The 461373-nt window shown below is 46.8% G+C and carries 443 protein-coding genes, 1 tRNA gene, 3 pseudogenes and 2 riboswitches (2 of these 449 only partly in view); of the genes and pseudogenes, 213 read left to right on the top strand and 234 right to left on the bottom strand.

Annotated elements, in window-relative coordinates; all coding sequences use genetic code 11:
- Positions 1 to 60, top strand: partial view of an anthranilate synthase component I gene (locus ACMUEV_RS04970; protein WP_190653434.1) — the end only. It extends 1299 nt beyond the left edge of the window; only the last 60 of its 1359 coding nucleotides appear in the window; its start codon lies off the left edge, out of view; its stop codon occupies positions 58 to 60.
- Between the two features lie 29 nt (positions 61 to 89).
- On the opposite strand, the gene malQ is transcribed toward ACMUEV_RS04970, so the two are convergent.
- Positions 90 to 1565, bottom strand: a complete 1476-nt coding sequence (gene malQ / locus ACMUEV_RS04975) for a 4-alpha-glucanotransferase (RefSeq protein WP_190653433.1) — start codon at positions 1563 to 1565, stop codon at positions 90 to 92.
- Between the two features lie 153 nt (positions 1566 to 1718).
- Between malQ and treS the strand changes: the two genes are divergently transcribed.
- The 3 genes from treS to ACMUEV_RS04990 are packed head-to-tail and all read left to right on the top strand — an operon-like array spanning position 1719 to position 5728.
- Positions 1719 to 4937 (top strand): maltose alpha-D-glucosyltransferase, encoded by a 3219-nt coding sequence (gene treS / locus ACMUEV_RS04980; RefSeq protein WP_190653432.1) that lies wholly within the window; start codon positions 1719 to 1721, stop codon positions 4935 to 4937.
- Positions 4938 to 4988: 51 nt separating this feature from the next.
- On the top strand, positions 4989 to 5408 hold the full coding sequence (locus ACMUEV_RS04985; RefSeq protein ID WP_017290369.1) for a XisH family protein: 420 nt from the start codon (positions 4989 to 4991) through the stop codon (positions 5406 to 5408).
- Entirely contained in the window at positions 5396 to 5728 is a 333-nt protein-coding gene (locus ACMUEV_RS04990; protein WP_017290368.1) for a XisI protein, read from the top strand. Before ACMUEV_RS04985 ends, ACMUEV_RS04990 begins: the two co-directional genes overlap by 13 nt.
- Positions 5729 to 5784: 56 nt before the next feature.
- On the opposite strand, the gene ACMUEV_RS04995 is transcribed toward ACMUEV_RS04990, so the two are convergent.
- Both ACMUEV_RS04995 and der read right to left on the bottom strand, forming a co-directional pair.
- A complete protein-coding gene (locus tag ACMUEV_RS04995) occupies positions 5785 to 6771 on the bottom strand; it encodes an energy-coupling factor transporter transmembrane component T family protein (protein WP_190653431.1) in 987 nt (328 codons plus the stop codon).
- 16 nt (positions 6772 to 6787) lie between these two features.
- Positions 6788 to 8152: a ribosome biogenesis GTPase Der gene (gene der / locus ACMUEV_RS05000; protein WP_017290366.1), complete on the bottom strand. Its 1365-nt coding sequence runs from the start codon at positions 8150 to 8152 to the stop codon at positions 6788 to 6790.
- Between the two features lie 255 nt (positions 8153 to 8407).
- Between der and ACMUEV_RS05005 the strand changes: the two genes are divergently transcribed.
- Positions 8408 to 9628, top strand: coding sequence for a saccharopine dehydrogenase family protein (locus ACMUEV_RS05005; protein WP_190653430.1), 1221 nt, complete (start codon positions 8408 to 8410; stop codon positions 9626 to 9628).
- 148 nt (positions 9629 to 9776) lie between these two features.
- On the opposite strand, the gene ACMUEV_RS05010 is transcribed toward ACMUEV_RS05005, so the two are convergent.
- A complete protein-coding gene (locus ACMUEV_RS05010; protein ID WP_017290364.1) occupies positions 9777 to 10211 on the bottom strand; it encodes a DUF6006 family protein in 435 nt (144 codons plus the stop codon).
- Between the two features lie 102 nt (positions 10212 to 10313).
- Positions 10314 to 10682, bottom strand: coding sequence for a fibronectin type III domain-containing protein (locus ACMUEV_RS05015; protein ID WP_051077824.1), 369 nt, complete (start codon positions 10680 to 10682; stop codon positions 10314 to 10316).
- 331 nt (positions 10683 to 11013) lie between these two features.
- Between ACMUEV_RS05015 and ACMUEV_RS05020 the strand changes: the two genes are divergently transcribed.
- Together ACMUEV_RS05020 and ACMUEV_RS05025 are read left to right on the top strand one after the other, a co-directional pair.
- Entirely contained in the window at positions 11014 to 12243 is a 1230-nt protein-coding gene (locus ACMUEV_RS05020; protein ID WP_415354735.1) for a DUF4336 domain-containing protein, read from the top strand.
- Positions 12244 to 12296: 53 nt separating this feature from the next.
- Positions 12297 to 13595: an MFS transporter gene (locus tag ACMUEV_RS05025; protein WP_190653429.1), complete on the top strand. Its 1299-nt coding sequence runs from the start codon at positions 12297 to 12299 to the stop codon at positions 13593 to 13595.
- A gap of 17 nt (positions 13596 to 13612) precedes the next feature.
- On the opposite strand, the gene ACMUEV_RS05030 is transcribed toward ACMUEV_RS05025, so the two are convergent.
- Both ACMUEV_RS05030 and ACMUEV_RS05035 read right to left on the bottom strand, forming a co-directional pair.
- The gene (locus ACMUEV_RS05030; protein WP_190653428.1) at positions 13613 to 14398 is read right to left on the bottom strand and encodes an isoprenyl transferase; all 786 of its coding nucleotides are present in this window, start codon (positions 14396 to 14398) and stop codon (positions 13613 to 13615) included.
- Between the two features lie 12 nt (positions 14399 to 14410).
- Positions 14411 to 15343 carry a ferritin-like domain-containing protein gene (locus ACMUEV_RS05035; protein ID WP_190653427.1) on the bottom strand — a complete coding sequence of 311 codons (933 nt, stop codon included), beginning with the start codon at positions 15341 to 15343 and terminating at the stop codon, positions 14411 to 14413.
- 160 nt (positions 15344 to 15503) lie between these two features.
- On the opposite strand from ACMUEV_RS05035, the gene ACMUEV_RS05040 reads away from it, so the two are divergent.
- A complete protein-coding gene (locus ACMUEV_RS05040; protein ID WP_242044823.1) occupies positions 15504 to 17906 on the top strand; it encodes a tetratricopeptide repeat protein in 2403 nt (800 codons plus the stop codon).
- 334 nt (positions 17907 to 18240) lie between these two features.
- Here the strand turns inward: ACMUEV_RS05040 and ACMUEV_RS05045 are convergent, their stop codons facing one another.
- A complete protein-coding gene (locus ACMUEV_RS05045; RefSeq protein ID WP_190653426.1) occupies positions 18241 to 18456 on the bottom strand; it encodes a hypothetical protein in 216 nt (71 codons plus the stop codon).
- A 157-nt stretch (positions 18457 to 18613) separates the two neighbouring features.
- Here ACMUEV_RS05045 and glmS point away from each other — a divergent pair, with 157 nt between their 5' ends.
- A complete protein-coding gene (glmS, locus tag ACMUEV_RS05050) occupies positions 18614 to 20500 on the top strand; it encodes a glutamine--fructose-6-phosphate transaminase (isomerizing) (protein WP_190653425.1) in 1887 nt (628 codons plus the stop codon).
- Between the two features lie 178 nt (positions 20501 to 20678).
- On the opposite strand, the gene ACMUEV_RS05055 is transcribed toward glmS, so the two are convergent.
- The 3 genes from ACMUEV_RS05055 to ACMUEV_RS05065 all read right to left on the bottom strand — a co-directional run bounded on the left by ACMUEV_RS05055 (position 20679) and on the right by ACMUEV_RS05065 (position 22264).
- Positions 20679 to 21290 carry a 7-carboxy-7-deazaguanine synthase QueE gene (locus ACMUEV_RS05055; RefSeq protein ID WP_190653424.1) on the bottom strand — a complete coding sequence of 204 codons (612 nt, stop codon included), beginning with the start codon at positions 21288 to 21290 and terminating at the stop codon, positions 20679 to 20681.
- On the bottom strand, positions 21283 to 21672 hold the full coding sequence (locus ACMUEV_RS05060; RefSeq protein WP_190653423.1) for a 6-pyruvoyl trahydropterin synthase family protein: 390 nt from the start codon (positions 21670 to 21672) through the stop codon (positions 21283 to 21285). Before ACMUEV_RS05060 ends, ACMUEV_RS05055 begins: the two co-directional genes overlap by 8 nt.
- A 211-nt stretch (positions 21673 to 21883) precedes the next feature.
- Complete coding sequence (locus ACMUEV_RS05065; protein ID WP_017290352.1) at positions 21884 to 22264, bottom strand: DUF4278 domain-containing protein; 381 nt, start codon at positions 22262 to 22264, stop codon at positions 21884 to 21886.
- A gap of 35 nt (positions 22265 to 22299) precedes the next feature.
- A riboswitch (Glutamine riboswitch) is annotated at positions 22300 to 22357 on the bottom strand.
- Between the two features lie 124 nt (positions 22358 to 22481).
- Here ACMUEV_RS05065 and ACMUEV_RS05070 point away from each other — a divergent pair.
- Both ACMUEV_RS05070 and ACMUEV_RS05075 read left to right on the top strand, forming a co-directional pair.
- Positions 22482 to 23909, top strand: coding sequence for a glycoside hydrolase family 13 protein (locus ACMUEV_RS05070; protein ID WP_190653422.1), 1428 nt, complete (start codon positions 22482 to 22484; stop codon positions 23907 to 23909).
- 86 nt (positions 23910 to 23995) lie between these two features.
- Complete coding sequence (locus ACMUEV_RS05075) at positions 23996 to 24397, top strand: ChaB family protein (protein WP_017290350.1); 402 nt, start codon at positions 23996 to 23998, stop codon at positions 24395 to 24397.
- Positions 24398 to 24713: 316 nt separating this feature from the next.
- Here the strand turns inward: ACMUEV_RS05075 and ACMUEV_RS05080 are convergent, their stop codons facing one another.
- Positions 24714 to 25181: a GNAT family N-acetyltransferase gene (locus ACMUEV_RS05080; protein WP_017290349.1), complete on the bottom strand. Its 468-nt coding sequence runs from the start codon at positions 25179 to 25181 to the stop codon at positions 24714 to 24716.
- Positions 25182 to 25352: 171 nt separating this feature from the next.
- On the opposite strand from ACMUEV_RS05080, the gene ACMUEV_RS05085 reads away from it, so the two are divergent.
- From ACMUEV_RS05085 to secA, 3 genes are all read left to right on the top strand, one after another.
- The gene (locus tag ACMUEV_RS05085; protein WP_017290348.1) at positions 25353 to 25895 is read left to right on the top strand and encodes a hypothetical protein; all 543 of its coding nucleotides are present in this window, start codon (positions 25353 to 25355) and stop codon (positions 25893 to 25895) included.
- A 57-nt stretch (positions 25896 to 25952) separates the two neighbouring features.
- Positions 25953 to 26177, top strand: coding sequence for a ribbon-helix-helix domain-containing protein (locus ACMUEV_RS05090; RefSeq protein WP_190653421.1), 225 nt, complete (start codon positions 25953 to 25955; stop codon positions 26175 to 26177).
- Positions 26178 to 26478: 301 nt separating this feature from the next.
- A complete protein-coding gene (gene secA / locus ACMUEV_RS05095) occupies positions 26479 to 29580 on the top strand; it encodes a preprotein translocase subunit SecA (protein ID WP_017290347.1) in 3102 nt (1033 codons plus the stop codon).
- Between the two features lie 554 nt (positions 29581 to 30134).
- On the opposite strand, the gene trmFO is transcribed toward secA, so the two are convergent.
- Positions 30135 to 31505 carry an FADH(2)-oxidizing methylenetetrahydrofolate--tRNA-(uracil(54)-C(5))-methyltransferase TrmFO gene (trmFO, locus tag ACMUEV_RS05100; RefSeq protein ID WP_190653419.1) on the bottom strand — a complete coding sequence of 457 codons (1371 nt, stop codon included), beginning with the start codon at positions 31503 to 31505 and terminating at the stop codon, positions 30135 to 30137.
- 362 nt (positions 31506 to 31867) lie between these two features.
- Between trmFO and ACMUEV_RS05105 the strand changes: the two genes are divergently transcribed.
- The gene (locus tag ACMUEV_RS05105; RefSeq protein WP_242044820.1) at positions 31868 to 33529 is read left to right on the top strand and encodes a hypothetical protein; all 1662 of its coding nucleotides are present in this window, start codon (positions 31868 to 31870) and stop codon (positions 33527 to 33529) included.
- A 92-nt stretch (positions 33530 to 33621) separates the two neighbouring features.
- Here ACMUEV_RS05105 and ACMUEV_RS05110 read toward each other — a convergent pair whose 3' ends face one another.
- Both ACMUEV_RS05110 and ACMUEV_RS05115 read right to left on the bottom strand, forming a co-directional pair.
- Positions 33622 to 34746 (bottom strand): Gfo/Idh/MocA family protein, encoded by a 1125-nt coding sequence (locus ACMUEV_RS05110; protein WP_190653418.1) that lies wholly within the window; start codon positions 34744 to 34746, stop codon positions 33622 to 33624.
- 217 nt (positions 34747 to 34963) lie between these two features.
- On the bottom strand, positions 34964 to 37036 hold the full coding sequence (locus ACMUEV_RS05115) for a hypothetical protein (protein WP_190653417.1): 2073 nt from the start codon (positions 37034 to 37036) through the stop codon (positions 34964 to 34966).
- A gap of 204 nt (positions 37037 to 37240) precedes the next feature.
- On the opposite strand from ACMUEV_RS05115, the gene ACMUEV_RS05120 reads away from it, so the two are divergent.
- From ACMUEV_RS05120 to ACMUEV_RS05130, 3 genes are all read left to right on the top strand, one after another.
- Positions 37241 to 37456, top strand: coding sequence for an NAD(P)H-quinone oxidoreductase subunit O (locus ACMUEV_RS05120; RefSeq protein ID WP_017290342.1), 216 nt, complete (start codon positions 37241 to 37243; stop codon positions 37454 to 37456).
- An 88-nt stretch (positions 37457 to 37544) separates the two neighbouring features.
- A complete protein-coding gene (gene mdh / locus ACMUEV_RS05125; protein WP_190653416.1) occupies positions 37545 to 38513 on the top strand; it encodes a malate dehydrogenase in 969 nt (322 codons plus the stop codon).
- Positions 38514 to 38619: 106 nt separating this feature from the next.
- Positions 38620 to 39282 (top strand): hypothetical protein, encoded by a 663-nt coding sequence (locus tag ACMUEV_RS05130; RefSeq protein ID WP_190653415.1) that lies wholly within the window; start codon positions 38620 to 38622, stop codon positions 39280 to 39282.
- Positions 39283 to 39430: 148 nt separating this feature from the next.
- Here the strand turns inward: ACMUEV_RS05130 and ACMUEV_RS05135 are convergent.
- Positions 39431 to 39514 (bottom strand) — tRNA-Leu (locus ACMUEV_RS05135).
- Positions 39515 to 39710: 196 nt separating this feature from the next.
- Between ACMUEV_RS05135 and murA the strand changes: the two genes are divergently transcribed.
- Positions 39711 to 41093 (top strand): UDP-N-acetylglucosamine 1-carboxyvinyltransferase, encoded by a 1383-nt coding sequence (murA, locus tag ACMUEV_RS05140; protein ID WP_190653414.1) that lies wholly within the window; start codon positions 39711 to 39713, stop codon positions 41091 to 41093.
- Between the two features lie 50 nt (positions 41094 to 41143).
- Positions 41144 to 42001 carry a M48 family metallopeptidase gene (locus ACMUEV_RS05145; protein WP_190653413.1) on the top strand — a complete coding sequence of 286 codons (858 nt, stop codon included), beginning with the start codon at positions 41144 to 41146 and terminating at the stop codon, positions 41999 to 42001.
- A gap of 47 nt (positions 42002 to 42048) precedes the next feature.
- Here ACMUEV_RS05145 and ACMUEV_RS05150 read toward each other — a convergent pair whose 3' ends face one another.
- A complete protein-coding gene (locus tag ACMUEV_RS05150; RefSeq protein WP_190653412.1) occupies positions 42049 to 42795 on the bottom strand; it encodes an HAD family hydrolase in 747 nt (248 codons plus the stop codon).
- A 104-nt stretch (positions 42796 to 42899) separates the two neighbouring features.
- Here ACMUEV_RS05150 and ACMUEV_RS05155 point away from each other — a divergent pair, with 104 nt between their 5' ends.
- The 4 genes from ACMUEV_RS05155 (at position 42900) to katG (ending at position 50006) form a co-directional block, all read left to right on the top strand.
- Positions 42900 to 45245 carry a tetratricopeptide repeat protein gene (locus ACMUEV_RS05155; RefSeq protein ID WP_190653411.1) on the top strand — a complete coding sequence of 782 codons (2346 nt, stop codon included), beginning with the start codon at positions 42900 to 42902 and terminating at the stop codon, positions 45243 to 45245.
- A gap of 58 nt (positions 45246 to 45303) precedes the next feature.
- On the top strand, positions 45304 to 46251 hold the full coding sequence (locus ACMUEV_RS05160; RefSeq protein WP_190653410.1) for a class I SAM-dependent methyltransferase: 948 nt from the start codon (positions 45304 to 45306) through the stop codon (positions 46249 to 46251).
- Positions 46248 to 47072, top strand: coding sequence for an SDR family oxidoreductase (locus ACMUEV_RS05165; protein ID WP_190653409.1), 825 nt, complete (start codon positions 46248 to 46250; stop codon positions 47070 to 47072). The genes ACMUEV_RS05160 and ACMUEV_RS05165 overlap by 4 nt, the downstream gene beginning before the upstream one ends.
- 705 nt (positions 47073 to 47777) lie before the next feature.
- On the top strand, positions 47778 to 50006 hold the full coding sequence (gene katG, locus ACMUEV_RS05170) for a catalase/peroxidase HPI (RefSeq protein ID WP_190653408.1): 2229 nt from the start codon (positions 47778 to 47780) through the stop codon (positions 50004 to 50006).
- Positions 50007 to 50112: 106 nt separating this feature from the next.
- Here the strand turns inward: katG and ACMUEV_RS05175 are convergent, their stop codons facing one another.
- Positions 50113 to 50670, bottom strand: a complete 558-nt coding sequence (locus ACMUEV_RS05175) for a pentapeptide repeat-containing protein (RefSeq protein WP_017290332.1) — start codon at positions 50668 to 50670, stop codon at positions 50113 to 50115.
- A gap of 372 nt (positions 50671 to 51042) precedes the next feature.
- On the opposite strand from ACMUEV_RS05175, the gene ACMUEV_RS05180 reads away from it, so the two are divergent.
- Positions 51043 to 51834: an IS5 family transposase gene (locus tag ACMUEV_RS05180; RefSeq protein ID WP_415354614.1), complete on the top strand. Its 792-nt coding sequence runs from the start codon at positions 51043 to 51045 to the stop codon at positions 51832 to 51834.
- A gap of 150 nt (positions 51835 to 51984) precedes the next feature.
- Here the strand turns inward: ACMUEV_RS05180 and ACMUEV_RS05185 are convergent, their stop codons facing one another.
- The 3 genes and pseudogenes from ACMUEV_RS05185 to hetL all read right to left on the bottom strand — a co-directional run bounded on the left by ACMUEV_RS05185 (position 51985) and on the right by hetL (position 55098).
- Entirely contained in the window at positions 51985 to 52809 is an 825-nt protein-coding gene (locus ACMUEV_RS05185) for an acyl-CoA desaturase (RefSeq protein WP_190650746.1), read from the bottom strand.
- 440 nt (positions 52810 to 53249) lie between these two features.
- Positions 53250 to 54272: pseudogene (gene hemF / locus ACMUEV_RS05190) on the bottom strand (oxygen-dependent coproporphyrinogen oxidase); the annotation flags it as partial.
- A 112-nt stretch (positions 54273 to 54384) separates the two neighbouring features.
- On the bottom strand, positions 54385 to 55098 hold the full coding sequence (hetL, locus tag ACMUEV_RS05195) for a heterocyst differentiation pentapeptide repeat protein HetL (protein ID WP_190650744.1): 714 nt from the start codon (positions 55096 to 55098) through the stop codon (positions 54385 to 54387).
- 219 nt (positions 55099 to 55317) lie between these two features.
- On the opposite strand from hetL, the gene psbA (ACMUEV_RS05200) reads away from it, so the two are divergent.
- Entirely contained in the window at positions 55318 to 56400 is a 1083-nt protein-coding gene (psbA, locus tag ACMUEV_RS05200) for a photosystem II q(b) protein (RefSeq protein ID WP_017290327.1), read from the top strand.
- A 72-nt stretch (positions 56401 to 56472) separates the two neighbouring features.
- Positions 56473 to 57021 (top strand): DUF3122 domain-containing protein, encoded by a 549-nt coding sequence (locus tag ACMUEV_RS05205; RefSeq protein ID WP_242044368.1) that lies wholly within the window; start codon positions 56473 to 56475, stop codon positions 57019 to 57021.
- Here the strand turns inward: ACMUEV_RS05205 and ACMUEV_RS05210 are convergent.
- The gene (locus tag ACMUEV_RS05210; RefSeq protein ID WP_017290325.1) at positions 57011 to 57373 is read right to left on the bottom strand and encodes an ArsR/SmtB family transcription factor; all 363 of its coding nucleotides are present in this window, start codon (positions 57371 to 57373) and stop codon (positions 57011 to 57013) included. The two genes, ACMUEV_RS05205 and ACMUEV_RS05210, sit on opposite strands and share 11 nt — an antisense overlap.
- 582 nt (positions 57374 to 57955) lie before the next feature.
- On the opposite strand from ACMUEV_RS05210, the gene ACMUEV_RS05215 reads away from it, so the two are divergent.
- Both ACMUEV_RS05215 and namA read left to right on the top strand, forming a co-directional pair.
- Positions 57956 to 58993, top strand: coding sequence for an NADP(H)-dependent aldo-keto reductase (locus ACMUEV_RS05215; RefSeq protein WP_190650742.1), 1038 nt, complete (start codon positions 57956 to 57958; stop codon positions 58991 to 58993).
- Positions 58994 to 59305: 312 nt separating this feature from the next.
- Positions 59306 to 60373, top strand: coding sequence for an NADPH dehydrogenase NamA (gene namA / locus ACMUEV_RS05220; RefSeq protein ID WP_190650740.1), 1068 nt, complete (start codon positions 59306 to 59308; stop codon positions 60371 to 60373).
- An 85-nt stretch (positions 60374 to 60458) separates the two neighbouring features.
- On the opposite strand, the gene ACMUEV_RS05225 is transcribed toward namA, so the two are convergent.
- On the bottom strand, positions 60459 to 61325 hold the full coding sequence (locus ACMUEV_RS05225) for a hypothetical protein (protein WP_017290320.1): 867 nt from the start codon (positions 61323 to 61325) through the stop codon (positions 60459 to 60461).
- Between the two features lie 49 nt (positions 61326 to 61374).
- On the opposite strand from ACMUEV_RS05225, the gene rlmD reads away from it, so the two are divergent.
- Together rlmD and lpxD are read left to right on the top strand one after the other, a co-directional pair.
- Positions 61375 to 62775 (top strand): 23S rRNA (uracil(1939)-C(5))-methyltransferase RlmD, encoded by a 1401-nt coding sequence (gene rlmD / locus ACMUEV_RS05230; protein ID WP_190650738.1) that lies wholly within the window; start codon positions 61375 to 61377, stop codon positions 62773 to 62775.
- The gene (gene lpxD, locus ACMUEV_RS05235; protein ID WP_190650736.1) at positions 62776 to 63819 is read left to right on the top strand and encodes a UDP-3-O-(3-hydroxymyristoyl)glucosamine N-acyltransferase; all 1044 of its coding nucleotides are present in this window, start codon (positions 62776 to 62778) and stop codon (positions 63817 to 63819) included.
- A gap of 126 nt (positions 63820 to 63945) precedes the next feature.
- On the opposite strand, the gene ACMUEV_RS05240 is transcribed toward lpxD, so the two are convergent.
- A complete protein-coding gene (locus ACMUEV_RS05240) occupies positions 63946 to 64212 on the bottom strand; it encodes a hypothetical protein (RefSeq protein WP_190650733.1) in 267 nt (88 codons plus the stop codon).
- A gap of 138 nt (positions 64213 to 64350) precedes the next feature.
- Positions 64351 to 65271, bottom strand: coding sequence for a hypothetical protein (locus tag ACMUEV_RS05245; RefSeq protein ID WP_190650731.1), 921 nt, complete (start codon positions 65269 to 65271; stop codon positions 64351 to 64353).
- A 140-nt stretch (positions 65272 to 65411) separates the two neighbouring features.
- Positions 65412 to 65551: riboswitch (adenosylcobalamin (AdoCbl) riboswitch) on the top strand.
- On the opposite strand from ACMUEV_RS05245, the gene ACMUEV_RS05250 reads away from it, so the two are divergent.
- The 4 genes from ACMUEV_RS05250 to ACMUEV_RS05265 all read left to right on the top strand — a co-directional run bounded on the left by ACMUEV_RS05250 (position 65540) and on the right by ACMUEV_RS05265 (position 68163).
- Entirely contained in the window at positions 65540 to 66286 is a 747-nt protein-coding gene (locus ACMUEV_RS05250) for an energy-coupling factor ABC transporter permease (protein WP_026148905.1), read from the top strand. It overlaps the preceding riboswitch by 12 nt.
- Entirely contained in the window at positions 66283 to 66567 is a 285-nt protein-coding gene (locus ACMUEV_RS05255; protein WP_190650730.1) for an energy-coupling factor ABC transporter substrate-binding protein, read from the top strand. Before ACMUEV_RS05250 ends, ACMUEV_RS05255 begins: the two co-directional genes overlap by 4 nt.
- Before the next feature lie 4 nt (positions 66568 to 66571).
- Positions 66572 to 67345 (top strand): cobalt ECF transporter T component CbiQ, encoded by a 774-nt coding sequence (gene cbiQ / locus ACMUEV_RS05260; RefSeq protein WP_190650728.1) that lies wholly within the window; start codon positions 66572 to 66574, stop codon positions 67343 to 67345.
- Positions 67336 to 68163 carry an energy-coupling factor ABC transporter ATP-binding protein gene (locus tag ACMUEV_RS05265; RefSeq protein WP_017290312.1) on the top strand — a complete coding sequence of 276 codons (828 nt, stop codon included), beginning with the start codon at positions 67336 to 67338 and terminating at the stop codon, positions 68161 to 68163. The genes cbiQ and ACMUEV_RS05265 overlap by 10 nt, the downstream gene beginning before the upstream one ends.
- Before the next feature lie 43 nt (positions 68164 to 68206).
- Here the strand turns inward: ACMUEV_RS05265 and ACMUEV_RS05270 are convergent, their stop codons facing one another.
- Positions 68207 to 68515, bottom strand: coding sequence for a hypothetical protein (locus ACMUEV_RS05270; protein WP_017290311.1), 309 nt, complete (start codon positions 68513 to 68515; stop codon positions 68207 to 68209).
- A gap of 257 nt (positions 68516 to 68772) precedes the next feature.
- Here ACMUEV_RS05270 and ACMUEV_RS05275 point away from each other — a divergent pair, with 257 nt between their 5' ends.
- The 3 genes from ACMUEV_RS05275 (at position 68773) to ACMUEV_RS05285 (ending at position 71219) form a co-directional block, all read left to right on the top strand.
- On the top strand, positions 68773 to 69219 hold the full coding sequence (locus ACMUEV_RS05275; protein ID WP_190650726.1) for a hypothetical protein: 447 nt from the start codon (positions 68773 to 68775) through the stop codon (positions 69217 to 69219).
- 65 nt (positions 69220 to 69284) lie between these two features.
- Positions 69285 to 70220 carry an S-layer homology domain-containing protein gene (locus ACMUEV_RS05280; RefSeq protein ID WP_415354736.1) on the top strand — a complete coding sequence of 312 codons (936 nt, stop codon included), beginning with the start codon at positions 69285 to 69287 and terminating at the stop codon, positions 70218 to 70220.
- A gap of 144 nt (positions 70221 to 70364) precedes the next feature.
- Positions 70365 to 71219, top strand: coding sequence for a hypothetical protein (locus ACMUEV_RS05285; protein ID WP_190650724.1), 855 nt, complete (start codon positions 70365 to 70367; stop codon positions 71217 to 71219).
- A 77-nt stretch (positions 71220 to 71296) separates the two neighbouring features.
- Here ACMUEV_RS05285 and ACMUEV_RS05290 read toward each other — a convergent pair whose 3' ends face one another.
- Together ACMUEV_RS05290 and ACMUEV_RS05295 are read right to left on the bottom strand one after the other, a co-directional pair.
- Positions 71297 to 72466, bottom strand: coding sequence for a HetZ-related protein (locus tag ACMUEV_RS05290; protein ID WP_190650764.1), 1170 nt, complete (start codon positions 72464 to 72466; stop codon positions 71297 to 71299).
- Positions 72467 to 72781: 315 nt separating this feature from the next.
- Positions 72782 to 73444 (bottom strand): L-threonylcarbamoyladenylate synthase, encoded by a 663-nt coding sequence (locus ACMUEV_RS05295; protein ID WP_190650721.1) that lies wholly within the window; start codon positions 73442 to 73444, stop codon positions 72782 to 72784.
- Between the two features lie 53 nt (positions 73445 to 73497).
- On the opposite strand from ACMUEV_RS05295, the gene larC reads away from it, so the two are divergent.
- The 7 genes from larC (at position 73498) to ACMUEV_RS05330 (ending at position 83684) form a co-directional block, all read left to right on the top strand.
- The gene (gene larC / locus ACMUEV_RS05300; protein WP_190650719.1) at positions 73498 to 74913 is read left to right on the top strand and encodes a nickel pincer cofactor biosynthesis protein LarC; all 1416 of its coding nucleotides are present in this window, start codon (positions 73498 to 73500) and stop codon (positions 74911 to 74913) included.
- A gap of 57 nt (positions 74914 to 74970) precedes the next feature.
- Positions 74971 to 76965 carry a pentapeptide repeat-containing protein gene (locus ACMUEV_RS05305; RefSeq protein ID WP_190650717.1) on the top strand — a complete coding sequence of 665 codons (1995 nt, stop codon included), beginning with the start codon at positions 74971 to 74973 and terminating at the stop codon, positions 76963 to 76965.
- Between the two features lie 29 nt (positions 76966 to 76994).
- The gene (locus tag ACMUEV_RS05310; protein ID WP_190650715.1) at positions 76995 to 78509 is read left to right on the top strand and encodes a response regulator; all 1515 of its coding nucleotides are present in this window, start codon (positions 76995 to 76997) and stop codon (positions 78507 to 78509) included.
- Positions 78510 to 80015: an ATP-binding protein gene (locus ACMUEV_RS05315; protein WP_190650713.1), complete on the top strand. Its 1506-nt coding sequence runs from the start codon at positions 78510 to 78512 to the stop codon at positions 80013 to 80015.
- A gap of 4 nt (positions 80016 to 80019) precedes the next feature.
- On the top strand, positions 80020 to 80409 hold the full coding sequence (locus ACMUEV_RS05320) for a response regulator (RefSeq protein WP_415354737.1): 390 nt from the start codon (positions 80020 to 80022) through the stop codon (positions 80407 to 80409).
- Between the two features lie 145 nt (positions 80410 to 80554).
- The gene (locus ACMUEV_RS05325) at positions 80555 to 81424 is read left to right on the top strand and encodes a FecR domain-containing protein (RefSeq protein ID WP_190650711.1); all 870 of its coding nucleotides are present in this window, start codon (positions 80555 to 80557) and stop codon (positions 81422 to 81424) included.
- Entirely contained in the window at positions 81405 to 83684 is a 2280-nt protein-coding gene (locus ACMUEV_RS05330; protein ID WP_190650709.1) for a CHASE2 domain-containing protein, read from the top strand. The genes ACMUEV_RS05325 and ACMUEV_RS05330 overlap by 20 nt, the downstream gene beginning before the upstream one ends.
- A gap of 17 nt (positions 83685 to 83701) precedes the next feature.
- On the opposite strand, the gene ACMUEV_RS05335 is transcribed toward ACMUEV_RS05330, so the two are convergent.
- The 4 genes from ACMUEV_RS05335 to ACMUEV_RS05350 all read right to left on the bottom strand — a co-directional run bounded on the left by ACMUEV_RS05335 (position 83702) and on the right by ACMUEV_RS05350 (position 86882).
- A complete protein-coding gene (locus ACMUEV_RS05335) occupies positions 83702 to 84166 on the bottom strand; it encodes a GNAT family N-acetyltransferase (protein ID WP_017290297.1) in 465 nt (154 codons plus the stop codon).
- Between the two features lie 402 nt (positions 84167 to 84568).
- Positions 84569 to 85660 carry a tRNA (guanine-N1)-methyltransferase gene (locus ACMUEV_RS05340; protein WP_190650708.1) on the bottom strand — a complete coding sequence of 364 codons (1092 nt, stop codon included), beginning with the start codon at positions 85658 to 85660 and terminating at the stop codon, positions 84569 to 84571.
- Between the two features lies 1 nt (position 85661).
- Entirely contained in the window at positions 85662 to 86180 is a 519-nt protein-coding gene (locus tag ACMUEV_RS05345) for a ComEA family DNA-binding protein (RefSeq protein WP_190650706.1), read from the bottom strand.
- Between the two features lie 297 nt (positions 86181 to 86477).
- Positions 86478 to 86882, bottom strand: coding sequence for an SHOCT domain-containing protein (locus ACMUEV_RS05350; protein ID WP_190650704.1), 405 nt, complete (start codon positions 86880 to 86882; stop codon positions 86478 to 86480).
- 155 nt (positions 86883 to 87037) lie between these two features.
- Here ACMUEV_RS05350 and ACMUEV_RS05355 point away from each other — a divergent pair, with 155 nt between their 5' ends.
- From ACMUEV_RS05355 to ACMUEV_RS05365, 3 genes are read left to right on the top strand one after another with little or no spacing between them, the layout of a single operon-like run.
- Complete coding sequence (locus ACMUEV_RS05355) at positions 87038 to 87826, top strand: Rpn family recombination-promoting nuclease/putative transposase (protein ID WP_190650702.1); 789 nt, start codon at positions 87038 to 87040, stop codon at positions 87824 to 87826.
- A gap of 9 nt (positions 87827 to 87835) precedes the next feature.
- Positions 87836 to 88006: a hypothetical protein gene (locus ACMUEV_RS05360; RefSeq protein WP_190650700.1), complete on the top strand. Its 171-nt coding sequence runs from the start codon at positions 87836 to 87838 to the stop codon at positions 88004 to 88006.
- Between the two features lie 9 nt (positions 88007 to 88015).
- The gene (locus ACMUEV_RS05365) at positions 88016 to 88258 is read left to right on the top strand and encodes an Rpn family recombination-promoting nuclease/putative transposase (RefSeq protein WP_190650698.1); all 243 of its coding nucleotides are present in this window, start codon (positions 88016 to 88018) and stop codon (positions 88256 to 88258) included.
- 108 nt (positions 88259 to 88366) lie between these two features.
- Here ACMUEV_RS05365 and ACMUEV_RS05370 read toward each other — a convergent pair whose 3' ends face one another.
- The 5 genes from ACMUEV_RS05370 to nei all read right to left on the bottom strand — a co-directional run bounded on the left by ACMUEV_RS05370 (position 88367) and on the right by nei (position 95577).
- A complete protein-coding gene (locus ACMUEV_RS05370; RefSeq protein ID WP_242044366.1) occupies positions 88367 to 91624 on the bottom strand; it encodes a formylglycine-generating enzyme family protein in 3258 nt (1085 codons plus the stop codon).
- Between the two features lie 3 nt (positions 91625 to 91627).
- Entirely contained in the window at positions 91628 to 92623 is a 996-nt protein-coding gene (locus ACMUEV_RS05375) for an AAA family ATPase (protein ID WP_190650696.1), read from the bottom strand.
- A 2-nt stretch (positions 92624 to 92625) separates the two neighbouring features.
- On the bottom strand, positions 92626 to 93960 hold the full coding sequence (locus ACMUEV_RS05380; RefSeq protein WP_190650694.1) for a hypothetical protein: 1335 nt from the start codon (positions 93958 to 93960) through the stop codon (positions 92626 to 92628).
- Between the two features lies 1 nt (position 93961).
- Entirely contained in the window at positions 93962 to 94645 is a 684-nt protein-coding gene (locus ACMUEV_RS05385; protein ID WP_190650692.1) for a TIR domain-containing protein, read from the bottom strand.
- Positions 94646 to 94758: 113 nt separating this feature from the next.
- Positions 94759 to 95577 carry an endonuclease VIII gene (gene nei, locus ACMUEV_RS05390; protein ID WP_190650691.1) on the bottom strand — a complete coding sequence of 273 codons (819 nt, stop codon included), beginning with the start codon at positions 95575 to 95577 and terminating at the stop codon, positions 94759 to 94761.
- Between the two features lie 25 nt (positions 95578 to 95602).
- Here nei and ACMUEV_RS05395 point away from each other — a divergent pair, with 25 nt between their 5' ends.
- Positions 95603 to 96430, top strand: a complete 828-nt coding sequence (locus tag ACMUEV_RS05395; RefSeq protein ID WP_190650688.1) for a PHP domain-containing protein — start codon at positions 95603 to 95605, stop codon at positions 96428 to 96430.
- A gap of 124 nt (positions 96431 to 96554) precedes the next feature.
- Here the strand turns inward: ACMUEV_RS05395 and ACMUEV_RS05400 are convergent, their stop codons facing one another.
- The 8 genes from ACMUEV_RS05400 to ACMUEV_RS05435 all read right to left on the bottom strand — a co-directional run bounded on the left by ACMUEV_RS05400 (position 96555) and on the right by ACMUEV_RS05435 (position 105973).
- Entirely contained in the window at positions 96555 to 97427 is an 873-nt protein-coding gene (locus ACMUEV_RS05400) for a 50S ribosomal protein L11 methyltransferase (RefSeq protein ID WP_190650686.1), read from the bottom strand.
- A gap of 95 nt (positions 97428 to 97522) precedes the next feature.
- A complete protein-coding gene (locus ACMUEV_RS05405) occupies positions 97523 to 98689 on the bottom strand; it encodes a PQQ-dependent sugar dehydrogenase (RefSeq protein WP_415354738.1) in 1167 nt (388 codons plus the stop codon).
- A 28-nt stretch (positions 98690 to 98717) separates the two neighbouring features.
- Entirely contained in the window at positions 98718 to 99131 is a 414-nt protein-coding gene (locus tag ACMUEV_RS05410; protein ID WP_190650684.1) for a DUF3037 domain-containing protein, read from the bottom strand.
- Positions 99109 to 99900, bottom strand: coding sequence for a HipA family kinase (locus tag ACMUEV_RS05415; protein WP_190650682.1), 792 nt, complete (start codon positions 99898 to 99900; stop codon positions 99109 to 99111). Before ACMUEV_RS05415 ends, ACMUEV_RS05410 begins: the two co-directional genes overlap by 23 nt.
- 371 nt (positions 99901 to 100271) lie before the next feature.
- A complete protein-coding gene (locus ACMUEV_RS05420; RefSeq protein ID WP_190650680.1) occupies positions 100272 to 101039 on the bottom strand; it encodes a DUF928 domain-containing protein in 768 nt (255 codons plus the stop codon).
- A 23-nt stretch (positions 101040 to 101062) separates the two neighbouring features.
- Positions 101063 to 103402, bottom strand: coding sequence for a CHASE2 domain-containing protein (locus ACMUEV_RS05425; RefSeq protein WP_190650677.1), 2340 nt, complete (start codon positions 103400 to 103402; stop codon positions 101063 to 101065).
- A gap of 9 nt (positions 103403 to 103411) precedes the next feature.
- Positions 103412 to 104545: a DUF1822 family protein gene (locus ACMUEV_RS05430; RefSeq protein WP_190650676.1), complete on the bottom strand. Its 1134-nt coding sequence runs from the start codon at positions 104543 to 104545 to the stop codon at positions 103412 to 103414.
- 63 nt (positions 104546 to 104608) lie between these two features.
- On the bottom strand, positions 104609 to 105973 hold the full coding sequence (locus ACMUEV_RS05435; RefSeq protein ID WP_190650674.1) for a CHAT domain-containing protein: 1365 nt from the start codon (positions 105971 to 105973) through the stop codon (positions 104609 to 104611).
- 503 nt (positions 105974 to 106476) lie between these two features.
- On the opposite strand from ACMUEV_RS05435, the gene fldA reads away from it, so the two are divergent.
- The 4 genes from fldA to ACMUEV_RS05455 all read left to right on the top strand — a co-directional run bounded on the left by fldA (position 106477) and on the right by ACMUEV_RS05455 (position 108891).
- Positions 106477 to 106989 (top strand): flavodoxin FldA, encoded by a 513-nt coding sequence (gene fldA, locus ACMUEV_RS05440; RefSeq protein WP_190650671.1) that lies wholly within the window; start codon positions 106477 to 106479, stop codon positions 106987 to 106989.
- Positions 106990 to 107217: 228 nt separating this feature from the next.
- Positions 107218 to 107949 carry an alpha/beta fold hydrolase gene (locus tag ACMUEV_RS05445; protein WP_026148898.1) on the top strand — a complete coding sequence of 244 codons (732 nt, stop codon included), beginning with the start codon at positions 107218 to 107220 and terminating at the stop codon, positions 107947 to 107949.
- 12 nt (positions 107950 to 107961) lie between these two features.
- Positions 107962 to 108345 carry a VOC family protein gene (locus ACMUEV_RS05450; protein WP_017290274.1) on the top strand — a complete coding sequence of 128 codons (384 nt, stop codon included), beginning with the start codon at positions 107962 to 107964 and terminating at the stop codon, positions 108343 to 108345.
- A gap of 150 nt (positions 108346 to 108495) precedes the next feature.
- The gene (locus tag ACMUEV_RS05455; protein WP_017290273.1) at positions 108496 to 108891 is read left to right on the top strand and encodes a COG3650 family protein; all 396 of its coding nucleotides are present in this window, start codon (positions 108496 to 108498) and stop codon (positions 108889 to 108891) included.
- A 44-nt stretch (positions 108892 to 108935) separates the two neighbouring features.
- Here ACMUEV_RS05455 and ACMUEV_RS05460 read toward each other — a convergent pair whose 3' ends face one another.
- Together ACMUEV_RS05460 and ACMUEV_RS05465 are read right to left on the bottom strand one after the other, a co-directional pair.
- Entirely contained in the window at positions 108936 to 109949 is a 1014-nt protein-coding gene (locus tag ACMUEV_RS05460) for an isochorismatase (RefSeq protein WP_190650669.1), read from the bottom strand.
- A gap of 38 nt (positions 109950 to 109987) precedes the next feature.
- Entirely contained in the window at positions 109988 to 111262 is a 1275-nt protein-coding gene (locus ACMUEV_RS05465) for a hypothetical protein (RefSeq protein ID WP_190650667.1), read from the bottom strand.
- Positions 111263 to 111574: 312 nt separating this feature from the next.
- Here ACMUEV_RS05465 and ACMUEV_RS05470 point away from each other — a divergent pair, with 312 nt between their 5' ends.
- A complete protein-coding gene (locus ACMUEV_RS05470; RefSeq protein ID WP_190650665.1) occupies positions 111575 to 112018 on the top strand; it encodes a globin family protein in 444 nt (147 codons plus the stop codon).
- Between the two features lie 124 nt (positions 112019 to 112142).
- On the opposite strand, the gene ACMUEV_RS05475 is transcribed toward ACMUEV_RS05470, so the two are convergent.
- On the bottom strand, positions 112143 to 113303 hold the full coding sequence (locus tag ACMUEV_RS05475) for a sigma-70 family RNA polymerase sigma factor (RefSeq protein WP_190650663.1): 1161 nt from the start codon (positions 113301 to 113303) through the stop codon (positions 112143 to 112145).
- Between the two features lie 98 nt (positions 113304 to 113401).
- On the opposite strand from ACMUEV_RS05475, the gene ACMUEV_RS05480 reads away from it, so the two are divergent.
- The 3 genes from ACMUEV_RS05480 to ACMUEV_RS05490 are packed head-to-tail and all read left to right on the top strand — an operon-like array spanning position 113402 to position 114722.
- Positions 113402 to 114055: a class I SAM-dependent methyltransferase gene (locus ACMUEV_RS05480; protein ID WP_415354739.1), complete on the top strand. Its 654-nt coding sequence runs from the start codon at positions 113402 to 113404 to the stop codon at positions 114053 to 114055.
- Between the two features lie 26 nt (positions 114056 to 114081).
- Positions 114082 to 114327, top strand: a complete 246-nt coding sequence (locus ACMUEV_RS05485) for a hypothetical protein (RefSeq protein ID WP_190650662.1) — start codon at positions 114082 to 114084, stop codon at positions 114325 to 114327.
- Positions 114324 to 114722 carry a type II toxin-antitoxin system VapC family toxin gene (locus tag ACMUEV_RS05490; RefSeq protein ID WP_190650754.1) on the top strand — a complete coding sequence of 133 codons (399 nt, stop codon included), beginning with the start codon at positions 114324 to 114326 and terminating at the stop codon, positions 114720 to 114722. The genes ACMUEV_RS05485 and ACMUEV_RS05490 overlap by 4 nt, the downstream gene beginning before the upstream one ends.
- 56 nt (positions 114723 to 114778) lie before the next feature.
- Here the strand turns inward: ACMUEV_RS05490 and ACMUEV_RS05495 are convergent, their stop codons facing one another.
- The 3 genes from ACMUEV_RS05495 to ACMUEV_RS05505 are packed head-to-tail and all read right to left on the bottom strand — an operon-like array spanning position 114779 to position 117013.
- Positions 114779 to 115627 (bottom strand): 3'(2'),5'-bisphosphate nucleotidase CysQ, encoded by an 849-nt coding sequence (locus ACMUEV_RS05495; RefSeq protein ID WP_190650660.1) that lies wholly within the window; start codon positions 115625 to 115627, stop codon positions 114779 to 114781.
- Between the two features lie 53 nt (positions 115628 to 115680).
- Entirely contained in the window at positions 115681 to 116145 is a 465-nt protein-coding gene (locus ACMUEV_RS05500) for a hypothetical protein (RefSeq protein WP_190650658.1), read from the bottom strand.
- Positions 116146 to 116158: 13 nt separating this feature from the next.
- Entirely contained in the window at positions 116159 to 117013 is an 855-nt protein-coding gene (locus tag ACMUEV_RS05505; protein WP_190650655.1) for a PfkB family carbohydrate kinase, read from the bottom strand.
- Between the two features lie 9 nt (positions 117014 to 117022).
- Between ACMUEV_RS05505 and rsmI the strand changes: the two genes are divergently transcribed.
- Positions 117023 to 117859, top strand: a complete 837-nt coding sequence (rsmI, locus tag ACMUEV_RS05510) for a 16S rRNA (cytidine(1402)-2'-O)-methyltransferase (RefSeq protein ID WP_190650653.1) — start codon at positions 117023 to 117025, stop codon at positions 117857 to 117859.
- Positions 117856 to 118395, top strand: coding sequence for a hypothetical protein (locus ACMUEV_RS05515; protein ID WP_017290261.1), 540 nt, complete (start codon positions 117856 to 117858; stop codon positions 118393 to 118395). Before rsmI ends, ACMUEV_RS05515 begins: the two co-directional genes overlap by 4 nt.
- A gap of 1 nt (position 118396) precedes the next feature.
- Here the strand turns inward: ACMUEV_RS05515 and ACMUEV_RS05520 are convergent, their stop codons facing one another.
- Positions 118397 to 119272 (bottom strand): DMT family transporter, encoded by an 876-nt coding sequence (locus ACMUEV_RS05520; protein WP_017290260.1) that lies wholly within the window; start codon positions 119270 to 119272, stop codon positions 118397 to 118399.
- A 103-nt stretch (positions 119273 to 119375) separates the two neighbouring features.
- Between ACMUEV_RS05520 and ACMUEV_RS05525 the strand changes: the two genes are divergently transcribed.
- The 6 genes from ACMUEV_RS05525 to ACMUEV_RS05550 all read left to right on the top strand — a co-directional run bounded on the left by ACMUEV_RS05525 (position 119376) and on the right by ACMUEV_RS05550 (position 122803).
- Positions 119376 to 119843, top strand: a complete 468-nt coding sequence (locus ACMUEV_RS05525; protein ID WP_190650651.1) for a thiol-disulfide oxidoreductase DCC family protein — start codon at positions 119376 to 119378, stop codon at positions 119841 to 119843.
- Positions 119844 to 119847: 4 nt separating this feature from the next.
- Entirely contained in the window at positions 119848 to 119988 is a 141-nt protein-coding gene (locus ACMUEV_RS05530) for a type II toxin-antitoxin system HicB family antitoxin (protein ID WP_017290258.1), read from the top strand.
- 3 nt (positions 119989 to 119991) lie between these two features.
- The gene (locus ACMUEV_RS05535; protein ID WP_190650649.1) at positions 119992 to 120210 is read left to right on the top strand and encodes a type II toxin-antitoxin system HicB family antitoxin; all 219 of its coding nucleotides are present in this window, start codon (positions 119992 to 119994) and stop codon (positions 120208 to 120210) included.
- A gap of 98 nt (positions 120211 to 120308) precedes the next feature.
- Positions 120309 to 121673 (top strand): glycoside hydrolase 100 family protein, encoded by a 1365-nt coding sequence (locus tag ACMUEV_RS05540; RefSeq protein ID WP_190650647.1) that lies wholly within the window; start codon positions 120309 to 120311, stop codon positions 121671 to 121673.
- 256 nt (positions 121674 to 121929) lie between these two features.
- Positions 121930 to 122598, top strand: coding sequence for a hypothetical protein (locus ACMUEV_RS05545; protein WP_190650645.1), 669 nt, complete (start codon positions 121930 to 121932; stop codon positions 122596 to 122598).
- A 73-nt stretch (positions 122599 to 122671) separates the two neighbouring features.
- Positions 122672 to 122803 carry a hypothetical protein gene (locus tag ACMUEV_RS05550; protein WP_017290254.1) on the top strand — a complete coding sequence of 44 codons (132 nt, stop codon included), beginning with the start codon at positions 122672 to 122674 and terminating at the stop codon, positions 122801 to 122803.
- Between the two features lie 221 nt (positions 122804 to 123024).
- On the opposite strand, the gene ACMUEV_RS05555 is transcribed toward ACMUEV_RS05550, so the two are convergent.
- Positions 123025 to 123309: a DUF427 domain-containing protein gene (locus ACMUEV_RS05555; protein WP_026148895.1), complete on the bottom strand. Its 285-nt coding sequence runs from the start codon at positions 123307 to 123309 to the stop codon at positions 123025 to 123027.
- A 38-nt stretch (positions 123310 to 123347) separates the two neighbouring features.
- On the bottom strand, positions 123348 to 123509 hold the full coding sequence (locus ACMUEV_RS05560) for a hypothetical protein (RefSeq protein WP_154660839.1): 162 nt from the start codon (positions 123507 to 123509) through the stop codon (positions 123348 to 123350).
- A gap of 261 nt (positions 123510 to 123770) precedes the next feature.
- On the opposite strand from ACMUEV_RS05560, the gene ACMUEV_RS05565 reads away from it, so the two are divergent.
- The 16 genes from ACMUEV_RS05565 to ACMUEV_RS05640 all read left to right on the top strand — a co-directional run bounded on the left by ACMUEV_RS05565 (position 123771) and on the right by ACMUEV_RS05640 (position 137507).
- On the top strand, positions 123771 to 125654 hold the full coding sequence (locus ACMUEV_RS05565) for an AMP-dependent synthetase/ligase (protein ID WP_190650643.1): 1884 nt from the start codon (positions 123771 to 123773) through the stop codon (positions 125652 to 125654).
- Positions 125655 to 125730: 76 nt separating this feature from the next.
- Entirely contained in the window at positions 125731 to 126180 is a 450-nt protein-coding gene (locus tag ACMUEV_RS05570) for a YlqD family protein (protein WP_190650640.1), read from the top strand.
- A gap of 111 nt (positions 126181 to 126291) precedes the next feature.
- Entirely contained in the window at positions 126292 to 126963 is a 672-nt protein-coding gene (locus ACMUEV_RS05575; RefSeq protein WP_347277602.1) for a Uma2 family endonuclease, read from the top strand.
- A gap of 35 nt (positions 126964 to 126998) precedes the next feature.
- Positions 126999 to 127370, top strand: a complete 372-nt coding sequence (locus ACMUEV_RS05580; protein ID WP_017290249.1) for a hypothetical protein — start codon at positions 126999 to 127001, stop codon at positions 127368 to 127370.
- A gap of 79 nt (positions 127371 to 127449) precedes the next feature.
- Positions 127450 to 129414, top strand: a complete 1965-nt coding sequence (locus tag ACMUEV_RS05585) for a tetratricopeptide repeat protein (protein ID WP_190650638.1) — start codon at positions 127450 to 127452, stop codon at positions 129412 to 129414.
- Between the two features lie 319 nt (positions 129415 to 129733).
- On the top strand, positions 129734 to 130084 hold the full coding sequence (locus ACMUEV_RS05590) for a Spx/MgsR family RNA polymerase-binding regulatory protein (RefSeq protein ID WP_017290247.1): 351 nt from the start codon (positions 129734 to 129736) through the stop codon (positions 130082 to 130084).
- A 14-nt stretch (positions 130085 to 130098) separates the two neighbouring features.
- Complete coding sequence (locus ACMUEV_RS05595) at positions 130099 to 130470, top strand: DUF2237 family protein (protein WP_017290246.1); 372 nt, start codon at positions 130099 to 130101, stop codon at positions 130468 to 130470.
- Between the two features lie 86 nt (positions 130471 to 130556).
- Positions 130557 to 131741, top strand: coding sequence for a glycoside hydrolase family 76 protein (locus tag ACMUEV_RS05600; RefSeq protein WP_242044364.1), 1185 nt, complete (start codon positions 130557 to 130559; stop codon positions 131739 to 131741).
- Positions 131742 to 131824: 83 nt separating this feature from the next.
- A complete protein-coding gene (gene aspS, locus ACMUEV_RS05605) occupies positions 131825 to 133621 on the top strand; it encodes an aspartate--tRNA ligase (RefSeq protein ID WP_190650636.1) in 1797 nt (598 codons plus the stop codon).
- Positions 133622 to 133765: 144 nt separating this feature from the next.
- Positions 133766 to 134236, top strand: coding sequence for a Tab2 family RNA-binding protein (locus ACMUEV_RS05610; protein ID WP_190650634.1), 471 nt, complete (start codon positions 133766 to 133768; stop codon positions 134234 to 134236).
- Positions 134237 to 134396: 160 nt separating this feature from the next.
- Positions 134397 to 134639 carry a hypothetical protein gene (locus tag ACMUEV_RS05615; RefSeq protein WP_190650748.1) on the top strand — a complete coding sequence of 81 codons (243 nt, stop codon included), beginning with the start codon at positions 134397 to 134399 and terminating at the stop codon, positions 134637 to 134639.
- Entirely contained in the window at positions 134632 to 134997 is a 366-nt protein-coding gene (locus tag ACMUEV_RS05620; protein ID WP_190650632.1) for a type II toxin-antitoxin system RelE family toxin, read from the top strand. The genes ACMUEV_RS05615 and ACMUEV_RS05620 overlap by 8 nt, the downstream gene beginning before the upstream one ends.
- Positions 134998 to 135108: 111 nt before the next feature.
- Complete coding sequence (locus ACMUEV_RS05625; protein WP_190650631.1) at positions 135109 to 135336, top strand: type II toxin-antitoxin system Phd/YefM family antitoxin; 228 nt, start codon at positions 135109 to 135111, stop codon at positions 135334 to 135336.
- On the top strand, positions 135333 to 135719 hold the full coding sequence (locus tag ACMUEV_RS05630; protein WP_190650629.1) for a type II toxin-antitoxin system VapC family toxin: 387 nt from the start codon (positions 135333 to 135335) through the stop codon (positions 135717 to 135719). Before ACMUEV_RS05625 ends, ACMUEV_RS05630 begins: the two co-directional genes overlap by 4 nt.
- 397 nt (positions 135720 to 136116) lie before the next feature.
- Entirely contained in the window at positions 136117 to 136908 is a 792-nt protein-coding gene (locus ACMUEV_RS05635; protein ID WP_415354614.1) for an IS5 family transposase, read from the top strand.
- Positions 136909 to 137075: 167 nt separating this feature from the next.
- Positions 137076 to 137507, top strand: coding sequence for a hypothetical protein (locus ACMUEV_RS05640; protein WP_415354740.1), 432 nt, complete (start codon positions 137076 to 137078; stop codon positions 137505 to 137507).
- Positions 137508 to 137531: 24 nt separating this feature from the next.
- On the opposite strand, the gene ACMUEV_RS05645 is transcribed toward ACMUEV_RS05640, so the two are convergent.
- Positions 137532 to 138277, bottom strand: a protein-coding gene (locus tag ACMUEV_RS05645; RefSeq protein WP_415354656.1) for an IS1 family transposase whose coding sequence is annotated in 2 segments (ribosomal slippage) — positions 137532 to 138022 and positions 138022 to 138277 — 747 coding nt in all. Because the reading frame shifts where the segments join, the coding sequence is not laid out codon by codon here.
- Positions 138278 to 138377: 100 nt separating this feature from the next.
- Between ACMUEV_RS05645 and ACMUEV_RS05650 the strand changes: the two genes are divergently transcribed.
- Complete coding sequence (locus ACMUEV_RS05650) at positions 138378 to 138938, top strand: toll/interleukin-1 receptor domain-containing protein (RefSeq protein ID WP_190653041.1); 561 nt, start codon at positions 138378 to 138380, stop codon at positions 138936 to 138938.
- A gap of 48 nt (positions 138939 to 138986) precedes the next feature.
- Here the strand turns inward: ACMUEV_RS05650 and ACMUEV_RS05655 are convergent, their stop codons facing one another.
- The 5 genes from ACMUEV_RS05655 to ACMUEV_RS05675 form a co-directional block, all read right to left on the bottom strand.
- A complete protein-coding gene (locus ACMUEV_RS05655; RefSeq protein ID WP_190653042.1) occupies positions 138987 to 139640 on the bottom strand; it encodes a hypothetical protein in 654 nt (217 codons plus the stop codon).
- Between the two features lie 8 nt (positions 139641 to 139648).
- Complete coding sequence (locus tag ACMUEV_RS05660) at positions 139649 to 141673, bottom strand: ribulose bisphosphate carboxylase small subunit (protein WP_190653043.1); 2025 nt, start codon at positions 141671 to 141673, stop codon at positions 139649 to 139651.
- A 59-nt stretch (positions 141674 to 141732) separates the two neighbouring features.
- Positions 141733 to 142032, bottom strand: a complete 300-nt coding sequence (locus ACMUEV_RS05665) for a EutN/CcmL family microcompartment protein (RefSeq protein WP_017290238.1) — start codon at positions 142030 to 142032, stop codon at positions 141733 to 141735.
- 6 nt (positions 142033 to 142038) lie between these two features.
- Positions 142039 to 142380 carry a carbon dioxide-concentrating mechanism protein CcmK gene (locus tag ACMUEV_RS05670; RefSeq protein WP_017290237.1) on the bottom strand — a complete coding sequence of 114 codons (342 nt, stop codon included), beginning with the start codon at positions 142378 to 142380 and terminating at the stop codon, positions 142039 to 142041.
- Positions 142381 to 142443: 63 nt separating this feature from the next.
- Positions 142444 to 142752 carry a carbon dioxide-concentrating mechanism protein CcmK gene (locus tag ACMUEV_RS05675; RefSeq protein ID WP_017290236.1) on the bottom strand — a complete coding sequence of 103 codons (309 nt, stop codon included), beginning with the start codon at positions 142750 to 142752 and terminating at the stop codon, positions 142444 to 142446.
- Between the two features lie 471 nt (positions 142753 to 143223).
- Between ACMUEV_RS05675 and ACMUEV_RS05680 the strand changes: the two genes are divergently transcribed.
- From ACMUEV_RS05680 to ACMUEV_RS05710, 7 genes are all read left to right on the top strand, one after another.
- Positions 143224 to 145059: an NAD(P)H-quinone oxidoreductase subunit F gene (locus ACMUEV_RS05680; protein WP_017290234.1), complete on the top strand. Its 1836-nt coding sequence runs from the start codon at positions 143224 to 143226 to the stop codon at positions 145057 to 145059.
- A 23-nt stretch (positions 145060 to 145082) separates the two neighbouring features.
- The gene (locus ACMUEV_RS05685) at positions 145083 to 146597 is read left to right on the top strand and encodes an NADH-quinone oxidoreductase subunit M (protein ID WP_017290233.1); all 1515 of its coding nucleotides are present in this window, start codon (positions 145083 to 145085) and stop codon (positions 146595 to 146597) included.
- Positions 146598 to 146606: 9 nt separating this feature from the next.
- Positions 146607 to 147743, top strand: a complete 1137-nt coding sequence (locus ACMUEV_RS05690) for a CO2 hydration protein (RefSeq protein WP_017290232.1) — start codon at positions 146607 to 146609, stop codon at positions 147741 to 147743.
- The gene (locus ACMUEV_RS05695) at positions 147736 to 148185 is read left to right on the top strand and encodes a hypothetical protein (protein ID WP_017290231.1); all 450 of its coding nucleotides are present in this window, start codon (positions 147736 to 147738) and stop codon (positions 148183 to 148185) included. The genes ACMUEV_RS05690 and ACMUEV_RS05695 overlap by 8 nt, the downstream gene beginning before the upstream one ends.
- A gap of 353 nt (positions 148186 to 148538) precedes the next feature.
- Positions 148539 to 150437 (top strand): NAD(P)H-quinone oxidoreductase subunit F, encoded by a 1899-nt coding sequence (locus ACMUEV_RS05700; RefSeq protein WP_017290230.1) that lies wholly within the window; start codon positions 148539 to 148541, stop codon positions 150435 to 150437.
- A 50-nt stretch (positions 150438 to 150487) separates the two neighbouring features.
- Positions 150488 to 152005, top strand: a complete 1518-nt coding sequence (locus ACMUEV_RS05705; RefSeq protein WP_036046528.1) for an NADH-quinone oxidoreductase subunit M — start codon at positions 150488 to 150490, stop codon at positions 152003 to 152005.
- Between the two features lie 61 nt (positions 152006 to 152066).
- Positions 152067 to 153368, top strand: coding sequence for a CO2 hydration protein (locus ACMUEV_RS05710; protein ID WP_017290228.1), 1302 nt, complete (start codon positions 152067 to 152069; stop codon positions 153366 to 153368).
- 116 nt (positions 153369 to 153484) lie between these two features.
- Here the strand turns inward: ACMUEV_RS05710 and ACMUEV_RS05715 are convergent, their stop codons facing one another.
- Complete coding sequence (locus tag ACMUEV_RS05715) at positions 153485 to 153886, bottom strand: fasciclin domain-containing protein (protein WP_017290227.1); 402 nt, start codon at positions 153884 to 153886, stop codon at positions 153485 to 153487.
- A gap of 389 nt (positions 153887 to 154275) precedes the next feature.
- Here ACMUEV_RS05715 and ACMUEV_RS05720 point away from each other — a divergent pair, with 389 nt between their 5' ends.
- On the top strand, positions 154276 to 155229 hold the full coding sequence (locus ACMUEV_RS05720; protein WP_017290226.1) for a LysR family transcriptional regulator: 954 nt from the start codon (positions 154276 to 154278) through the stop codon (positions 155227 to 155229).
- Between the two features lie 64 nt (positions 155230 to 155293).
- Here ACMUEV_RS05720 and ACMUEV_RS05725 read toward each other — a convergent pair whose 3' ends face one another.
- On the bottom strand, positions 155294 to 156484 hold the full coding sequence (locus ACMUEV_RS05725; protein WP_026148891.1) for a Coenzyme F420 hydrogenase/dehydrogenase, beta subunit C-terminal domain: 1191 nt from the start codon (positions 156482 to 156484) through the stop codon (positions 155294 to 155296).
- A 196-nt stretch (positions 156485 to 156680) separates the two neighbouring features.
- Between ACMUEV_RS05725 and ACMUEV_RS05730 the strand changes: the two genes are divergently transcribed.
- Positions 156681 to 156974, top strand: a complete 294-nt coding sequence (locus tag ACMUEV_RS05730; RefSeq protein WP_190653044.1) for a nucleotidyltransferase family protein — start codon at positions 156681 to 156683, stop codon at positions 156972 to 156974.
- Positions 156975 to 157053: 79 nt separating this feature from the next.
- On the opposite strand, the gene ACMUEV_RS05735 is transcribed toward ACMUEV_RS05730, so the two are convergent.
- On the bottom strand, positions 157054 to 157545 hold the full coding sequence (locus tag ACMUEV_RS05735) for a type II CAAX prenyl endopeptidase Rce1 family protein (protein WP_190653045.1): 492 nt from the start codon (positions 157543 to 157545) through the stop codon (positions 157054 to 157056).
- A gap of 164 nt (positions 157546 to 157709) precedes the next feature.
- Between ACMUEV_RS05735 and ACMUEV_RS05740 the strand changes: the two genes are divergently transcribed.
- On the top strand, positions 157710 to 158312 hold the full coding sequence (locus ACMUEV_RS05740; protein WP_190653046.1) for a Uma2 family endonuclease: 603 nt from the start codon (positions 157710 to 157712) through the stop codon (positions 158310 to 158312).
- Between the two features lie 3 nt (positions 158313 to 158315).
- Here the strand turns inward: ACMUEV_RS05740 and ACMUEV_RS05745 are convergent, their stop codons facing one another.
- Positions 158316 to 158519 (bottom strand): hypothetical protein, encoded by a 204-nt coding sequence (locus ACMUEV_RS05745; RefSeq protein ID WP_190653047.1) that lies wholly within the window; start codon positions 158517 to 158519, stop codon positions 158316 to 158318.
- Between the two features lie 19 nt (positions 158520 to 158538).
- Between ACMUEV_RS05745 and ACMUEV_RS05750 the strand changes: the two genes are divergently transcribed.
- On the top strand, positions 158539 to 158667 hold the full coding sequence (locus ACMUEV_RS05750; RefSeq protein ID WP_277880456.1) for a hypothetical protein: 129 nt from the start codon (positions 158539 to 158541) through the stop codon (positions 158665 to 158667).
- On the opposite strand, the gene ACMUEV_RS05755 is transcribed toward ACMUEV_RS05750, so the two are convergent.
- Complete coding sequence (locus ACMUEV_RS05755) at positions 158664 to 158894, bottom strand: hypothetical protein (protein WP_190653048.1); 231 nt, start codon at positions 158892 to 158894, stop codon at positions 158664 to 158666. The two genes, ACMUEV_RS05750 and ACMUEV_RS05755, sit on opposite strands and share 4 nt — an antisense overlap.
- A 117-nt stretch (positions 158895 to 159011) precedes the next feature.
- Here ACMUEV_RS05755 and ACMUEV_RS05760 point away from each other — a divergent pair, with 117 nt between their 5' ends.
- The 9 genes from ACMUEV_RS05760 (at position 159012) to lpxB (ending at position 169438) form a co-directional block, all read left to right on the top strand.
- Positions 159012 to 159374: a GIY-YIG nuclease family protein gene (locus tag ACMUEV_RS05760; RefSeq protein WP_017290217.1), complete on the top strand. Its 363-nt coding sequence runs from the start codon at positions 159012 to 159014 to the stop codon at positions 159372 to 159374.
- 2 nt (positions 159375 to 159376) lie between these two features.
- Positions 159377 to 159610 (top strand): hypothetical protein, encoded by a 234-nt coding sequence (locus ACMUEV_RS05765; RefSeq protein WP_190653049.1) that lies wholly within the window; start codon positions 159377 to 159379, stop codon positions 159608 to 159610.
- Positions 159611 to 159827: 217 nt separating this feature from the next.
- Positions 159828 to 162332 (top strand): TIR domain-containing protein, encoded by a 2505-nt coding sequence (locus tag ACMUEV_RS05770; RefSeq protein ID WP_190653050.1) that lies wholly within the window; start codon positions 159828 to 159830, stop codon positions 162330 to 162332.
- 390 nt (positions 162333 to 162722) lie between these two features.
- Positions 162723 to 163451, top strand: coding sequence for a phosphoribosylaminoimidazolesuccinocarboxamide synthase (purC, locus tag ACMUEV_RS05775; RefSeq protein WP_190653051.1), 729 nt, complete (start codon positions 162723 to 162725; stop codon positions 163449 to 163451).
- Between the two features lie 180 nt (positions 163452 to 163631).
- Complete coding sequence (locus ACMUEV_RS05780; protein ID WP_017290211.1) at positions 163632 to 165959, top strand: BamA/TamA family outer membrane protein; 2328 nt, start codon at positions 163632 to 163634, stop codon at positions 165957 to 165959.
- Positions 165960 to 165961: 2 nt separating this feature from the next.
- Complete coding sequence (gene lpxC, locus ACMUEV_RS05785; RefSeq protein WP_190653052.1) at positions 165962 to 166834, top strand: UDP-3-O-acyl-N-acetylglucosamine deacetylase; 873 nt, start codon at positions 165962 to 165964, stop codon at positions 166832 to 166834.
- A 21-nt stretch (positions 166835 to 166855) separates the two neighbouring features.
- Positions 166856 to 167359 carry a 3-hydroxyacyl-ACP dehydratase FabZ gene (gene fabZ, locus ACMUEV_RS05790; RefSeq protein WP_017290209.1) on the top strand — a complete coding sequence of 168 codons (504 nt, stop codon included), beginning with the start codon at positions 166856 to 166858 and terminating at the stop codon, positions 167357 to 167359.
- Positions 167360 to 167428: 69 nt separating this feature from the next.
- Complete coding sequence (gene lpxA / locus ACMUEV_RS05795; protein WP_017290208.1) at positions 167429 to 168235, top strand: acyl-ACP--UDP-N-acetylglucosamine O-acyltransferase; 807 nt, start codon at positions 167429 to 167431, stop codon at positions 168233 to 168235.
- Between the two features lie 42 nt (positions 168236 to 168277).
- The gene (gene lpxB, locus ACMUEV_RS05800; RefSeq protein ID WP_190653053.1) at positions 168278 to 169438 is read left to right on the top strand and encodes a lipid-A-disaccharide synthase; all 1161 of its coding nucleotides are present in this window, start codon (positions 168278 to 168280) and stop codon (positions 169436 to 169438) included.
- A gap of 109 nt (positions 169439 to 169547) precedes the next feature.
- Here the strand turns inward: lpxB and ACMUEV_RS05805 are convergent, their stop codons facing one another.
- Complete coding sequence (locus ACMUEV_RS05805; protein WP_415354741.1) at positions 169548 to 170519, bottom strand: heme o synthase; 972 nt, start codon at positions 170517 to 170519, stop codon at positions 169548 to 169550.
- A gap of 38 nt (positions 170520 to 170557) precedes the next feature.
- Positions 170558 to 171478 (bottom strand): COX15/CtaA family protein, encoded by a 921-nt coding sequence (locus tag ACMUEV_RS05810; protein WP_017290205.1) that lies wholly within the window; start codon positions 171476 to 171478, stop codon positions 170558 to 170560.
- A gap of 304 nt (positions 171479 to 171782) precedes the next feature.
- On the opposite strand from ACMUEV_RS05810, the gene ACMUEV_RS05815 reads away from it, so the two are divergent.
- Genes ACMUEV_RS05815 through ACMUEV_RS05825 form a run of 3 tightly spaced genes read left to right on the top strand, consistent with a single transcriptional unit; the run spans position 171783 to position 175298 of the window.
- The gene (locus ACMUEV_RS05815; protein WP_017290204.1) at positions 171783 to 172856 is read left to right on the top strand and encodes a cytochrome c oxidase subunit II; all 1074 of its coding nucleotides are present in this window, start codon (positions 171783 to 171785) and stop codon (positions 172854 to 172856) included.
- A gap of 9 nt (positions 172857 to 172865) precedes the next feature.
- Complete coding sequence (gene ctaD / locus ACMUEV_RS05820) at positions 172866 to 174626, top strand: cytochrome c oxidase subunit I (protein ID WP_190653055.1); 1761 nt, start codon at positions 172866 to 172868, stop codon at positions 174624 to 174626.
- A gap of 57 nt (positions 174627 to 174683) precedes the next feature.
- On the top strand, positions 174684 to 175298 hold the full coding sequence (locus ACMUEV_RS05825; protein ID WP_017290202.1) for a heme-copper oxidase subunit III: 615 nt from the start codon (positions 174684 to 174686) through the stop codon (positions 175296 to 175298).
- Between the two features lie 55 nt (positions 175299 to 175353).
- Here ACMUEV_RS05825 and ACMUEV_RS05830 read toward each other — a convergent pair whose 3' ends face one another.
- Complete coding sequence (locus ACMUEV_RS05830; protein ID WP_190653056.1) at positions 175354 to 175671, bottom strand: hypothetical protein; 318 nt, start codon at positions 175669 to 175671, stop codon at positions 175354 to 175356.
- Positions 175672 to 175877: 206 nt separating this feature from the next.
- Here ACMUEV_RS05830 and ACMUEV_RS05835 point away from each other — a divergent pair, with 206 nt between their 5' ends.
- The 3 genes from ACMUEV_RS05835 (at position 175878) to ACMUEV_RS05845 (ending at position 181332) form a co-directional block, all read left to right on the top strand.
- A complete protein-coding gene (locus ACMUEV_RS05835; protein ID WP_190653057.1) occupies positions 175878 to 177173 on the top strand; it encodes an efflux RND transporter periplasmic adaptor subunit in 1296 nt (431 codons plus the stop codon).
- Between the two features lie 5 nt (positions 177174 to 177178).
- Positions 177179 to 180466, top strand: coding sequence for an efflux RND transporter permease subunit (locus ACMUEV_RS05840; protein ID WP_415354742.1), 3288 nt, complete (start codon positions 177179 to 177181; stop codon positions 180464 to 180466).
- Between the two features lie 131 nt (positions 180467 to 180597).
- The gene (locus ACMUEV_RS05845; RefSeq protein ID WP_190653058.1) at positions 180598 to 181332 is read left to right on the top strand and encodes a response regulator transcription factor; all 735 of its coding nucleotides are present in this window, start codon (positions 180598 to 180600) and stop codon (positions 181330 to 181332) included.
- 70 nt (positions 181333 to 181402) lie between these two features.
- Here ACMUEV_RS05845 and ACMUEV_RS05850 read toward each other — a convergent pair whose 3' ends face one another.
- Positions 181403 to 181789: an alr0857 family protein gene (locus tag ACMUEV_RS05850; protein WP_017290197.1), complete on the bottom strand. Its 387-nt coding sequence runs from the start codon at positions 181787 to 181789 to the stop codon at positions 181403 to 181405.
- An 87-nt stretch (positions 181790 to 181876) separates the two neighbouring features.
- Positions 181877 to 182062 (bottom strand): hypothetical protein, encoded by a 186-nt coding sequence (locus ACMUEV_RS05855; protein ID WP_017290196.1) that lies wholly within the window; start codon positions 182060 to 182062, stop codon positions 181877 to 181879.
- 391 nt (positions 182063 to 182453) lie between these two features.
- On the opposite strand from ACMUEV_RS05855, the gene ACMUEV_RS05860 reads away from it, so the two are divergent.
- Together ACMUEV_RS05860 and ACMUEV_RS05865 are read left to right on the top strand one after the other, a co-directional pair.
- The gene (locus ACMUEV_RS05860) at positions 182454 to 183455 is read left to right on the top strand and encodes a 30S ribosomal protein S1 (RefSeq protein WP_190653059.1); all 1002 of its coding nucleotides are present in this window, start codon (positions 182454 to 182456) and stop codon (positions 183453 to 183455) included.
- Positions 183456 to 183524: 69 nt separating this feature from the next.
- Positions 183525 to 184247: an HAD family hydrolase gene (locus ACMUEV_RS05865; protein ID WP_190653060.1), complete on the top strand. Its 723-nt coding sequence runs from the start codon at positions 183525 to 183527 to the stop codon at positions 184245 to 184247.
- Here the strand turns inward: ACMUEV_RS05865 and ACMUEV_RS05870 are convergent.
- Entirely contained in the window at positions 184233 to 184643 is a 411-nt protein-coding gene (locus ACMUEV_RS05870; protein ID WP_017290076.1) for a response regulator, read from the bottom strand. The genes ACMUEV_RS05865 and ACMUEV_RS05870 overlap by 15 nt on opposite strands.
- Positions 184644 to 185033: 390 nt before the next feature.
- On the opposite strand from ACMUEV_RS05870, the gene ACMUEV_RS05875 reads away from it, so the two are divergent.
- The 3 genes from ACMUEV_RS05875 (at position 185034) to ACMUEV_RS05885 (ending at position 187597) form a co-directional block, all read left to right on the top strand.
- Positions 185034 to 186674: a peptidoglycan DD-metalloendopeptidase family protein gene (locus tag ACMUEV_RS05875; RefSeq protein WP_190653061.1), complete on the top strand. Its 1641-nt coding sequence runs from the start codon at positions 185034 to 185036 to the stop codon at positions 186672 to 186674.
- Positions 186675 to 186822: 148 nt separating this feature from the next.
- On the top strand, positions 186823 to 187026 hold the full coding sequence (locus tag ACMUEV_RS05880) for a chlorophyll a/b-binding protein (RefSeq protein ID WP_017290074.1): 204 nt from the start codon (positions 186823 to 186825) through the stop codon (positions 187024 to 187026).
- Positions 187027 to 187279: 253 nt separating this feature from the next.
- A complete protein-coding gene (locus ACMUEV_RS05885; protein WP_190653062.1) occupies positions 187280 to 187597 on the top strand; it encodes a hypothetical protein in 318 nt (105 codons plus the stop codon).
- Between the two features lie 43 nt (positions 187598 to 187640).
- On the opposite strand, the gene ACMUEV_RS05890 is transcribed toward ACMUEV_RS05885, so the two are convergent.
- Positions 187641 to 188702, bottom strand: coding sequence for a hypothetical protein (locus tag ACMUEV_RS05890; protein WP_190653063.1), 1062 nt, complete (start codon positions 188700 to 188702; stop codon positions 187641 to 187643).
- Positions 188703 to 188812: 110 nt separating this feature from the next.
- Positions 188813 to 192160 (bottom strand): response regulator, encoded by a 3348-nt coding sequence (locus ACMUEV_RS05895; protein ID WP_017290071.1) that lies wholly within the window; start codon positions 192158 to 192160, stop codon positions 188813 to 188815.
- Positions 192161 to 192506: 346 nt separating this feature from the next.
- Between ACMUEV_RS05895 and nrdR the strand changes: the two genes are divergently transcribed.
- Together nrdR and ACMUEV_RS05905 are read left to right on the top strand one after the other, a co-directional pair.
- On the top strand, positions 192507 to 193010 hold the full coding sequence (gene nrdR / locus ACMUEV_RS05900; protein ID WP_017290070.1) for a transcriptional regulator NrdR: 504 nt from the start codon (positions 192507 to 192509) through the stop codon (positions 193008 to 193010).
- Positions 193011 to 193084: 74 nt separating this feature from the next.
- Positions 193085 to 194140, top strand: a complete 1056-nt coding sequence (locus ACMUEV_RS05905) for a hypothetical protein (RefSeq protein WP_190653064.1) — start codon at positions 193085 to 193087, stop codon at positions 194138 to 194140.
- A 6-nt stretch (positions 194141 to 194146) separates the two neighbouring features.
- Here the strand turns inward: ACMUEV_RS05905 and ACMUEV_RS05910 are convergent, their stop codons facing one another.
- On the bottom strand, positions 194147 to 194518 hold the full coding sequence (locus ACMUEV_RS05910) for a hypothetical protein (RefSeq protein ID WP_190653065.1): 372 nt from the start codon (positions 194516 to 194518) through the stop codon (positions 194147 to 194149).
- A gap of 171 nt (positions 194519 to 194689) precedes the next feature.
- On the opposite strand from ACMUEV_RS05910, the gene ACMUEV_RS05915 reads away from it, so the two are divergent.
- Complete coding sequence (locus ACMUEV_RS05915) at positions 194690 to 195226, top strand: orange carotenoid protein N-terminal domain-containing protein (protein WP_017290067.1); 537 nt, start codon at positions 194690 to 194692, stop codon at positions 195224 to 195226.
- Positions 195227 to 195274: 48 nt separating this feature from the next.
- Here ACMUEV_RS05915 and ACMUEV_RS05920 read toward each other — a convergent pair whose 3' ends face one another.
- Positions 195275 to 195835 carry a class I SAM-dependent methyltransferase gene (locus ACMUEV_RS05920; RefSeq protein WP_190653066.1) on the bottom strand — a complete coding sequence of 187 codons (561 nt, stop codon included), beginning with the start codon at positions 195833 to 195835 and terminating at the stop codon, positions 195275 to 195277.
- A gap of 216 nt (positions 195836 to 196051) precedes the next feature.
- On the opposite strand from ACMUEV_RS05920, the gene ACMUEV_RS05925 reads away from it, so the two are divergent.
- On the top strand, positions 196052 to 197008 hold the full coding sequence (locus tag ACMUEV_RS05925; protein WP_190653067.1) for an FkbM family methyltransferase: 957 nt from the start codon (positions 196052 to 196054) through the stop codon (positions 197006 to 197008).
- Positions 197009 to 197213: 205 nt separating this feature from the next.
- On the opposite strand, the gene ACMUEV_RS05930 is transcribed toward ACMUEV_RS05925, so the two are convergent.
- The 3 genes from ACMUEV_RS05930 to ACMUEV_RS05940 all read right to left on the bottom strand — a co-directional run bounded on the left by ACMUEV_RS05930 (position 197214) and on the right by ACMUEV_RS05940 (position 201527).
- Positions 197214 to 199439, bottom strand: coding sequence for a tetratricopeptide repeat protein (locus ACMUEV_RS05930; protein ID WP_242044736.1), 2226 nt, complete (start codon positions 199437 to 199439; stop codon positions 197214 to 197216).
- A 122-nt stretch (positions 199440 to 199561) separates the two neighbouring features.
- Positions 199562 to 200077 (bottom strand): type IV pilin-like G/H family protein, encoded by a 516-nt coding sequence (locus tag ACMUEV_RS05935; protein WP_190653068.1) that lies wholly within the window; start codon positions 200075 to 200077, stop codon positions 199562 to 199564.
- A 109-nt stretch (positions 200078 to 200186) separates the two neighbouring features.
- Positions 200187 to 201527 carry a class I SAM-dependent methyltransferase gene (locus ACMUEV_RS05940; protein ID WP_190653069.1) on the bottom strand — a complete coding sequence of 447 codons (1341 nt, stop codon included), beginning with the start codon at positions 201525 to 201527 and terminating at the stop codon, positions 200187 to 200189.
- Between the two features lie 176 nt (positions 201528 to 201703).
- On the opposite strand from ACMUEV_RS05940, the gene ACMUEV_RS05945 reads away from it, so the two are divergent.
- From ACMUEV_RS05945 to ACMUEV_RS05955, 3 genes are all read left to right on the top strand, one after another.
- The gene (locus ACMUEV_RS05945) at positions 201704 to 202264 is read left to right on the top strand and encodes a Uma2 family endonuclease (RefSeq protein ID WP_190653070.1); all 561 of its coding nucleotides are present in this window, start codon (positions 201704 to 201706) and stop codon (positions 202262 to 202264) included.
- Positions 202265 to 202295: 31 nt separating this feature from the next.
- The gene (locus ACMUEV_RS05950) at positions 202296 to 202628 is read left to right on the top strand and encodes a DUF565 domain-containing protein (RefSeq protein ID WP_017290060.1); all 333 of its coding nucleotides are present in this window, start codon (positions 202296 to 202298) and stop codon (positions 202626 to 202628) included.
- Between the two features lie 85 nt (positions 202629 to 202713).
- On the top strand, positions 202714 to 202929 hold the full coding sequence (locus tag ACMUEV_RS05955; RefSeq protein WP_017290059.1) for a hypothetical protein: 216 nt from the start codon (positions 202714 to 202716) through the stop codon (positions 202927 to 202929).
- Between the two features lie 58 nt (positions 202930 to 202987).
- Here the strand turns inward: ACMUEV_RS05955 and ACMUEV_RS05960 are convergent, their stop codons facing one another.
- Both ACMUEV_RS05960 and dnaK read right to left on the bottom strand, forming a co-directional pair.
- Positions 202988 to 203965: a DnaJ C-terminal domain-containing protein gene (locus ACMUEV_RS05960; RefSeq protein ID WP_190653071.1), complete on the bottom strand. Its 978-nt coding sequence runs from the start codon at positions 203963 to 203965 to the stop codon at positions 202988 to 202990.
- 90 nt (positions 203966 to 204055) lie between these two features.
- On the bottom strand, positions 204056 to 206554 hold the full coding sequence (dnaK, locus tag ACMUEV_RS05965; protein ID WP_190653072.1) for a molecular chaperone DnaK: 2499 nt from the start codon (positions 206552 to 206554) through the stop codon (positions 204056 to 204058).
- Between the two features lie 166 nt (positions 206555 to 206720).
- Here dnaK and ACMUEV_RS05970 point away from each other — a divergent pair, with 166 nt between their 5' ends.
- Positions 206721 to 207230, top strand: coding sequence for a L,D-transpeptidase (locus ACMUEV_RS05970; RefSeq protein WP_190653073.1), 510 nt, complete (start codon positions 206721 to 206723; stop codon positions 207228 to 207230).
- A 67-nt stretch (positions 207231 to 207297) separates the two neighbouring features.
- On the opposite strand, the gene ACMUEV_RS05975 is transcribed toward ACMUEV_RS05970, so the two are convergent.
- From ACMUEV_RS05975 to ACMUEV_RS05985, 3 genes are all read right to left on the bottom strand, one after another.
- Positions 207298 to 207930 (bottom strand): (2Fe-2S) ferredoxin domain-containing protein, encoded by a 633-nt coding sequence (locus tag ACMUEV_RS05975; RefSeq protein ID WP_190653074.1) that lies wholly within the window; start codon positions 207928 to 207930, stop codon positions 207298 to 207300.
- A 129-nt stretch (positions 207931 to 208059) separates the two neighbouring features.
- Positions 208060 to 209223 carry a hypothetical protein gene (locus ACMUEV_RS05980; RefSeq protein ID WP_190653075.1) on the bottom strand — a complete coding sequence of 388 codons (1164 nt, stop codon included), beginning with the start codon at positions 209221 to 209223 and terminating at the stop codon, positions 208060 to 208062.
- A gap of 93 nt (positions 209224 to 209316) precedes the next feature.
- Positions 209317 to 210711, bottom strand: coding sequence for a sensor histidine kinase (locus ACMUEV_RS05985; protein WP_017290053.1), 1395 nt, complete (start codon positions 210709 to 210711; stop codon positions 209317 to 209319).
- A gap of 190 nt (positions 210712 to 210901) precedes the next feature.
- Here ACMUEV_RS05985 and ACMUEV_RS05990 point away from each other — a divergent pair, with 190 nt between their 5' ends.
- Positions 210902 to 211684 carry a DUF1350 family protein gene (locus tag ACMUEV_RS05990; protein WP_190653076.1) on the top strand — a complete coding sequence of 261 codons (783 nt, stop codon included), beginning with the start codon at positions 210902 to 210904 and terminating at the stop codon, positions 211682 to 211684.
- 23 nt (positions 211685 to 211707) lie between these two features.
- On the opposite strand, the gene ACMUEV_RS05995 is transcribed toward ACMUEV_RS05990, so the two are convergent.
- Both ACMUEV_RS05995 and ACMUEV_RS06000 read right to left on the bottom strand, forming a co-directional pair.
- Complete coding sequence (locus ACMUEV_RS05995) at positions 211708 to 212841, bottom strand: fatty acid desaturase (protein ID WP_190653077.1); 1134 nt, start codon at positions 212839 to 212841, stop codon at positions 211708 to 211710.
- Positions 212829 to 212960: a hypothetical protein gene (locus tag ACMUEV_RS06000; protein ID WP_277880459.1), complete on the bottom strand. Its 132-nt coding sequence runs from the start codon at positions 212958 to 212960 to the stop codon at positions 212829 to 212831. Before ACMUEV_RS06000 ends, ACMUEV_RS05995 begins: the two co-directional genes overlap by 13 nt.
- Before the next feature lie 408 nt (positions 212961 to 213368).
- Here ACMUEV_RS06000 and ACMUEV_RS06005 point away from each other — a divergent pair, with 408 nt between their 5' ends.
- From ACMUEV_RS06005 to ACMUEV_RS06020, 4 genes are all read left to right on the top strand, one after another.
- Positions 213369 to 215114 carry a hypothetical protein gene (locus ACMUEV_RS06005; protein ID WP_190653078.1) on the top strand — a complete coding sequence of 582 codons (1746 nt, stop codon included), beginning with the start codon at positions 213369 to 213371 and terminating at the stop codon, positions 215112 to 215114.
- A 139-nt stretch (positions 215115 to 215253) separates the two neighbouring features.
- On the top strand, positions 215254 to 216060 hold the full coding sequence (locus ACMUEV_RS06010) for a potassium channel family protein (RefSeq protein WP_017290048.1): 807 nt from the start codon (positions 215254 to 215256) through the stop codon (positions 216058 to 216060).
- 343 nt (positions 216061 to 216403) lie between these two features.
- Positions 216404 to 216631 carry a hypothetical protein gene (locus ACMUEV_RS06015; RefSeq protein ID WP_190653079.1) on the top strand — a complete coding sequence of 76 codons (228 nt, stop codon included), beginning with the start codon at positions 216404 to 216406 and terminating at the stop codon, positions 216629 to 216631.
- A 201-nt stretch (positions 216632 to 216832) separates the two neighbouring features.
- Positions 216833 to 217282, top strand: coding sequence for a pyridoxamine 5'-phosphate oxidase family protein (locus ACMUEV_RS06020; protein ID WP_190653080.1), 450 nt, complete (start codon positions 216833 to 216835; stop codon positions 217280 to 217282).
- Positions 217283 to 217455: 173 nt separating this feature from the next.
- On the opposite strand, the gene ACMUEV_RS06025 is transcribed toward ACMUEV_RS06020, so the two are convergent.
- Positions 217456 to 217962, bottom strand: coding sequence for a universal stress protein (locus tag ACMUEV_RS06025; RefSeq protein ID WP_190653081.1), 507 nt, complete (start codon positions 217960 to 217962; stop codon positions 217456 to 217458).
- A gap of 211 nt (positions 217963 to 218173) precedes the next feature.
- Between ACMUEV_RS06025 and ACMUEV_RS06030 the strand changes: the two genes are divergently transcribed.
- The 6 genes from ACMUEV_RS06030 to ACMUEV_RS06055 all read left to right on the top strand — a co-directional run bounded on the left by ACMUEV_RS06030 (position 218174) and on the right by ACMUEV_RS06055 (position 226765).
- Positions 218174 to 219163, top strand: a complete 990-nt coding sequence (locus ACMUEV_RS06030) for a zinc-dependent alcohol dehydrogenase family protein (protein WP_017290043.1) — start codon at positions 218174 to 218176, stop codon at positions 219161 to 219163.
- Positions 219164 to 219578: 415 nt separating this feature from the next.
- Positions 219579 to 220097 (top strand): universal stress protein, encoded by a 519-nt coding sequence (locus ACMUEV_RS06035; protein ID WP_190653082.1) that lies wholly within the window; start codon positions 219579 to 219581, stop codon positions 220095 to 220097.
- A gap of 20 nt (positions 220098 to 220117) precedes the next feature.
- Complete coding sequence (locus ACMUEV_RS06040; protein ID WP_316428361.1) at positions 220118 to 220669, top strand: hypothetical protein; 552 nt, start codon at positions 220118 to 220120, stop codon at positions 220667 to 220669.
- A gap of 165 nt (positions 220670 to 220834) precedes the next feature.
- On the top strand, positions 220835 to 221392 hold the full coding sequence (locus ACMUEV_RS06045) for a hypothetical protein (protein WP_190653084.1): 558 nt from the start codon (positions 220835 to 220837) through the stop codon (positions 221390 to 221392).
- Positions 221393 to 221394: 2 nt separating this feature from the next.
- Positions 221395 to 223353, top strand: coding sequence for an SIR2 family protein (locus ACMUEV_RS06050; protein ID WP_190653085.1), 1959 nt, complete (start codon positions 221395 to 221397; stop codon positions 223351 to 223353).
- Positions 223337 to 226765 (top strand): hypothetical protein, encoded by a 3429-nt coding sequence (locus ACMUEV_RS06055; RefSeq protein ID WP_190653086.1) that lies wholly within the window; start codon positions 223337 to 223339, stop codon positions 226763 to 226765. Before ACMUEV_RS06050 ends, ACMUEV_RS06055 begins: the two co-directional genes overlap by 17 nt.
- A 302-nt stretch (positions 226766 to 227067) precedes the next feature.
- On the opposite strand, the gene ACMUEV_RS06060 is transcribed toward ACMUEV_RS06055, so the two are convergent.
- The gene (locus tag ACMUEV_RS06060; RefSeq protein WP_017290040.1) at positions 227068 to 227964 is read right to left on the bottom strand and encodes a sigma-70 family RNA polymerase sigma factor; all 897 of its coding nucleotides are present in this window, start codon (positions 227962 to 227964) and stop codon (positions 227068 to 227070) included.
- Positions 227965 to 228150: 186 nt separating this feature from the next.
- A complete protein-coding gene (locus tag ACMUEV_RS06065; RefSeq protein ID WP_242044738.1) occupies positions 228151 to 228795 on the bottom strand; it encodes a chitin deacetylase family protein in 645 nt (214 codons plus the stop codon).
- 109 nt (positions 228796 to 228904) lie between these two features.
- Between ACMUEV_RS06065 and ACMUEV_RS06070 the strand changes: the two genes are divergently transcribed.
- The 3 genes from ACMUEV_RS06070 to ACMUEV_RS06080 all read left to right on the top strand — a co-directional run bounded on the left by ACMUEV_RS06070 (position 228905) and on the right by ACMUEV_RS06080 (position 232435).
- Positions 228905 to 230047, top strand: a complete 1143-nt coding sequence (locus ACMUEV_RS06070) for a diaminopimelate decarboxylase family protein (RefSeq protein ID WP_190653088.1) — start codon at positions 228905 to 228907, stop codon at positions 230045 to 230047.
- A 377-nt stretch (positions 230048 to 230424) separates the two neighbouring features.
- A complete protein-coding gene (locus tag ACMUEV_RS06075) occupies positions 230425 to 231204 on the top strand; it encodes an MFS transporter permease (RefSeq protein ID WP_190653089.1) in 780 nt (259 codons plus the stop codon).
- 118 nt (positions 231205 to 231322) lie between these two features.
- Positions 231323 to 232435: a hypothetical protein gene (locus ACMUEV_RS06080; protein ID WP_199329690.1), complete on the top strand. Its 1113-nt coding sequence runs from the start codon at positions 231323 to 231325 to the stop codon at positions 232433 to 232435.
- On the opposite strand, the gene ACMUEV_RS06085 is transcribed toward ACMUEV_RS06080, so the two are convergent.
- The 9 genes from ACMUEV_RS06085 to ndhC all read right to left on the bottom strand — a co-directional run bounded on the left by ACMUEV_RS06085 (position 232432) and on the right by ndhC (position 239360).
- On the bottom strand, positions 232432 to 233328 hold the full coding sequence (locus tag ACMUEV_RS06085; protein ID WP_190653090.1) for a carbohydrate ABC transporter permease: 897 nt from the start codon (positions 233326 to 233328) through the stop codon (positions 232432 to 232434). The two genes, ACMUEV_RS06080 and ACMUEV_RS06085, sit on opposite strands and share 4 nt — an antisense overlap.
- A gap of 39 nt (positions 233329 to 233367) precedes the next feature.
- On the bottom strand, positions 233368 to 233979 hold the full coding sequence (locus ACMUEV_RS06090) for a hypothetical protein (RefSeq protein ID WP_190653091.1): 612 nt from the start codon (positions 233977 to 233979) through the stop codon (positions 233368 to 233370).
- 300 nt (positions 233980 to 234279) lie between these two features.
- Positions 234280 to 235293, bottom strand: coding sequence for an L-histidine N(alpha)-methyltransferase (gene egtD / locus ACMUEV_RS06095; RefSeq protein WP_190653092.1), 1014 nt, complete (start codon positions 235291 to 235293; stop codon positions 234280 to 234282).
- Positions 235294 to 235298: 5 nt separating this feature from the next.
- The gene (locus ACMUEV_RS06100; RefSeq protein ID WP_242044744.1) at positions 235299 to 236483 is read right to left on the bottom strand and encodes an SUMF1/EgtB/PvdO family nonheme iron enzyme; all 1185 of its coding nucleotides are present in this window, start codon (positions 236481 to 236483) and stop codon (positions 235299 to 235301) included.
- Positions 236452 to 237222, bottom strand: a complete 771-nt coding sequence (gene egtC, locus ACMUEV_RS06105) for an ergothioneine biosynthesis protein EgtC (RefSeq protein WP_190653093.1) — start codon at positions 237220 to 237222, stop codon at positions 236452 to 236454. The genes ACMUEV_RS06100 and egtC overlap by 32 nt, the downstream gene beginning before the upstream one ends.
- A gap of 47 nt (positions 237223 to 237269) precedes the next feature.
- Positions 237270 to 237650, bottom strand: coding sequence for a DUF423 domain-containing protein (locus ACMUEV_RS06110; RefSeq protein WP_190653094.1), 381 nt, complete (start codon positions 237648 to 237650; stop codon positions 237270 to 237272).
- A 129-nt stretch (positions 237651 to 237779) separates the two neighbouring features.
- Positions 237780 to 238286, bottom strand: coding sequence for an NAD(P)H-quinone oxidoreductase subunit J (locus tag ACMUEV_RS06115; protein ID WP_190653095.1), 507 nt, complete (start codon positions 238284 to 238286; stop codon positions 237780 to 237782).
- Positions 238279 to 239007 (bottom strand): photosynthetic/respiratory NAD(P)H-quinone oxidoreductase subunit K, encoded by a 729-nt coding sequence (gene ndhK / locus ACMUEV_RS06120; RefSeq protein WP_190653096.1) that lies wholly within the window; start codon positions 239005 to 239007, stop codon positions 238279 to 238281. Before ndhK ends, ACMUEV_RS06115 begins: the two co-directional genes overlap by 8 nt.
- Positions 238998 to 239360, bottom strand: a complete 363-nt coding sequence (gene ndhC, locus ACMUEV_RS06125; protein WP_026148871.1) for a photosynthetic/respiratory NAD(P)H-quinone oxidoreductase subunit C — start codon at positions 239358 to 239360, stop codon at positions 238998 to 239000. Before ndhC ends, ndhK begins: the two co-directional genes overlap by 10 nt.
- 285 nt (positions 239361 to 239645) lie before the next feature.
- Between ndhC and ACMUEV_RS06130 the strand changes: the two genes are divergently transcribed.
- The 6 genes from ACMUEV_RS06130 to ACMUEV_RS06155 all read left to right on the top strand — a co-directional run bounded on the left by ACMUEV_RS06130 (position 239646) and on the right by ACMUEV_RS06155 (position 241953).
- Positions 239646 to 240020, top strand: a complete 375-nt coding sequence (locus ACMUEV_RS06130; RefSeq protein ID WP_017290026.1) for a rubredoxin — start codon at positions 239646 to 239648, stop codon at positions 240018 to 240020.
- The gene (locus ACMUEV_RS06135) at positions 240007 to 241050 is read left to right on the top strand and encodes a photosynthesis system II assembly factor Ycf48 (protein ID WP_017290025.1); all 1044 of its coding nucleotides are present in this window, start codon (positions 240007 to 240009) and stop codon (positions 241048 to 241050) included. The genes ACMUEV_RS06130 and ACMUEV_RS06135 overlap by 14 nt, the downstream gene beginning before the upstream one ends.
- A gap of 177 nt (positions 241051 to 241227) precedes the next feature.
- Positions 241228 to 241488 (top strand): cytochrome b559 subunit alpha, encoded by a 261-nt coding sequence (gene psbE / locus ACMUEV_RS06140; protein ID WP_017290024.1) that lies wholly within the window; start codon positions 241228 to 241230, stop codon positions 241486 to 241488.
- 27 nt (positions 241489 to 241515) lie between these two features.
- The gene (gene psbF, locus ACMUEV_RS06145; RefSeq protein ID WP_017290023.1) at positions 241516 to 241650 is read left to right on the top strand and encodes a cytochrome b559 subunit beta; all 135 of its coding nucleotides are present in this window, start codon (positions 241516 to 241518) and stop codon (positions 241648 to 241650) included.
- A 20-nt stretch (positions 241651 to 241670) separates the two neighbouring features.
- Positions 241671 to 241790: a photosystem II reaction center protein L gene (locus ACMUEV_RS06150; protein WP_071596238.1), complete on the top strand. Its 120-nt coding sequence runs from the start codon at positions 241671 to 241673 to the stop codon at positions 241788 to 241790.
- Between the two features lie 43 nt (positions 241791 to 241833).
- The gene (locus ACMUEV_RS06155) at positions 241834 to 241953 is read left to right on the top strand and encodes a photosystem II reaction center protein J (protein ID WP_071596184.1); all 120 of its coding nucleotides are present in this window, start codon (positions 241834 to 241836) and stop codon (positions 241951 to 241953) included.
- Positions 241954 to 242028: 75 nt separating this feature from the next.
- Here the strand turns inward: ACMUEV_RS06155 and ACMUEV_RS06160 are convergent, their stop codons facing one another.
- The 12 genes from ACMUEV_RS06160 to ACMUEV_RS06215 all read right to left on the bottom strand — a co-directional run bounded on the left by ACMUEV_RS06160 (position 242029) and on the right by ACMUEV_RS06215 (position 255415).
- Positions 242029 to 242157 carry a photosystem I reaction center subunit VIII gene (locus tag ACMUEV_RS06160; protein ID WP_017290022.1) on the bottom strand — a complete coding sequence of 43 codons (129 nt, stop codon included), beginning with the start codon at positions 242155 to 242157 and terminating at the stop codon, positions 242029 to 242031.
- Between the two features lie 170 nt (positions 242158 to 242327).
- Complete coding sequence (locus ACMUEV_RS06165) at positions 242328 to 244277, bottom strand: hypothetical protein (protein ID WP_190653097.1); 1950 nt, start codon at positions 244275 to 244277, stop codon at positions 242328 to 242330.
- A gap of 234 nt (positions 244278 to 244511) precedes the next feature.
- The gene (locus ACMUEV_RS06170) at positions 244512 to 244982 is read right to left on the bottom strand and encodes a photosystem I reaction center protein subunit XI (protein ID WP_017290020.1); all 471 of its coding nucleotides are present in this window, start codon (positions 244980 to 244982) and stop codon (positions 244512 to 244514) included.
- Positions 244983 to 245083: 101 nt separating this feature from the next.
- Positions 245084 to 246850 carry a DUF885 domain-containing protein gene (locus ACMUEV_RS06175; protein WP_190653098.1) on the bottom strand — a complete coding sequence of 589 codons (1767 nt, stop codon included), beginning with the start codon at positions 246848 to 246850 and terminating at the stop codon, positions 245084 to 245086.
- A 32-nt stretch (positions 246851 to 246882) separates the two neighbouring features.
- Complete coding sequence (locus ACMUEV_RS06180; protein ID WP_017290018.1) at positions 246883 to 247497, bottom strand: hypothetical protein; 615 nt, start codon at positions 247495 to 247497, stop codon at positions 246883 to 246885.
- Between the two features lie 5 nt (positions 247498 to 247502).
- Positions 247503 to 249914: an HAD-IC family P-type ATPase gene (locus ACMUEV_RS06185; RefSeq protein WP_190653099.1), complete on the bottom strand. Its 2412-nt coding sequence runs from the start codon at positions 249912 to 249914 to the stop codon at positions 247503 to 247505.
- Positions 249915 to 250109: 195 nt separating this feature from the next.
- The gene (locus ACMUEV_RS06190; protein WP_190653100.1) at positions 250110 to 251018 is read right to left on the bottom strand and encodes an AAA family ATPase; all 909 of its coding nucleotides are present in this window, start codon (positions 251016 to 251018) and stop codon (positions 250110 to 250112) included.
- Positions 251019 to 251083: 65 nt separating this feature from the next.
- Entirely contained in the window at positions 251084 to 251485 is a 402-nt protein-coding gene (locus tag ACMUEV_RS06195) for a DUF2809 domain-containing protein (protein WP_190653101.1), read from the bottom strand.
- Positions 251486 to 251490: 5 nt separating this feature from the next.
- Positions 251491 to 252861, bottom strand: coding sequence for a cytochrome c biogenesis protein (locus ACMUEV_RS06200; RefSeq protein WP_017290014.1), 1371 nt, complete (start codon positions 252859 to 252861; stop codon positions 251491 to 251493).
- A gap of 3 nt (positions 252862 to 252864) precedes the next feature.
- Positions 252865 to 253596: a cytochrome c biogenesis protein CcdA gene (locus ACMUEV_RS06205; protein ID WP_017290013.1), complete on the bottom strand. Its 732-nt coding sequence runs from the start codon at positions 253594 to 253596 to the stop codon at positions 252865 to 252867.
- Between the two features lie 38 nt (positions 253597 to 253634).
- Positions 253635 to 254840 carry an FtsW/RodA/SpoVE family cell cycle protein gene (locus tag ACMUEV_RS06210; protein ID WP_190653102.1) on the bottom strand — a complete coding sequence of 402 codons (1206 nt, stop codon included), beginning with the start codon at positions 254838 to 254840 and terminating at the stop codon, positions 253635 to 253637.
- The gene (locus ACMUEV_RS06215; RefSeq protein WP_242044745.1) at positions 254837 to 255415 is read right to left on the bottom strand and encodes a hypothetical protein; all 579 of its coding nucleotides are present in this window, start codon (positions 255413 to 255415) and stop codon (positions 254837 to 254839) included. Before ACMUEV_RS06215 ends, ACMUEV_RS06210 begins: the two co-directional genes overlap by 4 nt.
- A gap of 154 nt (positions 255416 to 255569) precedes the next feature.
- Between ACMUEV_RS06215 and ACMUEV_RS06220 the strand changes: the two genes are divergently transcribed.
- Together ACMUEV_RS06220 and ACMUEV_RS06225 are read left to right on the top strand one after the other, a co-directional pair.
- The gene (locus ACMUEV_RS06220) at positions 255570 to 255821 is read left to right on the top strand and encodes a DUF6364 family protein (protein ID WP_190653103.1); all 252 of its coding nucleotides are present in this window, start codon (positions 255570 to 255572) and stop codon (positions 255819 to 255821) included.
- Complete coding sequence (locus ACMUEV_RS06225; RefSeq protein ID WP_190653104.1) at positions 255818 to 256231, top strand: PIN domain-containing protein; 414 nt, start codon at positions 255818 to 255820, stop codon at positions 256229 to 256231. Before ACMUEV_RS06220 ends, ACMUEV_RS06225 begins: the two co-directional genes overlap by 4 nt.
- A gap of 23 nt (positions 256232 to 256254) precedes the next feature.
- On the opposite strand, the gene ACMUEV_RS06230 is transcribed toward ACMUEV_RS06225, so the two are convergent.
- Complete coding sequence (locus ACMUEV_RS06230) at positions 256255 to 257526, bottom strand: metallophosphoesterase family protein (protein ID WP_415354743.1); 1272 nt, start codon at positions 257524 to 257526, stop codon at positions 256255 to 256257.
- Between the two features lie 255 nt (positions 257527 to 257781).
- On the opposite strand from ACMUEV_RS06230, the gene ACMUEV_RS06235 reads away from it, so the two are divergent.
- Both ACMUEV_RS06235 and ACMUEV_RS06240 read left to right on the top strand, forming a co-directional pair.
- The gene (locus tag ACMUEV_RS06235) at positions 257782 to 258495 is read left to right on the top strand and encodes a J domain-containing protein (protein WP_190653106.1); all 714 of its coding nucleotides are present in this window, start codon (positions 257782 to 257784) and stop codon (positions 258493 to 258495) included.
- Between the two features lie 254 nt (positions 258496 to 258749).
- Entirely contained in the window at positions 258750 to 259010 is a 261-nt protein-coding gene (locus ACMUEV_RS06240) for a hypothetical protein (protein WP_190653107.1), read from the top strand.
- A gap of 69 nt (positions 259011 to 259079) precedes the next feature.
- Here the strand turns inward: ACMUEV_RS06240 and ACMUEV_RS06245 are convergent, their stop codons facing one another.
- From ACMUEV_RS06245 to ACMUEV_RS06255, 3 genes are all read right to left on the bottom strand, one after another.
- A complete protein-coding gene (locus tag ACMUEV_RS06245) occupies positions 259080 to 259274 on the bottom strand; it encodes a hypothetical protein (RefSeq protein WP_190653108.1) in 195 nt (64 codons plus the stop codon).
- A gap of 92 nt (positions 259275 to 259366) precedes the next feature.
- A complete protein-coding gene (locus ACMUEV_RS06250) occupies positions 259367 to 260191 on the bottom strand; it encodes a creatininase family protein (RefSeq protein WP_190653109.1) in 825 nt (274 codons plus the stop codon).
- Positions 260188 to 260703 (bottom strand): hypothetical protein, encoded by a 516-nt coding sequence (locus ACMUEV_RS06255; RefSeq protein WP_017290003.1) that lies wholly within the window; start codon positions 260701 to 260703, stop codon positions 260188 to 260190. The genes ACMUEV_RS06250 and ACMUEV_RS06255 overlap by 4 nt, the downstream gene beginning before the upstream one ends.
- Positions 260704 to 260856: 153 nt before the next feature.
- Here ACMUEV_RS06255 and ACMUEV_RS06260 point away from each other — a divergent pair, with 153 nt between their 5' ends.
- The gene (locus ACMUEV_RS06260; RefSeq protein ID WP_017290002.1) at positions 260857 to 261636 is read left to right on the top strand and encodes a photosystem II S4 domain protein; all 780 of its coding nucleotides are present in this window, start codon (positions 260857 to 260859) and stop codon (positions 261634 to 261636) included.
- Here ACMUEV_RS06260 and ACMUEV_RS06265 read toward each other — a convergent pair.
- Together ACMUEV_RS06265 and ACMUEV_RS06270 are read right to left on the bottom strand one after the other, a co-directional pair.
- Positions 261633 to 264218, bottom strand: coding sequence for a chloride channel protein (locus tag ACMUEV_RS06265; RefSeq protein WP_190653110.1), 2586 nt, complete (start codon positions 264216 to 264218; stop codon positions 261633 to 261635). The genes ACMUEV_RS06260 and ACMUEV_RS06265 overlap by 4 nt on opposite strands.
- Before the next feature lie 15 nt (positions 264219 to 264233).
- Positions 264234 to 264623, bottom strand: coding sequence for a Fur family transcriptional regulator (locus ACMUEV_RS06270; RefSeq protein WP_017290000.1), 390 nt, complete (start codon positions 264621 to 264623; stop codon positions 264234 to 264236).
- 102 nt (positions 264624 to 264725) lie between these two features.
- Between ACMUEV_RS06270 and purS the strand changes: the two genes are divergently transcribed.
- From purS to ACMUEV_RS06290, 4 genes are all read left to right on the top strand, one after another.
- Positions 264726 to 264992 (top strand): phosphoribosylformylglycinamidine synthase subunit PurS, encoded by a 267-nt coding sequence (gene purS, locus ACMUEV_RS06275; RefSeq protein ID WP_026148867.1) that lies wholly within the window; start codon positions 264726 to 264728, stop codon positions 264990 to 264992.
- 9 nt (positions 264993 to 265001) lie between these two features.
- Entirely contained in the window at positions 265002 to 265700 is a 699-nt protein-coding gene (purQ, locus tag ACMUEV_RS06280; protein WP_017289998.1) for a phosphoribosylformylglycinamidine synthase subunit PurQ, read from the top strand.
- A 479-nt stretch (positions 265701 to 266179) separates the two neighbouring features.
- Positions 266180 to 267262 carry a photosystem II q(b) protein gene (psbA, locus tag ACMUEV_RS06285; RefSeq protein ID WP_017289997.1) on the top strand — a complete coding sequence of 361 codons (1083 nt, stop codon included), beginning with the start codon at positions 266180 to 266182 and terminating at the stop codon, positions 267260 to 267262.
- A 224-nt stretch (positions 267263 to 267486) separates the two neighbouring features.
- Entirely contained in the window at positions 267487 to 268902 is a 1416-nt protein-coding gene (locus ACMUEV_RS06290) for an MFS transporter (protein ID WP_348251560.1), read from the top strand.
- Positions 268903 to 269044: 142 nt separating this feature from the next.
- On the opposite strand, the gene ACMUEV_RS06295 is transcribed toward ACMUEV_RS06290, so the two are convergent.
- From ACMUEV_RS06295 to patD, 6 genes are all read right to left on the bottom strand, one after another.
- Positions 269045 to 269767 carry a biotin--[acetyl-CoA-carboxylase] ligase gene (locus tag ACMUEV_RS06295; protein ID WP_190652157.1) on the bottom strand — a complete coding sequence of 241 codons (723 nt, stop codon included), beginning with the start codon at positions 269765 to 269767 and terminating at the stop codon, positions 269045 to 269047.
- A 57-nt stretch (positions 269768 to 269824) separates the two neighbouring features.
- On the bottom strand, positions 269825 to 271165 hold the full coding sequence (locus ACMUEV_RS06300) for a response regulator (RefSeq protein ID WP_190652156.1): 1341 nt from the start codon (positions 271163 to 271165) through the stop codon (positions 269825 to 269827).
- On the bottom strand, positions 271162 to 273822 hold the full coding sequence (locus ACMUEV_RS06305; RefSeq protein WP_190652155.1) for a hybrid sensor histidine kinase/response regulator: 2661 nt from the start codon (positions 273820 to 273822) through the stop codon (positions 271162 to 271164). Before ACMUEV_RS06305 ends, ACMUEV_RS06300 begins: the two co-directional genes overlap by 4 nt.
- A 69-nt stretch (positions 273823 to 273891) precedes the next feature.
- Positions 273892 to 278118: an amino acid adenylation domain-containing protein gene (locus ACMUEV_RS06310; protein ID WP_190652154.1), complete on the bottom strand. Its 4227-nt coding sequence runs from the start codon at positions 278116 to 278118 to the stop codon at positions 273892 to 273894.
- Positions 278119 to 279019: 901 nt separating this feature from the next.
- The gene (locus ACMUEV_RS06315) at positions 279020 to 279616 is read right to left on the bottom strand and encodes a zf-TFIIB domain-containing protein (RefSeq protein WP_017289991.1); all 597 of its coding nucleotides are present in this window, start codon (positions 279614 to 279616) and stop codon (positions 279020 to 279022) included.
- A gap of 9 nt (positions 279617 to 279625) precedes the next feature.
- Complete coding sequence (patD, locus tag ACMUEV_RS06320; protein WP_190652153.1) at positions 279626 to 279976, bottom strand: heterocyst frequency control protein PatD; 351 nt, start codon at positions 279974 to 279976, stop codon at positions 279626 to 279628.
- Positions 279977 to 280482: 506 nt separating this feature from the next.
- On the opposite strand from patD, the gene ACMUEV_RS06325 reads away from it, so the two are divergent.
- The gene (locus tag ACMUEV_RS06325) at positions 280483 to 282729 is read left to right on the top strand and encodes a RelA/SpoT family protein (protein WP_190652152.1); all 2247 of its coding nucleotides are present in this window, start codon (positions 280483 to 280485) and stop codon (positions 282727 to 282729) included.
- Positions 282730 to 282781: 52 nt separating this feature from the next.
- Here the strand turns inward: ACMUEV_RS06325 and ACMUEV_RS06330 are convergent, their stop codons facing one another.
- The 6 genes from ACMUEV_RS06330 to ACMUEV_RS06355 form a co-directional block, all read right to left on the bottom strand.
- A complete protein-coding gene (locus ACMUEV_RS06330; RefSeq protein ID WP_017289988.1) occupies positions 282782 to 283624 on the bottom strand; it encodes a shikimate dehydrogenase in 843 nt (280 codons plus the stop codon).
- Positions 283605 to 284000 carry a cell division topological specificity factor MinE gene (gene minE / locus ACMUEV_RS06335; RefSeq protein ID WP_017289987.1) on the bottom strand — a complete coding sequence of 132 codons (396 nt, stop codon included), beginning with the start codon at positions 283998 to 284000 and terminating at the stop codon, positions 283605 to 283607. Before minE ends, ACMUEV_RS06330 begins: the two co-directional genes overlap by 20 nt.
- Positions 284001 to 284053: 53 nt before the next feature.
- A complete protein-coding gene (gene minD, locus ACMUEV_RS06340) occupies positions 284054 to 284854 on the bottom strand; it encodes a septum site-determining protein MinD (protein WP_017289986.1) in 801 nt (266 codons plus the stop codon).
- A 204-nt stretch (positions 284855 to 285058) separates the two neighbouring features.
- A complete protein-coding gene (locus ACMUEV_RS06345) occupies positions 285059 to 285916 on the bottom strand; it encodes a DNA-formamidopyrimidine glycosylase (protein WP_190652151.1) in 858 nt (285 codons plus the stop codon).
- A gap of 103 nt (positions 285917 to 286019) precedes the next feature.
- Entirely contained in the window at positions 286020 to 286346 is a 327-nt protein-coding gene (locus tag ACMUEV_RS06350) for a photosystem I reaction center subunit IV (RefSeq protein ID WP_225885677.1), read from the bottom strand.
- 81 nt (positions 286347 to 286427) lie between these two features.
- Positions 286428 to 287138, bottom strand: a complete 711-nt coding sequence (locus ACMUEV_RS06355; protein WP_190652150.1) for a hypothetical protein — start codon at positions 287136 to 287138, stop codon at positions 286428 to 286430.
- A gap of 215 nt (positions 287139 to 287353) precedes the next feature.
- On the opposite strand from ACMUEV_RS06355, the gene ACMUEV_RS06360 reads away from it, so the two are divergent.
- Positions 287354 to 288031, top strand: coding sequence for a GvpL/GvpF family gas vesicle protein (locus ACMUEV_RS06360; RefSeq protein ID WP_190652149.1), 678 nt, complete (start codon positions 287354 to 287356; stop codon positions 288029 to 288031).
- 5 nt (positions 288032 to 288036) lie between these two features.
- Here the strand turns inward: ACMUEV_RS06360 and ACMUEV_RS06365 are convergent, their stop codons facing one another.
- Together ACMUEV_RS06365 and ACMUEV_RS06370 are read right to left on the bottom strand one after the other, a co-directional pair.
- Complete coding sequence (locus ACMUEV_RS06365; RefSeq protein ID WP_242044564.1) at positions 288037 to 288357, bottom strand: hypothetical protein; 321 nt, start codon at positions 288355 to 288357, stop codon at positions 288037 to 288039.
- 44 nt (positions 288358 to 288401) lie between these two features.
- The gene (locus tag ACMUEV_RS06370) at positions 288402 to 288719 is read right to left on the bottom strand and encodes a TIGR03792 family protein (RefSeq protein WP_017289981.1); all 318 of its coding nucleotides are present in this window, start codon (positions 288717 to 288719) and stop codon (positions 288402 to 288404) included.
- A 75-nt stretch (positions 288720 to 288794) separates the two neighbouring features.
- Between ACMUEV_RS06370 and ACMUEV_RS06375 the strand changes: the two genes are divergently transcribed.
- Together ACMUEV_RS06375 and ACMUEV_RS06380 are read left to right on the top strand one after the other, a co-directional pair.
- Complete coding sequence (locus tag ACMUEV_RS06375; RefSeq protein WP_190652147.1) at positions 288795 to 289664, top strand: TIGR02587 family membrane protein; 870 nt, start codon at positions 288795 to 288797, stop codon at positions 289662 to 289664.
- A 9-nt stretch (positions 289665 to 289673) separates the two neighbouring features.
- Positions 289674 to 290063 carry a TIGR02588 family protein gene (locus ACMUEV_RS06380; protein ID WP_190652146.1) on the top strand — a complete coding sequence of 130 codons (390 nt, stop codon included), beginning with the start codon at positions 289674 to 289676 and terminating at the stop codon, positions 290061 to 290063.
- Between the two features lie 109 nt (positions 290064 to 290172).
- Here the strand turns inward: ACMUEV_RS06380 and ACMUEV_RS06385 are convergent, their stop codons facing one another.
- From ACMUEV_RS06385 to ACMUEV_RS06420, 8 genes are all read right to left on the bottom strand, one after another.
- The gene (locus ACMUEV_RS06385; RefSeq protein WP_348251559.1) at positions 290173 to 291330 is read right to left on the bottom strand and encodes a fatty acid desaturase; all 1158 of its coding nucleotides are present in this window, start codon (positions 291328 to 291330) and stop codon (positions 290173 to 290175) included.
- 154 nt (positions 291331 to 291484) lie between these two features.
- Positions 291485 to 292420, bottom strand: a complete 936-nt coding sequence (gene cysK, locus ACMUEV_RS06390) for a cysteine synthase A (protein WP_017289977.1) — start codon at positions 292418 to 292420, stop codon at positions 291485 to 291487.
- 131 nt (positions 292421 to 292551) lie between these two features.
- Positions 292552 to 293241 (bottom strand): HupE/UreJ family protein, encoded by a 690-nt coding sequence (locus ACMUEV_RS06395; RefSeq protein WP_190652145.1) that lies wholly within the window; start codon positions 293239 to 293241, stop codon positions 292552 to 292554.
- Positions 293242 to 293269: 28 nt separating this feature from the next.
- The gene (locus tag ACMUEV_RS06400) at positions 293270 to 293635 is read right to left on the bottom strand and encodes a nitrile hydratase accessory protein (RefSeq protein ID WP_017289975.1); all 366 of its coding nucleotides are present in this window, start codon (positions 293633 to 293635) and stop codon (positions 293270 to 293272) included.
- A 19-nt stretch (positions 293636 to 293654) separates the two neighbouring features.
- The gene (nthA, locus tag ACMUEV_RS06405) at positions 293655 to 294263 is read right to left on the bottom strand and encodes a nitrile hydratase subunit alpha (RefSeq protein WP_017289974.1); all 609 of its coding nucleotides are present in this window, start codon (positions 294261 to 294263) and stop codon (positions 293655 to 293657) included.
- A gap of 40 nt (positions 294264 to 294303) precedes the next feature.
- Positions 294304 to 295023 carry a nitrile hydratase subunit beta gene (gene nthB / locus ACMUEV_RS06410; protein WP_017289973.1) on the bottom strand — a complete coding sequence of 240 codons (720 nt, stop codon included), beginning with the start codon at positions 295021 to 295023 and terminating at the stop codon, positions 294304 to 294306.
- 47 nt (positions 295024 to 295070) lie between these two features.
- Positions 295071 to 295586, bottom strand: a complete 516-nt coding sequence (locus tag ACMUEV_RS06415; protein WP_017289972.1) for a DUF1097 domain-containing protein — start codon at positions 295584 to 295586, stop codon at positions 295071 to 295073.
- Between the two features lie 51 nt (positions 295587 to 295637).
- Positions 295638 to 296597, bottom strand: a complete 960-nt coding sequence (locus ACMUEV_RS06420) for a CobW family GTP-binding protein (RefSeq protein WP_017289971.1) — start codon at positions 296595 to 296597, stop codon at positions 295638 to 295640.
- 434 nt (positions 296598 to 297031) lie between these two features.
- Between ACMUEV_RS06420 and ACMUEV_RS06425 the strand changes: the two genes are divergently transcribed.
- Positions 297032 to 297961: a LysR family transcriptional regulator gene (locus ACMUEV_RS06425; protein ID WP_017289970.1), complete on the top strand. Its 930-nt coding sequence runs from the start codon at positions 297032 to 297034 to the stop codon at positions 297959 to 297961.
- A gap of 140 nt (positions 297962 to 298101) precedes the next feature.
- Positions 298102 to 298737, top strand: coding sequence for a class I SAM-dependent methyltransferase (locus tag ACMUEV_RS06430; protein WP_199329589.1), 636 nt, complete (start codon positions 298102 to 298104; stop codon positions 298735 to 298737).
- Here the strand turns inward: ACMUEV_RS06430 and ACMUEV_RS06435 are convergent.
- The 9 genes from ACMUEV_RS06435 to ACMUEV_RS06475 all read right to left on the bottom strand — a co-directional run bounded on the left by ACMUEV_RS06435 (position 298734) and on the right by ACMUEV_RS06475 (position 306611).
- Positions 298734 to 299411 carry a DsbA family protein gene (locus ACMUEV_RS06435; RefSeq protein WP_190652144.1) on the bottom strand — a complete coding sequence of 226 codons (678 nt, stop codon included), beginning with the start codon at positions 299409 to 299411 and terminating at the stop codon, positions 298734 to 298736. The two genes, ACMUEV_RS06430 and ACMUEV_RS06435, sit on opposite strands and share 4 nt — an antisense overlap.
- Before the next feature lie 29 nt (positions 299412 to 299440).
- Positions 299441 to 300031: a TetR/AcrR family transcriptional regulator gene (locus tag ACMUEV_RS06440; RefSeq protein ID WP_017289967.1), complete on the bottom strand. Its 591-nt coding sequence runs from the start codon at positions 300029 to 300031 to the stop codon at positions 299441 to 299443.
- 115 nt (positions 300032 to 300146) lie between these two features.
- Complete coding sequence (gene cynS, locus ACMUEV_RS06445) at positions 300147 to 300596, bottom strand: cyanase (RefSeq protein ID WP_017289966.1); 450 nt, start codon at positions 300594 to 300596, stop codon at positions 300147 to 300149.
- 67 nt (positions 300597 to 300663) lie between these two features.
- Positions 300664 to 301548 (bottom strand): ABC transporter ATP-binding protein, encoded by an 885-nt coding sequence (locus tag ACMUEV_RS06450; RefSeq protein WP_017289965.1) that lies wholly within the window; start codon positions 301546 to 301548, stop codon positions 300664 to 300666.
- A 68-nt stretch (positions 301549 to 301616) separates the two neighbouring features.
- Positions 301617 to 302471, bottom strand: a complete 855-nt coding sequence (ntrB, locus tag ACMUEV_RS06455) for a nitrate ABC transporter permease (protein WP_190652143.1) — start codon at positions 302469 to 302471, stop codon at positions 301617 to 301619.
- 8 nt (positions 302472 to 302479) lie between these two features.
- Positions 302480 to 304078 carry an ABC transporter substrate-binding protein gene (locus tag ACMUEV_RS06460; RefSeq protein WP_348251558.1) on the bottom strand — a complete coding sequence of 533 codons (1599 nt, stop codon included), beginning with the start codon at positions 304076 to 304078 and terminating at the stop codon, positions 302480 to 302482.
- A 340-nt stretch (positions 304079 to 304418) separates the two neighbouring features.
- Positions 304419 to 305573 carry an acyl-CoA dehydrogenase family protein gene (locus ACMUEV_RS06465; protein WP_225885679.1) on the bottom strand — a complete coding sequence of 385 codons (1155 nt, stop codon included), beginning with the start codon at positions 305571 to 305573 and terminating at the stop codon, positions 304419 to 304421.
- 134 nt (positions 305574 to 305707) lie between these two features.
- Entirely contained in the window at positions 305708 to 306250 is a 543-nt protein-coding gene (locus tag ACMUEV_RS06470) for an OsmC family protein (protein ID WP_086371059.1), read from the bottom strand.
- A 100-nt stretch (positions 306251 to 306350) separates the two neighbouring features.
- Positions 306351 to 306611, bottom strand: coding sequence for a hypothetical protein (locus ACMUEV_RS06475; protein ID WP_190652141.1), 261 nt, complete (start codon positions 306609 to 306611; stop codon positions 306351 to 306353).
- 266 nt (positions 306612 to 306877) lie between these two features.
- Here ACMUEV_RS06475 and ppk1 point away from each other — a divergent pair, with 266 nt between their 5' ends.
- Positions 306878 to 309028 carry a polyphosphate kinase 1 gene (gene ppk1, locus ACMUEV_RS06480; protein ID WP_190652140.1) on the top strand — a complete coding sequence of 717 codons (2151 nt, stop codon included), beginning with the start codon at positions 306878 to 306880 and terminating at the stop codon, positions 309026 to 309028.
- 142 nt (positions 309029 to 309170) lie between these two features.
- Positions 309171 to 311204, top strand: a complete 2034-nt coding sequence (locus ACMUEV_RS06485; protein ID WP_190652139.1) for a potassium channel protein — start codon at positions 309171 to 309173, stop codon at positions 311202 to 311204.
- 18 nt (positions 311205 to 311222) lie between these two features.
- On the opposite strand, the gene ACMUEV_RS06490 is transcribed toward ACMUEV_RS06485, so the two are convergent.
- A complete protein-coding gene (locus tag ACMUEV_RS06490) occupies positions 311223 to 313937 on the bottom strand; it encodes a cation-translocating P-type ATPase (RefSeq protein WP_190652138.1) in 2715 nt (904 codons plus the stop codon).
- A 254-nt stretch (positions 313938 to 314191) separates the two neighbouring features.
- Between ACMUEV_RS06490 and ACMUEV_RS06495 the strand changes: the two genes are divergently transcribed.
- Both ACMUEV_RS06495 and ACMUEV_RS06500 read left to right on the top strand, forming a co-directional pair.
- On the top strand, positions 314192 to 315952 hold the full coding sequence (locus ACMUEV_RS06495) for an ABC transporter ATP-binding protein (RefSeq protein ID WP_190652137.1): 1761 nt from the start codon (positions 314192 to 314194) through the stop codon (positions 315950 to 315952).
- Positions 315949 to 317736, top strand: a complete 1788-nt coding sequence (locus ACMUEV_RS06500) for an ABC transporter ATP-binding protein (protein ID WP_190652136.1) — start codon at positions 315949 to 315951, stop codon at positions 317734 to 317736. Before ACMUEV_RS06495 ends, ACMUEV_RS06500 begins: the two co-directional genes overlap by 4 nt.
- Here ACMUEV_RS06500 and ACMUEV_RS06505 read toward each other — a convergent pair.
- From ACMUEV_RS06505 to ACMUEV_RS06525, 5 genes are all read right to left on the bottom strand, one after another.
- Complete coding sequence (locus tag ACMUEV_RS06505; protein ID WP_190652135.1) at positions 317733 to 320897, bottom strand: response regulator; 3165 nt, start codon at positions 320895 to 320897, stop codon at positions 317733 to 317735. The genes ACMUEV_RS06500 and ACMUEV_RS06505 overlap by 4 nt on opposite strands.
- Before the next feature lie 195 nt (positions 320898 to 321092).
- A complete protein-coding gene (locus tag ACMUEV_RS06510) occupies positions 321093 to 321887 on the bottom strand; it encodes a TenA family transcriptional regulator (RefSeq protein WP_017289952.1) in 795 nt (264 codons plus the stop codon).
- Positions 321888 to 321970: 83 nt separating this feature from the next.
- Positions 321971 to 322900: a TauD/TfdA family dioxygenase gene (locus tag ACMUEV_RS06515; RefSeq protein ID WP_190652134.1), complete on the bottom strand. Its 930-nt coding sequence runs from the start codon at positions 322898 to 322900 to the stop codon at positions 321971 to 321973.
- A gap of 5 nt (positions 322901 to 322905) precedes the next feature.
- Positions 322906 to 323676, bottom strand: coding sequence for a class I SAM-dependent methyltransferase (locus ACMUEV_RS06520; RefSeq protein WP_190652133.1), 771 nt, complete (start codon positions 323674 to 323676; stop codon positions 322906 to 322908).
- A gap of 521 nt (positions 323677 to 324197) precedes the next feature.
- Positions 324198 to 324779: a Uma2 family endonuclease gene (locus ACMUEV_RS06525; protein WP_190652132.1), complete on the bottom strand. Its 582-nt coding sequence runs from the start codon at positions 324777 to 324779 to the stop codon at positions 324198 to 324200.
- Between the two features lie 132 nt (positions 324780 to 324911).
- Between ACMUEV_RS06525 and ACMUEV_RS06530 the strand changes: the two genes are divergently transcribed.
- Positions 324912 to 325112 carry a hypothetical protein gene (locus ACMUEV_RS06530; RefSeq protein WP_190652131.1) on the top strand — a complete coding sequence of 67 codons (201 nt, stop codon included), beginning with the start codon at positions 324912 to 324914 and terminating at the stop codon, positions 325110 to 325112.
- A gap of 109 nt (positions 325113 to 325221) precedes the next feature.
- On the opposite strand, the gene ACMUEV_RS06535 is transcribed toward ACMUEV_RS06530, so the two are convergent.
- The 5 genes from ACMUEV_RS06535 to ACMUEV_RS06555 are packed head-to-tail and all read right to left on the bottom strand — an operon-like array spanning position 325222 to position 331825.
- Entirely contained in the window at positions 325222 to 326256 is a 1035-nt protein-coding gene (locus ACMUEV_RS06535; protein WP_190652130.1) for a phosphotransferase, read from the bottom strand.
- A 24-nt stretch (positions 326257 to 326280) separates the two neighbouring features.
- The gene (locus ACMUEV_RS06540) at positions 326281 to 328131 is read right to left on the bottom strand and encodes an ABC transporter ATP-binding protein (RefSeq protein WP_190652129.1); all 1851 of its coding nucleotides are present in this window, start codon (positions 328129 to 328131) and stop codon (positions 326281 to 326283) included.
- A complete protein-coding gene (locus ACMUEV_RS06545) occupies positions 328131 to 329327 on the bottom strand; it encodes a glycosyltransferase family 4 protein (RefSeq protein WP_190652128.1) in 1197 nt (398 codons plus the stop codon). Before ACMUEV_RS06545 ends, ACMUEV_RS06540 begins: the two co-directional genes overlap by 1 nt.
- A gap of 11 nt (positions 329328 to 329338) precedes the next feature.
- Positions 329339 to 330577, bottom strand: coding sequence for a glycosyltransferase family 4 protein (locus ACMUEV_RS06550; RefSeq protein WP_190652127.1), 1239 nt, complete (start codon positions 330575 to 330577; stop codon positions 329339 to 329341).
- Positions 330578 to 330583: 6 nt separating this feature from the next.
- A complete protein-coding gene (locus ACMUEV_RS06555; protein ID WP_190652126.1) occupies positions 330584 to 331825 on the bottom strand; it encodes a glycosyltransferase family protein in 1242 nt (413 codons plus the stop codon).
- A 210-nt stretch (positions 331826 to 332035) separates the two neighbouring features.
- Between ACMUEV_RS06555 and ACMUEV_RS06560 the strand changes: the two genes are divergently transcribed.
- The 3 genes from ACMUEV_RS06560 to ACMUEV_RS06570 all read left to right on the top strand — a co-directional run bounded on the left by ACMUEV_RS06560 (position 332036) and on the right by ACMUEV_RS06570 (position 335118).
- On the top strand, positions 332036 to 333658 hold the full coding sequence (locus tag ACMUEV_RS06560; protein WP_190652125.1) for an ATP-binding protein: 1623 nt from the start codon (positions 332036 to 332038) through the stop codon (positions 333656 to 333658).
- A gap of 5 nt (positions 333659 to 333663) precedes the next feature.
- The gene (locus ACMUEV_RS06565) at positions 333664 to 334329 is read left to right on the top strand and encodes a response regulator transcription factor (protein WP_415354744.1); all 666 of its coding nucleotides are present in this window, start codon (positions 333664 to 333666) and stop codon (positions 334327 to 334329) included.
- Positions 334330 to 334479: 150 nt separating this feature from the next.
- Positions 334480 to 335118 carry a phosphoribosylanthranilate isomerase gene (locus ACMUEV_RS06570; protein ID WP_190652123.1) on the top strand — a complete coding sequence of 213 codons (639 nt, stop codon included), beginning with the start codon at positions 334480 to 334482 and terminating at the stop codon, positions 335116 to 335118.
- On the opposite strand, the gene folE (ACMUEV_RS06575) is transcribed toward ACMUEV_RS06570, so the two are convergent.
- The 9 genes from folE (ACMUEV_RS06575) to ACMUEV_RS06615 all read right to left on the bottom strand — a co-directional run bounded on the left by folE (ACMUEV_RS06575) (position 335097) and on the right by ACMUEV_RS06615 (position 345341).
- Positions 335097 to 335774: a GTP cyclohydrolase I FolE gene (folE, locus tag ACMUEV_RS06575; protein ID WP_190652122.1), complete on the bottom strand. Its 678-nt coding sequence runs from the start codon at positions 335772 to 335774 to the stop codon at positions 335097 to 335099. The genes ACMUEV_RS06570 and folE (ACMUEV_RS06575) overlap by 22 nt on opposite strands.
- Before the next feature lie 41 nt (positions 335775 to 335815).
- Positions 335816 to 336541, bottom strand: a complete 726-nt coding sequence (locus ACMUEV_RS06580) for an SDR family oxidoreductase (RefSeq protein ID WP_017289938.1) — start codon at positions 336539 to 336541, stop codon at positions 335816 to 335818.
- 301 nt (positions 336542 to 336842) lie between these two features.
- Positions 336843 to 337838, bottom strand: coding sequence for an acetyl-CoA carboxylase carboxyltransferase subunit alpha (locus ACMUEV_RS06585; protein ID WP_190652121.1), 996 nt, complete (start codon positions 337836 to 337838; stop codon positions 336843 to 336845).
- Positions 337839 to 337942: 104 nt separating this feature from the next.
- Entirely contained in the window at positions 337943 to 338512 is a 570-nt protein-coding gene (locus ACMUEV_RS06590) for a class I SAM-dependent methyltransferase (RefSeq protein ID WP_017289936.1), read from the bottom strand.
- A 4-nt stretch (positions 338513 to 338516) separates the two neighbouring features.
- The gene (locus ACMUEV_RS06595) at positions 338517 to 340601 is read right to left on the bottom strand and encodes a hypothetical protein (RefSeq protein ID WP_190652120.1); all 2085 of its coding nucleotides are present in this window, start codon (positions 340599 to 340601) and stop codon (positions 338517 to 338519) included.
- 5 nt (positions 340602 to 340606) lie between these two features.
- A complete protein-coding gene (locus ACMUEV_RS06600) occupies positions 340607 to 342457 on the bottom strand; it encodes a glycosyltransferase family 39 protein (protein WP_190652119.1) in 1851 nt (616 codons plus the stop codon).
- A 6-nt stretch (positions 342458 to 342463) separates the two neighbouring features.
- Entirely contained in the window at positions 342464 to 343267 is an 804-nt protein-coding gene (locus ACMUEV_RS06605) for a glycosyltransferase family 2 protein (RefSeq protein WP_190652118.1), read from the bottom strand.
- 114 nt (positions 343268 to 343381) lie between these two features.
- Positions 343382 to 344413 (bottom strand): long-chain acyl-[acyl-carrier-protein] reductase, encoded by a 1032-nt coding sequence (locus ACMUEV_RS06610; RefSeq protein WP_017289932.1) that lies wholly within the window; start codon positions 344411 to 344413, stop codon positions 343382 to 343384.
- Positions 344414 to 344645: 232 nt separating this feature from the next.
- Positions 344646 to 345341, bottom strand: coding sequence for an aldehyde oxygenase (deformylating) (locus ACMUEV_RS06615; protein ID WP_017289931.1), 696 nt, complete (start codon positions 345339 to 345341; stop codon positions 344646 to 344648).
- A gap of 199 nt (positions 345342 to 345540) precedes the next feature.
- Between ACMUEV_RS06615 and ACMUEV_RS06620 the strand changes: the two genes are divergently transcribed.
- Genes ACMUEV_RS06620 through ACMUEV_RS06630 form a run of 3 tightly spaced genes read left to right on the top strand, consistent with a single transcriptional unit; the run spans position 345541 to position 346715 of the window.
- Positions 345541 to 346329, top strand: coding sequence for a carbohydrate ABC transporter permease (locus ACMUEV_RS06620; protein WP_190652117.1), 789 nt, complete (start codon positions 345541 to 345543; stop codon positions 346327 to 346329).
- Positions 346330 to 346385: 56 nt separating this feature from the next.
- Positions 346386 to 346535, top strand: a complete 150-nt coding sequence (locus tag ACMUEV_RS06625; RefSeq protein WP_190652116.1) for a hypothetical protein — start codon at positions 346386 to 346388, stop codon at positions 346533 to 346535.
- A 9-nt stretch (positions 346536 to 346544) separates the two neighbouring features.
- Positions 346545 to 346715, top strand: a complete 171-nt coding sequence (locus ACMUEV_RS06630) for a hypothetical protein (RefSeq protein ID WP_017289928.1) — start codon at positions 346545 to 346547, stop codon at positions 346713 to 346715.
- Positions 346716 to 346777: 62 nt separating this feature from the next.
- Here ACMUEV_RS06630 and ACMUEV_RS06635 read toward each other — a convergent pair whose 3' ends face one another.
- Positions 346778 to 347731 (bottom strand): metal ABC transporter solute-binding protein, Zn/Mn family, encoded by a 954-nt coding sequence (locus tag ACMUEV_RS06635; RefSeq protein ID WP_190652115.1) that lies wholly within the window; start codon positions 347729 to 347731, stop codon positions 346778 to 346780.
- A 104-nt stretch (positions 347732 to 347835) separates the two neighbouring features.
- Here ACMUEV_RS06635 and ACMUEV_RS06640 point away from each other — a divergent pair, with 104 nt between their 5' ends.
- Together ACMUEV_RS06640 and ACMUEV_RS06645 are read left to right on the top strand one after the other, a co-directional pair.
- The gene (locus tag ACMUEV_RS06640) at positions 347836 to 348582 is read left to right on the top strand and encodes a metal ABC transporter ATP-binding protein (protein ID WP_190652114.1); all 747 of its coding nucleotides are present in this window, start codon (positions 347836 to 347838) and stop codon (positions 348580 to 348582) included.
- 47 nt (positions 348583 to 348629) lie between these two features.
- Positions 348630 to 349445, top strand: a complete 816-nt coding sequence (locus tag ACMUEV_RS06645) for a metal ABC transporter permease (protein ID WP_242044557.1) — start codon at positions 348630 to 348632, stop codon at positions 349443 to 349445.
- Between the two features lie 35 nt (positions 349446 to 349480).
- Here the strand turns inward: ACMUEV_RS06645 and ACMUEV_RS06650 are convergent, their stop codons facing one another.
- The 4 genes from ACMUEV_RS06650 to hemB form a co-directional block, all read right to left on the bottom strand.
- Positions 349481 to 350557 (bottom strand): WD40 repeat domain-containing protein, encoded by a 1077-nt coding sequence (locus ACMUEV_RS06650; RefSeq protein ID WP_415354745.1) that lies wholly within the window; start codon positions 350555 to 350557, stop codon positions 349481 to 349483.
- Positions 350545 to 351513, bottom strand: coding sequence for a CobW family GTP-binding protein (locus ACMUEV_RS06655; RefSeq protein ID WP_415354746.1), 969 nt, complete (start codon positions 351511 to 351513; stop codon positions 350545 to 350547). Before ACMUEV_RS06655 ends, ACMUEV_RS06650 begins: the two co-directional genes overlap by 13 nt.
- A gap of 194 nt (positions 351514 to 351707) precedes the next feature.
- A complete protein-coding gene (locus ACMUEV_RS06660; RefSeq protein ID WP_190652111.1) occupies positions 351708 to 352040 on the bottom strand; it encodes a hypothetical protein in 333 nt (110 codons plus the stop codon).
- Between the two features lie 3 nt (positions 352041 to 352043).
- Entirely contained in the window at positions 352044 to 353036 is a 993-nt protein-coding gene (hemB, locus tag ACMUEV_RS06665; protein WP_190652110.1) for a porphobilinogen synthase, read from the bottom strand.
- An 84-nt stretch (positions 353037 to 353120) separates the two neighbouring features.
- Here hemB and ACMUEV_RS06670 point away from each other — a divergent pair, with 84 nt between their 5' ends.
- The 11 genes from ACMUEV_RS06670 (at position 353121) to hisI (ending at position 362834) form a co-directional block, all read left to right on the top strand.
- Complete coding sequence (locus ACMUEV_RS06670) at positions 353121 to 354326, top strand: FAD/NAD(P)-binding protein (RefSeq protein WP_190652109.1); 1206 nt, start codon at positions 353121 to 353123, stop codon at positions 354324 to 354326.
- A 48-nt stretch (positions 354327 to 354374) separates the two neighbouring features.
- On the top strand, positions 354375 to 354770 hold the full coding sequence (locus ACMUEV_RS06675) for a Fur family transcriptional regulator (protein WP_190652108.1): 396 nt from the start codon (positions 354375 to 354377) through the stop codon (positions 354768 to 354770).
- 52 nt (positions 354771 to 354822) lie between these two features.
- The gene (locus ACMUEV_RS06680; protein ID WP_190652107.1) at positions 354823 to 355563 is read left to right on the top strand and encodes a GTP-binding protein; all 741 of its coding nucleotides are present in this window, start codon (positions 354823 to 354825) and stop codon (positions 355561 to 355563) included.
- Positions 355564 to 355574: 11 nt separating this feature from the next.
- Complete coding sequence (locus tag ACMUEV_RS06685; RefSeq protein WP_190652106.1) at positions 355575 to 356384, top strand: metallophosphoesterase family protein; 810 nt, start codon at positions 355575 to 355577, stop codon at positions 356382 to 356384.
- Positions 356385 to 356388: 4 nt separating this feature from the next.
- Entirely contained in the window at positions 356389 to 357120 is a 732-nt protein-coding gene (locus ACMUEV_RS06690) for a metallophosphoesterase family protein (RefSeq protein WP_242044555.1), read from the top strand.
- Positions 357121 to 357267: 147 nt separating this feature from the next.
- Positions 357268 to 359127: a threonine--tRNA ligase gene (gene thrS / locus ACMUEV_RS06695; protein WP_415354747.1), complete on the top strand. Its 1860-nt coding sequence runs from the start codon at positions 357268 to 357270 to the stop codon at positions 359125 to 359127.
- A 90-nt stretch (positions 359128 to 359217) separates the two neighbouring features.
- A complete protein-coding gene (locus ACMUEV_RS06700; RefSeq protein ID WP_190652104.1) occupies positions 359218 to 359592 on the top strand; it encodes a DUF1636 family protein in 375 nt (124 codons plus the stop codon).
- A gap of 53 nt (positions 359593 to 359645) precedes the next feature.
- Complete coding sequence (locus ACMUEV_RS06705; protein WP_348251556.1) at positions 359646 to 360692, top strand: GTP-binding protein; 1047 nt, start codon at positions 359646 to 359648, stop codon at positions 360690 to 360692.
- A 90-nt stretch (positions 360693 to 360782) separates the two neighbouring features.
- On the top strand, positions 360783 to 361439 hold the full coding sequence (gene folE, locus ACMUEV_RS06710) for a GTP cyclohydrolase I FolE (protein ID WP_017289912.1): 657 nt from the start codon (positions 360783 to 360785) through the stop codon (positions 361437 to 361439).
- Positions 361440 to 361512: 73 nt separating this feature from the next.
- Positions 361513 to 362484 (top strand): CobW family GTP-binding protein, encoded by a 972-nt coding sequence (locus ACMUEV_RS06715; protein ID WP_190649491.1) that lies wholly within the window; start codon positions 361513 to 361515, stop codon positions 362482 to 362484.
- Positions 362481 to 362834, top strand: coding sequence for a phosphoribosyl-AMP cyclohydrolase (gene hisI, locus ACMUEV_RS06720; protein ID WP_415354748.1), 354 nt, complete (start codon positions 362481 to 362483; stop codon positions 362832 to 362834). Before ACMUEV_RS06715 ends, hisI begins: the two co-directional genes overlap by 4 nt.
- Here the strand turns inward: hisI and ACMUEV_RS06725 are convergent.
- A complete protein-coding gene (locus ACMUEV_RS06725; RefSeq protein ID WP_017289909.1) occupies positions 362831 to 363778 on the bottom strand; it encodes a ribulose bisphosphate carboxylase small subunit in 948 nt (315 codons plus the stop codon). The genes hisI and ACMUEV_RS06725 overlap by 4 nt on opposite strands.
- A 74-nt stretch (positions 363779 to 363852) precedes the next feature.
- On the opposite strand from ACMUEV_RS06725, the gene cysS reads away from it, so the two are divergent.
- Positions 363853 to 365304, top strand: a complete 1452-nt coding sequence (gene cysS / locus ACMUEV_RS06730) for a cysteine--tRNA ligase (protein ID WP_415354749.1) — start codon at positions 363853 to 363855, stop codon at positions 365302 to 365304.
- Between the two features lie 177 nt (positions 365305 to 365481).
- Here cysS and ACMUEV_RS06735 read toward each other — a convergent pair whose 3' ends face one another.
- The 5 genes from ACMUEV_RS06735 to ACMUEV_RS06755 all read right to left on the bottom strand — a co-directional run bounded on the left by ACMUEV_RS06735 (position 365482) and on the right by ACMUEV_RS06755 (position 368579).
- Complete coding sequence (locus tag ACMUEV_RS06735; protein WP_190648647.1) at positions 365482 to 366099, bottom strand: class I SAM-dependent methyltransferase; 618 nt, start codon at positions 366097 to 366099, stop codon at positions 365482 to 365484.
- A gap of 133 nt (positions 366100 to 366232) precedes the next feature.
- Positions 366233 to 366913 (bottom strand): Coq4 family protein, encoded by a 681-nt coding sequence (locus ACMUEV_RS06740; RefSeq protein WP_190648650.1) that lies wholly within the window; start codon positions 366911 to 366913, stop codon positions 366233 to 366235.
- A 58-nt stretch (positions 366914 to 366971) separates the two neighbouring features.
- Complete coding sequence (locus ACMUEV_RS06745; protein ID WP_017289905.1) at positions 366972 to 367313, bottom strand: urease subunit beta; 342 nt, start codon at positions 367311 to 367313, stop codon at positions 366972 to 366974.
- Positions 367314 to 367322: 9 nt separating this feature from the next.
- Complete coding sequence (gene ureA, locus ACMUEV_RS06750) at positions 367323 to 367625, bottom strand: urease subunit gamma (protein ID WP_017289904.1); 303 nt, start codon at positions 367623 to 367625, stop codon at positions 367323 to 367325.
- 87 nt (positions 367626 to 367712) lie between these two features.
- Complete coding sequence (locus ACMUEV_RS06755; RefSeq protein ID WP_190648653.1) at positions 367713 to 368579, bottom strand: urease accessory protein UreD; 867 nt, start codon at positions 368577 to 368579, stop codon at positions 367713 to 367715.
- Between the two features lie 201 nt (positions 368580 to 368780).
- On the opposite strand from ACMUEV_RS06755, the gene ACMUEV_RS06760 reads away from it, so the two are divergent.
- Positions 368781 to 369242 (top strand): DUF2141 domain-containing protein, encoded by a 462-nt coding sequence (locus ACMUEV_RS06760; protein WP_017289902.1) that lies wholly within the window; start codon positions 368781 to 368783, stop codon positions 369240 to 369242.
- Here ACMUEV_RS06760 and ACMUEV_RS06765 read toward each other — a convergent pair.
- The 8 genes from ACMUEV_RS06765 to ACMUEV_RS06800 form a co-directional block, all read right to left on the bottom strand.
- A complete protein-coding gene (locus ACMUEV_RS06765) occupies positions 369239 to 370159 on the bottom strand; it encodes a glycosyltransferase family 2 protein (RefSeq protein ID WP_190648657.1) in 921 nt (306 codons plus the stop codon). The two genes, ACMUEV_RS06760 and ACMUEV_RS06765, sit on opposite strands and share 4 nt — an antisense overlap.
- Before the next feature lie 164 nt (positions 370160 to 370323).
- A complete protein-coding gene (gene arsS / locus ACMUEV_RS06770; RefSeq protein WP_190648659.1) occupies positions 370324 to 371340 on the bottom strand; it encodes an arsenosugar biosynthesis radical SAM (seleno)protein ArsS in 1017 nt (338 codons plus the stop codon).
- 236 nt (positions 371341 to 371576) lie between these two features.
- Complete coding sequence (locus ACMUEV_RS06775) at positions 371577 to 371996, bottom strand: arsenosugar biosynthesis-associated peroxidase-like protein (RefSeq protein WP_017289899.1); 420 nt, start codon at positions 371994 to 371996, stop codon at positions 371577 to 371579.
- Positions 371997 to 372053: 57 nt separating this feature from the next.
- Positions 372054 to 373580: a YifB family Mg chelatase-like AAA ATPase gene (locus ACMUEV_RS06780; protein WP_190648662.1), complete on the bottom strand. Its 1527-nt coding sequence runs from the start codon at positions 373578 to 373580 to the stop codon at positions 372054 to 372056.
- A gap of 68 nt (positions 373581 to 373648) precedes the next feature.
- Complete coding sequence (locus tag ACMUEV_RS06785; protein WP_190648665.1) at positions 373649 to 374335, bottom strand: DUF928 domain-containing protein; 687 nt, start codon at positions 374333 to 374335, stop codon at positions 373649 to 373651.
- A gap of 92 nt (positions 374336 to 374427) precedes the next feature.
- On the bottom strand, positions 374428 to 376644 hold the full coding sequence (locus ACMUEV_RS06790) for a CHAT domain-containing protein (protein ID WP_190648668.1): 2217 nt from the start codon (positions 376642 to 376644) through the stop codon (positions 374428 to 374430).
- Positions 376641 to 379304: a filamentous hemagglutinin N-terminal domain-containing protein gene (locus ACMUEV_RS06795; protein ID WP_190648671.1), complete on the bottom strand. Its 2664-nt coding sequence runs from the start codon at positions 379302 to 379304 to the stop codon at positions 376641 to 376643. Before ACMUEV_RS06795 ends, ACMUEV_RS06790 begins: the two co-directional genes overlap by 4 nt.
- Positions 379301 to 381958 (bottom strand): filamentous hemagglutinin N-terminal domain-containing protein, encoded by a 2658-nt coding sequence (locus ACMUEV_RS06800; protein WP_190648674.1) that lies wholly within the window; start codon positions 381956 to 381958, stop codon positions 379301 to 379303. Before ACMUEV_RS06800 ends, ACMUEV_RS06795 begins: the two co-directional genes overlap by 4 nt.
- 1823 nt (positions 381959 to 383781) lie before the next feature.
- On the opposite strand from ACMUEV_RS06800, the gene ACMUEV_RS06805 reads away from it, so the two are divergent.
- Entirely contained in the window at positions 383782 to 383964 is a 183-nt protein-coding gene (locus ACMUEV_RS06805; protein WP_415354784.1) for a hypothetical protein, read from the top strand.
- Between the two features lie 18 nt (positions 383965 to 383982).
- Here the strand turns inward: ACMUEV_RS06805 and ACMUEV_RS06810 are convergent.
- From ACMUEV_RS06810 to ACMUEV_RS06825, 4 genes and pseudogenes are all read right to left on the bottom strand, one after another.
- Positions 383983 to 384273: pseudogene (locus ACMUEV_RS06810) on the bottom strand (hypothetical protein); the annotation flags it as partial.
- Between the two features lie 43 nt (positions 384274 to 384316).
- Positions 384317 to 384751, bottom strand: coding sequence for an IS200/IS605 family transposase (tnpA, locus tag ACMUEV_RS06815; protein ID WP_017291904.1), 435 nt, complete (start codon positions 384749 to 384751; stop codon positions 384317 to 384319).
- A 120-nt stretch (positions 384752 to 384871) separates the two neighbouring features.
- Positions 384872 to 385279, bottom strand: a pseudogene (locus ACMUEV_RS06820) (filamentous hemagglutinin N-terminal domain-containing protein); the annotation flags it as partial.
- A gap of 105 nt (positions 385280 to 385384) precedes the next feature.
- The gene (locus ACMUEV_RS06825) at positions 385385 to 385933 is read right to left on the bottom strand and encodes a pentapeptide repeat-containing protein (protein WP_242044688.1); all 549 of its coding nucleotides are present in this window, start codon (positions 385931 to 385933) and stop codon (positions 385385 to 385387) included.
- 108 nt (positions 385934 to 386041) lie between these two features.
- Here ACMUEV_RS06825 and ACMUEV_RS06830 point away from each other — a divergent pair, with 108 nt between their 5' ends.
- A complete protein-coding gene (locus ACMUEV_RS06830) occupies positions 386042 to 386311 on the top strand; it encodes a GlsB/YeaQ/YmgE family stress response membrane protein (protein WP_190652827.1) in 270 nt (89 codons plus the stop codon).
- 98 nt (positions 386312 to 386409) lie between these two features.
- Here ACMUEV_RS06830 and ACMUEV_RS06835 read toward each other — a convergent pair whose 3' ends face one another.
- The 4 genes from ACMUEV_RS06835 to ACMUEV_RS06850 all read right to left on the bottom strand — a co-directional run bounded on the left by ACMUEV_RS06835 (position 386410) and on the right by ACMUEV_RS06850 (position 389885).
- Positions 386410 to 386658 carry an RNA recognition motif domain-containing protein gene (locus ACMUEV_RS06835; RefSeq protein ID WP_017289889.1) on the bottom strand — a complete coding sequence of 83 codons (249 nt, stop codon included), beginning with the start codon at positions 386656 to 386658 and terminating at the stop codon, positions 386410 to 386412.
- A 284-nt stretch (positions 386659 to 386942) separates the two neighbouring features.
- Positions 386943 to 388496, bottom strand: a complete 1554-nt coding sequence (gene kaiC, locus ACMUEV_RS06840; protein WP_190652826.1) for a circadian clock protein KaiC — start codon at positions 388494 to 388496, stop codon at positions 386943 to 386945.
- Between the two features lie 118 nt (positions 388497 to 388614).
- Positions 388615 to 388932, bottom strand: a complete 318-nt coding sequence (gene kaiB, locus ACMUEV_RS06845) for a circadian clock protein KaiB (protein WP_017289886.1) — start codon at positions 388930 to 388932, stop codon at positions 388615 to 388617.
- 65 nt (positions 388933 to 388997) lie between these two features.
- Entirely contained in the window at positions 388998 to 389885 is an 888-nt protein-coding gene (locus ACMUEV_RS06850) for a circadian clock protein KaiA (protein ID WP_199329664.1), read from the bottom strand.
- A gap of 382 nt (positions 389886 to 390267) precedes the next feature.
- On the opposite strand from ACMUEV_RS06850, the gene ACMUEV_RS06855 reads away from it, so the two are divergent.
- Together ACMUEV_RS06855 and ACMUEV_RS06860 are read left to right on the top strand one after the other, a co-directional pair.
- Complete coding sequence (locus tag ACMUEV_RS06855) at positions 390268 to 393270, top strand: ATP-binding protein (RefSeq protein WP_199329663.1); 3003 nt, start codon at positions 390268 to 390270, stop codon at positions 393268 to 393270.
- On the top strand, positions 393267 to 393704 hold the full coding sequence (locus tag ACMUEV_RS06860; RefSeq protein ID WP_190652825.1) for a DUF29 domain-containing protein: 438 nt from the start codon (positions 393267 to 393269) through the stop codon (positions 393702 to 393704). The genes ACMUEV_RS06855 and ACMUEV_RS06860 overlap by 4 nt, the downstream gene beginning before the upstream one ends.
- Here the strand turns inward: ACMUEV_RS06860 and ACMUEV_RS06865 are convergent.
- Entirely contained in the window at positions 393687 to 394421 is a 735-nt protein-coding gene (locus tag ACMUEV_RS06865) for a creatininase family protein (protein WP_190652824.1), read from the bottom strand. The genes ACMUEV_RS06860 and ACMUEV_RS06865 overlap by 18 nt on opposite strands.
- A gap of 104 nt (positions 394422 to 394525) precedes the next feature.
- Here ACMUEV_RS06865 and btpA point away from each other — a divergent pair, with 104 nt between their 5' ends.
- Entirely contained in the window at positions 394526 to 395374 is an 849-nt protein-coding gene (gene btpA / locus ACMUEV_RS06870; RefSeq protein WP_026148847.1) for a photosystem I biogenesis protein BtpA, read from the top strand.
- Between the two features lie 92 nt (positions 395375 to 395466).
- Here btpA and ACMUEV_RS06875 read toward each other — a convergent pair whose 3' ends face one another.
- Positions 395467 to 396306 (bottom strand): CPBP family intramembrane glutamic endopeptidase, encoded by an 840-nt coding sequence (locus ACMUEV_RS06875; protein WP_190652823.1) that lies wholly within the window; start codon positions 396304 to 396306, stop codon positions 395467 to 395469.
- A 35-nt stretch (positions 396307 to 396341) separates the two neighbouring features.
- Positions 396342 to 396755, bottom strand: coding sequence for an AbrB family transcriptional regulator (locus tag ACMUEV_RS06880; protein WP_190652822.1), 414 nt, complete (start codon positions 396753 to 396755; stop codon positions 396342 to 396344).
- Between the two features lie 401 nt (positions 396756 to 397156).
- On the opposite strand from ACMUEV_RS06880, the gene ACMUEV_RS06885 reads away from it, so the two are divergent.
- A complete protein-coding gene (locus tag ACMUEV_RS06885) occupies positions 397157 to 398146 on the top strand; it encodes a succinate dehydrogenase/fumarate reductase iron-sulfur subunit (protein ID WP_190652821.1) in 990 nt (329 codons plus the stop codon).
- 17 nt (positions 398147 to 398163) lie between these two features.
- Complete coding sequence (locus ACMUEV_RS06890) at positions 398164 to 398346, top strand: chlorophyll a/b-binding protein (RefSeq protein ID WP_017289877.1); 183 nt, start codon at positions 398164 to 398166, stop codon at positions 398344 to 398346.
- An 84-nt stretch (positions 398347 to 398430) separates the two neighbouring features.
- Here the strand turns inward: ACMUEV_RS06890 and ACMUEV_RS06895 are convergent, their stop codons facing one another.
- A complete protein-coding gene (locus tag ACMUEV_RS06895; RefSeq protein WP_190652820.1) occupies positions 398431 to 399108 on the bottom strand; it encodes a Ycf66 family protein in 678 nt (225 codons plus the stop codon).
- Between the two features lie 162 nt (positions 399109 to 399270).
- Entirely contained in the window at positions 399271 to 399390 is a 120-nt protein-coding gene (gene psbX, locus ACMUEV_RS06900) for a photosystem II reaction center X protein (RefSeq protein ID WP_017289875.1), read from the bottom strand.
- Between the two features lie 199 nt (positions 399391 to 399589).
- Here psbX and ACMUEV_RS06905 point away from each other — a divergent pair, with 199 nt between their 5' ends.
- Both ACMUEV_RS06905 and ACMUEV_RS06910 read left to right on the top strand, forming a co-directional pair.
- Positions 399590 to 399874 carry a YggT family protein gene (locus tag ACMUEV_RS06905; RefSeq protein ID WP_017289874.1) on the top strand — a complete coding sequence of 95 codons (285 nt, stop codon included), beginning with the start codon at positions 399590 to 399592 and terminating at the stop codon, positions 399872 to 399874.
- Between the two features lie 27 nt (positions 399875 to 399901).
- Positions 399902 to 400489: a Uma2 family endonuclease gene (locus tag ACMUEV_RS06910; protein WP_190652819.1), complete on the top strand. Its 588-nt coding sequence runs from the start codon at positions 399902 to 399904 to the stop codon at positions 400487 to 400489.
- An 88-nt stretch (positions 400490 to 400577) separates the two neighbouring features.
- Here the strand turns inward: ACMUEV_RS06910 and ACMUEV_RS06915 are convergent, their stop codons facing one another.
- The 3 genes from ACMUEV_RS06915 to ACMUEV_RS06925 form a co-directional block, all read right to left on the bottom strand.
- Positions 400578 to 401177: a transglutaminase-like domain-containing protein gene (locus ACMUEV_RS06915; RefSeq protein ID WP_190652818.1), complete on the bottom strand. Its 600-nt coding sequence runs from the start codon at positions 401175 to 401177 to the stop codon at positions 400578 to 400580.
- Between the two features lie 29 nt (positions 401178 to 401206).
- Entirely contained in the window at positions 401207 to 402559 is a 1353-nt protein-coding gene (gene accC / locus ACMUEV_RS06920; RefSeq protein ID WP_190652817.1) for an acetyl-CoA carboxylase biotin carboxylase subunit, read from the bottom strand.
- A 68-nt stretch (positions 402560 to 402627) separates the two neighbouring features.
- On the bottom strand, positions 402628 to 403305 hold the full coding sequence (locus ACMUEV_RS06925) for a TIGR02117 family protein (protein WP_190652816.1): 678 nt from the start codon (positions 403303 to 403305) through the stop codon (positions 402628 to 402630).
- Between the two features lie 21 nt (positions 403306 to 403326).
- On the opposite strand from ACMUEV_RS06925, the gene ACMUEV_RS06930 reads away from it, so the two are divergent.
- Positions 403327 to 403977: a Uma2 family endonuclease gene (locus ACMUEV_RS06930; protein ID WP_190652815.1), complete on the top strand. Its 651-nt coding sequence runs from the start codon at positions 403327 to 403329 to the stop codon at positions 403975 to 403977.
- A gap of 238 nt (positions 403978 to 404215) precedes the next feature.
- Here ACMUEV_RS06930 and ACMUEV_RS06935 read toward each other — a convergent pair whose 3' ends face one another.
- From ACMUEV_RS06935 to ACMUEV_RS06955, 5 genes are all read right to left on the bottom strand, one after another.
- Entirely contained in the window at positions 404216 to 406495 is a 2280-nt protein-coding gene (locus ACMUEV_RS06935; RefSeq protein ID WP_190652814.1) for an ATP-dependent helicase, read from the bottom strand.
- Positions 406496 to 406676: 181 nt separating this feature from the next.
- The gene (locus tag ACMUEV_RS06940) at positions 406677 to 407072 is read right to left on the bottom strand and encodes a type II toxin-antitoxin system VapC family toxin (protein WP_190652813.1); all 396 of its coding nucleotides are present in this window, start codon (positions 407070 to 407072) and stop codon (positions 406677 to 406679) included.
- On the bottom strand, positions 407069 to 407305 hold the full coding sequence (locus ACMUEV_RS06945) for a hypothetical protein (RefSeq protein WP_190652812.1): 237 nt from the start codon (positions 407303 to 407305) through the stop codon (positions 407069 to 407071). The genes ACMUEV_RS06940 and ACMUEV_RS06945 overlap by 4 nt, the downstream gene beginning before the upstream one ends.
- 41 nt (positions 407306 to 407346) lie before the next feature.
- Positions 407347 to 408783: a hypothetical protein gene (locus ACMUEV_RS06950; protein ID WP_415354750.1), complete on the bottom strand. Its 1437-nt coding sequence runs from the start codon at positions 408781 to 408783 to the stop codon at positions 407347 to 407349.
- The gene (locus tag ACMUEV_RS06955) at positions 408776 to 411385 is read right to left on the bottom strand and encodes a toll/interleukin-1 receptor domain-containing protein (RefSeq protein ID WP_190652810.1); all 2610 of its coding nucleotides are present in this window, start codon (positions 411383 to 411385) and stop codon (positions 408776 to 408778) included. The genes ACMUEV_RS06950 and ACMUEV_RS06955 overlap by 8 nt, the downstream gene beginning before the upstream one ends.
- A 101-nt stretch (positions 411386 to 411486) precedes the next feature.
- Between ACMUEV_RS06955 and ACMUEV_RS06960 the strand changes: the two genes are divergently transcribed.
- A complete protein-coding gene (locus ACMUEV_RS06960; RefSeq protein ID WP_190652809.1) occupies positions 411487 to 411870 on the top strand; it encodes a DUF1824 family protein in 384 nt (127 codons plus the stop codon).
- Positions 411871 to 411940: 70 nt separating this feature from the next.
- A complete protein-coding gene (locus ACMUEV_RS06965; RefSeq protein WP_190652808.1) occupies positions 411941 to 413266 on the top strand; it encodes a hypothetical protein in 1326 nt (441 codons plus the stop codon).
- Between the two features lie 73 nt (positions 413267 to 413339).
- On the opposite strand, the gene ACMUEV_RS06970 is transcribed toward ACMUEV_RS06965, so the two are convergent.
- The 3 genes from ACMUEV_RS06970 to ACMUEV_RS06980 form a co-directional block, all read right to left on the bottom strand.
- Positions 413340 to 413894 (bottom strand): HPP family protein, encoded by a 555-nt coding sequence (locus tag ACMUEV_RS06970; RefSeq protein ID WP_190652807.1) that lies wholly within the window; start codon positions 413892 to 413894, stop codon positions 413340 to 413342.
- Positions 413895 to 414014: 120 nt separating this feature from the next.
- Positions 414015 to 415052 (bottom strand): aldo/keto reductase, encoded by a 1038-nt coding sequence (locus ACMUEV_RS06975; protein ID WP_199329662.1) that lies wholly within the window; start codon positions 415050 to 415052, stop codon positions 414015 to 414017.
- 63 nt (positions 415053 to 415115) lie between these two features.
- Positions 415116 to 415622: a bifunctional nuclease family protein gene (locus ACMUEV_RS06980; RefSeq protein WP_017289860.1), complete on the bottom strand. Its 507-nt coding sequence runs from the start codon at positions 415620 to 415622 to the stop codon at positions 415116 to 415118.
- 383 nt (positions 415623 to 416005) lie between these two features.
- Here ACMUEV_RS06980 and ribE point away from each other — a divergent pair, with 383 nt between their 5' ends.
- Positions 416006 to 416668 carry a riboflavin synthase gene (gene ribE / locus ACMUEV_RS06985; protein ID WP_017289859.1) on the top strand — a complete coding sequence of 221 codons (663 nt, stop codon included), beginning with the start codon at positions 416006 to 416008 and terminating at the stop codon, positions 416666 to 416668.
- Between the two features lie 335 nt (positions 416669 to 417003).
- Here ribE and ACMUEV_RS06990 read toward each other — a convergent pair whose 3' ends face one another.
- From ACMUEV_RS06990 to ACMUEV_RS07015, 6 genes are all read right to left on the bottom strand, one after another.
- Positions 417004 to 418620 carry a sensor histidine kinase gene (locus ACMUEV_RS06990; RefSeq protein WP_190652805.1) on the bottom strand — a complete coding sequence of 539 codons (1617 nt, stop codon included), beginning with the start codon at positions 418618 to 418620 and terminating at the stop codon, positions 417004 to 417006.
- 35 nt (positions 418621 to 418655) lie between these two features.
- Positions 418656 to 419216: a chemotaxis protein CheB gene (locus ACMUEV_RS06995; RefSeq protein ID WP_190652804.1), complete on the bottom strand. Its 561-nt coding sequence runs from the start codon at positions 419214 to 419216 to the stop codon at positions 418656 to 418658.
- Positions 419216 to 420046, bottom strand: a complete 831-nt coding sequence (locus ACMUEV_RS07000; RefSeq protein WP_017289856.1) for a CheR family methyltransferase — start codon at positions 420044 to 420046, stop codon at positions 419216 to 419218. The genes ACMUEV_RS06995 and ACMUEV_RS07000 overlap by 1 nt, the downstream gene beginning before the upstream one ends.
- A gap of 241 nt (positions 420047 to 420287) precedes the next feature.
- Positions 420288 to 420767, bottom strand: coding sequence for a hypothetical protein (locus tag ACMUEV_RS07005; protein WP_017289855.1), 480 nt, complete (start codon positions 420765 to 420767; stop codon positions 420288 to 420290).
- Positions 420767 to 423787 carry a PAS domain S-box protein gene (locus tag ACMUEV_RS07010; protein WP_190652803.1) on the bottom strand — a complete coding sequence of 1007 codons (3021 nt, stop codon included), beginning with the start codon at positions 423785 to 423787 and terminating at the stop codon, positions 420767 to 420769. Before ACMUEV_RS07010 ends, ACMUEV_RS07005 begins: the two co-directional genes overlap by 1 nt.
- 94 nt (positions 423788 to 423881) lie before the next feature.
- The gene (locus ACMUEV_RS07015) at positions 423882 to 424979 is read right to left on the bottom strand and encodes a response regulator (protein ID WP_190652802.1); all 1098 of its coding nucleotides are present in this window, start codon (positions 424977 to 424979) and stop codon (positions 423882 to 423884) included.
- A gap of 583 nt (positions 424980 to 425562) precedes the next feature.
- On the opposite strand from ACMUEV_RS07015, the gene ACMUEV_RS07020 reads away from it, so the two are divergent.
- Positions 425563 to 425886, top strand: a complete 324-nt coding sequence (locus ACMUEV_RS07020; protein WP_190652801.1) for a hypothetical protein — start codon at positions 425563 to 425565, stop codon at positions 425884 to 425886.
- 32 nt (positions 425887 to 425918) lie between these two features.
- On the top strand, positions 425919 to 427136 hold the full coding sequence (locus ACMUEV_RS07025; RefSeq protein WP_190652800.1) for an NAD(P)/FAD-dependent oxidoreductase: 1218 nt from the start codon (positions 425919 to 425921) through the stop codon (positions 427134 to 427136).
- Positions 427137 to 427199: 63 nt separating this feature from the next.
- On the opposite strand, the gene larB is transcribed toward ACMUEV_RS07025, so the two are convergent.
- The 5 genes from larB to ACMUEV_RS07050 all read right to left on the bottom strand — a co-directional run bounded on the left by larB (position 427200) and on the right by ACMUEV_RS07050 (position 435723).
- Positions 427200 to 427967 carry a nickel pincer cofactor biosynthesis protein LarB gene (gene larB, locus ACMUEV_RS07030; protein WP_190652799.1) on the bottom strand — a complete coding sequence of 256 codons (768 nt, stop codon included), beginning with the start codon at positions 427965 to 427967 and terminating at the stop codon, positions 427200 to 427202.
- Between the two features lie 10 nt (positions 427968 to 427977).
- On the bottom strand, positions 427978 to 429759 hold the full coding sequence (locus ACMUEV_RS07035) for an ABC transporter substrate-binding protein (RefSeq protein WP_190652798.1): 1782 nt from the start codon (positions 429757 to 429759) through the stop codon (positions 427978 to 427980).
- Positions 429760 to 429761: 2 nt separating this feature from the next.
- Positions 429762 to 431546, bottom strand: a complete 1785-nt coding sequence (locus ACMUEV_RS07040; protein ID WP_190652797.1) for an ABC transporter substrate-binding protein — start codon at positions 431544 to 431546, stop codon at positions 429762 to 429764.
- Positions 431547 to 431614: 68 nt separating this feature from the next.
- Positions 431615 to 433291 carry an ABC1 kinase family protein gene (locus ACMUEV_RS07045; protein WP_190652796.1) on the bottom strand — a complete coding sequence of 559 codons (1677 nt, stop codon included), beginning with the start codon at positions 433289 to 433291 and terminating at the stop codon, positions 431615 to 431617.
- Between the two features lie 380 nt (positions 433292 to 433671).
- The gene (locus tag ACMUEV_RS07050; RefSeq protein WP_190652795.1) at positions 433672 to 435723 is read right to left on the bottom strand and encodes a GAF domain-containing protein; all 2052 of its coding nucleotides are present in this window, start codon (positions 435721 to 435723) and stop codon (positions 433672 to 433674) included.
- Between the two features lie 373 nt (positions 435724 to 436096).
- On the opposite strand from ACMUEV_RS07050, the gene ACMUEV_RS07055 reads away from it, so the two are divergent.
- Positions 436097 to 437785, top strand: a complete 1689-nt coding sequence (locus ACMUEV_RS07055; RefSeq protein ID WP_190652794.1) for an ATP-binding protein — start codon at positions 436097 to 436099, stop codon at positions 437783 to 437785.
- Positions 437786 to 437901: 116 nt separating this feature from the next.
- Here the strand turns inward: ACMUEV_RS07055 and ACMUEV_RS07060 are convergent, their stop codons facing one another.
- Entirely contained in the window at positions 437902 to 438189 is a 288-nt protein-coding gene (locus ACMUEV_RS07060; RefSeq protein ID WP_017289844.1) for a hypothetical protein, read from the bottom strand.
- Positions 438190 to 438484: 295 nt separating this feature from the next.
- Here ACMUEV_RS07060 and ACMUEV_RS07065 point away from each other — a divergent pair, with 295 nt between their 5' ends.
- Positions 438485 to 439321, top strand: a complete 837-nt coding sequence (locus tag ACMUEV_RS07065; RefSeq protein ID WP_017289842.1) for a metal-dependent hydrolase — start codon at positions 438485 to 438487, stop codon at positions 439319 to 439321.
- Positions 439322 to 439419: 98 nt separating this feature from the next.
- Here ACMUEV_RS07065 and ACMUEV_RS07070 read toward each other — a convergent pair whose 3' ends face one another.
- Together ACMUEV_RS07070 and ACMUEV_RS07075 are read right to left on the bottom strand one after the other, a co-directional pair.
- Complete coding sequence (locus ACMUEV_RS07070) at positions 439420 to 440052, bottom strand: hypothetical protein (RefSeq protein ID WP_017289841.1); 633 nt, start codon at positions 440050 to 440052, stop codon at positions 439420 to 439422.
- 329 nt (positions 440053 to 440381) lie between these two features.
- The gene (locus tag ACMUEV_RS07075; protein ID WP_017289840.1) at positions 440382 to 440591 is read right to left on the bottom strand and encodes a hypothetical protein; all 210 of its coding nucleotides are present in this window, start codon (positions 440589 to 440591) and stop codon (positions 440382 to 440384) included.
- A gap of 117 nt (positions 440592 to 440708) precedes the next feature.
- Here ACMUEV_RS07075 and ACMUEV_RS07080 point away from each other — a divergent pair, with 117 nt between their 5' ends.
- The 4 genes from ACMUEV_RS07080 (at position 440709) to ACMUEV_RS07095 (ending at position 443699) form a co-directional block, all read left to right on the top strand.
- Positions 440709 to 441098: a DUF3119 family protein gene (locus tag ACMUEV_RS07080; RefSeq protein WP_190652793.1), complete on the top strand. Its 390-nt coding sequence runs from the start codon at positions 440709 to 440711 to the stop codon at positions 441096 to 441098.
- Between the two features lie 19 nt (positions 441099 to 441117).
- A complete protein-coding gene (locus tag ACMUEV_RS07085) occupies positions 441118 to 442173 on the top strand; it encodes a DUF3086 domain-containing protein (protein ID WP_190652792.1) in 1056 nt (351 codons plus the stop codon).
- 134 nt (positions 442174 to 442307) lie between these two features.
- Positions 442308 to 443003 carry a glycerol-3-phosphate 1-O-acyltransferase PlsY gene (plsY, locus tag ACMUEV_RS07090; RefSeq protein WP_190652834.1) on the top strand — a complete coding sequence of 232 codons (696 nt, stop codon included), beginning with the start codon at positions 442308 to 442310 and terminating at the stop codon, positions 443001 to 443003.
- A 207-nt stretch (positions 443004 to 443210) separates the two neighbouring features.
- Positions 443211 to 443699: a DUF4383 domain-containing protein gene (locus ACMUEV_RS07095; RefSeq protein WP_017289836.1), complete on the top strand. Its 489-nt coding sequence runs from the start codon at positions 443211 to 443213 to the stop codon at positions 443697 to 443699.
- Between the two features lie 69 nt (positions 443700 to 443768).
- Here ACMUEV_RS07095 and ACMUEV_RS07100 read toward each other — a convergent pair whose 3' ends face one another.
- Together ACMUEV_RS07100 and ACMUEV_RS07105 are read right to left on the bottom strand one after the other, a co-directional pair.
- On the bottom strand, positions 443769 to 444200 hold the full coding sequence (locus tag ACMUEV_RS07100) for a lysozyme inhibitor LprI family protein (protein ID WP_190652791.1): 432 nt from the start codon (positions 444198 to 444200) through the stop codon (positions 443769 to 443771).
- Complete coding sequence (locus ACMUEV_RS07105) at positions 444185 to 444847, bottom strand: bifunctional 4-hydroxy-2-oxoglutarate aldolase/2-dehydro-3-deoxy-phosphogluconate aldolase (protein ID WP_190652790.1); 663 nt, start codon at positions 444845 to 444847, stop codon at positions 444185 to 444187. The genes ACMUEV_RS07100 and ACMUEV_RS07105 overlap by 16 nt, the downstream gene beginning before the upstream one ends.
- A gap of 159 nt (positions 444848 to 445006) precedes the next feature.
- Here ACMUEV_RS07105 and ACMUEV_RS07110 point away from each other — a divergent pair, with 159 nt between their 5' ends.
- Positions 445007 to 445993, top strand: a complete 987-nt coding sequence (locus ACMUEV_RS07110; RefSeq protein WP_017289833.1) for a DUF2382 domain-containing protein — start codon at positions 445007 to 445009, stop codon at positions 445991 to 445993.
- 89 nt (positions 445994 to 446082) lie between these two features.
- Here ACMUEV_RS07110 and ACMUEV_RS07115 read toward each other — a convergent pair whose 3' ends face one another.
- The 4 genes from ACMUEV_RS07115 to ACMUEV_RS07130 form a co-directional block, all read right to left on the bottom strand.
- A complete protein-coding gene (locus tag ACMUEV_RS07115; protein ID WP_190652789.1) occupies positions 446083 to 446556 on the bottom strand; it encodes a hypothetical protein in 474 nt (157 codons plus the stop codon).
- Positions 446557 to 446615: 59 nt separating this feature from the next.
- Positions 446616 to 449210: a bifunctional aconitate hydratase 2/2-methylisocitrate dehydratase gene (gene acnB, locus ACMUEV_RS07120; protein WP_190652788.1), complete on the bottom strand. Its 2595-nt coding sequence runs from the start codon at positions 449208 to 449210 to the stop codon at positions 446616 to 446618.
- A gap of 143 nt (positions 449211 to 449353) precedes the next feature.
- Positions 449354 to 451006: an FAD-binding domain-containing protein gene (locus ACMUEV_RS07125; RefSeq protein WP_190652787.1), complete on the bottom strand. Its 1653-nt coding sequence runs from the start codon at positions 451004 to 451006 to the stop codon at positions 449354 to 449356.
- Complete coding sequence (locus ACMUEV_RS07130; protein WP_242044685.1) at positions 451003 to 451344, bottom strand: hypothetical protein; 342 nt, start codon at positions 451342 to 451344, stop codon at positions 451003 to 451005. Before ACMUEV_RS07130 ends, ACMUEV_RS07125 begins: the two co-directional genes overlap by 4 nt.
- Positions 451345 to 451568: 224 nt before the next feature.
- Between ACMUEV_RS07130 and ACMUEV_RS07135 the strand changes: the two genes are divergently transcribed.
- The 5 genes from ACMUEV_RS07135 (at position 451569) to ACMUEV_RS07155 (ending at position 453953) form a co-directional block, all read left to right on the top strand.
- Positions 451569 to 452462 carry a cation diffusion facilitator family transporter gene (locus ACMUEV_RS07135; protein WP_190652785.1) on the top strand — a complete coding sequence of 298 codons (894 nt, stop codon included), beginning with the start codon at positions 451569 to 451571 and terminating at the stop codon, positions 452460 to 452462.
- A gap of 64 nt (positions 452463 to 452526) precedes the next feature.
- Positions 452527 to 452742, top strand: coding sequence for a hypothetical protein (locus tag ACMUEV_RS07140; RefSeq protein WP_190652784.1), 216 nt, complete (start codon positions 452527 to 452529; stop codon positions 452740 to 452742).
- Entirely contained in the window at positions 452729 to 453001 is a 273-nt protein-coding gene (locus tag ACMUEV_RS07145; protein WP_190652783.1) for a type II toxin-antitoxin system RelE family toxin, read from the top strand. Before ACMUEV_RS07140 ends, ACMUEV_RS07145 begins: the two co-directional genes overlap by 14 nt.
- 266 nt (positions 453002 to 453267) lie before the next feature.
- Positions 453268 to 453498, top strand: a complete 231-nt coding sequence (locus tag ACMUEV_RS07150) for a hypothetical protein (RefSeq protein ID WP_017289826.1) — start codon at positions 453268 to 453270, stop codon at positions 453496 to 453498.
- Between the two features lie 2 nt (positions 453499 to 453500).
- Positions 453501 to 453953 carry a type II toxin-antitoxin system VapC family toxin gene (locus tag ACMUEV_RS07155; RefSeq protein ID WP_190652782.1) on the top strand — a complete coding sequence of 151 codons (453 nt, stop codon included), beginning with the start codon at positions 453501 to 453503 and terminating at the stop codon, positions 453951 to 453953.
- 77 nt (positions 453954 to 454030) lie between these two features.
- On the opposite strand, the gene ACMUEV_RS07160 is transcribed toward ACMUEV_RS07155, so the two are convergent.
- The 3 genes from ACMUEV_RS07160 to ACMUEV_RS07170 form a co-directional block, all read right to left on the bottom strand.
- Complete coding sequence (locus ACMUEV_RS07160) at positions 454031 to 454285, bottom strand: hypothetical protein (RefSeq protein ID WP_017289824.1); 255 nt, start codon at positions 454283 to 454285, stop codon at positions 454031 to 454033.
- A gap of 75 nt (positions 454286 to 454360) precedes the next feature.
- Positions 454361 to 455533 carry a M20 family metallopeptidase gene (locus ACMUEV_RS07165; RefSeq protein WP_190652781.1) on the bottom strand — a complete coding sequence of 391 codons (1173 nt, stop codon included), beginning with the start codon at positions 455531 to 455533 and terminating at the stop codon, positions 454361 to 454363.
- Positions 455534 to 455570: 37 nt separating this feature from the next.
- Entirely contained in the window at positions 455571 to 456578 is a 1008-nt protein-coding gene (locus ACMUEV_RS07170; protein WP_190652780.1) for an FkbM family methyltransferase, read from the bottom strand.
- A 178-nt stretch (positions 456579 to 456756) separates the two neighbouring features.
- Between ACMUEV_RS07170 and dxs the strand changes: the two genes are divergently transcribed.
- Entirely contained in the window at positions 456757 to 458649 is a 1893-nt protein-coding gene (gene dxs / locus ACMUEV_RS07175; RefSeq protein WP_190652779.1) for a 1-deoxy-D-xylulose-5-phosphate synthase, read from the top strand.
- A 68-nt stretch (positions 458650 to 458717) separates the two neighbouring features.
- On the opposite strand, the gene ACMUEV_RS07180 is transcribed toward dxs, so the two are convergent.
- Both ACMUEV_RS07180 and ACMUEV_RS07185 read right to left on the bottom strand, forming a co-directional pair.
- On the bottom strand, positions 458718 to 458933 hold the full coding sequence (locus tag ACMUEV_RS07180; RefSeq protein WP_017289820.1) for a hypothetical protein: 216 nt from the start codon (positions 458931 to 458933) through the stop codon (positions 458718 to 458720).
- On the bottom strand, positions 458914 to 459222 hold the full coding sequence (locus ACMUEV_RS07185) for a PIN domain-containing protein (RefSeq protein WP_415354751.1): 309 nt from the start codon (positions 459220 to 459222) through the stop codon (positions 458914 to 458916). Before ACMUEV_RS07185 ends, ACMUEV_RS07180 begins: the two co-directional genes overlap by 20 nt.
- Positions 459223 to 459542: 320 nt before the next feature.
- Between ACMUEV_RS07185 and rpmG the strand changes: the two genes are divergently transcribed.
- The 3 genes from rpmG to ACMUEV_RS07200 all read left to right on the top strand — a co-directional run.
- The gene (rpmG, locus tag ACMUEV_RS07190; RefSeq protein WP_071596236.1) at positions 459543 to 459737 is read left to right on the top strand and encodes a 50S ribosomal protein L33; all 195 of its coding nucleotides are present in this window, start codon (positions 459543 to 459545) and stop codon (positions 459735 to 459737) included.
- An 86-nt stretch (positions 459738 to 459823) separates the two neighbouring features.
- Complete coding sequence (gene rpsR / locus ACMUEV_RS07195) at positions 459824 to 460039, top strand: 30S ribosomal protein S18 (RefSeq protein ID WP_017289818.1); 216 nt, start codon at positions 459824 to 459826, stop codon at positions 460037 to 460039.
- Positions 460040 to 460146: 107 nt separating this feature from the next.
- Positions 460147 to 461373 carry the 5' portion of a ribonuclease catalytic domain-containing protein gene (locus ACMUEV_RS07200; protein ID WP_017289817.1) on the top strand. Its footprint extends 795 nt past the window's final position, so only the first 1227 of its 2022 coding nucleotides appear in the window; its start codon is at positions 460147 to 460149; its stop codon lies off the right edge, out of view.

Genomic DNA, 461373 nt, shown 5'->3' on the forward strand with positions numbered 1-461373 from the left:
AAAGAATGGTTTGAGTCGTTGCAGAAAGCACGAGCACAGTTAGCCGCTTTGGGGCATTAAAGTGCTGATTTGCTTGGGCAGATTTCACGTTAAATTCGACCATACAGACTCGTCATCGATCGTAGCTTCTCCGCCAGTTCATCTGTTAGCAATTCAGAACTGCGATATCGCCAGCGCCAATTTCCAGCGTTTTGACTCGGATCGTTCATCCTGGCACTTCCATCTAACCCAAGCACATCTTGCAAAGCGACGATCGCCCAATTTGCGACCGAAGCTAATGCCATCCGATTCAATGTCCAGTGAATTTCTTCGATTGGGTAACCCACATAAGCCGCTAACCTATCTTTCTCCGACTGAGATATGGTATTCCACCATCCGCTCGCCGTATCGTTATCGTGCGTTCCAGGATAGACCACGCTATTGTGAACATAATGATGCGGTAAGTGTGTGTTACTCGCATCATCGCTGAATGCGAACATGAGAATTTTCATGCCGGGAAAATTGAAGTGATCGCGCAATTCCTCCACTTCAGGCGTAATGATCCCTAAGTCTTCAGCTAGGATCGGCAATTGTCCTAATCGCTGCCCTAAGGTTTCAAAAAAGTCCGCTCCGGGTGCTTCGATCCATTCGCCATTGATCGCAGTCTCTTCGCCTGCCGGAACTTGCCAGTAAGCTTGAAATCCCCGAAAGTGATCGACTCGCACAATATCGACATACTGTAACGTGGTTTGAAAGCGCTGAATCCACCATTCATACTGACTACTCTGGAGTTGATCCCAGTCGTAAACAGGATTGCCCCAAAGCTGCCCGGTCGCACTGAAATAATCGGGTGGCACACCTGCGATGAAAGTAGGTTCAAACGTTTCAGGATCGAGCTTAAAAATCTCTGGATGTGCCCACACATCGACGCTATTGAAGCAAACGTAAATCGAGATATCTCCAATGAGCTGAATGTTTTTCGAGTTGGTATACTCGCGCAGCTTCATCCATTGCTGAAAGAACTTGAATTGCAAAAATTGCTGAAATTGGATAGCTGGTTTTAAGGCATCTTGAGCATTTCGCATCGCTTGCAGGTCGCGTTGTGCGATCGAGCGATCCCATTGATTCCAATTCTTGCCATCATTCGCTTCTAACAATGCCATGAACAATGCAAAATCATCGAGCCACGCTGCTTGCTGCTGACAGAACTGATCAAATTCAGGAGTCGGAGCAAAGCGGTTGAATGCCAATTGCAGTAACTTTGTTTTGTACGGGATCACGCGATCGAACTCGACTTTTTCAACGCTGCCTTCGAGCGGAACTAACTCATCTGACTTCAGCAATCCTTCTTCTGCAAGCTGTTCTAAGCTAATGAGCAACGGATTTCCAGCAAACACACTGAAGTTCATCGTGTAGGGTGAATGCTCATATCCAGTCGGCGCTAAAGGCAAAATTTGCCAAAGCGACTGACCACTTTTTGCCAGAAAATCCACAAATTCGTAGGCGGATTGTCCTAAATCTCCGATGCCAAACTTGCTGGGTAAACTGGTAGGCTGAAGTACGATACCACTCGATCGCTGAAACATAAAATCATCACTGGTTCATTGATCGAAACGCTATTCGACTTTGGCGGGCTGGTCATGCTCCCACAGACAGAAATTAAAAACCTCTCTCAGGATGAAGACAGTGACCGACAAAACCGACTAGCTTTGTACGGTAAAGTTTAGGCAACTTTGACGATGATGCAGTTCTCCACACTCAATTACGATCCGCAATGGTACAAAGACGCAATCATCTACGAAGTTCCCGTCCGCGCTTTTTCCGATAGTAACAATGATGGCATTGGAGATTTTGTCGGCTTAACTGGAAAGCTAGATTATCTCCAGAGTTTAGGAGTAACTGCGCTTTGGATACTGCCCTTCTTTCCTTCGCCTCTGCGAGATGATGGGTATGACATTTCGGACTATACGAGCGTCAATCCCATTTATGGCACGATCGAGGATTTTCAAGCGTTTCTAGAAGCGGCTCATGCGCGTGGAATTCGGGTGATCATCGAACTAATTATCAACCATACGTCTGATCAACATCCCTGGTTTCAAAGGGCGCGACGTGCGCCTGTCGGTTCACCCGAACGAGATTTTTATGTATGGAGCGATACCCCAGATAAGTACCAGGAAGCTCGAATTATTTTTCAAGATTTCGAGACTTCTAACTGGACATGGGATTCCGTTGCAAATGCCTACTTCTGGCATCGCTTCTACTCTCACCAGCCTGATTTGAACTATGACAATCCGGCTGTTCAGCAAGCCGTTTTTGAGGTACTCGATTTCTGGCTGGCGATGGGCGTAGATGGCTTGCGCATGGATGCTGTACCTTACTTATACGAACGAGAAGGAACCAACTGCGAAAATCTCCCTGAAACCCATGCTTTCTTGAAAAAGCTACGCAAGCATGTGGAATCGAACTATCCTGAGTGCATGTTGCTTGCAGAAGCCAATCAGTGGGCTGAAGATGCTGCTGCCTACTATGGCGATGGCGATGAATGTCATATGAATTTTCATTTTCCATTGATGCCGCGCTTGTTTATGTCTGTGCGAATGGAAGATAGCTTTCCGATCAATGACATTCTGCAACAGACTCCGCCCATTCCTGAAAACTGTCAGTGGGGCATTTTCTTGCGGAATCATGATGAACTGACGCTGGAAATGGTGACTGATGAAGACCGAGATTATATGTATCGGGTCTATGCTCAAGACAAAGAGATGCGGGTGAATCTGGGAATTCGGCGGAGATTAGCACCATTACTCGGTAACGATCGACGACAGATCGAACTGCTCAACAGTCTCTTACTGACTTTTCCGGGTACACCTGTGCTGTACTATGGCGATGAGATTGGTATGGGGGACAATGTGTATGTGGGCGATCGCAATGGGGTGAGAACTCCAATGCAGTGGAGTGACGATCGCAATGCCGGATTCAGTCGCGCGAATCCTCATAAACTATACTTACCAATCATTGTGGATTCTGAGTACAACTATACGACGGTGAATGTTGAAGCTCAGCGATCGAATCCGAACTCTCTGCTTAGTGCAATGCGCCGCCTCATTGCAACTCGTAAACGTTTTCAGGCATTCGGACGGGGAGACTTCCAACTGTTACACCCAGAAAATCGCAAAGTTCTAGCTTTCACTCGCACGTATAAAGATGAATGTATTCTGGTTGTGGCAAATCTGTCGCGATTTGTGCAAACGGTTGAGCTAGATCTCTCTGCTTTCTCAGGTTCGATTCCAGTTGAAGTGTTTGGACGGACTGAGTTTCCAGCGGTGAAAGAGGCTCCTTACTTCTTGAGCTTAGGAGCTTACGCTTTCTACTGGTTCAGTCTAAAGCCTGTTGATTCTTCAACTCAAACAGAACTTCCCACAATTAGAAGCACCTGGGAGACATTGCTGGCTCGTTCTAGTAGCAGAGCAAAGCTAGAAAATATTCTGGTTGATCACTTTAAACAATATCGTTGGTTCAAGGCGAGAACGCAATCGGTTCAATCGGCTCAAATTATTGAAATGATTCCGATCTCCCCTGAGGTTCAACTCATTTGGCTGCAAGTAAGCTACATTCAAGAGCAACCCGAAACGTATGTGATGTTTATTGCGCATGGCGATCGCGAACTCGATGCTTCTGTGATTGCTCAGCTTGAGGAGGGTGTTTTATTTGAGGCGGTGACTGATCCAACTTTTCTGACTATCTTACTCAGTCTCTTGCGACATGGTGTGCAAGCAACGGGAGAGTTTGGACAACTGAAGTCAACGACTGTCAATCTTCCCAATTCTTTTGAAGCTTGTTTACTTAAAGGCGAGCATAACAATACTTCGATTCTCTACGGCGAATCTGTCAAAACTGGGGCAGAAGCTGAACTTCTTCTAAAAATATTCCGTCACGTTGAAGAGGGGATGAATCCGGATCTCGAAATCCGTCGATTTCTCGATTCAAAGTTCAACCATATTCCCCGAATTCTAGGCTCGATCGAGTATCAAATTCCTGGACGTGCTCCGATGACGATCGCGGTTCTTCAAGAGTTCATTGCAGGAGCGCAAAGCACTTGGGACTATACTCTCGACAGTCTTCGCACCTACTTCGAGTCGCTGAACAATCATGAAGTTCCTGAAGTTGCGACGCTAGAGGATATTCCTGATTTTATTCAAACTGCGATCGGAACTTATCTCGCGAATATTCAACTCCTAGGACAACGAACTGCTGAATTGCATCTTGCACTAGCTACTGAGTCTGAACATCCTGACTTCAAGCCAGAACCCTTTACGTCGTTGTATCAGCGATCGATTTACCAATACGCTCGCAATCTCACAGGGCGAGTCTTTTTAGCACTCAGAAACCAACTTCATCACATTGCTGATCCGTTACTAGCGCGCGATGTTTTAGAACTATACGAGCCTTGTCTAGAACAGTTTCGCGGCATTTTAGATCAGAAGATTACAGCTTTGCGGACTCGATATCATGGCGACTATCATCTGGGTCAAGCGCTCTATACGGGCAAAGACTTTGTTCTGATCGATTTCGAGGGGAATTCGTTGCGGAGCTTAAGCGATCGACGAATTAAACGTTCTCCGCTCAGAGATGCTGCGGGGATGATGCAATCGTTTCATGTTGCGGCTGAAATTGCTTTAGCCAATGAGATCAGCACGGCTGAGCATTCACCGAATCAACTCAAAAAGATGAAACAAGGGGCGCAGCATTGGAAGTATTGGGCGGGCGGAACTTTCCTCAAGTCATATTTTGAGACGGCACAGTCGGGGAAATTTTTACCTCAAAGCAGTGATGAATTAAAGCGATTGCTCAATCACTATTTACTAGAAAAAGCGATCGCATCTTTAGGTAAAGAATTAAATGAGCGATCGGACAAAATCGAAATCGCTCTCCTCCGAATCCTTGAACTGTTGAATTAATCTCAGTTCAAGTGATTTTGATACAATTAGACCAGTATCAAAAGAAAAAGGGTGTCTGCCAGAGATCGATATCACAATGCTGTAAAGGTCGCTCTCCTTAAAGAGCAGTGGACAATTACAGATGATCCACTCAGATTAAAATTTGAAGACAAGGATGAAGTTAGGATTGACTTAGGTGCGGAACAGCTTCTTGCAGCACAGAAAGGAACTCAGAAAATCGCAGTTGAGATCAAGAGCTTTTTGAGTGAGTCAGCACTTTTTGATTATCATGCGGCATTAGGGCAGTTTCTCAATTATCGATTAGTACTGGAAACGTTGGAGCCTGAGCGAGTACTTTACTTGGCAGTTCCCCTAAAAGCATATGAAGAGTTTTTTCAACGTCCTTTAGCGATCGCTTCGGTACAAAAGTATGCAGTTAAATTATTGATATATGACGTGCTGACAGAGGTGATTGTGCAATGGAGAAATTAGAACAGTATCGGCAAGCAATTCGGTCATTACTCAAAGAGTATGCCACTAATGAAAATCAAGATGATTTAGAGACTCAAGTCATTTTTGATCAAGAGCATGATCATTATCAGTTGGTAAGTTTAGGCTGGCAGGGACAGCGACGATTTTATAGCTGTCTAATGCACTTGGATATCAAGGGTGGAAAGATCTGGATTCAACGTAATCAAACCGATCGATTAATTGCTCAAGAACTCGTAGAGATGGGCGTGCCAAGAGAGGATATCGTCCTGGGGTTACAGCCTGCTTATGCTAGACCTGACACAGGTTATGGAGTCGCTTAAATCTTTTGGAGTTCGCTTCAGTCAAGAATGATTTTATACTTCATCATCCTGAAACTTCACCCGATCGCTAATCTCGCCACCCAAAATCCACCTAGCAACACCAACGCCACCCAATCAAATCGCTTCAAAACTAAATGATGCCACTGCACCCGATGCTGATTTGGGCTAGTAAATCCTCTCACCTTCATTGCATTTGCCATCTGTTCCGCCCGCAGCAGCAAATTCTGCAACAACCGCTCCGCCACCGACAAACACACCTGCGCCGTCCGCTTAAAGCCTAATTTCTTCCAGTTAATCGCCCGGGTTCGCACCGATCGCACTAAATTCTGAAATTCCTCTAGCACCAACGGAATGAACCGCAAAGATAATGTCAATGTCAATGCAACCTCGGTCACGGGCAGATTAAACCGTCGCAACGGACGCATCAAATCCTCCAAACCTGCGGTCACTTCCTCTGGAGCAGTCGTCAGCAAAAATAAATTCGTACTATAAATCAGCGTAAACAGCAGAGTACTGACTCGAATCGCCAAATCCAGTGATCGCCGAGTCACCCGAATTGGACCGCGTTGAAATACGACATACCGATAATCTGTCGGCTGCTTTAATTCCGGTCGTCTCTGGCTTTTCGCAAACTCTTCTTGCGCCTTCGGAGTCGGCTGAAATGGGTTAAACCAGGGCTTTTGCGGTGCGGGTTCCGGTATCGTCGCAGGCTGTTGCACAAACGCCAATTCATTCTCCGGCAATCTCGGTCGCGGTTCCACACTCAACCCATCCGGAGCGATTGCCACTAGCGAGAACACATACAGCGCCAAAGCCAGCAACCATCCCATCTGCTGTCGCCATACGCGCATCGGAATCCGCGCCACCACCGTCAGCAGAATCAGCACCACCACGATCGCCAATCGCCATTCCGCTGTCGCCAAAATTGGAGCCGCCAAAAAACTCATCAACCAGGCAATTTTTACCCGGGGATCGAGTCGGTGCATCCAGGTAATAGGCTGCTCCAAATACAACCCGATTGGCAACGATCGCAGTAAATCCATGCTTTAGACCACCGTCTTAAACTTTGGTTGCACGATTCGGGCTATTTCCCCGTTCCACTTCCCGCAGTTTCTTACCTCGCCATAATAGCCGCAACGGAGTGCCTTGGAACCCTAACGATTCGCGGAATTTACGATCGATATAACGCCGATAGTTGTCGTTAAATAAATGCGGATCGTTGACAAATAGCGCGATCGTTGGAGGCGCAGAGCTGACCTGCGTACCGTAGTAGATCTTCCCTTGTCGCCCTTGGCGAGTCGTGGGCGGTGTATGCCAGGAGAGCGCATCTTCTAGCACTTCATTAATCACAGAAGTCGAAATGCGTCGCTTATGCTGCTCGGCAGCGCGATCGACGAGTTCAAAAATCTTTTCGACCCGCTGCCCGGTTTTCGCACTGATAAAAATGCTTTCCGCCCATTCGACGAAATGCAAGCGATCGCGAATTTGCTGATCGTATTCATAAATCGTGTGCGAGTCTTTCTCGATCGCATCCCACTTATTCACAATTACGACGCAGGCACGCCCTTCATCATCAATCCGCCCTGCCAATTTCTGATCCTGCTCGGTCACGCCATCCAAAGCATCAATGACGAGCAACACGACATCAGATCGATCAATTGCCTTAAATGCCCGATTGATCCCGAAAAATTCCGGCCCATATTCAACATTCTTCTTTTTACGAATCCCGGCTGTATCAATCAATCGATACATCTTGTCATCGCGTTCCACCAGCATGTCGATCGCATCTCGTGTCGTGCCAGAAATCGGACTGACAATCGAGCGATTCTCACCGACAAACGCATTCAAAAGACTGGATTTACCAACATTCGGACGACCCGCGATCGCAACTTTAATTTCAGGACTTTCCTCGATCTCATCAGTCGGTGGAAAATGTTCAACCACCCGATCGAGCAAATCCCCTGTGCCGCTGCCATGAATGCTGGAAACTGCGAAAGGCTCACCCAGTCCTAACTCCCAAAACTCTGCTGCCTGCACTAATCCTTGATCCACGGACTCGCACTTATTCACAGCGATCAGGACTGGAACAGGTTGCTGTCTCAACCATCGAGCAATTTCTTCATCTGCCTGGGTCAATCCCGCCTGCCCATCGACGACGAAAATCGCTGCTTTTGATTCTGCAAGTGCCGCCATGGCTTGCTCTCGAATCAAGGGCAAAAATTCTGTGTCGTCATCAAACACTAATCCACCTGTATCGACCACCTGAAATTCTCGATCGCGCCAAAATGCCCTTTTGTAAGTGCGATCTCGGGTGACTCCAGGCTGGTCAAAGACGATCGCATCCTGTACCTGAGCTAAGCGGTTTACCAGGGTAGACTTACCCACATTCGGACGACCAATAATGGCAACGATCGGCAATGACATAATGTTTGAAATGGAATTGATTCAAGGCAGCATATCATTGTAGCGCGATCGTTTCGAGATTTGGTTTGATACGATTTGAAATTGTCTGTTAAGGAAAGCCGAATTCTTGGGATGGACATCGACGCACGCATTAAGATCAGTTTCAGATTGGCAATCTGTCGCGATCGAACTGAGACTTTGTACCTATGACACAGTCTTAGTTCGATTGCTTATGATTCAGTGAGTAATTTTATAAATTTATAGAGTTTTGCACCTATGTCTGAACGGTCTTATGATGTCATTCTCTACGGTGCTAGCGGTTTCGTCGGCAAACAGACTGTGCAGTATTTTGCGAAACACGCCGCATCTCAGACCGTACGATGGGCGATCGCAGGACGAAATCGGCAAAAGTTAGAAGCAGTTCGGGATCAAGTCGGGGTGAATGTCGATGTACTGGTTGCTGATAGTCGGGATCAGCAGGCGATTGATGCGATCGTGGCTCAAACCAGAGTGATTCTCACCACAGCAGGCCCATTTGCACTTTATGGCGATGCAATAGTCGATGCCTGTGTGCGCTACAAAACACATTATGTAGACATCACAGGAGAAACGCCTTGGGTGAGAACGTTAATCGATCGCTATCATTCTCAAGCTGCCCTCGACGGAACTCGCATTATTCCCTGCTGTGGCTTTGATTCGGTTCCATCGGATTTAGGCGCTTACTTGATTGTTCGCTATCTGCAACAAGAATTCCAGCTCTCTTGTCAGCAAGTGAAGGCTTATTTTCAAGCGGCGGGCGGTTTTAATGGGGGCACTTTGGCATCGGCATTCAATCTCTACGATTCAAAAGGATTGGCGCAGATGAACCGCCCTTTTTTGCTGAATCCATCCGCAAATCAGTCTCCCACCCAAATTGAGCGCAGCCATGACCCGCAAGTGCCCTTCTTTGATGCTGACCTGAAAACTTGGGTAGCACCTTTCTTCATGGGTGTCGTCAACACTCGCATTGTGCGCCGCAGTGCTGGACTGTATGAAGACTGGCAGGAGTCATATGGTGCAGAGTTTAGCTATCAAGAGTATCTGAAGTTTAATGAGCCACTGTCTGCTTTTGGACTGACGGCAGCACTGGGATTGATGGTCGGAGTGCTCCAACAACCACAATTGAGATCGCTGATAAAACCCATCTTGCCGCAACCTGGTAGTGGTCCATCTGAGCAAACCATGAATGATGGCTGGTTCTCGTGTGAATTAATTGGAACCGCGAGCGACGGGCGAAAGGTACAAGCCACGATTCGAGATCAGGGCGATCCGGGCAATCGTGCAACGGTCAAATTCGTCTGCGAGTCTGCCTTGTGTCTAGCACTTCAGGCAGATGAACTCCCAGGAGGTTCAGCAAGAGGAGGAATTCTCACACCCGCAACTGGACTGGGCGAAGTTTTAGCAGAACGCTTACGAGGTGCGGGGATGACAGTGGACGTATACTTGTCATCCAATTGACTAGGCTCGCAAGGCAGGCGTTTGGGGAGCGGAAATGCCAGCACAAGAACAGCGGTGGAATCAATTCTGCGAGATTTCCTGCTAAAGTCTATTCAACTCGATTCGCCTGCGTCTCAAACCTTCGCCCAACAAGTAAATTGATGAGCTTCTACCGTTTCTGACATGATAAGGGATAGCGATTCCCGCGCCACGTTGTCCAACCTGTTGCCGATCGCGTTTGCGGATCGTAGCGAAGGAACCAATTATCCTGCTCTTTCCCTTGATATCGAATGCCAAAATCATTGCCGCGACTGTAGCGCTTTGCTAAAGGAACCCAAGCACTCCCACTGTCGCTAAACCACCCGACCACTTTTACTCCCGAAGTCGTGGAGCAGACTCCGCCTTGGCAATGTGTGTTTGGAGCATCTACTACTTTCCATTGCATTTGGGCAGGTCGTCCATCAATTCGACAGTTCCATTTACCGAAGTACCATTCAGAAACAACTTGGCTGGCATGAGCCGTTCCAACAGTCAGCAAAACAGTAAACGGTAAGAGAGCAACACCAAGCGTGCGTTTTTGGAAAAGCTGATGTAGAGATTTCATAGTTTTGGGATGTTTGGGAATGTGTGTCAGTGGTTTCTACTCAACCAGTACGATTCAAATTTGGGAATTATGCAGCGATAATTTGCGATCGCACTGCAGCGGTCATCTCGTCTCAACGGATTCCTGAACCCAAGGTGAGCAGGTCGAGCGAGCTAAAAAGCGTGAATTACAGCCTTGGACACTGATCGTATAGATTCGGTTGGGTCGAACATTCTTAAACGTGAAGCGTCCAGAGCGGTTAACGACTTGCTTCTCACCGCCTCCCTTCACGCGGTAGCGAACATTGTAAAAGTCCCACCCCGAAATTCCGTCAAATCGGAAAATTACCTGATTCCCTGACTGATAACTTTCTGTGAAACAGGGTTGATCAACCGGGCAAAGCCGAGGGTTACTAGCCATGACAGTTTGGCTCGACGATAAACCTAAACCCATCAGCAGTGTCAACAGAGCACCAGCTTTCAACATTTTCATTTTCGTTCTCCTAAGTGAGTTGAGTGAGGCAGCTTTTCAGAATGCGTATCTAATGCTCTCTACGATTTATTTTTTGTCTTATGCAAGTGCGAGTTGAAATCGTCTGAAGCTCGATCGTCATCGCAAATTGTGTGGACGCAGGCTCCCATTGCGCTATCAGACTTGCCTCCTGCCCGTCTTTGCGAAGATGGCGAGGGATCTCCGCCACAAGACACTATCTGCACGCTTTTCAAAAGAATCGCAAAGTTGTCTAAACTTTAGAGCTAAAGAAATTCAATTGCTGCGATCAGGGCAGTAAAAATAGAAAAGGAAGTGTTGCAGGAGCGATCGCATGATGCCCGGTCGGGGAGCCAAATCAAAAAAACTACTCCACCATTCACCACCGGATCAGCGCGACTGGTCTTGGTTCTTCTGGTTCACCTTACCCCTTTATCCCTACAGCAAGCGCCGAACCATTTGTCGGGAAATTGTGGAGAACACAATCTGGAGCTTTGAACAACTTCATGGCATTCTCTATACGGTGACTCCGATTCGGATGACGGTCGTGCGTCTCGAAGCTGGAGGGTTACTCGTTTATGCGCCTGTTGCTCCCACGCCCGAATGTTTGCGTTTGGTCAAAGCCTTGGTCGCAGAGCACGGTGATGTGAAGTATATTCTGCTGCCGACCGCTTCAGGGCTAGAGCATAAAGTGTTTGTCGGCCCGTTTGCGCGGTGTTTCCCAACGGCTCAAGTGTTCGTTGCGCCGCATCAGTGGAGCTTTCCGGTAAATCTTCCCCTGAGTTGGCTAGGCTTTCCCAAGGATCGCACCCAGATTCTGCCGCAAGATAGCAAGCTTGCTCCGTTTGCTGACGAATTTGATTATGCAGTCCTCGATATTGATCTCGGTCGGGGATCGTTTGTAGAAGTAGCAGTACTGCACAAAGCATCACGATCGCTGTTGCTGACCGATACCCTTCTTTCAATCTCCGAAGACCCACCTACGATCGCGCAACTCGATCCCTATCCCTTACTCTTTCATGCCAGAGAAGATGCGGCGGAACCCATCGAAGATACTGAAGCGAATCGGCGCAAAGGATGGCAGCGCATTGCTTTATTTGCCGTGTATTTCCGTCCCGCAACACTCGAACCGATTGGACTCAAGCAGGCAGTTCGCGGGGCACTGAAAGCACCGAATCGCACAAGAAAAGCCTATTTTGGGTTATTTCCCTGGCGATGGCAAGCCGATTGGCAGCGATCGTTTCAGGCACTCCGCGCCAACGGACGACCCTTTGTGGCTCCCATCTTACAGACGCTAATTTTGCCGCAAGCCCCGCAGCAGGTGATTGAGTGGGCAAATCAAATTGCTACTTGGGAGTTTTGCCGGATTATTCCTTGCCATTTTGACGCACCCATTGCAGCAACACCCTCTCAGTTCCGACAAGCCTTCACCTTTTTAGAGCCATCTGAAATCAATCTCGTGACGTTGCCTGAAACCGATGTTGCCTTCATTAAAAGCATTGAAACGAAGCTACTAGAGCTAGGAATTGCCACCCTGCCGCCAGAAAACGATATATCCTATTGAGGAACCTAGCTCCTGCTGGGCAACACAACTTCTCGTTTCTCGCGAGCTTTTTCATGTCTCCTACTCTAACGCTGCGGCAAACTCTCCTCTATAGTTGCACTTCGATCGGCATCAATCTGATCAATACTTCTGTATCCACTTGGCTGCTTTATTACTACGCGCCACCTGATACCGCAGGGGTGCAATATCTCTCGGTTGCAGTCGTCGGTACATTGCTGGCGATCGGTCGAGTTTGGAATGCCATCATTGACCCTTGGATTGGACATTGGAGCGATGTTACTCGCAGTCGATGGGGGCGACGTAAACCCTTTTTGATGGTGGGTAGCGTCATCACACTATTCTCGCTGCTGTTGCTTTGGATGCCTCCGACTGCACAGCCTAGTCTGCTGAATGCAATCTACTTCCTCACAATGACGATCGTCTTTTATACAGGGATTAGTCTAGTTGGTGTTCCGTACGATGGCAGCTTGGCTGAACTCGCAACAACGGCAGCGGAGCGGGTTCGTCTCAGTATGTGGAAGAACATTTTTGGCATCGTTGGTGTGTTGGCAGGTGCAGTGATCGCAAGTGTGGTTTATGGTCGCTGGGGTGCAGTGGCAATGGGGGCGGTCATTGGAGTGATCGGGCTAGTGACGGCGGGACTCACGGTGCAGGTACTCCCAGAGCATCCAAAACACAATGCCACCGTGACGATGAGCTTTGGGCAAAGTCTTCGCGCAATGTTGCAAAATCGACCCTTTCTGATTCTCTGTAGCTCGACGATTCTAGTACAGACTGCGTATGCAATGTTGCTGTCGAATCTACCTTACTTTGTCACTCTGATTCTGCGCGAGCCAGAGGCAGCAGTAGGACGATATCAAGCGATCGTGGTAATTGCGATGCTGATTGCTGCGCCGATTTGGAATCGGTTGAGCCGAATCTACCGCGATCGCGCTTTGCTGCGAGTCTCTTTACTAGGATTTGCGATAACCAGCGCATTACTCACCGGAGTAGGATGGTTTATCAATGTTTCCAGTACGCTCCAAGCTGCGATCGTCTTTGGTATTCTTGGACCTTTTTTGGGCGGATATTTTGTCTTAATTTACGCCATGATGGGAGATGTTGTAGAGCAGGATGCTAAGGTGACAGGACAGCGACGAGAAGCTTTTCATTACAGTATTTTCTCTTTCTCGATCGGGATGGGACTCTCGTTCTCAACTCTGATCATACCGCTCATTTTTTCTCAATATGGTTATTCTCTGGAGAATCCAACAGGGGTTCGGATTGTATTTCTGGTTGCTGCGGTGCTTGTGATATTGAGTGTTATGACCTTACGGGGCTACAGGTTGACAGAGGCTGATACGAAAAGGTGAGCATCAACGATCTAACTTCAGTTTGAGACCGCATTCACTAGGGTTTGCGGCACAGTCAAGGCAATCTTTCCAAATCGACGATCGCGGTTTTGATACTGTACTAAAGCATCATGCAGCATTGATCGATCGAAGTCGGGAAACAGCACATCAGTAAAATACAGTTCCGTGTAAGCCATTTGCCAGAGCAGATAGTTACTAAGCCGCATTTCGCCGCTCGTACGAATCAGTAAATCTGGATCAGCCATTCCTGCTGTGTAAAGCTGTTCCTCTAGTCGGGAAGCATCAATATCTGAAGCATCTAACGTTCCCTGCTGCACCTGTTGAGCAAGCTGACGACAGGCAGTCACCAGTTCGTGACGACTTCCATAGTTGATTGCAACATTGAGATGAACCGCAGAATTACAAGCCGTTTCCTGTACAGTCCGTTGCATCTCCTGACGGAGCGAGGCAGAAAGACTGGAGACATCCCCAATAAAGGTAATTTTGACTCCTTCGCGCTGCATTTCTGCCAGTTCATGACAGAGGAGTTGTTCAAACAAATTCATGAGGAACTGAACTTCTGAGCGGGGACGGTTCCAGTTTTCGGTAGAAAACGCATACGCAGTCAGAGTGGGAATTCCCCAATCTTTGCAGCAGCGTAGTAGTTCTTTTAGAGCATTCGCTCCCTTACGGTGTCCAGCGAAGCGAGGCAACCCCCGTCGCGTTGCCCAACGCCCATTCCCATCCATAATGATTGCAATATGGGAAGGCAGTCGTGTCGGATCTAAATTCTTAGGTAAGCTTGAAAAGTCTTGACTACTCATCGTTCAATCTCCCTAGTAACACGGGCTTGCACCCAGTACATCTTGCAAGAATGTGGGCGTGAGCGTTCGATTCCAACGACCCAAGAGACGGAGCGCTTGGATGCAGGTCAATGCAAACGTCCATCGATTTTTCGCAGACCAAGTTTGCCAGGCTAGTACCTGAGTCATGCGATCGAGCGTACCGACTAAACTACTGCGATCGCGTTGATACGTCATTCGTCCTTTTGTGGTTTGAAGTAAACTCCATCCCACTCGCGGTAACGATGAGTTAGGATATGCCCAAACCCCAAAGCCCCAAAACTTTGCCATGTGGTTGATTTCGTCGAGTAACAGTTCATGTAGTACAGCGTGTAAAGCTCCGGTCGTCTGTGCCATCAACCAAAGGTAAAGACACGCTGCCCCATACTCTGTTGCCACTCGATGCAATCCGTGACGGTAAAGCGCGATCGCGGGATCACTCACCGATTGATAAGCTCGAACCGTGTGAGGCTGAACAATAACTTTTTCAGACGTGAGTTGTGTATAAACTTTCAGCAATGCAGGCGTGTGCTGCCGCTCTTCTTTTTCCCAAAGACCTGGTTCGAGCAATTTCCCGTCTGCTGACACAACTCCGCCCACAAAGCGAGCCATCCGAGCATCGATCGGTTCTAAATACTGGCGACTGGTTTGGGTGTAATCTCGAATCGGCGCTTCTGTGTTAATTGCACCCCTTAGAATTGACAGGAATACCTCAGGATCGATGCCAACAATTTGATTAACAGAGATCGCCTGCCAATCGATCGAGTTCCAAGGGCGAGGTTGGGGATGATGAAACTGATGGGGTAAGTCCTGAAGCCGATCGTTTAAGTGAGCGATCGAAAAATAATGATTGAGCAGTTCCCGTAAATGCGGCTGAAGATCGGAATTTGATGGAGTGTGATGCAGCAGTGGAGAATCAATTGTCATAAAGTAATTTTGTAGTAGATTCAGTTTCGGTCGCCTACAGCCTAAGCAATCCCGCTGTTTCGTGTCAGTCGGTGAGAGTCGGGAATTGAATCTGTGCAGAAGTCGGAAAAGTCGGAAAGTTGGAGGGAGAGACAGGGACTAGCCTGACCGATTAGAATGGATGGAACTCTTGATCAATGATTCCGCAATGGAAGCTGAAACTGCACTGGCGTGGGTGGATCAGCTACTCGCTCGAAAAACCGGGAAACGTCTTAGCGTCTTACAAAGAGACATTCTGAGCAAGGTGCTGCGCGGGCAAAAATATTTGGAGATTGCAGCGCACTCGGGTTACACAGAGGGACACATTAAAGATGTGAGTGCCCATCTCTGGAAATTGCTGTCTGGGCTATTGGGTGAGCGAATTACTAAAAGTACCTGTCGAGCAGTACTAACGCAGTATTCGCAGCCATTATTTGAGGTTTCGGCAACATTTCTACCTGCACCGTCTCCGCTCGACGATCGCAGATCGAGCAATCTTCTAGGGCGTGAAGGTGCGATCGCAGATCTCGATCGTCTGATTCAGCAAGGTTGCAAAGTCATTGTCATTCAAGGTGAAGGCGGTTTAGGCAAAACAACGCTGGCACAGCACTATCTCCAAGCGCAGGGGTTTGAACAAGTGCTGGAATTGTTAATCGCTAAAGAAAGTCAGAACATTACTTCGGCTGAACGAATTGTCGAAGAGTGGTTAAAACAAGACTTTCAACAAGAAGCCGGATCGGAATACGGAATTTCGCTCGGACGCTTAAAGCGCCAACTGCACCAACGGCGCATCGGAATCTTGATTGACAATTTAGAACCTGCGCTCGATTCAGAAGGGCGATTGATTCCACCACATCGAGCTTATGTTGAACTGCTACGAGTTCTAACCGATGCCGGAGTTCAGGCAGTTACTCTGATTACGAGTCGCGATCGCTTGTGTGAGCCTGATTTGGCAGTCGAACACTATCGTCTCCCCCGACTCGATCTCACTGCATGGCAAACTTTTTTCAGCCGCTCCATGTCGATCGATGCTGTGACGCTTGAGCAGATGCACCGAGCTTATGGCGGGAATGCCAAAGCAATGGGGATTCTATGTGGTGCAATTCGTGAAGACTTCGATCGAGACATGGCAGCCTACTGGCAGGAAAATAGGCAAGACTTGCTCGCAACACGAGATCTCAAAAATCTTGTGATTAGTCAGATCAACCGTCTGCAAGCGCTCGATCCGGTTGCCTATCAGTTACTCTGTCGCTTGGGATGTTACCGATATCAAGAAATACCAGCGATTTCCTCCGAAGGAATGCTCTGTTTGCTCTGGGATGTGCCCACGGATCAACAACGACAAGTGCTGACCTCGCTGCGAAATCGATCGCTAGTCGAGTGCGAACAGGGCAAATACTGGCTGCATCCTGCCATTCAAGCCGAAGCCATCGCTCGACTGCGAAAGAGTTCAGATTGGGAAATCGCCCACCGCAAAGCCGCAGAATTTTGGACGACTCAGGTTTTGACGATCGAGACTGTTCAAGACGCGCTGCAAGCCCTGCAAGCCCACTACCACTACATTGAGATCCAGGACTTTGAAGCGGCAGCGGGTGTGATTCTCAAAAGCCGCACCAATCAATGGCGGCAGTTTTTACCCCTCGGCAGCACGCTTTACCGGATGGGATTGTTACAACCTGTTCTCAGCGCGATCGTGCAAGTGATTCCAAATCTTGAAAATCCTGCCAAACTCAGCGAACTTCACAATATTTTGGGAGATTTGTACTGGATTACGGGTCGCGTTCAAGACGCAATCGCTTGTCAGGAAAAAACCATTGCTCTAATTGGTGCTGCTGAGCAAAAACGTTCTGCTGCCGCGCCCAGTCAGCACACCGCTTACTACTTCCAAATGCTAAAAGTTGATGCTCAGCTCAGCATCGGACTCTATCAGATGGATCTTTGGGAATTAGAAATGGCGGCTCAATCCTTCCAGCAAGTGATTGATCTGGCGCAGAACACCGCTCATCATCCCTGGGCAGAAAAAGCAGCCGTCTGTTTAGCCCTGACCTATTCCTATTTGGAACGATTTGAGGCGGCTTATCACTTAGCAGAAGCAGCTTATCAATCGATCGTCACTGAGAAATTAGTCGAACAAAGCGGACGATTCGCTTATTTCATTCAAATGTTAGGGCAAACCTATACGAATCTAGGAGAATTTGAGCGAGCCAAGGCAATGTACGATTGCGCCCTAGAATTTGCAGAGGAAAGTCATTACACCCAAGTCAAAGCAAAGACGCTGAGTGGACTTGCAGAACTTTGTCGCTGCCAAAATGCTTTAGACGCTTCACTGATGTACCACACGCAGGCAATTGCCCTACTTGAAACGATTGGAGCAATGTGTGATTTAGCAAACGCCTATTTCCAACTCGGATTAACTTATCAAGCAAGTGGTCGATCGCAACTATGCCAGAACTCTTTAGAACAGGCATTACGGCTGTTTGAACAAATGCAAGCAACGAGGCAAGTTGAAAAGGTTCGAGCGCAAACTCGATTTGACGATCGCTAAACCGCTTCTGCAAGCGTAGGATGATGGACATTCAATAAGGCTCTAGAATCTATTTCTGGAGCCTTAAATTGTCAAAGGCAGCATCCAGATTCAAACTGGGGGTAGAGGTTTTGCAGACCTTTAGATCGATCGAGATATCAAGGGTTTCATCGCTTAATATAAGCTTCTAAGTACAGATACCGTCTTGAAAGTCAAGCAGCTTAAATTTTACAGTTCAACAAGCGTCAATGCCTTGCTTGCAGCAAAATGAGCAGTCAAAAGTAGATGAGAACAAAAACGACTCAACACTAGGGTGATCAATAATCGGAACATAAGCGTTCCGATTACGTGTATTTTATTGCAATGCTGAAACAATCGCTGACTGATTTCCATAGTCCAAGCTGAACGGTTTGCCCGACTTCAGCACTCCGTAGATCGCGATCGCTCCAGCATCCTCTTGCCCCAACAGATGAAATATTCTTTGCTCGCGATGAAATTTGCTACGCAGATCAAATCTTTGGTGTGAAATAGGCAGAAGCTTGATGCAGACATCCAACGCTTCTTGGGACACATTCGATTTTTCTGCGGAATATACTGAACTGTTGCGATCATCCGTCTTTATAAAATCACCCCTGAAATGCGAAAAGTCTGTTATTTGGCTGGTATCTTAACAAAACTCAGGATAAATTATCGGGTAACGTCACGATTCATTTAGGAGCGAACGTCATATGTGCGGAATTGTCGGCTACATCGGGACACAAGAAGCCAGTGGAATTCTGCTGGAAGGGCTTCGCAAATTAGAATATCGCGGCTACGATTCTGCCGGAATCGCAACGATTTTAGAAGGCGAAATTCACTGTATACGGGCAAAAGGGAAACTGCATAATCTGGAAGAAAAATTAGCAGGCGAAACCAATCCCGCTCGTACCGGAATCGCGCATACACGCTGGGCAACTCACGGGAAACCCGAAGAATATAACGCCCATCCACACATGGATATGCAACAGCGGATTGCGGTGATTCAAAATGGCATTATCGAAAATTATCGCGAATTGCGCGAAGAACTAAAAGCGCGCGGCTGTGAGTTTCGATCGGAAACAGATACCGAAGTCGTGCCGCACCTCATCGCAGAAGAATTGAGTAAAGCGGAAAAATCTGCCGAATTTCCCTTGCTCGAAGCCGTTCGATCAGTTGTGAATAAGCTGCAAGGAGCCTTTGCGATCGCAGTGATTTGCGCCGATTATCCCGATGAAATTATCGTCGCCCGTCAACAGGCTCCCGTCGTTCTCGGCTTTGGGCAAGGTGAATTCTACTGTGCGTCTGATACGCCTGCATTAATTCCCTACACCCGTGCCGTGTTGAATCTGGAGAACGGGGAATTAGCAAGAATGACACCGATCGGGGTGGAAATTTACAGCTTTGAAGGACAACGCTTGAAGAAGAAACCCCGCACCCTGGATGTCAATCCAGTCATGGTGGAGAAGCAAGGCTTCAAACACTACATGCTGAAAGAAATTTACGAACAGCCTGGTGTAGTTCGCGCCTGTTTAGAGGCTTACTTTGACACAGAATGGAGTGCGGCGAAAGCTTCTTCTCCAACGAAGATTGGACTTTCGGATGCTGTGTTGGATGATTTACAACAAGTTCAGATCATTGCTTGTGGAACCAGTTGGCACGCAGGCTTAGTCGGAAAATACTTGCTCGAACAATTAGCAGGCATTCCCACCTCAGTACACTATGCGTCTGAGTACCGCTATTCGGCATCGCCGTTAACTAAAAATACGTTGACGATCGGGGTGACTCAATCCGGCGAAACGGCTGATACCTTAGCAGCGTTAGCAATGGAACAAGAACGTCGATCGACGTTAAGTTCAGGCTTTGAGGCGAGACTCTTGGGGATTACAAATCGTCCTGAAAGCTCACTGGGTCATCTCGTTCCCAATATCATTGAGACTCATGCAGGGATTGAGATTGGCGTAGCTGCTACAAAGACTTTTGTAGCACAAGTCATGGCATTTTATAGTTTGGCGATCGATCTCACGTACCGCCGCCAAGCAAGATCATCTGAAGCTTTAGAACAGTTGCTTGACGGATTGCGGCAGCTCCCTGCTCAGATTGAATTGATTCTAGAAAGCCAAGAGCGCTATATCGAAGAACTAGCGCATGATTTCGCAGAAACACAGGATTTCATTTTCCTCGGACGAGGCATCAATTTCCCGATCGCGTTAGAAGGGGCGCTGAAATTGAAAGAGATCAGCTACATTCACGCAGAAGGCTATCCAGCGGGTGAGATGAAACATGGACCGATCGCATTATTAGATGCTAAGGTTCCGGTTGTCACGATCGCAATGCCAGGAACTGTGTTTGAGAAAGTGTTGTCGAATGCTCAGGAAGCACGGGCGCGGGATGCTCGCTTGATTGGTGTTACCCCAATGGATGAGCAGGAAGCAGCAGATACATTTGACACACTGATTCCAGTGCCTCATGTCGATGAGATCCTATCGCCGATCTTAACGGTGATTCCGTTGCAGTTATTGGCGTATCACATTGCAGCACGACGCGGTTTAGATGTGGATCAGCCCCGAAATTTAGCGAAAAGTGTCACTGTAGAGTAAAGCATACTCCTAGTAGCTTGTATTGTTTGACTGAAAAAAGTCAAATCGTCGTTCAACAGCTACTAGGAGACTATATGACTAATCCTGGATATATTTTGTACTATCCAGGATTTTTTATAGCATGTTGGATAGTACGTGACAAGTCAATCAATTTTATCTTTCGGATCTTCGCGCCTTGCTAATTGACTCCGAGTAACTTATGAGTCTGCAATCCCATTCGCCATTTTGGCTGCTGCTTTACGTATTCAAAAATTAAACTTGTGCTTTCTTGGCTGCTCCATTCGGGTTGTAAGTAACGCACTGCTCGATCGCTGACTTGCTGAGACTGCTGTTCTGCCCATTCAAAATCTGCTGCCTGAGCAATCACAACTTTCAACTCATCCACATGAGCATAAACACTGTCATGCGGCGGCTTAAATTGCTTCGGTGAAAGCGTCACCCAATCAAATGTCCCGCTGAATGGATGTGCGCCAGAGGTTTCGAGATGGAGCCTTAATCCCTCGTCTTTTAATGCTTTGGTTAATTCAGTTAAGTCGTGCATTAAAGGTTCGCCTCCGGTAATCACGACGATCGCGCTTTTCACCTCGATCGCCAGGTTCACGAGTTCTTGAATGGATTGACGGGGATGTCGTTTTGCGACCCAAGATTCTTTCGTGTCACAGAACCAGCAACCAACATCACAACCGCCTAATCGAATAAACAACGCACTGGTTCCTGTCCAAGCGCCCTCTCCTTGGACAGAGTGAAACGTCTCCACAATCGGTAAAGTCTGTGCTTCTGTCCTAATCATCTTCGTACTCTGCCCAAGAATTTGGGGTTTCTGATACTGCAACTTTGAGCTTAATTTCAGCCGGAAGGTCTTTCTTGGTTTTGTCGTAAATGTATTTGGCGATCATTTCAGCCGTCGTTTCGTATCCTTCTGGCAAAACTTCATTTAATACACAATGATCCAAGCCACCTTTGAGCACATCTTTTTTCGCCCATTTTAAGGTTCTAAAGTCAGCCACCATGACCGGATGGGGACAGAATTCAGAGGCATGAAGTTGAGATGCGATCGCGCTAATTCTCACCGTGTAAGTATGTCCATGCATACGCCCACAGGGTCCGTCATAATCCCGAATCCAATGTGCGGCATTGAACGTAAATTCTGTAGTGACTGTCCATTTCGGCATACGCCCCTCGCAAAAAACGCTAGAAGTTCTAGCGTAAATCACATAGGACTTTTTTTGGGGTAGATTTATTCACAATTGTGAGATTGTGTCAGTATCGTATGCAGCTTTTTCATAAAAAAGGAGTCTCATTGTTGAGACTCCGGGCTGCGTGAAAAGTGAACACCTGAAGTGAATCGTCTAGCACTCGTTCAGCGAAGTTAAAACGAGCGACCTAGACAAGCTGATTGCGTTCTGCTTCAAGCAGAGAGAGGAGATTGTAATCGCCATTTTGACGTGCAACTTCGATGCGGTGCTGCAAATTGCGTTGCAAGTTCGCGTGGTGGGTTGCAGCCAAGTTGGCGATCGTATTCAACCTAGAGGTCACTGGTCGATCCCCCGATGCGCCAACCCAGTATCGCACGCCGCGATAAATTAACTCATGCGGACGGCGCGCTTCGGCAGGTTGGGCAGGTTGAGTCGGATCCATTTGGTAGCGATTGCCGCGATAGGTCAATGTAATCGGCTCGCGAGAACTAAAAACGCGATCGACCGGATTGGTTCGCGGTTGGGTTGGGTCGTATTCGTATTCAACACCACGGTAAATCAGTCTCATAACCGCCTCGAAAAGTAAGAATGAAGTGAGTTTGAGGCGCGTTCCTTCAGGAGAACTCCTTACTTCCGTCTCTGGTTACCAGAGATGAACGTTTATGTTTGTATTATACACTACGGTTTTCAGGTTTCCGCAAGAGGATTGTAATATTCTGTCAATAGTTAGAGCGCGATCTGCGTGGGGATCATTACGCTACTAAGTGATGTGATCCATAGAAGTTATGCAGATTCAAACGCCGGATTGGGTGAAGCACGCAATTTTTTATCAGATTTTTCCCGATCGCTTTTCCCGGGCGACTCAGCCGTATAAGAAACTTCTCAAGCAGATGCCCTGGGAAGACTGGGATGCGACCCCAACACTGCAAGGTTACAAAGGGGGAGACTTATGGGGCGTAATGGAACGGTTGGATTACATTCAAGACTTGGGCGTGAATGCGATTTACTTCACGCCGATCTTTCAGTCTGCTAGTAATCATCGCTATCATACGCACGATTACTATCGGGTTGACCCAATGCTCGGTGGCAATGAGGCGTTTCGCGATTTACTAGATGCAGCGCACGATCGCGATATTAAAGTCGTGCTAGATGGTGTGTTTAATCACTCCAGTCGCGGCTTCTTCTTTTTTCATGACGTTCTAGAAAATGGGAGCAATTCTCCCTGGCTCGATTGGTTCAAGATTCACGAATTTCCGCTGCATCCTTACACGGGCGAGTTTCCGGCAAACTATGAAGGATGGGCAGGAAATCGGGCGCTGCCTGTGTTTAATCATGACAATCCAGCCGTGCGCGAATACATCATGGAGATTGCTGAATATTGGATCGAATTCGGGATTGATGGTTGGCGTTTAGATGTCCCCTTCGAGGTTAAGGCTCCCGGATTTTGGCAGGAGTTTCGCGATCGCGTCAAAGCGATTAATCCAGAAGCTTACATTGTTGGTGAAGTGTGGGGTGATTCGCGCGAATGGCTCGATGGAACTCAGTTTGATGGCGTGATGAATTACTTGTTTGCAGGTCCAACGATCGCATTTGCAGCAGGTGATCGCGTTGTTTTAGAGCAAGTTCAGGATCGCGATTATCACCCGTATCCGCCTCTATTCGCAGGTGAGTACGCTCAGAAAATGCAGAGCTTACTCGAACTTTATCCCTGGGAAATTCAGCTTACACAACTCAATTTACTCGCGAGCCATGACACTGCACGATTACTCACGATTGCAGGAGGTGATCATGCGAGTGTTGAACTTTGTACACTCTTACTGATGACCTTTCCGGGCGCACCTAGTATTTACTATGGGGATGAAGTTGGCTTACCGGGTGGCATTGATCCAGATTCTCGTCGGGGGTTTCCAACTGAGGAAAATTGGAACTTAGATATTGATAAAGTCCATCGTCAATTGATTGCAATTCGTCATGCCTATCCAGCCTTGAGAACCGGAACTTATCAAGTGCTTCATGCCGAGGGAACGGTTTATGTGTTTGAGCGATCGCTGGAGGATCAAACCGTGATCATTGCAGTGAATGTTGGCACAGTTCCCGTGAAAGTTGCGCTCCCTAAAATTGAGAAAGTTCTATATGGAGAACTCACCCTTGGGGAACAGGTAGAATTGCGCGATCGCGCAGGCTACATTCTGCTAGCATCCTCATCCCGATAGATCACCGAAGCTTTCTTTTGAAAGATGCCTCAGCGGTGGGACAGGACTAGGATAGTTCCAGATTTAATATTCTAGGAGTTATTCATATGCCAACAGGAAGCGAACGGACTCAAGCCAATCCGCAAATCGATGCAGAAGATAAACAGCTTGAGCAGGTGAATACGGTCAGTAGCGGTGAAGATCAAGCCTCACTTGCTGAACCGAAATCAACTGCGGATAAGATGGCAGCAGGGCGAGATGATGTTGATGAGCAAAACGAAAGCTTGCCCTCTGAAGTAACCGATAAGTTACTGGACGGTGCTGATCAAGTCTTTATGGCAGCGTTCAAGAACTCTCAAAGTGATGGTTTGAGCCGTGAGGCTGCGATGCAGGTAGCTTGGAACAGTGTCAAGCAAGGTTTTGAGAAAGGTGAAGATGGAAGCTGGCATCGCAAAGGTCATCCCGATGACAATGTTTACAGCGCAGGTGTTGAAGGTAGCGCAAGCTAGTCTACGGATTGTAAATTGATGCTAGAAAATTGCCCAACGATCAAGTCTAACCGTTGGGCAATTTTTTTGGCATAGTTTTAGAGGGTATTTGAAACGTATCAACAGTTTCCTCGCTTCGTTCTATCTCGCCCCGGACTGGAAGTCGGGGCTAACAATGCGAAGTCCTTTGAAAAGGACTGAAGACCTAATTCTGATTGGCTGGTAGTCCTTGAATGGACTTCGTTCAACTAGCCCTGGAATTCGATTCCGGGGCGGGTGAATGCGTCTCGACGATTACTTTTAAAACAGACTCTTAAAGCTGCTCACGGACTGATCATCACCCAATATCGCATTCGACCTCAACCGAAATGGCAGAACTCGGTAACGACAAGGGCTGATTGAAATACACCATTGTTGTTGTCTGATTCACCTCAAATCCGATGCGCTTATAAAATTCCTGCTGATTCGTCGTCATCAGATAAAGCCGTTCTACGTTCGACACCTGCGGATGGCTTAGCACCGTCTGGACTAATTTTCGTCCCAATCCTGCGCCTTGATAGTCCGGATGTACGACCACATCCCAAATCGTAGCGCGATAAATTCCGTCCGAAGTCGCCCTGGCAAATCCAATCAACCGATCGCCATCCCAAGCCGAAATCACCGGGTCGCTATGCTTAATGGCGATCGCTAAATCTTCGACTTTGCGATCGCGCGCCCAAAATGCACTAAGTTGAAATAATTCTTGAAGTTGTTGGAGATCGATCTGAGTTTTGCGATCGCAAAACTGAACCTGACTGCAATCCATCCTGATGTCCTAAATTCTGAGTTGAAACTTTGTTGTATCGGAATTGGCGAAAAGTAACAGTCACAAATTTGTCACTTTAAAAACTATTCTGTGAAAGGTGAGTACTCAGAAACAATTTAATCTTGTTTTAAGTCACCCTTTCATCGGACTCAATGCAGTAAAGGTCTTCGCATGTCAAATTCACCTAAGCGCCGTCGGATTCGCAGACGATCTCCTGTGATTTTAATCGGAATTCTGTTGATTTGGAGTCTGATTTTAGGATGGGGTTTTTCTCAAGCAATGGAATCCCCCCCTGTCTCCAATGCGCCAGCCGAGATTGGCACAGTCGATGCTGTGACTGGCAATCTTAAACTCGCACAAGATGCTTATTTACAAAATTGCGCCACCTGTCATATCGGCATTCCACCTGCGATTTTCCCAACTCAAACCTGGCGCGACTTGCTGCAAGATTCCCAGCATTACGGCGCGACGCTGACTCCGCTTGTCGATCCAACGCGATCGCTCGTCTGGCGATATCTGAGAACCTTCTCGCGTCAAGCCTTTGAAGATGAACGCATTCCCTACCGCGTCAATGAATCCAAAGCCTTTAAAGTCCTCCACCCCAAAGTCGAACTCCCAAAACCGCTCAATCTTTCAACCTGCATCACTTGCCATCCTGGAACGAATCAATATAATTTCCGCAAGCTCAGCGCTGACTGGGAGAACGCTCCGTAAGGATTGAACCATACTCTCATTGTAGTAAAATAGTCAGCGTTCTCCGGAAAGTTCTGAATGAAAGTCTCCGTCTCTTTACCTGACGATTTGATTGCTGATATCGATCAGCATGTAGAAGATCGAAGCCAACTCATTGAATCCCTTCTGCAATACTGGCGCAGGGAACAGGAACAGCAAGCCTTAGTCGAAGCCTCTCTTGCACTGGATGAACTAAAGGGGAACTGGGAGGAGGAATGGCAACAAGCAGCCATTACCGATTGGGAAGCATCGGGTGGTTTGTAACGTTTGAATCTTCGGTTGGAACAGAAATTCAAAAATCCCTGTTCTGGCAAGTCAAGCCAGAACAGATGCAGCAAGTTCAACGTATTCTCGCTGCTTATCTAGAATTGCAGTCGATCGAGTGAATTGAATTACAATACCTAGTTGTTCGGCTTTCCCCCGATCCCCTTGCCCGTTCAGGTTTCGTTCTGGGTGATAGGATTGGAATACCTTTGATTAGAATCGATACGGAAACGTTAAAATGCGTCTCTTGTCTCGATACGAACCCATACCCACATTCAGCGATCTCTGATTTTCCCCCGTCATGTTTAAATCTATTCTGGGCGATCCCAATGCGCGTAAGCTCAAAAAATATAAGCCACTCGTTAATGACATCAAGCTTTTGGAAGAGGAGATTGAGCCACTTTCAGATGAAGAACTGAGAGGCAAGACTGCTGAATTTAGAGCGCGACTCGCCAAGGCAAGAAATCTCGACGAGGAGAAGCAGATTCTCGACGATATTCTGCCAGAAGCCTTTGCAGTCGTGCGGGAAGCTGGAAAGCGCGTTTTGGGGATGCGGCACTTCGATGTGCAGTTAATCGGCGGCATGGTGCTGCATGATGGACAAATCGCGGAAATGAAAACGGGTGAAGGAAAAACTCTGGTTTCGACACTGCCCGCTTATCTGAATGCGCTCTCTGGTAAAGGCGTTCACGTCGTCACGGTGAACGATTACCTGGCAAAACGAGACGCAGAATGGATGGGACAGGTGCACCGCTTTTTGGGCTTGAGTGTGGGGCTGATTCAGCAAAACATGGCTCCGGCTGAGCGTCAAAAAAACTATGCCTGCGATGTCACTTACGCCACGAACAGCGAATTAGGCTTCGATTATCTGCGCGATAACATGGCAACTTCGATGGAAGAAGTTGTACAGCGCCCCTTTAACTTCTGCGTAATTGATGAAGTGGATTCGGTGCTGATTGATGAAGCCCGGACTCCGCTGATCATCTCTGGTCAGGTTGAACGTCCGACTGAGAAATATCTGCAGGCGGCAGATGTGGCGCGATCGCTCAAACGCGATGATCATTACGAAGTTGATGAGAAACAGCGCAACATTCTCCTGACGGATGAAGGCTTTATCGAAGCAGAAAAACTGCTCGGTGTATCGGATCTCTTTGATCCGAATGATCCTTGGGCGCACTACGTTTTTAATGCGATTAAAGCAAAAGAACTGTTTATCAATGATGTGAACTACATCGTCCGTAGCGGCGAGATCGTGATCGTCGATGAATTTACAGGTCGCGTCATGCCGGGTCGCCGTTGGAGTGATGGCTTGCACCAAGCGATCGAAGCAAAAGAAGGCGTGGACATCCAAAACGAAACGCAAACACTCGCGACGATCACCTATCAAAACTTCTTCCTGCTGTATCCGAAACTTGCAGGCATGACCGGAACGGCGAAGACCGAAGAAGCTGAACTTGAGAAGATTTACAAGCTAGAAGTCACCCAAATTCCAACCAACCGGGAACGTCGTCGGGTGGATTTATCAGATGTGGTGTACAAAACCGAAGCCGGGGATTTAACCGTCTTTACGCGCGAAGCGGCAGAGAAATCTGAGCAAGGTCGCCCCGTCTTGATTTGGGTAATGAACTTGGAAGCGTTGAGCAATCTGTCTCAACTGCTCGATAAACAGGGTCTTGCTCATAATCTTTGCCCAGGATTACCCCAAAGCCAAGAGCAAGCCAAAGAAATTCTGCGGCAGGCGAAACATCCGGGCATGATCACCGTGACGAATAGCTACGAAGTTTATCGGATGATTCGGCAAGGTGTGCCAGAAGGTGAAAACGGGCTGTTCGTTCTGGGCATTACCGGAAAGTGGAGCGCGATCGCACTCGAGTGTGATGAGATGCACCGCACCGGTCGTCCGGTTCTGGTTGGAACGACCAGCGTTGAGAAATCTGAATTGCTCTCTCAACTGCTGCAAGAGTTGAATGTGCCCCATAACTTGCTGAACGCGAAACCTGAGAACGTCGAGCGAGAATCAGAGATCATTGCTCAAGCAGGTCGCAAGGGCAAAGTGACGATCGCGACCAACATGGCAGGACGCGGAACCGACATCATTCTGGGTGGAAACTCAGACTATATGGCACGTCTGAAGATTCGTGAGTACTTCATGCCGCGCATTGTTGAGCCTGAAGATGACGAAGATTTTTCGGGCATGGGTTTTGCCCAAGATCAGCGCGGTGGCGGTCAAGGATTTGGGCTGGCAACCAAGATTAAAACTTGGAAAGCCAAATCGGATATCTATCCGGTCGAACTTTCGGCAGAGACAGAGCAAGCTCTCAAAGATGCGGTACATGTTGCAGTTCAGCAATATGGTGAGCGCAGTTTGCCGGAACTTGAAGCAGAAGACAAGATCGCAACGGCGGCGGAAAAAGCTCCGACGACTGATCTAGTGATTCAGAAACTGCGGGAAGTCTACAAGCTGATCCGATCTGAGTACGATGCCTTTACCGATCGCGAACACGAAGAAGTGGTTCAACTCGGAGGATTGCACGTCATTGGGACAGAACGTCATGAATCGCGCCGGATTGACAACCAGTTGCGAGGACGGGCAGGACGGCAAGGTGACCCGGGTTCGACCAAGTTCTTCCTAAGTTTGCAAGATAACTTGCTGCGGATTTTTGGCGGCGATCGCGTTGCAGGCATGATGAATGCTTTCCGCGTGGAAGAAGATATGCCGATCGAGTCGAAGATGCTTACGCGATCGCTTGAAGGCGCGCAGAAGAAAGTCGAGACTTACTACTACGACATTCGGAAGCAAGTCTTTGAGTATGACGAAGTGATGAACAATCAGCGTCGTGCTATCTACGCTGAACGCCGTCGGGTACTTGAAGGACAAGACCTGAAAGAGAAAGTGATTGAATATGCTGAACGTACAATGGATGACATTGTGGAAGCCTATATCAATCCAGAGCTACCGCCGGAAGAATGGGAGCTAGACAAGCTTGTCAGCAAGGTGCAAGAGTTTGTTTACTTGCTTCAGGACATGCAGCCAGAAGATTTGGCAGACATGACCTTGAGCGAAATGAAGGCATTCTTACATGAGCAGGCACGAATTGCTTATGACTTGAAAGAGGCGGAAGTAGATTCGGTGCAGCCTGGATTGATGCGTCAGGCAGAGCGGTTCTTTATTCTGAATCGAATTGATACCCTCTGGCGTGAACACCTCCAAGCAATGGATGGCTTGCGTGAGTCGGTCGGATTGCGAGGATACGGTCAGAAAGACCCGTTGATCGAGTACAAGAGCGAAGGATATGAGCTGTTCCTGGAAATGATGATCAACATTCGTCGAGATGTAGTTTACTCATTGTTCCAATTCCAGCCTCAGCAACCTCAGCCTCAAGTTGAAGTTGAAGTCGTTTAGTTGAATTGAACACTGAAGTCCCAGGTACATGTTCGATCGTACCTGGGATTTTTTGTGCCGTATCGCGATCGTGGTTGAGGTGTAATACCCAATCAATTTTTGATCGCGACACTTGATGTCCTGGCGATTGGAAATCGCGACTCAGCAGACAAAACCCGCCTGTACGCGTTAAAGAAATGGCTGTTAGTCCGCCTGTGCGGACTTCGTTTGTGTAGCCGCGAATTCCATGCGCAAGGCATTTGTCGCAAACACTCTTCAATTTGGTATAACTGCACAAAAAAGTCCACCTGTAAATTTCGGGTTGATTTATTGATCGCGCTCTCACGCACAGGGTTTAAAACCCCGTGCTAGCTGTACGAAGTCCCTAAAGGGACTGCATCGCTGTATTCTGGTAGTCTCTTTAGAGACTTTGCGCGGTTAGACCGTGATTTTCAACCACGGGCGGGCAAGCACAATCAACGATCAACCGAAAATTTAGAGGTGGGAAAAAGTGGGGAGATACCAAGAAAACAACTCTCCCTCCCCACCGCGACAGACTGAATTTACAAGCGCAATCAGCTTGCGATCGCGCTGACGTTGTTCACAACTCCGCTCCACTGATCGAGATCAGCAAAAGCGCGATCGCGATATTGTCCATACCGCTCTTGCTTGTTGCGAATCTTCTTGGGTAGCTCCGGTAAGATGCCAAAGTTGGGTGGCATTGGCTGGAAATGCTTGGGAGAAGCAGAACTAATAAAATCAAACAAAGCTCCCATCATGGTCGTTACAGGTAAGGCTAAAGGAGCTAGCCCTAAAGCAATTCGAGCGGCATTAGTTCCAGCGAGCCAACCGCCTGCACAAGCGGCAGTATAGCCTTCGGTTCCACTGATTTGTCCGGCTGCGAGTAACGTCGATCGCGATTTAAACTGCAACGTTGGCAACAACAATTCTGGCGAATTGATAAACGTATTGCGGTGCATCACACCCATCCGAACGAATTCTGCATTCTCTAAGCCAGGAATCAGCTTAAAGACTCGCTTTTGTTCGCCCCATTTCAGATTGGTCTGAAACCCGACCATGTTCCAGAGTTGCCCCGCTTTATCTTCTTGTCGCAGTTGCACCACTGCATACGGGCGTTTTTCTCGATTTGCGGGATCTCGAAAGTCACCTAATCGCGCATCGAACAATCCCACAGGTTTCAACGGGCCGTAGCGCATCGTATCTTCACCTCGACGCGCCATTTCCTCGATCGGTAAACATGCCTCAAAAAACTTCGCCGTTTCGCGCTCAAAATCTTTCAATTCTGCCTGTTCTGCCTGACAAAGCTCCTGCCAAAAGTGCAGATATTGCTCTTTACTCATCGGACAGTTTAGATAAGCAGCTTCGCCGCGATCGTAGCGCGATGCCAAAAATGCCGTTTCAAAATCGATCGATTCACCCACCACGATCGGACTAGCTGCATCGAAGAAACTCATATACGCCATGCCTGTAAATTGGCGCAAATCTTCAGCTAGTGCATCGGTTGTTAAAGGTCCGGTCGTCAGTACCACGATTCCGTCTTTGGGAATCTCCGTAATTTCCTCACGCCGCAATTCGATCAGCGGATGAGCCGAGAGCGTTTCAGTCAAATCCTGGCTAAAAATTCCGCGATCGACCGCTAACGCTCCACCTGCCGGAACTTGATGAGCATCGGCTTTCTGAATGACGATCGACCCCAATCTCCGTAATTCTTCGTGTAAGAGTCCCGAAGCGCGATCTGTTGCCTGCGCTCCAAACGAATTGCTGCACACTAATTCTGCCAAATGCTCAGAATGATGAGCCGGACTTTGGCGCATCGGGCGCATTTCGTGCAGCACAACAGGAACGCCTGCTTGAGCAATTTGCCAAGCAGCTTCTGTGCCTGCTAAGCCACCGCCGATAACGTGGATTGGAGAGTGTTCAGTCATATGAAAAAAGCGCGCGTCAACAGTCCTTTTCTAGGATAAGCCTTTCGGCTAAAACTCAGGAGTTTTAAATATTCGATAAGCAGCGTTGCGATCCGTAAACAATATAAAACTTCATTGAAGCTTTATATTCAAGTCTGTAAAGACTGTCGCATCTCCGTGAAAATACGAATACCCGTACTGATTTAAGCCGATTGAAAAGAAAAAACGAATTTTCGAGGGTTTGAGCCATTTTCACTCTATATTTCATTCTTCAGAGTGATGAATAATGCCGGAACCATCTGAAAACGTGGTCAGATACGTCCGTATTTTTCAAATCCACCTGTGAAGAACTAATAAATTATCCGTAATAACACTGGCTTCTTATGGGGAAGTCCCCTAAAGTATGTACAGAAACCGAAACAGATTATCTCTACTCAGAGCCGTTTAGGTCAGGTTGCTCTACCTTTATTCAAGATTTTCAAGGGATTCAACGTGCTGAAGTCTCCACAACACTAAAACCTAATATCAGCCAAGTTGAAATAGCAGCGGGAGTATTTTTACGGAAATGTTGCTGTCTTTATCATTGTGAAGCGATCGCGCTTAAAATTCAGAAGGTGAATGCTGGTTGGAATTTTATGCGATCGTCTCCTTCTCGTTTCCCACCTCGTCGAAATCTCTGGTTTGAGAGAGCGATGGCAGGGTTGGCACTTGTAAATTTGGGACTTGTTGCCTTTGACTTTGCGTATATTCCTTGGCGGGATTTCTGGTTTCGCAACTTTCCAGCCGTCACCCGCCTCTACGATCCGATAAAGGGAATCGAGCCGCATCGCGATACGGAAGCCTATCTAAGTACGGTAGACACTTTAGAGCAAGAACTTCAACAGTTTGGATTAGAAAGTGTGCAGGTACAGACTCGATTGCAAGATTTGCGCGATCGCAGTTCAGAACTTGTGAGCACGAATCCTTTTGCCGTTGCGAATAAAAGCGGCACGCTTGAACGAATCAAGAATCGTATGCGAGAGCATGTGTTTGGTCAGCGTCGAGGAGAATCGGCAAAGCAAGCGTTTGCAACATTCTGGAGCCAGGAAAATTTAGCACAGCGAGGCGTAGCCACAGAACAGAAGTTTTTCAATCAAGAGATTCGTCCTTTAATCGCTGTGAACTACTATCGACCCATTGGAGAGAATGGCGAATTTGTTGATTGGTTTTGGCTCGTTGATGCACCATTTGTTGGAATTTTTGCTTTAGAATTCATTGCTCGAACGTTCTATCTCAGCCGTCGCTATCAAAGTTTGTCTTGGTTAGATGCAATGCTATGGCGATGGTATGACATCTTTTTGCTGTTGCCTTTTCTCAGATGGTTACGGGTGATCCCGACTGTGGTTCGGTTGGATCAGTCCGGGATGGTTAACCTTGCGCGGGTGCGGACTCAAGCAAGTCAAGGCTTTGTCGCGAACATTTCTGAAGATATGGCAGAAGTCGTTGTCATACAGGTTATCGATCGCTTTCAAGATGCGATCGCGCGCGGTGAGATTTCACGCTGGCTGATTCAATCTGTGAATCGTCCTTACATTGATCTCAATCAGCGCGATGAGGTTCAAGAGCTTGCAACGCATTTAGTCAAAACGACCGTCTACAATGTTTTGCCAAAGATCAAGCCTGAGCTAGAAGCAGTGCTGAGACATAATGTTGATATGATTCTCAGCCAGTCGCCTGCTTATCAAGGCTTGAAAGCAATGCCATTAGTAGGGGATCTACCGCGTCAGATCAATGAGAGACTCGTGGCAGAGGTCACAAGCGGGGTTTATGATGCGATCGTGCTGGCGCTAGAAGATAAAAAAGGTGGTGAATTGATCAGTCAACTCGTGAAAAGTTTTGGTCAAAATCTAGCAACAGAATTACAAGATCAGCGATCGCTGCAAGAGCTTCAGTCTTTAGCAACAGATTTACTCGAAGAGATCAAAGTCAATTATGTGCGGCGATTGAGTGAGGAAGATGTAGAAAGCATTCTAGAGGAAACTCGGCAAATTAGACAGATTCGCTGAGAGGTGGAGAAAAGCAGTGCTAGTAAATCTGACGGAGAGACGGGAAGAACCCAAACTCAGATTGCTCCCTGTCCCCACTCCGAACTGTGCAATTAAGATTGACCCGATGGATCAGCGGCATTGACGAGTTCAGGTTGCTTCTCAAGCGGCGGGCGCTGAATCGATTGATGTAGCCCAGGGCGGGACTCTCGCTGCATGGTGGGAAGCTGAACAAAGCGACCGGATTGAATTGAATTATAGAGCGCTTGAATGATCCGAATATCAATCAAACCCTCTTGACCTGAAGGTTCTGGGTCTTTGTTCTGTAAAATGCAATCTGAGAAGTAAACGAACACGGCTGCAAGCTGATCACGACCTTCAAACGTTTGAGTTTGTGTTTTGTCGTCGATCGTCAAAATATGCTTGATCTCACCTTGCCCTGAATAACCTGGGTCAACTCGCAAATTGCCTTTTGTCCCGACCACTTGATAACTCGAAGTTTTTGCTGCACCAAAGCTGACCGTAAACGAAGCGAGTTGATCGTCTGGGAAACGCAAAATTGCACTCGACATCTCTGCGACATCTCGAAAACGAGGTTCGTCTTTACTAGCTGCTGTTGCAAAAACCTCGATCGGATCTGCCTGAAAGAGATAGCGAGCCGCATTGATACAGTAGATGCCAATATCATCTAGCGTGCCGCCACCAACTGCTTTCTGAACGCGAATATTTCCCGCATTTACTTGCTGAGTAAACACAGAGTTAAAGATGCGTGGTTCGCCAATTTGCCCAGACTTGAGAATTTCGACTGCCTGCATATTCGCTTCTTCGAGATGCAAACGGTAAGCAATCATCAGCTTGACTTGATTGCGATCGCACGCATCAATCATTTGTTGACACTCGTCTTCTGTCACTGCCATCGGCTTCTCACAAAGGACGTGGATGCCTGCATTTGCAGCACGCACCGTATACTCACAGTGCAGATGATTGGGCAATGCGATATAGACGGCATCCACTTCACCACTGTTTAGGCAGTCTTCGTACTGATCATAAGCATAGGTATGCTGAACTCCATACTGTTTAGCAATTTCTTCTCGCTTTGTTGGGTCGTCTGAAACCAAAGCTACGAGTTCAGAATTTTCAGCATGAGCAAAAGCGGGAAGTGCGGAAGCTTGAGCAAACCAACCCAAGCCGACAACAGCATAGCGAATCTTCCTTTGAGTAACTTGATTGGGAGTCATAATGTTAGGAGAAACGGGATTAGGATGAATTTCAGAGGATTTTTGAAACGTATCGTTCCTTGCATTCACCCGCCCCCGGAATAAAACAGAGCGAGGACACGGTGGATGCGTTTCAACCACTCTTGCAGGCTTACTGTAACGAGCGAAAATAGACCGTTCCTCTTGCTAATGAAAGATTAGGACTAAACCAATTGACTTGAGGTGCATCGAATTCTCATCAGTTAAGAAGGACTTGGGGATCATCATCTAACGAAAGCATGAACTCAATCGCAGCAGTCTGCTCCTCTGGGGTGAATCCCGCAGCTTGATCAATCCAATACTCATGTCCACTACCATCTATGTTCGATCGCACTAAATCAGCATTTGCCCGATTTGCCTCAATCATCGGTTTGCGTAAATTGCGATCGACTAACATCCGCAAGCTTGCCGCTGGATCAGGCAAAACATGCTGCATCAATGTTCCTGCCATCCCAATTTGATCAGCTTGAGTAATTTGATAAGCTCCGGTCACGTCAGGCTGCAATGCTTCTGAACTCGCTGCGACTCCACCATCATGCAGATAAGGAGCAGTGACTGCTAAGCCAATCAAGCTAGGAACTTTATACCCTCCAGATGAATCATTCAGCGCAAATGCTCTTTGTTGATCAGACTTTGGCGTAATATCCGTTGGAACAGGCAAAACAGATGGATTCTCAGGCAGGGGAACGGATTCCCCATTGGGATACGTTTTAGGTGCAACGAAGCTTTTGGCAAAGACTTTCAAAGCAGGAGCACGCGAAGGCTGAGTTTTGACTTCTTGCTGAGAAATGACCCGGTGATTCGTGAACGTTCGCCCACTGTGACATTCTGCACAGCCTGCTCGATCGAAGACTTTTGCGCCTTGCTGCAACTGCTGTAAATTTTGAGCTTCAGAGTAGGGAGGTGGAGCTAAGGTATTTTGCCAAGCAGACATCGCATTCAGTTGTTGACCTACAGGCAACCCTGGAGAACTTGCCATTAAGCCATCTAACATAAATGGTGAGCCTTTCGGATAACCAGGCATCCGAATCACTTCATTGATTGCAGGTTCGCCGGGAGTTGGATCAAATTGATCGAAAAATTCAGCCGGATTCACACCATCGGGTAGACGAAATTTCGGATTTGAAGCATTTTGCAGCAGAATGCCGAGATAGGTCTCTTTATCAATCCCAAGTGATGCCTGACTTCCATCTGCTCCAGTCGTCGTATCAGAATTGGTTGCATGGACATTGCTATTGAGCGTTGTAAGTCCGTGAAACCAGCCGATCGCTGAATGTCCGCTCCAACCGTAGGGATAAGCCTCAAACGTGTAAGACGAAGGATTTTGAGAAGGGTTACTCGTCATGGTTCCCGTTGAGTCGAAATTACCGGGTGCCCAACTTAGAAAATCTGCATCTACCGCATCTTCTACTGCTTTCGCATCGGGTAGCTGAGCTTCGTTGCCTTGAGCATTGATGTAACGTCGATCGCCGAATTGCAATTGAGTCGGATTGATCCCTGTATGTCGGAACATCGCGGCTGAATTCGATGCAGATGCCAGAATTAGCCCCGTGTCCAAATCATTGTTAGGCGCACCTTCTAGAATTTTGCCTGTTTGACGATCGACTGCTGCATGACAAAACGCACAGGTAATTCCAACTCGGACTTTACCTTGAGATAATTCAGTCCGCATTCCGAGCGGTAAAAGCGATCGAGCCGGAATATCTAACCCCGTATTCAACAAGGTCCCTGCTTTGAATTCTCGCCCACCGAGAGTGACATCTCGATCAACTGCAACTTGTAAATTCGTGGTGGGTTGTCCTGCGAGTTTGACGATCGCTTTTGTAATACTTGCTAAATTAATTGGTCCATCTAACGCTCCTACTACATCGGTCAGAAAGCGCTCATTGCCAAAGGTTTCGCGATAAAAGGTATCTCGTCCGAGTGTGAGCAAGTCTTGATTAATCTCGACTGCACCTTGTTCTGGGGAGAGTTGTTCTTTTCCGGCTTCGGTTTGCAGCAGTTGTTCTGCATCCGATGGATTAACTACGTGACCCAAGACATCGTAGGAACCGAGACTGCTAGGCGGTGCTTGAGTCACTGGAGTGTAAGTACTGCTGAGATTTGGAGTTCGCATCGGTAAGACAAGCTCAGCCTGATACCCCAGAAAGCCAAAAAAGATCAAACTTAGCAATAGCGCGATCGCACGAATGGGCAGACGTTTCGGTTGCGACTCAAGAGAAGAAGAGTCTGGAAAAGATTCGGCTGTCTCTAGCTTGTTCGATGAACTCATGCATGACCTCGATCGTGCGAATGACCTCCCGTAAAACTAAAAATTTTCTCGGCAAGAATTCGTCTACCCAAAGCGGGAGACAGCTCTATACAAAAAACGACTTGATGAATACGAAGGTTCTCTATGGAAATCCTTACAAACTTGCATCATAATCAATTCAGCTTTTGCAACATAATGATCAGTTAGAAAACACTGAGGTAAGGTATGCCAATTAAGAAAGGCGAGATGGTGCGCGTTGTGCGTGAGAAATTAGAAAACAGCGTCGAAGCAAAAGCCAGCGATCCGCGCTTCCCTAGCTATATCTTTGAAACCCAGGGTGAAGTCGTCGATTTGAAGGGCGATTATGCTTTCGTCAAATTTGGCAAAGTTCCCACTCCTAATATTTGGCTGCGTCAAGACCAGCTTGAATCCTTCAAATAGGCGCGATTCTTAAAGGATTCCAATTGTGCCGCTAGTTTCTTGATCGACAGCGCTAAGATGAAATCAAGAAGCACTGGCGGCAATTTTCATGTCTTCTTCTTTTCCAACCTGCTCCCAATTCCGCGTTTCGATCGTTGGCTCAGGCAATGTTGGGAGTGCATTAGCTCAGCGAGTTGCAGAGAAAAATTTAGCAGATGTTGTCCTACTTGATGTAGTTCGGGGTCGTCCGCAGGGATTAGCGCTCGATTTGATGGAAGCGCGCGGGGTAGAACGGCACGATCGCCACATTTTTGGAACCAACGACTATCTCGATACGGCGAATTCTGATGTCATTGTGATTACAGCCGGACTGCCTCGCAAGCCGGGGATGAGCCGAGATGATTTGCTTTTAACCAATGCCAAAATCGTGCGCGATGTAGTGAAACAAGCGATCGCACATTCTCCTCATGCGGTGATTATCGTCGTTACGAATCCACTCGATGTCATGACGCATCTCGCTTGGGCAGTGAGCGATCTGCCGCCTCAACAAGTCATGGGCATGGCAGGTGTTCTCGATTCCGCTCGGTTTCAAACCTTTATCGCAATGGAACTGAATGTCTCAGTGTCAGACATTAATGCCACCGTCCTAGGCGGGCATGGCGATCTCATGGTTCCATTGCCTCGATATTCGACTGTCAATGGAATTCCAATTACAGAACTTTTACCCGAAACCACGATCGACAAACTCATCAAACGCACCCGCAACGGCGGTGCAGAGATTGTTGAATTAATGCAGACCGGAAGCGCATTCTACGCACCTGCATCTTCAGCTTGTGCGATGGTTGAAGCAATTTTGTACAACAAATCTCGCCTGTTACCGATCGCCGCGTACCTTCAAGGAGAATATGGACTGAACGAGGTCTTCATTGGAGTTCCTTGCCGATTAGGATGCGGTGGCATCGAGAAAATCATCGAACTCAATCTCACAGATTCTGAGTTAACAGCACTTCATACTTCAGCAAAATCGATTCGAGAAAATATTGATCGTGCAAATCAACTTTTAGCAGCTACAGTGTAACCATGCTGAAAAACCCCGCTGTAGGGGGAGTCTGAACATTTAGAAACAGTGCAAACTATCGAAAGGAAATTCATCAACTTTTTGTCACCGCAAGGAACCGAAGAACATGAATCGTCGCTGGCTGATGGGCATAGTGGGTCTGATTTGTCTTGGAACCGTTGGATACACAGTCTCGATCGTGGCTGCAACGCCTGAAGAAATGCTACGTCGCCCATTTAGTTGTCCTGGCTCATCCAAAGCTGAAGCAAAGGATTTTCAGGTCTTGACGGTGCGAAAATGGGAAAAAGGCATTGTAGCTTTGTCGCGTGGAAATTGTCCGAGTGAAGCCAAATCGTTGCAAAAAGAAGCTTCAGTTCAGCCTGCCCTCAGTTATCGAGTTGTCAAACGCAATGGCATGGAATGGAGCCTAAAATCGACAGGCAGTTCCTTCAATCAGAATCCTGACAAACCCACCGCTGGAAAACAGCAAAAACTGATTCGATACCACGTCGGACGGACTCATCCCAACGTTAAAGAGCGCCATACGGTGTTCTATGGTGAAATTTTTTCTCCCGATGTTGCAGCCGTCGAGGTTGTCTTTGATAACGGTAAGGTTCTCCGAGATACAGGCACGAATGGAATGCTACTGCTGGTCGGATCTGGAGCGACGGGTATCTGCGATGTACGGGCTTTAGGGACCGATAATCAGATCTTGCAACGAGACGAGCCGATTCCCATCCAACCGACGCTGGGAAGTAATACCTGTCAACCAATTTCGGGGCAGTTATAGACTGCTCGATCGATTAAATTTCATCCATAGACTCCAGTGAATTGATAAGTATATATTGATCAATTTCCCGTAATTTGCCGGAGATTAAATTCTTGGGATGGTATCAAAAATGGGCTGCCTCCGAAGAGAGCAGCCCACTTATCTTAGATGCGGAACCCGGGACTTGAACCCGGAAGTCCTTGCGAACACTAGAACCTGAATCTAGCGCGTCTACCAATTCCGCCAGTCCCGCATTTATCGGTCGCGATCTCCAAGTATCGTGGATTGCATTGAAATTGTCAATCTTTTTGGAAATTGATTTTTTCTGAGTTTACGCAAAACGGGCGACGTGGAATGCCGGGCAGTGCAGAGTGATGCTGGACAATTTCCTGCTTTCCGGTAGAATCTAAACCAACTTTGAAGTCCCAAATCTTAGCGTAAATTTCAACATGCCGACCCAGGAGGACAGACCCATTACTCTCGCGCCCAATTTGTCTCAAGATTCTTCACCTGAAGAAAGTCACTCTGTACTACACATTTGGGGACAACAACCCCTGAGTGGACACGTCAAGATCAGCGGGGCTAAAAATTCCGCCCTTGTCCTCATGGCTGGGTCGATTCTTTGCTCAGGAACTTGTCGGTTACGAAATGTCCCTTCGCTGCTCGATATCACTCGCATTGGCGAGATCTTGTCAGCCTTGGGCGTTAAAGTACTCCACGATCAAGAAGCTGGCATTCTTGATTTGGATGCCTCTGATATTAACCAATCCAAAGCGCCTTACGAGATCGTTAGCAAACTCCGGGCAAGCTTCTTTGTCATTGGTCCCTTGCTGGCGCGTTTAGGCGTTGCTCAAGTGCCGTTGCCGGGTGGATGCTCGATCGGCGATCGTCCCGTTGATTTGCACGTAAAAGGCTTACAAGCCCTAGGTGCAGAAGTCATCATCGAACATGGGGTTGTCAATGCGTACGTGCGTGGAAATCGCAAACGCTTGACAGGCGCACGGATTTATCTCGATTTCCCAAGCGTGGGTGCAACCGAGAATATCATGATGGCAGCGACCTTAGCAGAAGGCGAAACAATTATTGAAAATGCCGCTCAAGAGCCGGAAGTCGTCGATTTGGCGAATTTCTGTAATGCGATGGGTGCAAAGATTCAAGGTGCAGGAACTAACCGGATTGTGATCAACGGCGTTCCCAAATTGCACGAAATTGATTATTCGGTTGTCCCGGATCGGATTGAAGCGGGAACGTTTTTGATGGCGGGTGCAATTACGCGATCGGAAATTAGCTTATCTCCTGTTGTGCCGGATCATTTGAGTGCAGCGATCGCGAAACTCAGCGAAATCGGAATTCATGTGGCAATTGATGCTCCCGATTGTGTTCGAGTGTTGCCTGCCAAAACTTTCCGGGGTACGGATATTGAAACCTTGCCTTTCCCTGGATTTCCTACAGATCTGCAAGCTCCGTTTATGTCATTGCTGACCTTAGCCGAGGGAGACAGCATGATTACAGAGACGCTGTTTGAGAATCGGCTTCAGCATGTGGCAGAACTGAATCGCATGGGCGCAGATATTCGCTTAAAAGGCAATATTGCGATCGTGCGCGGTGTGCCTCAACTGTCTGGTGCGCCTGTCCAAGGTACAGATCTGAGAGCTTCTGCCGCCTTAGTAATTGCGGGCTTGGCAGCGAATGGCATGACGACTGTGAAAGGGTTGAATCACCTCGATCGTGGGTATGACAACATTGAGGCGAAACTGCGAGGACTGGGTGCAAAAATCCAGCGTGCGCTCGATACTTCTGTTGTCAGCGCTCCCATGAAAGTCACCCTCTAAGTTCAGGCGTTTTCGTTATACTGGCTTTGAGAGATTCTGTACGCCTGAACATGTCATTCTCAAAGTCAGCCCTGATTGGGCTAAAAGCTGATCAGTTCCGTCACCCTCTAGATTTAGAGGCGACCCAAGCGTTGAAACAGTTGCCCGGATTGGATCTGGCAATTCGCGCTCTGTTGGGGAATGTGGCGGAACAATTTTTTTATCTTGAAAATATTGCCTCCAGCATTTTGGTGAGCGAGCAGCAACTCCCTGAGTTGCACCAGCTTTTGGTTGAAGCTTGTAAAGTTTTAGATCTCGACGTGCCGCAGCTTTATGTGCGTCAACATCCTGTACCGAATGCTTATACCTTCGCGATGAGAGGGAAGCAACCGTTTATTGTGATGCACACATCGCTGATTGATCTGCTCACACTTGAAGAGATTCAAGCCGTGATCGCGCATGAATTAGGGCATCTGAAGTGCGATCACAGCGTTTATTTGACGTTGGCAAATCTGCTGATTTTGGCGGCAGGTCAGTTGCCGATGGGAGGCGTTTTGACCCAAGGATTGCAAGCGCAGATTATGAATTGGGTGCGCTGTGCGGAGTTTACTTGCGATCGTGCAGCCTTGCTTGCGACTCAAGATCCGAGAATTACGATGTCGGTGATGATGAAGCTGACGGGAGGATCGCCCAAGTTGGCGAATCAGTTGAATCTCGATGCCTTTATCGCTCAAGCGCGGGCTTACGACGAGGTGAGCAAGACGGAGATTGGAGAGATGTTGAAGCAGTTGCAGACGGCGCAACTATCGCATCCGGTTCCAGTTTTGCGAGCACGGGAAATCGATCGCTGGGCGAGTTCGCAAGAGTATCAGAAGTTAATCAGTGAGCGGTCAGAAAAACCCGCGATCGGCGGCTGGCGAAACTGGTAAAAGCAATCAGCGATTTAGCACTCCCACTGCTTCAATCCGTTGAAGTGCTAAATCGCTTGGAGAGTCTTTAGAGATAAGTAGGAGAACTTGTCCACGCTTCCAGAAATGAGAGAACAAGGCTGATCCGGTTCTCCCAATTGATCAACGACGAGCGCAGCCCCAGAAAAATCGTGGCGGCAGGTGTAATCATTCATCGTGATCACCGTTTTGAGATTAGCTTGCAGAGCCGCTTGTAAGCCTGGATAGGAATCTTCGATCGCAATACAGTCTTCAGACTCTAAATTCAATTGCTCCAACGCATACAGATAAATATCAGGTGCGGGCTTTTTCTGAGGCACAATGTCCCCTGCTGCAATCACTTCAAACCAATTCGGGCTATCGGGCGCAAGCGTCGTTTCGAGCAGGGCAATCACATTCTCAAATTGGCTCGTTGTCGCGATCGCTAATCTCACGCCTGCGTCTTTTGCCTCTTGAATCAAGCGCTGGACACCGGGACGTAATGGAATCAGCCCTTCTTTGACCAGCGTTTGATAATGCCCAGTCTTCGCAGCATGAAGCTGTGCCGCAAACGCTTTGAGATCCGCTTCAGGAGATGGCACATCATACGTTTTCACATAATGCTGAATGCGCTCTTTGCCTCCTGCAACTTCGAGGAGATCGTGATACAGGTCAATCGACCAATTCCAATCCAAGCCAAAATCCGCGAAGGCACGATTGAACGCAATGCGATGTCCATCCCGTTCGGTGTCAGCCAGCGTTCCGTCCACGTCAAAAATTAGAGCCTTAAGTGCCATAAGAATTTTGTAATCAATTTCCTGATTCGTCGAAGATGCGCCTGTAGAGAACAATATCAAGATGTGCTTTTAATTACTCAGTGATTTGTTCAGGGGCGAAAACAATGAAGAACGGAAAATGGTTGAACCTAGCTGAATCCTTAACGTTAGTTGGCTCAGGAGTTGGAGCGATCGCATCGATCGCATCTCAACAATTAGCGTTCACTGCTGCTCCCGTGTCTTTTCTGTTACTTTTGAACGTTGCAAATCGCCGTCGTCTTGATAAAGAAACCCTAAACGCGGCAAATCGTAACATTGCTCATCTTGACCAGCGCTTCTCCGATGATATCAAAGCTTTAGATCAGCAAATGCGAACACTGCCCACCTTTGTTGATCTTGCCAGCGTTCGCAAAACAATTCAGCAGCGGCACGATAACGCGATCGCTCAATTACAGCACAATGTCTCCAGCCGATTGAGCGCAATCGAAAGTCGGGATCATGAACAGCTTGAAAAAGAATTAGAGTACCTGAAGACGAAGTACTCTCAGCTAGCAGAATCGATGGCAACCGTTTCGCAGTATTTGAATCGGTTAGTGACCACAAATCGCGTCGAAAGTGCCGAAAGTGAGATTGCCGAATTACGCACCGAAGTGGAGCAATTAGCGTCGAAACTCAGCGAGGTTTCGACCAGTCAGAAGCAAGTAATTCCGCGGCTGATGCAAGATGAAATTCATCAAATTCATCGGCGGTTGAATAGCTTGCCCTCGCCTTTTGATGCGACTGCCTTAAAGCAAGAAGTAGATGGACTCGTCAAAATTGTCGGAGATTTGGTATCTCGGCGAGATATGGCAAAGCTGATGGCAGAAATTGAAAAAATCCGCCATCAACATCAAGCTTTAGAGCAAACAGTCGTTCCGATGCGATCGGTAAATACCATTATGCGAAAGCAGATGGAAACTTTATCGTCTTGGATGACCACCGGACATCCGGCTTCGCCTGGGAGCAATATCAATCTTGAGCAGTTGCAGAATACCGTCGCTCAACTCGAAGCGCGGTTAGAAGAAAGTGCAAATCTCAAAGATATGCATACCGAAATGGAAACCATGCTCAATGGGCATTTGAGCCATTTGCAAGAGCAATTTGAAAGCGTTCAGCAGCATACCCGCAGTCTCGATCGCCAACAGAAACAGCTTGCTGAATGGATGGGTCGTTTGCCTGAAATGTTGGATGCAAAAGCATTGCAAAATCAGATGAAGTATCTCACTTCTCGTTTAGAAGTCACTGAAGCTCAGCTTTCAGACCTGGTGAATACGCCAAAATCTGAGTATGAATTGATGTTTAACCTATCTCAGGCACAATCTGATCCGTTTTCAAATACTCGCGCTGTGCTACAAGAAGCATTAAGTTCGGCTCAGTCTCGTGTGATTGTGGTATTCCCTTACCCCGACCAGGCAACGCTAGATGCAGAACTGATGCAAAGCTTTCAAGACTTTCTCAATCGGGGAGGACAGCTTGATATTGGTTGGGGACATTTGGGAGATCGGCAAGCGATGCAACAAGCAAAACTGATCTCCGATCGCGAAGCTCCTTCAACCTCCAAGAGCTATATTAAGCAAATTCTGCAACAGCTTACCCAACTCAAGCGCGAGTATTCTGAGCAATTTCATTTTAAGATTTTAGGCACGAATGAAAATTTCCTGGTTTGTGATTCCAGCTATGGCGTGGTTGGAATTCAACCAATTCCGACCGCTAGCGTTGCCTTTCCTGAAGTTGCATTTGGCATTCGGACTGAAAATCAAACGGTGATTCAGGGATTAGTCGATCGCTTTAACAAGCCGATGCTCGATGCGAAAGATGTAACGTCGCATTTGAATCGAGCGATCACCCGGTATGAGATGGGCGATTTTCAAGGTGCGATCGAAGACTATTCTAAAGTCGTTGAACTCGATTCAAACCATTACATTGCTTATAACAATCGGGCGCTGATTAAGTTTGAATTGGGGAATTACGCAGAAGCGATCGCAGATTTGAATCGGGCTGTGATTAGTCATTCGGGCAACTGTATTGCTTACTGTAATCGGGGTGTCATTTGGGCACAGATGGGTGAGAAAAATAACGCGATCGATGATTTTAGCTATGCCATTCAAGTCGATCCAGCTTGTCTGAATGCCTATTTTCAAAGAGGCTTGGCACGGATGAAATTTGAGAATACGCTCGGTGCGATCGATGATTTTACTGCCATGATTTGTATTGATGCAATGAATGCTGTGGCTTACTTTCATCGAGGGCTAGCTCGCAGTAAAGTGAGTGATAAAACTGGAGCGATTCGGGATTTGAAAGAGGCCGCTTGGTTGTTTTCGGTACAAGGCGATCAGGCGAAACATCAACATGCGATCGCGGCAATTCATAAACTCCGTAAACGTTTTGTGACCGTAGACACACCAGATTTGCACTTAGTTTGTGAGGCTTAATATTGCGGCATCGCCCTTTGCGGTTTAATTGAGAGTGGACATTGCGACCTCGAAGACCATGACTCTCCAAAGTAAGCCTGCTTGGGCTGGCGATGATTTTCTCTCTCGTTGTGTAAATTTGCTGATTCAGACTCAGCCTGTTTACGCTGTGATGAAACAGCAGGCGCGCCAAGTCTTGATTAAAACGGCTGAACGAAACGGTGTGCCCTGGCGGAAACGAGTTGAAGAATTTGCGGCGGCTGAAATTGAACAATCTGCTGCTCAACTTACAAATCAGAAGGTCAGCTATCCTGATTATTATCAAGTTCCATTTCATGCTTACGAGCACGGGAATCTATGCTGGCAAGCTGCGTTTGAGGCAGAACCTGCGACTCATGCGATGGCACTCCGAGTCTGGAAGGATGAACCGCTGACGTGGGAGGAAGCTCAAGCTCGACTGCGGGGGAGCTTCCATCAGGTACTTGCTCAAAATATTCAACAGCCTGTGCAAGACATTCTCGACATCGGTTGCTCGATTGGACTGTCTACTATAGCTCTACATCGGTTCTATCAGAATCGGCAGCAGCAGCAAGTTCGCACGGTTGGGCTAGATTTATCCCCTTATATGCTGGCAGTCGCTCAGTATCGGGATGGCGATCGCGAGATCAGTCAATGGATTCATGCCAATGCTGAAGCAACCGAGTTGCCCGATTGCTCATTGGATTTGATCACGATCCAGTTTGTGCTGCATGAGTTGCCGCGATATGCGACGATCGCGATTTTTCAAGAAGCATTGCGATTGCTGCGTCCGGGTGGGCATTTGGCAATCGTCGATAACAATCCCAAGTCTCCAGTCATTCAGAATCTACCGCCTGTACTCTTTACGCTGATGAAAAGTACTGAGCCTTGGTCAGATGATTACTACACGTTTAATGTTGAGGCGGCTCTAGAATCTGTTGGGTTTGAGCAAGTGAAAACTGTGGCGAGTGATCCTCGCCATCGCACAATCTTGGGGCATAAACCGTGAATTTCCAGAACAAAACGATCATTCTGACCGGAGCATCGGCGGGAATTGGGAAAGAGCTAGCGCGCTCCCTCGCTCAAAAGGGCGCAAATTTGGTGCTTGCTGCTCGGAATTCAGCCGCTTTAGAAGAAACGGTTGCGTTGTGTATGGCACAGGGAGGGCAAGCAATAGCAGTGCCGACCGATGTGACTCAACCGGAAGCCTGTCAAAAACTGATTGAATCTGCGATCGCAAGATTTGGACAGATTGATGGTCTGATTAACAATGCTGGCATCTCGATGATTTGTCGGTTTGAGGAAGTCACGGATCTGACAACTTTTGATCAGATTATGCGAGTGAACTATCTAGGAGCTGTGTATTGTACGCATTCTGCTTTACCTCATCTCAAACACAGTCAAGGACTTTTAGTTGCGATCTCTTCTCTTTGCGGTAAAACGGGAGTTCCGACACGCACAGGATATGTGGCGAGTAAACATGCAATGCAAGGTTTTTTCGATACACTCCGAATTGAACTGCAAGGGAGTGGTGTCGATGTATTAGTAGTATCTCCGGGATTTGTTGCAACTGACATTCGAGAACGTGCTTTCGATGGGAAGGGGCAACTACTAGGGCAGAGTCCTCGCGATGAAGAACAAGGCACAATGTCTGTAGAGGAATGTGTGCGGCAAATTGTGGGTGCAATGGAAAAACGGAAACGAGAGCATTTGATGACCTTGAAAGGCAAAGCAATTCCGTGGGTAAAACTCATCGCGCCGGGGCTAGTCGATCGCATCGCTGCCTATGCTGCGCGTGTTAAGGCGGAGAAAAATAGCCCTCTTGCGTAAATCCCTGCGCCTTGACCCAAAGCAATATGCCATGAAGCACAGAACTAGATGATTCAACCCTCTCCAAGATCGCCCTACAAAGTGATCCAGTCCTAGTTCTTCCTTTAGGTGCTGATAAGCTTGCTCGATCGTCCAGCTTTGATGTGCCCAAGCCAAGAGTTGCAGCAAAAAAGTTGGGCGTTGCTGAATCACAGTATGTTTTCTTCGTTTGAATCGGTTGCAGCCCTCACCCCAACCCTCTCCCAAATTGGGAGAGGGAGCCAGAATTCTAGTTCCCCTTCTCCCAAATTGGGAGAAGGGGTTAGGGGATGAGGGCAGAATTCATGCCATCATTCAGCAACGCCAAAAGCTGAGATGGAAGCATTAGAAACTTAATACCGAATCGTCCCATCTTCAAACTTCTTTGCATCTTTGAAGGTCATGTTCTGCTCGCGCTTTAGTTCTATTCCTATTGTAGAAAGTCTTAACGCTACTTAACGGAGTAGTATCTGCGCGCAACTAAAGCACAGGCAGGTTAGCTCTTTAGCTATTCATGTAAACAATGGCTTCAAATTACTATCTCTCGTCTCGAATCATGACGTTAATTATATTCTTCTCCAATTATATTTCTCATCTATTATCCCAGTAATTACATCTGTGCTATTTGTCTACAACACTGGCAATTCATCAAAAAAATCTATTCACACACCTCAGGAGGAAAACACTATGAGCAGCGAAAGTGGATGTCCATTTATGGGTGGAGGTCAGAAACTTCAACCTCGTCATGTACCGACAAACCGAGAGTGGTGGCCAAATTATTTGAATCTGAACATCCTCCATCAGCATACCCCCCAGGCAAATCCTATGGGTGAGGAATTCAACTACGCGGAGGAGTTCAAGAGCCTTGATTTAGCTGCCCTTAGAGCAGATATCTACGAGCTGATGACGACCTCTCAGGACTGGTGGCCAGCCGATTACGGTCATTATGGACCGCTCTTCATCCGAATGGCTTGGCACAGCGCAGGTACGTATCGGATTGGCGATGGTCGGGGTGGCGCAGGCTCGGGTAGTCAGCGCTTTGAGCCGCTCAATAGTTGGCCAGACAATGCCAACCTCGATAAGGCGCGCATGTTGCTTTGGCCGATTAAGCAGAAATATGGCAAGAAAATCTCGTGGGCTGATCTCATGGTCTTTGCGGGCAACTGCGCTCTAGAGTCGATGGGCTTCAAGACGTTGGGCTTTGCTGGCGGACGCGTGGATGTCTGGCAGCCCGAGGAAGACATCTACTGGGGGTCTGAGAAAGCTTGGCTCGGCAATGAGCGTTACCAAGACGATCGAGTTCTGCTGAATCCCCTTGCCGCTGTTCAGATGGGTCTGATCTATGTGAACCCGGAAGGACCAGACGGCGAGCCTGATCCAGTGGGTTCAGGTCGCGATATTCGCGAGACCTTTGGTCGGATGGCGATGAATGATGCAGAGACAGTCGCGCTGGTGGCGGGCGGACATACCTTTGGCAAATGTCACGGTGCGGGCGATCCATCGCATGTTGGTGCTGAACCTGGAGGTGCGACTATAATCGATCAGGGACTGGGCTGGAAGAGCACCTTCAACACGGGTATCGGTGTCGATGCAATCACCAGTGGGATCGAAGGTGCATGGACTACTCATCCGACTCAGTGGGATAACAACTACTTCGAGAACCTATTTAACTATGAGTGGGAATTGACAAAGAGTCCTGCTGGCGCGCATCAATGGATGCCTAAGAATGGTGCTGGTGCAAATACAGTGCCGGATGCACATGATCCATCAAAACGGCATGCTCCCATGATGACCACAGCCGACATGGCAATGAGGATGGATCCTACCTATGAGCCGATTTCACGGCGTTACTATGAGAACCCGAATGAGTTTGCAGATGCGTTCGCCAAAGCATGGTTCAAGTTGACACACCGCGACATGGGACCACGATCGCGTTATCTCGGTTCAGAAGTTCCTGAGGAAGAATTCTTGTGGCAAGATCCTATCCCCACAGTTGACCATGAATTGATCAATGAGTCGGACATTGCCACTCTCAAAGGCAAGATTCTGGCTTCGGGACTATCTGTTTCCCAACTGGTTTCAACGGCTTGGGCATCAGCATCAACGTTTCGCTGCTCTGATATGCGGGGTGGAGCGAACGGAGGGCGCATTCGTCTCGCGCCGCAGAAGGATTGGAAAGTCAATGAACCCGCCCAATTGGCAACAGTAATCCAAACGTTAGAAGCGATCCAACAGGAGTTCAACACCTCGCAGTCTAGCGGGAAGCAGGTTTCGCTTGCTGACTTGATCGTTCTGGGCGGATGTGCAGGCATTGAACAAGCTGCAAAAAATGCGGGTCATGACGTAACGGTTCCCTTCCAGCCGGGACGCACGGATGCGGTGCAAGAGAAAACAGACGTCGAGTCCTTCGCTGTGCTCGAGCCAACGGCAGACGGGTTTCGCAACTACTCTAGCGGCAACCACAGCGAATCGCTCGAAGAGTTGCTGGTCGATCGAGCACAATTGTTGTCTCTATCAGCCCCTCAGATGACGGCTCTCTTGGGCGGCTTGCGCGTCTTGGGGGCGAACTTTGGAGGAGCCAAACAGGGTGTCTTCACCCATCGACCCGAGACGTTGACTAATGACTTCTTCGTCAACCTGCTCGACTTAGGCACGACATGGAAGGCGACTTCTGAAGATGAGTATGAGTTCGAGGGGAGCGATCGCAAAACGGGTGAACCCAAATGGACTGCGACCCGCGTTGACCTTATCTTTGGGTCAAATTCTCAGCTTCGCGCGCTTGCAGAAGTCTATGGCGCGGAGGACTCGCAACCGAAATTTGTGCAGGACTTCGTGGCAGCGTGGAACAAGGTGATGAACCTCGATCGCTATGATCTTCGTGCGGTTTCGGCGAAAAGCGCTGCGAGGGGCTTCTAAGCATCACTCATCCTCCGAGGTAAGCCACTCTTTCTCCCAAGGGCTTACCTCAAGAATTCTCATTTCGAGAACTGATCGAGAGAGCACATTGAAATCACAATTGCATTCAGGTTGCGAGGCTAGGATCATCGCCTTCTAGCATCGTGCCCTTGAGCGTCGTGTCTTTGAGGTCTGCGCCGCTCAGGTTAGCATTCTCTAGAGAAGCATCTGTTAGATTTGCTTGCTCTAGTTCAGCATTGGCGAGGTCTGCTTCACTCAAATCCGCAGCCTCTAAGTTTGCACCACTCAGTATGGCTTGATTGAGATCTGCCTGGGTTAAAGTCGCTTGAATGAGATTTGCTACTTCGAGATCGGCATTGCTCAAATCCGCGCGATCGAGCAATGCGCCTTCTAAAATTGTGCCTCCTAGCATGGCATTACTGAGATTTGCCCCTGTCAAATCGGCTCCCGCTAGGTCTGCCCCACTCAGGTCGGTGCTGCTGAAGTCAGCATTGATCAAGGTCGCGTTTCTTAGGCTCGCGCCTTCTAAGTTAGCACCTGCGAACACGGCATTACTGAGATTCACCCCTGATAAATCTGCTTCTGCGAGATCTACGTTACTAAAGTCGCGATCGCCACTTTCATACCGCTGCTGTAGTTGCTGAACGTCTATCGGTTGTACCATCGCAAACCTCCTAGTCCCCTTATGTCGCTTTCTTCGGCTTTTGTAAAGTTTGAGTGTATGGGTTCTCACGACGAAAAGCGTCTACCTGTTGTCATACGCCCCGCAATCAAAACACTTCTTAATACTTCCGATTCACATCCATCCGATGTTGTAGCGTTTTTAGTTAAGGCAATTCTTTCGGGTTACTTAATCTTTTTGACTGATTCTGACTTGAAATCGACAATCAATCAAGGCATCAAAGGGCGCGATGGGCTGAACCTATAGCCTAACCCTATCCGTGTAAGAGGATGTTTTAAAAGACAATTGAGGCTGTAAAAAAGCTCTCCGGTCATAAGCTGTAAATACGTAAAAGCACAGCACCGAGAGAGCTACATGAGTAAATCGTATCCCAGTAACCTCACTCCTGCCCAATATGAATTGTTGAGCGACCTGCTACCTGATGCAAAACCAGGGGGACGACCGCGAGAAGTAGACTTATGGGACATTCTCAATGCAATTTTTTATGTTTTAGTCGAAGGAGTGCGGTGGCGAGCGTTACCTGGAGATTTTCCAGCTTGGCAAACGGTCTACACTTACTTTCGTAATTGGCGTAAGGATGGAACCTGGTTGAGCATTCACGACCGTCTCTATCGCTGCATCCGCATCGAAGTCGGGCGCTCTCCGAGCCCATCTGAAGCAATTGTCGATAGCCAAAGCGTGAAAAGTGCGGCAGGAGTGCATGCAGCAATCGGATTTGATGCAGGTAAGGTGATCAAAGGGCGCAAGCGATTCATCACGGTCGATACGCTGGGATTGATCTTACGGGTCTTTGTCACTGCTGCCAGCACCCCAGAACGCGCCGGCGGCAAAACTGTTCTCCAGCGGGTGCGACAACGCGGGAAAGCCGTGTCTCGTCTACACACGATTTGGGTGGATGGCGGCTTCGATGGCTTTCCCTTTATGCACTGGGTGGTCACCATCTGTCGTTGGATTGTCCAAGTGGTCTTACGCCCGGAACAAACCAAAGGCTTTGTCCTGCTCAAAAAGCGATGGGTGGTGGAACGAACTCTGGGCTGGCTGATGCACTGTCGTCGCTTAGTTCGGGATTATGAGTTACTTCCAGAAACTTCAGAGACTTGGATTTACTTAGCAATGATTCGGATCATGGTTAGGAGATTGGCATAAAATTTGACCGACTCCGACTTTTAAAACACCCTCTAAGAACTCACCCCCGAAAGTCAGACTCGGCAGACCTATTTAATTTTCGTCAATTTTTTCATTCGCAGAGGAACAGAAGAGGGACATAAGGAGCCTGTGAGGAAGAATTTCCCGCAGCTAAGGGGGCAGGATAACTTTTTGAGCTAACCCAACCTGTCTAAGCAGCCAAATTGCCCACCACGTTACATCGATTTCCCACCAGCGCCATCCTGCTTTCGCTACATGAGGATAAGCATGATGATTGTTATGCCACCCTTCACCATAGGTCAGAATTGCTGCCCACCATAAATTTCGAGAGCCATCGGGAATATCAAACGATCGATATCCCCAAACATGCGTCACAGAATTAATAAACCAAGTACTATGCCAGAGCAGCACCGCTCTGACAAACATGCCATAAATCACGAACGACCAACCGCCAATCATATAGAGCAAGAGTCCGAGCGGAAGCTGTAGGAGAACAAAGTAACGATTCAACCAGCAATAGAATGGATCGCGCGCGAGATCTGGCGCAAAGCGTTTATATTGCTCATAGTCAAAAAACTCAGCATGAGGATAGAAGATCCACAGCATATGGCTCCACCAGAAGCCTCGCCGAGCAGAGTAAGGATCTTTCTCTTCATCTTCTGTATGAGCATGATGTAAGCGATGCCCAGCTACCCAAAAAATTGGTCCGCCTTGTAAAGCTAAAGCACCAATCAGTGCGATCGCATATTCCAACCCTTTCGGAACTTGAAAACTTCGATGGCTCAATAGGCGATGATACCCCAGACAAATCCCAATGCTGCCAAAGAACCAATGAAGCACTAGCATTGTCCCCAAAGCCGACCATGAAAAGAACCAAGGCGCTAGCAGTGCAAGGGCATGAATCAGTGCAAAAAATGCGACGGTTCCCCAATTCAAAGGCGGATTAGACCTTGACAATAAAGATTCAGATGACATAACGTTCTTCCTCAACCACACTATCAGTCAATTAGAGCCATTCCTATGACGTTACTGAAGCTTGTCGCAGTGCTGAGATCGCTGGATAGCGAACAGCTCGTTCAGAACTCATTAATTCACTGCATCACTAGCCAGTAAAGAATGGCAGCAGAATCATGGAATGCTCATCACTCCATGATCTTTTGCATTAAGCTTAGCGCTTAGACATCTTCTGGATAGAGATTGCTATAGCGATTGAGTTCATCGACAGTAATCAGATTTTTCAGTCCTTCTTGACGCGATCGCAGAAGTTCCTGGCTCAGATGTGCAATTTCGCCGTCTGGTAAGTCTGCTTGTGCTAGCTCATCAAAAAACTGATGATAAACATCCCGAAGCTGATGAGCAAACTTAAATCGAAGTTGCTGGGCTTGGAGTCGCTTTTGTGCCAGCGTCGATTCTGGTGCTTGATTTGCCCAATCTTGCGGCTTGAGAAAGACTTCGGTCAGTTCAGCTTCTGGACTACCCGGTTCCGACTCGTAGGCATATTCCCATCGCGCCAGGGGTGGCAATGACATGAGAATCGATTCAGTCCGTCCATTCGTTTGCAAGCCGAATACAGTGCCACGATCGTAGACCAAATTAAATTCGGCATAGCGTCCTCGGCGGTAAAGTTGGAAATTGCGTTCGCGATCGCCATAGTTCATTGATTGGCGTTTTTGTGCAATCGGTAAGTAAGCAGGAAGAAACGCATTCCCACAGCTTTGAACGAAGGCAAAAAGTTCTTCCCAAGTCCGAGGAACAGAACCAACTTGCTGACTATATTGTGCAGCGAGTGACTCTGATTGTGATCCAACATAAAGCGATCCATTACCATCCTGGTAATCGAAGAAGATGCCGCCAATACCTCGCTGCTCTTGACGATGACGCAAGTAAAAATACTCGTCACACCACAATTTGAAGGCAGAATAGTAAGCCGGATGATGGGCATCGCAGGCATTTTTTAGGGTTTGATGGAAGTGAATAGCATCTTCTGCGAAAGGATAGTACGGTGTTAAATCTGCACCGCCGCCAAACCACCAAATCGAACCTGCTTCAAAGTAGCGATAGTTGAGGTGAACAGTCGGAACATAAGGGTTGCGAGGATGCAGTACCATTGAGATTCCAGTGGCGAAGAAAGGCTGTCCAGCAGCCTCTGGACGCTGTGCCAGAATAGAGGGGGGCAAACTTTCACCCCAAACCTCAGAAAAGTTCACGCCACCTTGTTCAAACACTCGCCCATCGCGAATCACGCGAGTCCTTCCCTCGCCGCCTTCGGTGCGTTCCCAATGGTCTTCTTGAAATTTTGCTTCTCCATCTAGTTGCTCTAGTGCAGCACAAATTTCATCTTGTAGGTTCTGGACAAATTGTTTTGCTCTCTGCCGTGAGTCTACAGGGGGCAGAGAGTTTGTCGAAGAAGTGGATTGCAAAAGAGTATTTCTAGCCATAGCAGGGGTAGTGAGTTGCTTTAATCACTTTATGGTTATCAAACTGATTAACTACAAAACTGTTTCAAAACTTAATACAAAGCGTTAAATCATCAAACGAGCTAGAAAGGCTCTAATCATGCACGCTTCCATCGGGCATAATTGCGCCTTGCAAATCTGCATCGGTCAAATCGGTTCCCGTCAGATCTGCACCTTGCAAATTCGCATTGCATAGGTTTGCGCCGCTCAAGTTCGCATAACTTAAATCAGCCCCGCGCAAACTTGATGCACTCAAGTCCGTAATCAAATCTCCCCAGAGCAATCTGCGACTCAAATTTGCTCGACATAGCTTCGCACCATCTAGATCCGCATGATGAAGTACTACAGCCCCTAAATCGGCATAGCTCAAATCTGCACCACTCAACACTGCAAATCCGAGATCCGTTCGCTGGTCAGAACTAGGGCGAAGATCCGCTTCAATTAACAATGCGTGTGAGAGCTTGGCATGAGTGAGATTTGCACCGCATAAACTCGCTTTCACTAAATTGGCTTCATCTAATCGAGCGTGGACTAACTTGGCTCCCGTGAGATCAGCCTCACGTAAACTGACTCGATATAAATCTGCTTCACTTAAATCAGTTCCCCAAAGAATTGCTTCACTTAAGTTTGCTTCGCGCAGACAAGCTTGATGAAAGTTAATTTTGCCGAGTCGCGTCTGACGTAGATCTGCATGACTAAAATCGGCTCGGCTCAAGTTCGCATTGGTTAGCTCAGCATCTTGTAAAGCAATGCGCTGAAAGTTGCGTTCTCCAGTGTCATATCGTTTGAGTAGCTCATCTACTTTCATCGCGTTCACTCTTCCTCGATCGTAGTTTCATTCTTCATCTTATGCTGTGAGTGCTGGAATACAGCCCACCCCAGATACGATGTTTTCTTCGAGCATGACTATACTCTCGAAAAATTCAACGAATGGGCTTGACATTTTATAACTGTCTAGCTATTAAGTTAGATAGCTGATTATTCAGACTACTTTGTATTTTACTCATCCATACGGATTTATCAACTCATGACAACGCTATTGCAAAGACGTGATCGTGTCCCCCTCTGGGATCGCTTCTGTGATTGGATTACGAGTACCGAGAATCGGCTTTATATTGGTTGGTTTGGGGTGTTGTTGATTCCGACTGCACTGACCGCCGCGATCGTATTTATTCTTGCGATGATTGCGGCTCCTCCGGTAGATATTGATGGCATTCGAGAACCCGTTTCTGGGTCATTGCTCTACGGAAATAACATTATTACAGCGACCGTTGTGCCAACTTCTGCGGCAATTGGCTTACATTTTTATCCCATTTGGGAAGCCGCTTCATTGGATGAATGGCTCTACAATGGTGGTCCTTATGAATTGATTGTCTTTCACTTCCTGATTGCGATTTTTGCCTACATGGGGCGGCAATGGGAATTGAGCTATCGCCTAGGAATGCGTCCTTGGATTCCAGTTGCATTCTCTGCTCCAGTCGCAGCAGCAACCTCTGTACTCCTGATTTACCCGATCGGACAAGGAAGCTTTTCTGATGGTTTGATGCTCGGCATTTCAGGAACGTTCAACTTTATGATTGTGTTCACGGCTGAACATAACATTCTCATGCACCCGTTTCACATGCTAGGGGTGATCGGGGTCTTTGGAGGTGCATTATTTAGCGCAATGCATGGTTCGTTAGTGACATCTTCTTTGATTCGCGAAACAGCAGAAACGGAATCTCAGAACTATGGCTATAAGTTTGGGCAAGAAGAAGAAACCTACAATATCATCGCAGCACACGGGTACTTTGGGCGATTGATCTTCCAGTATGCGAGCTTCAACAATTCGCGCTGGCTACACTTCGTGCTTGCTGCTTTTCCAGTGATGGGAATTTGGTTTGCTGCTCTGGGAATTAGCACCATGGCGTTTAATCTCAATGGGTTTAACTTCAATAGTTCGATTCTCGATAGTCAAGGGCGAACGATCGAGACTTGGGCAGATTTGCTCAATCGGGCAAATGTTGGGATTGAAGTGATGCACGAGCGCAATGCTCACAATTTTCCACTTGATTTAGCATCAGGTGCAGCTCAACCGCTAGCACTGATAGCCCCGACCATCCAGAGTTAGTCTGATCTTCCTTCATCAACGAGCGTCCTCTAACCAGGACGCTTTCTTGCCAGAGTTTTTAGGAGAGCCTGAATGAAATCCCCCATCCGAGAATTCTTTTTCTGGTCATTGCTGAGTACCTGGGTAATGGTGATCTCACTAGGATTAGGAGTATTGATGAGTTCACCTGCAAGGGCAGAGATTCGGCAGTTAGAAGAAGCACCGGGACAAAGTGTGATCCAATCTCGACAATTGCTGCAAGACCAGCATGGAAATCGCTGGCAAGCGATCGCATTTCAACGCAGTTATCCCAATGGTCAAACCAGTTTTGATCTCAGGCTTGTGGGGTTTCCGGGAATTGCCAACATTGATCACTCTCAGCCTTTGATGCTCACAAATTCTTTGGGCGCAAATTTGACTGCTCACGCAAATGATCAAGCAATTTTTACCGATAAAACTCATCCCGAACCGAATGTTGGTCAATACGATTTACAGGCTGTATTCCCTCAGATGCAGGCAGAAATCCCACTCAAACTTTCAATCCCAACGCTTCAAGACGAGTCGGTTCGTCTCTCAGTTTCACCTTTGATTATTCAGGAATGGAAGGCTGTTGCAAGCAGTGAATTGCAGATTAAAAAATAGAGGTTTTATTCCGTAAACTCTTTAAGCTTGCTGCTTGCTGTTGGACTCGTTCACTGATGCGATCGCACGCTAGCTCGCAAAACTCAAAAATCATTGGATCAGCGATTTCGTAGTAGGCACTTGTACCTTTCGCCTCCCGCGATAAGATTCCGGCTTGATAGAGCACTTTGAGATGCTTTGATAAATTCGCCTGCCCTAAACCTGTTGCTTCGGAGATTTCCATCACATTCATCGCGCCCGATCGCAGACAAGTCAGAATCTGAAGCCGACTCATCTCTGACAAGACTTTGAAATAGTCGGCAACAGCAGCAAGAATCGCTGGATCTGCTTTTGATGGTTTAGTTTTTGGCATAGGGAAATTCAGCAATCGATAGGGTAATTTTATAACTAATTAGGATTATAGCCAATTACCGAACTAACTCAGATCAGAGCATCGATCATAGATATACATAGATATATAGCGGTAGTCACATAGCTTGCGGCACTGAGTTTTCGTAACCGAACGCTGCTGCTTAGCGAGCTTTAATATTCTGCCGCAACCTTACGGGCGACCGCTATAAATGCTTTAAAGGACTTGTGCTATGTCACGTGCATAGTAAGAGAGAGCATTATCGGCTTAACTCTGAAGATATAAGACCTATGGAGACCTTCGCTCTTTAGCGTTGCTAAATGCTGCGCGGACTTCGTTTGTGTAGCCGCGAATTCCATTCGCACGGCATTTGTCGCAAACATTCTTCAATTCGGTATCAGGTCTATTTTTGAGTAGATGCTATCTTTGTGTGATTTCTTCGCTATAATACTACGGTGAATCGACCAACTCACCGTAGTATTTCATAAAATCGCCAAATGTTAGTTTTTGCTGAGCAAATTCCGTTAATTTGGTCAAACCGATCAAGCTTTATTTGATTATTCCTTCAAGTCACAACTAGAATTTATGCAATACAATTCCCTTGGTGAAAGTAACCTCAAAGTTTCTGAAATTTGCCTAGGTACGATGACCTTTGGGCAGCAAAATACAATCGAAGAAGCCCATCAACAACTTGATTACGCTCTCGATCGTGGCATTAATTTTATTGATGCCGCAGAAATGTATCCTGTTCCGCCACGTGCTGAAACCCACGGCGTGACTGAAACTTACATTGGTGAGTGGCTAAAACACCAGCAAAGAGACAAAGTGATTGTCGCCACGAAAGTGATTGGTGCAGGACGACGGTTCAAATGGGTACGTGAGGGGGTGAACAAAGTCGATCGCGATAGTGTAAAACAAGCGATCGACGATAGCCTCAAGCGGCTCCAAACTGATTATGTCGATCTGTACCAAATTCATTGGCCCGATCGCTATGTGCCACAATTTGGACAAACCATTTTTGATCCCAAGCAAGAGCGGGAAACAGTTCCCATTGCTGAACAGTTGGAAGTATTTGCAGATCTGATCAAGGCTGGAAAAATTCGCTACTTGGGACTGAGCAATGAAACCCCTTGGGGCATTACAACGTTTAGCTCTCTTGCTCAACAATTAGGATTACCGAAAGTGGTGTCGATTCAAAATGCTTACAACTTATTGAATCGGGTCTTTGATTCTGCATTGGCAGAAGCTTCGTACCGCGAGAATGTGAGTTTACTAGCTTATAGTCCTTTAGCATTTGGATTTTTGTCTGGAAAGTATTTACAAGGCGATCCTGGAACGACTCGAATTACCCTATTTGAGCAGTTTGGACAGCGTTATCTTAAACCTAGAGTCAAGGAAGCGGTTGCGGCTTATGCTGAGGTTGCAAAACGTCACAATCTTAGTCCGACAGCATTAGCGTTAGCATTTGTTCGGAGTCGTTGGTTTGTGAGCAGTACTATTATCGGTGCAACAACCCTAGACCAACTTCGAGAAAATATCGATAGCATCAAGGTTGATCTAACTCCAGACATTCTCAAAGACATTGAGGAAGTTTACACGCAATATCCCAATCCGGCTCCTTAAGTCGGTTTGCACTCAATGTCTGACCATCGAGCGTTCTGCTGCGAGGTGCAGCGGTGGGAGATGTCGATCGCAGGACTAAAAATTACGAGTCGGTCAAGCAATTCGACATCTCCAGAAGAAATCTTGAGAAGCGTAGTCAGTTCGATTCGGCAATACCTGAAGAAAAGACAGAACTCATAGCCAATCAATTTGTAAAGGGACAGAACTCCGCCCCCTAAATTCCCCATTTTCGGGAACTTTGAGAATCTTAGATCACTACGATCGTGGAAATTTTCTAAGATTTGATCAGCGTTGATCGTTAGGAATATCTCAATGTCGCATTTGTTTGAACCCCTTACCCTTCGAGATGTTACTCTCCGCAATCGCATTGTCGTCTCCCCCATGTGCCAATACTCCAGCATTGATGGATATGCCAATCATTGGCACTGGGTTCATTTAACAAGTCGTGCTGTTGGTGGAGCAGGATTAGTGTTTACTGAAGCAGCCGCGATCGAACCCCAGGGACGCATTAGCCCCGAAGATTTAGGAATTTGGTCAGATGATCAGATTGAAGCTTTAGCAAAAATTGTCACGAGTATTCATAACTGTGGTGCGGTTGCAGGCATTCAACTCGCCCATGCAGGCAGAAAAGCAAGTACTGCAAAACCGAGTGAAGGGGGACATGCGATCGACGAGTCTCAGGGAGGATGGCGACCGATTGTATCGAGTAGTGCCGTTGCATTTAGTCCCAAGCATCCAACACCAGAAGCCTTGACTGTCGAAGAAATTCAGCAAACGACTGAGGCATTTGCTCAAGCCGCGCGTCGATCAGTAGAAGCTGGATTTCGAGTCATTGAAATTCACGCAGCACATGGGTATTTACTGCATCAATTTCTCTCGCCTTTGGTGAATCAACGACAAGATGAGTATGGTGGCAGCTTTGAAAATCGCACTCGATTTCTCCAAGAGGTCGTTCGAGCAGTGCGGGAGATTGTACCAGAACGCGATTCGCTCTGGGTTCGCATCTCAGCAACCGATTGGGCAGAGCAAGGATGGGACATTGAACAAAGCATTTCTCTGAGCGATAAGATCAAATCTCTTGGCGTTGATGTGATTGACTGTTCTTCGGGTGGAACGATCCCTGGCGTGAAAATCCCTCTATCTCCGGGCTACCAAGTGCCCTTTGCTGAACGAATTCGTCGAGAAGCCAAAATTCAAACGGGTGCAGTGGGATTGATCACCTCTGCTGAACTAGCAGATTATATTATCCGTGCAGGTCAAGCAGATGTTGTCTTGATAGGGCGGGAATTCTTGCGGAATCCCTATTGGGCACTTCAAGCAGCAAAAGAACTAGGTCAGGAAAAATTCTATCCCGTGCAATATGAACGAGCCTGGATTTAATGACAGAGTGTCGCGGTCGGATGGAACCTGTATGAACGCACCTCTAGCACCTCTACAGTTGGGGCTAGTGGGGTTAGAGAGTAACTTACTTCGGATTGTCGATCGTCACTTCATAGTTCACCACTCCGAGCCAAGGAGCTTGAGGTTGCTGATAAGGTTTGAACTTCAAAGGTGCTAGATCAGCGTTGCGGATGAGGTGAGCCATAAAGTGCAGCGAACCTTGTAGCAAATCTGCGCTGAGTAAATCGCGTTCTAAATTTGTCGATCGTAGTTTTTGTGTAAACGATTTCATCAATTTCTTGAGAAAACTTGCATTCTGAGACAATTCTAAATACGCAAACGTAGCACTGCGAATTTCAGCTTCAATCTTGGCAGGATTCGTAATTCTCTGACCATCTAGGATGCCATTAAATCTGCGCTGAATGAATGTTCTTACATGCTCCGAATAAGGCTGAGCATGATATTTCTGCATCGCTTCAGATAAAAGCATCTTGGAATTTCCATTGAGCATTGCGCCAACCACCCAAGCAGCAACATCTGCCGCATAATCTGACTCTGAAGCAAACCGATCGAGCGCATCCCCTAAGCCTTTGAACTTTTCTGGAGTGGCGCGATACGTCTCGATCGAAGACCCAATATCACCCGCCCAAGAGGTATGATCTCCTGTCCAGCGCGTCAAATCTGACCATTGCAGCCCTGGCTGATTGATTTGATCCGACAAAGACGCAATGAAATGTCCAAAATCTATAGTTGCACCTGCTAAGATCACATCTTGATTGAGTTTACCTTCAATAAATGCTTGCTCAAACCCTGTCACAACCGTCCAGACTTTCGTCGTATAGCTCGGCTTCGTATAGCCGCGTAAACGATTTGTAATCTCGTAAGTCGAGGCATCAGGGTGAGATTGTTCAAAATCGCTGATAAATTGAAGAACGGTTGTGAAATCAGTCATAGGACAGAAAGAGAAGCGACACTTAAGAGAATATTAGCGAGACATTACTGTGCCCACACAATTAGACACATCATTCAGCGATAACACTACGGAATGGCGGCAAGGTGAATTGCTGGAGGTCACGATTACCGATTTGAGCGATCGCGGTGATGGAGTAGGTCGCGCAGGCTCACGGGTCGTCTTTGTGCCCGATACGGTCACCGGCGATCGCGCTTTAGTCCGATTGATGCACGTCAAGCCGAATCTTGCTCATGCGAAGTTATACAAACTCCTCGAAGCTTCGCCCCATCGGATTCGACCCGGATGTATTGTTGCTGACAAGTGTGGCGGCTGTCAGTGGCAGCATGTCGATTATGACTATCAACGAGAGGCGAAACGGAATCAGGTCGTTCAGGCATTAGAGCGAATTGGCGGATTTCGTGACATTGCAGTTGATCCCGTTCTGAATGTGAGCGAACCTCTGCACTATCGCAACAAATCGACTTATCCGCTCGGAAGTTCCAACACGCGACAAGTTCAAGCGGGATACTATCAAAAAGGCACGCATCAGATTGTAAATCTGAATCAGTGCCCGATTCAGGATGAGCGATTGAATCCTTTACTGGCTGAAGTCAAACAGGACATTCAGCAGCAGGGATGGCGAATCTATGATGAGAAATATCATCGCGGTCAATTGCGGCATTTAGCCTTAAGAATTGGGCAGCGCACAGGTGAAATCTTGCTGACGTTGATTACAGCTGATCCAGACTTGCCGAACTTAGAAGCTCAGGCTCAGGAATGGCTGCAACGCTATGAGAATTTAGTCGGTGTTTCGCTGAATGTGCAGCGCGATCGCACGAATGCCATTTTTGGTTCAGAGACACATTGCATCGCAGGTCAGCCTTTTCTCTCAGAACGATTCGCAAATCTGACGTTCCACATTCGACCCGATACTTTCTTTCAAGTCCATACTGAGCAGACTGAAGCTTTGTTAAACATTGTTTTGGAACAGTTAAACTTACAAGGTGACGAAACATTTGTTGATGCTTATTGTGGAATTGGAACAATGACTTTACCGATCGCACAACGTGTCAAAACTGCGATCGGATTAGAAATTCAACCGGAAGCGATTGAACAAGCTCAACAGAACGCAAGTTTGAATGGAATCGAGAACGTCAGATTTGAAGTGGGAGCGGTTGAAAAAGTTTTACAATCGCTTGAGATTCATCCGGATTTAGTCATGCTCGATCCACCTCGTAAAGGATGTAATGCAACTGTCTTGGAGACGCTTCGACAACAGAAACCTAAGCAAATTGTTTACGTCAGTTGTAATGCTGCGACATTAGCACGAGATCTGAAATTGTTATGTGCAGATGATGCCTATCAACTGATACGAGTTCAGCCTGCGGACTTTTTCCCGCAGACGGCTCATGTCGAATGTGCTGCTTTTTTAAACCGAGTGGAGGAGTAAATGCTGTTTAAGGATCTGGTAGAAAAGTTAGGGCAATCCGTGAAGAGTAGTAGCGAAACACCTGATCTAGAAATTTCAGGAGTTTCCGCAGTACTTGATAGTAAGCCGAATACGCTGACCTATTCTGAAAGCCTGAAATTTGCAAAGCAGCTTCGCGAAACCCAAGCTGCTGCGGTGATTTTGCCTGCAAATGAGGAATTACTAGTGATCGCGAAAGAACGCGGTTTAGCTTGGATCATTGTAGGCAATCCGCGCTATGCGTTTGCTCAAGCGATCGCGCTTTTCTACCAACCTTACAAACCTGCCGCAACAATTCATCCGTCTGCAATCATTGATCCGTCTGCTCAGATTGGTCAAAACGTTGCGATTGGCGCGCATGTTGTGATTGAAGCCAACGTGACAATTGGCAATGATGTTGTTATTCATCCGGGTGTTGTCATTTACCCAGACGTGATAATTGGCGATCGTACAGTTCTCCATGCCAATTGTGTGATTCACGAACGCGCTCAAATCGGTGCAGACTGTGTGATTCATGCAGGGGCAGTGATTGGCTCAGAAGGCTTTGGCTTTGTGCCGACTCGTGAAGGCTGGCTGAAAATGGAGCAATCAGGCTGTACCGTGCTCGAAGATGGCGTTGAAGTAGGGTGCAATTCTTCGATCGATCGCCCTTCTGTCGGTGAGACTCGAATTGGGCGTAATACAAAGATTGATAACTGTGTGCAGGTTGGGCATGGAGTCAAAACTGGAGAGGCTTGTGCATTTGCCGCTCAAGTTGGGATTGCCGGGGGATCTGTACTGGGCAATCGCGTGATTTTGGCAGGACAGGTCGGTGTGGGCAATGAGAGCCGGATGGGCGATGGTTCGGTTGCCTCTGCAAAAACTGGAGTTCATGCCAGCGTGGCGGCAGGACAAACAGTATCGGGTTATCCTGCGGTCGATCATCGAATTTTTCTACGATCGTCTGCTGTCTATAGCCACTTGTCTGAGATGTACAAAGCGATCAAGCAAATTCAGAAGCGCTTAGGAATGGATGCGGATTCATAAGCAACGGTTGAGGAGAATGCGATCCAATTTGTATCCAGACAACTGTACCCAAGCAAAATAGTAGGGGTTCGTGCATCATCACTGATTGCTCTATACTCCTACTATTGTATTCATGTGAGCAATAGATTAACCGTCGTCTTTATCTTTGCTCTCTTTGCGATCTTCTTGATCATTCTCTCGATCGTTGTTGTTGCGAGCGTTGGATTTCTCGCCATCTTTCTCATCATCGCTATCATTATCCTTAGCTTTGTCTTCTTGGCGCTTTTCATCGCCATCTTCAGATTGATTTGAGGCTTCTTGCTCCTTGGATGACTCTTCTTTTGCCTCAGTCTCAGATTGTCCACTGCCACAACTTGTAAGTGCAGCACCTCCGATTAAGAGGGAAACGCTCACGAGGAAGACTCCTATCGTTTTTTTCAAATTCACCATAATCATTTACGCTGTTTTTAATCTCTCTTTAAGAATTTAGCGAATAGAGCTACAAACAACATTCCTCGTTTTCTATTGATAGAATTTGCTAAATTCAATGCCTTACGAAATGGAGGTCTTGAAATCGTAGACGATCGCATCATTCGTCATCTGAATCATGCCTTCTACGGTTGCAAAGATTGAGCCAGCGTTTTGAACTAATTTTGGAACGTCAAGCGTGGTCTGAATGATGCCGAAATCGCCCGTCATCTCGATCGGAGGCGTTCCATCTTGCACAGTCACAGTTCCTGAAACTTGCAGGGTGCTAGGTTTGACTAATGCTGATAGATCAAAATTTGTTGCAAATGCTCCAAAAGGAGTTGGAATATTCAGAATCGCTTGTCCATCGTTGAAGGTGACATTGCCGCTGAGTGCATTGATTGGAATTGCGATTTCGTCATCTTGGGTTTGAGGCTGGAAATCCAGGATGACTAAGCCATCGTCTAGATTGACAATGCCTGGAGTGCCGTTGAAATTGAATGGATATTGATCAGAGGATTTGAAGTCGATCGATGAAAAATAACTTCCAAAAGGCGTTGTTAAATTAGATATAAGTGCCCCATTACCAAACTCGATCGAGCCTTGGACTGCTCCTGCTGAAGTTGAAAGATCGACATCGATTGTGCCATTTGCGAATGGAACTGTGCCTGAGATCTCTTTGACCAACCTGCTGATGGAGACAACGATATCTTGAGCAGATTGAACCGAATCTGTTTGATCACTGCGGGAAGCGGTTAAACCGCTAGTGACAATTTCTCGGTTTAGGGAATTCGAGAAATCAGGGGGCAATTGAGCGATCGCACTAGTCACTTGCGTGTTGCCCGAAGGGGGTTGTAAGTCTGTTGTCAGTCGTGCTTGATCGAACGTGAGCGTTCTACTTGCTTGCTGGAACGTTGGAAGATCAGGGAATAAAGATGAGGATGCAAAAAAGACAGGTAACCGATTGGGCTTCAGCGGCGATTTTAAGGTAGATGGCTCTAACATAAGGCGACTGGCAACTCCTGTGCTTGTACATTATCAGCCCAGTTACAGGACGGTCTACCTCTGGAGTCATAGATTAAAAGATTTCTACATCTCGACAAAACTCTACCAAAAAACTCGACTAATAGTGATACAGTGAGTCACACCTTAAATAAAGTTGGATTGGGGAAAGTGTAGTGCAAAGCTGCCGCTGTCCCGCAACTGTAAAGCGAGATTTCGCTAAGCCAGAATGCCCACCAGCTTTACGGTTGTTAGTTCTGCGAGGTACAGAATGAGGACTCGGAAATGGATGAGCCTTGCTGCAATGGCAGGGCTGAGTTTGTATTTAGTATTGGGATCAGCAACTCCAGCCCAGGCAATGCACATTGCAGAGGGTTTTTTGCCCGTTCAGTGGGCAGCGTTTTGGTGGGCGATCTCGCTGCCGTTCTTTGCGTTTGGACTGCGATCGCTGACGCGGATTACACGCCAAAATCCTGAATTGAAACTGCTCTTAGCATTAGCTGGCGCATTCACATTTGTCTTATCTGCGTTAAAGCTTCCTTCCGTGACAGGAAGCTGCTCGCATCCCACGGGAACTGGACTCGGCGCAATTTTATTTGGACCTGCGGTAATGACCGTTTTAGGGGGATTGGTGCTGCTGTTTCAAGCCGTTTTGTTAGCGCATGGAGGCTTGACAACGCTCGGAGCCAATTTGTTTTCAATGGCGATCGTGGGACCTTTCGTCGCATACGGTATTTATCATTTAGTGCTGAGAACTGGGAATCAAAAAGCTGCAATTTTCCTAGCTTCAGCATTCGCGAATCTTTTAACCTATGTCACAACTTCGATCCAGTTGGCATTGGCGTTTCCGGCGGCAACGGGTGGAGTATGGGCTGCATTTCTAAAGTTTGCTGGAATTTTTGCGCTGACTCAAATTCCCTTAGCCATTAGCGAGGGCTTACTCACGGTCTTAGTCTGGAATTGGCTACAGACCTACAATCGGACTGAATTGGAAACCTTAAACTTAATGAAGACATGAGACAATCATCGACGCGACAGAATTGGTTCCTTGCGATCGCAGTCATTCTCCTCACTGTGGCTCCTTTGGTGTTTGTGCGAGCAGAGTTTAATGGAGCAGATGGACAGGCACAACAACTGATCGAAGAGAGCCATCCGACTTATGAACCCTGGTTTAAGCCCATGTTTGAGCCTGCGAGTACAGAAGTTGCAAGTTTACTCTTTGCATCGCAAGCAGCATTGGGTGCAGGTGTACTTGGATATGTTATCGGGCTGTATAAAGGGCGATCGCAAGGTAAATAAAACCATGCACCTTTGGCTGGATACGCTTTCCCATCGCAATCGATTACGACAACTACCACCGCAACATAAATTACTATTTGCAACGATCGTACTGTTGATTGCTCTGATTGCAACTCCAATCATTCAGATCGCGATCGCAATCTGGCTAGGAATTTGGATTGTCATCTATGCTCAAATTCCTTGTCGTATCTATTTACGGTTGCTCAGTCTTGCGATCGGGTTTTGGCTGATCAGTATTCCAGCCTTGATCCTGGGGATTGCGGATCGCTCGGCAAGCGATGCAGTTTTGGGTTTCTCACTTGGATCGACTTACTTTTATTTGAGCCAGCAAGGGATTTTACAAGCTGTCGTCATCTTGACTCGGACACTTTCGACAGTCTCGTGCTTATATTTCGTCTTATTCACAACCCCATTTACAGAAATATTACAAGTTCTCAAACAAATCAGATGTCCAGAGGTACTCACAGAACTGCTGATGCTGATGTACCGATTCATTTTTATTTTGCTCTCAACTGCTCGTGAACTTTGGATTGCTCAACATTCACGCAATGGTTATCGCAGTGTCCGACGCTGGTTTTATAGCTTGAGTCTGCTGATCAGTCAGCTTTTTCGTAAAACAATGGAGAACTATCAACAATTCGTTTTATCCACTGCAGCAAGAGGGTTTAATGGGGAATTTCGAGTCTATTCGCCACGAACCTATCGCCCTTCTCGACGCTATGCGATCGAAGCTAGTTTAGGATGTCTCATATTGCTTCTTATCAGCCTATGTCGTTAGCCTTTGATCAAGTCGAATATACGTATCCCGGAACCAAAAACCCTGTGATTCAGGGCTTGACGGTAGAGATTCCGATCGCAAAACGAACGGCTTTGATTGGGCAAAATGGCTGTGGTAAAACCACATTGTTTCTCCTGGCAAATGGTTTATACAAGCCACAACGCGGCACGATTGCTTGGAAAGGTCAGACGTTGAGTTACGATCGCCGATCGCTGATCGAACTTCGGCAAAAAGTAGGCTTAGTCTTTCAAAACCCCGAACAGCAGTTGATCGCATCAACCGTTGCAGAAGATATTTCATATGGATTGTGTAACTTAGGCTGGACAGAATCAGAGATCGAACCTGCGATCGCGAAATCTCTAGCCGAATTTGGTTTAACTGAACTCGCTCATCATCCGATTCATCACTTGAGCCTAGGGCAGAAAAAGCGAGTTTCCCTAGCAGATGTCATGGTTCTCAAGCCTGAGCTATTGCTACTAGATGAGCCAACAGCTTATCTAGATCCACTCCACACTCGAATGCTCGCGCAGACTTTAGAAACCATTCATGCCAATGGCACAACCATTCTGATGGCAACGCATGATCTAGAGTGGGTTTATCGCTGGGCAGATTGGGTGATTGTGCTCGATCGAGGAACCCTCGCCCTAGAAGGAACTCCGCAAACTGTTTTCGCTCAGAAATCGATTTTAGACCACCTAAAACTCGGAGTTCCGCTCACTATAGACCTAATCTCACTGCTCAACCACTTAGAGGAACAGCACGGCAACCATCCGATCATCCATCAAATCCGAGAAAGGCTACACCCAAATCAGCCCTAATTCTCAACTAAATTTTCAAAATCTCCCCAATTCCCGAAAACACCTACGCCTGCGCCTGCTGTGCTTCCCACAAATCCGGCACAGTCTTCCCCTGCCGACGCAATTCTGAATCCAGAAATAACCAATACAAAATCTCTTCGGCTCGATCGCGTTCTTCACGAATTTGATCTAGATGCCGCGCCATATCTTCGTACTGAGTTTCATCTGTACAGGCAAACGCTTGATTAAACTCTGCCCAATGCCGATCTTGAATCAATCGGAATCGATACGCATATTCATCTATCACTGGATCTTCGACCATCCAGCAGTGATCGATTACATAAAGCACATCCGATCGAGAGACAGGTTGCATACCTACTTAGTATCCTTAAATACACGATATTCCGTCACGTATTATGTCAGGCATCGGGCAATTGGACAGAAATTTTAATCGATCGTCAGAGAGATCATAGGGCAAAAATGTCAGACAAACGCCAGAAAATAAAAAAATCTGAATCTAAATGAACAGTTTTTAATATGGAGTTTTGCAAAATAAATCCAATCTCCTAAACTAAATCCGCTAAGTTAAAAGAATTAGAAGCCTCTCATCGTTTTGCCCTTCTCTTCTATATGAAAATTCGACTAGACCGGAAGCTGCCTTCTTGCCCCAAACTGCTTCTCTGTACTGTTACCAATGCCGCATTTGAAGTCGGCAATATTCGCATTTTCCTCTATACCGATCGCGGACTGTTGCTCGGTGATATCTCACCGGATTGTTTAAGACTCTCTTCTTCCGAAATTCGTCAGAAATTAAGAGAACAAGCCTGTGCAATCTTACATCCTGAAGAAGCAGGCTGCGATCACGATGCTAGCCCGACTCGAGAGCGAGCGTTAGAACTCTTGCAAGCTGCTCAAGAAAAGGTAAAATTTCCCAGTGCATTCGATTGGTGGATCAAAAAATTTGAGATCTTTTCTGAAGAATCTCAAGAGATCGAAGCAGCGCGCACGGGACTTTCAGACTATTACGTTTTGGAGCGATCGCGCTTACAAAAAATCTTGGACGACGATCGCGAATAGAGATCATCCCCACATCGATCGCAGTTTGCGCTAGTGTTGAAACGTGGTCATGGATTTAATCGATCGTGCTGTCGTTGCAAAAGATTACGCTTGGACTTGTAAGCTTATGTTTGTTCGCGAGTTGTTCTAACACACCCGCTGCGAATTCAGTTCGGGATGCGTTGTCCGCAGATCCGCGCCTGACAAACAGTTCGCCTAGCCCACAAGCTTCTCCGAGTCCTTCGCCTTCTGACTCTCCAACTCCTTCCCCTGAAACAACGACAGAGCCGAGTCCGACTCCCTCTGCCACTCCGGCTCCGACTGTTGATTCTTCTAGTTCCTTCTCAGATCTCGATAAAGCACCGCAAGCCCTCCGCCAAGCGGTCAAAGAGACGGCTGAATTAGGGATTCTCACGCATAGCAATTCAGCAAAAGCCAATGAATCAACTGTATTTGAACCAAACAAAAATGTAACTCGACGGGTCTATGCGCGATGGCTCGTTGCTGCGAATAACCGCATTTACAGCACTCGTCCTGCTCGTCAAATTCGGTTAGCAGTTGAATCCTCAACGCCTGCTTTTAAAGACGTTCCCACAAAAGATCCTGACTTTGCTTCAATTCAAGGCTTAGCTGAAGCAGGATTGATTCCAAGCTCTTTGTCTGGCGATTCAACCGCAAGTCTGTTTCGTCCCGATGCACCACTGACGCGCGAGGATTTGATTTTGTGGAAGATTCCGGTCGATACTCGTCAAGTTTTGCCAAATGCCACGATCGAATCTGTCAAGCAATCCTGGGGCTTCCAAGATGCGAACAAAATTGATGCAAAAGCATTGAGAGCTGTCTATGCTGACTTTCAGAATGGCGATCAAGCGAATATCCGCCGAGCATTTGCTTACACGACTCTGTTTCAACCGAAACGCCCTGTAACCCGTGCGGAGGCTGCTGCAGTTCTCTCGTATTTCGGCTTTCAAGGCGATGGCATCTCGGCTCAAGAAGCGTTGAAAGGCACGCCTAAGCCTTAATTTAGGTGCATAGATAGCAAGCCCCAAAAGCTGGATATGCACATTGATAAGCTGGAATTGCATGTGTTGAGATTTATCAATTTCAACACATCGATCTTAGAATCTCTTACTATCACAGAGGTTTTTGATCATCCATCATCATTCATGTCAAATTTTTTCAAGGTTAGTGTTTTCCTTTCAGGAATCATTGCGATCGCTCTATCTACCCCGGCTCAAGCTGCTGTCACGACTCAGTGCCAAATTCAGTCTCGCGAAGGTCAGCCTAGCCCGTTAGCCATGCGGGCATTGTTCACACTAGAGTCTACTTCAGACGGAAATGTAGCAGTCACTTACACGAATTTGCCCTCTCCAGTAGGTGTAGGTCAGCCCGTGACGATCGAACAAACGCGTAAAATGATTTTCTACAACTCTACGATTCCCGCTGTTCGGCAGCAAATGTTGAGTAATCCGACCTTCTTTACTGAACTGCGCGGATTTTCTGACCCCGAAGGGTTTAAGCCGTTTAACGATTTGCTCGTTTGCCGATCAGTTGGAGCAGATAAGCCTCAATCAAGTCCACCTCAATCAAGTCCACCTCAATCAAGCACGCCTCAGCCAGGTGCAGCGATCGCTGATCTCGTCGATGGCTCATATCGATACTGGAACGATGCGCCTTCGATGAATGTTACTGACAAGCAGCTCAGACCCGGAAGTTTTACTTTTCTGTTTACTAAAGCAGGCAATCGAATTGTTGGAATCTTTGCCCGCCCTGATGATCTAGCAATATGTATGACCGGAACTGTGAAAGGAAATACCATCTCAGGAGTGGTAAATCTGCCTGTGCGATTTTCAGATGCAGAGGGACGATCGCGGCAAAATAAACCGTTTGATCCGCCAGGATATCTGAAACTAGGCACTTGGTCAAATGCGGGAAATGCGTTTAGTTCTTCTACCCTAAACTTGTCTGAGTTCAATCGCATCAATATCGGACCTCGCAAAGCACCCAGTAGCTGTCGCTAAAGCAAAAAAATGGGATGGTTGACATTCCATCCCATCGCACTACCAAACTTGAACTAGACCAAACTTGAACGAGCAGCTTACTTGGCTTGATTGCGTTGTTGTCTCGCGACATCAAGCAATGCTCCCCATCGCTTCTGAAGCTGCTTGGTTGTGCATTTGAGGATCTGCACAATCTCTTGGTCACTCACACCCGATCGCTTTAACTGCAACAACTGTTGTTGCTCGTCTGAAAGCGTATCGAGAAACATTTCCCACTGATTCGGAGACAAGCCCAAATTTTGATCTAAATCTGCACCTAACCATTCATGCACCAGCTTCCAATTGCCAGACGTGACGAACTTTTCGACGTGGTACTTAAAGCGCTGTTGGAGATAGTCACGCTTGCGAGGCGTAAGCCCTAGAATCTCATCAATTTCTGGAACAGAGAGGTCTTGTAGCTTCAAGGTGAGATAGTCTACACAGTCCTTTTGATCTTGCGATTCTAGATAGTGCATCAGTTCCATCACAACTCGATCGCGCAAGACCGACTCGGAACCATCGCCTTTGTCCGAAACCATCTGCTCTCGAATCATCTGCATCACTGCAGATCGGCCGTACGTGTCTGCTTCATCGTTTTTTGCAGTTTCCATTGCAGTTTCAATATCGACTGCAATCTCTTGCGGTTGTCGGCTCGCAAACCGCTGAGCGCGTAAGATAATGAGCTGCTGATTATGTTGAGAAGGCAGCGTGATCCGGCGCTTTGCATACTGCTCAGTAAACGCCATATATTCTGCTAGCTCTAGCTTCGTTCGAGGCTGATAAGTCTCTGCGAGTTCATTCTCACGCCGAAAAGCTCTTAAAGACTCAGTGTAGAACCCTTGTAAGAAATCTTCAATTAGGGTGTAACGAGCTTGAAAGGTCAGTTGCAAATGAGCGGGTGCAATCGGACGATACACCATGGTACTCAGGTTGCTATGAAGCTCAACTCTGCCGCGCTGAGAGCCAAGCTGATAGTAATGCACGCATTTCTGAGAACGGTAACGGGCAAGCGTCAGCCGCCATGAACTGATCTGTCCAGATGACTGAATGCGATCGCTCTTACTGCAAATGCGATCGACTTCAGTCGCAATGCGGTGAGCGACTTGTGCGATCGTATTCGATTGAATGTTTAACTCAGCTTCAATCTCGGTTTTAAGCAAACTCGCAAGCTGTGCAGTGCGATCGAGTTGGGCTTGAACTGCGTTGGCAGCGATATCTGTTTCTGGCATAGGTACTGTCAGCAGAGAAGAATCGCGCGGGGTAGATTGGGTAGACTTTGCTTTCATGAGAATCCTGACTTGGTAGTGCACATCAGTCGCTACACGCAGATCCAGCAGCGCTTCGGGAAGAGTTCCCAAATCGTGTGTCAGTTTCTGGTCTGGTTACATACGATGTGAGGCTGGTATAAAGTGTTTGTCCCGTTTGAGAGTCGCAAAGTTCCAAGTGTTCGTAGTTCAAGGGCATTCGATCGCATAAGAGGATGAATCGAGTGTACCCCCCAAGTCGTGACAGTCACCAAAGTGGCGAGAGTTGGGCGATGGCTGTTATTCCAACACCCAGTCTGCAGCAGTTTCCCATCCTAATCCCTTGCGAACAATTTCAGGCTCGTCATTTGTTAAATCCAAAATGGTTGAAACCAGTTGAGTCGGTTCTTGTCCCGTATCGACAATTACATCCACCAGTCGATCCATGCTGTCAAAAAGTTCCGGTAAAGAAAGATTTTCAGGGTCACGGACTTTGAGCGGAACCGTTTCATCTTCAACCGGAATATGGGCAGACGTGGAAATGATCGGATTGTCGATCGCTTTTAACAATGCCTGACAGACCGGATGATCGGGAACTCGAATCCCGGTAGTTCTGCGCTTCGGACTCATCACCAATTTTGGAACGAGTTTGGTGGCAGGCAGAAGAAACGTGTAACTACCAGGAATCAGACTGCGCATGATGCGATAGGCACGATCGCTCACGACCGCATAATGAGCAATATTCGATAGCGATGAGCAAAGGAAGGTCAGCGGTTTGTCGTTAGCAAGTTGTTTGAGTTGCCGAACGCGCTGAATGGCAGATTTTGAATTGAGATCGCACCCGATCGCGTAAACGGTATCGGTTGGGTAGAGCATGACTGCGCCGTTGCGGAGTTCAGCCACGATTTGGTCGATCGTGCGGGATTGGGGATTGTCGGGATGGAGTCGGTAAAGCGTTGCCATAAGCGAGTGCGGGTGTAATGTGGAAAATGTCAATTCACCCTTTTCAAAGTGTAATGAGCAAGATTGCGTATCTAGATTGTCCGACTGGAATTGCTGGAGATATGTGCCTCGGCGCACTAGTTGATTTGGGTGTTCCTCTAGCCTATCTGACAGAGAGACTCGATCGCTTAGGAATTTCAGAAGAATATCAACTGAAAGCCGAAACCGTTCAACGCAATGGGCAACGCGCTACGAAAGTTCATGTGATGCTGAAATCTGAGCAGCACCATTCCCATCATCACGAGCACGAGCATTCTCATCATCAAAATCAGCACCATCATTCTGATCATCACCACGATCACCATTCCCATCATCACGAGCACGAGCATTCTCATCATCATGAGCATCATCACGCACATGATCACAATGAATTACGGAATCTGCCAGATATCGAAAAAATGATCAAGGGTGCAAACTTACCACCGAGAGCCGAAGCTTGGAGTTTGGCAGTGTTTCGGCAGTTGGCAGTCTCGGAAGGGGCAGTGCATGGAATTCCGCCCGAAGCAGTGCATTTTCACGAAGTCGGGGCGATCGATGCGATTGTCGATATTGTGGGTACTTGTTTGGGGTTGGATTGGCTGGATGTCGATCGCATCGTTTGCTCAGCCTTGCCCACAGGAGGTGGGACAGTGTGGGCGGCTCATGGTCGCTTGCCCGTTCCGGTTCCCGCTGTGCTGAAATTGTTTGAGATGGGGAATGTACCGATTTATAGCAATGGCATTGAGAAAGAATTAGTCACGCCAACCGGAGCCGCGATCGCAGTGACGTTGGCAGATGAGTTTGGCGCGGCTCCTCGCATGAGAGTCAAACAAATTGGCTTAGGAGCCGGATCGATCGACTTACAAATTCCCAATATGATACGGATTTGGATTGGGGAAGTAGAACATCGGGAAGCATTCCAGAGCATCGCTGTTTCTCCTGCGAAAGATTCCAAAAGTGGCAGGCTCGACTCGACTCCTGAGCAAGAGACGAATACAGAAACGATTACCGTGCTTGAGACTCAAGTCGATGATCTCAACCCCCAAGCGATCGGGTATCTGTTTGAGCAATTGCTAGAAGCGGGGGCACTCGACGTTTTTACTCAAGCGATCGGCATGAAAAAATCGCGTCCTGGGCTTTTATTAACGGTGATTTGCGCGCCTGAACAGGTCGAACGGTGTGAAACGATCGTGTTTCAGGAAACGACGACGCTCGGAATTCGGCGAACCGTTCAACAGAGAACCGCGCTCGATCGACGATTTGATCCGGTGCAGACTGAATTGGGGACAGTGCAGGTCAAAGTGGCATCGCGGCATGGCGCGATCGTCAATGTGCAGCCCGAATACGAAGACTGCGCCAAACTTGCGAAAGCGACACGGTTGCCTTGGCGAGAGGTGCATCGAATTGCGCTGCAAGCCTGGTACATGGCACAGACTGAAAATCTTTCGTAGAATAAAGCCAATTTGCTTCCGTAATTCCACAGAGAAATTCAGCGGAGGAATGGGCGAGTGTGCGAAAACTATGAAAGACGAAGCCTTCGAGGTCAGGATTTCAGTGGGTTAGATTTAACGCGATCGAACTTTCAAAACTGCGATCTGACAGGCGCAAACTTTACCGGAACAACGCTGATCGGCGCGGATTTCAGCGGCGCAATTCTGCGAGTGACCAATTTTCAAGGAGCAAACCTTTCTCATGCTCGGATGATTCGAGTTGATTGCTGCTTTGCAGATTTCTCTCAGGCAACGTTGCGCCATGCCAACCTCTGCGAATCCAATTTTAGTCACGCACAATTCCAAGAAGCGAACCTAGGCGGCTCAGCCTTGTGCGAAACCACTTTTTATCAAGCGATTTTGAGTGATGCTTGGATTCGAGGAGCAAATTTTTTTCAAGCTGATTTGAGACACGCTGTCTTTATCGGAGCCGATCTCAAAGGGGCAAAATTAGAAGGCGCAGATTTAACGCGATCGAACTTTGCCGAAGCGACACTCGAACGCGTCAATCTTAGTTTTGCTTGTCTCGAATCTGCTACACTGCGCAGTGCAAATCTGCAAAATGCTTATTTGAGAGAAGCCAACCTCAAAGGCACAGATTTGCGTGATGCACGAATGTATGAAGCTAACTTCAGACGCGCATTGCTCGATGAAGCAAACCTAGCATGTGCTTTTCTAGCAGGGGCAGACTTCAAAAATGCTCGTCTGTCTCGTGCGAATCTAACCAGCGCAGAATTGCAAGGCGCTTATCTCAAGTTAGCGAATCTGCAAGAGGCAATTCTCGATCGCGCTAATCTGCGCCGTGCCAAGCTCTATGGCGCAAACCTGTATCGGGCAAGCTTAATCGGCACGATTTTAGAGAATGCGAATCTGTGCTTTGTGCAATTGAGCCGAGCAAAATTGCACGAAGCCATACTCGAAGGGGCGGAATTAGAAGGAGCAGACGGATTTAAAGTAGAAATGGCTGGCGCTTGTCTGAGCCGCGCAAATTTAAACACCGCAAAGCTCTGGGGCGCAGATTTGACCGATACGGTCATGCGAGGTGCTGACTTTAGCAATGCGAATCTCAGTCGCGCAGATTTAAGTCGATCGATGATGCGAGGCGCAAATTTCACAGGTGCAACGCTGAATGGTGCAAAGTTAGTAGCTGCGATTGCCACACGATCGAGCTTGAACGATAGTACATTTCATGAAGCAGACTTGACTGAGATTAAGCTGAACCGGGCTTATCTGAGCGGAGCTTCATTTGAAAATGCTATTCTGACCAATGCTCAACTCAGTGGTGCAGCTATGCTTAGAACACACTTCAAGGATGCGAGCTTGCGCGGGGCAAGATTAAACCGAACTTATCTGAGCTATTCTGATTTCACCGCAGCGATGCTCAACAATGCCAACTTACTTGCATCAACTTTAGTCGGTGTGACTTGGCAAAGTGCGATCGTGCAGCAAGCTCGATTTGGTGGAAACCAAGGACTATCCAATTCGCAAAGACGTTTCCTAGAACAGCATGGAGCAAGTTTTAGGACGGAGCCAGTTGACCGCGCATTGCTTCCGACTATCGAGGTTTTAGACGGCTTGCAGAGTGATTTAAGCGATCGCTTATCTGATCTCGATGATGCGTGTGAGAAGCTCCGCAAGACGGTGACAAAACTAAAAATCAGTTGTGAAATGTTGACCCGACAGGGACGATTCGATCGCCTGAATGGGATTCAAAAACAGATTGAAAGAATCGAGCAGGTCTGCGATCGCGCTGCCGCAGACAGCGAGACTTATCAATCTAAAATTTTTGCCTTAACTGAACTAGAGATTGATCAATCTTTTGATCAAAGCGACATCATCATTGAATTACTAGATGGAATTCAAGCGAACAATCTTCAGCTACATCAGCTTACACGAGAAGCATTTGAGCAGATTCGCCGCAACAATCTAGGAGATGAAGATTCAATCATTGATTTGGAAGAACGCAGCAATGAGATTGATTTGAATGTAGACTCGATCCAGGACAACGATTAGACCCTTGCACCGATAATCTCTATAAATCAATGAGAATTTTATTAGTAGAAGATGATACCCAAGTATCTACTGTGTTGGCAGCAACATTAGTTCGTCAGAGTCACGTTGTCGATATTGCTACAGATGGACAGGAAGGATGGGAAATGCTGCAATTTTTTCCCTATGACCTCGTACTCCTGGACATCATGCTCCCCAAACTAGATGGCATCAGCTTTTGCCGAAAATTAAGAACGCATCAACCCGATATCTTGATTATGCTGCTGACAGCTCGCAGCAATCAAGCCGATCGCGTTTTAGGACTCGATGCGGGCGCAGATGATTATATGATTAAGCCTTTTGATCCAGAAGAATTGGTGGCGCGGGTACGGGCACTTCAGCGTCGAGGCATCAGTTCGTCTCCCGTTTTAGAATGGGGCAGATTGCGATTAGAACCTGCCCATCGCAAATTCACCTTTGCAGGTCAACCCATCAATTTAAGACCCAAAGAATATGCCTTGCTAGAGCTATTTCTCCGCAATCCTCAGCGCATTTTCAGTCGGCGTGAAATCCTCGATCGACTATGGGCACTTGATGATGATCTGCCCGATGAATCAACGATCAAAGCCCATATCAAAGGCATTCGCCGAGCGTTGCGCCCAGTCGGTGCAGAGCATTTGATTCAAACGCTATACGGGCAAGGCTACGGGCTAAGTGCGAATGAAGCCATCAACGATGCACCTCAAATTCCGCCCAATCCGCAAGCGGAACGAACACAAATGCTCGTCGCTGAAATTTGGCAACAGGTCAAAGGCTTGAGTTTTGAGCGTTTGAGCGTTTTACAACAAGCTGCAACGGCTCTAAGGACAGGCGAATGCTCCGAAACGCTACGCTCGAACGCCACGCAGAGTGCCCATCAGTTGACAGGTGCTTTAGGCATGTTTGGGTTCTCAGAAGGTTCACAGATTGCTCAACAACTCGAAATTCTGTTTGAGTCTGATCGGTTGCATGAGCCTCAAGTAATTCAGCGAATTGCAGACTTGGTTCATGACTTACAGCAGTATTTAAGAATAAAAGATCAAGCCTCCTCTTCTGAGGCAAGTTCCCAGAATGCAGCTAGTCCTCTCTCTGCCTCTGATTCGACTCCGGTTCCCATTCAAGCGAAAGTTTTAGCGATCGATGATGATGAAATGCTGCTGAACCTGCTGCAAGAAGTGCTGCGTCCCTTAGGAGTCGAGATCATTCCGCTGCCATCTCCATCGAAGCTGTGGCAAACCTTAGATGAGATACAGCCGAATCTCGTGTTACTCGATGTGCAAATGCCCGAAATGAACGGATTAGAGTTGTGCAAGGCGATTCGTGCTAGTGAGCAATGGTGCTGGCTCCCCATTATTTTTCTCACCGTCTGCGAAGATTTTCAGACTCAGAGTACAAGTTTTGAAATCGGTGCAGATGACTATTTGATGAAACCTGTGGTTCCGTCTATCCTGGCGACCCGAATCTTCAATCGCCTTGCTCGCCTGCAAACGATCCAACAACATGCAGTCTCGGAACTCGCCCAACTGTAAATGGAAAATTCGCTCAGATTGCTACTGGTTGAGGACTCGCAGGAGGATGCGCTTTTACTGCTGTACCCCCTACGCAAAGCAGGGTATCAGTTAGAGGTTGAGCGCGTTCTCTCCTTAGAAGCTGTACGCTCAGCGCTGAGTTCCAAAACTTGGGACATGATCATCTCTGACTATGTGCTCCCTGGTTTCACGGCTCACCAAGTTCTAGAACTCGTTCAATCTTTCGACTTAGATCTGCCGTTCATCGTGGTGTCGGGAAGCATGGGAGAAGAAACAGCAGTTGCAGTCATGCGGGCGGGCGCACATGACTATCTCCTCAAAGAATCGCTGAGTCGGTTAGTTCCCGCGATCGAGCGAGAACTGCGCGAAGCGGAAGTTCGACGACAGAAACGACAGGCAGAAGCAGCCCTCCGTCAGGCTTACGAAGGATTAGAAAGCCTAGTCCAGCAACGCACTGCTGAACTGCAAATTGCAAATGAATCGTTGCAACAGTTAGCTGCGATCGTCGAATCTTCCAATGATGCAATTATGAGCACCACGTTAGATGGAATCATTCTGAGTTGGAATAAGGGTGCAGAAAAAACCTATGGCTATTGTCGAGAAGAAGCACAAGGACACTCGATTACAACATTAGTCTGTCGGCACAATCCCGTATACATTGACGAACAGAAAGACCAGCAGACCCAAAAGACTGTTCACTACCGCAAAGATGGAACCGCGATCGATGTCTTCCTAACGATCTCACCTGTCAAATCCTCGGCAGGAATTGTCACTGGGCAATCGTGGATTGTTCGAGATATTAGTGAACTGCAAGCTGTCGAAAAAATGAAAGATGAGTTTGTGTCTGTCGTCAGCCATGAACTGCGCACTCCCTTAACGTCAATTCGCGCCTCGCTCGGTTTGATGCTGATGGGCAGACTGGGCGAATTACCTGAAGCGTATCAGCCTTTTCTGCAAGTTGCCGTGAATAACACCGATCGCTTAGTTCGATTGATCAATGACATTCTCGATCTTGAGCGCCTGAATGCGGCTGAAGTCAACATTTCCCCTCAGCTTTGTAACCTGAACGATCTGATGATGCAATCGCTGCAATTAATGCAGGGGAGTGCGAATGCTGCCAATGTTCAACTGAAAGCAAACACACTGTCCATTACGGTGTGTGTTGACCACGATCGCATGATTCAAACCTTAACGAATCTTTTGAGCAATGCGATTAAGTTTTCTGCGCCGCAGAGCGTGGTGGAACTGAGTGCAGCATTGCATCCTGGAGAAGTTTGGATTGCCGTGAAAGATCAAGGGCGGGGAATTCCGAGTGATAAGATCGAGCGAATTTTTGGGCGATTTCAGCAAGTGGATGCTTCGGATTCAAGACAGCAAGGTGGCACAGGGTTAGGACTTGCGATTTGTAAAAGCATTGTTAATCAGCATGGTGGAAGAATTTGGGTTGAGAGTATATTAGGGGCGGGTAGCACATTCTTCTTTACGCTCCCGATCGATCCGATTTAATTCTATGACTATGGCTGCACATCGCGTTTTGCTGATTGACGATGAAATGGATATTCGCATGGTTGTCAAAGCCACATTAGAACTGGTCGGCGGTATGCAAGTGAGCGTCGCAACTTCTGGCGCAGAAGGAATCAAGACCGCAGAATTTGAACAGCCCGATGCGATTTTGCTCGATATGATGCTGCCGGATATGGATGGGTTGACGACGTTAAAAAAGCTGCAAGAAAATCCCAAAACTTCTCAGATTCCGGTTATTTTTTTAACAGCTAAAACTCAGGTTTTAGATCTGCAATCTTCCATCAATTCTGGTGCGATCGCAGTAATTAAAAAACCTTTTGATCCCGCCATGCTCTCTGAGCAAGTTGCTGATGCGTTAGGCTGGTCACTTCGCTAAACTTATCATTCACCAGTTTTTCACCTTGATTATCCTATGCTTTCTAATGAATAAAATTAGCGTTTTATTTATAAATAGTGATAGGAGTATAAAAATCGGACTTTTGGCACAATTTGCGATGAAATCACTCGTCTGACACTACCCTATGAAGAATTTTCAGGATTTAACTTTTGCTGAGAAATCCGCAAAAATCAGTGTCTTATTGCTCTGTGGAATTGGGGTACTGATTGGGATAAAAGTTGTCCAAGCAAGAGATGTCACGGTCAGAGTGAATCGATGGTTGAGTCTACAACAATTAAAAGGGCAAGTGACCTATTGGCGGAATGCAGGCTCGCGTCCTGCTCGATCGGGCGATCGCTTACAGACCGTTGGAGATGGAGCGAGTACTGGGAGAAACTCCAGCGCAGTTCTTCAGATTGATTTAGGCATTGGGCAAGTCAAGCTGTCAGAAAATACTAGAGTCAATGTGCGTCAGCTAGTGTCTACCTCTAATGGTGGGCGAGTCACCCGCTTAAACGTGGCGACGGGACGAGTGCAAGTGCAAGTTCGTCCTTTTACTAACCCTGATTCGCAGCTTGAGATTGAAACCCCAGCAGGAGTTGCAGGAGTGCGGGGAACTCAATTTGGGGTAAATGTTCAGCAGAGCGGCAAAATGAGTATTGCGACCAATGCAGGGAGTGTGGCATCGAGCGCTCAAGGTAAAAGTGTTCTTGTGAATGCTGGATTTCAAAATTTTACGATTCCAGGCGAGCCTCCGTCTGCTCCGGTTCCGCTCCGCAACGATACGACTTTGAAGTATGAGTTTGTCAAATCGTTTGAGAATGGGGTGAGACGATTGCGATTAGAAGGGCAAGTCGATGCAGTCAATACTGTTCTCGTCAACGAGATTGAGCAGAATACCGATCGCAATGGTAAATTTAGGGTCGAACTGGATACGACATCGTTTCCGCAGGTGCGGGTGACGGTGCTGACTCCGCTTGGACTTCGACGTGACTATGCGCTGGCTTTCCAATAACTTACGACGATTTCGACCAGGCTTGATCTCGATCGTGCTGACTTTAGCGTTGTCATGGCTTGGAGTCTTACAACCGCTGGAACATCTCGCTTATCAAGTGCTCTTTCTGGTTCGTGGGGAGCAGCCTTGGGATTCGAGAATCGTGATTGTCAAGATCGACGATCGCAGTTTGGCAGAATTGGGACGGTTTCCTTGGAAGCGCGATCGGTTTGCCCAACTCTTAAACGTACTAGCCAAAGCAGAAGATAACGTCGTTGCGTTTGATATCATCTGGTCAGAGCCGAGCGCTGAAGATTTACAACTTGCGGATGCGATCGCGCAGCATCAAGCCGTAGTGCTGGCAACAGCTCAGGATAATCTTGGCGTACCGTTGCTTCCTGTCGATTCATTGCGGTCTCAGGCTAGCGCAATGGGGCATATTCGCAAGCAGATTGATGCCGATGGGATTTCTCGCAGCATTCCGGCTTCGCCTCCGGATCGCCCATCTTTTGCAATTGCAACTTTGGAACGGTATTTCATGATGGGCAAGGATGTAACCCTGCCTCCGCCAAATCAACCGCTCTGGTTGAACTGGTCAAGCGCGAGTCAGCATATTCCGAGCTATTCTTTTGTGGATGTGCTGCGCGATCGAGTGCCGATCCAAGCGTTTGAGAACAAGATTATTTTAGTGGGAATGACGGCAACAGGTTATGACGAATTGATTACCCCGTTTAATCGTGCGCCTCCAACGAGTGGAGTCTATCTCCATGCAACGGCGATCAATAATGTACTCCAGCATAAACTGCTACAACCTGTGCCCAAGAGTTGGAGCTTTGGGGTGCTTGTGTTCTTCGGATTGGGTTTGAGTCGATGGCTCGATCGCTGGCAAACGATGACACAAGTTTGGATCGGGTTGGGTTTAGTAATTTTTTGGTTCGGTTACTGTGTCCTTGCTTTGAAGTTCGGTTCAGTTTGGTTCAGTGTTGCGGCTCCGATTTTATTTGTTCTAGCAGTTGTCAGTATTACGATTCTCCAAGAGCGACTCAGCTTAAATGCGATGCTACAGCGCCAAGTTCAAGAACTCTGGAATCGTTACTATAGCGATATTGTGCTTCGCCAAGTTGATGAATCTTTGCTCGTCTCTCCTCAACTTTCTCAGCAACCTGTTTCAATGAGGCGTGTGCAGCAACTTGCAACACTTGCAGAACAATTTGGGCGATCGCATGCCGCTCAAGCTGCGATCGCTCGAAATTTATCGATCGGGTTACTTGCCGCAGATTTAGATGGCTTTATCTGGTTCTGCAATCCGGCGGCGGCAACTTGGCTGAATGTCAAAGTTGGAATGCTACTTCAATCACAATTAGTTCCCAACTGGATCACTCCGCACCAATGGCAGGAAAAATTGCAGCAGTTAACTCCGTTTGAAGTAGAGCGATCGCAGCGCTGGTTTGAGCTGAAATTCGAGCCATTGTTTTATCAGCCTCAAGATCAATCTCCAAGCGGACTGTTGCTGATTCTAGAAGAGATTACAGACCGCAAGCAAACGGCGATCGCGCTTCAGGACTATGCAGATACTCAAACTCAATTGAATCAACGCTTAACTGAAATCAATCAAGAATTAGAAGCATTTAGTTTTGCAGTCTCTCATGACCTACGTGCGCCCTTGAGACGGATTAAAAGTTTTAGTGACATGCTACTTGAGGATCATGTTACGCAACTTGAGGGTGAGGCCAAAAGCTATTTGAACTATATTCAAGCGTCTGTGCAGCGGATGGGAGATTTGATCGAAGATTTACTTAAGCTCTCTCGCATCATTCGATTGGATATGCAGGTCGAGCAAGTCGATTTGAGCCAGATCGCCAGTGCGATCGTACAAGACCTAAAACAGACTCAGCCTAATCGCCAAGTAGAGGTTACGATTCAGGCAGATTTAACAGCCTATGGAGATGCAAGACTACTCAGAGTTGCTCTAGAGAATTTACTAGGCAATGCCTGGAAATACACGAGCCGCCGAGCGATCGCAGAAATTGAATTTGGAGTCATGCCGAAAGCTCCGGTTTTTTTCGTCAGAGACAATGGGGCTGGATTTGACATGGCTCAATCAGGGCGCTTGTTTAATGCGTTTCAAAGATTGCATGCGTATGAGGACTTTCCGGGTAATGGCATTGGATTAATGACGGTTCGACGGATTATCCAACGCCATCAAGGACAAATTTGGGTAGACTCAGAGGCCGATCGAGGGACAACTTTCTATTTCACGACTTTGCCGCCCAATTCCTAGTCCTCATACATGTTTAATCACGCGATCGTTTTCACCATCAATTGATACCCGCGATCGTCATAGCCTACTTTTTGATAAACCTGTTTCGCGCGATCGTTGTCACGATGTACGAGAAGCGAGATCACATCAATTCCCATCTGCTGGCACGACTCCTCGACAAATCTCAGCGTCTTCGTGCCAATTCCTTGCCCTCGACAGTCGGCACGGAGATACAACTCATCTAGAACTGCACTGATCCCACGAAATTCGATACTGTAGCTAAACGTAACAGCTGCATAACCAATCACGTTTTTACGATCGTAAATGAGCCAAATTTTTCCGAGGGTTGGATTGAGCAAAAATTGCTGAAGTGAAACGCGATCGAGTACGGGATCAAACGGCAATTTTTCTAACTTGTGAAACTCTTCAACCAGTTGCAATAAAACATCAATATCTTTCGACGTAGCGACACGATAAGCTACGTTTACATCAATAGACAACATACAAATTTTGTCCTTCTCAAATGCTACGAATCTTGAAACGTGAAATATTCGATCGCACAACCGAGTGTTGGACGCAAAATGATTTGCATCAAACCCTAATAAATTAGAAAAAAGGTAAAAATCTTCCACCTTCGACCTATACCTTAAAACAGGTCGAAGAATAGGGATTAAAATGGCTTAAATTCCAATTTCAATTAACTAATTGTGCTTCCTGACAATGCCCGCTATATGTCTGGAATTCCTTTTAGATAATACATAAAATCACCGTGTTTATTGCCTTTGGGCGCGGAAGCAATCTCAAACTAACTGATTGCTTCTCTAGCTTTAGAGCGCGAGGACTTGTCAAAAGATCTCAACTTTTGCAATTCCATACTCCCAGGGTAATGCGTTCCTAAATTTAAGTCAACTAGAAAATGTTCGAGCTATCCGAACACAAGTTTTTAAATCAGCATCGGTTTTAATTGCTTCACGATCGACATGCGTTAAACTCGCTCGATATCCCAGTTCTTTCAGCGTTTGAATCAAATAATTTGACTTTGGAATATCTAATTTTCCGCGTCTTCCAATCTCCCCTAGGGTATAAAAATAGGGCGGCATTTCTGCTTCAGCTTGCATCAGTTCTAATAAGCGAACTTGCGAGATCCAACCCCATTCTTTTGCAAGTTTAATCATTTGTGTAATCTGCAAAACATCATGTAGTTTTCCAAGCCACATGGCTCCACTGACGACTAGCCATCGCTGGTCATGAGGACAGTGCGATCGCCCTAAACTTCGCCATCCAACGGTTTGATAGGTTCCGCATTCATGACAAAATCCTAAAAATCCATAGTTCTTTTCATTCAATTGAATCGACGATACTAAGCGCACCATGACGCGATAGGTTTGCCCTGTAAAGTAGGAAAATACAGGCTCAATCCCCATTCCTCGCGAGGCTGCTTGCTGTTGAACATTGCCGAGAATTAGCCTCAATCCTTGTTCATGAATGGCAGGATGACTTCGAGCTACTGCGCCATAATCTGAAAGGCAATTGTCTGCGGCACGACCTGTCACCGTTCGCCCATCGGTGCTGGTTAAGTAAATCATTCCCCCGATCGCGCAAGCACTGAGGCAAGCATGAACATAGGGAACTGGAGAGCCAAAGCCATCCACATCGACTAAATCATAGTAATCCTGCTGGTTATAGCAATCAAAAAAGACTCGAATTGCATCACGATCGCTAATTCGATACTGCGTCGATTTCAATTGTGCTAAGTTCTGGTGCAGAATGTCTTGAATGTCAGAATTACTATCATTTGCCCATACAAAGTCCGCTTGGCTTTCGAGGGCATATCTGAGCGATCGCACTCCGCAGCCTGCCATCGCATCCAAAACTCGTAAATGTCCGCGATCGCGTCGATAGATTGCCGCTGCTAAAATTGCCAAATCTCTGACCATTTCAGCTTTTGGATTATAAAAAGCGGAACCGACTTCAAATGTTGCCTTGCCTTCGAGCATTTTAGAACCGTAAATAATGCATCAGATTGGCAATCATCTCACTCGGAAGGGACAATCGTTGCTGAAGATCGACGAGATTTTTGTATTCGCCTCGAATTTGTCGATTTCTGACGATCGCTCTGGCTAATACGGATCGAATTTCTGGAATTTGAGTTAAGTCATTCACCGTTGCTGTGTTCAAATTCACGCGCTGAATCTGATGTAAACTTTCTGGATCGTAATAACAGAATTTCATGATCGGTTCTAACGGCTTCAAGCGCTGAACCGATAAGCCTAAAGCGGCTGCAACATCTTCAATGCAAAGAAATTGCACGCCGAATTCGCTCATTTGGGTTAAAGTTTTGGCTTGATGAATCGACAATCCCGGAAATCTGAGCCAATCATCAACGGCTGCCTGATTCACATCAATTTGTATCCCTAAATCTGCCGCAATTTTAATCTCAGCCAGTGACTGGAAGCGATAGTAAGGATCGTTTTGAATTTTAGACTTGAGCAGAGAAGAAGAGAGCCAGCTTAGCATTTTTGTCTCACATCAGAAGGGATTCGCTGCGGTAGGGTTTTGGGGAAACCCTAAGAGGATGTTTGAAAAGTATCGTTCATTGCATTCACCCGCCCCCGGACTGAAAGTCCAGGGCTAGTTGAACGAAGTCCACTGAAGGGACTAACAGCCAATCAAGATCAGGTCTTCAGTCCTTTTCAAAGGACTTCGCACGGTTAGCCCGGAATTCTATTCCAGGGCGAGATAGAACGGAGCGAGGAAATAATTGATACTTTTCACACACCCTAAACGCCGTTCCCCTTGCTTAGGAGAACCAGATTATTTGATTCGATCGAGCAGTTTCCGCCGTTTCTGTTCAAATTCATACTCTGAAATTAAACCATCTTGTCGAAGCTGATCAAGCTCTCGCAAACTATCGGAAACCGCAACGACTGCATTTGGCTTTGTTCCCCCGATCGTCCCCGTCTCTGGGAGCGGCTGATCATTAAAGTTCGCATCAAACTCATCTGGATTTTGAATCAGATAAAACGCTGCATCAAACAGCCCTGCAATCCAAGCTGCTTTACTCCCGGTCAATGCCAGTGCGACATAGATCAAGCACCACCAGCGCTGCCCCAAATACAGCTTGTGCAATCCAACCAGATGGAAGCCACCCACAATGGGAACGGCTCCTGCTAATGCCAGGATTGCGGCAACTCTTCGGCTTTTGAGACTGCTCAACATAGTCAAATGGGTCAAACTGCGCGAGAATTGCTCCACTATAACCAATCTGCGATCGCTTGTTGAACAAATCTTGATTCAATGGATCATCAGCTTTTACATCGATTAAACTATGGAAGCAGGATTAATTGTGGCTGCATTGCATTTGAGATAGACCTTTGAAAACGGATTCAATTTTTTATCGAATTTTTCAGCTTGCTCCGAGTGCTTTCTTTGAGTTGATTGGCGATGGTGATCCTCGAACTAGCACTTATGGGTTTAGTTCTCAAGAAGTGAAGCAAGCGAGCTTTACTATTGATGGTATTTTCATGCCGCCGCTCCGAATGCGTCAAGCACCCATCTATTTTGTGGAAGCTCAGGCTTATAGAGAAGAAGAAAACTTCTACTATCGCTTCTTTGGGGAGATTCATCTGTATCTGAAAGACTACAAACCATTTCATAATTGGCGAGCAGTCGTGATCTTTACTGAAAAGCGCTTTGACCCTGGAATTCCAGAACACTATTCAGAGTACGAAGATAATCCAAGAGTGCAACGAATCTATTTGAACAAGTTGCCGCCAGAAGTGGGAGAACGATCGATAGGTTTAGGATTGCTGCAACTGATCGCAACGAAACCGAAACAGGCTCCAGCAAGAGGACGGGCGTTAATCGATCGAACTCGGCAAGAGCTTACGGATGTGACAGCACAACGAAATCTCATAGAATTAATTGAGACAATTTTCGTTTACAAGTTTCCACAGTTAAATTTCCAGGAGATAGGCGAAATGTTAGGACTTGGTGATCTAAAACAGACTCGCGCATATCAGGAAGCGGAGCAAGCGGGTGAAGAAAAGGTTTTAAAGGTAACTGTCCCCTTACTTCTAGAGAAGGGTATGACAGTAGAAGAGATTGCTCAGCACTGCAACTTGTCCGTTGAAACTGTCCAACAGTTTGTCTCTAAGAATTAGGAGCGCGAAATGTGGGGACGAGATGACCTTAGAAAAACTCGCGTTTATCAAGAAGGACAGGAAGAAATCCTTGAGAAGACAGTACCGCTTCTCTTAGAAAAAGGGATGACGATCGAGGAAATAGCCCAACATTTCAAATTGTCGATCGAAACAATTCAGAAGTTTACTCCTCAAAATTAGGAGCGCGAAATGTGGGGACAAGCCGATTTGAAGAAAACTCGCGCATATCAGGAAGCGAAGCAAGAAGGATACAGAGCAGGACGGGAAGAAGTACGAGCGGAAGAATATAGAGCAGGACGAGAAGAAGTACGGCAAGAAATTTTACAAATTACGGTGCCGTTGCTTTTAGATAAGGGAATGACGATCGAAGAAATTGCCCAACATTTCAAATTGTCGATCGAAACAATTCAAAAATTTGCTTCGCAGAAGTAGAAGTGCGAAACATGGAAACGAGCCAAAAATTTTGATCGCGCAAAGCGCGAAGAGTTAAGAGAGAAAGAGTATAGAAGTGAAGAGGGTAAAAGGGTAAAAGAATAGAGTTTAAGAAGTTCTGGGGCGGGAAAGAGCAAGACGGAACCCCCTCCTGTTGAGGAAGATGACGCTCAAGAACCCGGAGCGAAACGCAGCACGGCAGTCCCTCGCAAAGTCGTTCCAAGAGCCGCCGCGTGGAATTCGACTAACGTTCTTATTGCTTTCCCAAACCCGACCATCAGTAGGTGCATCCGCATAGCTGTCATGCCACGGGTCAGCACACCATTCCCAAACATTTCCGTGCATGTCATACAGTCCGAACGCATTCGGTGGAAAACTCCCTACTTCAATCGTTTGTTTTCGATAAATCCCTTTCGGCGCATTTGCGTAAATGTAATTGCCGTTATAATTCGCGATTTCAGGGGTAATCGTCTCTCCAAAGTGAAACGGTGTCGTTGTTCCAGCCCGACAAGCGTATTCCCATTCAGCCTCACTTGGTAGTCGGTAAAGCTGTCCTGTTTTTTGATTTAATCGATCGCAAAACTCGATCGCATCTTCCCAAGAAACGTGCTCAACAGGTCGGTTATCCCCTTTGAAGTGAGACGGCTCCAGTTTGAGATCTCGATTAACTTTAGGCAACTGAGCGATCGCTCTCCATTGCGCCTGAGTCACCGTAAACTTACCCATGAAGAAAGGCTCGATAGTAACTTGATGTCGAGGTTTCTCGGCTTCTCTTGCTCCGAGTTCTCCTTCTGCCGTACCCATCCAAAAGGTTCCACCCGGAATTGCAACCATGTCGAGAAATACACCTTCTGCAAGTTCTTCTCTGTAGTAGCTCGCTTGCCCTGGACGACGATCGATTTCTTCTCCTCGATCGTTGACTGTAATCACCTCAAAACTAAACGTCGGCAGTGAAGCTTCAGAAACCAAAGCTGTCCGAATTTGAGCTAAGAAAGTTTCTCGATTTCCGACTGTCACGCGATGCTGCTGATGCAATTCTGCAATTTGCGCTAAGGTCATCTCTAATCCAATGCAAAAGATTCGAGAGTCAGAAATCTCAAGCCTTTGCGCACTTTGAGAAATTCTTTGAATCGTACGATCGATATCTCGATCTGTGAAACATTCAATTAAAAGCGGCTCATCTTCTACTAAAAAGAACAGATCTAGCTCAAAGCGATCGCGGTTAGGCAAAGTAACAGTTACATGACTCAGAGAGCTAAACCTCAATTCTCGCTCTCGAAGCAGATTCGCAACTTTCTGATAGATATATCGCTCAAACCATTCGCCCATAAAAAACTCAGCGAGATCAGGCTGATCTGCCATCGTTCCTCGAATCGTCTTCGTCGCTCGATCGTAGTGAAATTCAGCCAGCAACTCTGCATTCAGAAGGTTGTGCCCAAACCCAACACAGCGAGAAATCATCTCCTCCGAGATCTCGCCCAAAGCATAGTGAAAATCTCTTTGCTTCCGCAAAAAAGCTCGTCTCATCTGCACAAGAACAGGAGCTAGCACATCGTAATGATCGCCCAGATCCAACGCAAATCGATCGAACACTTCCATTTCATTCGATCGAAACTGAACTTCGATTTGTCGCTCTCGAAACCAAGCGATCGCTTCATTTTCTTCTTCAACCTCGATCGTCGCCTCAACCTCTTGCAAGGATGGAATCGCACTTTCTTGGCTGGAATTCGGATCAACTTCTAGCGATCGCGTTAACTCCTCTGCCCATGCCGCATACTCCCCACCCCACCGCTCCAACACCTGCCGAGTCACCCGCGCAAACGGCAAAATCTCACCCTCCGCAGCCTCCCCCCAAGGCAAATCCGGAATCAAAAACGCCTCAAAATAACTCAGCGCATCCCCAAACCGCCGCGAAATATCAGCATTCACCCGCTCCTGCACCTCCGGCGGCAACTGCTTAAACACTGCCTCCGACACTTCCTCTCCCACTGCCTGAGCCTCAGAAATCGGAATCGTCCCTAGCAGAACCTCCCGCACCCCCTCCACAAAATCATAGTGAGACAACACCGGACACAGTAACCCACTCAAAAAAATCTCCGCCAAATACAGCGCATTCGTTGGCTCTGTACTCTCTGACAACAAATTCTTCTGAATCAGCCGAATCACAGACCAATTCACAGGCAAAACCGCCATCATATCTGCCAGTTCTTGAGCCTTTGCAGACGCGGTAGACCGAAATCGCTGAACTAACTGTTTTGCTGTCAAAGGAGCCGCTTGAGCCAGAGACGGCATCGGAAAAGCTTGTAAATTCAACACAACTCCAATCGTTTGCTGCTCATCCATTGCAGAGAGCGCTTTTGCCCACTGCCGAAAAGATTCAGGCTGCATCGTCACCACAGGCAAATTCAAGCCCTCTGGCAATCGCTGTCGCTGTCGTGCTGAAAGTCCTTCAATGCTCCAATCTCGACTGAGCGCGCCCGGTAATCTCGACTTCAAACCGACCGGATAGCCTGCCGACAATGCACTTCGCTCCCAATACGACTCCGGTAAAAGCTGCACGATCGTCACTGGATTTTCCTGCGACCATAATTCCAGCAGTTCAGGGATCTTTCCTGAACGCCAAGCCCTCGAAGTACAATCACTCAGCAATAAAATCAACCTTCGTCCAGCCGAATCCAGTAGCTCTCTTGGACTTCGCGCCCGACTGCGTAGCCCGGCTGAGGTTTGTAAAAATAGCTGCGGCTCTCCATCTTCATTCGGCTTCAGTTGCCACGTTCGTACTGTCCGAAATGCCCCATGCCGCTCCATTAACTGCTGAAATTCAGCGATCGTATCCCGCCAAACCTCCAAAAGATTTGTCACCTCAATCACGATCGCTAACTCTAACCATCGCTCCGGATCGGGCTGCACAACTGGACTCCAAGTTTGCGTCTCGGCAATTTGAATCGCAGTTGCTTCTTCATCGATCGACCGACGTTGTTTCGATGCCACTTTCCGCATCAACGGACGAATCGATCGAGCAATTGCTTGGCGATTTCGTAATGCAACTGACTCTGGAATCTTCACAGGTAAAGCAGATTCTTGCGATCGCGGTTCTGATTCCTCGACTTCCTCTGCCTCCAAAGGTTTTGGCAGTTCTGTCACCACAGCAGCCGATTCAGAATTCGATCGAATTGGATCTGAAACGGGTTCGACTTCTTGATTCTGTTCTATTGGAGTCTGTAATGCTGGAGTTTCCGATTCATCTGGTTCAATCTCTCCTTGCTGCAATGCCAACCACAAAATCTCAGCCAATTCGATAGGACTCAATTCAAGTCCTGCACGATCGCTTAAGAGCGCTTTGAGATGTGCGATCGGATAGTCCAAACCTTATACCTCCTCTGGACTACTCAAATCTTTTAACAATCGCTGCTCCAACTCGCTGAGCTTAAATTCCTTTGTCGCTTTAGTTCGCTCCTGAGTTCTCAGATGAATCGCATTGAGCAGTTGATCGGTGGCTAAAATTGCGCCTGTATCAATCTGCTCACAGAACCATTCGATCAACGCTTTCGACTGCTGTGCAGCTTGTTCTCCTAAGTGCTTTTCTACGATCGCTTCAAGCTCTTTCGGACTCGGATTTGGCATTCTCAACCGCAAACACCGACGCAAAAAAGGCGGCGGAAAATCTCGCTCCCCATTGCTCGTCATAATCACCAAAGGAAACGCTCGACACCGCACCACCCCATCTCGAATCGTTACTTTGCGCTGCTTGCCATTTTCTCGATCGAGCGTTCGCACTGGAGTCTCCGACATTTCTAATCGCTGCAACTCCGGGATCGGAAACTCCCCATCTTCAAACAAATTCAGCAAATCATTCGGCAAATCAATATCGCTTTTATCAATTTCATCGATTAACAATACTCTCGGTCGATCAGCCGCCAGAAAAGCCGTTCCCAAAGCACCCAACGTAATGTAATTTCCAGTGTCTTGTCGATTGTCTTGCCCGCTGGCTTGAGCATCTTGAAGCCGAGCGATCGCATCATAACTATACAGCCCATCTTTGAGCGTTGTCCGAGTCGTAATCGCCCATTTCAGAACCGTTCCTAATCTCAACTCTCGCGCCACCGCATAGGCTAAAGAAGATTTCCCAGTCCCCGGATTTCCAGTAATCAAAAGCGGTCGCCGCAATGCTAACGCCGCATTCACCATCTCGATCGCAACATCAGGCGGTTGAAACGTTTCGCCTTTTTTCTGTTGCTGTTCGATCGCACCTTCTGCATCATCTCTAAACTGTCGCCAACTAGGAGGCGCAGGAAGCTGGATCGAGTCTTGAGGTTGACCATCTCCCCGGTAGATATTCCAATTGGGTCGATTAGAGCTTGGCATAGTTAGGCACTTTGGTAATCAATAGTCGGAAAGGGGCGAAATGGATTATCCAGCAATAAGCAGAGCGAAGCAGCTTCTAGCCTATCAGTCTCGCAGTCATGAGATAAAGCTTTTTGTCGATGTCGTGCCAGAGAATCAGGCAACTCAGCGATCGAACATTTCGTAACCGATTGCATCACTTTTTTAGCTTTCTCAGCATCGCCCTTTGACTGACGCATCCAAAGCGCAACGGGCAAGCCCTGACCCAATAGCGCATCCCAAAGTCTTTCTTGTTTCTGCAATTCATGATGTTCGACAAACTTGCAGCCGACGACTTGTGTTTTTATCCAATTGATTGTCGTTCTACCTTTGATTGGGTCTAAAGCTTCAAGCGTTTGAGCACAGCGAGACTCTCGACAATCTAGCAAGCGCATCCAATACTTCTTCCAGTCTCCTGATGCAGGTAAGTAATACTGTCGATCAGAAGACCGAACAATCACTGCCTTACACCTCAACCCATTACATTGTTTCTGAATTCTGCCAATTTGAATTTGCCAATGCTCTAGCGGTAAGCTCATTAGCTCGATCGGTAAAAACCATTGAATCACCAAATCACTCAAAGGAATTTGATATTGGCTTCCACAGGTTGCAAGGAGCTGATCTAAAATCTGTGGCAAATCTTCTTGAGCATATCCGGGAGCGCGTTTTGGGTCGGGCGCGAATGGAATTGAGATCGGAGTTTTAATCGCTTCAATTGTAGAATCCCAGGGATCGGGATCTTGCGAGATCGCAGCTTCAACCAGATATCCAAGCGATGGATTGCCTCGCGTCTTTACCTTGATCATGAGACAAATTTCGGCTGTGCGTACTTCTGCTTCTGGTAGAGTCATCCCCTGTTGAATCGCCCAAGCTTTTAGAGCATCCCTTTGTTCAATTGGCTCTTGAATCAGAAGACCGATAAACCGCACAAGCAGGTCTTTAGGAAGATCGGTCAATTGCTGAACAAGCGCTTCTAAAGTATCAGGAATCGATCGAGCGCGACCTTCGGCTAGGCAATCTCGATAAATTTTGATGACAACCTCAAACCGAATCGGGCTAAGAAGGTCAATCAATGTTTGCGTTTCATCTACTTTCGACTGAAATTTCTGGAGTTCTGCTTCTAGTCGATCGCAAACTTCTGCGACTCGCTCCATCTCTTTTTCACATTGCTTGAGATCTCTTTCAAGTCGCTGACGATCTACACTGCTGATTGTAGAACTGATATCGTCCGAAATCGCCTGATAATCAGCAGTCAAATCCTCCAAGCGTTGTTTCTGCTTTGCCAATCGTTCTAACTTAACTTGGTACAGATTGCTCACCTTACTTTCCCAAACTATCAAGTTCTGCTGCTACTTTCTCCATCTTTTCTGCGATTTCAGTTAATTGACGCTCCAATCTTTTCTGATCCGCAGCATTATTGGTATAGCTAATCTGATTTGCAACTGCCTCATAGTCTTCTGCTAAGCTTTCAAGCCGTTGCTGCAAGCCCTTTTCTACAACCTGCTGGACTCGGCTCAATGCACTTGGATATGCAACCGTTTTTGGAGCTTCTTGCTTTGGTGATTCTTCTCCAGGAAATTTTGGTTTTTGAGCAGGTTTCCCCGTTGGCTTCAGCCCATCTAATAAAGCTTGCCGACCTTCTTCCTGCCCAAGTCCCACCAAATCAATGTAAACAATCGATCGCAGCATTCCTTCTGGTTTACATTCCTTCACCCGTACCGGAATCAATTTGCGATCGAGAGATTGCGGATCTTGTGCAAATGCTGCCGCCCATTCTGGCTGAGTAAAAGACGACTTAAGATAAGACTCTGACAAAACCGCGATCGTCTTTTTCGAGTCTGCGGCTGCCCTCTGCATGTCTAAAATAAAATTACCACCCGGACGAAAATCCCATGCCTGAATCAAGACCGAATATCCCGCTTCATCGAGCGTCCAGGCAATCCATTCCGCCCATTGTTTATCCGCCCGGTTGTAGCTGATAAAGAAATCTTTTGTTTCGCTCATCAATTCCAGAAAATTTCAGGGGCAACCCTAGAGTAGCGATTCGTTGTATCAAATGCCAAGATCTAATCAGAGAAATACAGAGAGTCTTAAGCCTTGAAGGCTGTGATGTATGATTACTTCGCTTGGCAATGTGGACAGTAATAGAGTCGCCGTCCGCCCAGAATTTCTTTGACGATCGAGGTTCCGCAGACAAAGCAAGGTTGATTGTCTCGATTAAAAACATAGTGCCGATAGTAGCCGCGCTTGTAGCCTTGTGCCTTGAGTCGCATTGCTATTTCTAAATCATTCGTAATGCCTTTCGTCTGATAAGATTGCTGAGTCACGGATAAAACTGCTTGCGAAAGGGCTTCAATTTGCTGGTCTGAGCAGTCCACTGGGCGTAAGGTCGGAAACACCTTTGCAACGAATAAAATTTCACTGCGAAGATAGTTACCCAATCCGCCTAAAAAATGCTGATCTAACAATAAAATCGGCAACTGTCGTCGATAAAACCGCTTGTCTCGAAACCGTTGTGCAATCTGTTCTACGGTAACTGCTTCATCAAGCACATCTAATTCAATTCGGCTCAGAAATGGATGGGTAGCCAGATCTGAGTGCTGGAGGACTTCGATATCAGAAGCACTGTAAAGCAATGCCGATTTTTTGGCATGAATTGCTAATCTGAGCTGTCGATTGGTTTGGGGATAAGAATGCAGTTTGCGGACAAACCAACGTCCATAAAGCTGATTATGACTGTAGATGTAAAGCTGATTGCTAAAACTCATCACCATGCCTTTGCCACGAGTCCGCACTGCCGTCACACAATGTCCAATAAATTCTGCTTCGTAAGGCTTCAGATGCTCGAACGCAAAGAACATTTCCGTCACCCGTTGATTGACGAGTGCGGCAGCAAGTTGATCGGCGGCTTGGCGAATTTCAGGGCCTTCAGGCATAGGTAAAATGCGTTAAGTTAGAAGCATGTTAGAACTACATTGCCACACAACTTTCTCCGATGGAATGCTCACACCGACCGAGCTAGTCGAAGCGGCTTTGGTGTCAGGTGTGCGGGCGCTTGCAATTACTGATCATGATACCGTTGCAGGTTGGGATGAAGCGATCGCGGCAGCTCCTCCTGAGTTAGAGATTGTGCCTGGCTTAGAGTTGAGTACGGTTTATCGCGATCGCTCAATGCACATTTTGGGATTTTATCCAGATCGCGATCGCTTAGTTCCCCCGCTGAACGAACGTCTTGCAGGCCGAAAACGTCGCGCTCAAGCAATGATCGATAAATTGGCAGCGCTAGGCTATCCGATCGAACTGCCCGAAATGGGTGAAGGCATGGCTCCAGGTCGCCCGCATATTGCGGCTGCAATGGTAAAAGCGGGTTATGTAGAATCAACGCGCGATGCCTTTGATGAATTTCTCGGCGATGCTCAGCCTGCGTTTGTGCAGTATGAAAAATTTAGTGCGGTCGATGGCATCAAGCTTTTACGCGACTGTGGGGCGGTTCCGGTTTGGGCGCATCCGTTTCTGTATCGAGGCAGACCTGTGAAGGATATTTTGCCGGAATTAGTCGAAGCAGGTTTGATGGGCGTGGAAGTCTTTCATCCGAGTCATACGTTGTGGCAGGCAGAACGGTTAAAAGAGATGTGCGCCAAATATGGCTTGTTAATGACGGGCGGCAGTGATTTTCACGGAATGCCTGCGGACGTGAAAGCGGATGAGTTTCGATCGCTTAATAGCCTGCATGTTTCTTTAGATCTCTTAGAGCCTGTGAAGCAAGCGGCAGAACTATTGAGGCGTTGATTAGGGAAAATTTTCGGCAATTTTCCGGATCGAGAGGGGTTTTTGGGTATAGGGGAATGGTAGATGCACCCTGATGATTCACCCCTGGCGATTTGGTCGGGGGTTTTTTGTATCCAATATCAATTCAGATTTGATAAGCCAGTGCGATCCAATCCCCTTCTTGAAGTCGATCGCGTAACTCAAACCCTAACGCCCCCAATGTTTCGGTTAATTCCTCTTCGTATTCGATCGTAAATCCTGCCAAAATCAATCGCCCTGGCGATCGCACTGCCTTTCTCAAATCCTCACTCAGCCGAATCAAAATTCGCGCAAACACATTTGCCACAATCAGATCGAAATTCTCATTGGGTTCGATCGCGCAAACTTCTCCGGTTTCGCCTCCCATCCAATGTCCAAGCTCACTTCCCTTACCCAAACTTGCCAGTTGAACCGTGACCAGATCTTGAACTGTATTTTGTTCTACTGCTGTTTGAGTTGCCTCAACTGCGATCGCATCATTGTCGATCGCTAAAACTTTCGCACCTAACTTTGCGATTGCTACACTCAAAATTCCAGACCCACAGCCTAAATCCAAGACTTCTAATCCAGGTGTGATATGCCGTTCAATCAATCGCAGACTGAGAATCGTTGCGGGATGAAATCCACTGCCAAATGCCAGACTTTCTTGAATGTTGAGCGCGATATCATCCGTTTGATTGGCAGAACCGATAACGAAACGATTCCCGATTCGATAAGATTCAGCAGTCGATTCTATTTTTTGTTCGACGATCGCGGTTTCTAATTCTGTTGTCATTCCGGTTCGATACAACGAAGAAAGAGCCTGTTCGATCTGATTTAATTTCGTACGATCGCTTAAATAAAACCGAACATGAAACGCCCAAGGAGATTCACCTTTCTCGATTTGAAGCTCTCCCGTGTAATTTACAGTTGCGAGAAGCGATCGAATCCAATCGATCGCTTCTTCAGTCGCATCTAAGCTCAGTTCGATCAAACTCATAAATACACAGTCCAGCTTCAGCAAGCACGATTTCTCATTCTAAAGGTACATTGGCACATCACGACCACTGTACAAGCTTGCTGCGCTTTACTAACTTAGCCACCTGTCGGCTCTAATCGAATCAACTGACCATTCGATGCATCCGTGAGAATGTACAACAATCCATCTGGACTTTGCCGAACATCTCGCACCCGCTGCCCAATCTTGATCGATTGCTGACTTCGGACATTTCCAGCTTGATCTAACTCAATTCGACGCACATCTTGAGATACTAGACCGCCTGCGAATAGATTTCCTTGCCAGCCAGGAAAGCGATCGCCCGTATAAAATGTAAGCCCAGAAGGAGCCTTGGCTGGAGTCCAAACCGTTTTTGGATCAACCATGCCAGGTCGCGATCGTTCCTGTGAAATCTCACCACCAAAGTACTCTTGGCTATGTGTAACCACAGGCCAGCCATAGTTCTGACCCGCGGCAATAAGATTCAATTCATCACCGCCCCGCGACCCGTGTTCAGTTGACCAAACTCTTTTCGCGCCAGGATCAAAGGCAAGCCCTTGAATGTTGCGATGTCCATAGCTCCAAATCGCTGAATCTGCATTCGAATTTGCTGCAAAGGGGTTATCCGACGGAATGGAACCATCATCATTCAAGCGCACAATTTTGCCAAGACGACTCTGTAAGTTCTGAGCTTGCTCGCGAATTAACTCACTCCCTAGCTGAACGGGAGGATTTCCACCATCTCCGATCGCAACGAGCATCGTGTTATCCGGCAACCAAAGAATTCGCGATCCAAAATGCTGTCCACCCGATTTGGCTTGAACGACTTCAAAAATGACTCGCACATCGCGCAATGCTTTGCCGTCAAAGGTCGCTCTCGCAAGACGGGTACGATTTGAGTCGCGTGTACCGTGCGCATAGGTGAGGTAGATCCATCGATTCTCGCTAAATCGAGGATGAACAGAGACATCCAGCAATCCGCCTTGCCCTGTTGCCAAGACTTCGGGCACACCTGCGATCGCAGTCGGATCTAGCTTGCCATCGCGAACAATTCGTAGCCGACCGGGTCTTTCAGTAATGAGCATGGTGCCATCGGGAAGCCAAGCCATACTCCAAGGGTTTTCTAATCCTTCTAAGACCTTTGTTTGCCGAAATCCCTGAGTTGTTCCATTGGTTGGGGTTGTTTGAGCAACAGGTGCAGGCGCAGCAGTATTTGCAGATGGGGAAGAACATGCCGCAATGCCGATGGCAAATACTTGCATCATTGCTATGCCAACCCTGCCGATCTGTGTCCTAAGAGTGAACTGTTTCAACATGAACATTTTTCCTAACCATACGGTTCATCAAATGTTCTAACACTGCCTGAAGATCTTGACAAAGCCCGGTATGAACTTTAGAAGTTTGAATAATCGTACTTCTGGGCGCAACTAGCCAATGGAATCGCTCTCGATGGGGAAGTTGTCCGATCGCGCCTGCTTGCTCCCCACCCTGACAAATCTTGGGAATCACCGCGAGATGATCGCGAATCATTTCGATATCTAGAGTTGGGTCAAGCGCGAGTAAGCGCGATTCATCCAACTCAATCCGAGCGTCGAGAAAGCGTTTCACACCACAAGAAACAATCACCCCAACATTGATAAATTCTTCGCGCTCAACTTTGGGGACGACGCGAATAATAGCGTAATCATAAGTAAAGTGACTGGGCACGAATCGCTTCCTCCAAAAACACCTGCGATGACTCTAAGCGCTTGAGTAGATACTCAATATAGGCTTCCCGATGCTGATCAGGTTCTGTAAACGGAGAACCTTCGACCAGCCAATTTTCTGGAATGAGATTGATAATGTGACGGATGATATCAGGTGTCAGGCGCGCCGTCATCTTGGTATGAGCTGCTTCGAGATGAGTGGCAAAGCGCAGAAGCACATGATCTTTAATCGCAGGAAAGCGATCGAGACTGCGATCGAGATAGTGCGTCCAAGTATGCTGAAAGTACAGAGCCGCGCCATGATCAATTAGCCAAAGTTTGCGATGCCAAACTAGCATATTGGCGTTTCTAGCAGTGCGATCGATATTGGTCACATAGGCATCGAACCAAACAATGTCAGAGGCAAGCTCAGCTTCGGCTTTGCCTGCAACGGGGTCGAACGTAATCGATCCAGGTAGATAATCGAGTGCAAGATTCAGACCCGCACTCGCTCGAATCAAATCTTGAATTTCTGGATCAGGCTCAGTGCGGGCTAAGTCTGGATCAAGTTCAATGAATACAATTTCTGGAACAGGTAAGCCGAGCGATCGCGCAAGTTCGCCAGCGATCAGTTCCGCAATCAGAGATTTTACACCCTGTCCCGCACCCCGAAATTTGAGGACATACATGCCATCATCATCAGCTTCTACGATCGCGGGCAGTGATCCACCTTCGCGTAAAGGGGTGACGTATCTTGTAGCTTGAATCGATCGTAGTTCCATCGTCAGCATTACTCATGAGGTAGACAGGCACAAACAGCAGTTACATTTCTGCTAAGAGGGTGTTTGAAACATATCATTCATCACATTCGCCCGCTAGGAGGGTGTTTAAAAGTATCGTTCATCGGATTCACCCGCCCTGGAATGGAATTCCGGGCTAGTTGAACAAAGTCTACTAAAGGGACTAACAGCCAATCAGAATGGGGTCTTCAGTCCTTTTCAAAGGACTTCGCACCGTTAGCCCTGGAATTCTATTCCGGGGCGAGATAGACCGGAGCAAGGAAACTGTTGATACTTGTCAAACCCTTTAAAGCATCCTCTTACAGAAGCTTAGCGAAGTCGAAACCCACCTCCTACAACTAATTTTACTTGGGTTCTTCTCCTCACAACTTACAGCACGATGTCACCGTTTCCGAAGCTTTACCTTCCAGCTTTTGTTGTCGGAGCAATTCATTCCAAGCTTCCAAGATTGCTTTATTCGGTCTTTGAGCCGTTTGAATTTGTTTGCCCAAGACGGTTAAAGCATCATACCAAATGCCATATCTTGCATAGACTTTTGCTTGGTCTAATGGAGTTTTAGCCGTTGCTAATTCTTGTTGCAAAGCTGGAGGCGTGGCAACTTTTTGAACTCGTCCTTTTTTCACTAAAGGTCGATCGATAATATCGTCGCTCGGATTGTTCGGGTCGCGAGTTCCACTCTCACAGTAGATTGCAAAATCCCATTGATAAGTCGAAACTGCTAACGGAGCAACAGTTTCGGGAATCGAAAAGCTTACAACGCCTGGATCTGTTTTGGGTAGGCGCATTGTAGTTCTGTAAATCACTTTATTCGTAGCATTCCGTAGTTTCCATTCAACAAGCGTGCCTGCTTTGACTCCGGTTGGAATATTAAACCAAATGGTGGGTCGATCGCTGACCGTTAAGCCCCACTGATCATTCGGAGATGGCGATGGCACTAAAGCTTTTAATCCCGCAAATTCTTTATCACATCCGCGAGCACCTGCACCTGTGCCACGATCGGACGGAGTACTGGTACTCGGAGAAGGCGGTGGAGTAAATCGAATGCGTTGCTGAGCAGAAGTAAATTGAGAGATCGAGACAACGCTGAGCAATGAGACGCTTAAGGCAATTTGAGACGGTTTGAACTTCATAATTGATCCTTCTTAAATTCGGTTTAGAGTGAGTTCGGTTGAGATGAAGCAAGAAATCGGTAGGCAACTGTGCCGCCATTGAGCAAAAATCCTAGCAATGCTGGTACAAGCGGAATCCATCCGGCTTGAGTTAGCACAAACCAACATCCAGCAATCAGGAGGAAAATGCAGCCTGCACCTGCGATCGCGATCCATTTCAACTGACGAAACCGCCAGATGAGTAAGCCTCCGAACACTGTCCAAGCTCCGATCCACATCACCTCGATCGCAGTTGACCAAACCCAGAGCAAAGGTCGTTTATCTAAAACAGCACTGATCATCTGGCTGACCATATGTGCCTGAACGATCACCCCTGGAAGTTGTTGCGAAAAGCCTCTGCCATAAGGCGTTGCAAAATAGTCTTTTGCGCTCGGAGCCGTTACGCCAATCAGCACAATGCGATCTTGAATAGCATTGAGATTCATTTCACCGTTGAGCAATTGGCGAACGGTTACTTGCTGCGCGACCTCGATCGGGGATTTTGTCGATCGATAGTTCAGTAAAATCTGACTGCCGCGTGCATCAAAGCGCTGATAGCCACTCGTCGGCTCAGTTAAAGCCGGAAACACAGTACTGCCAAACTTCAAATGCTGATCAGAAGTAAACTCTGGCGCGATCGGAGACGGTTGAGTACTGAGATAGCGAAAGGCAAGCTGAACGCTAAGCGAATAAGCCGTCGCACAAGTGCCAATCTCATCGGCACTTGCAAAGAGGAGATGCCGCCGCAAGACACCATCGCGATCTTGCACAACGTCACTAAACCCAACGGCATCAGCACTGATTTCAGCAGGCGGTGCAATGCCTGTCGGATCATTGGAGTCAGGATCGCGACGTTTGCAGATGGCGACGAGTTGAGCATTTTGTGCCATCTGTGCCATGCGCTTTTTTAAGCTCGGACGTTGCGTGGGAAAGTCGCGATAGAGATCAAGCCCTACTACACGCGCTTGATGACGTTCTAACGTTTCTAAAACGCGATCGAGCGTTTCATCAGAGATCGATCCGCCATTCTGAGGCTGTCGCTGAATGTCTTCTTCTTCAATTTTGACAATCAAGACTCGCGGGTCAGGTGGTTCAACTGGGCGATGTTGCATCAACACATCAAACGCTTGAAGTTCGATCGACTGCATTGCTCCAAACCAGCGAATTCCTGAGACTAATCCAGTAATCGCAAGGGTACTGAGTGCGATCGTTTGTAGCTGCGATCGCGACATTGGGGGTAAGAACTGCCGTTTTTGACCACACCAATCCTGCCAAGTTGGAGGAACTTCAGAGGGATTCTGACAAATCACAGGTAGCCAAGTCGCACAGGGAAAATCAGATTCTAATCCCTGTAATTTCTCTCTCGCTTCTCGCACCGATTGATAGAGAGACTGTCCACTCGAAAATGAACTGAGAAAAGATTTGAGGAATTCTTGAGCAATGTGATCCGGTACAGGTTCGCGCATGACAATCACTTGCGGAAGTTGTAAATCAGCTAAGTCCTGAGCTAGCCCCAACCCATCACAAGAGTTAAAAATCGCAAGCTTCAGACCTTGAGCGATCGCATGACGCAAACTGTACTTTAATTGCTCGATCGTTAATGTTTCGGTTCGATTAATTTGAATGTAGCCTTTCACATCTGTCGAACTATGTCCCGCAAAAAATAAAACATCCCAAGCAGATTGCCAGAGCGTCTCTTGTAAAGCTTGAGGGGTTGGTTCAACTAAACAATGAACTTCTGCATTCGGAAGCTTTTGCAGCAAAGCGCGATCGCGTTCGACATCAATGCCTTGAGAATTGCCGAGAATGCTGAGAATTCGCACTTTCTTGCGGCGACTTGGATTCGGAAGCTGTAGCGATCGCGCAAATTCCGGCAAGCTCAATGCGACCTCTGCATAGGGATAGTCCGATAGAAAATCCCACAAGCACCAAGGTAATTGAAGAATTTGTCGATCGTGCGCCACAACCATCAGCCGAATTGAATCTTTCGGAGAAAGGCGGGTGCGAAGTTGTCGATCGATCGCCCGAAAGGAACTAGCACTAAGCCAGAGATTAAATTGACTTTGAACTTCGTGCGTCAGTTGATGAAATTCAGCCGCAGAGATATGAGTCGGTTCATCGTCATCGAGTTCAAATTCTGAGCGACGTAACCCAAGGTGAGCATAGAGGGCTGTATAAATTGACCGCCAGCGAGTTAAGCGATCGACTAAAGTTGGAGTCGCAGGCAGACTGCCCGTAAACTGCATCGGGGTTGATCGTCCAGACTCCCACAGTTGAGCAATAACTGTGGGAAATCCATCTTTCCAGTTGCCTTGCCCTAGATTGAGAACAATCAGATGATCCATTGTTCGCACCTATGCAATAAAGTCTTCAGTGACTTGAATTCGATCGAATGAAATCTGTAAGCTGAATTCAGTTCCCGCCGAGCATCGGAAACGACGGAGTTGAATCAGATTATCTTGGTCGCGGGCTTCCACCGATTGCACAACCTCGCCTGCACTCGAAAGCATCGTTAGCATTACTCCACTCGGTAGGATTTCATCGCGTTCTGCACCTCGCAGTTGCACCCGCACCGATAAGCGATCGTCCTCTTCTTGCTCGATCACCACTGACAACCAGAAGGTATGTTCTCTGAGTTCTAAAATTTTGACACATTGAACCGTGGGACGAGTTGCATCAGCCGTTTGACGAAAGCGATAAGCTAGAGCAGGTTCATCACCCAGTAAGCTGTCTAGGGTTTGCCAGCCTTCTGCGATCGTGTTTTGCAACCATTGGCGCAGCGATACACTTCTCACGCCTTGTCGCAATTGCCCTAATCTTTGTTGCCATTCAGATTGTTCGAGTAATGCTCCCCAGAGTTGGAAGGGAATTTCTAAGCGAGGTTGGAGAATTTCGGGATTTGCTAATCGTTGCACAAGATTCTCGGCTTGAATCGCAGGAACAGGGGCAAGTGCCGCAATCTCAGCACGAGTAACTGCTTGCGGATACAGTTCTCGCGTCAATGCAAAGACAGCAAAATCTTGAGACATTTGTTCTGCATCTAAGCTGTACATGCGATCGCTTGCATCATATTCACCCAAAGCTTTCAACTGAGCATGAGTCGTATATCCCCAAATTAAAATCGTCGCCTCATCGGGATCGACCTGAGCCGCAAAGTAGTAATCCCCCACCCAACTTGGAATATCCACCCATTCTTGCGGCACTCGAAATTCGCGCGTATCCATTGTTTTATCTGGAATCACAATGATTCGGTGCGCGTCGAGCCGAAACGATGTTCCATTGACTAATTGCCAGAGATTCTGCAACGCAGTTCGATCTAGAGTTTCACGAGCGTCTTGAAGCCAATCTGAAACGGTTTGAGAACAGACCTGATTGAGGTATGTGTTCCAGCGAGCCGGAGCAGTGCGAGATCGATTTTGCCAGGCAGCAGCATTGATCGATGGCGGAATTTCTAGAACAGGTTGAGCTAGAGCGTTTAAGTAAGTCATAGGAAGATCGTTTGGGTGTGCGACATAGCGGTATTCACGTTGCAAGATCTGAACTTATGCAACCTACCAAGGATTTCCAATCAGCGTAAAGGCTGCCCAATGATACGGATGCGCTAAATTCTGATCCGCCAAGGCTCTGATTTCTTCCGGCAATCGACGATCGCGAATTTGTGCCCGAAGGCGATCGGAGTTTTGAATCATCTCAATCTGGGCTTCTCGTAAGGCATCTGCTTTGACAGGAGCCGATTTCAAGGCTCGATAAAACTCTTTCATCAACATTAATGTACTGGCATCACTGACTGACCACAAAGACGCGATCGCCGCTTTACTGCCTGCCTTCACTGCCAATCCTGCAAATCCCATTTCTGCTCTCGTATCTCCCAGTGCAGTCCGACAAGCGCTGAGGACTAACAACTGTACAGGCGGATTTTGCAAGCCCAATTCTTGAAGCTGACTCAACTTCAACTGTTGATCCCAGAATTGAATATAAGACCGATTCACATCGCCAGACGAGAACTCAGCATGAGTTGCTAAATGCACAATGCCATAGGGAGTTTTTTGTCGATGTGCTCTGAGGTTTTTTAGCGTAAATTCTTGATTCAACAGAGATGTGCCTTGCCAGGGAGTTTGGGTGATCGATGCAATTTCGATCGGTACACCGGGCAGGGGCGGTTTATTGCTAAACGTAGAGGCTCCCATCGCGAGAATTTCAGTGTTGGGAGAGGTACGCGATTGTCGATCGAGTAAATTAAACGCCGGAATAATCGCTAAGTTATACTTCTCAATCAAAAATTTCTGTCCATCATGTAATGCTGCAAGGGGTAAGCTCCTTAGCCCACTGCCCAAGCAGAAGATAATCTGATTGATCCCCTCGGCTCGAAGTTGCGCTTCTAAGGGTGCGACGATCCAGCGATAAAGTTGCTGTCCGGGGACTAAGTAATCGTCCGGGTCAGAATCGTCTCGCACAACTCCCATGCGAAAAGATTGCAGCGTTTGAGTGAGAACAGATCGATTTGCGGCGGGAATGCGGCGATGAATCGGTTTACCGTTGGCAGTGACCAGCATCAAATCTAAATGGTTCACGCTTGGAATTGCATAGAATAGAGCCGATTTCCGTCTCGTGCGTTGATTGATCTGGTTCAGCGATCGTGCAATTTCCGCAGCAGGCACAATTTGGGTTTTGAATTTTCCTTGAAAATAGTCTTCGTATTGGCTTTTCCAGCGGATTTCGATTTGTCGAATGGCTTCAGGCACATCTGAACGATCGAGCGCTTCAGTCACGCGATCGGGTTCTGGTTTGAGGACAGAACTCGGACTTTGAGCAAGAACATCCTCCTGTGCCGAGATCGTGACATTGGAGTGGGAACATCCGACTGTAATCAGCAAGGCAACCAGAACAATGGGTAGGAACCATTGAGGATATTTCATAGCGTTCTCACCAAGGGATTTGAATAAAGCAAATGAATCACAAGCTGAGAATTAGGGCGTTTCAGTCTTTTTAACATCAAAGCTCAGGGGATGGAAAAAGATTAAGAAATAGATCAGACTGCATCGAGCGATCGTGTTCATTTACACGAATGAAGATGAGCGGTTATGCAACGCCCTAAAAAAGTCGCCTCGCATTCAAAATCAGGCTGGAATATTGGGTGGCTCCGAAAAGCTTTGTCTCAACGACCTTGCCATTGCGCCACAATTCAATCTAGACTTTTTCTCAACAACTTAAGTTCTAAACAAGCAAATTTAAACCAGACTTTGCGCTCTCAAAGCCTTAGAAAGTCTGGTTTTTCTTATTTGCTTGATTTTTTTAATATTTTTTAACAGTCCTTAGATGCAAATTTATTTCAATAAAAATGGTAAGCTTGTTTTTGAAGCTTATTGAGACTTTTAATCAATAAGGCTGGCTAAGTAACTCACAGAATGAAGGATCAACGATGGCAAAGGTCGGCTTATTTTACGGCACGCAAACTGGCAACACAGAGACAATTGCAGAATCAATTCAAGCTCAACTGGGAGGAGACTCGATCGTTGAGTTGAACGATATTGCCAATGCAAGTTCTGAAGATTTTGAACCGTATGAATACCTCATCATCGGCTGTCCCACCTGGAACATTGGAGAGCTTCAAGCCGATTGGGAAGGCTTTTACGATGAGCTAGACAATATCAATTTCAATGGCAAAAAGGTTGCCTACTTTGGCTGTGGCGATCAGATTGGCTATGCGGATAACTTCCAAGATGCGATGGGGATCTTGGAAGAAAAAATTTCTGGACTCGGAGGACAAACGGTGGGGATGACTTCCACCGCAGGCTACGAGCATCAAGAATCGAAGGCAGTTCGCGGAGATAAATTTTGCGGACTTGCCATTGATGAAGATAACCAATCCGATCTGACAGACGAACGGATCAAAGCTTGGGCGACTCAACTCAAATCTGCATTTGGCATCTAAGTTGTATTGCCTGATTTTGCAACAGTCTAGGAGTGACAAAGATGGACAAATTATTAATCCTGATTCTGAGTTTGTGGTTAGAGCAGTTCACTTGACCTAAGGCTTAGCAAGCCGCTCACGCTGATGCTCATCTGCCTCGAATTCTACTCCGGAGCGGATGAGCATGAGCGCGAGTTGATTGGTCGAAGCTCAGGTCAATTTAGAATTCAATTTGTTAAGGAGATGGCGATGGATCAGGTGGTAGATGCGGTTTGGGTTAGTGCAAGTGCTGGAGTGAAAGCTTTAGATCGTCCTTTGATACAGTATCTTTCTCGACAAGCAACGATCGCATTATGGCAGTACGAACAAGATCTAGACGAAGCAAGTTCTTTAGCGAGTGCCGTTGAACTTCTCCATCAGTATTTAGAGACTCAGCACCATTCTGTTCATCTACTTGGACATGGAACCAGTGGCATTGTCGCACTGTTATATGCTCGTCTCTATCCTGAAAAAGTGAAGTCACTGACGCTTTTCAGCGTAGCTGCTCAACCTGCAATTACTTGGCATACACATTATTACGTTCAACGGAAGCTTTTACCCTGTAGCCGTCAGCAGGTTTTGGGACAAATGGTACGAAACTTATTCGGCACACATCTGCCCTTCCAGACTCAAGCGTTTGTGGCATTACTCGATCGAGATTTAGAAACATCGCCGAGTCTCCATTCGCTATACGGATTGGTGCAATTGCCAAAAGGCGGAGTCGAAATCCCATTATTAGTCTGTGCTGCCAATGATGATTCGGTCATCGATCGGCGATCTCATGCTCAATGGAGCCGGATGCTGAAATTAGGCGATCGCTTATGGCGATGCCCAGAGGGCAGGCATTTCTTTCACTTTTTTCATCCAGAGCCAGTTGGAAATGAAGTGGTGCAGTTTTGGCAATCTCTTTCTCGAATGCCTGAGCTAGAGTTGACAGCTTGAGGAGCAATCAAAATGACGACACAATTTAGACAGATTATTCTCATGGTTGAGAATGTTAGTGCTTCTGTAGAGTTTTACCGGGAAGGATTGGGGCTAAAAGTCAATGTAGTCACAGAAACTTGGGCAGAGCTAGAAGCAGACGGAACAGAGATTGCGCTACATGCTACAACTCGTTCATATCAAACTGAAAGTTCACCGATTTTGAGTTTTCATGTGGCAGATGTGTATACCACGGTCGAAGATCTCGAAGCGATGGGCGGAAGATTAGAAGGGATTGTTCGCCAACTATCTTTCGGTAAAGTTGCTTTGGTGAGAACTCCTGACGGACATTTGCTCAATCTATTACAGCCTGTCGATGATCATCAACTTCGTGAGCTTTTGAGCTATGAGTCCTGATCCGCGATCGCGATTGAACTCTTAATTCATGATCAAGCCATGGATCAGAGCAGGCAGATCCGGAATCAGGTTGATGGTAATTGTGTAAATGATTGAGCACACAAGCGATTTTGGGCTGCTCGATTCTTTACTCATTGTATTTTCAATATCATGAAATCTTGGTTATGGTGTGTTGCCTTCGTTGGCATGGCTTCTGTTGTTTCTCTAAGCGCGATCGCAAAAACTCCGGCTCCAACTTCTGCAAATTCAGCACGCGAGTTTATCGTTCGCGGAAATGAACCATTCTGGAATATTACGATCGGCAAAAAAGGCATTGTTTATACGACTCCTGATACAAAGCCGCGCACCTTCCCGTATGTCGCTCCAATCGGGGCACAGGGTCGCCCGATCGACAATGTTCGAGTCTACCGTTTACAAGGCAATAACATCTTAGTTCTTAAGAAAGTCGATTCCTGTAGCGATACGATGTCAGATAAGAACTATCCCTACGCTGCAACTTTGATGATGGGAAATACAGTCCGCGAGGGTTGTGCAGAACCGAAATAAGGAAATGGGGAGAAATAGCGCTTGTCCCTACTCCCCACTCCCCACTAAACCCACTCCGCGATCGTATCTGTCGATTCCACAATCTTCATTCCAGCCGCTGCGAATCGTTCATACGCCTGATCTGCTTGCTCAGTGTAATCGACAACGCCCGGTACAACGACTGCGGAAGTGCAATCTTCGAGCAGATACACTTTCTGAGCTAGGTTAGGATCATAGACTTGAATTTCCGTGAGCAAATCATCGATCGTCCAAGCGACACAATGACTTTTTGCCTGACCTGCAATAATCACCGCATCGAACTTCAACAATTTCTCAATCAATCGGCTGTTTTTCTGTGCAAGCAATTCACCACCCGTGGTTGTCAACACTTCAGGACGCAGAACAGAATAGTTTTCAGTTAAAGGGTGATTGCCTTTGATTTCAAAACTGGTCTGACTACTGCGAGCAATGCAATGAAAGAACATTGCTTCTTCAACGGCTGACACTAACGCATGTCCAATTCCACCTAGCATTGAGTGATAGGGCCATACCGTTAGAGGATATTTCCCTGCGTCGGTGAGTTGCTTCGTATAATGTAAAGCGTGCTGATTCAGCCTGTCATAGCTTGCTTGCAAACTTGCTGCAACCGAGGGATTGACCCGCCAGACTCCATTTTGCACATCCTCGAATTGAATTAAGGTTGCCGCTGGAATCGGATGCTCTCCTGCTTCATTCACCCAGAAAATCGGATGAAAGATTTGCATTGCCGTGTGAGTATCCATCGTGGGAGCAATCTCGGTGATTGTTCCTAAATTGCGATAGATAAACTCACACAGCCGCACATTGTCTTCGATCGCACCCTGACCCGATCGACCCCCCACAAACAACTCAAAATCGGGAAGACAGAAGGTATTTTGTACATCGATCGCTAATAGACAAATGCGTTTGCGATCGTCAGCAGCGGGTTTGATCTGATGCTGTTTTGCCCAGGCTTCTGCATCTGTGGCGCGTTGCTGATAAGGAACACGCCACACCGAATTCACAGAAGTACGATCGAAGAATGAAGGAATGGGATACATAGGCTGACTCGATTTTTATCGATCGTAGATGAATTCTCTTAAATTGATTCACTCGGATTTTGTTCTGCACCACAGTTGCGACAGTAGGGAAGATGCTGATAAGTCGGTTGGTGACAATTGTGGCACTCGTGATGTTGGTGATAGCCACAGTGAGGACAGTAATCTTCTCCGCCTTTGAGAACTCTGGTGCAGTTAAGACAGCGAGATTGTTGAACTAAAATCGAAGGCTGAGGTTTCGATTTTTTCACAATGGTCTGGAACAGTTTGATCAGTGCGAAACCTGCGATCGGGATAATCAAAATGTAGGCATAACTGACCAGAAAGACTAATCCTCCAAAAATTGTACTGATCAGATCAAACAGAACTTTGAACAGGACACCGACTTGGAGAAATTCAAAGACTTTCAGAATCAACGGAATGAAGAAAATGATCAGCAAGTGCCAGCTAATCAGTGCAACTAATCCGTAGCGTTTGCGCTCGGCAAATCGATTGACGATCGCGGCTCCAATCAAGAGCGGGACGAGAAAGAGCGCTTGTAAGGTCAGTTGAATGCTGGGATACCAGAATGAAGCATGTTTATAGCTTCTTTCAACTTCACTAAAGGTGTTGCCGTCATTCAGAAGTTTGAGAAATGCAGTGCTTTCTGGTTTTGCTAACAAATCAGCTTTAAGTTTCTCGATTTCTTGTCTCAGTTGAGCAATTTGCTGATTATTATTATCGAGTTGTTGTTTTGCTTTTTCTGCGCCAACATTGTTGATTGATTGCTCTCGATTCTGACCTGCAATCTTTTCGAGTAGAGTTGAATCATATTGAGCGCGAATATTTCGATTGCTATTTTCAAGTTTCGCGATCGCGTCTTGTTTTTGAGCAATCGATTTCACGAGCTTTTCGTTGTCTGGCGTATTGACTTTATCGGCAGCGGTGGCAAACCCTTGACAGGTCGGCGATACATCGCCCAATTGTCCTCTTGAATTCTGTCGATAACTGTCTTGTAAGGTCTGATTTGCTGAGTTTGGCGGGAAGCTCGAAATTGGAGGGTAGAAATCTTTATCTGCGGCAGCACGGACGATATTGAAATCTTTATTTTTGTCTTTGGACTCTCGATAGTTTTGCCATTCGGTGTAGCAAGGATTGGCTTGAGTGGGGCTGAGAACCCAATTGCTAATATCATTGAGTCCTGTAAAGACATTTACAAGGATGAAGATGTCGATCAAGATCAGCACGATCAGGCTTGCCGGGTTTAAGGGCTGTTTATTGACCGTTCTGGTTCTAGTAAAAAATTGCCGAATGATTCGCCGAAGTCTTGAAAGCATAGGTTTTTTCTCACCGCCTGAATCGGGGAAGCTTCAGGGCGCGTCTGTATCGATCGTATCCCCGTGATTATTCTTCTATTAAGCCGTGATCTTAGTGGTTTGAAGCATCTAATTTGTGACAGGTCTTCAACCTGCCTAAGCAACTCAAATTTGAAGAGAAATTTGAAGAGATTGTCTTGCTGTATTTTGCCCGTCAAACTCTCCTCAGCATTTTTTCTCGCGATCGCTCATCTATTGCCTGAATGAGCTACCTCATAGATTAATTCATCTGAGTCTAATACTTTGTGAAAAGTGAACAAGAGGAAGCGCTGTATGCCTTTAAATGTTGAATTGTTAGAGTCCAGTTTTTCGCAGATTAAAGCACAGGAGCTTGAGTTTACGAATCACTTCTACACAAATTTATTTGCCGACTATCCAGAGGTCAAGCCGCTTTTTGCAAACACCCATATGGAAGACCAAGCCAAGAAGCTCTTTCAATCGCTTGTCCTAGTTGTAGAAAGTCTCCGTCATCCTGATCGCTTGGCTCACCCACTTCAGGGTTTAGGCACTCGCCATATCCAATACGGGGTGCTGCCCGAACATTATCCGATGGTGGGCAGAACGTTGTTGAAAGCACTCGCCCTTTGTCTAGGAGAGGCTTGGACTCCTAACGCTGAACAGGCATGGAGCGAAGCATATTCAGTTGTGACAGAACTGATGTTAAGTGGTGCAGCCTATTCCCCTGAAATTCTGTCTCCTGCCCTTCAGAAACGTTAGGAGCTTGGGGATGTGAGATACTGATGGATCTAGTTCGCTCAAATTAAGTGATGAGTTGCGATCGCAGAGACTATTCTCTGTGAAGTTAGAAGCCTAGACCATACTGAAGGTTAGTACAGATCGTTCACGAATAATGCTTCTGTAACCATTCTTCCAAAACTAGACCCATGCTCTTAATCACTTCTGGGTCAGTTGCAGGATTGATCGCTTGACTCCACCGAACTAATTTCAACAGTAATGCTTCCCGCGCTTTCGATAACTTTCGGGACACTGTGTACTGTTGCACCTCAAGCTGTTTCGCAATCTGCTGCTGAGTGAATTGTTGCTGGTAATAAAGCTGTAACAGTTGTTGGACAGACACATCGAATTCGGCGATCGCAGTTTCCAAGACTTGATTGAGCTGCGATCGCTGATCCTGCCTTTCCCGCTGTTCTTCTTGCTCAATCAACTCAGTTAATAGCGAATCTCTTGAATCTATAACCTCATCTTGTAATTCGCCATCGTCTTGTCCAGGTCTTGGCATATTTAAAGAGGAGACCGTCGGAAAAGACTGCGATCGCACCCGATTTGCACAATCGGTTAGCCAACGCTCCAAAGTGGCTGGACTCACCGCTTCGCCTGTTTCTTTTTTATATTGAGTGACGATCGCATTCCAAACTTCTGCACTGGGAGCCGCACTCTGTCTCATGCCTAGCGTTTTTGCAGGTAGATAACATAACTCAAAGCATTTCCAAGCCACGAGATATTGCTCGATCGTTGAAGCATCTAATCCTTGCAGCGCTTCAATTAAGCGTTTGCGGCTCAGCTTCAAGAGCAATCCCCAGTGATTGCACAGATCAATCTCTCGACGCTGGCGTAACCAATCTCGAACTACGTTGCCAAATGCTGAACTGGCATAAGTCTTCAGGCTGGCTCGTTCGTCGGGATCGCAGGCTTTGAGAATTTTAGGCACGGCAGCGATCGCAACTTGAAACAAATCGGCAAGCTGAAATTGCTGCGATGAAGTTTTAGGTTGAATCTTTTGCACACTCCAGTAGCACGCTTCTTGCAAATAAGCCGAAATATGCCCTGCTGAAATTTGCTGACGTGGAGAGGCTTCCTCTTTTCTCCAGCAGCGATGCCAATACATTACCCAAAAGCGATCGACTGTTTCTTCGGGCATTTGAGCCAAATGCTTCTGAATGCTGCGATGCAATCTCGAATCGGTGCTCCAACTTGTGATTTGATCGGATTCAAATCGCAAAAAGGTTGAGAATAGTTCGGGAATGCTTTGACGGACACGCATATCGCCAACATCCTAGATCATTGCCGTTCTCATCATGACCTGTTGCCCAATTCGAGTCAAATCTTGTTTGTTAACATAAGTTTATAGTTCTACCTCTTATGAATATGCTGCTTCATCCGAATCAACGCGAGAAATTAGATCCCACCGATGACAAATTGTTTTACGACCAGCCTCGATTTGTCACGCATGTCGATACGGGGTTTATTCAACAATTGACGGATCTGTATCGCGATCGCTTAAAGCCGAATTCGCGGATTTTCGACATGATGAGTAGCTGGGTGTCGCATTTGCCGGATGATGTGCAGTTTGAGCATATCGAAGGACATGGATTGAATGCCGCAGAACTCGCTCGCAATCCTCGGTTAAATCATTACTTTGTGCAGAATTTGAATTTAGATCCGAAGTTTCCTTTACCGGATCAATCCTTCGATGCGGTTTTGAATACGGTGTCTGTGCAGTATGTTCAATATCCCGAAGCCGTTTTTACTGAGATTCATCGAGTGCTCAAACCGGGTGGAATTGTCATCATTAGCTTCTCGAATCGGATGTTTTATCAAAAAGCGATTGCCGCTTGGCGAGACGGATCAGAACGCGATCGCGTTGAACTCGTCAAAAACTATTTCAAAGCTGTACCTGGATTTTCAGAACCGGAAGTGGTGATCAAACAATCCCAGATTCCGCCTGTGTTCCAAATGCTAGGGATGGGAGGTGGTGATCCGTTTTATGCAGTGATTGCGAGTCGGGTCGAATAAAATGGAGAAAAGTGAGGCTCGTTTCTATGACCACTGAAGAATTAGTCATTGAAAAAATCCGCAGACTCAACCCAGAACAGCAGCAACAAGTCTGGGAGTTTATCAACACGCTTCCCAAACCCAAAGAAGAGCCTGAAATCAGCCCACTGGGTAAGAGACTGCGTGAGCTTCGCGCTGAAATTGTTGCATCGGGTGAACCACTGCTTAGTCGAGAAGACCTTGAGCGAGAACTCGCAGAACGACGTGGAGGCATCAGCACTTGGGATGAATAAGACGAACCTTCCTAGATGCAGGAGTTCTGATTATTGCAGCACGAGGTAACACAGTGGATTCTGCTCTCGCGTTGAATATCTTGAGTGATACGAATCGGGAGTTTGTCTCTAGTCCTTTCATACAGCTAGAAGTTCTCCCGAAAGCGACCTATCACAAAAAACGGCAAGAGCTTGAATTCTATGAAGCCTATTTTGCAACAGTTGCGCATTGGACAGTTAATCTCGAAAAACTGCTTCAGGATGCGAGACAAATCGCTTCTACTTACGGTCTAGCCAGTATCGATGCTTTGCACATTGCAGCAGCACTTTCTTGCAATGTAGATGAGTTCATCACAACGGAGAAACCCACGAAACCCATGTATCGCGTGCCGAATCTGAATTTTGTTTCAATTTAAAGCATTGCGCTTCTGCTCAAATTTACAGAAGCGCAATGCTTTTAAGTACCGATCCATTAACCGCGATCGATTTCTTCCAAAAGCGCGATCGCGGTTTGGCACAACTCCCCATGCACCTGTCCGTTACTTGCTAAAATTCCGCCCCACTGGCTGACATCTTCGCGGTTGTACTGAATTGGAGATTGATCGAAGTAAGTGAACTGTCCGCCCGCTTCGGTCAAAATCAACTCTGGAGCCGCAAAATCCCAATCTTTTGCAGCCGATTTACCAGAAAGAGACAGATATACATCAGCGTTTTGCTCGACGATCGCTGCAATCTTACATCCGACACTGCCAATCTGTTTTTGCTGCGTGACTGGAAAGCGATCCATCAATTGATTAAATCTGGCATCTCGATGGCTGCGACTGGCAACAACAGTCAGATCATTGAATTCAGCTTTGTTGGATACTTGTAAGCGTTGTCGATCGCCATTCTGATTTTCTACCCAAGTTCCGCCTCTCAAGGTGGCTGAATAAAGTTTTCCAAAGCCTGGACACGCGACAACTGCAACCACCGGACGACCTCGATAAGTCAGTGCAATATGCATTGCATACTCACCCGTGCGATTGATAAAGTCCTTCGTTCCATCTAACGGATCAATAATCCAAACCCAATCTCGCCCAATTCGACTTTCGAGGGGTTCAGATTGATACGTCTCTTCGCTTAAATACGCGAACACCTGGGGATCAAAGACTGCTTGCAGCTTTTCTAAAATATATCGATTTGCCGCTAAATCCGCCGAAGTAACAGGACTGTCCCCTGACTTCTCAACTTCAAAGCTCTGAGCCTGGTTTGCGAGAATCTCTGCTGCGCCCCAGCCGACTGAGCGAACAATTGCACAAATGCCTTCAAAGTTTGGTTCCATTGGGTTGAATGCTAGAGGGGTGAAGAGGTGGGGAGTGGGGAGGTGGGGAGTGGCTATTTCCCCATCTCTCCCTGAAATGCAGCACTCCAATAGCGCCGACAACTCCAGAGCAATGCTGCTCCAACTGCTAGGTAGATTAATCCTCGGATCTCATAGCTCACACCTGCGATTCGTAAACCTAAGCCAAATAGCATCATTGTTGCAATTAAGGCGATCGTCTTGCCGCCAAAGAGTTGAAATACACTCTTGATTGGGTTCGGTTCCTGTAAGGTTTCGGCGCGTTCAATCACTCGGTTGGCTGTGCGATCGAGGACGAACTTTCCTTTGATTAGCCCGACTGACAAGGCAAGGGAGCCAAATCCTAAATGCTGAGCATCTAGAAAACCGAGATATGGCAAATGAAACCAGAACAATAGTCCCATTGCTAGCAATCCGGCTCCCACAAATGTCCAAATCGCACCAGCGATCGAGAGATGCTGTCTGTAGGATAAACCGACACGAGGTTGAGTACTTTCCATGTCCACAGAGTTGTCAACGAGCCTCAATATTATAAGAGTGCGCTGATCGCATCCATTGTCTTGTGCCAAAGAATTCACACGAATAAGATGCTACCCTCGCAGCTTCCGCCAAAGCGGTAACAAAGTCATGCTGCAAAATGAAATGGCAAAAGGCTCCGTGAAAAATGTCTCCGGCTCCTAATGTGTCCTTTACATTGACTTGGGGCACTTTGATTTGCGGATGATTGAACACCTCGATCGCATGTTCACCCTGAGTGATCGCAATGTTCTCAATTCCATAACTATATAAATAGTCAAAAACAGATTGTTCAGTCGGAGCCTGAAAGTTGGCAGAACAGATCGCATAGTCCACATATGGGAAAATTTGCTCAAATCCAGGTTTCCAACTTCCGGCATCGATCACCACCGGAATAGTTCCAGCCATTTTGGCAATCTCTGCCCCAACTGCCATCTGATGACCGTCAATTAATATAATGTCTACTTCATCTAAAATGCTGGACGGAATGCAATCTGGAGAAAGCTGCGTGCGAACTGCATTCAAAGAAATCACCGCTCGATCGCCTGTAGATTGACTGACCACGATCGAAGAAATGGATGGCGGCTCTTGTCGATCAGGATCTAAATCCATCACATTGATCGATTTCAAGTCTGCTTTAATCAGATGACAAATTGGATGACACCCGATCGCACTAAATAATGTAGAAGAATTGCCAAGATGCTGAAACGCGATCGCTGCATTTGTCGCTGGACCTCCGGCTGCAATCGTCGTCTCTTGTGCCACAATTTTCTGATTTGGTTGAGGTGGCGCATCTGCAAGATAAATTAGATCTAGCGTCACCAAACCCACAAACAACCCACGATTTGCCATAATTCTCACATGACTGCAACTCTATATATTGTGGGCACACCACTGGGCAACTTAGAAGACATGACCTTCCGAGCGATTAAAACGCTGCAATCAGTCGATTTAATCGCCGCAGAAGACACGCGCCACACTGGAAAACTCTTGCAACATTTCCAAGTCAAAACGCCACAAATTAGCTATCACGATCACAATCGCCATTCTCGAACAGCAGAACTCGTCGATCGACTCCAGCAAGGAACCTCGATCGCGCTCGTCACCGATGCTGGAATGCCCGGAATTTCCGATCCAGGTTACGAACTGGTCAAGGCCTGTGCCGAATCCGGCATTCCTATTGTTCCAATTCCGGGCGCAACGGCTGCGATGACGGCTTTGAGTGCATCGGGTCTCAAGAGCGATCGATTTGCGTTTGAGGGCTTTTTACCCACGAAAGAACAAGAGCGCAGAACTCATCTTGAAACCTTAATCACCGATGAGCGATCGCTGATTTTTTACGAAGCTCCTCACCGCATTCAGAAAACCCTGCAAGACATTGCCACTGTTTTAGGCGAGGATCGACAGATTGTTCTCGCGCGCGAACTGACAAAACTGCATGAAGAATTTTGGCGAGGAACCGTCAAAGCTGCGATCGCACATTACACCACGACTGAACCCAAGGGAGAATTTACACTGATTGTTTCTGGTGCAGAACCGAACAATGTGCCCCTGACGGAGGATGTTCTAAAAGCTGAATTACTTGCACTCATGCAGCAGGGAATTTCCCGCTCCCAAGCGAGCCGACAGTTAGCCCAACAAACAGACCTCCCCCGGCGACACCTCTATCAACTTGCTTTGCAGATTGAACTGACATGAAGGAATCTGACCTGGATGCTCTACTCGATACAGCCTTCCAGCAATGTGAGTCGCTGGGACATCCTTTAAGTGAGGAGCAAAAATGGATACTCCGCACTACCTTAAAGCAAGCCACGCGCATCAATCCGCTCGACCAATTAACCCCGCAACAGCGGCAAGCTTTCCTACAATTCGCCCAAGAGAATGCGGAGTGGAAAACAGTCATTTTGAACGATTGGCTCGAAAGTCGAGATTCAGGCACCGTTCAATTCATTCGAGATGAGTACGGGATTGAATGGTTAAACTCAATTACCGCCGATGATCTGGCTGCTTATCGAGATTCAGAAGCAGTGTTGAAAATCGGCGATCGCATTGAAGTTTCGAGCGCACTCTGGGAATGGGTACAAGAGAATGACAATGAATGGGTCTCGTGTACTGTAATCGGATTGAATGAGTCAGACAATGCTCAAGAGACAAGCTGTGTGGTTCGATTTGACAATGGGCAAGAATTTGAAATTCAAGGTCTGTATGACTGGAATCGATCGAACTGGCGCTAATCTATTTACGATTGCTGAGCGAAATCAAAACTAATCCCCCTAACACACAGCTCATGCCAATCCATTCTGTCAATTGGGGCTGTTCTCCAAGCTGCAAGGCTGCAAACAACACACCCAGAACAGGGGTTAACAACATGCCTAAGCCTGACATTCCTGCTGATAACTGGGTCAAGACATACAGCCACAACACCATCGGAATGGCTGTACCGGGCAGAATGTTATACAACAATGCACCGATAAAAGCAGGTGTCCATTGAATCGGTTGTTGTGGAAGCAAGAGCGCGATCGCGATCAATGGCAAAGCCCCAAACAAGGTTTGCCAAGCGGTCAACGCTAACAAGTTGACCTGCGCTTTAGCATTAATTTTTTTCGCAACAATCGAGCCAGCTGCCCAACTCAACCCTGCCAACACAGCTAAAATGCCACTGAACACCGAGCCTTGCATCTGAAATGGGTCAAGAATGATCAACAATCCTGAGAAAGCAATGGCGATCGCGATCCATTGTGTTCGGTTCACCCGCTCTCCTAGAAAATATCCAGCCAGCAAGACTGTCCAAAATGGCATGGTATAGACCAGAACCGAGGTCTTTCCGGCTCCGCCGCTCACCAATGCCCAAGATGCCAATCCATACACTCCAGCCGTTTGAAATACGCCCAACCAGAACGTCAATGAGAGTTCTTTGATCTGAAAAGGCTGACGTAGGATCACCATGCCGCCAAACAATGCCAGCCCACCGCAGAGAGTTCGTAATGCTGCGAAAGTGAAAGGCGACGAATATTGAACCGCAATCTTCATCTGCGTCCAGTTATAGCCCCAGAGAATTGCGATCGCGAGGAGTGCCAAAATTGCCAGCTTCGGAAATCGAGCTTGAGTCATGGTGATTGATCAGAATTTCGGATCAACATTAGTCCTAAAAATTAGCTCTGACAATCTATCGAGCGCGTTACAAAGCTTAAAATAGAAGAAAAAGGCTTGAACAATGTCGAATTCAGTCAGCAACTCCTCACAATCAACTTGGCAAATCAAGCTACTCTACGACAGTGAATGTCCGCTATGTATGCGAGAAGTGAATTTCTTGAGAAAGCGAGATGGCGATCGTGGCTTAGTCGAATTCGTAGATATTGCCGATGAGAACTATTCACCTGAAGCCAATGGTGGCATTGACTACGAAACGGCAATGGGTCGGATTCACGCAATTTTGCCAGACGGAACTGCAATCAAGAATGTTGAAGTCTTTCGCCGAGTGTATGAAGTGTTAGGCATGGGATGGGTTTATGCGATTACGCGCATTCCAGTGTTCGGATGGATTGCAGATCAACTTTACGCGATTTGGGCAGATTGGCGATTGAAGCTGACGGGTAGAGCGGATTTAGCAGCGATCGTCGCCGAACGGCAAAAGCGTTTGGATTGCTCGGTTTCAGGGCGCTGCCGAATTGAAGAGAATTAGAACAATGCTGAATAAGCTTATACATGGCGATACCTATCGAGATGCTCTAAACAATGGAATCGAAGCACTAGAATCTCTGGTTGCTGCTTATCAGGCGACTGGAGAACTTCTGCCTGAACCGAATACAGTTTGTGTTGTCGCTTGACTCATGCGTTATTCGATCTCAATTTACCTTGATGATGAAGGCGGTGATGTTGCTGAGATTCTAGAATTTAGAGGTTGCCTGGCTCAGGGAGAAACTCTAATCGAAACATGGGAAGAACTTCAAATCGTGGCTAATCTCTGGATTGAAACTGCAGAAAAACACGGACGAAAACTTCCCGATGCTGACCTCGCGATCGCGAAAGTGAAGCTGCTGAGCCAGTAAAGCAATTTTGCGGATGTGAATCGATCGTAAATGCTCAACTCGAATCGAGAAAAATTGCTCTAGGATAGACCTTTGTTCTGAGCACGAGGACTTGAACATTGAGCATCGAAGCACAAGCCTGGGAATTGTTAGAAAAATCAATTTTGACCTATCAAGGTCGAGAAATTGGCACGATCGCCGCAAAAGATCCAGAGGTCGTAGCCTTGAACTACGACCAATGTTTTGTTCGGGATTTCATCTCATCCGCGCTCTTGTTCTTGATGCGAGGCAGAACTGAAATCGTCCGCTACTTTCTCGAAGAAACCCTCAAACTCCAGCCCAAAACCACACAGTTCGATTCCTCAAAGCCCAGTCGGGGATTGATGCCTGCTAGTTTCAAAATCATTGCCTACGAAGGCGGTGAATACCTCAAAGCAGACTTTGGAGATCATGCGATCGGCAGAGTTGCCCCAGCCGATTCTGGACTCTGGTGGATTATCTTGCTGAGAGCTTATACGATCGCGACTCAAGACTTCAGCTTGGCACATCAACCCGACTTTCAAGAAGGCATTCGCTTCATCCTCGAACTGTGCCTCGTGACTCGCTTCGATATGTACCCGATGGTACTGGTTCCCGATGGTGCAAGCATGATCGATCGCCGCATGGGCATGTATGGTCATCCACTCGATATTCAGTCCTTGTTCTATGGAGCCTTGCGAGCGAGCCTAGAACTGCTCGTCGAGAACGATGACAATCAAAAAATGATTCAAGGGATTCACAGCCGCCTCATCCCCCTCAGACGACAACTGAGAGAGAATTATTGGCTCGATCCAGACCGCTTGAACGTGATTTACCGCTATCGAGTCGAAGAATACGGCGAAGAGGCTCTGAATCAGTTCAATATCTACTCAGATTCAATTCCGTTCTATCGATTGGCAAAATGGCTCCCCGAAGCTGGTGGATACATGGCAGGCAACTTAGGACCGTCTCAGATGGATGTTCGCTTCTTCACTCTGGGGAACTTAATGTCGATCGTGTCTGCGCTTGCCACAGAACGCCAGTCCCACAAGATTCTCAACCTGATCGAACTACGCTGGACGGACTTAGTCGGACAGATGCCCATGAAGCTCTGCTACCCTGCTCTCGAAGATGCTGAATGGCGAATTGTCACGGGAGCCGATCCGAAAAATCGCCCTTGGTCGTACCACAATGGCGGAAGCTGGCCAGTTCTACTTTGGATGCTGACTGCCGCCGCGAAAAAGATGAACCGTGGAGAACTTGCCCACCATGCGATCGCAGTTGCCGAACGTCGTCTGGTTGAAGACCAATTTCCGGAATACTACGATGGGCCAGATGGGCGATTGATTGGCAAAGAAGCGCGGCGATATCAAACTTGGACGATCGCAGGTTATCTACTCGCCAAAGAACTACTCGCGCATCCTGAACACCTACAGTTGATCAGCTTTGATTGGGAACCCAAATAATCACAGTTCCGATCCGCCGAAACACTTGCCGCTGGACTTACAGGCAAATTTCTTCAAGCCAGCGGCAATGTTATCTAGAAGGTGAAAAAGTGGGTGAAATACTTAGAGATCGGGCATTGTACCTGCTGATAGTTCAGTAACATCGCAGACTTTTACCTTGAAATTGCTAATTTAAACATACAAAATTGCAAAATTAGTGTTCTGATTGATCCAAGTAGGACTACAATCAAAAACATTTACTAGTGAGGTTTCAACAATGCCCTACGCTATTCTCGACAAATCAGTTCGGAGCAATCTCGAACAAGAACGCGATCGCTTGAAAAAAGATAGAGCTTCTATCATCGAAGCTGCTGTTGCATCAGCAACCTCTGAGATTGATAAAACGCTGGAATATCTAAACGGTTTGCTCGGCGGTACGATTGAACCCAATGGCACGGCTGTTGTTGCTGCTGCTCCTGCTGCTGCTCCTGCTGCTAAGAAAGGTCGTGGCAAAGCGAAAGCTGCTCCTGCTCCTGCTCCTGCCCCCGCTCCTGCTAAGAAAGCTCCTGCTGCGAAAGCTGCGAAGGCACCTGCTGCGAAAGCTGTGAAGGCACCTGCTGCGAAAGCTACGAAAGCACCTGCTGCAAAGGCTCCCAAAGAAGAGAAGCCGAAACGGAATGTTAAACCCTCGGTTCCTTTTGATGCAACCATGAAGCGCGACTTCAAAGGCTTAACTCCTGCTGAAGCTGTGCTGAAAGTGATGACGGATTCCCCCAAAGACACCTTCACCACTGACGAAATGATCCAAATTCTCTACGGATCACTCGAAAGCGAAAAAATGCCTGAAGCACGCAAGCGGGTTGCTTTGATGATGGCGCACGGCATGAGAAAAGGCGCGTATGAGAAGGTTGGAGACAATCCTAGCCGTTTCAAAATCGTTGCTTAGTGGTGTGGGGATTAAATCCAGTACAGGTTTAATCCTTCTCAATCCTTTCCCGGTTGCACTCAGGGAATTTCTCATGACGACAATCCTGCAGGGTGGCTCGGAGCATCCTCCAGTCGTTTACTTTCCTGTGTTGTCTCAGATTTTGCTGGAGCCAGTAAACGCTGAGATTCAATCTGCTCGAACTGCTGTCAGGAATGATGTTTGACCGCTATCTTTCTCTGACTTCAGACATCGTGACGCTATTTGCTTGACGATCGCGGAGCAACGGGGCAGACAAATCTGGCAAAAACAGGTGGTTGACTCGAATGCGAAAAACAATGAAGCGAAGCTGAATGAATCTCAGCTTCGCCAATTTGCTATCAAAGCATGTCCGGATTTGATGAAGAGTTCAAGCAACATCCAGCCGGGCTACGTTTCAGAAGCCGATCAGGCTTCAACTTTTACGCCTTTCCAGAAGGCAATGTAGCCTGCAATGTTTTTCGCCGCATCTTTAGGGGTTGGGTAATACCAAGCCGCATCTTTATTGGTTTGTCCGTCCACAACAATGCTGTAATAGCTGGCAACGCCTTTCCAAGGGCAGGTGGTGTGCGTACTGCTGTCTTGAAAATACTCTGATTTGAGAGCGTCGGGCGGAAAATAGTGATTTCCTTCGACGATTTCTGTCTGTTCGCTTTCTGCTAAAACGGCTCCATTCCAAACTGCTTTCGGCATCAGTTTTCTCTCAATGCAACCTTCAAAGCCTAACATTTCTACTCACCTTGCGGAATGTAACAGGCGTGATCGCTTAATCGGTAGACTTCAAAGGATTCACACTCTGAACGATTCACGTCCGGTACAGAAGAACTCAAATGAAATGCGACTGCGCCGATCGTTAGGCAAAGTGTGACAATTCCAGAAATTGTAGCAACCATTGAACTGAAGAAATTCAGATGTACGGTTTTACATTAAACAGGAATCACCGAGAGATTACGTAGAAACCCAACCGTGCCTTATCAAGTCTTTAAAGTTTCTTGATGCTTATCCTAGAAAATCTTGAAGCGACTTCGGACAATTTCTCAATCATTCCGTCGAATCTCAGACAAAATGAATTCTGTCTGCTCTCAGTGATTTAACGTAATGACTGAGGCATATCGTTAGAGTCAATCCCGCTTTTTTGAACAGGAGTCCCCTCTATGAGCCTCGCCTATCCCTCTCATCCGCTCTATTCCAACGTACAGTCACTGCCAGAGGTCTGGTCGATCGCGGCAAAACAGTTTGCCAATGTTCTTGCCGTCCATGATCCGCACAGTAGCCCAGAAGTCAAATTAACGTATGCACAACTCTACGATCAGATGCAGGCGTTTGCAGCAGGGATTCAAGCTTTAGGGGTTCGCGTTGAGGACGGAGACAGTGTACCGCCCCGGGTTGCCTTGTTCTCAGATAACTGTCCGAGATGGTTAGTGGCAGACCAGGGAATTATGCGATCGGGTGCTGTGGACGTGGTTCGAGGAGCGCAGGCTGATCCGGTCGAGTTACGCTACATTTTGGAGCATAGTGGCTCGGTCGGAGTCGTGCTACAAGATGCGGAACTCCTGAAGAAATTGCGCGGTATTCTCTCAGAAGTTCCGTTACAGTTTGTGATTTTGCTCTCGGATGAAGCGGTAGCTTCAGAAACTTACAAAGTGATGACCTTTTCGGAAGTGTTAGAACTCGGTCGATCGCATTCTCTTCAGCCTGTTCAACAAGACCGCAGTACGCTGGCTACTTTGATGTATACCTCTGGCACTTCGGGAATGCCGAAAGGGGTCATGCTCAGTCATGGAAATTTAATCTATGAGATCAATGGGGCTTATGCGGTGGCACAACCGGAAGCAGGAGAGCGAGTCTTAAGCATTCTGCCGATTTGGCACTCGTATGAGCGCTCCTTTGAGTACTTCATTTTCTCGAATGGGTGTACTCAGATTTATACCAATATTCGCTTTGTGAAAAAGGATTTAAAAGAATTCCAGCCGCACTACATGGTCGGTGTACCGCGCTTGTGGGAGTCGATTTATGAAGGGATTCAGAAACAATTTCGCGATCAGCCTGCTCGGAAGCAAAAATTGGTGAAATTCTTTTTAGAACAGAGTCAGAAGTACATCTTGGCTCAACGTACTGCTAAGAATTTGAACTTGGATAATTTAAATCCGTCTGCGACTGAGAAGTTAACGGCAAGTGTGAAAGCAGCGTTGCGATTTCCATTGCATCTGTTGGGCGATCGCTTAGTCTATCAAAAGGTTAGAGCAGGCACAGGTGGTCAGATCAAGTTTGTCGTCAGTGGCGGTGGCTCGATCGCAGATCACCTAGAGGACTTTTTTGAGATTGTCGGCATTAACATTTTAGGAGGGTACGGACTGACCGAAACTTCTCCGATTACTCATGCTCGTCGCCCTTGGCGGAATGTTCGGGGGGCAGATGGTGAACCTTTACCGACGACTGAAACGCGAATTGTTGATCCAGAGACGCGCCAAGATTTAGCGATCGGGCAGAAAGGGTTAATTTTGTTGCGCGGACATCAGATTATGCAAGGGTATTACAAAAATCCCGAAGCAACTGCAAAAGCGATCGACAAAGACGGTTGGTTTGACACGGGCGATTTGGGCATGGTCACGCCTCACGATGATTTGATCATTACAGGACGGGCAAAAGATACGATTGTGTTAACCAATGGCGAAAATATTGAGCCACAACCGATCGAAGATGCTTGCCTGCGGAGTGTTTATATTGATCAGATTATGTTGGTGGGACAGGATCAAAAAGTTCTCGGTGCGTTAGTAGTTCCCAACATGGAAGCTTTGGAACAGTGGGGTAGTACTGACTTAAATAGCTCCTCGGTGCAGGATTTATTCCGGGGAGAATTGGCGCGATTGGTTAAAGATCGCCCTGCCTATCGTCCGGATGATCGCATTGGCTGTTTTAGATTATTGAGTGAGCCATTCTCGATCGAGAATGGATTGCTAACGCAGACGCTGAAAATTCGCCGCAATGTTGTGATGGAGCGCTACCAAGGTATGATTGACGAGATGTTTTTGCCGTAGTGTGAAATCATCAGGGCTAAACTGTTCACAGCCGAGGTTTAGCCCACTTTTACGTTCCCCCTTTCTAACTCACAGTATGGAAATCTCTAAGTCTCATTTGCTCCTTCAGCGCAATGTTAATGTGAAAGCGATCGTCACTCCTCGCTGGAAGGAAGAGGCACAGCAAACGCTGCAAGCACAGTTAAATCAGACGGATACGCAGTTACAGCAGCTTGAAATGCAGATGCAGCAGGTTTTGACGGAAGTTCAACGTCAGACGCTTCAGCCTGGAAGTCCAGAGGCTTTGCAGCAGAGCGAAAATATTCGGATGCAGTTCAATCAGCGCAAGAGTGAGCTACTAGAACAAAAGAATCAAAGCTTGCAGCAGCTTCAGCAGATTCAAATGCTGGAATTGAATGAGGAAGTGCAACAGGGTCAGATTGGCAGCGTGTTTCAGATTCAGCCCGGTGACAATTTGATCGAGATGATGAATGTTGAGATTCTCTTGCGCGATGGCGTTGTGGAAGAGATTCGTGGAGTGATTTAAGAGAAGTGGGGAGTGGGGAGTGGAGAGTCATGACGACTCCGTTCTGGTGATCTGAAAATTGCTTTTCCTATTTCCCCACCAACCTGATCGAAATCGCACTCAGTCAACTCGGTGATTCAGAGATTCAATTCGTGGCAAAAGTGCGATGGCATCACCGAAATTGAAGTTTTACAATGGTGGAAAGTCGCCACTGATCAAACTATGACAGCAATCTTTCACCAGAGAACTCAGGCTGATCGGCGTATTACTTATTCCGATCGCACTTGGACACATTTCAAGCTGATGCAGCAGAGCTTGGAAGGTGTCTCTGGCGTGCATTTATCCTACTTCAATGGCGAGATCGAACTGTTTATGCCTGGACGTGATCATGAGTTTTTCTCGCGCATTATTTGTTATTTGATTATGACATTCTGCTTTGATCACGGAATTCATTGTTTTCCGACTGGCTCAATGACACAGGAGAAAGAAGGCGAATGTGCGATCGAGGCAGACGAATCTTATTGCATTGGCGATCGCAAATCCACGCCTGATCTGTCGATTGAAGTCGTTTTTACCAGTGGCAGTGAAACGAAGCTTGCGAAGTATCAAGTGCTAGAAGTCCCTGAAGTTTGGTTCTGGGAAGATGGGGTCTTTGCACTTTATGGATTTATCGATGGGAATTATCAGCGTCTCGTTCAGAGTCGAATTCTACCCGGTTTGGATATTGATCTGCTGACTCGATGCGTGTTGATGGCAGAGACAAATGAGCTTGAAGCGATCGCAACTTTTCGGCAAGGTTTGTAGTCAAGTATCTTTGAACACTTTGCTGATACTGAACTATGAAATCTTGGATCACGATTGCTCTGCTTGCCGGATTGCTTGGAGGCGCTGTGAGTCTGCCTGCGGTCGCTCAGACCTCAACCTTTGAAACAAGAGTCAAAGAAATCGAAGCGCTGAGTCGGGCAAAAAATTTAGCGCGGCAAGCGGCTGAAACCGAAAATGGAGGCTTATCGCAATATCGTGCTGAACTCTCAATGCACGGATTCGCGGCAAAATCGCCGTTTGTGGATCAAGGGGATCACTGGATTTTTACTTTCAAAGGGAATGTTCCAGGTGTGATCGAACCTTCGATCGAGAGTGAAGTTCGAGTCGATAAGGCAGATTTTCAGACCACTGTGCTGTATAACGGCGCAATTCGATCACAACGTTAAGATATTTCCGGTCGATTCTCCAATTGCCTTGGTAAATTGGAGAATAGTACAACCTCTCAACGCGATCGGGCAATTTTCTATGCGTCATCAGAATCAATCAGTGTTTGCCTTTTTATTGGGTAGCTTGCTTGTCTGTTCTGTTCCGGTTGGCGCAGAAAGTGTACAAGCTCAAACCGCTCAGCAAGAAGAATTAAACCAGTTACGCCAAGAGCAACAACTGCGATCGCAAGTTCAATCTGAAATTGATCGGGCATTTAGTCGCTCTAGCTTACTGCTGAATGTTGCGCTGATTACCTTAACGCTGTTCCCGATCGCGATTTTGGCATCGCTGTGGCGGTTCCGGCAGGTGATTATTCGAGAAATTGTCGATCGCGGCATGTACCAGCTTCAGAACTTGTCAGAAGTTGAACATCAATTGCACGAGGTTCAGCAAGAAGCAGAACGTAAAATTCAACAGTCGCGCCAAATTATTCAGCAGCTTGAAACTGAAGTTCAAGAATTGCAAAGAAGAATTTCAGAAGATGCAGAAAGTTTAACCGGATTAACGACTCAGCTTTCTCAGTCTCAATCCGAATTACTGGCAGGGTTAGAAACTCAGGTCAATCTCTCGAAGCGAGAATTAGAGAAACTGTCTTCAGAGTTTGCGGCGCATCTATCCATGCTGCAAACTGATGTAGATGAGCAAAATGCGACTGCTAAAAATACTTTCAGTGACCTGCATCAGCAATTAATGTCACAACTCGATGAAATTGGTACGTTTGCAACTCAGCAGCAGCAGTTGACTCAAGAGCATTTAACGCGATCGCAAGCCCAAATTGCTACACACCTCGAGCAACAACACGCGCAACTCCTCGAACGGTTAGAACAATTCGAGCAAGAGTACATCGCTCGACTGAATGAATCCGAATCACAAACTGCCGAGCAGCGCACTCAGATTTTAGAGAACCTGGGACAACTTAAAACTGAATTTGCAGCCCAACTCTCTGTTCTACATGCAGATACCCAACAGCAACGCGATCAAGTGCGGGAACGGATCGAGCACTTAGAAACTGAATTTGCAGCATCGCTCTCAGCCAAGCAATCTGATGTAGAGCAACATCAGCAATCAGCGAAAGATGCGATAACAGCAAAACAATCCGATCTCATGTCACAATTCTCGGAGCTTGAATCGAGTGCAATCCAAGGTCGAACAAATTTCCTCGACAAACTAAGATTGCTCGAATCCGATGCAACCCAACAGAAACAAGCGATTTTCAACAAGTTGCAGAGCTTAGAAATCGAATTTGTTTCACAGTTGTCTGGCTTGCGTGAACAAGCTCAAAATCGCCGTCCCGCAGAACCGATCACAGCGCCTGAATCGAACGATTTGGAGCAAGCAGAAGCTCAATTTAAAGCCGGACAATTTGAAGCCGCGATCGCACATTACGATCAAGCGCTCAAACACCAATCAAACCATCCTGAAGTTTGGCTGAAACGCGGGTTAGCACTGGCACGTCTGAAACAATATAAAGAAGCAATTTTCTCTTACGATCGAGCAACACAACTTGACCCCGATTACTCAGAAGCATGGTGCGATCGCGGAGTCGCCTTAGGAAAACTGCAACGGCATGAAGAAGCATTTCGCTCGTTTGATCAAGCCGTGAAAGTTCGCGCAAACAATGAAATTGCCTGGTTAAATCGGGGCTTAGCGTTGCAGATGTTAGGACGCTACTCGGAGGCTCTAGCATCCTTTGATGCGGCATTGAAGCTGAACACAGAAGCTTACAAAGTTTGGAATTATCGCGGTTATTTGCTGATTCAGCTAGAGCGCGATCGCGAAGCTTTAGACTGTTTTGATAACGCGATCGACATTCAACCGAAGTATTCTCCGGCGTACTACAACAAAGCAATTTGTTACGCACTGCAAGGACATACCCAAGCCGCGATCGAGAATTTAGAAGAAGCAATTCGATTAAATCCACGCTATCGAGATGATGCGAAAAACGATCCAGAATTCGAGCAGATCATGAGCGATCATCGATTTCGGGAACTGGTTGAACATTAGACTCCCTGGATGAATCATTGCGCCTTGGCGAATTCGATTCGGAGGGCATTCGTGCAGGAGGAGGTCTATTAATTTAGAGGAAGCGAAGTAGCAACATCGCGAAAATCAACTCCTGAGATAGAGCCAGAATTTTCTTGATCGTGACAAGCTAGTTGTAAACTCTACAGTTACTCCTAAGTGTTATGAACCAAGCAAAATTATGGATCGGGGTGATCGGCGTATTAGTTCTGTACTGGGTTTTAGCCAATATGTTTGTCTAGGCTGTACAGGATTCCGAAAACATGGGATAAACAGCATTGCAGTTTAGAACACAATCCTGATGAGTCTTCAAGTTTACGGAATTCCGACCTGTGGAACCTGCAAAAAAGCGATTTCCTGGCTCGATGCTCAGAACATTGCCTACGAATTCATCAACACTAAAGAACATCCTCCCACCAAAACCACCATCCAAAAATGGGTCGCCGAACTGGGAGCAAAACCGATGCGAAATACGTCAGGGCAATCTTACCGCGCCTTAGGTGACGAAAAGCAAACTTGGACAGATGCCGAATGGATTGAAGCCTTTGCCCAAGATGCAATGTTGCTGAAGCGCCCTTTATTTGTCAAAGACCAAACTGCGATCGCAGTTGGCTTCAAAGTAGATCAAATTCAGCAAGCCCTGAGCGAATAAGGAGACTTTAGATTATGGTGAGCCGCGCTAGAAATGTCCTCGGTGACGAACTGCAAAACTGTTGTCGATCGCCGGTAACTGGCTACTACCGCGATGGATTTTGCAGTACGGGAGCCGGAGATGTCGGCATTCACGTTGTCTGTGCCCAAGTCACGGCTGAATTTCTCGAATTTAGCAAAGCCCAAGGCAATGATTTAGTCACGCCCATGCCGCTTTACGACTTCCCTGGGCTTAAACCCGGCGATCGCTGGTGTCTTTGTGCCTCTCGCTGGAAAGAAGCCCTAGATGCAGGGGTTGCACCTCCGGTCGTTCTTGCCGCAACTCACGCGGCTGCATTAGAGTTTGTCTCTCTGAATGATTTAAAGCAACATGCTGTTACCGACTAGAAATAAATCAATAGGTTGTGTTTAACGAATAAAACCAGGCAGTACCTTGGATCGCTTGAGATAGAAATCTAAGGAGACGCGATCGCATGGTATTGCCCGGAGCTTGTCACGCTACCGCAGCAGCAGGAATGGCTGCACTACAAGTCTTTTATAGTTCTACAACCGGACTTTGGAACTCGACGGGTTGGTGGAATGCAGCGAATGCACTGGAGACAACGATTGATTACTCTCGCCTCACGAAGCAGAAAAAATATCATCCCATCATCGTGAATACTTACGAAAAGCATAAGTCACAAGGCTTTCTGGAGGCAAATGTCTATGACGATCAGGGGTGGTGGGCACTGACTTGGATCAAAGCCTACGATTTGACTGGAGAGAAACGCTATCTCGACACAGCAAAATCCATCTTCAAAGACATGACCAAAGGCTGGGACTCTAAATGCGGGGGTGGAATGTGGTGGCGCAAAGATCGCCAGTATAAAAATGCGATTACCAATGGACTATTTTTTACGATCGCGATTCGGCTGCATCAGCGCACCGTGAATGACTATGGCAAAGGCAGTTACATCGACTGGGCAAAACACGGCTGGAATTGGTTCAAAAAGTCCGGCATGATCAACAAGCAGAACTTGGTCAATGATGGATTAAATGATCACTGTCGCAACAATGGCGATGTTACTTGGACTTACAACCAAGGCGTTGTGATGGGGGGATTAGTTGATTTCTATAAAAGTACAAAAGATCAGGCTTACTTGAAGCAGGCACATGCGATCGCTACTGCAACGATCAAGCACCTCTCTCGCAAGGGCATCTTGATCGAATACTGTGAACCTGAGTGTGGAGATGATGGTCCACAGTTCAAGGGCATCTTCATGCGTAATCTAGCTTACCTGCAAGAAACGTCTCCTAAAGCGCAGTACAAAGCTTTCATTCTCAAAAATGCAGATACTGTTTGGGCGAAACGCAACCAGCGGGATCAGTTTGGCTTAAGTTGGTCTAAAAAATTTGATAGTGCAGATGCGGCTCGTCAAAGTTCTGCGATCGACGCTCTCAATGCTGCCATTCCGCTCAAAGATCCCGCTTGTGTTGTGGAGAGAGTTCCACCGACTCGGCAATCTCGTTTAGAAGACAAGAACCAAAGCTTCTATCCATTATTTTCGATGCAAGTGAATGCAACCGATCAGATCAGCTTCGAGGTTCCCAACCTGTTCTCGCTGATCGATCAATTAGATCTCCCGTTTGATCTATTCAGCGTTCAAGAAAATTCTTAAAGATTAAATATCACTCGCGATCGTTCCCCGATTACGGCATAATTAGGAGGTTTTCTAATTTTTAAACCCCTTATTTCTGAGATATGCGTACCCAGTACTGTGGTCAACTTCGAGCGAATCATATTGGTGAAACGGTCACTCTCTTCGGATGGGTGGATCGGCGACGTGACCACGGGTACGTGATCTTTATCGATTTGCGCGATCGCGAAGGCATTGTTCAGGTCGTTAGCGATCCAGAACGCACGCCGAATTCCTACAAAATTGCGGGCGATCTGCGAAATGAGTATGTGATCAAGATTGTTGGACGGGTGACCAAGCGCCCTGATGAATCACTGAATCCGAAGATTCCCACGGGCGAAGTCGAGATCTATGCAGATGAGATTGAAATTCTCAGCACAGTTCGCAAACAATTGCCCTTCCAAGTTTCTGCTGCTGAGACAGAATCCGTTCGCGAAGAATTGCGCTTGAAATATCGCTATCTCGATTTGCGCCGCGATCGCATGAGCCGCAATCTACAACTTCGCCACCAATTGATCAAAACGATGCGACGGTTCCTCGAAGATCAAGAAGGCTTTGTGGAAGTTGAAACGCCGATTCTGACTCGTTCTACACCTGAGGGAGCGCGAGACTATCTCGTCCCTTCGCGCGTTAATCCGGGCGAATGGTATGCGTTACCGCAATCGCCTCAGCTATTTAAGCAATTGCTAATGGTCTCAGGACTCGATCGCTATTATCAAATTGCGCGTTGTTTCCGTGATGAAGATTTGCGAGCTGAGCGTCAGCCAGAATTTACCCAGCTAGACATGGAAATGAGTTTCATGAGCCAAGAGGAAATCTTGGATCTGAACGAAAGTCTAGTCTGTACCATTCTCAAAACCATGAAAGGCATCGAAGTTCCTCGTCCTTTCCCGCGTCTCACCTATGCCGAAGCAATGGATCGCTATGGCAGTGATAAGCCTGATACTCGTTTTGGCTTAGAGCTAGTCGATGTTTCCGATGTCGTGAAAGATTCCGGTTTCAAAGTCTTTGCGGATGCCGTGAAAAAAGGTGGATTAGTAAAAATCCTCCCGATTCCAAATGGCAACGATGCAATTTCCAATGTTCGGATTAAGCCTGGCGGAGATGTGTTCAAAGAAGCGTCCGAAGCGGGTGCGCGTGGACTCGCTTACATTCGAGTGCGTGAAGATGGCGAGATTGATACGATCGGCGCAATCAAAGACAATCTCACCGAAGAACAAAAGCAAGAAATCCTCAAGCGCACGAATGCGAAACCCGGACATCTTCTACTGTTTGCTGCTGCCGATGCGAATACGGTGAATAAAACCCTCGATCGCTTACGTCAGTACCTTGGCAATGAACTCGGCATGATCGATCCGGATAAGCTCAGCTTACTTTGGATTGTCGATTTTCCAATGTTCGAGTGGAATGCTGACGAGAAGCGATATGAAGCATTGCACCATCCGTTTACAGCGCCCCATCCCGATGATGTAAATGATTTGACCACTGCGCGCGCTCAAGCGTATGACCTTGCTTTCAATGGTTTTGAAGTCGGTGGTGGCAGTGTGCGGATTCACCAACCTGATCTGCAAGCGAAAGTGTTTGAAACGATCGGAATTTCCGAAGAAGAAGCACAAAACAAATTCGGCTTCTTACTCGAAGCATTTGAATACGGCGCACCTCCGCATGGTGGGATTGCCTATGGAATCGATCGCTGGGTCATGTTGCTCTCTGGCGAAGACTCAATTCGCGATGTGATTGCTTTCCCGAAAACACAGCAGGCTCGTTGTTTGTTAACCAGTGCACCTTCTAGTGTTGATGAGAAGCAGTTAAAAGAACTACAAGTTGCTTCTACTTACAAGCCGAAGCCAGCCGTTTCATAGTAAGTCTCGACTTTATTCAACTTAGGGATAAAGTCGAGACTCATTCTGTGGATTATGCCGATCTGAGATCGAGCAAAGTTGATAGATCGCCTAGCAACCCTAAGAAACAGGTAGAATAGGCTCTGTTCTGCACTTTGCTAGTTTATGCGTAATCCTCCTCAGCCTTTACCCGACAATTTTTGGGGAGAACAGTGGCGATTTGCTTCTCTACGATCAAGTGATTTAGTTGAAACAATTTCCAACCGGACAATCCCGATCGTAGATATGCCTGAAGCTTTGCATCCTTTGAATTTAGGAGTTGCATCAACGGCGCAAATCCCAGGTGTCGTGATTGACGGGGGACGACGATCGATGCAATTAGCCCGTTGGATTCAAGCCAATGATCCGAGATCAATGAATGCGATCGCAGGGACACCGGATGGACTAATTTTGTATGCGGGAGAACTCGATCGTTGGATTCTTGCAACCTTTGATGATCCAGAAATGCGCACTGCTGCTCAATTGTTTGAACAACGGAAGAAAGAAAGTAAGCAATTGCATTTTTTGTTAGTTGAACCTGATGATTCAGGTATGACCTATACGGGGTTTTGGTTGCTTAGAAGTCAAGGTGTTTAGCTGATTGGTGAAATCTAAACTCAACGCACTGAGCGATCGCTTTCAAGCAGAAGAATCATCGATTGTCTGTCGATGATTTTGACAGAGGGCGAATTGAAAGTTTGTAAGTTACAGATACAAATGTGGCAAGATTGGGGGGTAGAGACACTTCATGAAGACTATGACTGTAGAACTTCAACAAGCCATTCATCTTGCTCAGTCTCTCTCCTTTGCGGAACAGCTTGAGCTTCTCAAAATGCTCTCGGTAATGATTCAGCAATCTCATGCCCTAGAGACTCAAACTTCGACCTCAGAAGTTGATACAGAGTTCTCAGCAGCAAGCTTTCAGCAATCTTGGGAGCAAGCGATAACGGGGCAAACTTTACCACTGTCTCAGTTGTGGGAGGGAATCGACGTTGAGTGATCTGCCTGTGGAGATTCGTCTGACTTCTGAGTTTCAGCGCAAATTGAAGAACCTTGCGAAGAAATATCGCCAAATCCCAAACGATCTTCAACCTGTGCTTGCTCAGTTACAAACTGGAGAATTTCTAGGAGATCAGATTTCTGGCGTTGGTTTTCGCGTCATGAAAGTGCGAGTTAGAAACAGCGATACGCAGAAGGGAAAGAGTGGCGGTTATCGTTTGATTTACTGGATTTCATCAAATTCTTTGGTTGTGTTAGTAGATATTTACTCAAAGTCAGAGCAAGAGGATATTGAGGTAGAAGAGATTCAGCAAATCATCAAAGGATTTAGCTCAACTTCTGAAACAACGAATGATTAGGATGCGATCGCAAAATTTAGAAGAGCAATCGCGAAAATCGAACTAGGAGTAACGCTCGATCTTCTCCATAAAAAGCTATATTCAGAGAATCAGCCTTTTGGGACACGATCAATGTATCAAATTAACCTGCAAGAAGCTGAAACTCAACTGGTAGAGCTCATTGAGCAGGCAGCAAAGGGAGAGGAAGTCATCATTACCCGAAGTGATGGAACAGCTTTCAAGATTGTGCCGATCGTCGATCGAGTTGCAGTTCCCAAATTTGGCAGCGCGCGGGGACGTATCAAAATATCAGATGATTTTGACGATCCATTGGAGGGTTTTGAGGAATACACTCCATGAGATTGTTGCTCGATACCCATGCGTTTCTCTGGTTCATCGCAGGAAGTTCTGATCTCAGCAACAAAGCAAGAACCTTAATCGAAGATCCGAATAATCAAAGGTTTTTGAGTGTTGCGAGTCTTTGGGAGATGTCGATTAAAGTTAGCATTGGCAAGCTTGATATCGGTATGACCTTTACAGAACTGATGCAGCATGAAGTTTATGGCAATGCGATCGAAGTGCTGCAAATTCAATCTGAGCATTTGGACACTTTGGCAAAGCTCCCGTTTCATCACAAAGATCCATTTGATCGGCTGATGATTGCTCAAAGTCTGGCAGAATCAATACCTCTGGTGTCAAAAGATGGCGAATTTGGAAATTACTCAGTAACGCTGCTTTGGTAGGAGAGTTACGGTCGAACTTTTACGCCAAGGGGTGTCGAACGATATCATTTCTCCTTCTGAATTGTAGACCGAGGAAGTCCAACAACTCCAACCAATTAGAGAATCCTAAGCACAATTAGAAGTAGGTTATGAATTTATGCAGAAGTGGGGATTCTGGCGGTCAATAGGGTTGTGCAATTGCCAGAAGCGGAGAAAGTGTGAGTGGCTGCGGTCTATTGGAATAAAATTCAGCGAGTCGAACATCTAGTCGTTCAAATTCAAAGTTGATTATGCTTGAGCAATTCATTGAGGATCTGTATCTGTGATTAGAGGATGTTTTAAAAGACAATTGAGGCTGTAAAAAAGCTCTCCGGTCATAAGCTGTAAATACGTAAAAGCACAGCACCGAGAGAGCTACATGAGTAAATCGTATCCCAGTAACCTCACTCCTGCCCAATATGAATTGTTGAGCGACCTGCTACCTGATGCAAAACCAGGGGGACGACCGCGAGAAGTAGACTTATGGGACATTCTCAATGCAATTTTTTATGTTTTAGTCGAAGGAGTGCGGTGGCGAGCGTTACCTGGAGATTTTCCAGCTTGGCAAACGGTCTACACTTACTTTCGTAATTGGCGTAAGGATGGAACCTGGTTGAGCATTCACGACCGTCTCTATCGCTGCATCCGCATCGAAGTCGGGCGCTCTCCGAGCCCATCTGAAGCAATTGTCGATAGCCAAAGCGTGAAAAGTGCGGCAGGAGTGCATGCAGCAATCGGATTTGATGCAGGTAAGGTGATCAAAGGGCGCAAGCGATTCATCACGGTCGATACGCTGGGATTGATCTTACGGGTCTTTGTCACTGCTGCCAGCACCCCAGAACGCGCCGGCGGCAAAACTGTTCTCCAGCGGGTGCGACAACGCGGGAAAGCCGTGTCTCGTCTACACACGATTTGGGTGGATGGCGGCTTCGATGGCTTTCCCTTTATGCACTGGGTGGTCACCATCTGTCGTTGGATTGTCCAAGTGGTCTTACGCCCGGAACAAACCAAAGGCTTTGTCCTGCTCAAAAAGCGATGGGTGGTGGAACGAACTCTGGGCTGGCTGATGCACTGTCGTCGCTTAGTTCGGGATTATGAGTTACTTCCAGAAACTTCAGAGACTTGGATTTACTTAGCAATGATTCGGATCATGGTTAGGAGATTGGCATAAAATTTGACCGACTCCGACTTTTAAAACACCCTCTTAATTTCCCATGCTAAATCAAAATCAAAGCTTAAGCTTCTATTGGCAAAACACATTTGTCTATTAAGATTTGAGTACGTATATATTGAAAGCCAGTCAACAACCTTCTCCTCATAGACCATCGGAGACATAGTATGGCAAGCAATAATCTAACAGAACGGCAGAAAACACTATTGAATTGGCTGGTTCAAGAAGTTCGATCTGGGAAACTGGAGGAAGATGAAATTTGGATTTTTCAAACATTTGAAGGGACAGGTATTGCTGGATATGCAGGTAATGTTCCTGAAATTAAAACAACAACTCTTCAAGCACTGGATCGCATGAATTATCTTACTTGTGATTTCAGCCAAAAGAATTTATATAAATGCAGTTTGACTAAGTTAGCTTATGAAGCGTTTGATGATACCTGTAGCACTGTCAGTAAGTCTAGTGACGAGACTGTATCTCTAGCGCACTCGTCGCGAATTATAACTCTTGAAAAAGCTATACAGTTTTTTCAAGTATCTCCCCTCATCCAGCGTTATGATACCTGGGCTGTGACTACTTATGGAGTAGAATGTGGGTAGTGTTCTAGATGTGTGGGCATAACGTTATACTGCTCGCCCGAACTCATGACGGTTGATGAATAATCCAATCACAGTATCATGCATCTTCTCAGTCTTGGAAAAACAGATCGTCTTTCTGGCAAGTCGCTTGATCCGAGTTCTCAAAGTTAGATGCTTCCGCTCAATGCGCTGTGTGTTGGCTTTGCCAACCGTATGGTGCTGCTCATCTAGCAATCGCAAGTAAGCTCCCCAACTATCGGTGTAAAACCGCTGAATCGAAAAAGGAGCTAACAGTTGCTGAAGTTGCTTAAGAGCTGAGTCTTCATGGGTGGCTAGCACATAGGCAAGTACTTTTCCAGTTTGATGGTCAATCGCGTGCCACAACCATCGTTGATGCTGCTTTGACTCGACAAAACTCCACATCTCGTCCAGCTCCGCCGCCTCGACTCTGACGACCATGACTGCCGTGTTATCCGGTTGGTGCTGTTCGAGCAGACTTGTGTTTACTTGTTCAAGTTGGCTTGACTTTTTTTCAGCGTTTCAATCACAGTCGTTGGGCTAATCTTCAACACTCTGGCGGTATCACGAATACCACTGCCGTTGATTGCCATGTCACTGATTTGCGCTTTGACTTCAGGCAGTCGTCCTCGATAGCTAAAGTTCAAGATAAATGATCGTCTGGAACACTCTAAGTTACGGCAACAATACCGTTGTTTTCCAGCAGCACTGCGACCATGCTTAACGACATCCACACTCTGGCAATCGGGACATTGAACAGGTTCTAGGACCATCTCTAGACTCAGCCCTCTAACACATCGTTTTCATTCTGCCATATATCCACACATCTAGAACACTGCCGTAGAATGTCTTACTGATTATTATCCAATTGAGATGAGTAGAGTTAACGAAATCGATTGGATTGACCATATGCGGGGAAAAAATTGGGTCAACATAGCTGATTTTGTAAAAGCCTTATCCTATGCACGTGAATTAAATAAGATGCAGCAGAAACTTTCTCTTTCTGGTAAACCTCTAAAGGTGTTTTTATGTCACGGTAGCGAAGATAAACCTGCTGTACGGCAACTCTACAATCAACTTCTAAGCCTTGGAATTGAGCCTTGGCTCGATGAAGAAAATCTACTACCTGGACAAGACTGGAGATATGAAATTGCACAAGCAGTAAAAATAAGTGACGTAGTCATAGTTTGTCTATCGCGCACATCAGTCAATAAGGCTGGTTTTGTTCAAAAGAAAATTAAGTACGCTCTTGATGTCGCTGATGAAAAACCTGAAGGTTCAATCTTCCTTATCCCCGCAAGGCTAGAGGAATGTTTACTTCCTGATCGACTTAGTGGAATACAATGGGTTGACCTCTTTCAAAAACAAGGCTTTGAACGCTTAATTAAATCTTTAGAGATCTGCGCAATTCAGTATCAGCAGCCGGAACTTTAGAATTAAGCCGATGCATGGTGTTTTACGCGAGGCGATCGCTCATTCCCATTACCTCTGTTGATTCGGAAACATCTTCCCTAACAGCCGATTCACATACGCCTGCCCATACACCTGCCCATTTTGGGAAGTAGGCGACTCAATCTCATCCGACTCTTGCGGCTCTGGTGTCGGCTTTGATCCATTCATCTCAGCATCCGGCTTCGATCCGTTCGTCTCAGCCGTTTCTACTTCTGGTGCTGAACCGTTATTATCTTGTGGAGCCTCTTCCGCACTGGTCTCCTCAGGTGGCGGTGGACAAAATCCAGGCTCAAATACTTCTTCTTCTGTTGACGCTACTTCTTCGACATTCGCTTGCTGCACCATCAAAGATCCCGGAGGCACGATCGACAAACTCTCAATCGATCGATTCATCACCGTCGTCCCCGATCCGACACAAGCGCGATCGCCAACGATCACCGATCCAATCAATAACACCCCAGCCCCGATGATCACACCCTCGCCGACTTCGATCGCTCCATCATGAGCATGAATCACCGAGCCAAGCCCAACACAAACGCTGGCACGAATCACAATTTGACAACCCGGATCAGCTTGCAGCAAAACCCCAGGTGCGATCGCTGCCCCTGCATGGATCGTGACATCACCACTCACATAATAGTGGGTCGTACTCACGGGCAATAGTTGTAGGGGCGGCGATTGCATTGGAGTTACTACTTACCTGGCTGTTGAATCACTAACTCAGCCACACGTCGCTTTGCTTTCGGATCAATTCCGATTAAACGAACATACAGACCAGAATAGTTCGCGATCGCAGCTTCAACCTCTAAGATTGCCTCAGCATCGCGGCTCGTCTGAATCGAAGTCGCAGTCTGCCAAGAACTGGTCTTGTAGCGTCGCTGATCCGCGAACTCTACCCCAATCTTGTAGCCTTGACGCACAAACTGACGAATCTGATCCACAGTATCCGAACTTAGACGACCGTTACCATTGCTAGAAGGCGTATAAAGCGGAGGCTCAGATTTGTAGCTTGCAGGTGCATTGTACATCGGAGGCTCAGAAGCAGCAGAACCGCTGTAACCATTGCCGTTAGAAGCATGAGCTTTTCCCGGACGGTGAATCACGACTTCAGCAATGCGCTTTTTCTGTCTCGGATCAACACCAACTAAGCGAACATAGTCATGGCTGTGTTCGTGTAAGAAAGCATTGAGAGAAGCCAAGGCTTGCGAAGCAGAACCCGCCTGAATCGGAGGTGCACTGTTCCAAGAGCCATATTTAAAGCGTCGCTCATCCGCAAATTCCAAACCGATCACTGCACCTTGAGCTAGCAGTTGATTGATTTGATCAGCAACGTCGCCCGAAGTCGAACCGCCGCTACCACCTGAAGGCGCAGAAGCCGGAGCCGCAACATGCGAAGTCGGTTGAGCGACAGGCTTACCATCCGGACGTTGAATGATGGTTTCCAACATCCGACGCTTATTCTGAGTATCAATCCCGATTAAGCGAACATATTCACCGCTATGCTCTGCCAAACAGCGCTGCAGTTCACTGACCACCGCAGATTCTTGCGTAGACTGAATCGGCGCACAGCTTTTCCAAGAGCTAGTCTGGAACTGCCGCTTATCAGCATGTTCGGTTCCGATGCGTCCGCCCCTCGACAAGATTTGGCGGATTTGAGCCAAAACTGCCGAATCTAAACCGCCTGCACTATAGCCATTGCCGTTAGAAGCAGGCTGACTGCTGTAAGACGAATTGCTATAAGACGGAGCTGCCGCATAGCTCGAACCGCCACCCAACGATACAGGCTTGTCGCCCGGACGCTGAATAATTGCCTCTAAAACTCGTCGCTTATTCTTCGTATCAATTCCGATCAAGCGAACATACTCGCCACTGTGTTCTGCAAGGCAGGCTTGTAATGCTGCCAAAACACCGGACTCGTTTGTTGCTTGAATCGGCGCACAACTTTTCCAAGAACTGGTCTGGAACTGCCGCTTATCTGCATGTTCTGACCCGATCCGATATCCTTGCGCCAGCAATTGCCGAACGTGGTTAATAACTTCGCCGCTCATAGTTGACCCATTTTCTGTAGCGCTACTGCTAGCTTTAACATCTGCTGTGGACTGATTCGCGGCATCCCGACTCGGAACAGCCGCATTTCTGGCACTGGGAACATTCAATGCCGAATTCACACCGACCATATAAGTCGCAAAGGCGCGATCGCGCTCACTCACTTCTGGTAATCGATCGGCTTGCTGCTGGGTTGTAATCACTGCACCGGACGGTACAAGCTTCCCAGCCGGAATTTCGACATCTTGAACCAGTGCGTGCATCATCACAATGCAACCCTCTCCGATTCGGGCGTTAAACACCGTCGATCGAAATCCAATAAAACAACCGTCACCCACATAGGCAGGTCCGTGAATCAGTGCCATGTGGGTGATCGAAGTATTGTTTCCAATCCAGACCGAATAGGAATTTCCGTCGTCCCCAACGACTCTCCCCTGCTCTAATCCATGAATCACAACTCCGTCTTGCACTTTGGAATTTTGTCCAATGAAAAACGGATTCCCTTCATCTGCCCGAATTGATGTCCCCGGCGCAATCAACACATTCGCCCCGATCCGCACATCGCCGATCAGATTTGAGAATGAGTGAACTTGCGCTGACTCATCAATTTTCGGTTCAGCTAGGGTTTGCGACCACGGGGTAGGCGGAGCCGCATAGCTACGGACTGCCATATCTTTTCTCCTAACAAAACCGCACATTCAGCAAGCTAAATCTGTGCAGGGAGAAGCTTCTAGTATTGAGTTCCTTTGTTGTACAGCGGGCGATTATCCACGCTCACTGTATCAATAATGGCGATCACAGCCGCATCGACGGGACGGTTCTCGCTACCGGGAACCTGTCTCGCCGCACTGCCACGACTCACTAAAACCCATTCATCGACCCCTGCGCCAACGTTGTCCGCAGCCACTTCGTAGACTGAAAGTGGCTGCCCTTCCTCATCTAGGAATTCCACCAGAAGAAACTTTACCCCTCTCAGGCTCGGCTCCTTCTGAGTGCTAACAACGGTTCCCCGAACTTTCGCAATTTGCATCAGGGATTATGGACGGTTCAACGGACGGATGCCGCTCACGCTTTCACGGAACGGTTCAACTGCCTCGGTGTAACGGATCGGCAGCACGTATTCGAGGTTTTCGTGCGGGCGCGCGATGATGTGAGTTGACAGAACTTGTCCGCCGTTAACGCGCTTCACATTTTCAATTCCAGCCGCGACTGAAGCTTGCACTTCGGAAACGTCGCCTCGCACGATCACAGTTACGCGACCGCTACCGATCTTTTCGTATCCAACCAAGGTGACACGAGCTGCTTTGACCATTGCGTCTGCGGCTTCCACAACTGCGGGAAACCCTAACGTTTCGATCATGCCAACTGCAATAGCCATTGTAATTCTCCCTTCCAATCAAAAAACGATGTCAATTCAAACCAGACAAACTTGCGTCAAACGCTAACTTCGGAATTGTTCAACCGCTTCGGTATATCGAATCGGCAACACATATTCTAAGTTCTCATGTGGACGCGCGATGATGTGACTTGAAGCAGTTTCGCCTCCGTTGACGCGCTTGATTGATTCCAATCCCGCTGCCAAAGAAGCTTGTACTTCAGAAACATCGCCCCGAACGATAACAGTCACGCGACCGCTACCAATCTTTTCATAGCCAACCAGGGTGACACGAGCGGCTTTCACCATCGCGTCTGCGGCTTCCACCACAGCCGGGAAGCCCCGCGTCTCAATCATTCCCACAGCGATCGGCATTTTCGATTCTCCAAAAGTTAGGTGGAACTAATTCATCATCTTAAACTGAAAGAAGCGACGGGGATCGCCCATCATCCTTAGCCTTTTTGAATCTTCCACAGTGCCATACTTAAAAGAATAGAGTCGAGCCTGACCCTTGGCAATATAAAGTCCAATGATAGTTGCAAATTTCTGACATAAGTTGGGCTGATGTAGAAACGGCATCTCAGTTCGTCAACTTTTAACCATAGAACGATTTCTAGGCAATGTATAAAATATTAATAAATTATAAAATAAATCTATATAAGTCCAAGTGAATCACAATGATTGGTTCTGTCTATCGATCGCATTTTACTTTTCCACAGTCGAGACGCTAAGCTGAATCTCAAGCATTTTTAAAGCGTTCTATTTGAAGACAACCTTTTGAGGCTCCCCAGGTTTGAGCGGTCGGGGGGCATTTTTATCAAACTTAACGATTGTGAGCGGAGAAAGATGCAGCAGTTCCTAATTGAAACAAGCTGGTGGGTTCCGTGTTATGGGTTACTGGGTGCAATCCTAACCCTACCTTGGTCGGTGGGATTGATTCAGTCTTCCGGTCAGCGTCCAGCGGCGTATCTCAATATATTGACGACGGTGCTGGCGTTTGTGCATGGATTGGCACTATTTAGTGCGGTCTGGGGACAGGAACCCCAGTATTTTGATATTCATTGGTTGAAGGCGGCAGATTTGGATCTGACGTTTTCGCTGGAACTTTCTCCAATCAGCGTTGGGGCGATGGGGGTCATTACAGGGTTGAGTTTGCTGGCTCAATTCTTTGCGATCGGCTACATGGAGAAAGACTGGGCATTGGGTCGGTTTTTCGGGCTGATGGGCTTTTTTGAAGCCGCAATGAGCGGGCTAGTGATCAGTAATTCACTATTTCTGACCTACGCGCTGTTGGAAATGCTGACGCTCTCAACTTATTTATTAGTTGGGTTCTGGTATGCACAGCCTTTGGTCGTGACGGCGGCACGAGATGCGTTTCTAACAAAACGAGTTGGGGATGTATTGCTTCTGATGGGTGTCGTTGCCCTTTCAGCATTCTCTGGTAGCTTGAATTTTCCAGATTTATATGAGTGGGCGGAACATGCAGAGTTGTCCCCTACTGTTTCGGCTTTGCTCGGATTGGCTTTGATTTCAGGCCCGATTGGGAAATGTGCTCAGTTTCCGCTGCACCTCTGGCTTGATGAAGCAATGGAAGGACCGAATCCAGCTTCGATTTTGAGAAATTCGGTCGTTGTGGGGTGTGGAGCTTATGTCTTGATTAAGCTGCAACCGATTATTAGTTTGTCTCCGGTCGCTTCGACTGCTTTAGTGGCGCTTGGGACAGTAACGGCGATCGGGACTTCATTAGTTTCTCTTGCTCAGATTGACATCAAACGAGCGTTATCCCATTCGACGAGTGCTTATTTAGGATTAGTCTTTATTGCGGTTGGAATTGGTTGGACAGATTTCGCGTTGATTTTGCTGTTTGCTCATGCGATCGCGAAAGCGCTTTTATTTATGAGTACTGGCTCGATTATTCTGACGACCAGTGGTCAAGACATTACAGAAATGGGCGGATTGTGGTCGAGAATGCCTGCAACGACGACCGCATTTTTGACCGGAGCCGCAGGATTAGTTGGCTTGCTGCCACTGGGCGGATTTTGGGCATTGCAGCGAGGCTTAGATGATTTTTGGTATGGCGAGCCTTGGTTGATTGTTGTGATCTTAGCGGTGAATGCTTTGACAGCGCTGAGTTTGACGAGAGTGTATCGCTTAGTGTTTATGGGCAATCCACAGCCAAAAACGCGACGTGCGCCAGAAGTCCCTTGGACAATGGCAGTGCCGATGATTTCGCTGAGTGTGGTGACCTTACTCGTTCCGGTCATCTTGAATTCGTTGCAGCTTTTGCCCAGTTGGGAGTTTATGAATTGGTCAGCCGCGGGGTTGTTGCTGATGTCAGGGATTACAGGCTGTGCGTTGGGAGCCTCACTGAAGCTCAACTATGCTTGGACTCGCCCGATTCAGGCTCCACTGCGGTTTGTGCAAGATTTCTTAGCGTATGACTTTTATATTGATCGGCTGTATCGGTTCAGTGTTGTGCTGTTAGTCAGTTCGATTTCGCAATTTAGTGCATGGTTCGATCGCTATATTGTCGATGGTGTGGTGAATTTAGTTGGGCTTGCTTCTATTTTGAGTGGTGAGACGCTGAAATATAGTGCTTCTGGGCGCTCTCAAGCTTATATGTTGACGATCGCGTTGGTCGTAGGATTGCTGGGAGCTTTGCTCACTTGGTCGATGTGGTAACTTTCTAAACTTCGGAATCGCTTATGTTAAGTGCATTGATTTGGATTCCCATACTGGGTGCGATCGTGGTTGGACTGTTGCCAGGATCGATCTCAGATTTGGTGGTGAGAAGAAGCGCGATCGCGGTGATCAGTCTCACGCTTATTGTTTCGCTCGTGGTGGCGACCCAGTTTGATGTGATTAATATCGGCCTGCAATTTAGTGAGAATATTCCCTGGTTAGAACCTTTGGGGTTGACTTACCGCCTAGGGCTAGATGGATTGTCGCTGCCGTTGATTGTGCTGAATAGCTTTTTGACGCTGATTGCGCTGTTTTCAACGGATTTGAAGGTTCAGCGATCGCGCTTATACTATGCGCTCGTGCTTGTGATTAATGCGGCAGTTGCAGGAGCATTTCTCTCTCATAATCTGCTGCTGTTTTTCTTGTTCTACGAGATGGAACTGATTCCGCTCTATCTGCTGATTGCGATTTGGGGCGGAGCGAGACGGGGATATGCTTCGACCAAGTTTTTGATCTACACCGCAGTTTCAGGAATTTTGATTCTGATGGCGTTTTTAGGTCTGACTTGGTTAAGTGGAGCTAGTTCGTTTGAATATAATCCAACCCTCTCTCAGACGTTGCCGTTAGCCACTCAGATCATTTTGCTCGGTGCAATTCTGATCGGATTTGGCATCAAGATTCCTCTGTTTCCGCTGCATACTTGGTTGCCGGATGCTCACGTCGAAGCTTCGACTCCGATTTCAGTTTTACTGGCTGGGGTGTTGTTGAAGCTCGGAACTTATGGATTGCTGCGATTTGGGTTGCAGCTATTTCCGCAAGCTTGGGCAACTTTGGCTCCGGGTCTAGCGATTTGGGCAGTGGTAAGCGTGCTATTTGGAGCATTCACTGCGATCGCTCAAACCGATATGAAAAAGATGGTGGCTTACAGTTCTGTCGGGCATATGGGATTCATCTTGCTGGCAGCAGCAGCAGCAACACCGTTGAGTATGTTGGGCGCAGTTTTCCAGATGATCAGTCATGGATTGATTTCGGCGCTGCTCTTTGCATTAGTAGGTGTGGTGTATACCAAGACCGGGACTCGCGATATTACCGTTCTCAAAGGATTACTTGCTCCTGAAAAAGGCTTGCCGATTATCGGAAGTTTGATGATTGTGGGCGTGATGGCGAGTGCTGGAATTCCTGGAATGGTCGGATTTATCTCTGAGTTTTTAATTTTTAGAGGGAGCTTTAATGCATTTCCACTGCAAACGTTGCTCAGCATGATTGGGACAGGCTTAACTGCGGTTTATTTCTTGCTGTTGGTGAATCGGACGTTCTTTGGACGCTTGCCCGATCAGTTTGCAAATTTGCCTCCGGTACAGTGGTCTGAGCGTGCGCCTTCGTTTGTGTTAGCCGCATTGATTGTCGTGTTTGGATTGCAGCCGAGTTGGATGATTCGGTGGACAGAAAGTACGACGACCGCCATGTTGCAAGAATATTCGACGATCGCGAAAACCCATTCCTCGATCGAACCCGTTTCAAGTTTACCGATGGAGTAGAGAGAAGTTATGGTTGCTGCCCCGATCAAATCCACGCATCCCTTGGCTGACATCATTGAGCGCCTCGAATCTGGTGGCGCATTGTTGCCAGAGTCGCCTCAGAATTTAGTTGAAGTTGTGGGTGTCCTGAAAAGCTATGGCGTTGTCTTAGGCGCTTACTCGAAAAATCTCAACTTTATTGCTGAGAAGCAATTTTTAGTCTTATTTCCGTTCTTCAAGTACTTTGATGGCGAGATTACAACTCAAAAGCTTTTCAAGCATTGGTGGCACGATCGCATTAATTACGAGTTCTCTGAGTACTGTATGAAAGCCATGATGTGGCACGGGGGAGGTGGATTAGATGCTTACCTCGATAGCGCTGAATTCATTGAGCTAGCAAAAAAAGCGATCGCAGCCAAAACCAAAAAGAATCTCTTTATTCAAGGTGTATCAAAAGTCTTTCCAGACTTTTTGCTAGAGCAAGTTCGCTTATCTTGCTACTACAGCGGGATTGGACAATTCTGGACGGTCATGAGTGAGATGTTCTTGGAATTGAGCGATCGCTATGATCGTGGCGAAATCAAAACGATTCAGGATGTCGTCAATCATGTCAAAGCAGGCTTAGTCAACAATGCGAGCTTGCCGATTACGCTGAGTGTTGAAATTGAGGGTCAGACTTACGACCTCATGCCAAAATCTGCGGGGCTGACTTTCTTGATGGATACTGCCGTTCCTTATGTTGAGGCAGTTTTCTTTAAGTCTTTTCCGTTTATGGGAACGGTTTCTTACAATGCTCAGGCGCGCCAAATTCCGCTAGAGCAAGAGCGATTCTCTTACGGGGCGCTTTATGCTGATCCGTTACCGATCGGGGGTGGCGGAATTCCGCCCACCTTGCTGATGCAAGATATGACGCATTACTTGCCAGAATATCTGCATGAGATTTATCGGCACTCGGTCAGAGGCGAAACGGATCTGAGAGTTCAAATTTGTTACAGCTTCCAGAAATCAATGTTCTGTGTGACGACCGCCGCAATTTTGGGCTTGGCTCCGCATCCAATTGAGACTCAAGATCCGAAAGAACAAGAAATCAATCGCAGGTATCTAGAAGGTTGGATGGATAAATTGTTAGAGTCGAGGCTACTCACTTTCCAGTCTTGTGATGTTTGAACAAATTGATGGAACTGTGCAAGCAGGGTACGGGGTCGCATCAGGTAAAGCTGAACATAGCCCCTACCCGAAAGGCACGATCGAGATGCAGACTCCGATTTTTAAGGCACGTGGACTTGATTTGACCGCGTGCTTTCCGGGCACGTTGAACATTGATATCAGTCCGAAACGATTTGAAATTCTTGCTGCTCCCTATGTCTTTAGAGATGTTGAGTGGGCAGAAGGATTTGCTCCAGAGAATTTTTCGTTTGTCCCCTGTCAGATTATCTATCAGCATCAAAGCTTTGAGAGTTTCGTTTACTATCCGCATCCTGAAACGAAGATTGGACATTTTCAGAATCCCTCGATCGTAGAAGTGATTGCTCCTTTCATTTCAGGGTTAAAGTATGGCGATCGCGTGATTTTCAGAGCGGATTCTAATCAGATTAAGATATTTGACTGATAGATTTTTCTCAATAAAATTTGATCAAAAAAACATTTATTGAGCTACAAGCTATTTTCTGGATTAACCATAGAAATCTATCAATCTCGGAAATCAGTATCGACAATAATTGATTCGGTGAATTGAAACCATAATCTAAATACTATATGTATTGCAGCCATTGAATTTCAGCGGTCGATCTCTCGCGATAGCAAGGTTTCTTTCAATGTTTAGGTGTGGTAAATATTAAGGGAACACAAATCATTAAGGGAATCTAAACCTTAATTCTGCAGCGCGATCGCGTAGAGTTCGGCGCAATTTTTTCTATCTCAAATTTCTGACTGGTTCAGCTTGCTATCTAGAGGTGAATTTCGATGGCTCACCCTTTGCTCCAGAGCATTTGGTTAATCCCTTGTTATGCTCTTTTGGGCGCGATTTTGTCCGCCCTTTGGTTTCCGGGTATCACACGGCGGACAGGTCCTCGTCCTTCCGGTTACCTTAACGGTCTGATGTCTTTTGCTTCCTTCTTGCACGCTGCTTTTGCACTGCCTGCAACTTGGAACCAACCTCCCCAGGAAATTCTGATTCCTTGGCTCGATGTCGCAGGATTAAATCTGACGATTCCGATCGAAATTTCGACTCTTAGCGTTGGTGCGATCGTCCTCGTAACCGGGATTAACCTGCTGGCACAAACTTATGCGTTTGGCTACATGGAGATGGATTGGGGATGGGCGCGATTCTTCTCGCTGCTTGCCTTCTTTGAAGCGGGAATGACTGCTTTAGTGCTCTGCAATTCTTTGTTCTTCTCCTACTTTATTCTGGAAATTCTGACCCTTGCAACTTATCTGCTGGTCGGAGTCTGGTTTAACCAATCGCTCGTCGTCACGGGTGCGAGAGATGCATTCTTAACGAAGCGGTTGGGCGACTTGTTCTTGTTGATGGGTGTGGTCGCACTCTTACCCCTAGCAGGAACATGGGATTTTAATGAACTGGCAGAATGGGCAAAAACGGCTCAGGTTGATCCGAAAGTGATTACTTTGGTTGGATTAGCGCTAATTGCAGGTCCAATGGGTAAATGCGCGCAGTTCCCTCTGCACTTATGGCTCGATGAGGCGATGGAAGGACCAGTTCCCGCTTCAATTCTGCGGAACTCGGTCGTGGTTGCAACCGGAGCTTGGGTGCTGTTTAAGTTAGAACCCGTTTTGGCGTTGTCTCCGACGGTGTTAGGCGTGACGATCTTTATTGGTGCAGTCAGTGCGATCGGGGGTTCGTTGATCGCGATCGCGCAGATTGATATCAAACGGACGCAATCTTATCTCGTGACGGCATACATGGGCTTGGTGTTCATTGCTGTGGGAACGCAGCAACCGGATGCTGCTTTGCTGTTGGTCTTGTCTCACGCTTTGGCATCAGCGCTGTTGATCATGGGCAGTGGTGCAGTCGTTTGGAATAGCATCACGCAAGATGTCACGCAGTTGGGTGGATTGTGGTCGCGTCGTCCGGTTTCTGGATTGAGCTTTTTAATTGGATTAGCGGGCTTAGTTGCATTTCCCCCGTTGGGCGGTTTCTGGGCATTGCTCAAAATCACGACCGGAATCTGGGAAACGCAGCCTTGGCTTGTGGGTGTGGTTCTATTAGTGAATGCTTTTGCCGCATTTGGTGTGACGCGAGTCTTTTGTCTCGTGTTTAAAGGCGAGTCGAAACAGATGGCTCAGCGATCGCCAGAAATTCACTACTGGATGGCACTGCCGATGATCGTGTTGATGGGCTTTATCCTGCATCTGCCGTTGATTATGCAAGCCTTGAATCTGTTGCCAAGTTGGGCTGAAGTGAATACAGATTTGGCATTGCTGCTGATTTGGTCAACGGTGACAGGAATTGCCGCAAGCGCGATCGTCTATCTCAACAAGAACATTGCGAAACCTGTGGTTCTGCCTTGGAAAGGAGTGCAAGATTTGTTGGCGTATGACTTCTACACGCCAAATCTGTATCGCAGCACCGTTGTTTTCCTCGTTGCGCTCGTTTCTCAAATTACCTCTTGGTTTGATAAATATCTCGTCGATGGTGGATTGAACTTATTTGGCGTACTGACGCTGATTAGTGGACGCAATCTGCGGTATAGCAACTCTGGGCAATCGCAATTCTATATGTTGACCATTCTGTTTGGAATTGCATTGATCAGCGTGTTGTTGAGCTTGCCCTTTCTGTCGCAGGTTTCGATTTCGCTATTCCCTCAAAGTGCGACTGACATTGTGATGAATGTTCAGCGTTAAGAAGCCTCTAAATTCCCTCTAGAACCGATCTGCGAAAGGAAAACATTATGATGCTGAGTCCTTTGATTTGGCTACCGCTCATTGGGGCGTTAGTCATTGGGTTAGTCCCAAATTTGTCTGAAAAACAAGCTCGAACCAGTGCGATCGCAGTCTCTAGCGCAATTTTGCTTTGGACGATTGTGCTAATGTTTAATTTCAATCTCAGCGTGCCCGGATTCCAAATGCAGGAATATCACGCTTGGATTCCAACGTTGGGAATTAGCTACAGCTTGGCAGTGGATGGTTTATCTCTTCCTTTGCTGGCATTAGGCAGCTTGATTACTGCGCTCGTGGCATTTAGTGGCACGTTCGGATTGAAAACTGGGGAAGTTCTACAACGTCCTCGCTTGTTTTATTCGATGCTCCTGATTGTGAATGCGGGTGTTGCAGGGGCATTCCTAGCTCAGAATTTGCTGCTGTTCTTCTTGTTCTACGAATTGGAATTAGTGCCGTTCTACTTGCTGATTCTGATTTGGGGTGGACAGAAGCGCGAATATGCGGCAATGAAGTTTCTGATTTACACCGCAATGTCTGGGATGCTGATTTTGGCAGGATTCCTGGGTGTGACCTGGTTAAGTCATGCACCGAGCTTTGATTATGCAGATATCAATGTTGCTGCTTTGCCACAGAACGCGCAGTTAATTCTGTTGACCCTATTGCTGGTTGGATTTGGAATCAAAACGCCTCTCGTGCCTCTGCACACTTGGCTACCAGATACGTATGTCGAAGCTTCGACTCCCGTTGCAATTTTGCTAGGTGGAATTTTGGCGAAGCTTGGAACTTACGGTTTAGTTCGATTCTGCTTGGGCTTATTTCCAGACTCGTGGCAGCTTGTCAGTCCTGGATTAGCGATTATTGCAGCCGTTTCGATTCTATATGGTGCTTTGTCTGCACTCGCGCAGCATGATATTAAGCGAATGGTCGCATTTAGCTCGATCGCGCATATGGGCTATGTGTTGCTCGGTGCTGCTGCTTTGACTCCGCTCGCAATGGTGGGCGCAGTGTCGCAGATGGTGGCTCACGGGTTGATCTTGGCGCTCTTGTTCTATCTGGTTGGATTAGTTGAGGCGAAGACTGGAACGCGCGATCGCGATATTCTCAACGGGCTGCTGAATCCGATTCGGGGGCTGCCGCTGACCAGTGCGTTGTTGATTCTGGCTGCAATGGCGAGTGCTGGGATTCCAGGATTAGCAGGCTTTGTTGCTGAGTTCTTGGTGTTCCAAGGTAGTTTTGCTCGGTTCCCGTGGCAAACCTTGATCGCGATTCTGGGGACAGGACTGACTGCGGTTTACTTTGTGATTCTGCTGAATCGGACTTGTTTTGGAAAGTTAGACAACAAGACGGCTTACTTCCCGAAGGTGCGATTTGTCGAGTATGTTCCGGCTTTAGCGTTGACTGCATTGATCTTTTGGCTTGGAATTCAGCCAACTTGGTTAGTGTGCTGGAGTGAGCAGACGACCAAGGCTCTCGTCACGGCTGCTTTACCTCAAGCCGAGCAAGTTGCTTTTAATTCTGCTGATCGTTCCTAGTACGGTCGGATACCCATCATCGATCGCTCATTTGCATTCTTGATCCAGGAGAGAACTGACCATGAACATGCCCGCTCCTCGCACGAAGCTGCCCCCATCACAGCATCCTTTTGCTGACGTGATTCATCGTTTGGAAGCAGGGGGTGCAATGCTTCCCGATACGCCTGAGAATCTGATGCAGATTATTGGGCTATACAAAGCGTATGCTGTGCCAATGGATTTTTACTGGCGCGATTTGCTCTATATCGGTGAGCAAGTGTTTCTGAATCCGCTGCCCATCTTCAAATATTTCATCTCAGATGAGTATATGAAGCGCCACAATCACTATGCAGGCGATGACGCTGATCTGCGGATTTGGCGAGGCACAGCAGAAGCGCATCCAGAACTGATTGAGTTTATGGAAAAGGGCGAACTCAATCAGAAATTGCCGCGCGCGTTGCATCACCTTTGGCACGATCGCATCAACATGGAGTTTGCGGAAGAATGTATGCGATCGATGTTGTGGCATCGTGGCATGTATGTTCCGGTGAATCAGTTCGATCCGTATCTCGATAGCGATGAATATAAGGCGAATGCCGATCGCGCCATCAAGGCTTATTTCCGCAAGAATCCAGTGATGGCAGGATTGTACAAGCTGTTTCCAGATATGTTTATGGAACAGTGCCGTCAAGCATCGTACTATGCGAATCTCGGATTGTTCTGGGAAGTGATGGCTCCTGTATTCTTCGAGATGTCAGATTTGTATGATGAAGGGAAGATAGCGACTGTCCCGCAAGCGATGGACTTCCTTGTGAATGGAATTTTCGCGATCGCAGGTCGCCCAATTTATCATCATGTGTACATTGATGGTGAATGCTTTGAAATTATTCCTAAGTCAAAAGGATTCACCTGGTTATATGAGGCAGCGTTGCCTTATGTAGAAGCTGTCTTTTACAGAACGTCTCCGTTCCGAGGTACGAAGTCCTACAACGCTCAGGCAAAACAGGTTCCTGACGATCAAAAGGACTTCCATTACGGTGTTCTGTATGCGGACAAGTTTCCAGTGGGAACGGCTGGAATTCCGCCGACATTCTTAGCTCAGGATATGTTGCACTTCTTGCCGCCTTATTTGGTGGACTATTATAAGCAGCATTGTCGCGGTGAGGATGACATGCTGGTGCAGCTTGCCGTCAGTTTTCAGCGATCGATGTATTGCGTGACTTCTGCCGTGATTCAGGCATTACGCTGTGCATTGCTGTATCCATTGGATGATACAAACCCGAATCACTTGATGGCGAATCGACGGTTCTTTGAATCTCAGTTGGATCGATTCTTGCGCCCAGAATCCCGAATCCGGGAGATTCAAAGCCAGGATTATCGGTAAAATGACGCGCTGTTGTCAGGAATTGCAGAGAGCGATATTTCCTGACAACGCAACTTCATTTCACAAAAAAGAACGATCGTCTAAATGACGATCGTTCTTTCAAACTCACCCGATATCTAACCCATCAGAATCACGGTATCAATCACATGAATCACGCCGTTATCTGCCTCGATATCTGCTGCTAAGACGGTTGCATTCTTCACCTCGAACCCATCCTCAAAATGAAATGGAATCGGTGAGCCTTCGAGCGAAGGCAGCGATCCGAGTTTCTCTAAATCGGCTTTCATGTACTTACCAGCTACGACATGAAACGTCAGGATGCGAGCTAATTGAGGGATGTTTTGCACTAACGTTTGAATGGTTCCAGGAGGAAGCTTAGCAAACGCTTCGTCGTTCGGTGCAAACACCGTAAATGGTCCCGGGCTTTTCAGCGCATCGACTAGATTCGCGGCTTGAACTGCCGTTACTAATGTCGTAAACGAACCCGCGCCAACTGCAATATCAACAATGTCTGCCATAGTGCGATCGCAAAATAAAGGACAAAAGGGAGGCTAGAATTTTTCACACCATTAGCATCACATACCAACCGGACGCTAATTCAGTTCAGTTAGAAAATCTCTGTTAGCAGCCATAAGGAAAGCGTTGCACGCCATAGACTGAAGGGAAGCAACGGACTGCAAAAACTACAATCTGCGACTCGCTCCGACAAAACTTTGAATCGTACAACGCCAGATTGGAAGGGAGCAATATGCTCTTATGCATTATCATAGCTACAAAACCTATAAGAAAAAATCACTGTTGTCTATGAAAAACATAGATTTGATTCTATACAGTGGTTTTTTGATGCTCCGATTAAAAGTTTTTTCCGCTTGTCAATCTGCCATTTCTCGAATTAGGAGAGTTCGCTTTGCAAAATGCTACATTGCACCAACTAAAAGTTTTTGAAGCGGTCGCACGTCATAGTAGTTTTACACGCGCCGCTGAGGAATTGTTTCTCACTCAGCCAACCGTCTCGATGCAAGTCAAACAACTGTCGAAAACAGTTGGATTGCCGCTCTTTGAACAAGTCGGTAAACGTTTGTATCTGACGGCAGCGGGCAAAGAGTTGTACTCGACTTGTCGAGATGTGTTTGAACGGCTGGATCAGTTTCAGATTTCGGTGGCTGATCTCAAAGGGTTGAAGCAGGGGACGTTGCGCCTTGCGGTCGTTACCACTGCGAAGTATGTGATTCCGAGAATTTTGGGGCCGTTTTGTCAGCGGTATCCAGGGATCGATGTGTCGCTGACGGTAACGAACCATCAGTACGTGCTAGATAGCTTGGCAGATAATCGGGATGATTTGTACATTCTGAGTCAGTTGCCGGATGATTCGGATGCTCATTGTGAGCCATTTATGGAGAACCCGCTGGTGGTACTTGCTCCCCGGACGCATCCGCTCGCACATGAGAAGAATATTCCGATTTCACGGATTTGTGAGGAGCCGTTTATTATGCGGGAACCCGGATCGGGGACGCGGAAGGCGGTGCAGAAGTTGTTTGATGCTCACGGGTTGCCCTTGAAGGTGAAGCTCGATTTGGGCAGCAATGAGGCGATTAAGCAGGCGATCGCGGGTGGAATGGGATTATCTGTTCTCTCGAAGCATACGCTGGCGCTGGAAGGGTTAAATAATCAACTGACGATTTTGGATGTTGAAGGCTTCCCGATCGAGCGGTCTTGGTATGTGGTGCATCCGTCTGGAAAGCAGCTTTCTGCGATCGCGAAAGCCTTCTACGATTACTTGATGAATGAAGGGAAGCAGGTGGCTGAAGCAACTTCGCTGCTGGGCATGGAACAACAGCAACCGCAAAAAGTTGAGGTGTAGCTCTTGTTCAGTGGAGCTAGAAGTTGGAGTGCTTCAACACTTCCAACTTCTAACGGCTTCAGCTTCAATCCGGCAATTTATATTGTTCGACGATGCGTTTTGCATAGTCGGGAACATGTTGCTCTAGTTTTTCAGGATGATTGCGTTTCACATACAAATAATTGCGAGTGAAATGAGAATCGATCGAGAAGCGCGCATATTCCAATCCTTTCGGCCCGATTTTCTCAATCACAACGCCCATGAGTTTTGCTGCCCACATCGGCAATGTGACTGCTTTATCGTAAGCCGGAATACTTTGCTGGACGGCTTGACGTCGATCGCCTTTTGACATCACGGGTTGAGTTTCAATCTGGTCTTGAACGAGATCGAGCATTTCTTGTCCGCGATCGTTTCTCACGACAATCCACTGCCACCCAAACGGCGCACCCATATAGCCAACGACTAAATCGGCTAACGAATTCACATAGTCAAAGCAACTGAGACAAGAGGGTGCAAACACGTCTTTGAGTTCGTTTGTTTTCAAGCCAAAGAAGGGGACTAATTCAGTTGAGCCGTCTTCGTGTTTGAAATGCACTTGGAAGTCTTGCATGAATTCGTAGTAGACTACGGTTTCGGGCGATCGACTGGTGGTGTCTAAGAATTTCTGCAAGCCGGCACGGGTGACATTATCGGTGCAAGGTGTGCCTAAAACATAAAGCTTCTCAAGCCCCAGTTTTTTCTCAACGGCTCTCAAAGCTTGAATTTGACACCCGACTCCGATGACGAGAAGCCGTTTCATTCCCGATTGTTCGATCTGCTCTAAAACTGAGAGATTCGGGGAAAGTGTTGGCTTATTGACCCGAGCTGCGAGAATTTCTTCTGGTGTTGTGGCGATGATGGGTTTGGGTTGGAATCGGTCTTCTTCGGTATTTTGAACGCAGACGACCCCTTCGACCATGCCGCGAGTCAGCATTTCAATGGCGATCGTGCTTACAATTCCTGTCCATTGCGCTCCGGGAATCGGTTCTGTTTTGCGGGCTGCCATCATGTCTTGGCTGACTCCGAAATACAGATCGTCTTCGTTTTCTAGATCTCGGCTGCGTCCGTGCGTTTGAGTTTCGAGTTCGGGGATCTGCTGATTGATAAACGCGCAGGCTTCTTTAACGTAGTGAATATAGTAGGTGTCGCACAATCCACATTCGCTGCACAGTTCTTTCGCAGGACGACGGCTCGACGGTTTTAGCGCTTTTGCTTTCTTGTGAGGAACTAGGGTCATTGTTAAAAAAGAATTTTCTCGATCGCTATTGATCACAATACCTTGAACGGGGGTGCGATCGATGCACTCAGATTGCGATTCGCAATGTCCCGGATGAATTGGTCGATGGCAACAGATTAAAGGTCAAATATCAGGAGCTAAATCTAGACGATCGACCGATGAATTAGGATCTAGAAGATGAGCCAGATAAAATGCGATGAAAAATTTAGAGGAAATTCGACAATGGCTGGTGCTGCATAAGCCAATTCTGCAAGAGCGCTATCACGTGAAAGAATTGGGAATTTTTGGTTCTTATGTAAGGCAAGAGCAGACAGAAACGAGTGATGTTGATTTGCTGGTGGAGTTTTCTGAGATACCCAGTTTATTGAAATTTGTCACTTTAGAGAACTACCTCAGTGATAGTCTCGGCATCAAAGTGGATTTAGTTCATAAATCTGGCTTGAAGCCTCGGATTGGGGAACGGATTTTAGCAGAGGTTGTTTATCTGTGAGTCAACGATATACGGAGGACTATCTTCAGGATATTTTGGATGCGATCGCGAAGTCGCCAAATTTATGAATCTACGCTTGCTACCTCTGCGAGCGAAATAAATCTAATCCACCTAGCACTAGCAGCCAACTAGCAACGATCGACCAATGCAAGACGATCGCTGTCCAGATCGATTTGCTTCTGAGATAAGAAATCGTACAGACCATTCCCACAAGTCCTGCGCCGATCAAAAAAGCAGGTGTTCGGAAGAATGCAGGTACGAAGGGATGCAGGTGATAGAGCAAAAATAAGAGCCAACTAAAAGCGATCTCCCATTTTCGCGAACCAGTCCGAGGAATCAGCAAGCCTCGAAATATGAGTTCTTCATTCACTCCCGGCATCCAGAACGAACTGAAGAGAACGGCAATGATCGTTTGCCAGTTTGACTCGGGCTGGAACTTGAGGAAGTTTAGGCTGAAACCGATCGGTAAATAAATTGCGCCGAAGAGTGTGAGGAGTACGAGCGCTTCTTGCCAATCTCTCCACGTTGGAACGGTGAGAAGTGCATCCCGGAGTCGAAGTAAAACTTTCATGATTAGTTTTCTCGGTTCGTAATGGCGATGATTCTACACAAGAAGGTCTGAGGATTTGGGTGAAAGGTGGGCGATCGCTCAATTGGCTCGTGAGTTCGGAATCAGTTCGTCTAGAATTAGGATTACATTTGAAGTGTAAATGTACTGAGTCGGGAGCAGGAATCATGACGACGTTGCTGATTCAATCTGAGCCAATTCCTTTAACCGTTAGCTTTCCGGCGCTGGTACAGATGACAGACAAGCAGTTTTATGAGTTTTGCCTAGCAAATCGAGATTTGCGAATTGAGCGGACGGCGAAGGGAGAAGTGATTATTATGCCGCCTGCTTTCTCGGATACGGGCAATCGAAACATGAAAATTAGTCAGCAAGTTGCAAACTGGGCTGACCAAGATGGGACGGGTGAGGTATTTGATTCGAGTGCAGGGTTTACGTTGCCGAATGGAGCGACACGATCGCCAGATGCTTCCTGGATTCGATCAGAGCGGTGGAATGCGTTAACTGATGAGCAAAAAGCTTCGTTTGCGCCGATTTGTCCTGATTTTGTGATTGAACTTCGGTCTTCGAGTGATACGCTAAGCAGACTGCAAGCGAAGATGCAAGAGTACATCGAGAATGGGGCAGTGTTGGGGTTTTTGATCGATCGCAAAAACACGACGGTTCACGTTTATCGTCGGGGTCAATCGCCTGAGATTTTGGAGCAACCTGAGATGGTGAGCGGTGATCCAGAACTCCCAGGATTTGTGCTGCGGATGGCGAAGATTTGGTAAATGTTACTCGTTTCCCATTTCCTTGCGGGCTTCTTCCAAAGTCAGAGGCTTCTCGCGACGAGCTTCGAGCATGACGCAATAAAGTCCTTCATCTTCGATCGCTTCAATTAACTTCCGATAATCCGTAATATCAATCACAACCTTGCGAATTTTTCCTTCCGCATCTGTAATGAATTCCTGAGCAAAGGGATAGTTTTGAGCGCTCATTTGATCGAGTCACATAGGCGTGCAATTTCATCTTAATCTGGAATCCTTGCTAACCCAAGCTGTTCAACTTGCAATAATCGTTCTCGCGATCGTAAATCACGGTTCAGTGATCGATGCAATGGCGAATGAGTGCGATCGCAAACTCTAATATCGAGGTTTACAATCGACGAAACTTAGAGCTTCTCCGTCGAGGAAACCTACAATTGCCATTTCTAACACGGCTTCTACGGGATAGTTAATGGCTTTAGCGCGTCGTTCAAATGCTGCCTGAATGTGGGGCGGAAATGCGGCTAACATCATTCGGGCTGCAACTGGGCTTAAATGCTCGATGGTTTCTGGTTCTGGATTGAAGGATTCGATACTGCTGGAAGTCATGGTTCATCTCTCATCTGGCTAGTAGATGTGACTTTATAAGTGGTTTATTCTTCCACAATCTTACAGTGGTAAAATTGCGCCTTACGAACATCTATTTCAAGAGGCGGCTTTACCACGATGCAGTTAGAGGAAGAAGCCCAAACAATTCTAAATCGGCTATCCTTGATGCCTTTTGATGAGTGCTATCCGCTAAGTCGTGAGTTTAGAAATATGCCTGCTGTCGGTGGGTTGTATGCTGTGCGCCATCGAGCAGAAGGAATCTTGTATATTGGGTTAGCGGTGAGTCTGCGGCGGCGATTTCGAGATAATGGGCATAAGGCTTTTTTTTGGGCGTTTCTGGATTGTTACAGTCCTTTTGATATCCGTATTGCGGTAGAACTGCTCACGATTCAGTCTTTTCGAGAGGGCGATCGACTCGAAACACTGATGATCCGATCTGCACAGCCACGCTATAACGTTCGTAAGAAGCGGGAGGAATAATCATGCAAGCCCAAACTCGTGAACATCTTAGCCCAGAGGTAGCTCAAGCATTTCTAGATGGACTGCCGGAGAAGATTCGGTTGGGACTTTTGACTTATGCGGCGCAGGTGAATTTTCCCGTTGAGGCTGTGATTGAAATGGCGATCGCTGGTTTTCTTGATGAGGATGCGGTCAATTTTCCGGGCTGCAATCCCGTTTCTGTAGATTTTGGCAGCAAGTCAACGGGTCTGAGTTAAAACGACGGATGGATTTGTGATGAGAAGCTGCAATCTGATGAGGTTGTGGCTTTTTTGATGGCGATCGCTGAATTGGCTAATGCGTGCGATCGCAGAGATTCAGGGGTTAGTGGTGCGCGATCGTAATTTTTTCAAATTAGACTGAAAGACCTTGGATTGATTACATTGAGAAGAAAGAATTCTCTCATTCTCTTCGATCGCTGATGAGTGTTGCCCCATGACGCTGAAGCTTTTCATTTCCTATTCGCACAAAGACGAGCATCTGAGAGAGAAACTGAATACTCATCTCAAATTGCTTGAGCGACAGGGTGTGATCGGAACTTGGCACGATCGAATGATTCCGCTTGGAAATGAATGGGCAGAAGAAATCGATGAAAACTTGAATACGGCTGACTTAATTTTGCTGCTCGTCAGTGCTGATTTTCTAGCTTCTGATTACTGTTATGAGAAGGAGATGCAACGCGCGATCGAGCTTCACAATCAAAAGCTTGCTCGTGTGATTCCGGTGATTCTGCGTTCTTGCGATTGGGAGTCTGCGCCGTTCGGCAAACTTCAGGGGCTTCCAACTGTAACAGGTGGTGGAATTAAACCTGTGACAAAGTGGGACGATGAAGATGAGGTTTTTACAGAAATTGCAAAGGGAATTCGGAAGGTTGCGACAGAGAAGCAGCAACGGATTGAAGAAATTCGATCGCGCTGTCGCCAAAAGATGATTTCTCAATACAACTCGATTCGCCTACTAAATCAAACTGAGATTAGAGTCGATCAGCTTTATGTTGATGTGTGGTTGCTGAATCGTTCTCCTCGGACATATCAAGCGGGATCGGGGATGCTGGCATCGTTTGATTTTCGGAATGATCGCTTAGGGTTGGGCGATCGTATTCGCCGCGATGAGGGAATGACCGTTGCGAATCGAAACAATCGCTTGCTGATTCTAGGAAAACCGGGAGCAGGAAAAACAACGTTTCTCAAGCATTTGGCAGTGGATTGCAGTAAAGAGCGGTTTCAACCAGATCTAATTCCAGTTTTAATTGAATTACGGCGGATTAGATCGACAAACTGGAAGTTGTTAGATGCAATTTCTGAACAGCTAGAGCTATCTTCTCAGCAGACAGAAAAGCTTTTAGAGCAAGGGCAGCTACTCATCTTGATGGATGGGCTGGATGAAGTTCCGAGCAGTCTGTTTCGAGGGGATGTACAAAGGCAAGTATGCGAACTTGCTCAGAAGTCACAATATGCAAGCAATCGATTTATCCTGACCTGTCGGACTCAGATTATTACTGGAGAGATGCCGCAGGGTTTTACGGCGGTCGAGGTAGCAGATTTCACTTCAGAGCAAGTGCAGCGATTTGTCGAGAATTGGTTTCGGGCGAGTGGATCGACAGAACACGAAGCTTGGCAGCAATGGCAAACATTTGCAAGTGAGATTGATAAGAATCCAGCCCTTAAAGAATTGACCGTCACGCCAGTCCTGTTGAGTTTGATGTGCTGGGTGTTTGAGGATACAGGAGACTTACCAACTCAAGCAGCTTCGCTCTACGACAAAGGAATCAATTTACTGCTAGAGCGATGGAATGAGCTGAAGGAAATTCCTGAATGGGAGATTGGAAACGAAGTCTATCGCGCCCTCACTCTGGAACAGAAAAAGCAACTGCTCACCAAGCTTGCAGCGTGGAAATTTGAGCATCCAGAAAACTTTGTGTTGTTTGAGCAGAATTCTTTGATATGGCAGATTGCCAAATTTGTCAGGCGTAACAATTTGAGGGATGGGGAGGCGGTGTTGAGAGCGATCGAGGCGCAGCATGGATTACTGGTCGAACGGGCTGATCAGCTATGGTCGTTCTCCCACCTCACCTTTCAGGAACACTTCACAATGCAATGGCTGACTCAACTTCCTCCTGAGCACTGTGCTAGCAAGATAGCCAATCAACAGTGGCAAGAGCGGGTGAAGCAACTCGTCAAATCTCAACCCTCTGACAAATTACTCAAGCTGATTAAACAGACAATCGATTTCTCTATCTCCTACGATGCCAAATGTCAGGAGTTTCTGACATGGGTTTGTCAAAAAGCTGAATCCGTTGATGCGGCATGGAGATCTTCGGTGTTTCGGGCATTTTACTTTTACCTCGTTCTCATCTTTGCCCTCGACCACACCCTCGACGAAATCCACTTGCCTAGCAGCGACTTATTACTCAGGAACATCTCTCACTTCGACAACATCCTCGACCTCGACCGTGGCATTACCCTCTCCCACATCGATGACCTCGCCCTTGACTGTGACCTCTCCTACTCCTTCTTCCTCGCCCGCTCCTTCTCTCTCTACCCTATCCGTGCTAACTTCAACTGCGTCCTTAATCACTCCCGTAAGCTCAACCTCTTCCTCTCCCGTAGCCTTGACTTTGCTCTCGACCCGGAGATGGTAGAAAAATTACAAAAGCTTAGAAAACAGCTACCCCAAGACTTGTCATGGAATAGTTTCAAGTCCTTCAAGCATTGGTGGTGTAGCGAAGGACAGCAGTGGATTCAAACATTGCGTCAGATCATGATCGAACATAGGAATATTGGTCACGACTGGCAGTTTAGCGAATCCCAGAGGCAGGCTTTATGGTATTACTACGATGCCAATAAATTTCTGGTCGAATTGCTCAAGGAGGGTAAGGTCAGTGAGGAGGTGCGGCAGGAAATTGAAGATAAGCTGCTGTTGCCGATCGATCAACTCTAGAAATGGGGGAGTAGGGGAATGGGGGGAATGGGGAAGTTTTCCTCGATCGAAGTTTTGAACCGAAGGGCGATCTCTCCTACAACGCTCGAACCGCAATCGCACTTCAAAAACAACAAAGATTCATTGCACGAGAAAGATTTGCTCACGATCGCATTCTTGATCGTTGTGTGGAAATACGAAAATTCACCCTGCGTCGCATTCGATTCACCCTGCGTCGCATTCGATTCGCCCTGCGGAATATACATAATTCCCTTGTGTTAGAAGGATTCGCTCACGATCCACAGCTTGTTCGCACTGGAGAAATCGCGATCGCACGAACAGATTCATGATTCACTCATGCCACGTTCCGGAGCGGTACAATGATGAGCGTTCTAAAATTCTTGTCGTCCCATGTCTGTTGGTCAAAAACTCTACGAAGGCAAAGCTAAGATTCTCTACGCTACAGAAGATCCAGAAGTTTTGCTGACATATTTCAAAGACGACGCGACGGCTTTTAATGCTCAGAAACGCGGCAGCATTCAGGGCAAAGGCGAAATGAATTGCGCGATCGCCACCCATCTTTTCAAATTAATGATTGCCAATGGAGTCCCAACTCACTTCATCGAGCAGACTTCAGGCAACGAAATGCGGGTCAAAGCCGTCAAAATTATCCCCTTAGAAGTCGTCGTCAGGAACATTGCAGCGGGGAGTCTCTGTCAACAGACAGGACTGAAGTTAGGCACGACCCTCAATCCCCCCCTCGTCGAGTTCTACCTCAAAGACGACGCGCTCGGAGATCCCTTATTGACTCCCGATCGACTGCGAGTGCTCAATCTCGCATCAGCCGCGCAAATCGAGCAACTGATTCAAATGGCAAACCAGATTAACTCGGTCTTGCAAACTTTCTTTCAGCAATGTGGCATTACATTGGTGGACTTTAAGTTGGAATTTGGAACAGATTCGAACGGAGAAATTATCCTGGCAGACGAAATCAGCCCGGATACCTGTCGGCTGTGGGATCAATCCGAAACCGATCCCGATCGTCGCGTCTTAGATAAAGATCGCTTCCGGCGGGACTTGGGAAATGTGGAAGGTGCTTATCGGCAAGTAATGGAAAGGGTGCTAGGTCAGACGGTATGATCTGCAAAATGTTGAAAAATGCAGCATCAGCCAGTTGAAAATCCTTCACATGGATGGGTATTGATACTCAGGGTGCGGTACAATCTTGCCGATTAGCGGGATCGTGACTAACTTCTGTGATGTTGTTGTGTCTGCTTTGAGCAGAAAGAGTGTGAGGACGTGCGAAAAACTGTGAATACTATGCGCTTATCTCCTGTTGTGATGGCTGCGGTTGCGTTGACGGCAACGCTTGGCTTGTCGCATTCTGCTGAGGCAAAATCGCCCCTTCAGCCAGCTAAATTGACGGATCGATCGACCGTTTCCAAATCTAAACCTTCTGCAAAAGATGTCGTTGTGAAAACGACTCCTGTGATGCAGACGAGCCAGCCTGTCGAGACGCGACTGAACGGAAAAATGGCTCCAGTAATCGCTCAGGCAGGAACGATCGAGCAAGAAACGCCCGATCGGATTCAAATTAATCCAACGGCTCCCATCACGCCAACTACGCCGACTCTTCCAACGGTTCCAGAAACCGCACCGATTACGCCTGAAGGACAGCAGACTCCTTCAGAAACGCCTTCAGAAGCGGTTCCAACCCAGCCTTTACAGCCAGGGCAGCCAACTCCTCAACCAGAGCAGCCAACTTCCCAACCCGGACAACCGACCCAACCTCCCGCTGAAGCTGAGCCAAGAGTGTTAGTGTCTGAAGTCGTTGTCTCAGGTGTTGACGGGGAATTGCAGCAAGAAGTCTATCGCGTGATTCAAACTCAGCCCGGACGGACAACAACGCGATCGCAGTTGCAAAACGATATCAACGCCATCTTTGCGACTGGATTTTTCTCGAATGTGAGAGCGACCCCGGAAGATACACCGCTTGGAGTGCGGGTCACGTTTGAAGTAACTGCGAATCCGCCGTTGAAGTCGGTACAGCTTGAAGGCAGCAAAGTCGTACCCGCAGATGTGGTCAATCGAATCTTTAGCCCTCAGTACGGCAAGATTACGAACTTCCGAGATTTGCAGAGCGGCATTCAAGAACTGACGAAATACTACCAAGATCGTGGGTTTGTCTTGGCGCAGGTGATTAACGCACAACAGCCGCAGATTAACCCAGACGGAACAGTTGTCTTGCAGGTCGCAGAAGGTGAAATCGAGCGAATTCAGGTTCGATTTATTAATAAAGAAGGCAGCGATCGCGATGCCAAAGGCAATCCGATTCGGGGTAGAACGCGGGACTTTATTATTACGCGCGAACTCGAATTAAAGCCTGGACAAGTTTTTAACCGTCAAATTTTAGAGCGCGATTTCCAACGACTATTTGGACTAGGACTGTTTGAAGATCTCCGTCCGTCTTTGGATGTGGGTGAAGATCGCCGAAAAGTGGTTCTTGTCGTAAATGCCGTCGAGAAAAATACCGGAAATATTGGGCTTGCGGGCGGTTTTAGTTCAGCTAGTGGCTTCTTTGGAAGTCTCAGCTATGGACAGCAAAACGTTGGCGGGAACAACCAAAAGCTGAATGCTGAAGTGCAAATTGGTCAGCGAGATCAGCAGTATGAACTGTCGTTTACTGATCCTTGGATTGCAGGTGATCCGTACCGGACTTCTTACACGTTAAGCGTGTTCCGACGCAGAACGATTTCGCTGATTTTTGATGGGGGTGATCCCGAAGTTCGACTGGGAAATGAAGATCGCGATCGACCCAGAATTAACCGAACAGGTGGCGGCATTAGCTTTGCCCGTCCGCTGTCGCGCAATGTGTTTGAGCGAGCCGAATGGACAGCTTCACTCGGATTACAGTATCAACGAGTCACCGCAACCGATGCGGATGGAATTCGTCGCCGAGTCGATGAATTGGGCAACCCGCTGACCTTTGATCCTTCGGGTAAAGATGATTTGTTCACCGGGCAGTTAGTACTGAGACGCGATCGCAGAAATGATTTTCTGCAACCGACAGGCGGCTCCGTTCTGCAATTTAGTACCGAACAATCGCTACCGATTGGGTCAGGCAGTATTTTCTTCAACCGATTGCGGGGAAGTTATAGCTTCTACATTCCGACTCGATTGACGAAATTTACGCCTGAATGTCGCGATCGCGATACCCGTCGAGTTGATTTGCAGAACCAACCTCAAGGGCGCTGTGCCCAAGCCTTTGCGTTCAACATTCAAGGTGGAACAATCCTGGGAGATGTGCCGCCGTATGAAGCGTTTCCATTGGGTGGAACCAACTCGGTACGCGGTTACGATGAAGGCGATGTCGGAAGTGGTAAGAGCTACTTGCAAGCGACCGCAGAATACCGATTCCCGATCTTCTCGATTATTTCGGGCGCGCTATTCGTCGATGCCGCGACTGATCTCGGATCAGGCGATAAGGTTCCAGGAAATCCGGCAGGTGTGCGGGGGAAACCTGGCAGCGGTTTGGGCTATGGAGTTGGCGTGAGAGTGCGATCGCCCTTAGGTCCAATTCGGATCGACTTTGGTTGGAATGATCAAGGCGGCAACAACATTCGCTTCGGCTTTGGGGAGCGATTCTAAACATGGTAAGCACGCAGAATCAGGGGCGCAAGACTCGACAGGTGCAACGATCACTTTGTCAAAGCTTCTCTTGTTATGGAGTCGGACTGCATAGCGGCGAAGAAACGACAGCGAGAGTGTTACCTGCTGAGCCAGGACGAGGACGATATTTTGTTCGGACAGACTTACCTGGTGCGCCTGAGATTCCGGCTCGAATTGAGTCGGTGCGTGAAACGATGCTGTCAACCGAACTGGTAAATGGAGATGCCAGAATTCGCACAGTCGAGCATTTGCTGGCATCTCTCACAGGCATGGGCATTGATAACGCTCGCATTGAAGTCGATGGAGCGGAAATTCCCTTATTAGACGGCTCTGCGCGATCGTGGACAAGCGCGATCGCCCAAGCAGGAATTGTCGAGCAGACCGAAGAGAAATCTGCGATCGTCATTTCCGAACCTGTATTCGTGCGTCATGGCGATGCATTTGTGGCGGCATTGCCATCGAGCGAACTGCGATTTTCTTATGGCATTGATTTTGATCTCAGCGCGATCGGAAATCAATGGCACAGTTGGAAATTTGATCCAGAGACATTTGCCACCGAAATTGCTCCAGCCAGAACATTTGGATTAGCTCATCAGATCGAACAGTTACGAGCGAATGGTTTAATTAAAGGCGGATCACTTGAAAATGCGTTGGTTTGCAGTAGTGAAGGATGGATAAATCCACCTTTGCGCTTTTCAAATGAACCAGCGCGCCATAAACTTCTAGACTTAATAGGAGATCTCAGTTTATTGGGGACGTTGCCAACGGCTCATTTTTTGGCGTACAAGGCGAGTCATGAATTGCATACTCAACTCGTGCGTCAACTGTCTGAGATTTTACCTGCACATTTTTAGTTCTATACTCCTTACCCGCCCATGACAACCGTGATCGAAACCCATACTGCACCGCTCGAAAATGTTGAGACTCCCGCTGAGCCTGAAGTGAAGAAAACCTTCACCACTGAGGAGATTCATCAGCTTCTGCCGCATCGCTATCCGTTTGCTTTAGTCGATCGCATTATCGATTTTGTGCCTGGAAAATTGGCGGTTGGAATTAAGAATGTCTCGTTTAATGAGCCTCAGTTTCAAGGGCACTTTCCAGGTCGCCCGATTATGCCGGGTGTGCTGATTGTTGAAGCGATGGCACAGGTTGGTGGCGTTGTTTTAACTCAAATGGCAGATGTGCAAGAGGGCTTGTTCATGTTTGCTGGAATCGATGGTGTTAGATTCCGTCGTCCGGTTGTGCCAGGTGATCAACTGGTTATGACTGTGGAACTGCTTTCAGTCAAGGGTCGTCGATTTGGAAAGATGCGCGGTCGTGCCGAAGTTGACGGACAACTTGCGTGTGAAGGTGATTTAATGTTTGCGCTAGTCGATTAAGATTAGTGCGATCTGAGCCTATGTATCGATCGCGGCTATGTCTTCCTTTTAACCCTTCTACCCTTCGCTATGGCCCCAACCTTGATCCATCCGACCGCTGTAATTCACCCGAATGCTCAACTTCACCCAACCGTCCAAGTTGGTGCATATGCTGTGATTGGAGAACACGTAAAGATTGGTGCGGGGTCAAGTGTTGGGCATCATGCGGTGATTGAAGGGTGGGTTGAGATTGGGGAGCGGAATCAGATTTTTCCGGGTGCTGCAATCGGGCTTGAACCCCAAGATTTGAAATACGACGGATCGCGGGGGCTAGTGAGAATCGGCAACGGCAATCAGATCCGAGAATATGTCACGATTCACCGCCCGACCTTTGCCGATCGCATTACGCTCATCGGTAATGGCAATCTGCTCATGGCTTATGTGCATGTGGGGCATGAGTGCGTGATTGAGGATCAAGTGATTATTGCCAATTCGGTGCAGATGGCGGGACATGTGCATATTGAATCGAAGGCGAGATTGAGTGGCGTGATGGGCATTCATCAGTTTGTCTGGATTGGGCGACATGCGATGATTGGAGGCATGAGTCGCATCGATCGAGATGTGCCACCGTTTGTGATTGTTGAAGGAAATCCGTCTCGGATTCGGGCATTTCATCAGGTCGGCCCGCAGCGATCGGGGTTTTCGTCAGAAGATTTGAGTTTGTTGAAAAAAGCGTATCGTACTGTATTTCGATCGGGCTTGGCGATGAATGAGGCGTTAGAGCGATTGGATCTATTGCCCGAAAATGAGCATGTCCAGCATTTTCAGCGATTTCTGCAACTGTCAATGTTGCCAGGGCGTAGAGGATTGACTCCGAGTGCGACGTTGAAGGACTGATTCGCTGTGTTTGCGGATCAGAGGATCGAGACAGAAGGAGTTATGAAAAAGCGAATTTTTATTAGCACGGGCGAAGTCTCTGGCGATTTGCAAGGCTCATTACTCGTCAAAGCTCTCTACGAACAAGCCAGCGAACTCGGAATCGATATCGAAATTCTGGCACTCGGCGGCGATCGTATGGCAGCAGCAGGTGTAAAACTTCTCGGCAATACGGTCGGAATTGGGTCGATCGGGATTATTGAAGGTCTACCCTACCTTCTGCCGACGCTGAAAGTTCAGAAACAAGCCAAGCGATATCTCCAAGCGCATCCGCCCGATCTCGTTGTGATGATGGATTATAGCGATCCAAACATCAGCATTGGCTTATATGTGCGGAAGCACTTGCCCACAATTCCAACGGTGTACTTTATTGCGCCTCAAGAATGGGTGGTCAGAATTAATCAGAAGAAAACGGATTGGATTGTGCAGATTAGCGATCGCATTCTCTCGATCTTTCCTGCTGAGGCTGAATACTACGCCGAACATGGTGCGAAAACTGAATTTGTCGGACATCCTTTAATCGATCGCATGAAAGATGCACCTGATCGGAGTTCTGCTCGCGAAAAGTTAGGGATCTCGTCCGATGAAACGGCGATCGTGCTTGTTCCTGCTTCGCGTCAGCAAGAAATTAAATACATGCTGCCTGCAATTTTTGGCGCGGCACAGCAGATTCAGGCGAAACTTCCCGATGTGAAATTTCTGATTCCCTTGTCGTTGGAACGGTATCGATCGCAAATTTTAAGCGCGATCGCACAATATGGCTTAAATGCGGTGATTGTAGAAGGCTCACCCTTGAACGCGATCGCTGCTGCGGATTTAGCGATTACAAAATCGGGAACGGTGAATCTCGAAATTGCACTGCTGAATGTTCCGCAAGTTGTGATGTATCGATTAGCTCCTTTTACGGCTTGGGTGGCTGAGCATATTTTGAAATTGGAAATTCCCTTTGCATCGCCACCCAATCTAGTCGGAATGAAAGAGATTGTGCCGGAGTTTCTGCAAGATGAAGCAACCCCAGAGAATTTAGCGCGATCGGCAATGGAATTGTTGCAGACAGAGAAGCGGGAGAAAACGATCGCCGATTATCAAGAAATGAGACGAGTATTAGGTGAACCTGGTGCCTGTCGTCGAGCAGCGAAATCAATGCTGGAAATGGTGGGATAGAAGCTGGAAAACCTGATTCAACACTCTGTCGATGTGCAAAAATGCAAAAGTCGGAGCTTCCAAAAAAAACTCCGACTCGACGGGATTGTGTCTGTTTTGAGATCTGTCTTTAAAGCAATGCGCCAATCACCGTTTGCATGTGTTGAGCGATCGTGCTGACCATCTGATGCGTCATCGGCAGCGAATCAATTCCCATGCCTGCACAGAGCAGCATTAAGTACAGAATCGAATATTTGAACGTCGATCGAGCCACCATCAAATCCGATGGAGCCTGCATCAACTTCCAAGCTTTCTGAACAAAAATTCCGCCCAACAAAAGCGCGATCGTCGCATAAACTGCTCCCATCACATGCAGTGGATAAACGAGCAAGAGCGAAACCGGAATCAAAGACAACGTGTAGTAAAAAATTTGCTTACTGGTTGGTTCATTGCCATCAACAACGGGCAACATTGGCACGCCAACTTTGGCATAATCTTCGCGAATCATAATCGCCAACGCCCAGAAATGGGGCGGTGTCCAAAGAAAAATAATCGCAAATAAGACCCAAGCTGCCCAACTCAGATCCCCTGTGACCGCAGCCCAACCCACAAGCGGAGGAATCGCGCCCGCCGCACCACCGATTACAATGTTTTGGGTGCTGTGACGCTTGAGCCAGTGAGTATAGACGACAACGTAGAAGAAAATGCCTGACATTGCCAAGCAAGCACTGAGCAGATTCGCGAAATAGGTTAATAAGCCAAATGATAATACTGCTAACGTAATCGCAAAAATCAAGGCATCTCGGGGACTCACCCGCCCAGAAGGGAGCGGACGAGAGCGAGTCCGTTCCATGATGTAATCGATATCGCGATCGTACAGACAATTAATCGTATTTGCTGAGCCTGCGGCAAACGTACCACTCAACAAAGTTACGATCAACAACACAGGATCAACTTGACCTTGAGCTGCGATCCACATTCCGCCTGCAGTCGTGATGAGCAGCAGCAAGATAATTCTTGGCTTTGTTAACTGCCAATAGCTTTTAATCACTTGCAGAACATCTTGGTTATGGCGAATTACGCCTGTCGCTGAATTTTGCATTTCCATACCTGGTCAAACGAGAGAGTAGAACTATAGGTTTAAGCTTCGGCTTCGAGGGCTGGAGTCGAGTCTCTCAGCGCTAAAACCGTAAACACCAGTAAAGTCCCAAGCAGTGCGGCTCCAGTAGCTTGATGGGCAACCGTCAAAGGTTCAACCTGTAGCCGTAGCTTGAATGTTGCAACGCCCAAAGTTAACTGAAGAACAAGCAACAATCCCGCTACGTTGATTAAACGACGGAGGAGAGGATGCAGCGCCGGAGTCCGCCAAGCCAAAATCACCAAAGATAAAACTGCGATCGTCGGTGGAACAATTCCCGCAATGTGGCTATTCATCACGCTGCATAATTGCGATTGTCCAAAACATTGATGCAATGCCCACTGAGAAGAGACTAAGCCGCCCAGAATGCTTTGAAAATAGACAAAGCCAGTTGCAGCAACACCGAACCAGCGCAGCTTACCGACCGTTCCGGTTCCCTGATAGGGCATTAAAGACGTTGCGATCGCCAGCAAAGTACTAAAGAACAACAAGCCAGTTCCAAGATGTGCAGTCACAATGTCAAACCGTAACAATTCTGTAACAGTTAGACCTCCTAAAACACCTTGGAAAACCACGAGAAACAGTGCAAACACGGTTGCCCAGGGTGTCCATTTTGGCAGGTCTTGTCGGAACCACCAAGCGACTGCCACTAGTGCGATCGCGCCAAACCCGATCGAGGTTGCAATCAATCGGTGAAACCATTCTAGAAAGACTTCTAGATTCATTTGCGCACGAGGGACAAATTCGCCATAACACAAGGGCCAATCCGGGCAAGACAATCCTGCGTTCATGACGCGTGTGGCGCTGCCCAGTGCCATCAAGAACAACGTTGAGATTGCGAGCGCAAAGACGAGCCGCGTAATCCAACTGCGAGCCGCAGCGGGTCGAACGAGCGTTGAGGGGTTAAACGATGAATCAGACATAGAGGTATTTCGCGGGGCAGATTACTAAAACTGTCCAAAACAAAATAAAAGTTTATCAATTGCGAGAGCATCCGCTCTAAGCTCTACTTTAGACATGGAATCCTAGAACGCCTGCGACCTTTGGGAATTCTTCGGATTTGAGAAAAACCAAATCGGTATCCTGTAATACTTTCAGCTAGATCCCAAAGAAAATCTTAAAGTTCAGGTTGAAAGTGGGCATTTTCTGGGCAACCTGACCTACCGTGGAAGGAGACTAGACCAGGATCTAGAACTCTTGAAGTCGTAAAGGCAAGATGGGTGAGCCGTGAATATTCCTAGTCAAATTTCAACTCTTCTTGCAGGCATTGTTTTGACGCTTGTCAGCCTCTGGTATGGTCAAAACCATAACCTGCTTCCCGTGGCGGCGACAGAAGCTGCGCCACTGGTCGATAATTTATTCAATGCCATGTTAACGATTGGGACAGGTATTTTCCTGCTCGTTAACTTTGTATTGGTGTTCGCATTGTTACGTTTTCGTCGGAAGTCAGGTGATGAAAGCGATGGTGATCCAGTTCATGGAAATATTCCGCTCGAGATTGTCTGGACAGCGATTCCTGCCATCATTGTGTTAGGCATTTCGATTTATAGCTTTGATATCTACAATTCTGAAGGTGGCTTCGACCCGATGGATCATTCGGTCGCGCATGGACAACATCATCAGATGAAGGGATCTGCAATCGCTGCTCCTTTAATCGCAGACGTTGATCCCAATCAAGCCACAGATACAGCCGTGAAGCAAAATCCAGTCACAAATGCGGTTGAAGAAGACATTCCCGCTCGTCGTGATGCTCCGGTGATGGGCATTGAATCTCCCAAGGTTGGCAGGATTCCTGCCGGAAAAGAACCGCTGACGATTGCAGCAGCAGGCATGCAATATGCTTGGCTATTTACTTACCCAGACGAAATTATTTCTGGTGAGTTACATTTACCCGTGGGTCGTCCTGTGGTCATGAATATCACCGCTAACGATGTGCTGCATGCGTTTTGGGTTCCTGAGTTTCGCTTAAAACAAGATGCGGTGCCGGGTCGCCAATCTGAGATTCGGTTTACGCCGACTGTCGAAGGAGACTATCCAGTCATTTGTGCTGAGCTTTGTGGGGCGTATCATGGCGCGATGAAGACACATGTTTTGGTTGAATCGCAAGAAAGCTATGACGCTTGGCTACAAAGTATGAAAGTGGCGCAGGCAGATGAACAAAACCGAGCGATCGCGCTCAGTCCAGCACAGATGACTGATGCGGAATATCTTGCTCCTTATGCTCAGGATGCAGGGGTTACTCCTGAAATGCTGCACCAGCTTCACCCGATGAGCGAAGGCTCAGAAGCGTATTCCTCTTAAGAATTTGTTATGACACAAGCAGCCGAATTTCAAGAACAAGCGAATCGCCCTGCTCACGGGCAAGAACCCGGAAACTGGCGACGCTACTTTAGCTTTAGTACCGATCATAAAGTGATTGGGATTCAATACCTGGTCACGACGTTTGCGTTTTACCTGATTGGAGGTGTGCTGGCAACGATGGTGCGAACGGAGTTAGCAACTCCGGATTCGGATTTCGTGAGCCGCGAAGTTTATAACAGTTTGTTTACCGTTCACGCGACGGTCATGATCTTTTTATGGATTGTGCCAGCGGGAACAGGTGGCTTTGGCAACTATCTTGTGCCCTTGATGATTGGGGCGCGAGATATGGCGTTTCCTAGACTGAATGCGCTGGCGTTTTGGATCATTCCCCCGGCAGGGCTAATGTTGATGAGTAGCTTCCTCGTCGGTGCGCCGGAAGCAGGCTGGACAAACTATCCGCCGCTCAGTTTGATTACAGGCAAAGCGGGAGAAATGATCTGGATTCTCAGCGTGCTTCTACTGGGAACTTCATCAATTCTGGCTGCAATTAATTTTCTCGTCACGATTTGGAAAATGCGGGTTCCCGGCATGGGCTGGAATCAGATGCCGCTCTTTTGCTGGGCAATGTTCGCGACTTCAATTTTGGCGTTGATTGCGACTCCAGTGCTGGCGGGTGCTCTGATTTTGCTCTCGTTTGATGTGCTGATTGGGACGGCGTTTTTTAATCCCACGGGTGGCGGAGACCCGATCGTTTATCAGCATTTATTCTGGTTTTATTCTCATCCCGCCGTTTACATCATGATCTTGCCTGTGTTTGGCATGATCTCCGATATCATTTCGGTTCACGCTCGAAAACCAATTTTTGGCTATAAAGCGATCGCGTATTCTAGTCTGGCAATTTGTGGATTGGGCTTGATTGTTTGGGTTCACCACATGTTTACGAGTGGAACACCGCCCTGGATGCGGATGTTCTTTATGATCACCACGATGATTATCGCGGTTCCAACCGGAATTAAGATTTTTAGCTGGTTGGCGACGCTTTGGGGGGGCAAGTTGGACGGAAGTTCAGCGTTGCTGTTTGCAATGGGATTTATTTCTCTGTTCGTGGTGGGTGGTATTAGCGGCGTAATGGTCGCTTCTGTTCCATTTGATATTCACGTCCATGATACTTACTTCATTGTTGCTCACCTGCACTACGTTTTATTTGGTGGCAGTGTGTTTGGGCTATATGCCGGATTCTACCACTGGTTCCCGAAAATCACGGGACGAATGATGAATGAGACTTGGGGCAAGGTGCATTTTTGGCTCAGCTTTGTAGGCTTTAACTTAGCCTTTATGCCGATGCACAAGTTGGGACTCGAAGGCATGAACCGCCGAGTGGCTGAGTACGATCCCAAGTTTGCGACGTTGAATTTGATTTGTACGATCGGGGCTTATTTGCTCGCAGTTTCAACCTTGCCGTTTATTGTCAATGCGACTTGGAGTTGGTTGCGGGGTGAGCCTGCGGGGGATAATCCTTGGCGGGGGTTGACCTTAGAATGGATGACAACCTCGCCCCCTCCGGTTGAGAATTTTGACGCTGATCCAGTCTTAGCGACAGGTCCGTATGACTATGGGATGGGTTCGCGATCGCAAGATGTGGATGTTCCGTTCTCGGATGCGAGTGATCCTGCCTTGTCGGCTGGCCCAAGCTCAACTTTGAGAGCGAAACCTGATCCGGTAGTTGCGGCTGATCCAAGCGATCGAGGTTCTGAAAGTCACAATCGCTAACGTCTGTCAGGATGAAAACTTTGCTTTTCATCCTTTGCCCTTTAATTGCTCAAAGCTATGACCACTATCGATCCTGCAAAAACTTCTCTCAACTATCATCACGAAGCTGCGGCAGAGGCACATCACGAGCATCCTGATCTGCGGATTCCAGGACTGATTGTGTTTTTGCTGGCAGAAGGCATGATCTTTCTGGGGCTGTTTATGGCGTATTTGGCATTTCGAGCCGTTACGCCGGTTTGGCCTCCAGAAGGAACTCCGAAACTGGAATTGTTACTGCCTGGCATCAACACAGCGATTCTGATTGGCAGTAGCTTTGTGATTCATAATGCCGATTCTTCGATTAAGAAGAATGATGTGAAAGGCTTAAGGCTGTGGTTTGCGATTACTGCAGCGATGGGCGCTGTGTTTTTAGCGGGTCAACTTTATGAGTACTTTCATCTAGAGTTCGGATTGAAGACGAACATTTTTGCAAGTACATTTTATGTTCTGACTGGGTTCCACGGGCTGCACGTTTGTTTTGGGCTGATTTTGATTCTGGCGGTGCTTTGGCGATCGCTGAAACCCAACCACTACAATAGTGAAAAACATTTCGGAGTAGAAGCCGCAGAAATCTACTGGCACTTTGTTGATGTCATCTGGATTATTTTGTTTTTGCTACTCTATATTCTCTAGAGTTAGAACCCTAGTAAAAAGCGGATGTGGGTTTCTACATCCGCTTTTTGTTGGCTTACATCAGGGATTGTCCGGCTTGTGATAGAAGTTCGCCTAGCTGCTCGACCTTAACTGCGACATCTCCTGTTGCCTCAGATGCAGCTTCCGAAGTATCCTCGCCTAAATCACTCAGGATTTGAGCGATCGTAGACGTATCGCCATCAGTTAACGCTTGTTTGAGATCCCCCAGATCTTCTGCTAAATCTGTGCCTTGAAGTTGCTGCTGCCAGCTTTCGATGACTGCGATCGCTTGCTCAACAGGGATCGCAGTTAAACCCTGCTGCAAGGCTGCGATCGTGGTGTCTACATCGATTGTTCTCAGTGAATCAGCCATGGTTCTCTTCCTAAAATCAAATTGTTTTACAGGTTTTGCCCACACCTCCTCGATTCTTGCAATCCTCCTTTAGAATTCGTCACTCTTTTGGAAGAAAGCGAATTTGCTTACCCCCAAGGCGAGTCATCAAGTTCAGCCTTTAGAAAGATTTATTTAGGGTGTAAATCATTAAAAATTGTGAACATGCTTTTTTATCTTTCAGACCTATGAGACTTCCGCTCCCTGCTCGCCTGACTCTGAGCTATGTCGGACTTGCCGGAGTGCTAGCGCTAAGTAGCTGCAACTTGATCCCACCAGGGGATGCTCAGCAGCAGCCGAATGTTCAACAAAATCGAGGCGGTGCAGTGGCAGTCGATGCTGCGATCGCCGAAGTTGGCACATTGAACTCTGAACAGACTTATACGGGAACGACTCGACCTGCGAGAGAAGTCTCTCTGCGCGCCCAAGCTGAAGGGCGAATTACAGATATTACAGTTGATGTTGGGGATGCCGTGCAGGCGGGACAAGTCATTGCCAGATTAGACGGCTCGATCGCGAACTCAGCCGTTGCCCAAGCAGAGGCAGAAGTTGCAGCCAGAGAGTCAGAGGTTGCGAGCCTGCAAGTTGAGGTCGAGGAGGCTCGTACTCAAGTGGAACGCACAAGATTGGAGCTTGCACAAGCGCGATCGGATTATCAACGGCAAGCCCAACTCTTCCGACAAGGTGCAGTCTCAGAGCAGACGGCAGAAACAGCAAGAACTCGGGTTGGCACAGCCGAGCAAGCTTTGCGATCGGCAGAGAAACAGGTAGGGACTCGCCAGCAGGCAGTTACGGCATCGGCGAGACGGATTACGGCTCAGCAAGCTGTGGTCGAGCAAGAGCGGGAGCGGCAATCTTACAGTGTATTAACTTCTCCGGTGACCGGATCTGTTTTGGCACGTCCGACTGAACCCGGAAATTTAGCGCAAGCCGGAGTCGAGGTTGTGAGATTGGGCGATTTTAGTCAAGTGAAAGTCGAAGTTCAGGTTTCGGAATTGGAACTCGCTCAGATTCGAGTGGGACAAGCAGCCCAGGTGCGATTAGATGCACTCCCAAATCAGACTTTGAATGGGAGAGTCACCCGCATTGCGCCTGTAACCCAGTCCCGCGCTCGATTGATTCCGGTTGAAGTCACGATTCCAAATACGACAGGGCAGATTAGCAGCGGATTGCTCGCGCGAGTGAATTTTCAGCAGCAGCAAGGTCAGAGAATTGTTGTGCCTGAAACCGCAACTCAGATTGGAACAAAACCGCAGCAGAATCGGCAAAATCAGTCTCAACCCAAGACTGCGACGATCTATGTTGTGACTCGATCGGGGGAGCAAGCCAGTGTAAGCCCTAGAGAGGTGCAACTGGGCGAGCGTGCAGATGGGCAGGTTGAGGTTCTCTCTGGATTAAAGCCGGGTGAATCTTTTGTTGTTCGCAGTAGTGGCGAGTTGAAAGCAGGCGCACCAGTACGATTGAGCTTTTTATCACGAGAATAGAATTCATGTCCATGCAGCACCTTCCTCAACGTAGTAGTTTTAGTATTAGCGGTCTTTCAATTCGGCAACACATTGGCACATTGATGCTGACGTTGTGTGTTGTGGTCATTGGTGTGTTCTTTTTGAATTCGATTCAAGTTGATCTTTTACCCTCGATTACCTATCCCAGAATTGGTGTGCGAGTGAATGCTCCTGGCATTTCGCCTGATGTTGCAGTCGATGAAGTGACAAGACCTCTAGAGGAAGCGCTCTCAACAACAGAGGGTGTGGTTCAAATCTATTCTCAAACTCGTGAAGGGCAAGTGAGTTTGGATTTGTTTTTTCAGCCGGGAGGCAACATTGATCAGGCTTTAAATGATGCTACGGCTTCATTTAACCGGGCACGAGGGAACTTACCCGATACGATCGAAGAACCAAGGCTTTTCAAAGTCGATCCTTCTCAGCTTCCGGTTTATGAATTAGCACTGACTTCTGACTCAATTCAGTCTTCTCAGTTGCGGATTTTTGCGGATGAAGAACTAGCGCGAGAATTAGGAGTCGTACAGGGGGTTGCAGCCGTTGATGTCTCGGGGGGTGTCGAAGAAGAAGTACGCGTGATTGTTGATCTCAATCGGCTGCAAGCTTTAGGAATTGGATTAAATGATGTTTTAGATGAGTTAGAGCAGACGAATCGCGATATTTCAGGAGGACGGATTTTAGGTAATCGATCCGAGCCGTTGACTCGAACGATTGGTCGATTTGCCAATGCTCAAGAGATTCGCAATCTATCCTTTGAAGTCAATGATTCTCAGCCTGTTACAACTGACGCGCAAGCGACAACACAAGCTCCAGGCACATCCCAACGGGTTTATCTGAGAGACTTTGCAGAGATAATTGATGGAACGCAGCAGCAACGAGTTTTTACAGTGTTGAATGGCAAAGATGCTGTGAAAGTGAGTATCCAGAAACAACCGGATGCCAATACGATTCAAGTGGTCGAAGGTGTGAAAAAGAGAATTGAAGAATTACGGCAGTCAAACGTCATTCCTCAAGATGCTCAACTTTTACCAACTTTAGATGAATCTATTTTTATTCAAAATTCAATTTCCAATGTGACCAGTTCAGGCTTGATCGGGGCAGCATTAGCAGCCGTTGCAGTATTACTATTTCTTGGCTCATTGCGGCAGACCTTGATCATCGTGTTGTCGATTCCGCTGGCAACTTTGGCTGCAATTATCTTAATGCGATTGTTTGGATTATCCTTAAACGTTTTCAGCTTGGGCGGTCTAGCGCTTGGGGTGGGAATTGTCGTGGATAACTCGATCGTCATGTTAGAAACAATCTCTGATAATTTAGGAGCTGGTTTTGGCACGAGTTCTCGCAGTCATTTAGGGAAAGAAGAAATCATTGAGCAATCGATCGCAGGTGGGCAATCTGTCGAATCAGCTTTAGTTGCTTCAACGAGTACAAACTTGGTTGCGGTGTTACCGTTTCTGCTGATTGGTGGATTCATTGCGCTATTGTTCAATGAATTGATCTTGACGATTAGCTTCTCAGTTGCCGCATCGATTTTAGTTGCGGTTACAGTTGTCCCCATGGCAACTTCGCGGTTGCTAGCAATTCGTTACTCCAGCGGAGTTGGGCGATTTTGGCTGCTTCGAGAATTCAACCGAAGATTTGAAGCGGCAACTGCGGGATATGGGCGATTGCTCGATCGAGTCCTACGCAATCGCTTTTTAGTCATTGGATTTGCCTTTCTGATCTTTGGTGGCAGTAGTTTATTTGCAGTCAGTCGCATTCCCCAAGAGATCCTGCCTCGCATCAACACGGGACAAGCAAATATTTTTGCTCAATTTCCTCCTGGTACTCCGCTCGAAACGAGCCGCAGAGTCATGAAAGCAGTCGATGAACTGCTGCTCAATCAACCTGAGACGGAATACGTGTTTACGACAGTGGGAGGTTTTCTATTTGGAAGTAATACCAGTGAAAATCCACTCCGAGCTTCCAGTAACATTACGCTGAAGCAGAACACGAACGTTGAAAAGTTTGCAGAAAAGATGAACCAGGAGTTTCGCAAACTCAATTTGGTAGATATCTTGCTGCGAATTAGTCCTGGGCAAGTGCGGGGCTTGATTTTGAATAATTCTCCAGTTCGAGGTGCCGAAGTAGATGTAATTCTGCAAGGTGAGAACACTGAATTACTAGAACAGACAGGGCGACAGCTAGTTGGCAGGCTTTCTCAAGCAAAATTTGCCAGATATCGCCCGGATACGGACGAGCGGCAACCTGAAATCCAAATTCGCCGCGATCGCGAACGTGCCGCAGCCCTCGGACTCAATACACAGGATATCGGAGAAACGATTCAAACTGCGATCGAAGGAACAACTCCAACTCAAATCCAAAGGGGGAATCGGCTTGTCGATGTTCGAGTCGAACTGAATGAAAACTTAATCGATCGACCTTCTAAAATTGGGCAGATTCCTCTGTTCACTGACAACAATGAATTAGTTCGACTCAGCGATGTAGCGCAGATCGAAAACGGACAAGCACCCGGGCAAATTCAACGCATCAATCAGCGGCAGGTGTATCAAATCGCGGGGACTTTGAATGATGGGGCAAGCTTAGGGGCAGCCCTAAAAGAAGTTGACGAAATTCTGCAACAATTTCAGATGCCTGAAGGAATCAGCCGCTTGCCAAGTTCGGCTGCTGAAAGTAATCAACAGATTCAATCTGCTTTGCCGTTATTAGGCGGGTTAGCTGCTTTTCTGGTCTTTGTAGTCATGGCAGTTCAGTACAATTCGCTGATCGATCCGCTGGTGATTATGTTCACGATTCCGCTAGCGCTAGCAGGTGGGATTTTAGGATTGTTTGTTACGCAAACTGCGATCGGAGCAACGGTGATTGTTGGTGCAGTACTGCTGGTTGGGATTGTCGTGAATAATGCGATCGTCATGGTGGAACTTGCCAATCAAATTCGAGAGCGAGAAGGCATCGATCGCAAATCAGCAATCCTGCGTGCTGCTCCTCAACGCTTAAGACCGATTCTGATGACGACAATTACAACCGTGCTAGGGATGTTTCCTTTGGCATTAGGACTAGGGCAAGGTGGAGAATTTCTACAACCGTTAGGAATCGTCGTCTTTTCTGGGTTGTCATTGGCGACACTTTTAACCTTGTTTATCATTCCGTGCTTCTATGTTCTGTTGCATGATCTCATTGGTGGGTTTCCCCCCAAACTCAGAAAATTACGGCACTCTTCCAAAACGCGAGATCGCGTTCAACCGCTCATTCCAAAAACCTCTGAAGAAACCTAATAAATAGAAATTAATTTGGTTTTAAATCGCGCTTAACCTTGTAAAGCCATAAAGTTGCTTATTGTAAGAATTGGTTCAGTGCATCGTATCGTCTGATCGATTGAAGCAGAACCGATGTTACTTGGTTATTTATGCGATCGTCCGGCTCCGGATTCTCTTTCAGTTTGTCTCAAGCGCGTATTTTAGTCGTCGATGATGATGAAGCCATTCTTGAAGCTCTGACTCCTACTCTCACACAAGAAGGCTATGGGGTAGTAACGGCGAATAATGGGCTACAAGCCCTGGAATTGATGCGCGCTCTAAAAACTGAGGAATCAGCGATCGACCTACTCGTTTTAGATTTGATGCTCCCTGGAATCAGTGGACTAGATATCTGTCGAATGTTACGGCAGGAAGGCAACACGATTCCGATCCTGATTCTGAGCGCGAGAGGAAGCGAGACTGATATTGTCGTTGGCTTAGAGGTAGGGGCAGATGATTATCTGACCAAGCCTTTTGGCATTCGCGAATTAATTGCACGCTGTCGGGCATTGCTAAGACGACGATCGCATCTTCAACCTGAAGAACAGCCCACCTTGCAGCATGGGGAAATCACACTCTATTTGCAGGAGTATCGCGTCACGATCGAGGGGAGAGAAATTAATCTCTCTCCCAAAGAGTTTTCGTTGCTCGAACTGTTTATGAACAATCCGCGTCGTGTTTATTCTCGCGAACAACTCTTAGAGCAGATCTGGGGAATGAGCTATCTGGGAGATTCTAAAACCGTCGATGTGCATATCCGATGGCTCCGAGAAAAAATAGAACTTGATCCAAGTTCACCTCGCTACATCATGACAGTGCGAGGATTTGGCTATCGATTTGGATGATTTTGCGCAGGAACTAGTGCGGAACGAGGAGAAAAGCCGTTTTCTCCTCGTTCTTTCACTCTCCATTTCGTCAAACTAATGGCGAAACCTGCAACTGAGTCGCTTCCCAAAGTTTGTAGACAAAGAACTCGATTCGATCGCCTAACGCAGTTACAAACATTCCAGAATGTGCGTCTGCTGTGTCTGCGATCCAGCTTCCTTGAACACTCACTTCCACAAACCCATCATCCACGGGCACGATCGACACCATTGCTGCCCGTTCCAAGCGCACCATTTTTTCTAACTCTGCAAATCCTGGTGCATGGACTGACAGCAAAAATGCCGCACGGCTCGGCTCAACATGCAGCGTTTGACCTAATCTCATCGCCAAAGTTACCCGTCCAGCTACTAAGGTTTCCAGAGAAATCGTCACCCGTTCCAAGTGCAATCCAAATTCGGTATAAGTGAGCTTTAACATGCGTTGCTCCATTTGAAATTGGCAAAAAATAAACCCCCGTCTCAGTCTCTTGAGCGGGGGTAATCAGAAAAGCTCTGATGTGCTAACTCATACTGGCGTTCGACTACAACGCCACCCGCTGTCAATTCGGTCTAGATTAAATTTCTCGTCGCTAATATAAATTTCAGCTCTGCGATCGCTCCGGAGAATCTCTGTCCCCAAGCCGCCGCTGATATTGCCTAAGATTTGTCCTAGCAAGGTCGCGACCGGATTCGCTCCTGACGGCTGTTGCATGGCCACACCCAATTTGCCCCACAGCTGTGGGCACAGTTTGGAGACATGGCAGTGGCGCAACGAAGTAGGACGAATCATATTCCTCAATGAAAAATTTCCTTTTTACATACTACAAGCGTAGTATGAAATTGTCCATACCTTTTCGGGGAATTTTGCGAAAAAAAACTGATTTCAACTGCCAAAGCGCACAAAAAATCGATGGCAAGAACTTGAGAAACAGCGATCCGGTTGTTCTCAAATTGAGTTATGATGTTGCTTCTGTACACTTAGTAAATGCGTCTAAATCGATCAAGTCGCAACTTGGTCGAAGGTGTAGGCTGCACATCATTCGATATGTGCGTTGCATCGAGAGGAGGCAAATTTTAGCGGAGACAACTGGGAAACGTTTAGCATGACCAATCAGAACACTTTAGCAATGGATGTTGGTTTTACCCACGAAGATTTTGCGGCTCTACTGGATAAGTATGACTATCACTTCAGTCCTGGAGATGTAGTTGCAGGAACCGTATTCAGTCTGGAGCCGAGAGGCGCTCTGATTGATATCGGTGCGAAAACGGCAGCTTATATTCCCATTCAGGAGATGTCAATTAACCGGATTGATGCTCCTGAAGAAGTCTTACAGTCTAACGAGACTCGCGAGTTTTTCATCTTGGCTGATGAAAATGAGGATGGGCAGTTGACCCTCTCGATCCGCCGCATAGAGTATATGCGGGCATGGGAACGGGTTCGCCAACTTCAAGCAGAAGACGCGACTGTGCGATCGCTGGTATTTGCCACGAATCGAGGCGGTGCGCTGGTTCGGATTGAGGGCTTGCGTGGATTTATTCCCGGATCTCACATCAGTACCCGCAAACCCAAAGAAGATTTAGTGGGTGAAGAATTGCCCCTGAAATTCTTAGAAGTGGACGAAGAGCGCAACCGTCTAGTTCTCAGCCATCGTCGTGCGTTAGTTGAACGCAAGATGAACCGCCTAGAAGTGGGCGAAGTCGTCATCGGAACGGTACGCGGCATCAAGCCGTATGGTGCATTCATCGATATCGGTGGAGTCAGCGGTCTGCTGCACATTTCCGAAATCTCTCACGATCACATTGATACGCCGCATAGCGTGTTTAACGTCAATGATGAAGTGAAAGTGATGATCATTGATCTGGACGCTGAGCGCGGTCGGATTTCGCTTTCGACCAAGCAGCTTGAGCCAGAACCCGGCGATATGGTGAAGAACCCGCAAGTCGTGTATGACAAGGCTGAAGAAATGGCAGCGAAGTATCGCGAGAACATGAAGCAGCAACAGCAAGGCGCTCCGGCTGCGCTAGAACTCCCCGTGGTTGAGGAAGTTCCTGTTGCACTTGAAGAAGTTGAAGAAATTCCTGAAGCAACGGAAGCCGTTGAATAATTTCAGTTGAATTTACATTTGTAGAGAGGGAGAAATCCCTCTTTTTTATTGCAGTTTTATTGCAAGGCTATGGCGACAGTTTTCTGTAATGGAGTGCAGTTTGATAGCATCGATGCCATTCTTTTTGACAAAGATGGCACGCTATCAAACTCTCACCAGTTTCTAAAGTATCTCGGTGAAAAACGCGCAGATTGTATTACGGCGCTCGTTCCCAATCTCAAGCCTTCAATCCTGACTACCTTCGGATTCGAGCAACATAATCTCAATCCCTCGGGACTACTTGCCGTCGGAACTCGCGAAGAAAATGAAATCGGGATCGCGGCTCTGATTGCTCAAACGGGCTATGACTGGATCGCAGCAAAAGCGATCGCCCAATCGAGCTTTCAACTTGCCGATCAGCAGCTTCCACGAAAAGCACCGCTAACTCCCCCGTTTGAAGGCATTGTGGAATTACTAGAATCGCTCACATCACTCAAACTTGGAGTTCTTTCCAGCGATAGTACCGACAATATTCAAGAGTTTGTAGATCACTACAAACTCTCCAATTATTTCCAGACGATCATCGGAGCGCAAGTAGGAATCAGTAAACCGAATCCAGCCCTCCTGACTCTCGCTTGTCGATCGCTGGAAGTTGAGCCTCACAGGACGTTAATGATTGGAGACACGCTTGCTGATGTCCGGTTGACCCGGCTTTCAATCGGTGTGACCTGGGGTGGAAGTGCGGTTGCTCAACTTGCAGAAGCTGGTGCGATCGCTCATCAACCTGCAGAGATTCGATTAACTCACACTTGAGTAGGAATGCGCTGAAGATGGATAAGCATGAGTGTATTTTGCAACTTTATCTAACAGCTCATCAAAGTCAACGGGCTTACGAATTAAATCGTTCGCACCGATCTCTATATACGGCATTTGTTCACACTCATCGTGTGCTGTCAAAAACACGATCGGCAATTCAGCAAAGCGTTCATTTTGACGAACCCGTTGCGTCACCTCATACCCATTTAGCTCTGGCATCATAATGTCTAGCAAAACTAAATCAGGATCGGTATCGTTAATCTTCTCAAGTGCACTCTTGCCGTTCAAGGCAGTTTCAACAGTATATCCTTCAGACTCCAAGACAGTCTGGAGCAGAAATACATTATCTGCAACATCGTCTACGACAAGAATACGGTGGTGACTGGTTAGCATGATCTTAAAAGGCGGCTTTTTAAAGAAAAGTGGTTGATATAGATGGGAACCCATCTTACATATATGGGTTTTCTAGAAGACATCGCTCTAGCTACAGACAGAGATCTATGATGAATTTTGAAACTTGAATAACTTCTGTATTCTGTCTAATTACGGTACGTGTTTATGACTCAGTGAACCAAATTAATTCTCATCGTCGATCGGCTGAATAAGTTTGCAACCGATAACAAAGGTTACTCAATTCATATGATGAATTTCCGTAATTTTGTCAAAGATCGTATGAAGACGAAGTGAAGAAATACGCATTCTTCATCGAAATTGTTCTTTTTTTCCTGAAACCTCCGCAGAAATGCGTACTAGCTGGATGTCCCTCCATCGGCTGATTTCTGTATGTTAGAACTCATCCCTACGCTACTTGCTCAACAATCAAAGCAAGTCGCGCCCCCGGCACAACCGATCGAGACCCCTGCTCAGACGCAAACAAAAGCTGCCTCTGCTGCTCCTGTAGAGGTGGCTCCTGCAGTAGCAACTCCAGAACCTATCGTTGTTCCTGCTGCGTTGGTAACTTCACCGAAACCGCTTGAGATTCCGCAACCTGCCCCATCAAATTCTGGTTCTGTTCAAGCGGATTCTGCTGCTCCTCAAGTTGCAACTTCCCCGATTCCACTCCCTCCAATTCCCCTCAAACGACAACTTGCCCCCCAACCTGCAAATTCTCAAATCCAAACCCCATCTACAGCCGTTAAAAAACCAACAACTCCAAAACCAGTTGACAAACCTAGCGCGAAAGCCCCTTCAGGACTACCGCAGCTCTCACAGCAGAATTCAGCGCTGAATTCTACATCAGCCCAACCTGAAGCGAATTCTTCTGCGGCATCTGCGATCGACATTCCCGTTCCAAAAGTGTTTCCAAAATCTACCGCCTCAAATCTTCAGCGCCAGCTCTTAGAACAACGTCTTGCCGATATCGTGGCAAAAGATCGAGCTGCAAAACAAGCTCAACAAGCGCAAGCACAAACTCAACAAAGAGATAAGCTTGTTTCGCGTGCTTATGACTATGCAGCGCAGCGCCAGTATGCACAAGCAAGAAAGCTGCTACAAAATCCGACGATTTCGGCAGATGTGCGATCGCAGATTCTGAATAATATCAATGCGTTAGAAGCTGCAAACCGCGCAGTTAGTCTTCCGTCTGTAAAACCGTCAACAGTCGCCAAGCCAGTTCCGCCTGCTCGAACTGTGACTGCACAAAAACCACCCGCCATCTTTAGAGGAGTTCCATCGATTACTGGACCTTCACAACAAACGATTACGATTCGAGTTCCACAAGTTGTTAAGTCTTTGCCAGTTCAGCGGCGCGCGATCGCAGCGAACAATCTCCCTGCTAAGCCCATTGCCAAAGAGAGTTCTGACTCATCCTATATTGATCAAATTGGCAGCTCTGTCGATCGAACTAGCAGTTCTGTGGATCAAATGAACACTGCGAAAGATCTCCAAGCATTCAATCGCAATTTACCGAAGCCTACGTCGCGCGACCAGCTGGTTTATCCGCTGCCTGACCCGGTTTCTGTCACCTCTAGATTTGGATGGAGACGGCATCCGGTCACAGGCGTGCGTCGTTTCCATGCTGGAGTCGATCTCGGTGCAGGTCAAGGAACACCGATTATTGCCTCGCATTCAGGACGAGTCACAGCCGCCGATCGCATGGGGGGCTATGGGCTAGCTGTGGTGATGGAACAGCCAAACGGATCGCAAGACACGCTCTACGCCCATATGTCGCAAATCTTAGTTCGTCCAGGTCAACGGATTGAGGCTGGAACTGTGATTGGACGTGTTGGAAGTACTGGGCTTTCTACGGGACCTCATCTGCATTATGAAGCACGCCAGAAGACCAATTCTGGCTGGACTCCAGTTGATCCAGGTGGGCAACTAGAAGCAGCACGAGTTCGATTAGTGCAGGCGCGTCAACTCAATGCTCAAGCTCCTACTCAGAATTTGCAATCTGCACTTCCCAGTTCAAATCGAGGCGTGTAGAACTCACTGCGTCAGCACAAGGTACAGAGTAGCTCTAGAAAAGCTCTATCATCGGTCGGACTACTAGCTTCGACCCATAGATGTAAGGCAAACTGCGATCGCGCCTTTATCTTAGAAGTATAGAGAAACGAAATTTGGAGCTACTACAATGCAAACACGAAATAGCACTGATTTACCGCCTGTTGCTACCGAGTACAACGGCAAAGACCGGAATGCCTTTCTATTTGGCTGGAATCCTCAAGCTGAACTTTGGAATGGTCGCCTTGCCATGATTGGATTTTTAGCTTATCTGTTGTGGGATATTGCAGGTTTTAGTGTTGTCCGCGATATTTTGCACTTAGTAAGCTATTAATTTCTGAACTGCGCTTGTTGAATTGCAAATAAGAATACTGCCCTAAACTTTGATTGAAGTTTAGGGCAATTTTTTGTCATCATTCTGCGGAGTGATTATTTGCGCACATTTGTATCTATTAGCTTAGAAGCATCATTGAATGATTGAGCAATACGCAAAATAATTAACAGAACTTGTTACATTTAAGCGATAAATCAGAAACTCAGCCCTTACAATATGAATGAATTAACGAAGTAATAATCTTGAGACGCATATGGTAGATAGAAAATCTAATGCGGCAGTCAAAGTAAAAACAACGATGCTTGATCAAGCGGCATCCTTACTGGATGAACTGCCCGAAAAACCTGAAGCGACAGTTTCTCTCCGACAAGCGATCGAACTTCTACAAGACGATCTTCGGGCTTCACTCGATAAAGGCTATAGTTACGAAGAACTCGCTGACGTTTTGGCAAAGCAAGGAATTGAAATTAGCCCTTCGACACTGAAACGTTATCTGGCTCTAAGTCAGAGAGATTCTGGTCGTCCGCGGCGACGACGGACTCGACGAACAAAAACTGAAGGCGAGGATTAGGAAATCAGGAGTGCAAACGTATTTTGTACTCCTGATTATGGATTTATGGGGCAGTTTTTATTGCTTTTCCATCAATCTGAAGTGTGATAATTCTGGGAGTCGCAGCTGGCGCATTTGTTGTGGATTTTAGGACGACATTGAATAGATCACCCGAATTGACTAACAGATTGTAAGCAATGGTCTGTGCGTCATCTTTGAGATTGGGTGCTGTCTGTAGGGTAGGGCTACTGTCTAGGACTTTAACATCAAGCACCGTACCATCTTGATTGTCGATAATTACTGCAACTCGAAGATCCAGCACTTGATTAGGCACTGTAATTGGCAAGATCTGAGTAATTTTAGTCGTCTTAAATGTTACAGAGAGCGCACCATCATCCTGCTTTGCATTCGGATCGACTTGTAGTTCTGACATTTGACCACTAAAGGAGCCATTTCCATAGCCAGATAAGTCTGTTGATGATGTAGCAGGTTGACTTTGATCGTCAGGATTCGTAGTTCCAGGATTCGTGGTTCCAGGATTTGTAGTTCCAGGATTCGTGGTTCCAGGATTCGTAGTTCCAGGATTTGTAGTTCCAGGATTTGTAGTTCCAGGATTCGTGGTTCCAGGATTTGTGGTTCCAGGATTCGTATTTCTAGAAGAGGTTGGGGGGCGGCTCGTTGAATTGTCTTTCGGAGTCGTTGGGTTTGTCGAAAGTTCTCTCGAAGTCGATCTCGAATCTGATCTGATGGGTTGAACGGGTTCAGGTTTCGCTGAGGCTTCGGGTTGCGATCGCTGCGCAGTCACCGGACGATTAAGACTCTGAATCGAAGTTTGTGCCTGTTCAGGCGTTGCAGCTTCAGGTGAAGCTTGTGGAACTGTAGCATTTTCTGTCGCTGTTGCAGAAGGAGCAGATCCCTTTAACGGGGGAGCATTTGGATCAATTTCAACAAACTCCAGCGGAGCTTGCGAATCCCCACCTGCCTTTCCGCTCGCAGGTTGGCTCAGATACCAGCGTCCGACTAAAAGCAAAACAAGATGCAACGCAAGCGAACCGGCTAAAACCGAAAGCCATAGCATCGGAGACTCTTGCGATCGCGATCGAGAATTGGAAAGAGAAAACGCCATGCTGAACACTTACCCACACAAAGAGCCACGGGGATCACTCCTAATATCCTAGCTTTTCGTCTGGAATCGGGAGGAATTAGTTCCGAACATGGCTCATTTTTCCGGCGATTTTAGTGATGTGTCGGAACTGCGTCAGGGTAAGGGCTGACCGAGAAGGTTAGAACTGTTTCATCTACTCCCTTCAGCTTGAGCGGACTTTCTTTGGTGATGTTATCTTCATCAACGTAATCTGCTACTGCTGCGGAAATGAGAATCGCACCCGGAGCCGCTGCTTCTTGCAGTCGAGCTGCAATATTGACACTTGGACCAATTGCCGTATAGTCCGATCGCTCTTCGCCGCCAAACATTCCCACCACAGCCGTTCCTTGGTGAATTCCACAGCGGAACTGAACGCGATCGATCCCTTGTGCCATCCACTGGTTATTCAGATTGTCCAGAATACTGTACATTTCTCGAGCCGTTGCGATCGCACGTCGAACCTGTTCATTAGGGGTGAGTTCTTCTGGCGCACCAAAAATCGCCAAAATTGCATCGCCCATAAATTTATCGACTGTCCCGCCGTTGTTAAACACGCAGCGAGTCATTGCGGTCAGATACTCATTCAAGAGTTCTGCAACTCGACGCGATCGCAATGTGTTCGAGAGTTGCGTGAAACCGACAATATCGCTAAATAGAACCGTGATCATGCGAGGTTCAGGACGCAAATCGAGGGTTAATTCACCCTGAGCCGCCCGTTTGACTAAGGTTTGCGGCAAGAAACGACTCAAGACCGAATCTGTCAGATAAGAATTGATGCGCGAGACGCGCTGCTCGTTTTCTTTGAGTGCTAGTAAATTTCGTACTTCCGCTAACAATTCTCGATCGTTGAATGGCTTCGACAAATAGGCATCTGCACCGCGTTCGACTCCTTCAAGTCGCGTGTCTTCATCCGCTTTGGCAGTTAGCAAAACGATGGGAGTGCCTTTGAGATCGTCTTGAGCACGGATCATCCGAATCATGTCTAGACCTGACACAATCGGCATCATTAAATCAGTCACAATCAACGATGGACGATGGGTCTTGACCTGTTCAAATCCTTCTGCACCATTCCGGGCAGTCAAAACGGTATAGCCTTGACCTCTGAGAATGCCAGAGACATACGAGCGTAGATCTGGATTATCATCCACAACGAGCACTCTCGCATGGTTTTCACCGACCTCAAGGATGGGTTCAGGTTCGTAATCTTCTTGAAGTTCGACTTCAATATCCGCTAGTTCGACCGCTGCTCGATTTGCCTGAAGTTCGTGCTGAGCATGGCTGACTTGCTCTGGAGGCAAATGCTCTGCACCGGAGTGTAAGTCGATCGTGAATGTCGTGCCTTGTCCATAGGTCGAATCCACGTTGATCTGACCGCTATGCAGTTCGACTAATTCTTTGACGAGAGCTAATCCTAGACCTGTCCCTTCAAAGCTGCGGTTTTCTGAACCTTCAGCCTGACGGAATCGCTCAAATAGATGGGGGATTTGGTCTTCTCGAATACCGATGCCGGTATCGCGCACTTTTAAGCGACAGCGATCGTCGATCATTTCTAGCGATACACTAATGCTCTGTCCTGCGGGCGTAAATTTCATCGCATTCGAGAGTAGGTTGTACAGCACTTTGTCAAACTTCTCTAAATCGAGATACACAGGAGCACAAGGCTCTAATTGAGTGATCAGGCTCAGCCCTTTCTTTTCGCAGTAAGGACGGAACGTGTCTACGATTTGGCTGACAAATTCTACTAAGTCACATGCCTGGAATTTCGGCTGCATCCGTCCTGCATCTAAGCGCTGGAGATCGAGCAGTTGATTGACCAATCGCAGGAGTCGGCGAGAGTTCCGCAATGCGATCGCCGATTGTTCGGCAGACAGTCCTTGACCTGTGGCGACTGCGCTTTCCAGTGGACCGACCATTAAAGTCAAAGGAGTGCGAAATTCGTGCGAAATGTTTTGGAAAAACTCGGTCTTTTGCTGGTCGAGTTGCAGGAGTTTTTCGGCTTGCTGACGTGTGGTTTGGTAGAGCCGAGATTGTTGAACTGCGATCGCGGCTTGTGATGCAACGGATTGAGCGAGCTGAATTTCAGAGGATTGCCAGTTGCGGGTGCGATGGTTTTGGCGGAGTGAAATACTGCCGATAATTTTGCCATCTGCAATTAAGGGCACAACGAGCAAGGCCCGGGCAGGAGTCCGAAATTCTGAAATATTGAATTGTGGATGCTGCTTCAAATCGCTGAGAACGATCGGCTGCTGAGTGACGATCAATTGCTTCAGAACGGGATTGCCTTCAATAGGAACCGAAGATTGCGGCAGGTGAGATTCTGGGGGAGTCTTGTGTTCCCAACTTGAATCATGGAGTCCCACACATTGGACAAATTCGTCGCCTTCTTTCCACAGTGAAAGCGCGCAACCATCGACTTGTAAGCCTTGCCCCAGTTGTTGAGTAATGGCGGCAAAGATTTCTTGGGGATCGAGGCTCGATCGAATAGCGGTTGTAATGGTATTGATCAAGGCTTCTCGCTTGGCTAAAGCGCGAACTTGCTCGTATGCATGGGCTTGCGAGAGTGCGAGTGCGGCTTGATCGGCAACCGCGTGAATTAGATCGACTTCTTCAGGTTGCCAAATGCGGCTTTTTCCAGATTCATGCAGTGCGAGCACGGCGATGAGTTTCTGTTGGCAGATCAGCGGAACCATGAGAGTTGAGTGAATGTCTGCGTCTGCGTAAGCTGCATGACGAGTGGGATCTTCCTCGATCCGATCGCAGACTTGAACATCTGGAATGACTTCGACTTCGTAAGTTTCCCAAATTGTGGGGACGAGATTGGGCTGTGGCAGTTCCGGATGATTCCAGTAGGTGAAGCTATTTTCCTGAATTTCGCCGTCTTGAAAGGGACAGACGATCGCACCACTTACACCAAAATTTTTGCCAATGGTCTCGACGATCGTTTGCAGAATTTCGTCATAACTCAATGCGCTCCGAATGGTGCTGGTAACTGCATTGAGTAGCGATTCACGCTGAAGGGTGCGCCGGAGTTCTTCGGTGCGGGTTCTTAATAGGGTATGCGTATCGATCGCGCTTTTAACAACGTCGCGCAGCTCCATATCGCTCCAAGGCTTCGTGACGTATTTGAAGACTTTGCCGGAGTTGATGGCTTCGACGAGATCTTCAACATCGGTATAGCCTGTGAGAATAATCCGGATAATGTCCGGATACTTAGTAGCAGTGAGGCTCAGGAACTCTGTCCCACTCATCATGGGCATTCGTTGATCTGAAATGATCACCGCGACATCGCCTTCTTTCTCAAGAATATCAAGTGCTGTGGGACCATTTTCTGCCCGCAAAACTTTAAATTCTCGATAAAATGTTCGGTAGAGAAGATCGAGATTATCCGGTTCATCATCGACGACGAGCAATTTCTGCTTTTGAATGTCACGAGATTTCATGTGCCAGCTGCCAACCTGCTATGGAGTGCGCCCAGTAAAAGACTTTACGATTGGGCTGGAACTACGTCAGTTCAGGGAACGTTCTAACGCAGTTCGCTTTAGTAAAGTTGCCCTCGATCAGGGAATTTCTAACGTCTTTGCTCATAATTCGTGTGATTTAAATCGCAAAAGATGGGGATCGTGATCAGGGCTTGTGGTGTTGGTGATCAGCAGAAATGCAAAGGAATTGTGAAGAGTCCTATCCGCGAATAATAAAGTTGCCCCCTGCCCGTAGCGGATCTGAAAAAAATAATCAGACTTGCTACACTAGCGGTATGATGTGTCTGATCATCCATTGACAAAATTTATGCGTTGTCCTGCTTGTCATCATCTCGAAAACCGGGTCCTGGAGTCGCGCTCTGCGGAAAGTGGTCAGAGTGTACGACGACGGCGGGAATGTTTGAAGTGTAATCATCGGTTTACGACGTACGAGCGAGTTGAGTTTGCGCCGCTTGTGGTGGTGAAGGAGAACGGAAATCGCGAGTCGTTTGATCGAGAAAAGTTAGTGCGATCGCTGATGCGAGTTTGCGAACGGACTGCAATTTCAGAAGTGCAGATTGAAACATTAGTCAGTTCGATCGAGGGAATGTTGCAGCAGCGAACGAATCGTGAGATCTTTAGTCGTGAGATTAGTGAGTTGGTGCTGCAGCAGCTACGGGCAATGAGTGAGGCGGCTTGCATTCGCTATGCCTCGGTATACTGTGAATTTGAAAATGTGCATGAATTTTTGGCAACCCTAGAACGGGTCAATCGTTTGCCGGAACGGGAAGATCCTGAAATGGCTGCGACACAAACGCCGTCACTGAACTAAGTTTTTTGTCTCAGTGTTGACGTGGTTCTCGCGATTCGCTTAGTATGCTGTTGCTTTGAAATCTATTGCGACTGATGTCCAGTTCTGCCCTTTCCAGCACAATTGAGATGGCATTGGCAGGCAAAGTTGTTGCTCGATTCGTTCTTGAGCAAGGCGAGTTGCTGATTGGTTCAGATTATGGTGTCATTTTGTTGCCATTACAGATGGCGCTCAGATCGTTTGAGCCAATTCTGCCAACAATGGAAGTGTATGCAAGTTTTGGACAGGATGACGCTATCGTACAACAGGTTTTAGGGGCATTAGAAACGCATCAGTCGATCGAGATTTTTGGATGTTCCAACGCTGAATCATCGTTTTTATTACGATCGCTGGCACATCAGTTTGAGATGGAACATGTTGTTTTGTATGTTGAGCAAGCCGATGTGCTCGAAGATGTGTTGCAGTGGATATTTGAGCAGTTGTATCGAGTTCCTGCTGATGTCAAGGCTTCTAGAGCAGAGATTCGGGCGGGATTGCGTGACCGACAGGTTCTAGTTTTGCTGAATCATCCAACTTTAACGGGATCTGAGCTTGAACAGCTCAATCAAATCTTGCCGGAAAGTCTGTTCGTGGTGGCTTCGAGTAAACGAAGATTTTTTCAGGCGGATTGTGCGATCGAGGTTTCCGGGCTGGATGAGGGATCATGCCAACCGCAGATTCGTGCTGATCGTGACCCTGAAGCGATTTTTGCAGAGAGCAGATTGCTGAGGGAAACCTTGCAAGCCTATATGAAGCAGAAGCGATGGGCGGAAGTGCTGAGAATGGTGAAATCGACAGAGAAGGTGTTTGCGATTGCGAAGTGGTGGGGAGCCTGGGAGCAACTCTTGAACTTGGGATTACAGGCTGCCTGGGCGTTGGAAGATGAGGGGGCAGAAGCTTGGGCACTACACCAGCTAGGAACCTTAGCGTTTTGCCAAGAACAAGTGACGCTCGGATATGATTTGCTGAAACAGGCGTTAGATTTACGGACTGACTTGGGGGAGAAAACTGCGATCGCGTTTAGTCAGCATAATTTATCGCAATTGAAGGCGCTGATTGTTCCAGTTGAGACTAAAAATCTGCCTCAATACAACCAGCGCTATTTGTTTTAGCAGTATCTATTTGTCACCGGGCTTGCCGAGTTCGATCGCTTTCTTTACGAGATCATCGTCAACGTTTCCAGCGGTTCCAGACATCGGATTGACTTCTTTTGCGAGGTCTTTGAAATCGTTTGGATCACCTGTTGAGTCAAGCGTTGAAGTTGGGATTTCGACTTCTTCGGGGCGATGAACTTCAAACTGTGGTGCAGTTGCTTCTTCTGCAGCTTTTTTACCTGTTTCAGTGCCGTCAATGCTGCTGGTGCTAAATTCTTGAGCCGCTTCGTAGTCAGCAGAAACATTAATTTTCGGCTCAGGACGATCGCCGCTAGCAACTTCTTCAGCTGCGAGTTGAGCGTCATGTGTTTGGTTTTCTGTATTGAGTTCGGACATAAAAATTCTCCTATCAGAATTGCAGTTGCAATGCTGATAACTTACGCAATTTTGGCTACCGCTTAAACGATCGAAAGGCAGATCTTGAAAGTCGGTCTTTAGAGGGGAGACTTGGAATCGTAAAGCCTGATACCTCTTGTTGTAGATCGAATTACTATAGGAGAGTATTGAATGCCTCAGTCAGCAAGTCAGAACGTTGATCCGTCTGAGTATTTAGGAGATGCAATTACCAGCGCCATTTCAGACTTTAACCAGCTTCAAGTGGATGATAAATTGGCGTTGCTTTATTACGTTTATGAAAAGATGGGTGACTCGATTACACCTGCGGCTCCACAAGCGGCTGAGCCTGAATTAGCACCAATGCTGCTGGGAGATTTTTATAATTTGTCCCATCAGGATCAACTGCAAGTGATGCGCGATATTGCTAATCGTACAGATAGTGAATATTCGCGCGCTTATGGTGCTCTAAAGGAGAATAATCAGTTACTCGTTTGGTATGTGTGGGCGGTTGCGATGGGAGAATCTGTTGTGGGAATGCCTGCTGAGTATTCTGCGTCTGACAAGATTACAAACTTGTTGAGACGACTCGAATCGTTTGAGTTTGAGCAACAGATCTCGCTATTGAGAGAGCTAGCAAGCGAGATGGGTTACACCGATGTGAAGCCGGTACAATCACAAGCGGAAACGGGGAAAACAGCAAGTTTGTAGTTGTTAAGCTTGAAGCGATCTCACTACGTGAGATCGCTTCAAAACAGTTTAGAGTGCTTCTCTCTGCTCATTTGGCTTAACGGATTTCGTTGCAATCATGTTGACACTGATGAGAGTGCCAAGTAAACGTATCGTACTACAGTCATTGAACAAGCCAAACTCTTCAACACAAGTACAATCGACAAACCCGACTTCTTGTAGAAATGCTGCTAATGTGTCTGGATCAAATCCGGCTCGATGAATATCATACGGATTGGTCTGCCCACCATACATGATTCTCATCAGATGATGGCGATCGTAGATAGAAAGATTTGGATTGAGATATAACCAGCAAAGAATCTGTAGGTTCGGAACACTGACCATCAGTTGTCCACCGGGTTTGAGCACACGATGCCATTCTGTCAATGTTCTAATCAATTCATTGTTCAAGCTATGGTGAAAATGCTCTAGGATGTGGCTTGCATAAATTGCTTCGATCGAGTTGTCTGCAAACTGGCTCAGATCGCCTGCGTCTCCAATAAAATCAACTTCTGGGCGAGCTTCGATATCAAAAATTTTCCAGTCTGAATGAACCTCTTTTCCGCCAAGATGTAATTTAATCGAATCCATACGATGGGTCTCCTACACATTATTTCAATTGTCTCTCTGCTTCTGTTTAAACTTGTGGTGCAAATTAGAGGAAGCAAGCTTTAATAAAAACGAAGAATGTCGCGGTAAATCAGTTTCAGTTTGAGAAATCGCTAAACGCTAATTCTTTATATCGCTAAGTCAGCCAGTAGAATCACTTTTTTGAAAAGGCTGATACAAATACGGAAGGAGTCCAACATGCCATTTTTTCTACCGAAGCTGAAAGAAAGCGGTCACTTAGCGCGCCTTGATATGACGATCTGCAATGTTGGTTCGCGTAAAATTTCCATGGCAGATGATTATGGTGAGGCTTGGCAGATTTTTGCCCCAGGATTAACGATCTATGGGTTTGATGCAGATCCAGATGCTTGTGATGCTGCGAATCAGCAATTTGAAGCGAAAAATGCGGATTGGAACGAGTTCCATCTCCCAGTTGCGATCGCTGAAAAATCTGAAGCGGCAACTTTGTATATTACTCAGCATCCAATGTGTAGTTCGCTTTATCCACCAAACGAGGCTTTTCTAAAAAAATTCGCAAGTTTATCGGTGATGGCATTGAATCGCACGGCTCAAGTAGAAACTGTGAGCCTGGACGAGTTCTGTGCTTCAGAAGAAATCGGTGGCATTGATTTTTTACAAATTGATGTTCAAGGAGCAGATCTTCAGGTTCTTAAAGGAGCGAAGCATCTTTTAAGCAGTAGTGTTTTAGCGATTCAGGTTGAGATTGAGTATGCGCCTTTGTACATTGGACAACCTCTGTTCGCGGATGTTGATCTCTACCTTAGAGAACAAGGATTTTCGCTGTTTGATGTCACGGTTGCTCGTCGTCCTCGATCGATGATTCAATCGGTAAATCGCCCTGGACAGCCGCTTTGGGGAGATGCAATCTATTTACGTGATCTTCAGCAAAATGCAGATGATAGCTTTCAATTTCCTGAACAAGCTTTTAAGCTAGCTTGCATTGCGGATGCGCTTGAGTTAGTAGATTATTCATTGGAACTTTTAAAAACTCTAACCTTGCAGCATGGCAGCGGCTACAACTTTGCAACTGATATTCTTGAAAGCTTGGAGCAAATTTCAGGATTAGAGCAGACGGAAGAGGCAAGAACTCTGATTGCCGAACTGAAGCCTTTTGTAAAAGTTCAGAGTTTATAAATAGTTTTGTGTCAATGCGCAAAATTAGTAATTTAAACGGAAGCCTTCGTTTAGCTGAAGGCAACGCTCAAATCGTTATGCTATTAATTTGAGCGTTGCCTTCTAATCTTGAAAGGTTTCGTCACGTAAACAAGCGGTATCTTGTTTTTTCGGGCGGGAAAACAAAGAACGGGATGCTCCGTTGCCAGTGGTTCATCCAGAAAGACTAGCTTTCTAGATAAGTTCTCCACATCGCTTGATAAGCGCCTTCCATTTCGCGGGCAAACTGCTTACCATTCCACAAAGGAGCAGTTCGTTTCGCTTGATGTAGCTTAGAGATGACACTTTGTCTCAAAGCGGCATCTGTGCCTAAGCGAATTCCCCATTCAATATACTCGCGATCGCTAAAAGCAATTCCTTCAGTGACTCCAACATTCATCATCATGCCGTAGCTATTGCGAGCGGCAAATTGCTCACCCACGCGAGTTACGATTGGAATGCCCATCCAAAGCGTTTCTAGAGTTGTCGTTGCGCCGTTGTAGGGAAACGTATCAAGAACAATATCCGCGATTTGCAAATTCGCCCGATGCGATTGGCAAGACGGATCACCTTCTAAGAACCGAAGCTGGTCTCGCGATACACCCTCTTCTTCAGCAAGTTTATAGAAAAAGTCTTGAACTGAAGCCGTATCAGCGATTCCTTTGATCAAGAAATAGCTGTTTGGTACTTGTTTGATGATCTGTAACTGAGTTCTAGCATGATCTTGATGCCGTTTATAGCCGCGTTGAGCACTGAGATAGACAATTGCATCTTCAGGAATATCTAAATCTTCGCGGCGCAAAGTCGGGGGATCGACTTCAAAGCCATCGACTGCAATATAGGTTTGAGGTAAGCGCCAGATTTTCTCACTGTAGTAGCTCTGTGCATCATTCGGGAGGACATAGGGGTCAGCAATGAAATAATCGATCGCTGGAAGCCCAGACGCATCCCAACCGAGCCAAGTGACTTGAATAGGAGCAGGCTTGAGACATAAGACTTGGCAGCTAATATCTAGAGTGATGCTATCGAGATCAATGAGAATGTCAATCTCATCACGGTAAATCTGATCAGCAATTTCTAGATGAGTATCAGCACCGCCTGCATTGAATTTATACGCGTGGTCAACGGCATCAACATACCAGGTTTGTAATGGATCATATACTTCTCGATAGCCGAGAAAATAGCCATAGATTTCAAACTGGTTATGATCATGATGTTGAAATAGCCAGCGGGCTAGCCATCCGACTGAGTGGGTTGCCATGCAGTGAGAGAGATAACCAATTTTGAGAGGCTTGTTTGTTCGATCTCGTTTTTGATGGATGTATTGCTTTCCGTTTTCCGTTGCGTGACGTTGAAGTTCTGTCTGGGCAAATTCTAGAACTTGATTTTCGAGAGTTCGCCACTGTTTCGGTTGATCCTGAAGGTAGACAAGATAGTATCCTGAATTCAGCAATCGTGTTAGATAAGTTGATCCGAGGTTTTCTGGCTGCTGTTTGACAATTGCTGCAAGTAATTCTCTGTGATGCTGAGCGGTTTCTACAGCTTCTTGCCATCGCCCTCCTGTTTCAAGAAATCCCCGCAGAAGCAAGTTGTTGGAGTAGATCTGTTCAGGGAGAGTGTGGGAAAGCTCGTATCGCCGCCGTGCAATCTCAATTCCTTTGTCATAATTGCCTGCGATTTGATGTAGAGAGGCAACTAATCCTAGAATTTCAGTGTGATCGGGATTAATTTTTAACGCGCATTCGGCAAGTTCGATCGCGAATTTACTATTACGATGACTAAAGCCAAATCGGAGTATTCCCGATAAGATAGCATCGACTAGACCAATCGTATCTTGCAAAAGAACGGTCGCAACCTCAGCAAATTTGATCAGTGATGGAGAAGCAGGGGCAGTCTGTAGCAACTTCTGAAAGACATTGAGAAGATATTGAAGTGGAATTTCTTCTGTCGGATCTGTCAGTTGCTGAATCAGTCCAATTTCCTCAAAGGTTGAATCGGTGAGAAGTTCGAGATCGATCGAGAGTGAAACAAGGCTTAGTAGGTTACTGATATTGGTTGGGCAGATTTCTCGTAAGTGCTGTCGAATTGCCCAAGCTGTAGTCTGTTCTTGCTTCTCTACACGTCGCTCTGCTTCAAGTTGTAAAATTTCACTTAATTCTGCAATCGCTGCATCGATTTGGTTTGCATCGATCTCTGATAGTGCGAATAACCAAGTCGTTTGTGCTTCTTGCTCTTGCTCTTGTAGCAGCAGCAGCAATCCTAATTGCCAGTAGTATGAATATTGAGCAGGCTCTATTTCTATCGCTTTCTCATACAGCTCTGCGGCTTGAGCAAATCTGCCTTGCTCAGTGTAAAACTTGGCTTGCTGCTGCCAATCTTGCGACAAACTAGCGGGGGGCATAAAGATTGTCATAATTTGTCTCTCAGTCTATTTAACAGTGATGGGGAATCAGGCAGATCATGATCTAAAAAATGCAAAGTGGATAGAGAGAATCTACCCACTTTGCATTTGAGTAATTTCAGCGCTAAGCTAAATTACTTGATGACGGAAGAGCCAGCTGCACAAGTTGTTACGTTAGTAGCGGCTGCCAAAGCGGTTTTGGTAGGCGCGTCGCTTTCACAGAGTACTGCGGTCGTGTTAGTTTCGCTGGTGGTAGCATCAGTTTCTACAAATACGGTGCCACCATAGGAGCGGAGCGGATCTTTTTTGGAAGTCCCAGTGCTCAAGCTGGTGGTGGCAGTGCCGCCGCCAGTTGCGTAGAGATAGTTTTCAGTTTCGGAAGCAATGGGCTTCGACAGCTTGGTTAAGTCAGTTGCAAATGCGCTTTTCTCCAAGTAGAATGCCTGCTGAGTCCGAACCAGAGTGCCAACGTAGGTTTTAGCTTCGGATTGCTTACCTTTGTTTGCTTGGTTCAAGAAAGAAGGAAGTGCAATTGCCGAGAGAATGCCGATGATGATGATAACAACGAGCAATTCAATCAGGGTGAAACCACCGTCTTTCTTTTTGGAGAGCAAGTGGGTCAAGAATTTTGCTTTGAGTTCGGATTTCATGAGAAAGGTTTCTCCTTTTAAGGTGCGGTTTGTTTGAACTTCTAACGCCTGAATCTAACTTGCCCAACAGTTTCAAGTTTCATATCACCTTGCAAAAAGATCTTCTGTTTCAATCTGGCGAGTCCAGCAATAGATATAAATAGGATTCAAGTTGCTGAATAATCTGTTGCAACTGTTCAATGGCGATTTCTACTGAAGTTGCTTCTAGTGTTACAGGATGAACGGGTCTAACTTTCAAATAGCGATCGAGCACGGCTGTAAAGGGCTGAGGGCTGTCCCAAAGTGGTAACAATGCAGCAACGATCGCACCATCAATAAATAAGCTCTCTCCGTCGGGTACTGAGGCAGTCAGGTAGCGTGTGATTAAAAATGGAGCTTGTTGCTCGATGCATCGCTCTAAGCTTTCGCGAACTTCTGAAGTTTTGAGTTGGGGGTGAAGGTGAAGGGTCGCTTCTTTCCAGTGAGTAATGTCCCATTCTGCGATCGGAAGTTTGGGTGTTGTTGAATTGGCATGACCACACCAGAAGTCTAATAATCGATGTCTTGCATGAAAAAGCTCATATAGATGAAGTTGTTGTTCAATAGAGCATCCCGGTAAACCCATTGCTAAGAAAGGGGGAAGATTATCTGGTTCTTGAAAAAGAGTGGTCAAATTCCATTGCTGCCAGTTCACCATGCTAATGAAGCCGAGATCAGCGCGCTGCAATCCATCAAATAAGTCTGGAATGGTGTAACCCTTGTCTTCTTGGAAAAGCAGATTCATTAACACCCATTCGTTCCGCCCGTCGCCCTCTGGGTTATGGCGAAGCGTTGTCTTGAGTGAAACCTCTGGTTTGAGAGCTTTTAGGGTTTCGAGTGCAATTTCAATCTCTAAATCTTCTGGGTTGTTTTCCATTAGCCCCATTAATTTAAATAGCTTTTGCGCTCGAAAGTACATAAACCGTTGAAGCTCGCTATGGAGATTGCTGCGAATGATGCCGCGTGGTTTCAGCACAGACTTCATTGCTCTGAGTCCATCTGCAATATCGGGAAATAAGTAGAGGACTTCATCACAGTTGATGTAATCAAATTCCATGCCAAGCTGGGGGAGTTCCTCAATCGAGAGGACATGAAATTCGGCGTTCTCAATGCCGTGATACGCGAGGCGTTTCCGGGCAAGCTCGATCGATTTCTCAGAGAGATCGACTCCAACAATCTTTGCTCCTGGATTTGCTAACGCTAGAGACAGGCATTTACTGCCACTTCCACATCCTGCATCTAAAATGCAAGCCGTTGAGGGATCGATCATCGTTCGATCTCTTCGATAGAATGCTGTCATTAGATTGTGAATAAACAGCAGATTTGCATTGCCTTGGGGCGAAGTTTCGATCGGGATGCGCGGATAAGGTTCAAATTCAAACTGCTGCCGAATCTTCTCAAGTTGGTCTGGGGATGCGGCGCTGCTCGTCATTGGTGTTTCTCCTAGGATGCGACTGAAGCTGAAAACTTCAACCAATATGCCTGCAAGATCTAGATGTACCTCCGTGCGTTTACGGTGAGCCTTGAAAGTTGGGAAAGTCGAAGGTGGGGAATCTGCGGGGTTTGGACGGTAAAATTGCAGTAGGTCAAGGCAGGAGACTGATCTCGATGACGGTTACTACTTATCGCTGGACGCTCGATCGCTATCATCAAGCCGTAGAAGCAGGCATTTTCGACGATCAGCCTGTGGAGCTGTTGAATGGAGAATTAGTGACGATGTCGCCAGAGGGATTGCCTCATGCAAGTTTGAGCAGTAGTGGAGCGAACTACATTAGAAAGCTGCTGGGAGAACGCGCCTTTATTCGAGAAGGCAAGCCGATCACAATTCCTGAAAGTGCGTCCGAACCCGAACCCGATATTGTGATCGTAGATGCGGATGAAGAGATCTATTTTCAGCACCATCCGTATCCAGAAAATATCTTTTGGGTGATTGAATACTCAAATTCAAGCTTGAATAAAGATACGGAATCCAAGCGGAAAATCTATGCAGCAGCCGAAATTCGAGAGTATTGGGTGGTGAACTTGAAGCAGATGGAATTGATTGTTTACCGCGATCCAGTCGAGGGTGATTATCGATCCGAGCAAAAATTGATTGCAGGCAAGATTCGACCATTGGCTTTTTTGGATGTAGAAATTGAGGTCGATCGCTTGATTCGGAGATCGGTCTAATATCTTTCACGCTAAATTTTGGGCAGATGCGATGCAGAATACTCGACTTAGTACGATCGTCAATACAACCGCCGCACAGCTAAATCAAACCTTTCAAAATCCTTGGCGACGGATTTCGCTGCTGTTGATTAGTTGGCTGTTGGGATTTTTTCTGGGAAGCGCAATCTCAACGACTGCAGGGCAGCAGGCTGAGTTGGATATTGTTGCAGCCGCTGTTATTGTGCTCGTGATAGAAGTGATTAGCTGGCTTGCTTATGGCGGGAGTGAACGGTATCGGCGATCGTTGATTGCGGATGTTCTGAATTCCCTAAAGATTGGGGTAATGTATAGCCTATTTCTCGAGGCATTTAAGCTGGGGAGTTAGAGGAAGAGGTTGCAGATGCTCGTTAGAATAACAAAGGGCTAGATGTGTCCTAGGAGAACTCATATAACAAGACTCTGGAGAGACTATGACGGAAAGTACAGAAATTAATTGTGCCGAGATGTGCCAAAACGGCTGCGTTTTAGGAGATAAATGTCCGAATCGCGAGTATACACAGCAAGCGAGTCAGTTTATTAGTGATACTCCGTTGGATAAGATGTTGGAAATTGCGGAAGAGGCAGTACGGAAAAAAGCGATGGAGCGGATGTCTGCGCCGCCGCAATGGGTTATTCCAGAAGAGTAGAACAAGATTGTTGTAAGGTGAGAACTCCGAGTTTTTTGAAAAACTCGGAGTTCTTGAGTTATACAGGAAGATTTTTTCGAGGATTGAATTGCTCGATTTGACGGAGCTTTTCGTAGAGATCGCGTTCTTGATCGCTGAGTTCTTTGGGAATGACGATCGTGAGTTCAACGATCTGATCACCGCGATCGCCGTTCAAATCTGGATATCCTTTATTGGCTAAACGAAGTTTTTGACCAGAACGGACTCCTGGAGGAATATTCATTTTCACCAGTCCGTCTAAGGTTGGAACTTCCACAGGTGCGCCTAACACCGCCTCACTGGGCGTAATGGGAAGAAGGCAACTAATATCTGAGCCATCGATTTTGAAAAATGGATGGGGAAGCACTTCGATTTTGAGATACAGATCGCCGCCATTCACGCCTTGGTCACGCAGGCGGATTTTTTGACCGGTCACCATATGTTTGGGCATGTTGACTTCTAACGATCGACCATCTTCGAGTCGAATTCGCTCTCGTCCTCCGGCATAGGCTTTTTCGAGCGGAACTGTCAAACGCGCCTCTGCATCTCGTGGAGTTGGTTTTTTAACGGTATAGCTTTCTTTCACCGTACCCGGGCGGAATGGGTCAGGTTCTCTTCGGGGAGGTGGAGAAGCCGTACGAGGAGGTCGCTGAATGGGAATCTCCTCAAACATCGGTTCAGGGTTTGGCGTGCGCTGGCTCAAGACCTCATCAAAGAATTCATGGAAATCTTTCCATTTGCTGTAGCTCGATTCATTGCTCCGTCCTTTTTGACCGTTTTGGAAACCCCGCTGTTTCCAGAAGCCGCCAAACTCGTCGTACTTGGCGCGCTTTTGAGGGTCAGAAAGAACACCATACGCTTCGCTGAGGGCTTTAAATTTCTCTTCTGCTGTCTTGTTTCCGGGATTGAGATCAGGGTGATACTGGCGTGCTAAGCGACGGTAAGCACGTTTGATGTCTTCAGCAGGTGCGCTATTGTTAACGCCCAAAATCTCGTAATAATTGCGGAAACTTTGCATAGAAAAGAACGGCTAGGAAAGCGGCTTAGGGAGTAGAGTGTAACACTGTTTTGAGAAATCAGAGCAGTCTGGCTCTCCTCTAGTTCTCTCTTACAGCCAGTCGTCTTCATCGTCCCAGTTATCCTGGCGATAATCAGGGCGGTTGGGACGTTTGCGCGGGGTGTCGTCACGACGAGATTGACGATCGTTGTAATAATCGTCTTCGTAATCATCACGACGCGGCGGATTCGTTGGTTTGTCGTAATTCTCGCGTCGGGGCGGAGTTCCATAATCGTAATACTCAGAATCGCCAGAGCTTGGGCTACCGTAAGGATCTGGGTTACGACGCGGCGGCGGGGTGGATGTGCGATCGCTATAAGGATCTGGATTGCGGCGCGGCGGATTGTAATCGTCGGAGCCGCCATAAGGATCTGGTTTACGACGCGGTGGGTTGTAATCGTCAGACCCGCTGTAAGGATCTGGGTTACGGCGTGGCGGATTGTAATCAGAACCACTGCCATATGCGTCAGGATTACGACGGGGTGGAGTGGTGAAATCGGCATTGTTGCGCGGTGGATTTGCGCTGTACGGATCGCGATAATCGTCTCGGCGGGGATAGATTTCAGGTTCGCGCGACGGATTTAGGGCATAGCCGCTGCGTCCACCGCTCCAATAGTCATCTCGACGAGAAGAATCGTAGTAGTCGCGGCGATTGTCGTAGTAATAGTCGTCATCGTCTTCGAGGAAGAAGTCTTTGATCGATTGCAGAATGCCGCCTTCGCCTTCTTCGATTTTGTTTTGCTGGTAAATTTCGCGGTTGAGATCGTAGATGGCATCTTTGAGATCGGCTTCTGCAATATCGACTCCGCGATCGTCATTATTGGCAAGCGCTTGCCGTAGACGTTGCACTAGGGGTTCGATCCGGTTGCGATATGGCGTGACAAATTGATAGCCGAAATCGAGTGTGGCTTCTCGCAGTTGCCGCTCGGCTTGGAAAGTCATCGCCTCGGCGCGGTTGCGCTTTTCCACTTTTTGTTTGCGAAGTTCATCAACTTGGGCAAATTCTTCAGCGTTGCGGATCATTTGCTTGATCTCTTCATCGCTTAAAGTGGAAGCGCCTTGAATCGTGATGCTTTGTTCGCGTCCAGTGGTGCGATCCATCGCAGTCACTTGAAGAATTCCGTTGGCATCGATATCGAAAGCAACTTGAATTTGCGGTATCCCACGAGGTGCGGGGGGAATGCCCATGAGTTTAAAGCGACCCAGCGATTTATTGCCGGATGCCATGTCGCGTTCACCTTGAAGCACGTGAACTTCAACGACCGTTTGATTGTCCTCAGAGGTTGAAAACGTATCCGATCGACGAGTCGGAATTGTTGTGCCACGGGGAATGAGTTTTTTCATAATTCCGCCGATCGTTTCTAAACCAACCGAGAGCGGAGTGACATCTAAGAGCAGGATATCTTTGAGTTCGCCTGCGAGAATTCCAGCTTGAATTGCTGCGCCAACTGCAACGACTTCATCGGGGTTGACGTTTTGATTCGGTTCGAGGTTAATCAGCGATCGTACAACTTCTTGAACCATCGGCATTCGCGTTGCGCCACCGACCAGCACGACTTCATCAATGTCGCGAGGAGACAGTCCTGCGTCGCGGAAGGCATTGCGGAGCGGTTCTCTCAGACGAGAGAGCAGATCGCCGCAGAGGCTTTCAAATTGCGATCGCGTTAAGCGAGTTTCTAAGTGTTTGGGTCCGTTTTGATCGGCTGCAATGAAGGGGAGGTTGATTTCTGTGACGCCTACACCCGAAAGCTCGATTTTTGCTTTTTCGGCTGCTTCAGTCAGACGCTGCAAGGATTGACGTTCTTTACGGAGATCGATGCCTTCTTGTTCTAAAAATTGTTCGGCGAGCCAATCGACGATCTTTTTGTCGAACTCGCCACCGCCGAGTTCCGTGTCGCCACTGGTCGATTTGACTTCAAATACGCCATCGCCCACGTCGAGAATTGATACGTCAAACGTTCCACCGCCGAGGTCAAAGACGAGAATCGTTTCACTTTGAACGCGATCGAGACCGTAAGCGAGAGAAGCGGCAGTCGGTTCGTTGAGAATTCGTTTGACTTCTAAGCCTGCAATTCTTCCGGCATCGCGGGTCGCTTGACGTTGGGAGTCGTTGAAATAGGCGGGAACGGTGATGACTGCGCCGGTGACTTTTTCGCCCAGGTAGCGCCCTGCTTCGTCGGCAAGTTTTTTGAGGATTTGGGCAGAGATTTCTTCAGGGGCGAAATCGCGCTCAAGTCTGGGGCATTTCAGTTTGATATTGCCCGATTCGTCTTTGCGAATGGTGTAGGGAACTCGTTTGGATTCGGGGTTGAGTTCGGCATATCTTCGTCCCATAAAGCGTTTGACCCCAAAAAAGGTGTTTTGGGGGTCGAGAACGGCTTGGCGACGGGCAAGTTGACCGACGAGGCGTTCCCCTTCTTTGCTGACACCCACAACGGAGGGGGTGGTTCGCATTCCTTCGGCGTTGGCAATGACGACGGGTTTTCCGCCTTCCATGACTGCCACGACTGAATTAGTTGTACCGAGGTCAATTCCAACGACTCTACCCATTCGTTTCTCTAACCTTTCACTGCAAAAGAAGGTTTGCTGGATTTATTCTATCTTGCTACTCATCCATCGGGGTTTCCGGCTGATGATGAGATGCAGTGCGATCGCAGCTTGATTATTTTAGTGAAGTTTGCAGGAATTATCTTAAGAAGCGTGAAAGTAGTGTGATATGAAATGGATTTTGGTGTTAGTCAGTTCCCTAACAATCGGTGGCGCAATTGCCGATATGACTCCAGTACGGGCAGATTGGAGAGAGACGGCAGAGATTGTGCTGTCTGAGCCGCAGCCGAGTTTGATGCGAGTAGTCGTGCGGACGAAAGCGCGCCGGGTTTATGTCTATGAGGGAAATGTGATTACTGCGAGTTTTGCGATCGCGGTTGGCAAAAAAGGCTGGGAGACTCCGCCCGGACAGTATCAGGTGTTTTCTAAGGAAGTGAATCCAGTTTTTAAGAACTTTAAGACGGGAAATGTGATTCAGCCAGGTGCGAATAATCCATTAGGCGTGAGATGGATTGGATTTTGGACGGATGGCAAGACGCAACTGGGATTTCATGGAACGAATCAGCCTGAGTTGATTGGACAGGCTGTGTCGCATGGATGTATTCGGATGAAGAATAAAGATGTGGTTGCGCTGTTTGAGAAAGTGTCGATCGGGACTCCGGTGATTGTCGAGCCTTGAGATCTGTAAAAAACCGGATTCGCTAAATGTGAGGCAGCGAATCCGGTTAAAGATAAAACGAGTATTTTTAGGCTGAAATTGGCAGGACTTCGATCTTCCGTTGAGGAGCGATCGGGTGAATTTCAGGCTGTGGCGCAACGGGTGCAGTTGCCGGGGCAAAGTGTTCATCGATGAGCGTCGCCACATCTTTGGGATTGAGTTTGGTGTAGCGGGTTTTGTCGAGTACGACGGGGACTTTGCCGCAGGCTTTCATGCAGCCCGTCCCTTTGAGGGTGACTTGATCTTCGAGACCTCGATCGCTTAAAGCTTGCTCGATCGCGCCGCAGATCGCTTTGCCGCCTCGTTTCATACAGCTTGATTTCTGGCAGACGAGAATCGATTGTTTTTTGGGTTTGGGGCTTGAGGCTTGAGGAGCCGGAAGTTCGAGTTGAGCGACCGAGTTTACAGGTTTGATCCAATAGGCTTTGAACTTGAAGGCGTTTTCGGAGCGATCGTATTTTTGCCAGCCGCCGACTTGAATTTGATCACCGGGTAAGAGCGTTTGACCGAGGGTGGCTCGGGCAAGTTTAGTCATTTTGATGGAATATTCACCATTTTCAGTGGCAAGGTTGAGGCGCTTGATTTTGTAGCCATCTTTGAAGACGTAGCCGAGAAACTTACCCGAAAAGCAAAATTCTGTCGATCGCTGGTCTTGAGTCATGGTTTTACGGAGAATGCGTCCTAGGTTATTGCTAATAATATGCAATAGCTCCTAAAATCAAACATACCCGAATTGCATATTATTTGCAAATACTTCTCATTAAAAATGGATTAAGCGAGCGAGAAAGATTTAGTGCTTGCCGAGAATGCTGCCGTTGAGGCTAAGCGTGTAGGTGAGTGATTTCTGGTTGTTTGTCACAGTGACTTTCCAGCCATTCATCGATTTTGTGGGCAGGCAGGGTGTGTTTGGGGGATCGGTCGGAGAGCGGAAACAGTTGAAAGTAGGAGCAACTTGCGTGATTTTGAGGCTTGCAATGGGTCGCTGCAAGTCTTTCTGAGCAGTGCTGAACACTTTGCGAGCGATCGCTGTGGGTAATTCATCGGTGCGAGTAGGCAAACCTGCGATCGCTTCAGTCCTGCGAAATTTTGTATTATTGCTAATGCGATAAATTTGCTGTTGATTTTTTTGACCTGTGACGGTCACGCGATATCCTTTGAGATCTTGACGCACACAGGTTTCTGCTAAATCTCCTAGACCGAGGCAGCTATCTGAAAAAGTTTGGAGATCAATGTTTGTAATCAACACGACAGAGGGTGAAAGTTGAAAGTGATTGCCTGCAATGCGCTTGATCTCATCCCGCACGTTAGCGGGTAAGCGTTGTTCAACTCCTGACGTGCGTTCGATGAGTTGCAGATCTTGTGCAGTTTCGCCCCGAAACACCCATCGAGCGTTTTGTCGTAGCATCGTGATTTTCCAGCCTTGGTGTAAGACTGGATCACAGGCAAAGGGAGCCGAAACATTTTCACAACCACTTGTCCAAGTCACTTTCTCTGAAAGAATTTGAGGTAGGTGTTTTGCTGGATAGTCCCACTGCGCGATCGCGCTGTTTAAGGCTGTAGTCCTCATCTCAGCAGGAGCAATTTCTTGAGCCGGTTTTCCAACGGGATGGGTGGGTTGTCCATTTCGAGACATTAAGACTCTGAACCTACCTTCTTGAGTTGTGAGATAAATGAGCGTTTGACGCTGATCTGCGATCGTCACCTTCCAATAGGGCACAGGATTGTACATCCAGATTTCTCGTCCGACTCGCTCAATCCTGGCTTTTGCAGTTTGATCGAGTTTCTCTTTCGCGATCGCATCTTGGCGAACTTGTTCGGCGATCGTCTTCGGGTCGGGTGAATTGAATGATGAATCGATGATGGGTGCTGATGCCACTGTGGAGTGCATCGCAACGCCAGAACTCGTCAGCATGAGACACCCAAGCAGCGTTGAGTTGACAAGATGTTGCAGCATAAGCATTGAGAAGCGTAAGATATCGCTTAGCTTAGTCACTCAACGCTGCTGTTCAGAACGAGATTACCAATTTTGAAACGCAAACGGGTTGAGTTAAACGATCATTCCAGACGCATTTTTGCTCGGTTCTAGCGGGAGAAAGAGCGTGTAAATTTCGCCTTGTTCGGGTCGTTCTCGAACGATCAGCTTTCCGCCTAATGCCTGAAAAATATTCTTAGTTACATTGAGATTGAGACTGAGACTTCCGGTTTCAGGTTGAAAGACAAGCACTTGACCGAGAGATTTGAGCAGTGGCATCTGGTGCGTGTCATGGGGGAGATCATCTTTTTGCGCCTGAAGTTGAAGTTTGAGTTGATGTCCTGCGAGCGAAACTTCGACTTGAATTGAACTGCCTGCGGGCAGACTACGTGCCGATCGCTCAATCAGACTCGATAATGCTTGATCGAGCATCGTCGGATCGCTCATGACCGATGGAATGTGCTGCGGCAAGATGACATCCAGTGTGAGGTTGCGCTGGTTTGCCTGTTTTTGCCAGCGTGGAATGCTCTGCTCTAAGACTTCTTCGAGAGAAGTTGTGGCGAGCGAGGAGACTTTTGTAGCTGAGGTTTCAAGCTCGACGGCGCGAAAGATTAAGCCAAAGCGATCAATCTGTTCACTGCATTCGCGATCGATCATTTCAAGCCGTTTGACGGCATCCGCTGGCAGATCGCGGCGTTTGAGCAGGAGGCGAGTTAGCGTCCGGATTGTTGTCAGAGGCGTGCGGACTTCATGCGCGATCGCTTGCAGCAGTTCTACATCCGCGCTTTTTAGGACATCAGCAGTCGGCGTTTGTAAGGGTCTAGGATCGCGAATGGTACGTTTCTCAGATTCAGCAATCGGGTCAGGCAGATGACTGAGCAACGCATGGCTGAATTGAGTAATCAGTTTGTAGTTAGGTGCGATCGGGGGGAAGGTTGCGTAAAGACGATCGAGCTTTTGCAAATGTCCAGGATTCATCAAGACAACACGCAGGCGCAGAACTTGCCAAGCTTTAGTGATCTCTTCGGGGTCGAATGAGAAGAAAAAGGCAGGATTTTTGGCACGGTCTTCGCCGAGCACCATGAGAAGACTGAATTTTGAGGTCAGGGCAAGGCAGAAGGCTTCGGCGGCAAGTGCATCGCCGGGGAAAAGACCGAGGGTATTGGTTTCACACTCTGAAGTTTCACCGTTTGCAGAAGGAAGCTGAAAGGAAAAACCTGAAAATAGAGCGTTCGGGGTGAAGGAGTAGGTGGTGATATTGGGAAAGCTTTCTGGCTGGCTGAGAATCGGTAGAGGGGCTGAGAAGAGTACGCCTTCGGTGGATGAGAGAAGGGATTCTAGAGCCGCGATCGCGCTAAACCATTCGCGCTCTGCTTTGATTTGTCGCAGGGCTGCACTGGGAGGGTGAGACGATTCTGGAACTTCACGAGACAGAAGTTCGCTTAACGTTGGGAAGATCCACTCAGACATATCACGACTGTTGACGGCGACTTATTTAGAGAGTATCGGTTTTTCGGACTTAGGGTAGATCGTAGAACCGAACCTAAATGGACGCAATTGCCGCTGAGGAAGTGGGAAGACTCCTTTATTCCTCGCTCCCTCCTCTCTACGAATCCAATAGAATTGACTTATAGATACCCTTCGCGCGTGCAGATTGCTCATGGATTGGCAGGAAATTTCGGGGAATTGGGTTTTGATTCCGGATCGTCCGATCGCGATCGTTCATTTTTTAGGTGGGGCGTTTGTGGCGACGGCTCCGCAGTTAACGTATCGGCGATTGTTAGAGTTTTTAGGCGAGCAGGGATACTTGGTCGTGGCAACTCCGTTTGTGAATACGTTTGATCATACGGAGATTGCCAAGTCAGTTTTAGTCAGTTTTGAACGGGCAATGGAAAATGTGCGATCGCGTGTCTCAGTGCGATATTTACCCATTTATGGGATTGGGCACAGTATGGGATGCAAATTGCATCTGTTGATTGGCAGTCTGTTTGCGGTAGAACGAGCAGGGAATGTGCTGATTTCGTTTAATAACTATGCGGCACGGGATGCGGTGCCCTTGGTTGAGCAGTTTTCACAGTTTTTCAAGCCGCAAGGAGTAGCAGTCGAGTTTACTCCGTCACCTGTCGAGACGAATGTACTGATTCGCGATCGCTACGCAGTTCGACGAAATTTGTTGATTAAGTTTGCGGATGATTCGATCGATCAATCGTTGGGGTTGGCGCAGTTGTTAGAAGAGAGTTTTCCAGGCATGATTGCGACACGGCGGTTGAAAGGGACGCATGTGACTCCCCTTGGTCCGGATGTCAAGTGGCAGGTTGGGGGATCATTTACGCCAATTGATGCGATCGGGCAGTGGATGAGACAAGAGGTATATCGAGAGTTACGACAGTTAGAGCAGGTGGTTTTACAGTGGCTTGATCCCGTCGGCAGAATTAGAAGATAGAGTGTGAGGAGTGAGACTTGGAACTAAGACTTGAGTTGAGATGGGATGCCAGTCTGGACTAAGCGGATTGCCTGAGATTGGCGGAAAGATGCGATCGAAACTAAAGAGTTTGAATCGGGATCCCAGAGAATAAACTTTGCACAGGTAAACATCTTACCGATGGTTAGCGTTTTGACCTTGGAGAGCAGGTGAATATTTTGATTGTGGCAAGCTTCTAGATGATAGTTTGGGATCCGCTCGGAAAGATGATGGATGTTGTGGTAACCAATATTGGCTGTGAACCATTTGAGAATGGGGTGAAGTTGTAAGTAGCTACTGCCTTCGATCGCTCCAGTAATATAGTTCCAGCCTTCTGTTGTATGCGCATAGGAGCCTTCAAAGATGTGCTGCATGAAGAAAATCCAGATGAAAATCATCGCCGATAAGGTGAGAACACTGGAGTAGATACTAAAAAAGAAGCTTGCTCCGAGTAGAGAGCTAAGAATGATCCAACTGCTGATCACACAAACATTGTTCAGCAAGAGATCCCAAAATTCGGTAGATGACTTCCAATGCTTTGATTGATGAGTTGAGAGAATCTCTGATAGATGGATGCGCGGATTTGTGCTTAAGCAGGTAGCAGCATGGACAATAAAGCCGTATATTCCGGCGATTAGGGATAGGCGAGGTTGGAGAGCCAGGTAGAAGAAACCGCCGGGCAAAGCCATGAGGGGATGGCGAAGAATTTCGTAAGTCTTTTGCTGTGATGGCGTGAGTTGGGCGAATTCGGTGGTAGAGAGGAAGTCTGCTACGCCACGGTAGCGTTCCCAATCGCCATTGGTTTTGTGATGGTAGGCATGATCTCTTGACCAGGCATATTGCGGGATCGCATTGATGATCCCCAGCAGGAATCCGACAATGCGGTTGATTTGTTTCGATCGAAACAGTGAGTAATGTCCGCAGTCGTGCATCAAAGAGAAGCAGCGCAGCGAAAATAGCGTCATCAGGATGATGAGTGGTGGAAGAAGCCAGACGGAAATGGCAGCAGCTTTGACCGTGAGAAACCACAGGAAGCAATAAGGAACAACGGTGTTGAGAATCTGGAAGGTTGCTCGCCAGTCGTTGCTTTTCATGTACGGGGTCAGCACAAATTCAGACTTTTCGATCACGGTTTCCATTCGGCACAATACTCTTGTAAAGATAAGCAGATCGTCTTTGCCACGATCGCAGAGGCTAGACAATGCGATCGCGCAAACTCAAGACTGGAAAAATTCGTCAATTGAGACTGAATCGACACGATTCACTCACGATTCAATCTGTGTATATGTCCAAAGCATTGTAATGCCAATAATTGACCAATATTGAGATATCTCCCTATAGATTTAATCTAATTTTGTTGTAGAGGAAATTTTGAAATATGCAAGCGTCCAGGGTTTAAGAGGTACTAGAGCTGAAGACTGCTCGATTGACTTTCTGTTCCAATTAGCGTTGAAGAAGAGAGACGATTGCAACTCAGTTGCCGTAATTGAGAGAAGTGAAGCTGTTGTCCAACCTGGACGTGATGGGCTTTCTTGTTTTGTCAGAACGCTTTGTTGCTTCCGATGTCGCAATTCTGGGCGATTTGATAGCCTAACTTTTTAGACGTTGAGATAGGCTGCATTGTCTTGAATTGTCCGAATCATTTCAGAATCAGAAGTAACTCAACATGGAAAAGCTCACGATCTCGAATCTAGATGGTTATTATTTGCCGATCGCGCCTTGGACGGGACGACTGATTTTGCCGCAAGCTGAGCAACGACGGCAGGATGGCGGAGTGTTTATTGAGATTCAAAATGCTCCCGTAAGTCAGGCTTACCTGAAAGGTCAACAAGTTTGGTTGACGTGGCATGAAGATTCGATTCATCAGCCTTGGCTTGCTAAAGCAACGCGTGATCTGCGATTTGATCAAATTACGCGCGATAGTCAAGCGAAAGGCAATATACATCCAGTTCGATTAGATGGATGGCAGCGGGTGAGTCCTTTGGAGTCGCTGGCTGGAGCAAGGACAGAAGATGAGATGCAGGTAGAACTAGATGTCGTTTCTGTCGATCGAGAAGCAGAAAGTTGGATTATTCGGATTAATGATGAACCGATTCAGATTGAGGGGATCGCACGCGGGTTTGTGCAGTTTGTTGCGCCTGTGGGTGGGAAAGACTATCGGGTGCGACATTACGATCGTACGAGTCGTCGGTTTGAAGGCGCGGAAGAGATTGTGAGTTTGCCTGCATCCGGGACTCTGAATCCGAAGTTTAATTTGGAGCAAAGCTCGATCGTGAATATTGAGAAGTTGCCTCTGAATGCAAATGGCTGGTACATCTATGGTGCAAGAGGTCGTGATGGAAAGTTTATGGTGCAGGCATTGGAACCTGCTGAGATTCTGCGATTGCCACCAGAGCAGATGGTGATTGGACGGGAGGAAACACAGAACTATGTCGATCGAGACAAGTGGAAGCAGATGCCACTACATCAAGTGAATTCGACGCTAGTAGACAATAATGGACAGGTCGTTCCACCGACTCAGAGAACAGTGAGTTTACTTGAGCGGCGAACGAAAGAGTTATGGCAGCGTGGGGATGAAGCTTTGGTGCTGCATACGTTTGGGTGGCGAGGAGGGGCGCGGGCGAATAAGATACCGATCGTGACAGGGCACTTCTCGTTTGGGTTTGCGAAGCTGCTGCCGGATGAGTTTACTGGGGCGTTGCGGTTTCGGTTAATTTATCGACAGGTTTATGCACATAGTCCATTGTCGATCGTGTCTGGAGCACAGAGTTGGCATTGTTATATGGGCAGTTTGCAGCGGGGTTGGATGTATACGATTCCGGTGTCGGATGTGTTGGTGAGAATGCCGGAATTGGTTGCGTACAAGATGGGAAGTTACACGTTTAATCCGTTGAATTTGATTAAGCGAGAGTTAGCTTATATGGAGACAAGATATCGATCGGGAGATGGAAACGGAGCTTCGGTTGTGACTCCTTCGACTTCTTGTGTGCGAGATTCTAATCAGGCGTTGTTTGGTGCAATTCGCAAGTTTCGCGATCAGGTCGTTAATGATCCGACGGTAAGTGCTTGGCTCGTTGCCAATCCGAATGACTATCATGCGCGGCGGTTTGCAGGGTTGCGATCGCTCTTAGAACGGGTTGAAAACAATGTGCTATTTCCAATGGGATATGTGCCTCGGAGTTGGCGGGGTGAGAATGATCGAGTGGCAGTGCAAGATCGCGATCGCTTTAATGGGTTGGGGAATGTATTGGAAGCGTTGAGGACTTGGCGGACGATGTTACCTCGCAGGGCTGAGCGATCGTTGTTAGCGGTGTTTCGAGAGCATGGGGCAACGATGATTGATTATCAGTCAGCAATGCTAGGAGGAGAAGTACCGGGGATTGTGCCATTGCCGCCGGGAGTTATTTTGTAGAAAGTTTGGGTGTTCTTGTGGTTTGGCATGTTACTGCCTACGCCAGATGAAAGACCTGTCATTGCAACATAGAGTAGTAAGCCTCTCTCATCAGTGAGAGCAAAGTTGCAAGCAGCGTACCAGTAACATTGGCAGTCGTATGAATCATCATCAACACTCCCTCTCTCAAGCCCGGAACGAGATTTTACAACAACTCGAAGAATGGCTCGATATTCCAATGTTAGTCCTGAGCTTTGTTTGGCTAGCCTTGTTTGTTGTAGAACTTATTGTGGGACTGAATCCATTCCTAGATGTCGCGGGGACTACGATTTGGCTGCTCTTTATCTTCAATTTTCTATTAGAGTTTGCGATCGCACCGTATAAGCGCGTCTATCTTCGACAGAATTGGTTGACCGTCTGCTCACTCGCATTGCCAGCGCTACGCATTTTGCGAGTCTTTCGAGTAGTACGAGCAGCGCGGGGAATCCGATTGCTAGGCATTATGACACGCACTAATCGCGGCATGAAATCACTGAGTACTAGCTTTCAACGACGCGGATTTGGTTATGTTATTGCTTCAACCGCGATCGTAATCTTAGTAGGTGCTGCGGGAATGTACGCATTTGAGCGAGAAGTGCCAAATGGATTACAGAATTACGGAACTGCCTTATGGTGGACGGCAATGCTCTTAACGACCATGGGATCAGATTACTTTCCGCGATCGCCAGAAGGACGAATTCTGTGCTTTGTCTTAGCAGTCTATGGTTTTGCAGTGTTTGGATATGTCACAGCTACGATCGCAACTTTTTTTGTCGATCGAGATGCTGAAGATGATGCCGCCGAGATTGCCGGGACAAAATCAATTCAAGCTTTACACGTGGAGATTGCAGCGCTACGAACCGAGATCCAATCCTTAGCGAGTCATTTAACTGCACCATCTGCACCATCAGAATCAGAAAACCTTTAGATGCTTGCAATTCAGATAAATTGAGCAATCCATCTCACTCGGGCTTGGGAAGAAGTCAGCAAAACTGGATGTCGAGGGTTCAAAAAATGAGGAACTTGTGCAAACGATTTATTATTCATCCTCACGAGTTCCTCAACTTGCTGGATTAAAGTGAACTCTGTAGAAGCTCGATGAAAAGAAGTGTTTCGAGGAATCTGATCTGTGCTTGAAGAAGTTCAAAAATCGTGACAATTTGTCGTTTTGTTGGCTCCCCTCACTCAAGCTGTGACTTCTGCCTCGATCCCGATTGGTGTCTTATTTTTCTCGATTCGTTAAACTAGAACAAGAAGGGGCTGTATATACAATGACTCATTTTTACCCTACTATCCAAGCAGAAGCTCGATTTGTATCGCAACTTCCTACCCCGGTTGATTCTACCGCAGTTGCAGGGAGCTTTTTCTTAGTATTTTTCATATTTTTCTTAATTGCGAGTGTTGTACATCGTCGGGATCAGCGTGAAGTAGAACAGCTAGAAGCCGATCGAGAATTTCTAGAACGTATTTGGCAGATCAACTCTAACCTAGAGCGCTAACAGCTAGGTCAGGCAAAATGGGGGAAACAAGCGACCCAATCGACAAAATTTCGAGGATGAAAAAATGCTTGCACCGCCCAAGCCATAGCATCTTCACAAGTTCCTCAAGTTTGCCATCTAGTCTGAATAGTGTGCGCAAATTCTAAAAGTAGCGCCTCAAGCTTCAGACGGAGCTTTGTTGATTACACGAGGATAATTACGATGATAGATATTGATGAAATGAATTCAAAAGACATTTTTGAACTTTTAGAAAAAGTCGGATATGGTCATTTAGGCTGTATTCATGAAGGAAGACCCTACGTTCTTCCGATGCAGTATTATCTCAAAGACTCAGCGATTTACCTGTTTACAACCGAAGGTATGAAGACGCATGATCTAGATGCAAATCCTGCGCTATGTTTGCAGGTTGAAGAAGTTCAGGATCTAGAACATTGGCGAAGTGCGATCGTCACAGGTGAAGCGGAGCGTCTGACAGAGCAATCCGATATCGATCAGGTTATGCATCTCGCCAAGACACGGAATTCTAGCCTATCGCCTGCAATCAATCGCACTTGGATCGATGCTCAAGGTAGGGCTGAAGCCATTAAGGTCTATCGGGTTCAGCCGACCGAAATGACGGGACGGATGACGAGCAGAGAGGCGGATTCGTAATCCTCACCATTTTCAAATTTCTAGTGCACTTTAGTGGACTAGGATCGTATCGCCTCACCTCTCATTTGGAAAGCATTGATGGTGTAGACGGTTCAATCATGCCGTCTACACCCCAATTAAAATCTATGTTCAAAGCAGCCGAATCACGAAACTCATCCGACATTCAGGTTTTTCTACGTTGCACTCACAGCGTTCGCCATTTCTGATTGGCTTTGAGACTGAGGAACGCCTTGAATCGTCAGGACGTGACAAGGTGCATGATGCAATACATAGTTACTGACACTCCCCATCCAAAACTCTTGGAGACCCCTGAATCCTCGGCGTCCGACGATAATCAGATCGGCATTCCAAGTTTTTGCAGTAGCACAAATGACTTTGCCAGGATTGCCTACATTTTGCGAGAACTCTAGAGCAACCTCTGCTGGTCTCGCCTGTTCTTCCAGTAGCTTCAATCGGTTCAACCCTGCTTGCTCGCGTTCATGCCAGTGTTTCCAATACGCTTGCATTGCCGACTCGGAGACTCCCACATATGGATCACCCGGATAACTCTCCATAAAGGGTTCGAGTACATGCAGGAGCATCAATTCTGCCTGGTTGGTCTTTGCCAGTGATAAAGCCTGCTCAAAAACCGCTTGGCTGAGGTCAGAATCATCGATCGCGGCTAGAATTTTGCGAAACATAGTTTAATCTCACTTACTCGTCTTGAGTCTCAGGAATTTTCTACACTTCAAGTTATAGATAACAAAGTTGAGGAACTTGTGAGCAAGGCTATTCAGAACTCTAGAATCCAAGTGTGAAGTGGTGCTCTTGCCTACTCCTTAATCGTGATCTTCTAATCTCTGTCTTCTTTGCGGTCAATCATAACTGTGAAAAAAAATCTGAGGATAACTTATGCGTGCAATGGTTTTACATACGCCTAATACCTTGCTCAAGCTCACCGACTGCCCGATTCCAACCCCTAATCCTGAGCAAGTACTCATTCACGTGAATGCTTGTGGGATCTGTCGCACAGACTTGCATATTCTAGATGGAGAGCTAACGCAGCCTAAGCTACCTCTGATTCCAGGGCATCAGATTGTTGGAACGATTGCAGCACTGGGAAGTCAGGTGACGCAGTTTCGGGTCGGCGATCGCATTGGTGTACCTTGGCTTGGTCATACCTGCAATCACTGTCGCTACTGTCAAAGCCAACGAGAAAATTTATGTGATACAGCTGAATTTACTGGCTATCAGATTGATGGTGGATATGCAGAGTACACCGTCGCAGATCACCGCTTCTGCTTTGCGATTCCTGACACTTATCCTGCTTTACAGGCGGCTCCATTGCTGTGTGCCGGATTGATTGGATATCGAGCTTATCAAATGATTGGAGATGCCCAGCGGATTGGATTCTATGGATTTGGAGCAGCGGCTCACATTTTAATTCAAGTAGCCCGCTACGAAGGTCGTCAAGTCTTCGCGTTTACCCGTAGCGGCGATGAGGCAGGTCAACAGTTCGCAAAGAAGCTAGGAGCAGTTTGGGCTGGTGCTTCTGATCAAGTTCCTCCAGAATTACTCGATGCAGCGATTATTTTTGCGCCGACTGGTTCTTTGGTTCCAGCGGCACTTCGAGCCGTTGCAAAAGGCGGAGTTGTCGTCTGTGCCGGAATTCATATGAGCGAGATTCCTGCTTTTTCTTATGACTTATTGTGGGGAGAGCGAGTCTTGCGATCGGTTGCGAATCTAACGCGCCGAGATGGAGAAGCATTTTTAGCACTGGCTCCCAAAATCCCTATCCAGACGCAAGTGCAAGCTTTTCCACTGATTCAGGCAAATGAAGCTCTACAAGCATTACGCAATGGACAAATTCAAGGTGCAGCCGTTTTAGAAATCAATCCCTAAACCAGTAATCATGCAACAAAAATACAAATCCATTGCAATCCAAAGTGCTATTATATAGGTGGAATCGTAAAGAGTCTCCAACCTAAAAGCAAATAGCTCAACCATTGATAGCGAGCATTGGTGTGTTAGCTAGCCCAAAGTCAAGTTCTGACTGCGAAGGTTCAGGGGAAGTACGAGATCCGACATCCAAGGTTACGGAGGAACCTAATCTTGAATAGTTCAGTTGGTAGAGGGGATTAATCGATTGTGATTGATCCCCTCTGCGTTTTAAAACACTTTGAAACGTAATATTTCACCCTCACACCTTCTTCAACATTTCGCTGTATAACAAGAATTATAGGAGCTGAATCGACCCTTCAGAATAACTACGAATTTCAGCTTTTATCCGGCAGTACTGACAGCTAGGAGTGGACAAATGCTGAAAAAGATTTTAGTTGCTTTAGATGACTCTGCAATGAGCGCGATCGTATTAGAACAAGCGTTGGCGATCGCACGGGCGATGAATGCTCACCTGATGATTCTTCACGTTCTAGCAGTGGATGAAGCAGGGCTTCCACTAGAAAAATTCTTGAAGGCTGATCAGCCAATGAGCTTTCAAGTAGGGCAAAAGTTTCAGCAGGCGTGGCAAACCTATCAAACTGAATGGGAAACGCGATTGCAATCTTACGTACAGCAAGCAAGCGCCCTTGGTGTCCCCGCTGAAGCATCCCAAAGCTATGGCAATCCTGGGCATGTGATTTGCGATTGGGTCTGGGCATGGAAGGCTGATCTCATTGTGATGGGGCGACAAGGACAAAGCCAACTTCCGGGTTGGATGATGGGAAGTGTCAGTGCTTATGTGACTCAACACGCCTCTTGTTCAGTTTTCCTAGTGTCTGCTGCGCAAAAACAAGAATCGACTGAGATTCGCGATCGCGCTTTGACTGAAGTTTGATTCATACGGGAATCGAGACAATGAAAGGATTCTTAAACGGTGCAGTTGCATTACTCTCCTGCATTGCTATATTTTCGATGCTTCAAATGAGTCAAGCTCGATCCCCTACTTTGGCACAACTCCGCGATGGAGACTATCAGATTTGCACTCAACCGCCGCCTAAAGGGTGGCAACAAGGCGAAGGAGTCTGTTTTGTGTTTCGGAAGCAGAACCAGCAGATTGAGGGCTATTATGGCTATCCGCACTCGGATGCGTTTGTTTGTCTGCGGGGGCAACTGAATCTTGATCGCCGCATTGTTGGACAGGGTTATCTCGTCTCCTGGGAAGGGAGCCAATGGGGAACTCCTGAAAAGAAAGCATTTTTCTGGGATGAGGAACAACAGCTTCAGCTTGCACAAGGAAGAGTAGTTCGGCATGAGCAGGATGGTCAATCTGAAGCACACTGGATTTTATTTCAGCAAGCAACCTTAAATTTTCAGTCATTTTATCTTTATCCCAAGCCTGAAATGACTGCCCCTCAGCAATTGTGCAATTGGAATTTTGAGCGATCGCCAAATTCTAGCCAATTCTAGATCAAGCTTCTGTTGATCGTTCTAAATAGAAAGTTATCTCAGAGCATTTTTGATGACAAGATTTTCTGCTTACTCACAAGATCCTCAAGTTTTGCTTCTAGCCTTAAATCGAAACAATTGAAAGTGCCGCATTAGGCAGTGCGATCGCAACATCAGGGGGATCGTATGAATGAGTCGAACCTTGTCTCAGTCTATCTTCAAGAATATAGCAAGCTCAAAGATGAGCAAGCTCAGCGTATTGGATTTCGAGATAACTTGTTGTATGTCACTCTCAGTCTGTTTGGCGTGATTATGGCATTAGCGGTCGGGGAAAGATCAACTCCCTATGCGCTGCTTGTCCTACCGTGGATCTGTCTAGTGCTAGGTTGGACTTATGTGAACAATGATCAAAAAATTTCCGCGATCGGGCACTACATTCACAACCATTTAGGTGCTCAAGTGCATCAAGTCCTTCATGATCAGTGCAGTGATCTACAGTACTCTATCTTCGGATGGGAAATTGAAAACCGTCGCGATCAGACTCGTAAGCGGAGGAAGATCGAGCAATTGATCGTGAATGAGATGGCATTTATCTGTTCAGGAGTCACTGCGTTAATTGTATTTAGCAGATTAATGCCGCAGATAGATTGGCAAGTTCGTCTATTTAGCGCGATCGAACTTGTGCTGCTTTTGATCTTAGGATTTGAAATTTGGCGACATGCAGATCTAACCAAAGGGTGCTGATCATGAAAGAACATTGTATTGATTTTGCGATCGTGACTGCGCTCGAACTAGAACGGATGGCAGTCTGTCACGCATTTGGCATGAGCGATCGCCATCGAGTCAGAAAAGAATCGCGAACCTACTGGCAAAAACAGCTCAAACTCAAAGATGGCGAATTCTACGAAATCGTTGTTACCCAATTAGCGAATATGGCAACTGCTGATGCCGTGAGTTCAACTGCAGACTTGATTCGTCACTGGAGTCCGGGCGCTATTGTGTTAGTCGGAATTGCTGCTGGAGTCGATCCAAAAGAGCAAAACCTTGGTGATTTAGTGATTAGCAGCAGCATTTACTACTATGAGCGAAGCAAAGTCACGCCTCAAGGTCAACAATTAGAGCCTTACATGATTGATACCGATGTTACTCTGTGGAATCGAGTACAAAATCTGGCGGCATGGAAAGCTTCAATTCCAGAACCTAGACCCGATCAAGCCAAGACTCGACCTAAAATTCATCGCGGTGTGATTGCATCTGGAGAAAAAGTCATTGCAGACGCGATCGCCCGGAATAAATTAGTTGAAGAGCATCGCAAAATTATCGCGATCGAGATGGAAGGATATGGGTTGAGCAAGGCTGTCCAGCAGAATTTTCAGCACATTCGCCACTTAGTCATCAAAGCGATTTGTGACTGGGCAGATGAGAGTAAAGATAAAGAATGGCAACCTTATGCAGCAGCCGTTGCTGCAGCGTTTACAAAGCATTTCTTACTCGATCGCCCGATTGATCCCGGTAATCCCCGCTCAACGATTGTCAAAACGAGAGCTAAAAACGAATCTTTTGACGATCGTTTTGCAGAAATCATCTCAGCTTTTAGCACAGGGAGTATTGTGCCTTTCTTGGGATCAGGCATTAACTTATACAATCGTACTCCCATGTCCAGCGACCAATTAGCGCAGCTGTGCGATCGCATTTTACATGAAGGACTGTCGATCGCTCAAAGCGAACTCGGAGATATTCCGCTCAGTGAGATTGAGCTTGCGCCCTTGTTAGGTGAAGAACTCAAGCGATTGCTGCGGCTGAATCGAGACAACCCAGAGCAAGATTTACTCAGATCCTTGCTCGGCGTGCCTTGCTTGTTTTGCCACGTTGATCCGATGAATCGTCCAGCCCACTGCCCTCTTCAAGGTGATCATGCAACGTGGGACTGCCCGCTTGCTATCGAACAACGATTAGCGATCGCGAAGATGAACTTGCGCTTTATCTCGCAGTACTTCAAACTAACCAGGAGTTCGGATGCCCTTTATGGTGCAATTCGGCGATTTTCGAGACAAGCAAAGCCGAATGCAATTCACCACTTTTTTGCGACTTTACCGCAGCAGTTCGCTCAATCGAGTGGTGAGCTTCCTTATCAACTGATTGCAACGACAAATTATGACACGCTTTTAGAAGATGCCTTTCTTCTCGCCGGGCAACCTTTCGATGTTGTGTTTTATGACTCCGAAGGTGACGATCGCGGTAAATTCAAACATCGGCGCTATCGACAGCAGGTATCAGAAGTCATCGAGCACCGTGAATATCGGGAAGAACTACCTTTAGGAGAATATCCAATCATTCTCAAGCTCTATGGCTCGATAGATGAAGACTTTGTGATCACTGAGGATCATCACCTGCACTATCTCAGTACAGGGAGCTTTGATCAAAAAATACCCAATCGCTTACTCAAAATCCTCAAAAACAGCAGCATTCTGTTCATGGGATATAGTCCAAATGATTACGATTTACAGCTTCTCCATCCGATCTGGGAACAGGGACATCTCCAAGGACATTCCTGGTTTATCCATCAATCCGAACCTGGAAATATCGATCAGAAGCTTTGGGAAAAACGCAATATTACTCCCATTGAGAGCGACTTACAAACTTGTTTGACCGAACTACAAAAAGGGATTGCCAGGGAGACGAAGAAGTATGCTCAACACCATTAAGCCTTATCGAGGACTGGTTCCCTACTCTGAAGCCGATAGCCGCTTCTTTTTTGGACGAGAAAGCGATCGCGATAGTATTCTTGACAATCTAGAACTTCGCCGTCTCACCATCTTATATGGAGAGAGCGGAGTCGGAAAAAGCTCAGTCCTTCGCGCCGGAGTCGCTCGATATTTCCGTCAGGCTGCCTTGCAGAATTTGAAAAAATACAAGCATCCAAAATCTATCATTGTTGTTTTCCCACCTGATCCCCCTCCTGCCAAGCAAGCTCATAGCGATCTCTATCTCTCTTGGCAAGAAGATGATCCACTGCATGCCCTAAAGCAGCAGATTGCCAAAGATATCAAAAAGCTGCTCCCAAAACTGAAGCCTCCAGATCCGCATCTATCCTTTGTGGATACCTTGCAAGCTTGGACAGAAGGATTTGATCAACAACCCGGATGCGGGGACTTGTTTATCATTCTGGATCAGTTTGAAGAGTATTTCTTCTACCATCCTAATGAGGTAGGCTTGGGAACATTTTTGAGTGAGTTTCCACGGGCAGTTAATCGTGCCAACTTACGGGTAAATTTTCTCATTTCGATTCGAGCAGACTCACTTGCCAAGCTAGATCGCTTCAAAGGCAAGATACCAGAACTATTTGAGAATGAGCTACGGATTAATCATCTCAATCGCAAATCAGCGACGGATGCGATCGTCAAACCGATCCGGGAAGCTTATAATCACCAGGTTCCTGAAGCAGCCCAATTTCAAATCGAAGATGATCTTGTAGAAGTCGTCTTAAATGAAGTCAGCCAAATCCTACCGAAAGGCGACGGAGTTGGAGGTCGCGAGAAACTGAAGGCACAGCAAAGTAAAGAAATTGAAGCTCCTTATCTCCAGATGGTCATGACGGTGCTTTGGGAAAAAGAGCTTGCAGAACATTCTCAGTGTCTTCGCCTGAAGACGTTAAGGGAACTCAAAGGAGCAGATAAAATCGTTGAGCAATATCTCAATAGCAAAATGGATGTTCTGAGTCTAGATGAGCAATATGCTGCATCTGTGATCTTTCAACATTTAGTCACCCCTTATGGCACGAAAATTGCTTATCCAGTGTTAGAGCTAGAACAATCCACTGAGTTAGATCAAGCTAAGCTGCAATCGCTGTTAAAACAGCTTGATGATCAGCGTATTGTCCGCTCAACTCGCGCTTCTGATGAGCAGCCTCGGTATGAAATCTTTCACGATCGCTTAATCAAACCGATTCAAAACTGGCTGAAAGACTGGGAAATTGACGCAGTACGTCAAGAAAGAGCTAAAGTCCTCAAACAAACGTTGCCCATTCAAGCTCTGCGTCAGCATAAACGCAACCAAGATGCTCTTGCGGCTTTACTCGCACGTCAAGCCTATTGTTTTGAAGCACGGGAGCACTTACAAATGCTCAGTTCAGTGACTCACGCACTCTGGAAAATTTTGAGCACTCCCTATTTCAGCAATGTTTTGCAGTGCAATCAAGCGATATGGTCGATCGCAATTCTGAATGCTCAAAGGTTCGTTGTTGGTGGAGCAGGCGGTGAACTTTACTTATGGACGCTGCCCGGTCAAACGCCTAAGGTTGCCCACAAGCATAAGGGGGATGTTTATGCGCTCGCACTCAGTGCTGATCACCGTTTGCTTGTGTCGGGTAGTCAAGACCATACGATTCGGCTTTGGAACTTGTCTGCGAACGAGATTGTCTATCAGGGCAAACTTGGACACCACGATCAAGCAGTGACTTGCCTCGCCCTCAGTCCGGATGGAGAACTTCTTGCTTCAGGCAGTGAAGACAACACAATTCGACTTTGGAAGGTCAAGCACCCTTACGCGAAACCGATCATCTTGGGCACGCACAATGGGACAGTGAGATCGCTTGTCTTTCGGGATGAAACAACATTGGCTTCAGGCGGCGAGGATAGGCTGATCAAACTTTGGAACCTGCAAACTCATCCTGCAACTTTTGTTAATCTCGATCGACATCAAGATCAAGTGCGATCGGTTGCTTTTAGCCCAGACGGGCAACTTCTTGCCTCCTGTGGTGACGATGAAGTGATTTGGCTGTGGGATGTCAGTCAGCCTGATCCTTTGCCGATTGAACAGTTTAGTGGGCATAAGGAAAGAATTCGAGCGATCGCGTTTGACCCAAATCGTCCGATTCTTGCTTCTGCAAGTGATGATCAAACGATCCGCCTTTGGGATCTGCGGCAACCCGAAACTGAGCCAGAAATTCTCAGAGGGCATTACTTCGATATTCTTTCACTCGTCTTCAGTCCTGACAGCCGAAGGTTAATTTCAACCAGTGGTGATAATACGATTCGACTTTGGGATTTAAGCGATCCAGTCGCCGTTGCACAGATTCCGAAAGGGCACGATCAGCAGGTCGTCACGGTTGCTTTTAGTCGGGATGGAACTTTTCTTGCGTCAGGCGGATTTGATAAAACAGTCCGAGTGTGGAAACTCGATGCTCTACATCACACGGCTGAAGAATTTTACTGCTTCCAAGGGACACCTGAAGAAGATTGGCAGCGCGTGACCTCTGTTGCTTTTAGTTCAGACGGGCAATTTCTAGCAGCAGGGAGTGCCGATCGTCAGATCCGAATTTGGACACTCCACCAACCAGAAAATCCACCTCGGATTTTGGCAGGTCATGACGATCAAGTGACATCAGTTGCCTTTCATCCCTGCAAACCGCTACTAGCCTCGGGAAGTGTTGATTGCACAGTCCGAGTGTGGGACTTAGAGAAGCCAAATCCGACTGCACAAGTTTTGGTTGGACATCAAGACCATGTGACATCGGTTGCCTTCAGTGAGGATGGACAACAGCTTGCGTCGGGAAGTAACGATCGCACAATTCGAGTCTGGAACATGGAGCAGTTTGAGGCTGAACCAGTTGTCTTAGCAGATCATCAAGGTCGAGTTTGGTCTGTTGCATTTAATCGAGATGGATTACTTGCCTCTGCCAGTAATGACTGGACAGTTCGACTATGGAATTTACACCCTCAGCCTGATCAGGTATTTAACTACCTGATTTTAGAAGGACATAGTAGTTGGGTGAGTTCGGTCGCATTTAGTCCAGATGGTAAAACGCTTGCGTCAAGTAGTTACGATCGCAGTATCCGCCTATGGAATTTGAGTCGTTTAGATTGGAAAACTCCACAGTTAGATGAAGAACCTATTTTGCTCGAAGGGCACGAGCAAAGCGTGATTTCAGTTGCGTTTAACGCAGATGGTAAAACCTTAGCCTCTGGCAGTTATGATGCTTCGGTTCGGCTCTGGATGACCAATACCCAAGATTTAGCAGATCAAGTTTGCCAAAAAGTGCTGCGAAATTTAACGATCGAAGAATGGAAACAGTTTATGGGTACTGACATTCCTTACGAACAAACCTGTCCGTTGTAAAAAACTCACGAAATCCTCACAAGCTTCAGTTACCTTCAAGGTAGAACATCTTCACTGTGTTCTAATTGATTCTGGGAGGACTGAAGTGCCAATCTGGTGATGTTCATAGGTGAGCCGTGCTAATGGAGGTGACGTATGCTTCATCGATTTTTCCATCTCTCGCATGAGCAGGTGCATGTTTGGAGCAATATTATCCTGCTAATTTTAGTCTTGCTTGTTTGGTTAGTTGTACTAGGAGCACCTGTTATCTGAAGCGCAAATGCTCAAGCCGCCTTCTGAACTTAAAAGGCGGCTTGATTAGGTTAGCTTGCTCGTGCTTTCTTGAGAGGATTATGCCGAGCTAAAGCGGCTTTGAGTTTTCGCAGTCCAGAGGTTTCGAGTTGGCGTACCCGTTCCCGGCTGAGTCCTCCTAATTTTCGTGCAGTAGCAGCACGATTCAAGGGATTGCCATCTTCTAATCCATATCGAGTCTGAATCACTGCTCGCTCGCGAGGCGTTAAACAATAGAGCAAATCTTTGAGCTGTTGATTAAAAATTCTCTCCTCGACTTGCTCTTCGAGCGGAGCGACATCATCGGCTAGTAAATCCCCTAACGATGTATCTTCCTCAAATCCAACCAGTTGATCGAGCGAAGCAACATGATGAGAGTAAGCGAGCAGTTCCTCGAAGGCTTTTCTGTCTATGTCCATCGCATCTGCTATTTCTTGCTGAGTTGGTTGCCGCTTTAAAGTCTGGCTCAGCGATCGATAAGTCTTTTTTAGGCAGTTCAAGCGTTCGATCACCGAGGTCGGCAGACAAATAGATCGCGATTGAGTTGCGATTGCTCGGCTAATTGTTTGGCGAATCCACCAGTAAGCATAAGTTGAAAACTTATATCCTCGCGTCGGATCAAACTTCTCGGTTGCTCGGGTCAGTCCCAGACTGCCTTCTTGAACCAAATCCATCATATCGAGTCCGCGATAGGTGTAGTGCTTTGCAATACTCACAACCAATCGTAGGTTTGCCTTAATCATTGCTTGCTTTGCTCGATTGCCAACTCGGATGAGTTCCCTTTGTTCATGAGTCCGCTGGTCTTCAGGAATCTCCGACAAAGACTGCATGACCTGAATTTGTTGGGCGAATTGTTGTTCTTCTGATCGACTGAGCAGAGGCACCTTGCCAATTGTTTTTAAGTAGTCGCGCACTAAATCGTGGCTCATATAACCTCCTCTTTCAATCTAACTGCATTCTTGAATAAGACTGTGAGGAAGTTGTGAGGAGAAGTGATAGAGATTACTCAGATATTCTATTTTCTACGGACGCTGACACTGAGGTGAATCAGTCTTGCCTTTTTACTTCCAGCAGATTCATCTAGCATCAATACAAACAAGCTTGGCTCAGCACTTTCAGGGAGAATGCGCGAGTTCTGAAAGTGGGACAACTCGATAGCCTTGACGATCGAGCATCGGTAAAATCTTTTCTAGAGTCGTAGCAGTTCTTTTTCCCCACATTCCGGTATCGTGCAAAATGATGATCGACCCAGGACGAATCTTGCAGAGAATAAACAAGCTTGCAAACCAGGATGAAGGGATATGCGTGTCGTAGGGAAAGATATCACCTAAAACTACCCGATATCCATGCTTCTGAGCGATGTCGATCGTAGATTTCTTGTACCAACCTCCACCCGGGCGAAGCCACTTCGGGCGTGTATACTTGGACAGAATATTCTCAGCTTCGATGACTGCTGCTTCAAACTCTATTTCTGACAGCAAAACGCTCGGTTCGTCTTGGGTGAGATGATTGCCAACTTCATGTCCTCGATCGAGTAGTTCAGTCATCAACTCTGGATTAGGTTCGACTCTGCTACTAATCAAGAAAAATGTGGCATGAACTTGATACTTTTCTAGCACGCTGAGGATTTTCGGAGTGGTTGCTGGATCGAGTCCATCATCGATCGATAAAGCTACGATTCGTTCCTGGGTTTTAAAAAAGTAGGTCACTCCTGGAGACAACTTCTCAATGATTCTCAACAGCCAACGAGGTTGAAACAAGAGTACGACTATCAACCCTAAAAGCAACTCCAAAGAGATTAAAAAGATTTGAGAGTAGAACATATTCGCTCCGTTAGAATGTCGATCGCATCAATTGAAGGCAATGATAATGGCGATTCCATTCTCAAACGCATTGGCGCAGGAATTATTAGAAACTTATGGTTCGCCGTTATATGTTTATCAGGCAGAGCGATTAGAAACGACGATCGCTGAAATTACCCAAGCAATTCCTTATCCAAAAACGAAGTTTCATTTTGCCAGTGTCACGAATGGAAATCTTGCGCTCCTCAAGCGATTTCTGAAAGCGGGTTGGGGGCTACATGCGAATACGCCTGGAGATGTGTATTTAGGGCTTCATGCTGGATTTGCGCCGCATCAGATTGTGTATAGCGGCAGTAACTTGAGCCGTGAGGATTTTGAGCAGATTTTTGACTGGGGAGTAAGGCGGATTAATCTCGATAGTGTTTCGCAGGTTCAGCACTGTTGCGAGATTGCGCAAGTTCCGATCGAGCTAGGACTCCGCTTGAATTTACCTGAAATTACGGGAGAAAGTCGAATTGGGGTGCATCCTGATGAGTTTCGAGATGCGATCGCAGTTTCTAAATTTCCGATTACTGGACTGCATTTCTATCGCGGCACAGGGACGAATGCGACTGAGGCATTTACACAAGTAATTGATACTGTGATTACGACAGCGAAGCAGCTTCCGGATTGGCGAGTGCTAGATTTTGGCGGAGGATTTGGATATCCCTATCGCAAAGATGGTGCGCGATTTGATTGGCAAGAATTTGGCACAGTGCTAAGTGAGAAATTGAGTGATGTGGACTTGATTATTGAACCGGGGAGGGCCGCGATCGCTGAATCAGGTTGTCTTCTCGCACGAGTCGTTTCAGTGAAATGGCAGGGAGAAAAGCAGATTGTTGGCGTGGATACCTCGATCGCGAATTTAGCAGTTTTAGCTGTGCATGGTGGCTATCGCGAGATTGTGAGTTGGAAGGAGGGAGCGTATTACTTAACGGATGTTTGTGGAAATACAACGTATTCGCGGGACTATTTAGGAAAGGGTTGCCAATTACCTGAACTTAGCGTTGGCGATTGTGTTGCAATTTTGGACACTGGAGCATACGGTTATGCAATGTCCTCGCATTTCTTACATCGGTTTAGACCTGCGGAAGTTCTGCTTGAGAATCAGATACATCGATTGATTCGCGATCGAGAAGATTATTCGGTTTTGCTAGGGGGACAGAGATGAAATGTATTGAATGTGGAACAAATAATTGGTTAAGCGATCGCACAAAAAATCAAGGCTTCTGTAGAAAGTGTCAACATCAATTTGCATTTGAGCCTGGGCATATGGAAGGCTCGAAAATGACAGATCAGTATTTTAAGGAGACAATTTCTTCAATCTCTAGTGGTGATATTCTTTTCTTTACAGAGAAACAGTTTTTATATGCAATAAATCGTAGATTAGCTCGTTATAAAATCACTGACGCAGAAGATAAAATTCCGACTTCAATCAATACATTTGGAGTAATTTTTATAATTTTAAGTGTTATTAGTTTTACAAGTTCTGAAATTCGTGAGCTTCCATTTTCTGATAATCTTATTGCAATTCTGGTTTTATCTTTTGTGTTCAGTCTATTTGCTTCACCTTTGATATATGCTGCTGATTTATTGTTTGGAAATAGAAGACAGAAGCAATTTTCAGTAACGGAGGCAGAATTGCATGGCTGGATTGAACGCTGGAAATTTGTGGGCAATTCGATCGATAAGCTTTTAGATCCACCTCAGCTTACAGCAGCAGCAGCAACAATCAGCGACGAGGTGAGTGCGTATAGCTTTGATCGAGTGATTATTTGCGATCGCGCTACGATCGCACAACTTTTAATTGCAAATAATGTCCACTTTGAAAATAGCTGTGCGATTCTCAGCCTAAATGGTTATCCTGCTGCAATTTTTGACACAGTGATGCAAATGTTGAGAAGAAATTCAGATTTAACAGTTTATGTTTTACATGACGCAACACCGCAAGGAATCAGTTTAATTCATACCTTAAAGACCAGTTCTGAATGGTTTGAAAATCAGACCCTACGATATTTTGAATTAGGGATTTTACCTCGACAAGCGATCGGAAAACGACAAATGATTGTCAATCAATCGGCTGTCTTTGTTCAAGAAGCAGAATTACTTCCGGAATCAGTTCGCCAATCTTTATCAAAAGCAGAATTGGAATGGCTCGATCGAGGATATTACGTCGAACTTGAATCTTTCTCACCTCGCCGCATTATTCGAGTTGTCACCCAAGGAATTGCAAAAAGTTTCGAGCCAAACAATTCTGATACTCTAGTTGAGTTTGAAGAAAATGATTGGAGCAATAGTTCTACCTATTATGCAGATAGTTTTGGTTAGCTTCAGATGATTTCATCAAATCAAAGTATTTCAATCATTCCAAATCCCCTAAATTTGGGCAATTCAGGAAACACAAGCCGCTAACAACAAAGCGCGATCGATACTAGGAGCAATAGCTATGGGCATGAAATGCATACAATGTAATACCGATAATGATCTGCGCGATCGCACAAGAAACTCCGGTCGCTGCAAAAAATGCAATCATCCATTCGTCTTCGAGCCAAGTGCCGAAAGTAATCCCCGCTTAAAGTTTACCGATGCCTTCTTCCAAAAAGCACTACAAGATATCTCAAATAACGGAACGATCCATTTCACCCCTAGACAGCTTCAATACTTACTCGATCGACGATTAAACAAACTGACTAGCTTTCATCCCATTGTTTTACTCATTTTCAGTTTCATTGTTATTGTTATTTCTATCTTGTTGTTCCTCGCAAATCCGGTGATTACTATCATTGGAATATTCGTTTCAGCTTCCCTACTATCTGGAGCCTGGAAAAGCTTTCAAGAAAGAAGAAACCCCCGCTCCGAACTGATTACGCTGCCTCAAGTTCGAGAATGGCTGCGTCGCTGGCAAACGATTAACGGCGATACGACGTTGCTTTTACCGCCTCTTGCACAGTCAGCTCAACCGAGATCGATTAGTCCCGATGTCAGTGCTTATAGTTTCGATCGTGCCATGATTTGCGATCGCGATGAGATTGCTCAATTTCTCATTGCAAACAATTTCCACTTTGAAAACAACTGTGCTGTTCTGAGTATTGATGGCTATCCACAAGATATTTTCTCAACTGTGATGGAAATGCTCAAACGCAATCCGGAGCTAAAAGTGTATGCCATTCACAATGCTGATGCCAAAGGCGTGAACTTAGTCCATCAACTGCGAACTGATCCGAATTGGTTTGGGGATCGACCGATTCAAATTTTTGATTTAGGACTTTCACCTTATCAAGTACTGAAAGGCAAACGATTCCGAGTCATCCAATCTTCTCCCTCTCAAACCCTCTCTAGTGAGGCACGCCAATCTTTAGCACCTCAAGAAGTGCAATGGCTAGAAGCAGGCAATCTAGTCGAACTCGACTCATTGATGCCTCAACGATTGCTCCAAGTTCTCAATCATGGAATTGCCACCAGCCAGAGCAGCGATTTGGGAAGCGATTCTGGAGGCGATTTCTTCTTGATGACGGATACGTCGAGTAGCAGCGTTTATGGAGCGGACAGCTTTGGCTAGAAATTTTCTGTTTCGGTCAATCGCTGTACTGCAAGCCGCACGATCGACAACACTAAAATGATCAAAAACATGACGAGTCCGATCGTGCAAGCATAACTAATCTGCAATTCCCCAAAGGCTTGATCATAAACGTAATACACGATCGTCTTAGAGCTATTCAGCGGCCCTCCTTTGGTCATGATAAAAATCTCTTCAAACACCTTAGTTGCAGAAATCGCACTGATCACTGCAACTAAGAGCAAGTAAGGCTGCATCAATGGCACAGTGATATCCCAATGCTTCCGAATCCCGTCTGAACCGTCGATCGCTCCCGCTTCATAAAGTTCTTCTGGAATCGACTGCAATCCTGCCAAATAGATCACCATGTAGTAGCCCAAGCCCTTCCAGATGGTGACTGCCATGACGCTAAAAAGCGCCAAATTCGGATCAGTTAACCAGGGAACTCCAGAAAGTCCCAGCGATCGCAGAAATTGATTCAATAAGCCATTGTCCGCATAGAGCCATTTCCAGGCGATTCCAGCGACGACCATCGAAATAATCACCGGAGTGTAGTAAGCCACCCGAAACCAGCGAATCCCTTTGAGTTTCTGATTGACTAAAATCGCTAAAGCTAAAGGTGCGATCGCCAAAACTGGAACGACACACACCAAATACAAAATCGTATTGCGGAGCGTTTGCCAAAACACTCGATCGCCACTCAACCGCTTAAAATTTTCCCACCCGATCCACTCCGGCGGCGCAATCAGATCGTACCGGGTAAAACTGAGATAAAACGCTTGCAGTGCTGGATAAAAAACCGTTAGCCCCAACACAATCAAAGCGGGCAACAGAAACAAATAAGGCGTGAGTCGCCTCTGAATCGGATACCAGCTTTCGAGAAATATCTTATTCATCGGGTATGAGTTTGCGAAAAGCCAACTCACACTTTACCTCTAATCGATTTCTTCTGCTTCAACTCGTCTAATCGCCCGTCGAGCTGGTAAAACTTGCGTCCGGCGACGATTCAAATATCCCGGATATTCATCGTGAATCACTTCGATCGTTCGAGACGGACGTTGCTGTTTCGCAAATAAAACGAACATCCCCACTAAAGCAATTCCGCCTCCAAATGCGAGAATCACGCCCCCGAGCATCCAAAGTAAATTCGAGAACACGGGGTTCTCTTCGATCGACAAATTTGGATTCGCAGCTCCAGGCTTTTGCAAAGTCAAGTTCGACTTGCTTTGAGCATTCATCGTATCGATCAGGGCTTGCTGGCTTTGAAGTTGAGTCTTCAGTTGCTCAGTCTGAACTCGTTGCTGCTCGACCAAAGCCTTTAATTGCTCAGTTTCAATTCGCTGCTTTTCAGTATCCACAGGAGCGGGCGGCGCAGTTGGAGCTACACCAACGGGCGCACCTGGCGCAACACCTGGATAGCCGTAATTGGGAAGGGGTTGAGTTGGGGCAAGTGTGGGTGAGTTTGTACTCACGCCTCCTTTCAACAAAACGACAGCCGCAAGACCTGCGAGTGCCGCTCCTCCTAAAAATGATGTCGTTTCACTCATCTCCCCTTCACCTTTCTCATACTGGATTGCGATGCTCCGGTGCGATCTCCTAAACAGTATTCTGCGTATTGTGACTCAATCCAGGATTTTTGGATGAATTAATGGGTGACTTTGCCACCTCATTCAGTAATTCCTCTACCTATTCAAGGACAGAATCTCCAATTTGTCTATATCAGTTTATCCAGATCTCGATAAAAAGTTGCATTTCCTAACAAATTTAATGATTAGGTTGATTGAATTTTCATCATTTTCGCTGGAGACTAGAGTGCCCTTTCATTGAAAAAACTCTACTTTTTGAAGTTATGCCCGTTGGCAGAGGAGAACGGCAAACCACTGATTCGGATCAGTCCAAACTTGCACACAATCAAGGTTTTTTGCAGAGAGTAATTCTTTCATTTCTTCTAAATCGAATTTGCGTGAGATTTCACTTAAAATCGTTTCACCCTCGCGAAATTCTACCGTTAAATTTAACGATTGCAGATGAACTGTTTGAGCACGCAAACTCTGTAAATGCATTTCAATTTGGCGATCGCGCTCATTATAAATTGCCACATGTGCAAACTGTGTGAGATCAAAATCTCCTTGAAATCGCTGATTCAAATGGCGCAACATATTTAAGTTGAATTCGGCAGTGATGCCTTGTCGATCGTTATATGCCGCTTCTAATTGAGCGCTGGATTTGTGTAGATCAATTCCTAACAGAAAATATTCTTTAGGATTTAAAGCCGCCGTGATTTGGCTGAGAAAGAGATCACATTCGGCAGGACTCAAATTACCAAGCGTGCTGCCAATAAATCCGATCAGTCTCGTCGGCAGTTGAGCATGAGGGAGCTTTTTCAATGCCAGTTCATAAGTTCCAACTAATCCATACACTTCTAGGTCTGGATAATCGATTAAAAGACTTTGGGCACTGCTTTCTAAAATTCCTGCACTAATATCGATCGGACAATAAATTAAAGGATGTCCCGCAGATCGATAAGCATCAAGCAAAATTCTCGTCTTGGTTGAATTTCCGCTGCCTAATTCGATCAACTCACACGCACCTGTAATGTCAACGATTTCGGGCGCACAAGTATTCAGAATCTCAGTTTCGGTGCGGGTTAAATAATATTCGGGGAGTTCAGTAATTTGTTCAAACAGCAGAGAACCGCGATCGTCATAAAAATATCGAGGTGGTAGTGTTTTCGGAGTCTGGCTGAGTCCGCGAACCACATCACTCCCCGGATGTAATTCATCTTCAGACGGGGTTGAGCGATCGACGAGATAAGCAAGATGAATCCGATCAGACAATTGAGACGTATAAGACGCAGACATCCGAACTAAGCTCCTTTCACCACAACACAGCGAAATCCAGCGAAAATTTCGCGAACTTGGGGATAATACCAGTTTCGGAAGGAATTGCGCATCGCCCAAGGGAAAGTTGCCCAACTTCCTCCTTTTAAGACTCGATGTTTTCCATCAAAGTACTGCTGGGAATAGCCTGGGTAAGGATAGCTCTCAAAGTTGGCATAGCCCGAAAACCAAGTTGATGTCCATTGCCAAACTTCACCTAGCATATTTTGAGATCTGGCTGCTTTTTCCCATTCCGCCTCGCTGGGCAAACGCTTGCCGACGAATCGCGCATAGGCATCTGCTTCGTACCAACTTACGCCACAAACAGGCTGATCTGCTTTACCAGAGTAAAGCGGCTGCGTGATTTCGTTGGATTTCACCCAGTCCCACCCTTCTGCTGTCCAATATTCGGGCTGCTGATATCCGCCCGCTTCAATGAACGCTCGATATTCTCCATAGGTGACAGGATGGCGATCGATCCAATAGTCATCTAAATAGACTGAATGTGCTGGACGCTCATTGTCTTGGGCTTCGATCTCATGACTGCCCTGGATAAAATTTCCTGCTGGAATCAGGATCATGTTGTTGAATTTCTCTGAGGTATGACTCGCTTGGGAATGCCCCCTAAATCCCCCATTCTGGGGAACTTTGAAACTAGAGCATCCGGCTTGAAATCCCCCATACATGGGGGATTTAGGGGGCTGAATCTGCCCAAATCGTAGCGAGGAATTCTCAATTAACGCCAGTATGATCGCAATTGTCTCTGCATGTTGACATTCATGTTGGATCAACCATTTCCACAGTCGTTCTTGCTGTTCGAGGGGCACGATCGCTAAATACTCAAATACTTGCGATCGCACAATTTCCAAATACTCTAAAACAGTCGCAATCTCTGGTAATTTCACCCGTTGAGATTTTGGCAATCCATCTTGAGCAAATAAGCGATGATATTCCGGCATCAAAGGCGGATACCCTGCTAAACGCTGCAAAATCCAAAGTGCTTCCGTATAAGCAATATGTCCCACATGCCATCCGATCGGGCTGAAATCAGCATGTGCCTGGGTGCAGAACGTGTCGTAATCAATTGATCGAATTCGCTCTAAGGTTCGCGATCGACACTGCTGCATGTCAGAACGAATTTCAGATTGGAGTGATATCAAGCTTGAGGTCATGATGAACAGTCAACAAACAGCGATCGGGCAATGCTTTCCAGTTTCCATCAAACATCGGTTCAGAAACAACCAGAACTGATCCAGAGTCTTGCAGGTAATAGAGCGTTGGAGTTGGCACACCTTGAGCATATCGAGATGCTACAAGTTGATTGCCATCACTCAAAATCAGATTGGCAGAAAACGGAGTTTGATGTGCTTCACCTAATTCCATCAATACTTTTAGAGTGTGATGCAGTGCTTCGGTGAGATTTGCGCTGGTTTCTAGTTCATCAATCACAGTTGCAAAGATATGCTCTGAATCCGTCAATCCCTGAATGAATTGATACGCCAGATCACTTAAGCGATCGCGCATCGGACGATATAGAGTCTGCCGAAAGTCTTTGATGAATCCGTTGTGAATGCCTAGAAGCGATGCATGTTGAAAGGGTTGGCAATTACTCAAATCGGTCGCTAATCCTGCGGTCGCACTCCGAACATTGGCAAGGACACAGCCTGATTCGACATATCGACTCAAACTCTGCAAATTCAAGTCATTCCAAATGGGTAGCGTATTTCGGTAAGTAAAAGGCTCTGCTTTGCGCGTCGCATGATACCAACCGACTCCAAATCCATCCGCATTCAACAATCCTGCGGTCATTTCTTTGGGCTGATAGCTTTGGACAACGAGAGAATGATCAGGCTGAGAAATCAAGCGATCCAGCAAGACAGGCTGTCCGAAATAGCCAAGTAATCGACACATATGAAACTCATCGATCGAACTTTCTCATGGTGACACAAACCTTTCAATTATGGTTTCCACTGAAAAGCCGCGATCGCGAGACACGCCCATCCAATTAAAAAGCCTGCTCCTCCCAAAGGCGCAACGGCTCCCAAAATTTTCACACCAGATAAAGAGAGTGCATAAAGACTGCCAGAAAAGAGAACAATACCGCTGATAAATGCAATGCCTGAAGTAGTGAGTAGAGGCGCTCCAAGTTCAGCGCGGCTCATGAATAGGGCGACGAGGATTAATGCGATCGCGTGATACATCTGATAGCGCGCCCCAGTTTCAAAAATGCTTAAAGCTCGATCGTCTAATTTGGCTCGTAAAGCATGAGTTGCAAAAGCACCGAAAGCCACTGACAAGCCTGCCAGAATCGCTCCTGACGCTAAAAAAAATCGGATCATAAATACTTCACTGCAATGGATTTTGAAGGAGTTTTCAGAGAGTGAAAACCTGATCTGTGTAGAAGACTTCTGAAACATAAAAGCTCTCCTGAGTATTCAAGAGAGCTTTTGAAATCGAATTTGAGAAGCTTAGTAAGCGTCTTGCAGTTCGTAGAAATCGTGAGCAATGTAATCTTTGCGCAACGGATAGCCGACCCAATCTTCCGGCATCAGCAATCGCTTCAGATTCGGATGTCCTTCGTAAACAATTCCGTACATATCGTAGGATTCACGTTCTTGCCAATCTGCTCCTTTCCAAATCCAGAACACCGAAGGCACTCTCGGATCTTCACGCGGCAAAAAGACTTTCAACCGAACTTCATCCGGTTTGACCACATTGTCGCTGACCTTAATCAGATGGTAAAAACTTACCAACTGATCCCCAGGACCGACATCATAAGCGCCTTGGCACTGAAGGCAGTTAAACCCATACGCCTGAAGTGCTGTTGCAAAAGGAATCAGCAATTCAGGCTCAACTTTGATCAGTTCCACACCGCTTGCATCCAAGCCAATGAACTCATGATCAAACCCGTTTTCAGTCAGCCACTTTGAGGTTTTACCCGCTTCAACGATCGTTGATTGTTGTTCTTCAGCCACGATCGACACCCTCCTTTGCTTCTTGCAAGACTGCCGGGACTTCTAGACCCATTGCTTCAGCCAATTCACGCGGCGGCGCAATCCGGCTTTCAGCTTGGAGATATTTTCCATCGTGAATCACTTCAGTCGGGATCATGCTGTGAGTCGTGCTGTAGTAGCGATGAGTTTGACGCAACTGGGCACGCTCTTGAATCGATTCGTTAGAAACTTTTTTGCGCAATTTGATGATCGCATCCACGATCGCTTCAGGACGAGGAGGACAACCCGGTAAATAAATATCCACCGGAATCAGTTTGTCAACGCCTCGCACTGCGGTCGGTGAGTCTACGCTGAACATTCCACCCGTGATTGTGCAAGCTCCCATTGCAATCACATACTTTGGTTCAGGCATTTGTTCATAAAGACGAACCAACGCCGGAGCCATTTTCATCGTGATCGTGCCAGCCGTAATAATCAAATCTGCTTGGCGAGGGGTCGATCGCGGAACCAATCCAAAGCGATCGAAGTCAAATCTTGAACCAATCAAAGCTGCAAATTCGATAAAGCAGCAAGCGGTTCCAAACAACAAAGGCCACAAACTCGAAAGTCTTGCCCAGTTATACAAATCGTCTACCGTCGTCAAAATGACATTTTCCGACAATTCTTGCGTCACACTAGGACGCTCGATCGGATTAATAATCGACCCGCCATTGAGCGAAGCCGCTTCTGGATTCATGACCATTCCAATGCTCCTTTGCGCCAAGCGTAGACGAGTCCAACAACTAGAATTGCAATGAAAATTAGGGCTTCAATAAACGCTAACAAGCCTAAACGATTGAAAGCGACCGCCCAGGGATACAAAAACACCGTTTCCACGTCGAAGATCACAAAGACCAAGGCGAACATGTAATAACGGATATTAAACTGAATCCAGGCTCCGCCCATTGGCTCCATTCCGGATTCGTACGTCGTACGGCGTTCAGGACCTCGACGGCTAGGGCGAACTAGCTTAGAAGCCAGAAGAGCCAGAACCGGAACTAAGCTGCAAATCAGCAAAAAGCCTAAAAGATATTCATAACCACTTAGGACATACACAGGTATTCGCCGCCTCTCGTTCTACAAAAATGGACTTCGCGCTTTACACTTTCATTATTATAGTGTGCTGCAATTTCTCATGGTGCGCTGAAATACTTACTAAATCAAGAACTTTCAGAGATCGCTTCTAAATCGAAGCCATCAAGAAAAATCTATCAGAATCAGATTCAACTCCCAGATCAGTATATGTGATACGCAATCCCTCGATCGACGTTCAGAATGATCGCAAAATGTCATAATAATTAACGTACATTTTAAGGTTTGGGTAACTCCCTGACGTTTGCCATGAGTACCGAATCTGTTGAACCCCAAGAGAATGCCGTCGAAACGCCTGCACCGCTTGAGCCAAAAGATATGGATCAACATGAGTGTGCGGCTTGTGGATATATCTATCAGCCGACCAAAGGCGACGATCGCTCAGGCATCGCTGCAGGTGTTGCATTTGAGGAATTGCCAATTACCTGGAAATGCCCAGTCTGTGGCGCTCCTAAGAAACGCTTTCAGAATATTGGTCCGCTCAATGCTCCGTCTGGATTTAAGCAAAATTTGGGATATGGGTTTGGGGTGAATACCTTAACACCGGGGCAGAAAAACCTGCTAATTTTCGGTGCGCTGATTGTTGGATTTATTTTCTTTTTAAGTCTTTATGGCTTACAGTAACGAACCCTTTTATTTATTGAGATCAAGTGCAATGTATCGGATTTTGAGAGCCTGGAAACAGTTTGTAATATTATTGGCAGTTGTCTTCCTGGCGACTGGATGTAAAGGGTTTTTGCCAGCGGTTGTGAATAATCCCTGGCAGGTGGTTCCGTTACCGATCGAAGAAAATATGCTCGATATTAGCTTCACCGGTGACAAGCAGCATGGCTGGATGGTCGGCACCAATACGGCATTGCTCGAAACTACAAATGGCGGAAAATCCTGGAAGCAAAAGATTCTGAATTTAGGTGAGCAGTCCTATCGTCTGACTTCAGTAAATTTTTCTGGAGATGATGGTTGGATTGCTGGACAGCCTTCGATTCTGCTGCATACGGGTGATGGCGGTAAGTCTTGGGCACGTCTGCCATTGAGCAGCAAGCTTCCTGGCTCTCCTGAGAAGATCGTTGCATTGGGCAAAGATACGGCTGAGATGACCACGGACGTTGGAGCAGTGTATCGCACAACGGACGGCGGTAAAAACTGGAAAGCTTTGGTGAAGGAAGCGTTTGGGGTGATGCGGAGTATCGATCGCACTCCCGACGGAAAATACCTTGCAGTATCTTCGACCGGAAACTTCTTCTCAACTTGGGAACCCGGTCAAGACATTTGGCAGCCTTTCAACCGGAATAGCTCACGCAAATTACAAAATATGGGATTTGCGCCAGATGGTCGGCTGTGGATGTTGGCAAGAGGCGGGCAGATTCAATTCACAAATTCAGCGAGTCCTGAAGACTGGTCAGAAGCACAGAATCCTGAATTCTCAACCAGTTGGGGTTTATTGGATCTCGGCTATCGCACACCGAATGAACTCTGGGTCGTCGGTGGCAGTGGTAACCTGTTAGCTAGCTTCGATGGCGGTAAATCTTGGCAAAAGGATCGCGATGTTGAGAACATTCCAGCGAACCTCTACAGGATTATGTTCTTTGACTCGAAGACAGGTTTCATTATGGGACAACGCGGCACGTTGTTGAAATATGAGCCGGTGGCTTAGAAATTAGGGGAATAGGGGAAGGAGTGAAGGGTGACTATTTTATAAACTCCCCCACTCCCCATCTCCCCAATTATGAGAAACACGGGATCAAATTTTAACGATCGACTTGTGAGGGCATCTCCCGTCCCGTATGATACAGATAAGGCTTTTGTTCGTTGACTTCTGGAGAGAGCAAACATGGCAGGTACTACTGGTGAGCGCCCGTTTGGCGACATTGTAACTAGCATTCGCTACTGGATTATTCACAGCATCACGATTCCGGCATTGTTCATTGCGGGATGGTTGTTTGTCAGTACGGGATTGGCGTATGACGTGTTTGGCACGCCTCGCCCGAACGAATACTATCCAACTGCACGTCAAGAGCAGCTTCCGATCGTCAGCAACCGCTCGGCTGCAAAACAGCAAGTGGATAAATTTGCTTCGCAAGTTGGAAAGTAGTTTTGAGTCAAAAAGGTTGAGAAAATTATGACAGGCAACACCCCGAACGAACCTATTTCATATCCGATTTTTACAGTCCGCTGGTTGGCAGTTCATACTTTGGCTGTGCCAGCAATCTTCTTCATTGGCGCGATCGCGTCGATGCAATTTATTCAACGATAGGAGTTTGAACCGTGGCAGGAATTAAAGGCGCTCCCAACCCTAACAAGCAGCCCGTTGAACTTAACCGGACTTCTCTGTATTTGGGGCTTTTGTTGATTTTTACGCTGGGAATTTTGTTCTCTAGCTATTTCTTCAATTAGTGTTTGATTGTTCAGATTGCTGTTTTAGTTAGGAGGTAAGACCGTGCAGACTGGTGGAAGAATTCCCCTGTGGCTTGTAGCAACTGTTGCAGGCTTGGGCGTGATCGGTGTAATGAGCTTGTTTTTCTATGGTTCTTATACCAGCATTGGCTCTTCGCTGTAAGTTCATTCAAAGATAAGAAAAAGCCGCCTAGTACTAGGCGGCTTTGTTTTGCTAATGCGTTTGGAACCAAGAGGCTTAGATGCCGCTTGGATCTTCACGTTCGATGTACAAGAACAACAAGCCCATGACAACCGTGGGAAGTAACCAGGTCACAACGGGAATGAGAATCCAAGGCAGATATGAAGCTGCATATGAACCTGTCATAAGAAAAGTTTCCTATTCGTTAGATGATTCCATTTGTGAATTTACATGCCTTGGGTAACGCTGAGCGCGTTGCTCTTAGAATTCTTAACATTAGAAGACGTTCTGACAGGGGCAACTGCTTTTGGAAAAGCTCAATGGTTTCAGGTTAGGTTTGTCAGAGTTGGGCTGAGCTATAAGGAAATCGAGTCCGTATCGAGATCGTCGAGCCATAAGTCCGGCAGTTCTTCCGGGACAACTTGGCGAGTCACAATAACCTTGTGGCTTTCTCGATTCGTCATCACTTCAACGGCGATCGCTTCGATTTGAATTTCAACACACTCAAAGGGGACTTTGATTTCGGTGGTGGCTTCAAGATTGCCATGTCCGTCCGGTTTGAAGTCGATGATCCAGCGTGAGGGTTCGATTAAGCTGCGATTTTGGCGATCGCTCACCCAGAGCTTGGCATAAATTTTCGGCACCATGTCTGGGAGTTTGAGGCGGACAGTCGTTGATTTTCCACCGATGAGTTCTGGTTCAGCAATCAGAACAATTGGATCGGGGACAGGCTCCGTTTCAGGTAGCAGCAGTGGATTACGGGCACGTTCAGATGCGATCGAGTGATTACGACGCGAGATAATCAGATCATTCAGAGGTAAAATCGGCTCGTCATCAACCACAAACTCATTGACGACCTCATCAGAACTAGGCTGAAGATTGAGTGTGGCAGTTTCGGGGATAGAATCTCGATCGTCTGCTTGAACTTTGAGGTCGCTGGCAGGTGCAGATTCTTCGAGCGGCGCGAGATAGAGATCTTCTACCTTAGGCGGTTCTGGCTCTTGAATCGGTTCTGGCTCTTGAATTGGGTCTGGTGTGACTTCAAGTGGGACAAATGCGCCAGAGAGCGGAATTTCTAGCTGAGTTCCATCGGTGTATTCCGGGTTCGCGACATCAGGCTGAATGCCAAAAGTAGGAAGGTCGAGCTTGCGGCGGACATACGGATTGGGTTGGCGCAGTTGCGGCGGCAAACTGGAAGATTCTTTGACCGTAAAGTTTGTGCCTTCAGATTCTTTGGCAGTTGTGACGAAATTCAGAAACGTGAGATTGAGCGGGGGATGTGCAGCAGTGGGGCGAGTCGTCGGGAGATCGAGCATGTCTTCTGCCATGTTGCGATCGCTTCGCTTCGCTTCGTGCATCGCATCGACTAGCTCATCTACAGCAGACATCAAACTAAAAGATTGGGTTGCTAACGCAGGATGACCTTCCACTCTGAGATCGTGCAGGGTGATCTCGCCCAAAATGACCTGAGTCTTGAGTTCAATCGGCAAGGTGACGCGATACTTCAACTGAAAGGGTAAAGCTTCGTTTTGAAGCATTTCGCGGGTTTCTAGAAGCATTTTCGAGCTTTGGGGATCACGCAGACAGATTCGCAGTTCTGCATGAGCGATTTCGGTCAATTCTTCAGACGTAATTTGCCCTGAGATCGTTAACGGTTCGCCGCGATTAGCAATAAAGGTGTCTTGCACGAGCGCGATCGCCACAACAGAATCCGGCAACATCGGATTCTGTGGCACTCTGAAATCTTCATAAGGCGATTCTGAAACTAAGCCATATTCTCGTAAAATCTCGTCTGCGATCGTGCCGGATTCGGATTCGGCATCCTGCAGAATATCATCGATAGAAAGTAAATCAGCAGACGTTTCTTTGGGTTCTAACAGGTCGGATTCTAAAGCAGGGGCGACAAATTCGAGCGTGGCGTGCTCTGCATCTTCCCAGTCAGGGTTCCAATCTTCGACGAGATCAGCCGCGATCGATAAAACTTTCAACTGCATTGACTGCACGGTTCCTGTTTCAGAGGTGCATTGAAACTCCCAGAAACCGGGAAGGAGGGTTGTGTAGGGAATGACTACCATCAGTCCTTTCTGATTGGTCTGCTGAGTGCGAGTCTGAGTCCGGCGTTTGGGAGGAATTTCGTCGATCGCATCGTAGCGGACTCGGACTGAAACCGAGGTGTTTTTGAGTGGAGATTTTGCGGCGATGCGATACCGACCTTCGAGAATCTCGACATCGGCGGTGTCGAGCGGTAGCCAAGCGCGATCGCCATCTTGCTGAATTAAAAATTCCCAGGGTTGCATGTCAGGCATAGGTCGGTAAAGAGGCGTTCACCAGAATTTGCAGTTAACAGGGTATACCATGTCTGGCGGATTTTGGCGAATTTATTGCATTGATTTTAAGTGAGAGAGTGGGGAGTGGGGAGAAAGAGCAATCGCTTATCTTTTCAGGGCTGTAGGTAAGGCAGCACAAAAAAGCTCGATCGACAAAGGCGATCGAGCTAAATTGGCAAGATATTTCAGTACGGGTAGAAATCTAGTTAAACTCTAGTTAAATGCGCCCGTGAAGATTTTATCGATGATCGGGAAGTTCGATAGGAGCAAGAAAGCAACGGCTGCGCCACCGGTTGCTCCGACGAAGAATCCACCTGCAAATTGGCTCCAACCTTCAGAGGTTTGCAGCGAATCTGTTGCGGAGTCATTATCTCCTTGGAAAGTAGCTAAGCCATAAGTTGAAAGGCAGGCCGTTGCGATCAAAATCAATGCAATTGCAGAAATTAATCCGCCAACTGCTGCATGATCAGAGTCGCGCAGAGGACCTAGGAGCGTCCAAGGACCGACCAAAAAGTACCCATGTGCCATTCCGATTTCAAGACCGCGCAACAGGGGCGATAAGCCTTTTCGGTAAGCCGGGAGGTTACCGATGAAAGCGCGGGTGAAGCCAGAATCACTGATAGGGGTCGAGAGATGTCCTGTGAACGGATCGCCGTTGTAAGGTTTAATAAGCTCGTCAGCCATATCTTAATATTTCCTAATGATTCTGAAGAGAACAAAAAGAATTCGAGACCATTGTAAGTATGACGGGGGGCTGATCCTGACAAATGCTTCAGAAAAGTTCACTATCTGAGATAAGAAGGAAATGATTTGGTTTTTGCGGCTACAAATTGCTCTAACACGGTTTGGCGGAGTAACTGTTGCGGCATAAAACCTTGAGCCAAAATAAAATCGTGAAAAGCAGTTTGATCAAACTGCTGACCCATCTGTTTTTCGACTTCTTGACGAAGTTGCATGAGCCTTTGATAGCCGTAGAAATAAGAAGGCGCATGACCCGGAAGTTTCACCGTGTAACGATTAATTTCTTGCTGAGCAAAGAACTTTGAGAACCCAACATCTTCAGTCAGAATTCGCATGGCTTCGTCGATCGAGGCTTTTCCGAGATGCAGTTCTGGCTCCAGAAATGCTCGTGCTGCTCGGAGTAACTGAAACTGGAGCGAAATAAATTGCCCCTCGATCGGCATAAATGGCAACGTAATTGCTTCTGCATATAGTGCCCATCCTTCATGATTTGCAGGATTGTAACCAAAGCGCGATCGCGCTTCTGACGTGCCTTTGTCCTGAATCGTCGTGAATTGCAAATCGTGTCCGGGTCTACCTTCATGTGCGGTTAGTGTCCAGGCAACGGCGGGATAGGTAAAGTCATCGTAAGCTCGCGGCTGTTTGTCAGGTTTTAGCAGTGGAACAATGAACACACCCGCAGTGTTTTGCGAGGATTTGGGCGGGGAATATTGGGGAACTGGGAAATTGGTGTTTTCTCGATCGTTGGTTAAGCGAATGGTCAGATTTCGTTTTGGCAATGTGACTAGCTTTTCTCGTCGAATGATCGCTTCAAGATCTTTTTGGCGTTGTGCATATTGAGGCAGAATCTTGTCTGCGGGTAATTGTTCTTTTTTCAAACTGCGGATAACTTCTCGATATCCTGTGGTTTGTAAGCCTTTTTGTTTCGCAACTTGAGCCGCGAGGACATCCATTTCTTGTTGGATGGATTCAAATGCAGTGTGAGCTTGCTTGAGCAGTTCATCGATCGAGATTTCAACGCCTCGTTCTTGTAATTCCAGTGCGTAAAGTTCCGGTGACAATCGAAAATCTAATCTTGATTTCGGTAAAATTTCTTGTCGGACAAAAGTTGTATATTCTGTGATTTGAGCTTTCAGCTTTGTATAACTTTCTTGATCGATTTTCTGTTGCTCTAAGCGTTTCTGAATTCGCTCGAGTTGAAAGGATGTATTCGATAAATCCTTCTCGATTTGCGACTTAGAGGGAAAGAAAATATTGGGACGAGACACAGATCCGCGCAGATTTTGAATGGCTAAAGTCGCGATCGCTGGTTTTCCCGTTTCGTCTCCATTCAATTGCTGCAATAGTTTCACGAGATCCGGTCTGCTCAAATCATCTAAGCTATTGTGAATCTCTTTAGCTAAATCGACATAAGGTAGGCGAAGTTGGCGATGGAATTCATCTGATTTCAATGATTCAGTTGCAGACTGGATCAGAATTTCTAAATCGAGTTTTACGGCAGGATCGCGTTCTTGTTTGAGCTTCGTCTGAAACCTTTGAAGGAGAGTATTGATGCCTTTCTCACGGCACTGTCTATAGTTTGAATCCAGTTGCAGCAGGGATTTGCTCAGGGCTAAATCGCTACATTGTTTGGCTGATTCGGCTTCGGTCAATAAATTTGTATTCTCGTTGCTACGCTTGATCCAATCGGGTTGTGCAGATGCGATCGCATCAACGACCGAATGAGACATGATCGCAAAGACAAAAGTCGCGATCGCCAACCATAACACTGTTTTACGTGAGACTCGCACGACACGACGAATAATCTTCACAATCTAAAATCAACCTCTAAAATCTAAGCGCGCTACTGTTTACACTGAAGCGAATCAAATACAGTCGAGGCTTTTTCTGCTGCCGTTTTGAGATCCTGTCCATTCGTCAGCAAATTCACAACATACCGACTATCTTCTAAATTCACACTAGCGCGATAAATCACGGTAGCTTGCTCAGGAGAATCGGGGTACTTCAACTGCCCTTCGCGAATCACAACTGAGGTAGACGTGCCACAGAGATTTTTGTTCTCCACCCGCACGGATTTAATCTTCAGTTCTTCCTCATCCGCACCCAGGGCAATGCTATCTAAAATGCGATCGACTTGCTTGCGTCCCGATTCTTGCTCGATGGGAACCCGTGCGACTAAGAGCTGAATGTCCGGTTCATCTCCTTCACTGGCGATCAATGCCACTTTCGCCCCTGCAAGATTCACGCCCAATAAGCCCTGTGATGCTCCTGGCAGTGAATAACTCATAATATTGCTGGCGATCGCTTCTGCCCGTTGGGGGGTTGCCGCATTGCTCAAAAACTTGAGCGCTAACCCTGTTAAACCAACTCCTAATGTGGCGATCGCGCCGAGTACGATCGCGACCGTTTCCCAAATCGAGACTTTGTACTGTGGAATTCTAGATGGTACTTCTCTCATGAGGGCTACTCCAAATCCACGCCTAAAAAGCGATCGAGAAACCGAGTTCGCCAAGCGAGTCGCACGATCAATCCCCACTCTAGCGCAACTAATCCTAGGAAGAGACAGTCCTGCACACTAATTTGAGAAAGCTCAAAAAACGTTCGGAGCGGCGGAATAAATAAAATGAGTAAATAAACAACCAGCAGCGCTAACGCAACCCAGGTATAGCGCCAATCTCCGCTCAGCGGTTCTCCTCCCACCCAAGCGGTTGTCGGTGGTTTTAAGAATGGGATTAACAGCAGTTCACAAAATACTAAAATTGTCACAAGTGCAGTCCGAGGAATATTGAATTCGATCTTAGTTAGACCAATATTCGGAGGTAAGTCTAAAGCAGCGCTGACTAAATAAAATAGATACACTGTCAGTGACACTAAAGTGATGGTAATTGTCGCAGGAATCACAAAATGGAGCATTGATCGGACTAAACTCCGTTTCTGGCATTCTCCCGGTTGCGCCCAGATTGGAATAAAAGTGGTTGGAATGCCAACTCCAATCAACGTGACGATCGCACTATGTTTGTTTAATAAGGGGAAGCTATCTGAGACAATCGCGATCGCAAAAATCAACAACGCGACACAACTCAATCGCACCATAAAGAGCTTAACGACATCTCGAATGCCATTCTGGATCCGTTGTCCTTCCAAAAAAGTATGCGGTAATGCTTCAAATGTATCTTTGAGCAACACAATGTCCGCAATGCTGCGAGTCGCTTTACTCCCGCTCTCCATTGCGATTCCGAGATTCGCCTGTTTCAGCGACAGCACATCATTCACACCGTCTCCAGTCATCGCGACATAAGAACCGCTGCGTCTCAGGCTGCGAACGAGTTGTGCTTTTTGCTGAGGTGTAATGCGCCCAAATACGTTGTAGTTTCTTGCCGCCTGCACAAATTGAGCGTCATCCATTTGAGCCAGTTCTGCCCCGGAGATGACTCGAACCTCGTCGGTGAAGCCCGCCTGTTTTGCTAATGCTGCAACGGTTTGGGGATTGTCTCCTGAAATGATTTTGAGCGTGATGCCTGCTTTGACAAAGCCTTGTAGAGTTTCCTGTGCAGAAGGGCGAAGTTGATCCGAAAAACAGAGAATTCCTAGCGGGTTGAGCGGCGGAAGAGTTGTCTCGATTTCAAATTCCGTATGGGCAAACAAAACGACTCGAAATCCCTGATTTACCTGTTCATCGATATAGTTCAGAATTTCGTCTGTGACCGCGATCGACTTCATGAGGATTTCTGGTGCACCCATCACGTAGGTTCCGGGGAGATCTTCAAATGCGATCGCGCTCCATTTCCGCGCTGATGAAAAGGGAATCTCATTCCGAATCGGCTTTGCATATCCAGAACAGGCAATTAAAACAGCTTCACTCGTCCGATTTCCAGACGCAGTACTCGCCGCAAAATCCCCAATCAACCATTTCAGTTCTTCCTCAGGAATTCCTAATGGATGGAGAGAATGAAGTTCAATCTGATTCGTGGTCAATGTGCCCGTCTTATCTAAACACAAGACATCAATATTACTGAGTGACTCGACGGCATTCGTTTGCTGAATCAAAACATTTTGTCCTAACATCCGAATTGCACCCATGGCATATGCAAGCGTGATTGCTAATAACAATCCGGCTGGAATCAATCCAGCGATCACGGCAGCACGCTGCACAACTTCATTAAGAGTTTGCGATCGACTAATGAAACTAATGCCAACGAGCAACCATAAGAACGATGCTAAGAGTAACAGAATCCGAATGATGAGATTAATCTCAGCTTGCAGCGGAGTATAGACTTGGCGAAATTCTCGCGCTCCCACTGTAAGCTGATAGGCAACCGTATCCGCTCCAACTTTCTGCGCCTCATAGCAAGCCGTTCCACTGACACAAAAGCTGCCCGAATAGACAGGTTTCTCTGCGACTTTTACGATCAGATCTGATTCTCCAGTCAACAAAGATTCATCAATTTCGACTCGCCCCTCTCCAACAATTTGTCCATCGACGAGGACTTGATCACCTGGGCGCAGCACCAGTACATCGCCGAGAACGATTGCACAGGGATCGATATTCACCTCCTGCCCGTTGCGAATCACGGTTGCATGAGGTCGATTCAGTAAGGCGATTTCGTCTAACTTTTGCTTTGCCCAAATTTCTTGCACGATTCCAATTACAACGCCGCTAAAAATAATCACCGCTACGAAGACGGCATCGCTCGGGCGTTGTAGCAGAATGAAAACGCCGCTAATCGCAAAAAAGACGGCGTTAACAAAGGTAAACAGGTTTTCTTGCAGGATGCGTGCATACGATCGACTGGTTGGCAGTTTTACGTCGTTCGTATTGCCTGCTAACTGTTGATCTCGAACTTCTCGATCGCTTAATCCGGGGAGCATCGCCATGAATCACACATTGTCTCTATCAGGTGATGACCATTATCATAGATGCTCTTTCCCGGTTCAAATGATTCGTTGCAGATTGCGATCGCTCAATCCCAAATGTTTCAGGCTACACTTTCTTGGCTACGAGTGTTGAACTCTCATACCACTGCTTCGTGTGCTTGGAGACACGAGTCATTGAGCAAATCCAAACGGCTCTTATCCGATCGCGATCGACCCCAACAGCCGCGCTACAATCTCATGTGCTCGTCTGCCGCTCGCTGCAATCATCCGATGGGCTAACACATGCGGTGCGATCGCTTTGACATCATCTGGAATGGCGTAATCTCTGCCTTCTAGAAATGCAAAGGCTTGAACTGCTTTCTGAAGCGCAACTGTTCCACGGGGGCTGACTCCGAGAAGGATTTCTTCATCGTGTCTCGTCGATCGCACAATGTTCAATAAATACTGCTGAAGCGAAGATTCCACTCGAACTAAAGCACACTGCTGTTGCAGTTCTCGAATCTCATCCAGCGTAATGCAAGGCGGCAACTCTTCAACGCGCCGTCCTGATTGCAACCGCTCCAGCATTTTCAATTCTTCTGCTTCCGTCGGATAGCCCAGAGAAAGCGACAACGCAAATCGATCCATTTGCGCTTCGGGGAGCGGAAACGTGCCCTGATATTCCACCGGATTCTGAGTTGCAATGACGAAAAACGGCTCTGGAACTTTGCGCGAGGTTCCATCGATCGTCACTTGATGTTCTTCCATTACTTCGAGCAATGCCGATTGAGTTCTGGGCGTGGCTCGGTTAATTTCATCGGCTAACAAAACATTGGCAAAAATCGGACCTGCCATGAATTCAAACTCGCCCGTGCGCGGATTCCAAACGTTTGTCCCAGTCACATCGGTTGGCAGTAAATCGGGAGTACATTGCAACCGTTGGAACTTGCCTTGAATCGATTTCGCTAAAGACTTTGCCAGTAAAGTTTTTCCGACTCCAGGCACATCTTCAAGCAGTGCGTGACCTCCAGAAAGCAGCGCAACTAAAACGAGTTGAATCGCTTCTTCTTTACCGACGATCGCGGTTGCTAAGTGTTGCGTGAGTTGCTCAATTCGATCGCGCATAGGGGAAGCTCCATTAGAACCTGTTCATCATAGCCAGAGTTCCCCAGAGTGGCGATGATCGTAATCTAGACTCGCGATCGCGCAGGTTCTGATCGCAGTCGCCGCACTCCACTCAGCAAAAGCCATCCTAAAAAACACCCGATCGCATAAGGCGGAAAATCCGACCACACAAAGGTATTTCCGAGGACTAAACGACCTGGCAATGTGGCACGAATCGCTTGTAGAAAAGGAGGTTGCCAAAGTTGCAGAAACTCAATCGCACAAGAAAAACAGAACACTGCGATCGCAGTTTTGGCGATCGAGAATTTTGGAAAGCAAAACTGCACGAGCGCCATCCAAAAAATCTGATAAGCCAAGCTGCCTGAAATATCTGTTATCCAACCAGGTAAAGCCGTCGTGAATCGCACGAAGTACCCTAGTGGAACAATTAAGATAATGGTCAGCAGCACCGCAAGACGGTAAGGCATAAAGTTTAAGTTTGGGCGAGTTGGGTTGGAGTCGATTCAGATTTACCCTGATCGATCGCTTCCAGAATGCCCAAAAATTCTCGTTCAAAGGTGACTTGAGCACGATTGGTTCTGCCTCCAATGTAGATGGCTCCATCTTTCTCTAATCCCCAAATCTGCGAGTGAGAAACATAGCTCATAATCACACCGAGCATCAGTAAGCCGAAGCCGAGATAGACAATGGGAATTCCTGGATCAGCTTTGATTTGCAGTCCAGTACTGCCGATCAGATCCACGATCGATAATTTCAATCCTTTCACATCAACCGCCATGCCTTTACGCACCGTTGCGATCAGCTTGCCGTCCATGTCATAGACCAGTAACAAGCCTTGTAAATCTTTAGCAACGAGAGACACGCCATCACTCATATCGGGCTTCAACGGCAGCCAGGTTCCCCAAATTCGCCCGCTGCCCTGGTCAATTCTTGCCATCGGCGATTGCAGGACTGGGCTGTTGTTGAGTCGAACTTGAATTGCCGCGATCGACCAATCTGCCTGATAGAGCGTTACGCCTTTGTGTTTCAGGGGTTCATTGACGTGAATGGTTTTACGATCGACTTCTTTTCCGTTTTGATCGAGCACAGAAAGATCCGAGTAAAACTGATCGATCTCTCCAGTCGGCAAGTAATCAATCCAAAATCGATTGACTTTCACAGACCAATCTTTCGGAATCTGCGGAGCCGCCCAAATTCCCGCATCCGTTACGTTGTCAATCTGAAATGTGGCTCCACTGGGAACCATTTCTTGAGCAATAAAGCCCGTCATCGCACCGATAATGCCGCCTAGCAGAATCAGCAACATCGCGGCATGAACCACGATCGGACCAATTCGCCCAACAATTCCTTTGTGCGCGTAAAGCTTGTCACCGTCTTGAAAAATTTTGTACTTGCGCTGTTCCAGCAGCGGTAAAAGCTGATCAATTCCAGCTTTGGGGAACTCGGCACTTAACGCAAATTTGCGAAACTGACGCGGCTGACTGTAGAAATTCCAAGTTCGCGAAAACCAGCGCAGCGCAGGCAATTGGCGCGTAAATGTACAAGCGGTCAAACTCGCTCCAAACAGAATCAGTAACGCTAAATACCACCAAGTTCGATACACATGATCAAGTCCGGCTGTCAGCAGAACTTTCCAAGTGAGAAAGCCGAAGAGAGCAGGCTTTTCAGGGTAATTCGCTTGATAAAACTGAACGGATTGTCCTTGCTCAATGATTGTTCCAGCGATACTAAAAACCGCGATCGCGAGTAAAAGCACGATCGCTAATCTCAAATCGGCTAAAACGGGCAGCAATTCTTTTTTCAAATACCGCTTGGGAGCGTTCACTAATTCTGTAAAAGTCATCTTCTAAAACACAAATCGCGACATTAACGAAAACACACCAAATCCCACAAGCAACACACCACTTGTTGGCGTAATCCAACCCGACCAACGCCGCAACTCCAATAATTTCTTAATCGCTGCGGTGAATGTTCCGGCAATAATCAACGGCGCAACATATCCAGCCGTATAACACAGTAAAAGCGATCCACCCAGAATCGGATCTTTTGTCGTACTAATCCAAGCTAAAATTGTCGCCAAAACCGGAGTGCTACAAGGCGACGCGACTAAACCGAACATCACTCCTAATAGATACGATCGCACACCTGTCGGCAATTCTTCAGAGATCCAATCTGTTCCTCCAATCGTCGGCATCTGTAACGGCAACGCTTCTAATAAATTCAATCCCATGATGATCGCGACAACGCTAATCACGATCGGTAAACCTGTCCCAACCTGCCCATACACTCTGCCAAATAGCGTTGCTGCAATGCCCAGTCCTGCTAAGGTCGTCGCCAATCCTAGGGCAAACCAGGTGGATTGTGCCGCAGCCTGTACCCGAGATTTTGCTTCATACCCGCCGATATAGCCCACCGTAATCGGCAACATCGACAGCGTACAAGGCGTTAAACTCGTCAGCAATCCTGCCGCAAAAATTACCCCAATACTGACCGGAGTAATATGCGTCAATTGGCTAGAAACTAAGCGATCGGCAAATTGCGAAAGCTCATAAAGTTGAGTCTGGAACGTATCAAACATGGTTAAGCAATCCGAAGCGCCTTTCCCATTCTACCGATTTAGCGCGACGGTCTGGGTTTCATTCGTCGGGTTCTCGCTTCTGCAAATGAAACAATTTTGGGATTTTCGGAGATCGGAGATACGCTTGCTTCACTGCTTTCTCGTGCGACCCGAATCAACAATGCTGCACAGACGAGACTAGAAATCATTGAACTCCCACCGTAACTAAACAACGGCAGAGGTAATCCAGTCGTCGGCAATGCACCTGTTGCTACACCAATATTCAGCAAAGACTGACCAACCATGATTACCATGACCCCGATCGCGACCAATCGATGAATGGCATTTCGCGCTTGTTTTGCCACAATCAATGCCAAGGTCGCATAAGCAATCAGCATCACCATAAATGCGAAACACCCGATTAAACCAAACTCCTCAGCAAAGACTGCAAAAATGAAGTCGGTATACTGAATCGGCAAATAAAATAATTTCTGTTGAGAAAGCCCAAATCCTGTTCCGGCAAATCCTCCTGAGCCGATCGCTAACAAACTTTGGATGAGCTGATAGCCATCTTGCAAGGGATCAGACCAAGGATTGAGAAATGACATGACTCTGCGGCGTTGATACTCTCGAATACTAATACTCAAGGTCGCCAAAAATAGCCCTCCAACCGCTGTTCCGCCTAAATAGAGATAGGGTAATCCGGCAGCCAAAGCGACGAGCCATAATGCCATTCCACAAAGAGCAGTGGTACTGAGATTTGGCTGAAGGAGAATTCCGATCAGCATCAGCCCAAACAGTCCAATCCAAGTCAGTCGCACTCGCCAAGTCAGTCGTTCCCATTGTCCAAAAATTCGAGCGCTCTGCAAGACCAGAAATGGCTTAATCAACTCCGAAGGCTGAATCAAAAATGGACCGACTTCAAACCAACGCTGTCCTCCGTTTACTTCTCGCCCAATCACAGTTGTCAGAAAAATTCCGCCGAGCAGCGAGATAAATCCTAAACTTGAAACGCCCTGAATGTAGCGCAGGGGAGCGTGAATTAGGACGTTAAACAGAATCATGCCTAACGCGATCGCGATTAGTTGCCGTTTGAAGTAGTACAACCCATCGCCGATCGCGTCTCCGACAGGATATGAGGCACTAAACATTACCGCCAATCCTACAAACAACCACACAAAGGTCAGCCAGCGCAACAAGCGAGGCGTGACTGCCCAGTCCATTGCAGTTGTGTCAAAAAACGGAATGAAGTGCCGCCAGTTCATCGATTTGCTAACTCCGATCGCAATTTTTCCAAGTCATCGAGTAGAAACACCGTCAATTGTCCTGAGTAAGCTTTGCCGACATCGGTTTGAGCAATCTCAAGCCAGTAGGCAAATTGTTCTCCCTGCCGTAATTCTCCTTGCAAAGCGGCAATTTGAGGGTTTTGTTTTTGCACCGCTTCTTGAATTCGGGAGTCTGTGGGATAAGATTTGACGATCTTTGCTTGCTCAAAGTCACGGGCGATTTCAAATCCGTAGATCGATCGCACTGATTCTCTGAGTCGAGCTAGGGTTACGCCGTTTCGCATATCAAACAGAGAGAGAGTTTCACTGCGAATGATACGTCTTCCGGGGGCAAAGCGCGCCAATTGTCCCGGAGGATTTAACGACGCATGAAATGTAAACTGCTGCGCGGACGAATTAATGCGCCGCACTAAAAATTTTTCATTTTGGCTCGGTCGCACCGTGGAATTAGATTTCATCCATACGGCAGCTTCGTCGAGTGTTTGTCCTGGAATGGCTTGAGCCGGAGCCGCCATCAGCAATATTCCACTTAAGATTACGCCAATCTTTCTCATATGTTGACTCCAAAAAAGACAGGCTTATCATTCACCGTCCCGATGGTTTTCGAGTCAGATCATTGTAATGGAGTTGTTTGAGATTGGCGGATTTTTTGGAGAGGGTGTTTGTCGATCGCGCTTAAAATAGAAGCAATTCAATCGATACAGAAATATGGCAGAACTCACACTGCAATTAGATCCAGCACTGCTCCAGAAAGTGAATCGCTGGGCAGAGAGTCGAGGAATGTCTGTGAATGAAGCGATCGCAGCTTTAATTGGGCAGATTCCGAATCAAGATTCATCCCTAGACCTGTCTCCGTGGACTCAAAGCTTGGTTGGGACTTCTGGGCAGGAAACTGAAGTGCTGGACGATGAAACGTTGCGGCAGCAGTACCTTGACTATTTAGAGGAAAAATATAAGTGAAGCGGGTAATTTTTGATAGTGATGTGCTGTTGGATGTCTTTCTACACCGACAACCCTTCTTCATAAATTCTGCTTCAGCATTAGATCGGGTTGGGCGAGGAAACGTTGAAGGATTTGTATCTGGACATGCCATCACGAACCTCTTCTACCTCATGAGGAAGCCTTTAGGAAGCGAGAGAAGCCGAGAATTACTCTCGATCTTGTTGGAGAAAGTGAGAGTGGCTTCAGTAACACACGAAGTGATTCAGATTGCGATCGCGAGTCCAATTTCTGATTTTGAAGATGCAGTAACTAATGCGGCGGCTCAGGCAGCATCGATTGAAATTATTGTCACTCGCAATACGAAGGATTTTCGCCAAAGTATCATTCCGGCGATGATACCAGAAGATTTCTTGCAAGTCTCGATTTGAGCAGTTGCACTCTTGCCCTGCTATTACCCTGAATTGCTTGAAGTCTCTAGGAGTTCTTCGACAAACTGATACAGTTCAGCCGTTGCTCTCTCTTCTAACTGCATTTCTTTCAATCCGATCAATCCCTTTGCTAATTCGGGGGCACGATTTTTATAGTGATTATGTGCTGTCAGCAAATCTGTGAAAATTTCTTGCTCAATCTGAGTCCGACTTGCATCTTCTGGAATTGGAGAAGCAAACTCCACGGACTCTGCCTCATATTTCAATAAGAAAATGAGTGCATTACTGAGTTGCTGTAGCTCTTGCTGAAGCTTACGAACATCGAGATCTAAGCGATCGAATCCCACCTGTCCTTCAATTCGCAATTCCACCATTGGACGCACATCGGGATTCAGTTCTTTGGATCGAATTGCCGATTGGACGAGTTCGATCGCATTTTCCTGAATCTGCTCTAAACTTTCCTGCCCGCGTGCTTTCAATTTCAATCGCACCCATCGCCGCTGCTGATAATCTTGTTTCAGTTGAGCGTCAATGCCTTGTTCGCTCAGTTCAACAAGGAAAACACCGCGATCGTATTTCGCTTCTTCAACGCTATTGGTTTCAGTTGATCCAGGGTTAAAAATCCATCCCTGCTCGATGTAGCTTTTATGGATATGTCCTAAAGCCAGATAATCCACGCCTGCCTCTTTCAACGGTAGCAAATCGTTATACTTCAATGCACCTTGATATCGAGCAATCTGACCTTCTAGCCCTTGATGAAACAGCATTACGGTATGTCCTGGACTGGGCGGAAGCGCTTGCATTGCTTCTGACAATTGCAAAATTGCTCTCGGTGCAGATGCTCCATACCAACGCGAGCCTAAAACTCTCACCCCACAAGGCAAATCATAATATCCACCCGCAATGCCATCCCACGGTTCGTAAACAATGCGATCGTCTACTCGGTCAGGTTCTAGCAAAATGACCAATTCATCTTCAGCTAGATATTTCAGCCAACTGGTCACAGTTCCATAGGGGCGATTATCGTGATTTCCTTCGATCGCAATCACTGGAATTCCAGCTGCTTTTACCATCTGAAAACAAATCTTTGCCTGATTGAGAATATTCGGCTGAATCACCCGATGCTCGAATAAATCGCCTGCAATGATCACAAAATCAACTTGAGTGTCGATCGCATATTTTTGTAGTGCATCCTCGAACGCCAAGTAAAAATCCTTCGTGCGTTCTTTGCTGTCGTAGCGATCGAACCCCAAATGAACATCAGCCAAATGTAAAAATCGCGGCATTGCATTCATCCATGAGCAGTAAGAACGAGTTTACTATTAAAACCCAAAAGCTGTAATTTGAGTCTTAGATTATCGCTGCAAGTCTTATGAGTCTAGCGATCGCAAAATGAGTGTAAAAACTGTAACTGCCAATGGAGTTTCGGATTTCTGAGAATGGCAGCTACAACTGGAACGATTGAGGCAATTGCATTTCCAGCAATTTTGATCTCAATCGATCTCGTGATCGACAGCTAGAGAGATAGCTCGGTGTCGCATAATAACGATATGGCTATCACTCTTACTCACTACCAAGTTCTTGACCTCCAACCAACCGCGACGCAAGCGGAGATTAAGCAAGCCTATCGGCGGTTGGCAAAGGAATTTCACCCCGATACCAATCGGGTCAGTTCGAGTCATGAAAAAATTTCTCGGATCAATGCAGCCTACGAAGTTTTAGGCGATCCCCAAAGACGGCGTTCTTACGATCAGCAGCTTCAGTATGCAGAGGTTGGCTACTCAGAAGCAGGTGTGCGATCGCGAAAAGAACGCACCGAAGCCGCTCAAGCGCACTACCGCAGACGAAGACAAGCCGAGGAGCAAGAAGACAATCAGTTGAAACTTTGGTTGAAAGCGCACACGTCAATCAATCGCGTTTTGAACCAGATTATTCGTCCTTTGAAATCTCAAATTAATGAACTCGCAGCCGATCCCTTTGATGACGAGTTAATGGAGAATTTTCAGGCGTATTTAGAAGAATGCCAAGAGCTGTTAGGCAAAGCGCAAAAAACGTTTCAGTCCACACCCAATCCCCCAAACGCCGCGGCTGCCGCCGCCAATCTCTATTACTGCTTGAATCAACTCAGCGATGGCATCGACGAATTATTCTACTTCACGAATAATTACGACGATCATTATCTTCGCAATGGGCGCGAACTGTTTCGGATTGCAGAAGGATTGCGTCGAGAAGCACAAGCTGCCGTCCGTGAAATTCCTCGGTAATTTCTACTTCATCTCACTGGTAGATGTGAATGGAGTTTTGGCTTGACTAGGATTAACCCCAGTCGTGATTTGAGTTACAGAATCTTCATGAATGATTAGGTTAACATCTGATTAAGAGAGGTTAAACTGAAAATCTTGATAGATTCAGAGATCCTTTCTTCCTCTGTTGTAGGAGTCACTCGCACCGTGCAACCCAATGAGCTGGATCGCCCATTGAAGCGCAAGTTTAAATTTTTCATGTGGAGATAAGAACGATGGCAGACCAACACAATTTCTTTTACCCCCGCAGTCGCTACCGGGGTCAAGTCAAACCAGAGAACTTGGTGTTTAATGCGAACTTGCAGGAATTTTCTCAGCGAGTGTCGTATATCTGCTGTCTAGAGACAGGCGGTAAGATGACGCCAGAAGAGTCGTATCAAGAAATTCGATCGCTGTGGAAACAGTTGAAGAAGAGCCGTAAGCAACTTGGTATTTCGACTGGCCCTTCTCCTGACTCCGGCGATATGGCAGTCTAGCAACATGAAATCGAAAAAAAAACGCGATCTACTCACTGAGCGATCGCGTTTTACATACATTAAGTTAGTTTAATAGCTATCTTCTCCAGGCACTTTGAAGGGATCTTTCTGACTTGGCAGTTGTTCGAGAGAAGCGTCTCGAATTGCTTGCCAGAGGGGAAGAGATTCTTCTTCAGTTTGCCAATCTGTTGCGTTGTAGCGTCTTACCGCTTCATCGACTTCCTGTAGCGTGTGGAGAACGGGTCTGACCTGTACATCTGCCATACAACACCTCTATGTGTTCTAGAGATTTGGGTTTGACACCATTTTACTCGTCTTAGAAAAAACGATGTGACATGCGCTACAAATTCTCCAACTTATTGAAGTTTGTACGCATTCGGTAACGAAAATTCATAAATATCCGTGATGACTTGTATCCATCCCGTTACCAGTGCCGCTAAAAGACGATCGCCTTTTTCTTTAGATGCAGTTGTGGGATCTCCTAAAACGCCACTTTTACTCAGATCGCGAGTCATCCAAGCAAACGGAAGCGCCCCCTCCATACTCAGCACACCGTTTTGTGGTTCACCGAGCGGATATTCTGCGGCGGCGCGATCCATTTTGACCTGATCCGGCAAAATCGAAAGTAGCAAGCTCGTCTCGGCATCACCCGCATGAATCCCTAGCTCTAATTCTTTCGGCGTGAGCAGCTCAGTCGCGATCGCGCTAATGGTCGGAACTTTCCAGGTGAACAACGGGAAAACTGCAAAATTCTCGTACTGCTGATGCAAATCCCGTGCAGCAATTTCGAGAATTTGGGGCTGTCCTCCATGAGAATTCATGAACACGAGCTTACGAAATCCGGCTCGATAGATGCTTTCTGCAACTTCCATCAAAATTGCGAGTAAGGTCTGTGTACTCAGCGTAATCGTTCCTGGAAAGTGCCAATGCTCATTCGATTTGCCATAGTACAACGGCGGCAAAGCATAGGCTGGAATGCTTGGATCTAACTGCGCTAATGCTTTGCCAAGAACGGCGACACTGATCGCAGAATCAACGGCTAAAGGCAGATGTGCCCCGTGTTGTTCGATCGCACCCATCGGCTGCACAATCACGACATTCTCCTTATTAGGCATTGCTTGGATATCTGTCCAAGTGAGATAAGGAAAATAGCGATCGCTCGGGATAAACCCATGCATCATACAACCCCCGGTTCTGCATAGCCTTGCAGACTTTCAGGATCAAATGCTCTGAGACTTCGAGTAGCTTGCCGCACTAACACATCTGACCCATTCACAACAATCAGATACTTTCCAGCATTGATGCGATTTCGATACGGCAAAGCATCTCCGCCACCGATGACTAAACCAACTCCGCCTCCGACAAAGACACTGCCCATCAGTCCTGACAATGCACCTAAAACGCCAGCAATCAAAGGGCTGCCAATCTCACCTGCCCAAGCAAATGTATCTAATCCGGTAATCAGATTGAATGCACTCCCGCCGACAAACCCAAACGGCACAAGCCAAGATGCCATCAATCGAACTTGCTTTCTTGCTTGTTCATTTGGATCGATCAATCCGTATTCATCAGCACTCTGATAGCCGCGACCCAAAATTGCCACTTTGTCCATCGGTAAGCCTTCTGTTTCTAAGGCTGAGTAGGCTGCTTCGGCTTGTATACGATCTTTCAAAACTGCAACGAGATAAGTCATTTTCTACCTTTTAAGATTGCTTCTGCGGTTCATTCTAAGACTGACATCATGGGCGAAGGATTTTGAGTCACTCCGCTCAATTGCCCAAATTTACATGAGTCTGATTGTCAGGTCTAAGTTCGATAAAATGGGATTTTCTAAGTCGATATTGTTATGTTACCAAGGGAAGACCTTCTGAAAGGGGTAGAAAATCGAGAGGCGATCGCGCGAGTGATTGATCAGGCTGAACAAGCGATCAAGACTTGGGAAGTGGTCACCAGTGACTTTCTTTCGCCTCCAGAACTCGCAGAGATTCAACGATCGTTTAGTCGGCTGACCGAAGTTCAGCTTCTCGCATGGGGTGGATATCCCCAGGCAGAACGGCAAAGACTCGCGATCGCTCGATCTGAAATTCCCTTAGATCCGTCTCAAGTTGAACTGGTTGCCCTAGACATTGCTGGAAACTTTCTCTTCGACCCCGCAACGCATCGCGACTTTCTCGGTGCAATCTTAGGAACCGGAATTGTCCGCGATAAAGTTGGGGACATTATTGTTTTAGGAGAACGAGGAGCACAAGCGATCGTCACTCCTGAACTCGGAGAATTCTTGCAAACTGCTTTAACCCAAGTGCGATCGGTTCCGGTGAAAACTCAACCCATTCCGTTTGAGGAATTGAAGATCCGGGAGCCGAAAAAGAAAGAAATCACAACGGTTGAAGCTTCGATGCGATTAGATGCGATCGCGTCTGCTGGCTTTGGTATGTCACGCAGTAAGATGGCAGATTTGATCACAGCAGGCGATGTGCGTGTCAATTGGAAAGAAATCACATCGTCTAGTTACTCAGTCAAAGCAGGGGATCTGATTGCGATTCGAGGGAAAGGGCGTGTTGAGGTTGGAGATGTAATGGTCACCAAGAAAGACCGTTACCGAGTACAACTCACTCGTTTTGTTTAAGAGCTTGCCCCCCGGACGAGAATGACGGTGCAGTCACAGCGTTTGGCGATCGCTTCTGGAATATTTCCTTGGATCGCTTGCTGTAACAGCCCTTCACGCGTTGCTCCCAGCACAATCACATCACACTGATCTTTCTGTGCCAAATCGATTAGTGCGGTTGAAACCGCATTGGCGCAGACAGGCATTAATGCGATTGGGCAAGTTAAGCGATCGCCCAAAAATTCCATCGCTTCATTCAAGACATTGAGATCGGGTAGTTCGCGTTGCGGGTGATGCACTTGGCATAAACAAATTTCAGGCTGTTCTGCTAGTTTTGTCAGCGCAGGTAACAGCCGAATTGCTTGCCGAGAATTTGGACCACCCGCAGTCGGAACTAACCAGCGATCGAGGGCAGGGCGTTTTCCAAACTTGACAAGAACGACATTGCAGCTCGCTTGGCGAATCATTGTATCGACAACATTGCCAAAAATTCGACCTGGTGTAGAAGTTTCGCCATTCCAGCCCATGATTAAGAGGTCGATATGACGTTCTTTAATTGTTTCTAGAATTGCTTCTGAGATGTCATGCGTCACCCGCACTTGGGTATGAACGGGAATGTTCCATTGTTTGCCAAGCCGACCTGCTTTCTTTAATAATTTTCGACTGATTGCAGTTGAGACAGGCGTTTCGGCAGGTGTGTAATGACGCGCGATCGGAATTGCCTGTAAACATTCCAATTCATATCCTCGCTCTTGAGCAATGGCAGCCGCCATTTGCAGTAAACTTCCGGCAGTTTGAGGATTCGCGATCGGCACTAAAACTCGACCCTTTCCGGTTTCCGGCGCACGGGTTTGATAAACCACATACGATCGCTCTTTTTGAGATCCGAGATTGGTTAGCTTATCCGACTCCGCTCGAATAATATCGGCGCGAGTAATGATGCCGACTAATTTTTTACGATCAACAACAGGCAAGCGGCTAATTTTATAGCGATTGAGAAGATAGAGAACTTGGCTGAGTGGATCGTCAGGATGAACTGTGACCGGGCGCGCTGTCATAAACTCACTCAGCCGTTGCTGCTTATCTGCGATATTCGCTAAATCTGTTTGTGTGACAATTCCAACTAAAACGCCGTCTTCGATCACTGGAAAGCCGCGATGATGCGATCGCGAAAATGCTTGCATCGCTTCATCTAAACTAATCTGGCTCGACAACGTTTCGACTCGTGGCTGCATTAAATCTTTTGCTGTCAAACCTGATAATCGATTTTCGATTTCTAAATTTGCACTTAGGTGAATGCCATTAGAAGCCAGTAAGTGTTTATAAATTGATCCACTAAAAAGACTTTCTGCGACCAGATACGCACTCACAGAGCCAATCATCAGCGGCAATACAATCGTAAAATCTGTGGTTATCTCAAAGACAATGACGATTGCCGTAATGGGTCCACGAGTGACCGCACTAAAAAATGCTGCCATCCCAGTTAGGGCAGCCGTTGTTGTAAACGCTTGAGTTAGATCTAAACCGAGTGGAACTCCCATCGTTTCTAGACTTTGCGCGCCAAAGCTAATCAAAAAGCCCAAGGCAGATCCCAAAATCAGCGAGGGTGCAAATAGTCCTCCGGGTGCGCCTGACCCAAACGCCAATAGCGTGAGCACAAATTTAGTAATAAAAAGAACTGCCGTAATCCTCCAGCCTAATTCGCTGGTGAGCCAAACTTCTTGAAGACTGGCTGTGCCCCGCAGCGCATCAGGAAGGATGGCGATCACAAGTCCTGACAATCCTCCGGCAAAAGCGATCCGCAGCGGCAAACTCCACTTCAGCACTTTGCGATTCATGCTTACACTCAAAAGAATGCCGCGCATAAACAGCGATCCCAGCACGCCTGCCGATATTCCAACCATCAACAGAATGGGAATCGCCTGAACATTAAAGCTCGTCATCAACTCTAGCGAGGAAGATGAACCATTAAATCCATTGCCTCCTAACAGCCTTGAAACCACTGCCCCGACAAATGACGCTAAAATTGCAGTTCCTAACGTCAGTCCAGACACATCTTGTAGCAATTCTTCGACGACAAATAACACCCCCGCGATCGGGGCATTAAATCCAGCGGCTAATCCAGCGGCGGCTCCGGCGGCAATTAATTGCCTACGATGCACAGGCGAAGTCGGAACCCAATCACTCAACTGGGCAGCGATCGCGGCTCCAATCTGAACGGTCGGACCTTGCCGTCCCAAATTTAATCCCGATCCTAATGACAGTAAGGTTGTAACCAGTTTCGCGATCGCAACTCTTATTGTCAGCGCGCTTGAAACGCCACCCAAGGCAGCCTTCACTTGCGGAATGCCGCTGCCCGCTGCTTCTGGGGCAAACTGCTCGATCAACCATCCGGCGAGCAATCCGCCTACGAGTCCCACAAAAGGGAGTACCATCCAATCTGGATGATCGGTTGCGGCTGACAGTCGCCACTTGCCGAGCCAGTTCACACCTTGTTTTAAAACAACCGCTGCCACCCCTGACACTAATCCGATTAGACATGCCTCGAAGATGGCTAATCGTTTTTGAGAAATCGCACTGAGCCTGAATCTCGATTTCCACATATTTCATTCAAGTGTTCAACTCTCTTTCGCCTGACAGCGATCGCACATGCCAAAAAATTCCAACATGTGATAGTAAATCTTAAACCGATGTGATTGATTCAACTGCTTTTCTAAATCGTGAACCGGACACTCGTCGATCGCAATTGAGTTGCCACATTGTAAACAAGTCAAATGATGGCGATCCTCTTGAATCAAGCTATAGAGCGCTTCTCCATTCGCCAACGTTCTCACCTGTACCATTCCTTCGAGTTTCAATGCCTCTAATGCTCGGTACACCGTTGCCAAACCCAAACTCTGATCGCGATTTCGCAACTCAACATAAAGATCCTGAGCAGAAATCGGTCGGTTTAAATGCTTCAAAATATCGAGAATGCGATCTTGGCTGCGGGTTCGGTGGGATTTCATAGCAAAGAAAGAAGATCAGACCTTTAACATTGTACGTTTTGAGCCGTCGCAGTCTTAGAATAGATGAGCTTTGGAACCTTCTTCACGTTCAGGACAACGACTGTGACTCAAAAATTTCAGGCTCAGATCTATGTTACTCTCCGTCCGTCGGTCTTAGATCCGGCGGGAACAGCGGTACAGTCAGGACTCGCCCACATGGGATATACCAATGTGGAGCAGATCCGAATTGGTAAATATGTCGAATTATCGTTGACTGCCGAAAGTGAATCGGCAGCGCGATCGCAACTCGATACGATTTGTGACCAGCTATTGGCAAATCCGGTAATCGAAAATTACCGCATCGAATTGCAAGCTCTTGCAACCGTCTAGGAGAAAGCGATGAAGTTTGGAGTTTTGGTGTTCCCAGGATCGAATTGCGATCGCGATATTCTCTGGGTGACTCAAGGATTGTTGAATCAGCCGACTCGGATGATTTGGCATGAAGAAAGTGATCTGTCTGATATTGATGTAGTGGTCGTTCCGGGTGGATTTAGTTACGGAGACTATTTAAGATGTGGCGCGATCGCTCGGTTCTCTCCCGTGATGCGAGCGACGATCGATCATGCCAAGGCTGGAAAACTCGTCTTGGGGATTTGTAACGGATTTCAAGTGTTAACCGAAGCGGGATTACTGCCGGGTGCATTAGTGCGAAATCGAGATCTGCATTTTATTTGCGATCGCGTTCCGGTACGAGTCGAGCGAACAGATTTACCTTGGACACAGGGATATGAATCGGGGCAAGTGATTGAATTGCCGATCGCGCATGGAGAAGGAAGTTACTATGCAGATCCCGATACGCTGAAAGCACTCGAAGACAATGGGCAAGTTTTATTCCGTTACTCGGATGCAACGGGCAATATTACAACTGAGGGCAATCCAAATGGTTCGCTGAATAATATTGCAGGCATTTGCAATCAGCAGGGTAACGTTTTGGGCATGATGCCACACCCAGAGCGCGCTTCAGACCAAGCATTAGGACAAGTAGACGGACTTGCATTGTTTGAAGGAATTTTGAAAGCAGTGCCGACTCTTGTCTAACCCTTTTCAAACGAATTGTGACGTTCTACTGGAAGGCAGAATCTTGCCTTCTTTTTTATAGATAAGCCTTAAAACCCTTCACAAATCAGCTTTGCTTAAAAACCCTAAGCAAACTAACAGTATTACTCGAATTAAATTTAATAATTTGATCCAATTTCTGTAACTTGAGGTTCATGAAGATATTTAAACTAAATCTGTAAATTTATATTTCTATCACTGCTGTAATAATACTAGACTAACGGATTAAAAGGCATCAATCTCATCGGATTTACTTTCCTTAATCAAATCCGAGGGCAACAATCCTGACTAAACAAACTTTTGTTTTAAGTCATGAACAAACATGAAATCTTTTGCCATAAAATTTCACACTTAAACACTAGAAAAATGAAGATAGATTTCCATAAGATGAGGTCAGGTAAATTGCGGATTTCAAAATTTACCAAAATTCATTTCTTGTACCTCCAGTAATTATTAAAACCATGACCACAACATTACAAAGACGCGAAAGCGGCAATGTGTGGGAGCGCTTCTGTAACTGGGTCACTTCGACCGACAACCGCATTTATGTAGGTTGGTTCGGCGTATTGATGATCCCCACCTTGCTCTCTGCAACCATCTGCTACATCATCGCCTTCGTCGCTGCTCCTCCTGTAGACATCGACGGCATCCGTGAACCTGTTGCAGGTTCCTTGCTCTACGGCAACAACATCATCTCTGGTGCAGTTGTTCCTTCCTCGAACGCCATTGGCTTGCACTTCTACCCGATTTGGGAAGCAGCATCCTTAGATGAGTGGTTGTACAACGGTGGTCCTTACCAACTCGTCGTATTCCACTTCTTGATCGGTGTCTTCTCTTACTTGGGACGTCAGTGGGAACTTTCCTACCGTCTCGGCATGCGTCCTTGGATCTGTGTTGCTTATAGCGCTCCGGTGTCTGCAGCAACCGCAGTCTTCTTGATCTACCCGATTGGGCAAGGATCGTTCTCCGATGGTATGCCCCTCGGAATCTCTGGAACCTTCAACTTCATGATCGTGTTCCAAGCAGAGCACAACATCTTGATGCACCCGTTCCACATGTTGGGCGTAGCTGGTGTATTCGGCGGTAGCTTGTTCTCGGCAATGCACGGTTCGTTGGTAACTTCTTCGTTGGTACGTGAGACCACTGAAGTTGAGAGCCAAAACTACGGTTACAAGTTTGGACAAGAAGAAGAGACCTACAACATCGTTGCAGCGCACGGCTACTTCGGACGGTTGATCTTCCAATACGCATCGTTCAACAACTCTCGCGCACTGCACTTCTTCTTGGGTGCATGGCCGGTCGTTTGTATCTGGTTCACCGCATTGGGCGTGTCCACGATGGCGTTCAACCTGAACGGATTCAACTTCAACCAATCGATCTTGGATTCTCAAGGTCGTGTGGTTTCGACTTGGGCAGACTTGATCAACCGTGCGAACCTGGGTATGGAAGTGATGCACGAGCGTAACGCTCACAACTTCCCGCTCGACTTGGCTGCAAGTGATGCAACTCCGGTTGCTGTTCAAGCACCTGCAATCAACGGCTAATCAAAAAAGTAGGGTTGAATCAACAACCCCACGGCATAACCCTTGATTACAAGCAATCCCTCAGCTATAGCTGGGGGATTGCTGCTTTAAAGATTAGTTTAACTTAACAAAAGTTGATTTACTGCACAAACGATTTCTTTGAGTTTGAACTGGCACAGTCAGAAAATGACGCAGAAGAAAGACTGTGAGATGATGACTAACGTTCTCGCAATCCGCTGCATGTTGTGAATATTCAACCGTATCTTAAAGTGTTTCGGAGTCGAAAAATGGCGGCTCTGAGTTTGTTGGGCTTCTCATCTGGTCTGCCATTTCTGTTGACGGGGACGGGACGAGCGTTGCAGGCTTGGCTAAAGACGGCGGGGGTTTCGGATACGATGATTGGGCTGTTCGGGCTAGCGGCATTGCCTTATTCATTGAAGGTGTTTTGGGCACCGTTTCTCGATCGCTACATACCACCGCTGTTCGGCAGAAGACGGGGTTGGTTAATTTTGACGCAGATTGCACTGGTGGCAGCGATTTTGCTGTTGAGTCGGCAAGATCCGATGAGCCTGACACAACTGGGGGTCGCTTCGACTGAGGTTTGTGCAAGTTCAGCGGTCAAAGGTTTGTGTGAGTTTGGACAATCGTTTAAGACGCTGATTCCCAGTGCATTTTTTCAGATTGCTTTATTGGTCGCGTTTTTGAGTGCAACGCAGGATATTAGTGCCGATGCGTACCGCACGGATGTGCTCAATCCAGCCCAGATGGGAAGCGGGGCGGCTTTTTTTGTGACAGGGTATCGGATTGCGCTGGTGATTGCGGGTGGGATTGCGCTGATGATTGCAGATCCGAAGAATCCTGGGCATTGGGCATGGTCGCAGGTTTATCTGTTGATGGCAGGATTGATGGCGATCGGGATTATAGCTACAGTGTTCGCGCCGGAACCGAAAAACTACGCGCCACCCACAACAATGCAGGCAGCCATTATTCAGCCTTTTCAGGATTTTATTCGGCGGTTGGGTTGGGGACGGTTGTTGGCCGTTTTGGCATTTGTGGTGCTGTATCGGTATGGCGATGCTTTACTCAGTGTGATGGTTGTGCCGTTTTTGTTGGGAGCAAAGTATAGCCAGAGTGATATTGGAGCGATTCAGGGATTTTTGGGAATTTTGGCGACGATCGGGGGGACGATCATGGGGGGTGGAATTTTTAGCAAGATTGGGGTGAATAAGTCGCTGTGGATTTTTGGGATTCTGCAAGCGTTGAGCAATGTGGCTTATTGGCTGCTGGCAATGTTGGGCAAGAGTGGAATCATGGTGTGGATTCCGATGTTGATTTTTGATCAGTCAATGTCGATCGGTTGGTATCAAACGGATTTGGGGCTGTTAGCGACGATTTTTATTGAAAATTTCTGTACAGGCTTAGGGACAGCGGGATTCCTTGGTTTTATGATGACGGTTTGTAATCCGCAGTTTTCGGCGACGCAATTTGCGCTGTTGTCGAGTTTGATGGCAGTGAGCCGCGATATTATGGCTTCTCCGGCGGGGGCTTTCTCGAAGTCGATGGGCTGGAGCAATTTCTTCTTGGCTACAATTTTGGCGGCGATTCCGGGGTTGTTGCTGCTCCCGTTTTTTGCGCCTTGGAATGAGAAGAATCCTGAGTGATGGCTTATCAATTCTTACAGTTGTGAGGGGATGTAAATGATGAATTCTGTTCCCTCTGGGAATTGAGAGTGATCAATGTCCTGTTAATCTTATGGCTGAAGCTTTTGACGTGCCTAGACATTGTGTCTTTCCAGCGAGCTTTTTATTTCCTTTGGTTTTCCCATTCGGACTTGTGAATTCTCAAAACTCGCCCCGATCGAAATGCTTCTATCCCGTTTGGTAATCGCATCAGGAGCCGTCCTTCTTCATCAATTCCTGCTGCTTCTCCAATTAAGATTTCACTTGAGGTTTGAAATTCAATGATTTGTCGATATAGAAAATCTTTAGCTCGAAGTTCTGGAAGTAATTCTGCTAAAGAGTACTGACTGAATCGCAAGAGAGAGTCGCGCAAGTGAGTGATTAATTCTTCCTCATCTGGCACGGTTGCTGAAAGCTGGCTGAGACTAATGGCTTGAGTGACGAATTCTGGAACACTGATGCGATTTAATCCAACTCCGACGACGAGGCGCGCTTGATCTGCTTGCAGGCGTGATTCGCATAAAATTCCTGCTAGCTTTTGACCTGCTGCAAACACATCATTTGTCCATTTGAGTTGAAGCTTAACGGGCAGTAGGGATTCAATGGCTTGAATCACAGCAAGACCAGCAATGAGGCTGAATCCAGATAATTGCGTGACTGGTAAATCTAGTACAAAGCTGGCTGTGAGTATTCCAGGCTGTGAATGCCAGACGCGATCAAACTGTCCCCGTCCTGCGGTCTGCTCACGGGTAAATACTACATCCCCATGTTTTAACTGAGAAAGTTGTTCTAATGCCCAAGTATTCGTACTTTCGCAGCTTTCGAGCAGACATAGCCAATCATACACAAATTCATCAACCGATTAAAACACCTGTGATCATTGTAATCTCACTGTGTTCCCGCTCTATGCGGCAGAATCCCGCATTCCACAACTCAATAAGCGTTCGGAGTCCGATTCGGGCTGATGGATCGGAATTTCAATCCCAAATTCAGTTCCCTGCCCCAGAATCGATCGACAATACAAATTTCCGCCATGCTTGCCAACAACAATCTGATGGCTAATCGATAAACCTAATCCTGTCCCTTTGCCAACTTCTTTCGTTGTGAAAAATGGATTAAAAATCTTTTGTTGAATTGTTTCTGGAATACCTGCACCATTATCAATAATGCGAATTCTAACCGAATCTGCACCAGCAAGTTCAGTCTGAATCCGAATCTCAGGCTGGGCAATACGTTTACTTTCTAACTCATCGATCGCATTCGCTAGAAGATTCATTACGACTTGGTTGAGCTGTCCCGGAAAACAAACGACTTTGGGTATCTCACCGTATTCTCGCAACAATTTAATCTCGGGTTGTGTTGTCTGAACCTTCAAACGATGGCTCAAAATCATTAACGTATTTTCGATGCCTTCATGCAGATCGACGCATTTGCGTTCTGCCTCATCTAGTCGGGAAAAATTACGGAGCGATCGCACAATGTCGTGAATCCGATCTGCTCCAACTTGCATCGAATTGAGCAGCTTCGGGAGATCCACGGCAATGAAATCAAAATCGAGATCTTCGAGTGCAGACTGAATCACAGAATTCGGTTCAGGATACTGAGAGCGATAGAGATTTACAAGACTTAGCAAGTCTTCCACATACTGTTGAGCCGGAACAACATTGCCATAAATAAAGTTCACAGGATTGTTAATCTCATGCGCAACACCTGCAACCATTTGCCCTAAAGATGATAGTTTTTCTTGTTGAATGAGTTGTATCTGAGCCTGCTGTAGCTCAGCTGTACGCTGCTCAACTTTCTCTTCTAGTGTTTCATTAAATTGTTTCAGCACCTCATTTTGAACTTCGAGTTGTTGGCTCAGATGGCGCAATCGTAGATGCACTTTTACGCGCGCCAATACTTCCTCATGCTGAAAAGGTTTGGTAATATAATCGACTGCTCCAACGGCTAGCCCTTTTACTTTATGTTCAGTCTCAGATAAAGCGGTCATGAAAATCACAGGAATATCTTGGAAAATCGGATTCGCCTGCATTCGGCGGCAAGTTTCAAACCCATCAATTCCCGGCATCATGACATCTAATAAGACTAAAGCAGGTTGATGATACGCCATTTGCTCTAAGGCACTCTCGCCATCTAAAGCAACCGAAACTTGGAATCCCTCACTGGTGATCGCTTCGGATAGTACCTTGAGATTCGTCGGATTATCATCCACGATAAGAATACTTTGATCGGCAGACTTCATGATCTCTCCTTATCTACTAAGTGCTGTTCTAAGAATGTACGAATCTTTTTTAACTGGAAATCTTCTGCCCAAGTGCTGATCAAGTGACAGAACGGTTTCAGCATTGGATTAGCGCTCTCTAAGGTCTCAAGCTGTTGAGTTAGATCATTCAGCAAACCCTTGCGAGCAAGGTCGTAGAGTCCGGATAATACAGATGGATCAGGCAGTTCCACTGCATCTGAAGTCGGTGATTCAGGCGGCTGAGCAAGTTCACTTTCTGATTTAGAGTCGTCGTAAATCCATTCAAGCTGAAGCAGTTGCTGAAGTAAATCAAACAGCACATAAGCTTCGATCGGCTTCGGCAGAAAAGCATCTGCGCCTGCATCTACGCTGATTTGGCGATCTTCTTCAAACACACTGGCCGAAGACATAATCGCTCTTAAATCCTGAAATTCTGACATTTTCCGAATCTGTATGAGCAGTTCGTCACCTTGCATCTCAGGCATCATCAGGTCTGTAATGAGGAGATCAGGATGAATTCGCAGTACTTCATTGAGTCCAGCTCTTCCGGTCTCTGCCTCAAAAATCTCAAATCCAATCGGTTCTAGTAGACTTCGCAGAACCAATCGATTTTCTTCTCGATCGTCAACGATGAGAATTTTGCGTCGGCTGCCAATCATACCGATAATCCGACTCGCGTTAAAGTCAGGAGTCTGTGGAACATTGTCGATCGCAGCAGCGAGTGGAATTTCAAACCAGAATCGGCTACCCTGACCCAATTGGCTTTCAACTTGGATAGTTCCGCCCATCAATTGCACGATCGTCTGACTGATGGTTAGACCTAGCCCAGTTCCTTCTGAGCGTTTCTCAACGCCTCCAACCTGCTCGAAAGGCAGGAAGATTTTTTGCAATTGCTCAGGAGTCATGCCTGATCCGGTATCTTCTACTTCAAACCTCAAATTATAAGGGCTACCTTCAGAGCAGGTAAGGACTGAAAATGTCACTTGCCCTTGTTCGGTAAACTTGATCGCGTTGCCTAATAAATTGATTAAGACTTGTCGAAGTCGCTTTTCGTCTGCATGAACATACTTGGGCAGTGTACTTTGAAACTGATATCGAAACTCAATGCCACGTTGTTCTGCCCGAATGCTGCACATCTCGACTACACTCTGCAAGAAAGAAGAGAGTGAAAAGTCAACTGAGTTCAACTCCATTTTGCGCGCTTCGATCTTTGACAGATCTAAAACATCATTGATGAGGGTGAGCAAATGAGTTGCACATTGGTGAATCACGCCAATTCCACGTTGCTCTTTAATATCGAGCCGCGTTGATCGCTGTAAAATCTGGGTATATCCCAAAATCCCGTTGAGCGGCGTTCGCAGTTCGTGGCTCATATTTGCCAAAAATTCGCTCTTGGCGCGATTCGCACTATCTGCAAGTTCTTTGGCGTGCTTTAATTCAGACGTTCTTGCCTCAACTCGGAGTTCTAATTCTTCAAATGATTCGTTGATCTGGGCCGCCATTCGTTGAAACGCAGATTCTAGAACTTCCAGTTCGTCCGCATGCTGGATGCTCGAAGTTGAAGTCTCAGTTTCTGTCAGCTCTCTATTTAAGCGCGAAAGGCGCTGAGCATCGGCTTCTGCAAGTTGGTTACACCCTACTAGAATGGGTTCTAATCGGGAATTAAGACGGCGCACAAACAGAAAAACGACGATCGCTAAAACAGTTCCTGCACCGACTGCCCCACCGACTGTAATCGATAAAACAGGCAGTAAGATAATTGATCGAGGAACAGAAGCGAGCATCGTCCAGTTTGTGCCGCGTACCCGCTCATACGCCCAATACGAACCTTCAGCTTGTAAAATCCCAGCTTGTTGCCCCTGAATTTGTTGCCAGACTCGATCGAGTTCTGGCACATCTTTATGGGATGCCAGTTTTTTTGCTTTCGCTTGATCGGGTGGATAAGTCAGAAGATTACCTTTCTCACTTAAAATCGCGAAGTAGCCTCCTCCACTCTTGACTGAAGTATATAGCTGTTCACTCAGCACAGATACGTTAATGTCCAGCCCCGTGACCCCGATTGCCCGATTTTGGTCATCAAAGATGAAGCTCGAAAATGTCGTTAGCGTTTGACCATACCAAAGGTAGGGTTCTAGCCAAATGTCCTGCCCAGCCCGAATGACATCTTTGTAGTAAGCTTTGTTGGGATAGTCGTCATCTTGAAAGAGATCGGCAAACCGGATGTGTTGATTTGGAGCGGGAAGTAATTGACCAATTTGACCGGGTGCTTTCTGATCAACGTAGAAGTAAGGCCAGTACCATTGACGATCAGGCACAACCTGATTAGAAAGTTGCCCAAACCCGAAAGCCATTGTTAAGGGTGAACGTCGTTGGAAGAGTTCAAAGACAAGCTGCTTATAGGCATCTGCGTCTTTTACTCCAAGATTGTGAAGCGTGCGAACACTAGCTTCTAAATCTTCAGTCGATTGTTCAACTTTGGCTAACTGGGATTCAATCGATCGAACTTGTGTTTTGAGACGGCTTTGAATCTCGCTTTCAGCATTCTTCTCCAAAGTCCTATAAAAGAAGTAGGACATGCCGCCCAGTCCAATCAATGCACCGCTCAAAACATAGATAAATAAGTTCGATCCAATTGAGTGTCGCAATGCTTTTTTCATAGTCAAGGTGAGAATGCTTACCACAATGTTCCCTAATTCAACTCATAAACATTCCGGAGTCGGGAACACCTACCTAGTAGGTGTTTTCGAAAATGATGGCGATTCAGTTGCGAGGTTCGGAATCCAGCGCACTGAGGAGTGGGACTGGTTTTGAGTTAGGAATTTAGTCCGATCGAAATAGTCAAAGTAAGTTTTCAACAACTGAGTGTTACTAGCAGGGCAGACAATGGAAGTCCCTCGCAAGCCTTGGAGAGTAGATTGACAATCGAAATGCTGGTTACTCAACAGCGACGTTTCTAAATAAGTTTGATGGACGTCTGAGCGTTCATTGAAAAGGGCAGCGAGTGGAGCTAGCGCATTCTCTTCTGAGAGAGATCTCAGAAGAGACAGCCAGCGATCGTAGGGGATTTCTTCAATCTCGTAGCCGAATTGCTGGAGGTCATGAACGAGTTGCCCAAGCTGTGAAGAATTGGGATTGGTCAGGTGAAAAACTTGTCCGCATTCGGTCGATTGTTGTGCGAGATGCACGATCGCCTTACTCACATAATCGACTGGAACCATTGAAATGGGTCGGTCAAGAATCGGGGCAGTTTTCAGTTGAATGATGCCTTTTAAGAACCGACATAGTAAATCAGTGACGGGTGATACGCCCGTTTCGCTATGTCCAGAGATCATTCCTGGACGATAGATATTTACTGGAATTCCGCGATCGCGGGCTGTCTGTAGCAGTCTTTCTGCGACCCATTTTGTTTGAGCGTAGCCGCGATAAAGTTCATGACCGTGAGTGAGGGGAGTCTGTTCAAAGATAGGCTGATCCTGGAAATAGGCTGGCGATTGGAACACATCCAACGTGGAAACAAAGTGAACAGATTTGAGTTTGACCCAGCTTGCCAGTCTCAAAATCTCTTCTGTCCCTCCAACATTGCTGGCTCGCAGTGCAGAGTATGGATAAGCAAGATTAATTAACGCACCGCTGTGATAGATAACTTCTGTTTGACTTGCTAGGGTCAGAAACTCAGATTCTGAGAGTCCAAGATAGGGCTGGGTCAAATCGCCGATGACTGGAATAATGCGATCACTGAGTTCCTGATTCCAAATTAAGTACCGTTCTAGATTCGCCTGAATTCGAGCGAATCCATCTCTGGCATTGGAAGCGCGAACTAAACAGTAGAGCTTAGCAGAAGTTTGCTGGAGGAGTTCATAGAGCAAGAATGCGCCTAGAAAGCCTGTTGCACCTGTGAGAAAGATTCCAGTTGGAGTCGTTGGGATGAATTCTGTTTCAGGCTTGATTTTGGGATCTAGCTGAGTTTCAGCCTCTAAGTCGAGTAGACTGTGGGGCTGGCTGATATCCAAGGACTGAATTTGGGCGATCGCATTGAGCAATCCTTTGATAGTTGGATCTTTGAATAAATAAAACAACGGAATTTCAACATCAAAAGTTGCTTTGACCTGTGCTAGAAGCTGAACTGCCAACAGCGAATGTCCACCAACTTCAAAGAAATTGTCCTCAATGCCAATTGCTTCGGTTTCTAGCACCTCTGCCCAAATTGCTGCCATTTGCTGCTCTTGAGGAGTTTTGGGAGCAGATGAACTGCGTTCTGCATGCACAGTTTTGGGTTCTGGCAACGCACGACGGTCAATTTTTCCATTTGGCGTGAGTGGAAGTTTTTCTAGCCACACAAATACTGACGGAATCATGTAGCTGGGCAGTTTATCGCGAAGAAATTGGCGAAGTTGTAGCGTGAGTTGAGGTTTCTCAATGACCTGAAGTGGAGAATTCGTATAAGCTTCTGGAATCGGAAATACTGCACTTGGAAATTGACAGACTTCAGATTGATAAATCCAAGCCTCGTAGAATCCAGGCTGGTCTGAACACATCAGCTTAACTTTGTAGCCGAATGCTCGGCTGATTAAGTCTTCCGGATGAATCCCAGAATATGTTTGGGGGGCTGTAAGCAACTGCTCAATCGTGGCAGAATCCTGTGCATTTTTGAGCAGTTCTACTGCTTGTAAGTCTGCTTGTAGGCGAGCATCTGGAATTCCAGTAATCCTGAGCGGCATTTTTCCAAAATGCGATCGCAGCGTTGCTAAGCTGACTCGATCTCGCACCCAATCCAATTGATGAAATTGAGAGATACTAGGCTGTTCGGACTCAAGGTGTAAGGTGACATCATACCGAAATCGGTTCAGTTCAGAGTCAGATCGACCTCGTTTTAGCTCGATTTCAGCAGTCTTGAGGTGGGGAATACGCTGAACAAGATTCTGGAAAAATGCAGGATCAATGACTAATTCTTTTTCTTGAATGATGCGATCGTATACTCTCGATCGAAGTTGCGTCACCGAGTCAACAGGTTGCCTAAGCTGAACTGACGTGTGGAATGTTTCGAGTAAAGGCAAACTACGCACATCGCCAATAAAGATGCGTCCCCCAGGTTGCAGAAGTTTTACTGCTTTCTCAATCACTGTTGTCAAGTATTGTGCATTTGGAAAATACTGCACAACAGAATTGATAATAATGGTGTCAAAGCTTTCTAAATCGTCAATTTCATGAGCAGCACATTGAGCAACGGTCACATGTGCCCGTCTGCCCAATTGGTTGAGTTCTTGGCGTTGAATATACTTCACGGCTTCTGAAGTCACATCAATTCCGTGATAGCGATCGCAGTACTGAGCTAAGCGGAATAAAAGTAGACCTGTTCCACACCCAATTTCTAGAATTCGTTTTGGACGGAGTGCCAAAATGCGATCGATCGTCAAATTAAGCCATTCCTGCATGACTTGTGCGTCTGTTCGTAATCCCGTATAGCTATCTATCCAGCCTTGGAGATTAAACGTACTATCTTCGACTGGAGTCGTCTGTTGATAGGCATGATCCCATACGGTTTTCCAGTGCTCAACTTGCTGAAATTGCAGTGTTTTTTCTTCGCTTTCTTTTGAGACGATGTAAGCAATTAAGCGCTGATTTCCAGAACTATCTTCTTTTGCGATGACTGCTGTTTCTTGCACGATCGAGGATTGACTAATGGCAGCTTCGACCTCGCCGAGTTCAACTCGGTAGCCCCGGATTTTTGCTTGATGGTCAATGCGACCAATAAACTCGATTGTGCCATCTGCTCGATACCGCGCTAAGTCTCCAGTTCGATACAATCGATCTCCGGTTCTGGTGCTAAATGGATCAGCAATGAATTTTTCGTCATTGAGTTCTGGACGCTTATAGTAACCTCTTGCAACTCCCTCACCACCGATACACAATTCGCCCGCCACACCGACCGGGACTGGAATAATTGGATCAGTTTTTCGTCGCGATTTCGTCTCGATGAGATAGATTTGCGTGTTGGCAATGGGGTGTCCAATGGGAACGGACTCAGTGCCAGGTTCTACTCGATGTAGTGCAGACCAGATCGTTGTCTCAGTTGGACCGTACAGGTTCCAAAGCGACGCACCTTTGTCTAAGAGTTGATTGGCAAGCGATCGAGTCATTGCTTCGCCGCCACAGAGCATCTTCAGGGTTGGACGACCTTGCCAACCGGATTGCAAGAGAAGTCGCCAAGTTGCTGGAGTTGCCTGCATGATGGTTGCCTCGAAAGTATCAAGGAGTTGAATCAGACGTTGCCCATCTGCTGTGATCTGAGTCGGGACAATATTAACGCAAGCTCCAACGATTAGCGGCAAAAAGAGTTCTAAAACTGCGATGTCGAAGGAGATCGTCGTAACCGCAAGCAAACGATCGTCAGATGAAATCCCTGGCTCTTGCTGCATCGAAAGCAGAAAATTTACAACTCCTCGATGAGTAATCTGTACCCCTTTCGGTTTGCCTGTAGAGCCAGAAGTATAGATCACATAAGCAAGGTGATCAGAATGACCTGTGATTTCTAGGTTGTGAGTTGGTTGCTGCGAGATAGTTGCCCAGTCTGCGTCAATATCGAGAGTTTGGCAGTTTGAGAAAGATGCCAGATGAGATTGGGTAATGACGATCGAGAGTTCTGAGTTCTCTACAATAAACGTCAGACGTTCAGCAGGATAGTTCGGATCAAGGGGGATGTAGGTTCCGCCAGCCTTGAGAATGCCGAGCATGACGATCAGCATTTTCAGCGATCGCTCAACACAAATACCCACGAATGTTTCTGGCGATACCCCAACTGACCTTAAGTAATGTGCGAGTTGGTTGGCACGCTGATTCAGTTCTTGGTAAGTGATTGTTTCTTCATCAAAGATGGCAGCGATCTCATGCGGAGATCGAATGACTTGAGATTCAACCAATTGGTGAATGAGACAATCTTGAAGAGCAGTGCGCATATGTTTTCTGTAAAGTTGAAGAAAGTAGGGAGACTATCGCATCTTTCCTACAACGAGAATTCCCGAACTCAAATTAATAAAGACTCAACTCTTTGAGATTTATAGAATCAAGTCATAGATCAAAAAAATATAAAAATCACTCAGTTTTCCGGAATTTACTTGAGGCTGGGAGATATTAAACTGGGTTGTGTCAAAATCTGCCTCTGCAGATTTTGGATAGGCTCTAAACTATATATTTCCCAGCCCATAGAATAATTAGTCAGGGATATCTAAAATTAGGAAATGTACTCAGAAGCAAAGCTGAGTAGGGCAGCTAAGAATACTGAACAGACAGAGGAAGATACGCTCAACTCAGAGATACGGTACACCGCATGGATAATTGAAGCACTTAGGTAAAATCAAGGCTGATACTTAAAGAATCTGTATAATTCAAGGTCTTCTTTTCAGCGAATATTCAGAGCCTGACTTAAAGATAGTGATCAACTTATGCATTTTTTCTACTTAACAATCTGCGCTAATTAAGTAAAATGCCACTATCTTAATTAAGATACATTTCTTTTAGTGCTAGTAGCACTTCCTGCTTTGATTTTGTTTGAGGCTTTTCACTTGAGTTAATAGATGAAATTCTTTAATTTTAAATTTCTAAAACTTGTGAAATTTCAAATTGAATCGACTTTAATATGCTTTAGCTTGAAAAGAAGCATGCTTTATTCTAACTATGCAAGTGCTAATTGTAAGAACACTAATTAATGTCGATCTAAAGTAGTCGATCTCATAGTTTAGATTTCTCTCAAGTTTTAGATGAGGGGAGCAAGAACTATCATTTCTAGCATCCCTCTCCCCTCTCTACCCGCTCCACAACATAAATGCAATTGACGACTAGAGCCATCATCCCTTATGGTCAACTCTTTCTCTTCGCCCGCTCTAATTCCTGGGTAAAATTCTCAAATCGTCGCATCAAATATGCAACCCCAAAATCCCCGTGCGAATGCTTCTCCAACTCTTCTGCCAACGCAAACACTCGGTGTGCTAAATCCTCTCCCAAGCGATCGATAGTCGCCTGCTTCTCGATCGCCAAATGCTCTCGCTCTCTCGACAAAACCTGCCACTCGCTTGAAAATAGTTGCTCGATCGCAATATTCAAGCCCATCGTTTCCAGTGCAGCCCATTCTCCGCGATCGCACCAAATTCCTCCACAACTCAAACACCGCTCTACATAAAACGGATTTTTCATCCCCACTTTGACCCGCGCCAAATAACAGCCACACTCAGGACAAAAAGCCGCCTTCGCATCATGAGGCGATGGAGTAAATTCGACATCTAATGTTTTTGGGATCAAGTCTGCAACCGTTTTCGGTCGTTCGCGTTCTGCTTGCCACACCTGATAATTTTCCAGTGGAATCCACGCTCCCTGACACTCTGGGCATTCCTTCACCTCTAACGACTCAGCCAATCGCCCATCGTTTAGCGTAATTTTCCGTTCTTTAGGACACTGCATCACGCGACCTCAAATTCCATCCGACTCCAAAAGTACAGTGCAGTAGTTCATTAGTAAAGTCACTCGATCGCGAATCTGTTCGATCCGACCTTGCACCGTCTCTGGCTGTCGTGCTGTCTTGAGAAACATCGCATCCATTCCTAACAGCCTCATCTGTTTATTGATTTCAACCAAAACTGAATGGATTCGGTAGACATCCGATTGGATGGATTGAATTTCTTCTGAAAAGATTTTTTGAAGTGACTGCCACGTTTGAGCAAAGATTTGTCGATCGAATTCGGAAGAGTTTAACAATTGATTGAGCGATCCTAATCCAGTGTGAAACGCACGAAATAAATGTACTTGGTTCTCTGTTAACATATCTAAACTTTTTCAATTCAGTATAAAAACGGGGATCACTGACCCCACAAGACTTACGCAAAATCTTGTTTTCGTAGAATGCGATAAACCTCAGTGTAAATTCGAGCTAAAACCGAAGACATCGTGTAGAGTACAGACTCATAACTGTGAGAATTCACTGGGTTAGATTCGATCAAAAATTTTCAATTCTAGCGAGGATCTTTGGGAAGAAACGTATCGCCATTGATAAAATGAACGGTACGTGCGATCGTCTTAACCAAGTTTAAGGCAGACTCTCAATTTTCCTCCGGCATCGATGTCTGAACACCTTCTTCAAGTCCGAGCGACTTGGACAAGCCGTCTTACAGGTTATCGATTGTTCATTTTAACTTTGTTGTCTAGCAGATGGGCAGGTTCCTCATGCTAGACTCTTTCTCTATTACTTCTAAACTTTGTATAGGACGATACGTTTTATTCAATTTCATAAATTCACAATCTGAAACTGCACTCTAGTCACGCGAAACAGCATGAATGTAGCTGCCTCTCTACCCACCATTGATTTTGCTTTACCGGATTGGTTACGGGAGTGTTTTCTCGACCCTTCAGACGACGATCCGAGTCTAGTTTGCCGCGCGTTCGAGTTTGCCTACAAACTACACGAAGGGCAAACCCGCGCTTCTGGAGAACCTTATATTGCTCATCCAGTTGCGGTAGCAGGGATTCTCCGGGATCTCGGTGGCAGTAGCGTCATGATTGCAGCGGGCTTTCTTCATGATGTCGTTGAGGACACAGACGTTACCGTCGAAGAAATTGAAGAACGCTTTGGTTCAGAAGTGCGATGTTTGGTTGAAGGCGTAACCAAGCTTTCAAAACTCAATATTTCTAGCAAAACAGAGCGACAAGCTGAAAATTTCCGCCGCATGTTCTTAGCTATGGCGCAAGACATTCGCGTGATTGTGGTGAAGCTTGCCGATCGCTTACACAATATGCGGACGCTCGAACATCTTGCTCCGGAGAAGCAACGCCGCATCTCCCTCGAAACTCGCGAAATCTTTGCACCGCTCGCGAATCGATTGGGGATTGGAAACATCAAGTGGGAACTCGAAGATCTCGCCTTTAAGTATCTTGAAACTGAGGGCTATCGAGAAATCCAGCAATTAGTATCCGAGAAACGAGCCGATCGCGAATCTCGCCTGAGTGAAGTTGCAGCCGCTTTTAAGAAACGACTGGAAGAAGTGGGTGTGCGCTGTGTCGAAGTGAGCGGACGACCGAAACACTTGTACGGCATTTATCAAAAGATGCAGCGTCAGCAAAAAGGCTATGACGAAATTTATGATGTCGCTGCAATTCGGATCATTGTCGAGAGCAATGATGAATGTTATCGTGCCCTCGCGATCGTACATGACACATTTCGTCCGATTCCTGGACGCTTCAAAGATTACATTGGTCTACCCAAACCGAACCGATATCAATCGTTGCATACGGTTGTGATTGGTGAAACGGGTCAGCCTTTAGAAGTTCAGATCCGCACCCTAGAAATGCATCATGTTGCGGAATATGGGATCGCGGCTCACTGGAAATATAAAGAGTCGGGTGGTTCTACGTCGCAACTGACGAAAACCGATGAGAAGTTTACCTGGCTACGTCAGCTACTCGATTGGCAAAAAGACCTCAAAGACGCGCAAGAATATCTCGATGGCATCAAAGACAATTTATTTGATGGCGATGTCTTTGTCTTTACGCCCAAAGGTGAGGTCGTTTCACTCAGTCCACGATCGACTCCGGTAGATTTTGCGTATCGGATTCACACCGAAGTGGGAAATCACTGTGCAGGTGCAAGAGTCAATGGTCGGATGGTTCAACTCGATACCCCGCTGCAAATGGGCGATATTGTTGAAATCATTACGCAAAAGAATGCCCGTCCTAGCTTGGATTGGTTGAATTTTGTCGTGACAGCAGGCGCAAGAAATCGAATTCGGCAGGCTTATAAGCGATCGCATCATGATGAGAATGTCTTGCGCGGTCGAGAAATGCTGGAGAAAGAACTCGGCAAAAATGGCTTTGAAGCTTTAATGAAATCGGCTCCGATGCTGACAGCGGCTGAGCGATGTAACTATCACAATGTTGAGGATTTCGTTGCCGCAGTCGGTTATGGCGAAATCACTCTCAACCTGGCACTCAACCGGATTCGCGATGCCGTCAAAGCTCAGCAGTCTCTGGCTAATCCCGCTCCTGCTCCCTCGGATAGCTTGAATAGTGGTGTGATTCCGCTCCCGTCTGCGCCGCGATCGCTTCCTGCTCCCACGACAAAACATCCGATCGCAGGTGTTGAAGATCTGCTGCACCATATGGCGGGATGTTGTAACCCGATTCCTGGAGAGCCGATTATTGGCGTGGTCACTCGTAGTAATCGTGGGATTTCCATTCACCGTCAAGGCTGTCCGAATGTGGATTCGATTCCGGGTGATCGCTTAGTGCCGCTGAGTTGGAATCCAGTCGAACCTGCGAAAGGGCGCGCTCAGACTTATCCGATTGATATTCAAATTGAAGTCATCGATCGCGTTGGAGTCCTCAAAGATATTCTGTCTCGCTTAACGGACAACAATATCAACGTCCGCAATGCCCAAGTCAAAACCTTCCCGGATCAAACGGCGGTAATTGATTTGGGTATTGATATTTGTGATCATGCTCAGCTTGAACGCACGTTTGCTCAGATTAAGAAAATGACAGACGTGCTGAATATGCGACGTGTGAGCCAGCTAGAAGAAGCTTAGTTGGGGATTCAACTGCGCTCAATTCACGGATTGAGCGCGTTAATCGCAGTCTCTAGCTTGAATGAGCTAACCCCAAATGGTTCTGTAAAGCTTGTCGCATCACCTCGACTGGAACCTCTTGCTGAGTCCAGATTTTCAATGCTGCTGCACCTTGCTGAACGAGCATCTCTAATCCGTCGATCGCGGTTGCTCCCTGTTGCTGTGCCTGTTTTAAAAATCGCGTCGGATTCGGCACATAGATGAGATCATATGCGATCGCATTTTCTTGAATCCGTTCTGCTTGGTGATCCGTGATGGGAGAATCATCAAAATTCGGCGACATGCCGATCGGCGTTGTATTGACAATCAAATCGGCATGAGGCAACAGATCAGAAAGCTGATCCCAAGTGTGCGTCTTCAAAGCGCTTAAGTTCCAAGCTGCCTGAAATTCCTGAAGTTTGCTGCGTCCCACTACATGAATTTCAGAACATCCTAACTCAGCACATCCGGCAACAACTGCCCGCGCCGCACCTCCATTTCCTAGGACAACTGCAACCGAGGGGGCGTGAGATCGCAAGGGCGCAAGAAATCCTGTGATATCGGTATTTGTTCCAATCCAGCCCGATTCCCCTTTCCACACGGTATTCACCGCGCCAATGGCTTTTGCTGCATCCGTAATTTCAGACAGCAGAGGAATGATTGCCTGCTTATGCGGAATCGTAATACTAAACCCTTGCAAATCGATCGCGGCAAAACCTGCGATCGCAGGTTTCAAATCTCGAACTCGAAATGGAACATAGATAAAATCTAGGCCCATCTTCTCGATCGCAGCATTGTGCATGATTGGGGAGAGAGAATGCTCGATCGGATCGCCAATCACTCCCAGAAGTTTCGTTTTACCCGTTATTTGCTTCATTCTCAGGCTTGAGCAAATCGAGTTGCTTATGATCAGAGTCTTCTTCAGTTAACGTTGCTTCAGTCAGCGTCAAATCTGGAACAGCCATTGCCATTTCTTCGGGAGTCGGATCTGGAATAGGACGAATTCGACGAATCGGCAAATTTGCGATCAGCGAAGTCGATCGCTGATGATTTTCGAGTTGGAACTCCGTACCCTCATCCAATTCCACATATCGCGAAACGACATCTAGAATTTCCTTACGTAATTCTTCAACTAAATGCGGCGGCAAATCTGCTCGATCATGGGCGAGGACTAGCTTCAATCGCCGTTTGACATCATTGCGGCTATTGTCGAACCCGCGAGGAAATATTCGTTCTAGAAATTCAGTGATCATTGGCTAAAGATGCAAACGGGATAAGCGAACAAGGACAGCCCAAAACACAGGGACTATTTTTTCTTAAATTTACCGAAGAGACGTGAAAAGAAGCCTTCGGGTGGAGCTTCGAGACTCATCAAGGGTACTCGTTCTCCCTCCAGACGACGCACAATATTGTCAAAAGCAGTCGCTGCCTGTGAGGGTGTTTCTGATAATACCAGCGGCTCACCTTTATTCGTTGAGACGATCACTTTTTCATCATCTGGGACGACGCCGAGCAATTGCACTGCCAGAATTTCCTGCACGTCTTCGACTGACATCATGTCGTTGGCTTGTACCATGCCTGGTCTGATCCGGTTGACAATGAGGTTAATCCGTTTGATGCCACTCGCTTCGAGCAGTCCAATCACGCGATCGCCATCTCGAACCGCCGCAATTTCCGGGGTCGTAACAATAATTGCTTCACGCGCAGCCGCGATCGCGTTTTGGAATCCCATTTCAATCCCAGCGGGACAGTCGATCAAGATATATTCATACACCCGTGCTAATGCATTCACCAGTTGCCGCATTTGATCCGGAGTCACGGCTTCTTTGGTGCGGTTTTGAGCCGCCGGAAGTAAGACCAAATTCTGAAAGCGTTTATCTTTGACTAAGGCTTGTTCGAGGCGGCATTGACCTGCCAAAACTTCGACCGCAGTATAGACAACCCGATTTTCCAGTCCCAGTAACAAGTCTAGATTTCTCAACCCAAAGTCAGCATCAATGACCGCCACTTTGCGTCGCCGTTTTGCAAGTGCCATGCCGAGATTGGCAGTTGTGGTGGTTTTGCCGACTCCACCTTTTCCGGAGGTAATTACGATGATACGCGCCATTAATTAAGATCAGCTTTTGAAAGGAACGGAGTTTGCCGATTACAGGTTTTATAGGATATCAGAATTCGGCATTTTTCTAAGCTCGAATTCTAAATTCATCGCAAAATAGAAAATCTTTCCGATTTTACGATCGCTTCAGCATAGCGCAAGCCAAAAAAGCAACATCGCTTCTCTACAAAGATTTACCGCTTTTGTGAATCATCGTTACGGTTTGCGAACCGCCTGAGAAAACGGCGGCTGGCAGTTCGGACAAAAATGTGCCGATCTCCCGGCTAATTTGACTCGCTCGATTGGGGTTTCACAGGTTCGGCAGCGATCGCCCTCTCGCCCATATACCCAAGCGATGCCGCCATAGTTACCATTCACACCCGATACATCTCGAAAGTCACTAAAACTTGTGCCGCGCGCGGCAATGCTATCTGTGAGCACTCGGATCACGTTGACTCGCAGTCGTTGGGCTTGCTCAGGATCGAGATCAGCACAGAGCGTTTCTGGGTGAATTCCACTTAAAAATAAGGCTTCATCGGCGTAGATATTGCCGACTCCTGCGACAAGCATTTGATCGAGTAGAGCCGTTTTAATTGAGCGTTTTCGTCCCTGCAACTGCGCGTAAAAGTACTCGTCTGAAAATTCCGCCGAAAAGGGTTCGTGACCCAATCGTTGCAAGCCTGTGATGATGGTTTTGGGGTCTTGTTCCCCGATGACATGCCAGATTTGCCCAAACGTGCGCTGATCGACAAAGCGTAATTCTCGATCGTGCTCAAAAAAGAATCTCACGCGCGTGTGTTTCTGTAACGGTTCAGCTTGATTCATCCACAAAAGCTGCCCGGTCATTCGCAAATGCACGCCTAACCAACCGACCGGATCGAGTTTGGCAAGCAGATATTTTCCGTAGCGATGCCATTCTCGGATGGATAATCCGATCAGACCGTCGATGAATTCAGACGATAAAGGATGAGCGATCGTGCGATCGAGTAAAACGGCTCCGCCTTGGATCGGTTGATGGAGCGTCACCTGATTGAGTCCTAATCGCACAGTTTCGACTTCAGGCAGTTCTGGCACAGAAAACTCACGGGGAATAAAAAATCGGGCAAGAACAAACAGAAGAAACGTTCTTGCCCGATTTATTGTATCAATTACAAAGCCGCGATTTCTCGCCCTTTGCTTATTTTGCCGCAGCTTTAGGAGCTTTCTTGGGTGCTTCGACTTCTTCAAGTTCGCTAAGGGCGAAGTTGTTGGTATTGACACCGCTGGCAGTACCGCTGTATCCGGTATAGTTCACCTTGTCAAAACGGACGATCACTGGATATTTGATACCGCTTTGGTCGATCGACGCAACTGTGCCGATGTCGCGATACCAGTAGGACTCTTTGCGCAAAATGCGGACTTTAGAACCACGTTGAACCATGATTGTTCTTTTCCCTTTATTTTGAAAATTAACGGACTCAGTGTGGCGATCAAATGCAAGAGCGGATGATGCCAGATTTGCCACACGATGGTCAATTTTCCCCAATTTACTACGCTATCTGAACGGTTCAGCGATTGGCTTCACAGGTTGAAACATTCTGAAACATTAGCGCGATCGCGAATCGGCAGATTGAGGGGAGAAATTTGCCGGGCTAGGCACGATCGAGAACTGTAATGCCTCGGGGAATGCGGGCTGCACTTGGGCTAATCGCTGCCGCGACGAGTGCACTAGACTGAGAACTTCGCCCTTTATAGTGACTGATCCTGTGGAAGGACTAGGTGCAGATGGAGATAGCCCGGTCTTCATCGTCCGAGGATTGAGAGGTTGAGTCACTTTCGCGGTGACGACGGGAGCGCTCATGAGCTTTGCTTGACGATCGACTTGCGATCGCATTGTCGTGAAGTCATGCGTCGATTGGTGCAGCGCGCAATATACTTGCACTTGTTCTAAGCTTGCGCCGTCGGTTCCTGCGACTTCTCCAAGTTCTGAAGGGGGTGAGCAAAGGAAATCCGGCTTGGGATAATTGGATTTGAGAAAGCGCTCAACCGCAGAAATATGGAGCAAAATTTGTCCACCGATCGTTTTGAGACGCGTTGCTTCGGGAGTCGCTGCAGATCGTTCCACACGATCGAGCAATCTGACTTGGTCTTGGGTCAATCGATGCGCTTCTCGCCAATAATCACGCGTTGCATCCTCAATGGGTGCGTTAGAGCGGGTACTTGCTCCGGCAAACGGTGCACTGAGCAAAAAACCAGCTGATGCTAGCCCGATCAAAAGAACATACCGCATATTTCTCCGTCCCGCTTTATCTGCCACAGGTACGATTTTCCTGTTTATCCAATTCATTCAACACTGAGAAAGGGTGGCTCTGCCGATCTACATCCGTATCTTTACGGGATTTTTAATTTTAGAGTTGTAGCATCTTTTGTAAATTTCAAGCCGCATCCTAATTTTCAAATTTTCGTATGCACTTCCGTGGGATTCTTTGTCGATCGCATAGACTCAGGATGGAGCATCGATCAAGCCTCGCAATGTATACCTACGCTTTCTTTAAAACACCAAGTTCGTCCCTACAGTTGAGTGAAGGGATCGCCGGAAGACTGGAAATCATTACGACTCAGGGTTTGTCTGCTTTAGTAGAACCAGATTTCGAGTTTGAGACGATCGAGAAGGATGATACGCAATTAGTCCAAGCTGTTTTGACGCACGATCGCGTGATCTGCGATTTGTTTTGGCAGGTGACAATTCTCCCGCTGCGATTTGGGACGCAGTTTTTATCGCGCGATCGCTTACTCAAACACTTATCAAAGAATGCAACCCAATATTTAGACAAGCTGAATCAGCTTGAAGGAAAAGCAGAGTATCGATTGAAATTAACGCCGATCGAGATCGAGTTACCGAATGATCCAGAGATGAACGGCAAACTAAAGGGACGAGAGTATTTTGAGGCGAAGCGACAGCATTTCCAGTTACAACTCGATCAGCAGGAATTGCAGCGGCAGGAATTTCAACGAATTCTGACTGAGATCGAACAGATTTATCCCGATACGATGCTGAAGGCGGGGTCTGATGGAGTGGAGAAACTCTATTTATTAGTAAATAAGCAAGAAGAGATGGAGTTATATCAGCATTTGGATGAATGGCAGCAGCAGTATCCGCATTGGGAATTGGGTTTAGGTGAGGCGTTACCGCCTTATCACTTTGTCTAACCTGTCTAACGTTTTGCCAAAACCAAACCGAGACTTAAAACGATTAACGCAATTAATGCGATCCAACCCGCATTACGACGAAGCCAGACTCCGGGCTGCATCTCATATCGAGTGGGTGTACTCAGGATCGGCACGGTGATGTTGTGGTACATGGTACATTCCCGTGCCTCTGGGCGCTGTGGATAGTTACAAGAATCATCTGCGTCATAAATGCAGGTTTTACACAGCGATTCAGTTCCGGTAGCACGGTGTAGGACAATACCGGGATGTCCATAGGCTTTGAGCGGTGTGCGACAGCGTGAACAGGCGATCGCGTTAGAGGGCATCGATTGGCCACAACGAGGACAATTTGGCATGACTATCGGTAGCTTTACTTCACGGAATGTGCGTTAAATTTACGAACCTGATATTCTTTTTGCTCTAAAAATGGGAAGCTTTGTCCCATCGCTTTGACAAACCGTTGTTCAGTCTCTTCTAAGACCGAAGCCGGAACATTCTTCCACGCATCTTTTGTTTCCCAATGAATGACCATGGTTAATTCCGATTCATCCTGAGGATTCAACCAGATTTCTTTTCCAACATAGCCCGGATACTTTGAAAGTGTCGCTGTCCAAATCTCGGCATCTTTTTGAATATAAGTTTCTCTTAGCTCGATCGGAACTTTCACTTTCAACCATTCAATTACCATAGTTCTACCTGCAGAGGAATGACGTTAATCTGCTCAATCGACTAGCTTAGATTCTAACGCTTTCGGATAAGGCTAATGCTGAGGATGCAGGTTGAGGAGCAGTGGAAAACTGAGCTTACAGATTTAGTACGGGGTGCATCGGGCGGCTTCTTATTCGGAATTCCATTACTTTACACCATGGAAGTTTGGTGGATTGGCTCATATGTTAGTCCCGTGAGAATGCTATTCGCACTGGGATTCACTTTCTTAATTGTCTTTCTGCTGAATCAAACATCAGGGTTCAGAAATGATACGACGACACAAACTTTTGATGCGTTGAAAGATTCAGTTGAAGCTTTAGCGATCGGGATTGTCTGTAGTGGCTTAACGCTGGTTCTACTGCAAGAAATTACATTCAATGTGTCACTTTCAGGAGCCTTAGGAAAGCTGATCTATGAAAGTGTGCCTTTTACGCTTGGGGTCGCCTTGGCGAATCAATTTTTAGGCAAAGATCAATCGCGATTAGGAACCGATTCCAATCCCAAACAAGGTTCCAAGCCCAAAAAAGGGAGTGCAACTCTATCAGATATTTCAGCCACTTTGATTGGCGCGCTGATCATTGCATTTAACATTGCGCCAACCGATGAAATTCCGATGCTCGCTTCGGCTGCAACTGGAGGCTGGTTACTCGCAATGATGGCAGCTTCTTTGGTGATTTCCTATTGCATTGTGTTCGCAGCAGGATTTGGTCGGCAAGCTCAACGATATCAGCATCAGGGGGTGTTTCAGCGCCCGTTCGGAGAAACGATCGCTGCTTATTTAGTCTCTCTGTTTGCTGCCATGTTAATGCTAGTATTTTTCCAAAAGCTGCACTTCGATGATCCGTGGCAGCTTTGGTTGAGATACACGATCTTATTAGGACTGCCTGCTGCGGTGGGGGGAGCGGCAGGACGGTTAGCAGCTTAGGAGGATGAGATGACAGACCGGAAACCTAGAACGATCGCGGAGTGGGTGACATTTGGGATTGCCAGTTCGATATTGAGCACGATCGCGGGACTTGTGATCTATGTTTGGGCTTCTGAGCGCCACGAGCCGTCTGCGATTTCAATCGAACAGAATCAAGAGATTCGGCAAACTCAGGGTAAGTTCTATGTTCCGTTTGCGGTGACGAATACAGGTGGAGAAACTGTAGAGTCGCTGCAAGTGATTGCAGAATTGAGAGTGAACAATCAGATTGTTGAAGCAGGCGATCAACAGATTGATTTTTTATCGAAAGATGAGAAGGAAGAAGGCGCATTTGTGTTTCAGCGCGATCCACGTTTGGGAGAATTAACTGTAAGAGTAACAGGTTATAAAATTCCTTAGAGAGTATTTGAGAGCATCGCACTGATATTCTGGTTGATTCATCCAATTCGCGAGATTTGAGCTACCTCGCGAGAAATGCAAAAAAGTGCTGTGCTATTGAAATCCAAACTTAGGACGGAACGACTAAAAAAGAGACTTCTGTTGCTCCATAAAATTTGTCGAACTGAAGATTGCCGTGTTGCGTCAAGACTTCTCCTTGTCCACTGTAGATGCGCGAGACGCGAAAGCGATGATAGTTCCTGACGAGCGATCGCAAAATGAGGTAATGGCTCTGACTATCTGGATAGAGTTGTCGATCGAGCTTTGGCAAAGAATACCAGGGACACGTCATATCTGCATGATGAGCATTGTGATACCCAAAATTGAGCAGGATTAGATTCAGCCAGGGATATTGATGAGAGATGATATTAGAAAAAGTGTTCGCTTGCTCATAGATATTGGCTTCCTCGCGAGAAATGTTTTGAAACTTTTGAGGTAAGGGAACTCCTACAGGTAGCGATTCATAAGTATGTTGAAACGCATCCATTAACCGTAGGATGTGAATCATGCTGATATAAGCAACTAAATATAGAAGTAGCGCTTTGAGAGAAATCGCCCCGAGTACAGCAAAGAGAGCGCTGCGAATCAAAAAAATCGAGACAACCCGAATGCGATCGTGTCTGCGCTCAAATTGCCTAAAAGGAGCAAGTATCAAACGAATTCGCAAGAAGAATGCGAGCGAGGGAATGTAGAGCCACTCGCTCGCCAGAAAAGTAAATCTGAGGAGCGATGGTAGCGAGTCAAGAAATGCAACGAGATTGAATCGGCAATAGTCAATGCGATCGGTATGATGAGCAATGTGCATCTTCATTAACTCAGAGAATCGCACATAGCAACTTCCATTCAGCCACAGCATCACATTGCCTCCAAACGCATTCCAGCGCAGATGCGAGAAAACGTTAGCGTGCATAAACTCATGTGCAAGATATGTTGCTAACGTTAAACTGTGAGTGAGAAGTAACACGCCAACAATGTTCAGCCAACTAGCAGGCAGTAAGAGAAGCCCAATTCCTGTACTATAACCGCTCAATGTATAAAAGATAGCGAGTCCATTCCAAAACAGCTTTAGGGAATGTAAATCTCGTTTTAAGTACATTGTTCTAGACACCATAAATAGATAGGCATAATTAAACATCAGTTCGGTGAGTTCTCTTGCTTCGTTACTGACCCACCCCGGAATGAATTCGGGGCTAGTTGAACGAAGTCCACTCAAGGGACTAACAGCCAATGATCACACCTTCTTCAGTGGGTTTCAACCCACTTCGTACAGTTAGCTCTGGAATTTCATTCCGGGGCGGGACGCAAACCAGAGCGGTAATCTTCCAATTTATCTCACCTTCCTACTTTTGATGACTTTAGGTTAGAGCGATCTGTTCGATGAGTTACCCCTCCTGAAATAGCACTGTACTCAGATATCGCTCTCCAAAGCTTGGCTGAATAAAGACAATTAACTTTCCAACATTCTCCGGACGTTTTGCTAGCTGAATTGCTGCACTCAAGTTCGCCCCCGCAGAAATGCCTGACAATAATCCTTCTTCGCGAGCTAAGCGACGACTATAGTAGATTGCATCCTCATCCTTAATTTGTATGACTTCATCAACCAGTTCAAGTCGCATCACATCCGGCACAAATCCTGCTCCAATGCCTTGAATCTTATGCATTCCTGCTTGCCCACCGGATAGCACAGGACTATTTTGCGGCTCGACTGCGATCGCTTGAATTTCTGGTTTCTTCTGTTTGAGGGTTTCTGCTAATCCCGTAATCGTGCCGCCTGTTCCGACACCTGCAACCACGATATCAACCTGTCCATCGGTATCTGCCCAAATCTCCTCGGCAGTTGTTTCTCGATGAATTTTAGGATTCGCCGGGTTTTTAAATTGATTCAACATAAACGCATTGGGAATCGTCGCAACTAATTCCATGGCTCGATCGACGGCTCCCTGGCTAAATAGATGACCGGGTGTAAGTTCTAACTCCGCTCCGTAAGCTTTTAACATTGCCCGCCGTTCCATGCTCATTGTGTCTGGCATGGCAACAATCAAGCGATATCCTTTAGCAGCGGCAACCATTGCAAGCGCAATTCCAGTATTGCCCGTCGTTGGCTCGACTAAAACCGTTTTACCGGGTTCAATCAGACCTGCGGCTTCTGCCGCTTCAACCATGCTGATCCCAATGCGATCTTTGATAGAAGCGGCGGGATTCATCCCTTCTAGCTTCGCCACAATCTGTGCGATGCACCCTTCTGTTTGAGGAATGCGCTTGAGTCGGACGAGGGGAGTCCGACCAATAAGATCAGTGACATCATCGGCAATTCGCATGATTTTATCTCTGCAACTTGAACGGAAATTGCTAGCGGATTAGTCAACAATCATACTCCACTCAATGATGAGATTGAGTGGAGGTGCTGCGCTCTTATTTCTGAAAGTCGTTTTACAAGGATTTCGCTGAGTTACCCTTTGGGTAATGGGACAAGGACATCGATAATTTGGGAAAACAGAAACGTGATACCAATTCCACAAATTACAAATCCAGTAGAGCGTAAGCTAGCAGAAACCTGTGATTGCTCAAGCAAACGTTTCCCTAACTTAAAGACAACCAGGACTACCCCCAACTGAATACAAGTAAAGCCGAGCAAATAGGCGAGCATCGGAGTCATCTGTGCTCCAAAAATTGCCTCGCCATAAGCATAGCCATGACAGACTCCTGCGATCGCACTCAGTCCAAAGACTGTTGTACTATTTAGGTCGTCTTTTCGAGTCAGCAAGATGCCTACAATGAGAATGGATGCAGCGATCAGGAGTTCAACCCCTGGCAAACTCAGTCCAATCAGGTGTAGTCCTGCTCCTAGCATTGCCGACAAGATAAACGCGATTGGAATCATAATCCCTTGTCGTTTCGCGACAGCTAAGAGTGCGATCGCGACGACGAATGCAAAGTGATCCACGCCAATGAGAGGGTGTGCTAGCCCCGACAGAAAGCCTTCAAAGAAGTTCCTCGGCATTTTTCCGTCCATCGCATGGTGAGCCATTGCGGGAGATGCGATCAGTAAAACACTGGCGATGCTTAGAAGAAGGACTCGCTTTGGTTGCAGAAGTTGACTGAAGGAAGCTAGTCTAGAAACCTTGCTTTGATTGATCATTCTGACCTCATGTATCGTACTTAGGATGTTATTGAATTGCAGAAAGAGCAGTCTTCTCTTGAGCAATCATTTCAGCCGTTCGCTGCTCTAGTTCTTCTGGCGAAATCAGATCAGAGTCTAACGTTAATCGCTCTAAAGCCAATAGCCAACGCATGTAATAGTCCCAATCCGGATCGTCTTTACAGTGTGTTGCTTCCCACTCTGCGATCGAAGTAATTAAGCCTTGGCGAAAATCTTCCCACTCATAGTGTCCTTTCTTAGAGAGCGCGATCGCCATCCCAAACGCGCGTCCTTCCCAAGGTCTTGCAAATAAAAGTTCTCCATTGCTGCGAGGCGGAGCATTCGGATCAACTAGCATACTCGCAGCCGCAAACTGCTCAAATTTGACCTGCATTTAACTCTCCCTCCGCTTTCTAAGCGGGAACAACAACTTTAGCTGCCCCTTGCATTGATTCAGGGGTAATGATGGCAGCAAGCTGCTCCTCTGTCCAATCCTCGGTTCCATCTGGGCGTTCTGGAACCACAAACCATCGGATTTGGGCGCTCGTATCCCAGACTCGAATTTCAGTCGATTCGGGAATGTCTAGCCCAAACTCTTGCAAGACTTTGCGAGGTTCGCGAATTGCTCTCGCTCGAAACGTCGGATCTTTGAACCAGTAGGGCGGCAGTCCTAACACAGGCCAAGGGTAGCAGGAACACATCGTACAAACAATGAGATTGTGAACGTCATCAGTATTCGCAACTGCTTTCATGTGTTCACCTTCTGCGCCTGCCATGCCGCGTGGAAAATTCATCACTGCGATCGCAGACGGCGTATCTTCGAGCAATTGCTGCTTAAACTCTGGATCAACCCAGGCTTTTGCAACAATTTTGGCACCATTAAACGGTCCCATATCTTTCTCAAAAAACTCGATTACCTTGTCAACCGTTGCACTGGTAATGACCCCTTTCTCAATTAGCAACGACTCTAACGCTCTCACACGAGCAGCACTATAAGTTTCGCGATCAATGCTATCAGCCATGTCTCACATCCTTAATCAAACAAAATCAAGCGCACCCAAATTAAGCCGGATCTTCTAGATAGCCTTCGAAAATTTGGACGTAAATCCATGTTTTTGGCTCGGTCAAATTGCCCCAAATTTCGTGAGAATCAAATTTGACGTTGTAGATGGGCATCGGATCGCCGACTCCATCGCCTGTTGGGAAGTAATAGTTATAAGCCCCTTCATAGACCACATCAATCACTCCCTGCTTCGTGCGGAGGTAGCCTGGTAGCTTGCAGTGATCGGTTGGAGGTGGATTTCTGACCGTGACCACATCGCCAACCTTGAACTTCGGCTGAATGGCAACGTCACACTTCGGCGAATCTCCAACCCGCAAGTATTCCATCACTTGATCGTCGATCGCAGGTTCTTCTGCTTGAGGGAGCGGTGCATCTAGCTGTTCTAGGTAAGCTGCTGTTTTTGAATCCAGTTCTTCTTTAGAAACATAGCCAGATTCAACAAAGAAACCAGAGATGCCACCGAGCCACTTTTCGTAGTAGCGGTACTTGAAATAGTCGAAGGGGTTTAAACCTTCAGCACCTTTGCGAAGATGTCCCCACGTCCAGAAACTCTTAAACTGAGTCGGAACTGTCTTGACTGCTTCTAGATGATTACTTAACGCCATCATTGCCACATGAATGCCAAAGATGCGCTCTTCCCAAGGTTGCACAAAGACTCGCTTTTCAAAGCTAGAAGGTTCAAGTCCCTCAAGTCCACCCAGGTAGTGCTGTAGCTTCATTTTTTCGTTTCTCCTAATTGAACACGCAAAGGTGAATCACGATTTATCTAAACGCGGGACTGCTCTCTGGCGGAGATGGGTTGTGTGGTCATCGCATCTCCCCACATTTCGGAGAGATAGCCGAAGATTCCGCCTAAAATCATTGCTGCTGCTGCGACCAGTGCTGGATTTTCTAGTCCTGGAGTTGTAATCGCTTTCCCAGTTGCAATCGTAGTTCCAACGGTCGAGGCAAATCCCCAAACAATGGCAGGAATCGCCCTAAGTAGAGGAACTTTGGAAGCCTGCACCATCGCTGCACTGCCGATGCCAACACAGATTGCCGCGATCAAAGGATTGCTTCCCAAGGCTGAAATCGAGAGCAGTGTCAAAGATGCGATCGCAATTCCGGTGAGGTTAGAAGCAATGCTCTGCTTTAAGCCAGAAGATTTACCCCCTAAGATAAAGAAGGATGCCCAAGCAATGAATGTCACCCACACGGGGACAAGAATCAATGTTGCTGTGAGATAAGTATCCAATGCTCCTAAAGCACCAATACTGACACTGTACGCATCTAGCTTTTTCATACCCTTACTTCCTGTTTGTGAATGATTTAGAGAACCTTACCTAAGCGAAACTTAGGACAAACATGATTGAAATCCACTTTTCAGTTCTGATTCCGGCAACTCCCGCCCGATGAAAACCATCTCATTTCGGCGCAGTTCGTCAAATTTCCACGGGCGTCCCGGTCTTCCTTCTAGAAGCATATGAACCCCTTGCAGCACAAACCGTCGATCTTCATCGTCTACATTCAAGATGCCTTTCATCCGAAAAATATTTTGCCCTTGCATCTGAATGAGTTGGTTGAGCCAAGTTGTGAGCTTATCGCCATTGACGACACCCGGTTCAACGATCGAAATCGAGAAAACAGTGTCATCATGCTCATGCGCGGCTTCATTGAGAAACTCTGGATCAATTGATAAAGCATTCTTGAGGTCAAAGGCTTTGACTCCTAAAATCGAGTCAATTTCTACATCGCAGTTGTGAGTTCGATAGATCTTGGCAAAGGCATTCATCGATCGAATTCGGTTTTCTATTGTTTCGATTTGTTGAGGAGAAACGAGATCAATCTTGTTGAGTAAGATAACATCTGCAAAAGCGACTTGTTCTTGAGCTTCACTGCTGTCCCAATGTTCCTCAATGTGTTTAGCATCGACAACCGTGACCACTGCGTCTAAGTGAGTTTTAAATCGCATGGTTTCATCGACGAAAAATGACTGAATCACAGGTGCTGGATCAGCTAATCCAGTTGTTTCAATCACCAAATGATCAAACTTTTCGCGCTTCTCCATCAAGCTGCCGATAATGCGAATTAAATCCCCCCGGACTGTACAACAAATGCAGCCATTATTCATTTCTAAGATTTCTTCATCTGCATTCAAGACAAGCTGACCATCGATGCCCACATCTCCAAATTCGTTCACAATCACAGCAACCTTTTTGCCATGTTCATAGTGAAGAATGTGATTGAGCAGTGTCGTTTTTCCTGAGCCAAGATAACCTGTAATGATCGTAACGGGAATAGAGCTACTCAGCATACACAAATGCCTATAATTGCGAGCGGTTGAACGACTAAGTGGCTTGAAAGAATTTACTAACTGCGCCTTTTGCTTTGCTGTATCTTACGCCTATTGATCTCATTAATGCTGGTTGAAAAAAGTAGTGGCTGAGACAAAAGAATTAGAAGGTTAAATTGTGTCTAAGATGAACAAAAAATTCAACTTTATTCATCATGAAACAATAATTTCTCCTCTCAGTTCTGATCACAAAGCCTTCTTTAAAAACTTTATCTCCTGATTTGACTGCAAGTTTTATTTCTCAATGTCGAAAAGCTTAATTGAAGCAATAAATAGAAGTCAAAGCATTTTTGATATCGTATCTATCATCAAAATAGATAGATACGATACCTTCTCTTTGTCCATTGTCTGAAAAAATCCTGTTTACTACCATTCACACCCCTTTTCCTGGACTTATGGAACGAAAGCGTCAAAGCAAGATCAAGCTGGCGCAACTTCATGCTTTTATTGCAGTTGCAGAACACAATAGCTTCAGTGAGGCGGCTCTTGAGTTGGAGGTGGCGCAGTCAGCCGTAAGTAATGCGATCGCAGCACTCGAATCAGATCTCGGGATTGTTTTATTTTCTCGTGGGCGTTATGGTGCAGAACTGACTCCCGCCGGAGAGAGGGTGCTTACCCATGCTCAACAGATCGTACATCTGCAAGGACAAATCTTGAAAGAGGCAAATTTGCTGCGGGGTCTTCAAGGAGGCAAGGTGCGCCTGACCTCGATTCGCAGCGTTGCAACTCACCTGCTTCCAACAATTATTGCCCAGTTTCAACGACAGTTTCCAGGAATCACGGTGAGTGTGATCGAGCAGTTTGATGAACAGAGCATTGAGGATGATTTGTGTAAAGGACATGCTGACATTGGGTTTACAGATGACTTGATGACGGATGAGTTTGAAACTTGGGAGTTTTTGCAGGATGAGTTTGTGGTGCTACTTCCCTTGTCTTACACAGAACCACCCTTCAAGTTGGGGTGGGAGCACCTAAAATCCTATCCCCTGATCGTCGCGACGAATGGATTCACCTCTGACAAGTATGCTTACGAACACTGTGCGAGATTTTGCAGATCGATTCAACCTGTCTATCAAGCGAAATCTGACTCAACTGTTGTCAATATGGTTGCCCAAGGTCTAGGCGTTGCGATTCTGCCTCGTCTAGCGGCTGAACCCATCCCGCCCAATGTTGAAGTTCGTAGCTTGCCGATCCCCTTTTTTAGAACCATTCGGATGGCGATCGTCGCAAATCGTCCCCTTTCTCCTCATGCCTTTGCATTCATGGAATCCTTGAAATCCTCGACAGGTTGCTTCAACTCATCTTCTCTAGGACGGGCTAGCTAGTACAAATTCTGCTCCCGATTTGCACAATCTACAGCTTTCACAAGCCGAACTATCAACCCTCTCTAACTTCAATCCACTCAGTCGTTTCCAGACTCTACTAGGATAGAATGTTAGCTACTATCGCTTTGTTTTAAATTGAAATGAGCATGATTGAACCAGTCATCCGGCAGCAGTATGACCAAATGTCGGCGATCTATGATCAACGCTGGAGCCAATATATTTCCAATACGCTCAATTTTTTGAAAGCTTGGGCAGAGCTTGCCCCAACTGAAAAAGTGCTGGATATCGCCTGTGGTACTGGAGAGTTTGAGCAGTTGATTCTGACCGAACACTCAGAACAAAATATGGTCGGAGTAGATATCTCTGAAAAAATGCTAGCGATCGCACAACAAAAACTGCAAGCTTATCCAAACGTCACGCTTTCTCTAGCATCTGCGGAACACTTACCCTTTGCGGATCAAAGCTTTGATGTCATTGTTTCTGCAAGTGCTTTCCATTATTTCGAGAATCCCGCGATCGCGCTTGCAGAGATGAAACGGGTACTGAAACCAAATGGGAAAATCATGATTCTCGATTGGTGTAAAGACTATTTACTGTGCCGGATCTGTGATCTAATCTTAAAAGTTACTGATCCGGCTCATCAACAGTGCTATACCCAAGCTGAATTGCACGGTTTCCTGAAGGCTTCAGGCTTTGACCTTACTCGTGCAACGAAAGTTCGGTTTGGTCTAGTCTGGGGAATGATGGTCGCGACTGCTTCGCCAAAGTTAAACTAGCACCAGGATTGCTCGTCGGGTGGATTGTGTAGCAGTTCTCGGATATTTGCTTCGATCACCCGATAACCTACATTGCCGTTGAGCCTTTGCCGTCCTTCGTTAAAGATCAGCGTTGGACTCACTGCAACCGTATGCTCTTTTACTAAGTCAAGATCTTTCGAGAGTTGGGCATAAGCTTCCCCACTATCAATTTGTGCCTGAATCTCTGCAATCGGCAGTCCCAATTTCTCGGCAATTTCTAATTGAACTGCGCGATCGCCAATATTTGCCAAGTGCGTGAAAAACTGTTCTCGAAACGTCCAGATTGCTTTTTCAAAGACCTTTTCTGACTTTGGAATGATGCCCTTGAGTTCGAGTAACTGAATCGCGTGAAGAAACAAGTGACAAGAGGTGGAGGATGGAGGAACTACTGCTGTCCAAATCTCAGGGTGAACGGTAATGTGATTGAACTTTCCCGCCACATCTTGAACATGCTGACTATATCCTTGGAAGCCACCTTTATCCCGCCAGCGTTGCTCTAACTTTTCCCGAGCATTACCAAAAATGGGAACGAAATGATACTCGATCGCAATCTTGTCTTGAAAATTCGTTTTCAGTTCATCTAAACGAACTTGCGCAATATATGCCCAAACGCAAAGAACATCTGAGAAGTAAGAGATGCGAATAGGTTGCATGAGCTTCTCCAATAGCAGTCATGTTGACTCTATGCTGTTAATGCCGATCTTAGCAACTGACGGACGGCATCAAAATGGCGCTGCAATCGGGTAGGTTCACTGTATAAGCGCCCAAGCAATAGAGCACCTTCGATCATGACGAGTAATTGTTCTGCTAAACTATCGGGGTCGATGTCCGGCTTGAGCTGATTTTGTCCGGCTTTCAGCGATCGAGCAATGGTGGCTTGCCATTCGTCAAACACTTGCATGAGATGATGCTGAAATGCCACATCTTGCTTGACGACTTCCACGATTAAATTTCCTAAAAAGCAACCTGCGCAATCGGGTTCAGCTAAATGTTTGGCTTCAAGTTGATCAATCATCCAAAAGACTTGAGCGATCGGATCATTCGAGGATGCTTGCGCGGGGTCAAGCACAGCAGTTTTGATCTGATTCCATTTAAAGTCAATCAGCGCATGAGCCAATTCATCTTTTGACCCAAAGTAGTTGTAGAAACTACCCGAGGACATGCCGCTCGCTGCGAACAGTTCCTTCAGTCCGGTTGACTGAAAACCTTGATGATGAATCAGAGCCTCAACAGCAAACAAAATATCTTCACGGGTACGTTTCAGATTGACCATGCGCTTGTCATTGAACGACGGTTAGCTTCTCCAATATTATGGCAGACACGAGCCTCGCTGCTTTCGTTTGAGCTATTTAAGACTTCAACGAGAAGAGCGAGTTACCTTTCCTGATTTACCACTTCTTATAGGGTAAGAACTTTCCGTTCATGATCACTTTGACGCGATCGCCTTTTGGATCTTCGATTTTTTCGATGTCTAACGTGAAGTCGATCGCGCTCATGATTCCATCTCCGAATTTTTCGTGGATGATCTCTTTCATCGGCATTCCGTAGACTTGCATGATTTCGTAGAACCGATAAATCAAGGGGTCGGTGGGAACGATCGGACCTAATCCTTTTGACGTAGAAGCCGTGAGTTCTGGTACGAGATCTTGGCTCAAATCCAACGCATGGAGTAACTTGCTTGCTTCGTCTTCAGAGGCAGTCGCTTGCCCATAAAACAGGGCGGCAATCCAAACTTCGTCACGGTTGAGAATCGTTTCTAAATCCGTGAAACTGATGCCTTTTGCTTTTTTAGCTGCAAGCAATTTCTGAGTCATTGCCGGAAATTCGGTACTTGACATAGTTCAATTTCTCCAAATCACAGATCAATCGTCTAGTTACACTTCAAAGCGCTTCAGCAGATCAAGATCAGCTACGGTTTTGGAGCCGGGATTCTTCGATCGCGCGCGTTTCACGAGATAAGTGGTGTTCGAGTTCTGCTTTCAGTTCATGGTAGCGCGGGTATTGGTCTAAGGCTTCACGACTGCGCGGGCGGGGAAAGGGAACATCCAGAACTTCAACAATTTGGGCAGCGGGTCCACGGCTCATCATTACAATTTTGTCAGACAGCAATAAAGCTTCTTCGATACTATGCGTGATCAGAACGACCGTTTTGCGGTGCTGCTCCCAAATCCGTTCGATTTCGTCTTGTAAAAAGCCTCGCGTTAGTGCATCAAGTGCGCCGAAGGGTTCATCCATCAACAGAATTTGGGGATTGATCGACAAGGCTCGGGCAATGCCGACGCGCTGCTTCATCCCACCCGATAATTCATGCGGATGCTTGTGCTCAGCACCATGCAGTCCCACCAAGTCGATGTACTCTCGAACAATGTCTTTTTGCTGCGCGATCGACAGATTCGGCTGCACCGTTTCAATGGCAAACCGAATGTTCTCAGCCACTGTCATCCAAGGCATCAGAGAATAGTTCTGAAACACAACTCCGCGATCGGGTCCCGGACGATCGACCGGAACCCCATTGAGTAACACTTCTCCATGAGTGGGCTGTGTTAATCCAGCGATGATGTTGAGCAGGGTAGATTTCCCGCAGCCTGATGGACCAATAATCGAAACGAATGTATTGGGTTCAATCGTGAGATTAATCTCCGAGAGTGCAATGAAATCCGAAGAGGATCGCTTGAGTAACTTGTCTTGCCAGGTTTGCCGACCTGGAAAGACTTTGAATACATCCTTGAGAACAAGCTGAGCGCTAATTCCGGTTGTCGAAGTGGATAAATCAGTGTGCGAAGAAATCATAGCCCCTAGTGCCCTAATACAGTGTTGAGTCGTAGTTCGAGAAAGTCATGGAAGCGCTTGAGAGATGCCTATTGGGTTCGTTGTCCAAATGACACCCAGCTATGCAGTAGCCCGAGTAGACGATCGAGACAAACTCCTGCCAGTCCAATCACGACGATCGCGGTAATGATACTGGTGACATTGAGATTGTTCCACTCTGCCCAAACAAAGCTTCCTAGCCCTGTTCCGCCGACAATCATCTCGGCTGCTACAATCACGAGCCAAGAAATCCCAATACTAATTCGTAAGCCAGAAACAATACTGGGCGCAGCGGCAGGCAGAATGACTTTGCAAATGGTACGCCAGCGGGAAGCCCCAAGTGTTCGAGCGACATTGAGATAGTCGGTTGAGACGTTACTCACCCCAAATTTTGTATTGATCAGCGTCGCCCAAATGCTACTAATCGCGATCACAAACAGCGCTGTGCCCTCTGAGCTTTTGAGAATGCCTAACCCCAGGGGAAGCCATGCAAGTGGAGAGACAGGACGTAGAAGTTGGATGAATGGATCAACGGCTTTAGAAGCAACGTCAGATAATCCAATCAAAATTCCTAGCGGAATCGCGATCGCGGAACCGAGTAAGAATCCCAACAGTACCCGCTGTAGGCTAGCGAATAGATGAGTTCCAATGCCTTTGTCATTGGGACCGTTATCGTAAAACGGATCGGAAATCCAACCCAAAAAATCTGAGATCGTGCGACTTGCAGGAGGCATCACCGGAGAAAAAATTTGATACTGTACGCCCAGTTCCCAGATGATTAAGATCCCAGAGAGCAATAGCAAAAACAGAATCAATGCCTGAATATTCTGATTTTCAAACCAAGGTTTGGACTTTTGCTGTTTTGATCCGAGCGATCGCGAGTTTGTGAGAGATGAGTTTGCCATGGCACTTACTAGACTCCAAATTGCTTCACTTGATCTTGAACATAGCTATCGACCTTGGCAGGATCAAAGGTGTCAAACTTGAGCGTTTCTACTCTAGTGGGTTCTGTCGGAGGAGTCTGTCCTAGCTCTTTTGACAAGTCTCGGGCTAAGTCAGTCATGTAAATTTGGTCAGCGATTTCTTGGAACTTAGCTTTGTCGGTCGGCATTAAGTCCCAACGTACCATCTGGCTGGAAATCCACTTCGCGAAGCTCTTCCAAGGATACGGATCAAACTTAATGCGATCGGGAACATCCAAGGATTCACCCAAACCATTGTCAAATTTTCCGGTCATCACAGCTTTGAGCACTGGCTCTGGCTGATTGAGATATTTCCGGGCTGCCATTTGTTGAGAGACACTTTCTCGGTTCTTCGCATCATCGGCATACGCGGCAGCTTCAATGATCGATTTATTGATCGTGCGGAAGGTGTTAGGATTCGCATCAATCCATTTCTGACTCGCTGCAAAAGCACAGCAAGGATGACCATTCCACAGGTCTTTGGTCAGCATATGAATGAAGCCAACTTTCTCAAAAATAGCGCGTTGCCCAAAGTTGTCGGGCATTAAAAAGGCATCGATTTGTCCGGCTGCCATTTTTGCAACAGAGTCAGGCGGTGGAACAATTTCCAGCTTGACATCTTGATCCGGATTCAAGCCTCCAGAAGCAAGGTAGTACCGCATCAGCAGATTGTGCATTGAATAGGGGAACGGCACCCCGATCGTCATTCCCTTAAAGTCTGCTGCACCTTTTACTCTGTCCTTGTGCTTCATCGCGACTGCGATCGATTGCCCATTGATGTTTTCAATGCTGGCAAGTTTGATCGGAAATACCGAGGAGCCTAGCCCTAACGACATCGCGATCGGCATCGGAGAAAGCATATGATAGGCATCGAGTTCACCTGCGATCGCCGATTCTCGCACTGCTGCCCAGTTTGGCATTTTCTTCAGTGTGACATTTAAGCCGTATTTCTTGTAGATTTCAGCAGATTCAGCAACCAAAATGGGAATCGAGCAAGCAATGGGAATAAAGCCGATCGTCAAGTCTTTCTTCTCTAAATTTCCGGTGGTTGCTGTCGTGGAAGAAGTCGTGTTCTGCTGATTATTACCACCCGCGCAACTGGTTACAGTCACAACCGCAGCAGCAGCAGCAACTTTAATGAGAAAGTCACGACGACGGAACCGACTCAAGCGAATCGCATCCCCTAGAAACTCGGTTGCATTGGGACCAAATGCTGCTGCTAGCGCTTCGTCGAGTCCACCAGCGAGTTTGATCAGTTCATTACAGATTTGGCGCTGTTCTGGAGGAGCTTGATCGATCGCTTTTAATAAAATCGCTTTACGAAACTCAGCATGGGTCAATGCTTGACCAAGCTGCAAAGCATCTTCTGAGTAATGCCCCATTTGCACTAAGTCATCGACCAAGTCCACTGGATCTTGAGGCATTCCCTCGATGAATTTCCAATGGTCTTCTGCAACATGAGTCCCGCCACATGGACAAAACATTGAGCTTGTCAAAGGATCGAGAGAATAAGTCCGATCGGATTGAGAAAGATCCAGAGAAGTGGGCATACAGTATGAAAAATATATAGTGAATCAGAGTAGAAACATCTTACAAACTTGATCAAAGAAATAGTGTAGTAATGAATACGAAATAGTTTATAAAAGCAAATTAGATGTATCTGTGAAACGGGAGTCTTCTTATCATAAATAAATTTTTTATAGGCAGGTTTAATCTCTTAAATTCCAAATCAGATCGCCGAAACTAGCCTTCTAATTCGGAAGCGCTGAATTTGAAAAATTCTTGCGATATTTTCATCAGAAAAAAATCTCAAAACCTGTGAAAATAGGGTATTTGAAAAGATAATTTTATCTTTTCAAATACCCATCTTGCTTAAAAAATAGTTCTGTTCTAGCTGATCTTGTCGAGATCATGCAACATTTTTTTAAGCTGTTTAAGCGCAGGAGTGACAATTGCGACGAAGTAAGCTTCTCTCAGTTTTCGTTCAACTTTTGAACCGTGAAGATAGGCTCTTGCGCCAGCATGTAACATCGCTGATTGAGCTGCTCTTAAAGATAATTCTGAGCCAAGAATTCTGGCTTTAATGACTTCCTTAAACAGCGATCGCTCAATTTTCTCTTGACCTACTAACTCATCTGCTAAAGCATAAGTTGTCTGCCGAGCCGTTTCTAATTCTGCGGTTAATTCCTCAGCTTGATCGGGTAAAAATTGATTGACATGTCCATAGCGTTGATTCGATCGCTCAATCAAATCAATGCAGCTTTCGACGAGTCCTAATCCCATACCGACCTGAGTTAAAACAAAGCCAGGACGAATCCGAGCAACATAATTCTCACAAGGTGCTGCCAAAATCCATTCATCAGGCACAAACACATCGCGAAAGACACAGCTAAAGGTATTACTTCCTTCTAGTGCAATGAAATGAGCATTGCACCGAAGCGTTAAGCCTTCTAGCTCATCCGATACGATCGCCATCAGATAGTCATCGCTGTCTGCCATCTGAGCCGCAATGCCAAAGTAATGTCCTGCCCCAATGTTCGACACCCAAGGCAACATGCCATTCAGCTTGTAGCCGCCAGCAACTCGTTCTGCTATCAGCGCAATTTTCTCAATCCCGGCAAAGTGCTTCATCGGGTTCGATAGTCCTGTGCCTCCCAAGGCTTGTCCAGTTGCAACTAACGGCAGAATTTGCGTTTTCAAATAGTCGTTGTCGCTATTTTCCATGTACCAAGTGCAAGCAACTTGGCACCAACTCATAAATCCTGTGCAGAGACACTCCTGCGAAATTGCTTCGATCGCTTGAATTGCCCCGCGCAATCCAGTCCCAACTCCGCCATATTTTTGGGACACTGCTTGCCCAAAGCCTCCGACTTCTCCAACCCGGTGCATAAATGCACGCGGATATACGCCTTGTTGATCGATCGCCTCAACTTGCGGTGCGAGATCTGATGCGATCGCGCTCTGCAACTGGGCGAGCATCAAATCAACCGATGCAGATGTCTCACAACTGGGATCGACTCTCGAATGGATCATTGAATCAGTCATGGGATCGATCGTCGAATCGATCATTGTCCTGGAAATTGCTTGCATATTCTTGATGACTTCAATAATGGATTCTGACCTGATCAGATTGGATTTTTAGTATCGAACCTGATCAGGAACCGAGTCGGTCAAAAGCACTACTTCAAGGAAACATCCATATTGACCGGGAGCCGCAACGTGTTCGCAACAGGCGACCAAACATTAGAGTGAGCAACCAGATCGTCTAATTCCTCGCGGCTAGCATCGCCTTCTAAATCGACTTTGACGCGAATATCGGTAAAGCCCAAGCGCTTGTCCGATAAGTCACCGATGCCCCAAACGCCCGTAATATTGATGTCTCCTTCAAGTTCAAGCTCTAGCTTTGTCAGAGTGATTCCTCGCATGGTTGCATTGGCATGGATGCCCACCGATAGACAAGAGCCAAGACATGCTAGCACTGCTTCAGAAGGGTTCGGTGCAGTGTCTTCTCCTAAGAGTCCAGGCGGTTCGTCAATCACGTGCGCGGGCAAATCCCGAACATAGGTCAAATTGCGAAATTGACCTTCGCAGACAGTCTTCACTTTGAGCGCTTTCACAACCGTCGGGTCAGCTTTAGCGGTTTCGGCTAATTTGTCGAGTCCGACTTTGCTAATCGGGCGGAGGGGAGTTTTGACCTGAGCGGTGACAGTCGTATCAGCCATAGCGATTTCATCTAAATAGAATGTTCTATCTAATTGAATCAGAGATGGCTTGGCGAATCGGTTCGTTTCGTTACAAAATTGCATTCATGACGCTGAATTCTCAAAAATTGCCAAAATCCCCAGAGCCGTCCTTAAACTTCAGCTGGTTCACTTGAACCAAGGTATCGAGCCGAAGGATGGTTCCGCTTTGCAGTCGCAAAAATTCTTGCTTGTTTTGGGAATACACATCGACGATTTGATCTTCGAGAACAATTTTCTGATGGGCAGCATCCTGGTAAACGATCGTACAAGACTGATGACGCATTGCCAGTAATACAAGCTCGTCATACAAATCGCAACGAATAGGCTGATAAGGTTGCATCGGATTAAAGCGGAACAACACTGTTAAAAGGCTAAATGATTTGGCATCTGAAGAGGTTAAAACTTGCTCTGAAACAGAATGAGTTTTGTCGGTTCGAGTTCACCCATCAGAAGGCAAACTTCTCTTCATTTGACAGTTCAGTACTTTGCCTAATTCGTCAAAGAACTCCGTAGGTCATCACTTCGATCGTCGTATGTGTTGGGGACGACTTCCAACTTATAACAGTTCTTGGGAGGATAAGTGTTACTGACTTCTAATCAAAAAATATGCCTAGGGCAAAACAAACCGCTTCGAAGTTCCACCTCGACGACCCCCAGTACTATCTCAACCGAGAATTGAGTTGGCTAGAGTTTAATCGCCGCGTTCTGCATGAAGCGATCGATATACGCACTCCTCTACTAGAGAGAATTAAATTTACGGCGATCTTCAGTGCCAATCTCGATGAGTTTTTCATGGTGCGGGTCGCCATTTTAAGAGAACAGGTCGAAGCGCAAGTTGGTACGTTAACGCCCGATGGTCGTACTCCCGAGCAACAGCTTGCTGAAATTAGCCAACAGCTTCGTCCTATGCTGGTTCAGCAGCATCAGCTATTTGAACAAGACTTACGCCCACAGTTAGCCAAAAACAGCATTCATATTCTTAATTACATCGATCTCAGTCAAGACCAGCAGACTTATTTACACCAGTACTTTGAGAAACGAATTTTTCCAGTTCTGACCCCGCTTGCGGTTGATCCTGCCCATCCTTTTCCGCAGATGTCGAACCTCAGCCTCAATCTAGCGGTTGTTATCAAAGACCCAGATACCGGAGAACAGGACTTTGCTAGAGTCAAAGTTCCAAGCAATCTGTCTCGATTTGTGACTTTTCCCAAAGAGTTACAGCAATACAAAGGAGAGTCATGTTTGTGGCTCGGGGTTCCCCTAGAACAAGTAATTGCTCATAACTTATCGCTATTATTTCCAGGAATGGAGATTCAGGAATACTATCCCTTTCGAGTCACGCGGGATGCTGACTTGGATGTGCAGGAATATGAAGCAGATGATTTGCTGCTCGCGATCGAACAAGAATTACGGAAACGACTGCGAGGCGGCTCGGTCTTACGACTGCAAATTCCAACCTCTACCTCTGAGTTTGTCCGCCAAAAATTGATGCAAGGCATGAGTCTAACCGAACTAGAAGTGTACGAAACCGAGGGACTGCTTGGGCTAAAAGACTTAATGGCATTGACAGCAATTCCTTGCCCATCGCTGAAAGATTCGCCTTGGACACCAGTGATTCCCGCGCGGTTGAAAGGGCTAGCCCCCCAATTAGACACTCGAATCGATGCGGACGATCGTGGCGATGGGCTAGATATCTTCTCTGTTATTCAACAGCAGGACTTACTGGTACATCATCCCTATGAATCGTTTACCGCTTCGGTTGAAACGTTTATTACCCATGCGGCAACTGATCCAGATGTTCTAGCGATCAAAATGACTCTTTATCGTACCTCTGGGGATACCTTACCCAAAGCGCTCATGCAGGCAGCAGAGAATGGTAAACAAGTGGTCGTCTTAGTCGAACTGAAAGCACGATTTGATGAAGAAAACAACATTAACTGGGCGCGTCGATTAGAAGACGCAGGGGTGCATGTTGTTTATGGCTTAGTTGGATTTAAGACCCATACGAAAGTCGTGCTCGTGGTTCGCCAAGAAGCGGATCAAATTCGTCGCTATGTTCATATCGGCACTGGAAACTACAGCCCAAAAACCGCAAAACTCTACACGGATTTAGGATTGCTGAGTTGTCGTGAGGATCTCGGTGCCGATTTAACCGATCTCTTTAACTATCTCACTGGATTTTCTAAACAACGATCGTATCGGAAATTGCTGATTTCACCCATGACCATGCGCGATCGCATAACGGCAATGATTCGGCGTGAGATCCAACATTGTCAACAGGGGCAACCGGGTCGCATCATTGCTAAGATGAATTCCCTCACGGATGTTGAGATGATCCGCACTTTGTACGAAGCATCACAAGCGGGTGTGCAGATTGACTTGATTGTGCGCGGGATGTGCTGTTTGCGTCCTAGTATTTCAGGAATTAGCGACAATATTCGAGTGGTGAGTATTGTCGGACGATTTCTCGAACACTCTCGAATCTTCTACTTCCATAACAATGAGGAGACTGAACTCTATTTAGGAAGCGCGGATTGGATGCGACGCAATCTCGATCGACGAGTGGAAGCTGTCACGCCCATAGAAGACCCATCCATTAAGCACACCTTAACAGACACTCTGCATCTGCTGCTGTCGGATACTCGCCAAGCTTGGCTGCTTCATGCCGATGGTCAGTATACCCAATTACGCCCACAAGAAAATGAGGCAGAGTGTAGTGCCCAACAACGGCTGATGGAACTGACTCAGCATCATTAATCAATAGGATTAGCTCACAACGCGAGTCTAGATGCCATAATCTGAAGACAAGCTTACCAGAGCAGGATTTTTGGAATCTTTCGGAATCTCTGGCAAGCTTTTGTTTTCCGGTGCGCCATCTAGCCTATTTTCTATTGAACCAATGTCGTTGTCACAGTCGTTCGGTTCCGATGATCATTCCGTTCAGCCATCATCTGACTTCATCTTAGTGTGTGGCTTGGGGAGTTTGGGTCAGCAATGTGTACGCTATCTCAAAGAATTTGATGCGCGTGTGATTGCGATCGAAGAAGCGAGCAGCAGAACTTGGGAACTTCCAGAACTGCCAACCCTGCTAGATGAATTCGTGATTGGAGATTGTCGGCAACTCGAAGTGCTAGAGCGAGCGAAAATTGCTCAATGCCGCGCGATTTTACTAGTGACGAGTAGTGAAACTGTCAATATCCAAGCAGCTTTGGCAGCGCGATCGCTCAATCCAGCGATTCGATTGGTGATTCGTTCTGACCAGCAAAATCTCAATCAGCTTTTGGGACAGCAACTCGGTAACTTTGTTGCATTTGAAGCCACTCAGCTTCCAGCACCTGCGTTTGCTTTGGCAGCATTACACCAGGAAACTATCGGATTATTTCGATTAGGCAATCAACTGGTGCGAGTTGTTCAACAGCAAATTGAACCAGAGCATCCTTGGTGCGATCGACGCAAGATTTATGAGCTAAACAACTCAACTCGAACGGTTCTCGCTCACAATCAAGTCTCACCTCGTTTCTATCAGTGGGAGCAAGAACAGACAATTTTTTCAGGAGATACGATCGCTTACGTTGAAGTAAATGAAATTCCACACCATCGATTACCTGATAGGTCGTGGAGGAGAATCAAACTATCAATTGCTTTAAAGGCACTGATCAGTTCACTACAGAAACAGGATTTAAAGCAACTCCTATATCAATTCTGGCAAGATAGTAATCAAACTCAGAAAGTCACGATCGTTTCAGGTGCAACAATTGGTGGATTAGCATTATTAGGCACGCTACTGTTTTGGTTGAACTACCCTGACATTACGCTACAAGACGCATTCTTTACAACAGCAGTTTTATTACTCGGCGGTTATGGTGACTTATTTGGGCAGGTCAAACTAGAGCTACCGATTCCGTTGAGCCTAAGACTGTTTAGTTTGCTGCTTGCGATCGCAGGTACTGCCTTTGTTGGTGTATTGTATGCCCTCTTAACGGAACGTTTGCTCACTGCAAAATTTCAACTTCTCAAGCGCCGTCCTCCAGTTCCGAAAGAAGAACACATTGTCATCGTTGGTCTCGGACGAGTCGGACAGCGAACGGCAACCCTGCTCCAGGAAATGAGACAATCCTTGGTTGGTCTCAACAGCACCAATCTCGATCCGACTATTTTGCCGACGATGCCTTTATTAACGGGTAAACTGACCAGCACATTAGCAAAAGCAAATTTGCAAACCGCAAAAAGCGTAATTGTGTGTACCGATGATGAAGTCGCAAATTTAGAAATCGCATTAACAGCTTGCCAACAAAATCCAGGGCTGAATTTGGTGATTCGGGTCTTTGATCCTCGCTTTAGCAAGAGTATCGCCCAACTATTACCTTATGCAAAAGTATTGGGCGCTTATCGCTTGTCTGCGGCAGCATTTTCAGCCGCCGCATTTGGGGAAAATATTCTGAGTCTATTTCGGCTCAATCAACAAACAGTTCTAGTAACCGAGTACCAAATCACCGAAACCGACACGCTACACAGACATCTTCTTTCAGATGTGAGCTACGGCTATGGCATCGTTCCTATTTTGTATCAATCTGCCCAACATGAGCCTGAACAATGGATGCCTTCGGGGGATATTCGAGTGGGGAGCGGCGATCGCTTAGTCGTGTTAGCCACAATGGAAGGATTGCGAAATGTAGAACAGGGAAAAATGACGGCGAAAACCTGGCAGGTGCGGGTCACAAAAGTCCTGACTCAGGATGCACAGTTTGAAGCAACAATGGCGATCGCACGAATTTCGGGCTGTGAGATTGACGCAGCAACCCACGCTCTGAAGACCTTACCGACAACACTCCCGATTGACCTTTACCCCCATCAAGCCCAACGTTTAGTGCTACAACTTAGACGAGTGCAAGTCGTTGCTGAAGCATTCCCCAATTCCTCAAGTCATGATTAGAAGGTCTGATGTTCTGCTTTATGCTCTAGAACGGCGGCGGTTCCACTTCAGCAACTCAATCAGCAAGTAAACTCCTAGCGAAGTTGCCAAAATCACGCCCCATTCACTTGGCTGTACTGGAGCCGTTCCGAACACTTGGTTCATCCACGGAGCATAGGTAAAGAGCATTTGGAGTGCAATCATCACCCCAACTCCTAGCAGTAAAATCGGATTCGAGAATATCCCTAACTGAAACATCGAGTACGAGAGCGATCGACAATTAAACAATAAGAAAATCTGACCAAATACGATCGCATTCACTGCGGCCGTACGAGCCGATTCGATACTTGCCTGATTGCGAATCGCAACTTCATAGACCACAAACGCGAAAATACAAAGGAGGATGCCTGCCAATGCGATAAATCGCACCATTGATGGTCGTAGTAATGGAGATCGAGGTGGACGCGGCGATCGCGTCATAATCTCTGGTTCTTTCGGTTCAACTGCTAGTCCTGTACCGAGTAAAACGGCGGTCGTCGTGTTAATCCACAAAATTTGCAGCGGTAAAATCGGTAAAGTAATCCCCAACAAAGTCGCGACAAAAATGACTAATCCTTCACTCAGATTGGTCGGTAACGCCCAGACAATAAACTTGATAATGTTATCGTAAACGCCTCGTCCTTCTTCTACAGCCGCTTCGATTGTGGCAAAGTTGTCATCTGTCAAAATCATCGAAGCAGCTTCTTTTGCAACTTCTGTACCTGTAATTCCCATTGCAATGCCAATATCAGCTTGACGCAAGGCAGGCGCATCATTCACCCCGTCTCCCGTCATCGCAACCACATGCCCTCGGGATTGCAAAGCTCTGACTAGGCGTAATTTCTGTTCTGGAGTCACTCGTGCAAACACAGCCGTATGTTCTGCGATCGCTGGAAGTTCTTGATCGGATCGCTTGGAAATCTCAGTTCCCGTCATCGCGGCTCCGGTGCGATCTTGGGGCGGCGATTTGGCCAGTCCAATTTGTTCCCCGATCGCGGCGGCTGTGCCAATATGATCTCCGGTGATCATTTTCACTTTAATGCCAGCATTTCGACAGGCTTGAACAGCTTGAACGGCTTCTTCGCGAGGCGGATCAATCATGCCTTGCAAGCCCAAAAAGGTTAAGCCATGCTCTAAGCTTTCATGCGTCAGAGAGGGCGGAACAGTTGGCAGGTCTAATTTTGCAAATGCTAAAACTCGTAGTCCTTTGGTGGTCATTTGCTCGACATGGTGATGAATCGGATCGACTGCTAACGCGATCGTGTCTCCCGATGCAGACAATTCTCCGGTACAACGAGGAAGCAGGCTTTCTACAGAGCCTTTAATATAGATCAATGCCTGATCTGCAACCGGATGTAAGGTTGCCATATATTGATACTGTGACTCGAACGGAATACTATCGTGTCTGGGCAACTCTTGTGCAAGCGTATGACGATCTAACCCTGCTTTGTGAGCAACGGTAATCAGCGCGGCTTCAGTCGGATCACCAACAATCGTCCAGCCTTGATCTTCCTCAACAATGCGAGAATCATTACACAAGAGTCCTGCTTTCAAACATTCGATGAGCGCTTGATTTTCACCTGAAGTCGAAAGCTCTCCTTTTGGTGCATAGCCAACGCCTGACACCCGGATGACTTGATCTCCTGCATAAATTTCTTGCACGGTCATTGCATTCTGCGTCAAGGTTCCAGTCTTGTCAGAACAGATTACCGTTGTGCTACCCAAGGTTTCGACTGTTGGGAGTTTGCGAATGATGGCATTGCGTTTTGCCATGCGATTCACCCCGATCGCTAACGTGATCGTGACCGCAGCAGGCAATCCTTCAGGAATTGCGGCGACTGCTAACGCAACGACGCCTAAAAAATTATCGTCCAAAGAGTAGCCTCGCAGTGCACCTGCCACAAATGCGATCGCAGATGCTCCCAAGACGACATACATCAAAGTCTGACTAAAGTGGTTAATTTTACGAGTCAGAGGAGTCGTGAGGACATCGGCGGAAGAAATGAGTTCGTTAATATGTCCGATCTCGGTTCGATCTCCAGTGGCAATCACGACTCCCGTTGCTGTTCCATACGTAACCAAGGTGGAAGCATAGGCAAGATTTAAGCGATCGGCTAAAGCAGTTTCGAGATCGAGTTGTGCGATCGTATTCTTTTCAACCGGAACAGATTCACCGGTCAGCGCAGATTCATCAATCTGAAGATCGCGCGATCGCAAGAGTCGCAAATCTGCTGGTACTTTATTCCCAGATTGAAGTGTTACGAGATCACCTGGAACTAATTCAGTCGCTGGAATTTGTTGCTTTTGCCCGCCGCGAATGACAGTAGCATCACTTTGCGCCGTTTGCGCGAGCGCTTGCATGGCTTTGATCGCTTTGTATTCCTGAGCAAACCCAATCAAAGCATTGATCACAACTACTGCTAAAATCACCCACGTTTCAACCCAATCTTGCAATAGGGCAGTAATTCCAGCAGAAACTAACAAGATATAGATCAGCGGCTGATTAAACTGTTCGAGCAGCAAAATTAGCGGGTTTTTTCCGGCTTTCTGCGTCAATTGATTCGCACCATATTTTTGCTGACGCTGTTCTACTGCTAGAGGATGCAATCCCTGATCCGGATGAGTTTCCAACCGAGTCACCACTTCAGGAGGAGGAAGATGATGCCAGTCTGAAGCAGATTGTTCAATATCGGACGAAGACTCACGCGTGATCATAGTTGCTCGTTAAGGCAAAGTACAACAACTCTTCTTTTGTGGAGAGAGTTTAGCCTCAAGACTATCTTGGGGCTAAAATTGCAACCTCAGCCTTAAGACTTAGGCATTGCTCAGCCAAAGACAGATGTAATTCTAGAAGGGCAAATCACTTGCGAAAATTAGTCTTTCTGGAGTTACACCTGCCTTACAGCAGATACTCAAAATTCTTCTGTATGATAATATCGCTGAATTTATCAGTGAAGAGTAGGATTACCTTGACTCAATCGCAGGACAATTCATCGATCGCGGCACTTCAACGAGTGCTGCAAGGTCTCAGATCGCATCGGTACGTAGCGCTTGGAGCAGTGTTAAGTCTGATCTTGCTGACGATCGCAACAGCGGTCACTCCGCAGATTTTTCGATGGGGAATTGATCAAGGGATTGCTGCGAAGAATTCTACTGTCGTCTGGGAAAGTGCAGCCCTGATGGTCGTTGCTGCGCTCGCGCGCGGATTGTTTAACTTTGGGCAAACATTCTGGTCAGAATCGACTTCACAAGGCGTGGCGTATGATCTACGCAATCAGCTTTTTATTAAGCTGGAAACGCTGAGTTTTAGCTATCACGATCGCGCGCAAACCTCACAACTGCTCACCCGTGCGACGAGCGACATCGAGCAGATTCGATCGTTTATTGGCACAAGCTTGATTCAAGTCATTGGAGCCGTCATCACGCTTGTCACGATTTCAACGATTTTGCTGATTATGAATTGGCAATTAGCGCTGATGACGCTCTCAGTTTTGCCGATCGCGGCTTGGATATTGACGCGGTTTTTCACTCGGAATGGCAGTGTGTTTCAGCGAGTGCAGGAGCAACTCGGCGACCTCAATGCTGTTTTGCAAGAAAATCTAATCGGTGTGCGGGCTGTCAAAGCTTTTGTGCGGGAGTCCCAAGAGGCAACTCGCTACACTGCATTGAACAATGAACTGATTGCCGTCAGCATGAAAACGCTGTATGCGATTCGGAACACGTTTCCAATCATTTTTCTGCTCAGCAATTTGATTACAGTTGTGGTGATTGGCTATGGCGGCGCACAGGTGATTCGCCAACAATTTTCTATCGGTGAACTCGTTGCGTTTAATTCATACCTACTCTTCATTCTTCAACCGATTTTACTGATTGGATTTGCTGCACCTGCGATCGCTCAAGCCGCAGCTTCTGCCCAACGCGTCTATGAAGTGCTGGATGCAGAAGTCGAAATTCGCGATCGACCGAATGCGATTCCGTTTCGGACTTGTGGGGGCAGGATTACATTTGAGAATGTGTCATTTCGCTATCCAGGCGCGACAGTCGAAGCCTTGAAAAATGTTTCTTTTGAAACGAAGCCGAACGAATTGATTGCAATTCTCGGCATGACTGGATCAGGAAAAAGCACGATCGTCAATTTGCTCCCTCGATTCTATGATCCAACTGAAGGTGCAGTCCGCATTGATGGGCATGATGTTCGAGAATTTAACCTGATGAGTCTGCGATCGCACATTGGCATTGTGTTTCAAGAAACAACTTTGTTCTCAGGGACATTGCGAGAAAATATTGCGTATGCAAAGCCGGATGCGACCCTTGCAGAAATCATTGAAGCAGCGAAAACAGCCCAAATTCATGACTTTATTTCAGAGCTTCCAGAAGGCTATGACACGGTAGTGGGCGAGCGGGGAGTTGGATTATCCGGAGGACAGCGCCAGCGAATTGCGATCGCTCGCACGTTACTAACCAACTACCACATTCTGATTCTCGATGATAGTACTTCCGCCGTCGATGCGAAAACTGCTACACAGATTCAAACAGCACTCGATGATTTGATGGAGCAAAAAACTTGTACTGCCTTTGTCATCGCGCAGCGGATTACAACCGTTCGCAATGCCGATCGTATTTTACTGATGGATCAAGGGTTGCTCGTCGCACAGGGAACCCATGAAGAACTCATGCGAAACAGCCCATTGTACAGCGCGATTTTAGAATCTCAGGTGAAATCAACATGAGCAGTGCTTTTGGAGCAACCGAAAAGTCCACCCGCCAAGTGTCTACACTGCGGCGATTTTTACGATATGTTCGACCCTATCGAAAACAAGTTCCGATCGCATTATTGTGCGTATTGATTGGTGCTGCATCTCAAGCTGTTGGACCATTCTTTATTGGATGGTCGATCGATCATTTAATTGCACAGGGCAATCTGCAAGGGTTACTTCTCGCTTTACTCGCCTTGACTACGATTTACGTGCTCGGTATCCAAGCCATTCGGGAGCAGATTGTCCGGGTCGGTTGGATTGTGCAGCATGTTCTCGCGCAATTGAGGCAAGATATTTTTACTAAGGTACAAAGCTTACCCTTGAGCTATTTCGATCGCAGTGAAGCAGGCGATTTGATGAGTCGGTTGCTCAATGATGTAAGTACCGTCAACCAAGCCTTTGGTCAAACGATCGCGCAAATGTTGGGGAATTTGTTTAGTTTGATCGGCATTATCATTGCGATGTTGTCAATCAATCTTCAGCTTGGATTAGTTAGCAATTTTGTTGTGCCGTTGATGATTCTCACGACTGCGCTCTTTTCACGATGGGCGCGATCGCGATTTCGAGTTACACGTAAAACGATCGGAGAACTCTCAACCAAGCTCGAAGAAGATATTGGCAGCGTGCGGGAAGCCCAAGCATTTAACCGGGTGCAGTTGAATATTGACGAATTTGATCAATTGAATGCGGCAAATCGCGATGCCAATATTGAAGCTGTTGCGATCACGGCTGCATTTTTACCTTCGATCGATTTTCTCAATACTCTAGCAACTGCGGGTGTCCTTGCCTATGGTGGGTATCTAGCCGTAAGCGGGCAAGCAACCGTCGGAGTCGTCACGGCATTCTTGATCTATGTGCAGCAGTTCTTCAGACCGATTCAGATTTTGAGCCAGTTCTATACTCAAGCACAATCGGCTTTAGCAGGACTGGAACGAATTTTTAGTTTACTGGATGAACCCTCGCAGTTAAACGATGCACCGAATGCGATCGAGATGCCCCCGATTCAAGGTGAGGTCAAATTTCAGAATGTTGCTTTTGGCTACACGCCTAACCAGCGCGTTTTGAATCAAGTGAACTTGCTAGCAAAACCTGGACAAACGATCGCGCTTGTCGGTGCGACTGGAGCGGGAAAAAGTACCATCATTAATTTAATTCTGCGCTTCTATGATGTGACCGAGGGAGCAGTGCTGATTGATGGAATTGATGTTCGATCAGTGACTCAAGCGAGTTTACGTCGTCAGATTGGTATTGTTTTACAAGATACGGTCTTGTTTAGTGGAACGGTTGCCGAAAATATTGCCTTTGGTCGTCCAGATGCCACTCACGCTGAGATTGAATCTGCCGCCCAGATTGCCAATGTGCATGAACTGATTACTACCTTGCCGAAAGGGTATTCGACCTATCTCGGTGAGCGAGGAGCAATGCTCAGTCAAGGTCAACGCCAGTTGATTAGTATTGCGCGTGCTGTGTTGATTCAGCCTCGGATTTTGATTTTAGACGAAGCAACCAGTAGCATTGATACGCGGACTGAGGCACTGGTACAAGATGCGATCGCTCGGTTATTGCAAAATCGAACGAGTTTTGTAATTGCTCATCGACTTAGTACAGTGACTCAAGCAGATCAAGTGCTGGTCGTGCAAGGTGGACAGATTGTAGAACATGGAACCCATCAAGAATTACTAGACCAGCAAGGGATCTATGCCAATCTCTATGCGTTACAGCTTGGGTCAACGACATCCGTGAATACAGCACCTTAAGTCGATAGCCAAACCCGCAAGAGCGAGATCAGTTGATCTAAATTGAGCGGCTTTGTAATGTAATCTGACGCGCCTGCTGCTAAACATTGTTCTCGATCGTCTTTCATCGCCTTTGCCGTCAGGGCAATGATTGGCAGCGATTTGAAGCGGGGTTGTGCTCGAATTGCACGAGTCGCATCGTACCCATCCATTTCTGGCATCATAATATCCATCAATACAAGATGGATGTCTGGATTCTGATTCAAGACTTGCAGCCCAGTCCTACCATTCTCTGCATAGAGGACTTCCATGTCATATTCTTCTAGCAGACTCGTAATCGCAAAAATATTGCGGACATCATCATCGACAATTAAGACTTTTTTTCCAACCAGAATTGCATCAGAGGGCTGCAATGACTGAGTGAACGATTGAGATTGAACTGATTTGAGTTGAACTTGATGGAGAAAGAGCATCATTTCATCAGACAAGCGCTCGGGCGATCGCGCATCTTTGATAATGATGGTTTCGGCGAGTCGCTTCAGTCGAGCTTCTTCTTCAAGCGTCAATTCTTTTGCGGTATAGACCACAATTGCCAAGGTTGGATAATGAGTTTTGATGTCTTCAAGTAACTCAAATCCGTCTCGATCCGGCAGCATTAAGTCTAAAACAGCACAATCAAATTCTGTCGATTGCAGCATTTCTAAAGCTTGTACTCCGGATCGAGCGATCGCAATTTGTACCTGATCCTGTTTGAGCAATTCACATAGACTTTCAGCCTGCGTTGGATCGTCCTCAATGATTAAAAGCTGCTTGACTCGATCAGCTAAAAACTGTTTGAGGATCGAAAAAGCCTCATTCAGTGCAGTTAGCGTAGCGGGTTTTTGCAAATATGCGATCGCACCAAGCTGTAAACTGCGCTCTAAATAGTCATCTCCTGACAGCACATAGACAGGCAGATCATGTTGAGGATTTGATCTCAAGTAGTTTAAGATACTCAATCCGTTGCCATCCGGCAGGTAGACATCCAGCATCATTGCCACAGGTTGAAACTGTCGTAAAAGTTCAAGCGCTCTATCACTTTGCGTCGCAATTAGCCCCTTAAAGCCTTGTTGATGAGCGATTTCTAGCAAGCTGTAGGCAAAGTTTAAGTCATCTTCAACAATCAGCAAAACAGCATCCTCCGGTTGCAGTGATGCGAGATCGTCTGCAACGACCCTAGTCATAGAACGCTCACTGGTCTCAGGCACGATCGCAGGCTGCACCGTTTCAACAATCGGCAAATAGAGCGTAAACGTACTGCCCTGATTTTCTTGACTCGTAACCGTCAATCTTCCCCCCAAAAGCATGGCGAGTTCTCGACTAATCGACAGTCCTAATCCTGTCCCACCATACTTACGACTGGTCGTTCCATCGGCTTGCTGAAATGCCTCGAAAATCGCAGTCTGCTTATGAGCCGGAATCCCAATTCCGGTATCTTTTACTGAAAATGCAATCTCAGAGGATTCAGCCGCTATGCTGATCTCAATGCTTCCTCGTTGAGTAAACTTAAAAGCATTCGATAACAGATTTCTGAGAATTTGTTGAAGGCGTTTTGGATCGGTCGTAAAGTTGGTTGGCAGGTGCGGATCGAGCGCAATCGTAAAGTCTAATCCTTTACTCAAAGCGACCTGCTGAAAGATTTGTTCGAGGGCTATCTTCAAATTGGGGAATGAGATGGGTTGTAGCTCGATCGACAATTTACCCGATTCAATTTTGGCAAGGTCTAAAATATCGTTGATCAGATCGAGCAAATCATTGCCCGCCGCATAAATGGTTTGGCTATATTCAACTTGTTTTGCCGTCAAATTACCATCGCGGTTCTCGCTGAGCAAATTTGCCAGAATCAATAAACTATTGAGCGGAGTTCGTAGCTCATGCGACATGTTGGCGAGAAATTCAGATTTATAGCGTGAACTGAGTGCAAGTTGTGCCGCTTTCTCTTCTAGCTCTACATTCAACTCTTGCAACTGTTCATTGGTCTGCTGTAATTCTTCTTGCTGCTCGCGTAACTGAGCTTCAGAGACTTTCAGTTCTTCTGCTTGTTCTTCTAATCGGCAATTCGTATCTTGAAGCTCAGTTTGCTGGCGTTGTAGCTCTTGCGTCAGCGCTTGAGACTGTGCGAGTAATTCTGTTGTCCGAGCCGTTGCCGCGATCGTTGTCAGCACGACGCCCAAAATCTTACTTGCCTCATCAAGAAAAATCAGCGAAATTTCACTAAACGGCTGAAATGAAGCAAGCTCAATCACTGCGACTACTTCAGACTCAAACAACACAGGCAGAACAATCAGTTGCCGAGGAGAGGCATTGCCTAAGCCGGAACTAATTTGAAGATAATCACTGGGAATATCACTCAGCAGTAAAGATTTCTTATCGATCGCACATTGCCCAATTAGCCCTTCTCCCAGTTGGATCTGGGGTTTGAGTTGTGCTGAGGCTTGACTTGCATAGCTGCCAACTAATTTCAGCACAGGCACGCCTGAGTCTTGCTCGAGCCAGTAGAATACGCCTTGTTGCGCTTCCACCAGAGAACAGAAATGAGAAAGCACGCTTGCCGCAGTACTGGCTAGATCTCGTTGCCCTTGCAGTCTCTGGCTCAGTTCTGCCACATTCGACTTGAGCCAAGTTTGAGCAGCATTATTTTGCTGTGCGACTTCTAACTGTTGCCGTCGCTCCTCAGCCAGTTTCAGCGTTTTCAGCAGGTTTTCGACTCTGGGAACGAGTGGAGGTAACGTCAGTGCAGCAGAAATTGAAGCGAGTGCTGTCAGCAGTTTGATATCACCTGATAGCCAATACATCGGATTCCAGAGTGTGACGACCTCCATGAAATGGGTTGCACCACAGGCGACGATAAATGCACCAAAAACGAGAAAGATCCAGTGAAAGGGAATTTCTCGGCGGGTTCGATACACGAGATACGCAAGCGTCGCCGAAATCGCGACGTAGCAGATCCCAATAATCGTATCGGTCGCAACATGGAGCCAAACTAATTCTGGTTTCCACAAATAACAGTGACCGTGAGGAATAAATCCAGCAGCGGTCAGCAAGTTCTGGGCGAGTCCAGGATATAACAGCGTAGCGGCAATCGCAAACGCGATCGCGAGGGTAATGTAAAGAGAATTATTCTCCTGGCGACTCTGTAACATCTATCCGATGGGTGAGAACTGAGGTGATTCCTTCAAGGATATCGCAATTCACTCGTTCCACTGATCGAGATCAAAACCTCGCGTCCACGCACGATCGCGAACATTGCTCTCAAGATAGTAAAACACCTCGACCTAGCACTACTTTGTGAAGGTAATAGTACCTGTCCTAGGTCTGAACGTACTGCACCGCAAAGTTCAAGAAATATACAGGTAAAGTTGCTCGAAAAATCGCATGCGCAACGACAAAGCAAAGTCGATCGACTGCTGACACTGAATAAACCAGTAGGGCTTGTCCGAATAAGCCATCATAATTTCCTCAAGTGTCTCTGCATGGGCATCGTCCACCTCCATATGAAGCTTAAAGAAATAAAGATGTGTTTCTGGAATACCCGCTTTGAGCAGACCTTCTACAAAGATGCCGTACATTCGAGGCACAATCGCTTCTGTTCCTAGTGAAAGAAATGCGCTGCTTAAGGAGGCAGACGATCGCAAACAAAAATCTAGATACTCTTTGACGAACAAAACCGTTGAATCTAAATATTGAATTTGAGAAGTATCAACATTCAACCCTTCTCGAAGAAACTGGTGAAAAATCTCTGTGTGCCGCTCGTCTGGATTAGTTCCACCGCTCTCTTCCCAAAGATTATCAATCAGTTTGACCCGCAACGCATCGAACTCCATATTTGCCATTAGCCCGGCAAGGTAGCGCGTGAAATTTTGAGAGTAGAGCGAGTATTGGGCAAAGATCAGTTGAAAATCTGATTGAGAGAGGCTACCGGAGCGACAAGCTTGAAAGAGCGAGTTCTGCCAGAACGGATGCGACTGCATGAATTGATTGAGCGCCATTCTAGCCTCAGCAGGAGTGCTTGGTGGCTCACATGCCCCAGACTCTACGGATGCTAAATCTTGTCGAATCGAAACAACCGATTGCCCAACTTCACGATTGAATTTCAGGATCGTTCGCTTGAACGGGGGAAGAGCATTGTGCATAGGGGTTAGGGAGATCTAGATGAATGGAACAAGGACAAAGCATACTTACAAAACTGATCAATCAAACGAAAACAGAATCGGATTCAAACTTGTTCGAGCCACATCCGTAGCAATAAACGTTTCTGATCAGGCTCATCATAATCTTGATAGTTCGTTCGGTTGTGAGCCACTTTGAAGTTGTTGACCCACAGGATGTCTCGCGCTTCGAGCTTAAATTGCAGAACCAGATCCTCAGCGCATAAAGTGAGATCGAGCGCATCAAATGCTGCCGTTTGCGCTGCATCCAGTAAAGCTCCTGCTTTTTGATGACCCCGCTCAATCCAATAGCGCATATAGCGAAACGTTAAACCGCGCCGTCCTTGGTGAGAAAAGATAGGAAACTGGTTTTTTCGTAAGTTTTCTAACGAAAACGCAGATCCTGGGGTAACAATATCGCGAATGTAGTCCTGATGAAGAAGCGATATTGCCTTCGGATCACTTGCTGCTAGGCGCTGATAAACAGCAGGGACACTCACCACTTGCGACTCTCCACCCGATAGCGCAGGACGAAGACACATCAAACCCACAACATCTGGCAAACAATCGATCGCGCTGCTGTCAGTGTGAAAAGACGTTTCGGCATTCGTCTGAGAAATAGGAATTCGGCTAGTTTGATACGATCGCCCCAAATTTGTTACGTCATAAACCAGACCATAGCGATCGATGGGTTTACCAATTCGTTGACCCAATGCCAAGTAAAAGTTGCGGCAGACCAATTCACTAAAATTGAGGGGAACGCCCCGCAGCAAGACGATGCCACTCCCATCAAACAGTTCTTTCTGAATGGTGCGGGCAAGCTGATCGAGGTGTTGCAAACCAGCAGACGGATTTGCAGATGCCCGATGAAATTCTTGGAAAACGACTGCCGGAATTGTCAGTTGCCATTGAGACGATCGCAGCATATCGGCTCTTGTCCAGTCCTGATCACGGATGAGATCGACCTGGTTCTGAGCCTTAGTTAAGGATTGAATCATGGAAGTTATGATGAACGGGTCACTCGCATCAGTAAGTGGAGCGGAATATCAACAACAGGCTCAAAGAAAGACGAATCTAGCTCAAGTAACTCAGGCGTAACGGTGAGTTCTTTCAATTCAGGCATGGCTGTGAATCCAGCCGTTTTTAGGGCTGTAAAGTAGTCTGAGAAGACTTTATGAAAACTACGCACATCTAATGCAATTCCATCGCGCCGCCAAATCTTTCCAGTGAAAGCATGATCGCGTCCTGAGAAGTATCCTTGAGATTCGGAGTCGAAGTAGAATGGCGCAGACTGACGGTGAGTGAATGCTAGCATCGGATGGGGAACGACAAAGATAAAATCTCCCCCGACAATCAGTAACCGATGAACTTCTTGCATCACACAGAGCATTTCATCGATCGAAAGATAGTTAAACAAAAAGACTGCAACCGCTAGGTCAAAGCTTTCTGTCTTTAATGCTTTTAGGTCGGTTGCGCTACCAGCCTGATACTGAATACCTAGAGGAGATTGGCGCTCTTGAATTTGGGCGCGCTCAATCATCTCTGGAGAAATATCAATGCCGAAAACGGATGCTGCTCCTCGTTCTTTGAGTTGTCGCGCACAGTATCCTTCTCCACACCCTAAATCCAGAACTCGCTTTCCAGTAACGTTCCCGCAAAAATCCAAGGTTGGTGGACGAGCGGTAAAGTCCGAGAGAATCGTCGGCTCATGTCTGACCCAACTAGGCGCACTTTTATCGTATATCGCCTGAACGGTTGAAGGTGGCTCTCGCATAACGCTTGAAATTTCTAATTATTTTTACGTAATCTAAAAACATACTTAAGACCATAACTCAATAGATTTACGGTGTCTAGGCACTCTTCAAATATAATCTTCACAATATGATAAGTATTATCTATAGTTCAATCGACTTGGATGCAGTTTTGCTAAACGCATGAAACGGCAAATTTACTGAATTATCGATTCAAGAATTCAGTACAGCAACAGTAGCCGCCTTTGCTCTGTCCAATCACAGGCTCAATAGCACTACGGCACTTGAACAATCGCAGTACTTTCCTAGTAGACAACCTGTCTGCGGATTCAGAAGCAATGACTTCGATTGTGCTACTAACTATTCCTATAAAGCCGAATCGTAAACTTTGTCATCGGCGCTGTGTTTTTGATGTATTTACAGCTGATAACCGGAGAGCTTTTTTACCCCCTTGATGGTCTTTTCAAACATCCTCTAACTCTTGCTTTATTTTTTCCTTCAGCATGATGTTCTAGAGATCCTGCACTTCTAGTATGAGCGATCGCTATTCTTCCTCCTCAGCAGGAACTAGCATAATGTCTTCGTAGAGAAGCTCGATCGGGAATTTGTAATCAATACTAGTCAGCTCAATTTCATCTCCTTCAGCATAAGCAGTCAGTTCCCATTTCTCTTTCTCATTCAATCGGAAAATCTCAACATTGATAGTATCAGAGCTAATTAAGACATATTCTTTTAGGCTTTTCAGTTGGCGGTATTTTGCGAACTTTTTACCGCGATCGTAAGATTCAGTAGTGGGTAAGAGGACTTCAGCAATCATGCAAGGATGTTCAGCAAATTTTAATGCAGTACGATCGCGCTCATCGCAAGTCACAGTTGCATCAGGATAAAAGAAAGGACCTTTCTCGCTGATTCTAACTTTTGCATCAGAACTAAAAACGCGACAGCCATGTCCCCGTAAATGGCTTTTTAACACAGTAACAAAGTTAACAGCAATTTCACTGGGCGGAAGTGTTCCGCCTGTCATCGCGTATACTTCACCCTCTAGATACTCATAGCGAATTTCCTGCCGTTCTTCCCATTCGAGATATTCTTCAGGACTCAAAGAGAATTGGGGACTCGCAACCATAAGAATCTCTCCGCCGAGATCAGATGTTTCTACTTTAACGGCTTCTACTTCTTGATAAGCTATGGATTCAAGAAAAAGAAACAATTCAGCACTGCCAATATTCCTAATATTCTTACTGTGTCGTTGATTCAAATGCCTGATTCAGAAGCTAACGGTTGTGCGGATTGTACCCACATCAATTGGATCGTTGCTGGCATTGTCATCGAGATTAAGGAGCGAAAGATTCAGATTGAGCGAGTTCGATCGTTGGAAACATTCCTAAAGCTATTTCTGCCACCATTATGCCAAAGCGAAGAAACTGATACCCAATCAATTTTTGATCGCGACACTTGATGTCCTAGCGAATTCCATTCACAAGGCATTGGTCGCAAACATTTTTCAATTTGGTATGAGTCATAGACAGTCCAAGATTCAATCGATGCGACCTTCAACCTGAGGGCGATTATCTCAGCACCAAAGACGGTTGCTTCAATCGATGCTCGCAGTGTTCCAAAATCGCTTCTGTAAAAGGCTGACGTTCCGGAAATTGCGTACTGAGGTAGATATGCCGGACTAACGTCAGAGTAGTATACACTTCGATCGCATGATGAGTTGCTTCACCGCTAATCTGAATAAAGCGATCGCTAAGTGCAGCTTGCTGAGTTGCTAGAGCATTCGGATCACCCAATAAACGCAAGCTTTGTTCAATGAGATGTCCATTGAAATTGCCAATATCAAGCTCTCTGTCACCGCCTGCAAATAAATCAAAATCTAGCAAATAGAGCCGCGATCCATCGACCAGCACTTGATCCGGGTAAAAATCGCGATGAATGCCGCAGATCAAATTTGATCCAATTGAACCGGCTAAGCGATCGCATTGAGCTAAAACTTGTTCTAGTCGGGTTTGCCATTGAGGGTATTGCACGATGACTCGAGATAAGCGATCGTGCAAAATCGCCATTTCTTCCTCAATGCCATGACAACGTTTCGGCAGAATCCAAGCACGATGGAGTTTGTGTGCTGCATCTGCAATCTGCTGTGCAAGTTCTGTTCCTGCCGCTGTTGAGATGACCTCAGTTGCTAGAATGCCAGGGACTTTGCACTGAAGCCACATCCGCCATTGAGGAACCACCCCGATCGGTTCTGGTACAGAAATCCCATCGGTACTATCCTGTCCAAATCCGTGATCCCAGAGGAGTTGCTGCAATCGGTAGCAGGATCGATCGAGTTTTTTCGATCGTACTTTCGCGATCCAGGTCATAGATCGTACCTCACCTGCGTGCTCGATTAAGACATCGTACTCAATCAAACAGCGTCGTTGAGGTTTGTAGCGAATCACGCGAATCGCTTGTATCTCTATTGCTTTAAGCCGCTCTGAGCGGTAGAAAAGCTGAGTTTGGAATTGCTGTTGGACTTGTACTGGATCAAATGCAGTCGCTAAAAAACTCAACTTTGGATCAGCAAGAATGTGGAATGGGTCTTGAATCGCGATCGACATAACAGACAAAACCTAAATTGAACACTAAATCGAACACTCAAGGTTAGATGCAGCAGCATACTGTCGTTCAGTTGCTTGCAGTCGATAAAGAGCAGCGTAGCGATCGTTGAGTTGCATTAAGGCTTCATGGGTTCCTCGTTCGACCAATCGCCCTCGCTCCATGTAAAAAATAAAATCAGCACGGGCAGCAAGTTCTAAATCATGCACAATCAAAAAGGTCGTGCGTCCAACTGACAAACGTTCTAAGGCATCGATTACTTCTTGCTCGTTTGCTTTATCTAAGCCCGTCGTCGGTTCATCTAAAATCAAAATCGGAGCCTGACGAATGGCGGCTCGTGCGATCGAGAGCCGCTGGCGTTGTCCACCCGATAGTGTTACACCCCGTTCGCCCAAAATCGTGTCATAGCCTTGGGGCAAGTTCAGAATAAACTCATGGGCATTTGCAAGTTTAGCAGCCGCGATCACATCGGCTTCGGTGGCTGTCGATGCCCCATAAGCAATGTTATCCCAAACACTAGCAGCAAAGAGTAAACTATCTTGCAAGACAACACTCATCTGAGTGCGCAAAGACTCCAGGGTATAACGGCGAATGTCTTGATTATCAATCAAAATTGTGCCTTGATCCGGTTCGTAGAGGCGTAGTAATAATGTTGTTAACGTCGATTTGCCACTGCCAGAATAGCCTACAATTGCAACGCGCTGCCCTGGTTTCACTGTAAAACTAATGTCTTGTAGAACCGAATAGCCTGGCTCATACGCAAAGCTCACGTTGTCAAACTGAACGGCTCCAGCCAATCGAGGGGCTGGTTTTGCTTCGGGCAAGTCGTAGATGTCTGGGGCTTGATCCAGCAGATCGAGAATGCGATCGCCAGCGGCAGAAGCTTTTGCCAATCGTCCAATATACTTGGCAAAGTCGCGCACGGGCTTAAAGGCATTTTTCAGATAAGTGAGAAATACAAGCAGATCTCCCGGAGTCAGCGCGTTCCTCAATACTAATTCTGCTCCACGCCATAGCACAAGCGCGGTTGCTGTCGCCAGAAGCACTTCTACTGTACGTTCTAGTTGAGCCGATAAGCGCTTTGCCTTCACGCCTTCTTTCAAGCTTTTCTGATTTTGATGCGTGAAGACTGTCGTAAATTTATCTTGTAACGATAATGCTTGAACTAATTTGATGGCTCCGATGGACTCGGCGGCGGTCGCTGCCATAGATCCTTCTCGTTGCCGCTGCTGTTTGGAGACAGCACGAATGCGTTGGGTGAGCCGAAAGGTAGAAAACCAGAAGATCGGCAATAAGGTTAGCCCTAGTATCGCGAGTTGTGCATTCAGCCAAAACATTACACCCACCATGCCGAAAAGAATCAGGCAGTTCGCGAGTAGGGGCAGTAATGCCGTAACAACGACCTCTTGAAGCACCGCTACATCACTGATCACCCGAAGGGTTAAATCTCCACTGCGCGTACGACTGTAGAACGATAAAGAGAGCGTTTGCAAATGGGTATAAAGTACACTGCGAATTTCAGTGAGCACCCGATTTCCTGCTAATGCAAATCCCACCGTGCTCCAATAGGCAGCGATACCTCTTATTCCAGCGAGTGCCACGATTGCGATCGCGCAAAGCAACAACAGCGATCGCGTATCTAAAGCCCCAATCAACGGCACAGGATGCAAAACGGCTCCACCTGCTTGTTGAACAAAAAGCTCATCAAAAATGAACTTGAGCGGCAATGGTTCTAGCAATCGCAGCGCAATTTCGCCAAACAATGCCAGCATCGAGAGTGTGATCAAAGATTGCTGCTTGCGAATGTAAGGCGAAAACCGTTTCAGGATTCGCCCGATGCCCGGAATCACCACTTGAAGCTGTTGAGCAGGATTCATCAAGCAACCTCCAGCGTTGAAACCGTTTGCTGCATGAAGCCGACGATCTGCTGTGCTACTCGTTCCCAAGTATGCTCTCGCAGAACAGTTGCTCGTGCTCGTTGTCCTAGTTGCAGACGTAATGATGGAGATTGATAGAGTTCAGCGAACTGTTGGGCTAACTGCCCCTGATTCCCTGGCTCATAGAGCAGCCCATTGACATCAGATTGAATCAAGGTCTGGATTTCTCCAATCCGGCTGGCAACGACAGGTAATCCGGCAGCCATATACTCATACACCTTGAGCGGCGAGAAATAAAAATCAGGATAGTCAGGATAAGGAGCGACAGCAACTTGCATTGATGCTAGCAGTCCTGGAATTTCGGTTGGAGCAACCTTGCCTGTGAACTGCACGGCTGTGTGGATATTGCGATCAAGGAGATCTGCTTCTAAACCAGCACGTTCAGGGCCGTCTCCCACGATCAAAAGTCGCGTTCGAGGAAACTCATCGTAAAACTGAACAAAAGCTTCGACTAAGGTGGGCAACCCATGCCAAGGTTTCATGGTGCCGACAAAGCCGATCGTAAAATCGTCGCTCGGTTGAGTCGGAATTTGCGGCTTCGTGAACCGATCAGGATTCACACCATTCGGAATAACCTGCACCTTTCCCTGAGTTTCCCGATAGTGCTTGAGATAGTTCGCAACTCCTTGGGAAACTGCAACAATGACATGAGCGGCGCGAAATACTCGCTGTGCAACAGCTTCTGCACTCTCGCGATGGACTAAGCCCCGATGAGTCGCTTGTTCTTGAATCAAAGGGGCATTGACCTCTAACACTCCCGGGATACCGTGACTGCGAGCATATTCCATGCCAGTAAAGCTCCACAACGAGTAGCGCTCATAGACGGCATCAAACGGTTCTGCTTGCTCTAATGCCAGTCGTAGCTCTAGATTGAGAGAGAGTAAGGTCAGTTCGCGTTGTCCGGTTTGGCGCGGTTCTATGGCAGCTTGACTCACCGCTCTCGGTAATGTAGGCAAGGTGTGGCAAGGAACAGCAGCAAAATCTGCTGGAGGTTCTCCGCCCCAGCGCATTGCAAATAGTTCTACTTGATGTCCTTGTTGCAGCAGTGCTCGAATCACTTCTTGTACATGAATCGAACACCCTTTACACCCAAATACGGGAATGCCTGGATCAGCACAAACATAGGCAATTCGCATTGTCATTCCTCCTACGTCACAATCGGATGTACTGCGATCGCGGCTCGAAACAAGGTTCGTAACTGAGCCGCATTGCGATGAATATCAAATTCTTGCTCAATCAGTTGTCTCGCTTGTGTCGCAAGTTGCACCCCGAATTTCGGGTTTTGTAGCAAATGCGCGATCGCATCCGCAAGCGCGATCGCGTCATGCTGGGGAACGCTTAATCCAGTCTTTTCGTGACGCACTACTTCTGGAATTCCTGCCACATCCGTGGAAATACAAGGCGTACCCAGTGCCATTGCTTCGAGTAACACAGTCGGTAAACCATCTTGATTACTATCCCTGCCAACGACACAGGGAGCCACTAACATCGCTGCGGATTGCACGTGCTGCACTAGTTCACCTTGCGGACGTGGGCCTAAGAGTTTAACTTGGTCTTGCACCCCGGACTGGAGAATTTGACGCTGTAAATTCGCTTCTTCTTCGCCTGTGCCGATAATGTCGCAGGTAAAGGAGATCCGGCGATCGACGAGAATTTTGCACGCCTCAATCAGTACTGCAAATCCCTTTTTCTCGATCAAGCGTCCGACTGCCAGAATCTTAGGGTTGCGCGGGTAGGGAGCCGCAAACGGAAAGCGCTGTAAATTGAGTCCATTGTAAATTCGCTGCACTCGGCTTGCGACAGAATCGTAGGTTTGCTGAAGATAGTTGAGGTTGTAATCACTCACTGTCACGACAGCATCAGCATCGTTCAAGAGTTGCTGATACTTGGTGGGAATCACACTGTTGTGAAAGATATCTTTCGCATGAGTCGTGAAAGAGTAAGGAATTTCGGCAAAGTAACTTGCTAATCGCGCCACGATCGTGGCAGAGGTCGCAAAATGTGCGTGTAGATGCGTAAAGCCTTGTTGCCGAACGATGCAGGCAAGCTGCACCGCTCTGTAAACATGATTGACCTCTTCTGCCTGAGCAACTTCTAGTTTTTGCCAAAAATTCGGTAGGATGCTACTCGCATCGTTGAACTGAGTCCACAAAGCAATGCCTGTTAGATCGTATGCAAACAGGTAAGTGACCCGCGATCGCACTTGAGCAATAATGTCTTGAAAATGCCCATCCAAGGGTGGATAGAGTGCAAAAATTTGTAAGTCTAATCCAGCCGCTTCATGGGCGAGAATCTCTGAAACAACAAAGGTTTCAGAATAACGCGGGTAGCGCTTCAAGACATATGCGACTTTTGCAGAATCGGGAACAGAACGGCAAGTATTCATTTTCTACTATGAGGCACAATAAGCAGATGCAGGCAATGCTGATTGGGTTAAGACAGCCATCACGAATTCGGGCAACCGATTTAAGCCATTGAGATCAATCGGCGATCGCGATGTTGCGGGTGTTGTCGGCTGATGCGCTAACCAATCGGTCAGGGCTGTTGGACTGAGATGATCTGGATGCAACACATCAATCCAACCTAGGTCTTGTAACCGTTTTGCTCGAATCCATTGTTCCAATCGGGGCTTGACGCGCGGCACAATCAGCGATCGCTTGCCAAACGACAGCAATTCGCAGGTCGTATTATAGCCGCCCATCGAAACGACAGAATCCGCCTGCTGCAATAGTTGAGTGGGTTCTTCGAGATACTCTACGATCCGTAAACGAGGATGAGTTGCCGCGTACGTTTGGAGAAGTTGTCGATCGCTAGCTGACATAAACGGACCTGTTAAAATCACGCCATTTGTATCCGGCGGAAAAGTTGCTTGAGCGAAGTGCTGCGCCAATGCTGCACCATCCTGTCCGCCCCCCACCAAACAAAGCGCTAATTTTCCCCCTGGCAAACCCAGATCATTGATAACCGTTTCGGGTGATGCAAGATACTGCAAGCGTTGACGCTGATCGAAATAACCCACGTAGCAAATTTTATTGGCAACCGTTCGCGAAAAACGATATTCCTGGGTGAGATCAAATACGGCTGGATCACCGTAAACCCAAACAGCATCATAATATCGCGCGATCGCTTCTTCGTTTGAGGCACGCTGCCATTCTCGTTGGACGATCCTCGGCTCATCCAACACATCCCGTAGTCCTAACACCATGCGGGTTTGACCCTGAGATCGCAAGTACTCTAGGGTCGGATTGAGTTCTCGCACCGCTCCGCGTGGCACGTTATCTACAATCAACAAATCCGGCGCAAAGGCTTTGAGCGCGGCTTGAATCACCTGCGATCGCATTGCAATTAAGGCTTGCAGCGGCATCTCTAAACGGCGGGGTTGGTACTGTCCCTCGCCATCCTTGTGCAAAGCAGGCAATGACAAATAATCGATATTCGGTGGGAGACTGGTACTGCGCCCTTCTTCCATTCCACTGATCAGGAGAATCGAGGCTTGCGGGAGTGATTGAGCCAGTGTCTGAGCAATCAGCAAATTGCGGCGCTTGTGCCCGAGTCCCATCGTGTCATGGGAGTAAAGCGCAATGCGGAGTGGAACGGATCGCTGAGAAAACTGTGACCAAGCATGTGATGTCATAAAATTGAATAACGATGGGTTGCACTGATGCTTGTAAGATTCGTTTTATCGATGGGTAAGGGGGATACTCTCTCAGCATGAATCGAGCAGAGATGACAAAAAATAACCAAAGGTAAAACCTTCATTAACCGTAAATTAACGTGGCGTTCACCCTTGTGTCATGAGCCTTCTGTGAGAAATGGATGAGAAGATTCTCATGAAGCTGTTTTCGTGAAACGATTGAATCTTGAGAACCAAGCTGCCAAGCTCCTCAAAATCGATAAAGCTATGGAATTTAAAGGCTCCTCTACGTCTGACTCAACGAAGCGACGAGTCCCGACAGTGATATCGAAGAATCCTCACTCGACCATCAGGCAATTTTTGGGGCAAAAACTGTTTTGGGCTGCCCGGACTCGCATCTTGTTTTGGTACACCGCGATCCTGCTATTTATTTTTTTAGTTTCGATTCCCGCCTTTCGCTATCTTCTGGCGATCGCAATTGATCAACGGGTCAGCCAGGACGTGAGTGAAAAAATTGAGGTCTTCAAAAATTTGCTAGAGGGGGAACTGTTGGATGAGCATAACGTCGAAGTAGACGACCCAGAGCTAATTAAGAACGACAAGCGGTTTCAAACTCCTTATTCCAAAGAAGAGTTAATTGATTTTTTTGATGCGTACTTAGCACGGCAAATTGTAGAAGATGATATCTTCCTGCTCACGTTTGTGGAGGGGAGATTTTACCAATCAAGCCCTAGGGCTAGACCCACTATTTTCAAAAGTGATTCCGCGCTCATGAAACAGTGGAAACAACAGACGACAGCGACACAAGGAAGATTCTCGATCAATGATCCCAAGAGCGGAGACGTTGTTTATATGCTTGAACCTGTAAAGGTGCGAGGTCAAACTCTGGGGGTACTGGTTATTGCTCATACAACTCGTGGAGAGGAGGCAGAGACCATTGAGGCGGTGGGTGTCGTGGTTAGGGTCGTTGCGGCATTGCTGCTACTAGCATTGCTGCTCGCGTGGTTAGCGTCAGAGCAAGTCTTATTACCCCTACAGTCGTTGAGTCATGCCACTCGCAGAATTAGCGAATCCGATCTAAATCAGCGCTTAGAAGTGCAAGGCACAGGACAAATTGCAGACTTAGCACATTCGTTTAATGCCATGATGGATCGGCTAGAGGCATCCTTTATCAGTCAGCGCAACTTGATTAATGATGCGGGGCACGAACTCCGTACTCCGATCACGATTATCCAAGGGCATTTGGAACTCATCAGCGACGATCCAATCGAACATCAGGAAACGCTGGCAGTGGTGAGAGACGAATTGGATCGAATGACGCGACTGGTGAATGATTTAATTCTGTTAGCCAAATCAGAGCGTCCGGATTTCTTGCAGGTTGAGCCAGTTGATCTAGATGGGTTTACTGAAGAACTCTTCTCAAAAGCACAGGCATTGGCGGAACGCAACTGGGCGCTAGAAGGCAATGCGACAGGGATAGCGATGTTCGATCGCCAGCGCATGACGCAGGCAATCATGAATCTGGCACAAAACGCAACGCAGTTTACACAAGCGCGTGACACGATTACTCTCGGCTTAGCGATCGCGCAAGGGGATGTGCACTTCTGGGTACGCGATACTGGAGAAGGCATTGCTTTGAGCGATCAAACCCGGATTTTCAATCGTTTCGCCCGTGCTGCGAACAGTCGGCGGCGCTCGGAAGGATCTGGACTAGGATTATCTATTGTCAAATCGATCGCCGAAGCGCACGGTGGCGAAGTTACGGTTCGGAGTCAACCGGGGCAAGGGGCAACCTTTGCGATCGTCATTCCCCTTCAAATCGAGGAGAAGTAATGCTCATGCAGATTTTAATTGCAGAAGATGAACCGAGAATTGCAGCATTCATTGAAAAAGGCTTACGTGCGAATGGATTTACCACGACGATCGCATCCACAGCAAGCGATGTGCTGAACTTGGCAGTCAAGAGCGACTTTGATCTGTTGATTCTGGATTTAGGATTGCCCGAAAAAGACGGGCTAGAGGTGTTAGAAGAACTGCGCGGACAAGGCTGTCAGATCCCGATTGTGATCCTCACGGCTCGAGACGATATTCAGGACAAAATTGCAGGCTTAGAAGGTGGGGCGGATGACTATATGACAAAGCCCTTTCGGTTTGAAGAACTGCTAGTACGGGTAAAGCTGAGACTGCGTGGACACACGAACACCGCAGCGCCAGAGGATACCATTCTGAGTGCCGGGAATGCTGTTCTAAATTTGCGAACGCGCAAAGTGCAAGTGGGTAGCAAAATGATTGAATTACCCGCGCGTGAGTTCACGTTAGCTGAGATGTTCTTTCGGCATCCCGGTCAGGTGTTAAGCCGCCAGCAATTACTCGATCGCGTTTGGGGTTATGACTACGATCCTGGTTCCAATATCTTAGATGTGTATGTGGGTTATTTGCGAAAAAAGCTTGGAGGCGAGTTGTTTGAAACCGTCCGAGGTGTAGGCTATCGCTTGCGTGCCTAAGCGTGTTTTCATCGAACATTCATTGAGTTTTGATGAAAGATGTCGAGGCTTCAAGGAGAACATTTTTTCTGCCTAGCTCAGATGTTTCTGCTTTAACAACTGTGACTTCTTGATAAGCTATGAATTCAAGAAAGAGCAACCTGTCCAACCATGAAATTACAAGTCAAAATTTGTGGAATTACCAAAACCGATCAAGCGATCGACATTGAAAACGCAGGCGCAACCGCGATCGGGTTTATCTGTGTGCCGGACACACCTCGCTACATCGCTCCAGAACAAATTCGACTCATTACTCAACAGTTAAGCGTCGATCGAGTCGGCGTGTTTCTCGATGCGGATATCGATACCATTCGCGAAACAGTTGAGATTTCAAATCTCAACGTCGTTCAACTGCATGGCAAAGAATCCCCAGAATTTTGTCAAGCCCTGCGATCGCTCAACATTAAATTAATCAAGGCATTGCGGATACGATCGCAACAAGATCTCGCACAAGCTCAGAACTATCACACTCACGTCGATGTGCTACTACTCGATGCGTATCATCCCCAGCAAGCAGGCGGAACTGGATTAACGATCGACTGGACAATGCTCAAAGAATTCGATCCCACTTGTGAATGGTGGTTAGCAGGCGGATTGAACCCAGAAAATATTTTAGAAGCCCTTGCCTTAGTCACCCCGCATGGCATTGATCTTTCCAGCGGATTAGAAAACGCCCCAGGTGATAAAAGCCTGGAGCGTGTCCATCAACTATTCACTTGCTTGAAGAGTTACCAGAATGAAGGCTGGTGACGAATCAAGTTCAGATACTCCTCGCGAGTCTTCTGATCATCTTGAAACACTCCGACCATTGCACTCGTTACTGTCCAAGAACCAGGCTTTTGCACCCCACGCATCACCATGCACATGTGCGTTGCTTCCATCACAACCGCAACACCGCGAGGTTGTAGGACTTCTTGCAACGCCTCAGCAACTTGGCGCGTCAAACGCTCTTGAACCTGCAAGCGGCGAGAATACATCTCCACAATCCGTGCTAGCTTACTTAACCCCACAACCTTCTCATTGGGAATGTAAGCAACATGCGCGCGACCCATAAACGGCAGCATATGATGTTCGCACAAGCTAAAGAAATTGATGTCGCGCACCAACACCATTTCATTGTGACCTTCATCAAAGATTGCACCATTGACTAACTCTTCAAGCGATTGGTTATAACCGCTCGTCAAAAAGCGCATCGCATCCGCAACCCGTTTGGGTGTTTTCAGTAAACCTTCGCGCTCGGGATCTTCCCCCACCCCGACTAACATTGTGCGTACCGCATCCATCATCTGTTCGCGGGTTTCATCACTAGGAGGCGTAATTTTAGCTTCCTGACCGTTCTGTGTATTGCGATCGGGTCTGGATTCTAAATTCTTGGAGCTAAATCCGTTCGGTGTGGCAAGAGTCATAATGAATGTTGCAAAAAGTAAGTGTGCAAAAAGAGAACCAGCTAAAACGTCCCGGCATTGGGCATGAGAATCATCTCTTCTACCACAGCCCGATCGTTCATTGTTGCCGCCTGCAAAATCGCATCCGCTACAATGTCAGGCGTTAACATTGCAGCACGATCGAAGTCGGCATGAACCGTCTCGGTATCCCAGATGGCAGTATTGACTGATCCAGGCGAAATGGTTACAACTCGAATCCCATGTGCTCGTTCCTCGGCAGCAAGGGTTTTCGAGAGTGCTAAAACTCCAAACTTACTGACGCAATACGCGCCCCAGTTTGGAAAAGTCTGATGTGCTGCGATCGAGGCGACGTTGATAATCGTGCCGCGTTTGCGCGATCGCATGCCGGGTAAAACGGCTTGCACACATTGGAAAACACTGGTGACATTGAGATCGATCACCCGTTGCCAATCGGATAATGGCATTTCACCCAAAGTTCCGGTGTATGCCATTCCTGCATTGTTGACCAGAATGTCGATCGTGCCAGCTTTAGAAATCAACTCTTCTAAGCGCGATCGCACAGTCGTTACATCAGCTAAATCAATAGCATAGGCTTGGGCATCGACCCCAAGCGATCGCGCTTCTTGTGCCACTGCATCCAATTTGGATTGAGAGCGGCTGACCAAGACCAGATCAATTCCGCTACGCGCGAACGCTAGAGCAGTTGCCTGACCGATTCCGCTACTCGCCCCGGTAATCAGGGCACGTCGATTGATGGAGGAAGTCATGAATCCCCAGTTAAAACCTCAATAGATGGAAAACTTTTCTCAATTTGCAAACGTTCTAGATCTCGGTGTCATTGCGATGAAATAGACGCGCACGCAGCTTGAATGAATCTGTGGCGAACATGGAAAAACAGCTTAAATGAACGGCGTTGGCAAATGAATGAGAATGAGCCAGTTTTTTAACAAATCGTTACGTTCTCAATTATATCGTGGTGTGACGCGGTTTGTGAGGGGGAATTGGATTTAGGTGGATGAGGGTGGGGAGTAGGGAGTGGGGAGTAGAGCCACTCCCCACTCAAAAACTCTAAACGTGAGTCGGCATCCCCGCTTCTGTAAACACGCCGATACTGCGGAATTTTTGATAGCGCAGTTCGCGCCGTTGTTGGGGAGTCAGTTGATCTAATTCGGCTAAATTTCTCAGAATTGCGGTTTTTAGGGTTTCGGCAGCTTCTAGAGGATGATTGTGCGCGCCGCCGATCGGTTCTGGTAACACCTCGTCGGCAATGCCTAGTTCTTTCAAGTCGGGTGCAGTGATTTTTAGGGCTTCGGCTGCTTGTGCTGATTTTGTTGAGTCTCGCCAGAGAATCGTTGCACAAGTTTCGGGTGGAGCCACACTATAGACGGCATGTTCAAACATCAGCAGGCGTTCTCCAACCCCGATCGCGAGTGCTCCTCCCGATCCGCCTTCGCCAATTACACTACAAATAATCGGCACTTCAAATCCAAACATCTCACGCAAGTTATACGCGATCGCTTCTCCTTGTCCGAATTGTTCTGCTTCGAGTCCTGCCCAAGCTGCCGGAGTATCAATGAAGGTCAAAATCGGCATACCAAAGCGATCAGCATGTTCCATTAATCGAATCGCCTTGCGGTAGCCACTGGGCGAAGCCTGACCAAAATTTCGTCGAATGTTGTCTTTGGTGTTGCGTCCTTTTTGTTGACCGAGCATCACTACAGGGCGACCGTTGATCCGACCAACTCCTCCGACGACGGCAGGATCATCATGCCCACCGCGATCGCCATGTAGCTCCATCCATTCGTCACTAATTGCCTGAATATAATCGAGCGTACTGGGGCGACGGGGGTGACGGGCGACTTGCAAGCGCTGCCCAGGCGTGAGGCTGCTAAAAATTTCTTTGCGAAGCTCAACGGCACGGGCTTCTAACAAGGCAATTTGATCAGACAAATCCACCTCATTTTCTTCTGCCAATTCCCGAACCTGAGTAATTCGGGCTTCGAGTTCAGCAAGCGGCTTTTCAAAATCAAGCAAAATTGGACGACGATCGGCAGAATTGGGCATAACTACACCACTCCAAGACTGTGGAGATGTGAGGGATTTTCTTTGGTCTAGCGTAGCGGTATTCGGACAGATTCACAACTCAGAGCGTTGTGCAGTCAAATTTGCTACACCTTCATTACTGTACAGAAATTATTCATCCACATCTGAAAATATTGATGTCGAAATCGTTCAAATCCTGCAACATTGACTAAAACTTGCTTGAGTTTTTGGCGATCGTAATAGCGTTTATGATCGCGAATTTCGGCTTCATCGATAATTCCGATGCGATAGGAAAGAAACTCTAAAACAGGTTGTGCCCAAACGGAAGGAACCGTTAAAACCAGTCTCCCACCCGGTTTGAGTACTCGATGAATTTCTTTTAAAATTGCTTGCTCATGCTCGATATGCTCTAAAACAGCCAGCATGGTGACGGTATCAAAACTCGCATCAGCAAAGGGAAGTTCTTCCCCCAGATGGACTTGCACGGCTTTGAGCTTATCCGTTTGAAATTCTGCGACTTTGAAATCGACGCCATAGCCTTTTTGAATTCGCGGCTCGATCGCTCTTAAGAAAGCGGCATTGCGACCGCAACCGACATCTAAGACGATCGCGTTTTCGGGAATTTCTGCGATGACTCGTCGGAGCCGCAACCAACGCAACAACGGTTCTAAAAGAGGTTCACGCTGCTTTTTCAACTTTCTACTCTCCTACTTGAACGGGAATGTCTAGGGCTTTGGTTTTGGCATCGAACCAAGTGACAGATTCTTGAACCATTGTGAGCCGCAAGGTGTACTGACCTGCGCGATTGGGTGCTGTAATTTTAGCGTTCAATGCTACCGCTTGATTGGGCGGCAGGTCAAAGGGAAGGGGCGTGCGATCGTACTCGATCGGCTCACTCTGAGACTTTTCATTGATCCAGCGATAAGAGAAATTGACGGGAGTATTGCCACTTCTGAACCAGGTAAAATCACCTGTGTTACGAACGAGAACTGGCAAGGTGATCGCAGATTTGACTCTCATCTGGGTTGGTGCGGTCGTGATGATGCGGATCGCCTGGGCATAATCGGGCAAGGGGCTATTCGGCGGTACTGGAATCACAAAGGAAGTAAACCCTCCGGATTGAAAGGTTTGAATTCCCGCGATCGACGAAGCAGGCAGATCTCGACCCGGTTGATTGTTTCCTGTAGTCGCCTGAATCAGGCACAATCGACCTTTAGCTTTTCCTCGTGAAGCTGTATGCAGCCACTCCAGTAAGCCCGACAGAGGAATATTTTGTCGCATTGGTAAGCCAGGGGGATCGGCACCGCTATAGCCATTAATCATAGGCACATTGGCTCGCATTCCTGCCCACATTGCCTGGGTTTGCTCATTGTAAAAGGCATCTTTGCCGCTTAAAGCAACATAGGCAAAGCTACAGTCTTTCTGCATTAAAGATTGTAGTTCTGCTTCAGGTTGCAAGACTGCCATGCGATCGAAGCTTTGCGGAGTCCAGACGATTTGTTCAGGTAGGGTGAGCAGAATCAAGCTCAAGGCGATCGCAGTTCTAATCTTTGGATTGGCAAAGCGATGTTTTAAATAAGCATCCACGCAGAGCAGAACGCCGAGCAGTAGATAGAAATACATCATCAGCGCAATCCGAGATACGGCTCGAACCGAGTTTGCGCCTGGAATCAGTTGGGCAATGAATTTCCATAGAGAGTAATCAAAGACTGAAAGCGAAAGCAGGAAAATGATGCCAAAGGTGAACAGACAAGCTTGAGCAAGTAGTTTTCGCTCTGGATCAAGGACGTGAGCCTGTGCTTTCAAAACATAAAGCGCAAATCCGGTTACGCCTAAGATGACAAAGCCGAGAAAGATCTGATGCTCATGAACCATCGGCGTATGGGCTGAAAGTGGAAACAGCCACGGTCGCCACAAACTTCCATCTGCGGGCAAGAGCCAAGATTGCAGTCGCGGCAGCATCGATGCAATTTCTGAATAAGGCTTTTTGCCGATGACCTTACTAATTTCCAGGTAAGGCAGAAAGAGTGCTATCACTGCCCCCATCCAAACTAAAAGCGCGATCGCAGTTTCTTTCCAGGTTCGTTTGAGAAATTCCGTGATGCGCGTCTTAAAGTCACGATCAAGCCAAAACATTACAGGCAAGAACACAAGTAAACTGAAAACGAGAAACCAACCTAGATAGACTGCTGCCAAGAGTTGCAGATAGATCAAAGTCAACGCCCAGCGCAATCGATTGGAGGTCGGCTTCTGAATGAATCGCCAAACACAGAGAAATGCGATCGGGGTAAAAAACTGAGGAAAGAGTTGATGATGTCCGAGTTTTGCGGCTCTCGGCAGTCCAAATGCAAATAAAAAACCTCCGAATCCAGAGAGAACAGGACTGACCCGCAAGCGGCGCAAGACAATCACAAAGGCAGCAAAGCAGAGCCAAATGATGGTGATCATCCAGAGTTGAAAGGCGTGATCTGGATTCAATACCGATCGAAATAACCAATAAATCGGCGCACAACCAAATAAGTTTTCTGAAAATGCTAAAGCATTCTTGAAAGGATAGAAAAAAGAAGGTGACCAGAGCGTTCCTGTATAGTTACGATTCACTAGAAGCTGAAAGGAATGCTCCAAAAAATAGTGCAGGATGCGAGTATCTCCGCGCTCTGCTTGAATTTTGGTGAAGCCGCTGAGGATGGTGGGTGAATACATCATCAGGGTGCCAATCAAGCTGATGACGATATAGAAAAGGCTCGTCATGAATTTGCGATTGGGAGCTTTTGATAAAGTCATAACTGCTAGTAACGCTGATCAATAGACGTAACCGTTGCTTCAATTGCTTGAGTTGACTGTGGCAGATGGGTTGGCATCTCGCTGACTCCTTCAGCAATCAAAGAAAATCTCAGGGTGTATGTTCCAGGTTTGGACGGGAACGTGATATCTCCGATCGCTTCTGCGGTTTTTCCACGTCGGGGCTGTCCAGAGATAAATAGGCGATATTCCAGCACGTTCTGCTTGAGAATATCAGTAAATAAGACCCGAACTCGGGCTTCTCCTAGATGGCTTGCCCCGGTTTGATAGCCAAACCAGCGAGATGTGCCTGTATTTTGTACGATCGCACGCACGCGAATTTTTCCGCCCACTGGAATCGAGAGCGTGTCCGGTAGAGGATTTTTTTCTGCATCTCGAAGCTGGAGAATTTGACCAGCTAATCCAGATGTATAGTTGGGCTGACGAGTGGGGTGCGTGATCCGAAACATCAGACTATGGGCATGTCGCTCGATTTGGCTGTCTGGATGCTGCCACAGTTTTCCTTCTGCATCAGTTAATTTTGATGAGAACGGGTCATATTCGATCACCGTCGGAATTCCATCCCAAAAACATGCACCAAACACGCCAACAACTTGGACAAAGACTGAGAAGGTCAATAACCCGGAAACGATCAAAATTTTCAAATTCAGCAGTTTACGCCGGGAAAGAGCATCTGCGATCGCATAGTTCACGGAAAAGCATAGAATCGGCAGCAGATCCGTTAAAAAACGATATCCATAAGACGCACCTGCCCACCACATTCTAAAAAAGCAATATTGCAACAAGAGCGGAATACAGCTTAAAAACAGCAGAATCAATAATTTTTCATCTTTTTGCTTCCAGCGTCGAAAGATCTGTATGAATCCTAGAATTGCCAAAATTAGGATTGGACTGTAAACAAATAAACCTCGACTTGGGCTAAATAAAAGTCCCGTAAATCCTGCAATAAACTGTTCAAATGTCAGTGTAAAAAGATTAGAAAACGTGCCATATCCGCCTGTGAAACTTTTAAAGTAATAGAGATTCCAAGCAATACTAATTAGGGCAGAAGATAACCCTAGAACTGTAAAAAATGCTTGGCGGCGATACAGCGCGATCGCATAAACCACGATCGATAATAAAAACACCAAATTCGTCGGGCGAATCCCTAACATCAATCCGCCCAAAATTCCGGCATTTAAGAGCAAGAGAGATTTTGTCGTTGGGTCACGATTTGCTTTGAAAAAGCAGAGCATGACGGCAATCAAGACCAAATTTGTCGAGCCATGCTGCCATAAAGCTTGTGAATTAATCACCCAATGATGCGTTGCAAACGCATAAATAAAAGCAGAAATCAGTGCAACTGATCGCTCAAACTTCAGGCGACTTAATTGATAAAACAAAGCGACAGCAAAGCTTGCGATGATCGCAGCAGCAAATCTTTCTAACAGTAATCGCGTGTCAGAAAATGCAGCACTGGTAATCTCGATCGACTGAAAGCCATGACTGATCCATAACAAGAGCGCAAAGCAGACATAAATCGGAAAACTGACGATCGCAGGTCCAATCGGATAGACCGAGACAAGATGAGCACTCTTCGACTCCCAAAAGAAGTAAGGAGGCAGACCGCCGTTGTAGTAAATTCCCTGCCTGAAGTTATCAAAATCCAATCTGCCGTTGAATAACCAATTGAAGGCAAGTAAGGAATTCGGAATACTATCCGGTGATGCGAGCGCCTGATAATTGACGATGCCCTTTGCACTCCATGAGTAGACAAGCAGGCAAGCAAAAAAAATCAGCCACGAATCTTTGAGCTTAAAGCGCTGTGCATCAAGTAAAGACTGCCATTTTATCGACATAGCAGATTATCGGTGAGGTGAGGGCTGCTGTCTGAGCGTTTGGCTAGCGTCTGAAACAGGATAAGCACGCTTCGAGGCGAATAAGTTGTATTTCATAATGCAGTAGATGGCGCGAAATCCATCTTTCCAGCCAATTTTCTTGCCTTCTTTGTAGGTTCGCCCATAGTAAGAGATGCCAACTTCGTAGATACGACATCCCATGCGAGCGACTTTAGCAGTGACTTCAGGTTCAAATCCAAATCGATTTTCTTCAATCCGAATCGATTGAATCACCTCACGCCGAAATGCCTTGTAGCAGGTTTCCATATCGGTCAGATTAATATTGGTCAGCATATTCGAGAGTGTGGTCAGAAATTTGTTGCCGACCATATGCCAATAGTAAACGACGCGATGCGGCTGATTTCCCGCAAATCGTGAACCAAATACAACGTCTGCTCGACCCTCTGCGATCGGCCTTAACAATAGCGGAAATTCCTGCGGATCATATTCTAAATCTGCGTCTTGAACGATCGCAACATCTCCTGTCACCGCTGCGAATCCGGTTCGTAATGCTGCCCCTTTGCCCCGATTTGTACTGTGGTAGAGCACTTGATCAACGATCGGTTCAATTCTCGATTTCAACAGTTCTGTTGTGCCATCTGTAGAGCAATCATCGACAATAATGATTTCGAGATTGCGAATAGGAGAGGCTTTTACCGCTTGAATTACGGTCTCGATCGTGCCTCGCTCGTTATAGCAAGGAATCACAACCGAGAGTTTTAAGCGAGACAAGCGATCGAAACCGATAGTAGATCCCTCAGTACCGTGCATAGGCTGATTCAGAGTTAGGGGCTTTCACACAGCGACAGTATATCGTATCCCTTAGCACTTTACTCAAGGGATCAAGGCTTTCAGCCGAGACAGTACTGAAAGCTAGTGCGATCGCTAGTTTGGATTCGGCAGCAATAATGGACGGAATCCATGTCGAACCGATGCCTCTCCAATCTGCTCCATCTTCTCGACGGTGATGCGATTGCGACCCCAAGAGAAGTTCGTATGCAGTTTCTCGAATTCCAGCAGCATCGATTCTGCAAAACAAGCAAACAATTGCCGTGCCGGGACATCCATATTGACAATGCTCATGATTTTCCAATCAATGTCCAGTGAATGTTCCACAATGCCACCGTTGAGTACGGTCACGCCCGGATGCTGAATCTTGGTTCCCAAGTTTTTCGGGTAGCCGCCATCAATCAGCAAACAAGGTTGTTTTAACTGAGTCGGATCAATCTCCACACCTTTCGGCATACTGGCGACCCAGACAATGATGTCTGCTTGCGGCAGGGCTTCTTCTAAGCCCTGAATTTTGCCGCGCCCAAGTTCATCTTGCAAAGCTTGCAAGCGTTCTTGATTACGAGCAATCAGCAGCAATTCTGCCACATCAGCGCGTGTGTTCAACCAGCGACAGACGGCACTGCCAATATCGCCCGTTGCACCACAAACCGCCACCGTTGCATCTGACAAGTTGATGCCCAACTGTCTGGAAGCTTGTTCGACCTGGCGACACAAAATGTACGCCGTGTGAGTATTTCCGGTCGTAAACCGTTCAAACTCCAGCATGACATTCCGCACTTGTTTAATCTGTGCCAGATTGAAATTCTCAAAAATAATCGAAGAGAATCCGCCGAGTGCTGTAATATTAATGCCATTTTTTTGAGCATGTGCCATGGCGTTAATCACTTTGCGTGTCGCTGCTTTAATCCGTCGAGTTGCCAACATTTCTGGCAAAAAGCAAGATTCCACGTAGCGTCCTTCAATTTCTTGCCCCGTGGCGCTTTTGACTCGGATTGTATCGACAATCTGCGGCGGTGCACTACACCAGAAGTCTAAACCTTGATCCGCGTATTCGGGATACCCTAGTTCTCGTGCAACAGACTGAGCGTGTTCCAAACTTGTGAGATGACCAATTAAACCAAACATCGATCGTATGAAGAAGCCCGGTATCAGGCGGCGAGATGGATATGAACGGAACCGTATTCTAATTTAAGAGAAAATATCAAAAAATTGGCAATGAATTTGTAGGAGGGAGTGGGGAGTGGGGAGTGGGGGAGTGGGAAGCCTTGTATTTTGCCATTTCCCGATTCCCTCATTTCCCGATTCCCCGATTCCCCTAACTCCAGAGTTCACTGCCGCAGACTTCAAATTCGGTGACTTATGCCGCAGCTAATCCATGCGCGGACATCCGCATCACATCACGGGTCGTAAATCCAATGTTGGTGAGGGCTTCGCCGTATTGAATCATGAAGTCTTCGACGAGGGCTTCGCGTTCCATGCCGAGAACTTGTGCGTCGTCTGCAACTTGATTCAGCATTTTCCAGACTAAAGGCAAATTGGCTTTATTGGCTTCTTCCAATTCGGCTTTCGAGGCTTCAAAGTTGGCTTTTAGCCATTCTTCGCCGTAGTTGAGGTGCATGTATTCGTCTTTGATGACACCTTCAGTGATTTTGCGAGCAAAGTCGTCTGCAACAGGAATGTAGATGTTGTATGCCGAGATCGCAAAGCATTCAATAATCAGCGATTGAATCAACAGACAGGTGACGATTTTTCCTTCGGCTGCCGCAACTTGGAAGTTTTTGTGCAATTCGGAGAAAAATTCGCGTGCGAAGTCCATGTCTGGGGTGACGCTGAGATTCCGACCACAGGCTTCAAAGCCTTTTTTGTGGCGGTTTTCCATGCGAGCGAGTCCGATCAATTGGTCTTTATCATTGGGCAGCAGGTCTGCCAATTTTTGATAATTGTCGTTCGCTTCCTGTTCGCCTTCGATGACGATCGCGTTAATTCGGCTATAGGCATCTTTATAGAGTTCACTCTGGAAGTCAATCTCTGGGGTCGCCTCAAGTTGCGGCATAGATCAGATTTCTCCTGGTCATGACTACATTTCCGCGTGCTGCGGGTTAGGGTTTGGGGTGGTCTGAGTAGAATTTCTCATTCTTCCCCCCTCTCACTTTACCGTCTAAGGTTGAGGATGACGCTAAGAATCGATAAAATCTATAGGCGATCGAGCATTGAAGCGCTAAAATAACCGATTCTTCAGTTTTGTGAGCGGTATGGAAGTTCAGAAGCGTCTCAGTTTGGGACTGCTGGTGGCGGGGGCAGGAGTGGTGCTGTTGCCATTAGGAGTCGTTTTTCTTACGTCGTTGCAGCCGACGGAAGGTTCCCCAGGTTGGACGCTGGAAAATTATCGCTCAGCTTGGGAAAAGGGACAGTTTTTGCTGGCATTTGCGAATTCGATTTTTGTGGCGATCGCGGTAACGCTGTTTCAACTGTTTACGTCGGCGCTGGCGGGGTATGCGCTGGCGCGGCTGAAGTTTCAAGGAAAACAGGCGATTTTATTAATCATTCTGGCGACGTTGGTGATTCCGTTTCAGATTTTGGTGATTCCGATTTTTCTCGTGTTGAAAGCGGGACATTTGATTAATACTTACGGAGCCTTAATTCTTCCAACTGCGGTGAATGGGTTCGGGATTTTTCTGATGCGGCAATTTTTTCAGGGGATTCCGATCGAGCTTGAGGAAGCGGCGATGTTGGATGGGGCGAATCGGTGGCAGGTGATTTGGCGGGTGATGTTGCCGTTGTCGCGTCCGGCGTTGGTGACGTTATCGCTGTTTACGTTTATTGGCGAGTGGAATGATTTGTTTAAGCCGTTGGTGTTTACGACGCGACCGGAGTTAAGAACGGTGCAGTTGGCGTTGGCGAGTTTTCAGGAGCAGTTTACGAATAGTTGGTCGCTGATGATGGCGGCAGTGGTGATTGCGACTTTACCGATCGTGGTGATTTTCGCATTGGGTCAACGGCAATTGATTCGGGGCATTGCGACGACAGGAATTAAGAATTAGGTTTTGCAAAAAACGACCGTGAAGATTCCCACAGATGCAATTCTTCCAGATAAAAAATGCCTGGCTATCTCGTGGTGCAGAAGCTCAGACATGACAAATCAAAGTTTTTAGCACCAGCTGGATTTACGCAAGAGAACCCGGAAGGTTTGAAAGCAGCAATTCTATCGTTTGCTGACGAGGGAGAAGCGATCGCAGATAAAACCTGATTCGAGTTTGTGCGTCGGAGTCGAGATACGATCGCTGCCGCTCGTAATGCGCTCAACGCTGGATGTACGATTGTCGGTGATATCTTCCCAGTAGTTTCGGTATTGGATCAAACTCGCATTGCTCCTCTCAACTGCTTGGTTGAAATCTTAAGTGGCGGACTCCCATCGGCAACAGCTTGAAATGCGCTCGTTGAATCGTTGATTGAGAAGCCTGATTTTCATTGATTTCTGAGTCACGCTAACTATTTCGCTTGAAACGGAGTAAATTGACCTCTCAATCCTTCGACGATCGCTTTTGTGTTTGCAATTAGCATCTTCTGATAAGTTTCTCCACGACTCCCTGCTTCACCCAATCCATCGGCATAGATCTCTTCTTCAGCAACCTTGACGTTTGCCTCGTTCGCAACTGTTTTAATGACCTGCGGATTGATCGAGAGTTCAGCGTAGATAGTCGGGACTTTTTTCTCTTGGATTTCCCCGACTAGCTCTTTTACCTTCGCAGCCGTTGGTTTTTCTTCAGTACTGATACCTTCGAGGGCTGCAACAGGAATGTTATAAGCTTGTGAATAGTATCCTAGTGCATCGTGGGTTGTTACTAATGTTCTAGAAGCTTGAGGAATGCTATTGATCTGGGTTTTGATCCAGCTATCAATTTGACTAATTTCTCCGGTTACTTTTTTAGCATTGTCTGCATAGAGTGTGGCATTGTTTGGAGCAATGTTTGCAAGGTTATCGCGAATAACTTCTGCAATTCGCACTCCGTTTTGGGCATTGTGCCAGACATGAGGATCAGTCTCGGTTTGTCCATCTTCTTCAAACTGCTGAGGCTTGGGAACTGCAAGTTCGTTGACTGCAACTTTTAGAGCCGAATTCGATGAGGCTTGAATCAGTTTGATCAGAGTTGGTTCAAAATTGTAACCTCCATATAGAACTAAATTGGCTTGCTCGATCGCTTTACGATCTTCGGGAGTCGCTTGATAGATATGCGGATCTGCACCAGGTTTGACTAAACAAGTTAAATTCACTGTCGCTGCTGCAATCTGCTTGGTTAAATCACAGAGGATTGTATTGGTCGCAACAACTTTGGGTACACCTTCTAACCTGGGTGAGGCTTGCGGAGTTGAGGCGGTTTGATGAGTAGAGGGTGACTGAGGCGTACAGGCGAATCCACTGAGAGCGATTGAGATTGTTGCCATAGTCCAACGCAGCCGAAAGGGCTTATCCATACTTTTTTAAGATTTAAAGTGAACATCTTGACTCTACAATGATAATCGTTCTCACTTAACTCAAATCTAAATGAATGTTGAAGGTTCAGCAATTAGCAGTTAGTTATCGAGGAATGAGGGGGCTGGATGCAGTGAGCTTCTCAATTCGAGCGGGTGAACTCGTTGGGGTGGTTGGACCGAACGGAGCCGGGAAAAGTACGATGCTCAAAGCAATGTTGGGCTTGATCCCGATTGAGCATGGAAAAGTTGAATATTGTACTTGTCCGTTGCATCGTCAGTTGGAAAAAGTCGCCTATATTCCCCAGCGATCGCAGATTGATTGGGACTATCCAATCACGGTTTGGAATGTGGTGCTCATGGCGCGAACTCGTAACTTAGGCTGGTTTCGCAGTCCCGGTCGCCCTGCAAACGAGCTTGTCAAGTCTGCTTTGGCACGAGTTGAGATGCTCGATTTGAGACATCGTAGAATCGGAGAGCTATCGGGTGGACAACAACAACGGGTATTTCTCGCACGAGCATTAGCCCAACAAGCAGATCTCTTCTTGTTTGATGAGCCATTTACGGGTGTAGACAAGAAGACAGAGGGAATTATGCTCGATGTGTTTGATGAACTGCGATCGCAAGGGAAAATCCTGCTGCTGAGTACTCATGAATGGGGAAAATCGCTCTCGCAACTCGATCGACTGCTGTTGCTCAATCAGCGGCTCATTGCATCCGGAACGCCGCAAGAAGTGATGACGGCTGAAAATTTGCAACAGGCTTATGGAACATATCTACAGAACCCGTTCCATCAAGATTTTGATTCTACACTCGCTTGCTAAGGTAAATGATGCTACAGATACTGACAGAGCCACTTGGATTTGAGTTTATGCGAAATGCTCTAGCAATCGGGCTTTTAGTCGGTATACTCTGCCCAGTGGTCGGAAGCTACCTCATTGTGCAACGAATGGCACTGTTTGGGGATGTGGTCGCGCATTGCGTGCTACCAGGACTATCGATTTCGTTCTTTTTGGGGATTGATATTTTGATTGGGGCATTCGGTGCTGGAATCTTAGGCGCGTCTTTGATTGCTTGGATTCGATCTCAAAGTCGTGTAAAAGCTGATGCAGCCATGGCGTTAACTTTCTCGTCTTTCTTCGCGCTTGGTGTGACGCTGATTACAGTTCTAAAAAATAAGCTCGATCTAGATAGCTTTTTGTTTGGTGATATTCTCGGTGTAACGGGTGCAGATATCCAACGGACTTTAATGGTTACTTTGATCATTCTGCTTGTCGTTCGATTGGCTTATAAGGAAATGCTGTTCTATACGTTTGATAAGACGGGCGCTCAAGCAATTGGACTCCCAATCAATCTCATTTACTTTGCATTTATGTCAGCCGTTACACTTACAATCATTGTCAGTATGAAGGCGGTCGGCGTAATTTTAGTCATTTCGATGCTAGTCGGTCCCGCTTTGAGTGCTTACTTACTAGTCAAAGAACTCCATCATATGATGATATTAGGCTCAGTGATCGGAGTTTTCTCTAGTATCACAGGAATCTATCTCAGCTATTATTACAATCTGCCATCGGGACCTGCGATCGTGCTCGTTTCATCGACCCTATTCATTCTATCGCTACTATTCAGCCCCACCCAGGGCATTCTCACCCGGACTCAAAATCCTTTATCACAACGATTTCGTTAGAATGAAAACACGCTGCTGTTCAGCTTCAATCGTCGCTAGCGCCGCTTAAATCCTTGCCCTCGCGAAGATTTCCCCCAAATCAGAAGCTCACCTTGTTCTCCGCCTGCTACAAGGTAGCTCCCTTGAGGATGCCACGCGAGGCAGGAAAACCCATCTGAGACGCCTTCTAAGACTTGAGCCATTGAAGTTGCTTGCCACCATAAAATGACCGAACCGTCTTCAGAAGCTGAAGCCAATAGCATTGTAGCCGGTTGAAAACAAAGTCCTTGAACGACACCCTCATGAGTGCCCAAAACGCGGCTTTCCCATCCGATCGCTTCCTCTTCATGCTTTTCCCAGACCACAATGCCCTCTGCGCTCGCAGAGGCTAGTAAGGGCGCATTGCTAGCGAATTGATCTGACCAAGCCAGGTCGCGAATCTTTCCTGGAAAACCTCTCATCATCCACGGTTCAGGATTTCCCCACTCTAAAACAGTGATTGTGCGATCGAGGTTTCCCGATGCCACATATCGACCACTCGGCGACCAAGCTACTGCAACACTCGCAGAAGGAACCATCAAATGATAGGGATCATCATCCCAGTTGCTTGTCATCCAAATTTTGATCCCTTGATAACCACCGAGACTGATACTCTCTCCGCTAGGATGCCAAACGATTTGAGAGACTGAAGAATCACCAAATAAGAGTGTCGTTACTCGCTCTCTAGATTCAGCATTCCAAATCTGTACTGTTTTGCCTAGACTGAATGCAAGATCGTTCTGAGTAGGACTCCATTGAAGTTGATCAATCCAAGCTGATTTGTTTTTGAAGGTCTGAATCAGTTCGGGCTTTGGCTTGAACTGCCAAATATTGACTTCTCCTGACTGTCCTCCTGCGGCGAGAAATTGCCCATCATGAGAAAAGGCTAAACCATCGATCGAGTACCCTGTTGCAGCTTGCAGAACAACTGATTCAAGAGTCTTCATCGAATAGAGGAGGATTTCTCCCGCAGCAGAACACACTGCTAACCCTTCGCCACTGGGCGACCAGGCAATTCCAGTCACATAGTCAGATAGCGCACTCTGATGACGTAACTCAAAGAGCGATCGCTGTTTTGAACTTACACTAAACATGCTCGAAAATCCTCTTTCAATGCTGTTTCATCTAAGTTGCGACCAATAAAGACTAATTCATTTTTGCGCGTCTCATTCGGTTTCCAAGGTCGATCGGGCTTACCATCAAACAACATATGCACCCCTTGAAATACAAAACGATTGTCTTCGCTTGCAATGTTTAGAATTCCTTTCATCCGAAAGATATCTTGTCCTTGATAGCGCAACAATCTACCCAACCAGGCATTTAGCTTTTCTCCATCCAGTGCACCAGATTCAACGATCGCGACTGAAGTCACTGTTTCATCATGTTCGTGAGCATCTTCACCGAGGAAATTCGGATCGATTTCTAAAGCGCGATCGAGATCAAATGCTTTCACACCTAGCAACGCATCCATCTCGATTTGAGCATCTCTAGTTCGATAAATTTTTGCCATTACATTCATCGATCGAATCTTCTTTTCAAGCTCATCGAGTTCTGCTCCTGAAATTAAATCGATCTTATTCAGCAAAATCACATCCGCAAATGCAATTTGTTCTTGTGCCTCATCTGCTTCCCAATGCTGTGCAATATGCTTTGCATCTACAACCGTAACAACGGCATCTAGACTGGTCAGAGTTTGCACATCTTCATCCATGAAAAAGGTCTGAATGACGGGAGCCGGATCAGCTAGACCAGTCGTTTCAATGACAATGTGATCAAAGCGATCACGCCGTTTCATCAGATTGCCAATCATCCGGATTAGATCACCCCGCACTGTACAGCAGATACAGCCATTATTCATCTCAAAAATTTCTTCATCGGTATCGATCACAAGCTGATTATCGATTCCGACTTCGCCAAACTCATTCACAATCACCGCAACTTTCTTGCCGTGTTCGTGGGTGAGAATGCGGTTTAACAAAGTTGTTTTTCCTGCTCCTAAGTAGCCCGTCAAGACGGTGACAGGTACGGCCGTTTCTAGTCCAGTAACCATCGCAACCTTTATAATGATAATCGTTATCAAGCTTATTATTAAAGAGATCGTTCGAGTAGGCAAGCAGGCTTATTGAATTTCAACAAAGCACGATCGAAACTCTGCGCTCAATGCTTCTGTCTTCACACGGCGGGGTGGTTTATTCTGTAAACATACGACACACGGTTTGAGATCGCACCAAATACTTTGCTTGCTCACGATTCATCAGGAAAGAAAAAGTCTGTTGCGTCCTCAGATGGAAGAGATTGATTTTGATAGTAAAGTTCTAGTTCTTCTGGGCTGATCGTCTGCCGAGTCGGATCAAGAAAAAAAGCTTGTACTTTCAGATAACGCCGCAATCCTTCAGAACTAGCATCTAAATGAGTTGCATCTTTGAAATCTTCAGGAAAAGTATGACTCACTTTCAGCCAAGCCTCTTGTAGAATCTGCTCAATCTCTTGAGTGGGAGCAATTTCCATCGCGTTCTCTAAGTGTTCGAGAACATCAATTGCTTTTAATAATCGCGTCATCAGTTCCGAATCTGCCATACGCTATCGCAACATTAATGCAACTTCTTTCGCAAAGTAGGTCAAAATTAAATCTGCTCCTGCCCGTTTGATGCTCAGCAATGTCTCTAGAATTACCTTTTTCTCATCAATCCAGCCCTGTTGTCCAGCCGCTTTGATCATCGCATATTCGCCGCTCACGTTGTACGCTGCAACTGGAAGATGTGTATGTTTTCGAACGCGGTGAATGATATCCAGATACGCCAGTGCAGGTTTGACCATGACAATATCTGCACCTTCTGCAATATCCAGTGCCACCTCTTTTAAGGCTTCTTGAGCATTGGCGGCATCCATTTGATAAGTCTTTTTATCGCCGAACTTGGGAGCCGAATCGAGCGCATCCCGAAACGGACCATAGTAAGCAGACGCATACTTCGCAGAATAAGCCAGAATGCTCACGTCAATGAATCCACGCTGATCTAGAGCTTTGCGAATGGCTCCCACTCGTCCATCCATCATGTCAGATGGAGCGACCATATCTGCCCCTGCTTCAGCATGTGCGATCGCTTGCTTTACCAACACTGCAACCGTCTGATCATTCAAAATCTTGCCATTTTCGACGATGCCATCGTGTCCTTGATTGCTATAAGGATCAAGCGCGACATCAGTAATCACCACAATCTCAGGAGTCTGCTGTTTAATCGCTCGAACAGTGCGAGGAATCAAACCGTCTGGATTGTAGCTTTCGGTGCCAGCATTATCTTTCTGAGCATCGGGAATTAGAGGAAATAGAGCGATCGCACCAATTCCTAGCTCAAACCCCTCAGCCACTTCTTTCAGCAGAAAATCTAGTGAGTATCGGTAGCATCCAGGCATCGAATCGACTTCAACCTTTTGTCCTTCGCCTTCCATCACAAACAGAGGATAGATCAAATCTGCGACTCGAAGCTGAGTTTCTTGCACCATGCTGCGTAAGGTAGATGTACAACGCAGACGACGCGGGCGATTGGTCAAATGTAGACTCGATTCAGCAGTCATAACATTCTAAAGAACGACAACGATTATCATTATGAGATATTTTGTGAAACAATGATAATCATTCTCTGAATTGTCGTATTTCTCATGCCCCAGGAAATTGATATCGCGATCGTTGGTGCTGGAATGCAAGCTCTTACGCTCGTTGCTCATCTGCTCCAGAAGCGCGAAAAGATGCGAAATCGGTTTAGGGTGTTCGATCCAAGCGGCAACTGGATACAGCAGTGGAATCATCAATTTGCAGCGTATGAGATTCCGCATTTGCGATCGCCCGCTGCTCATCATCCTGACCCCGATTCGTTTGCACTGCGACGATTTGCAGAGTCCCGACCGAATCAACTATTTCCGCCCTATGATTTGCCGGGAACTGCTTTGTATGAATCGTTTTGCCAGGATGTGATTCGACGTTGGCAGCTACAAGAGTGTGTAATTTCAGCTTCGATCGTGCGAATTGAGCCTTTAGCGCAACGGTTTCGATTATGGCTTCGAGATGGGCGAACAGTTCTAGCACGAAGAGTCATTATGGCAACCGGAAGTGCTGTGACGCAAGTTCCAAGTTGGGTGAACCAGATTTCAACAGCTTATCCAGACGATCGCTTAGTCCATGCAACGGCAATCGATTTACGCCTACTGAAATTAACTGGAGATCGCATTTTGATTGTAGGAGGTGGATTAACGAGCGGACACTTAGCGATCGGAGCAATGAATCGAGGCGCACAAGTAAGTTTAATGTCACGTCGATCGCTCTACGAAAAGCTATTTGACGCTGATCCAGGCTGGACAAGACCGAAGCACTTAAAAGGCTTTTATCGGGAACCTGATTGGTTCGTTCGCTGGCAGATGATCCAACAAGCTCGCAATGGCGGATCAATGACCCCGGCAATGATGACTCAACTGCGTCGTGCCCGTCATGGTGGACAACTCACGTTTTATCCTAACTGTCAAATCGCTCAAGCAAGTTGGAACGGTCAGCACTGGAAGGTCGTCTGTGAGGATGGCATAGTGCAGGAATACGATCGTATCTGGTTGGCTACAGGAACCCGATTCGATGTGACTCAAGATCCGTTGTTGGCAGAGATGCTAGAAGCTTATCCAATTCAAATTGTGAACGGACTACCTGTGTTAGATCCATGCTTGCGATGGGCAAGTTCTGAACTCTATGTGATGGGCGGATTAGCAGCACTGCAAGTCGGACCAACAGCCCGAAATATTTCTGGGGCAATGTTAGCCAGCGATCGGATGGTTCCAACTTTGATCAAACCGAGAACCGCACTCGGTCGAAAAATCGCTTGATTGATCAACTAAAATGATAATGGTTATCAAGCAACGCGATCTAAAGCAATGGCAACCCAAACACGACAAACACGTGGACAAGTCAAAGTCTTGGAAGTATTGAAACAGAGTCAGCAACCGATTTCTGCTCAAACGCTCTTCGCAGAACTGAGACAGCGAGATCAACCCTTAGGATTAGCAACCATTTATCGAGCATTAGAAGCGCTCAAGCGTGAGGGGTTAGTCCAGAGTCGAGTGACTCCGCAAGGCGAAGCCCTTTATACGATTGTAGCTGACGATCATCGGCACTTTATGACTTGTCTACGCTGTGGCACTTCAACCCCATTAGAAACTTGTCCCTTTGAAACATTAGAACAACAGTGGCGACAGTCTCAAACCTTCCAACTGTACTATCACACGCTAGAACTGTTTGGAATCTGCTGGCTTTGTCAAAACAATTCTTAAGCTTTTTAGATTGAGTGAACAAAATCGCTAGAAGCCTGTATAATTTACGAGAATGATTTTCATTCTAATTATGGACTTCCCGGTAATTCTCGTGGCTGGTGCGTCTGGAACAGGTAAGACAACCTGGATTCAGCAGCAAGGTTTGAATTCATCGATCGCGTATTGTTCGCTTGGTAGCGATGGCATTGCGATCGATGCAACGTATCTGACGACTGAAATGAGCAGCATTAATGTGTTCTCCGATCTGACGGAACTCCTATCTTTGAGGGTTCCAGTCTATCTGGAAGTTAGCGCTCAGTTAGATTTAGACTCGCTGACAATTCCGCTAGGGCATTTCCAAAAGCTTGCGATCGTGGCTCCCAATACGAACGACACAGAATGGCATCAATGGGCAGATCGAATTGTCGTAGGAATTCAAGCTGCAAAGGGTTCACAAATTTGGCGATCGAACTTGTCCGGTCAGGTTCTTGATCCCGCAAGCCTCGATACCTTGTGGGATGAACTGATCGAAGGCGCGTACGGAACCATTCAACGTGCAAAGGGAATCTTTGAAGTCGTTGATGGTAGAGCCTTTCACTTTAACTATGTTCAGGGGCATGAAACGAACTACACCGAATTGAATGTTGCGCGATCGTTCAAAGGTAGACCCGATCGCTTTAGTGGCATTGAGGTCGTTGGTGAAGCCTTTGATCAAACTGCTATTAAGCAAACGCTTCAGGACTGTTGTTTGGCAGACGATGCATTGGCATATTATCAACATCAAATTCGGCAGTCGTTAGAAATCCCTGCTTAGAGGAGAACACAATGAGAACAGCAGTTTTATCCTGCATTCATGGAAACTTTGAGGCGCTGAATGCCGTGCTATCAGATATCGATGATCAAAACGTCGATCGAATGTTCTGTCTCGGTGATTTGGTTGGATATGGTCCGTATCCCAATGCAGTTGTGGAAATGATTCGCTCTCTAGATATTCCGACCGTTCAAGGCTGTTGGGATGAAGATGTGGTTGAAGGCTTGAACGCTTGTGAATGTAGCTATCCATCTCTACTCGCTGAAAAACGAGGACGACAGGCGCATGAATGGACAAACCAAGAAATTCATCCAGAAGTGAGAGCATTTTTAGCACAACTCCCTCATACTTTACGGGATGGAAATCTCTGCTTTGTCCATGGAAGCCCGCATAGTAATCATGAATACTTGCTGCCTGAGATTGATGCATTTGTGGCGATGGAACGCGTGCTATCAACCGGAGCCGATATTCTATTTTGCGGTCATACGCATGTGCCCTATGTGCGATCGCTGGACTCTGGAGAACTCCAAATCAAAGTACAACAGTCGAAACAAGATCAATCCATTCGCTTTACTGCGCCCTTAAAGCGCATTGTTAATGCTGGCTCAGTCGGTGAACCTCGACATGGCAGACCCAATGCAACGTATGTGATTTACGACGATAGTACTGAGCACATTGCGCTGCGAGAAGTTGAATATGACTACCAAAAAACCTGTGCTGCAATTGTCGAAAAAGGACTGCCTGCCATCTTTGCCTGGAGACTCTCAAAAGGGATGGAATTTGCAGAACGCGCCGACGATCCGACTCATATCTGTGAGCGATAATTAAATGATGTCATCTTGGGCAATTTTGAGCGGTATTGAAGGTAATCTTGCCGCCTACGAAGCAGTTCTAAAAGATATTCAGCGGCAAAGGGTTGATGCTTTGTTTGTGTTGGGCGATGTGATTAGTCCCAGAGCCGATAATGAGAAATTGATTAATCGATTGACTTCTCCACGTCGAGGTGAACTTGTCCCACAAGTCTGTCAGGGTTGGTGGGAAGAACAATTACTCGTTTTGCATGGTTTAGGGCGTGTGGGAGAACCAACCGAGCTAATTGGGCGATATGGCATTCAGATGACTAAGAAACTCTGGGATTCTGTGCCTCGTAATTTAGTACGGTGGGTACAATCACTAGAATTTGGCATCTTTGAGCTAGATTGCTTACTGATTCATGGCAGTACAGTCAGCGTCAGCGATGAGCTAACCCCTGAGACTGATCCAATTCAAATGCTCGATCGCGCCATGCGAATGGATGCAAACTATCTCTTCTGCGGTCGCTCTGGACTGGCTTTTGAATACGAGATCGAATCTGGAGGAGTGCTGACTTCAGTGACAACGCTCGATCGACGATCAGAACCAGAGCCAACGAGCCTTCATCCGCGTAAAATTATTGGAGTTGGAAACGTTGGGCGAACTGCGGGACAGGCGATTTACACGATCTACAATCCGAATACCAACGCACTCAAGTTTTGCACCGTTCGGTATGATTCAGGAAAAGGATTTCAGATCAAAAGGTAGTGCAATATGACGACTGGTCGAAGATTTGCACGATCACATTAGCTTTCTCCTAAAGACTGTAGACCCAGAATGAATGACTTTGCTGCATGTCTGATCCGATTTCTCAGTTTACGCTAAAATGAGAATGATTATCGTTATTTTGCTTCTATGGTCAGCCAACTTTCTCGCTCCTTCTCCGGTAATACCTGGCAGCAGAGCGATCCGCAACAATTGCTGAAAATTCGCCATACTTGTGCTCACATTTTGGCAATGGCAGTTCAAACGCTGTTTCCTGAGGCGAAAGCGACGATTGGACCTTGGACAGACACCGGATTCTATTACGACTTTGATCGAGCCATTTCCTTTACTTCAGAAGATTTGGTGCAGATTGAAGCAGAAATGCAGCGAATCATTCGAGCCAATCTTCCCATCATTCGAGAGGTGGTGGAATATGACTCGATTCGAGCCGAGATTGTGCAGTTGAATGAGCCGTATAAGTTGGAAATCCTCGATCGCATTCCTAATGGAGAACCGATTACTCGCTACTTTATTGGTAATCCTGATAGTGGGCGTGCAACTCAGATCGAACCTTCGCTGATTGATGCGATCGCACTGCCGCCTGATGAATATTGGTGGGATCTCTGTGCAGGACCGCATTTAGACTTTACAGGTGAAATTCATCCCGATGCGATCTCGTTAGAAAGCATTGCGGGCGCGTACTGGCGCGGGGATGAAACCAAAGCACAACTCCAACGCATTTATGGCACAGCCTGGGAAACTCCAGAACAGCTACAAGCCTACTTACAGCAACGAGAAGAAGCAAAACGTCGCGACCATCGTAAGCTCGGACAAGACTTGAAGCTGTTTAGTTTGGAGGAAGATGCAGGCGGTGGATTAGTCTTCTGGCATCCACGCGGCGCAAGAATGCGTCGAATCATTGAAGATTACTGGAGACAGTCACACATTGATGCAGGCTATGAATTGCTCTACACTCCGCACATTGCGAACCTAGACCTCTGGAAAACATCGGGTCATTTCGATTTCTATCGTGACAGTATGTTTGATCAGATGGACATCGAAGAACAGCAGTATCAAATTAAGCCCATGAACTGCCCGTTTCATGTGTTGACCTACAAGCATGAACTCCATTCCTACCGAGAGTTCCCGATCCGATGGGCAGAGCTTGGAACTGTGTATCGATATGAGCGTTCAGGGGCGTTACATGGTTTGATGCGAGTACGCGGCTTTACTCAAGATGATGCGCATATCTTTTGTCTGCCGGAACAGATTGAAGATGAAATTCTCGGCGTTCTCAATCTCACAGAGCAGATTTTGTCAGACTTTGGTTTCTCGAACTATGAGGTCAATCTTTCCACTCGTCCACCTCAATCGGTTGGGAGTGATCAGATTTGGGAGAAAGCCACGATCGCGCTCCAACAAGCCTTAGATAGAAAAGGTTGGAACTATGTGATCGATGAAGGCGGCGGCGCATTCTACGGACCTAAAATTGATCTAAAAATTGAAGATGCGATCGCACGTCGTTGGCAATGTTCCACGATTCAAGTTGATTTCAATTTACCAGAACGGTTTGAGATGGAATATGTGGCGGCAGATGGGACTCGCCAGCGTCCGATCATGATTCACCGAGCAATCTTCGGATCGTTAGAGCGCTTCTTTGGCATTCTCATTGAGAACTATGCGGGAGACTTTCCGCTGTGGCTTGCACCGATTCAAGTTCGATTACTTCCAATCAGTCAAGACCAACGGGACTATGCCGAAGCGATCGCGCTGCAACTTAAGCAGGCTGGATTCCGTGCTGAAGTCGATCGCACCAACGAACGATTAGGTAAGCAAATTCGCACGGCTGAACTTGAAAAAATTCCAGTTGTCGCGGTTGTTGGCAAAAAAGAAGTTGAGTCTCAAACCCTGAGCATTCGGACTCGACCCAAAGGAGAATTAGGAGCCTTGACGCTCTCGGAACTCTGCGATCGACTCCAGCAAGCCGTCTTCAATCACGCAACTCTGTAACCATTGCATCAAAAGGCATCAGGCAATGACAACCTTTCTTCGTTCAATCCCTGAAACTATCGAACTGTTTTGTATTTCACGAGGCTTTAGATGACGGATCATGTCCTGTTTATTTGTCGATCGTGTGCTGTTTCCAAGCACCAGCGAGAACATCTCAAACATCGTGGCGGATTTCATCTGCTAGAACACCTCAAGCAGCAATCTAAAACTTGGGAGATGAATGCACCCTTTGTAATTCGAGAAGTGGAATGTTTGAGCGCCTGTAATCGTCCTTGTGTCGTTGCGCTTTCGGCTCCAGGTAAAACGACGTTGATGTTTGGAGACTTATCACCGTTTGAAAGTGCTCCTGCCATTCGAGAACTTTGCCAGCAGTATTTCCGCAGTGCTGACGGCATTGTACCGAGAAGCGATCGTCCAGACCTTCTGAAAAGAGGCATCTTAGCAAGAATTCCACCTGTGACGTAGATTTCTCTCAAATTAATGTAGAATGATAACCGTTCTCAAAACCTCCTCATACTATGAACGCAGCAACTCAATCCCACCTCGAGATCCCGAAGCGGGGGATGCCCGTTACGATCATCACCGGATTCTTAGGCAGTGGCAAAACAACCCTGCTGAATCAAATCCTGAAAAATCGCGATGATCTCAAAGTTGCAGTGCTAGTCAATGAATTTGGAGACATCAACATTGACTCGCAGCTTCTCGTTTCGCTAGATGAAGACATGATGGAACTGAGCAACGGCTGTATCTGCTGCACAATCAATGATGACTTGATCAATGCGGTCTATCGGATCTTGGAGCGAGAAGATCGAATTGATTACATGGTGATTGAGACGACAGGGGTGGCTGATCCGTTACCGATCGTGCTTACCTTTGTTAGCTCTGAACTCAGAGACTTAACGCATCTCGATTCAATTTTGACGGTTGTTGATGCAGAGACATTCACACCGGAGCATTTTGAGAGTCAAGCTGCAATCAGCCAGATTACATATGGCGATATCATTCTGCTCAACAAAACAGATTTGGCAGGACAAGAGAAAGTTGCTGAACTCGATCATTGGATTCGTAGTACTAAAACAGGTGCAAGAGTTCTACAGACTCAGTATGGCGAGGTTCCACTACCTCTAATTTTGGATGTCGGCTACTTCCAACCCGAAGCCTATGAGGACGAACATCACGAACATCACGAACATCACGAACATCACGAACATCACCACCACGATCATGACCACCATCACCACCATTCCGATCACTTAGCCAATGATGGTTTTGTTTCAATGTCTTACCAGAGCGATCGACCTTTTTCGGTTCACAAATTTCAAAGCTTTCTGGATGAATTACCGATCGAGATTTTCCGTGCAAAAGGATTGCTCTGGTTCAAAGAAAGCTATCTGAAACATATCTTTCAGTTGAGTGGAAAACGGTACGACATTCAAACCGAAGAATGGCAAAAATCTCCCTCGAATCAGCTTGTGCTGATTGGTCGAAATTTAGACACTGAGCAGCTGCGACAACAGCTTGATCAATGCTTAGAGCCGATTCCTTCTAAGCTAGTTGCTCAGTAATTTCAGCTTTCACACTCCATGTTAGAGGTGAAAACCGTCAGTGCAGAACTGGCGTAATGTCCGATTGTCTACCCTTCTAGAAATAGCAACATGAACCCACAATCCTCCTCTGATCTTGTCCTGCCCGATTCGTCTGAAACGTTTGCTGCGCTTAAGACTCAATCAAAGCCACCTGTTTCCGATGCTGAAATGATGCAAGCCGTCAGGACTTTGCTGCTGGGATTGGGAGAAGATCCTGATCGAGAAGGCTTACGCGATACGCCGAAACGAGTTGTAAAAGCCTTGAAGTTCTTGACCCAAGGCTACAATCAATCGCTAGATGAATTGCTCAATGGTGCGGTCTTTCACGAGAATGCCAATGAGATGGTGTTAGTTCGTGACATCGATCTGTTTAGCTCTTGCGAACATCACATCTTACCGATTCTGGGACGCGCTCATGTTGCGTACATTCCCAATGGAAAAGTGATCGGACTGTCAAAAATCGCTCGAATTTGTGAAATGTATGCTCGACGTTTACAGGTTCAAGAGCGATTAACCAGCCAAATTGCAGATGCACTTCAGGGCTTGCTCAAGCCACAAGGCGTTGCAGTTGTCGTCGAAGCATCGCACATGTGTATGGTCATGAGAGGGGTACAAAAGCCTGGATCATGGACGGTTACCAGCGCAATGAAAGGTGTGTTTGCGGATGATGCGAAGACGCGGCAGGAATTTATGGATTTGATTCGCCATAGTCCAAAGTTTAACTAAATGCTTTGTCGAGCAATCCATATCCTCAAGCCCGATTGGATTGCTCTTTCCTAATCATTTGAGTGTGCCTGCAATGCCAGAAGAATTGTCCATTCCAGAAACTCGCCTACCTGTAACCATCATTACAGGTTTTTTAGGAAGCGGAAAGACAACACTGCTCAATCAAATTCTGAAGAACTATCATGATGTCAAAGTTGCAGTTTTAGTCAATGAGTTTGGCAGTATCAATATTGATAGTCAGTTACTTATCTCGATCGACGAAGATATGATCGAGCTTTCAAATGGCTGTATCTGCTGTACGATGAATGGCAATTTAGTAGATGCAGTTTACTCGATTTTAGAACGACGCGATCGCATTGACTATCTCATTGTCGAGACAACAGGACTCGCTGATCCGTTACCGATCGCACTAACTTTTTTAAGCACAGAACTTCGCGATTTTACCCGACTCGATTCGATCTTAACGCTGGTTGATGCTGCAACCTTTACACCTGACCACTATGAGAGTGCAATCGCGCTACAGCAAATCTGTTATGGAGATATCATCATTCTCAACAAAATGGATCTCGTTTCAGAAGATCAAGCAAACGAGCTAGAAGACTTTATCCGAGATGTCAAAGAGAAAGCGCGAGTTCTAAGAACTCAACAAGGGTATCTGCCGCTGTCACTCATTTTAGATGTGAATCTATCCCAAAACAGCTTTTATCAAGGAATCCAATCGGCTCCAGAGAGTTTAGAACAATCAAGGCAATTGCGATCGATTGAAGGATTCACGGCGGTTGCTTTCGAGAGCGATCGACCCTTTTCAGTCAAAAAGTTCCAGGAATTTCTCGACTATCAACTTCCTGAAAATGTATTTCGCGCCAAAGGCATTCTCTGGTTTTCCGAGAGTCCAGCCCGTCATATTTTTCAACTGAGTGGAAAGCGATTTCACCTTGAAGACAGCGATTGGGATGGCAAGCCTAGAAATGAAATGGTTCTAATCGGGCGTAAACTCGATGCTTTATTTCTGACGCAAACCCTGAATAATTGCCTCACCCGATGACAACGATCGATCAAAATTACCTGTGGATAGAACGCCTCAAATTTAACGAAGCAGGGTTAGTTCCAGCCATTGCTCAAGACTATCAAGATAGCTTTGTACTCATGATGGCGTGGATGAGCCGTGAATCGATCCAGCGAACGCTAGAGACAGGAGAAGCACACTACTGGAGCCGTTCTCGCGCTGAACTGTGGCATAAAGGTGCAACTTCAGGGCATATTCAGAAAGTCAAAGCGTTGTACTACGATTGTGATGCAGATGCTCTTTTGCTCCAAGTTGAGCAAGTGGGAAATGTTGCCTGTCACACAGGGGTAAAAAGCTGCTTTTTTAACCCTGTTCGACTTCGCGTTTAAGGCTGTTGAATCACTAAACTTTTACCCCGCTGCCTAGTCTTTGGGGCAACACTAAATAGGCGCAAATACTGGCGTGGATATTGATGGAGAAGCTGCTCTAAAGTCGCGATCGCATCGCCTTCATGACGAGTCCTAATCAAACCACAATTTGACCAGGAATTTGCTCGAAAGCGTCTATTATCCGCCTGCTCAATTCCAATCTCTAATCCTTGAGCTAATTGATCTTGAACCCAAGCCAATGTTGCAGAATTCAAAGTTGCAGAATTTAAAGTTGTCGATCGTAGCTTTTGAGCACCATTTTCTGGTTCAGACTGTCCATCCACTTCATTCTGAATTGCAGCAATGCAAGCATTATCTTCAGCACAGAGATAACCTTGACGCAGCTTTTGATTGATACTCACCACATGACGTGCAAATGTTGAATCTGTATCCTGAACAGTTGGTAAGCGATCCGCTTGTTGCTGATGCGTGATGATAGAACCAGAAGCAATGTATCTCCCGGCTGGAATTTGAACATTCTCGATCAGCGCATGAGACATTACAATACAGCCATTGCCCACACGAGCATTAAACACTGTAGAGCGGAAGCCAATAAAGCAATCTTTTCCCACATAAGCAGGCCCATGAATCAACGCCATGTGAGTAATCGAAGCATTCTCACCAATCCACACTGAGTAAGATTCACCATCCTCTCCCGTGATCCGCCCCTGTTCCAAACCGTGAATCACCGCGCCATCTTGAATATTCACATTTGAGCCAATGTAAAACGGCATCCCTTCATCTGCCCGAATCGAGACTCCAGGCGCGATATGAACCTGTGTGCCAATTCTCACGTCTCCAATCACGTTTGTTAATGGATGGATATAGACACTCGGATCAAGGGTTGGCTCAATTAGAGTTTGTGCCCAAGGTGTGGGTGGAGCGGGAATCGAATGAATGTCCATGTTAATATGAGAACGATTATCATTATGAAGTGTACCTGAAAGTTGCTGCTGTTCACGATCGAACTTTATCTGCCATGAGTCTTACCCTCTACAACACCCTGACGCGCCGCAAAGAACCCTTCACGCCACTCAATCGGGATCAGGTGACAATGTACTGCTGCGGAGTGACGGTATACGATGACTGCCACTTAGGTCATGCTCGTTCTTACATTGGCTGGGATGTGGTGCGGCGATATTTACAGTGGCGAGGCTATTCTGTGCGCCATGTTCAGAACTTTACGGATATCGACGATAAGATTCTGAACCGCGCGAAAGCGGAAAAGCTTGCAATGAAAGACGTAGCAGATCGCTATATTGCTGCCTATTTTCGAGACATTCGACCGTTAAACATTCTCGATGCAGATGAGTATCCTCGTGTTACCGACCATATTCCAGAGATTCATCAACTGATTCAAGCATTAGAAGCCAAAGGATATGCTTACGCGATCGAGGGGGATATCTATTATGACGTGCGGCAGTTTGCAGACTACGGCAAACTGTCTGGACGATCGCTCAACCAAATGCAAGCAGGCGCAAGTAGACGAGTTGACCCTAACGATCCGGAGCGAAAAAAGCGTTATCCGGCGGACTTCGCTCTGTGGAAAGCAGCAAAATCTGATGAATCTGCATGGGATTCTCCTTGGGGAAAAGGACGACCTGGATGGCATATTGAATGCTCTGCGATGATTCGGGCGCGGTTAGGAGGCACGATCGATATTCATGGTGGTGGTGGCGATTTAGTCTTTCCGCACCACGAGAATGAAATTGCTCAATCGGAAGCTCTAACTGACCAGCCATTAGCTCGGTACTGGCTGCATAACGGCATGGTGACAGTAAACGGCGAGAAAATGTCGAAGTCGCTTGGCAATTTCACCACGATTCGAGATTTACTAGACGGCAAATGGTTGGAGTATCCGCATCCAATTGATCCGATGGCGATTCGATTGTTTGTGCTACAAGCGCATTATCGTAAGCCGCTCGATTTTACGCCAAACGCGATCGAGGCTGCCGAGAAGGGTTGGCAAACACTCAAAGAAGCATTATCTCTCGATCTTCAGTTGCTTAATCTATCCCCTCAGATTCTCAGTCAGCCTGATTCAGCATCAGTAGAGCAATTTCAAACAGCATTGGACGATGATCTCAACACAGCAACAGCCCTAGCGATGCTGTTTGAGTTAGCAAAGTTACTGAAGCGAGAGTTCTACTTGCGTTACTACTGTGAATCGCATAAACTATCCGACATTCAATTGTTTCAGCGATCTCAAGCCTTAATTCAACTGGCTCAAGTATTAGGTCTGGAAATTCAACAATCTCCAGCTAAATTCGTGATTGATGCAGATTGGATTGAAGCACGCCTTCAGCAGCGGCAACAAGCGCGTCAGGCTAAACAGTATGCAGAGAGCGATCGTATTCGGGATGAATTGCAATCAATGGGAATTACTATAATCGATCAACCTAGCGGACTGACTCGCTGGCATCAAACTTGATCTGGCTGCATCGTAGAGTCAGAGGATGCTTTCGAGGGGGTAGAAAAGCTCTCTGGCGATAAGCTGTAAATACACAAAAAACACAGCAGCAAGAGAGCCATCGCGAACTTGGTTGAAGAGTGGGGAGTGGGGAGCTCATTGATTGAGAATGCTATAACTTCTTGAATTGTGATTGAACTAATTGACCTTGGTTGCAGTGCCCTTGTACAAATATGCGGCAACTTTCGGGGCATTTTCTAAATACAATTCTTGTACTCTAACCTGCTCAAACTGATGTTCAATTAACTCTCGAATATTCCGATTGAAGTGACATCCTCCTGCAATTTTCTTCTGAATCGGTGTGAGTCGATTTTGCCAAACTTGCACATTCGGTTCACAACTCAAGCCATGTTCAACAAAAAAGAATTTTCCTCCTGGCTTCAGGACTCGATATATCTCTGCAAGCGCTTGAGCTACATCAGGAATGCTACAGAGCGTAAAAGTACTCACGACACTATCAAAAGAACAATCCGCCATTGGCAAGTTTTCACCACTGAGAACATGGTGTTCTACGGTAATGGGAGAAGCTGCAATCCGTTTTTGAGCGATCGTATGCACGCCAGCATTTGAGTCAACTGTTACGATTTTACGAACACTCTCGGGATAGTAAGGCAAGTTCAAACCCGTTCCAAATCCAATTTCTAAGATGTCTCCTGTCACACCTGCCAAAATTGCTCGGCGATGCTTTTCTATCGCAGATGCAGAGCAAGATAAATCGATGAGATAAGGCAGAATTCGTTGTTCATAAAAACTCATATAGCCGTCCTAAATTAGTTGAGGAGTGGGGAATGGGGGAACTTACTAGCTCTCTACTCCCTACTCTTTTTTTAGCATTTACAACTCAATCAGGATTGCTACAGTGATGTTACATGCTCGATCGACGAATCAATCAAGGCACATAAACGGGCATCGGCTCAATTCCTAACTCGGCTCGCCATTCTGCAACAGGTTTCTCCCAATGATCTTCCCATTTCTGTGCCAATAGTGGTTTCGCCTTTGCACCCATGCGATAGCCTGATGCGACTCGATCGAGCAATCGATCCAACTGTTCTGGTTGATTGAGCAATGTACTCACAAAAGCTGCCGCGATTAAAATTCCAGCGAGTGGACGACGAGTTTGTGCCAATTCAAACGCTTTTAACCCAATTTCGCCAGCTACATCCACACTCATCCCGGTGACCACATGCCAGATGTCATGGGTCTGCCGCAGTCGAAACAATAAGCAAGACGCATCATCCACAACGTCCATTTTGCGGTAGAACCCTGGATCAAATCCCGAGGATGAAATGTACTGTGCAAATGCATAGCCTAAAGAGTTTGGCGGATACGTCATCAGCTTGACTAACTCTGGCTCAGACGGCGAGTAACGCTCTTTGGCAAAAGCCGCAATTTCAGGGCGATTCAGCATGTAATTTAAAGAGGCTGCCATCGTTTGAGGATGAGATCGCAAGAGCGAATCCTCAATGTCATAAATCGAGTCTGTCTGTGTTGGATCGCGCAACACATTCACAACCGACTTTAAGGTATTTAAGTAATTTAAGTTTAAACGGCGTAATTCTTTGAAATGCATAACGCTCCTGATCAAAGGTCATGCCCACCATAATCGATGGCTTCTCAAACGTCCTCGATTATTTCGCTTTCTTTTTACCTTTTTTCGCTTTCTCATCCAATGCCCCTTCAATTTTGGCATTGAATCCATACACCTGCCGGGAGCCAACTAAAGGCACAAGCGTCACTTCGCGATCGTCTCCCGGTTCAAATCGTACGGCTGTCCCTGCCGGAATATCTAACCGCATTCCACGGGCGCGATCGCGATCAAATTCCAAAGCTGCATTCACTTCAAAAAAGTGAAAATGAGAGCCAACTTGAATCGGTCGATCGCCTTGATTTGCAACCTGTATTGTGACCGTTTCGCGTCCTGCATTCAGTTCGATCTCGCCTTCTTCAATCAACATTTCACCGGGAATCATCGCTTGCTCCTATCGAATCGGATGATGAACTGTAACTAATTTTGTACCATCTGGAAAAGTTGCTTCGACTTGCACTTCATGAATCATCTCTGCCACACCTTCCATCACCTCATCTTGGGTGAGAAGCGTTGTGCCATAGTTCATCAATTCGGCAACCGTTTGTCCATCTCTTGCGCCTTCCAAAATTGCCGCAGAAATCAACGCCACTGCTTCAGGATAGTTCAATTTCAAGCCTCTCGCCTTACGACGCTCGGCAACCAAAGCAGCCGTGAAAATCAAAAGCTTATCTTTTTCTTGCGGTGTGAGTTGCATCGTTTCTTTCTGTCAATTAAGCCAAACAAAGACAGTTTATCAATCGAATTGCTTTGACCAAATTCTGTAATCTTGTCTAAAGGAAGTTCAGCGCATTTCCAGCTGCCAAACTCTGGGAATACAGGCTGGACGCTGAAAATAAGACACCCGAATCAACTGCCAAACCGCCAGAAACCATCGGCGGGCTTCGTTGCTGGAATGTCCTCGATATCGGCACAGTAGCCCGATCGATAATCGCGTCACCCCGATCTCACCGGATGATCCCGCCCAGAGTTCTCTCGCTTTCTCGACTAATTCTGGTGTGACCACTTGCCCGACCCAAGCAAAACTTCCCACCACAGGACAACCCGCTAAGCCATGCGGACTCGCAAAATTTTCTTCGCTGCCAGGCATCCATTGACGATCGATCCAAATCGGCTTGCCCGCTTGCCAAACTTCAGTTCGCGATCGCCAATTGCCTTCAACAAATTTCTCACCCCGAGCACTGCGCCCAAATCGGGTAATCTCCCAGCCGAGCCAGTTTGCTCCCTGAGCTAAATTGATCTGCATCGTTTGCCGATAGATCGCTTGGTTAAACACGATCGAGTCAAGCGGCAACCATTCTAAGCACGCGCCTTCGGCAACATCAACCCGAATGACCTGATGAGCCTCGCGCCCATTGGTGCGGTAAATCTTACTGGCTGCCGGAGTTGTGATCAGTGCTTGACTACCTGATGCAAGGTGGAAGTCAAAGGTTAAACGATCTCCCCCGACGATGCCGCCTGCTGTGTGCATAATCACGCTATGACAAACCTCGTCGCCTTCTGGATAAAAAGGGCGCTGCACTTTTAGGGGAGCTTGCCCCTGGTTCCGAATCAGTTGAGTTTTCCCCTGGCGATATTCAAATCCCAATTGCAGGATGCCATGCCAATCGGTCGGGTTTAAATCAGGTTCAACGAGACGAGGATAATTCACGGAATAGAGCAGCTATTAAGGAGTTCATCCTTAGCTTTTCGTAAAATCGCCTCTTGTCTACAAATTCACCGAGTATTTTTACATTTGCCCCAAGAGTATGCGGTTTGGCACAGATGAATCTCTATCTCTTTTCAGATTTGATCGTTAGTGTAAAAATAAGCTGGCAACTTGTTACAAAAGGTAAAGTGAGGAGAAAAGCTTGTGCAATGGAATGTCTCTCAGTTAGCGCTACTGGCTCTCGGATCAAGTGCGATGATCGCAACGGTCGCTCAAGCCAATCCAACCAGTAACTTCACGGTCGTCGTGGGTGGCGTGCAAAATCAGCAGGGTAGAGTCTGTGTCAGCCTATTTGCCAATAGTCAGGGATTTCCGGATCGAGGAGATCGAGCTGTGCGAGCGCAATGTGTTGGGGTTGGAAAAGGACAGACTGCTGTGACCTTCCAGAATTTGCCGTTAGGAAATTATGGGGTCGCAGTGTTTCACGATCGCAATAGTAACGGAAAGCTCGATCGCAATTTTCTCGGCATTCCCAAAGAAGGATTTGGCTTCTCACGCAATCCAACGATTCGCACAGGTGCGCCGAAGTTTAGTGAAGTTGCTGTTTTTGTCGCAGGCACAAACAATACGGCGCAGGTGCAATTGCAGTATTTGCTAGGCGGCTAACCTTTAGAAGCGATGGATTGAGCAGGCATCTGTGTCAGCGTTGGCTTTTTGGTTTGCCGGAAGTGTTTGGGCAAGAAGTAACGCCAGTTGCCTGCTTTGGTTAAATAGCGTAGGACAACTCCCATGCATTGAACTCGTTCTGCTGGAGTCAGGTCTGCCTGAAAAACCGCTTGCATAAATCCGACTGAACCACGTTCCCAGATCGAACGTTTCCGATTGCCGCTGTGCCATTGTTGCCGCTCTTTTGCTGATTGCATACACGTCGATTGCTTGAGATGAAAGCGCCGAAAGAACAGCATTTCGGGAACGTGAACGAGCCGACCTTGTAGGCTCAGTTCTGCCAAGATGACGCGATCGCTGCCATAATTACTGCGCCGCAAATTCAGTTTTTTCAGCGCGCTCGAACGGATCAGACCAAAGATTTCATAAGACCAGAACGTTTTTAATACGATCGCCTCAAACCGTTCAGCCACTTCCCATGCATCGATCGGGCGAGGACTATCCGCTTTCGGAGGTTGCTCGTTGCCTGCCCAATCGATGCGTCCTGCTTCAGAAGTGCAGAGAACAACGGAGAGGTCACGGTCTAGAACTTCGACGCAGCGTTCTAAGAAAGTGGGTTTGCAGAGGTCATCATGTGCTGCCCATTTGAAGTATTTGCCGCGAGAGAGTTGAAAGACGCGATCGAAGTTTTCTGCGGCTCCAATGTTGTGATCGTTACGGTAGTAGCGAATTCGAGCATCTTTTGCCGCGTAGGTTTGGCAAATTTCTGCGGTGCGATCGCTCGAAGCGTTATCGCAGAGAACGATCTCAAAATTAGTATAAGTTTGTGCTAAGAGAGACTCTAAAGCTGCTTCTAAATAGTCTTCACCATTAAAAACAGGCAGCCCGATCGAAACGGTGGGTAGATTACTGTCCATATTGCTGGATTGTCAAAGAATTAAGTCTTAAATGCTGAGGCGATCGGTCAACGATACGGTGCTGACTCTATTGGAGGGTTGACTTAATTCTCTCGATTTTCCAAGCAATTTAGGTGAATTTACAGAGAACTTTGTGTAAACTCTGCTTGAATTATAGAAGCAAGCTAAATTAATGCACCCCCACAAGAACTTCCCGAGCCGGCAGTGCAACCAAAACAATGCCGATCTGTGATTACAGTCCGGTTTCTTAACCGGGCTAAATCAAACGATCGAATATGATTCGTCTCGCACTTGAGATCGAGCATCTGATTAAAATCGCAATCATAGAGATACCCGTCCCAGGAGATTGAGAGCGTGTTGCGACACATTAACCCATCGACGGTAGCTGGATTAAATGAATTGACCAATAACTCCATGTAGCCTTGAAGATTACCAGATGATTCTAACCATTCCAGAAATCGAGAAATCGGCATGTTGTTGAGTGTAATTAAGCGATCGAAGCTGACACCCTGATATTTCTTCAATCCAGCTTTCCATTCTTGTTCCAGTTTTGTTTGTCCACTCGCAAGAAAAGCTCCAACCGGATTGCTCATTAAAGTCAGTTGGCGATTTGGATCACCTGTTCCATATCCGACTGCATTTAATCGTTTCAGTGCCTCGATCGATTTTTCAAATGTGCCATCACCGCGTTGTGCATCGGTATTGCGTTGCCGATAGTGCGGCAGAGAACAGACGATTTCGACTCCTCGTTCTGCGAACCATTTGGGTAAGTTTTGCAGCGTTGGGAGCAGGAGAACAGTGAGATTACAGCGATCGATCACATGTTTTCCACGGGCGACACATTGATCGACGAGGTAGCGAAAGTTTGGATTCAGTTCAGGTGCGCCACCTGTGAGATCAACAGTGTGAGCAGAGGTTTGATCTAACGCCTGTAAGCAAAGATCGATAGTTTCGCGAGTCATGATCTCTTTGCGATCGGGACTGGCATCGACATGGCAATGGCGACAAGTCATATTACAGAGCTTGCCAACATTGATTTGAAAGATTTCTAGCTCGCTTGGGTGGAGCGATGCTCCTAATCGTTCTGCAAAGTTTGCATTGTTCAGAGGCAGGCTGTTTAAAAGCGTTTGCTGATACTTGGTGGAGGTAAGCGGCGATTGACGGTTCAGTAACGAAGACATAACTCAAGTAGATGGGCGTAATTCAACATTAGTTCGGCACATTCTTTCGCTTCGTTGCTCACCCGCCCCAGAATGAATTCGGGGCTAACGGTGCGAAGTCTGCTCTGGGACTAACAGCCAATGAAAACGGCTTCTTCAGTGGGTTTCAACCCACTTCGCACGGTTAGCCCAAACTTCTAGTTCAGGGCGAGACGCAAACGAGAGCGACGATCTTCCAATTCATTTCACCTCCCGACTTACATTGCGAGTTTGTTCACTTGATCCAACATTTGCAAACCGTGGATTAATGAAGCTCCGCCTCGAATTGCAGTCGCAACATGAACTGCTTCGGTCATTTGTTCTAGGTCTGCGCCTTGCTGTAAGCATTCTTTGGTGTAGGCATCAATGCAGTAGGGACATTGAACCGTGTGAGCAACTGCGATCGCGATTAACGCTTTTTCCCGCTTCGACAATGCACCTTCTTCAAAAACTGAATTGTAGTAGGCAAAAAACTTTTCTGCGAGTTCTGGATTGCCTTCGCCAATTTTGCCAAAATTTGGTAAGTGTTCAGGATTGTAATAGGTCTGCATTGCAACTCTCGGAAACGGATGAGCTAGGTGATAGACAACTTTTCTGTGCCAAGCGTAGGTTTTCACCCCTCGAACTTGGAGTTGCACATCACGTTGAGTGTTCTCATCATAATCAGAATAATCAGAGATTTGCAGGTTTGCATGTTATTGCATTCGATCGATGGTTCGATATTGTATCGCTTCTGCAACATGCTGGGTTTGTAGCTGCTCATCGCCTGCTAAATCTGCGATCGTTCTTGCCACTTTGAGAATGCGATCGCTGGCGCGAACCGATAAGCCTAAGCGTCGAATTGCATTTTCAAGCAGCGATCGCGTTGTCTCATCTAAACTGCACCACTGACGAAGATGCGCGCTTTGCATTTCAGCATTGCAGCGTAGAGAAGTGCCTTTGAAACGAACAGAAGCGCGATCGCGAGCCTGCTGAACTCTAGCGCGAACTGTTGCGGAATCTTCTCCAGTCGGTTGTTGGGTAATTTCTTCTGGCTTGAGACGATTGACCCCGACTTGTAAATCAATTCTGTCCATCAATGGACCAGATAACCTTGCCCAATATTGCTCTCTTGCTCTAGGCGAACAAGTACAAGCTTGCACCGTATCCGCATAAAATCCACAAGGACAAGGATTTGTACTCGCAACTAATGTAAACTGAGCCGGGAAGGAGACAGATTGACGAGTCCGAGAAATCGTGACATTGCCATCTTCAAGCGGCTGTCGTAAAAACTCTAAAACGTCTCGTCGAAATTCTGTCAATTCGTCCAAAAAGAGAATGCCTCTATGAGCTAATGAAATTTCGCCCGGACGAGGAAAACTCCCCCCACCGACTAAAGCTGTCCCTGAAGCTGAATGATGCGGACTCCGAAACGGTCGAACGCCGATCAAGGCTCCTTTATCTTTCAGCAAGCCTGCAACAGAGTGAATTTGTGTGACTTCTAAAGCTTCTTGAAATTGCAAAGGCGGCATAATTCCAGGAAGTCTACGAGCCAGCATGGTTTTGCCACTGCCAGGCGGTCCGACAAAAATTAAGTTATGTCCGCCCGCAGCAGCAATTTCTAAGGCACGACGAGCATGAGCTTGCCCTTTGACATCGCCGAGATCTGGAGCCGAGATCTGCCCCTGTGTCAGTTCCAATTCGCCATCAATGCGAGCTGGAATATAGCCGTTTGGATCATTGAGGAATGCGCCAACTTCAGAGAGATGCTTGAAACCATATACATTCAAATTTTGAACGACCGCAGCTTCGCGAACGTTATCCGCCGGAATAATCAAGTTCTTAATTCCAAGCTGTTGAGCCGCAGCTGCGATCGCCAAAACTCCTGCGACGGGTCTGAGACTTCCATCTAAAAGAACTTCCCCTAAGAACAATGAATCTTCGAGCAAGTCAAGCTTAATCTGTTGAGTCGCGGCTAAGATTCCAATGCTGATGGGAAGATCAAAACTGGGGCCTTCTTTCCTGAGATCGGCAGGCGATAAGTTGATGACGATGCGACGCATGGGGAAGGTAAATCCGGCGTTTTTGAGAGCGGTTCTCACCCGTTCTTTGGATTCTTGCACCGCCGCATCCGGAAGACCGACGACGACAATTGCAGGCAATCCTCCAGCTACATCAACTTCGACTCCAACCTTGACTGCATCAATGCCAATCAGTGATGCACTCCAAACTCTTGACAGCATGAACTTTTCCCGCAACTGTTGATCTTCAACATGCCCAAATGCCGAAGAGGATAACGGGGAAAGAAGGGTTAAGGCAGTAACGAGGTCGGTAAGCCGATCGCTTCAATCAAATTCGTCCAAGCCTGCTTCACCATCGGATGATGAGGCTGTTGTTGGTGGAGCATTGCCCATTCTGAGAAAGCGTCGTACCAGAAGCCCTTTCTTGCATACAGTTCGATGCGCTCAATGGGCAGAAGCCGGGAAATATCCTCAGACAGATTGCGATGTTGAATCCAGCCCCCGATGATTTGATCTTCAGTGCGATCGTCGATATTACAAATCACCGCGACTGTCCAATAGTAGTTTTTTCCTTGAACAAGTTTAGGCGCATCGCTCGGGAATGCTACACGAATTAAACCGGATTGATTGTGAATCGAGAGCGTCGTTTGATAAAGTCCGCGCTTTTTTTCATCGAAGAGGCTAAACTCAAGCGCGTGCGCTTCGTTGCGAGGAATATAAACGAAAAGCGTTGGCTGATCTGAACGAGTCAATCCGATTGTTTTACTAGGATTCAGGACCATCAGCCTTTGAGAGACTTTCGGGATGGATTTGAGGCAGGTTTGGGTTGGACGAGTTCCACCGCTTGTGGTTGCAGTAGGGGCAGGCGAACCTTCGGGTGGCTCGATTTGGGCGCGGAGTGGAGCTGCTAGTGAAATCAACAGACTTGCTAGTGGAATCGACAGATTTATAGCCAGAAAAAAAGTAGACTTGTTCATTGCATTCAATGCCGGGAGCTTATAGCAGACAATCTTTTTTACTACAGTTTTTTACTTGGTCGAGAAGGTACTAGACATTCATTACCGAATCTTTATATCCATCTTCCTACTAAAACAAAAGATGCCCAGTAGTAAGGATGACGAAACTCCGCTCTCTGTAGGAGTTTCAGTTGGGCTTGACGAACAGCTTCTGCTTTAGAGGGCTTCTCAGTGCTGAGGAAAGATTTATAGAATTCAATCATAAACGATGTCGTTGATGTATCGTTTACTGTCCATAAGCTTGCAAGGGTGCTGCTAGCGCCAGAACGAACTGCGACACCCGCAAGACCGATCGCAGAACGACGATCACCTTGAGCCGTTTGGCAGGCACTTAAAATGAGGAGATCAATAGATGTGGATTGTTCTAGCTCGCGATTGTTCAAGATAGTTCTCAGTTCTTCTAAGTTAATGCGACCATCCCAAGTTAAGAGAAAAGTATCGTCTGGATTGGAGCTAAATTGCCCATGAGTGGCAAGATGTACGATCGAGAAAGGAGAGTCTTCTGTGGTTGTCTTAAACGATCGAGTGGTAAAGGTTTCATTGAGTAGAACCTTTGAGGGTAGCATTGAGCGAATTTGCTCAACTTCTTGCTGAACGCCTGGCAGTGCATCTTCATCTTGCACAGGTTTGCTTAATCCTGCGATTAAAGCTTGCGTATTTTTCGGTTCTGGACTTGCAAAAAGCTGCAAACTTGGGGTCACTGCAATTCGATAGTCTTCGATGAGATAGCGTTGTCCGTTATGCAGGGCTGCCATCGGAATATTGCGGAGCGAGCCATCAAGTACAAACGCGATCGTTTTAATTTGAGCCTTCTCTAAGTCTGCCTGCGTAGGTTGAATGAGCCACGAATATAAGGTTTGAGCCAGTGGAAGCCGCTCTTGATCAAAAGATGTCGGACGCAGAGATTGCCGCATTTTGAAGATAATATCTTCGATTTCGGATTGCGATCGCATGGTGGCAAAGTGCTTCAGAGGTTGATTCGGGAGCGAAATAATAACTTCTAGTCGATTCGGAAGAATGATTGGATAGATGACGGCAGCCGTTGAATCAATCGATTCGATCGGCTGTGTTGAGGCATTTAAGCAAGCTTCTCGGAAGAAATTGTTAAGTTCTGCTAATTGTAAGGATTCAATGGCTTGACGAGCTTTTCTCAGGTTCTCGGGAGGCGTTTGCTCGACGAGAAGCAGATCGACGAATTCGCGGTAGACGGGTTCGATTTGTTCGCGAAATGAGAATTGAATCGATTGATCAATGGCGGCAATGTCTCGACGTAGAGTTTTGAGCGAATCGATTGCATCTGCATAAGCAATCTCAGCAGGTTGGACTTTGCCCTGTGCTTTGAGAATTCTGCCGAGTTGCCACTGCCATTGGTACGCAATTTCTGGAATGTTTAACTGTTTTGCTAATCTTAAAGCTTGCTCAGTCAGTTGAGCGGCTTCTGACCATTGTTTCGATTGTTCATATAAGTGTGCTAAAGTTCCGAGCGCATAAGATTCAACTCGTTTGTTTTTAAGCTGTCTGGCATCTTGAATGGTCGCAGCTAGTAGCTGTGCTGAATTCAGTGTTTCTGATGCGATCGAGGCAAGCTCAATCTTTTCATAGAGGGTTTGCTGAGTGGCAGGGAGGGCTGTAAGTTGAGTTTGCAATGTTTTGATGATAGTTGCGGCTTCAGTTGCGCGATCGAGCTTTTGGAGAACTCTAACTTGTTGAAGTTGTGCTGCATGTTGTAAGTCACCTTCGTAAGTAGTAGCTTGCTGCAGTAAGTTCAGTGCAAGTTCAAATTGTTGTTGTGCGATCGCAGTATTGCCCAATTGTAAAAGCGCTGCTTGAATGTCAGAATTTGCCTGAACCTTCTGAGCAATCTCTAAACTTTTCTTTAAAGCTTGTTGAGAGCCTGCAAAGTCTCCGATCAGTCGTAGATTCTTGCCAAATGTTAGAAATTGATTGGCTTTTAGGGTGGAATCAGGTTGCTGAGTGGACGTTAAGCGTTCTAAAAGCTGTTGAGCACGACGGTAGAATCCTAAAGCTTCAAGTGCTTTAGCCTGATTGAGTTGAGAACCGAGAATTCCGGTCTGATCTTTGCGATCGCGATAAGCTTGTTCCGCTTTTTGCCAGCTTTCCAAGGCGAGTTCAGGTTGTCCCTGCTCAAATTGTTGTCGTCCTGTTTCATTCAAAGATTGAGCTGTCGCGAGTTGTGCGAATCCTGGATATTGCAACATCAGTGCTAGAAAACAACTCAGGCACAGAATTAAAACATACTGTTTTTTCACTTCGATTCTCCTGCCGAGCAGTAGTCTATCGTTGTTTGAGGATAAGGAGCAGCAGCAACCAGTGCGATCGTGCCATCGGATTGCCGAATCCATCGTGTGGCTTCAGCGATCGCAGTCGGTTCAATTTGGTCTTTAATTGTCTTTCCACCACGTTCATCTACCCAGAGTGGAGTCGATTGCACGACTTCACTGATTGGAGGCTCTAATCCGCCTCTTTCGGTCATCACAAATTGATTATTTTTGGCGAGTCTTCCACAAGCTGGAGCGATCCGAGCAGAGCTATCAATTGTGGTAACAGGGAGTTCAGTCGTTACTTTTGGCTCAGTGCCAAAGGTTGTTAAGGTGACTGTCCCGTCTAGAATTTTAGAACTCGAACTCGCAGTAATGTCACTTTTCGAGGTTAAAGATCGACTTTGCTGGAAGCCAAAAATGCCTTGAGCCGTAATGTTGATATTTCCACCTCGACCGCGCTCCGCAGTTGCAGTAATGTTACTATTTTCAGATGGGACTGCAAGGAGCAGTCCAGAATTGATAGTGATATTGCCGCCATTTGAGCGATTTGCATCGGTTTGAATGTTGCTGCCGCGACGTAAGAGAATGAGTCGCGATCGCAGATTCACATTCCCACCCCCTGCATCTCCAGTTCTGGCATTGATACTAGCTGCACGATCGAGGTAAATGCGATTCGCAACGATTCTAAGGTTTCCAGCCTTCCCAGTTCCGCTGTTTTCCACAGTGATTGTGCCACCCTCTCGGAGCAGTAACTCTTGGACATTGAGATTCAGATCTCCAGCATCCGCAAAGACGATAGGATTGGATGGAAAAGTCGCAGAGTTGCCGGTGGAGGCTTCAATTCGGCTGACACTATCATTTTTGCGTCCTGAAACCTCCACTCGCTTGGCATTGATCGTCAGATTACCGACTCGACCCAATCCGGCTGAACCTGCCGAGATCGCAGTTCCATCTAAAACTCGTACAACAGGAGCTTGAATGAAAAGATTACCGCCCGGGCTGGTTGTTGCTGTTCCAGTTCCCAAGTAGCTTGTCGTCTGAGTTCCATTCGCTAAAACTTCAGAGATCCCCGATAGCTCGATCGATTCCATTGCGAAAATAGTGAGATTTCCACCTTGCCCACCTATCTGCGAAATTAACCGTTGACCTGAGGTTCCACTTGAACCAGTACTAATTCCAGCACCATCCGTAAGGGCTAACCGTCCAGTTTCAATCGTGATATTACCCGCTCGTCCTCGCTCTCCACCCAAAGCATTTGATGCGATCACAGTCTGATTAATGCTTCCTTTTGGAGTCTCTGCTAGAACTAAGGCATCTCTTATTTTCAAAGTAATGTTTCCTGAGTTGCCTTGCCCAAAGGTGCTAGTTGTGATGGCTGACCCTTCTCGAAGTGTTAAGAGATCGGCTTGAATATTGAGATCTCCTGCTGCACCTGTACTGTCACGAAACGCCGAGTTTAAGATTGTTCCATTGACAATCCTAATTTCTCTTGCTTGTAGATTGATCATTCCACCCTGTCCAGATTGTGTGGTTGCAGTGCCCATTCCGATGCCATTCTCTAGCTGGATCTGATCCGCAGCCATCGAGATGTTACCGCCTTGACCTGTGCCAAACGTCGCATTCGCTATCGCGATCAGTGGACTATTCACATCAAGAGTTCCAGTCTGGAGGATAGCCGCAAGTTCTTTCTGATAGAAGAGCGGACTGATTCCTCTTAAGACTAAGGAATCAGCAACATTGATATCAATGTCTCCTCCTTTTCCCGATCCGGTTGTGGTTGCATCAATTCGAGTGCCATCTTGCGCTTGTAACTGCTGCGATCGAATCGAAATTCCTTGTCCTGTTTGATCGCCAACCGTCAAAGACAAAATTCGAGCATTGCTGAGTAAGACGTTTCCTGCATCAATTTCAACGCGTCCTCCACCTAGTCCACTGGTATCAAGTTGTGCTTGATTCAAGATTTCAAGATTGCCGTCTTGGAAATTCCTAGGCTCAGACAAACTCACATATTCGGGACGGCTGACAGTTTTTAGCGAAATTTTTCCAGAATTTGCAGTGAGACTTCCCCCATCTACTCGCACATCTCCACCAAACAAGGCTAAAGTTTGTCCGGGTGGAACAAGCAGCCGCGAACCGATTTGATCGATACTGCCTGGACGATCGCCAAACTGTAAGCCAATGGGAGTACTAATCGTTAAGAGTGGCGGAGCTTTAGGGTTTTTGGCACTAAACTCACTGCCATCTGAAAACTTTACGCTATCCGCAGTACTGGCATAGAATGAACCATTCATGCCAAGTTGAGCATTTTGACCAAACGTAATGCCGTTGGGATTGATCAAGAAGAAATTTGCAGTTCCGTTGACCGCTAGTAAGCCATCCATGGTCGATCGCTCAGTTCCCGTCACACGAGTCACAATATTCTGAATTCCGGCTGTGGGCAAAAACTGAGCGGCTCCCCCTGTCAGAATTGAAAACGTTTGAAAACTATGAAACAGCGTTGCTCCTGAAGCAGTGCCGCCTGTGATGATGTTTTGATTGACGATCGAAGGCTGCGGCAACGTCCCATCTGGAACAATCTGAGCGAGTAACTTTTGAGGCGTTACAAGCGAGCAGCATAATACACATAGAGAACACCGTATCTGTTTCATGGAGCCGAATAAACACGAGCAGGAATCAAGCAGGGAGACAGAATCGGACGATTTGCCGATTCTGAGACTAACATGATCTCTCCATCCGCTCGCTTCACCCATCCGGATGCTTCTGTAATTTCAGGCACAGAGTCTTGAACCGGATGGGGTGTTTTCTGACTTTGTCGATCGTCGATCCAGAGTGGAGTCGATCGCACCGCTTCATTCACATTGGGTTCTAAGCCACTTCGCTGTGTGACGACAAACTGACTAGTGGTTGCGACCTTTGCACAAGTTGGAGCAATTTGAGTCGAACGATCGACCATGCCATTCGGCAAATTACTTCTAATCGTAGGTTCCTGTGCAAAAGTTGTGAGCTTGACTGTGCCATCTAGCCCAAGTCCAGAACTCGCATTGACATCACTGAAATCAGAGGTACTTCCTAGCTGAAAACCAAAAATTCCTTGAGTGTTGATAGTGATATTGCCACCCCGACCTGCCTGTGCGTCTGCTGTAATGTCACTATTTTCTAATGGAATTGCCAACAGAATTTTGGTTTGAAGATCAATGTTGCCACCATCTGAATCTCCTGCATTGGTTTGAATCTGGCTGCCGTTTCTCAGCACAATATTTTGTGCCTGAATTCCGATATTGCCTTTGCTGCCTGCGCGAGTTGTGGCGCTGATTCGACTGTTGTTGAGTTCGATCGTATCTGCCTGCACATCAATTGATCCAGTTGCCCCTTTTCCAAAACTTGAGACACTAATTTGTCCAAGATTGCTCAGTGATAGTTTGGACGTGCGAAGTCTAATATTTCCAGCCGAATTGGTGTTCGTGAAAGGCTCACCTCCTTCAGCATTCGTATTAATTCCAATCACACGATTGAGATTTCCCGCAATTTGGATGGATTCAGAGGCATTAATCGTAATGTTTCCGCCTTTGCCGAAAGTCAAACTTGAAGCCTCGATCAAGCTTTGATCGAAAATCAGGAGCCGACGAGTCTTGATATAAATGTCTCCTGCCTGGGCTGTCCCAAATGTCAGCGTCGAGATTGAACTATTCGGACTTTGAGGTAGACCGACTCCTGATAAGCGAATTTCATCCGATGCATTGAGAATGATGTTCCCCCCTTTTCCAGAACTGACCAAAACGCTGCCTCCAAGATTCACGCCACTTTCGCTGACGATCGAGGCTCCATTCTCAATTTGGATCTGTCGAGCATTGATCGTTAAGTTGCCTGCGTTCCCGCTTCCTGCCAGAGTAGACGTGACAATATTGGATGCAACGACCCCTTGAGGAAATGCGCCACTGACCTTGACTGTATCGGCAGTAATCGTTAGATTTCCGCTATTTCCTGCCCCGATCGTCCCGGACGTAATAATTCCAGTGTTACTCACGTTCAAGCGCCCGGTTTGAATTTGGACATCTCCAGACTTTCCATCTCCACTGGCGAGCGTTCCGAGTGCAGAACTGATAACCTCGATCGTATCTGCCCCTCGAACCGATAAATTTCCCCCTGCGCCTGATGCTTGTGTGAGATCGACGATTGCAGATCCTTCTTTCAGGCTCAATTTTGGAGTTGAGATTGTCAGGTTGCCTGCTCGCCCAGATCCAGAGGTTCCTGTCAAAATCGAACTTTCTACAGTGCGCGGATCGAGATTGCCAAGGAGATAATTGCCTAAAAGGTTCTGCTCAAAAGCTTCATAGCCTGTACCAGTGAGCGCGATCGCATCTTTGGCTCGAATCGATAAATTCCCCCCACTTCCAGAGCCAACCGTAAAGGCTCGAACGAAAGCACGATCTTGCAGGCTAAATTGATTGGACTGAATCTCCATGTCTCGACCGTCGATCGCACCAATCGTATCCGAGACAATCGTGGCTTGATCGCGCAATGTGACTTGATTACCTCGAATCTGAACAGATCCACCACCCAAACCGCTGGCATCGATCGCACTCGCTCCTGATAGCTCAATATTGCCAAACTGTTCGATGTTCGTTTCTCCAAGTCCTGTTGTTAGCAGTTGCAGCGTGCCTGATTGCATCGCACTGACCAAGAAAATCGTGCCACTCGGACTGTTTAAGCTCGCATTGTCGAGCCGAATCTCTCCGCCTGCGAGTCCGAGTATTTTTCCAGGAGGAAGCGAGAGGTTAGCTTGATGGACAATGTTTCCTGGACGAGCGCCAAACTGTAAGCCGATAGGCGTGCTAATCGTGAGAATTGGAGGAGCTTGAGGGTTTCTGGCACTGTATTCGCTGCCATTGGAGAAAGTCCAGCTATCGGCGGTACTGGCAATCAGAGAGCCATTGATTGCCAAGCGAGCATTCTGCCCGAAGGTGATGCCATTGGGATTGAGAAAGAAGAGATTAGCGGTGCCATTGACTGAGAGCGTGCCATCAATGAGCGATCGCTGATTGCCTGTGACGCGCAAAATAATGTTTTGAACTTGAGCATCGGGGAGAAACTGAGCTTGGCTATCTGTTGGAATTGAGAACTCTTTAAAGCTGTGAAAGAGGGCTGTTCCAGAGCGTGTTCCACCTTGAATCGTATTGTTGTTCACGATCGAAGGTTGAGACAGTGTTGCATCAGGAACAATCTGAGCGAGTAATGTTTGAGAGCCTGAAAGTAAGGGTAGAAATGAACAGAATGAGACTGGAAAGCCGAGTATCTTTTTCATGAGCCATGAGCAGCACGAGATGGCAAGAGGCAAGATGCTAGAATCTGACGATGAGTAGATTCAGAAACTAACATGATCTCTCCATCGGTTCGCTTCACCCATCCGGTTGCTTCTATCATTTCTGGCATAGATTTTTGTAAGCTAAGTGAGTGAGTGCTCGCTCTTTCATCCATCCAAATCGGAGTTGATTGCACAACTTCACTCACAGGCGGTTCTAATCCTCCTCTGGCTGTAATCACAAACTGACCTGTTTTAGCTAAGCTCGTGCAGGTTTGGGAGATCTGATCTGACGAGATAATCTGAGTCCCTGGAAGATCAGTGCTCACGTTGGGTTCTGTGCCAAATGTCGTCAGTGTTACGGTTCCATCCAACCCAATTCTTGAGCTAGCAGTAATATCGCTGTTAGAGGTCAGAGATCGACTCTGCTGCAAGCCAAAGATGCCTTGAGCCGTGATAGTGATATTACCACCACGACCGCCTTCAGCAGTTGCAGTAATGTTACTCTCTTCGGTCGGCACTGCGAGTAAAAGTCCCGTATTGATGGTGATATTGCCGCCATTGGAGAGATTTGCATCGGTTTGAATGTTGCTTCCGCGACGTAAGAGAATGAGGTGCGATCGCAGATTCACGTTTCCGCCTCCCGCAGTCCCAGTTCTGGCATCGATACTTGAGCCATTATTGACGAAGATCCGATCGGCATTAATATTCAGATTGCCAGCTTCGCCAGAACCAATATTTTCTACGGTGACAGTTGCACCATCTCGAATCGATAGTTCCCGCACGTTGAGATTTAAATCCCCAGCATCGGAAGTTGCTTTGGGATTGATGATTGAAGAAAAAGAAAGTTTGCCAGTAGACGCTTGAATTCGGCTGGGTAAGTCTCCTTTGCGTCCTAACACTTCGATCCGGGCGGCATTAATGGTCAAAGTACCTGCTTGACCAAATCCCAGTGACCCTACCGAAATGTTCGCTCCATCTCGGACTCGCAAAATAGGAGTTTGAATAAAAAGGTTGCCGCTCTGACTACTTGTGCCAGTATCAGTTGAAAGGTAGCTAGAAGTTTGAGTGCCATTTGCTAAGACTTCAGAAATCCCGGATACATCAATCAATTCGGTTGCTGAAATCTCCAAATCTCCAGCTTTTCCACCGGTTGGTGAGATTAAAACTGTACCCGATGCTCCACCGGAACCAGCGCTAATTCCAGCTCCGTCAGAAACTAAGAGCCTGCCCGTCTTAATGCTGATATTGCCTGCTTGTGCTTGATTCTCTCCAAAAGCATTTGATCCGATCGTAGTCTGAATCACGCTGCCTTTTGGAGTGTCTGCTAGGGTAATTGTATCTTTCACATTCAGATCAATCTTGCCAGAATTACCCCGACCAAACGTACTAGTCGTAATCGCTGCACCTTCTCGAACAGTTAAGCGATCGGCTTGAATATTAATATTGCCTGCTGCTCCTGTACTGCCTCGAAATGCTGAGGTTACGACTGATCCACTTGCAATACTGACATCTTTTGCCTGTAAATTGACTGCTCCAACTTGTCCGGCTTGTAGCGTGGTTCCACCAATTCCAATGCCATTCTCAAACTGAATTTGATTCGCAACAATTGAAATATTTCCCGCTTGACCTTGACCAAAAGTACTGTTTGTAATGGCAATTGTTGGACTATTCAGATCTAGCACTCCAGTCTGAATGAGACTCGCTACGTCTCTTTGATAAAGTGCAGAATCAATTCCTCGTAGTCTAAAAGACTCAGTTGCAGAAATATCAATATTGCCACCTTTTCCCGATCCAGTTGTGATAGCTGCGATTTGTGCGCCATCTTGGAGTCGGAACTGATTGGATCGGATCGAAATTCCTTGCCCATCTTGATCGCCAACCGTAAGAGAGACAATTCGAGCATTCCTCAGGACGACGTTACCTGCATCAATTTCAATGCGTCCCCCACCCAGCCCACTGGCATCAAGTTGTGCTTGATGCGAAATTTCAAGATTTCCCAGTCGTAAGTTACTCGGTTCAGACAAACTCACGTATTCGGGACGGTCTACAGTCTTTAGCGAAATTTTTCCAGAATTTGCGATGAGACTCCCCCCATTCACCAGCACATCTCCACCCAGTAAAGCTAAAGTTTGCCCTGGTGGCACGAGCAATTGCGAACCCGTTTGCTCAATGCTAGCTGGACGAGTCCCAAACTGTAAGCCAATGGGAGCACTAATCGTGAGGAGTGGAGCTTGAGGCGATTTTGCACTAAATTCACTGCCATCTGAAAATTTCACGCTCTGTGCAGTACTGGCAAAGACTAAACCACTATGCACTGAAAGTACATAGGTTCCTTCAGGGCTGAAAGCCCAAGTTAACTCATTCCAGCAAGAAATTGTCGTTGTCCTGATTTGATGGATTTCGATGATGTTCCAGATACTCTTGCACTAACTCCTCCGTTAAGTTCCCGGTACTCCAAGCTCCGTACCCAATCGCCCAAAAATGCTTCCCCCAATACCGCTTCTCCAATTCTGGGTATTCCTGCTGTAGCAATCGTGACGTGCGACCCTTGATCCGCCTCACGAGATCACTAATAGATTTTGAGGGTGGATACTCAATGTGCATATGCACATGATCCTTACTCACCACACCCTTGAGGATCTTGACATCTTCAGCATCACAAATCTGGATAATTAGTTCTCGACACCGTTTCTGAATCTCGCCTTTGAGAACTGGATATCGATACTTTGTCACCCAGACTAGATGCACTGTCAATCGGGTTACCGTATGGCTACCTCGGCGTTGGTCACTCATGATAGTTTTTCTCTCAAACCTATCACGTTCGCCTATTTCAGCCATCGGGAGGTGTGTAGCAACTAAAGTCTCCCACTGAAGTGGGTAGTTTCGACTAGCGTGCTGGGACAATGAACCATTGATGCCAAGTTGAGCATTTTGACCGAAAGTAATGCCATTCGGATTGATTAAGAAAAAGTTGGCTCTCCCGTTGACTGCGAGGATGCCATCAATCCGCGATCGCTGATTGCCTGTGACGCGAGTAATGATGTTGCGAATGTCTGGATCTGGAACAAAGAGAATTGATCCCTTGACAGAAAAATCTTGAAAGCTGTGAAAAAGGTTTGTGCCTGATTTCGTTCCGCCTGTGACTAAGGTATCTGTGACGAGCGAATTTTGCGGCAAGGTACGATCGGGAATAACCTGGGCAAAAGATCGCTGTGCTGTTGAAGCAAAGGCTAACGGATACAAGCCACCTAGGGCAATGACGAGAAAAGATTTAGGAGATTCAGAACTTAAACAGGTCAGGAACTCGGATATGAAAAGCATCGGACAGATAAGGGCGACATTTATCACGATCGCACACTAACGAGTTTTTTGCTCGATTAGCGTTGCGATCGTCACCCGTATCTTAGAACGATTTAATCAGGAAAATTAAGGACACTCTAGCGATTCGCGAGTACTGATTCCCGTTTTTGAATTCACACCACTGGCAGTCTTACAAAGTTCGACCACTTGCGGACGATCGAGCACTGCAAAGCTAAAATCTGCGCCCGTGATCTTCGCACCCTTCAATACCGAACCAATCATCATGGCAGAAGTCAGAACAGTATCTGTCAGATCTGCACCAGACAGGTCTGTAATGTAAGCAATGCCATCGCTAAAATCTGCTCCACTCCAGTTTGAATTTCTCAAATCTGAACCGCTAAATACCGCACCCCTGAGATCAGCGTTGCTAAAATTACTATTCGGCAATCGCACCGCAGCAAACTCAGCCCGAATTAAATTTTGTCCCGAATAGTCCTTTGTTGTTGCTGCAACATCATCGATCGCGCGAGTTGCATTAGAACTCGCAGCATGAGCCATTCCAGGCATTCCAATCATCACGAGGACGGCAAGACACAGTCCAAAAAACACGCGCAGAGTTTGCATACGATCGCTCAATATCCCAACAGCTTTACATTTCGTAATTCTATCAGGCATTCTCCTCCTTAAGGTTTTCTCTGATTAACTCTGATGGCAGATGGGTAAATTCGAGGCAAATTGATACCTTCTACTCATGGGCTAAAAACTTTTAAGAGGCACTGAATTATGAATCTGATTGCGTGGATTATTTTAGGTCTGATTGCAGGAGCGATCGCGAAAGCAATTTATCCGGGTAGTCAAGGCGGCGGCATTCTCGGAACAATCATCCTAGGCATCATTGGTGCCTTTTTCGGAGGAAGTCTCTATACTTTCCTAACTACGGGCGCGCTGAATTTGACCGCAGCATCCCTCAGTATTGGTGGAATTTTGATTGCAGTCTTAGGCGCAATTGTGGCAATTTTCCTGTGGGGACTCTTAACCCGTCGCGCAGCGTAACTGCATGGCTTCAAGATCGATAAAAGCGCTTTCCAACTGAATTGCCGGAAAGCGCTTTTACTCAACGATGCAAAGGTGCGATGTATTCGGTTTTAGATTTACTCTCCCTTCGGTTTCGCTTTATTGACTCGAAGCTGCCGACCCATCCACTCTGCCCCGTCTAAGTCAGTAATTGCGGCATCTTCTTGCGCGTCTTGTTCCATTTCCACAAATGCGAAGCCTCGCATCCGTCCAGTTTCGCGATCGGTAGGCAGGACGACCCGCTTTACCGTGCCATATTCGGCAAAGACCGACTTCAGGTCGTCTACGGTCGCTTGGTATGAAAGATTTCCAACGTAAATGGTCATGAGAATGTCCGAAACGAAGAGCAAAACTGGATTCTATGAACTGTTGAGCCGGAAGCACTGCGTCCTAGGGCAATTTGCACACGAGCTGATAAATTCTCCAGCTCATTCAGGTCATTGCAGTGTTCATTTTCAAATTCGTCAAGAACCCAATCTGATCATCCCTCTTTTTGAACCATTATTTTTGTTCTTCACACTACATCTTGATAGAAAATTACAACTTAAATCGATTAATTTTTTTGGAATTCAACTTAATCAAGTCTGATGATCGCGTTAAGAGCCTTGGATTATTTGTCTTCTGAGCGTAATCCTTTCGTAATTCGTGACAGATCAACTTTCTCATCGACTGCAATCCGAGTCGGTGAACCGCTAATAATTCGCTCGAAATTGCGGAACGAGTCCTTAATTTCTGGACCTTGAGCACTAATGGTGTATTCGCGAATTCCCTTATCATGCCAAGATCCCCGCATCTTAAACACGTTCAAGGCACGCGACATTTCGCCCCGGATCTCGACGTATTGCAGCATGATGATCGTGTCGGTGATCGTGGAAATATGCGAATCGGTGATCGAATGCGATCCCATAAACTGATCGGTCGTATTCGTGAAGAATCCGGTAATCTCTTCTTGTTTCGCAAATCCGGTCACGCCAATCACAAACTGTCGGAACGCATTGTTACTTACGCCTCGCGCCAGGGCAGAAAGCGAGTCGATCGCAATTCTGGACGGCTTAAATTCCGAAATTTCCGATTTAATAATCTGCAAGTGATCTTCTAAGCCTGCTGACTCAGGATACGCACAAATAATTTTTAACAATCCTTGTTGTTCGAGTTCTTCAAAGTCGATGCCCCACGAGTAGGCGTTTCGTGACAATTGCGCCCGCGATTCTTCGTAGGCAAACAAGATTGCGCGATCGCCTCTTTGACACGCTTCCTGCAAAAATTTGCTAACCAGCAGCGTTTTTCCGGTTCCGGTTGCGCCCGTTGCCAGAATAATCGAATCTTTGAAGAATCCACCGCCACACATTTCGTCTAGGGTGGTGACTCCCGACGAGACGCGCACATTCGACGATCGCTGAGTCAGGCGCATCGCACCTAGCGGGAAGATATTGACCCCTTGATTCGTGATCGTGAAAGGGTATTCCCCTTTCATGTGAGTTGTCCCGCGAAGTTTGAGAATCTCGATCGTTCTTCTGCGCCGCTCTCCTTCGAGGACGTTGCGCACAATCACGACATTATCTGAGACAAATTCTTCCACACCAAAGCGTGCGACCGGACCATATTCCTCAACGCGCTCGGTGGTCATAATCGTGGTTGCCCCGACTTGCTTTAACCGGGCGACGAGGCGAAAAATTTCTCGCCGCACTACCGAAGCAGCATCGTATTGCTGAAACACTGCCGTCACCGAGTCGATCGACACCCGCCGCGCTTTGTATTTCCGAATCGCGTACTGAATTCGTTCAATTAAAGCTGAAAGATCAAAATTTCCGACGACATCCTGACCTTCAGGATCAGGAGACGCATCGAGAATAAACAGTTTTCCTTCATCTACAAATCGTTGTAGATCCCATCCAAAGCTATAGGCGTTTTTGATAATGTCAGCTGGGGATTCTTCAAAGGTGACAAACACACCTGCTTCGTCAAATTGAGTGATTCCGTTATAGAGAAATTGTACTGCGAGTAGCGTTTTGCCTGTTCCAGAAGTGCCACTGACGAGGGTTGTGCGACCAACGGGCAGTCCTCCGTGACTAATATCGTCGAAGCCTTCGATCAGCGTACGAATTTTTCGCACGCTAGAAAGATCAGCGGGATTACGCGGTTCGGTTTGATTAATCGAAGTCATAGGGTTAGGGTCAGACAAATGGAGCAAGCTCCTAATTATCAGAGGATCTCAAAGGGTTAGATTATGCTGTTTCACTTATTTACCACAAAACTCGTAAATAAGCCGTTCAATTCCAGAGTTATTGCGAATCAAGCTCTTCTTCTCGCAGTTCTTCGTAAAGCAAGTCCAACCCGATCAAGACTTTTTCTCGATCGGACAAATCGCCAATAATTTTGCGCACAGGCGGTGGCAGAATTTTCGCCAAGGTTGGAGTCGCGAGAATTTTGTCTTCTTCCGCGAGTTGCGGGTTTTTTAAAACATCAATGACTTTCAGCGCATAGACTCCTTGAAACTCCTTTTCGAGAATGTTATTTAACGTCTTTAATGCCCGAACTGAATTCGGTGTATTCCCAGCGACGTATAGTTTTAAGACGTAGGTCTTCTTTAAAGGACTCATAGTTCGATCGATCTCGATTCACTCTAGATTACGACTAGCATTACAGTCAAAATCCGCATTCTAAGTTAAGATTCTCGCGGAATAGAACGCCGATACATCTCACACAAATGTGCGATCGTATCAATCAGCGTCAGTCGATAATCCAGCAAAACTTCTTCATTTCGCCCTTCTAATTTTAGCTGTTTGGCAAATTCATCCATGAGTTCCATGTGGATTTCCACAATTTGGGCGACTGAGACATCTGCGAAAAAAGCAGCATTCACGAAATTGTCAATGCGATGATTGAGAGCCGTCTCGTCTGTGAAATAGCTCAAAATAATCGCACGATATTCCAGCCGCAGCGCCTCGATCAATTCATGCTGCTCTTGAGGCGGAAGATTTCTCAGATAAGACTGAGGATTGCGTTTGTAATAGACCCCCAAATATCCAAGTCGCTCATGCAGTTTTTCAGTCAGCCGTCGCTGTTGCAGCATGAGAAAATTCTGGGTCGTCAGATCTCGTGTCGGATCCGGCGGAGCCGTTTCGCGCGGAATTTGACAAGATGGCGAGAGATTGAGAAATCCTTCGATCGCGTTCGCGATCAGATTGTCAACCTGTTCGAGGTCAGCTAGAGTCGCCCAAACTTCGCCTGTGTGATACAAAAATGTGAAATCCGGTGGACGAGTGGTGTGGGGTTCAGATTCGACTAAAATCGCAGGCAATAATGTAGCTTGGCTGTGAAGCCATTCAATAATTGCAGGCAGTTCAGAACTATCTTGCAAAATTAGGCAATCGAGCTGCTGTTTGTGCTGCTGAATGAGCTGAAAAAAGTCCTGGGTCGATTCGACCACCGTCATTGCATAGCGCTCGTGGCTAGCCAGAATTTGCTCCAGTGATTGCGGCAACGCTGGAGAGTTGAGATATACGCCAATCGAAAGTTGAGGACGCACGATCGAGGAAACTAGGGCTATCAAGGGCAAATTTTAGAAGGAATGGTTAGCGCTTGTTATCTGATCGTTCTATTGTGACACTCCGAGCCAGGACTTACCTGGAATAAAAGGAAAGTGCCATCAAACTCTCGAATTTGCATTGATATAGATTTACAGACTTGGCGAACTGTTAACTATAATTACATAAACGCTTTCCATTCGAGCGTCAATTACGCTGAATGAGATAGATTTGAATTTCTTTTTAAATTTTCGCTTCGTTTGAAGCATTTACATTTGCACTTATTAATTTCCATTTCAGGCAGTGCGTTTGTCGGCTAAATTACCGTCTACAGCGGTTGAGAAGCGATTAAGATCAGAACCAGCACTGGTTTGCGATGCGTTGTGCCGCTCGGCAGGATAGAAGAGAGTGATATATCCACCCTCGATTCGTGAATTTATCGAGCCTGCTCCGGTTTGTTTTCAGTCAGCGACTCTGGCAGAAGCGATCGAGGTCATGGGGCAGTATCGATCCGACCGCTTGGTATTAATCGATGAGCGGCAATTTCCGATTGGCGTGATTCATGCTCATCGCTTACTGTCTCATGCGCGCCAAAATGACCCCCGCTTAGATCAATGTGTGGAAGAGTTGCCCACGATCGCAGACACTCTCTCTTTCCATCAGCTCGAATTTGTCAGTCCGATGCGATATTGGGCTGTTCTTGATGCAGAACAGCGATTTTTAGGATTAGTGGATAGTGTTTATTTGCGCTTGTGGGTCGAAGTCATTTCGACTCGATCGCCGAATAAGCCTTCATCTGAATCGCTCTGGCGACAAGCAAAAACCGAGGCTTCTGTTGAACCTGAGTCTTCTTCGACTCGCCTGAAGCAAAAAATTCAAGTCCAAATTGCCGAGATGGGTTATTCCAAATCGCTAGAGTTAGGCTTGTCGCCTGCTCAATTGGCCTTAACTGAACTCGAAACGAAGACCACACTGATGCAGTTTTTGGAGCATTTGCCCCTGCCGCTGATGTTGCAGACAAGCACCGGACGGGTGATTGCACGCAATCAACATTGGAGCGAGCAACTGACAGATTTTGTAGATACAGGTTGGGTACAGCGTGATGTTGCATCAGTGCTAGAAGATAGCGCCGCCGATCATCCGTTGCTTGCAAAATTATGTCAGCTTGGATCTGACCCCAATACTTGCGTGTGTGTCTGTCCTTTAAAGAATGGGCAGGAACGAATTTTACAGTTTGCAAAAATTCCACTCGGAGCGCTGCTATCGGGTCGAGAGGCGTTGAGTGAAACGGTTCATCAGCCTTTTCATTTAGCCACATTTGAGGGGGGAGAACGGGCAACTGAGCGATCGACGGCAGAAGAGTTGTGGCTCGTTTTAGTGCAAGATGTGACTGAGCAACAGCAACTTTCTCGCGAACTCGCCGCGAAAAATGCGGATTTAGTGCAATTGAATCGTCTCAAAGATGAGTTTCTCAATTGCATCAGCCATGAATTAAGAACGCCGTTGACTGCGGTATTGGGCTTATCAAGTCTGCTCAAAGATCAACTGTCGGGCACCTTGAACGATCGCCAAATTCGCTATGCGCAATTGATTCACCGCAGCGGTCGGCATTTAATGGCGATCGTCAATGACATTCTTGACCTGACTCGAATTGAGACGGGTCAGATTGAATTGACGTTGTATTCGGTGAATGTCAAAAACTTGTGTGAGCGCGCCGTTGAGCAAGCCCAGCAGCTTTGTCTTGAAGAAGAAAAGCCAGAGACGCGCACCAAGTTGAACGCGACGGCTGATCTAGCTCAATTCAGCTTAGAAATTGAACCCGGATTAGAAACATTAGTCGCTGATGAATTGCGTCTGCGTCAAATGCTGGTGCATCTTCTGTCCAATGCACTGAAATTCACAGAGCCATCGGGACGGATTGGCTTAAAGGTCAGTCGATGGGAAGGCTGGATTGCATTTACAGTTTGGGATACCGGAATCGGCATTCCGGCTGAGAAGCAGCATCTAATTTTCCAAAAGTTTCAGCAGCTTGAGAATCCCCTGACTCGTCGATTTGAAGGTGCAGGATTGGGACTGGTGCTTACCCAGCGTTTGGCGCGATTACACGGAGGAGATGTCTCCTTTGTGTCGCGCGAGCATCAAGGCAGTCAATTTACACTGTTACTGCCGCCAACGCATCCTCAACCGACGACCAGTATTGTGGTGCAGCGCGGTCAGATTCTCAGAACCCCGACTGCGATCGAGAATCGTTTAGTCCTCGTTGTCGAAGCGGTTGTGAAGTCGATCGAGGTGCTGTCTGAGCAATTAGCGGCACTGGGATATCGAGTGGTGATTGCGCGATCGGGAACGGAGGCAGTTGAAAAAGCTCGCCGTCTCCAACCTTGTGCGGTTTTTCTCAATCCCTTGTTGCCGACTTTATCGGGTTGGGATGTCTTGACATTATTAAAAGCAGAACCGCAGACGCGAGAGATTCCGATAATTGTCACGGGAACTCGGGGCGATCGAGAACAAGCTTATCGCAATCATGCCGATGGATTTTTGGCATTGCCGATTCTTCAGAAATCGCTTCAGCAAGTTCTCAATCAACTGACTCCGGATGAAGTGCCGATCTCGATTGTGGAATCCTCTCCTCAAACATTGGTGATTCTCCGTCTTAGTCCGACTCGGTATGGCGAACTTCACCGATTAGGAACCGTTTCAGAAGTCGATCTGAATGCCTTGCTGCATAGCCACAATTATCGGGTTGTCGAAGCGGACGATTTAGAACAAGCTGAACTTTTAGCGCAAGTTTGGAAACCCAATCTTGTACTCCTCGATGCTGCTATCCCTGATCCAATCGGCTATCTCAAACTCTTAGGAGACTGTAGTTTCCTCGCGTCGTTGCCTTTGGTCACACTTGATCCGGCTACAACTCAAGCGGCAAATCAGATCCAAAACTTATCCGTTTTTCCCTGCTTAGCTCCGATTTCAGATGCGTCTGAGCCTTCTGCACTGTTACAAGTGATTCAAGTGGCAGCAGGATTTGCGTGGCGACCGTTGGTATTAGCGATCGAGTCTTCTAAGCTGCGCTCGACCGAAACGACCGATAAGCGCTCAGACTGGCTACAAGCGGTGATGCAATATCTCCAAACGGCTGGATTCCGAGGAATGATTGCGCGATCGTGGCAAGATGTGCTGCAAAAGCTCGACACTCAGAGTATTGATCTATTGCTGATTCACGCCGAGGATTTAGATGAATCGGCGATCTCGCAACTGTCGAGCTTGAAGAAATTTAAGGAGAAAGTCTCGATCGTCATCATCAATCAGCAAGCTCAACTCGATCCTGTGTTAGAGGAAATTTCAACGATCGTCTTACCTCCCCTGACAATGGAAGAGTTATTAGAACATCTCAATCAGCTTTTATCGGTATGAGTGGAACCTATTTGACTGATTTTCAGCAGTGGATTGATCAGACTGTAGAACGCTTGCGCGATCGACGGTGGCAAGACATTGAAATAGAACCACTGATTGAGGAGATCGAAAACTTGGGTAAGAGTGAACGCCGTGGAATTACAAGCCAACTCACTCGCCTCTTGTTACATCTGCTCAAATGGCAATATCAGCCTCAACGCCGTTCTGATAGCTGGCTGGATTCAATTACAGATGCTCGCACCCAAATTGAACTCGCGATAGCAGATAGCCCAAGTCTTAGCACGTACCCGCTCGAACAACTTGAAATCAGCTATCAACGCGCTCGGCGGCAAGCGGCTCAGCAAACGAACTTGCCTATCGCGACTTTTCCTGAGCAATGTCCTTATGGAATCGAACTGGTTTTGTCCGAAGATTGGCTACCCCAAGAAAGTTAAATACTCTTGGCTAATGTCTTTCACTGCCAACTGATACAACCGCTCTCCATGTTCTGGAGTTGCCAAACCAGGATTTGATCCCATACGTCCATCTGGGTAGTTGCGTCGAAAGTCGATCGCGCCATAGATCCGATGTCCTTTCGCGACTGGTTCACTCAACGGTGCAGACTTAATGAAATCGGGATAGACATATTGAGTCACAGCAACTTCGCTCGGTGTCGCATGAGAACCTTCTTGATCGCCATATAATTCCTTCGCCAACTGATAGACAGAGCCACACATATACCAGTTACTCACCACACACTGCACTTCATTGGAAATGCCCAAATTTGACAGATGATCATAAGTCTCTGAAAACGCAGCTTTTAGGGTCGCAATATTCCCACCATGTCCATTGATAAAGAAAAATTTCCGAAATCCAGCTTTCGCCAAACTGGTGAGATAGTCTCGAATCACGAGAATCATTGTGCTTGGTCGTAAGCTCATACTGCCCGGAAAAGCCGTGTGATGCAGTGCCATTCCGACCTGGATCGTCGGCGCAACCAAAGCCTCGATCTCGGTTCCCACCCCTTGCGCGATCGCTTCTGCACAAATCGCATCTGTGCCAATCAGCCCCGTCGGTCCATGTTGTTCGGTTGAGCCGATCGGTAAAATAATTCCCGTCGATCGTTCTAAATATGCTTCAACCTCTAACCAGGTCGATAAGTGCAATAACATAAGAGTTCGCTCAGAGTTGAAAATCCTATTTTAAATTTCGCATTCCGAATCGCGTTATCATTTTCAATATTGATGTTGCTTAGAAAGTCGGTTTTGTGGGCGCTGTGGACTTAAAACAAATATTCAAAACTCCAAATCCTATTATTGGTGTCGTTCATCTTCTGCCCCTGCCGACTTCTCCGCGCTGGGGCGGTAGTTTGAAGACCGTGATCGATCGCGCTGAACAAGAGGCAACCGCCTTAGCAGCAGGTGGCGTAGACGGCATTATTGTTGAAAATTTCTTTGACGCACCATTCCCGAAAGATCACGTTGATCCGGCTGTTGTCAGCGCGATGACGGTGATTATTCAGCGGTTGATGCAGATGGTCGCGTTACCGATCGGCATTAATGTTTTGAGAAATGATGCTCAAAGTGCGTTAGCGATCGCGTCTTGTACACAGGCTCAGTTCATTCGCGTGAATGTCTGGACGGGCATCATGGCGACCGATCAAGGTTTGATCGAAGGTCGTGCCCATGAGTTGATGCGCTATCGGCGCGAATTGGGCAGTGATGTGAAAATTTTTGCCGATGTGCTGGTGAAACATGCGCGCCCCTTGAGTTCGACGAATCTCACGGTTGCAGTGCAAGACACGATCGAGCGTGGTTTGGCAGATGCCGTGATTCTTTCCGGTTGGGCAACAGGTGATCCGCCTAACTTAGAAGATCTAGAGTTAGCGCGAGATGCGGCTCAGGGCACGCCTGTCTTTGTCGGCAGTGGAGCAGATTGGGAAAATGTGCCTCAGATGATGCAGGTTGCCGATGGGGTGATTGTCTCGAGTTCACTGAAACGGCAAGGGAAACGAGAGAATTCAATTGATCCGATTCGGGTAAGTCGATTTGTAGAAGCAGCAAGACGAGGGGTTCCAATGCCAAAAAATGACAAGGTTCCGCCTTCTGTCAAACTGCATACTTAAGAAATTTTTGAGAAATTTCACAGAAAGCAAGAAATCGGAGCTTGTAAAAACTCCGATTTTTTTTGCAGTTTGAGATGTTCTGCGGTTTGAGATTACGTGAACGATCTCGTTACCAAAATTCCCATTGCCAACAAAAATACTAACCCTAATAATCCTGCTAAGGGTTTGCGATCGATGCCCGTTCCCCATTCTGGAGCAGTGGCTTCGTACCTCAACATCTTTGCAGTATCCAGGCTCGCAATCATCCAGACCCAGCCCGCATGAAGTCCCCAAGGGAGTCCAATACTATTTTGATCTTGCACAAACGCCAAACATAAAACCACACCCATTAATGCCAACCCTGGCAATTGTGGAATCTGGGCACGACCTTCCCAAATCAAATGCAGTGCCGAAAAAATGACGCTAGAGACAATCGCGGCGCTCCAAAAATCAGACGCAAATTCTCCAAAACAGAACCCGCGAAACACCCATTCTTCCGTAAATCCAATCCAAATCCCTAATACTAACGTCGGCAAACATGCCGCGAACCACTGCTTCCAATTCTCCAGGTTCCAGTGCAGCCAACCGATCGCAGTTTGCACGCCAAACAGAATTAAAATTCCGATCGCACCAATCCCCAACCCGATCGCACTGGAACTGAAAAGATGCAAATCCCAACTCACTCCAAATGTCGGGAAATCCCGCTCTTTTACCCGTGAAACTCCCCATAAAACGAGTGGAGCAATTCCGTAAAGTGAGGCGACAAGCGGTAATTTCTGCGACGATTGTAGCGGTTCAAATGGTCTCCACTTCATGGCAATTGCGATCGGAATCGCGAGCGGTAGCCATAACAGGAACCATGCCAAAAAAAAGAATCCTATCTGAATCAGAGGAGGCGCTTGTGAGAGACTCTTAACAAACGAATCCAACGCGATCGAGATAGGAAAATTCATTATCAAACTCAACTGATATTTATTTAGAAAGCGAACTAATCTTCTTCAGCGGTGTCCACTGAGCCATTTTTACTCGCTTTGTCGCTATCGAGTTGAATCAGATGGATATGCTTGTAACCCAGCTTAATTTCAAACTCGTCTCCCGGCTTTAAACCCATCGCTTTTGTATAAGCTGCGCCGATCACAATTTGCCCATTTTGATGAACACTGACGCGATAAGTCGGTTCACGTCCCCGTCCATCTTTTGTGCCTTCTGGGTCGAGAGGTAGCCCTTTCGCAACCAATAAAGCATCATAAAAATCAGTCAAATTGACACGAGTTTGGTTGTTCTTCGTGACAGTGTAATAGCCACATCGCTTAGCCGTTTCTCGACGAGGCAGATGGGACAGTTCTTTTACTTTTTGAAGTAATGCCTTCCCTGTTAATGGGGTGGTTGCAGGTTCACTCATCTGCTACAGGATTTCCCTAACGAATTCTGAAATGGTTCTTGAGCGTCAATGTTTGAATGTTTGACTTAATAAAATATATCTCTAAACGCCTATTTTTGAACAGTCACTTTGAATAATTTGCCACACTATCAATATTTTTGATTAAATCTTGCAATTCCATCCGGATACATTTCTAAGAATGCCTTTTTACATTGCTTGATGAAGTAGAATCTATGACTCTGAATGTCAGAAAAAATCCGTGCTCGAATCAAGAATTGTGATCACAATTATGAATTTGAATCGAAAGTTTAAGCTCGATTTAATGAAGACGATCGCTTTTATTTCAGGAGTTTACATCGATCGCCTAGCTTGAAACAACAGTGTTAAACTATGCTTCTGGATCAGCCGTACTCTGAGAGTGTATGCAAGTTGTTTTTAAGATTGTCCGACAGGATCAAAATGCTGCCTCGCGTGTGGAATCGTATTCATTAGAGGTAAAACCCGGAACTACGATTCTCGACTGCCTGAATCGAATTAAGTGGGAGCAAGATGGCACACTTGCCTATCGTAAAAATTGCCGCAATACAATTTGTGGCAGTTGTTCGATGCGAATTAATGGACGCTCGGCATTAGCTTGTAAGGAAAATGTGGGCAGTGAGGTAGCGAGATTTTCCCCCGATGCTGAGATTCCAGAAATTACGATCGCACCGATGGGAAATATGCCTGTGATCAAAGATTTGGTTGTGGATATGTCCAGCTTCTGGGCAAATTTGAAGGCGGTTGATCCCTATGTCAGTACTGCATCTCGCCAAATTCCAGAACGCGAATTTTTGCAATCTCCAGAAGAGCGTGACAAGCTCAATCAGACGGGCAATTGTATTATGTGCGGAGCCTGCTATTCCGAATGTAATGCCCGCGAGGTGAATCCGAATTTTGTCGGGCCTCATGCGCTCGCGAAAGCTTATCGGATGGTGGAAGATTCGCGTGACGATCGCAGCGACGATCGCTTGGATAAATACAACCAATCGACCGATGGAGTCTGGGGCTGTACTCGCTGTTATTACTGCAATGCGGTTTGTCCAATGGAGGTTGCTCCGATGGATCAAATTGGCAAGATTAAGCAAGAAATTCTCGCGTGTAAAACGACCGAAGTGACGCGCTCAATTCGCCACCGCAGAACTTTAATCGATTTAGTGAAAAAGGGCGGTTGGATTGATGAGCGTCAATTTGGGTTACAGGTGGTTGCCAATAATTTTCGCGATTTAGGTGGGTTGATTAGTCTGGCTCCATTGGGCGTGAGAATGTTGACGAAGCGCAAGCTGCCGATGGGATTCGAGCCGTCTGAAGGCGTGAAGACTGTACGATCGCTGATTGAATCTGTGCAGGCATTTGAGGCACAATCAAAAAGTTGAGTTTTCGGAACGATTTGATGACTGAAAGTGCCCCTGAATCCCAGGAAACTGTGGAACAAGAAACCGAGAATCAACCTGCATTGGGTTGGACACCTTATGCAGAGTTAATGAATGGACGTTTTGCCATGATTGGATTTGTGGCACTGTTGATTCTACAATTTGTCACCCGCCAAGACTTTTTCACCTGGTTAGGATTTTAATCTCTAGGTACAGAATCTAGATACAGAAAAGGAGCGCTAGTCTAGCGCTCCTTTTTCAATTCGTTCAATTCTTTAATTCAATCGTTACCAGGTGTCTTGCCGATTTCCATCGATCGGGCGGTAGTCTACATAACCGCCTTCTTCGGGTTGATTGATATCTTCAACCGAGGAAGAACTCCGACGTGGGCGAGCGGATTTAGAGGAATTGCGACGCGGCGGGCGGCTCGTCAAATCTTCTTGAGGCTCATCAAACGACGCATCCCGACGCGGGCGACGACCTGACGGACCTAAACGAGGTTCACCTGCCCGCTCCGAACGCACTGGACGCTCGTACTCTTCTTCACGCTCAGGTCTTCTACGCCGAGCTTCGCGAAGCTGCTCACGACGTTCCCGTTCTGCAAAGCTTACGGTATAGTCGTCTTCAAACTCAGCCTGATAATTCCGGCTGACTGGACGACTGTCATCGACGATCGGGGTTTCCCGTTTTGCTTGCTCGGTCGAAATTTGACGTAATCTCAAATTCTCAAACACAAAGTAGATAGCAGCTCCCGTCAGCAGGACTTGACCGAACTGCATGATCGGGTCAAACCGCCAGCCGTAAAAAATCAGAATCAACCCGCACAGTAGCCCAACTGCCGAAAAGAAAATATCGGTATCACGAGCAATTTGCGGTCGAAACGATCGAACTGCATACAGGGAAGTCCCGCCGACCGCCAGGACGATCCCAGAGATACTTGCCAAATTGAACTGAAAATTAACCATGTCCGGTCTCCAAGGATAGTCCTATGTTAGCGGCTTCTCCCGCAATTCTCCACGAAAATCTACTTTTAGAATAGGCAAAAACCTCAGTCTGTTCGCAAGCGTCCAGGTTCTGAGGTTCGACTCTAATATAACTGGTTCGGTTCAAATCACCAGTGTTTCTAATTAATTGCGTTGAATTTTGTCTTTTTGGCTAACGAAAATCAAAAATGCAGTTGCGGGAACCACGACGATTACGAGTCCTGCAACTAAGCTCAACAGAAAGTTCATTAAAGAAGGGGTCATAGGTCTTTCAAGTCCTTATCGACAACACGCAAGTCATCATAATTTTAATAGTTTGTCATGTATTTGTATAGCAAACCGTCGCAAAGTCCTGGATTTCTCGATTCAAGAATGAGGAACCGCTTGACTGCTACAATGCTTGCGTCGATTCTCGATAGAATGAGATCAAGTTACAAAGCTTAAAGATTTGGCGCGAAAACTTATGGATGCTACAACGATCGCTCTTACTTCTCTCAGCATTGCGTTGGGTGCGATGACGTTTCTGTTTATTGTCCGAATTGTTTTGACTTGGTATCCGCAGGTGGAATTGCAGAAATTTCCGTTCAATCTAGCCGCGATTCCAACCGAACCTTTTTTAGCGCTGACTCGCAAAGTGATTCAACCGTTGGGCGGAGTAGATATCACGCCAATTATTTGGGTCGGAATTTTCAGCCTGTTGCGTGAAATGTTGTTGGGTCAGCAAGGCATTTTGACGATGATGTTTTAAGCTGAAAGAACCTCAGCACTACCTGAAATGACACAAGCGAAACTTCGATTTAGCACGATCGAGGAATATTTGGCATATGACGATGGAACTGACACCCGTTACGAGTTGGTGGATGGGGTGTTGGTAAACATGGGATCGGAAAAGAGACTGAATGAAAAAATTGCACTATGGCTGTTGAGTCAATTTCTACAAGTTGTCTCGATCGATTTAATTGCCAGAGGAACGCAAATCGCGGTTAAGAGTTCATCTGTAACGGCTCGGAACCCTGATTTGATGATTCTGACAGAAGACTTAGATCAGATGCTGAGCCAGCAGAATCAATCTCTAATCACGGCAAATATGCCTGCCCCAGTGCTTATCGTTGAAGTCGTCTCGCCCGGTGAACCTGGAAGCGAAAATTATGACAGAGACTACATCGATAAGCGAAGAGAATACGCAGAACGTGGTATCCCTGAATATTGGATCATTGATCCGGCTCGAAGTGTAGTGACTGTATTGCGCTTAGATGGAAAGCAATATCAAGAAGTCGGGCAATTTCAAGACTCTGATATTGTCCTTTCTCCAAGCTTTCCGCAACTGAATTTAACTGCGATGCAGATTCTAAAAGCAGGCTGAAAGTTTGTCGATCGCTCGAGTTGAGCCGCTCCTAGTCTCTTCTCGAATTCACCAACTTACTCGATACACTTGGCATGGAATGCAGTCTTTATACTAGTCCGTAACTCTTCGCAGACTCCAATGAAATATCTGGCAGATTGCAAAGCATATCATCCCACGTTTTCTGTGAGTGCAACGAATCTACAATCAGTGGAAGAGGATCTGAAAGAATTGCTGGAAAATCAGCCTCTTCAGGAAATTGAATTGTGAACGCTAACTGCTCTTGAGGAGGAGTAAATTGAGCGTTAACTCCTGCCTTGTTCCCTCTTGCATCAATCCGATACCAACCAATTTCAGGCAAATAGATTGCATTGAATCCGTGTAAGCTGTACGGCGCACCCTGATCATCAATACTCAAGCGCTGATAACAGAAACCTGTTGGAATCTGGTTTGCCCGTAATAGTGCTGCAAGCAAATGGCTTTTCGCAAAGCAATACCCTGTTTTATGTTGAAGCACATCTGATGCCCGACAAGTCACAGGATTCAGTTGGTAATCATAACTGTGACGAATTTCATCTCGTACCCACTCAAAACACGCTTTTGCAATTGCGATCGGAGTCTCACATTTTAATGCGATCTGATTGGCGCATTCCAGGATGTCGAGATGCTGCCAATCAATCATTTCACTAACTTTCAAAAACTCTTCCATCTCAAGCAAAGTGATCTGTCCAGGAGTTCCTATTTTCCCGACATCATTACCTTATCGACGAAATTTGTGTAAATATCGCCTTTCTGAAACTCAGGGGTTTCCAGAATTCGTTGATGGAAGTTGATTGTCGTTGGTAAACCTGTGACTGCACATTCTCGCAGCGCCCGCTTCATCCGCAGAATGGCAGACGGACGATCGTGCCCCCAAACAATTAACTTACCAATCAAAGAATCGTAATACGGCGGAATCTCATAGTCGGTATAAACATGAGAATCCATCCGCACACCCGGCCCACTCGGCGGAAGATACCCGCTAATGCGTCCAGGGCTAGGTCGGAAATTGTGATCGGGGTCTTCTGCATTAATTCGACACTCGATCGCATGTCCGCGCAGTTCAATATCGTTTTGAGCAAAGCGAAGTTCTTCACCTTGGGCGATCCGAATTTGCTCTGCAATTAAGTCGGTTCCTGTAATCATCTCAGTCACAGGATGCTCAACCTGAATGCGAGTATTCATCTCCATGAAATAGAACTCGCCCGAACGATCGAGCAAAAACTCAACGGTTCCTGCACCGACGTAATTAATCGACTTGGCGGCTGCAACCGCTGCTATTCCCATTTTTTGACGCAACTCAGGCGTAATTGCAGAACTGGGAGCTTCTTCTAACAGTTTTTGGTGACGACGCTGAATCGAGCATTCACGCTCACCCAAATGCACCACATTTCCATAACTATCTGCCAAAATCTGAAACTCAATATGTCGAGGATTTTGCACAAATTTTTCAACATACACCCCTGGATTGCCAAAAGCTGCTTCTGCTTCTCCTTGCGCTGCATGAAAGAGCTTTTCAAGTTGATCATCGTCGGGAACGAGCCGCATACCACGCCCGCCTCCTCCGGCTGTCGCTTTGATGATGACGGGATATCCGATCGATCTTGCAATCTCTCTCGCTTCTTCTTCGCTATGCACTAAGCCCTTACTGCCGGGAACTGTTGGCACTCCGACTTGCTGCATCGTTTTTTTCGCAGTCGATTTGTCCCCCATCGCTCGAATCGAATCGGGAGAAGGCCCAATAAACGCGATTTGGTGATCCGCACAAATTTCTGCGAAGCGAGCATTCTCGGCTAAGAATCCATAGCCAGGGTGAATCGCTGTGGCGTTGCGCGTCAGAGCTGCGGCAATAATATTGGGAATGTTGAGATAGCTCTTGCTACTGGCAGGTTCGCCAATACAGACCGCTTCATCGGCTAACTGAACGTGAAGAGAATTACGATCGATGGTCGAGTGCACCGCCACCGTCGAGATTCCCATCTCTTCACAGGTGCGAATGATTCGTAGGGCAATTTCTCCCCGGTTTGCAATTAAAATTTTTGAGAAACGCATTTCAGTAGCCTAGATCCGTAAACAGTAGGATAAAGCGAATAGGGGTGCATTGCGTAGATTTTTGTCGATTAGTTCGGGAGTTGCCGCATCACCGCAGGCGCAAGGGCTGACCAGAGCGGCGTATTAATTCCTGCCGCGTCTAAAGCTTCGGCTGACCAACTGTTACAAGTTCGTAATGCAGAATACTGTCCAGTTGCCACATAAAAGCCATCGGTGGTGGCGGCTCCATCTTTAAGATGGATTAACTTACCTTGAGCATCGTGATCGAAGGAGTTCTGCACGAAATTGACAAACGCAAGATACTGTTCTCGATCGACTCCGACACATCGAACTTCTTTGGGTCGCTCCGCATAGCCTTGCACATACATGACCGAGGCATTGCCCGGTTTGAATAAGACTCTAGCAATATCGAAAACGTTCATACTCTGCCAATCTGGGACTTCTGTGTACCAAATACGATCGCCCCATCCCATTTTCAAATATCGGTAATCTTCATGTATATCACTGCCAATTTGTTCCAGGTTCAGAAATTTTTGCCAATCATAAACGCCGTTGTCAACTGGCATTATTAAATTCACATGCATCGCATCACCCTCAACATAGATTTGATACGGGTGATCGCTGCAAGATTGTGCAGTGTTCCAGCGACGGGGAGTGAAAAAGCCGATCGTCAAGGCACTGCTTAGTAACAAAACTCCACATATTGCGCTCTGAGCGAGGCGAATAAACGCAGTACGATACTTCATGTGAACTTATGAGTAGAGATTATGGGCAGAAAACCGACTCCCACTGAAAAAAGAGTGACGCTATCGGGGGTGAGTTGGCAAGCATTTGAAGAATTGCTTGGGGAGTTGGGGACAGAGCGCACCGCCCGGATGACCTACGATCGCGGCAAGTTGGAAATGATGACCCCGCTTGAAGAACACGATCGCTGTAATCGCTTGATCGAGTCTCTGATTTTGGTGATTGCAGATGAACTCTATCTAAAAATTCAGTCGCTTGGATCGGTGTTGCTGACACTTCCGGAGGTGGGTCGCGCGATTCAACCGGAAGGCGCTTATTCGCTGAGTGAGGTGCGCTTGACGAAGCGAGCAGAGATGGATATGAGCCGAGTGGCTCCTCCTGATTTAGCCGTTGAAATTGCGATTAATGTCGGCAAGCTCGATCGCTTTTCGATGTATGCCTCAATGGGTGTGCCGGAACTGTGGTTTTATCTGACTACAGTTGGGGATGATGTGCTGAAAGGGAATTTGCAGATTTTTCAGCTTCAAGGCGATCGCTATGTGGAGACGGCGAATAGTCGATTATTTCCGACGTTACCTGGAAAGCGAATTTTAGAGTTTTTGGAGCAGAGCGATACGATCGGGCTAGCGCAGGCTTTAACTGTGCTACGCGACTGGGCAAAAAAGCAACTTTGAAGCTAGAAGTGCAGTTGTGTATTTAAGAGAATGTTCTACAAAGTATCAACTGTTTCCTTGCTCCGTTCTAGCTCGCCCCGGAATGAAATCCCAGGGCTAACGGTGCGAAGTCCACTAAAGGGACTGAAGACCCCATTCTGGTTGGCTGTTAGTCCCTTCAGTGGACTTTGTTCAACTAGCCCCGAATTCATTCCGGGGCGGGTGAGTGTGTCTCAACGATTACTTTGTAAAACATCCTCTAAAACTCTACATCGTCCTCCTCTTCCGCTTCTCCAATGACTGAAAGCTGAAATTGCTGCTTTAAAGCTGGAATGACTGGGCAAGGTGCGCGATCGTCTAAACTTTCCGGCTTGCTCCAGCTAAACGGAGCTTGCTTTGCCGCAGAAAGCCACAACAATCGTTTTGCTCGCGTCATCGCAACATACAACAGTCGAAACTCTTCAGCCGTTTTCAGATATCCGGCACGTTCCCAAGCTTGATCATTATCAGGAATCGGTTCTTGATGCACGATCGCTCTAATTTGTGCTCGTGCAACTTCTGGCAAAGTATACTCTCCCAAGAACCTTGCTGCTGGAGGAATGTAGAGCGATCCAGGAATCATATTCTCATGCAAAAAAGGCATGAACACATAGTCCCAATCTAATCCTTTAGCTTTGTGCATTGTAATGATAGTAATCTGACTGGCACGAACATAGCGATCGTCATCTTCTGCTTCGACTGGCTCAAATCGCTCCGAAGTCACAATCTCTGCGAGTACTTCTAAAATAGCAGTCAGCGAATTCTCCCGCGTTTGCTGCATGATGCGTTCTGCAAGCTTATCTGCGGTTGCTAATTCGGTTTGCTCATAGTTCAGCGTATAAGCTAAAAACGAAATGAGTTGATACAGCGGTAGCTCTAATCTAGCTCGGAGCAAGCTAGTACAGAACCGACTAGCTTGTTGTACTTGCGGAGATTGCGGTGGATCAAGCGGAGCCGGATATAGAAACTGCTCAGGAAAAGCAATCAGCGCATTGAGATCTTGGGCGGGAATGATGCGACGATGCACAAACACTGATAAGGCTGCTTTGAGATTATCCGGTGAATGCGGTCGATCGAGAAATTGCAAAAGTGAGAGCATTTCAGCCGGAATATGCGACTGACGATCGCGCATTCCCACCTCAAAAATTGCAAGCTTTTCATCAAACCAGCGTGTGAGTTCTCTCGCCACAAATCGCCCTTGATCATTCGTTCTAACTAACACAGCAGCAGTGCGGTGTGGAAACTGGTTGAATAGTGCGATCGCTCTCTTACCAATCCATTCCACAGTTTGATGCACATCTTCTGGCGTGTGAATCTCAAAGCCTAATCCTTCAGGATTGGGATTGGCATCTGCTTGTGGGTCATTCGCCGCAACAGGGTGAATCATCTGCGATCGAAATGGTGCAGTTTCTTCTTTGGCATAAGTTCGATTTACCCATTTCAAAACATAGTTAGCCGCTTCAAGAATAATGCGACTGCTGCGACCTGCTTGATTCATTTCCGCAAGTCGATTTTCTAAAGAACAAGCCTGACAGAATTCTCGAAAGAAAACCGGATCAGCAGGCGTAAAGGTTGAGTTAATGGCTTGATTCGGATCACCCACTCGAATCAAATTCTGCTGATCGGAATCTGCATCAGTCGCCAATAGTTCTAGTAACTGAGTCTGAAGCGGGCTAGAATCTTGAGCTTCATCTTCAAACACTGCAAAAACTTGAGATTGCCAACGCGATCGCACACTCGGATGCTCCAAGACTCTCAATGCACCGAGAATCATCTCATCGTAATCAATAAAATTTCTTTGCTGTAATTGCAGTTGATATTGCTCATACAGTCCTGCTGCGATCGCCAAAATGTCATACTCATCCGAGGTCACTTGATTTCTCAAATCCTCAGGTGCCAATCCCGAACTCTTAGCTTCTCGAATTACGGTTTCAGCTAATGCAGGCAGAACTTCAGTTCTCAAGACAGATTGCCGTCTCAAGCGTTCTGTCTCTTCTCCATCGAATTGCTGCCCCTCTAACAAGCGTTGATACAAGGTTGGATTCATACCAATCCATTGCTCAACACTGGTTCGGATCAGGCGACTGCCTTGTGTTGGAGTAATCAGCACTGCGTCTGGATTCAAGTTCGATCGCTCAGGAGCACTTCGAGCGATCGACCAGGCTAATCCATGCAAGGTATGTACGACGAAACCGCCTTGAGGCAAACTGAGCGTTTTCAGATGCGCTCGAATTTTAGATTTAATATTTGCAGCGGCAGATCGCGTAAAGGTGACGACGACTAACTGCCGCCGACTATGCAGTTGATATTTCGCGATCGTCATGGCTGCCGCAACTGCCATTCCGGTCGATTTCCCGGCTCCTGGCACGGCTGAAACTGCCAACCGACCTTCGCTCCAATCTGCAATCTCTCGTTGCCCAGGACGAAGTGTACTGCGCAATTCTTGCAGCAACTTCTCGCGCATTTCTAAGACTGTTGAAACGACAGGTTCGGTTGTCATATATGAATCAGATAGTTTGTACTACTAATTTAAACGGTATTCTGGTTGATTGCAGAACTGAAACGAAATCTATTCAGAAGCTGAGCCTATCTTTGAAGACAGAGAATTTGTCTTCAAAGGGTACGACCTCGAACTGTCATACTCTTGCTGTTTGCAGCCCAAAACACTTTTTGTTGCAACTCTAACAAATCGTTTTAACGTGAGGATACTTCAGAATTTTTTGATCGTAGGTGACGAGTTCAATATCGTAGCGGCGTGCGATCGCAATGAGAATTCGATCAGCAGGATCTTTATGAAACTCATCAGGGAGTTGAGTGCTTGCAATAGCATCGAGTGGATTGAGAGGCTCAATCGTTATGCCAGGTCGAGTTTTTGCAAGTGCAAACCACTCATCCATTGGAAGTGGTAATGGCAATTTTCCTGCACTATTCTTGACTGCAATTTCCCAAACCGAAATGGCAGAAACAAGAATCGCGTCTTGATTTTCGTTGAGTGTGATTAAATTTCGAGCGCGATCGGATAGCTGCTCTGGGGTATGGAGCCACCAAAGCCAAGTGTGAGTATCGAGCAAAATCATTGTTCCAAAGCATCCCATAACTCGGTCATTGGCTCATCAAAGTCTGGAGGAATTGTCAGAGGGAGACTGCGTAGGGGATGGTTTGGACTACGATCTCGATTCGGCTTGTCAGTGTCTTGGGAAGATTCGCTGGTGACAGTTGGAATCAGACTTTGGATGACCGACTGAATGATGCGAAGTCGATCAGTGGGACTGAGACTGAGAAGTTGTTTTTCGAGTTCTTCGAGCGGCATGGCTGGAAAGACCAATGGGTTCTCTTTTTCCTCAGTTTACTTCATTTCCACTGTTGGCAAACCTCACGCATGGCATCGACCATCCCTCGAACCGCTTCTTTTCCGCCGAGATGAACGATCGCTGGATATAGTTTGCCAAAGTCTTGCATAAGTTGAGCGCGGGAGCGGTGGGCAAGGAGGCGCAGACAGAATGTCCAACGCTTTACTGGAAGAATATCAAGAGGAAGACGAGGGAGTAACTCAGCCAACTCTTGAGCTTGGTCAACTTTCTTTGTAATAAGGTTCAAGTTTTGTAACTCTTCAGATAGCGAAATTGTATTCATTCGTTTGGGCAAAACCTTACGATGCACGATTCTGAACAGAATCTCTTCCCGTAGTTGGCTATTCTCTATCTCGCTTGCTAGCTTGAAAAACTCAGGGATTAGTGCCGAAGATGAATTGTTAATTAAGTCTTTTAACGCAAGATTGCGCTGACTCTTATCCTGAATAGTACAAGCTGATTGAAAGGCGACGGGAATGAGTTGAGAATATTTACAGGCTAATTGATTGAGGAGCAGGGCACAATCAAATCGACTTTGAATCGTTTGAATAAAATCAACAGCATCCTCAATATAAGTCACATCAATACAGGCTAAATCACACAGAAAAACAGCCCAAAATGCTTCATTGTTTCCAAGAACATTCTTTAGACGCTGAAAGGCTCCGTACACATCATGTTCCGACTGATAAATCTGAAAAATAGCTGCTACTCGAACTATATATTTTAAGCAAAGATGTTTATCGTCAATTGATCGTGTTACTGCCAGTGCTTCTTCAAGATAGCTAGAATCAAGTTTAGCCAAATCACATATCATTAAAGCACGCTTAGATCTGTTTTCAATCAACCGTGCTGCTGACAATGCCTCTTGAAGATGGCTAGGATCAAACTTAGCCAGACTACACAATGCTGAGGCACGTTCGACTTTGTCCTCAATCAACCGCGCTGCTGACAATGCCTCTTGAAGATGGCTAGGATCAAACTTAGCTAGGCTACACAATGCTGAGGCACGTTCGACTTTGTCCTCAATCAACCGCGCTGCTGACAATGCCTCTTGAAGATGGCTAGGATCAAACTTAGCTAGGCTACACAATGCTGAGGCACGTTCGACTTTGTCCTCAATCAACTGTGCTGCTGACAACAGGTGTGAAGAACTTACTGAACCAATTTGAGCAAGATCGCATAGAAAATCGCATAATAGACTGGGGCTATGAAATAGAAATATTCCATATTGAGTACAAGGGTCATCAATTAACTGTACTGCTGTCAGTGCTTCTTCAAAGCAGCTAGAGTCAAGTTTGGCTAGGTTACATAAAGCTGAGGCACGCTCACCCTCGTCATCAATTAACCGTACTGCTGTCAGTGCTTCTTCAAAGCAGCTAGAGTCAAGTTTGGCTAGGTTACATAAAGCTGAGGCACGTTGAACTTTGTTCTTAATCAACCGTGCTGCTGCCAATGCCTCTGCAAAAAAAACTAGAGTCAATCTGGGCAAGTTTACACAACACTGAAGTACGTGTGAACTTGTTGATAATTGATTGAACTGCTGCCAACAACTGCGAAAAACTCATTGAGTTAAGCTGTACTAGACTGCAAAAAACTGATTCTATGAAATTGTTCTGTTCATAAGGTGAAATTGATGCTATCACCTCGACATTGCTATAGCCAGACCTTTCACGGAAATTTTCAGCCTGAATCGCTGTTATTAGTACTTCTTCAAAGTAACTAGATTCAATTTGAGCTAGACCGTATAGTGTGCGAGCGTAACTGCAATAATCCTCAACACATTGTCTTACTATAAAACGATCTGTATTAGACCTAGCCAACTCATCCAGTATTGCAGTAAGCCTAGAATCACTTTCAATCAATCGTGTTGCTTCTAGCGCTTCTTCAAAGTAACTAGATTCAAGTTTGGCTAGTTCATATAGAATTGAGGCGCGGCTGCATCTATTCCCAATTGACTTTGCTTTTTTAACCGCCAATTTAAAGATTAGCTTAGGCAAATACGGCGCAAGTACTCGAATTGCTGTAGCAATTTTCTCCTCATCTTGGATCTGTTCTACATATGCCCAAGCTTGTTCTGGTGTCCAATACTTCTGTTTCACTAATTCTACTATTATTGTGATTGGCAAATTCTCCACCAAACTATTCAGCGTCGCTGTAATCAACGCATACCGACACTGAAGTACGATCGCTCTTGTTCTATTCTCTTCATACTGCTGCTCCGCAATCTCCCACCCTCGTTTCACATCCTGCACAAAAATCGCAGGCTGCCCAATTCGATCGCACGCCTCAAACCAAGCATTCCGTCCACGCTCATCACTCGTCGCCATCAACGCATGAATCTCATCCTCCATTCCCGCCTGCACAAAATGCCAAGTCAAATGCCGATGAACATGTCCATCATTCGGCAATTGATCCCACCGTCCCTCAGCTTGCAGACGATAACGATCTAGCAATTGAGCATGAGCCAAGGCAAGATTTTGGATTTTAGATTTTGGATTGCAGACTTTGGATTGCAGACTTTGGATCGGATCATTGATCGCATTCTGCTCCAGCAATCCCCGCGCTGTATCATGCATCAAATCATGCACTCGAAACGCCGGTTCTCCCTCTAAAGTCTCTGTTTCGCTCGTCAGAAACGATCGATTCTTCAATAACACCAGCACTTTTTTCGCCTGCACCCGTGGCAACTCCCACAAAGTCATCGCCATCCGTACATCCAGACTCACATCCTCTGGCAACACTCCCAACCAAGCAAACTGCCGCAACTGCTCCGCGCTCAATCGCCGCAAACTTAAATTAAAACAAGCCCGCAAGCTATATTTGCGCTGTTCTTTCTCATCGAGCGTTTCCCAAGCCTCTGACGAATCTAGCACCTCTAACGCTACTGCCCGACGCTCAGTCTCAAACTCCGATCTCAATTCTCCCCAACTCAACCCATCGCGCACCTGATTCGCCGCTAAATCCAACGCTAACGGCAAATATCCCAATGATTTCGCAAACGCTTTTACCTCAGATTCCTGTGCTGGATTCCATTGTCGATTTAACTTCTGTCGAACAAGCGCGATCGCTTCTTCCTCCGACATCAAATCCAACGCATGAACCTCTGCACCCTCAATCTGAGCCTCCCGCGTCGTCACCAACATCCGACACTCAGCACCTCCCACCCGAAAATGCTCTACATGCGCCCCAATCCAGACATCATCGACTACAAGCAGCATTCGCTTTTCAATCAACAACGTCTGCAAATACCGCGAAGCAGCTTCTAAGGTCGTTGCCGAATAGCTCTCGCGCGACTTATCCAATGTCCGAATCCAATCTCCTAGCAAACTCTGAAGATCCGGATTCTGCCCCAAAGTCACCCAAAGAATTCCATCCTCAAAGCGTTCTTGAACTTCAGCATCAAGAACTAAAGCAGTCGCCAACACCGATTTTCCTACTCCGCCCAATCCAGCGATCGCACTCACTACTAAAGGCTTCTCACTCTCTTCCAGCAATAATGCTTTCACCGCATTCAAAGCTTCGGGTCGCTCCACAAAATTTTCCGGCAATCGCACCCCTGGCAACGGCGCACCCAGTTTCATTACCGATTTTCTAGGTTTTGCCAAAGCCGGATTCAGTTCTACTGCTACCCTCCGAATTTCTTGAGCGATCGCACTCAACGCCGTCTCGATATCTCCTGCTGTAACGGGCTTTCCCCCCTTCGGTAAAACTTCCAACTCTGCAAACGGCGCACTTTCCCAGTCACAAGGCTTGAGCAAAATCGGAATCACCCGCGCCTGTCGATTTTCATGCCGCTCGATCGCTCTTTGCATCTCAACGTCATAGCGATCTGACGCAATAAAAGCTGCGCTGATGAGCAACAAAATAATCTCAGCTTGGTCAATTTGCTGTGCGATCGCGGGTTCGCGCTCTGTCCCCGCCGTAATTTCAGAAATATCCCAGGTATCAAGAATGCGCTCTCGCTTCAGCAAACTCAGATGCTGAATCAGTCGATCGCGCAGATCTTGGTCAGGTTGAGCATACGAGAGAAACAGACGCATGAGGCAGCATTCAGGGAAATTGAGCAGATCAGAGCAACGTTTTTCTCTAGCTTAAGGTAGAGACGGTATTCTAAGAGAGCGGAAAACTAAAACAAAAGACTATGACGCGATCGGAAGCTGAGACTATTTTGCGGCAATTTATTTGTAATGATCCGAAGACTGTAACAACCGATTACTCTGTCTTACGAGAAGCGGTTTCACAAGTTGTAGAACTTTCGGACTATCAGATTTTCGGAGTCTGTGCCGGAACCGCGGAAGAGGGACTCCAAGCCCTTTCAGAGTATATGGCTGCAATCGGTTACGACATGCCAGAGATCCAAGAAATCGTAGGTGAGGTCTATATCAAGTTCAATCCAAATTTACGGCGATCGCACATTGAACCCTATGTAGGCAAACATCGTGGCGTTTTAATTTCTTGCCAGTCTGCTTATGATGACGGAGTGAACGAAACATTCGGACATTTGCCGCTCGATTTGTTTGCTTAAGATCTATCGCAAGATGCTTCGGGATTCACAAGCGAGACGATAATCTGTTCAAAGACGATCGAGGTAATTTATGGTGGATGCAATTTTGGCGCGATCGAAAGAACTCAAACAAGCGCTGACCGATTTTGTTTACGACGCAGAAGGAGAGTTAGCGACTGCATTTGAAAAGTTCGTCGCCGATCGCTTAGAGCAATCTCAAGCACGAGATAGCAAACACCGAGAGACGGTTGTCGATATCTTTCTGAGTCATGGGCAGATTGGCACGAAATCACCCTTGGAATTGTTTGTTGAAAACGAGCCAGAATTGTCAGCGAGCGATCGACAACTCGTTTTGAACTGGAAACATAACTTTTCAGGATTGTTTGCAATTCAAGAAATCTTACCGGATGGTTTCAAATTAATGAATTGGCTCACGACTAAGCTGTATATCGTGAAGCCGAATGATGAAGACACGCAAAATGCAATGTCGCGGCTCAAACTCGGAGAAATGCTCACAACACGCATTGCACCTGTGGAAGAGTACTGGACGTTTTTTAGTCCGTTTACTCAGCTAGGAAAGCTCGGCAAGCCAAAGCTAGCAGTCGCGATCGGAAATTTTCGCCAAAACTATAAATCTGATCTTTACGGCGATGCACCTGAGTTACTAGAAGAAGCTTGGAAGTCAGTAGAACGCTATCACCAGGACTTTCTCGACTTTTTTGGAAGTGAACAGATAACCTTGTCGGGCTACCATCTGAGCAAGAAAATCTCTGAGTTTCAAGAGTTTCTCACACAGCGACGACTCGATGAAGTTGGACTCGATAAAAACAAGTCCATCACAGAACTTGCGCAAGAAGCAGGCGTGAGTGATGAAGAACTTGCTGAAATGGCAGAAGCAATGGGATTAGATGCAGAATCGGCTGCCAAAATGCTACAAAACAAAACGGCTGCTAAGATGGCAGCCCCGCACGTCGAACTGCCACCTGATTTGAAAAAAGCTGAAGAAGTAACAGTTCTAGCTCATCCACGATGGGGGCAGATATTGCTCACCACTTACACACAATTTGAGGCGCTACTAAAAGCAGAAGATTGGAGAAGTGTGAAAGGGGCGGAAGCATTGGTTCAGAAATATCTCAATGATGCTGAAATCAATGCGTTTGTGTGGCATCGATTTGCTGAACAGTATCCGACTCAGTTAGAGAAAGTATTGCAGGACTACACGGGACTGCCGTTTAACTTGGAGCGAGATTTAGATCCCTTACTTCAGATGCATCGTAAACCTTTAGAACCTACTTTGCCTGATATAGCGAGTGTTCCGATTCATCTGCACAATCTATTTCAGGAAGCATTAGCAGAAGTTAGTAAAACAAAATCGAAAGAAAAAGCAGCAAAGAAAGCGAAAGGATTTCAGCGTTGATCAGCGGATGATGTGAGAACTTCGACTTTACCTGAAAAGCTGGAGTTCTCACTGGTCCATAACAAAGCCAAGGTTAAAGCCAGTGTTTAGGATAGGGTCTTCCGGGCACTAGATTATTGAATGCGATCGTACAGAGCAAAATGACAATCGAGCCTGTCAGTACGGGAGTCAATAAAAAATCCCATGAAGCCTCGCTCATCACACCAACTAGCGCCACAGCACCTCCCGGAGGATGCAGCGTTTTTGTTAACTGCATCAGTTTAATTGCAGTTGCAACGGCAAGTGCCATCACCCAAGGCGCTGTGCCAAAGGCATACACCAAAGTAATGCAGACGATCGCGCCGATGAGATTACCACCAATCAGGTTGCGGGGCTGGGCAAGCGGGCTATCCGGAACAGCAAATGCAAGCACAGCGATTGCACCAAACGGAGCCGCAATTAAAGGATATTGAGTATGTACAGATAAATAAGCGAGTGTTGCAATTCCTAAGAAGCTCCCCATCCAAGATAAGAAGATTTGAGAGTAAGAAAATTCAGGCTGATAGATTGAGCTTCCCATCGTCCTGAAATTTTGCGATCGCACTCGTCGTCTTGCCTGACTAATATTCTTTACAAGTAAGGATTTCATAGGAAGGTTTTCTGAACGAGGTGTCTGAACTACTGTCAGATTACCGTAATAATTTCATCAGAAAGATTGTAAAAGTAGTTTCTGATACAGAAAATTCCTATGGAGTTTATACAGATTTACTTATTCCTGCCACAATCGCCGTCCAGCTTTTCCATTTAAGCGATCGTGTGTCTCTCTCAACAATCTCGGAATCTCTAACTTCTCTGGGCATTTGGGCAGACAGTCTCCGCAATCTGTACAGCGATTGCCTTTATTCCCTGGAAACCAATGCCCCGCATTCTCAAACATCCGATAGCGGTACTCTCCAAACTGCTGCATGTCATAAGCCGTTGCTAAATTTCTCAGTCGCAGAACTTCCGGAATATTGATGCCCTCTGGACAAGGCAAACATTCATAACACTGGCTGCACTGTTCCGGCGCGCGAATTTCGCGCAATCGTTCAAAGACTTGCTGTTCTTCTGCACTCAATGCTCCAGTTCGATAGTCTAAATTCAATTCATTCGGATTTGCAGCACCCACACTTAACGTCGTAATTCGTCGATCGCTCAACAAAAATCGATAATTCATCTCCAGCGGCGACATCGGCGCACACAACTGAGTTAATTTCTGAGGCGGTGTGTGTAACATGCCCGCTTTGTCAGCAGGCGAAATGATAAAAATCCCTAAATCTTTTTGAGCAGCAAGCTCGATCGCAGGTGCATTTCGTTGAAAAAAGAACGAGTAATGCAAATTCACAAACTCAAAGAAATCCGTCGCGATCGCTGCCAAAATCACATCTAAACTGCCATGCGTCGAGAATCCGACATGTCGTACCCGACCATCAGCGATCGCATCTCGAACGGCTTTCATGCAGCCATTGTCTGCCTTCACCCATTCCAAATGCTCCCAAGTATTCAGCCCATGAATGGCTAAACTATCGACAAAATCAACTTGCAGCCGTTCTAAAGACTCATCAATCCAGCGATCGGTTTGGTCAGCATCCAAACTCGGTGGTAACTTTGTGGTCAAAAAAACGCGGGAGCGCGCACCTTGCAATGCGGCTCCCAAAAACTCTTCACTTTTCCCATAGCCTCGTGCAGTTTCAATATGGTTAATGCCAAGCTCGATCGCTCTTTGCACGGTTGCTTCCATCACCGACGCAGAAGAGAGACAGCGCATTGTTCCTAACGAAAATACCGAATACGCAAGCTCAGTTTTACCGAATCGCCGATCGTCCACGAGCTACTGCGCTTCTCCACTACTAAACCGTCCTCGTTGGATCAATTCATCCGGGCTGAGATTCGAGATAAATTCTCTAAAGGCGCGACGTTCTGCTTCGTCTGCGTCTCGATCAACCGGAATCGAGGCATCTGCCACGACTTCTTCCATCACCCAAATTGGGCTATTCGTTCTCAGAGCGATTGCGATCGCATCACTGGGGCGAGAATCAATCTCGCGCCGGGTTTCGCCCTGCTTCGTCACTAAAATCGCGTAGAATGTATTATCTTGCAATGAGTGAATAATGACTTTCTCGACCTCTATTTCCCAGGCTTCTAAGAAATTGACCATTAAGTCGTGAGTCAGAGGACGAGGATGGGTCTGACCTTCAAGAACGCTAATAATTGCTTTTGCTTGGTCTTGACCAATATAGATTGGCAGCGCTCGTCGATCGGTTGCATCTTTTAACAAAATGATCGGACTTCGAGTGGATGCTTCTAGTGCAATGCCTGCAACCTTCATTTCAATCATGGTGTAGCCTCTAGATCTCCAGAGATCACGAAATGGATAGAGAAGTGTCTAAAACGAACTTCGTTCAAGAGACGTAATCGATCGCGCTCCGGGAGCAGGATTGCGTTCGAGAAATCGCATTCGGGTGCGTTCTTAGATCAGATCCTAATTCATCCCTTTCAGAATTTGACAAAATAAAAGAGGACTTCCAAATTTCATCATTTTCTTGAGGAAAAGATTAAAGTAGCGCTAAACCACCCTAAACTCTCTATTGTGATTTTAGACTGTAATTCGTCTGACTTTGAATGTCTAGATAGGATTCAAAAAAATTCTGAATCTCCCGTTACATCAGCAAATCAGATTGGGGACGATCGGGATCTTATTGTCAATAAGGACTTAATTTTGTGTTTACAGGACTTGTACAAACGGTTGGTCATTTAGCAGTTCTCAATCCCGAACAGGTAAAAATTTCGGGGTCTGCAATGTCGGTGATTTTGCAGGGTTTAGAACTTGGCGATAGTGTCGCAGTGGATGGAGTTTGTTTGACTGTTACGGAGATTCTCGATGATGGGTTTGTCGCAGATGTTTCTCCGGAAACGGTGAATCGTACAACTCTCGGACGCGCGGCAGATAGTGCAAAATCGGTGAATTTGGAAACTTCGCTGCGGGTCGGCAGTAAATTAGGCGGGCATTTTGTCACAGGGCATGTGGATGGGGTAGGAACGTTTCATTCTGCGGCTGAGTCTGCGACGTCTTGGGAGATGCGCTTCAATACGGAGAGTGACCAAGTTGCCCGCTACATTTTGCCGAAAGGGAGTATTTCCGTCAATGGCATCAGTTTGACTGTGGCAAATTGTGCGCCGGATGGTTCCTGGTTTACCGTTGCAGTCATTCCTCACACTTATGCTGCAACGAATTTGTGTGAACTGAAGCCTGGGGATTGGGTGAATTTAGAAGGCGATATTTTAGGAAAATATGTAGAGCGGTTTTTGCGGGGTGAGAAACCGGGAGCAGAAGTGCCCGATCGCGTTTCGATGGATTTTTTGGCGGAGCATGGTTACGTTTAGATTAAGGTAGTCTTTCACCGCAATTCATCCTGATAGGGAGATGGGCGTCATTCAACATCAGTTCGGCACATTCTTTCGCTTCGTTGCTCACCCCTCCGGCATGAATTCGGGACTAGCTGTGCGAAGTCCGCTCTGGGACTGACAGCCCATGAAAACACTTTCTTCAGTGGGTTTCAACCCACTTCGCACAGTTAGCCCGAACTTCCAGTTCAGGGCGGGACGCAAACGAGAGCGACAATCTTCCAATTCATTTTCCCGACTTAGTTGCGGCTCCCCATTTCCCCACTTCGCAAAATGAATGCCGTTAACTAGCAAAGTGAAATTAACGGCTCAGCTTACCAGATCACTTTCTGAGCAGTGTCTACTGACATCAGAGAATCCCCTGGCAATTTATCCTGCAACTCGCTCGAATTCAAGAGCGGCAATCGCACCGTGAATGTCGCTCCTGCTCCTGCTCCTGGACTATCCGCTGCGATCGTTCCTCCATGCATTTCGACCAAATGTCGCACGATCGCGAGTCCTAAGCCTAGCCCATTATGCGATCGAGTCGTAGTACTGTCTGCTTGGCGAAAGCGATCGAACACATGCGGCAAAAATTCTGACTCAATCCCCATGCCCGTATCCATCACAGCAATTTTCGCCATGTTCGCATCATCCAACGTGAGACGAATGGTAATTTGTCCCTCGGATGGCGTAAATTTCACCGCATTTGTGAGCAAATTCCAGATAATCTGCTGCAATCGGGTCGAATCTCCCCAAAGGCTCGGTAAATCGGGTTCAAACTCTGTTTCGAGTAAAATCGATTTTGCCTCGATTTGAGGACGGACGGCATCGATCGCGGCTTGAATCACAGCGATCGGATGAACCGCCCGATAATTCAGTCGCAGCTTGCCGCGAATAATCTTCGACACGTCTAAAATATCTTCAACTAACTGCGCCTGAGTTTCCGCATTGCGTTCGATCGTTTCTAAGGCGCGATCGATCATTTTCTGGTCGTACTGTTTCGATCGCAGTAATCGCACCCAGCCCAGCATCGAATTGAGCGGCGTTCTCAACTCATGAGAAAGCACCGCCAAAAACTCATCTTTCATGCGATTGGCGACTTCTGCTTCTTGGCGCGCGAGCTGTTCGCGCATGACTTGAGCACGGGTGGCTTCCGCTTCTTTGCGCTCTGTAATGTCCTCGATTGTGCCAACATACCCTTGAGGTTCACCAGTTTGGGAAAACATCGGACACGATCGCACTTGTACCCACAACGCGCGCGTATCTTGAGTGTGTAGGCGAAATTCTTCGGAAAATTCTCCGCCCTGTTCGAGATAGACCTGCCACTGAGAAATCGCGCGATCGCGATCCTCTAAGTGAACACACTCACACCAATTCTCAGCCAACCTGCCACAAATCGCGTCGTAGCGGGGATTGGTATAGGTACATTGTCCCGTCGGATCAATCACAAAAATTCCAGATGGCGAGGATGCTGATAGAGAGCGAAACTGTTCTTCACTCCGCCGCAATTCAGCATTGACTGCCTTAAGCTGCGCTGCTTGTAGCTTAACCGCTGCCGTTTTCTTAAATAAATCGACGAATACTGCAACTTTAGAAACCAAAATGTCGGAATTAATCGGCTTGATCAAATAGTCCACTGCACCGAGTGAATAGCCTCGAAAAATCCCGTGATCACTCGAATCAAAAGCCGTCAGAAAGATAATTGGCGTATGCTGCGATCGCGCTCTTGATCGAATCAAACTTGCCGTTTCAAACCCATCGATCCCGGGCATCTGGACATCGAGCAGAATCACCGCAAAATCTTGATTCAGCAGACATCGCAGCGCTTCTTCTCCAGAGGATGCCTGTATCAGATTCTCCCCGAGCTTGCCTAAGACCGCTTCCAATGCCAGCAAGTTTTCAGGTTGGTCATCGACAAGAAGAATGTTAACGGGTTTGTTCAACGACATGGGCACGATCCTAAAACAGCGGGAGTAGGGTGAGGTTAGGAGCAGAGAGTAACCAGCATAGATGGAATCTGATGCAACGGGAGAACATAATCAACAGTGCTTTTAGCAATTGCGGCTTCCGGCATAATCGGGCATTCAGCAGTACGAGGATCTTGCACGATGGTCGTGCCGCCTTGCGCTTTAATCTGAGCCAGACCTTCTGAACCATCTTGATTTGCACCCGTCAAGATGATCCCGATGACCGACTGAGCGTAAACCTTTGCTGCGGACTCGAACAAGACATCGATCGAAGGTCTTGCAAAAGCAACGGGGGGATCAATTGAAAGCGAAAAATACTCAGGTTCAGCAAGAAGATGGTAATTCGGCGGAGCTAAGTAAACGAATCCAGGGCGAATCGGCTCTTTGTCCTCCACTTCCAAAATGGTCAACGCGCTTTCCTGCTGTAAAATCCGGCTGAGCATGTCTGTCGATCCTTGATCCCGATGCTGTACGATGGCGATCGGCACTGTGAAACATCCTGGTACCCCTTTTAACATAGTCCGCAGCGCGGATAATCCCCCTAGAGAAGTACCTATCGCCACCAAAGCAGGTGCCATTAGTCTAACCTCCGATAAAGCTTCTCAGAGGTTGAAAGGGGTTCGTAGCGATCGTGATACGCCGTAAATCGGAGGGATTCTTGCCGTCCTAATGCCAAAATGCCAAAAGGGCAGAGGCTTTGATAAAACAGCTCATGCACGCGATTTTGTAAGACACGATCGAAGTAAATCAAGACATTGCGGCACAAAATCACATTGAATTCATTGAATGATCCATCAGTCACAAGATTGTGTTGCGAGAAGACAATGTTGTCGCGCAGCGAAGCGCGAAAAATCGCATTTTCGTACGCGGCTGTATAGTACTCAGAGAATGATTTGCTACCTCCTGCTTTGAGATATTGCTGCGTATATTCTTGCATTGCAGACAGTGAAAATATTCCAGTCTTGGCAGCTTGCAATGCTTTCTCATTAGTGTCGGTTGCGTAGATCCGACAGCGATGGTAGATGCCTGCTTCTTGCAATAAAATTGCCATGGAATACACTTCTTCTCCGGTTGAGCAGCCTGCGTGCCAAATCCGAATAAAGGGATAAGTGCGCAACATAGGCAAGACGACGTTTCTGAAGGTCAGAAAGAAGCTCGGATCGCGAAACATAGAGGTGACATTGACGGTCAAGTTGAGCAAGAAGCGATCGAGCGTGGCGCGATCGTGCAAGACTTTTTCCTGTAATGCTGAGATTGTCTCGATTCTTTCAGACTGCATAAAATTTTGCACTCTTCGTCTCCGAGATGAAGAGGCATAGTTGCGAAAATCATAGCCGTAGTAGCGATAAATGCCATCAAACAGCAGTTGAACTTCAATATCTTCGAGGGTAGGCGACTGTGACAGCATGGGGATTGAGCGTAAATGCCGATGAATTTGCCAATTCGCTAAGTTGAGATCCCCATAGCCCTCAAGGTGAAGGCGCTAAACAAGATCTCTACAAGTATTGATGACAGAGTGAATTTCTTGAACCAATCCTTTCTAAATTGACACAATTCCAGACGGGATGGAATCCTCCCGCCGCCCTAATTTCTAGCCATCGCGTTTTCCCGGAATCTGGCTTGTGGGGCAAACGATCTCACTAGAAGAATCACCCTTTGGAGAGTTTAAGCGCGATCGCAACGCATCCTCCCATGCCTGCTAGCAAACTCGCTAAAATGACCCAAAGCTGTCCAGGTCGGTGTGTCCGAATATTCAGCGTCTTTGCAGTTGTGTCGGCAATAAAGCGATCGAGCAAATCCCGTTGCTGCAACAATTGCTGATTGTTGCTGGTTGACCAATTGTGAGTGAGAGGAATCACTGCACCGGATTGTAAAACGATTGCTAACCGTTGATCTGTAGAGCGCCGTCCTTGCTGGATGGTGGTCATCTTTAACTCTTGCTTCTCAAACTCAATTGTTTTCAATGAACCGATTAAAGGTTCATGCGTTAATTCACAGATCACACGGTTTGCGGTTGGGCGACAGTTAAAGTGAACGAGGCTGCCCATTGTCTCAATCGTCATCTCACCGATCTTGCCTAGCCCAGCGATGCCTAATCCTGCGATCGCAAATATCAACCATTTCACCATCAGTCTAAAATTTCCGTATCTTGAGGGCGCAGAGGCAACATCACTTGAACCATTGTTCCTTGATTTTCATGACTCGTTAATTGAATCTGCCCTTGATGAATTTCAACTGATTGTTTGACGATCGCCAGTCCTAATCCATTTCCAGAAATCATTCCGACATTCGTAGCTCGATGAAATGCTTCAAAGAGCCGCACTTGATCACTTTCCGGGATTCCAATGCCTTGATCTTGCACTTCAAAGTAAACGTGGGTCTGATCTTGCCGGATTCGGAATGTGATGGTGGACTCAGCCGGAGAGTATTTCAACGCATTAGAAAGCAGATTGGTAAAAATTTGCCGCATCAATTTCGCATCCATGTAGCCGCGAATCTCTGACACATCCGCTTCCGGTTCAAACCTAATCTGGTGCTGAGCTTGATCATTCAATCGCATTTCATCGATCAGGTTCTCGCAAAAAGACAAAATATTGAGTGGAGCCGGTTCAAACTTGACTTTCTTGGCATCAGCCCGCTCCAGCATCAGAATGTCACTGAGAAGGTCTTTCATGTTCAAAGATGCCGCTTGAATGCGCTGGATATGTTCAAGTTGTTTATCGATCGAACAATTTCCCGCATAAAACTCCAGCATGTCTGCCGAAGAAAGAATCGTACTCAAGGGCGTGCGAAACTCATGCGAAACAGTGGTGACAAAGTTTGATTTCAGTTCGCTTAGCTCGCGTTCTTTTTCTAATGCTTTTCGCATTTCAATCTCAGCTTGTTTGCGGTGGGTAATTTCACGCTGCAAGCCGACCCAATAAGTGTAATGTCCGGTTTGGTCGGTGACTGGGAAAATACTCAGTTCGATCCACACTTCAGACCCGTCTTTGTGATAGTTGATCAGTTCGGTAATCACAGGCTGCCAGTTCTTTAAAGCCGATCGCAGATTCTTCAAGACTGTCCAATTCGTTTTCGGACCTTGCAAAATCCGAGGGGTCTTGCCAATCACCTCATGCTTCTCGTAGCCCATCATGCGCGTGAAGGCATCATTCACAAAGACAATTCTCGGACCTGGTGGCTCCACGGGTTCTGCTTCAGTAATCACGATCGCATCATTTGCATTTAAGACGACAGACTCTAAAAGTAACAAGCGCTGCTCTTGTACTTGGCGTTCTGCTTCTCGATGCTTAGCTTCGGTAATATCTTCTGCAATTCCCGCTATGCGATAGACTTTGCCTTGCTGATTGCGCACGGGAAAGGCACGTGCGAGTAACCAGCGCTTTTCTTGATCGGGGCGCTGGAACTGAAATGTTGCCTCTGCGGATTTGCCTCTGAGTGCTTGCCGACTGACTTTCATCAGATGGGGGATATCTTCTGGTAGCCCCCGATTGAGCCAAAAACTTAACGGTTTCTCATAACAGCTTTGACTGTCATACCCCAAAACTTGCTGACATCCTGGACTGATGTAAATCAGCTTGCGTTGCTCGACATCGTACATCCAGAAGATCTGTTCAATGTTCTCAGCTAACTGCCGGAATCGTTCTTCACTTTCTCGCAGTTCCGCAGCCGCAGCTTTGCGTTCATCTTCGACTTGCTGTCGCTCTCGCACATTCAAAATCAGCGACAAGACTGAAATTAGCTCACCTGAGCTATCAAACAGGACGGAGTTATACCATTCACAGGGCACGATCGAGCCATCTTTCGAGACATTGCGGCTGGTACAAACATTGCGAGTCGTCTGCCCGTTGAGAAGTTGCGCGATCGCGCGATCAACCGTGCCTAAATCCTCTGGTACGACTAATTCCCAACTTCCAAACTGTTTGCCAATCACTTCAGACGCATCCCATCCGAGTAAGGCTTCGGCTTCGCGTGACCAGCGAGTGATCCGTAAATTTTGATCCCATTCAATGACAGCAAACGGTGAATTATCCACATGGAAGGATAACCGCTGTAAGGCGCATCTGAGCGCTTGCTGAGCTTGGTCGCGCTCTCTTGCGGTTTCGACCGAATCGGTCATATTGCGGAAAAATAAAGATACGCCAGACTTAGCAGGATAGGCGCGCATTGAATACCAGCCCTGGCAGGGGATATAGTAATCGACAATTTCGAGGGGGACACCTTCTGCCATCGCACGTCGATAGAGTTGCCCAAAACTCGTTTCTGCAAAGTCGGGAAACTCCTGCCAAAGCACTTTGCCGAGCAAATCTCGGGCAGGCTTCCCTAAGATCTGTGCGGCAGCGTGATTGACATAGGTAAAACGAGCAGAGCGATCGAGCGCGACAAATCCATCGGTAATGCTCTGCAAAACCCGGTTAATCTGTTCACGGGCTAATTCTGCTTCAGCACGGGCAGTTTGCTCACGGGCTAACAGTTGATGCCGCTCCTCTTCGATCCAGCGGCGCAGACTAATATCTGAAAAAGAAACAACGACCGCGTAGGGTAAAACTTGTCCAGGCTGAAACAGCGGCTGAGAATTGATCGAAATCCAAGTCACCTGTTTCTCAGGTTTGCAGAGACCCAGAATGACTTCTGAGCAGGGAATCCCCGTTTTTGCCGTGATCAGACCCGGAAAAGTTGCGAGATCAAATGCAGAACCATCTTCATGGATCGCTTCCCAGCCCAACTCCAAAATATTGCGATCGATCAATTCATCGATCGCACATTCCAAAATTTTCTCAGTACTGGCATTACAAGTTTCGATGAGTCCTTCTGCATTGAGCATCATCACAGCTTCATGCATCGCTTCTACAACGGATCGATAGCGTTGTTCGCTCGTTCTAAGGCTTTCTTGCTCACGACGGCGACGACTGACTTCAGCTTGAAGTTGTTCGATCTTATGTTCGAGTTTGGTGATTTGATAGCGCAGCGATCGCACGGTATCCAGATCAAATTCCGCCTCCACGCTCGACACTGAAGGAGCGATTGCTTTGGGGGTTTTCGTCAGTTCTTGCACAGATTGGGATTGAAGTTGCGATCGCAGTTCGGCGACGAGTACTTCGAGTTCCGCATTGCGCTGTTGTAACTGGATCTGGTCAGTTTCTCGCATGACTCACGCTCGAATTCAGGGGTGAATAAATCTTTGCCTCTAAAATCTTTACTTAAATTTTGATCGAACTTCATGGAGACTTGCTGAAGTTCATTTAAAGAGTTTCATAAGGCAGTTCGATGACAAAAGTAGTCCACCCAGTCTGGCTTTTTACAATAATACTGCCTTGAAGCTGTTCAACGAGCTTTCTGACGAGGGCAAGTCCTAGTCCTGTGCCGCCTTTTTGCCAGCGATCGCTGCCCGGAACTCGATAAAATTTGTCAAAAATATGCGGCAAGTTTTTTGTCGGAATTTCGGATTGATTGGCGATCGTAAATTGCAAAAGTGGAGTCTGATTTTCACTCAATCCTTCGCGAACTTTGAGGCAGATTTCACCTCCACTTTGTGTATATTTGCAGGCATTATTTAAAAGCTCAACGAGAATTCGGCGCAAACTGACTCCATCCGCCACAATCACAGGCAAGGTTTCGGGAAGATTCACTTTGAGAAGTTGTTGACAATCCCGAGTTCTGACTTGAAACGCATCTGTTGTTTTCCGCAAAAGCTCTCTTAAATTGAGCGGTTCGGGTGGAGCTAACGCTTCTCCAGATTCCAGTTGATACAAATCTAATAAGTTTTGGATCAATTCATCGCCTTGATCGCACGCATTCAGCGCAATATCGATATATTGCCGCCGATTGTCCGGCATCGCATCCATTAATTGCAGCGCCACTTTAATTGTCGTGAGTGGTGCGCGCAGATCGTGCGTAATCGTGTTGAGCAGATCGTTTTTCTGACTATTGATGGATTGCAGTTCATCGACCTTTCTCTGAATCTCAAGTTGGGCGCTATGCCGTTTCAGACGAGCAGCGATCGTCTCTAATAATTCCACCCGGCGAAAGGGTTTGGTTAAGTAGTCATCCGCGCCCAAATTCATCCCCTGTCGCATATCGGCTTTATCGGCTTTGGCAGTCAGAAAAATAAACGGAATCATTGCTGTGCTTGGATCTTGACGCAATGCTTCTAAAACGTTGTAGCCGTCAAAATCAGGCATTTTGATATCGCAGAGAATCAAATCGGGCGATCGCTCCTTTGCCAATTGAATTCCGGTCATACCACTATCGGCATTCAGGGAGTCAAAGCCCCCAGAGGCAAGAATTTCTAGAATATTCAGCCGAACATCTTTTTCGTCTTCAATCACCAAAATTTTCATGAAGGTTCCCCGATCTGGCGGCTGAGTCGATTGAGATCTGATGATGGAATCATTGCAGTTTTGCATTGCAGTCGAATGGGAACGTTTTTGGGGGTGTACTCGCTTTGATGCTCACTGACATCTGAAATTACGATCCTGCTCCGTAATTGTGACGATGCTCCCCGTATAAGCATGGATTCAAAATTCCGAGCACCCTCGTAAAAACACGGCAATTAAAGCTGATTTTAGCGAATTTTATGCCGAAAATGCCAGATCCCTTATGACAGTCTGATCCCTTCCTTCAGAGAAACTGTGGAAATTACTTAAACTTTATCGCTGAGGCTGTTTTTTGATGTCTGCGCGACAAACTGCATATTTCGTCTGTCTTAGGATAGATAGGTTGCCCGACTTTATTAAATAGTATTAAGAATAAGAACTGAATCAACCTGAGTTTGACATTCAATACCCCAAGAAATGGGGGTGCACTGACTGCGCCAATTGGATTGAAAAGATACATTTATATGTTCTAAAACTGGCACAATGAACCGGAAACTCTGAATTTTCCTTTGAAGTATTTAATGATTGGGCTGATCTATTATTTTGCATGAACCTGCTACTCGCAAATGAATCCGATTGTCGATTTTTTAAGTTTTGGTCTCACGATCAACTCTGTGATGGAATTAGCTATCAAGGTGAGTTGTTTTGCCAGTTTCATAGCTTTAGTGCGCAGCGTCGAGATCAAGCGTATGACTTAGGCTCAAGATTGCTCGATCGCGGAATTTCGGTGATTATTTGTTGTTCTAGACAACGGTACTCATTAGGCATTAATTTGCGAAATAACTGGGATGCCTATGGTGAGCGTGAAAAGCAACAGGTTTTACTAGAAGTGCAGGGCATGGATTCAGTGCTGAGCCAGCTTTTACGGTGATAGTCTAGTAGGTGCAATTTTCTAGATCGCTCATGCAAACCTACGATGTCGTTGTTATCGGTGCAGGCCCCTCTGGCTCGATCGCTGCTGCTCAACTTGCCCAAGCTGGATTCACTGTAGCTCTACTGGAAAAACAGTTTTTGCCTCGTCATAAGACGTGCGGTGGCGGGATGCCGATGGTGATGCAGTCTCAGTTACAAGATTTAGCTCCAGAGGCGTTTGTCGAGTCGGATGTTACCCAGATGCGGCATACCTGGAAGTTTGAAGATCCCTATCTTGTTTCGATGAATCCGCGATCGACCGATGAGCGCTTATCGCTCTGGATGGTTCAACGACCTCTTTTCGACAATGCTCTGGCTCAAAGAGCGAGCCAGTTTGGAGCCGAGTTGCGAGATGGAATTGCACTCCGATCGCTCGAACCTGAACCTGATGGCGTGATTGTCCGAGCGCAAGGAATTAAGACAGGAGCAGAATTTACAGCAAAGGCGCGATATGTGATTGGAGCCGATGGCGCGAATGGAGTGGTTGCAAAGGCAACTCAGTTGAGAAAGCGCAAAGCGATCGCGTTAGCAATGGAGATTGAGCATCCACATCAATGGGGCGATGGTCATGCAGATTTACGTCCCGATATTGCTCATTTAGAATACGGTGCGGTGAAACGCGGATATGCCTGGATTTTTCCGAAAGCTGATCATTTGAATATTGGAGCAGGTGTGTTCCGTCCAGATAATCAAGATGCGAGACGTGATCGCGATTTACCCGCACAGTTGCAGAAGACGATTCTGGAATATATGGATGCGTTGGGATTGAAATACGATCGTTCAGCTTTGAAATTTCACGCTCATCCGTTGCCGACGTGGAGTGGGAAAGAGCCATTACATGAAGGACGGATTTTACTAGTCGGGGATGCAGCAGGATTGATCAATCCATTGTTTGGTGATGGAATTCTCCATGCGGTGAAAAGTGGTGCGATCGCAGCTCAAAGCATTATTGATCAAGCAGCAGATGAATATACCGATCGCATTCACGCCGAGTTTGGAGCAAATTTTGATGCAGCTTTGAATTTAGCGCGGGTGTTTTACCAGTGGACGGGAGTTTGCTATAAGTACGGCGTGAAGTATGAGAAAAGTACACGCTATGCTACTCAGCTTTTGTGTGGCGATTTACTATTTACGGATATGGCAGGGCGGGCGATGCGGCGATTGAAAAAATCGGTGGGATCAAACTTCTTTCCAGCGTTCAATAGCTAGGTGATGATTGTTCAGAAGTCGGAGTTTTGTAAAATTCTGACTTCTCGCTCCGCACTGCTAGTTTTACTTCAATTTACTAGCTGTTCTCAAAATCTGACCTGCTAACATGGCGGCTCCAAATCCGTTGTCAATATTGACGACCCCAATTCCAGTCGCACAAGAATTCAACATCGTGAGCAATGCGGATAGTCCATTAAAACTGGCTCCATATCCGATACTGGTGGGAACAGCGACGATCGCACAATCTGACAGACCAGCTACTACACTCGGCAATGCTCCTTCCATTCCTGCGACGACAATTAGCACATCTGCCTGAGTCAACACATGCACATTACTGAGTAAGCGATGAATTCCAGCAACGCCGACATCCCAAAGTCGATTCACCCGAAATCCACAGAGTTCAGCAGTAATGGCTGCTTCTTCGGCAACAGGAAGATCTGCTGTGCCTGCTGAAAGAATCCCAATCGTCCCTGGATAAATCGGAGCTTTTGGACTACCTAACGCGCAAATCTTAGCAGTCGCATAGTAAAGGGCATCTGGAACCATTTCTTTCACCCAAGCATACACTTCAGGCTCCATGCGGGTTGCCATGATGACAGTCGCTTTATCCCGCATCGTTTCCATGATTTGAGCAATTTGCTCTGGCGTTTTACCCGGACTCCAAATGACTTCCGGGAAACCAGTTCTCAGCGATCGATGATGATCAATATTAGCAAAACCTCCAACTGGCTCATAAGTGAGATATCTCAGCTTGCTCAATGCATCTTCTGAACTCAGTTTGCCTTGAGATACATCATCTAACAGTGCTTTTAGTGCTTCGGGATGGGTCATGTGAAGGGTACTACTCTTTGATTTTAAGTTCTTGAATGTTCCAAAGTCCCCAACTGGGTAACCCAGAATACTTCAATCCTTGAACTCGATTTCTGACTGCCATGATTGCAGAGTCATTGACTAAGTGGATCACAGGAAGCTGTTCTTGAACAAGCTTCTGAAACTCACCATAGATTTTTTTGCGTTTCTCTGGATTCAGTTCTTGAGCACCTTGGATAAATAAGCGATCGATTTCTTTCTCCCACTCATTTGCTACATATCCTTGGATTTTCGGCTGTCCAACTTGCTGGCTCAAATTAAATGAATGCGATCCCCCACTGGTCATCCACAGATTTGCTAGTCCATGTGGCTCGGTTCCGCCCGTAAATCCGATAATGTGAGCATCCCAATCTCTTGCTCCATTGATTTTATCGATCAAAACGTTAAAATTCAGCGGATTATAGTCAACTTGAATTCCAATTGCAGCTAAATCTTGCCGAATTTGAGCGCCGATTGCAACACGAGTTAAATTATTCGAGTTGGTGAGTAAAGTAAAGCGAACTCGATTGCCATCTGAGTCAAAGAGCTGACCGCGATCGTCATATTTGAATCCAGCTTTCTTTAGCAAGTTTTTTGATTGATTCGGATCGTAATTGTAGGCTTTTAAACCTTCCTTGAGAGTGAATGGGCTTTGCACCGAAATCGGCGAATTTTGGACGACTCCTAAACCTCGGAATAGATTAGTGTTAATGCGATCGCGATTAATTGCATAAGCGACAGCTTTCCGAAATTCAAGGGTATTAAACCAACGCGATTTAACCGGATCAACAAAGGGCTTGCCATTTTTATCTTTTGCCTGACTGAGATTAAAAGTAAGATACAAAACACCCGACCAAGGGCCGCCATTTAAGACCTGGAAATTTCCGCGTTTTTCTTCTCGCTTTAATAATGAAAAATACTCCGATCGTAAAGGTCGAGTATCACCCATCACATCCAAATCGCCAGAGCGAAATCTCAGCAATTGCGTATCTAAATTCTCGATAAATTGCCAAACAATGCGATCGATATAAGGCAGTTGCTTGCCGTCTTTGTCTTTCCGCCAGTAATACGGATTTCGCTTTAAAACTAATCGCTGGCTTGGGCTATAGCTATCAATGACATACGCCCCATTCGTAATAATTTTTTTCGGATCGGTGTCTGTTCCCCAAGTTGAAATGAATTTAGGATTTCCATCCGGTAGTTTTGAATTTATTGCTTCTGCTAAGGCATGTTTCGGCAAAATCATAATGCCCTCAGGTGCAGCAGTCGCAGCAATAAGAGGCGCGAAGGGTTCAGGCAAGATGAATTCAACTTGGCGATCGTTGATTTTCCGAATCTCTGGAAAAATCTTTTTCGCTCCAATCTGAATACTCTCTTTCTGATCCGTTGGAATCAACGGATTAAAAACAATATCTCGATAGGTAAAAACAACATCATCTGCCGTCAGAGGTTTTCCATCTGACCACTTCAAGTTGGGTCTTAAAGTAAAAGCGACTCGTTTATTATCAGGCGAGAATTTCCAAGATTCAGCTAATGCAGGTTCATACTCTCCTGTTAAACCATTCTCTCTTGTTAACCCTTCATAAATGAAAGGAAAAACAGATGGGAAAGTTTGATTATTGGCGTAGTTAAACGTTTTGGGATCAGTTGGACTCGCTAAGACTAACTGAGGAACTTGTGCAGCAACCGTTCTATATCGATGAGGATTACAGCTCGACAAAAAGAGAAGTGCGATCGTCAAACACACTCCAATCTGGATTCTGACCTTTTTCATCACTAATCCTCAATTCTCAGGTCAGTCAAATTCCAAAGTGCACCGCCACTTTCAGGATAATTCACTCCTTTAATCCGATTGCGAACCACAGCCATCACACGCGCATTCACAAGTGGAATCCAAGGCAAATATTCTTGTGAAATTTTCTGAATCTTTCCGTAAATTTCCTTCCGTTTTGCTTCATCTAATTCTTGAGCACCTTCGACATATAATCGCCCAATTTCCGCTTCCCAATCTGCAACAACCCGACCTTCAAGCGGCGGTTTTCCAGGTGCACTCGATTGATTAAAACTATGCGATCTACTTTCCGGCAACCAAACGTTTGCTCCACTATTTGGCTCTTTACTTCCGCCCATTGCCAGTAGATACGATTCCCATTCTTGAGTGTTATCTAACTTATCCAACAACACTCCAAAGTTAATCGGATTAATATCAACTTGAATCCCCAACTGGCTCAAATCCTGCTTAATTTGCGCCACCATCGACTCACGCACCACATTCCCCGCATTCGTCATCAACGTAAAACGCACGACATTCCCGTCTGGGTCAGCAAGTTGTCCGCGATCGTTGAGCTTAAACCCGGCTTCTTTCAGCAGTTGCTTTGATTTGTTTTGGTCGTATTGGTAAACTTTTAAGCCTTCTTCGGGCTTGAGATAATAGGGGCTAGTCTCCAAAATTTGCGAATTGATCAAGACTCCCAAGCCTCGGAAGATATTTGTGTTCATCCGTTCTCGATCGATAGCATATGCGACTGCCTGACGGAATTTTGGATTGTTAAACCACTTTGATTTCACGGGATCAACGACAGGCTTTCCGTTTCGCCGTCCTTGATTTAAGTTAAACGCCATAAAAGTCGTAATCGGACGAGTGCCGCCAATATACGCTGTGAAATCACCTCGTTTTTCTTCTTTTTTGAGAATGGGATAATCTTCAGCCCGAATCGGTTCAGAGATATCGACTCCACCTGATCGAAATTGAAGAAGCTCAGTATTCTGGTTTTCAATCACACTCCAAACAATCCGCTCGATGTAAGGCTTCTGATTGCCTTGCTCATCTTTTCTCCAATAGTTCGGGTTACGTTTGAAAATGATCCGCTGTGTCGCAAAATATTGGTCGAGCGTATAAGGTCCGTTGCAAATCACTTTCCTCGGATCGGTATCCGTTCCCCAAGTTGAGAAAAAGAGCGGATTGCCGTCTGAGCCAGTCTTGCGAATTGTTTCTTCAAGCGCATGTTTGGGCAAAATTGCCAATCCGCCTGTCACTCTCAAAAAGGGAGCAAACGGTTCAGGTGTGGTGAACTCAACTCGGCGATCGTCGATTTTTCGCACGGTTGGAAATGCCCGTCCTTTACCAATTCGCAGGACATCTTGAATATCCGTTGGCACTTTAGGATTCAGAAAAATATCCCGGAACGTGAACACAACGTCATCGACTGTCAGCGGCACACCATCTGACCATTTCAAGTTTTCGCGCAGGGTAAATGTTACTTTCTTCTTATCTGGCGAAAGTTCCCATTTCTCTGCAAGTTCTGGCTCAAGCTCATTGGTCAATGCGTTTTCTGTGATTAATCCCACATACAAGAATCCCGCGACATTTGGATCTTCGTTAATCAACGCATAGTTAAATGATTTGGGATCGCTCAGGGTCGTATCGACAAGCTGAGGAACTTTTGCTGCTTGTGTTTTGTAGCCCTGCGGATTGCAAGCCGTAATGCCCAATATCAGGCAAAATGCTGCCATTGCCACTGCCCAAAACCGCCAAAAACCTGTAAGAGCGGAAAATTTCATAGCCGATCGCGCATCATTTAGAAAGTGATTCTATCCTTTCTACACCTTTTGCGCGGTTTCTGCTCGATTTAATTATCAATCATGCGATCGATACGGTCACGCATTTTCAACCCAATCAATGCTTTGACTAAAAATAAGCCTGCAATTGCTGCGATCGCAAAAGCAAACATTGAACCGCTCACTTTCCCGACGAGCAAAATCGCTCCAGTTAGTGCTGCGAATCCTGAAATACAGGCGTAAAGCAACGCTCTCAGCGAAAGATTGAGCTTTTTCAAGGCGCGTTCTTGCTCGATCGAGCGCACCTGAATTTGTAATTCTCCTTGCTCTAAGCGGGCTTCTAATCGCTCGATCGCAGTCTGAGTGGGATTCGGCTTCGTCATGCGATACGCCAAATATCCCTTCGCCTGCCGCGCCAATTCTCCCAGCCCACCTTGCTTCGCAGGAATTGTCGCCAAACTCTTCACAAATGGTTTCGCTGCCGCTAACAAGTTATAGTTCGGGTCAAGATCGCGCGCAACTCCGTCCAACGTCGTCAAGGCTTTAATAATAAAAGTCATCCGCGCAGGCAATCGGAACGGTTGCTGCTCAAACACAGCATAGAGTTCATTTCTAACGCTCTTAAAGGCTTGAATCTCAACAGGCTTATCCGCAAATCGTTCAACCAACACGCCCACAATTCGCTTCACGGGGGTCATGTCTGCCATCGGCTCAACCAAACCCATATCCACCAGCGTTTGCACGACTTGATCGGTATCTTTCTTCAATACTGCAAAGAAAGTCTGAACCATCTGATTGCGGTTGATCGGCTGCACTTCTGCCATCATGCCAAAATCGTAAAAGATTAGCTTTCCATCGTGGCTCACTGCCATATTTCCAGGATGGGGATCAGCTTGAAAAAAGCCATCTTGGAGCAGTTGCTTGAGATACGAACAAATTCCTAAATGATTAATCTCACGAGGATCAATCCCGATCGCAAGTAACCCTTGCCGATCGTTGACCTTGATTCCTGGCACATATTCCATCGTCAGCACACGCTTCGTCGTGTACTTAGGATAAATTTTCGGAACGACAATGAGATCGTGATCAGCAAAATTATGTCGAAAGCGATCGGCATTCATCGCTTCTTGCACATAATCAATCTCACGATTCAAAATCTCAGAAAATTCCTCATGAATCGCCAAAATATCGTAGTGTCTTGCGGTTGGAACAATGCGATCAATCCAACGCACGAGCCGACCTACAATCTGAAAATCCATCGCAAAGAGTTGCTCTAACCCCGGACGTTGTACTTTCACAACAACTTCCTCGCCCGTATGCAGCCGAGCACGATGCACTTGTCCTAAGCTAGCAGCTGCGATCGGAGTCGAATCAAATTCTCGATACAAGACATGCAGCGGATAGCCTAGTTCAGATTCAATAATGGCGATCGCTTGGCTCGAATCAAATTCTGGGACTCGATCTTGAAGTTGTCCCAATGCTTTGACATACTCCAAAGGTAGCAAATCAGCTCGAGTCGAGAGCGATTGCCCAATTTTGATAAACGTTGGTCCTAAATCTAACAGCGTCCCGACTAACCACTGAGCACGGCGATTGCGGTGATGAGCAGACTGCCTTGCGATCTGACGATCCCACCACAAATAAAACGTCAATTTGGCAGCCGACACAGAAATATCCACCTGCCGAGCCAGTGGAGAAGAGAGTTGCCGTTGCCAGCGTAGAGGTTTAGAGGCTGTAGTTTGTAACATAACTTCAAATTATTATAGCGCTGGAGGGTTGAAGAACTGCTCCAGAAGCAGAAGATTCCTGCACGAATATCATTGGGAAAATTCGACACTGCTAGAAATCTTGACAAAATCCCTCTTGGTTCGTCATTCATTGCATTTCTTGCGGAGTGCCAAACTTAGCATACCCGTCGAGAAACGTAGCCGTACGGAGCGATCGAAAATTGCTGGCTTCTTCCTACAAACGCCCAAATTCTGAACCAAGAGCGAGATCATTAGGATTGAATCGCCTATACATATTGGCTCAGATCAACACACAATTTCAGTTTTTCTACCAGTTAGGCAAAGTCAAAACCTAAATGACATCACAGATCTAATGGAGTTTCTGATGGAGTTCTCCTGACTCAAACCTCTACGATTTCCAAGTTCTGCGGTAAGGTTATCGTAAAGCAAGTCTCGTAAGACTGAGTTCCTTCCATCTCCGTACTCGTTGCCTCGATCGTGCCATTGAGATGCTGGACTAAACTTTTGACCAGTGCCAAACCGAGTCCAGTTCCAGGAACTGCATTTTGCGTCATTCCTTGACAACGCCGGAACTTGTCAAAGATATGGGGTAATTCTTCCTCGGAAATCGCTGATCCAATGTTTGAGATTGAGAATTTTATTTGCTGTCCAGGCTGAGGCATCACCTGTAAGTAAACCATGCTATTCGGATCAGCATATTTACCCGCATTAGTTAGCAGTTCTAGCAAGATTCGATTGAAGCTAGTTAAATCAGTATTGAGAAGGGGCAAGCGTTTTGGAAGTTCAAGTTCGAGCGTTAAGCCCTTCGATGACCACCGCTGGTTAAAGGAATTCGATAAGTCAGCCATCAATTCCTTCACATTCACTTGTTGAAGCTGGAACGCAACTTGTTTCGTTTCTAACTCTTGAAGGGCAAGTAGATCGTTAATCAGATTCGTTTCTTGAGCACATTGCTGCTCCAAGATGTTGAGATATTGCTGACGGCGATCAGGAGAAAGATTTGCTTGCTGCAACATCCGAATGGCTAACATCATGCTTGTGAGCGGCGTGCGCAGTTCATGGCTAAGTGTGCTGAGAAACTCATCCATTCGCTGATTCATTTCCCGCAGTTTCTCGATTTGTTTGCGGGTGATCTCGTAGAGTTTGGCTTGCAGTTCTAGACTTTGCTGAAGTTGCGCTGTTCTTTCCTCAACAAGAGATTCAACTTGTCGCAGCGTTTCGGTTTGAATAATTGCAGTGCTGATTTGAGCGCTGACAAGTTCGACGAGTTCGACTTCTTCGGGTTGCCAGGCGCGGGGTTCTTTTTGTTGAAGAGCGATAAATCCTAACAGGCGATTCTTGCTTTCTAAAGGAACTAGTAACAGTGCAGGCATTTTCTCAGCATCAAAAATTGGCGCAGTTTCTAGGTTACTGGGAAACTTACCTGAATTGCTGAAGGCAAAAAATTTAGCTGGACTCAGAAACGCACTCTGGCAAACCGCGCAGTCTGTAATCCAGAAAGACTGGCTGAGCGGCGTTTCTGACTCATCGACCTCAATTGGGTCACGGTTCCACTCGCTGTCAATCATCACGCGCGCTTTCGGAACTCGATCGCTCTTTGCCCGCAAGCTATGCCGTGGATCCCAAAACTTGGTGCGCAGGACAAAGGCTCGATCGATTTCAAGGGTACGAGCTAGTCCCTCTAGTACCATGACTTGGATTTGAGGCACATCGACTGAGTTCTGAATCGCGATCGAGACTTCTCGCAATAGCGCTTGCGATTGCGACTGTTTTGCGACTTTGCGCTGAAGGGTGAGTTGGGTGAGTGCAATCGCAATGTGATCAACAACTTGAGTCAACGTTTCGATTTCCAAGTCTGACCAGCGATGCGCCTGTGCTGTCAGCAAGCTGATCACACCGTTGATGTGTCCCTGAAATTGAGTTGGTAAGCTGAGTACGCCTCGAATTGGCAGCGCTTTCGATATGCTGTTAATTTCGCTGAGGTTCAAATCGGAGACAAATAAGCTGGAACGTTCCAGCGTCGCAGCCTGAATCATGCCATAGTTTGCCAGAATTTCGCCCTGTTGGTTGGCGCTAAGGTGCGTCTTGGCAAACCAAGCAGTCAATGACTTGGAATAAGGTTCACCCTGATTTGAAATGATACAAGCTTGAACCCCATAAGCTTCTCCTAGCAACGCTGCAATTTCCACAAGAACTGTTTCGCTCTGAGTGGCGTGAGCGAGAGCTGTAGTAATCTTGCGTCCGACACTTGCCAAACTAGAAACGAGAGGGCTGGAATGCGGCACAGTTTCAACCGGATGGGTAGACAAAGAAGTTAGTCGATCAGTTTCGATCCGAAGGGCTTCTTCTCTTGTAGTGTTGACAACATCCATGACTCGCCCCACAACTTCCTGAGATTCTGTCGGTCTCGATCGCGAAACTTTTGCTTGCATCCTGCTACATGCCTATCGTTGCATTACTTTTTCAGGAATCTCCCATCACAAATCTCTTTCGGAATCCGTTACGGGAAGCGCATGGCTCTGTATACGAAAAATAAACTAGGTAAGATTTTACCTATCTTGCATTTCGTTAGACCATCGCTTTCAGATTAGCGTCTTAACGCTTTGAAAGTATCCGTAATTTCCCTCGATTGCTGTTCTTGATTGACTAAATTCTCAAAAATTTATGCATTTCCACATGAAGACGATGTGAAGTTGCGCTCTATAAAGCAATTCAAAGGATTTCACACCTTTTTTTCTTAGACATAGTACACTTGAACGAAGCTTGCACTGCCTCTCTATTCCACGATAATTCGCCTTGGATCTTATGAATTTAGAGCCTGGAACTGCCAATCCAATCAGCGTTGTCGGTACGGTAAAGGGACCGGGTGAAAACGGCAATCAGTATGTTTTCATTACGTCTGATAACCGCCATGTGCGAATTGGCGAGTATGTCTATTATGAAGTTTATGAAGCTGGGCTTCTCCGTAAAATCCTCGGTAAGATCTCGGATCGAAGACTCATTGATCACTTACCTGATCGCATTTTTGCGGACACTGAGATTAGTCCAGAAGCGATCGCGGCTCTTGTCGGATTTACGTACGAGCATCCGGAGATCTATGAAGTTGCAGTGGATGTGATCGGTTATTTCGATCCGTCGCTGGGATTTATGAATCCGCGAAAAAGTCCAGATCCAGGCGCAAAAGTAGTGTTGGCAAGTGACGAGATGCTAAGGGAGATCTTAAATCGTCGTCAGCCTCAGTCGGTGGGATCAGCTCATATTGGCTCACTTTTGTTGAGAGAAGTCGGCTCTGTGCCGATCGCATTAGATGTCAAAGAATTAGTTAGTACCCATATGGCGATTCTGGCGGGAACTGGCTCAGGGAAATCCTATACGGCTGGAGTTCTGGTAGAAGAGTTGCTCCTTCCCCACAATCGAGCGGCGGTTTTAATTTTTGATCCGCATGGAGAGTATGGAACGCTGACAGATATGCGGGGGCATCCAGCATTTAAATCAGCAGATGGCTATGCTCCCAAAGTGAAAGTGATGACACCGGAAGAAGTGAGGATTCGAGTGTCTTCGCTAGATTACTACGATATTTTGGCATTACTGCCGGAAATGAGCGATCGTCAACAAGCTATGTTGAGCAAAGCCTTTCGGATTTTGCAGCGACATCGCAAAGGAGATTATCGTTGGGGTATTCAAGATCTAATCGCAGCCGTTCGAGAAGCCGATGTGCAGGTCGATGACGATGGCAATGAAAAGACGGGATCATCTGCTCCAGCTTTGGAATGGAAATTGGAGAAGATTGAGCGATCGGACTATTTTCATAATGTGGAACACACGGTTAGCCCAAAAGAACTATTTGAACCGGGACAAGTGACCGTCCTGCAAATGAACGAAATCAGTCAAGAAGAACAGCAAGTGATTTGTGCGGCAGTGCTGCGGCAAGTCAATCATGCACGGATGAGTACTCAGAAAGAACTCATTTCACCGCAAGATGAGAATTACTTGCCCTACCCCGTGTTTATTCTGGTTGAAGAGGCGCATCGTTTTGCCCCTGCTCATGAACCCTCTCGCTGTAAGTCAGTGATTCGGACAATTTTGAGCGAAGGGCGGAAGTTTGGCTTAGGAATGGGATTAATTACGCAACGTCCAGGTAAGTTAGATGCGGATGTCCTGTCTCAATGTATGAGTCAGTTTTTGATGCGCATTGTGAATCCGGTGGATCAAGAGAGTCTAAAGTATGGAGTTGAAGCAGCAGGACGGGATTTGCTGAAAGAACTGCCTGCTTTGACCAAGGGACAGATCATTATTTCTGGGGCTTGCGTGAATACGCCAGTGCTATGTAAGGTGCGGCAGCGTTTGACGAAGCATGGCGGTGAGACGTTGAATGCACCAGAACTCTGGCAGAAGCATTTTGAAGGGCATCGGCTTCAGGAACGTAAGATTGAGCTTGCACCCGTTGCGGCTCCCCGACGATCGCAGACGGTTCGCGGGCGAAGCATTGATTAGATTGTTCCTGATGTTGAGCAGTTTTTATGGGGAACGATCAATCGGCACTAACTCAACTTAGATTGCTTGCGCACCGGAAAAAGATGTGCGTTAGGAAGGATCTGAAGGGCGAGAAGTTATTTATTGACCAACGATTGAGGTTGCGATCGCGGTTTCAATGAGTGCTGCCAATATCCTTTTGAGGTATCGACGGGGACGGTTGCTGCAACAGAATTAGACTGAGATCGCGGTGAAGCGAATAGAAGTCTATCTGCCTTCTGAACTCTTACATTCGCTGACTGAGCAGCACGGGACACTGCTGGTGGATCCGTTGCTCGAATTGCCAATCCGACTAAGCCTGCGATCGATGCGACCCATCCTGCAAGTGCAGCGATCGTTAACCACTTTTCGATCATTCGATTCATTCCTCAACTCCGCAAACTGCACAGTTACCAACTTCAGATCGCAGACATGACGTTTCAGGGGGTGATGAGTCTAATTATATCTTGTTCGATGAAATGATCAAAGATCTTGTTCTTTTGTCAACCGTAAAGTTTGGCAAATTTATCGGAAAAATCGCCAGAGAATTGATTAAGAAATTATGGGGTCAATATGCGATCGCGCAAATTCAGCCAGCATAATAGCGTCGGAGATTCAGCGCGCAACTCCTCATGATTCATCGATAGGCGCGCTCCGTATTTTGACGCAATCTTTTCAGTTATGAACTTCAAACGATTTCTAAAATGGCTTGCTCCGGTGAGTTTGACTGCAATTCTGATTCTCTGCACAATTGTTCAGGGATGGAGTGCCCCTACAGCCGCACAAACCCAATTGCACTGGTATGGACAATCCGCGTTTAAGCTGACAACGCCGACTGGAAAAGTCATTTTGATTGATCCTTGGATTACGAATCCCGTGAATCCCAACGGCAAGACTGACTTAGCGACTCTGAATCGTGCCGATTTGATTTTAGTGACGCATGGACATTTCGATCACGTTGGCGATGCGATGACGATCGCGAAAAAGACGAATGCTCCTCTCGTCAGTACTGCCGATTTAGGACAGGCATTAGTCGAATCAGGCTATCCAAAAAATCTCGTGACCTTGGACACTCAAGGAAATTTTGGCGGCGAAATCTCATTGCTGAATAATGAGGTCAAGGTTGCCTTTATTCCCGCGATTCACAGTTCGGTGATCGCTTCTGATGGCAGTCCCGCAAAGTATGCAGGAAATCCAGGGGGCTTTTTGGTGACTGTACAAAATGGTCCTACGATTTATCACACGGGTGATACGGATGTCTTTGCGGATATGGCGTTGATTCCGCGGTTTCGCAAAGTGACGCTGATGTTGGCGTGTATTGGAGATCGGTTCACAATGGGACCGCAACGAGCTGCAACAGCCGTCGGCTATGTCAAACCCGATCGAGTGATTCCAATGCATTTCGGTACATTTCCAGCTTTGACTGGGACACCTGCTGCTTTTGCCGCAGAATTGAAGCAGCAAAGAGTGGGCAGTCGATTGCAGGTAATGAAGGTCGGAGAAACAATTCGGTTGTGAGATTTCTACTGTCTAGCGAGCTAGGGATTCAGTAAATTCAACACGCTGATAGAGACGGGTCGCCGACTCGTCTCTATGAGTTTGAAGGAACACGCAAGCTATTGAGTCAGGCGGAATCGTCCGATCATATTTTTGAAGTCCCAGCGTACAGCATTGCCGGGATATTCATAGAGCGCACTGAGAACAAATACTTTTGTGCGATCTCGGCTTGGCACAATTACGCTATCTCCGCAGTTATTGGTGCCACACCAGGAGTAGGAAATTGCAGGCTGACCCGCGAAACTGTAAGCTCGATAGTCACTTTGTCGCCCATCAAAAAAGGATTTATCTCGGTTTTGTTCTGCCCACTGCTGTGCAGATAAACGTTTAGGATTAGAAAATTCGGCGACGATAATTTTGTCTCCTGGGGAAGATTGAGATTGCACATTACTATCGACAGGTGCAGGTTCATCACTTCCGACTGCTGTGGGAGCTTCTACCGTACTCCGAAGTACGATTGTTCCTTTCGATTCTTGAGAAGTATCCAAGTTGTAAGTAGTTGGAAAATCAAATCGAAATCCTAATGGACTTTTATGCGTTTGAAATGTGCCAGCGGAGGCTTGAGCGATCGTATAGATGGTTTGATCTGAATTGCTCGTGAAGGGAGATGCTTGAGCAACTGCGGGCACTGCAAGGCTTAGTAACCCTGCACAGAAAAACATTTGGGGGCGAGATAATTTTGTTAGTTTCATACAAGAACTCCAACCATCGCTGGATGAAAACCATGAGCTAGAAATCTATTAAGACTCAGAACTAAATCTGTTTTGATGCTACAGATCATGCACCCTTATAAATTGAATTCTACCATGAAAAATATAGGACATCTAGACTCTCAGCTCTACCCTTTTGTAGACTTTACTTAGTTCTTTTTATAGATATTATGGAATCCTGAAATTCTATTAATTAGATTTAGAAATTTGTTTACTTTCGATTGATAGAACGTCTGTTTTCTTCTATTACTTAGAAGTACAAGCAATTGAGCTGGCAATTCTCAATTGAGAATTGCCTAAGCTGAGGTGAACTATTCGATCGTGATTGATTTCGGGGCGTTCCCGTTGGGGCTATGTCCGTTTGTCGTGTAGGTGGTTGAACCTGTTTGTTGATTGAGCCAGCTTCGGACGGGTTCCTCGGTCAGGCTCAATTTGAGGAATCCGGTAAACAGTCCCCCCATGAAGGCGAGCGGCTGTTGGGTAAACTCTTGGACGAGCGGTGAAAGTTCGGTCAGAAACATGCAACAAACCCTTTGTAGTTAGACTTTAAGCCCGATCGTACCTTAGACCGTCAGGATTTGGGTCGGTGGGTCGCTGCGATCGTAAGATGGTAGAGAAATTTGACCTGAAGAATTGCCATGACGAACCCTGCCGCGATCGACACTGCTGATCAAACTGTAGAACTTGCTCCGAGCTATGTGATTCCGATCGTTTTAATTGGGGCTGCCATCCCGTTAGTCTTGATCCAAATCTGGGTCAGTGCAGGGATTGCGCTATTTGGAGTATTTTTGCTGATTCAGACGGTTCTGCTACGGCTGAAGTTTACGCCGACAGATTTAGATGTCTATCGAGGGGAAACGTTGATTCGGCGCTTTCCGTATCGGGAATGGCAAAACTGGGAAATCTTCTGGCCGCCTGTACCGATTCTCTTCTACTTTAGAGAAGTTAAAAGTATTCATTTTCTGCCGATCATTTTTGACCCTAAAATGTTACGGATCTGTCTAGAGCAGCATTTTCCCAAAGCCTGATTTTTGTTGAGTGTAATTTATGAATTCTGATGAGTTGCCAATTGCAGATGAGAATGCCTCCTCGGATGAGACGGGAGCGGTGTTGCCTGAGTTGAAGCTGCCTGAGCGGGAGCGGATTGCTGATCTGATACAGCGCGAACAAGCGATCCAGCAGGAGATCGCGGATCTCACGACGACTCGTGATCAGCTTCAAGCTCAGGTAGTTGCGACGCAAAATAGTCTTGCTCAGGTGGTTCAGCAGAATTTATCGGAGTTGGAGCAACGCAGACAGGCTTTGCAATTGTCGATCGAACAACTCGAACGCCGACAAGAACGGATTCGCAATGAGATGAAAACCAGTTTCGCTGGAACATCTCAGGAAATCGCAATTCGGGTGCAGAGTTTTAAGGATTATTTGGTCGGAAGTTTGCAGGATTTGGCGATCGCTGCTGAGCGGTTGGAGTTACCGAAATTTCAAGAACCTCAGGTGGTTGCACCGACTCAACCTGTGGTCGAAGAACCGAGTGCGATCGCGGCTCCGAAGTTTGCGGAATCGAAGTTTCAAGATCAAGCACGTGAGATTCGCAATGTGATTGATCAGTTTCGCAATCAGCCCGATTATTACGGTCCGGTGTGGAAGTTACGTCGGACGTTTGAGCCAGTTCATGCAGAGCGAGTCTCCACGTGGTTTTTTGATCAAGGCGGACGGGGGGCGGTGCGAACGATGGGATCGCGCTTGCAGAATATTTTGATCGCGTCGGCGACAATTTCGATTTTGTATAAGCTCCATCGCGATCGTGTGAGAACGTTAATTTTGGCAAACTCGCCAGAACGATTAGGAGAATGGCGACGCGGATTGCAGGATTGTTTGGGAGTGACCCGCAGCGATTTTGGCAGCGATCGCGGCATTACTTTGTTTGAAGCTCCAGAACAGTTGGCGCTAAAAGCAGAACGGTTAGAGAAGGATGGCTTTTTGCCGCTGATCGTGGTAGATGAAACAGAAGAAAATATTAGTCTTGCCTTGTTGCAGTTTCCGCTGCTGCTTGCGTTTGCACCGAGTCCTCAACAAATGATTCAACAGCAATCTTATTTCTAAGCGATCGTGGGGTTTGAGCTTTGGCTCCGCTCAACCCACGTAGGATCTCAATTTTGGATGTTGAGCAAAACCGAAAGACGGGCGTTTGTGGAGTCGAAGCGCAGTCTGTCATTATTCTACTGGTCTCATTACCTATGCTTCCCTGGTTTATTAACAATGCTTTGCTGCTGATTGTTGCCTACCTCTTAGGCTCGATTCCGACCGGCTATCTGGCTGGACGCTTACTAAAAGGCATTGATATTCGGCAGGAAGGCTCAGGCTCAACAGGCGCAACGAATGTGCTCCGCACGCTTGGGAAAGTTCCCGCGATCGTGGTGTTGGCTGTTGATGTTGCCAAAGGCGCATTAGCGATTGCAGCCGTGAACTATGCGTTTACTACGCTTCCGGGTTGGCTCTACTTCTCGAAGATTGTGGGGTTAGATTTTAATCTTTGGCAGCCTGTGATGGTGACGTTAGCAGGTCTGGCAGCTTTAATTGGGCATAGCAAATCAATCTGGCTAGGATTCACAGGGGGCAAGTCAGTTGCCACCAGTTTAGGGATTTTGCTGGCAATGAATTGGGTGGTGGGATTAGCAACGCTTGGGGTGTTTGGGTTAACGATCGCCATCACGAGGATTGTGTCGATTAGCTCGATTCTGGGTGCAGTTTCGGTGATTGTGTCGATGATTCTCTTTGCTCAGCCATTGCCGTATGTGCTATTTGCGATCGCGGGTGGCGGATATGTGATTTGGCGACATCGATCGAATATTGAGCGATTGATCGCTGGAACAGAGCCGAAACTTGGACAGAAGCTGGAGGAAGCGGAGAATGCGCCGGGTGAATCAGCTTAGTGTTGGTTAAATTGATGTTGCACTAAAAGACAAACAAAATAATTCAACGGGATAACACCTTTAGGTAGAGTTCTGATTGCTAAAGCCGAGTTGAATAGAGAAGTAGGCAGCAAATGAATCTGGCTCATGGTTTCTTGAAAAGATTGAGAAACTCAGGATTAGTCAAATTGGTTTTTGCTGAAAGTTTTTAATAACTGAGGTTTTAGTATGCAAGAGTCTTCTGCTTTGATGTTTAAGAAATTGATTGATGCCCAACGGCTTTGTGCATTAATCCTTGGAATTACTTTCTTGTTCATTGGAATTGCTGGATTTGTTCCAGGTTTTATGTCACTTCCAGGTGATGCACCTGTGACGGGTGCTGTTGTACCGCGATTAATTTCACCAGATGGATATGGACATCTCTTTGGCATTTTTCCGACCAATTTTGTCCATAATGCGGTTCATATTGTCGTTGGATTGTTAGGGATTGCAGCCGCAACGAGTTTTAGTGGTTCGTTAGTGTTTAATCAGGGATTTGCAGTTTCTTATATTGCGATCGCAATTCTCGGAATTTTGCCGATTACGAATACGACGTTTGGTTTAATGCCCATTTACGGTAACAATGTTTGGTTCAATTTACTGACTGGAATTGCAGCCGCTTATTTTGGTTTTGTGAAGCCTGCTGAACTCGCCAAAATGGAATCGCCGAACGCCTAAAAATCCATTGATTGGAAATAGAAAAGGCATCATTCATCGTGATGCCTCTTTTTTGTGCCCAAGCTCTCGTTAGAATATGCCTTCTCGATTCTTCGCAAAGTCTTCGAGTTGCTTAGTTCGATCGTTGGTCATTTTCTCAATGCAATTGGAATAAACCATCGGCTGAATTGAGCCACCCTCATACGCAGCACTCGTGAATGTACAATTTGTATCTCGGAACTTAATCCAGGCTTGTTGTGCTGCGACCAATTGCGATTCGCGACGGGTTCCTTTGTAGCTGCGGATTAAGGTTTGATACGCCTGATTGAGTTTGCGATCGGCAGCTCTTGCTTGCTGATTCGCGCAAAAATTCATATCAAATTGCGTTTGCTGATTCTTACAATCTACTCGAATGTTTCTTGGTAAATTCTCTGAGGGGGTAGGTTTATTTTGAGCTGTTGCATGCTGAGAAATCGTACTCATTACCCCAATCATTACTAGAGCAATTAACTTTCGTTGCATGAATTTATTCCTAAATCGTTCTCAGATTGTAAATCTTTCAGTAGCAGTTTAATTTGCTGTTGAATCGTCTCCCATTTTCCGGTTTCGATCGCGATTTTTGGAAATAAGTTTCCTCCGATCCCAACCGCGATCGCACCAGCTTGAATCAAAGATTTTGCATTCTCGATCGTCACGCCTCCTGTGGGGATCATCGGAATATGTCCGAGCGGCGCTCGCACTGCTTTGAGATAACTGACCGAGGGAATTGGAAAAACTTTGACACAGCTCGCTTTTGCATTCCAGGCAGTCATAATCTCAGTCGGCGTGAATGCACCCGGAATAATCGGGATCTCTTGACGTTTGGCGATCGCAATTAAATCAAAGTCTGTATGAGGCATGAATGCGAACTGTGCCCCTGCGGCGATCGCATTCTTTAAATCAGATGCAGCGAGAATTGTGCCAACCCCAATTGTGCAATCAGGAAACATCGATCGCAATTGAGAAACTAATTCAGTCGAGGCATCTGTATTCCAAGAAATTTCGATTAATCTCATTCCCCCTAAGATCGCAGTTTTTGCCATTTGCAGCCCCATTTGGAAATTCGGGGCGCGAATAATACTAATCGATCGCTCTTTTTCAAGTAAGTTCAACCAGGCTTGATCTTCCATTACAAATTCAGCAAAAAATAACGCAAATTTTCTAATTTCAAAAAATATCATTCTAGCCGATTTCACTCATTAGGAAGAGTCAGTTCGGTCATTAGAAGGACGAAGGAAAAAATTGAAACTCTTAAGCTAAAAAACATGTTCAGAAAGGAGATATCAACAATGGTTTTATACAGAATTAAAGACTTTGATCCAGATTACCGGAACCACTTTGATGGCAACGATATCAAAGATTTGGATCTCTATAGTGGAGATGACAAAATTGGTTCGGTGAATGATGCTCTAGTTGATGAAGATGGAAAGTTCCGCTACCTTGTCATTAGCACTGGTGCGTGGATTTTTGGCAAGAAAGTATTGCTTCCGATCGGACGTGCGCAAATTGATTACAATGCTCATCGCGTTTATGCACCCGGCTTGACTAAGGAACAAGTTGAGCAACTGCCTGAATTTACCGATGAAATGAAGATCGATTACAACGACGAAGAACGGGTTCGGGGTGTCTATCGATCGGGTGATTATTCTGCAACTGGTGCAGGTTTGGGTACAGCAGCAGGGACAACTACAACAGATGCATCGATGATGGGTTCGACGGCAACCGCAATGGGTTCTAGCCCGCTGGAAAGCTCGGCAGCTCTAGAAGCTGAAGGAACAGCTTACACAGGTTCGTCGATGGGTGCAACTCCTGCAACGTATGACCGGGATTCCTATCGCTACGATATGGATCGCGACTTGTACAACATGGATCAGCATGACGATCGCATTCGGTTGTATGAAGAACGTCTGATTGCGAACAAGCGTCGGATGAAAGCAGGCGAAGTGACTGTCGGCAAGCATATTGAGACGGAAACGGCTCGCGTCGATGTGCCGCTTGAGAAAGAGCGCGTTGTAGTGGAGCGCGTTACCCCGACGAATACTTCAGCGGTTCCGGGCGAAGCAGCATTTCATGAAGGTGAAGTGGCTCGCATGGAAGTGTATGAAGAAACGCCAGACATTCAGAAAGAAGCGTTTGTGCGTGAAGAAGTTCGCGTGAAGAAAGTGGTAGACCAAGACATCGTGAACAGCGAAGAAGAAATTCGTCGCGAAGAATTGGATGTTAATACTCAAGGTCGCCCGATCGTGGATGATGACACTGCACGCCGCCGCGTGTAGATTCAGTTGAGGCGTTCTCTTGAGAACGTCTCTGATTTGATTGACGTTCAATTGCTCGAGCACGAACCCCGTAACGATCGTTGCGGGGTTTAATCAATGGGTCTAAATTTTTCGACATCGGCGCGGGTTTGAATCGATGGAGGCAATTCGATCATACGAATTTGATCAAACCGAATCGATGGATTGAGAGGAATTTCGGGGATTAGCGATCGCTTTTCAGATTCTGGTAAATTCGCATAAATCAGGCTGAGATGTGGATTGAGGATGAAAGGCGACTCAAAGTTTTGCTGAAATGATTCGTGAAGCTGATCTAATTGCGAATTTGAAAAGAACTGAATAAATAATGATTTAGTGAATGAATCAGAGTATAAAATTTGATCGAATTCTAGAACGATATCGACAGCAGTTTGAAAAGTATTTAACGTCTCAACTTTGCAACTATGCAGTGTAACGTGCGGCGCAAACGTTGGAGCGTTGTATCGATGCGCGAAATCTTGAATGAGAGACTGATAAATTGTGCGATCGGGTTCCGCCGGAATCAACCAGAATGCAATTTTCATCATAAAAACTTGTAGAGACGCGATTAGTCGCGTCTCTAACAAAATGCCTAAATCGTCTGAATCTAAGACGCGATCGCAGAAACCAATTTGGCTTCTTCCTCTTTCGAGAGGACGCGACCTTCATCCTCAAATCCAGCAATGCGATCGAAGTTCAAGTACCGATATAGATCAGCCGCAAACGGGTCGATCTTCGTCGTCACGACTTCCATATATTCCTGAATCGTCGGAATCTTACCGAGCAACGCACAGACTGCCGCAAGTTCAGCAGAGCCAAGATAGACTTGTGCGCCTTTGCCCATGCGGTTGTTGAAGTTCCGAGTGGAAGTCGAGAACACGGTTACACCGTCATCGACTCGCGCTTGGTTCCCCATACAGAGCGAACAGCCTGGAACTTCAGTCCGTGCTCCAGCCGCAACGAAAATGTCATAAATGCCTTCGGCTCGAAGTTGTTGTTCATCCATCCGAGTTGGAGGAGCAATCCAGAGCTTCGCTTTGGCAACGCCTGCACCTTCGAGAATTTTCGCAGCAGCGCGGTAATGCCCGATATTCGTCATACAAGAGCCAATGAAGACCTCTTGAATCGGATCGCCTGCGCATTCTGACATCAGTTTGATGTTGTCAGGATCGTTAGGAGCCGCAACGATCGGTTCTTTGAGTTGATCCAAATCGACTTCGATGATGTCTGCATATTCAGCATCCGCATCGGCTTGCAGGAGATGGGGATTGGCGAGCCATTCTTCCATCTTGCGAACGCGGCGGAGAATGGTACGCGCATCGCCATACCCACGCGCCACCATGTTTTTCAGCAATGCAACGTTCGATCGTAGGTATTCAGAAACCGTTTCGATCGAAAGCGCGATCGTACATCCGGCAGCCGATCGTTCAGCCGTTGCATCGGTCAGTTCAAACGCTTGCTCTAGCTGCAAATCAGGCAAGCCTTCCATTTCGATAATCTTGCCAGAGTAAACATTGATTTTGTTCTCTTTAGAAACAGTGAGCTTTCCTTGCTGCATTGCCACATAAGGGATTGCATTCACCACATCGCGCAAGGTTACACCAGGCTGCAACTTTCCTTTGAAGCGAACTAACACAGATTCAGGCATGTCGAGCGGCATCGCACCTAAAGCAGCAGCAAAAGCGACGAGACCCGATCCGGCGGGGAATGAGATTCCGAGTGGGAAACGGGTATGAGAATCGCCTCCGGTTCCAACCGTGTCAGGAAGCAGCATCCGATTCAGCCAAGAGTGAATAATGCCATCTCCTGGACGCAGAGAAACCCCGCCGCGAGAATTGATGAAGTCGGGAAGCTCGTGATGAGTTTTGAGATCGACAGGCTTGGGATAAGCTGCAGTGTGACAGAAACTTTGCATGACCAAATCCGCGCTGAAACCGAGACAAGCGAGTTCTTTTAATTCATCGCGAGTCATGGGGCCTGTCGTATCTTGCGATCCCACGGTGGTCATGATCGGTTCACAAGAAGTTCCAGGACGAACACCGGGCAACCCGCAGGCTTTTCCGACCATTTTTTGAGCTAGGGTAAAGCCTTTTCCGGTGTCAGCAGGCATTTGCGGACGGACGAATAAATCACTCGGCGTAAGTCCTAATGTCGTGCGAGTTTTATCCGTTAAAGTGCGTCCGATCAGAAGAGGGATTCTACCGCCTGCGCGCACTTCATCCAGAATCGTGTCGGGTTTAAGTGCGAAAGTTGAAATGACTGCACCCGATTCATTGGTGATCTCGCCTTTGTAGGGATAGATCGTGATCACATCGCCTGTGTTCAGTTGGGTGACATCACATTCGATCGGTAACGCACCCGAATCTTCTGCTGTATTGAAGAAAATCGGAGCAATTTTACCGCCGAGAACATATCCGCCTGATCGCTTATTCGGCACAAAGGGAATATCCTGTCCGATATGCCACAGCACGGAATTGATCGCTGATTTCCGCGATGATCCTGTGCCGACAACATCGCCGACATACGCGAGGGGATGCCCTTTTTTCTTCAAATCTTCGATGACTTCCAGCGATCCCGGTTGTCGTGTTTCCAGCATTGCCAAGGCATGGAGTGGAATGTCTGGGCGAGTTGTAGCGTGAGTTGCAGGAGACAAATCATCGGTATTGGTCTCACCTGGAACTTTGAAAACGGTTACTGTAATCGAGTCAGGCAAGGGAGCGCGGCTGGTAAACCAGTCTGCATTTGCCCAAGCATTCATGACTTGCTGAGCATAAGCATTGCCACTTTCCGCTAATTCTTGGACATCGTGGAAGGCATCATACACGAGCAGCGTTTTGCTCAATGCTGCGGTTGCGGTTTCTGCGATTTCGGAATTGTCAGACTTGAGCAGGTCGATTAGCGAATGCACGTTATAGCCGCCCATCATTGTGCCAAGCAGTTCGACGGCATCTTTGGGGGAAATGAGCGGGCTGGTGGTTTCACCTTTGGCGATCGCGCTTAAAAATCCAGCTTTGACATAAGCGGCTTGATCGACTCCGGGGGGAACGCGATCGCGCAACAGCGAGAGGAGAAATTCTTCTTCGCCTGCGGGCGGAGTTTTCAGGAGTTCGCACAGTTCCGATGTTTGTTGCGGACTCAGGGGTAAAGGCGGAATTCCTAAAGCGGCGCGTTCTGCAACGTGTTGGCGGTAAGATTCAAGCATGTTCGGGTTTAAGTTCCTGTGTGGATGTAGGTAGTCAGCTTTACAAGATTTTGCGGCTTTGCGGTCATCGATTCAAGCGGTAGCGATCGAAAATCTGAATTGGCGGCTCAATCTTCAGTGTAGAACTTGAGAAAACGGGACGACTATTCAAGCAAGCTCAGTTGAATCACGTTCGGATCAGGCTGAGATTTTTTTCGACGAGACGTGGTTTTTTGCGGTTTAATTTCGACATGGGCAACTAACCACGATCGCAACCAAGTCGATCGCTCAATATCTAACTGATCTAAATCCAATGCTGCCGGAAAGAGAGAAGGAGAAGATTTTTGCGCCCATTGAATCTCACTTTCAAATCGATCGCTTCCAAATGGCAAAACTGATTTCGGCATACGAGCCAAATGTGGCAAAATGTCGAATTGCTGACGGAAACTCGATCGCTGTTCTTCGAGTTGCTGAACGCGACGCGCCCGCGCTTCTCGATAGTTCAAAATTGGCTGAGGGTAGTCTTTCACCCGTGGCGGTAAGCCGAGTTGAACAGCCGGAATCTTTGCCAGTTCTGGAACCCATTTTTTGATAAATGCACCTTCGGGATCACAGCGATCGACGGCTGCCTGTTCGGGATTATAGATGCGAGTCCAACTTTTATCTAAACAATGCGTCACTCCGGCTTGCATTGCCCATTGATAATGATCGATCGGGCAATCTCCATCAATTAAATGCCGCATAAAATGCAGCGCACCATACCGCCAATCGTGGTTCATCAAATTGCTGAGAAAGCTAGAATACAGCGCCCGCGATCGAAAATTTAACGCCATCCAGCCACCCGTTGCTTCTAAACATCTTGCAGCCGCATCGATGATCGGGAATCCGGTTTGTCCGGTCTTCCAAGCTTCGTAGAGGGTTTCATCGAATTCCCATCCGTCTTGATCAAAAATTGAATAGAGAGATCGTAGTTCTAACTGCGGTAAATATCGAAATCGTTGAGCAAATCCACTTCCCCAACGCAAACGTGAAATAAACTGCTTACAACTTCGTTCAATTCTCTGATCGCTTGTGTATTTCAAAATACGTTGTGCAGTTTGATAACATTCTCGAATCGAAATTGCTCCAAATTTGATATGTGGGCTTAATCCAGATGTGACTTCTGCACCGGGATACGAAAGTTGCCAATAATAGCGATCGAGCTTTTCATTCAAAAATTGTCCCAAGATATCGCGAGCGGCACTCGTTCCCGCAGGCGGGATTAACTTACCATCGGGAACTAAACCCAAATCAGTCAGTTTCGGAATGGGTTCGCTGGCAATATCCTCAGGAGTCGGAATGTTCAACGGAGTCGAGAGCATTTCTGCACTCATGTCTCGATACCACAATTTCCGATAGTCGCGATAGTCCATCAATCCTGATGCGGCTCCGCTTGGCTCGAACCAGCGAATTTTTAGACCTTGTTCTACTAACGCTTGATTTAATCGGGCATCTCGAACTCTGCCATAGATGCGTTCGTAATCGACATATGCATAGATTCCATCTGCTCCAGTTTCGCGAATCAGATCGGGCAAGAGTTCAACCGGATCACCGAATCTGAGAATTAAGCGTCCACCGCGATCGCGCAAATCCTCATCGAGCGATCGTAAACAATCGAGCATAAATGCGACTCGCGCTGATCCGGTTTCAGGATGATGTAAAAGCGCACGATCGAAGATAAACACCGGAATTACAGCACCTCGTGAGATTGCACGATGCAAAGGTGCATGATCACTGATACGTAAATCCCGGCGAAACCAAACGATCGTCCGATTCATTGCTGTTCGATAAATTGGTTGACATCCTCAATCAGGCGGCTCAGTTCGGCTTCGGTGTTGAGTCGAATTCGATCGTCTCGCAAGGTCACGAGCACTCTAGCAGCAAACGGAGATGCCCAAATATTGGGATTGCAGAAAAGCTCTAAAAAGACATCTCCAGTGTAGCGATATTCCATCGACGGTTGGGGTGCGGTTTTACTCCCTGGTGTTGTTTTAGTTGCCGTATTTTTCAGCCGCCCCATTAATTCATTTAACGCGGTTTTTAATTGCTGTGCGGCTTCAGGCGTGAACTGAAACATAACTGAGCCAGTATCAAGGTTTAACGTAAGTTGAGACATTTTCATTTTGATGCGTCGTTTTCAATTATCTGACAATTTTTTACAACAAGTACACTAATCAAATTTGCAATTAATCGAGAAATGGCATGATTACAGTTTGATATTGAGAATTCTTGTAAGAAAACAATCAGATTATGAATAGATAAAAGCACTTATTTCTAAAGCTTTCGAGCTTTTTTTGAGCGTCAGATCTACACTAAAAATCGTAGCAATATTAAACCGATATGCTTTTCGATAATCGATCGACAGTTCGCAAAGTTTTATTGATCACTTTATTCTTAAATCTCTTTGTTTTGTTGCTCAAGGCAGTGGTCGGTTGGCTAACAGGTTCGCTGAGTTTACTTGCTGATGCACTGCATAGCCTAACGGATAGTGCGAGTAACATTTTGGGATTAGCTTCAAGTCGGTTTTCTTCGCCTTTGCCCGATCGCGATCACCCCTATGGTCATCAGAAATATGAAGCGATCGGAGCTTTAGGAGTCGCTGCGTTTCTAGGCATTGCCTGTTTTGAAATCGTGCAAAGTGCGATCGAGCGCATTGGAAAAAACCATATTGTGGCGATCTCTGGTACGGAATTGTGGTTGTTATTGCTGGTGCTAGGTGTGAACCTATTTGTCACGTTCTACGAACGACGAGAAGGACTCCGGGTGAATAGTCCCATTCTGATTGCCGACGCTCAACATACGATGAGTGACGTTTGGGTGACGATCAGTGTGCTAGGAGGGCTGATTGGAATTTGGGTATTCAACTGGCAATGGTTAGATGTAGTCCTAGCATTTCCAGTCGCGATTCTCGTTTTCCGAAGTGGCTGGTCAGTCCTAAAGCAGAATTTGCCGTGGTTAGTCGATGAAATTGCGATCGCACCCGAAGCCATTCATGCGATCGCGATGTCGGTTCCGGGTGTGTTGAACTGTCACGATATTGCTTCGCGGGGTGTGGTTGGGCGACAGACGTTTATCGAAATGCACTTGGTTGTAGACACGAATGAGGTTGAAATTGCCCATCAGATTACAGAAGACGTGGAAGCAAAACTGATGGAGCGTTATAGTCCGGTGCGGGTGATCATTCACGTTGAACCGCCTTCTTATCAGGAGAATCGTATTAGTTTTGGGGGATGAGAAGTGATTCATAGGTCATCGATCGCAGTGCATAATAGAACTAAATTCTCCAGAACACATCGACATGCTAGATATTCAGAAGCAGTACATTCTTGATGAGAATCAACGTCCTATTGCAGTACAAATTGCGATCTCTGATTTCGAGCAAATTGAAGAAATCCTAGAAAACTACGGGCTAGTTCAACTGATGGAAAATTCAGATGAACCTGAACGGCTCTCCAAAAAAGAAGCTCTAAAGTATTATCAGTCGCTCAAAGGCAAGCAGCATGTGGGCGGTTGAATACACAAAACGATTTCTGAAAGAGTTAGCAGATTTGCCAACAGAGATTCAAGAACGAGTAGAGCCGATTGTCTTCGAGGAGCTAGAGTCGGAAAATCCTTTTGAATTGGGATACTTGGAGAAGCTAAAAGGCTATTCTGACAAATACAAAATCCGTGTAGGCAACTATCGGATTGGAATTACGTTGGACAAAGACGCACAAATCCTGGTCTGTGAGAGAATTGCTCATCGAAAAGAGATTTACAGGCTTTTTCCATAACAAGAGTTAAGGCAACACGAGAATTAAGCATTCTGTTGGCGATCTCAAAATCAGAAAACTTGGGTTGATTGGCAGTCGCTCCAAAAAACTGAGGAATGGTGGCAAGCAACTGAGCAAGGCATCGAAGGAACTAATACCTCTGTGTTTGTGATTGTGCCAGATGAGATTGTTTCAGAGAGATCTGCCATAGCAATTGCCCTTTTGACTGAAACGCGATCGCCGAATTTTCCAGAGTACAATTAAGCCAACCCTACTTCAGAAGTATCATGAGTCCTCTACTCCAGCAAGTTTTGAGTGAGATTGCTCAACTCGCACCCGAAGAGCGATTGCAACTGATTGAACACATTCAACACATGGAAAATCAAACTCAACCGAAGAAATCTTGGCAAGATCTAGAAGGAATTGCTCCAAACCTTCTCAAAGGTCAAGATGCTCAAGATTGGGTGAATCAGATTCGCGAAGAATGGGACGATCGCGAAGAAATGCTTCGAGGATAGTCATGCAATTTGAGCAAGCTTTTTTAGCAGCAACTAAGATTTTCTTAGATACTGCTCCAGTCATCTACTACATTGAGCGAAATGCTCAGTATTTTGCGATCGTTCAACCCATTTTCCAAGAAATACAAAACGGAACTTTTCAAGCAGTAACTTCGCCAATCACACTAGCAGAGTGCTTAATCCTTCCTACACGTCAGGGCTTACAGAAACTCCAGCAAGATTTCACAGCCGTGATTGTTTCTGGAACCAACACCTTTTTTCAACCCAGTGATACGGTAGTCGGATGCAAAACCGCAGAAATTCGAGTGAAATACAATCTAAAACTGCCTGATGCTCTCCAAATTTCAACCGCGATCGTCGCTGGATGTGATGTATTTCTGACCAACGATACAGCTTTAGAGCGAGTCACAGAACTGAGAGTCGTTACGATCAAAAATTTGACGCTTTCATCGTAATCAGGATTTGCGCCTTTGATTTGCTCGCTCACAACTGGATTACACTTTCCAAATCTCGCGATCTTGGAATCACAGAATTACAATTCGCCTGACGAATCTGGTTCCACAGTCACTCCATCTAATCCCACTGAAATCGATTCCCCTTTGATCAAATCGCTCAACTCATGAAACTCGATCCGCATATGGTCGCAAGCCTGCTTCAGTTCTGAGCGAAACCCGTTCAAATCCGAACCATATCCACAGAGCATTGCTGCCTCTTCGATTCCTTGTTTCGCATTCGCTCTGGCACAATCTACTAAATCTAATCCAGTCAGCCGAGTGGAAGAAGCCATTAGATACTCCTAAAATCAACTCGTTTCAGTATTCGCGATCGCGTTACAATCGCGCTTCTCTCACAAGAAAGAACCTTACTGATGCCAATACTGATATGCAGCACACGCCATCGTCACAACTCCCGTCACGATCGCACTTTCATCGACCTCAAACTGCGGATGATGCAACGGATAATTTTTCTTGTCTGCAAATCCAACGCCTAAACGAAACATACTCCCCGGCGCATGTTGCAAATAGCACGAAAAATCTTCTGCACCTAAGGAAGGTTCTGGAATAATCTGAATACTTTCGCTGCCCCAAACCTCGCGCGCCGCCGACTCTAACAAATTCGTCAATTTCGCATCATTCTGCACCGAAGGCGTACCGCGTCGATAGTTCATCTCATACTTCGCCCCGTAAGTCTGACAGACACTCGACACAATATTCTCAATCCAAGTCGGGAGTGCATCATTCGTCTCAGGATGCAGCGATCGCACAGTGCCCATCATCGTCACCTGATCCGCGATCACATTCGGCGCACGTCCGCCGCTAATTTTCCCGATCGTCAACACCACCGGGCGCAACGGATTCTGAGTCCGACTAATCGCCTGCTGCAACGCCGTAATCACCTGCGACGCAATCCAAATTGCATCGATCGCCTCATGCGGACGCGCCCCATGCCCCGACTCGCCAAGAATCGTCAACTCCAGATCATCCGCTGCCGCTGTCAATGCACCATATCGAATACCAATCTTTCCAGCTGGAATACTGGGAAACACATGCACCGATAAGATCGCATTCACATCATTCATCGCGCCATCCTGAACCATCCACTGCGCACCTTGAGCAATTTCCTCCGCAGGCTGAAATAGAAATCGAACCTTTCCTGGAAGAGAAACACCTAGTTGCGATAATACCATCGCCGTTCCAAGCCCCACAGTCGTATGTACATCATGACCACACGCATGCATAATTCCGGGCTGTCGAGACGCAAATTCGAGTCCGGTGCGCTCTTGAATCGGTAATGCATCCATATCGGTGCGAATCGCTAGCAGTCGCGGATCATCCCCGCCCGAAAGCTCACCGATGACTCCAACTTTCCCGATCGCTTCTTTTACATGCAATCCACAAGACGACAAAACCCCAGCGACATACACTGCGGTTTGCTGTTCTTGTCCACTTAGCTCTGGATGACTATGCAAATGGCGACGGATTTCAATGAGGCGAGGCGCAAGTGAAAGGGCGAGATCTTTAATGCGGTCTTTCATGGGTGAAAATCGTTGCGTTTCACCCATGATAAAACGGTCAATTTGCAAACAGCACAATATTGCGCCAAGTTCCAGCATCTAATTGCTCGATCGGCAAAACTTGATCGAGCGATCGCATCTCTGCATACTGCACGTAGCCCAATTCGCGCAAAAGTTGTTTCATTTCTGCTGCGGGTGTTCTGGCTGCTTTTAATGTGTCAGGATTGATTTCCATAATCAGAATCGGCTTTCGTGCGGCAATCATCTTTCTCGCGCCGTTGAGAAAACGATATTCACAGCCTTCCACATCCAGCTTCATCACCACTCTGCCCGGAAGACTCTGCCAATCTAGAGCATCAAACGGCTTCATGGGCACCGTCACTTTCTCATAGTCCTGAGTGCCCGAATGTTCTTGATACAATCCTGCTGCACCGGATGTATCTTTCGGAATCATCAACTCCACTTCGCCTTCTGAATCTCCAACAGCAATTTGATGCACCTGAAAAGGCGAGAAGCGATTTTCAGACAGTGAAAGTTCGATCGCTTTTGCCAGTTTTGGCTGCGGCTCGATCGCAATCACTTTGCCTTGAGTCGCGACTAATTGACTCGCTACGATCGAGAAACTGCCGTGATTTGCCCCGACATCCAAAAAGGTATCTCCTGCACTCAAGTAGCGCGACAGAATCTTAGTATCTGCCTTATGGCTCATTAATTCATGCACCACCGCAAACATTCGCCAATCCTTCGCATCAAGAAAGACTGTAAATTCTGGAAGTTGAAGTTTGAGATACTGCTGGTTCGAGAATTTGGCAACCATTGGAAAAAGGAGATGTCCTCCTCGTAGATATCCGGCTCCTGTGATGTCAAAGAACCATTGGCAATAGACTCCAAAGAAGCGATACAAACCAGGGAGCTGCTGTCTCAAAGTCGGATCACAGATCCACTGCAAAATTGGGCGTTGAAACACCCATCCCCCCATCCCGTCATACTTAAGAACAGAGGCAAGATAATTCAAACCTGGAATTGTTTTCACTGCCTTCTTCAGACGAAGGGTTTGAGAAGTCATAACTGTATGCAATGCAACGTCTTTCCCAGGATTCCCCATTGGTTCCCTAACTTTTCGTTAAGAGAAAACGTTGCAAATTGCATACAAGTACTCTGAATCATTACCCCCGATGGACTAGAGTGATAAGAGGTAGAGTTCCTCTACCGCTCACATCACGTCATCCGAAGGATACCCCGGTATGCATTTGAGTGAATTGACCCACCCAAACCAGTTGCACGGTTTGTCGATTTTTCAGCTTCAGCAAATTGCACGTCAAATTCGCGAAAAGCACTTACAAACGGTCGCAGCGATCGGGGGGCACCTCGGTCCCGGATTGGGTGTTGTCGAACTAACCCTCGCCCTTTATCAAACCCTAGATCTCGATCGCGACAAAGTGATCTGGGATGTCGGACATCAAGCGTACCCGCACAAACTGATTACGGGTCGTTATGCCAATTTCGATACGTTGCGGCAAAAAGACGGCGTTGCAGGCTATCTAAAGCGCTGTGAAAGCAAATTCGATCATTTTGGCGCAGGTCACGCTTCCACCAGCATCTCTGCTGCATTAGGCATGGCGCTGGCTCGCGATGCCAAAGGTGAAAATTACAAAACTGTTGCTGTGATCGGTGACGGTGCGCTCACTGGCGGTATGGCACTCGAAGCGATCAACCATGCAGGACATTTGCCCAAAACAAATCTTCTGGTGGTGCTCAATGATAACGAAATGTCGATTTCGCCCAACGTTGGTGCAATTCCCCGCTATTTGAATAAAATGCGGCTCAGCCCGCCTGTCCAATTCCTCACTGACAACATTGAGGAACAAATGAAGAACATGCCATTTTCTCCAGAGTTGTCGCGACTCAAAGAAGGCATGAAGCGACTGGCAGTGCCCAAAGTCGGAGCCGTGTTTGAAGAACTTGGCTTTACTTATATGGGTCCAGTCGATGGACATAACTTAGAGGAATTGATCGCAACCTTTAAAGAAGCGCATAAACAAACTGGCCCCGTGCTGGTGCATGTGGCAACCGTAAAGGGAAAAGGATATGCGATCGCCGAACAAGATCAAGTCGGCTACCATGCCCAAACGCCATTTAATCTGGCAACAGGTAAAGCGATTCCTTCGAGCAAGCCCAAACCTCCGAGCTACTCGAAAGTGTTTGGCGAAACCCTGAGCACGTTGGCTGAAAACGATCCTCGAATTCTCGGCATCACAGCAGCGATGGCAACGGGAACCGGATTGGACATTTTCCAAAAACGAGTGCCCAAGCAGTATATCGATGTTGGTATTGCTGAACAACATGCTGTCACTTTGGCAGCAGGTCTCGCGTGTGAAGGAATGCGTCCAGTCGCGACGATCTATTCCACCTTCTTGCAGCGTGCTTACGACCAGATCGTGCATGATGTCTGTATCCAGAACATTCCGGTGTTCTTCTGTATGGATCGTGCCGGAATTGTTGGCTCAGATGGGCCGACACACCAAGGCATGTATGACATCGCCTATCTGCGATCGATTCCCAACATGGTGCTGATGGCTCCGAAAGATGAAGCCGAATTGCAGCGCATGATTGTTACGGGAATCAATCACACGCAGGGACCGATCGCGATGCGTTATCCGCGCGGCAATGGCTACGGTGTGCCGTTGATGGAAGAAGGTTGGGAAGAATTACCGATCGGTAAGGCTGAAATTCTCCGTCAAGGGGATGATTTGCTGCTGCTTGGATATGGCTCGATGGTCTATCCCGCCATGCAAACGGCTGAAATTCTCAGCGAGCATGGCATTGAAGCAACTGTAGTGAATGCTCGGTTTGCGAAGCCGCTCGATGAAGAGTTGATCCTGCCATTGGCTCAAAAAATTGGGCGAGTCGTGACGCTGGAAGAAGGCTGTCTGCAAGGCGGATTTGGTTCTGCGGTGCTCGAATCCTTGATGGATGCTGAGGTAATTGTGCCTGTGACGCGGATTGGTGTACCGGATATTCTGGTCGATCATGCGACTCCGGATCAGTCTAAAGCGGAGTTAGGTTTAACTCCCCCTCAAATGGCAGAACGAATTCTGAAATCGTTTGCGAAACAGCCCTCTGTAGCAGCGATTTAGATACGATCGAGGTTCCTAGTTGTAGAAATTAGGAACCTCGATTTTTAAGAAGAAGCGTTATGGCAACTTCATTTTTTGCGGTTCGATTCTTGAAAATCCAGAACTTTTCCATATAGACTCGCAACAGATTCCTGATCAAAAAGCACATCTTTCGTCTTAAGATAATCGCCATTTCCCAGATGGCAAGCTGCCCAGAACTTCGCGACTTCTGAGGGTTCCATATTCGCTAAGAGGATCTGTAACCCCTGCTGAAGAACTTGTTGTTCATTCTTCACTTGAATCATTGCTGCTCATCTCCAATACAAAATCCGCTGGGTTGACAACTCTCATCGTCAGAGCTTGGCAACGATTAATCAATCGCTTATCGCAAGTAATGAAATAATCGCTATTTGCCGTCTCAGCACATGCCACATGAAGTGCATCGATCGCTTTCACTCCATTATGTCCTAGTTGTTCTGCTCGCTGCTGGATTGCCTCATTCACTTCTTGTCGGATTTCAGCAAGCTGAAGATATCGAGTCATCGCTTCTTGCCGGAGCAGATCTGAATTTCGGCTATTTTCATACTCCAACACAGAGGATGTAACTAACTCAACGATTCAAGCTTCAACCATTTGTAGAATGATCACGACTGCTTGAAGTTCAAGGAAAATTTTCGGTTGAGTTTGATCATCGAAAGGGCGATTGTAGGCACTTGTATCCAGATAGATTCTTGTCATTCAATCAAGCAACACTAATATTGCCATCTTAAAATCTCCTCAGAAATTACGATCGCACTTTTCGTAACTCGATTCCAGAATTGAAATCCCAAATTTTTCCGTCCAAACCCCTGTAGATGTGGAATAATAGATCTTCGTGTCTTGACACATTTATCGTTCTCGTCAGTGCAAAAATCATGGCAAAGAATAAAGGCGTAAGACTAATCATTACGCTGGAATGTACCGAATGTCGGACGAATCCGGCAAAGCGTTCTCCTGGTGTTTCTCGATACACCACCTCCAAGAATCGTCGTAACACCACAGCTCGTTTAGAACTGAAGAAGTTCTGTACGCACTGCAACAAGCATACGGCTCATAAAGAGATCAAATAACCGAATCTCGGTTGTCAGCAAAAGCTGGTAAGTTTTTGCCCGCAGTGATAACTGCCGCCCAATGACCTTTTACCAAACATACTTCCATGAGCTATTTCCGTCGTCGAATTTCTCCAATCAAACCAGGTGATCCGATCGATTACAAAGATGTCGATCTCCTGCGCAAATTCATCACCGAACGCGGCAAAATCTTGCCCCGTCGAATCACAGGACTCACTGCAAAACAACAACGGGATTTGACCGTTGCGATCAAGCGCGCCCGTGTGATTGCATTACTGCCCTTCGTCAACGCAGAAGGCTAAAAGAATTGTTTTAGGGAGATGGGGAGACAGGGAGAAGTGCCACCGCGATTCTTGCTCCCCGTTTCCCCATCTTTTGTGATCACCCTAGTTACACCCCACAGATTTCAATGGAGAAGGGAACCTTAGTCGAATTTCGCGTCAATGGTGAGCGTCGTCTCGCTGTTGCCGAGCGTCCAGAAGGCAAAAAGCACTGGATCGTAATTGACGATCGTTCTCAGAATCATACGCTTCACCCGCGACAAATCACCTACGAAGTCGCCAACCAAAGTTTTAAACCGACGGATATCCCTAGTTTTCTCAAAGAGACGCAGCCTTATCTCGACCCTTCAAGCCTAGAGGTTGCTTGGGAAATTCTTATCGAAACCGGAGACAGCACTAACCCTGAGGAAATGGCAATACTGCTGTTTTCCGACAAAAGTGCAGCGATGTGTTACGCTGCTCACTACTTACTTTCAGAAGATAAGCTTTACTTTAAGCAGAAGGGCGATCGCTATGAGCCACGTTCTGCGAATCAAGTGGCAGAATTAAAGCATCAGATCGAGATGGAAGCTCAACGCCAACGCGAATGGCAGAGTTTCTTAGAGCGAGTCCGATTCGCCTTGGACGGGGAAACGGTCGAATGGCAAGCCAGCGATCGACCTCGTTTAGATGCGTTAGAGCGATTTGCAGTCAGCGAAGAAACTCCCAATCGGGCTAGCGCACTCGAACTGATGTCTGCTCTAAAGCGTCCTGAAACCTCTCCCGCCGCCTTTCAACTTCTCGTTGACCTGAGAATTTGGAGTCCTCACGAGAACTTGTTTCTACGGCGCGCACAGGTTCCGATGCAATTTTCTCAGAAGGTTTTGGAAGTGGCGCACCACCGTTTGGAATCCCCACCTGAAGATTTAGATGTCAATCGTCTTGATTTGACACACTTAAAGGTTTATACGATCGACGATGAAAGCACAAAAGAAATCGACGATGGTTTGAGCTTGGAAGTGTTACCTGATGGGCGAGAGCGCATTTGGATTCATATTGCTGACCCGACTCGGTGGGTGGTACCGGGGGATGAGTTAGACCTCGATGCGCGCAAGCGGATTACAACGATTTATTTGCCAACGGGCATGATTCCGATGTTTCCGTCGGAGTTGGCGACGGGTCCGATGAGCTTGAATCCGGGTGTAATTTGCTGTGCGTTGAGTTTTGCAGTGACCCTGACCGCAGAGGGTGCGATCGAGGACTACAGTATTCATGCGAGTTCGATTCGATCGACGTATCGTCTGACCTATGATGATGTCGATGAAATGCTGCATTTAAACGTGCAGGGCGAACCGGAAATCGAAGGATTAGCCAAG

This window comes from Leptolyngbya sp. FACHB-1624 (genome assembly GCF_047649235.1).
Classification (GTDB): Bacteria; Cyanobacteriota; Cyanobacteriia; order Leptolyngbyales; family Leptolyngbyaceae; genus Leptolyngbya; species Leptolyngbya boryana.

Bases quoted from the DNA above. Each gene is read 5' to 3' on its own strand.
- malQ (WP_190653433.1), bottom strand. From the start codon at position 1,565: ATGTTTCAGCGATCGAGTGGTATCGTACTTCAGCCTACCAGTTTACCC.
- treS (WP_190653432.1), top strand. From the start codon at position 1,719: ATGATGCAGTTCTCCACACTCAATTACGATCCGCAATGGTACAAAGAC.
- ACMUEV_RS04990 (WP_017290368.1), top strand. From the start codon at position 5,396: ATGGAGAAATTAGAACAGTATCGGCAAGCAATTCGGTCATTACTCAAA.
- ACMUEV_RS04995 (WP_190653431.1), bottom strand. From the start codon at position 6,771: ATGGATTTACTGCGATCGTTGCCAATCGGGTTGTATTTGGAGCAGCCT.
- der (WP_017290366.1), bottom strand. From the start codon at position 8,152: ATGTCATTGCCGATCGTTGCCATTATTGGTCGTCCGAATGTGGGTAAG.
- ACMUEV_RS05005 (WP_190653430.1), top strand. From the start codon at position 8,408: ATGTCTGAACGGTCTTATGATGTCATTCTCTACGGTGCTAGCGGTTTC.
- ACMUEV_RS05010 (WP_017290364.1), bottom strand. From the start codon at position 10,211: ATGAAATCTCTACATCAGCTTTTCCAAAAACGCACGCTTGGTGTTGCT.
- ACMUEV_RS05015 (WP_051077824.1), bottom strand. From the start codon at position 10,682: ATGAAAATGTTGAAAGCTGGTGCTCTGTTGACACTGCTGATGGGTTTA.
- ACMUEV_RS05020 (WP_415354735.1), top strand. From the start codon at position 11,014: ATGATGCCCGGTCGGGGAGCCAAATCAAAAAAACTACTCCACCATTCA.
- ACMUEV_RS05025 (WP_190653429.1), top strand. From the start codon at position 12,297: ATGTCTCCTACTCTAACGCTGCGGCAAACTCTCCTCTATAGTTGCACT.
- ACMUEV_RS05030 (WP_190653428.1), bottom strand. From the start codon at position 14,398: ATGAGTAGTCAAGACTTTTCAAGCTTACCTAAGAATTTAGATCCGACA.
- ACMUEV_RS05035 (WP_190653427.1), bottom strand. From the start codon at position 15,343: ATGACAATTGATTCTCCACTGCTGCATCACACTCCATCAAATTCCGAT.
- ACMUEV_RS05040 (WP_242044823.1), top strand. From the start codon at position 15,504: ATGGAACTCTTGATCAATGATTCCGCAATGGAAGCTGAAACTGCACTG.
- glmS (WP_190653425.1), top strand. From the start codon at position 18,614: ATGTGCGGAATTGTCGGCTACATCGGGACACAAGAAGCCAGTGGAATT.
- ACMUEV_RS05055 (WP_190653424.1), bottom strand. From the start codon at position 21,290: ATGATTAGGACAGAAGCACAGACTTTACCGATTGTGGAGACGTTTCAC.
- ACMUEV_RS05060 (WP_190653423.1), bottom strand. From the start codon at position 21,672: ATGCCGAAATGGACAGTCACTACAGAATTTACGTTCAATGCCGCACAT.
- ACMUEV_RS05065 (WP_017290352.1), bottom strand. From the start codon at position 22,264: ATGAGACTGATTTACCGTGGTGTTGAATACGAATACGACCCAACCCAA.
- ACMUEV_RS05070 (WP_190653422.1), top strand. From the start codon at position 22,482: ATGCAGATTCAAACGCCGGATTGGGTGAAGCACGCAATTTTTTATCAG.
- ACMUEV_RS05075 (WP_017290350.1), top strand. From the start codon at position 23,996: ATGCCAACAGGAAGCGAACGGACTCAAGCCAATCCGCAAATCGATGCA.
- ACMUEV_RS05080 (WP_017290349.1), bottom strand. From the start codon at position 25,181: ATGGATTGCAGTCAGGTTCAGTTTTGCGATCGCAAAACTCAGATCGAT.
- ACMUEV_RS05085 (WP_017290348.1), top strand. From the start codon at position 25,353: ATGTCAAATTCACCTAAGCGCCGTCGGATTCGCAGACGATCTCCTGTG.
- ACMUEV_RS05090 (WP_190653421.1), top strand. From the start codon at position 25,953: ATGAAAGTCTCCGTCTCTTTACCTGACGATTTGATTGCTGATATCGAT.
- secA (WP_017290347.1), top strand. From the start codon at position 26,479: ATGTTTAAATCTATTCTGGGCGATCCCAATGCGCGTAAGCTCAAAAAA.
- trmFO (WP_190653419.1), bottom strand. From the start codon at position 31,505: ATGACTGAACACTCTCCAATCCACGTTATCGGCGGTGGCTTAGCAGGC.
- ACMUEV_RS05105 (WP_242044820.1), top strand. From the start codon at position 31,868: ATGGGGAAGTCCCCTAAAGTATGTACAGAAACCGAAACAGATTATCTC.
- ACMUEV_RS05110 (WP_190653418.1), bottom strand. From the start codon at position 34,746: ATGACTCCCAATCAAGTTACTCAAAGGAAGATTCGCTATGCTGTTGTC.
- ACMUEV_RS05115 (WP_190653417.1), bottom strand. From the start codon at position 37,036: ATGAGTTCATCGAACAAGCTAGAGACAGCCGAATCTTTTCCAGACTCT.
- ACMUEV_RS05120 (WP_017290342.1), top strand. From the start codon at position 37,241: ATGCCAATTAAGAAAGGCGAGATGGTGCGCGTTGTGCGTGAGAAATTA.
- mdh (WP_190653416.1), top strand. From the start codon at position 37,545: ATGTCTTCTTCTTTTCCAACCTGCTCCCAATTCCGCGTTTCGATCGTT.
- ACMUEV_RS05130 (WP_190653415.1), top strand. From the start codon at position 38,620: ATGAATCGTCGCTGGCTGATGGGCATAGTGGGTCTGATTTGTCTTGGA.
- murA (WP_190653414.1), top strand. From the start codon at position 39,711: ATGCCGACCCAGGAGGACAGACCCATTACTCTCGCGCCCAATTTGTCT.
- ACMUEV_RS05145 (WP_190653413.1), top strand. From the start codon at position 41,144: ATGTCATTCTCAAAGTCAGCCCTGATTGGGCTAAAAGCTGATCAGTTC.
- ACMUEV_RS05150 (WP_190653412.1), bottom strand. From the start codon at position 42,795: ATGGCACTTAAGGCTCTAATTTTTGACGTGGACGGAACGCTGGCTGAC.
- ACMUEV_RS05155 (WP_190653411.1), top strand. From the start codon at position 42,900: ATGAAGAACGGAAAATGGTTGAACCTAGCTGAATCCTTAACGTTAGTT.
- ACMUEV_RS05160 (WP_190653410.1), top strand. From the start codon at position 45,304: ATGACTCTCCAAAGTAAGCCTGCTTGGGCTGGCGATGATTTTCTCTCT.
- katG (WP_190653408.1), top strand. From the start codon at position 47,778: ATGAGCAGCGAAAGTGGATGTCCATTTATGGGTGGAGGTCAGAAACTT.
- ACMUEV_RS05175 (WP_017290332.1), bottom strand. From the start codon at position 50,670: ATGGTACAACCGATAGACGTTCAGCAACTACAGCAGCGGTATGAAAGT.
- ACMUEV_RS05180 (WP_415354614.1), top strand. From the start codon at position 51,043: ATGAGTAAATCGTATCCCAGTAACCTCACTCCTGCCCAATATGAATTG.
- ACMUEV_RS05185 (WP_190650746.1), bottom strand. From the start codon at position 52,809: ATGTCATCTGAATCTTTATTGTCAAGGTCTAATCCGCCTTTGAATTGG.
- hetL (WP_190650744.1), bottom strand. From the start codon at position 55,098: ATGAAAGTAGATGAGCTACTCAAACGATATGACACTGGAGAACGCAAC.
- psbA (WP_017290327.1), top strand. From the start codon at position 55,318: ATGACAACGCTATTGCAAAGACGTGATCGTGTCCCCCTCTGGGATCGC.
- ACMUEV_RS05205 (WP_242044368.1), top strand. From the start codon at position 56,473: ATGAAATCCCCCATCCGAGAATTCTTTTTCTGGTCATTGCTGAGTACC.
- ACMUEV_RS05210 (WP_017290325.1), bottom strand. From the start codon at position 57,373: ATGCCAAAAACTAAACCATCAAAAGCAGATCCAGCGATTCTTGCTGCT.
- ACMUEV_RS05215 (WP_190650742.1), top strand. From the start codon at position 57,956: ATGCAATACAATTCCCTTGGTGAAAGTAACCTCAAAGTTTCTGAAATT.
- namA (WP_190650740.1), top strand. From the start codon at position 59,306: ATGTCGCATTTGTTTGAACCCCTTACCCTTCGAGATGTTACTCTCCGC.
- ACMUEV_RS05225 (WP_017290320.1), bottom strand. From the start codon at position 61,325: ATGACTGATTTCACAACCGTTCTTCAATTTATCAGCGATTTTGAACAA.
- lpxD (WP_190650736.1), top strand. From the start codon at position 62,776: ATGCTGTTTAAGGATCTGGTAGAAAAGTTAGGGCAATCCGTGAAGAGT.
- ACMUEV_RS05245 (WP_190650731.1), bottom strand. From the start codon at position 65,271: ATGTTAGAGCCATCTACCTTAAAATCGCCGCTGAAGCCCAATCGGTTA.
- ACMUEV_RS05250 (WP_026148905.1), top strand. From the start codon at position 65,540: ATGAGGACTCGGAAATGGATGAGCCTTGCTGCAATGGCAGGGCTGAGT.
- ACMUEV_RS05255 (WP_190650730.1), top strand. From the start codon at position 66,283: ATGAGACAATCATCGACGCGACAGAATTGGTTCCTTGCGATCGCAGTC.
- cbiQ (WP_190650728.1), top strand. From the start codon at position 66,572: ATGCACCTTTGGCTGGATACGCTTTCCCATCGCAATCGATTACGACAA.
- ACMUEV_RS05265 (WP_017290312.1), top strand. From the start codon at position 67,336: ATGTCGTTAGCCTTTGATCAAGTCGAATATACGTATCCCGGAACCAAA.
- ACMUEV_RS05270 (WP_017290311.1), bottom strand. From the start codon at position 68,515: ATGCAACCTGTCTCTCGATCGGATGTGCTTTATGTAATCGATCACTGC.
- ACMUEV_RS05275 (WP_190650726.1), top strand. From the start codon at position 68,773: ATGAAAATTCGACTAGACCGGAAGCTGCCTTCTTGCCCCAAACTGCTT.
- ACMUEV_RS05285 (WP_190650724.1), top strand. From the start codon at position 70,365: ATGTCAAATTTTTTCAAGGTTAGTGTTTTCCTTTCAGGAATCATTGCG.
- ACMUEV_RS05290 (WP_190650764.1), bottom strand. From the start codon at position 72,466: ATGCCAGAAACAGATATCGCTGCCAACGCAGTTCAAGCCCAACTCGAT.
- ACMUEV_RS05295 (WP_190650721.1), bottom strand. From the start codon at position 73,444: ATGGCAACGCTTTACCGACTCCATCCCGACAATCCCCAATCCCGCACG.
- larC (WP_190650719.1), top strand. From the start codon at position 73,498: ATGAGCAAGATTGCGTATCTAGATTGTCCGACTGGAATTGCTGGAGAT.
- ACMUEV_RS05310 (WP_190650715.1), top strand. From the start codon at position 76,995: ATGAGAATTTTATTAGTAGAAGATGATACCCAAGTATCTACTGTGTTG.
- ACMUEV_RS05315 (WP_190650713.1), top strand. From the start codon at position 78,510: ATGGAAAATTCGCTCAGATTGCTACTGGTTGAGGACTCGCAGGAGGAT.
- ACMUEV_RS05320 (WP_415354737.1), top strand. From the start codon at position 80,020: ATGACTATGGCTGCACATCGCGTTTTGCTGATTGACGATGAAATGGAT.
- ACMUEV_RS05325 (WP_190650711.1), top strand. From the start codon at position 80,555: ATGAAGAATTTTCAGGATTTAACTTTTGCTGAGAAATCCGCAAAAATC.
- ACMUEV_RS05330 (WP_190650709.1), top strand. From the start codon at position 81,405: ATGCGCTGGCTTTCCAATAACTTACGACGATTTCGACCAGGCTTGATC.
- ACMUEV_RS05335 (WP_017290297.1), bottom strand. From the start codon at position 84,166: ATGTTGTCTATTGATGTAAACGTAGCTTATCGTGTCGCTACGTCGAAA.
- ACMUEV_RS05340 (WP_190650708.1), bottom strand. From the start codon at position 85,660: ATGCTCGAAGGCAAGGCAACATTTGAAGTCGGTTCCGCTTTTTATAAT.
- ACMUEV_RS05345 (WP_190650706.1), bottom strand. From the start codon at position 86,180: ATGCTAAGCTGGCTCTCTTCTTCTCTGCTCAAGTCTAAAATTCAAAAC.
- ACMUEV_RS05350 (WP_190650704.1), bottom strand. From the start codon at position 86,882: ATGTTGAGCAGTCTCAAAAGCCGAAGAGTTGCCGCAATCCTGGCATTA.
- ACMUEV_RS05360 (WP_190650700.1), top strand. From the start codon at position 87,836: ATGTGGGGACGAGATGACCTTAGAAAAACTCGCGTTTATCAAGAAGGA.
- ACMUEV_RS05365 (WP_190650698.1), top strand. From the start codon at position 88,016: ATGTGGGGACAAGCCGATTTGAAGAAAACTCGCGCATATCAGGAAGCG.
- ACMUEV_RS05375 (WP_190650696.1), bottom strand. From the start codon at position 92,623: ATGCCAAGCTCTAATCGACCCAATTGGAATATCTACCGGGGAGATGGT.
- ACMUEV_RS05385 (WP_190650692.1), bottom strand. From the start codon at position 94,645: ATGAGCGAAACAAAAGATTTCTTTATCAGCTACAACCGGGCGGATAAA.
- nei (WP_190650691.1), bottom strand. From the start codon at position 95,577: ATGCCTGAAGGCCCTGAAATTCGCCAAGCCGCCGATCAACTTGCTGCC.
- ACMUEV_RS05395 (WP_190650688.1), top strand. From the start codon at position 95,603: ATGTTAGAACTACATTGCCACACAACTTTCTCCGATGGAATGCTCACA.
- ACMUEV_RS05400 (WP_190650686.1), bottom strand. From the start codon at position 97,427: ATGAGTTTGATCGAACTGAGCTTAGATGCGACTGAAGAAGCGATCGAT.
- ACMUEV_RS05405 (WP_415354738.1), bottom strand. From the start codon at position 98,689: ATGATGCAAGTATTTGCCATCGGCATTGCGGCATGTTCTTCCCCATCT.
- ACMUEV_RS05415 (WP_190650682.1), bottom strand. From the start codon at position 99,900: ATGCTGACGATGGAACTACGATCGATTCAAGCTACAAGATACGTCACC.
- ACMUEV_RS05420 (WP_190650680.1), bottom strand. From the start codon at position 101,039: ATGAAGTTCAAACCGTCTCAAATTGCCTTAAGCGTCTCATTGCTCAGC.
- ACMUEV_RS05425 (WP_190650677.1), bottom strand. From the start codon at position 103,402: ATGGATCATCTGATTGTTCTCAATCTAGGGCAAGGCAACTGGAAAGAT.
- ACMUEV_RS05430 (WP_190650676.1), bottom strand. From the start codon at position 104,545: ATGACTTACTTAAACGCTCTAGCTCAACCTGTTCTAGAAATTCCGCCA.
- ACMUEV_RS05435 (WP_190650674.1), bottom strand. From the start codon at position 105,973: ATGAAATATCCTCAATGGTTCCTACCCATTGTTCTGGTTGCCTTGCTG.
- fldA (WP_190650671.1), top strand. From the start codon at position 106,477: ATGGCAAAGGTCGGCTTATTTTACGGCACGCAAACTGGCAACACAGAG.
- ACMUEV_RS05445 (WP_026148898.1), top strand. From the start codon at position 107,218: ATGGATCAGGTGGTAGATGCGGTTTGGGTTAGTGCAAGTGCTGGAGTG.
- ACMUEV_RS05450 (WP_017290274.1), top strand. From the start codon at position 107,962: ATGACGACACAATTTAGACAGATTATTCTCATGGTTGAGAATGTTAGT.
- ACMUEV_RS05455 (WP_017290273.1), top strand. From the start codon at position 108,496: ATGAAATCTTGGTTATGGTGTGTTGCCTTCGTTGGCATGGCTTCTGTT.
- ACMUEV_RS05460 (WP_190650669.1), bottom strand. From the start codon at position 109,949: ATGTATCCCATTCCTTCATTCTTCGATCGTACTTCTGTGAATTCGGTG.
- ACMUEV_RS05465 (WP_190650667.1), bottom strand. From the start codon at position 111,262: ATGCTTTCAAGACTTCGGCGAATCATTCGGCAATTTTTTACTAGAACC.
- ACMUEV_RS05470 (WP_190650665.1), top strand. From the start codon at position 111,575: ATGCCTTTAAATGTTGAATTGTTAGAGTCCAGTTTTTCGCAGATTAAA.
- ACMUEV_RS05475 (WP_190650663.1), bottom strand. From the start codon at position 113,303: ATGCGTGTCCGTCAAAGCATTCCCGAACTATTCTCAACCTTTTTGCGA.
- ACMUEV_RS05480 (WP_415354739.1), top strand. From the start codon at position 113,402: ATGAATATGCTGCTTCATCCGAATCAACGCGAGAAATTAGATCCCACC.
- ACMUEV_RS05485 (WP_190650662.1), top strand. From the start codon at position 114,082: ATGACCACTGAAGAATTAGTCATTGAAAAAATCCGCAGACTCAACCCA.
- ACMUEV_RS05495 (WP_190650660.1), bottom strand. From the start codon at position 115,627: ATGGAACCAAACTTTGAAGGCATTTGTGCAATTGTTCGCTCAGTCGGC.
- ACMUEV_RS05500 (WP_190650658.1), bottom strand. From the start codon at position 116,145: ATGGAAAGTACTCAACCTCGTGTCGGTTTATCCTACAGACAGCATCTC.
- ACMUEV_RS05505 (WP_190650655.1), bottom strand. From the start codon at position 117,013: ATGGCAAATCGTGGGTTGTTTGTGGGTTTGGTGACGCTAGATCTAATT.
- rsmI (WP_190650653.1), top strand. From the start codon at position 117,023: ATGACTGCAACTCTATATATTGTGGGCACACCACTGGGCAACTTAGAA.
- ACMUEV_RS05515 (WP_017290261.1), top strand. From the start codon at position 117,856: ATGAAGGAATCTGACCTGGATGCTCTACTCGATACAGCCTTCCAGCAA.
- ACMUEV_RS05520 (WP_017290260.1), bottom strand. From the start codon at position 119,272: ATGACTCAAGCTCGATTTCCGAAGCTGGCAATTTTGGCACTCCTCGCG.
- ACMUEV_RS05525 (WP_190650651.1), top strand. From the start codon at position 119,376: ATGTCGAATTCAGTCAGCAACTCCTCACAATCAACTTGGCAAATCAAG.
- ACMUEV_RS05530 (WP_017290258.1), top strand. From the start codon at position 119,848: ATGCTGAATAAGCTTATACATGGCGATACCTATCGAGATGCTCTAAAC.
- ACMUEV_RS05535 (WP_190650649.1), top strand. From the start codon at position 119,992: ATGCGTTATTCGATCTCAATTTACCTTGATGATGAAGGCGGTGATGTT.
- ACMUEV_RS05545 (WP_190650645.1), top strand. From the start codon at position 121,930: ATGCCCTACGCTATTCTCGACAAATCAGTTCGGAGCAATCTCGAACAA.
- ACMUEV_RS05550 (WP_017290254.1), top strand. From the start codon at position 122,672: ATGACGACAATCCTGCAGGGTGGCTCGGAGCATCCTCCAGTCGTTTAC.
- ACMUEV_RS05555 (WP_026148895.1), bottom strand. From the start codon at position 123,309: ATGCCGAAAGCAGTTTGGAATGGAGCCGTTTTAGCAGAAAGCGAACAG.
- ACMUEV_RS05560 (WP_154660839.1), bottom strand. From the start codon at position 123,509: ATGGTTGCTACAATTTCTGGAATTGTCACACTTTGCCTAACGATCGGC.
- ACMUEV_RS05565 (WP_190650643.1), top strand. From the start codon at position 123,771: ATGAGCCTCGCCTATCCCTCTCATCCGCTCTATTCCAACGTACAGTCA.
- ACMUEV_RS05570 (WP_190650640.1), top strand. From the start codon at position 125,731: ATGGAAATCTCTAAGTCTCATTTGCTCCTTCAGCGCAATGTTAATGTG.
- ACMUEV_RS05580 (WP_017290249.1), top strand. From the start codon at position 126,999: ATGAAATCTTGGATCACGATTGCTCTGCTTGCCGGATTGCTTGGAGGC.
- ACMUEV_RS05585 (WP_190650638.1), top strand. From the start codon at position 127,450: ATGCGTCATCAGAATCAATCAGTGTTTGCCTTTTTATTGGGTAGCTTG.
- ACMUEV_RS05590 (WP_017290247.1), top strand. From the start codon at position 129,734: ATGAGTCTTCAAGTTTACGGAATTCCGACCTGTGGAACCTGCAAAAAA.
- ACMUEV_RS05595 (WP_017290246.1), top strand. From the start codon at position 130,099: ATGGTGAGCCGCGCTAGAAATGTCCTCGGTGACGAACTGCAAAACTGT.
- ACMUEV_RS05600 (WP_242044364.1), top strand. From the start codon at position 130,557: ATGGTATTGCCCGGAGCTTGTCACGCTACCGCAGCAGCAGGAATGGCT.
- aspS (WP_190650636.1), top strand. From the start codon at position 131,825: ATGCGTACCCAGTACTGTGGTCAACTTCGAGCGAATCATATTGGTGAA.
- ACMUEV_RS05610 (WP_190650634.1), top strand. From the start codon at position 133,766: ATGCGTAATCCTCCTCAGCCTTTACCCGACAATTTTTGGGGAGAACAG.
- ACMUEV_RS05615 (WP_190650748.1), top strand. From the start codon at position 134,397: ATGACTGTAGAACTTCAACAAGCCATTCATCTTGCTCAGTCTCTCTCC.
- ACMUEV_RS05625 (WP_190650631.1), top strand. From the start codon at position 135,109: ATGTATCAAATTAACCTGCAAGAAGCTGAAACTCAACTGGTAGAGCTC.
- ACMUEV_RS05630 (WP_190650629.1), top strand. From the start codon at position 135,333: ATGAGATTGTTGCTCGATACCCATGCGTTTCTCTGGTTCATCGCAGGA.
- ACMUEV_RS05635 (WP_415354614.1), top strand. From the start codon at position 136,117: ATGAGTAAATCGTATCCCAGTAACCTCACTCCTGCCCAATATGAATTG.
- ACMUEV_RS05640 (WP_415354740.1), top strand. From the start codon at position 137,076: ATGGCAAGCAATAATCTAACAGAACGGCAGAAAACACTATTGAATTGG.
- ACMUEV_RS05650 (WP_190653041.1), top strand. From the start codon at position 138,378: ATGAGTAGAGTTAACGAAATCGATTGGATTGACCATATGCGGGGAAAA.
- ACMUEV_RS05655 (WP_190653042.1), bottom strand. From the start codon at position 139,640: ATGCAATCGCCGCCCCTACAACTATTGCCCGTGAGTACGACCCACTAT.
- ACMUEV_RS05660 (WP_190653043.1), bottom strand. From the start codon at position 141,673: ATGGCAGTCCGTAGCTATGCGGCTCCGCCTACCCCGTGGTCGCAAACC.
- ACMUEV_RS05665 (WP_017290238.1), bottom strand. From the start codon at position 142,032: ATGCAAATTGCGAAAGTTCGGGGAACCGTTGTTAGCACTCAGAAGGAG.
- ACMUEV_RS05670 (WP_017290237.1), bottom strand. From the start codon at position 142,380: ATGGCTATTGCAGTTGGCATGATCGAAACGTTAGGGTTTCCCGCAGTT.
- ACMUEV_RS05675 (WP_017290236.1), bottom strand. From the start codon at position 142,752: ATGCCGATCGCTGTGGGAATGATTGAGACGCGGGGCTTCCCGGCTGTG.
- ACMUEV_RS05680 (WP_017290234.1), top strand. From the start codon at position 143,224: ATGCAGCAGTTCCTAATTGAAACAAGCTGGTGGGTTCCGTGTTATGGG.
- ACMUEV_RS05685 (WP_017290233.1), top strand. From the start codon at position 145,083: ATGTTAAGTGCATTGATTTGGATTCCCATACTGGGTGCGATCGTGGTT.
- ACMUEV_RS05690 (WP_017290232.1), top strand. From the start codon at position 146,607: ATGGTTGCTGCCCCGATCAAATCCACGCATCCCTTGGCTGACATCATT.
- ACMUEV_RS05695 (WP_017290231.1), top strand. From the start codon at position 147,736: ATGTTTGAACAAATTGATGGAACTGTGCAAGCAGGGTACGGGGTCGCA.
- ACMUEV_RS05700 (WP_017290230.1), top strand. From the start codon at position 148,539: ATGGCTCACCCTTTGCTCCAGAGCATTTGGTTAATCCCTTGTTATGCT.
- ACMUEV_RS05705 (WP_036046528.1), top strand. From the start codon at position 150,488: ATGCTGAGTCCTTTGATTTGGCTACCGCTCATTGGGGCGTTAGTCATT.
- ACMUEV_RS05710 (WP_017290228.1), top strand. From the start codon at position 152,067: ATGAACATGCCCGCTCCTCGCACGAAGCTGCCCCCATCACAGCATCCT.
- ACMUEV_RS05715 (WP_017290227.1), bottom strand. From the start codon at position 153,886: ATGGCAGACATTGTTGATATTGCAGTTGGCGCGGGTTCGTTTACGACA.
- ACMUEV_RS05725 (WP_026148891.1), bottom strand. From the start codon at position 156,484: ATGACCCTAGTTCCTCACAAGAAAGCAAAAGCGCTAAAACCGTCGAGC.
- ACMUEV_RS05730 (WP_190653044.1), top strand. From the start codon at position 156,681: ATGAAAAATTTAGAGGAAATTCGACAATGGCTGGTGCTGCATAAGCCA.
- ACMUEV_RS05735 (WP_190653045.1), bottom strand. From the start codon at position 157,545: ATGAAAGTTTTACTTCGACTCCGGGATGCACTTCTCACCGTTCCAACG.
- ACMUEV_RS05740 (WP_190653046.1), top strand. From the start codon at position 157,710: ATGACGACGTTGCTGATTCAATCTGAGCCAATTCCTTTAACCGTTAGC.
- ACMUEV_RS05745 (WP_190653047.1), bottom strand. From the start codon at position 158,519: ATGAGCGCTCAAAACTATCCCTTTGCTCAGGAATTCATTACAGATGCG.
- ACMUEV_RS05755 (WP_190653048.1), bottom strand. From the start codon at position 158,894: ATGACTTCCAGCAGTATCGAATCCTTCAATCCAGAACCAGAAACCATC.
- ACMUEV_RS05760 (WP_017290217.1), top strand. From the start codon at position 159,012: ATGCAGTTAGAGGAAGAAGCCCAAACAATTCTAAATCGGCTATCCTTG.
- ACMUEV_RS05765 (WP_190653049.1), top strand. From the start codon at position 159,377: ATGCAAGCCCAAACTCGTGAACATCTTAGCCCAGAGGTAGCTCAAGCA.
- ACMUEV_RS05770 (WP_190653050.1), top strand. From the start codon at position 159,828: ATGACGCTGAAGCTTTTCATTTCCTATTCGCACAAAGACGAGCATCTG.
- purC (WP_190653051.1), top strand. From the start codon at position 162,723: ATGTCTGTTGGTCAAAAACTCTACGAAGGCAAAGCTAAGATTCTCTAC.
- ACMUEV_RS05780 (WP_017290211.1), top strand. From the start codon at position 163,632: ATGCGCTTATCTCCTGTTGTGATGGCTGCGGTTGCGTTGACGGCAACG.
- lpxC (WP_190653052.1), top strand. From the start codon at position 165,962: ATGGTAAGCACGCAGAATCAGGGGCGCAAGACTCGACAGGTGCAACGA.
- fabZ (WP_017290209.1), top strand. From the start codon at position 166,856: ATGACAACCGTGATCGAAACCCATACTGCACCGCTCGAAAATGTTGAG.
- lpxA (WP_017290208.1), top strand. From the start codon at position 167,429: ATGGCCCCAACCTTGATCCATCCGACCGCTGTAATTCACCCGAATGCT.
- lpxB (WP_190653053.1), top strand. From the start codon at position 168,278: ATGAAAAAGCGAATTTTTATTAGCACGGGCGAAGTCTCTGGCGATTTG.
- ACMUEV_RS05805 (WP_415354741.1), bottom strand. From the start codon at position 170,519: ATGCAAAATTCAGCGACAGGCGTAATTCGCCATAACCAAGATGTTCTG.
- ACMUEV_RS05810 (WP_017290205.1), bottom strand. From the start codon at position 171,478: ATGTCTGATTCATCGTTTAACCCCTCAACGCTCGTTCGACCCGCTGCG.
- ctaD (WP_190653055.1), top strand. From the start codon at position 172,866: ATGACACAAGCAGCCGAATTTCAAGAACAAGCGAATCGCCCTGCTCAC.
- ACMUEV_RS05825 (WP_017290202.1), top strand. From the start codon at position 174,684: ATGACCACTATCGATCCTGCAAAAACTTCTCTCAACTATCATCACGAA.
- ACMUEV_RS05830 (WP_190653056.1), bottom strand. From the start codon at position 175,671: ATGGCTGATTCACTGAGAACAATCGATGTAGACACCACGATCGCAGCC.
- ACMUEV_RS05835 (WP_190653057.1), top strand. From the start codon at position 175,878: ATGAGACTTCCGCTCCCTGCTCGCCTGACTCTGAGCTATGTCGGACTT.
- ACMUEV_RS05840 (WP_415354742.1), top strand. From the start codon at position 177,179: ATGTCCATGCAGCACCTTCCTCAACGTAGTAGTTTTAGTATTAGCGGT.
- ACMUEV_RS05845 (WP_190653058.1), top strand. From the start codon at position 180,598: ATGCGATCGTCCGGCTCCGGATTCTCTTTCAGTTTGTCTCAAGCGCGT.
- ACMUEV_RS05850 (WP_017290197.1), bottom strand. From the start codon at position 181,789: ATGTTAAAGCTCACTTATACCGAATTTGGATTGCACTTGGAACGGGTG.
- ACMUEV_RS05855 (WP_017290196.1), bottom strand. From the start codon at position 182,062: ATGCAACAGCCGTCAGGAGCGAATCCGGTCGCGACCTTGCTAGGACAA.
- ACMUEV_RS05860 (WP_190653059.1), top strand. From the start codon at position 182,454: ATGACCAATCAGAACACTTTAGCAATGGATGTTGGTTTTACCCACGAA.
- ACMUEV_RS05865 (WP_190653060.1), top strand. From the start codon at position 183,525: ATGGCGACAGTTTTCTGTAATGGAGTGCAGTTTGATAGCATCGATGCC.
- ACMUEV_RS05870 (WP_017290076.1), bottom strand. From the start codon at position 184,643: ATGCTAACCAGTCACCACCGTATTCTTGTCGTAGACGATGTTGCAGAT.
- ACMUEV_RS05875 (WP_190653061.1), top strand. From the start codon at position 185,034: ATGTTAGAACTCATCCCTACGCTACTTGCTCAACAATCAAAGCAAGTC.
- ACMUEV_RS05880 (WP_017290074.1), top strand. From the start codon at position 186,823: ATGCAAACACGAAATAGCACTGATTTACCGCCTGTTGCTACCGAGTAC.
- ACMUEV_RS05885 (WP_190653062.1), top strand. From the start codon at position 187,280: ATGGTAGATAGAAAATCTAATGCGGCAGTCAAAGTAAAAACAACGATG.
- ACMUEV_RS05890 (WP_190653063.1), bottom strand. From the start codon at position 188,702: ATGGCGTTTTCTCTTTCCAATTCTCGATCGCGATCGCAAGAGTCTCCG.
- ACMUEV_RS05895 (WP_017290071.1), bottom strand. From the start codon at position 192,160: ATGAAATCTCGTGACATTCAAAAGCAGAAATTGCTCGTCGTCGATGAT.
- nrdR (WP_017290070.1), top strand. From the start codon at position 192,507: ATGCGTTGTCCTGCTTGTCATCATCTCGAAAACCGGGTCCTGGAGTCG.
- ACMUEV_RS05905 (WP_190653064.1), top strand. From the start codon at position 193,085: ATGTCCAGTTCTGCCCTTTCCAGCACAATTGAGATGGCATTGGCAGGC.
- ACMUEV_RS05910 (WP_190653065.1), bottom strand. From the start codon at position 194,518: ATGTCCGAACTCAATACAGAAAACCAAACACATGACGCTCAACTCGCA.
- ACMUEV_RS05915 (WP_017290067.1), top strand. From the start codon at position 194,690: ATGCCTCAGTCAGCAAGTCAGAACGTTGATCCGTCTGAGTATTTAGGA.
- ACMUEV_RS05920 (WP_190653066.1), bottom strand. From the start codon at position 195,835: ATGGATTCGATTAAATTACATCTTGGCGGAAAAGAGGTTCATTCAGAC.
- ACMUEV_RS05925 (WP_190653067.1), top strand. From the start codon at position 196,052: ATGCCATTTTTTCTACCGAAGCTGAAAGAAAGCGGTCACTTAGCGCGC.
- ACMUEV_RS05930 (WP_242044736.1), bottom strand. From the start codon at position 199,439: ATGACAATCTTTATGCCCCCCGCTAGTTTGTCGCAAGATTGGCAGCAG.
- ACMUEV_RS05935 (WP_190653068.1), bottom strand. From the start codon at position 200,077: ATGAAATCCGAACTCAAAGCAAAATTCTTGACCCACTTGCTCTCCAAA.
- ACMUEV_RS05940 (WP_190653069.1), bottom strand. From the start codon at position 201,527: ATGACGAGCAGCGCCGCATCCCCAGACCAACTTGAGAAGATTCGGCAG.
- ACMUEV_RS05945 (WP_190653070.1), top strand. From the start codon at position 201,704: ATGACGGTTACTACTTATCGCTGGACGCTCGATCGCTATCATCAAGCC.
- ACMUEV_RS05950 (WP_017290060.1), top strand. From the start codon at position 202,296: ATGCAGAATACTCGACTTAGTACGATCGTCAATACAACCGCCGCACAG.
- ACMUEV_RS05955 (WP_017290059.1), top strand. From the start codon at position 202,714: ATGACGGAAAGTACAGAAATTAATTGTGCCGAGATGTGCCAAAACGGC.
- ACMUEV_RS05960 (WP_190653071.1), bottom strand. From the start codon at position 203,965: ATGCAAAGTTTCCGCAATTATTACGAGATTTTGGGCGTTAACAATAGC.
- dnaK (WP_190653072.1), bottom strand. From the start codon at position 206,554: ATGGGTAGAGTCGTTGGAATTGACCTCGGTACAACTAATTCAGTCGTG.
- ACMUEV_RS05970 (WP_190653073.1), top strand. From the start codon at position 206,721: ATGAAATGGATTTTGGTGTTAGTCAGTTCCCTAACAATCGGTGGCGCA.
- ACMUEV_RS05975 (WP_190653074.1), bottom strand. From the start codon at position 207,930: ATGACTCAAGACCAGCGATCGACAGAATTTTGCTTTTCGGGTAAGTTT.
- ACMUEV_RS05980 (WP_190653075.1), bottom strand. From the start codon at position 209,223: ATGCTGCAACATCTTGTCAACTCAACGCTGCTTGGGTGTCTCATGCTG.
- ACMUEV_RS05985 (WP_017290053.1), bottom strand. From the start codon at position 210,711: ATGTCTGAGTGGATCTTCCCAACGTTAAGCGAACTTCTGTCTCGTGAA.
- ACMUEV_RS05990 (WP_190653076.1), top strand. From the start codon at position 210,902: ATGGATTGGCAGGAAATTTCGGGGAATTGGGTTTTGATTCCGGATCGT.
- ACMUEV_RS05995 (WP_190653077.1), bottom strand. From the start codon at position 212,841: ATGGAAACCGTGATCGAAAAGTCTGAATTTGTGCTGACCCCGTACATG.
- ACMUEV_RS06005 (WP_190653078.1), top strand. From the start codon at position 213,369: ATGGAAAAGCTCACGATCTCGAATCTAGATGGTTATTATTTGCCGATC.
- ACMUEV_RS06010 (WP_017290048.1), top strand. From the start codon at position 215,254: ATGAATCATCATCAACACTCCCTCTCTCAAGCCCGGAACGAGATTTTA.
- ACMUEV_RS06015 (WP_190653079.1), top strand. From the start codon at position 216,404: ATGACTCATTTTTACCCTACTATCCAAGCAGAAGCTCGATTTGTATCG.
- ACMUEV_RS06020 (WP_190653080.1), top strand. From the start codon at position 216,833: ATGATAGATATTGATGAAATGAATTCAAAAGACATTTTTGAACTTTTA.
- ACMUEV_RS06025 (WP_190653081.1), bottom strand. From the start codon at position 217,962: ATGTTTCGCAAAATTCTAGCCGCGATCGATGATTCTGACCTCAGCCAA.
- ACMUEV_RS06030 (WP_017290043.1), top strand. From the start codon at position 218,174: ATGCGTGCAATGGTTTTACATACGCCTAATACCTTGCTCAAGCTCACC.
- ACMUEV_RS06035 (WP_190653082.1), top strand. From the start codon at position 219,579: ATGCTGAAAAAGATTTTAGTTGCTTTAGATGACTCTGCAATGAGCGCG.
- ACMUEV_RS06040 (WP_316428361.1), top strand. From the start codon at position 220,118: ATGAAAGGATTCTTAAACGGTGCAGTTGCATTACTCTCCTGCATTGCT.
- ACMUEV_RS06045 (WP_190653084.1), top strand. From the start codon at position 220,835: ATGAATGAGTCGAACCTTGTCTCAGTCTATCTTCAAGAATATAGCAAG.
- ACMUEV_RS06050 (WP_190653085.1), top strand. From the start codon at position 221,395: ATGAAAGAACATTGTATTGATTTTGCGATCGTGACTGCGCTCGAACTA.
- ACMUEV_RS06055 (WP_190653086.1), top strand. From the start codon at position 223,337: ATGCTCAACACCATTAAGCCTTATCGAGGACTGGTTCCCTACTCTGAA.
- ACMUEV_RS06060 (WP_017290040.1), bottom strand. From the start codon at position 227,964: ATGAGCCACGATTTAGTGCGCGACTACTTAAAAACAATTGGCAAGGTG.
- ACMUEV_RS06070 (WP_190653088.1), top strand. From the start codon at position 228,905: ATGGCGATTCCATTCTCAAACGCATTGGCGCAGGAATTATTAGAAACT.
- ACMUEV_RS06080 (WP_199329690.1), top strand. From the start codon at position 231,323: ATGGGCATGAAATGCATACAATGTAATACCGATAATGATCTGCGCGAT.
- ACMUEV_RS06085 (WP_190653090.1), bottom strand. From the start codon at position 233,328: ATGAATAAGATATTTCTCGAAAGCTGGTATCCGATTCAGAGGCGACTC.
- ACMUEV_RS06090 (WP_190653091.1), bottom strand. From the start codon at position 233,979: ATGAGTGAAACGACATCATTTTTAGGAGGAGCGGCACTCGCAGGTCTT.
- egtD (WP_190653092.1), bottom strand. From the start codon at position 235,293: ATGTCTGCGTCTTATACGTCTCAATTGTCTGATCGGATTCATCTTGCT.
- ACMUEV_RS06100 (WP_242044744.1), bottom strand. From the start codon at position 236,483: ATGACCTCAAGCTTGATATCACTCCAATCTGAAATTCGTTCTGACATG.
- egtC (WP_190653093.1), bottom strand. From the start codon at position 237,222: ATGTGTCGATTACTTGGCTATTTCGGACAGCCTGTCTTGCTGGATCGC.
- ACMUEV_RS06110 (WP_190653094.1), bottom strand. From the start codon at position 237,650: ATGATCCGATTTTTTTTAGCGTCAGGAGCGATTCTGGCAGGCTTGTCA.
- ndhK (WP_190653096.1), bottom strand. From the start codon at position 239,007: ATGGTCATGAATCCAGAAGCGGCTTCGCTCAATGGCGGGTCGATTATT.
- ACMUEV_RS06130 (WP_017290026.1), top strand. From the start codon at position 239,646: ATGAGTACCGAATCTGTTGAACCCCAAGAGAATGCCGTCGAAACGCCT.
- ACMUEV_RS06135 (WP_017290025.1), top strand. From the start codon at position 240,007: ATGGCTTACAGTAACGAACCCTTTTATTTATTGAGATCAAGTGCAATG.
- psbE (WP_017290024.1), top strand. From the start codon at position 241,228: ATGGCAGGTACTACTGGTGAGCGCCCGTTTGGCGACATTGTAACTAGC.
- psbF (WP_017290023.1), top strand. From the start codon at position 241,516: ATGACAGGCAACACCCCGAACGAACCTATTTCATATCCGATTTTTACA.
- ACMUEV_RS06160 (WP_017290022.1), bottom strand. From the start codon at position 242,157: ATGACAGGTTCATATGCAGCTTCATATCTGCCTTGGATTCTCATTCCC.
- ACMUEV_RS06165 (WP_190653097.1), bottom strand. From the start codon at position 244,277: ATGCCTGACATGCAACCCTGGGAATTTTTAATTCAGCAAGATGGCGAT.
- ACMUEV_RS06170 (WP_017290020.1), bottom strand. From the start codon at position 244,982: ATGGCTGACGAGCTTATTAAACCTTACAACGGCGATCCGTTCACAGGA.
- ACMUEV_RS06180 (WP_017290018.1), bottom strand. From the start codon at position 247,497: ATGAGAGAAGTACCATCTAGAATTCCACAGTACAAAGTCTCGATTTGG.
- ACMUEV_RS06185 (WP_190653099.1), bottom strand. From the start codon at position 249,914: ATGGCGATGCTCCCCGGATTAAGCGATCGAGAAGTTCGAGATCAACAG.
- ACMUEV_RS06190 (WP_190653100.1), bottom strand. From the start codon at position 251,018: ATGCGCGATCGAATTGAGCAACTCACGCAACACTTAGCAACCGCGATC.
- ACMUEV_RS06195 (WP_190653101.1), bottom strand. From the start codon at position 251,485: ATGCCTTACCGTCTTGCGGTGCTGCTGACCATTATCTTAATTGTTCCA.
- ACMUEV_RS06200 (WP_017290014.1), bottom strand. From the start codon at position 252,861: ATGACTTTTACAGAATTAGTGAACGCTCCCAAGCGGTATTTGAAAAAA.
- ACMUEV_RS06205 (WP_017290013.1), bottom strand. From the start codon at position 253,596: ATGTTTGATACGTTCCAGACTCAACTTTATGAGCTTTCGCAATTTGCC.
- ACMUEV_RS06210 (WP_190653102.1), bottom strand. From the start codon at position 254,840: ATGAACTGGCGGCACTTCATTCCGTTTTTTGACACAACTGCAATGGAC.
- ACMUEV_RS06215 (WP_242044745.1), bottom strand. From the start codon at position 255,415: ATGAGAAAGATTGGCGTAATCTTAAGTGGAATATTGCTGATGGCGGCT.
- ACMUEV_RS06220 (WP_190653103.1), top strand. From the start codon at position 255,570: ATGGCAGAACTCACACTGCAATTAGATCCAGCACTGCTCCAGAAAGTG.
- ACMUEV_RS06230 (WP_415354743.1), bottom strand. From the start codon at position 257,526: ATGAATGCAATGCCGCGATTTTTACATTTGGCTGATGTTCATTTGGGG.
- ACMUEV_RS06235 (WP_190653106.1), top strand. From the start codon at position 257,782: ATGGCTATCACTCTTACTCACTACCAAGTTCTTGACCTCCAACCAACC.
- ACMUEV_RS06240 (WP_190653107.1), top strand. From the start codon at position 258,750: ATGGCAGACCAACACAATTTCTTTTACCCCCGCAGTCGCTACCGGGGT.
- ACMUEV_RS06245 (WP_190653108.1), bottom strand. From the start codon at position 259,274: ATGGCAGATGTACAGGTCAGACCCGTTCTCCACACGCTACAGGAAGTC.
- ACMUEV_RS06250 (WP_190653109.1), bottom strand. From the start codon at position 260,191: ATGATGCATGGGTTTATCCCGAGCGATCGCTATTTTCCTTATCTCACT.
- ACMUEV_RS06255 (WP_017290003.1), bottom strand. From the start codon at position 260,703: ATGACTTATCTCGTTGCAGTTTTGAAAGATCGTATACAAGCCGAAGCA.
- ACMUEV_RS06260 (WP_017290002.1), top strand. From the start codon at position 260,857: ATGTTACCAAGGGAAGACCTTCTGAAAGGGGTAGAAAATCGAGAGGCG.
- ACMUEV_RS06265 (WP_190653110.1), bottom strand. From the start codon at position 264,218: ATGTGGAAATCGAGATTCAGGCTCAGTGCGATTTCTCAAAAACGATTA.
- ACMUEV_RS06270 (WP_017290000.1), bottom strand. From the start codon at position 264,623: ATGAAATCCCACCGAACCCGCAGCCAAGATCGCATTCTCGATATTTTG.
- purQ (WP_017289998.1), top strand. From the start codon at position 265,002: ATGAAGTTTGGAGTTTTGGTGTTCCCAGGATCGAATTGCGATCGCGAT.
- psbA (WP_017289997.1), top strand. From the start codon at position 266,180: ATGACCACAACATTACAAAGACGCGAAAGCGGCAATGTGTGGGAGCGC.
- ACMUEV_RS06300 (WP_190652156.1), bottom strand. From the start codon at position 271,165: ATGAAGTCTGCCGATCAAAGTATTCTTATCGTGGATGATAATCCGACG.
- ACMUEV_RS06305 (WP_190652155.1), bottom strand. From the start codon at position 273,822: ATGAAAAAAGCATTGCGACACTCAATTGGATCGAACTTATTTATCTAT.
- ACMUEV_RS06310 (WP_190652154.1), bottom strand. From the start codon at position 278,118: ATGCGCACTGCTCTTCAAGATTGTCTCATTCACCAATTGGTTGAATCT.
- ACMUEV_RS06315 (WP_017289991.1), bottom strand. From the start codon at position 279,616: ATGCAGTGTCCTAAAGAACGGAAAATTACGCTAAACGATGGGCGATTG.
- patD (WP_190652153.1), bottom strand. From the start codon at position 279,976: ATGTTAACAGAGAACCAAGTACATTTATTTCGTGCGTTTCACACTGGA.
- ACMUEV_RS06325 (WP_190652152.1), top strand. From the start codon at position 280,483: ATGAATGTAGCTGCCTCTCTACCCACCATTGATTTTGCTTTACCGGAT.
- ACMUEV_RS06330 (WP_017289988.1), bottom strand. From the start codon at position 283,624: ATGAAGCAAATAACGGGTAAAACGAAACTTCTGGGAGTGATTGGCGAT.
- minE (WP_017289987.1), bottom strand. From the start codon at position 284,000: ATGATCACTGAATTTCTAGAACGAATATTTCCTCGCGGGTTCGACAAT.
- minD (WP_017289986.1), bottom strand. From the start codon at position 284,854: ATGGCGCGTATCATCGTAATTACCTCCGGAAAAGGTGGAGTCGGCAAA.
- ACMUEV_RS06360 (WP_190652149.1), top strand. From the start codon at position 287,354: ATGTATACCTACGCTTTCTTTAAAACACCAAGTTCGTCCCTACAGTTG.
- ACMUEV_RS06365 (WP_242044564.1), bottom strand. From the start codon at position 288,357: ATGCCCTCTAACGCGATCGCCTGTTCACGCTGTCGCACACCGCTCAAA.
- ACMUEV_RS06370 (WP_017289981.1), bottom strand. From the start codon at position 288,719: ATGGTAATTGAATGGTTGAAAGTGAAAGTTCCGATCGAGCTAAGAGAA.
- ACMUEV_RS06375 (WP_190652147.1), top strand. From the start codon at position 288,795: ATGCTGAGGATGCAGGTTGAGGAGCAGTGGAAAACTGAGCTTACAGAT.
- ACMUEV_RS06380 (WP_190652146.1), top strand. From the start codon at position 289,674: ATGACAGACCGGAAACCTAGAACGATCGCGGAGTGGGTGACATTTGGG.
- cysK (WP_017289977.1), bottom strand. From the start codon at position 292,420: ATGCGAATTGCCGATGATGTCACTGATCTTATTGGTCGGACTCCCCTC.
- ACMUEV_RS06395 (WP_190652145.1), bottom strand. From the start codon at position 293,241: ATGATCAATCAAAGCAAGGTTTCTAGACTAGCTTCCTTCAGTCAACTT.
- ACMUEV_RS06400 (WP_017289975.1), bottom strand. From the start codon at position 293,635: ATGCAGGTCAAATTTGAGCAGTTTGCGGCTGCGAGTATGCTAGTTGAT.
- nthA (WP_017289974.1), bottom strand. From the start codon at position 294,263: ATGGCTGATAGCATTGATCGCGAAACTTATAGTGCTGCTCGTGTGAGA.
- nthB (WP_017289973.1), bottom strand. From the start codon at position 295,023: ATGAAGCTACAGCACTACCTGGGTGGACTTGAGGGACTTGAACCTTCT.
- ACMUEV_RS06415 (WP_017289972.1), bottom strand. From the start codon at position 295,586: ATGAAAAAGCTAGATGCGTACAGTGTCAGTATTGGTGCTTTAGGAGCA.
- ACMUEV_RS06420 (WP_017289971.1), bottom strand. From the start codon at position 296,597: ATGCTGAGTAGCTCTATTCCCGTTACGATCATTACAGGTTATCTTGGC.
- ACMUEV_RS06425 (WP_017289970.1), top strand. From the start codon at position 297,032: ATGGAACGAAAGCGTCAAAGCAAGATCAAGCTGGCGCAACTTCATGCT.
- ACMUEV_RS06430 (WP_199329589.1), top strand. From the start codon at position 298,102: ATGAGCATGATTGAACCAGTCATCCGGCAGCAGTATGACCAAATGTCG.
- ACMUEV_RS06435 (WP_190652144.1), bottom strand. From the start codon at position 299,411: ATGCAACCTATTCGCATCTCTTACTTCTCAGATGTTCTTTGCGTTTGG.
- ACMUEV_RS06440 (WP_017289967.1), bottom strand. From the start codon at position 300,031: ATGGTCAATCTGAAACGTACCCGTGAAGATATTTTGTTTGCTGTTGAG.
- cynS (WP_017289966.1), bottom strand. From the start codon at position 300,596: ATGTCAAGTACCGAATTTCCGGCAATGACTCAGAAATTGCTTGCAGCT.
- ACMUEV_RS06450 (WP_017289965.1), bottom strand. From the start codon at position 301,548: ATGATTTCTTCGCACACTGATTTATCCACTTCGACAACCGGAATTAGC.
- ntrB (WP_190652143.1), bottom strand. From the start codon at position 302,471: ATGGCAAACTCATCTCTCACAAACTCGCGATCGCTCGGATCAAAACAG.
- ACMUEV_RS06460 (WP_348251558.1), bottom strand. From the start codon at position 304,078: ATGCCCACTTCTCTGGATCTTTCTCAATCCGATCGGACTTATTCTCTC.
- ACMUEV_RS06465 (WP_225885679.1), bottom strand. From the start codon at position 305,573: ATGACTGATTCAATGATCCATTCGAGAGTCGATCCCAGTTGTGAGACA.
- ACMUEV_RS06470 (WP_086371059.1), bottom strand. From the start codon at position 306,250: ATGGCTGATACGACTGTCACCGCTCAGGTCAAAACTCCCCTCCGCCCG.
- ACMUEV_RS06475 (WP_190652141.1), bottom strand. From the start codon at position 306,611: ATGCAACCTTATCAGCCTATTCGTTGCGATTTGTATGACGAGCTTGTA.
- ppk1 (WP_190652140.1), top strand. From the start codon at position 306,878: ATGCCTAGGGCAAAACAAACCGCTTCGAAGTTCCACCTCGACGACCCC.
- ACMUEV_RS06485 (WP_190652139.1), top strand. From the start codon at position 309,171: ATGTCGTTGTCACAGTCGTTCGGTTCCGATGATCATTCCGTTCAGCCA.
- ACMUEV_RS06490 (WP_190652138.1), bottom strand. From the start codon at position 313,937: ATGATCACGCGTGAGTCTTCGTCCGATATTGAACAATCTGCTTCAGAC.
- ACMUEV_RS06500 (WP_190652136.1), top strand. From the start codon at position 315,949: ATGAGCAGTGCTTTTGGAGCAACCGAAAAGTCCACCCGCCAAGTGTCT.
- ACMUEV_RS06505 (WP_190652135.1), bottom strand. From the start codon at position 320,897: ATGTTACAGAGTCGCCAGGAGAATAATTCTCTTTACATTACCCTCGCG.
- ACMUEV_RS06510 (WP_017289952.1), bottom strand. From the start codon at position 321,887: ATGCACAATGCTCTTCCCCCGTTCAAGCGAACGATCCTGAAATTCAAT.
- ACMUEV_RS06515 (WP_190652134.1), bottom strand. From the start codon at position 322,900: ATGATTCAATCCTTAACTAAGGCTCAGAACCAGGTCGATCTCATCCGT.
- ACMUEV_RS06520 (WP_190652133.1), bottom strand. From the start codon at position 323,676: ATGCGAGAGCCACCTTCAACCGTTCAGGCGATATACGATAAAAGTGCG.
- ACMUEV_RS06525 (WP_190652132.1), bottom strand. From the start codon at position 324,779: ATGGTTGCGAGTCCCCAATTCTCTTTGAGTCCTGAAGAATATCTCGAA.
- ACMUEV_RS06530 (WP_190652131.1), top strand. From the start codon at position 324,912: ATGCCTGATTCAGAAGCTAACGGTTGTGCGGATTGTACCCACATCAAT.
- ACMUEV_RS06535 (WP_190652130.1), bottom strand. From the start codon at position 326,256: ATGTCGATCGCGATTCAAGACCCATTCCACATTCTTGCTGATCCAAAG.
- ACMUEV_RS06540 (WP_190652129.1), bottom strand. From the start codon at position 328,131: ATGAATCCTGCTCAACAGCTTCAAGTGGTGATTCCGGGCATCGGGCGA.
- ACMUEV_RS06545 (WP_190652128.1), bottom strand. From the start codon at position 329,327: ATGCGAATTGCCTATGTTTGTGCTGATCCAGGCATTCCCGTATTTGGG.
- ACMUEV_RS06550 (WP_190652127.1), bottom strand. From the start codon at position 330,577: ATGAATACTTGCCGTTCTGTTCCCGATTCTGCAAAAGTCGCATATGTC.
- ACMUEV_RS06555 (WP_190652126.1), bottom strand. From the start codon at position 331,825: ATGACATCACATGCTTGGTCACAGTTTTCTCAGCGATCCGTTCCACTC.
- ACMUEV_RS06565 (WP_415354744.1), top strand. From the start codon at position 333,664: ATGCAGATTTTAATTGCAGAAGATGAACCGAGAATTGCAGCATTCATT.
- ACMUEV_RS06570 (WP_190652123.1), top strand. From the start codon at position 334,480: ATGAAATTACAAGTCAAAATTTGTGGAATTACCAAAACCGATCAAGCG.
- folE (WP_190652122.1), bottom strand. From the start codon at position 335,774: ATGACTCTTGCCACACCGAACGGATTTAGCTCCAAGAATTTAGAATCC.
- ACMUEV_RS06580 (WP_017289938.1), bottom strand. From the start codon at position 336,541: ATGACTTCCTCCATCAATCGACGTGCCCTGATTACCGGGGCGAGTAGC.
- ACMUEV_RS06585 (WP_190652121.1), bottom strand. From the start codon at position 337,838: ATGCCCAATTCTGCCGATCGTCGTCCAATTTTGCTTGATTTTGAAAAG.
- ACMUEV_RS06595 (WP_190652120.1), bottom strand. From the start codon at position 340,601: ATGACTTTATCAAAAGCTCCCAATCGCAAATTCATGACGAGCCTTTTC.
- ACMUEV_RS06600 (WP_190652119.1), bottom strand. From the start codon at position 342,457: ATGTCGATAAAATGGCAGTCTTTACTTGATGCACAGCGCTTTAAGCTC.
- ACMUEV_RS06605 (WP_190652118.1), bottom strand. From the start codon at position 343,267: ATGCACGGTACTGAGGGATCTACTATCGGTTTCGATCGCTTGTCTCGC.
- ACMUEV_RS06610 (WP_017289932.1), bottom strand. From the start codon at position 344,413: ATGTTTGGTTTAATTGGTCATCTCACAAGTTTGGAACACGCTCAGTCT.
- ACMUEV_RS06615 (WP_017289931.1), bottom strand. From the start codon at position 345,341: ATGCCGCAACTTGAGGCGACCCCAGAGATTGACTTCCAGAGTGAACTC.
- ACMUEV_RS06620 (WP_190652117.1), top strand. From the start codon at position 345,541: ATGGAAGTTCAGAAGCGTCTCAGTTTGGGACTGCTGGTGGCGGGGGCA.
- ACMUEV_RS06625 (WP_190652116.1), top strand. From the start codon at position 346,386: ATGCCTGGCTATCTCGTGGTGCAGAAGCTCAGACATGACAAATCAAAG.
- ACMUEV_RS06635 (WP_190652115.1), bottom strand. From the start codon at position 347,731: ATGGCAACAATCTCAATCGCTCTCAGTGGATTCGCCTGTACGCCTCAG.
- ACMUEV_RS06640 (WP_190652114.1), top strand. From the start codon at position 347,836: ATGTTGAAGGTTCAGCAATTAGCAGTTAGTTATCGAGGAATGAGGGGG.
- ACMUEV_RS06645 (WP_242044557.1), top strand. From the start codon at position 348,630: ATGCGAAATGCTCTAGCAATCGGGCTTTTAGTCGGTATACTCTGCCCA.
- ACMUEV_RS06650 (WP_415354745.1), bottom strand. From the start codon at position 350,557: ATGTTTAGTGTAAGTTCAAAACAGCGATCGCTCTTTGAGTTACGTCAT.
- ACMUEV_RS06655 (WP_415354746.1), bottom strand. From the start codon at position 351,513: ATGGTTACTGGACTAGAAACGGCCGTACCTGTCACCGTCTTGACGGGC.
- ACMUEV_RS06660 (WP_190652111.1), bottom strand. From the start codon at position 352,040: ATGGCAGATTCGGAACTGATGACGCGATTATTAAAAGCAATTGATGTT.
- hemB (WP_190652110.1), bottom strand. From the start codon at position 353,036: ATGACTGCTGAATCGAGTCTACATTTGACCAATCGCCCGCGTCGTCTG.
- ACMUEV_RS06670 (WP_190652109.1), top strand. From the start codon at position 353,121: ATGCCCCAGGAAATTGATATCGCGATCGTTGGTGCTGGAATGCAAGCT.
- ACMUEV_RS06675 (WP_190652108.1), top strand. From the start codon at position 354,375: ATGGCAACCCAAACACGACAAACACGTGGACAAGTCAAAGTCTTGGAA.
- ACMUEV_RS06680 (WP_190652107.1), top strand. From the start codon at position 354,823: ATGATTTTCATTCTAATTATGGACTTCCCGGTAATTCTCGTGGCTGGT.
- ACMUEV_RS06685 (WP_190652106.1), top strand. From the start codon at position 355,575: ATGAGAACAGCAGTTTTATCCTGCATTCATGGAAACTTTGAGGCGCTG.
- ACMUEV_RS06690 (WP_242044555.1), top strand. From the start codon at position 356,389: ATGATGTCATCTTGGGCAATTTTGAGCGGTATTGAAGGTAATCTTGCC.
- thrS (WP_415354747.1), top strand. From the start codon at position 357,268: ATGGTCAGCCAACTTTCTCGCTCCTTCTCCGGTAATACCTGGCAGCAG.
- ACMUEV_RS06700 (WP_190652104.1), top strand. From the start codon at position 359,218: ATGACGGATCATGTCCTGTTTATTTGTCGATCGTGTGCTGTTTCCAAG.
- ACMUEV_RS06705 (WP_348251556.1), top strand. From the start codon at position 359,646: ATGAACGCAGCAACTCAATCCCACCTCGAGATCCCGAAGCGGGGGATG.
- folE (WP_017289912.1), top strand. From the start codon at position 360,783: ATGAACCCACAATCCTCCTCTGATCTTGTCCTGCCCGATTCGTCTGAA.
- ACMUEV_RS06715 (WP_190649491.1), top strand. From the start codon at position 361,513: ATGCCAGAAGAATTGTCCATTCCAGAAACTCGCCTACCTGTAACCATC.
- hisI (WP_415354748.1), top strand. From the start codon at position 362,481: ATGACAACGATCGATCAAAATTACCTGTGGATAGAACGCCTCAAATTT.
- ACMUEV_RS06725 (WP_017289909.1), bottom strand. From the start codon at position 363,778: ATGGACATTCATTCGATTCCCGCTCCACCCACACCTTGGGCACAAACT.
- cysS (WP_415354749.1), top strand. From the start codon at position 363,853: ATGAGTCTTACCCTCTACAACACCCTGACGCGCCGCAAAGAACCCTTC.
- ACMUEV_RS06735 (WP_190648647.1), bottom strand. From the start codon at position 366,099: ATGAGTTTTTATGAACAACGAATTCTGCCTTATCTCATCGATTTATCT.
- ACMUEV_RS06740 (WP_190648650.1), bottom strand. From the start codon at position 366,913: ATGCATTTCAAAGAATTACGCCGTTTAAACTTAAATTACTTAAATACC.
- ACMUEV_RS06745 (WP_017289905.1), bottom strand. From the start codon at position 367,313: ATGATTCCCGGTGAAATGTTGATTGAAGAAGGCGAGATCGAACTGAAT.
- ureA (WP_017289904.1), bottom strand. From the start codon at position 367,625: ATGCAACTCACACCGCAAGAAAAAGATAAGCTTTTGATTTTCACGGCT.
- ACMUEV_RS06765 (WP_190648657.1), bottom strand. From the start codon at position 370,159: ATGGACAGTAATCTACCCACCGTTTCGATCGGGCTGCCTGTTTTTAAT.
- arsS (WP_190648659.1), bottom strand. From the start codon at position 371,340: ATGTCTTCGTTACTGAACCGTCAATCGCCGCTTACCTCCACCAAGTAT.
- ACMUEV_RS06780 (WP_190648662.1), bottom strand. From the start codon at position 373,580: ATGCTGTCAAGAGTTTGGAGTGCATCACTGATTGGCATTGATGCAGTC.
- ACMUEV_RS06785 (WP_190648665.1), bottom strand. From the start codon at position 374,335: ATGAACAAGTCTACTTTTTTTCTGGCTATAAATCTGTCGATTCCACTA.
- ACMUEV_RS06795 (WP_190648671.1), bottom strand. From the start codon at position 379,304: ATGAAACAGATACGGTGTTCTCTATGTGTATTATGCTGCTCGCTTGTA.
- ACMUEV_RS06800 (WP_190648674.1), bottom strand. From the start codon at position 381,958: ATGAAAAAGATACTCGGCTTTCCAGTCTCATTCTGTTCATTTCTACCC.
- tnpA (WP_017291904.1), bottom strand. From the start codon at position 384,751: ATGAGTGACCAACGCCGAGGTAGCCATACGGTAACCCGATTGACAGTG.
- ACMUEV_RS06825 (WP_242044688.1), bottom strand. From the start codon at position 385,933: ATGCCTGATAGAATTACGAAATGTAAAGCTGTTGGGATATTGAGCGAT.
- ACMUEV_RS06830 (WP_190652827.1), top strand. From the start codon at position 386,042: ATGAATCTGATTGCGTGGATTATTTTAGGTCTGATTGCAGGAGCGATC.
- ACMUEV_RS06835 (WP_017289889.1), bottom strand. From the start codon at position 386,658: ATGACCATTTACGTTGGAAATCTTTCATACCAAGCGACCGTAGACGAC.
- kaiC (WP_190652826.1), bottom strand. From the start codon at position 388,496: ATGACTTCGATTAATCAAACCGAACCGCGTAATCCCGCTGATCTTTCT.
- kaiB (WP_017289886.1), bottom strand. From the start codon at position 388,932: ATGAGTCCTTTAAAGAAGACCTACGTCTTAAAACTATACGTCGCTGGG.
- ACMUEV_RS06860 (WP_190652825.1), top strand. From the start codon at position 393,267: ATGAGTGGAACCTATTTGACTGATTTTCAGCAGTGGATTGATCAGACT.
- ACMUEV_RS06865 (WP_190652824.1), bottom strand. From the start codon at position 394,421: ATGTTATTGCACTTATCGACCTGGTTAGAGGTTGAAGCATATTTAGAA.
- ACMUEV_RS06875 (WP_190652823.1), bottom strand. From the start codon at position 396,306: ATGAATTTTCCTATCTCGATCGCGTTGGATTCGTTTGTTAAGAGTCTC.
- ACMUEV_RS06880 (WP_190652822.1), bottom strand. From the start codon at position 396,755: ATGAGTGAACCTGCAACCACCCCATTAACAGGGAAGGCATTACTTCAA.
- ACMUEV_RS06885 (WP_190652821.1), top strand. From the start codon at position 397,157: ATGCAAGTTGTTTTTAAGATTGTCCGACAGGATCAAAATGCTGCCTCG.
- ACMUEV_RS06890 (WP_017289877.1), top strand. From the start codon at position 398,164: ATGACTGAAAGTGCCCCTGAATCCCAGGAAACTGTGGAACAAGAAACC.
- ACMUEV_RS06895 (WP_190652820.1), bottom strand. From the start codon at position 399,108: ATGGTTAATTTTCAGTTCAATTTGGCAAGTATCTCTGGGATCGTCCTG.
- psbX (WP_017289875.1), bottom strand. From the start codon at position 399,390: ATGACCCCTTCTTTAATGAACTTTCTGTTGAGCTTAGTTGCAGGACTC.
- ACMUEV_RS06905 (WP_017289874.1), top strand. From the start codon at position 399,590: ATGGATGCTACAACGATCGCTCTTACTTCTCTCAGCATTGCGTTGGGT.
- ACMUEV_RS06910 (WP_190652819.1), top strand. From the start codon at position 399,902: ATGACACAAGCGAAACTTCGATTTAGCACGATCGAGGAATATTTGGCA.
- ACMUEV_RS06915 (WP_190652818.1), bottom strand. From the start codon at position 401,177: ATGGAAGAGTTTTTGAAAGTTAGTGAAATGATTGATTGGCAGCATCTC.
- accC (WP_190652817.1), bottom strand. From the start codon at position 402,559: ATGCGTTTCTCAAAAATTTTAATTGCAAACCGGGGAGAAATTGCCCTA.
- ACMUEV_RS06925 (WP_190652816.1), bottom strand. From the start codon at position 403,305: ATGAAGTATCGTACTGCGTTTATTCGCCTCGCTCAGAGCGCAATATGT.
- ACMUEV_RS06930 (WP_190652815.1), top strand. From the start codon at position 403,327: ATGGGCAGAAAACCGACTCCCACTGAAAAAAGAGTGACGCTATCGGGG.
- ACMUEV_RS06935 (WP_190652814.1), bottom strand. From the start codon at position 406,495: ATGACAACCGAACCTGTCGTTTCAACAGTCTTAGAAATGCGCGAGAAG.
- ACMUEV_RS06940 (WP_190652813.1), bottom strand. From the start codon at position 407,072: ATGATTTTGCTCGATACTCACACTTGGCTTTGGTGGCTCCATACCCCA.
- ACMUEV_RS06945 (WP_190652812.1), bottom strand. From the start codon at position 407,305: ATGCCGCTCGAAGAACTCGAAAAACAACTTCTCAGTCTCAGTCCCACT.
- ACMUEV_RS06955 (WP_190652810.1), bottom strand. From the start codon at position 411,385: ATGCGTCTGTTTCTCTCGTATGCTCAACCTGACCAAGATCTGCGCGAT.
- ACMUEV_RS06960 (WP_190652809.1), top strand. From the start codon at position 411,487: ATGACGCGATCGGAAGCTGAGACTATTTTGCGGCAATTTATTTGTAAT.
- ACMUEV_RS06965 (WP_190652808.1), top strand. From the start codon at position 411,941: ATGGTGGATGCAATTTTGGCGCGATCGAAAGAACTCAAACAAGCGCTG.
- ACMUEV_RS06970 (WP_190652807.1), bottom strand. From the start codon at position 413,894: ATGAAATCCTTACTTGTAAAGAATATTAGTCAGGCAAGACGACGAGTG.
- ACMUEV_RS06975 (WP_199329662.1), bottom strand. From the start codon at position 415,052: ATGCGCTGTCTCTCTTCTGCGTCGGTGATGGAAGCAACCGTGCAAAGA.
- ACMUEV_RS06980 (WP_017289860.1), bottom strand. From the start codon at position 415,622: ATGATTGAAATGAAGGTTGCAGGCATTGCACTAGAAGCATCCACTCGA.
- ACMUEV_RS06990 (WP_190652805.1), bottom strand. From the start codon at position 418,620: ATGTCGTTGAACAAACCCGTTAACATTCTTCTTGTCGATGACCAACCT.
- ACMUEV_RS06995 (WP_190652804.1), bottom strand. From the start codon at position 419,216: ATGGCACCTGCTTTGGTGGCGATAGGTACTTCTCTAGGGGGATTATCC.
- ACMUEV_RS07000 (WP_017289856.1), bottom strand. From the start codon at position 420,046: ATGCTGTCACAGTCGCCTACCCTCGAAGATATTGAAGTTCAACTGCTG.
- ACMUEV_RS07005 (WP_017289855.1), bottom strand. From the start codon at position 420,767: ATGGTGAAATGGTTGATATTTGCGATCGCAGGATTAGGCATCGCTGGG.
- ACMUEV_RS07010 (WP_190652803.1), bottom strand. From the start codon at position 423,787: ATGCGAGAAACTGACCAGATCCAGTTACAACAGCGCAATGCGGAACTC.
- ACMUEV_RS07015 (WP_190652802.1), bottom strand. From the start codon at position 424,979: ATGAAAATTTTGGTGATTGAAGACGAAAAAGATGTTCGGCTGAATATT.
- ACMUEV_RS07020 (WP_190652801.1), top strand. From the start codon at position 425,563: ATGAACCTGCTACTCGCAAATGAATCCGATTGTCGATTTTTTAAGTTT.
- ACMUEV_RS07025 (WP_190652800.1), top strand. From the start codon at position 425,919: ATGCAAACCTACGATGTCGTTGTTATCGGTGCAGGCCCCTCTGGCTCG.
- larB (WP_190652799.1), bottom strand. From the start codon at position 427,967: ATGACCCATCCCGAAGCACTAAAAGCACTGTTAGATGATGTATCTCAA.
- ACMUEV_RS07035 (WP_190652798.1), bottom strand. From the start codon at position 429,759: ATGAAAAAGGTCAGAATCCAGATTGGAGTGTGTTTGACGATCGCACTT.
- ACMUEV_RS07040 (WP_190652797.1), bottom strand. From the start codon at position 431,546: ATGAAATTTTCCGCTCTTACAGGTTTTTGGCGGTTTTGGGCAGTGGCA.
- ACMUEV_RS07045 (WP_190652796.1), bottom strand. From the start codon at position 433,291: ATGTTACAAACTACAGCCTCTAAACCTCTACGCTGGCAACGGCAACTC.
- ACMUEV_RS07050 (WP_190652795.1), bottom strand. From the start codon at position 435,723: ATGCAAGCAAAAGTTTCGCGATCGAGACCGACAGAATCTCAGGAAGTT.
- ACMUEV_RS07055 (WP_190652794.1), top strand. From the start codon at position 436,097: ATGAATTTAGAGCCTGGAACTGCCAATCCAATCAGCGTTGTCGGTACG.
- ACMUEV_RS07060 (WP_017289844.1), bottom strand. From the start codon at position 438,189: ATGAATCGAATGATCGAAAAGTGGTTAACGATCGCTGCACTTGCAGGA.
- ACMUEV_RS07065 (WP_017289842.1), top strand. From the start codon at position 438,485: ATGAACTTCAAACGATTTCTAAAATGGCTTGCTCCGGTGAGTTTGACT.
- ACMUEV_RS07070 (WP_017289841.1), bottom strand. From the start codon at position 440,052: ATGAAACTAACAAAATTATCTCGCCCCCAAATGTTTTTCTGTGCAGGG.
- ACMUEV_RS07075 (WP_017289840.1), bottom strand. From the start codon at position 440,591: ATGTTTCTGACCGAACTTTCACCGCTCGTCCAAGAGTTTACCCAACAG.
- ACMUEV_RS07080 (WP_190652793.1), top strand. From the start codon at position 440,709: ATGACGAACCCTGCCGCGATCGACACTGCTGATCAAACTGTAGAACTT.
- ACMUEV_RS07085 (WP_190652792.1), top strand. From the start codon at position 441,118: ATGAATTCTGATGAGTTGCCAATTGCAGATGAGAATGCCTCCTCGGAT.
- plsY (WP_190652834.1), top strand. From the start codon at position 442,308: ATGCTTCCCTGGTTTATTAACAATGCTTTGCTGCTGATTGTTGCCTAC.
- ACMUEV_RS07095 (WP_017289836.1), top strand. From the start codon at position 443,211: ATGCAAGAGTCTTCTGCTTTGATGTTTAAGAAATTGATTGATGCCCAA.
- ACMUEV_RS07100 (WP_190652791.1), bottom strand. From the start codon at position 444,200: ATGCAACGAAAGTTAATTGCTCTAGTAATGATTGGGGTAATGAGTACG.
- ACMUEV_RS07105 (WP_190652790.1), bottom strand. From the start codon at position 444,847: ATGGAAGATCAAGCCTGGTTGAACTTACTTGAAAAAGAGCGATCGATT.
- ACMUEV_RS07110 (WP_017289833.1), top strand. From the start codon at position 445,007: ATGGTTTTATACAGAATTAAAGACTTTGATCCAGATTACCGGAACCAC.
- ACMUEV_RS07115 (WP_190652789.1), bottom strand. From the start codon at position 446,556: ATGATGAAAATTGCATTCTGGTTGATTCCGGCGGAACCCGATCGCACA.
- acnB (WP_190652788.1), bottom strand. From the start codon at position 449,210: ATGCTTGAATCTTACCGCCAACACGTTGCAGAACGCGCCGCTTTAGGA.
- ACMUEV_RS07125 (WP_190652787.1), bottom strand. From the start codon at position 451,006: ATGAATCGGACGATCGTTTGGTTTCGCCGGGATTTACGTATCAGTGAT.
- ACMUEV_RS07130 (WP_242044685.1), bottom strand. From the start codon at position 451,344: ATGTCTCAACTTACGTTAAACCTTGATACTGGCTCAGTTATGTTTCAG.
- ACMUEV_RS07135 (WP_190652785.1), top strand. From the start codon at position 451,569: ATGCTTTTCGATAATCGATCGACAGTTCGCAAAGTTTTATTGATCACT.
- ACMUEV_RS07140 (WP_190652784.1), top strand. From the start codon at position 452,527: ATGCTAGATATTCAGAAGCAGTACATTCTTGATGAGAATCAACGTCCT.
- ACMUEV_RS07145 (WP_190652783.1), top strand. From the start codon at position 452,729: ATGTGGGCGGTTGAATACACAAAACGATTTCTGAAAGAGTTAGCAGAT.
- ACMUEV_RS07150 (WP_017289826.1), top strand. From the start codon at position 453,268: ATGAGTCCTCTACTCCAGCAAGTTTTGAGTGAGATTGCTCAACTCGCA.
- ACMUEV_RS07155 (WP_190652782.1), top strand. From the start codon at position 453,501: ATGCAATTTGAGCAAGCTTTTTTAGCAGCAACTAAGATTTTCTTAGAT.
- ACMUEV_RS07160 (WP_017289824.1), bottom strand. From the start codon at position 454,285: ATGGCTTCTTCCACTCGGCTGACTGGATTAGATTTAGTAGATTGTGCC.
- ACMUEV_RS07165 (WP_190652781.1), bottom strand. From the start codon at position 455,533: ATGAAAGACCGCATTAAAGATCTCGCCCTTTCACTTGCGCCTCGCCTC.
- ACMUEV_RS07170 (WP_190652780.1), bottom strand. From the start codon at position 456,578: ATGACTTCTCAAACCCTTCGTCTGAAGAAGGCAGTGAAAACAATTCCA.
- dxs (WP_190652779.1), top strand. From the start codon at position 456,757: ATGCATTTGAGTGAATTGACCCACCCAAACCAGTTGCACGGTTTGTCG.
- ACMUEV_RS07180 (WP_017289820.1), bottom strand. From the start codon at position 458,933: ATGATTCAAGTGAAGAATGAACAACAAGTTCTTCAGCAGGGGTTACAG.
- rpmG (WP_071596236.1), top strand. From the start codon at position 459,543: ATGGCAAAGAATAAAGGCGTAAGACTAATCATTACGCTGGAATGTACC.
- rpsR (WP_017289818.1), top strand. From the start codon at position 459,824: ATGAGCTATTTCCGTCGTCGAATTTCTCCAATCAAACCAGGTGATCCG.